Annotated in this window: 430 protein-coding genes, 4 pseudogenes and 1 riboswitch (2 of these 435 cut by a window edge); of the genes and pseudogenes, 182 read left to right on the forward strand and 252 right to left on the reverse strand. The window is 60.5% G+C overall.

Annotated features, from left to right (window positions below):
• The 5 genes from ACZ3GY_RS07600 to ACZ3GY_RS07620 form a co-directional block, all read left to right on the forward strand.
• A protein-coding gene (locus tag ACZ3GY_RS07600; RefSeq protein ID WP_463564781.1) for a peptidylprolyl isomerase crosses the window boundary here: on the forward strand, positions 1–172 show its 3' portion. It extends 107 nt beyond the left edge of the window; 172 of the gene's 279 nt are visible here — the last part of the coding sequence; the start codon falls outside the window, past its left edge; its stop codon occupies positions 170–172.
• Positions 173–292: 120 nt separating this feature from the next.
• Positions 293–1,144, forward strand: a complete 852-nt coding sequence (gene sseA / locus ACZ3GY_RS07605) for a 3-mercaptopyruvate sulfurtransferase (RefSeq protein ID WP_465909542.1) — start codon at positions 293–295, stop codon at positions 1,142–1,144.
• A gap of 797 nt (positions 1,145–1,941) precedes the next feature.
• Complete coding sequence (locus ACZ3GY_RS07610; protein WP_463564779.1) at positions 1,942–2,382, forward strand: hypothetical protein; 441 nt, start codon at positions 1,942–1,944, stop codon at positions 2,380–2,382.
• 250 nt (positions 2,383–2,632) lie between these two features.
• Positions 2,633–3,106, forward strand: a complete 474-nt coding sequence (locus ACZ3GY_RS07615) for a hypothetical protein (protein WP_465909543.1) — start codon at positions 2,633–2,635, stop codon at positions 3,104–3,106.
• A 512-nt stretch (positions 3,107–3,618) separates the two neighbouring features.
• The gene (locus tag ACZ3GY_RS07620) at positions 3,619–5,205 is read left to right on the forward strand and encodes an ABC-F family ATPase (RefSeq protein WP_225832592.1); all 1,587 of its coding nucleotides are present in this window, start codon (positions 3,619–3,621) and stop codon (positions 5,203–5,205) included.
• Between the two features lie 293 nt (positions 5,206–5,498).
• Here ACZ3GY_RS07620 and htpG read toward each other — a convergent pair whose 3' ends face one another.
• Both htpG and ACZ3GY_RS07630 read right to left on the reverse strand, forming a co-directional pair.
• Entirely contained in the window at positions 5,499–7,403 is a 1,905-nt protein-coding gene (htpG, locus tag ACZ3GY_RS07625; RefSeq protein ID WP_465909545.1) for a molecular chaperone HtpG, read from the reverse strand.
• 92 nt (positions 7,404–7,495) lie between these two features.
• Complete coding sequence (locus ACZ3GY_RS07630) at positions 7,496–8,737, reverse strand: MFS transporter (RefSeq protein WP_463564776.1); 1,242 nt, start codon at positions 8,735–8,737, stop codon at positions 7,496–7,498.
• Positions 8,738–9,007: 270 nt separating this feature from the next.
• Between ACZ3GY_RS07630 and ACZ3GY_RS07635 the strand changes: the two genes are divergently transcribed.
• The gene (locus tag ACZ3GY_RS07635) at positions 9,008–9,310 is read left to right on the forward strand and encodes a hypothetical protein (RefSeq protein WP_225832597.1); all 303 of its coding nucleotides are present in this window, start codon (positions 9,008–9,010) and stop codon (positions 9,308–9,310) included.
• Between the two features lie 58 nt (positions 9,311–9,368).
• Here the strand turns inward: ACZ3GY_RS07635 and ACZ3GY_RS07640 are convergent, their stop codons facing one another.
• From ACZ3GY_RS07640 to sdhC, 12 genes are all read right to left on the reverse strand, one after another.
• The gene (locus tag ACZ3GY_RS07640; RefSeq protein ID WP_463564775.1) at positions 9,369–9,761 is read right to left on the reverse strand and encodes an MAPEG family protein; all 393 of its coding nucleotides are present in this window, start codon (positions 9,759–9,761) and stop codon (positions 9,369–9,371) included.
• Positions 9,758–10,492, reverse strand: a complete 735-nt coding sequence (locus ACZ3GY_RS07645; protein ID WP_463564774.1) for a DUF599 domain-containing protein — start codon at positions 10,490–10,492, stop codon at positions 9,758–9,760. The genes ACZ3GY_RS07640 and ACZ3GY_RS07645 overlap by 4 nt, the downstream gene beginning before the upstream one ends.
• Positions 10,493–10,583: 91 nt before the next feature.
• Positions 10,584–11,897: a branched-chain amino acid transport system II carrier protein gene (brnQ, locus tag ACZ3GY_RS07650; protein WP_465909546.1), complete on the reverse strand. Its 1,314-nt coding sequence runs from the start codon at positions 11,895–11,897 to the stop codon at positions 10,584–10,586.
• A 265-nt stretch (positions 11,898–12,162) separates the two neighbouring features.
• Entirely contained in the window at positions 12,163–13,050 is an 888-nt protein-coding gene (gene sucD / locus ACZ3GY_RS07655) for a succinate--CoA ligase subunit alpha (RefSeq protein ID WP_463564772.1), read from the reverse strand.
• A complete protein-coding gene (gene sucC / locus ACZ3GY_RS07660) occupies positions 13,050–14,216 on the reverse strand; it encodes an ADP-forming succinate--CoA ligase subunit beta (RefSeq protein WP_042553713.1) in 1,167 nt (388 codons plus the stop codon). Before sucC ends, sucD begins: the two co-directional genes overlap by 1 nt.
• Before the next feature lie 200 nt (positions 14,217–14,416).
• A complete protein-coding gene (lpdA, locus tag ACZ3GY_RS07665) occupies positions 14,417–15,853 on the reverse strand; it encodes a dihydrolipoyl dehydrogenase (RefSeq protein ID WP_465909548.1) in 1,437 nt (478 codons plus the stop codon).
• 86 nt (positions 15,854–15,939) lie between these two features.
• Positions 15,940–17,166, reverse strand: coding sequence for a 2-oxoglutarate dehydrogenase complex dihydrolipoyllysine-residue succinyltransferase (odhB, locus tag ACZ3GY_RS07670; RefSeq protein ID WP_465909549.1), 1,227 nt, complete (start codon positions 17,164–17,166; stop codon positions 15,940–15,942).
• Between the two features lie 71 nt (positions 17,167–17,237).
• On the reverse strand, positions 17,238–20,069 hold the full coding sequence (locus ACZ3GY_RS07675) for a 2-oxoglutarate dehydrogenase E1 component (RefSeq protein ID WP_225832607.1): 2,832 nt from the start codon (positions 20,067–20,069) through the stop codon (positions 17,238–17,240).
• A gap of 249 nt (positions 20,070–20,318) precedes the next feature.
• Positions 20,319–21,038, reverse strand: coding sequence for a succinate dehydrogenase iron-sulfur subunit (locus ACZ3GY_RS07680; protein WP_465909550.1), 720 nt, complete (start codon positions 21,036–21,038; stop codon positions 20,319–20,321).
• 11 nt (positions 21,039–21,049) lie between these two features.
• Entirely contained in the window at positions 21,050–22,822 is a 1,773-nt protein-coding gene (sdhA, locus tag ACZ3GY_RS07685; protein WP_463566238.1) for a succinate dehydrogenase flavoprotein subunit, read from the reverse strand.
• A 3-nt stretch (positions 22,823–22,825) separates the two neighbouring features.
• On the reverse strand, positions 22,826–23,194 hold the full coding sequence (sdhD, locus tag ACZ3GY_RS07690; RefSeq protein WP_225832612.1) for a succinate dehydrogenase, hydrophobic membrane anchor protein: 369 nt from the start codon (positions 23,192–23,194) through the stop codon (positions 22,826–22,828).
• A complete protein-coding gene (gene sdhC, locus ACZ3GY_RS07695; RefSeq protein WP_225832614.1) occupies positions 23,188–23,562 on the reverse strand; it encodes a succinate dehydrogenase, cytochrome b556 subunit in 375 nt (124 codons plus the stop codon). The genes sdhD and sdhC overlap by 7 nt, the downstream gene beginning before the upstream one ends.
• A gap of 364 nt (positions 23,563–23,926) precedes the next feature.
• Here sdhC and gltA point away from each other — a divergent pair, with 364 nt between their 5' ends.
• The 7 genes from gltA to ACZ3GY_RS07730 all read left to right on the forward strand — a co-directional run bounded on the left by gltA (position 23,927) and on the right by ACZ3GY_RS07730 (position 28,763).
• Positions 23,927–25,195, forward strand: coding sequence for a citrate synthase (gene gltA / locus ACZ3GY_RS07700; protein ID WP_225832616.1), 1,269 nt, complete (start codon positions 23,927–23,929; stop codon positions 25,193–25,195).
• 120 nt (positions 25,196–25,315) lie between these two features.
• Positions 25,316–25,708 carry a sulfurtransferase complex subunit TusD gene (gene tusD / locus ACZ3GY_RS07705; RefSeq protein ID WP_465909552.1) on the forward strand — a complete coding sequence of 131 codons (393 nt, stop codon included), beginning with the start codon at positions 25,316–25,318 and terminating at the stop codon, positions 25,706–25,708.
• A 1-nt stretch (position 25,709) separates the two neighbouring features.
• Positions 25,710–26,063 (forward strand): sulfurtransferase complex subunit TusC, encoded by a 354-nt coding sequence (gene tusC / locus ACZ3GY_RS07710; RefSeq protein ID WP_465909553.1) that lies wholly within the window; start codon positions 25,710–25,712, stop codon positions 26,061–26,063.
• Positions 26,063–26,362, forward strand: a complete 300-nt coding sequence (gene tusB, locus ACZ3GY_RS07715) for a sulfurtransferase complex subunit TusB (protein WP_465909554.1) — start codon at positions 26,063–26,065, stop codon at positions 26,360–26,362. Before tusC ends, tusB begins: the two co-directional genes overlap by 1 nt.
• A complete protein-coding gene (locus ACZ3GY_RS07720) occupies positions 26,359–26,694 on the forward strand; it encodes a TusE/DsrC/DsvC family sulfur relay protein (RefSeq protein WP_465909555.1) in 336 nt (111 codons plus the stop codon). The genes tusB and ACZ3GY_RS07720 overlap by 4 nt, the downstream gene beginning before the upstream one ends.
• Entirely contained in the window at positions 26,691–27,686 is a 996-nt protein-coding gene (locus ACZ3GY_RS07725) for a glycosyl transferase family protein (RefSeq protein WP_465909556.1), read from the forward strand. The genes ACZ3GY_RS07720 and ACZ3GY_RS07725 overlap by 4 nt, the downstream gene beginning before the upstream one ends.
• Positions 27,687–27,761: 75 nt before the next feature.
• The gene (locus tag ACZ3GY_RS07730) at positions 27,762–28,763 is read left to right on the forward strand and encodes a glutathione S-transferase family protein (protein WP_465909557.1); all 1,002 of its coding nucleotides are present in this window, start codon (positions 27,762–27,764) and stop codon (positions 28,761–28,763) included.
• A 100-nt stretch (positions 28,764–28,863) separates the two neighbouring features.
• On the opposite strand, the gene ACZ3GY_RS07735 is transcribed toward ACZ3GY_RS07730, so the two are convergent.
• From ACZ3GY_RS07735 to chvE, 11 genes are all read right to left on the reverse strand, one after another.
• The gene (locus ACZ3GY_RS07735; protein WP_465909558.1) at positions 28,864–30,327 is read right to left on the reverse strand and encodes an efflux transporter outer membrane subunit; all 1,464 of its coding nucleotides are present in this window, start codon (positions 30,325–30,327) and stop codon (positions 28,864–28,866) included.
• Positions 30,324–33,425, reverse strand: coding sequence for an efflux RND transporter permease subunit (locus tag ACZ3GY_RS07740; RefSeq protein ID WP_465909560.1), 3,102 nt, complete (start codon positions 33,423–33,425; stop codon positions 30,324–30,326). Before ACZ3GY_RS07740 ends, ACZ3GY_RS07735 begins: the two co-directional genes overlap by 4 nt.
• A complete protein-coding gene (locus tag ACZ3GY_RS07745; RefSeq protein ID WP_465909561.1) occupies positions 33,422–36,517 on the reverse strand; it encodes an MdtB/MuxB family multidrug efflux RND transporter permease subunit in 3,096 nt (1,031 codons plus the stop codon). Before ACZ3GY_RS07745 ends, ACZ3GY_RS07740 begins: the two co-directional genes overlap by 4 nt.
• On the reverse strand, positions 36,514–37,728 hold the full coding sequence (locus ACZ3GY_RS07750) for an MdtA/MuxA family multidrug efflux RND transporter periplasmic adaptor subunit (RefSeq protein WP_225832638.1): 1,215 nt from the start codon (positions 37,726–37,728) through the stop codon (positions 36,514–36,516). The genes ACZ3GY_RS07745 and ACZ3GY_RS07750 overlap by 4 nt, the downstream gene beginning before the upstream one ends.
• 197 nt (positions 37,729–37,925) lie before the next feature.
• The gene (locus ACZ3GY_RS07755; protein WP_465909562.1) at positions 37,926–38,813 is read right to left on the reverse strand and encodes an SMP-30/gluconolactonase/LRE family protein; all 888 of its coding nucleotides are present in this window, start codon (positions 38,811–38,813) and stop codon (positions 37,926–37,928) included.
• A gap of 2 nt (positions 38,814–38,815) precedes the next feature.
• On the reverse strand, positions 38,816–39,745 hold the full coding sequence (locus ACZ3GY_RS07760; protein ID WP_465909563.1) for a 2-dehydro-3-deoxygalactonokinase: 930 nt from the start codon (positions 39,743–39,745) through the stop codon (positions 38,816–38,818).
• Between the two features lie 20 nt (positions 39,746–39,765).
• Positions 39,766–41,511, reverse strand: coding sequence for an L-arabinonate dehydratase (araD, locus tag ACZ3GY_RS07765; protein WP_042553734.1), 1,746 nt, complete (start codon positions 41,509–41,511; stop codon positions 39,766–39,768).
• Complete coding sequence (locus tag ACZ3GY_RS07770; RefSeq protein WP_465909565.1) at positions 41,508–42,290, reverse strand: SDR family NAD(P)-dependent oxidoreductase; 783 nt, start codon at positions 42,288–42,290, stop codon at positions 41,508–41,510. Before ACZ3GY_RS07770 ends, araD begins: the two co-directional genes overlap by 4 nt.
• Before the next feature lie 73 nt (positions 42,291–42,363).
• A complete protein-coding gene (gene mmsB / locus ACZ3GY_RS07775; protein ID WP_465909566.1) occupies positions 42,364–43,551 on the reverse strand; it encodes a multiple monosaccharide ABC transporter permease in 1,188 nt (395 codons plus the stop codon).
• Positions 43,552–43,565: 14 nt separating this feature from the next.
• Complete coding sequence (mmsA, locus tag ACZ3GY_RS07780) at positions 43,566–45,092, reverse strand: multiple monosaccharide ABC transporter ATP-binding protein (protein WP_225832649.1); 1,527 nt, start codon at positions 45,090–45,092, stop codon at positions 43,566–43,568.
• Between the two features lie 103 nt (positions 45,093–45,195).
• Positions 45,196–46,260: a multiple monosaccharide ABC transporter substrate-binding protein gene (chvE, locus tag ACZ3GY_RS07785; protein ID WP_463564755.1), complete on the reverse strand. Its 1,065-nt coding sequence runs from the start codon at positions 46,258–46,260 to the stop codon at positions 45,196–45,198.
• A 239-nt stretch (positions 46,261–46,499) separates the two neighbouring features.
• Here chvE and ACZ3GY_RS07790 point away from each other — a divergent pair, with 239 nt between their 5' ends.
• Positions 46,500–47,432: a LysR family transcriptional regulator gene (locus tag ACZ3GY_RS07790; protein WP_463564754.1), complete on the forward strand. Its 933-nt coding sequence runs from the start codon at positions 46,500–46,502 to the stop codon at positions 47,430–47,432.
• A 54-nt stretch (positions 47,433–47,486) separates the two neighbouring features.
• Here the strand turns inward: ACZ3GY_RS07790 and tpx are convergent, their stop codons facing one another.
• The 3 genes from tpx to ACZ3GY_RS07805 form a co-directional block, all read right to left on the reverse strand.
• Positions 47,487–47,987, reverse strand: coding sequence for a thiol peroxidase (gene tpx, locus ACZ3GY_RS07795; RefSeq protein ID WP_463564753.1), 501 nt, complete (start codon positions 47,985–47,987; stop codon positions 47,487–47,489).
• A 67-nt stretch (positions 47,988–48,054) separates the two neighbouring features.
• On the reverse strand, positions 48,055–51,726 hold the full coding sequence (locus tag ACZ3GY_RS07800) for a translocation/assembly module TamB domain-containing protein (RefSeq protein ID WP_465909568.1): 3,672 nt from the start codon (positions 51,724–51,726) through the stop codon (positions 48,055–48,057).
• Positions 51,723–53,456, reverse strand: coding sequence for an autotransporter assembly complex protein TamA (locus ACZ3GY_RS07805; RefSeq protein ID WP_463564752.1), 1,734 nt, complete (start codon positions 53,454–53,456; stop codon positions 51,723–51,725). Before ACZ3GY_RS07805 ends, ACZ3GY_RS07800 begins: the two co-directional genes overlap by 4 nt.
• Before the next feature lie 147 nt (positions 53,457–53,603).
• On the opposite strand from ACZ3GY_RS07805, the gene xthA reads away from it, so the two are divergent.
• The 4 genes from xthA (at position 53,604) to ACZ3GY_RS07825 (ending at position 57,209) form a co-directional block, all read left to right on the forward strand.
• The gene (gene xthA, locus ACZ3GY_RS07810; protein ID WP_465909569.1) at positions 53,604–54,416 is read left to right on the forward strand and encodes an exodeoxyribonuclease III; all 813 of its coding nucleotides are present in this window, start codon (positions 53,604–53,606) and stop codon (positions 54,414–54,416) included.
• A gap of 78 nt (positions 54,417–54,494) precedes the next feature.
• Positions 54,495–55,871, forward strand: coding sequence for a substrate-binding domain-containing protein (locus tag ACZ3GY_RS07815; protein ID WP_465909570.1), 1,377 nt, complete (start codon positions 54,495–54,497; stop codon positions 55,869–55,871).
• A 154-nt stretch (positions 55,872–56,025) separates the two neighbouring features.
• On the forward strand, positions 56,026–57,018 hold the full coding sequence (locus ACZ3GY_RS07820) for a TerC family protein (RefSeq protein WP_463564749.1): 993 nt from the start codon (positions 56,026–56,028) through the stop codon (positions 57,016–57,018).
• Positions 57,015–57,209, forward strand: a complete 195-nt coding sequence (locus ACZ3GY_RS07825; protein WP_465909571.1) for a hypothetical protein — start codon at positions 57,015–57,017, stop codon at positions 57,207–57,209. Before ACZ3GY_RS07820 ends, ACZ3GY_RS07825 begins: the two co-directional genes overlap by 4 nt.
• A 7-nt stretch (positions 57,210–57,216) precedes the next feature.
• On the opposite strand, the gene ACZ3GY_RS07830 is transcribed toward ACZ3GY_RS07825, so the two are convergent.
• Entirely contained in the window at positions 57,217–58,422 is a 1,206-nt protein-coding gene (locus tag ACZ3GY_RS07830; RefSeq protein ID WP_465909572.1) for an acyl-CoA dehydrogenase, read from the reverse strand.
• Positions 58,423–58,563: 141 nt separating this feature from the next.
• Between ACZ3GY_RS07830 and ACZ3GY_RS07835 the strand changes: the two genes are divergently transcribed.
• Complete coding sequence (locus ACZ3GY_RS07835) at positions 58,564–59,508, forward strand: LysR family transcriptional regulator (RefSeq protein ID WP_465909573.1); 945 nt, start codon at positions 58,564–58,566, stop codon at positions 59,506–59,508.
• 11 nt (positions 59,509–59,519) lie between these two features.
• Here ACZ3GY_RS07835 and ACZ3GY_RS07840 read toward each other — a convergent pair whose 3' ends face one another.
• Complete coding sequence (locus tag ACZ3GY_RS07840; RefSeq protein ID WP_463564745.1) at positions 59,520–59,912, reverse strand: hypothetical protein; 393 nt, start codon at positions 59,910–59,912, stop codon at positions 59,520–59,522.
• 193 nt (positions 59,913–60,105) lie between these two features.
• Between ACZ3GY_RS07840 and ACZ3GY_RS07845 the strand changes: the two genes are divergently transcribed.
• A complete protein-coding gene (locus tag ACZ3GY_RS07845; RefSeq protein ID WP_463564744.1) occupies positions 60,106–60,420 on the forward strand; it encodes a transcriptional regulator in 315 nt (104 codons plus the stop codon).
• 291 nt (positions 60,421–60,711) lie between these two features.
• Here ACZ3GY_RS07845 and ACZ3GY_RS07850 read toward each other — a convergent pair whose 3' ends face one another.
• The 8 genes from ACZ3GY_RS07850 to ppsA all read right to left on the reverse strand — a co-directional run bounded on the left by ACZ3GY_RS07850 (position 60,712) and on the right by ppsA (position 68,800).
• The gene (locus ACZ3GY_RS07850) at positions 60,712–61,692 is read right to left on the reverse strand and encodes an OmpA family protein (RefSeq protein WP_463564743.1); all 981 of its coding nucleotides are present in this window, start codon (positions 61,690–61,692) and stop codon (positions 60,712–60,714) included.
• 109 nt (positions 61,693–61,801) lie between these two features.
• Positions 61,802–62,392, reverse strand: a complete 591-nt coding sequence (sigX, locus tag ACZ3GY_RS07855) for an RNA polymerase sigma factor SigX (protein ID WP_463564742.1) — start codon at positions 62,390–62,392, stop codon at positions 61,802–61,804.
• A gap of 90 nt (positions 62,393–62,482) precedes the next feature.
• A complete protein-coding gene (locus tag ACZ3GY_RS07860) occupies positions 62,483–63,307 on the reverse strand; it encodes a mechanosensitive ion channel family protein (protein WP_463564741.1) in 825 nt (274 codons plus the stop codon).
• Between the two features lies 1 nt (position 63,308).
• A complete protein-coding gene (locus ACZ3GY_RS07865) occupies positions 63,309–63,557 on the reverse strand; it encodes a CrfX protein (RefSeq protein WP_463564740.1) in 249 nt (82 codons plus the stop codon).
• Between the two features lie 54 nt (positions 63,558–63,611).
• Positions 63,612–64,607, reverse strand: a complete 996-nt coding sequence (gene cmaX, locus ACZ3GY_RS07870; RefSeq protein ID WP_463564739.1) for a divalent cation transporter CmaX — start codon at positions 64,605–64,607, stop codon at positions 63,612–63,614.
• Positions 64,608–64,658: 51 nt separating this feature from the next.
• Positions 64,659–65,144, reverse strand: coding sequence for a ribonuclease E activity regulator RraA (gene rraA, locus ACZ3GY_RS07875; RefSeq protein ID WP_042553754.1), 486 nt, complete (start codon positions 65,142–65,144; stop codon positions 64,659–64,661).
• A 110-nt stretch (positions 65,145–65,254) separates the two neighbouring features.
• The gene (locus tag ACZ3GY_RS07880) at positions 65,255–66,259 is read right to left on the reverse strand and encodes an alpha/beta fold hydrolase (protein ID WP_465909575.1); all 1,005 of its coding nucleotides are present in this window, start codon (positions 66,257–66,259) and stop codon (positions 65,255–65,257) included.
• 168 nt (positions 66,260–66,427) lie between these two features.
• The gene (gene ppsA, locus ACZ3GY_RS07885) at positions 66,428–68,800 is read right to left on the reverse strand and encodes a phosphoenolpyruvate synthase (protein ID WP_465909576.1); all 2,373 of its coding nucleotides are present in this window, start codon (positions 68,798–68,800) and stop codon (positions 66,428–66,430) included.
• 175 nt (positions 68,801–68,975) lie between these two features.
• Here ppsA and ppsR point away from each other — a divergent pair, with 175 nt between their 5' ends.
• Positions 68,976–69,794, forward strand: coding sequence for a posphoenolpyruvate synthetase regulatory kinase/phosphorylase PpsR (gene ppsR / locus ACZ3GY_RS07890; RefSeq protein WP_225832681.1), 819 nt, complete (start codon positions 68,976–68,978; stop codon positions 69,792–69,794).
• Positions 69,795–69,819: 25 nt separating this feature from the next.
• The gene (locus ACZ3GY_RS07895; RefSeq protein WP_465909577.1) at positions 69,820–70,458 is read left to right on the forward strand and encodes a LysE family translocator; all 639 of its coding nucleotides are present in this window, start codon (positions 69,820–69,822) and stop codon (positions 70,456–70,458) included.
• A 17-nt stretch (positions 70,459–70,475) separates the two neighbouring features.
• Here ACZ3GY_RS07895 and prpF read toward each other — a convergent pair whose 3' ends face one another.
• From prpF to ACZ3GY_RS07920, 5 genes are all read right to left on the reverse strand, one after another.
• Entirely contained in the window at positions 70,476–71,663 is a 1,188-nt protein-coding gene (gene prpF / locus ACZ3GY_RS07900) for a 2-methylaconitate cis-trans isomerase PrpF (protein WP_465909578.1), read from the reverse strand.
• Between the two features lie 79 nt (positions 71,664–71,742).
• Entirely contained in the window at positions 71,743–74,343 is a 2,601-nt protein-coding gene (gene acnD / locus ACZ3GY_RS07905) for a Fe/S-dependent 2-methylisocitrate dehydratase AcnD (protein ID WP_465910017.1), read from the reverse strand.
• 114 nt (positions 74,344–74,457) lie between these two features.
• Positions 74,458–75,585 (reverse strand): bifunctional 2-methylcitrate synthase/citrate synthase, encoded by a 1,128-nt coding sequence (gene prpC / locus ACZ3GY_RS07910; RefSeq protein WP_465909579.1) that lies wholly within the window; start codon positions 75,583–75,585, stop codon positions 74,458–74,460.
• A 72-nt stretch (positions 75,586–75,657) separates the two neighbouring features.
• Positions 75,658–76,545, reverse strand: a complete 888-nt coding sequence (gene prpB / locus ACZ3GY_RS07915) for a methylisocitrate lyase (protein ID WP_463564732.1) — start codon at positions 76,543–76,545, stop codon at positions 75,658–75,660.
• Positions 76,542–77,264: a GntR family transcriptional regulator gene (locus tag ACZ3GY_RS07920; protein WP_465909580.1), complete on the reverse strand. Its 723-nt coding sequence runs from the start codon at positions 77,262–77,264 to the stop codon at positions 76,542–76,544. The genes prpB and ACZ3GY_RS07920 overlap by 4 nt, the downstream gene beginning before the upstream one ends.
• A 280-nt stretch (positions 77,265–77,544) precedes the next feature.
• On the opposite strand from ACZ3GY_RS07920, the gene rloA reads away from it, so the two are divergent.
• From rloA to ACZ3GY_RS07935, 3 genes are read left to right on the forward strand one after another with little or no spacing between them, the layout of a single operon-like run.
• Positions 77,545–78,075, forward strand: a complete 531-nt coding sequence (gene rloA, locus ACZ3GY_RS07925) for a retropepsin-like aspartic peptidase RloA (RefSeq protein WP_465909582.1) — start codon at positions 77,545–77,547, stop codon at positions 78,073–78,075.
• Between the two features lie 4 nt (positions 78,076–78,079).
• Entirely contained in the window at positions 78,080–79,606 is a 1,527-nt protein-coding gene (gene rloB / locus ACZ3GY_RS07930; protein WP_463564729.1) for an osmotic stress tolerance membrane protein RloB, read from the forward strand.
• A 4-nt stretch (positions 79,607–79,610) separates the two neighbouring features.
• Positions 79,611–80,597 carry an alpha-L-glutamate ligase-like protein gene (locus tag ACZ3GY_RS07935; RefSeq protein ID WP_225832692.1) on the forward strand — a complete coding sequence of 329 codons (987 nt, stop codon included), beginning with the start codon at positions 79,611–79,613 and terminating at the stop codon, positions 80,595–80,597.
• Positions 80,598–80,640: 43 nt separating this feature from the next.
• Here the strand turns inward: ACZ3GY_RS07935 and thrH are convergent, their stop codons facing one another.
• On the reverse strand, positions 80,641–81,258 hold the full coding sequence (gene thrH, locus ACZ3GY_RS07940) for a bifunctional phosphoserine phosphatase/homoserine phosphotransferase ThrH (protein ID WP_465909583.1): 618 nt from the start codon (positions 81,256–81,258) through the stop codon (positions 80,641–80,643).
• A 136-nt stretch (positions 81,259–81,394) separates the two neighbouring features.
• On the opposite strand from thrH, the gene ACZ3GY_RS07945 reads away from it, so the two are divergent.
• Positions 81,395–82,015 carry a phosphoadenosine phosphosulfate reductase domain-containing protein gene (locus tag ACZ3GY_RS07945; RefSeq protein WP_465909584.1) on the forward strand — a complete coding sequence of 207 codons (621 nt, stop codon included), beginning with the start codon at positions 81,395–81,397 and terminating at the stop codon, positions 82,013–82,015.
• 57 nt (positions 82,016–82,072) lie between these two features.
• Here ACZ3GY_RS07945 and cysB read toward each other — a convergent pair whose 3' ends face one another.
• The 3 genes from cysB to ACZ3GY_RS07960 form a co-directional block, all read right to left on the reverse strand.
• Positions 82,073–83,047, reverse strand: a complete 975-nt coding sequence (gene cysB, locus ACZ3GY_RS07950) for an HTH-type transcriptional regulator CysB (protein ID WP_463564726.1) — start codon at positions 83,045–83,047, stop codon at positions 82,073–82,075.
• Positions 83,048–83,154: 107 nt separating this feature from the next.
• Complete coding sequence (locus ACZ3GY_RS07955) at positions 83,155–83,649, reverse strand: universal stress protein (RefSeq protein WP_463564725.1); 495 nt, start codon at positions 83,647–83,649, stop codon at positions 83,155–83,157.
• A 123-nt stretch (positions 83,650–83,772) separates the two neighbouring features.
• Positions 83,773–84,159 (reverse strand): thioredoxin family protein, encoded by a 387-nt coding sequence (locus tag ACZ3GY_RS07960; RefSeq protein WP_463564724.1) that lies wholly within the window; start codon positions 84,157–84,159, stop codon positions 83,773–83,775.
• Positions 84,160–84,656: 497 nt separating this feature from the next.
• Between ACZ3GY_RS07960 and ACZ3GY_RS07965 the strand changes: the two genes are divergently transcribed.
• A complete protein-coding gene (locus tag ACZ3GY_RS07965; RefSeq protein WP_463564723.1) occupies positions 84,657–85,733 on the forward strand; it encodes a 3-deoxy-7-phosphoheptulonate synthase in 1,077 nt (358 codons plus the stop codon).
• A 58-nt stretch (positions 85,734–85,791) separates the two neighbouring features.
• Here ACZ3GY_RS07965 and ACZ3GY_RS07970 read toward each other — a convergent pair whose 3' ends face one another.
• Positions 85,792–86,073, reverse strand: a complete 282-nt coding sequence (locus ACZ3GY_RS07970) for a GNAT family N-acetyltransferase (RefSeq protein WP_465909585.1) — start codon at positions 86,071–86,073, stop codon at positions 85,792–85,794.
• Between the two features lie 369 nt (positions 86,074–86,442).
• Between ACZ3GY_RS07970 and oprI the strand changes: the two genes are divergently transcribed.
• Positions 86,443–86,694 (forward strand): outer membrane lipoprotei OprI, encoded by a 252-nt coding sequence (gene oprI / locus ACZ3GY_RS07975; protein ID WP_042553774.1) that lies wholly within the window; start codon positions 86,443–86,445, stop codon positions 86,692–86,694.
• 128 nt (positions 86,695–86,822) lie between these two features.
• Here oprI and ACZ3GY_RS07980 read toward each other — a convergent pair whose 3' ends face one another.
• Genes ACZ3GY_RS07980 through ACZ3GY_RS07990 form a run of 3 tightly spaced genes read right to left on the reverse strand, consistent with a single transcriptional unit; the run spans position 86,823 to position 88,796 of the window.
• The gene (locus tag ACZ3GY_RS07980; protein WP_465909587.1) at positions 86,823–87,779 is read right to left on the reverse strand and encodes a L,D-transpeptidase family protein; all 957 of its coding nucleotides are present in this window, start codon (positions 87,777–87,779) and stop codon (positions 86,823–86,825) included.
• A 59-nt stretch (positions 87,780–87,838) separates the two neighbouring features.
• Positions 87,839–88,120, reverse strand: coding sequence for a hypothetical protein (locus ACZ3GY_RS07985; RefSeq protein ID WP_463564721.1), 282 nt, complete (start codon positions 88,118–88,120; stop codon positions 87,839–87,841).
• 58 nt (positions 88,121–88,178) lie between these two features.
• On the reverse strand, positions 88,179–88,796 hold the full coding sequence (locus ACZ3GY_RS07990; protein ID WP_465910018.1) for an arylesterase: 618 nt from the start codon (positions 88,794–88,796) through the stop codon (positions 88,179–88,181).
• A 10-nt stretch (positions 88,797–88,806) separates the two neighbouring features.
• Here ACZ3GY_RS07990 and ACZ3GY_RS07995 point away from each other — a divergent pair, with 10 nt between their 5' ends.
• From ACZ3GY_RS07995 to greB, 3 genes are read left to right on the forward strand one after another with little or no spacing between them, the layout of a single operon-like run.
• Positions 88,807–89,490: an ABC transporter ATP-binding protein gene (locus tag ACZ3GY_RS07995; RefSeq protein WP_463564719.1), complete on the forward strand. Its 684-nt coding sequence runs from the start codon at positions 88,807–88,809 to the stop codon at positions 89,488–89,490.
• The gene (locus ACZ3GY_RS08000) at positions 89,490–91,994 is read left to right on the forward strand and encodes an ABC transporter permease (protein WP_465909588.1); all 2,505 of its coding nucleotides are present in this window, start codon (positions 89,490–89,492) and stop codon (positions 91,992–91,994) included. The genes ACZ3GY_RS07995 and ACZ3GY_RS08000 overlap by 1 nt, the downstream gene beginning before the upstream one ends.
• Positions 91,995–92,027: 33 nt before the next feature.
• Positions 92,028–92,525: a transcription elongation factor GreB gene (gene greB, locus ACZ3GY_RS08005; RefSeq protein WP_463564718.1), complete on the forward strand. Its 498-nt coding sequence runs from the start codon at positions 92,028–92,030 to the stop codon at positions 92,523–92,525.
• Here the strand turns inward: greB and ACZ3GY_RS08010 are convergent, their stop codons facing one another.
• From ACZ3GY_RS08010 to ACZ3GY_RS08020, 3 genes are all read right to left on the reverse strand, one after another.
• Positions 92,526–92,825, reverse strand: a complete 300-nt coding sequence (locus tag ACZ3GY_RS08010; RefSeq protein ID WP_463564716.1) for a class I SAM-dependent methyltransferase — start codon at positions 92,823–92,825, stop codon at positions 92,526–92,528.
• A 218-nt stretch (positions 92,826–93,043) separates the two neighbouring features.
• On the reverse strand, positions 93,044–93,478 hold the full coding sequence (locus ACZ3GY_RS08015) for a DoxX family protein (RefSeq protein WP_463564715.1): 435 nt from the start codon (positions 93,476–93,478) through the stop codon (positions 93,044–93,046).
• Between the two features lie 100 nt (positions 93,479–93,578).
• A complete protein-coding gene (locus ACZ3GY_RS08020) occupies positions 93,579–94,970 on the reverse strand; it encodes an MltF family protein (RefSeq protein ID WP_463566050.1) in 1,392 nt (463 codons plus the stop codon).
• Between the two features lie 233 nt (positions 94,971–95,203).
• Here ACZ3GY_RS08020 and ACZ3GY_RS08025 point away from each other — a divergent pair, with 233 nt between their 5' ends.
• The 3 genes from ACZ3GY_RS08025 (at position 95,204) to ACZ3GY_RS08035 (ending at position 98,007) form a co-directional block, all read left to right on the forward strand.
• Positions 95,204–96,040 (forward strand): TatD family hydrolase, encoded by an 837-nt coding sequence (locus ACZ3GY_RS08025; protein WP_465909589.1) that lies wholly within the window; start codon positions 95,204–95,206, stop codon positions 96,038–96,040.
• A gap of 137 nt (positions 96,041–96,177) precedes the next feature.
• Positions 96,178–97,662, forward strand: a complete 1,485-nt coding sequence (locus ACZ3GY_RS08030; protein WP_465909590.1) for a methyl-accepting chemotaxis protein — start codon at positions 96,178–96,180, stop codon at positions 97,660–97,662.
• A gap of 114 nt (positions 97,663–97,776) precedes the next feature.
• Positions 97,777–98,007, forward strand: a complete 231-nt coding sequence (locus ACZ3GY_RS08035) for a hypothetical protein (protein ID WP_225832721.1) — start codon at positions 97,777–97,779, stop codon at positions 98,005–98,007.
• On the opposite strand, the gene ACZ3GY_RS08040 is transcribed toward ACZ3GY_RS08035, so the two are convergent.
• From ACZ3GY_RS08040 to ACZ3GY_RS08060, 5 genes are all read right to left on the reverse strand, one after another.
• Positions 97,983–98,780, reverse strand: coding sequence for an acyl-CoA thioesterase (locus tag ACZ3GY_RS08040; RefSeq protein ID WP_465909591.1), 798 nt, complete (start codon positions 98,778–98,780; stop codon positions 97,983–97,985). The two genes, ACZ3GY_RS08035 and ACZ3GY_RS08040, sit on opposite strands and share 25 nt — an antisense overlap.
• A gap of 104 nt (positions 98,781–98,884) precedes the next feature.
• Positions 98,885–99,646: a CHAD domain-containing protein gene (locus ACZ3GY_RS08045; protein WP_465909593.1), complete on the reverse strand. Its 762-nt coding sequence runs from the start codon at positions 99,644–99,646 to the stop codon at positions 98,885–98,887.
• Positions 99,647–99,668: 22 nt separating this feature from the next.
• Positions 99,669–101,663: a transglutaminase TgpA family protein gene (locus tag ACZ3GY_RS08050; protein ID WP_465909594.1), complete on the reverse strand. Its 1,995-nt coding sequence runs from the start codon at positions 101,661–101,663 to the stop codon at positions 99,669–99,671.
• Positions 101,660–102,616: a DUF58 domain-containing protein gene (locus tag ACZ3GY_RS08055; RefSeq protein ID WP_463564710.1), complete on the reverse strand. Its 957-nt coding sequence runs from the start codon at positions 102,614–102,616 to the stop codon at positions 101,660–101,662. The genes ACZ3GY_RS08050 and ACZ3GY_RS08055 overlap by 4 nt, the downstream gene beginning before the upstream one ends.
• Positions 102,613–103,530 (reverse strand): AAA family ATPase, encoded by a 918-nt coding sequence (locus ACZ3GY_RS08060; protein WP_463564709.1) that lies wholly within the window; start codon positions 103,528–103,530, stop codon positions 102,613–102,615. The genes ACZ3GY_RS08055 and ACZ3GY_RS08060 overlap by 4 nt, the downstream gene beginning before the upstream one ends.
• A gap of 272 nt (positions 103,531–103,802) precedes the next feature.
• On the opposite strand from ACZ3GY_RS08060, the gene ACZ3GY_RS08065 reads away from it, so the two are divergent.
• Positions 103,803–104,111, forward strand: coding sequence for a hypothetical protein (locus ACZ3GY_RS08065; protein ID WP_463564708.1), 309 nt, complete (start codon positions 103,803–103,805; stop codon positions 104,109–104,111).
• 4 nt (positions 104,112–104,115) lie between these two features.
• Here the strand turns inward: ACZ3GY_RS08065 and ACZ3GY_RS08070 are convergent, their stop codons facing one another.
• A complete protein-coding gene (locus tag ACZ3GY_RS08070) occupies positions 104,116–104,724 on the reverse strand; it encodes a flavin reductase family protein (RefSeq protein ID WP_465909596.1) in 609 nt (202 codons plus the stop codon).
• 129 nt (positions 104,725–104,853) lie between these two features.
• Positions 104,854–105,126, reverse strand: a complete 273-nt coding sequence (locus tag ACZ3GY_RS08075) for a hypothetical protein (protein ID WP_225832731.1) — start codon at positions 105,124–105,126, stop codon at positions 104,854–104,856.
• 140 nt (positions 105,127–105,266) lie between these two features.
• Between ACZ3GY_RS08075 and ACZ3GY_RS08080 the strand changes: the two genes are divergently transcribed.
• Positions 105,267–106,316 (forward strand): patatin-like phospholipase family protein, encoded by a 1,050-nt coding sequence (locus ACZ3GY_RS08080; protein ID WP_463564706.1) that lies wholly within the window; start codon positions 105,267–105,269, stop codon positions 106,314–106,316.
• Between the two features lie 12 nt (positions 106,317–106,328).
• Here the strand turns inward: ACZ3GY_RS08080 and ACZ3GY_RS08085 are convergent, their stop codons facing one another.
• The 7 genes from ACZ3GY_RS08085 to ACZ3GY_RS08115 all read right to left on the reverse strand — a co-directional run bounded on the left by ACZ3GY_RS08085 (position 106,329) and on the right by ACZ3GY_RS08115 (position 112,080).
• A complete protein-coding gene (locus ACZ3GY_RS08085) occupies positions 106,329–107,402 on the reverse strand; it encodes an AI-2E family transporter (RefSeq protein WP_465909597.1) in 1,074 nt (357 codons plus the stop codon).
• Between the two features lie 46 nt (positions 107,403–107,448).
• Positions 107,449–108,249, reverse strand: coding sequence for a DUF4892 domain-containing protein (locus ACZ3GY_RS08090; RefSeq protein ID WP_465909598.1), 801 nt, complete (start codon positions 108,247–108,249; stop codon positions 107,449–107,451).
• 159 nt (positions 108,250–108,408) lie between these two features.
• Positions 108,409–109,272 (reverse strand): alpha/beta hydrolase, encoded by an 864-nt coding sequence (locus ACZ3GY_RS08095; protein ID WP_465909600.1) that lies wholly within the window; start codon positions 109,270–109,272, stop codon positions 108,409–108,411.
• Positions 109,269–110,072, reverse strand: a complete 804-nt coding sequence (locus tag ACZ3GY_RS08100; RefSeq protein ID WP_465909601.1) for an alpha/beta fold hydrolase — start codon at positions 110,070–110,072, stop codon at positions 109,269–109,271. The genes ACZ3GY_RS08095 and ACZ3GY_RS08100 overlap by 4 nt, the downstream gene beginning before the upstream one ends.
• A 160-nt stretch (positions 110,073–110,232) precedes the next feature.
• On the reverse strand, positions 110,233–110,697 hold the full coding sequence (gene sixA / locus ACZ3GY_RS08105) for a phosphohistidine phosphatase SixA (RefSeq protein ID WP_465909602.1): 465 nt from the start codon (positions 110,695–110,697) through the stop codon (positions 110,233–110,235).
• 10 nt (positions 110,698–110,707) lie between these two features.
• Positions 110,708–111,046 (reverse strand): DUF4389 domain-containing protein, encoded by a 339-nt coding sequence (locus ACZ3GY_RS08110; protein ID WP_465909603.1) that lies wholly within the window; start codon positions 111,044–111,046, stop codon positions 110,708–110,710.
• Between the two features lie 11 nt (positions 111,047–111,057).
• On the reverse strand, positions 111,058–112,080 hold the full coding sequence (locus tag ACZ3GY_RS08115; RefSeq protein WP_465909605.1) for an NAD(P)H-dependent glycerol-3-phosphate dehydrogenase: 1,023 nt from the start codon (positions 112,078–112,080) through the stop codon (positions 111,058–111,060).
• A gap of 252 nt (positions 112,081–112,332) precedes the next feature.
• Here ACZ3GY_RS08115 and ACZ3GY_RS08120 point away from each other — a divergent pair, with 252 nt between their 5' ends.
• From ACZ3GY_RS08120 to fabB, 5 genes are all read left to right on the forward strand, one after another.
• On the forward strand, positions 112,333–114,378 hold the full coding sequence (locus ACZ3GY_RS08120) for a TonB-dependent receptor plug domain-containing protein (protein WP_465910019.1): 2,046 nt from the start codon (positions 112,333–112,335) through the stop codon (positions 114,376–114,378).
• On the forward strand, positions 114,379–115,302 hold the full coding sequence (locus ACZ3GY_RS08125; protein WP_465909606.1) for an ABC transporter substrate-binding protein: 924 nt from the start codon (positions 114,379–114,381) through the stop codon (positions 115,300–115,302).
• On the forward strand, positions 115,299–117,209 hold the full coding sequence (locus ACZ3GY_RS08130; RefSeq protein WP_465909607.1) for an ATP-binding protein: 1,911 nt from the start codon (positions 115,299–115,301) through the stop codon (positions 117,207–117,209). The genes ACZ3GY_RS08125 and ACZ3GY_RS08130 overlap by 4 nt, the downstream gene beginning before the upstream one ends.
• A gap of 230 nt (positions 117,210–117,439) precedes the next feature.
• Entirely contained in the window at positions 117,440–117,955 is a 516-nt protein-coding gene (gene fabA / locus ACZ3GY_RS08135; protein ID WP_225832749.1) for a 3-hydroxyacyl-[acyl-carrier-protein] dehydratase FabA, read from the forward strand.
• 12 nt (positions 117,956–117,967) lie between these two features.
• Positions 117,968–119,188: a beta-ketoacyl-ACP synthase I gene (gene fabB, locus ACZ3GY_RS08140; protein ID WP_465909608.1), complete on the forward strand. Its 1,221-nt coding sequence runs from the start codon at positions 117,968–117,970 to the stop codon at positions 119,186–119,188.
• Between the two features lie 96 nt (positions 119,189–119,284).
• On the opposite strand, the gene ACZ3GY_RS08145 is transcribed toward fabB, so the two are convergent.
• The gene (locus ACZ3GY_RS08145; protein ID WP_465909609.1) at positions 119,285–119,749 is read right to left on the reverse strand and encodes a DUF3859 domain-containing protein; all 465 of its coding nucleotides are present in this window, start codon (positions 119,747–119,749) and stop codon (positions 119,285–119,287) included.
• 70 nt (positions 119,750–119,819) lie between these two features.
• Positions 119,820–120,848: an amidohydrolase family protein gene (locus ACZ3GY_RS08150; RefSeq protein ID WP_465909610.1), complete on the reverse strand. Its 1,029-nt coding sequence runs from the start codon at positions 120,846–120,848 to the stop codon at positions 119,820–119,822.
• 712 nt (positions 120,849–121,560) lie between these two features.
• On the opposite strand from ACZ3GY_RS08150, the pseudogene ACZ3GY_RS08155 reads away from it, so the two are divergent.
• The 4 genes and pseudogenes from ACZ3GY_RS08155 to ACZ3GY_RS08170 form a co-directional block, all read left to right on the forward strand.
• Positions 121,561–122,466 (forward strand): annotated as a pseudogene (locus ACZ3GY_RS08155) (methyl-accepting chemotaxis protein); the annotation flags it as partial.
• A 137-nt stretch (positions 122,467–122,603) separates the two neighbouring features.
• Complete coding sequence (locus ACZ3GY_RS08160) at positions 122,604–123,152, forward strand: sigma-70 family RNA polymerase sigma factor (protein ID WP_225832756.1); 549 nt, start codon at positions 122,604–122,606, stop codon at positions 123,150–123,152.
• On the forward strand, positions 123,149–123,853 hold the full coding sequence (locus ACZ3GY_RS08165) for an anti-sigma factor (protein ID WP_465909612.1): 705 nt from the start codon (positions 123,149–123,151) through the stop codon (positions 123,851–123,853). Before ACZ3GY_RS08160 ends, ACZ3GY_RS08165 begins: the two co-directional genes overlap by 4 nt.
• Before the next feature lie 152 nt (positions 123,854–124,005).
• Positions 124,006–124,791: a DUF4394 domain-containing protein gene (locus ACZ3GY_RS08170; protein ID WP_465909613.1), complete on the forward strand. Its 786-nt coding sequence runs from the start codon at positions 124,006–124,008 to the stop codon at positions 124,789–124,791.
• A gap of 48 nt (positions 124,792–124,839) precedes the next feature.
• Here ACZ3GY_RS08170 and ACZ3GY_RS08175 read toward each other — a convergent pair whose 3' ends face one another.
• Both ACZ3GY_RS08175 and ACZ3GY_RS08180 read right to left on the reverse strand, forming a co-directional pair.
• Entirely contained in the window at positions 124,840–125,619 is a 780-nt protein-coding gene (locus ACZ3GY_RS08175) for a dienelactone hydrolase family protein (protein WP_465909614.1), read from the reverse strand.
• 115 nt (positions 125,620–125,734) lie between these two features.
• On the reverse strand, positions 125,735–126,343 hold the full coding sequence (locus ACZ3GY_RS08180) for an FMN-dependent NADH-azoreductase (protein WP_465909615.1): 609 nt from the start codon (positions 126,341–126,343) through the stop codon (positions 125,735–125,737).
• 148 nt (positions 126,344–126,491) lie between these two features.
• On the opposite strand from ACZ3GY_RS08180, the gene ACZ3GY_RS08185 reads away from it, so the two are divergent.
• From ACZ3GY_RS08185 to ACZ3GY_RS08195, 3 genes are read left to right on the forward strand one after another with little or no spacing between them, the layout of a single operon-like run.
• A complete protein-coding gene (locus ACZ3GY_RS08185) occupies positions 126,492–127,433 on the forward strand; it encodes a LysR substrate-binding domain-containing protein (RefSeq protein ID WP_465909616.1) in 942 nt (313 codons plus the stop codon).
• A 37-nt stretch (positions 127,434–127,470) separates the two neighbouring features.
• Positions 127,471–128,670 (forward strand): MFS transporter, encoded by a 1,200-nt coding sequence (locus tag ACZ3GY_RS08190; protein WP_465909618.1) that lies wholly within the window; start codon positions 127,471–127,473, stop codon positions 128,668–128,670.
• Positions 128,667–129,020, forward strand: a complete 354-nt coding sequence (locus tag ACZ3GY_RS08195; RefSeq protein WP_465909619.1) for an MmcQ/YjbR family DNA-binding protein — start codon at positions 128,667–128,669, stop codon at positions 129,018–129,020. Before ACZ3GY_RS08190 ends, ACZ3GY_RS08195 begins: the two co-directional genes overlap by 4 nt.
• Here ACZ3GY_RS08195 and ACZ3GY_RS08200 read toward each other — a convergent pair.
• Together ACZ3GY_RS08200 and ACZ3GY_RS08205 are read right to left on the reverse strand one after the other, a co-directional pair.
• Positions 129,015–129,749, reverse strand: coding sequence for a DUF1294 domain-containing protein (locus ACZ3GY_RS08200; protein ID WP_465909620.1), 735 nt, complete (start codon positions 129,747–129,749; stop codon positions 129,015–129,017). The two genes, ACZ3GY_RS08195 and ACZ3GY_RS08200, sit on opposite strands and share 6 nt — an antisense overlap.
• Before the next feature lie 25 nt (positions 129,750–129,774).
• Positions 129,775–130,605, reverse strand: a complete 831-nt coding sequence (locus ACZ3GY_RS08205; protein WP_465909621.1) for an undecaprenyl-diphosphate phosphatase — start codon at positions 130,603–130,605, stop codon at positions 129,775–129,777.
• Positions 130,606–130,849: 244 nt separating this feature from the next.
• Here ACZ3GY_RS08205 and pnuC point away from each other — a divergent pair, with 244 nt between their 5' ends.
• The 7 genes from pnuC to ACZ3GY_RS08240 all read left to right on the forward strand — a co-directional run bounded on the left by pnuC (position 130,850) and on the right by ACZ3GY_RS08240 (position 137,775).
• Entirely contained in the window at positions 130,850–131,416 is a 567-nt protein-coding gene (gene pnuC, locus ACZ3GY_RS08210; protein ID WP_465909622.1) for a nicotinamide riboside transporter PnuC, read from the forward strand.
• Entirely contained in the window at positions 131,413–131,943 is a 531-nt protein-coding gene (locus ACZ3GY_RS08215) for an AAA family ATPase (protein ID WP_465909623.1), read from the forward strand. The genes pnuC and ACZ3GY_RS08215 overlap by 4 nt, the downstream gene beginning before the upstream one ends.
• A gap of 177 nt (positions 131,944–132,120) precedes the next feature.
• Complete coding sequence (locus ACZ3GY_RS08220; RefSeq protein ID WP_465909624.1) at positions 132,121–134,031, forward strand: di-heme-cytochrome C peroxidase; 1,911 nt, start codon at positions 132,121–132,123, stop codon at positions 134,029–134,031.
• Positions 134,024–135,166 (forward strand): catalase family protein, encoded by a 1,143-nt coding sequence (locus ACZ3GY_RS08225; protein WP_465909625.1) that lies wholly within the window; start codon positions 134,024–134,026, stop codon positions 135,164–135,166. The genes ACZ3GY_RS08220 and ACZ3GY_RS08225 overlap by 8 nt, the downstream gene beginning before the upstream one ends.
• 68 nt (positions 135,167–135,234) lie before the next feature.
• Positions 135,235–135,591, forward strand: a complete 357-nt coding sequence (gene queD, locus ACZ3GY_RS08230) for a 6-carboxytetrahydropterin synthase QueD (protein ID WP_225832780.1) — start codon at positions 135,235–135,237, stop codon at positions 135,589–135,591.
• Positions 135,592–135,646: 55 nt separating this feature from the next.
• Positions 135,647–136,558 carry a DMT family transporter gene (locus tag ACZ3GY_RS08235; RefSeq protein ID WP_465909627.1) on the forward strand — a complete coding sequence of 304 codons (912 nt, stop codon included), beginning with the start codon at positions 135,647–135,649 and terminating at the stop codon, positions 136,556–136,558.
• A 293-nt stretch (positions 136,559–136,851) separates the two neighbouring features.
• Positions 136,852–137,775 (forward strand): GGDEF domain-containing protein, encoded by a 924-nt coding sequence (locus ACZ3GY_RS08240; RefSeq protein WP_465909628.1) that lies wholly within the window; start codon positions 136,852–136,854, stop codon positions 137,773–137,775.
• 101 nt (positions 137,776–137,876) lie between these two features.
• Here ACZ3GY_RS08240 and rluB read toward each other — a convergent pair whose 3' ends face one another.
• The 7 genes from rluB to ACZ3GY_RS08275 form a co-directional block, all read right to left on the reverse strand.
• Complete coding sequence (gene rluB / locus ACZ3GY_RS08245; protein WP_465909629.1) at positions 137,877–139,058, reverse strand: 23S rRNA pseudouridine(2605) synthase RluB; 1,182 nt, start codon at positions 139,056–139,058, stop codon at positions 137,877–137,879.
• Between the two features lie 154 nt (positions 139,059–139,212).
• A complete protein-coding gene (locus tag ACZ3GY_RS08250; protein ID WP_225832786.1) occupies positions 139,213–139,392 on the reverse strand; it encodes a DUF1289 domain-containing protein in 180 nt (59 codons plus the stop codon).
• Positions 139,389–140,192, reverse strand: coding sequence for an SMC-Scp complex subunit ScpB (gene scpB, locus ACZ3GY_RS08255; RefSeq protein WP_465909631.1), 804 nt, complete (start codon positions 140,190–140,192; stop codon positions 139,389–139,391). Before scpB ends, ACZ3GY_RS08250 begins: the two co-directional genes overlap by 4 nt.
• A 66-nt stretch (positions 140,193–140,258) precedes the next feature.
• A complete protein-coding gene (locus ACZ3GY_RS08260; RefSeq protein ID WP_465909632.1) occupies positions 140,259–141,152 on the reverse strand; it encodes a DUF4261 domain-containing protein in 894 nt (297 codons plus the stop codon).
• Between the two features lie 60 nt (positions 141,153–141,212).
• Complete coding sequence (locus ACZ3GY_RS08265) at positions 141,213–142,064, reverse strand: segregation and condensation protein A (RefSeq protein WP_498056002.1); 852 nt, start codon at positions 142,062–142,064, stop codon at positions 141,213–141,215.
• 4 nt (positions 142,065–142,068) lie between these two features.
• The gene (locus ACZ3GY_RS08270; protein ID WP_465909633.1) at positions 142,069–142,698 is read right to left on the reverse strand and encodes an L-threonylcarbamoyladenylate synthase; all 630 of its coding nucleotides are present in this window, start codon (positions 142,696–142,698) and stop codon (positions 142,069–142,071) included.
• Positions 142,699–142,710: 12 nt separating this feature from the next.
• Positions 142,711–143,574: a PHP domain-containing protein gene (locus ACZ3GY_RS08275; protein WP_465909634.1), complete on the reverse strand. Its 864-nt coding sequence runs from the start codon at positions 143,572–143,574 to the stop codon at positions 142,711–142,713.
• Between the two features lie 108 nt (positions 143,575–143,682).
• Between ACZ3GY_RS08275 and ACZ3GY_RS08280 the strand changes: the two genes are divergently transcribed.
• The 4 genes from ACZ3GY_RS08280 to ACZ3GY_RS08295 all read left to right on the forward strand — a co-directional run bounded on the left by ACZ3GY_RS08280 (position 143,683) and on the right by ACZ3GY_RS08295 (position 146,702).
• On the forward strand, positions 143,683–143,982 hold the full coding sequence (locus ACZ3GY_RS08280) for a YciI family protein (RefSeq protein ID WP_225832793.1): 300 nt from the start codon (positions 143,683–143,685) through the stop codon (positions 143,980–143,982).
• A gap of 22 nt (positions 143,983–144,004) precedes the next feature.
• Positions 144,005–144,688 carry a response regulator transcription factor gene (locus tag ACZ3GY_RS08285; RefSeq protein ID WP_465909635.1) on the forward strand — a complete coding sequence of 228 codons (684 nt, stop codon included), beginning with the start codon at positions 144,005–144,007 and terminating at the stop codon, positions 144,686–144,688.
• A gap of 179 nt (positions 144,689–144,867) precedes the next feature.
• Positions 144,868–145,275 (forward strand): Spy/CpxP family protein refolding chaperone, encoded by a 408-nt coding sequence (locus ACZ3GY_RS08290; protein WP_465909636.1) that lies wholly within the window; start codon positions 144,868–144,870, stop codon positions 145,273–145,275.
• Between the two features lie 95 nt (positions 145,276–145,370).
• Positions 145,371–146,702, forward strand: a complete 1,332-nt coding sequence (locus tag ACZ3GY_RS08295; protein WP_465909637.1) for a sensor histidine kinase — start codon at positions 145,371–145,373, stop codon at positions 146,700–146,702.
• 168 nt (positions 146,703–146,870) lie between these two features.
• Here the strand turns inward: ACZ3GY_RS08295 and ACZ3GY_RS08300 are convergent, their stop codons facing one another.
• Positions 146,871–147,437: an NAD(P)H nitroreductase gene (locus tag ACZ3GY_RS08300; RefSeq protein ID WP_465909638.1), complete on the reverse strand. Its 567-nt coding sequence runs from the start codon at positions 147,435–147,437 to the stop codon at positions 146,871–146,873.
• Between the two features lie 573 nt (positions 147,438–148,010).
• Positions 148,011–148,376 carry a YkgJ family cysteine cluster protein gene (locus tag ACZ3GY_RS08305; RefSeq protein ID WP_463564666.1) on the reverse strand — a complete coding sequence of 122 codons (366 nt, stop codon included), beginning with the start codon at positions 148,374–148,376 and terminating at the stop codon, positions 148,011–148,013.
• A gap of 182 nt (positions 148,377–148,558) precedes the next feature.
• On the opposite strand from ACZ3GY_RS08305, the gene ACZ3GY_RS08310 reads away from it, so the two are divergent.
• The 9 genes from ACZ3GY_RS08310 to ACZ3GY_RS08350 all read left to right on the forward strand — a co-directional run bounded on the left by ACZ3GY_RS08310 (position 148,559) and on the right by ACZ3GY_RS08350 (position 160,181).
• Positions 148,559–150,013: a TrkH family potassium uptake protein gene (locus ACZ3GY_RS08310; RefSeq protein WP_465909639.1), complete on the forward strand. Its 1,455-nt coding sequence runs from the start codon at positions 148,559–148,561 to the stop codon at positions 150,011–150,013.
• Between the two features lie 87 nt (positions 150,014–150,100).
• Positions 150,101–150,418, forward strand: coding sequence for an Mpo1-like protein (locus tag ACZ3GY_RS08315; protein ID WP_465909641.1), 318 nt, complete (start codon positions 150,101–150,103; stop codon positions 150,416–150,418).
• Between the two features lie 203 nt (positions 150,419–150,621).
• Positions 150,622–150,711: a K(+)-transporting ATPase subunit F gene (kdpF, locus tag ACZ3GY_RS08320; protein ID WP_465909642.1), complete on the forward strand. Its 90-nt coding sequence runs from the start codon at positions 150,622–150,624 to the stop codon at positions 150,709–150,711.
• Between the two features lie 8 nt (positions 150,712–150,719).
• Positions 150,720–152,417, forward strand: coding sequence for a potassium-transporting ATPase subunit KdpA (gene kdpA, locus ACZ3GY_RS08325; protein WP_465909643.1), 1,698 nt, complete (start codon positions 150,720–150,722; stop codon positions 152,415–152,417).
• Between the two features lie 10 nt (positions 152,418–152,427).
• On the forward strand, positions 152,428–154,479 hold the full coding sequence (kdpB, locus tag ACZ3GY_RS08330; RefSeq protein WP_465909644.1) for a potassium-transporting ATPase subunit KdpB: 2,052 nt from the start codon (positions 152,428–152,430) through the stop codon (positions 154,477–154,479).
• 98 nt (positions 154,480–154,577) lie between these two features.
• Entirely contained in the window at positions 154,578–155,144 is a 567-nt protein-coding gene (gene kdpC / locus ACZ3GY_RS08335) for a potassium-transporting ATPase subunit KdpC (RefSeq protein WP_465909645.1), read from the forward strand.
• A gap of 5 nt (positions 155,145–155,149) precedes the next feature.
• Entirely contained in the window at positions 155,150–157,813 is a 2,664-nt protein-coding gene (locus ACZ3GY_RS08340; protein WP_465909646.1) for a DUF4118 domain-containing protein, read from the forward strand.
• Positions 157,814–157,852: 39 nt separating this feature from the next.
• Positions 157,853–158,563 (forward strand): response regulator, encoded by a 711-nt coding sequence (locus ACZ3GY_RS08345; protein ID WP_465909647.1) that lies wholly within the window; start codon positions 157,853–157,855, stop codon positions 158,561–158,563.
• Between the two features lie 229 nt (positions 158,564–158,792).
• Positions 158,793–160,181 carry an adenylate/guanylate cyclase domain-containing protein gene (locus ACZ3GY_RS08350; RefSeq protein WP_465909649.1) on the forward strand — a complete coding sequence of 463 codons (1,389 nt, stop codon included), beginning with the start codon at positions 158,793–158,795 and terminating at the stop codon, positions 160,179–160,181.
• Here the strand turns inward: ACZ3GY_RS08350 and ACZ3GY_RS08355 are convergent.
• Both ACZ3GY_RS08355 and ACZ3GY_RS08360 read right to left on the reverse strand, forming a co-directional pair.
• A complete protein-coding gene (locus ACZ3GY_RS08355; protein WP_465909650.1) occupies positions 160,174–161,223 on the reverse strand; it encodes a glycosyltransferase family 4 protein in 1,050 nt (349 codons plus the stop codon). The genes ACZ3GY_RS08350 and ACZ3GY_RS08355 overlap by 8 nt on opposite strands.
• Positions 161,220–162,044: a UDP-2,3-diacylglucosamine diphosphatase gene (locus tag ACZ3GY_RS08360; RefSeq protein ID WP_465909651.1), complete on the reverse strand. Its 825-nt coding sequence runs from the start codon at positions 162,042–162,044 to the stop codon at positions 161,220–161,222. The genes ACZ3GY_RS08355 and ACZ3GY_RS08360 overlap by 4 nt, the downstream gene beginning before the upstream one ends.
• Positions 162,045–162,230: 186 nt before the next feature.
• Here ACZ3GY_RS08360 and ACZ3GY_RS08365 point away from each other — a divergent pair, with 186 nt between their 5' ends.
• From ACZ3GY_RS08365 to ACZ3GY_RS08375, 3 genes are all read left to right on the forward strand, one after another.
• Positions 162,231–162,989, forward strand: coding sequence for a helix-turn-helix transcriptional regulator (locus ACZ3GY_RS08365; protein ID WP_463564660.1), 759 nt, complete (start codon positions 162,231–162,233; stop codon positions 162,987–162,989).
• A 67-nt stretch (positions 162,990–163,056) separates the two neighbouring features.
• Complete coding sequence (locus ACZ3GY_RS08370; RefSeq protein ID WP_465909652.1) at positions 163,057–163,392, forward strand: tRNA-binding protein; 336 nt, start codon at positions 163,057–163,059, stop codon at positions 163,390–163,392.
• A complete protein-coding gene (locus ACZ3GY_RS08375; RefSeq protein WP_465909653.1) occupies positions 163,389–164,255 on the forward strand; it encodes a DMT family transporter in 867 nt (288 codons plus the stop codon). Before ACZ3GY_RS08370 ends, ACZ3GY_RS08375 begins: the two co-directional genes overlap by 4 nt.
• Before the next feature lie 9 nt (positions 164,256–164,264).
• Here ACZ3GY_RS08375 and ACZ3GY_RS08380 read toward each other — a convergent pair whose 3' ends face one another.
• The 5 genes from ACZ3GY_RS08380 to recQ all read right to left on the reverse strand — a co-directional run bounded on the left by ACZ3GY_RS08380 (position 164,265) and on the right by recQ (position 171,091).
• Positions 164,265–164,558, reverse strand: a complete 294-nt coding sequence (locus ACZ3GY_RS08380) for an Rdx family protein (protein WP_465909654.1) — start codon at positions 164,556–164,558, stop codon at positions 164,265–164,267.
• Positions 164,559–164,659: 101 nt separating this feature from the next.
• The gene (locus ACZ3GY_RS08385) at positions 164,660–166,777 is read right to left on the reverse strand and encodes a motility hub landmark protein FimV (RefSeq protein WP_465909655.1); all 2,118 of its coding nucleotides are present in this window, start codon (positions 166,775–166,777) and stop codon (positions 164,660–164,662) included.
• A gap of 238 nt (positions 166,778–167,015) precedes the next feature.
• Positions 167,016–168,416 (reverse strand): DHA2 family efflux MFS transporter permease subunit, encoded by a 1,401-nt coding sequence (locus tag ACZ3GY_RS08390; RefSeq protein ID WP_465909656.1) that lies wholly within the window; start codon positions 168,414–168,416, stop codon positions 167,016–167,018.
• Complete coding sequence (locus tag ACZ3GY_RS08395; protein WP_463564655.1) at positions 168,416–168,850, reverse strand: MarR family transcriptional regulator; 435 nt, start codon at positions 168,848–168,850, stop codon at positions 168,416–168,418. Before ACZ3GY_RS08395 ends, ACZ3GY_RS08390 begins: the two co-directional genes overlap by 1 nt.
• A 117-nt stretch (positions 168,851–168,967) precedes the next feature.
• On the reverse strand, positions 168,968–171,091 hold the full coding sequence (gene recQ / locus ACZ3GY_RS08400; protein ID WP_465909657.1) for a DNA helicase RecQ: 2,124 nt from the start codon (positions 171,089–171,091) through the stop codon (positions 168,968–168,970).
• A gap of 308 nt (positions 171,092–171,399) precedes the next feature.
• On the opposite strand from recQ, the gene ACZ3GY_RS08405 reads away from it, so the two are divergent.
• From ACZ3GY_RS08405 to ACZ3GY_RS08415, 3 genes are all read left to right on the forward strand, one after another.
• A complete protein-coding gene (locus tag ACZ3GY_RS08405) occupies positions 171,400–171,987 on the forward strand; it encodes a UPF0149 family protein (RefSeq protein ID WP_463564653.1) in 588 nt (195 codons plus the stop codon).
• Between the two features lie 16 nt (positions 171,988–172,003).
• Complete coding sequence (locus ACZ3GY_RS08410) at positions 172,004–172,405, forward strand: YbaN family protein (RefSeq protein ID WP_465909659.1); 402 nt, start codon at positions 172,004–172,006, stop codon at positions 172,403–172,405.
• A gap of 239 nt (positions 172,406–172,644) precedes the next feature.
• Positions 172,645–172,872 carry a DUF6316 family protein gene (locus ACZ3GY_RS08415; RefSeq protein WP_463564651.1) on the forward strand — a complete coding sequence of 76 codons (228 nt, stop codon included), beginning with the start codon at positions 172,645–172,647 and terminating at the stop codon, positions 172,870–172,872.
• Positions 172,873–172,941: 69 nt separating this feature from the next.
• Here ACZ3GY_RS08415 and pap read toward each other — a convergent pair whose 3' ends face one another.
• A complete protein-coding gene (gene pap, locus ACZ3GY_RS08420; RefSeq protein ID WP_465909660.1) occupies positions 172,942–174,435 on the reverse strand; it encodes a polyphosphate:AMP phosphotransferase in 1,494 nt (497 codons plus the stop codon).
• A 386-nt stretch (positions 174,436–174,821) separates the two neighbouring features.
• Between pap and mnmC the strand changes: the two genes are divergently transcribed.
• The 7 genes and pseudogenes from mnmC to ACZ3GY_RS08455 form a co-directional block, all read left to right on the forward strand.
• Complete coding sequence (mnmC, locus tag ACZ3GY_RS08425) at positions 174,822–176,780, forward strand: bifunctional tRNA (5-methylaminomethyl-2-thiouridine)(34)-methyltransferase MnmC2/FAD-dependent 5-carboxymethylaminomethyl-2-thiouridine(34) oxidoreductase MnmC1 (RefSeq protein ID WP_465909661.1); 1,959 nt, start codon at positions 174,822–174,824, stop codon at positions 176,778–176,780.
• A gap of 355 nt (positions 176,781–177,135) precedes the next feature.
• Positions 177,136–177,579 (forward strand): REP-associated tyrosine transposase, encoded by a 444-nt coding sequence (locus ACZ3GY_RS08430; protein ID WP_465909662.1) that lies wholly within the window; start codon positions 177,136–177,138, stop codon positions 177,577–177,579.
• Positions 177,580–178,088: 509 nt separating this feature from the next.
• Positions 178,089–179,858, forward strand: a complete 1,770-nt coding sequence (locus tag ACZ3GY_RS08435) for an N-acetylglutaminylglutamine amidotransferase (protein WP_465909663.1) — start codon at positions 178,089–178,091, stop codon at positions 179,856–179,858.
• A 133-nt stretch (positions 179,859–179,991) separates the two neighbouring features.
• Complete coding sequence (gene ngg, locus ACZ3GY_RS08440; protein WP_465909665.1) at positions 179,992–181,734, forward strand: N-acetylglutaminylglutamine synthetase; 1,743 nt, start codon at positions 179,992–179,994, stop codon at positions 181,732–181,734.
• A 342-nt stretch (positions 181,735–182,076) separates the two neighbouring features.
• The gene (locus ACZ3GY_RS08445) at positions 182,077–183,267 is read left to right on the forward strand and encodes an osmoprotectant NAGGN system M42 family peptidase (protein ID WP_070882972.1); all 1,191 of its coding nucleotides are present in this window, start codon (positions 182,077–182,079) and stop codon (positions 183,265–183,267) included.
• 471 nt (positions 183,268–183,738) lie between these two features.
• Positions 183,739–184,515, forward strand: a pseudogene (locus ACZ3GY_RS08450) (PAS domain-containing protein); the annotation flags it as partial.
• Between the two features lie 99 nt (positions 184,516–184,614).
• Positions 184,615–185,052: pseudogene (locus ACZ3GY_RS08455) on the forward strand (methyl-accepting chemotaxis protein); the annotation flags it as partial.
• Between the two features lie 120 nt (positions 185,053–185,172).
• On the opposite strand, the gene ACZ3GY_RS08460 reads toward ACZ3GY_RS08455, so the two are convergent.
• The 19 genes from ACZ3GY_RS08460 to ACZ3GY_RS08550 all read right to left on the reverse strand — a co-directional run bounded on the left by ACZ3GY_RS08460 (position 185,173) and on the right by ACZ3GY_RS08550 (position 206,765).
• The gene (locus tag ACZ3GY_RS08460) at positions 185,173–187,188 is read right to left on the reverse strand and encodes a polysaccharide biosynthesis protein (protein ID WP_465909666.1); all 2,016 of its coding nucleotides are present in this window, start codon (positions 187,186–187,188) and stop codon (positions 185,173–185,175) included.
• Between the two features lie 232 nt (positions 187,189–187,420).
• Positions 187,421–187,870: a hypothetical protein gene (locus tag ACZ3GY_RS08465; RefSeq protein WP_465909667.1), complete on the reverse strand. Its 450-nt coding sequence runs from the start codon at positions 187,868–187,870 to the stop codon at positions 187,421–187,423.
• 60 nt (positions 187,871–187,930) lie between these two features.
• Positions 187,931–189,106 (reverse strand): DegT/DnrJ/EryC1/StrS family aminotransferase, encoded by a 1,176-nt coding sequence (locus ACZ3GY_RS08470; protein ID WP_465909668.1) that lies wholly within the window; start codon positions 189,104–189,106, stop codon positions 187,931–187,933.
• 11 nt (positions 189,107–189,117) lie between these two features.
• Positions 189,118–189,735 (reverse strand): acetyltransferase, encoded by a 618-nt coding sequence (locus ACZ3GY_RS08475; RefSeq protein WP_465909669.1) that lies wholly within the window; start codon positions 189,733–189,735, stop codon positions 189,118–189,120.
• Positions 189,732–190,376, reverse strand: coding sequence for a sugar transferase (locus ACZ3GY_RS08480; RefSeq protein WP_465909670.1), 645 nt, complete (start codon positions 190,374–190,376; stop codon positions 189,732–189,734). Before ACZ3GY_RS08480 ends, ACZ3GY_RS08475 begins: the two co-directional genes overlap by 4 nt.
• On the reverse strand, positions 190,354–193,344 hold the full coding sequence (locus tag ACZ3GY_RS08485) for a CDP-glycerol glycerophosphotransferase family protein (protein ID WP_465909671.1): 2,991 nt from the start codon (positions 193,342–193,344) through the stop codon (positions 190,354–190,356). The genes ACZ3GY_RS08480 and ACZ3GY_RS08485 overlap by 23 nt, the downstream gene beginning before the upstream one ends.
• Before the next feature lie 374 nt (positions 193,345–193,718).
• Positions 193,719–195,095: a hypothetical protein gene (locus ACZ3GY_RS08490; RefSeq protein ID WP_465909672.1), complete on the reverse strand. Its 1,377-nt coding sequence runs from the start codon at positions 195,093–195,095 to the stop codon at positions 193,719–193,721.
• Entirely contained in the window at positions 195,073–196,203 is a 1,131-nt protein-coding gene (locus ACZ3GY_RS08495) for a hypothetical protein (RefSeq protein WP_465909673.1), read from the reverse strand. Before ACZ3GY_RS08495 ends, ACZ3GY_RS08490 begins: the two co-directional genes overlap by 23 nt.
• 125 nt (positions 196,204–196,328) lie before the next feature.
• Positions 196,329–196,856 (reverse strand): hypothetical protein, encoded by a 528-nt coding sequence (locus tag ACZ3GY_RS08500; protein WP_465909674.1) that lies wholly within the window; start codon positions 196,854–196,856, stop codon positions 196,329–196,331.
• Positions 196,853–197,710 (reverse strand): hypothetical protein, encoded by an 858-nt coding sequence (locus ACZ3GY_RS08505; RefSeq protein WP_465909676.1) that lies wholly within the window; start codon positions 197,708–197,710, stop codon positions 196,853–196,855. Before ACZ3GY_RS08505 ends, ACZ3GY_RS08500 begins: the two co-directional genes overlap by 4 nt.
• The gene (locus ACZ3GY_RS08510) at positions 197,703–198,662 is read right to left on the reverse strand and encodes a Gfo/Idh/MocA family oxidoreductase (protein ID WP_465909677.1); all 960 of its coding nucleotides are present in this window, start codon (positions 198,660–198,662) and stop codon (positions 197,703–197,705) included. Before ACZ3GY_RS08510 ends, ACZ3GY_RS08505 begins: the two co-directional genes overlap by 8 nt.
• Positions 198,659–199,630: a Gfo/Idh/MocA family oxidoreductase gene (locus ACZ3GY_RS08515; RefSeq protein WP_465909678.1), complete on the reverse strand. Its 972-nt coding sequence runs from the start codon at positions 199,628–199,630 to the stop codon at positions 198,659–198,661. Before ACZ3GY_RS08515 ends, ACZ3GY_RS08510 begins: the two co-directional genes overlap by 4 nt.
• Before the next feature lies 1 nt (position 199,631).
• Positions 199,632–200,336, reverse strand: a complete 705-nt coding sequence (locus tag ACZ3GY_RS08520; RefSeq protein ID WP_465910021.1) for an acylneuraminate cytidylyltransferase family protein — start codon at positions 200,334–200,336, stop codon at positions 199,632–199,634.
• 5 nt (positions 200,337–200,341) lie between these two features.
• Positions 200,342–201,412: an N-acetylneuraminate synthase gene (neuB, locus tag ACZ3GY_RS08525; RefSeq protein ID WP_465909679.1), complete on the reverse strand. Its 1,071-nt coding sequence runs from the start codon at positions 201,410–201,412 to the stop codon at positions 200,342–200,344.
• Positions 201,412–202,566: a UDP-N-acetylglucosamine 2-epimerase gene (gene neuC / locus ACZ3GY_RS08530; protein WP_465909680.1), complete on the reverse strand. Its 1,155-nt coding sequence runs from the start codon at positions 202,564–202,566 to the stop codon at positions 201,412–201,414. The genes neuB and neuC overlap by 1 nt, the downstream gene beginning before the upstream one ends.
• Positions 202,567–202,611: 45 nt before the next feature.
• On the reverse strand, positions 202,612–203,817 hold the full coding sequence (locus ACZ3GY_RS08535) for a glycosyltransferase family 4 protein (RefSeq protein ID WP_465909681.1): 1,206 nt from the start codon (positions 203,815–203,817) through the stop codon (positions 202,612–202,614).
• Positions 203,814–204,935 carry a glycosyltransferase family 4 protein gene (locus ACZ3GY_RS08540; RefSeq protein WP_465909682.1) on the reverse strand — a complete coding sequence of 374 codons (1,122 nt, stop codon included), beginning with the start codon at positions 204,933–204,935 and terminating at the stop codon, positions 203,814–203,816. Before ACZ3GY_RS08540 ends, ACZ3GY_RS08535 begins: the two co-directional genes overlap by 4 nt.
• 45 nt (positions 204,936–204,980) lie before the next feature.
• Positions 204,981–206,252: a Vi polysaccharide biosynthesis UDP-N-acetylglucosamine C-6 dehydrogenase TviB gene (gene tviB, locus ACZ3GY_RS08545; RefSeq protein WP_465909683.1), complete on the reverse strand. Its 1,272-nt coding sequence runs from the start codon at positions 206,250–206,252 to the stop codon at positions 204,981–204,983.
• 63 nt (positions 206,253–206,315) lie between these two features.
• A complete protein-coding gene (locus ACZ3GY_RS08550; RefSeq protein ID WP_465909684.1) occupies positions 206,316–206,765 on the reverse strand; it encodes a hypothetical protein in 450 nt (149 codons plus the stop codon).
• A gap of 206 nt (positions 206,766–206,971) precedes the next feature.
• Between ACZ3GY_RS08550 and ACZ3GY_RS08555 the strand changes: the two are divergent.
• Positions 206,972–207,202: pseudogene (locus ACZ3GY_RS08555) on the forward strand (transposase); the annotation flags it as partial.
• A 340-nt stretch (positions 207,203–207,542) separates the two neighbouring features.
• On the opposite strand, the gene ACZ3GY_RS08560 reads toward ACZ3GY_RS08555, so the two are convergent.
• Together ACZ3GY_RS08560 and ihfB are read right to left on the reverse strand one after the other, a co-directional pair.
• A complete protein-coding gene (locus tag ACZ3GY_RS08560) occupies positions 207,543–209,072 on the reverse strand; it encodes an MBL fold metallo-hydrolase (RefSeq protein ID WP_465909685.1) in 1,530 nt (509 codons plus the stop codon).
• A 144-nt stretch (positions 209,073–209,216) separates the two neighbouring features.
• Positions 209,217–209,507, reverse strand: a complete 291-nt coding sequence (gene ihfB, locus ACZ3GY_RS08565) for an integration host factor subunit beta (RefSeq protein WP_463564625.1) — start codon at positions 209,505–209,507, stop codon at positions 209,217–209,219.
• 318 nt (positions 209,508–209,825) lie between these two features.
• Between ihfB and ACZ3GY_RS08570 the strand changes: the two genes are divergently transcribed.
• Positions 209,826–210,065, forward strand: a complete 240-nt coding sequence (locus tag ACZ3GY_RS08570) for a YheU family protein (protein WP_465909687.1) — start codon at positions 209,826–209,828, stop codon at positions 210,063–210,065.
• Between the two features lie 226 nt (positions 210,066–210,291).
• Here ACZ3GY_RS08570 and ACZ3GY_RS08575 read toward each other — a convergent pair whose 3' ends face one another.
• The 5 genes from ACZ3GY_RS08575 to ACZ3GY_RS08595 all read right to left on the reverse strand — a co-directional run bounded on the left by ACZ3GY_RS08575 (position 210,292) and on the right by ACZ3GY_RS08595 (position 214,749).
• Positions 210,292–210,624 (reverse strand): YnfA family protein, encoded by a 333-nt coding sequence (locus tag ACZ3GY_RS08575; RefSeq protein ID WP_463564623.1) that lies wholly within the window; start codon positions 210,622–210,624, stop codon positions 210,292–210,294.
• Positions 210,625–210,697: 73 nt separating this feature from the next.
• Positions 210,698–211,126 carry a hypothetical protein gene (locus ACZ3GY_RS08580; protein ID WP_463564622.1) on the reverse strand — a complete coding sequence of 143 codons (429 nt, stop codon included), beginning with the start codon at positions 211,124–211,126 and terminating at the stop codon, positions 210,698–210,700.
• A gap of 263 nt (positions 211,127–211,389) precedes the next feature.
• Positions 211,390–212,562 (reverse strand): MFS transporter, encoded by a 1,173-nt coding sequence (locus tag ACZ3GY_RS08585; protein WP_463564621.1) that lies wholly within the window; start codon positions 212,560–212,562, stop codon positions 211,390–211,392.
• A 305-nt stretch (positions 212,563–212,867) separates the two neighbouring features.
• The gene (locus ACZ3GY_RS08590; protein WP_465909688.1) at positions 212,868–213,686 is read right to left on the reverse strand and encodes an SDR family oxidoreductase; all 819 of its coding nucleotides are present in this window, start codon (positions 213,684–213,686) and stop codon (positions 212,868–212,870) included.
• A 223-nt stretch (positions 213,687–213,909) separates the two neighbouring features.
• Positions 213,910–214,749, reverse strand: coding sequence for an IclR family transcriptional regulator domain-containing protein (locus ACZ3GY_RS08595; RefSeq protein ID WP_463566231.1), 840 nt, complete (start codon positions 214,747–214,749; stop codon positions 213,910–213,912).
• Positions 214,750–214,919: 170 nt separating this feature from the next.
• On the opposite strand from ACZ3GY_RS08595, the gene ACZ3GY_RS08600 reads away from it, so the two are divergent.
• A complete protein-coding gene (locus ACZ3GY_RS08600) occupies positions 214,920–215,669 on the forward strand; it encodes a siderophore-interacting protein (RefSeq protein WP_465910022.1) in 750 nt (249 codons plus the stop codon).
• A 219-nt stretch (positions 215,670–215,888) separates the two neighbouring features.
• Here the strand turns inward: ACZ3GY_RS08600 and ACZ3GY_RS08605 are convergent, their stop codons facing one another.
• From ACZ3GY_RS08605 to ccmA, 10 genes are all read right to left on the reverse strand, one after another.
• Entirely contained in the window at positions 215,889–216,233 is a 345-nt protein-coding gene (locus ACZ3GY_RS08605; protein ID WP_465909689.1) for a hypothetical protein, read from the reverse strand.
• Positions 216,230–217,438: a c-type cytochrome biogenesis protein CcmI gene (ccmI, locus tag ACZ3GY_RS08610; RefSeq protein ID WP_465909690.1), complete on the reverse strand. Its 1,209-nt coding sequence runs from the start codon at positions 217,436–217,438 to the stop codon at positions 216,230–216,232. The genes ACZ3GY_RS08605 and ccmI overlap by 4 nt, the downstream gene beginning before the upstream one ends.
• The gene (locus tag ACZ3GY_RS08615) at positions 217,435–217,920 is read right to left on the reverse strand and encodes a cytochrome c-type biogenesis protein (RefSeq protein WP_465909691.1); all 486 of its coding nucleotides are present in this window, start codon (positions 217,918–217,920) and stop codon (positions 217,435–217,437) included. The genes ccmI and ACZ3GY_RS08615 overlap by 4 nt, the downstream gene beginning before the upstream one ends.
• On the reverse strand, positions 217,917–218,453 hold the full coding sequence (locus tag ACZ3GY_RS08620) for a DsbE family thiol:disulfide interchange protein (RefSeq protein ID WP_465909692.1): 537 nt from the start codon (positions 218,451–218,453) through the stop codon (positions 217,917–217,919). The genes ACZ3GY_RS08615 and ACZ3GY_RS08620 overlap by 4 nt, the downstream gene beginning before the upstream one ends.
• Entirely contained in the window at positions 218,450–220,423 is a 1,974-nt protein-coding gene (locus ACZ3GY_RS08625; protein ID WP_465909693.1) for a heme lyase CcmF/NrfE family subunit, read from the reverse strand. Before ACZ3GY_RS08625 ends, ACZ3GY_RS08620 begins: the two co-directional genes overlap by 4 nt.
• Entirely contained in the window at positions 220,420–220,884 is a 465-nt protein-coding gene (gene ccmE / locus ACZ3GY_RS08630) for a cytochrome c maturation protein CcmE (RefSeq protein ID WP_465909694.1), read from the reverse strand. The genes ACZ3GY_RS08625 and ccmE overlap by 4 nt, the downstream gene beginning before the upstream one ends.
• Positions 220,881–221,057 (reverse strand): heme exporter protein CcmD, encoded by a 177-nt coding sequence (gene ccmD / locus ACZ3GY_RS08635; protein ID WP_465909695.1) that lies wholly within the window; start codon positions 221,055–221,057, stop codon positions 220,881–220,883. The genes ccmE and ccmD overlap by 4 nt, the downstream gene beginning before the upstream one ends.
• Positions 221,054–221,812, reverse strand: coding sequence for a heme ABC transporter permease (locus tag ACZ3GY_RS08640; RefSeq protein ID WP_465910023.1), 759 nt, complete (start codon positions 221,810–221,812; stop codon positions 221,054–221,056). The genes ccmD and ACZ3GY_RS08640 overlap by 4 nt, the downstream gene beginning before the upstream one ends.
• Before the next feature lie 69 nt (positions 221,813–221,881).
• Positions 221,882–222,553 carry a heme exporter protein CcmB gene (gene ccmB, locus ACZ3GY_RS08645; protein ID WP_465909696.1) on the reverse strand — a complete coding sequence of 224 codons (672 nt, stop codon included), beginning with the start codon at positions 222,551–222,553 and terminating at the stop codon, positions 221,882–221,884.
• Entirely contained in the window at positions 222,550–223,185 is a 636-nt protein-coding gene (gene ccmA, locus ACZ3GY_RS08650; protein WP_465909697.1) for a cytochrome c biogenesis heme-transporting ATPase CcmA, read from the reverse strand. Before ccmA ends, ccmB begins: the two co-directional genes overlap by 4 nt.
• Positions 223,186–223,315: 130 nt before the next feature.
• Here ccmA and fliK point away from each other — a divergent pair, with 130 nt between their 5' ends.
• Together fliK and ACZ3GY_RS08660 are read left to right on the forward strand one after the other, a co-directional pair.
• Positions 223,316–224,851 carry a flagellar hook-length control protein FliK gene (fliK, locus tag ACZ3GY_RS08655; RefSeq protein ID WP_465909699.1) on the forward strand — a complete coding sequence of 512 codons (1,536 nt, stop codon included), beginning with the start codon at positions 223,316–223,318 and terminating at the stop codon, positions 224,849–224,851.
• Positions 224,848–225,189, forward strand: coding sequence for an EscU/YscU/HrcU family type III secretion system export apparatus switch protein (locus tag ACZ3GY_RS08660; protein WP_465909700.1), 342 nt, complete (start codon positions 224,848–224,850; stop codon positions 225,187–225,189). The genes fliK and ACZ3GY_RS08660 overlap by 4 nt, the downstream gene beginning before the upstream one ends.
• Positions 225,190–225,404: 215 nt before the next feature.
• Here ACZ3GY_RS08660 and ACZ3GY_RS08665 read toward each other — a convergent pair whose 3' ends face one another.
• The 14 genes from ACZ3GY_RS08665 to flhA form a co-directional block, all read right to left on the reverse strand.
• Positions 225,405–225,803: a DUF2802 domain-containing protein gene (locus tag ACZ3GY_RS08665; protein WP_465909701.1), complete on the reverse strand. Its 399-nt coding sequence runs from the start codon at positions 225,801–225,803 to the stop codon at positions 225,405–225,407.
• 1 nt (position 225,804) lies between these two features.
• Positions 225,805–226,284, reverse strand: coding sequence for a chemotaxis protein CheW (locus ACZ3GY_RS08670; protein ID WP_225831817.1), 480 nt, complete (start codon positions 226,282–226,284; stop codon positions 225,805–225,807).
• 90 nt (positions 226,285–226,374) lie between these two features.
• The gene (locus ACZ3GY_RS08675; RefSeq protein ID WP_465909703.1) at positions 226,375–227,202 is read right to left on the reverse strand and encodes a CheW domain-containing protein; all 828 of its coding nucleotides are present in this window, start codon (positions 227,200–227,202) and stop codon (positions 226,375–226,377) included.
• Positions 227,203–227,294: 92 nt separating this feature from the next.
• Positions 227,295–228,083, reverse strand: coding sequence for a ParA family protein (locus tag ACZ3GY_RS08680; protein ID WP_225831812.1), 789 nt, complete (start codon positions 228,081–228,083; stop codon positions 227,295–227,297).
• A 52-nt stretch (positions 228,084–228,135) separates the two neighbouring features.
• The gene (motD, locus tag ACZ3GY_RS08685) at positions 228,136–229,008 is read right to left on the reverse strand and encodes a flagellar motor protein MotD (RefSeq protein WP_465909704.1); all 873 of its coding nucleotides are present in this window, start codon (positions 229,006–229,008) and stop codon (positions 228,136–228,138) included.
• Positions 229,009–229,010: 2 nt separating this feature from the next.
• The gene (locus ACZ3GY_RS08690) at positions 229,011–229,751 is read right to left on the reverse strand and encodes a flagellar motor protein (protein ID WP_463564603.1); all 741 of its coding nucleotides are present in this window, start codon (positions 229,749–229,751) and stop codon (positions 229,011–229,013) included.
• Positions 229,751–230,878: a protein-glutamate methylesterase/protein-glutamine glutaminase gene (locus tag ACZ3GY_RS08695; RefSeq protein ID WP_463564602.1), complete on the reverse strand. Its 1,128-nt coding sequence runs from the start codon at positions 230,876–230,878 to the stop codon at positions 229,751–229,753. Before ACZ3GY_RS08695 ends, ACZ3GY_RS08690 begins: the two co-directional genes overlap by 1 nt.
• Positions 230,879–230,920: 42 nt before the next feature.
• Positions 230,921–233,134, reverse strand: coding sequence for a chemotaxis protein CheA (locus ACZ3GY_RS08700; protein WP_465909706.1), 2,214 nt, complete (start codon positions 233,132–233,134; stop codon positions 230,921–230,923).
• 11 nt (positions 233,135–233,145) lie between these two features.
• Positions 233,146–233,934 (reverse strand): protein phosphatase CheZ, encoded by a 789-nt coding sequence (locus ACZ3GY_RS08705; RefSeq protein ID WP_463564601.1) that lies wholly within the window; start codon positions 233,932–233,934, stop codon positions 233,146–233,148.
• A gap of 19 nt (positions 233,935–233,953) precedes the next feature.
• A complete protein-coding gene (locus tag ACZ3GY_RS08710; RefSeq protein WP_225831800.1) occupies positions 233,954–234,328 on the reverse strand; it encodes a chemotaxis response regulator CheY in 375 nt (124 codons plus the stop codon).
• A gap of 153 nt (positions 234,329–234,481) precedes the next feature.
• The gene (gene fliA / locus ACZ3GY_RS08715; RefSeq protein WP_463564600.1) at positions 234,482–235,225 is read right to left on the reverse strand and encodes an RNA polymerase sigma factor FliA; all 744 of its coding nucleotides are present in this window, start codon (positions 235,223–235,225) and stop codon (positions 234,482–234,484) included.
• A complete protein-coding gene (fleN, locus tag ACZ3GY_RS08720) occupies positions 235,222–236,061 on the reverse strand; it encodes a flagellar synthesis regulator FleN (protein ID WP_225839697.1) in 840 nt (279 codons plus the stop codon). The genes fliA and fleN overlap by 4 nt, the downstream gene beginning before the upstream one ends.
• An 87-nt stretch (positions 236,062–236,148) precedes the next feature.
• Positions 236,149–237,456 carry a flagellar biosynthesis GTPase FlhF gene (gene flhF / locus ACZ3GY_RS08725; protein WP_465909707.1) on the reverse strand — a complete coding sequence of 436 codons (1,308 nt, stop codon included), beginning with the start codon at positions 237,454–237,456 and terminating at the stop codon, positions 236,149–236,151.
• A 15-nt stretch (positions 237,457–237,471) separates the two neighbouring features.
• Complete coding sequence (gene flhA / locus ACZ3GY_RS08730; RefSeq protein WP_463564598.1) at positions 237,472–239,580, reverse strand: flagellar biosynthesis protein FlhA; 2,109 nt, start codon at positions 239,578–239,580, stop codon at positions 237,472–237,474.
• A gap of 254 nt (positions 239,581–239,834) precedes the next feature.
• On the opposite strand from flhA, the gene sodC reads away from it, so the two are divergent.
• Entirely contained in the window at positions 239,835–240,356 is a 522-nt protein-coding gene (sodC, locus tag ACZ3GY_RS08735) for a superoxide dismutase [Cu-Zn] SodC (RefSeq protein WP_463564597.1), read from the forward strand.
• 44 nt (positions 240,357–240,400) lie between these two features.
• Here sodC and flhB read toward each other — a convergent pair whose 3' ends face one another.
• The 19 genes from flhB to ACZ3GY_RS08830 all read right to left on the reverse strand — a co-directional run bounded on the left by flhB (position 240,401) and on the right by ACZ3GY_RS08830 (position 256,501).
• Positions 240,401–241,537, reverse strand: a complete 1,137-nt coding sequence (flhB, locus tag ACZ3GY_RS08740; protein WP_463564596.1) for a flagellar biosynthesis protein FlhB — start codon at positions 241,535–241,537, stop codon at positions 240,401–240,403.
• Entirely contained in the window at positions 241,537–242,313 is a 777-nt protein-coding gene (gene fliR, locus ACZ3GY_RS08745; protein WP_463564595.1) for a flagellar biosynthetic protein FliR, read from the reverse strand. The genes flhB and fliR overlap by 1 nt, the downstream gene beginning before the upstream one ends.
• Positions 242,313–242,582, reverse strand: coding sequence for a flagellar biosynthesis protein FliQ (fliQ, locus tag ACZ3GY_RS08750; protein WP_013791040.1), 270 nt, complete (start codon positions 242,580–242,582; stop codon positions 242,313–242,315). The genes fliR and fliQ overlap by 1 nt, the downstream gene beginning before the upstream one ends.
• 10 nt (positions 242,583–242,592) lie before the next feature.
• Positions 242,593–243,378 carry a flagellar type III secretion system pore protein FliP gene (gene fliP / locus ACZ3GY_RS08755; protein WP_463564594.1) on the reverse strand — a complete coding sequence of 262 codons (786 nt, stop codon included), beginning with the start codon at positions 243,376–243,378 and terminating at the stop codon, positions 242,593–242,595.
• A complete protein-coding gene (gene fliO / locus ACZ3GY_RS08760; RefSeq protein WP_465909709.1) occupies positions 243,378–243,803 on the reverse strand; it encodes a flagellar biosynthetic protein FliO in 426 nt (141 codons plus the stop codon). Before fliO ends, fliP begins: the two co-directional genes overlap by 1 nt.
• A gap of 4 nt (positions 243,804–243,807) precedes the next feature.
• Positions 243,808–244,278, reverse strand: coding sequence for a flagellar motor switch protein FliN (gene fliN / locus ACZ3GY_RS08765; RefSeq protein ID WP_463564592.1), 471 nt, complete (start codon positions 244,276–244,278; stop codon positions 243,808–243,810).
• Between the two features lie 63 nt (positions 244,279–244,341).
• Positions 244,342–245,313, reverse strand: a complete 972-nt coding sequence (gene fliM / locus ACZ3GY_RS08770) for a flagellar motor switch protein FliM (RefSeq protein WP_225831781.1) — start codon at positions 245,311–245,313, stop codon at positions 244,342–244,344.
• 15 nt (positions 245,314–245,328) lie between these two features.
• Positions 245,329–245,853, reverse strand: coding sequence for a flagellar basal body-associated protein FliL (gene fliL, locus ACZ3GY_RS08775; protein ID WP_465909710.1), 525 nt, complete (start codon positions 245,851–245,853; stop codon positions 245,329–245,331).
• 255 nt (positions 245,854–246,108) lie between these two features.
• The gene (locus ACZ3GY_RS08780) at positions 246,109–247,383 is read right to left on the reverse strand and encodes a flagellar hook-length control protein FliK (protein WP_465909711.1); all 1,275 of its coding nucleotides are present in this window, start codon (positions 247,381–247,383) and stop codon (positions 246,109–246,111) included.
• A gap of 73 nt (positions 247,384–247,456) precedes the next feature.
• A complete protein-coding gene (locus ACZ3GY_RS08785) occupies positions 247,457–247,813 on the reverse strand; it encodes an Hpt domain-containing protein (protein WP_463564589.1) in 357 nt (118 codons plus the stop codon).
• A gap of 89 nt (positions 247,814–247,902) precedes the next feature.
• Complete coding sequence (locus tag ACZ3GY_RS08790; protein ID WP_465909712.1) at positions 247,903–249,597, reverse strand: SpoIIE family protein phosphatase; 1,695 nt, start codon at positions 249,595–249,597, stop codon at positions 247,903–247,905.
• Positions 249,598–249,603: 6 nt separating this feature from the next.
• On the reverse strand, positions 249,604–249,909 hold the full coding sequence (locus tag ACZ3GY_RS08795) for an STAS domain-containing protein (RefSeq protein WP_070882915.1): 306 nt from the start codon (positions 249,907–249,909) through the stop codon (positions 249,604–249,606).
• A gap of 208 nt (positions 249,910–250,117) precedes the next feature.
• Positions 250,118–250,570 carry a flagellar export protein FliJ gene (fliJ, locus tag ACZ3GY_RS08800; protein ID WP_463564587.1) on the reverse strand — a complete coding sequence of 151 codons (453 nt, stop codon included), beginning with the start codon at positions 250,568–250,570 and terminating at the stop codon, positions 250,118–250,120.
• A 3-nt stretch (positions 250,571–250,573) separates the two neighbouring features.
• The gene (gene fliI / locus ACZ3GY_RS08805) at positions 250,574–251,932 is read right to left on the reverse strand and encodes a flagellar protein export ATPase FliI (RefSeq protein WP_463564586.1); all 1,359 of its coding nucleotides are present in this window, start codon (positions 251,930–251,932) and stop codon (positions 250,574–250,576) included.
• Positions 251,922–252,710 (reverse strand): flagellar assembly protein FliH, encoded by a 789-nt coding sequence (fliH, locus tag ACZ3GY_RS08810; protein WP_463564585.1) that lies wholly within the window; start codon positions 252,708–252,710, stop codon positions 251,922–251,924. Before fliH ends, fliI begins: the two co-directional genes overlap by 11 nt.
• A gap of 3 nt (positions 252,711–252,713) precedes the next feature.
• Positions 252,714–253,730: a flagellar motor switch protein FliG gene (gene fliG, locus ACZ3GY_RS08815; RefSeq protein ID WP_463564584.1), complete on the reverse strand. Its 1,017-nt coding sequence runs from the start codon at positions 253,728–253,730 to the stop codon at positions 252,714–252,716.
• Positions 253,723–255,528: a flagellar basal-body MS-ring/collar protein FliF gene (gene fliF / locus ACZ3GY_RS08820; RefSeq protein ID WP_465909713.1), complete on the reverse strand. Its 1,806-nt coding sequence runs from the start codon at positions 255,526–255,528 to the stop codon at positions 253,723–253,725. Before fliF ends, fliG begins: the two co-directional genes overlap by 8 nt.
• A 16-nt stretch (positions 255,529–255,544) precedes the next feature.
• A complete protein-coding gene (gene fliE, locus ACZ3GY_RS08825; protein WP_463564583.1) occupies positions 255,545–255,874 on the reverse strand; it encodes a flagellar hook-basal body complex protein FliE in 330 nt (109 codons plus the stop codon).
• A gap of 300 nt (positions 255,875–256,174) precedes the next feature.
• A complete protein-coding gene (locus ACZ3GY_RS08830; protein ID WP_463564582.1) occupies positions 256,175–256,501 on the reverse strand; it encodes a ComEA family DNA-binding protein in 327 nt (108 codons plus the stop codon).
• Between the two features lie 184 nt (positions 256,502–256,685).
• Here ACZ3GY_RS08830 and ACZ3GY_RS08835 point away from each other — a divergent pair, with 184 nt between their 5' ends.
• Complete coding sequence (locus tag ACZ3GY_RS08835) at positions 256,686–258,242, forward strand: glycoside hydrolase family 17 protein (protein ID WP_463564581.1); 1,557 nt, start codon at positions 256,686–256,688, stop codon at positions 258,240–258,242.
• A gap of 40 nt (positions 258,243–258,282) precedes the next feature.
• On the opposite strand, the gene ACZ3GY_RS08840 is transcribed toward ACZ3GY_RS08835, so the two are convergent.
• On the reverse strand, positions 258,283–258,657 hold the full coding sequence (locus tag ACZ3GY_RS08840) for a hypothetical protein (protein ID WP_463564580.1): 375 nt from the start codon (positions 258,655–258,657) through the stop codon (positions 258,283–258,285).
• Positions 258,658–258,933: 276 nt separating this feature from the next.
• On the opposite strand from ACZ3GY_RS08840, the gene ACZ3GY_RS08845 reads away from it, so the two are divergent.
• From ACZ3GY_RS08845 to ACZ3GY_RS08855, 3 genes are all read left to right on the forward strand, one after another.
• Positions 258,934–260,232 (forward strand): serine/threonine protein kinase, encoded by a 1,299-nt coding sequence (locus tag ACZ3GY_RS08845; protein ID WP_463564579.1) that lies wholly within the window; start codon positions 258,934–258,936, stop codon positions 260,230–260,232.
• Positions 260,225–261,001 (forward strand): MlaA family lipoprotein, encoded by a 777-nt coding sequence (locus ACZ3GY_RS08850; RefSeq protein WP_465909715.1) that lies wholly within the window; start codon positions 260,225–260,227, stop codon positions 260,999–261,001. The genes ACZ3GY_RS08845 and ACZ3GY_RS08850 overlap by 8 nt, the downstream gene beginning before the upstream one ends.
• A gap of 129 nt (positions 261,002–261,130) precedes the next feature.
• On the forward strand, positions 261,131–261,979 hold the full coding sequence (locus ACZ3GY_RS08855; protein WP_465909716.1) for a pirin family protein: 849 nt from the start codon (positions 261,131–261,133) through the stop codon (positions 261,977–261,979).
• Between the two features lie 53 nt (positions 261,980–262,032).
• Here the strand turns inward: ACZ3GY_RS08855 and ACZ3GY_RS08860 are convergent, their stop codons facing one another.
• On the reverse strand, positions 262,033–262,632 hold the full coding sequence (locus ACZ3GY_RS08860; RefSeq protein WP_465909717.1) for a tRNA-uridine aminocarboxypropyltransferase: 600 nt from the start codon (positions 262,630–262,632) through the stop codon (positions 262,033–262,035).
• Between the two features lie 144 nt (positions 262,633–262,776).
• Here ACZ3GY_RS08860 and ACZ3GY_RS08865 point away from each other — a divergent pair, with 144 nt between their 5' ends.
• On the forward strand, positions 262,777–263,316 hold the full coding sequence (locus tag ACZ3GY_RS08865) for a DUF1003 domain-containing protein (RefSeq protein WP_463564576.1): 540 nt from the start codon (positions 262,777–262,779) through the stop codon (positions 263,314–263,316).
• A gap of 159 nt (positions 263,317–263,475) precedes the next feature.
• Here the strand turns inward: ACZ3GY_RS08865 and ACZ3GY_RS08870 are convergent, their stop codons facing one another.
• Complete coding sequence (locus tag ACZ3GY_RS08870; RefSeq protein ID WP_465909718.1) at positions 263,476–265,041, reverse strand: methyl-accepting chemotaxis protein; 1,566 nt, start codon at positions 265,039–265,041, stop codon at positions 263,476–263,478.
• A gap of 374 nt (positions 265,042–265,415) precedes the next feature.
• Here ACZ3GY_RS08870 and ACZ3GY_RS08875 point away from each other — a divergent pair, with 374 nt between their 5' ends.
• From ACZ3GY_RS08875 to ACZ3GY_RS08885, 3 genes are read left to right on the forward strand one after another with little or no spacing between them, the layout of a single operon-like run.
• Positions 265,416–266,606: an efflux RND transporter periplasmic adaptor subunit gene (locus ACZ3GY_RS08875; RefSeq protein WP_465909719.1), complete on the forward strand. Its 1,191-nt coding sequence runs from the start codon at positions 265,416–265,418 to the stop codon at positions 266,604–266,606.
• A 1-nt stretch (position 266,607) separates the two neighbouring features.
• On the forward strand, positions 266,608–268,554 hold the full coding sequence (locus ACZ3GY_RS08880; RefSeq protein WP_465909720.1) for a MacB family efflux pump subunit: 1,947 nt from the start codon (positions 266,608–266,610) through the stop codon (positions 268,552–268,554).
• A gap of 6 nt (positions 268,555–268,560) precedes the next feature.
• Positions 268,561–269,970, forward strand: a complete 1,410-nt coding sequence (locus tag ACZ3GY_RS08885) for an efflux transporter outer membrane subunit (protein ID WP_465909721.1) — start codon at positions 268,561–268,563, stop codon at positions 269,968–269,970.
• Between the two features lie 11 nt (positions 269,971–269,981).
• Here the strand turns inward: ACZ3GY_RS08885 and ACZ3GY_RS08890 are convergent, their stop codons facing one another.
• Together ACZ3GY_RS08890 and ACZ3GY_RS08895 are read right to left on the reverse strand one after the other, a co-directional pair.
• Positions 269,982–270,107 carry a PA1414 family protein gene (locus ACZ3GY_RS08890; RefSeq protein WP_465909722.1) on the reverse strand — a complete coding sequence of 42 codons (126 nt, stop codon included), beginning with the start codon at positions 270,105–270,107 and terminating at the stop codon, positions 269,982–269,984.
• A gap of 170 nt (positions 270,108–270,277) precedes the next feature.
• Positions 270,278–272,428 carry a TonB-dependent receptor family protein gene (locus tag ACZ3GY_RS08895; RefSeq protein WP_465909723.1) on the reverse strand — a complete coding sequence of 717 codons (2,151 nt, stop codon included), beginning with the start codon at positions 272,426–272,428 and terminating at the stop codon, positions 270,278–270,280.
• A 300-nt stretch (positions 272,429–272,728) separates the two neighbouring features.
• Between ACZ3GY_RS08895 and ACZ3GY_RS08900 the strand changes: the two genes are divergently transcribed.
• The gene (locus ACZ3GY_RS08900; protein WP_465909725.1) at positions 272,729–273,616 is read left to right on the forward strand and encodes a DMT family transporter; all 888 of its coding nucleotides are present in this window, start codon (positions 272,729–272,731) and stop codon (positions 273,614–273,616) included.
• 218 nt (positions 273,617–273,834) lie between these two features.
• Here ACZ3GY_RS08900 and cysK read toward each other — a convergent pair whose 3' ends face one another.
• Complete coding sequence (gene cysK / locus ACZ3GY_RS08905; RefSeq protein WP_225831733.1) at positions 273,835–274,809, reverse strand: cysteine synthase A; 975 nt, start codon at positions 274,807–274,809, stop codon at positions 273,835–273,837.
• Between the two features lie 124 nt (positions 274,810–274,933).
• Here cysK and ACZ3GY_RS08910 point away from each other — a divergent pair, with 124 nt between their 5' ends.
• From ACZ3GY_RS08910 to ACZ3GY_RS08925, 4 genes are all read left to right on the forward strand, one after another.
• Entirely contained in the window at positions 274,934–276,016 is a 1,083-nt protein-coding gene (locus ACZ3GY_RS08910) for a DUF748 domain-containing protein (protein ID WP_465909726.1), read from the forward strand.
• Positions 276,017–276,136: 120 nt separating this feature from the next.
• Positions 276,137–276,982, forward strand: a complete 846-nt coding sequence (locus tag ACZ3GY_RS08915; protein WP_225831727.1) for an AAA family ATPase — start codon at positions 276,137–276,139, stop codon at positions 276,980–276,982.
• A 154-nt stretch (positions 276,983–277,136) separates the two neighbouring features.
• The gene (locus tag ACZ3GY_RS08920) at positions 277,137–277,532 is read left to right on the forward strand and encodes a GFA family protein (protein ID WP_465909727.1); all 396 of its coding nucleotides are present in this window, start codon (positions 277,137–277,139) and stop codon (positions 277,530–277,532) included.
• Positions 277,533–277,542: 10 nt separating this feature from the next.
• Positions 277,543–278,721 (forward strand): vWA domain-containing protein, encoded by a 1,179-nt coding sequence (locus ACZ3GY_RS08925; RefSeq protein ID WP_463564567.1) that lies wholly within the window; start codon positions 277,543–277,545, stop codon positions 278,719–278,721.
• A 94-nt stretch (positions 278,722–278,815) separates the two neighbouring features.
• Here the strand turns inward: ACZ3GY_RS08925 and ACZ3GY_RS08930 are convergent, their stop codons facing one another.
• Genes ACZ3GY_RS08930 through ACZ3GY_RS08940 form a run of 3 tightly spaced genes read right to left on the reverse strand, consistent with a single transcriptional unit; the run spans position 278,816 to position 280,665 of the window.
• A complete protein-coding gene (locus ACZ3GY_RS08930; protein ID WP_463564566.1) occupies positions 278,816–279,349 on the reverse strand; it encodes a DUF2937 family protein in 534 nt (177 codons plus the stop codon).
• Positions 279,350–279,383: 34 nt separating this feature from the next.
• Positions 279,384–280,160: a class II glutamine amidotransferase gene (locus tag ACZ3GY_RS08935; protein WP_463564565.1), complete on the reverse strand. Its 777-nt coding sequence runs from the start codon at positions 280,158–280,160 to the stop codon at positions 279,384–279,386.
• 25 nt (positions 280,161–280,185) lie between these two features.
• The gene (locus ACZ3GY_RS08940) at positions 280,186–280,665 is read right to left on the reverse strand and encodes an MFS transporter (RefSeq protein ID WP_463564564.1); all 480 of its coding nucleotides are present in this window, start codon (positions 280,663–280,665) and stop codon (positions 280,186–280,188) included.
• Between the two features lie 186 nt (positions 280,666–280,851).
• Between ACZ3GY_RS08940 and ACZ3GY_RS08945 the strand changes: the two genes are divergently transcribed.
• Positions 280,852–282,891 carry a S9 family peptidase gene (locus ACZ3GY_RS08945; RefSeq protein WP_465909729.1) on the forward strand — a complete coding sequence of 680 codons (2,040 nt, stop codon included), beginning with the start codon at positions 280,852–280,854 and terminating at the stop codon, positions 282,889–282,891.
• A 41-nt stretch (positions 282,892–282,932) separates the two neighbouring features.
• Here ACZ3GY_RS08945 and ACZ3GY_RS08950 read toward each other — a convergent pair whose 3' ends face one another.
• A complete protein-coding gene (locus ACZ3GY_RS08950) occupies positions 282,933–283,184 on the reverse strand; it encodes a hypothetical protein (protein WP_463564562.1) in 252 nt (83 codons plus the stop codon).
• A 129-nt stretch (positions 283,185–283,313) separates the two neighbouring features.
• On the opposite strand from ACZ3GY_RS08950, the gene ACZ3GY_RS08955 reads away from it, so the two are divergent.
• Positions 283,314–283,682: a YajD family HNH nuclease gene (locus ACZ3GY_RS08955; protein ID WP_463564561.1), complete on the forward strand. Its 369-nt coding sequence runs from the start codon at positions 283,314–283,316 to the stop codon at positions 283,680–283,682.
• Between the two features lie 47 nt (positions 283,683–283,729).
• Positions 283,730–284,197 carry an RNA methyltransferase gene (locus ACZ3GY_RS08960; protein ID WP_463564560.1) on the forward strand — a complete coding sequence of 156 codons (468 nt, stop codon included), beginning with the start codon at positions 283,730–283,732 and terminating at the stop codon, positions 284,195–284,197.
• Between the two features lie 67 nt (positions 284,198–284,264).
• Here ACZ3GY_RS08960 and ACZ3GY_RS08965 read toward each other — a convergent pair whose 3' ends face one another.
• The 7 genes from ACZ3GY_RS08965 to dapA form a co-directional block, all read right to left on the reverse strand.
• The gene (locus ACZ3GY_RS08965) at positions 284,265–284,840 is read right to left on the reverse strand and encodes a heme utilization protein (protein WP_463564559.1); all 576 of its coding nucleotides are present in this window, start codon (positions 284,838–284,840) and stop codon (positions 284,265–284,267) included.
• A gap of 247 nt (positions 284,841–285,087) precedes the next feature.
• Positions 285,088–286,314 carry a hypothetical protein gene (locus ACZ3GY_RS08970; RefSeq protein WP_465909730.1) on the reverse strand — a complete coding sequence of 409 codons (1,227 nt, stop codon included), beginning with the start codon at positions 286,312–286,314 and terminating at the stop codon, positions 285,088–285,090.
• A gap of 122 nt (positions 286,315–286,436) precedes the next feature.
• Positions 286,437–286,886 carry a YcgN family cysteine cluster protein gene (locus ACZ3GY_RS08975; protein ID WP_465909731.1) on the reverse strand — a complete coding sequence of 150 codons (450 nt, stop codon included), beginning with the start codon at positions 286,884–286,886 and terminating at the stop codon, positions 286,437–286,439.
• 84 nt (positions 286,887–286,970) lie between these two features.
• Positions 286,971–287,897, reverse strand: coding sequence for a D-2-hydroxyacid dehydrogenase (locus ACZ3GY_RS08980; protein ID WP_465909732.1), 927 nt, complete (start codon positions 287,895–287,897; stop codon positions 286,971–286,973).
• 11 nt (positions 287,898–287,908) lie between these two features.
• Positions 287,909–288,202 (reverse strand): YcgL domain-containing protein, encoded by a 294-nt coding sequence (locus ACZ3GY_RS08985; RefSeq protein WP_463564555.1) that lies wholly within the window; start codon positions 288,200–288,202, stop codon positions 287,909–287,911.
• Positions 288,199–289,332 (reverse strand): ribonuclease D, encoded by a 1,134-nt coding sequence (gene rnd / locus ACZ3GY_RS08990; protein WP_463564554.1) that lies wholly within the window; start codon positions 289,330–289,332, stop codon positions 288,199–288,201. The genes ACZ3GY_RS08985 and rnd overlap by 4 nt, the downstream gene beginning before the upstream one ends.
• 56 nt (positions 289,333–289,388) lie before the next feature.
• Positions 289,389–290,243: a 4-hydroxy-tetrahydrodipicolinate synthase gene (gene dapA, locus ACZ3GY_RS08995; protein WP_463564553.1), complete on the reverse strand. Its 855-nt coding sequence runs from the start codon at positions 290,241–290,243 to the stop codon at positions 289,389–289,391.
• A gap of 524 nt (positions 290,244–290,767) precedes the next feature.
• On the opposite strand from dapA, the gene ACZ3GY_RS09000 reads away from it, so the two are divergent.
• Entirely contained in the window at positions 290,768–291,247 is a 480-nt protein-coding gene (locus ACZ3GY_RS09000; RefSeq protein ID WP_225831700.1) for a hypothetical protein, read from the forward strand.
• A 160-nt stretch (positions 291,248–291,407) separates the two neighbouring features.
• The gene (locus tag ACZ3GY_RS09005) at positions 291,408–292,700 is read left to right on the forward strand and encodes an OmpP1/FadL family transporter (protein WP_225831698.1); all 1,293 of its coding nucleotides are present in this window, start codon (positions 291,408–291,410) and stop codon (positions 292,698–292,700) included.
• 105 nt (positions 292,701–292,805) lie between these two features.
• Here the strand turns inward: ACZ3GY_RS09005 and ACZ3GY_RS09010 are convergent, their stop codons facing one another.
• The 20 genes from ACZ3GY_RS09010 to ttcA all read right to left on the reverse strand — a co-directional run bounded on the left by ACZ3GY_RS09010 (position 292,806) and on the right by ttcA (position 308,825).
• Positions 292,806–293,360: a glutathione peroxidase gene (locus tag ACZ3GY_RS09010; RefSeq protein WP_225831695.1), complete on the reverse strand. Its 555-nt coding sequence runs from the start codon at positions 293,358–293,360 to the stop codon at positions 292,806–292,808.
• 28 nt (positions 293,361–293,388) lie between these two features.
• Positions 293,389–293,514 (reverse strand): hypothetical protein, encoded by a 126-nt coding sequence (locus ACZ3GY_RS09015; RefSeq protein WP_463564552.1) that lies wholly within the window; start codon positions 293,512–293,514, stop codon positions 293,389–293,391.
• Complete coding sequence (locus ACZ3GY_RS09020; RefSeq protein WP_463564551.1) at positions 293,511–294,713, reverse strand: MFS transporter; 1,203 nt, start codon at positions 294,711–294,713, stop codon at positions 293,511–293,513. The genes ACZ3GY_RS09015 and ACZ3GY_RS09020 overlap by 4 nt, the downstream gene beginning before the upstream one ends.
• A gap of 63 nt (positions 294,714–294,776) precedes the next feature.
• On the reverse strand, positions 294,777–295,181 hold the full coding sequence (locus ACZ3GY_RS09025) for a MarR family winged helix-turn-helix transcriptional regulator (protein WP_463566044.1): 405 nt from the start codon (positions 295,179–295,181) through the stop codon (positions 294,777–294,779).
• Between the two features lie 150 nt (positions 295,182–295,331).
• Positions 295,332–296,063 carry an adenosylcobinamide-GDP ribazoletransferase gene (locus tag ACZ3GY_RS09030; RefSeq protein ID WP_463564550.1) on the reverse strand — a complete coding sequence of 244 codons (732 nt, stop codon included), beginning with the start codon at positions 296,061–296,063 and terminating at the stop codon, positions 295,332–295,334.
• Positions 296,060–296,626 (reverse strand): alpha-ribazole phosphatase family protein, encoded by a 567-nt coding sequence (gene cobC / locus ACZ3GY_RS09035; protein ID WP_463564549.1) that lies wholly within the window; start codon positions 296,624–296,626, stop codon positions 296,060–296,062. Before cobC ends, ACZ3GY_RS09030 begins: the two co-directional genes overlap by 4 nt.
• Positions 296,623–297,678, reverse strand: coding sequence for a nicotinate-nucleotide--dimethylbenzimidazole phosphoribosyltransferase (cobT, locus tag ACZ3GY_RS09040; RefSeq protein WP_463564548.1), 1,056 nt, complete (start codon positions 297,676–297,678; stop codon positions 296,623–296,625). Before cobT ends, cobC begins: the two co-directional genes overlap by 4 nt.
• A complete protein-coding gene (gene cobU / locus ACZ3GY_RS09045; protein WP_225831687.1) occupies positions 297,675–298,196 on the reverse strand; it encodes a bifunctional adenosylcobinamide kinase/adenosylcobinamide-phosphate guanylyltransferase in 522 nt (173 codons plus the stop codon). The genes cobT and cobU overlap by 4 nt, the downstream gene beginning before the upstream one ends.
• Positions 298,197–299,708, reverse strand: a complete 1,512-nt coding sequence (locus tag ACZ3GY_RS09050) for a cobyric acid synthase (protein WP_465909733.1) — start codon at positions 299,706–299,708, stop codon at positions 298,197–298,199.
• A complete protein-coding gene (gene cobD / locus ACZ3GY_RS09055; protein ID WP_465909735.1) occupies positions 299,705–300,697 on the reverse strand; it encodes a threonine-phosphate decarboxylase CobD in 993 nt (330 codons plus the stop codon). Before cobD ends, ACZ3GY_RS09050 begins: the two co-directional genes overlap by 4 nt.
• Positions 300,690–301,598, reverse strand: a complete 909-nt coding sequence (gene cbiB, locus ACZ3GY_RS09060; RefSeq protein WP_463564545.1) for an adenosylcobinamide-phosphate synthase CbiB — start codon at positions 301,596–301,598, stop codon at positions 300,690–300,692. The genes cobD and cbiB overlap by 8 nt, the downstream gene beginning before the upstream one ends.
• A gap of 12 nt (positions 301,599–301,610) precedes the next feature.
• Complete coding sequence (gene bluB / locus ACZ3GY_RS09065; protein WP_463564544.1) at positions 301,611–302,276, reverse strand: 5,6-dimethylbenzimidazole synthase; 666 nt, start codon at positions 302,274–302,276, stop codon at positions 301,611–301,613.
• Positions 302,273–303,598 carry a cobyrinic acid a,c-diamide synthase CobB gene (locus tag ACZ3GY_RS09070; protein WP_465910024.1) on the reverse strand — a complete coding sequence of 442 codons (1,326 nt, stop codon included), beginning with the start codon at positions 303,596–303,598 and terminating at the stop codon, positions 302,273–302,275. The genes bluB and ACZ3GY_RS09070 overlap by 4 nt, the downstream gene beginning before the upstream one ends.
• On the reverse strand, positions 303,598–304,233 hold the full coding sequence (gene cobO / locus ACZ3GY_RS09075) for a cob(I)yrinic acid a,c-diamide adenosyltransferase (protein ID WP_463564543.1): 636 nt from the start codon (positions 304,231–304,233) through the stop codon (positions 303,598–303,600). The genes ACZ3GY_RS09070 and cobO overlap by 1 nt, the downstream gene beginning before the upstream one ends.
• A gap of 147 nt (positions 304,234–304,380) precedes the next feature.
• Positions 304,381–304,612: riboswitch (cobalamin riboswitch) on the reverse strand.
• A gap of 34 nt (positions 304,613–304,646) precedes the next feature.
• Positions 304,647–305,174 carry a C40 family peptidase gene (locus tag ACZ3GY_RS09080; protein ID WP_225831677.1) on the reverse strand — a complete coding sequence of 176 codons (528 nt, stop codon included), beginning with the start codon at positions 305,172–305,174 and terminating at the stop codon, positions 304,647–304,649.
• 137 nt (positions 305,175–305,311) lie between these two features.
• A complete protein-coding gene (locus ACZ3GY_RS09085; RefSeq protein ID WP_463564542.1) occupies positions 305,312–305,944 on the reverse strand; it encodes a C40 family peptidase in 633 nt (210 codons plus the stop codon).
• A gap of 45 nt (positions 305,945–305,989) precedes the next feature.
• Positions 305,990–306,778, reverse strand: a complete 789-nt coding sequence (locus ACZ3GY_RS09090; RefSeq protein WP_465909736.1) for an NAD-dependent deacylase — start codon at positions 306,776–306,778, stop codon at positions 305,990–305,992.
• Positions 306,778–307,497: a DNA-3-methyladenine glycosylase I gene (locus ACZ3GY_RS09095; RefSeq protein ID WP_465909737.1), complete on the reverse strand. Its 720-nt coding sequence runs from the start codon at positions 307,495–307,497 to the stop codon at positions 306,778–306,780. The genes ACZ3GY_RS09090 and ACZ3GY_RS09095 overlap by 1 nt, the downstream gene beginning before the upstream one ends.
• A gap of 15 nt (positions 307,498–307,512) precedes the next feature.
• Complete coding sequence (locus ACZ3GY_RS09100; RefSeq protein ID WP_465909738.1) at positions 307,513–307,989, reverse strand: hypothetical protein; 477 nt, start codon at positions 307,987–307,989, stop codon at positions 307,513–307,515.
• Between the two features lie 11 nt (positions 307,990–308,000).
• A complete protein-coding gene (gene ttcA / locus ACZ3GY_RS09105) occupies positions 308,001–308,825 on the reverse strand; it encodes a tRNA 2-thiocytidine(32) synthetase TtcA (RefSeq protein ID WP_463566042.1) in 825 nt (274 codons plus the stop codon).
• 145 nt (positions 308,826–308,970) lie between these two features.
• Here ttcA and ACZ3GY_RS09110 point away from each other — a divergent pair, with 145 nt between their 5' ends.
• Together ACZ3GY_RS09110 and ACZ3GY_RS09115 are read left to right on the forward strand one after the other, a co-directional pair.
• Positions 308,971–309,549, forward strand: coding sequence for a DNA-J related domain-containing protein (locus tag ACZ3GY_RS09110; RefSeq protein WP_463564538.1), 579 nt, complete (start codon positions 308,971–308,973; stop codon positions 309,547–309,549).
• Between the two features lie 85 nt (positions 309,550–309,634).
• The gene (locus ACZ3GY_RS09115; protein ID WP_225831667.1) at positions 309,635–310,129 is read left to right on the forward strand and encodes a SprT family zinc-dependent metalloprotease; all 495 of its coding nucleotides are present in this window, start codon (positions 309,635–309,637) and stop codon (positions 310,127–310,129) included.
• A 12-nt stretch (positions 310,130–310,141) separates the two neighbouring features.
• On the opposite strand, the gene ACZ3GY_RS09120 is transcribed toward ACZ3GY_RS09115, so the two are convergent.
• From ACZ3GY_RS09120 to ACZ3GY_RS09135, 4 genes are all read right to left on the reverse strand, one after another.
• On the reverse strand, positions 310,142–311,029 hold the full coding sequence (locus tag ACZ3GY_RS09120; RefSeq protein WP_465909739.1) for a chemotaxis protein CheV: 888 nt from the start codon (positions 311,027–311,029) through the stop codon (positions 310,142–310,144).
• A gap of 82 nt (positions 311,030–311,111) precedes the next feature.
• Positions 311,112–311,348: a glutaredoxin family protein gene (locus tag ACZ3GY_RS09125; RefSeq protein WP_463564537.1), complete on the reverse strand. Its 237-nt coding sequence runs from the start codon at positions 311,346–311,348 to the stop codon at positions 311,112–311,114.
• Positions 311,349–311,401: 53 nt separating this feature from the next.
• Positions 311,402–312,514: a DUF5610 domain-containing protein gene (locus tag ACZ3GY_RS09130; protein ID WP_463564536.1), complete on the reverse strand. Its 1,113-nt coding sequence runs from the start codon at positions 312,512–312,514 to the stop codon at positions 311,402–311,404.
• 89 nt (positions 312,515–312,603) lie between these two features.
• Positions 312,604–313,812, reverse strand: a complete 1,209-nt coding sequence (locus tag ACZ3GY_RS09135) for an ammonium transporter (RefSeq protein ID WP_225831659.1) — start codon at positions 313,810–313,812, stop codon at positions 312,604–312,606.
• 370 nt (positions 313,813–314,182) lie between these two features.
• Between ACZ3GY_RS09135 and ACZ3GY_RS09140 the strand changes: the two genes are divergently transcribed.
• From ACZ3GY_RS09140 to ACZ3GY_RS09170, 7 genes are all read left to right on the forward strand, one after another.
• On the forward strand, positions 314,183–314,512 hold the full coding sequence (locus tag ACZ3GY_RS09140) for an ElaB/YgaM/YqjD family protein (protein ID WP_042555727.1): 330 nt from the start codon (positions 314,183–314,185) through the stop codon (positions 314,510–314,512).
• Positions 314,513–314,524: 12 nt separating this feature from the next.
• Positions 314,525–314,911 carry a phage holin family protein gene (locus ACZ3GY_RS09145; protein ID WP_463564535.1) on the forward strand — a complete coding sequence of 129 codons (387 nt, stop codon included), beginning with the start codon at positions 314,525–314,527 and terminating at the stop codon, positions 314,909–314,911.
• Positions 314,908–315,249 (forward strand): hypothetical protein, encoded by a 342-nt coding sequence (locus ACZ3GY_RS09150; RefSeq protein ID WP_463564534.1) that lies wholly within the window; start codon positions 314,908–314,910, stop codon positions 315,247–315,249. Before ACZ3GY_RS09145 ends, ACZ3GY_RS09150 begins: the two co-directional genes overlap by 4 nt.
• Before the next feature lie 83 nt (positions 315,250–315,332).
• Positions 315,333–316,493, forward strand: a complete 1,161-nt coding sequence (locus ACZ3GY_RS09155; protein WP_463564533.1) for an EAL domain-containing protein — start codon at positions 315,333–315,335, stop codon at positions 316,491–316,493.
• A 128-nt stretch (positions 316,494–316,621) separates the two neighbouring features.
• Entirely contained in the window at positions 316,622–317,953 is a 1,332-nt protein-coding gene (locus ACZ3GY_RS09160; RefSeq protein WP_463564532.1) for a deoxyguanosinetriphosphate triphosphohydrolase, read from the forward strand.
• 2 nt (positions 317,954–317,955) lie between these two features.
• Positions 317,956–319,053: an FUSC family protein gene (locus ACZ3GY_RS09165; protein WP_463564531.1), complete on the forward strand. Its 1,098-nt coding sequence runs from the start codon at positions 317,956–317,958 to the stop codon at positions 319,051–319,053.
• A 116-nt stretch (positions 319,054–319,169) separates the two neighbouring features.
• Positions 319,170–320,870: a hypothetical protein gene (locus ACZ3GY_RS09170; RefSeq protein WP_465909742.1), complete on the forward strand. Its 1,701-nt coding sequence runs from the start codon at positions 319,170–319,172 to the stop codon at positions 320,868–320,870.
• Between the two features lie 36 nt (positions 320,871–320,906).
• Here ACZ3GY_RS09170 and ACZ3GY_RS09175 read toward each other — a convergent pair whose 3' ends face one another.
• Complete coding sequence (locus tag ACZ3GY_RS09175; RefSeq protein ID WP_463564529.1) at positions 320,907–321,251, reverse strand: YggL family protein; 345 nt, start codon at positions 321,249–321,251, stop codon at positions 320,907–320,909.
• A gap of 156 nt (positions 321,252–321,407) precedes the next feature.
• Here ACZ3GY_RS09175 and dacB point away from each other — a divergent pair, with 156 nt between their 5' ends.
• Positions 321,408–322,886, forward strand: a complete 1,479-nt coding sequence (gene dacB, locus ACZ3GY_RS09180) for a D-alanyl-D-alanine carboxypeptidase/D-alanyl-D-alanine endopeptidase (RefSeq protein WP_465909743.1) — start codon at positions 321,408–321,410, stop codon at positions 322,884–322,886.
• Positions 322,887–322,976: 90 nt separating this feature from the next.
• On the opposite strand, the gene rlmKL is transcribed toward dacB, so the two are convergent.
• Positions 322,977–325,223, reverse strand: a complete 2,247-nt coding sequence (rlmKL, locus tag ACZ3GY_RS09185; RefSeq protein WP_465909745.1) for a bifunctional 23S rRNA (guanine(2069)-N(7))-methyltransferase RlmK/23S rRNA (guanine(2445)-N(2))-methyltransferase RlmL — start codon at positions 325,221–325,223, stop codon at positions 322,977–322,979.
• 424 nt (positions 325,224–325,647) lie between these two features.
• Between rlmKL and rmf the strand changes: the two genes are divergently transcribed.
• On the forward strand, positions 325,648–325,863 hold the full coding sequence (rmf, locus tag ACZ3GY_RS09190; RefSeq protein ID WP_073268316.1) for a ribosome modulation factor: 216 nt from the start codon (positions 325,648–325,650) through the stop codon (positions 325,861–325,863).
• 94 nt (positions 325,864–325,957) lie between these two features.
• On the opposite strand, the gene ACZ3GY_RS09195 is transcribed toward rmf, so the two are convergent.
• Both ACZ3GY_RS09195 and ACZ3GY_RS09200 read right to left on the reverse strand, forming a co-directional pair.
• Positions 325,958–326,980, reverse strand: a complete 1,023-nt coding sequence (locus tag ACZ3GY_RS09195; RefSeq protein ID WP_465909746.1) for a quinone-dependent dihydroorotate dehydrogenase — start codon at positions 326,978–326,980, stop codon at positions 325,958–325,960.
• Between the two features lie 74 nt (positions 326,981–327,054).
• The gene (locus tag ACZ3GY_RS09200) at positions 327,055–327,276 is read right to left on the reverse strand and encodes a DUF2835 domain-containing protein (protein ID WP_465909747.1); all 222 of its coding nucleotides are present in this window, start codon (positions 327,274–327,276) and stop codon (positions 327,055–327,057) included.
• 170 nt (positions 327,277–327,446) lie between these two features.
• Between ACZ3GY_RS09200 and ACZ3GY_RS09205 the strand changes: the two genes are divergently transcribed.
• On the forward strand, positions 327,447–328,310 hold the full coding sequence (locus ACZ3GY_RS09205; protein WP_465909749.1) for a DUF6685 family protein: 864 nt from the start codon (positions 327,447–327,449) through the stop codon (positions 328,308–328,310).
• Between the two features lie 82 nt (positions 328,311–328,392).
• Positions 328,393–329,406, forward strand: coding sequence for an alpha/beta fold hydrolase (locus ACZ3GY_RS09210; protein ID WP_465910025.1), 1,014 nt, complete (start codon positions 328,393–328,395; stop codon positions 329,404–329,406).
• A gap of 197 nt (positions 329,407–329,603) precedes the next feature.
• Here the strand turns inward: ACZ3GY_RS09210 and ACZ3GY_RS09215 are convergent, their stop codons facing one another.
• Entirely contained in the window at positions 329,604–334,472 is a 4,869-nt protein-coding gene (locus ACZ3GY_RS09215; protein ID WP_465909750.1) for an NAD-glutamate dehydrogenase, read from the reverse strand.
• A 300-nt stretch (positions 334,473–334,772) separates the two neighbouring features.
• Between ACZ3GY_RS09215 and ACZ3GY_RS09220 the strand changes: the two genes are divergently transcribed.
• The 8 genes from ACZ3GY_RS09220 to ACZ3GY_RS09255 all read left to right on the forward strand — a co-directional run bounded on the left by ACZ3GY_RS09220 (position 334,773) and on the right by ACZ3GY_RS09255 (position 344,503).
• The gene (locus ACZ3GY_RS09220) at positions 334,773–336,656 is read left to right on the forward strand and encodes a methyl-accepting chemotaxis protein (protein WP_463564524.1); all 1,884 of its coding nucleotides are present in this window, start codon (positions 334,773–334,775) and stop codon (positions 336,654–336,656) included.
• 193 nt (positions 336,657–336,849) lie between these two features.
• On the forward strand, positions 336,850–337,809 hold the full coding sequence (locus ACZ3GY_RS09225) for an AAA family ATPase (RefSeq protein ID WP_463564523.1): 960 nt from the start codon (positions 336,850–336,852) through the stop codon (positions 337,807–337,809).
• On the forward strand, positions 337,809–338,762 hold the full coding sequence (locus ACZ3GY_RS09230; RefSeq protein ID WP_465909751.1) for a DUF58 domain-containing protein: 954 nt from the start codon (positions 337,809–337,811) through the stop codon (positions 338,760–338,762). Before ACZ3GY_RS09225 ends, ACZ3GY_RS09230 begins: the two co-directional genes overlap by 1 nt.
• Positions 338,759–339,253 carry a DUF4381 domain-containing protein gene (locus ACZ3GY_RS09235; protein ID WP_465909752.1) on the forward strand — a complete coding sequence of 165 codons (495 nt, stop codon included), beginning with the start codon at positions 338,759–338,761 and terminating at the stop codon, positions 339,251–339,253. Before ACZ3GY_RS09230 ends, ACZ3GY_RS09235 begins: the two co-directional genes overlap by 4 nt.
• Positions 339,246–340,277, forward strand: a complete 1,032-nt coding sequence (locus tag ACZ3GY_RS09240) for a vWA domain-containing protein (RefSeq protein ID WP_225831609.1) — start codon at positions 339,246–339,248, stop codon at positions 340,275–340,277. Before ACZ3GY_RS09235 ends, ACZ3GY_RS09240 begins: the two co-directional genes overlap by 8 nt.
• A complete protein-coding gene (locus ACZ3GY_RS09245; protein ID WP_465909753.1) occupies positions 340,274–342,028 on the forward strand; it encodes a VWA domain-containing protein in 1,755 nt (584 codons plus the stop codon). Before ACZ3GY_RS09240 ends, ACZ3GY_RS09245 begins: the two co-directional genes overlap by 4 nt.
• The gene (locus ACZ3GY_RS09250; protein WP_465909754.1) at positions 342,025–343,665 is read left to right on the forward strand and encodes a BatD family protein; all 1,641 of its coding nucleotides are present in this window, start codon (positions 342,025–342,027) and stop codon (positions 343,663–343,665) included. The genes ACZ3GY_RS09245 and ACZ3GY_RS09250 overlap by 4 nt, the downstream gene beginning before the upstream one ends.
• Positions 343,666–343,678: 13 nt before the next feature.
• Positions 343,679–344,503, forward strand: coding sequence for a helix-turn-helix domain-containing protein (locus ACZ3GY_RS09255; RefSeq protein ID WP_465909755.1), 825 nt, complete (start codon positions 343,679–343,681; stop codon positions 344,501–344,503).
• Between the two features lie 131 nt (positions 344,504–344,634).
• Here ACZ3GY_RS09255 and ACZ3GY_RS09260 read toward each other — a convergent pair whose 3' ends face one another.
• The 11 genes from ACZ3GY_RS09260 to ACZ3GY_RS09310 all read right to left on the reverse strand — a co-directional run bounded on the left by ACZ3GY_RS09260 (position 344,635) and on the right by ACZ3GY_RS09310 (position 359,657).
• The gene (locus tag ACZ3GY_RS09260; RefSeq protein WP_465909757.1) at positions 344,635–345,222 is read right to left on the reverse strand and encodes a LysE family translocator; all 588 of its coding nucleotides are present in this window, start codon (positions 345,220–345,222) and stop codon (positions 344,635–344,637) included.
• Positions 345,223–345,380: 158 nt separating this feature from the next.
• Positions 345,381–347,759 (reverse strand): efflux RND transporter permease subunit, encoded by a 2,379-nt coding sequence (locus ACZ3GY_RS09265; RefSeq protein ID WP_465909758.1) that lies wholly within the window; start codon positions 347,757–347,759, stop codon positions 345,381–345,383.
• A gap of 19 nt (positions 347,760–347,778) precedes the next feature.
• Positions 347,779–348,825 carry a WD40/YVTN/BNR-like repeat-containing protein gene (locus ACZ3GY_RS09270; RefSeq protein WP_465909759.1) on the reverse strand — a complete coding sequence of 349 codons (1,047 nt, stop codon included), beginning with the start codon at positions 348,823–348,825 and terminating at the stop codon, positions 347,779–347,781.
• 153 nt (positions 348,826–348,978) lie between these two features.
• Entirely contained in the window at positions 348,979–350,340 is a 1,362-nt protein-coding gene (locus ACZ3GY_RS09275; protein ID WP_465909760.1) for a DUF1329 domain-containing protein, read from the reverse strand.
• Between the two features lie 15 nt (positions 350,341–350,355).
• Positions 350,356–352,272, reverse strand: coding sequence for a DUF1302 domain-containing protein (locus ACZ3GY_RS09280; protein WP_465909762.1), 1,917 nt, complete (start codon positions 352,270–352,272; stop codon positions 350,356–350,358).
• A gap of 754 nt (positions 352,273–353,026) precedes the next feature.
• A complete protein-coding gene (pepN, locus tag ACZ3GY_RS09285) occupies positions 353,027–355,690 on the reverse strand; it encodes an aminopeptidase N (protein WP_465909763.1) in 2,664 nt (887 codons plus the stop codon).
• A 68-nt stretch (positions 355,691–355,758) separates the two neighbouring features.
• Positions 355,759–356,592, reverse strand: coding sequence for a DUF2797 domain-containing protein (locus ACZ3GY_RS09290; RefSeq protein ID WP_465909765.1), 834 nt, complete (start codon positions 356,590–356,592; stop codon positions 355,759–355,761).
• On the reverse strand, positions 356,592–356,855 hold the full coding sequence (locus ACZ3GY_RS09295) for a YeaC family protein (protein ID WP_465909766.1): 264 nt from the start codon (positions 356,853–356,855) through the stop codon (positions 356,592–356,594). The genes ACZ3GY_RS09290 and ACZ3GY_RS09295 overlap by 1 nt, the downstream gene beginning before the upstream one ends.
• Before the next feature lie 71 nt (positions 356,856–356,926).
• Positions 356,927–357,796 (reverse strand): rhomboid family intramembrane serine protease, encoded by an 870-nt coding sequence (locus ACZ3GY_RS09300; protein ID WP_465909767.1) that lies wholly within the window; start codon positions 357,794–357,796, stop codon positions 356,927–356,929.
• Positions 357,793–358,767 (reverse strand): metallophosphoesterase, encoded by a 975-nt coding sequence (locus tag ACZ3GY_RS09305; RefSeq protein WP_463564508.1) that lies wholly within the window; start codon positions 358,765–358,767, stop codon positions 357,793–357,795. Before ACZ3GY_RS09305 ends, ACZ3GY_RS09300 begins: the two co-directional genes overlap by 4 nt.
• Positions 358,767–359,657, reverse strand: a complete 891-nt coding sequence (locus ACZ3GY_RS09310; RefSeq protein ID WP_225831572.1) for an NAD(+) kinase — start codon at positions 359,655–359,657, stop codon at positions 358,767–358,769. Before ACZ3GY_RS09310 ends, ACZ3GY_RS09305 begins: the two co-directional genes overlap by 1 nt.
• A gap of 104 nt (positions 359,658–359,761) precedes the next feature.
• On the opposite strand from ACZ3GY_RS09310, the gene ACZ3GY_RS09315 reads away from it, so the two are divergent.
• Complete coding sequence (locus tag ACZ3GY_RS09315; protein ID WP_465909769.1) at positions 359,762–360,694, forward strand: DUF1853 family protein; 933 nt, start codon at positions 359,762–359,764, stop codon at positions 360,692–360,694.
• On the opposite strand, the gene ACZ3GY_RS09320 is transcribed toward ACZ3GY_RS09315, so the two are convergent.
• The 3 genes from ACZ3GY_RS09320 to ACZ3GY_RS09330 form a co-directional block, all read right to left on the reverse strand.
• Entirely contained in the window at positions 360,691–361,635 is a 945-nt protein-coding gene (locus ACZ3GY_RS09320) for a 1-aminocyclopropane-1-carboxylate deaminase/D-cysteine desulfhydrase (protein ID WP_465909770.1), read from the reverse strand. The genes ACZ3GY_RS09315 and ACZ3GY_RS09320 overlap by 4 nt on opposite strands.
• A gap of 43 nt (positions 361,636–361,678) precedes the next feature.
• Entirely contained in the window at positions 361,679–362,968 is a 1,290-nt protein-coding gene (locus ACZ3GY_RS09325; protein WP_465909772.1) for a chromosome partitioning protein ParA, read from the reverse strand.
• Between the two features lie 187 nt (positions 362,969–363,155).
• A complete protein-coding gene (locus ACZ3GY_RS09330) occupies positions 363,156–365,192 on the reverse strand; it encodes an oxidoreductase (protein WP_465909773.1) in 2,037 nt (678 codons plus the stop codon).
• 195 nt (positions 365,193–365,387) lie between these two features.
• Here ACZ3GY_RS09330 and ACZ3GY_RS09335 point away from each other — a divergent pair, with 195 nt between their 5' ends.
• The 9 genes from ACZ3GY_RS09335 (at position 365,388) to ACZ3GY_RS09375 (ending at position 372,771) form a co-directional block, all read left to right on the forward strand.
• Positions 365,388–366,449 (forward strand): AraC family transcriptional regulator, encoded by a 1,062-nt coding sequence (locus ACZ3GY_RS09335; RefSeq protein ID WP_465909775.1) that lies wholly within the window; start codon positions 365,388–365,390, stop codon positions 366,447–366,449.
• 202 nt (positions 366,450–366,651) lie between these two features.
• A complete protein-coding gene (locus tag ACZ3GY_RS09340; protein WP_463564503.1) occupies positions 366,652–367,839 on the forward strand; it encodes a PepSY-associated TM helix domain-containing protein in 1,188 nt (395 codons plus the stop codon).
• On the forward strand, positions 367,836–368,378 hold the full coding sequence (locus ACZ3GY_RS09345; protein WP_465909776.1) for a PA2404 family protein: 543 nt from the start codon (positions 367,836–367,838) through the stop codon (positions 368,376–368,378). The genes ACZ3GY_RS09340 and ACZ3GY_RS09345 overlap by 4 nt, the downstream gene beginning before the upstream one ends.
• Positions 368,378–368,704: a hypothetical protein gene (locus tag ACZ3GY_RS09350; protein WP_465909777.1), complete on the forward strand. Its 327-nt coding sequence runs from the start codon at positions 368,378–368,380 to the stop codon at positions 368,702–368,704. The genes ACZ3GY_RS09345 and ACZ3GY_RS09350 overlap by 1 nt, the downstream gene beginning before the upstream one ends.
• Positions 368,701–369,267, forward strand: a complete 567-nt coding sequence (locus ACZ3GY_RS09355; RefSeq protein WP_465909778.1) for a DUF6162 family protein — start codon at positions 368,701–368,703, stop codon at positions 369,265–369,267. Before ACZ3GY_RS09350 ends, ACZ3GY_RS09355 begins: the two co-directional genes overlap by 4 nt.
• 36 nt (positions 369,268–369,303) lie before the next feature.
• On the forward strand, positions 369,304–370,236 hold the full coding sequence (locus tag ACZ3GY_RS09360) for a metal ABC transporter substrate-binding protein (RefSeq protein WP_463564499.1): 933 nt from the start codon (positions 369,304–369,306) through the stop codon (positions 370,234–370,236).
• On the forward strand, positions 370,233–370,988 hold the full coding sequence (locus ACZ3GY_RS09365; RefSeq protein WP_465909779.1) for a metal ABC transporter ATP-binding protein: 756 nt from the start codon (positions 370,233–370,235) through the stop codon (positions 370,986–370,988). The genes ACZ3GY_RS09360 and ACZ3GY_RS09365 overlap by 4 nt, the downstream gene beginning before the upstream one ends.
• Complete coding sequence (locus ACZ3GY_RS09370) at positions 370,985–371,887, forward strand: metal ABC transporter permease (RefSeq protein WP_225831547.1); 903 nt, start codon at positions 370,985–370,987, stop codon at positions 371,885–371,887. Before ACZ3GY_RS09365 ends, ACZ3GY_RS09370 begins: the two co-directional genes overlap by 4 nt.
• Entirely contained in the window at positions 371,884–372,771 is an 888-nt protein-coding gene (locus tag ACZ3GY_RS09375; RefSeq protein WP_465909780.1) for a metal ABC transporter solute-binding protein, Zn/Mn family, read from the forward strand. Before ACZ3GY_RS09370 ends, ACZ3GY_RS09375 begins: the two co-directional genes overlap by 4 nt.
• A 317-nt stretch (positions 372,772–373,088) precedes the next feature.
• Here ACZ3GY_RS09375 and epsC read toward each other — a convergent pair whose 3' ends face one another.
• The 4 genes from epsC to ACZ3GY_RS09395 all read right to left on the reverse strand — a co-directional run bounded on the left by epsC (position 373,089) and on the right by ACZ3GY_RS09395 (position 377,789).
• Positions 373,089–374,051 (reverse strand): serine O-acetyltransferase EpsC, encoded by a 963-nt coding sequence (gene epsC / locus ACZ3GY_RS09380; protein ID WP_465909781.1) that lies wholly within the window; start codon positions 374,049–374,051, stop codon positions 373,089–373,091.
• A gap of 123 nt (positions 374,052–374,174) precedes the next feature.
• On the reverse strand, positions 374,175–376,250 hold the full coding sequence (gene treS, locus ACZ3GY_RS09385) for a maltose alpha-D-glucosyltransferase (protein WP_465909783.1): 2,076 nt from the start codon (positions 376,248–376,250) through the stop codon (positions 374,175–374,177).
• Positions 376,251–376,389: 139 nt separating this feature from the next.
• Positions 376,390–376,746 (reverse strand): c-type cytochrome, encoded by a 357-nt coding sequence (locus ACZ3GY_RS09390; RefSeq protein WP_465909784.1) that lies wholly within the window; start codon positions 376,744–376,746, stop codon positions 376,390–376,392.
• Positions 376,747–376,901: 155 nt separating this feature from the next.
• Positions 376,902–377,789, reverse strand: coding sequence for an NAD(P)/FAD-dependent oxidoreductase (locus ACZ3GY_RS09395; RefSeq protein ID WP_465909785.1), 888 nt, complete (start codon positions 377,787–377,789; stop codon positions 376,902–376,904).
• A gap of 145 nt (positions 377,790–377,934) precedes the next feature.
• Between ACZ3GY_RS09395 and ACZ3GY_RS09400 the strand changes: the two genes are divergently transcribed.
• Positions 377,935–378,384, forward strand: a complete 450-nt coding sequence (locus tag ACZ3GY_RS09400; RefSeq protein ID WP_465909786.1) for an Rrf2 family transcriptional regulator — start codon at positions 377,935–377,937, stop codon at positions 378,382–378,384.
• Positions 378,385–378,400: 16 nt separating this feature from the next.
• Here ACZ3GY_RS09400 and ACZ3GY_RS09405 read toward each other — a convergent pair whose 3' ends face one another.
• Complete coding sequence (locus tag ACZ3GY_RS09405) at positions 378,401–378,802, reverse strand: hypothetical protein (protein ID WP_465909787.1); 402 nt, start codon at positions 378,800–378,802, stop codon at positions 378,401–378,403.
• 69 nt (positions 378,803–378,871) lie between these two features.
• Entirely contained in the window at positions 378,872–380,509 is a 1,638-nt protein-coding gene (locus ACZ3GY_RS09410) for a methyl-accepting chemotaxis protein (RefSeq protein ID WP_465909788.1), read from the reverse strand.
• Positions 380,510–380,850: 341 nt separating this feature from the next.
• On the opposite strand from ACZ3GY_RS09410, the gene pgm reads away from it, so the two are divergent.
• Positions 380,851–382,515 (forward strand): phosphoglucomutase (alpha-D-glucose-1,6-bisphosphate-dependent), encoded by a 1,665-nt coding sequence (pgm, locus tag ACZ3GY_RS09415; protein WP_465909789.1) that lies wholly within the window; start codon positions 380,851–380,853, stop codon positions 382,513–382,515.
• Between the two features lie 141 nt (positions 382,516–382,656).
• On the opposite strand, the gene ACZ3GY_RS09420 is transcribed toward pgm, so the two are convergent.
• Positions 382,657–383,007 carry a hypothetical protein gene (locus tag ACZ3GY_RS09420; protein WP_463564488.1) on the reverse strand — a complete coding sequence of 117 codons (351 nt, stop codon included), beginning with the start codon at positions 383,005–383,007 and terminating at the stop codon, positions 382,657–382,659.
• Positions 383,008–383,253: 246 nt separating this feature from the next.
• On the opposite strand from ACZ3GY_RS09420, the gene ACZ3GY_RS09425 reads away from it, so the two are divergent.
• From ACZ3GY_RS09425 to ACZ3GY_RS09435, 3 genes are all read left to right on the forward strand, one after another.
• A complete protein-coding gene (locus ACZ3GY_RS09425; RefSeq protein ID WP_465909790.1) occupies positions 383,254–383,814 on the forward strand; it encodes a cysteine hydrolase family protein in 561 nt (186 codons plus the stop codon).
• A 79-nt stretch (positions 383,815–383,893) separates the two neighbouring features.
• Entirely contained in the window at positions 383,894–384,235 is a 342-nt protein-coding gene (locus ACZ3GY_RS09430; protein ID WP_463564486.1) for a hypothetical protein, read from the forward strand.
• Entirely contained in the window at positions 384,232–384,657 is a 426-nt protein-coding gene (locus ACZ3GY_RS09435) for a hypothetical protein (protein WP_465909792.1), read from the forward strand. Before ACZ3GY_RS09430 ends, ACZ3GY_RS09435 begins: the two co-directional genes overlap by 4 nt.
• A 42-nt stretch (positions 384,658–384,699) precedes the next feature.
• Here ACZ3GY_RS09435 and ACZ3GY_RS09440 read toward each other — a convergent pair whose 3' ends face one another.
• Entirely contained in the window at positions 384,700–385,974 is a 1,275-nt protein-coding gene (locus ACZ3GY_RS09440) for a glucarate dehydratase family protein (RefSeq protein WP_465909793.1), read from the reverse strand.
• A gap of 62 nt (positions 385,975–386,036) precedes the next feature.
• Positions 386,037–387,392: an MFS transporter gene (locus tag ACZ3GY_RS09445; RefSeq protein WP_465909794.1), complete on the reverse strand. Its 1,356-nt coding sequence runs from the start codon at positions 387,390–387,392 to the stop codon at positions 386,037–386,039.
• Positions 387,393–387,499: 107 nt separating this feature from the next.
• Between ACZ3GY_RS09445 and ACZ3GY_RS09450 the strand changes: the two genes are divergently transcribed.
• Positions 387,500–388,399 (forward strand): LysR family transcriptional regulator, encoded by a 900-nt coding sequence (locus tag ACZ3GY_RS09450; protein WP_465909796.1) that lies wholly within the window; start codon positions 387,500–387,502, stop codon positions 388,397–388,399.
• 65 nt (positions 388,400–388,464) lie between these two features.
• Here ACZ3GY_RS09450 and ACZ3GY_RS09455 read toward each other — a convergent pair whose 3' ends face one another.
• On the reverse strand, positions 388,465–389,133 hold the full coding sequence (locus ACZ3GY_RS09455; protein WP_465909797.1) for a TIGR04211 family SH3 domain-containing protein: 669 nt from the start codon (positions 389,131–389,133) through the stop codon (positions 388,465–388,467).
• Positions 389,134–389,433: 300 nt separating this feature from the next.
• On the opposite strand from ACZ3GY_RS09455, the gene ACZ3GY_RS09460 reads away from it, so the two are divergent.
• From ACZ3GY_RS09460 to ACZ3GY_RS09470, 3 genes are all read left to right on the forward strand, one after another.
• Positions 389,434–390,462 (forward strand): LacI family DNA-binding transcriptional regulator, encoded by a 1,029-nt coding sequence (locus ACZ3GY_RS09460; protein WP_465909798.1) that lies wholly within the window; start codon positions 389,434–389,436, stop codon positions 390,460–390,462.
• Between the two features lie 201 nt (positions 390,463–390,663).
• Entirely contained in the window at positions 390,664–391,647 is a 984-nt protein-coding gene (locus ACZ3GY_RS09465) for a 2-hydroxyacid dehydrogenase (protein ID WP_465909800.1), read from the forward strand.
• Between the two features lie 9 nt (positions 391,648–391,656).
• The gene (locus ACZ3GY_RS09470) at positions 391,657–392,820 is read left to right on the forward strand and encodes a mandelate racemase/muconate lactonizing enzyme family protein (RefSeq protein ID WP_465909801.1); all 1,164 of its coding nucleotides are present in this window, start codon (positions 391,657–391,659) and stop codon (positions 392,818–392,820) included.
• Between the two features lie 46 nt (positions 392,821–392,866).
• Here ACZ3GY_RS09470 and ACZ3GY_RS09475 read toward each other — a convergent pair whose 3' ends face one another.
• The 3 genes from ACZ3GY_RS09475 to ACZ3GY_RS09485 form a co-directional block, all read right to left on the reverse strand.
• Positions 392,867–394,084: an MFS transporter gene (locus ACZ3GY_RS09475; RefSeq protein WP_465909802.1), complete on the reverse strand. Its 1,218-nt coding sequence runs from the start codon at positions 394,082–394,084 to the stop codon at positions 392,867–392,869.
• Positions 394,085–394,276: 192 nt separating this feature from the next.
• Complete coding sequence (locus tag ACZ3GY_RS09480; protein ID WP_465909803.1) at positions 394,277–395,176, reverse strand: LysR family transcriptional regulator; 900 nt, start codon at positions 395,174–395,176, stop codon at positions 394,277–394,279.
• 33 nt (positions 395,177–395,209) lie between these two features.
• Entirely contained in the window at positions 395,210–395,725 is a 516-nt protein-coding gene (locus tag ACZ3GY_RS09485; protein WP_465909804.1) for a GNAT family N-acetyltransferase, read from the reverse strand.
• A gap of 247 nt (positions 395,726–395,972) precedes the next feature.
• Here ACZ3GY_RS09485 and minC point away from each other — a divergent pair, with 247 nt between their 5' ends.
• The 11 genes from minC (at position 395,973) to ACZ3GY_RS09540 (ending at position 409,492) form a co-directional block, all read left to right on the forward strand.
• Positions 395,973–396,704: a septum site-determining protein MinC gene (gene minC, locus ACZ3GY_RS09490; protein WP_465909805.1), complete on the forward strand. Its 732-nt coding sequence runs from the start codon at positions 395,973–395,975 to the stop codon at positions 396,702–396,704.
• A gap of 226 nt (positions 396,705–396,930) precedes the next feature.
• Entirely contained in the window at positions 396,931–397,746 is an 816-nt protein-coding gene (gene minD / locus ACZ3GY_RS09495) for a septum site-determining protein MinD (protein ID WP_463564473.1), read from the forward strand.
• Complete coding sequence (minE, locus tag ACZ3GY_RS09500) at positions 397,743–397,997, forward strand: cell division topological specificity factor MinE (RefSeq protein WP_070883881.1); 255 nt, start codon at positions 397,743–397,745, stop codon at positions 397,995–397,997. The genes minD and minE overlap by 4 nt, the downstream gene beginning before the upstream one ends.
• A gap of 184 nt (positions 397,998–398,181) precedes the next feature.
• A complete protein-coding gene (locus ACZ3GY_RS09505) occupies positions 398,182–398,817 on the forward strand; it encodes an RluA family pseudouridine synthase (RefSeq protein WP_465909807.1) in 636 nt (211 codons plus the stop codon).
• Positions 398,818–399,063: 246 nt separating this feature from the next.
• The gene (locus ACZ3GY_RS09510; RefSeq protein ID WP_465909808.1) at positions 399,064–401,214 is read left to right on the forward strand and encodes a TonB-dependent siderophore receptor; all 2,151 of its coding nucleotides are present in this window, start codon (positions 399,064–399,066) and stop codon (positions 401,212–401,214) included.
• Between the two features lie 219 nt (positions 401,215–401,433).
• On the forward strand, positions 401,434–402,267 hold the full coding sequence (locus ACZ3GY_RS09515) for an HAD family acid phosphatase (protein WP_465909809.1): 834 nt from the start codon (positions 401,434–401,436) through the stop codon (positions 402,265–402,267).
• Between the two features lie 742 nt (positions 402,268–403,009).
• On the forward strand, positions 403,010–405,925 hold the full coding sequence (locus tag ACZ3GY_RS09520) for a ribonucleoside-diphosphate reductase subunit alpha (protein WP_465909810.1): 2,916 nt from the start codon (positions 403,010–403,012) through the stop codon (positions 405,923–405,925).
• A gap of 173 nt (positions 405,926–406,098) precedes the next feature.
• A complete protein-coding gene (locus ACZ3GY_RS09525) occupies positions 406,099–407,355 on the forward strand; it encodes a ribonucleotide-diphosphate reductase subunit beta (protein WP_463564468.1) in 1,257 nt (418 codons plus the stop codon).
• A 109-nt stretch (positions 407,356–407,464) separates the two neighbouring features.
• Entirely contained in the window at positions 407,465–407,797 is a 333-nt protein-coding gene (locus tag ACZ3GY_RS09530; RefSeq protein ID WP_465909811.1) for a DUF3800 domain-containing protein, read from the forward strand.
• Between the two features lie 56 nt (positions 407,798–407,853).
• Positions 407,854–408,663 (forward strand): DUF3800 domain-containing protein, encoded by an 810-nt coding sequence (locus ACZ3GY_RS09535; RefSeq protein ID WP_465909812.1) that lies wholly within the window; start codon positions 407,854–407,856, stop codon positions 408,661–408,663.
• A 292-nt stretch (positions 408,664–408,955) separates the two neighbouring features.
• Positions 408,956–409,492, forward strand: a complete 537-nt coding sequence (locus ACZ3GY_RS09540; RefSeq protein ID WP_465910026.1) for an REP-associated tyrosine transposase — start codon at positions 408,956–408,958, stop codon at positions 409,490–409,492.
• 61 nt (positions 409,493–409,553) lie between these two features.
• Here the strand turns inward: ACZ3GY_RS09540 and ACZ3GY_RS09545 are convergent, their stop codons facing one another.
• Both ACZ3GY_RS09545 and ACZ3GY_RS09550 read right to left on the reverse strand, forming a co-directional pair.
• On the reverse strand, positions 409,554–409,739 hold the full coding sequence (locus ACZ3GY_RS09545; protein ID WP_465909813.1) for a DUF1289 domain-containing protein: 186 nt from the start codon (positions 409,737–409,739) through the stop codon (positions 409,554–409,556).
• Positions 409,732–410,094: a hypothetical protein gene (locus ACZ3GY_RS09550; protein WP_465909814.1), complete on the reverse strand. Its 363-nt coding sequence runs from the start codon at positions 410,092–410,094 to the stop codon at positions 409,732–409,734. Before ACZ3GY_RS09550 ends, ACZ3GY_RS09545 begins: the two co-directional genes overlap by 8 nt.
• Positions 410,095–410,236: 142 nt before the next feature.
• Between ACZ3GY_RS09550 and ACZ3GY_RS09555 the strand changes: the two genes are divergently transcribed.
• The 3 genes from ACZ3GY_RS09555 to ACZ3GY_RS09565 all read left to right on the forward strand — a co-directional run bounded on the left by ACZ3GY_RS09555 (position 410,237) and on the right by ACZ3GY_RS09565 (position 412,980).
• The gene (locus tag ACZ3GY_RS09555) at positions 410,237–410,932 is read left to right on the forward strand and encodes a GNAT family N-acetyltransferase (RefSeq protein ID WP_465909815.1); all 696 of its coding nucleotides are present in this window, start codon (positions 410,237–410,239) and stop codon (positions 410,930–410,932) included.
• A 253-nt stretch (positions 410,933–411,185) separates the two neighbouring features.
• The gene (locus tag ACZ3GY_RS09560) at positions 411,186–412,214 is read left to right on the forward strand and encodes a hypothetical protein (RefSeq protein WP_465909816.1); all 1,029 of its coding nucleotides are present in this window, start codon (positions 411,186–411,188) and stop codon (positions 412,212–412,214) included.
• Positions 412,215–412,491: 277 nt separating this feature from the next.
• Complete coding sequence (locus ACZ3GY_RS09565) at positions 412,492–412,980, forward strand: hypothetical protein (RefSeq protein WP_465909817.1); 489 nt, start codon at positions 412,492–412,494, stop codon at positions 412,978–412,980.
• A gap of 68 nt (positions 412,981–413,048) precedes the next feature.
• On the opposite strand, the gene ACZ3GY_RS09570 is transcribed toward ACZ3GY_RS09565, so the two are convergent.
• On the reverse strand, positions 413,049–413,765 hold the full coding sequence (locus ACZ3GY_RS09570) for a UTRA domain-containing protein (RefSeq protein WP_463564461.1): 717 nt from the start codon (positions 413,763–413,765) through the stop codon (positions 413,049–413,051).
• A 314-nt stretch (positions 413,766–414,079) separates the two neighbouring features.
• On the opposite strand from ACZ3GY_RS09570, the gene ACZ3GY_RS09575 reads away from it, so the two are divergent.
• From ACZ3GY_RS09575 to ACZ3GY_RS09600, 6 genes are all read left to right on the forward strand, one after another.
• Positions 414,080–415,138 carry an ABC transporter substrate-binding protein gene (locus ACZ3GY_RS09575; RefSeq protein ID WP_465909818.1) on the forward strand — a complete coding sequence of 353 codons (1,059 nt, stop codon included), beginning with the start codon at positions 414,080–414,082 and terminating at the stop codon, positions 415,136–415,138.
• A 114-nt stretch (positions 415,139–415,252) separates the two neighbouring features.
• Complete coding sequence (locus ACZ3GY_RS09580) at positions 415,253–416,059, forward strand: alkaline phosphatase family protein (protein WP_465909820.1); 807 nt, start codon at positions 415,253–415,255, stop codon at positions 416,057–416,059.
• Complete coding sequence (locus ACZ3GY_RS09585; protein WP_225831470.1) at positions 416,056–416,904, forward strand: ABC transporter permease; 849 nt, start codon at positions 416,056–416,058, stop codon at positions 416,902–416,904. The genes ACZ3GY_RS09580 and ACZ3GY_RS09585 overlap by 4 nt, the downstream gene beginning before the upstream one ends.
• Complete coding sequence (locus tag ACZ3GY_RS09590) at positions 416,891–417,688, forward strand: ABC transporter permease (protein WP_465909821.1); 798 nt, start codon at positions 416,891–416,893, stop codon at positions 417,686–417,688. Before ACZ3GY_RS09585 ends, ACZ3GY_RS09590 begins: the two co-directional genes overlap by 14 nt.
• Positions 417,685–418,671: an ABC transporter ATP-binding protein gene (locus tag ACZ3GY_RS09595; protein WP_465909823.1), complete on the forward strand. Its 987-nt coding sequence runs from the start codon at positions 417,685–417,687 to the stop codon at positions 418,669–418,671. The genes ACZ3GY_RS09590 and ACZ3GY_RS09595 overlap by 4 nt, the downstream gene beginning before the upstream one ends.
• Positions 418,671–419,324, forward strand: a complete 654-nt coding sequence (locus tag ACZ3GY_RS09600; RefSeq protein WP_465909824.1) for an HAD family hydrolase — start codon at positions 418,671–418,673, stop codon at positions 419,322–419,324. The genes ACZ3GY_RS09595 and ACZ3GY_RS09600 overlap by 1 nt, the downstream gene beginning before the upstream one ends.
• A 283-nt stretch (positions 419,325–419,607) precedes the next feature.
• On the opposite strand, the gene rbsD is transcribed toward ACZ3GY_RS09600, so the two are convergent.
• Genes rbsD through ACZ3GY_RS09630 form a run of 6 tightly spaced genes read right to left on the reverse strand, consistent with a single transcriptional unit; the run spans position 419,608 to position 425,464 of the window.
• Positions 419,608–420,012, reverse strand: coding sequence for a D-ribose pyranase (gene rbsD / locus ACZ3GY_RS09605; protein WP_465909825.1), 405 nt, complete (start codon positions 420,010–420,012; stop codon positions 419,608–419,610).
• On the reverse strand, positions 420,009–420,917 hold the full coding sequence (gene rbsK, locus ACZ3GY_RS09610; protein WP_465909826.1) for a ribokinase: 909 nt from the start codon (positions 420,915–420,917) through the stop codon (positions 420,009–420,011). Before rbsK ends, rbsD begins: the two co-directional genes overlap by 4 nt.
• A gap of 43 nt (positions 420,918–420,960) precedes the next feature.
• Positions 420,961–421,959: a LacI family DNA-binding transcriptional regulator gene (locus ACZ3GY_RS09615; protein ID WP_465909827.1), complete on the reverse strand. Its 999-nt coding sequence runs from the start codon at positions 421,957–421,959 to the stop codon at positions 420,961–420,963.
• A 6-nt stretch (positions 421,960–421,965) separates the two neighbouring features.
• Positions 421,966–422,946 carry an ABC transporter permease gene (locus ACZ3GY_RS09620; protein ID WP_225831456.1) on the reverse strand — a complete coding sequence of 327 codons (981 nt, stop codon included), beginning with the start codon at positions 422,944–422,946 and terminating at the stop codon, positions 421,966–421,968.
• On the reverse strand, positions 422,943–424,496 hold the full coding sequence (locus ACZ3GY_RS09625; protein WP_465910027.1) for a sugar ABC transporter ATP-binding protein: 1,554 nt from the start codon (positions 424,494–424,496) through the stop codon (positions 422,943–422,945). The genes ACZ3GY_RS09620 and ACZ3GY_RS09625 overlap by 4 nt, the downstream gene beginning before the upstream one ends.
• An 11-nt stretch (positions 424,497–424,507) precedes the next feature.
• Positions 424,508–425,464: a sugar ABC transporter substrate-binding protein gene (locus ACZ3GY_RS09630; protein WP_465909828.1), complete on the reverse strand. Its 957-nt coding sequence runs from the start codon at positions 425,462–425,464 to the stop codon at positions 424,508–424,510.
• A 263-nt stretch (positions 425,465–425,727) separates the two neighbouring features.
• Between ACZ3GY_RS09630 and ACZ3GY_RS09635 the strand changes: the two genes are divergently transcribed.
• The gene (locus tag ACZ3GY_RS09635; RefSeq protein ID WP_465909830.1) at positions 425,728–426,177 is read left to right on the forward strand and encodes a DUF2846 domain-containing protein; all 450 of its coding nucleotides are present in this window, start codon (positions 425,728–425,730) and stop codon (positions 426,175–426,177) included.
• A 121-nt stretch (positions 426,178–426,298) separates the two neighbouring features.
• On the opposite strand, the gene ACZ3GY_RS09640 is transcribed toward ACZ3GY_RS09635, so the two are convergent.
• The 3 genes from ACZ3GY_RS09640 to ACZ3GY_RS09650 all read right to left on the reverse strand — a co-directional run bounded on the left by ACZ3GY_RS09640 (position 426,299) and on the right by ACZ3GY_RS09650 (position 428,103).
• On the reverse strand, positions 426,299–426,700 hold the full coding sequence (locus ACZ3GY_RS09640; RefSeq protein WP_465909831.1) for a hypothetical protein: 402 nt from the start codon (positions 426,698–426,700) through the stop codon (positions 426,299–426,301).
• Positions 426,697–427,575: a pyridoxal kinase PdxY gene (gene pdxY, locus ACZ3GY_RS09645; RefSeq protein WP_465909832.1), complete on the reverse strand. Its 879-nt coding sequence runs from the start codon at positions 427,573–427,575 to the stop codon at positions 426,697–426,699. The genes ACZ3GY_RS09640 and pdxY overlap by 4 nt, the downstream gene beginning before the upstream one ends.
• 129 nt (positions 427,576–427,704) lie before the next feature.
• The gene (locus tag ACZ3GY_RS09650) at positions 427,705–428,103 is read right to left on the reverse strand and encodes a nuclear transport factor 2 family protein (RefSeq protein ID WP_465909833.1); all 399 of its coding nucleotides are present in this window, start codon (positions 428,101–428,103) and stop codon (positions 427,705–427,707) included.
• 187 nt (positions 428,104–428,290) lie between these two features.
• Here ACZ3GY_RS09650 and ACZ3GY_RS09655 point away from each other — a divergent pair, with 187 nt between their 5' ends.
• The 7 genes from ACZ3GY_RS09655 to ACZ3GY_RS09685 all read left to right on the forward strand — a co-directional run bounded on the left by ACZ3GY_RS09655 (position 428,291) and on the right by ACZ3GY_RS09685 (position 436,896).
• Complete coding sequence (locus ACZ3GY_RS09655) at positions 428,291–429,475, forward strand: ABC transporter substrate-binding protein (protein ID WP_465909834.1); 1,185 nt, start codon at positions 428,291–428,293, stop codon at positions 429,473–429,475.
• 47 nt (positions 429,476–429,522) lie between these two features.
• Positions 429,523–430,392 carry a branched-chain amino acid ABC transporter permease gene (locus ACZ3GY_RS09660; RefSeq protein WP_463564446.1) on the forward strand — a complete coding sequence of 290 codons (870 nt, stop codon included), beginning with the start codon at positions 429,523–429,525 and terminating at the stop codon, positions 430,390–430,392.
• Entirely contained in the window at positions 430,389–432,884 is a 2,496-nt protein-coding gene (locus ACZ3GY_RS09665; RefSeq protein WP_465909835.1) for a branched-chain amino acid ABC transporter ATP-binding protein/permease, read from the forward strand. The genes ACZ3GY_RS09660 and ACZ3GY_RS09665 overlap by 4 nt, the downstream gene beginning before the upstream one ends.
• A complete protein-coding gene (locus ACZ3GY_RS09670; protein ID WP_465909836.1) occupies positions 432,881–434,098 on the forward strand; it encodes an amidohydrolase family protein in 1,218 nt (405 codons plus the stop codon). The genes ACZ3GY_RS09665 and ACZ3GY_RS09670 overlap by 4 nt, the downstream gene beginning before the upstream one ends.
• Positions 434,099–434,279: 181 nt before the next feature.
• Positions 434,280–435,302 carry an ABC transporter substrate-binding protein gene (locus ACZ3GY_RS09675; RefSeq protein WP_465909837.1) on the forward strand — a complete coding sequence of 341 codons (1,023 nt, stop codon included), beginning with the start codon at positions 434,280–434,282 and terminating at the stop codon, positions 435,300–435,302.
• A gap of 11 nt (positions 435,303–435,313) precedes the next feature.
• Positions 435,314–436,078 carry an ABC transporter permease gene (locus ACZ3GY_RS09680; protein WP_463564442.1) on the forward strand — a complete coding sequence of 255 codons (765 nt, stop codon included), beginning with the start codon at positions 435,314–435,316 and terminating at the stop codon, positions 436,076–436,078.
• Positions 436,075–436,896 carry an ABC transporter ATP-binding protein gene (locus ACZ3GY_RS09685; protein ID WP_465909838.1) on the forward strand — a complete coding sequence of 274 codons (822 nt, stop codon included), beginning with the start codon at positions 436,075–436,077 and terminating at the stop codon, positions 436,894–436,896. The genes ACZ3GY_RS09680 and ACZ3GY_RS09685 overlap by 4 nt, the downstream gene beginning before the upstream one ends.
• 70 nt (positions 436,897–436,966) lie before the next feature.
• On the opposite strand, the gene ACZ3GY_RS09690 is transcribed toward ACZ3GY_RS09685, so the two are convergent.
• Positions 436,967–437,662, reverse strand: a complete 696-nt coding sequence (locus tag ACZ3GY_RS09690; RefSeq protein ID WP_465909839.1) for a GntR family transcriptional regulator — start codon at positions 437,660–437,662, stop codon at positions 436,967–436,969.
• Between the two features lie 415 nt (positions 437,663–438,077).
• Between ACZ3GY_RS09690 and ACZ3GY_RS09695 the strand changes: the two genes are divergently transcribed.
• Together ACZ3GY_RS09695 and ACZ3GY_RS09700 are read left to right on the forward strand one after the other, a co-directional pair.
• The gene (locus ACZ3GY_RS09695; RefSeq protein ID WP_465909840.1) at positions 438,078–438,560 is read left to right on the forward strand and encodes a L,D-transpeptidase family protein; all 483 of its coding nucleotides are present in this window, start codon (positions 438,078–438,080) and stop codon (positions 438,558–438,560) included.
• A 36-nt stretch (positions 438,561–438,596) separates the two neighbouring features.
• Entirely contained in the window at positions 438,597–439,913 is a 1,317-nt protein-coding gene (locus ACZ3GY_RS09700; RefSeq protein ID WP_465909841.1) for a WD40 repeat domain-containing protein, read from the forward strand.
• A gap of 27 nt (positions 439,914–439,940) precedes the next feature.
• Here the strand turns inward: ACZ3GY_RS09700 and ACZ3GY_RS09705 are convergent, their stop codons facing one another.
• On the reverse strand, positions 439,941–441,143 hold the full coding sequence (locus tag ACZ3GY_RS09705; protein WP_465909842.1) for an MFS transporter: 1,203 nt from the start codon (positions 441,141–441,143) through the stop codon (positions 439,941–439,943).
• Positions 441,144–441,311: 168 nt separating this feature from the next.
• On the opposite strand from ACZ3GY_RS09705, the gene ACZ3GY_RS09710 reads away from it, so the two are divergent.
• Positions 441,312–442,202: a LysR family transcriptional regulator gene (locus ACZ3GY_RS09710; RefSeq protein WP_465909844.1), complete on the forward strand. Its 891-nt coding sequence runs from the start codon at positions 441,312–441,314 to the stop codon at positions 442,200–442,202.
• A gap of 118 nt (positions 442,203–442,320) precedes the next feature.
• On the opposite strand, the gene ACZ3GY_RS09715 is transcribed toward ACZ3GY_RS09710, so the two are convergent.
• Complete coding sequence (locus ACZ3GY_RS09715) at positions 442,321–442,833, reverse strand: GNAT family N-acetyltransferase (RefSeq protein WP_465909845.1); 513 nt, start codon at positions 442,831–442,833, stop codon at positions 442,321–442,323.
• A 134-nt stretch (positions 442,834–442,967) separates the two neighbouring features.
• On the opposite strand from ACZ3GY_RS09715, the gene ACZ3GY_RS09720 reads away from it, so the two are divergent.
• The 3 genes from ACZ3GY_RS09720 to zapE are packed head-to-tail and all read left to right on the forward strand — an operon-like array spanning position 442,968 to position 444,660.
• Positions 442,968–443,342, forward strand: coding sequence for a hypothetical protein (locus ACZ3GY_RS09720; protein ID WP_465909846.1), 375 nt, complete (start codon positions 442,968–442,970; stop codon positions 443,340–443,342).
• Complete coding sequence (locus tag ACZ3GY_RS09725) at positions 443,339–443,536, forward strand: helix-turn-helix transcriptional regulator (RefSeq protein ID WP_225831417.1); 198 nt, start codon at positions 443,339–443,341, stop codon at positions 443,534–443,536. The genes ACZ3GY_RS09720 and ACZ3GY_RS09725 overlap by 4 nt, the downstream gene beginning before the upstream one ends.
• Positions 443,537–443,538: 2 nt before the next feature.
• Positions 443,539–444,660 carry a cell division protein ZapE gene (gene zapE / locus ACZ3GY_RS09730; RefSeq protein ID WP_465909847.1) on the forward strand — a complete coding sequence of 374 codons (1,122 nt, stop codon included), beginning with the start codon at positions 443,539–443,541 and terminating at the stop codon, positions 444,658–444,660.
• Between the two features lie 96 nt (positions 444,661–444,756).
• Here zapE and ACZ3GY_RS09735 read toward each other — a convergent pair whose 3' ends face one another.
• From ACZ3GY_RS09735 to ACZ3GY_RS09745, 3 genes are all read right to left on the reverse strand, one after another.
• A complete protein-coding gene (locus ACZ3GY_RS09735) occupies positions 444,757–445,956 on the reverse strand; it encodes a patatin-like phospholipase family protein (RefSeq protein ID WP_465909848.1) in 1,200 nt (399 codons plus the stop codon).
• Positions 445,957–445,980: 24 nt separating this feature from the next.
• Positions 445,981–446,901 (reverse strand): lipid A biosynthesis lauroyl acyltransferase, encoded by a 921-nt coding sequence (locus ACZ3GY_RS09740; RefSeq protein WP_463564430.1) that lies wholly within the window; start codon positions 446,899–446,901, stop codon positions 445,981–445,983.
• A gap of 70 nt (positions 446,902–446,971) precedes the next feature.
• Positions 446,972–447,253 (reverse strand): DUF2218 domain-containing protein, encoded by a 282-nt coding sequence (locus ACZ3GY_RS09745; protein WP_465909849.1) that lies wholly within the window; start codon positions 447,251–447,253, stop codon positions 446,972–446,974.
• A gap of 182 nt (positions 447,254–447,435) precedes the next feature.
• On the opposite strand from ACZ3GY_RS09745, the gene ACZ3GY_RS09750 reads away from it, so the two are divergent.
• Together ACZ3GY_RS09750 and ACZ3GY_RS09755 are read left to right on the forward strand one after the other, a co-directional pair.
• On the forward strand, positions 447,436–448,617 hold the full coding sequence (locus ACZ3GY_RS09750) for an acetyl-CoA C-acetyltransferase (protein ID WP_465909850.1): 1,182 nt from the start codon (positions 447,436–447,438) through the stop codon (positions 448,615–448,617).
• A gap of 83 nt (positions 448,618–448,700) precedes the next feature.
• Positions 448,701–448,994 (forward strand): hypothetical protein, encoded by a 294-nt coding sequence (locus ACZ3GY_RS09755; protein ID WP_042552702.1) that lies wholly within the window; start codon positions 448,701–448,703, stop codon positions 448,992–448,994.
• Positions 448,995–449,027: 33 nt separating this feature from the next.
• Here ACZ3GY_RS09755 and ACZ3GY_RS09760 read toward each other — a convergent pair whose 3' ends face one another.
• Positions 449,028–449,633: a TetR/AcrR family transcriptional regulator gene (locus ACZ3GY_RS09760; protein WP_465909851.1), complete on the reverse strand. Its 606-nt coding sequence runs from the start codon at positions 449,631–449,633 to the stop codon at positions 449,028–449,030.
• A 111-nt stretch (positions 449,634–449,744) separates the two neighbouring features.
• Between ACZ3GY_RS09760 and ACZ3GY_RS09765 the strand changes: the two genes are divergently transcribed.
• Positions 449,745–450,739 carry the 5' portion of an MFS transporter gene (locus ACZ3GY_RS09765; RefSeq protein ID WP_465909852.1) on the forward strand. It continues 208 nt past the right edge of the window, so the window shows 995 of its 1,203 coding nt (coding positions 1–995); the start codon lies at positions 449,745–449,747; its stop codon lies off the right edge, out of view.

A 450,739-nucleotide genomic window follows, 5' to 3' on the forward strand; every position in this document is an offset into this window, starting at 1 on the left:
ACATTCAACCTGCCCATCAGGCAAACGCGGTGGTGACCTGGGCGAAGTGAAACCTGGGCAGATGGTGCGCGCCATCGACCAGGTGATTTTCAAAAAGCCACTGCGCGAGGTCCACGGCCCGATCAAGAGCCAGTTCGGCTATCACTTGGTACAGGTGTTCTTCCGCGACTGAGCTGCGCATCCTATGCATAGGTGAAAACGGTCTAGTGGAAACCATCGCCATGGGATGCCACCTGCCAGCCAAGCTGGCAGGATAAAAGGCAAACCGCCCCAGACGAAAGGAGATGGAAGGATGAGTTTTGCTCCCCTGGTCACCAGTGAATGGCTCGCCCGCGAGGGTAATGCTACGGACGTGGTGCTGTTCGATGCCAGCACCTACCTGCCCAATGAAGCGAAGAACGGCCACGAGGAATACCTCAAGGGGCATCTCCCCGGCGCACGCTTCTTCGATATCGATGCCTTTTCCGACCCTGACACACCACTGCCCCATACCGTGCCATCCCAGGGCCGTTTCGCCCGCCTGATCGGCGCACAGGGCGTCGACAACAGCAGCCGCGTGGTGGTTTACGATCAGAAGGGGCTGTTCTCCGCCGCCCGTGCCTGGTGGCTGTTTCGCTACTTCGGTCACGAGCGCGTCGCCGTGCTCGATGGCGGGCTGCCCAAATGGCTGGCCGAAGGCCGTCCCAGCGAAATAGGCGAACCTGCCGCCGTCCCCCAGCGAACCTTCGAAACCAACGTGCATACACGCAGGCTCAAGGGCTTGGGCGACGTACTCGAAGCCATCGATCAGCACGACACCCTGATCCTCGATGCCCGCGCCGCCAACCGCTTCGATGGCAGTACCGCAGAAGCACGCCCGGGCGTTGCCTCGGGGCATATTCCAGGCAGCCACAACCTGCCCTACAGCCGACTACTGGGCAGTGACCACACCCTGCAGCCTGCCGACTCGCTGCGTGCACTGTTCGCCGAGGCCGGCGTCGACGGCAAAAAATCAGTGATCACCAGCTGTGGTAGCGGCGTAACGGCTGCCGTACTGCTGCTAGGCCTGGAAGTGGCCGGCCTGCCCGAGGCGGCACTGTATGACGGCTCCTGGACAGAATGGGGCAGCCGCCAGGACACGCCCAAAGCGACTGGAGTGGTCTGATAGGTCTGGCGTGCATTCTTGATGGCGGTGCACGCTAGTGACCATCCATTGATAGCTGGTTTCCCAAGGAGGATGTCTGCCATCGATCAGCGTCTAAAAGCCAATAAATTGTTTATAAATCATCCATATCATTATGATATTAAAAGGATTTTATTATTTAAGTCTGGCACCTACCAACGTGAAAACATCACGCCCAAGCGCAGGCAGGTACCGCAGGAGCTGCTATATAGGACAACATGTCGCACTATCGCAGGACGGACAGATCGTCATAAAAATCGTCGAAAAGGTAGCCAAGCTGAGGAAAAATCCGTGAAAAGCCTTCTGGCAAAAAAGATAACAAGGCGTATCACCGAGGGCTAGCAATGAACGAGCCATTTACCCAGTTAAGCGAAGCGAAATAGACCTCGAAAAAGAATCATATTAATTATTCAAATAATTGATTTATAAGAGTTTTATTAATAGCTCTTAGAAACGGCTCCACTCGTTAGAAATCAAGAAAAGCTATAATCATATTTTTTAAAATTCTTTTTAAGAATAAGCAATTGCTCTATAACCCTGATCAGCAGGACGCGAAACGAGCACGCCATGTCCCGCATCATCAACGCCCTCTCTGCATCCGCGCTGCACACCCAACAACTGTTTGCTCAGCAACAGCTGCACAACACTATGTTCGGCGGAGCAGCACCTCCATCAGGCGCCTAGAGACCGCGTAATCCGTGGTCAATAGGGGTAGTCCAATTTGGCAGTTGTCAAAATGCTGGACTAAAGTCAGACGACATCACCGAGGAACCAACGGAATGGCAAGCAAGAGTGATTTGGTCATCGCCCTGAAGATTTACCGAGAAAGAACCGATGACGCCATCGCCGAGCGGAACAGGCAGATCGACGTGGCCAGGGAACAGCTTGCCGAGCTGCTCAGGATGATCAATGTCGATATTTCCGGCGTTGGCGGCCTCGACCTGATCCGAACCGAAGAGGCGCATGCATTCGACGGCGCGATAGTCGAGCTCGAGTCACTCAAGATCGTCCTCGCAGGGAACACCGTTGATATCAAACCCGACATCGTCGACTCGTCTCTGCGGGTCATCGTCAGCAACCTGTCTCCCGAGCATCCATCGCTGATCATCCGCAAAGAGCACGGGCAGTGGATCGTCTTTTCGTCAGCCGAGACCTTCCTGTCACAGTTCAGCAATGACTTTCTCTTGAACCACCTCGTCGATCTGGTGAATCGCTCGTAGGTCAGCGACTCGCCTTGGAATTTACCGGCGTGCGATTTCCTGGCGTGTCGTAGAGCCCAGTCTCAGCCACACACATCGCATTTATCTCATCAGGCATGGTCATTACTTGAGCGGCCTCGGCTGGCTGTTACTGGCCTGATCAGCCTGATGCTGCTCGCCTTGACGAACGAATGGCTTGTTTTTACTGTGATTTTTCAGGGTATGCCCAATGCTGACTCAGCATGGATACCAATGCACAAGGAGTGATCGCGTGAGTCCAATCAGAACAATTTGCCTGGCAATGGCGGTAATTGCAGCGAGCGCTTGCTCGACGCCAAGCAGCAAGAGCAGCAACGACGTGCAGGAGGCAGCCAAGCTGCTGATAGGCCAACCTGCCAGCAACGCCTTCGCCGTATTCGGCAAACCCGACCAGGGCATGGGGCCATCGTCATACGGTTCGGGCGGCGGCCTCTACACCTGGAATCGCTTGCAGACACACCTGAGCCCCGAGAAAGAATTCATCAAAACGGGCGAAGAGTATGTTGGTGAGCAACAAACCTGGGTCACCATTGGTGGCAGAGGCATGACAGGCATCATGCCGGCTTACAGCCAACCGATTTACCGTGATGTTGGCTACTACGACAACGTCACCATCATCGACTACTTCTGCAGCATCACCCTCTTCACTGACAACAAGGACATCATCACCGATGCCTCGGTAGTCAATTGCGAAGATAAAAAGTAGCGTTTGTGAACGCTCAGTAACGCAAAAGGCCCGATACCGAAGGGAATCCCGCGGCAACGGGCCTGACTTTTTATCGACACACCTCATTCACGATCTGCAGCTCGCTGGCTGCAAGGCACTGTAAAAGAAGCCTTGGCGTTCGCCGAGCGCCGCACAGCCGGCACCAGAAAAAATCCCGCATACCCTTTTGCTTTCCTCCCGACAACAAAGCCTTGTACGCCCAACAGACGAATGACCGGCATCATCAGTGACGACCATCCCTGAAAGCGCTGGGTATTCGTTACCGTCCTCCGTACAATGCGCGCCACACCTACGCAACTATGTGTCTGATGGCAGGCATGGCCCCGGCCTTTATTGCACAGCAATTGGGCCATTCGATACAGATTCTGCTGACCCGCGATGCCGATGGATTGATGGCGAAAGCAACTGGGCAGAGATGAAGAAGCTACGAATTGCCCCAAAACTGCCCCAAGACTGAATCCACACCCCTGAAACATGCGAGTTAGAGCACTTTGATTTCCACAGCTAATATCACGATGCAGTTCGGTGCCAAGCCGCTGTTCGAGAACGTGTCCGTTAAGTTCAACAACGGCAACCGCTACGGCCTGATCGGCGCCAATGGCTGCGGCAAGTCGACGTTCATGAAAATTCTCGGTGACGACCTCGAGCCCTCCGGTGGCCAGGTCATGCTCGAGCCGAACGTGCGTCTCGGTAAGCTGCGCCAGGATCAGTTCGCCTACGAGCAATTCAACGTGATCGACACCGTGATCATGGGCCACGAGGAGCTGTGGAAGGTCAAGGCCGAGCGTGACCGCATCTACTCGCTGCCGGAAATGAGTGAAGAAGACGGCATGAAGGTCGGCGAGCTCGAAGGTGAGTTCGCTGAAATGGATGGCTATACCGCCGAATCCCGTGCCGGCGAGTTGCTGCTCGGTCTGGGCATTCCGTTGGAGCAGCATTTCGGCCCGATGAGCGAAGTCGCTCCCGGCTGGAAACTGCGTGTGCTGCTGGCTCAGGCGCTGTTCTCCGACCCGGACGTGCTACTGCTGGATGAGCCGACCAACCACCTGGATATCAATACCATCCGCTGGCTGGAAACGATCCTGACGACGCGTAACAGCACCATGATCATCATTTCCCACGACCGTCACTTCCTGAACTCGGTCTGCACCCACATGGCGGATCTGGATTACGGCGAGCTGCGTCTGTTCCCGGGTAACTACGACGAGTACATGACCGCTGCGACCCAGTCGCGCGAGCAGTTGCTGTCGGACAACGCCAAGAAAAAAGCGCAGATCAACGAACTGCAGAGCTTCGTCAGCCGCTTCTCGGCCAACGCCTCGAAGTCCAAACAGGCCTCCTCCCGCGCAAAGCAGATCGACAAGATCCAGCTGGCCGAGGTCAAGCCGTCGAGCCGGGTCAGCCCGTTCATCCGTTTCGAGCAGACCAAGAAACTGCACCGCCAGGCCGTGACCATCGAGCAGATGTCCAAAGGCTTCGACGGCAAGACGCTGTTCAAGAATTTCAGCTTCACCGTCGAAGCTGGCGAGCGTGTCGCGATCATCGGCCCCAACGGTATCGGCAAGACCACCCTGCTGCGCACGCTGGTCGGTGAACTGAGCCCGGACGCCGGTGCAGTGAAGTGGACGGAAAGCGCCGAGATCGGCTATTACGCTCAGGATCACGCTCACGATTTCGAAGACGACGTGACCTTGTTCGACTGGATGGGTCAGTGGACAACCGGTGAGCAAGTGATTCGTGGCACCTTGGGCCGCATGCTGTTCTCCAACGATGAGATCCTCAAGTCGGTCAAGGTAATCTCCGGTGGTGAGCAAGGCCGCATGCTGTTCGGGAAGCTGATCCTGCAAAAGCCCAACGTGCTGGTGATGGACGAACCGACCAACCACCTGGACATGGAATCCATCGAAGCGCTCAACCTGGCGCTGGAGAACTACCCAGGCACGCTGGTCTTCGTCAGCCATGACCGCGAGTTCGTCGGCTCCCTGGCCACACGCATCATCGAGCTGTCGGACAACGGCGTCACCGACTTCAGCGGCACCTACGACGACTACCTGCGCAGCCAGGGCATCATCGTTTGATCGGCTGAATCGGTACGACCAGAAGCCCCGTCATCTACTGGATGACGGGGCTTTTTCGTGTAGATGGTTTTTTGATGGGTATCGCCGCTTCGCTCCTCGACCTACGCGGCCAGCCCCATCCTACGAGCTGAGCTGACGCCCCGTAGCCTGGGTTGAGCAGCGCGATACCCAGGAAATCTCCCCGGGTGTCGCTGCGCTCGACCCAGGCTACGGAGTAGCAGGCAACATGACACCAAACAACAGATGCAAAAACGCCGCTCGGATGAGCGGCGCTTTGCATTGCGGCTAGCGGATCAAGCAGAGAGCTCGACCAACAGCTTGTTCAGGCGCTGCACGTAGGCGGCCGGGTCTTTCAGGCTGTCGCCTGCAGCCAGCGCTGCCTGGTCGAAGAGGATGTGCGCCAGATCGCCAAAACGATCTTCGTCCGGCTCGGCATCCAGCTTCTCGATCAGCGGGTGGTTCGGGTTGAATTCGAAGATCGGCTTCGAATCCGGCACCTTCTGGCCGCTGGCCTCGAGAATCTGGCGCATCTGCAGGCCCAGATCCTGCTCGCCGATAGCCAGAATGGCTGGCGAATCGGTCAGGCGGTGGGACACGCGCACTTCGGCAACATGCTCACCCAGTGCAGCCTTGAGACGCTCGACCAGGCTCTCCTTGCTCTTGGCAACTTCTTCCTGGGCCTTCTTGTCCTCTTCCGAGTCCAGCGAGCCCAGATCCAGGTCACCACGGGCAACATCGACGAACGATTTACCGTCGAACTCGGTGAGGTAGCTCATCAGCCACTCGTCGATGCGGTCGGTGAGCAGCAGCACTTCGATGCCTTTCTTGCGGAAGACTTCCAGGTGCGGGCTGTTCTTGACCTGCGCGTAGGATTCGCCGGTGAGGAAGTAGACCTTGTCCTGGCCTTCCTTGAGACGACCGATGTAGTCGCCCAGGGAAACCACCTGCTCGCCCTCGCCTTCGGCAGTGGAGGCGAAGCGCAGCAGGCCGGCGATCTTCTCCTTGTTGGCGAAGTCTTCCGCCGGGCCTTCTTTGAGCACCTGGCCGAAGTTCTTCCAGAACGACTTGTACTGCTCGGGATCGTTCTTCGCCAGCTTCTCCAGCATGTCCAGCACGCGCTTGGTCAGTGCCGACTTCATGGAGTCGATCACTGGATCCTTCTGGAGGATTTCCCGGGAGACGTTCAGCGACAGGTCGTTGGAGTCGACCACGCCCTTGATGAAGCGCAGGTACAGGGGCAGGAACTCGTCCGCCTGATCCATGATGAACACGCGCTGCACATAGAGCTTCAGGCCGCGCGGCGCTTCACGCTGGTACAGGTCGAACGGCGCACGGCCGGGCACGTACAGCAGCGAGGTGTACTCCAGCTTGCCTTCGACCTTGTTGTGGCTCCAGCTCAGCGGGTTGTCGTAGTCGTGGGAAACGTGTTTGTAGAACTCCTGGTACTGCTCGTCGGTAACCTCGGTGCGCGGCCGCGTCCACAGTGCACTGGCGCGGTTGACCACTTCCCACTCCGGCTCTGCAGGCTTGTCCTGCTCTTCGCCATGGCTTTCTTTCGGCAGCTCAATCGGTAGGCCGATATGGTCGGAGTACTTCTTGATGACGTTACGCAGGCGCCAGCCATCGGCAAATTCCACTTCCTCACTTTTGAGGTGCAGCACGATGCGAGTACCGCGCTCGGCTTTCTCGACGGTAGCGATTTCAAAGTCGCCCTCGCCTTTCGAAGCCCAGTGCACGCCTTCGCCTGCCGGCAAACCGGCGCGACGGGTGAACACTTCAACCTTGTCAGCCACGATGAACGCCGAGTAGAAACCCACACCGAACTGACCGATCAGGCTCGAGTCTTTCTTCTGGTCACCGGAGAGATTCTTGAGGAAGTCGGCAGTGCCGGACTTGGCAATGGTACCCAGATGCGCGATGGTTTCTTCGCGACTCATGCCGATGCCGTTGTCTTCGAGGGTGACGGTCTTGGCGTCTTTGTCGAAGGTCACGCGGATCTTCAGATCAGCGCCACCCTCAAGCAATTCGGGCTTGGCCAATGCCTCGAAACGCAACTTGTCGACGGCGTCGGAGGCATTGGAGATCAACTCGCGAAGGAAAATTTCCTTGTTGGAATACAGCGAGTGAATCATGAGGTGCAGCAGTTGCTTCACTTCTGTCTGGAAGCCCAGGGTTTCTTTTTGAGTTTCCACACTCATGGTCATCTAACTCCACATTGATGGCTAAGCCGCAGTACGGCGGATGTCCATCAAGTGGGGGCGGCGTGGAAAAACTTCAAGTCACCTTCACATCACTCATCCAGCAGCTCAACATGGACGATGTCCGCTTCCGGCATGGCAAAGCGTGCTTCGCCCGAGCCGTTGAGGCGCTGCCTGAGAATGACCTGCCCCTGTTCGATCCCGGCAAACTGCCCCTGAATGGAGCTGCCCTTTTCGCTGAACACCCGCATCGGCTGGTTGACGTAGCGTTGCGGCTCGCCGAGCAGGCGCACCAGGGAGAAGTCCCGACGTGGGTCCTGCATAGCCTCGGGCTGGCGCGGCACCGCGGGCTGAACAGGTGCAACGGCAGGTGCCGTAGTGACCGCAGCTGGCAATTCGGCGAAGCGGTCATCGTCCACACGCCAACCCAACTGAGGATGCTTGCTCAGGCTGACCGGCAAACGCTGTTCGCGGCCATTGATCCGAACACTGACATCGAGCATCAGGTTGCTGCCAGTCACGCCAGAAGCGGGCAGCGGCGAAAGCTGCACATCTCGGGTGGTGAAGCGGCGCTGCAGGTAGTCGGTGAGAAGGTAGGCCAGCGTGTCGCGAGAGTCGACGGTAAGATCCACTTTGCCGTCGTGATAGCGCAGACCATTGCGAAACATCTCGACCTTGCCGCTCAACGTGGTTTCGAACTGCGGCGGCAGTACCAGATGGAAATCCCCTACCAGGCGATTGGGCTCTACTGGCTGAAGATCGATGTGCAAGGTGTATCCCGCCTTCAACTGCCGCGCCTCGGGCAAGTCCTGATCAGGCAACAACCAGTTGAGCTCGATTTCCGGCAACTGGCCTTGATCATCCGGCAGCACATCAAGGCGTAGACCGTCCACAGCGAGCGGCAAGCCACGAATGATCAGCTCACGACGCGCAAAGAAATCCTGCCCTTCGCGCAAGCTGAGTACGCCATCGATCAGTTCGGCCTCCTGGGGAGCAAAAGGCTCGCCGTTGAGTTGGCCATTGAGCTGGATGTGCAGTCCGCCTGGTGCCTGCTTCTCTGGCTGCAGCCACTGCAGGCCGATGATCGCCTCCAGGCGCTGCGGATCGTGACCGGCCATCACCGCCAGACCGACGACCAGCGGGATCATACCCAATGCGCAACAGGCCAGCGCATGCCTAGCCCGGCGCCAGTGGCGCACGATGAACAGCAGCGTCAGAGGTGGCAGCAGACAAGCCCAACCCCACAGCAGGCTGGTGGCGAAACCGCGCATCACCAGTAATACCAGACCGACGAGTATCAGCAGCAGGCCGCCCAGTATCAGCAACGCGTCCATTCAGTTTCCTTAGATAAATAGCCAGATTCGGCGTCAGCTGCGCTCACTTTCCAGTGAGCATCGCGGGAGTGAGCGTCACGATAATCATCGAAGCGCGTTCATTCCATCGAGAAGTCGAGAATTTTCCGATTTTGTGACAGGCCCTGAATTGGTGCTTTCCGGGGTGCAGGCCATCCGTTATCGGGCATCGAGTGGAAAGGGAATGAACTTATACCCACTTTGATGCCTCGAAAAACCGTAATGGTATTTACCCAAAGGAGACACACCCCCATGCAAAAATCAGTCGCTTACGCCTTCATGCTGGCTGCCACGCTGGGCCTTGCGGCCTGTGACAAGCCGTCCGAAAACAAAGCGGAAGACGCTCAAGAAGCTCGTACCGAAGCTCAGGAGTCGATGAACGACGCCGCTGAGGAGAGCAACGAAGCTGCTCAGAAAGAAGCTGAAGCCGCTCAGGAACGCGCTGAAGAGCAACAGGAAGACGCTCAGACTCCGCCAACCACTCCCGCACCTGCCGAGCCGGCAGCGCCTGCGGATCCAGCTGCACCGGCTGCGCCGAATCAGCAACAGCAATAAGCTGTCATCTTCACGTTACCCGCAGCCTGCTGCGGGTAACGCGCTTTACCCCCCCGCTTTACCGTAACGCTGGCGTAAGCATCAGCAACAGCGTGCAACCCATCCCGACCGCCCACACCACACTGCGTTGCCAATGCAGGTCTGCCCAATAAAAGAGCAGATACAGCACGCGCGCGACCACGAAGATCACCGCCAACCAGTCCACCAGCCAGCCGCTGCTCTGGGTGACGTGCGCCATCAATACCCCTACTGCAAACAGCGGGAACGCCTCGAAACTGTTCTGATGAGCAGCCAGCGCGCGTGCGCCAAAGCCGGTGAGGCGTGCCTGTTGCGCACGCGGATGATGATTGTCGTAGCGTCCACCCTCCTCCTTCATCGCCTTGGCCAGCGGCGCCTTCGCCACGAAGATCAGCAAGGCACTGATGAATATGCACCAGAACGGAATACTCATTCGGTTTTCTCCTTGGCCGGCTCGAATGTTGGTGTTTGTGTGTAAACCATCACTTCCAGCACATCGGAATGAAATTCGCGACGGTATAGCACGACCACAACCCCCGCAGAAACCAACATAAAGAACCAGGGGTTGATGAACCACGATAAGGTCGCCATACCAAAGTAGTATGCGCGCAGACCATAGTTGAACTGGTTGGCGGCCATCGATATGACCCGTGCAGTTCGCTCGCCAAACGCCTTGCGCTCCTGCTCGGTAACATGTCGCTCACCGATCATAGGCGCCGAACCCACCAGTACGGCAGCGAAATTGTACTGGCGCATGCACCAGCTGAAGGTGAAGAAGGCATAGACGAAGACCACGCCCAGGCAGAGCAGCTTGGCTTCTGACATGCCACGGCTGGCGACTTGCACGAACGGCAGATCAGCCAACAGCGACACCGCGCGATCCGAAGCACCGAGAACGGTGAGGATGCCGGCGAGAATGATCAGCGTACTGGAGGCGAAGAATGAGGCATTGCGCTCGAGGTTGCCGATCACATTGGCGTCGGCGATGCGGTTGTCGCGCAGCAGCATGCGGCGCATCCAATCCTCTCGGTAAAGGTGCAGAACGCTGGCCAGGCAGGGCGTGGTGCGACCTTTCGCCTGGGCGTAACGGGTATAGCCACCCCAGCAGATGACGAACCACAGAACGGCCAGTATGTGCGGCAAATATTCTTCGCTGATAGGCATGCAAGCTCCTTGTAAGGCTGGAGCGATTATAGCCACGGACGTCATGAAAAAGCCGCTCAACGGAGCGGCTCTTGGGGGACGACGAAAGGACTCAGGCGATTATCGAGCGTTTGCGCCCCATTAACCGATCGACCACGCACGCAATGATCACAGTAGCCAATACCGGCACAAGCCAACCGAGGCTCTGTGCGGCCAACGGCAGACGGGCAAACAGCGCAGGTACGTAGGCCGCCCAGCCAGCAGCGCTCATGCCGTCGGCGATGCCGAACACCAGGGTCACCGCCATTACGGGTATGAATACAAGGCTCTGCGACAACCAGAAGCGGCTTGCCAAACTCAGTGCCACCAGCACGATGGCCAGGGGATAAAGGCCGACCAGCACCGGAACGGAGACGCTGATCAGTTGCGTCAGCCCCTGATTGGAAACCGCCAGACTGAACACCGCCAAGGCAATCACTACAACGCGATACGGCACCTTGAGCAAATCGCTGAAGAACTCACCGCACGCGGTCAGCAACCCAACACCAGTGGTCATGCAAGCCAGGATGATCACCACAGCCAAAAGCAGCGAGCCCGAGGCTCCAAATGTCTGATTCACATAGGCGGTGAGAATCTGTCCGCCGTTTTCCGCACCAGCAGCCAGCTCATGGCTGGTCGCGCCCAGGTAAAACAGCGACAGGTAAACCAGCGAAAGCGCTACCGCCGCTATGATGCCGGCAATCACGCAATAACGGGTGACCAGGCCAGGATCATTGATACCCCGCGCACGAACCGCGTTGGCTATCACGATGCCGAACACCAGGGCACCCAAGGCATCCATGGTCAAGTAGCCTTGCAGGAAGCCCTGTACAAGGGGTTCGCTGCGGTAAGCTCCCGTGGCCTCGCCTACTTCGCCTGCGGGGGCGAACAGGGCTGCGCCACCCAGCACGATCAATGCAACGATCAGAACCGGGGTGATGAACTTGCCGACCCGGTCGACCAGGCGGCCCGGGTTGATCGACAGGAACAACACTGCCGCGAAATACACCACGGTATACACGAACAGCGCCGTTGCGCTGTTGCCGACAAAGGGCTGCATGCCGATCTCGAATGACGCGACCGCGGTTCTCGGGGTGGCAAATAGCGGGCCGATTGCCAGGTACACAGCCACGGCCAGTGCAATACCAGCCCAGCGCCCCAGTGGCGTGGTCAAGGTTGGCAAGCCACCCCCCACGCGAGCCAATGCCACGACCGTGAGCAACGGCAAACCGACACCGGTCAGCAGAAAGCCGATTGCCGCGGCGGCAATGTTCTCACCAGCGGACAGGCCGGCACTAGGCGGGAAGATGATGTTGCCCGCACCCAGAAAAAGCGCGAACGTCATGAAACCGAGAGCCAGGATGTCCAGGCTTTTCAAGCGAGTCATAGAGGGGAATACCACAGGCAGAAAATCAAAAAATGTTCCGGAGGGTTTCCATCGGGATCAGGGGAAACGTTGCCCGGGCTCGTGGGCCGGACCAGTGGAGGCAATGCTCGTCTGCTTGTGGCAGAGCGAATGCCGGGGCGGCATGGTAACGAAAATTGGCTGACATCTCGAAACTGCCGGACAGACTGTCGAAGACCTGTAAGTCTGCGTCGCCTCAACGAAAAAGGCCACCCGAGGGTGGCCTTCTTTGATCAGATCAGATGGCTTACGCCTTCTTCACTTCCCAACCGGTCAGCTCGGCCAGGGCCTTACCGATGTCAGCCAGGGAACGCACGGTTTTCACACCAGCGTCCTGCAGTGCAGCGAACTTCTCGTCTGCAGTGCCTTTGCCGCCGGAAATGATGGCGCCAGCATGGCCCATACGCTTGCCGGGAGGAGCGGTCACACCAGCGATGTAGGAAACTACAGGCTTGGTGACGTTAGCCTTGATGTAGGCAGCCGCTTCTTCTTCAGCCGAACCGCCGATCTCACCGATCATGACGATCGCTTCGGTCTTCGGGTCTTCCTGGAACAGCTTCAGGATGTCGATGAAGTTGGAGCCTGGGATCGGGTCACCACCAATGCCCACGCAAGTGGACTGGCCGAAGCCGGCGTCGGTGGTCTGCTTGACGGCTTCATAGGTCAGGGTGCCGGAACGCGACACGATGCCTACTTTGCCTGGCAGGTGGATGTGACCTGGCATGATGCCGATCTTGCACTCGCCCGGAGTGATCACGCCTGGGCAGTTAGGACCGATCAGGGTAACGCCCAGCTCGTCGCAGATAACTTTGGCATCGAGCATGTCCAGGGTAGGAATGCCTTCGGTGATGCAGACGATTAGCTTGATGCCGCCGAAAGCAGCTTCCAGGATCGAATCTTTGCAGAAAGGAGCCGGAACGTAGATGACCGAAGCGTCAGCGCCGGTAGCTTCTACAGCTTCTTTCACAGTGTTGAACACTGGCAGGTTCAGGTGGGTAGTGCCGCCTTTACCTGGGGTCACGCCGCCAACCATCTTGGTGCCGTAGGCGATGGCTTGCTCGGAGTGGAAGGTACCTTGCGAACCAGTGAAACCCTGGCAGATAACCTTGGTGTCTTTATTGATCAGGACGCTCATTACTTGCCCTCCGCAGCTTTGACGACTTGCTGAGCAGCGTCGGTCAGGCTGGTTGCCGCGATGATGTTCAGGCCGCTTTCGGCCAGGACTTTGGCACCCAGTTCAGCGTTGTTGCCTTCCAGACGGACGACAACCGGAACCTTGACGCCGACTTCCTTCACTGCACCGATGATGCCTTCGGCAATCATGTCGCAACGAACGATACCGCCGAAGATGTTCACCAGAACGGCAGCAACGTTGCTGTCGGACAGGATGATCTTGAAGGCTTCGGTAACGCGCTCTTTGGTTGCACCGCCGCCTACGTCGAGGAAGTTGGCTGGCTTACCGCCGTGCAGGTTGACGATGTCCATGGTACCCATGGCCAGGCCAGCACCGTTGACCATGCAGCCGATGTTGCCTTCGAGAGCAACGTAGTTCAGTTCGAACTTGGCAGCATGAGCTTCACGGGCGTCGTCTTGCGACGGATCGTGGAAGGTCTTCAGCTTCGGCTGACGGTACATGGCGTTAGCGTCGATGTTGATCTTCGCGTCCAGGCAGTGCAGGTCGCCGTCGGCCTTGATGACCAGTGGGTTCACTTCCAGCAGAGCCAGGTCGTGATCCTTGAACAGCTTGGCCAGACCTACGAAGATCTTGGCGAACTGAGCGACTTGCTTGCCTTCCAGGCCCAGCTGGAATGCCAGCTCGCGACCCTGAAACGGCTGAGCGCCGACCAGCGGATCGATAGTGGCCTTGAGGATCTTCTCAGGAGTTTCGTGAGCGATCTTCTCGATGTCCACGCCACCTTCGGTGGAAGCCATGAACACGATACGACGGCTGGAGCGATCAACTACCGCGCCTAGGTACAGTTCCTTGGCGATATCGGTGCAGGACTCGACCAGGATCTTGGTGACAGGCTGACCATTGGCGTCAGTCTGATAGGTCACCAGACGCTTGCCCAGCCAGTTGGCGGCGAAAGCCTTGGCGTCTTCCTTGCTCTTGACCAGTTTCACACCGCCCGCTTTACCGCGGCCACCAGCGTGTACCTGAGCCTTGACGACCCACTCGGTACCACCGATTTTTTCGCAGGCTTCTGCTGCTGCTTCCGGGGTGTCTACGGCGAAGCCCTTGGATACGGGCAGGCCGTATTCAGCGAACAGCTGCTTACCCTGATACTCGTGAAGATTCATGCTTGTCTACCGTTTTCGTTTAGGTATTGCGCATCGGTGCTGCACTTACGTGCCGCACCACCTGTGACTGCCTCAAGGCAGTCCGGCGCACATTCCGCGCATAGGCCTGAGCCCTGCGCGGGCAATGCACCGTGGTTCTGCTTCGCGAAAAATCGTCTGCACGACGCCGACCCGTAGGCCGGCACCAGACGAACGACTTCTTAGCGTTTTTTGCGGTTGGCGATGTGAATCGCGCCACCGTTTACTGCGAGCGCTGCTTCGTGCAGAGCTTCGGACAGGGTCGGGTGCGAGAAGACCATCATGCCCAGGTCTTCAGCGCTGGTACCGAATTCCATACCGATAGCGCCTTGCTGCACCAGCTCTGCGGCGCTCGGGCCGATCACGTGTACACCCAGTACGCGGTCGGTATTGGCATCGGCGATCACCTTGACGAAACCGCCGGTGTCGTTGGCTGCCATGGCACGGCCGCTGGCTGCGAACGGGAAGGTACCGACGTTGACTGCAACGCCTTCACTCTTCAGTTGCTGCTCGGTTTTACCAACCCATGCAATTTCCGGGTGGGTATAGATGACCGATGGGATCAGGTCGTAGTTCATTTGCGCCTTGTGACCGGCGATACGCTCGGCAACCATCACGCCCTCTTCCGAGGCCTTGTGAGCGAGCATCGCGCCGCGCACGACGTCACCGATGGCGTATACGCCAGGAACGCTGGTGGTGCACTGGTCATCGACGAAGATGTAGCCGCGCTCGTCCAGATCAACGCCGCTATCGGAAGCCAGCAGATCGGTGGTAACAGGACGACGGCCAACGGCAACGATCAGCTTGTCGAAAACGATCTTCTGCTCGCCTTCGGAATCGGTGTAGTTGACGGTGACTTGCTTCTTCTTGACTTCGGAACCGGTCACGCGAGCGCCCAGTTTGATCTGCAGGCCCTGCTTGGTCAGGATCTTCAGGGCTTCCTTGGCAACCGCTTCGTCAGCGGCAGGCAGGAACTTGTCCAGCGCTTCGAGTACGGTCACTTCAGCGCCCAGACGGGCCCACACCGAACCCAGCTCCAGACCGATGACGCCGGCGCCGATGACGCCCAGCTTCTTCGGTACCGATTGGAATTCCAGCGCGCCGGTGGAGTCGACGATGACGTCTTGGTCGACCGGGGCCGGCGGGATGTCGATCGGGCGCGAGCCGGATGCCAGGATCACGTTCTCGGCTTCGACAACGGAGGTCTTGCCGTCCTTGTCGGTGACTTCGACTTTCTTGCCAGCCAGCAGCTTGCCGTGGCCTTCGAGCAGGGTTACACCGTTAGCCTTGAACAGGCCAGCAACGCCGCCAGTCAGGTTCTTGATGATGGTGTTCTTGCGACCGACCATGGCCGGTACGTCGATGCTCAGGCCCTTGGTGCTGATGCCGTGAGCGGCGAAGCCGTCATGGGCTTCGTGGTATTTCCAGGAACTGTCCAGCAGCGCCTTGGAAGGAATGCAACCGACGTTCAGGCAGGTACCACCGAGGGCAATCTTACCGTCCTTGTCCTGGTACTTCTCGATGCACGCGGTTTTCAGGCCGAGTTGTGCAGCCTTGATGGCGGCAACATAGCCGCCAGGGCCGGCACCGATGACTACCACGTCGAATTTCTGGCTCATAAAAGATTCCTTTTCAGCTTCAAGCTTCGAGCTCAGGCGCAGACGCGTGCCCTGTAGGGCTCGCCATCTGCAACCTGCAGCTACGTTTAGATGTCCAGCAGCAGACGAGCTGGGTCTTCCAGCAGGTTCTTGATGGTCACCAGGAAAGTCACGGCTTCTTTGCCGTCGATCAGGCGGTGATCGTAGGACAGTGCCAGGTACATCATCGGGCGAATCACCACTTGGCCGTTAACGGCAACCGGACGCTGGATGATGTTGTGCATGCCAAGGATCGCAGCCTGCGGTGGGTTGACGATCGGCGTCGACATCATCGAACCGAAGGTGCCGCCGTTGGTGATGGTGAAGGTACCGCCAGTCATCTCATCGATGGACAGTTTGCCGTCACGGGCTTTCTTGCCGTAGGCAGCAATACCGGCTTCGATATCGGCCAGGCCCATCAGTTCAGCGTTACGCAGTACTGGCACAACCAGACCACGGTCGCTGGAAACGGCTACGCCGATATCCTGGTAGCCATGGTAAACGATATCGTTGCCATCGATCGAAGCATTGACTGCCGGCAGACGCTTCAGCGCCTCGGTAGCAGCCTTGACGAAGAAGGACATGAAGCCCAGACGAGTGCCGTTGTGGGCTTTCTCGAACTGATCCTTGTAACGCGAACGCAGCGCCATGATCTCGGACATGTCGACTTCGTTGAACGTAGTCAGCATGGCCATGTTCGACTGAGCTTCGACCAGACGGCGAGCAACGGTGGCACGCACGCGGGTCATCGGTACGCGCTTCTCGGTACGGTCGCCAGCAGCGGCGACAACCGGAGCAGCGGCAGCTGCAGCTGGCTTGGCAGCAGGAGCGGCAGCCGGCGCGTTCTTCTTGGCTTCGACAGCGGCAACCACGTCTTCCTTGGTGACGCGACCGCCTTTGCCGGAACCGCTGATGCTGTTCGGGTCGATGCCGTTTTCTTCAGCCAGCTTGCGAGCGGCAGGCGACAGGATCTGGTCATCGCCAGCGGCGGCAGGTGCAGCGGCCTGAGCCGGAGCAGCAGCGGCTTGTGCAGGTACGGCAGCCGGAGCAGCAGCACCGCCTTCAGTCAGTTTGCCCAGTACTTCGTTGCTCAGTACGGTGTCGCCTTCGTTCTTGACGATTTCAGCAATAACACCATCGGCCTCGGCCAGTACTTCGATCACAACCTTGTCGGTTTCGATGTCGACGATCAGCTCATCGCGCTTGACCGCTTCACCCGGCTTCTTGTGCCAGGTTGCCACGGTGCCGTCGGCGACCGATTCGGGAAATGTAGGGGCTTTGATCTCGATAGCCATTGTGTTCTGTTCCTTAAATTCGGTTTGTTCGAGGAGGTAGCCCCAATTGAGCTACCTCCTTCGCGATGGCATTAAACGGTGAAGGCATCCTGCAGCAGTTTTTCCTGCTGTTCGGCGTGCATCGAAGCGTAACCACAAGCCGGAGCAGCCGAGGCATCACGACCAGCATACTCGAGCACCAAGGCTTTCTTGTGTGCCGTGGCAGCACGACGCATGTGGTGCTGGCTGCAATACCAGGCGCCCTGGTTCATCGGCTCTTCCTGACACCAGACGATGTGCTTGAGATTCTTGTACGGAGCAAGAACTTCGGCCAGGTCGTCTTCCGGGAACGGATAGAGCTGCTCGAGACGCACGATGGCGATATCTTCGCGGCCTTCGGCCCGGCGCTTCTCCAGCAGGTCGTAGTAGACCTTGCCGCTGCACAGCACCAAGCGCTCGACCTTTTTCGGATCGACTGCATCGATTTCCGGGATCACGGTCTGGAACGAGCCTTCAGCCAGATCTTCCAGCGTCGACACGGCCAGCTTGTGGCGCAGCAGCGACTTCGGCGTAAGCACGACCAGCGGCTTGCGCAGCGGGCGGATAACCTGACGACGCAGCAGGTGGTAGATCTGCGCCGGCGTGGTCGGAACGGCAACCTGAATGTTGTGCTCGGCGCACAGCTGCAGGTAACGCTCCAGACGTGCCGAGGAGTGCTCCGGCCCCTGCCCTTCATAACCGTGTGGCAGCAACATGGTCAGACCGCACAGACGGCCCCACTTGGTTTCGCCACTGGAAATGAACTGGTCGAACACCACCTGAGCACCGTTGGCGAAATCGCCGAACTGAGCTTCCCAGATCACCAGCGCGTTCGGCGTGGTGGTGGCGTAGCCATATTCGAATGCCAGTACCGCCTCTTCCGACAGGAACGAGTCGTAAAGATCGAAACGCGGCTGACCTTCGTACAGGTTCTGCAGCGGAAGGTAGGCACTGCCGTCCTTCTGGTTGTGCAGTTGCGCGTGGCGGTGCGAGAAGGTGCCACGGCCCACGTCCTGACCGGTGATGCGGATCGGATGGCCTTCGACCAGCAGGGTCGCGTAGGCCATGGTTTCCGCATAGCCCCAGTTCAGCGGCAAGCCGCCTGCGCCCATCTTGGCGCGATCTTCGTAGATCTTGCCAACCTGACGCTGAACGACGAAGCCGTCGGGGGTTTCCAGCAGTTTGCTGGACAGATCCTGCAGGGTCTTCAGATCGAAGCGAGTGTCGTGACGCGCAGTCCAGGCATGACCCAGGTATGGGCGCCAATCGACGAACAATTCCTTGTTCGGCTCCTTGACCAGGCTCTTGACCACGTGCTGACCGTTGTCCAGTGCAGTGCGGTACTCGTCGACCGGCGCTTGCACGGCCTCTGCCGACAGGCGACCGGCATTGGTCAGCGCTTCGGCATACAGCTCACGCGTAGTGCGCTGCTTGGCGATCTGCTGATACATCAGCGGCTGAGTACCACTTGGCTCGTCGGCCTCGTTGTGACCACGGCGGCGGTAGCAGACCAGGTCGATGACCACGTCACGCTTGTACTGCATGCGGTAGTCGACAGCCAGTTGGGTGACGAACAATACGGCTTCCGGATCATCGCCATTCACATGGAAGATCGGCGCCTGAATCATCTTGGCAACGTCGGTGGAGTACTCGGTAGAGCGCGCATCGTCAGCACGGTTGGTGGTGAAGCCAACCTGGTTGTTGATGACGATGTGGATGGTGCCGCCCGTCTTGTAAGCACGGGTCTGCGACATCTGGAAGGTTTCCATGACCACGCCCTGACCGGCGAATGCCGCGTCACCGTGGAGGGAAATCGGCAGAACCTTGTCACCCACCACGTCGCTGCGGCGATCCTGACGAGCACGCACCGAACCTTCGACCACCGGAGAAACGATCTCCAGGTGAGACGGGTTGAACGCCAACGCCAAGTGCACTTCGCCACCCGAAGTCATAACGTTCGAGGAGAAACCCTGGTGATACTTGACGTCACCGGAGCTCAGGCCTTCGACCTTCTTGCCTTCGAACTCGTCGAACAGGTCGCGCGGGTTCTTGCCGAAGGTGTTGACCAAGACGTTCAGACGGCCACGGTGGGCCATGCCGATAACGATTTCCTTGGTGCCGTAGGAACCGCTGCGCTGGATGATTTCATCGAGCAGCGGGATCAGGCTCTCGCCACCTTCCAGACCAAAGCGCTTGGTACCTGGGTATTTGGTGCCCAGATATTTTTCCAGACCTTCAGCGGCAGTCAGGCGCTCGAGCAGATGACTTTGTGCCTCGGCGGAGATCTGAGGACGACCACGTACGCTTTCCAGACGCTGCTGGAACCAGCTGCGCTGCTCGGAATCGGTGATGTGGGTGAACTCGGAGCCGATGGTGCGACAATATGTCTGCTGCAAAGCATCGCGGATTTCCCGCAAAGTAGCTTCTTCTTTGCCGATTGCCAGACCACCCGTGCGGAAGGTGGTGTCCAGATCCGCGTCGGTAAGGCTGTAATGGCTGATCGACAGATCAGCAGGAACAGAACGCTGCCACAGCCCAAGCGGATCGAGCTGAGCCGCCTGGTGGCCACGCATGCGGAATGCCTGAATCAACCGCAACACTTCGACCTGCTTCTTCTCGTGTTCGCTGCTCACAGTTCCAGCTGAGGCTGGCTGAGCACGACGCTGGTTTTTGGCCAGCAACACGAAATGATCACGAATCGTAGAATGCGATACGTCATTGGCGGTACTGCCTTCAGACGGCAACTTATCGAAATAAGTGCGCCACTCATCCGGCACGGCGTTGGGATCGTGCAGGTAGAGCTCATAGAGCTCTTCCACGTAGGCAGCGTTACCACCGGATAGGTGGGCACTGTCCCACATGCGCTGCATCACGCTTTCTTGCATGCTTGGTCACCCTCGGTAAGGGGACACCACCGGCGAGGACACCGACTGGCTTTCGAAGTCATGAAACAGCGACTCGAAAAAGCCACCAAGAATCCCGCAGATAGTCCGGGCACCAGCCCGAATGCCCCTGCTGGTCGTCATATTTGTCATTTAGGTACGTCGGCGGCTAGACCGACGCCCTGGCGATACTGCAACACCGACATGAAGTCGGTGCGGCAGGCGTTGCGGGTCAAGCTAAAGAACGGTGAATCAGGTACCACTCTGCAGCAGCATGTTACGAACGTGACCGATTGCCTTGGTTGGGTTCAACCCTTTGGGGCATACGTTCACGCAGTTCATGATGCCGCGGCAGCGGAACACACTGAATGGATCATCCAAAGACGCCAATCGTTCCGCGGTCTTGGTATCACGGCTGTCAGCCAGAAAGCGATAAGCTTGCAACAACGCGGCTGGGCCCAGGAATTTATCCGGGTTCCACCAGAACGACGGGCAGCTGGTCGAACAGCAAGCGCACAGGATGCACTCGTACAGACCATCCAGCTTCTCGCGTTCTTGCGGCGTCTGCAGGCGCTCGATAGCCGGCGCCGGCGTGTCGTTCTGCAGGAACGGCTGCACCTTCTCGTACTGCTTGTAGAAGATGCTCATATCGACCACTAGGTCACGAATGACCGGCAGGCCAGGCAGCGGGCGGATCACCAGCTTGTTGCCCTTGACCACGCTGGAGATCGGCGTGACACAGGCCAGGCCGTTCTTGCCGCTGATGTTCATGCCGTCGGAGCCACAGACGCCTTCACGGCAGGAGCGACGGTAAGAGAAGCCTTCGTCCTGCTCCTTGATCAGGGCCAGCACGTCGAGCACCATCAGATCCTTGCCGTCGATTTCGACGTCAAAGTCCTGCATGAAGGGCGCTTTGTCCGCTTCCGGGTTGTAGCGATAAACGCTGACTTTCAAGCTTTTGCCAAGAGACATGGTAGCCACCCTTAATAAGTACGAACTTTGGGTTCAAACGCCGGAACCGTCTTCGGCGAGAAGTTCACGTCACGCTTGGTCACGCGCTTCTCACCTGGGAAGTACAGGCTGTGGCACAACCAATTGGTGTCGTCACGATCCTCGTAGTCTTCACGGGCGTGTGCGCCGCGGGACTCGGTGCGGGTATCGGCGGCGATAGCAGTGGCTTCGGCGACTTCCAGCAGGTTCTGCAGCTCCAGCGCTTCGATACGCGCGGTGTTGAAGGCCTGGCTCTTGTCGGAGATCTTGACGTTGGCGATGCGCTCGCGCAGATCGGCCAACTGAGTGATGCCCTTCTTCATGTATTCGCCGGTACGGAATACGCCGAAGTAGTTCTGCATGCACTGTTGCAGTTCTTTGCGCAGCGGCGCGACTTCTTCACCTGTGCTGCGCTCGTTGACACCGGCCAGACGGCCCAGCGACTGTTCGATATCGCTCTCGCTGGCGCCACGGACGTCCACGCCTTCTTTCAGCGCTTTTTCCAGGTGCAGGCCAGCAGCACGGCCGAATACCACCAGGTCGAGCAGCGAGTTGCCGCCCAGACGGTTGGCACCGTGTACCGATACGCAAGCCACTTCGCCCACGGCGAACAGACCGTCGATGATGCGGTCGACGCCATTAGCGTCCTGGGTGATCGCCTGACCATGAATGTTGGTGGCAACGCCGCCCATCATGTAGTGGCAGGTCGGAATGACCGGAACAGGCGCAACGACGGGGTCAACGTGTGCGAAAGTCTTGGACAGTTCGCAGATGCCTGGCAGACGGCTGTGCAGTACTTCCTCACCGAGGTGATCGAGCTTCAGCAGTACGTGATCCTTGTCAGGGCCACAGCCGTTACCGGCGATGACTTCCTTGACCATGGAACGGGCCACTACGTCACGACCGGCAAGATCCTTGGCGTTGGGCGCATAACGTTCCATGAAACGCTCGCCATGGGCGTTGATCAGGTAACCACCTTCACCACGGCAGCCTTCGGTAACCAGTACACCAGCGCCGGCGATACCGGTCGGGTGGAACTGCCACATTTCGATGTCCTGCACCGGCACGCCAGCACGCAGCGCCATGCCTACACCATCACCGGTGTTGATCAGAGCGTTGGTGGTGGAAGCGTAGATACGGCCAGCACCGCCAGTGGCGAGAACCACGGCCTTGGAGCGGATGTAAACGGTTTCGCCGGTTTCGATGCAGATGGCGATGACGCCAACCACGGCGCCGTCCTGGTTCTTCACCAGATCGACCGCGTACCACTCGTTGAGGAACGAAGTGCCGGCTTTCAGGTTGGCTTGGTACAGGGTGTGCAGCAGTGCGTGACCGGTACGGTCGGCAGCAGCGCAGGTACGGGCAGCCTGAGTCGGGTTATCCGGGCCTTTGGACTGGCCACCGAACGGACGCTGATAGATGCGGCCCTGTTCGGTACGGGAGAACGGCAGCCCCATGTGCTCGAGTTCGAATACAGCTTCAGGGCCGACGGAACACATGTACTCGATCGCGTCCTGGTCACCGATATAGTCGGAGCCTTTGACGGTGTCGTACATGTGCCAGCGCCAGTCGTCATTCGGATCGTTGGACGCGATGGCACAGGTGATGCCGCCCTGGGCGGATACAGTGTGGGAACGGGTCGGGAAGACCTTGGTGACCACAGCAGTCTTGTGGCCGCCCTGCGCCAGCTGCAATGCAGCGCGCATACCGGCACCACCACCACCAACGATGATGGCGTCATAGGAAAGAGTACGGATGCTAGTCATGAATCAGAAACCCCAAAGAATCTGCACGCCCCAGACGAAAAACACGAACATGGCGATGCCACACGTGGCCTGGAACAGAAAACGCACAACGGTTGCCCACTTACCCAGCGCGGTTTGCGTCAGGTAGTCAGTGGAGATCGTCCACATGCCAACCCAGGCGTGAATACCCAGCGCGACAAGCGTCAGCATGCTGAAAATGCGCATTGCACTATTGGAGAAAAGACCATGCCATTCGGCGTAGCCCATACCTGGATTCAGGAGGATGTAGCCCAACAGAAACAGGACATAAGCCGCGAGAACGACCGCAGAAACACGTTGCGCCATCCAGTCATAGAGGCCCGAACGTGAGAAATTCGTGACATTAGTTACCATATCCACACCCCCAGCAGCACGATCACGATCGTCGATACGACGAGTACGATTTTGGAGCCCAGCTTGCCGCCTTCCAGCGTCTCACCAACTCCAGCATCCATGATCAAGTGGCGCACACCGGCCACTAGGTGGTACAGCAAAGCGGACAGCAGTCCCCAGATCACGAACTTGGCCAGCGGGCTGGTCAAGCATTCTTTCACCTGGGCGAAGCCCTCTTCTGAAGACAGCGATTTGTCGAGCCCGAACAGCAGCACGGCAATGCCGAAGAAAAGGATCACGCCGGATATACGGTGAAGAATGGACGTGTAAGCGGTGACTGGGAGCTTTATCGTCCGAAGGTCTAAGTTTACAGGTCGTTGGCTATTCACGGCTTTATTATCACACTGAGAGCCCCAGCTATCAGGGCTGAGTTGTCGGGAAGCGCACTGGTCAGGTACCCATCACCCAAGAAGTGACAACTACCAGAATCCGGGCTGTAAGGCCCTTGGCAGTCGGGCGCAGAGTATAGACAGTTAGGTCACTAATGACAACGCGGACACCTCGACCTTCTACCGATTGCGTCAACCTCGAAATTGGCGTAAAAGGCCGCGCCCTTTTGTCGCAGGTAGTGCACTCAAACCCTTCTATTGCCTGGGTTTTCGCAAATTGACTTTCAGATTCATAACACTATAGTGGTGCGGGCCCTGCGTGGGGGGCCGACTGATGATTCCAAGCATAACTAGGAGGCCAAACATGGCTGACAAAAAAGCGCAGTTGATCATCGAGGGCGCAGCCCCCGTCGACCTGCCCGTTTTATCCGGCACCGTTGGCCCAGATGTGATCGACGTGCGGGGCCTGACCGCCACGGGCAACTTCACCTTCGACCCCGGCTTTATGTCGACCGCCTCGTGCGAGTCGAAGATCACCTATATTGATGGTGACAAAGGCATCCTGCTGCACCGCGGCTACCCAATCGAGCAACTTGCCGAGAAAGCCGACTACCTGGATACCTGCTACCTGCTGCTCAATGGCGAACTGCCCAACGAAGAGCAGAAAGCTGCTTTCGTCAGCACAATCAAGAACCACACCATGGTTCACGAACAACTGAAGACCTTCTTCAACGGTTTTCGCCGTGACGCCCACCCGATGGCCGTCATGTGTGGTGTAGTGGGCGCCCTCTCCGCCTTCTACCATGACTCCCTGGACATCAAGAACCCGCAGCACCGCGATATTTCCGCGATGCGCCTGGTTGCCAAGATGCCAACCATCGCAGCCATGGTGTACAAGTACTCCAAAGGCGAGCCGATGATGTACCCGCGTAACGACCTGAGCTACGCGGAAAACTTCCTGCACATGATGTTCAACACGCCGTGCGAGACCAAGCCGATCAGCCCGGTGCTGGCCAAGGCGATGGACAAGATTTTCATCCTGCACGCCGATCACGAACAGAACGCCTCCACCTCCACCGTGCGCCTGGCAGGCTCCTCGGGTGCCAACCCGTTCGCCTGTATCGCTGCCGGTATCGCTGCGCTCTGGGGCCCGGCCCACGGCGGCGCCAACGAAGCCGTTCTGGCCATGCTGGACGAGATCGGTGACGTATCGAACATCGACAAGTTCATCGCCAAGGCCAAGGACAAGGATGATCCGTTCAAGCTCATGGGCTTCGGGCACCGCGTCTACAAGAACTTCGACCCACGCGCCCAGGTCATGAAGCAGACCTGTGACGAAGTACTGGCCGAGCTGGGCATCAATGACCCGCAGCTGGAACTGGCGATGAAGCTCGACGAAATCGCGCGTAACGATCCTTACTTCAAGGAACGTAACCTGTACCCGAACGTCGACTTCTACTCGGGCATCATCCTCAAGGCCATCGGCATTCCGACCAGCATGTTCACCGTGATCTTCGCCCTGGCGCGTACCGTCGGCTGGATCTCGCACTGGAAAGAAATGCTCTCCAGCCCGTACAAGATTGGCCGCCCGCGCCAGCTGTACACTGGCCCGACCAAGCGCGATATCAAGTAATCCGCTTGCGTTGAGCAGCCTGTGACATGAAAGCCCATATCCACGGATATGGGCTTTTTCGTTTCTACCCCGGCCGCTCAGGCCTTATCATGGCGCCCTGTTTCCACAACCGGGCCGCTCATGAAATTCGCCATTGCCCTGTTTTCGGCACCCTCGGCACCCTCCTCCCGTCGCGCTCTGCGTTTTGCCGAAGCGGCGCTGCAAGGCGGCCATGAGATCGTGCGCCTGTTCTTCTACGCCGATGGCGTGCACAGCGCCTCGGGTAACGTCGTCAGCCCTCAGGATGAAACCGATATCGCTCGCCAGTGGCGCGAATTTATCGACGCTCAGCAACTCGATGGCGTGGTGTGCATCGCCGCTGCTCTGCGTCGTGGCGTGCTCGATGAGCAGGAAGCGCGCCGCTACGAACGCCAGGCGGCCAATCTGCCAGCGCCCTGGGTGCTTTCTGGCCTGGGCCAGTTGCACGAGGCGGCGCAACTGGCCGACCGCCTGATCTGTTTCGGAGGCGACTGACATGAGCCGCTCATTGCTGATCATCAGCCGCCAGGCTCCCTGGCAGGGTTCGAGTGCTCGCGAAGCGCTGGATATCGCCCTGGCTGGCGGCGCCTTCGATCTGCCCATCGGCCTGCTGTTTCTCGATGATGGCGTGCTGCAGCTGGCTCAGCGGCAGCAGCCCCAGGTTCTGCAGCAGAAGGATCTGACCGCCAACCTGCAGGCGCTGCCGATGTTCGGTGTCGAATCGCTGTACGCGTGCAGTTACAGCCTGCAACAACGTGGTCTGAGTGAAACCTCCCTGCAGGTCGAACGCCTGGACCGCGCCGGACTGCGAGACCTCATCGACCGTTACGACCAAGTGATCACCCTCTGATGACGACCCTGCACGTTGTATCCAGCTCCCCGTTCAGCGATGACCGCCTGAGCAGCTGCCTGCGCCTGCTGGGCAGCGGCGACGGCCTGCTGCTTTGTGGCGATGCCACCTATGCGAGCCAGCCCGGCACGTTGCACGCCGAATCACTGAGTGCCCTGGGCGATGGGATTGCTCTGTTCGCCCTGCAGGAAGACATCCAGGCTCGCGGCCTGCAGCCTGCCAGCGACCTGCAGCAGATCGACTATCCAGGCTTCGTCGCCCTTGCCATACGCTTCGACAAGGTCAACACCTGGTTATGAGCACGCTGATCGTCAATGAACGAGCCATCGAACTCGACAAGGATGGCTACCTGCTCGACCTTCAAGACTGGTCTCGTGACGTGGCTGCCGCCCTGGCCGAGCGTGAAGCCCTGCCACTGAGCGAGGAGCACTGGGAAATTCTCCTCCTGCTGCGCGCCTTCCACGATGAATTCCAGCTGTCGCCGGCCAATCGCCCGCTGATCAAGTACGTCGCCCTCAAGATGGGCCCGGAAAAAGGCAATAGCCTGCACCTCAATCGCCTGTTCAATGGCACTCCTGCCAAACTCGCCGCCAAGCTGGCGGGCCTGCCCAAGCCCACGAATTGCCTATGAACCTGATTACCCCAGCCGAACACCCTTTCGCCCCTTTCGTGCGCATTCTCGGCAAGGGCAAGCGCGGCGCGCGCAACCTGACCCGCGAGGAAGCCCGCGAGGCCATGGGCATGATTCTCGACGACAAGGTCGAAGACACCCAGCTTGGCGCCTTTCTCATGCTCCTGCGCCACAAGGAGGAAAGCGCTGAGGAGATGGCCGGTTTCACCGAAGCGGTGCGTGCGCGCCTCTCTGCGCCGGCCATCACCGTCGAATTCGACTGGCCTACCTACGCTGGCAAGAAACGCCACCTGCCCTGGTTCCTGCTGGCCGCCAAGGCCCTGGCCAACAGCGGCCTGCGCATCTTCATGCATGGCGGCGGCGCGCACACGGCCGGGCGCCTGTATAGCGAGCAGTTACTTGGCGAACTGGATATCCCGCTTTGCCACGACTGGAATGAGGTGGCACGCAGCCTGGATGAGCAGAACCTGTCCTTTATGCCCTTGGGCGACTGGGCGCCGGCCCTGCAGCGCATGATCGACCTGCGCAACGTGCTCGGCCTGCGCTCGCCGATCCACTCCCTGGCTCGCATTCTCAACCCACTGGCAGCACGCTGCGCCCTGCAGAGTATCTTCCACCCTGGCTACCAGGCCGTGCACCGTGAGGCCAGCCAACTGCTGGGCGATCGCGCCATCGTGGTCAAGGGCGATGGCGGCGAAATCGAGCTCAATCCGGACGCTATCTGCCACCTGTACGGCACCGAAAACAGCGTGAACTGGGACGAAGAGTGGCCGATGCTCTCCGAGCGCCGGCACGTCAAGCCCGAACGCCTGGATCCGGTTCACCTACAAGCAGTCTGGCGCGGCGACGCTGAAGACTCCTACGGCCAACTGGCAATCATCTCCACCATGGCTTTGGCCTTGCGCGGGCTGGGCATGCCACGTGAAGCAGCGTTCGCGGAAGCGGAAAAACGCTGGCAAGGCCGCCACGTATCGAGTCAGCCGATTCGTTGAACCCGGTTTTTACGTCTTCTGTCGATAGCTGACTGGGTAGACTCCCAGACATCAACTGACAGGGGAGTAACGGACATGGGCTTGCTGATCGAAGGCCAATGGCACGACCAATGGTATGACACCGGCGCGGGCGGCCGTTTCAAGCGGGAGAACGCCCAACGGCGCAACTGGATCACCGCCGATGGCGCGCCAGGCCCCACGGGCGACGGTGGCTTCGCCGCCGAAGCTGGCCGCTATCACCTGTATGTGTCCCTGGCCTGCCCATGGGCCCATCGCACCCTGATTCTGCGTACCCTCAAGGGCCTCGACGCGCTGATCGACGTGTCGGTGGTGAGTTGGCTGATGCGCGAGAACGGCTGGACCTTCGACGCCGAGCACGGCTCCAGCGGCGACGCCCTGGATGATTTCGCCTTCCTGCATCAGCGCTACACCCGCGATGACCCGGACTACACCGGCCGGGTCACCGTGCCACTGCTGTGGGACAAACAGCAGCAACGCATCGTCAGCAACGAATCGGCGGAAATCATCCGCATGTTCAACTCGGCGTTCAACGGGCTAACCGACAACCATCTGGATTTCTACCCCGAGGCCTTGCGCGGGGAGATCGACGCGCTCAATGAGCGCATCTACCCGGCGGTCAACAACGGTGTCTACCGTGCAGGCTTCGCCACCACCCAGGCGGCGTACGAAGAAGCCTTCGATGAAGTGTTCGATGAGCTGACGGTACTGGAAACCCGCCTGGGGCAGTCACGTTACCTGGCTGGCGAATACCTGACCGAGGCCGACTGGCGGCTATTCACCACCCTGGTGCGCTTCGATGCTGTGTACCACGGCCACTTCAAGTGCAACCTGCGGCGTATCGTCGACTATCCGAACCTCAGCAACTGGCTGCGCGAGCTGTGCCAGTGGCCGGGCGTGGCGGCAACCGTGGACATGTGGCACATCCAGCACCATTACTACGCGAGCCACCAGACCATCAACCCGACCGGTATCGTGCCCAAGGGGCCGGCGCTGGACTTCGACGCGCCGCACGACCGAGAGCGCCTGCGGGGCAAGGGCGTATACCGCCACGGATAATCGCCCAGTAGCACGGGCCGAGCGCAGCGACACCCGGATCTTAATGACTCACCAAGTATCCCGGGTTACGCCTGCGGCTAACCCGGGCTACGGATCACGCTTACTCGTCTCCTTCCTCTAGGCGCTGCTCGTCCCAGCCACCGCCCAGCGCAGCGATCAGCTGCACGCTGGCAGTCAGGCGGCTGCCCAGCAAGGTCAAGCTGGTGCGTTCGTTGTTCAGCGCCGTAGCCTGCACGTTGACCACGCTGTTGTAGTCCACGGTGCCGGCGCGATACTGGTTTTCGATCAGGCGCAGGGATTCACGCGCGGCGTCCAGCGCTTGCGACTGCACCTCGGCCTCACGGCCCAGTACGCTCTGCTGCACCAGGTAATCCTCGACCTCGCGGAAGCTGTCGAGCACGGCCTGACGATATTGCGCGACGGTCTGGTCGTAGGCTGCCTCGACCCGCTCACTTTCGGCGCTGCGGCGCCCGCCATCGAACAGCGTCAGGGCCAGCTGCGGCCCCACCGACCAGAAGCGATTGGGCAGGTTGACCCAGTCGGCGAAGCTGCTGCCACGATAACCGCCGCTGGCGGACAGAGTCAGATCCGGGAACCAAGCGGCCTTGGCCACGCCGATCTCGGCATTCGCGGCGATCACCCGGCGCTCGGCCGCAGCGACGTCAGGCCGACGTTCCAGCATCTGCGACGGCACGCTCGCCGGCACCTGCGGCAACATCGGCAGGCTTTCCCGGCGGGCGATGCTCACGTCACTCGGTGGTACGCCGATCAGCACGGCAATCGCATGTTCGAGCTGCGCGCGCTGCCATTGCAGGTCGATGGCCTGAGCCTCGGTGCTGCGCAGCTGAGTCAGCGCCTGGGCGACGTCGGAGCGCGGCACGATGCCGGCGCGGTACTGGTTTTCGGTGAGACGCAGCGAACGCTGGTAGGCCGCCACCGTGGCGTCCAGCAGGCGTTGCTGCTCATCAAGCACCCGCAGTTGCAGGTAGCTCTGTACCAGCTCTGACTGCAGGCTCAGGCGCACGGCGGCGAGGTCTGCCGCGCTGGCTTCGAAGGCCGCACGATTGGACTCCAGACCACGACGCAGCTTGCCCCACACATCCAGCTCCCAGCTGGCGTTGAGGCTCAGGTCGTAGTTCTTCGAGATGCTCGCCGAGTTGGAGCCGCCAATGGCAATGCCGTCGGAGGTACGCAGCGTGCTGTCACCACCGCCCTGCCCCGCACGGGTCATACCGGCGCTGGTCGACAAGGTCGGAAAGAAGGCCGCGCGGCCGCTACGTAGCAACGCGCGGGCCTGGCGATACTGGGCTTCGGAGGCGGCCAGATTCTGGTTGGAGACGTTCAGACGGCCGACCAGCGCGTTGAGTTCGCCATCGCCATACAGCTCCCACCAGGTGCCGCGCTCCAGCGCATCGGCGGGCACTGCGGCCTTCCAGCCTTCGGCCTGTTTGAACTGCGCCGGCGTGTTGATTTCCGGGCGCTGGTAGTCCGGGCCGATAGCGCAGCCGGCCAGGGCGACGCTAAGCGCCAACAGGCCTAGGGTACGGCGGGTTGCATGGGTCATAGAGGCGTTTCCAAAGCGGCATCGGTACGCACGCCACGCCAGCGGTTGACCCGGTGGCGCAGGCGATCGAGATAGAGATAGACCACCGGAGTGGTGTAAAGCGTGAGGATCTGGCTGAGGATCAGGCCGCCAACGATGGTGATGCCCAGCGGCTGGCGCATTTCCGAGCCCTCGGCGCTGCCGAGCATCAGCGGCAAGGCGCCGAGCAAGGCAGCCAGGGTGGTCATCATGATCGGCCGGAAACGCAGCAGGCAGGCGCGGCGGATCGAATCTGCCGGGCTCATGTGCTCATTTCGCTCGAGTTGCAGCGCCAGATCGACCATCAAGATGGCGTTCTTCTTCACCACGCCGATCAGCAGGAACAGCCCCAGCAGCGAGATCAGACTGAACTCGGTATTGAGCAGTTGCAGAGCGAGCAAGGCGCCTACGCCGGCCGACGGCAGCGTCGAGAGGATGGTCAGCGGGTGCACGTAACTCTCGTAGAGAATGCCGAGCACGATGTACACCACCACCAATGACATCAGGATCATCCAGGGCTGGTTCTTCTGCGTCTGCTGGAAGGCTCCGCCGGTGCCGCCCAGTACGCCCTGCACCTCGGTGGGCAGGCTGATAAGCGCCACGGCGCGGTCGATGGCAACGGTCGCCTGGTCGAGGCTGACGCCCTCCGCCAGGGAGAAACCGATGTTCTCCACCGCGAACTGGCCCTGGTGGCTGATGCGGTCGTCTTCGAGGCTGCGCTCCCAGTGCGCGATGGCCGACAGTGGAACCTTGGCGCCGTCTGCGGTGATCAGCTGGATCTGCGCCAGGGCTTCGGGGCTCTGGGCATAGCGCGGGTTGATCTCCATGACCACGCTGTACTGGTTGAGGCTGTCGTAGATGGTGGAAATCTGCCGCTGGCTGAAGGCGTTGTTGAGCACGCCGGTCACCAGGCTCATGTCGATGCCCAGGCGTTTGGCTTCGTCACGGTCGACCACCAGGCGAATCTGCGGCGCGCCACCGTCTTCGCTGGCATCGATATCGGTCAGTTCGGGCAAGGCTCGTAGCGCCTCGCGCACCTTCGGCAACCACTCGCGCAGGGCATCGAGGTCGCCGGACATCAGCATGTATTCGTTTTCCGAGCTGCGCCCCTGGCGGCCGCCGACCTGCAGATCCTGATCGGGCATGAGGAACATTCGCCCGCCTGGAATCTTCGGTGCATTCTTGCGTAGGCGATCAATCACCTGCTGCGCCGACAGGTCGCGTTCGTTCAGCGGTTTGAGACGCACGATCATGATCGCATTGTTGATGCCACTGCTGCCGCCAATAAAGCCCGCCACGCTCTCCACGGCCGGGTCGGCCAGAATCGAACGACGATAGGCTTCCATCTTCGGCTGCATCACCTGGAACGACAGCCCGTTATCACCGCGAACGAAGCCCATCAGTTGCCCAGTATCCTGCTGGGGCATGAAGGTTTTCGGGATACTGACGAACAGGAACACGTTCAGCGCGATGGTCGCGAACAGGCTGATCAGCATCAGCAGGGAATGGCGCAGCGCCCAGTCCAGGCTGCGCTCGTAGCCACGCATCACCCGCGCCCCCAACGCCTGCAGGCGCCCTGCCTGGTGTTCTTCGCGCTTGGGTTCGGGCTTCAGCCAGCGCGCGCAAAGCATCGGCGTGAGCGTCAGCGATACCAGCAGGGAAATCACGATGGCCACCGCCAGGGTGATGGAGAACTCGCGGAACAGCCGCTCGACCAGCCCGCCCATGAACAGGATGGAGAGGAACACCGCCACCAGCGAGACGTTCATCGACAACAGCGTGAAGCCCACCTCGCGAGAACCCTTGAAGGCCGCCGCCATGGGCGTTTCGCCCGCCTCGATATGCCGGGAAATGTTCTCCAGCACGACGATGGCATCGTCCACCACCAGGCCGGTGGCGATGATCAGCGCCATCAGCGACAGGTTGTTCAGCGAGAACCCCAGCAGGTACATCGCCGCGAACGAGCCGACCAACGATACCGGCACCGCCAGCGCGGGAATCAACGCCGAACGCCAGCGTCCGAGAAAGGCGAAGACCACCAGGATCACCAGCGCCACGGCGATCAGCAGGGTGTGTTCGGCTTCCTTGAGGGTGGCGCGGATCACCGGCGAGCGATCCATCGCCACTTCCAGGTCGGCGCTGGCCGGGATCACCCCGCGCAACTCGGGCAACAGCGCACGAATGCCAGCGACGGTTTCGATGATGTTCGCCCCGCTCTGCCGGTTCACCACCACCAGAACGGCCTGTTTGTCGTTGTAGAAACCGCTGTTGTAGCGATCCTGCACGCCATCGGTTACCTGGGCGACATCACCCAGGCGGATCGCCGCACCGTCCTGGTAGCGGATGATCATCGGCTCGTAATCGGCGGCGCGCTCCAACTGGTCATTGGCCTGCACCTGCCAGTGACGCTGCTCGTCTTCGACGGCACCCTTGGGCCGCTTGGCGTTGCCCGCGGCGATGGTCGCACGTACGTCGTCCAGCGCCACGCCGTACTGATCCAGCAGGCGCGGCTCCAGCGCCACCCGAACGGCAGGCAGCGAGCTGCCGCCGATCTGTACTTCACCGACGCCACTGATCTGCGACAGTTTCTGGCCGACGATGGTCGAGGCGACGTCGTACAGCTGGCCTTTGTCGAGCACCGCCGAGGTCAGCGACAGCACCATGATCGGCGCCTGGGACGGATTGATCTTGCGGTAGGTGGGCATGCTGCGCATGCCGCTGGGCAGCAGCTCGCGGGAGGCGTTGATCGCCGCCTGCACTTCCCGCGCCGCGGCGTTGATATCGCGATCCAGATCGAACTCGATCATGATCCGCGTACTGCCCTGGCTGCTGTTGCTGTTCATCTGGCTGACGCCCGCGATGGCGCCCAGCGAGCGCTCCAGCGGCGTGGCCACCGTAGCCGCCATTACCTGCGGGCTGGCACCGGGCAGGCTGGCCTGTACGGTGATCACCGGGAAGTCCATGTTCGGCAGCGGTGCCACCGGCAGCAGACCGAAGCTGACGCCACCGAGCAGCATGATCGCCAGGCTCAGCAGCAGAGTCGCGACCGGACGGCGGATGAAGGGTGCCGAAAGGTTCATGCGGTCGGCACGCCTGCCGCACTGCGGCCACTGACTCGCCGCGCCAGGCGGTCGAAGTACAGGTAGATCACCGGCGTGGTGAACAGCGTGAGCACCTGGCTGAGCAGCAGGCCGCCGACCATCACCAGGCCCAGCGGCTGGCGCAGCTCGGCGCCCGAGCCCGACGCCAGCATCAACGGAATGGCCCCGAACAGCGCCGCCAGGGTGGTCATCAGAATCGGCCGGAAACGCAGCAGCGCCGCCTGGTAGATCGCATCGTGAGGGGTCATGCCTTGGTGCCGCTCCGCCTCGAGGGCGAAGTCGATCATCATGATGGCGTTCTTCTTGACGATACCGATCAGCAGGATGATGCCGATGATCGCGATCAGCCCCAGGTCGTTACCGGTCAACAGCAGCGCCAGCAAGGCCCCGACACCGGCCGACGGCAGCGTGGAGAGAATGGTGATCGGGTGGATATAGCTCTCGTAGAGCACGCCGAGCACGATATACATGGTGACGATGGCCGCCAGGATCAGCAGCAACGTGGACGACAGCGAGGCGCGGAAGGCCTCGGCAGCGCCCTGGAAGTTCACCTGCACGCTGACCGGCATCTGGATGTCCTGCTGCACGCGCTCGATCACCGCCACCGCATCGCCCAGGGCGACGCCAGGGCTGAGGTTGAACGACAGCGTGGCCGCCGGGAACTGGCCGATATGGTTGATCAGCAGGCTCGCGGCACGCTCCTCGACCTGAGCCAGGGACGACAGCGGCACCTGACCGCCTTCGGAGGTGGCAACGTGAATCTGGCGCAGGGCCGCCGGGCCGATGCTGCCGCCATCGGCGCTTTCCAGCACCACGCGATACTGACTGGCCTGGGTGTAGATGGTGGAGATCTGTCGCTGGCCAAAGGCATCGTAGAGCGCATCGTCGATTGCCGCGACGCTGACGCCGAGACGCCCGGCCAGGTCGCGGTCGATCTTCAGATACGCCTGCAGGCCACGGCTTTGCAGGTCGCTGTTGACGTCACTGAGTTCGGGTTGCTGACGCAGCGCCTCGACCAACTTGTTCGACCAGGTTTCCAGCATCTCGGGGTCGGGAGACTCGACGCTGAACTGGAACTGGGTACGGCTGACCCGATCCTCGATGCTCAGATCCTGCACCGGCTGCAGGAACAGCTCGATGCCGCTCAGTTTGGCCAGTTCCGGGCGCAGCCGCTCGATCACCTGAGCGGCGCTGAGGTCACGTTCGGCGTGGGGCTTGAGGTTGATCAGCATGCGCCCGCTGTTCAGGGTCGGATTGTCACCGTCCACACCAATGTAGGAAGACAGGCTGGTAACTGCTGGATCCTTGAGAATCACGTCGGCCAGGCGTTGCTGGCGTTCGCTCATGGCCGAGAAGGAAATCGACTGCGGCGCCTCGGAAATGCCCTGGATTACCCCGGTGTCCTGCACCGGGAAAAAGCCCTTGGGTACGGCCAGATACAGAACCACGGTGAGCGCCATGGTGCCGATGGCCACCAGCAGGGTCAGCGGCTGGTGGCGTAGCACCCAGCGCAGGCCAACCGAATAGCGTTCGATCATGCGATCGATGACCGCGCCGCTGGCCTTGTAGAAACGCCCCTGCTCCGCCTCTGGTTCGTGCCTGAGCAGGCGCGCGCACATCATCGGCGTCAGGGTCAGGGAAATCACCAGAGAAATGAGGATGGCCACTGCCAGGGTGATGGCGAATTCGCGGAACAGCCGCCCCACTACATCAGCCATGAATAGCAGCGGGATCAGCACGGCGATCAGCGACAGGGTCAGCGACACCAGGGTGAAACCGATCTGCCTGGCGCCTTTGAGGGCGGCGTTGAACGGTGTTTCACCTTCCTCGAGATGACGGGCGATGTTCTCCAGCATGACGATGGCATCGTCCACCACGAAACCGGTGGCGATGGTCAGCGCCATCAGCGTCAGGTTGTTGACCGTGAAGCCGGCCAGGTACATCACGCCAAAGGTACCGATCAGCGACAGCGGCACCACCACCGAGGGAATCAGCGTCGCCGACACCTTGCGCAGGAACAGGAAGGTGACCATCACCACCAGGGCGATGGCCAGCATCAGCTCGTGCTGCACATCGCGCACCGCGGCACGGATGGTCTGGGTTCGGTCGGTGAGCACCGTCACCTCGACGCTGGCCGGCAGGCCCTGGGTCAGGCTGGGTAGCAGGGTCTGGATGCGATCCACCACGTCGATGACGTTGGCACCAGGCTGGCGCTGCACGTTAACCAGCACCGCCGCATTGCGATTGGCCCAGGCGGCAAGGCGCTGGTTTTCCGCACCATCGACGATCGACGCGACATCACGCAGGCGCAGCGCGCCGCCATTGGCGTATGTGAGAATCAGGTCGCGGTATTCGTCGGCCGATTGAAGCTGGTCGTTGGCATCGAGCTGGGTAACCCGGGTCGGGCCATCGAAGTTGCCTTTGGGCTGATTGACGTTGCTGGCGTTGATCAACGTGCGCACGTCGGACAGATTGAGGCCATAGGCGGCCAGGGCCTCGGGATTGACGCGAATGCGCACCGCCGGGCGCTGGCCACCGGCCAGAGAGACCAGGCCGACGCCGGTGGTCTGCGCCAGTTTCTGCGCCAGCCGGGTGTCGACCAGATCGTTGACCTGGGGCAGCGGCAGCTCTTTGGAGGTCACCGCCAGGGTCAGTACCGGGGTGTCGGCCGGGTTGACCTTGTTGTACACCGGCGGCGCCGGCAAATCGTTGGGCAGCAGGTTGGTGGCGCCGTTGATCGCCGCCTGCACTTCCTGCTCGGCCACATCCAGCTGCACTTCCAGATTGAAGCGCAGGGTGATCACCGAAGCGCCACCGGAACTGGTCGACGACATCTGTTGCAGCCCAGCCATCTGGCCGAACTGGCGCTCCAGTGGCGCCGTCACCGCGCTGGTCATCACATCCGGACTGGCACCGGGGTAAAGGGTCATCACCCGGATAGTCGGGTAATCGACCTCGGGCAGCGCAGAGACTGGCAGCAGACGGTACGCAATCACCCCACTGAGGAAGATCGCCAGCATGATCAGGGTGGTGGCGACCGGACGCAGGATGAACAGGCGGGAGACGTTCATGAAGCGCTACGCACCCGCGGTGCATTTTCCTCGGTGGCAGACGGCTCGCGAGTGCCCTCGCCGATCACTTCGACCTTGTTGCCGTCACGCAGGCGATCGGTGCCTTCGACCACCACACGTTCATCCGCGGCCACGCCTTCTTCGATCACCGAGAACTCGCCGTCGCTGGGGCCGACCTTGACCTGGCGAACCTGCACCTTGTCTTCCCCGTCAATGGCGTAGACGAAGGTACCGTTGGCGCCGAATTGCAACGCTGCGACTGGCACCAATAGCGCGTTCTGGCGCACCGAAACCTGCAGCCGGGTGTTCACGAACTGGTTGGGGAACAGCATTTCCTCGGCGTTCTCGAAACGCGCCTTGAGCTTCACCGTACCGGTGGTGGTGTCGATCTGGTTGTCCAGGCTCTCCAGCACACCGTCGGCCAGCTTGTTGTTGTCACCGCGATCCCAGGCTTGTACCACCAGCTCGCGGTCATTGCGCACCTGGGCCAGTACGGCCGGCAGTTCGGCCTCGGGCAGCGTGAAGGTGACGGAAATCGGCAGCGTCTGGGTGATTACCACGATGGGATCGGTGTCGCCGGAATTCACCAGGTTGCCCTGATCGACCTGACGGATACCCAGGCGGCCATCAATGGGCGCGCGCACTTTGGTGAAGTCCAGATTGAGTTTGGCTTCGGCCACCGAACCCTGGTTGTTCTGCAGCGTGCCACGGTATTGGTTGACCAGCGCTTCCTGGGTGTCCAGGGTCTGCCGGGCGATGGAATCTTCGGCGAACAGGCCGCGATACAGCGCCAGATCCTTCTCGGCGTTGCGCAGTTGTGCCTGGTTTTCCGCCAGCGTGCCCTGGGCCTGCTGCAGGGCGATCTCGAACGGTCGCGGGTCGATTTGCGCCAGCACGTCGCCGGCCTTGACCGGCTGCCCGTCCTTGAACAGCACCTTCACCAACTGCCCATCCACTCGGCTGCGCACATTGGCGGTGTTGTAGGCAGTGACCGTGCCCAGTGCTTTGAGAACGATGGGAAAGTCCCGCGATTCGACGTGGGCGATACGCACCGGCACGTTATTGAAGCCCCAGCCCATGTCGCCTTCAGGTGCTGGCTTGGCCGGCCAGAACCACCAGATCAATACGATGACAGCCGCCAGCAGGAGCAAACCGATGAACCACTGACGTTTCGAGGATGGAGTACTGCGCGGTGTATTTACTTCGGACATGGGCCAATCGCTTCCTTGGGGAGCGTGAACGATAAGCACTGTAAGGCCCGAAGCAAAGCCTCTTTACGGGCTATTTACCTCCAGAGGTGGCCTGGGAAGAATAAATGCGCAGAAAACCGCACCCGCCAGCGGCTGGACGAGCGCATGGGTGTTGTTTCCGATGTATTGCCTGGTATTGCTCAGCACATTTGCCGGCGCTACAAGATGACCCGGTGCTCGGCCTGCCCCTGGGCCGCCACCTCGACGGCAAATAATTTGCCCGCCTGTGGCTCGGCAGCCAGCGCCTCGTCGTCGAGGCCATCGCGCGCGGAGGTCGCGAACAGCGTCGACAAGTCTGGCCCGCCAAACGCCGGACAGGATATCTGCGAAGCAGGAAAGGCGACCGCCTGCAGAAAACGTCCATCAGCGTCATAGCAGGCAACGCGTGAAGCGCCCCATTGCGCGTTCCACAAGCGCCCCTGGCTGTCGATTACCGCGCCATCCGGGTTGACGCCCGCCACCCGACCATCGATAAACGACTGCGCATCGCCCTGTGGCCAGCCGTGCTGTTCGTCTAGCGGCTGGCGCCAGATCTGCTGGCGAGCGGTATCGGCGAAATAGGCATGCCGGCGATCCGGAGAAAAACAGATGGCATTGCTGATACTGATGTCCGCAAACAGGCGGCGCAGCTCGCCACGGTAGTAACGGTAGATCGCACCGGCGTGCTTTTCGCCATTGAGGCCCATGGTGCCGATCCAGAAGCCGCCCCAAGGATCGGCGCGGCCATCGTTGGAACGGGTCAGCGGATTGTCCGCCTCAAGGGCGCAGACCGTCTGCCGCGCGCCGCTGAGCAGATCGAAGGTCAGCAGCGCCGTCTCGCTGGCGACCAGCAGAACATGGTCATCGACCCAACCTGCAGCCGATATCCGCTCATCGAACGCCCACTCCAGCGCCTGATCACCCTGCTGGCTGAGCAACCGCCGGCCGAGAATATCGAACCAGAACAGCTGCTCGCGCTGCGGGTGCCACAACGGCCCTTCCCCCAGCGTGCAGCGGCGTGCGTCGGCGATACGTGCGTCGGTGCTGCCATTCGGGGTTGCGGCCATGCCTAGGCTCCTCGTTGAATGTGCTCATGGGCGGCGGTCAGGCCAGCCAGGGTGACTCGCTCGGCGCTCACAGTCAGCGCCGTCACCCCCAGCGTGTCGAGGGCATGGCGATAACGCTCGGCCGATTCACCGTCACCGATTACACAGACCGGCTGGCCTCGCCAGCGTTCATCCAGCGCAGCCAGCTCCCCACCGATCAGCAGCCCGGACAGCCGCGAACGTGCGGCAACCGCCCCCAGCCCATCCAGCAACCCCTCGGCACGCAGGCCGAACAAGGCGCCGACCAGGCGCTGCGCCTGCCCTGCCCCCGCCTGCAAGCCGGCATCGAATGCCTGCTGGTTCAGTTGCCCCGCATCCCCCTGCATGCCATGGCGCAGCACCGATTGCTGACTCAGCAAGGCGAACAACTCGCCGGTCATGAACGTCTGGAAGGCGGTTACCTGGCCGTCGCGCACCTCAACCCACTTGCTGTGGGTGCCTGGCAGACAGACGACGCCGCTGTAATCGGCATGCTCGGCGAGCAGGCCGGCGACCTGGGTTTCTTCGCCACGCAGTACATCAGCAGGCGCACGCTGGCACAGCCCTGGGATGATCGAGACGCGCAAACGCGCATCCTTCACCTCGGGCCTGATCATCCGCTCTACCGCCTGGGGTGCACAGGGCACCTCGGTATACGGCGCTTCGCACCAGCCCTGGCGGGCACCGACCATGCCGCAGGCGACCACGTCGATGACCCGCCCATGATCCAGCCAGGGCTCGATCAGCTCCAGCAGCGCGCCTTCGAACTGATCGGGCGTCAGCGTGCTCATGCCGCGCGCCGAAGACGCGCGCTGGAGAATCTCCCCGCTGTCCGACAGCGCCCATGCGCGCACCTGGGTCGTGCCCCAGTCGACGGCTATCCAGCCCACCGCAGCTCGGCTGTTGTCTGTCATCGCTGATTTCCTCGCAGGTCTCAGTGGCTGTCCTTGGGAATGCCGGCACCGCGGCAGCCCTTGAGGAAATCGAAGTCCGCTCCGCTATCGGCGCCCTCGACGTGGTCGTGGAACAGCTTGATGTAGCCGCTGGTCGGCGGCTCGACGGTCGGCTGCCATTCGGCCAGGCGCTGACGCAACTCGGCCTCGGGAATGTCCAGGTGAATGCGCCTGGCTTCCACATCGAGCTCGATCATGTCGCCATCGCGCACCACCGCCAAAGGCCCACCGGCCGCGGCCTCCGGTGTGGTGTGCAGAACCACGGTGCCGTAGGCGGTGCCGGACATCCGCGCGTCGGAGATACGCACCATGTCGGTGATGCCCTTGCGCAGCACCTTCGGCGGCAGGCCCATGTTGCCCACCTCGGCCATGCCCGGATAACCGCGCGGGCCACAGTTCTTCAGCACCATCACGCAGTGTTCGTCGATATCCAGGCTCTCGTCGTTGATCTTCGCCTTGTAGTCGTCGATGTCCTCGAAGACCACGGCGCGGCCACGGTGTTGCATCAAATGCGGCGACGCGGCCGAGGGTTTGAGCACTGCGCCGCGAGGTGCCAGGTTGCCCCGCAGCACGGCGATCCCGCCCTTGGCAGTGAGCGCCTTGTCCACCGGGCGGATGACGTCCTCGTTCCAGTTGCGAACGCCCTTGACCTCTTCCCAGATGGTTTCGCCGGACACGGTCAGTGCGCTCTTGTGCAGCTTGCCGCCCTCGCCGAGCATGCGGATCACCACCGGCAGGCCACCGGCGTAGAAGAACTCTTCCATCAGGTATTTGCCCGAGGGCATCAGGTTGACGATGGTGGGAATGTCCTGACCGAGACGGTCCCAGTCATCCAGCGTCAGGTCGACGCCGACGCGACCGGCGATGGCCAGCAGGTGGATCACCGCATTGGTCGAACCGCCGATGCTGCCGTTGACCCGGATGGCGTTCTCGAAGGCGTGGCGGGTCATGATGTCGGACGGTTTCAGGTCGTCCTTGACCATCTGCACGATGCGCCGCCCGGTCAGGTGCGCGACCACCCGGCGACGGCTGTCCACAGCCGGAATCGCCGCATTGCCGGATAACGCCATGCCCAGCGCTTCCGCCATGCTGGCCATGGTGCTGGCGGTGCCCATGGTGTTGCAGGATCCCGGCGAACGGGACATCGACTGCTCGGCTTCGAGAAAATCCTCGCGGCTCATCTTGCCGGCCTTGATGTCTTCCGACATCTGCCACAGCGCGGTGCCCGAGCCGACTCGCTCGCCACGGAACCAGCCGTTGAGCATCGGCCCGCCGGACACCACGATGGCCGGAATGTCGACGCTCGCCGCGCCCATCAGCAGCGCCGGGGTGGTCTTGTCGCAACCGGCCAGCAGCACCACCCCGTCCAGCGGGTTAGCACGCAGCGCTTCCTCCACGTCCATCGCCGCCATGTTGCGGTACATCATCGCGGTCGGACGCAGCGAGCTTTCCCCGGCGGAGAACACCGGGAACTCCAGCGGCAGACCACCGGCTTCGTAGATGCCGTGCTTGACCCGTTCGGCAAGATCGCGCAGGTGCGCGTTGCAGGGTGTCAGTTGCGACCAGGTGTTGCAGATGCCGATCACCGGTCGACCATCGAACAGATCCGCCGGCAGCCCCTGATTCTTCATCCAGCTACGGTGGTAGATGTGATCCCGCGAGTTGCCGCCGAACCATTCGGTGGAACGCAGTTTGCGTGGCCATACCGCCGGTTTGAAGGTGCTCATACCCAGCCTCCGTCGACAATGAAATTCTGCGCCGTGCACATTTCCGCGGCGTCCGAAGCCAGGAACAACGCCATGTCGGCGATATGTTCGGGCAGCAGTTGGCCGGGCATGCACTGGTTCTGGCGAATCTGCTCCTTGGCCGATTCGTCGACCCACATGGCCAGTTGCTTCTCGGTCATCACCCAGCCGGGCACCAGGGTGTTGACGCGGATACGATCCTTGCCCAGATCCCGCGCCAGGCCCCGTGTCAGGCCGTGGGTGGCGGCCTTGCTGGCCGCATACACTGGGTAGCCGGCCGACGCCATCATCCAGCCCACCGAGCCGAAGTTGATGATCGAGCCGCCACCGGCCTGGCGCATCATCGGCACCACCGCCTGGGTGGCGAAGGTGGCGTGGCGCAGGTTGACCGCGATCAGATCGTCGAAGCGCTCAACACTAATCGAATCCAGCGCGTGGCGAACGTCGTTGGCGGCGTTGTTGAGCAAGGCGGTGATCGGCCCGAACTGTTCGGCAATCTTGTGGATGGCCGCCTGGTAGGCCTTGATGTCGGTGATGTCACAGCGCAGGAAGCGCACCTGATGCCCCGCCTCGCTCAACTGGCTGGCCAGGGCCTGGCCGTGTTTGTCGTCGATATCGACGAACGCGGTGCGCGCGCCCTGACGGGCGAAGGCTTCCACCAATGCCCGGCCAATGCCGGTGGCACCACCGGAAATCAGCACGGTACGCTCGGCCAAGTCGGCGTACACCGCCTTGCCTGGGGTCAGATTCTGGCTATTCATGGCCTGTTACCTCGTGTTCGTCCCGTCTCGCGCAGACAAAGCCCGGCGCGAGACGGGAGCAGATGGCTCCGCCTCAGCGGGATTTGTTCTTGTTGACCACGTCGAAGATCACCGCAGCCAGCAGCACCAGGCCCTTGATCACCTGCTGCCACTCGATGCCGATCCCAAGGATCGACATACCGTTGTTCATCACCCCCATGATCAGGGCGCCGATCACCGCACCGATGATCTTGCCCACACCACCGGACATCGATGCACCACCGATGAACACCGCGGCGATCACGTCGAGTTCGAAGGACACCCCGGCCTTGGGCGTGGCGGTGTTCAGGCGTGCAGCGAAGATCAGCCCCGCCAGGGCGGCGAGCATGCCCATATTGACGAAGGCGAAGAAGGTCAGCCGCTCGGTGTTGATGCCCGACAGCTTGGCGGCCTTGACGTTGCCGCCGATGGCGTAGATGCGCCGGCCCAGAGTGGTACGGTTGGTCAGGAAGGTGTAAGCACTGATCAGCATCGCCATGATGATCAGTACGTTCGGCAGCCCGCGGTAGGTGGCCAGCAGGTAGGCGATGTAGACGATGGCTCCGGCGATCAGGCCGTTCTTGATGACGAAGAACAGCGCCGGTTCGTCGACGATGCCGTAGCGCTTGGCGCGCCGCCGGGCACGCACGGCCAGGTAGATGATCAGCACGGCAGCCAGCACGCCCAGCACGATGGCGGTGATGTTCGGCCGCGTATCACTGAAGATGTCCGGAATGAAGCCGTTGCTCATCAACTGGAAGCTGCTCGAGAACGGGCCGATCGACTGGCCATCCAGTACGGCCAGGGTCAGGCCACGGAACACCAGCATGCCGGCCAGGGTGACGATGAACGAAGGGATCTGCCAATAGGCGATCCAGTAACCTTGGGCAGCGCCGATCAGACAGCCCATCAACAGGCACACCGGCACCACCACCGAGGTCGGCCAGCCCCACTGCACCATCATCACCGCCGCTGCGGCGCCGACGAAGCCGACTACAGAGCCCACTGACAGGTCGATGTGCCCGGAGACGATCACCAGCAGCATGCCCAGGGCCATGATGATGATGTAGCTGTTCTGCAGGAACAGATTGGTCAGGTTCACCGGACGCATCAGCGTGCCGTCGGTGAGCACCTCGAAGAGCGCCATGATGACCACCAGGGTCATCAGCATGCCGTAGTCACGCACATGGTTCTTTAGGTGGGCCAGCAACGAGGGCCGGGCCGGTTGGGTTTTCGTATCCATTGCGTTCACCTCGCTCACGCCTTGACGATCATCGACATGATCTTTTCCTGGCTCGCATCTGCGCGCGCCAGTTCGCCCAGGAAGGCGCCTTCGTTCATTACGTAGATGCGGTCGCACATGCCCAGCAGCTCGGGCATTTCCGAAGAAATGATGATCACCCCCTTGCCGTCGGCGGCGAGCTGGTTGATCAGGCTGTAAATCTCGAACTTGGCGCCGACGTCGATGCCCCGGGTCGGCTCATCGAGAATCAGCACCTCGGGTTTGGCGAACAGCCATTTGCTCAGCACCACCTTCTGCTGGTTGCCACCGGACAGGTTGAGCACCTTCTGGAACACCCCGGGCGTGCGGATGTGCAACGCCTCGCGGTACTGCTCGGCGACGCGGCGCTCCTCGTGCTCGTCGATCACGCCGTGGCTCGATACGCCCGGCAGATTGGCCAGGGTGGTGTTGCAGAGGATGCTCTCGTCGAGCACCAGCCCCAGGGACTTGCGGTCCTCGGTGACATAGGCGATGCCATTGTCCACGGCGCGGCGCACCGTGGACACGTCGATCTCCTTGCCGCGCAGGTGCACGGAGCCGGAGATGTTGCGCCCGTAGCTCCTGCCGAACACGCTCATGGCCAGCTCGGTGCGCCCTGCCCCCATCAGCCCGGCGATGCCCACCACTTCACCGGCAGCCACGCTGAGGTTGACGTTGCGGATCATCTGCCGGGATGCCGACTCCGGGTGCCAGACGTTCCAGTCGCGGATCTCCAGCAGGGTTTCGCCGATTTCGGGAATGCGCTCCGGGTAGCGGTTCTCCATGTCGCGGCCAACCATGCCGCGAATGATGGTCTCTTCGCTGACCGCCTCGGTATGGCAATCCATGCTGCTGACCGACGCGCCGTCGCGCAGCACCGTGATGCTGTCGGCGACGCGGCTGACTTCGTTGAGCTTGTGGGAAATCAGAATCGAGGAAATCCCCTGGGCGCGAAACTCCAGCAACAGATCGAGCAGCTTCTGGCTGTCGTTCTCCTGCAGGGCCGCAGTGGGCTCATCGAGGATCAGCAGTTTGACGTCCTTGGCCAGCGCCTTGGCGATCTCCACCAGTTGCTGCTTGCCGACACCGAGTTTCTCGACCGGGGTGGTGGCGATTTCGTCGAGGCCGACCTTCTTCAGCAGCACCTCGGTGCGCTGGTACACCTCTGGCCAGTCGATCACGCCGTTGCTGGCGATCTCGTTACCGAGAAACAGGTTCTCGGCAATGGACAGCAGCGGCACCAGCGCAAGCTCCTGGTGAATGATGATGATCCCTTCCCGCTCGCTGTCGCGGATACCGCCAAACGCCAGTGGCTTGCCTTCGTAGACGATCTCGCCCTCGTAGCTGCCGTGGGGATAGACGCCACTGAGCACCTTCATCAGGGTCGATTTGCCGGCGCCGTTCTCGCCGCACAGGGCATGGATCTCGCCGCGGCGCACCTTGAGATTGACGTCGTTCAGGGCTTTCACGCCCGGGAACGTCTTGGTGATGCCGCGCATTTCCAGAATGATGTCTTGCTGCATGGCTTTATCCGTCCGCAAGGCACGCGCCAGCCGCAGCGCATGCCATGCTCACTTCAGGAAAGGATTGAATGGCCGACAGCGCCTGGCTGCCGGCGGAGTCACGCTACTGGACTTGGTTCTTGGTGTAGTAACCGCTGTCGATCAACACCTTTTCCCAGTTGCTCTTGTCGACCGTGACCGGCTGCAGCAGGTAGGCCGGCACGACTTTCTTGCCGTTGTTGTAGGTCTTGGTGTCGTTGATCTGCGGCTCGCCGCCTTCAAGCAGCGCCTTGACCATGCCCACGGTCACTTCGGCGAGCTGGCGGGTGTCCTTGAAGATCGACGAATACTGCTCGTCGGCGAGGATGGACTTAACCGACGGCACTTCCGAGTCCTGGCCCGTAACGATTGGCATGGGCATGCCGCCCGAGCCATAACCAACGCCTTTGAGCGACGAGAGAACACCGATGGAGATGCCGTCATACGGCGACAGCACGCCGTCGAGGTGTTCCTTGGTGTAGTTGGCGGACAGCAGGTTGTCCATGCGTGATTGGGCGGTGGCGCCATCCCAGCGCAAGGTGCCGACCTTGCCCATGCCGGTCTGCCCGGAGAGGATTTTGATCTCACCCTTGTCGATCAGCGGTTGCAGCACCGACATGGCGCCGTCGTAGAAGAAGTAGGCGTTGTTGTCGTCTGGCGAACCGCCGAACAGTTCGACGTGGTAAGGGCCCGGGCCGCGCGCCTGCATGCCCTTGACCAGCGACTCGGCCTGCAGCACGCCGACCTTGGTGTTGTCGAAGGTGGCGTAGTAGTCCACGTACTCGCTGTCGCGGATCAGGCGGTCATAGGCGATGACCTTGATGTCCGCGGCATTGGCATTTTCCAGGGTATTGGTGAGCGTGGTGCCATCGATCGCCGCGATGACCAGGACATTGACGCCCTTGACCATCATGTTTTCGATTTGTGAGACCTGGGTGGGGATGTCGTCTTCGGCGTACTGCAGGTCGGCCTTGTAGCCGGCCTTCTCCAGTTGTTTGACCATGTTGTTGCCATCGTCGATCCAGCGGGCGGACGACTTGGTGGGCATCGCGATACCCACGTAACCCTTTTCGGCGGCCCCTGCGGAGGCGGCACTCAACAGGCTGGCGCCCATGGCCACGGCGGCCACGAGTTTACGGACAGTGTTCATCAGCTTCTCCTGGGCGACGCCTGCTGTGGGCCTGAGCACACGGGGCATCGCAGTTATTGTTGTTCGGTCAGCGAAGAGCTTTCAAAGCAGGCATGAAGATAGAAGTAGCCCGCATATCAATCAAATTCATATTCCGTTCAACGCCATACCAATACTGGTATGTAGCAGTCGACAAGCACCCCACCCCGTCGCAGAATCCGTTCAGTGCCTCCGATAACGACAATAAAGTGAGAGCTGCCATGGATATCGGGATCGCCCGACACCTGAAGATTCCCCAGTTACGGCTGATCGCCGCGATCGCCGAGCACGGCCAGCTCGGCCTGGCGGCAGACGAGTTGACCATTACCCAGCCGGCCGCCTCGCGCATGCTCGCGGACATAGAACACACCCTCGGCGCACGGCTGTTCGAGCGCAATGCCAAAGGCATGCTGCCGACGCTGATCGGCCGAGCGCTGGCGCAACGCTCGCATAACATGCTGGTAGAGCTGCGAGACCTGGCGCAGGACGTCGAGGAGCTCAAGCGCGGCGAAGGCGGCATCACCACGGTGGGCGCGGTGACCGGAGCGGCGGTGGGTTTCGTGATTCCAGCGATTCGCCAGCTCAAGGCGATCTCGCCACGGGCCGAAGTGCACGTCAACGTGGCTGCCAGTGACGTTCTGGTGCATGACCTGGCTGCCGGCAAGAACGACTTCGTGCTCGCCCGCCTGCCGCGCGGCGTCAACCCGGCGGACTTCGAGATATTCCCGGCGCGTACCGAGACCCTGAAACTGATGGTTCGCCAGGATCATCCGCTGGCCAACGTCGATCAGGTGACGTTGCGCGACCTGTCACCTTACGAATGGGTGATGCAGAGCCACCGGGCACCGATCCGTGAAGCGATGGAGACGGCCTTTCTAAGCGCTGGCGCGCCGCTGCCCACCAACATCACCAACACCACGTCATTGCTGGCGATGATTGCCATTCTGGTCTCGTCCTCGGCCATCGCCCCGCTGGCCAGCGAGGTTCCTGACTTGCTGCTGGGCGATCAGGTCGGCGCCAAGCTGAAGGTTCTGCCACTCAACGTGACCATCGAGATGTCGCCGTACTACCTGCTGCTGGTCAAGGGCAGGCAGCTATCGCCGGTCGCCAACCGCCTGCGCAGGCTGGTCGCTGCAGGCTTGAACAAGCAATGAGCCACTGAAACGAAAACGGCCTGCAAAGCAGGCCGTTTTCGCGTGACGAGAAACTTACTTCAAGACGGCCAGAGCGGCATCGTAGTCAGGCTCGCTGCCGATCTCGGCAACCAGCTCGCTGTGCAGCACCTTGTCGTTTTCATCCAGCACCACCACGGCGCGGGCAGCCACACCGGCCAGCGGGCCAGAGCTCAGGGCCACACCGTAGTCCTTGAGGAACTCGGCGCCGCGCATGGTCGACAGGTTGATCACGTTTTCCAGGCCTTCGGCGCCGCAGAAACGCGCCTGGGCGAACGGCAGGTCGGCGGAAACGCACAGCACGGCGGTGTTGGCCAACTGGCTGGCTTCGCTGTTGAACTTGCGTACCGAAGTGGCGCAGGTCGGGGTGTCGACGCTTGGGAAAATGTTCAGCACTTTGCGCTTGCCCGCCAGGCTGCTCAGGCTGACATCAGCCAGGCCGGCGCCGACCAGATTGAAGGCAGGTGCCTGCTGACCGACTTGCGGCAGCTGGCCGTCGACCTGAACCGGGTTACCGCGCAGGGTTACTTGTGCCATGAAAATGATCCTTTTCTATGTGGGTAAAACACGCATGGGCGGCCATCCTACGTCAGGAAGGCCTTTGCTAGAAGTCACGTTTGTAGAACAGGTCCAGAGAGCTCGCAAGACCGCTCGCTGCCTCCAGATACAGGCGTCGGCTGAGCGCGTAACGTAGTGCCACGGTGTTCACCGGCTCGAACACGCCGACGCCGTAACGCAGGCTCAGCCGCTCCGATAGGTTGCCGCTGGCGACCACGCTGGTGCTGTTGCCGCTGCCTGCGGTATCCAGCTGGAAGTCCTGAATGCCCAGGCTTTGCGCGACCGAGCCGGTCACCCCGGAGCTGCCTGCCACACCAAGCGCTAGAGCCGCCTGGGCCAGCATGTTGCTGTCTTCATTGCCCGTCGATAGCGGACGCCCCAGCACCAGGTACGACAGCGCCTGCTCCTGGCTCATCGCCGGTTCGGAAAACACCTCGGTACGCGGCTGATCGGCGCTGCCAGTCAGGCGCAGGCCAGCGACCACCTCATCGACCTTGCGGATCGCCTCGATATCGAGGAACGGCTGGTCGATTGGCCCGGCGAACAACAGGCGTGCACGACGGATGGTCAGGCGCTGACCGTAGCCGCGGAAGTTGCCCTTGTTGAGGTTCAGCTCGCCGCGGGTGTCCATGTCGTCACCGATATGGACCCGCCCGACCAGCTCGGCGTTGAGGCCGAAGCCGCTGAAGGTCAGCTTGTCGCTGCCAACATCAACATCGATGTCCATGCTGATGGCCACTGCCTGTTGCTCGCGCGCCTCGGCACCGACGATGACCGCGTCGTCGGAGACCTTGACCGTCGACGGCGGCAACTCGCGCACCACGATCTTGCCACGTGGAATGGATACCTTGCCGCTGACCGAGAGTTGATCATCGGCCAGGCGCACCTGCATATCCGGCTCCACTTCCAGATTCGCATAGGGTTCGACGACCACCGGCAGGCGGCTACCCTGCACGCTCAGGTTGCCGCTCAACTGGTCGCCCCAGGCCAGCGCACCCTCAAGCGTGCCCTGCCCCTGCTCGCCACTGCGCCAGTTGCCGTTGAGCTGCAGGCTCTCGCCAGCGATCAGCGCACGGATCTGCAGATCCTCGAAACTGGTTGGCAATTCACCCCCGGAAATCTCTCCGTCGCTGAGCGCCAGTTGGCCGTTGATCAGCGGCTTAATGAGATCGCCGGACAGATTGCCGCTGCCATCCAGTCGGCCGGACAAGCGCTCCACCATCGGTACGAACGGCCGGACGATGGCCAGATCAAGGCCGCTGAGGCGGAACTGGCCGGACAGCGGCTTGTTCTGTGGCCGTGGATCGAGCTGCGCCTGCACCATGAGCTCGCCGATCTTCGGCCCACGCAGGCTCAGTTCGGTGTCGATGCGCTGAGGTTTCAGCTCGCTGCTCAGGCGCAGGCTGTCGTAGGTAAAGTCCACCCATTGCCCGTTATCACGTGCACGCCAGGTGCCGCTGCCGGCATCCACCACCACACGCCCGCTGGGGCCAGCCGCCGGTAGATCAAGGTGCACATCGGCATTGAGCTTGCCCTCCCAGGCGAAGTCATGCGGAAAGAAGGGAGCCAGGCTGTCGAGGGGGAAATCGGCAAGGCGATAGCGAATTCTCGGCTCCGGCTGCAGGCGCTGATTCTCGCCGCACAGACTGGCCTCGCCGGAGCGCAGGCAATGTGCGCCGAGGTCGATCTGACCGTTAGCCAGGCGCACCAGTGAAGCAGGCTGCTGCAGGCGCCAATCCTGCCCACCGACCTGCACCTCGGCACGACTGAGGCGGCCGCGCCAGTTGCCCTGATCGAGGGTACCGTCGAGTGCCAGGCTGGTCTGCAGCTGGGGCCCCTGCAAGCTCAGATCCATTTGCTGCTGACGTTGATTGCCACTGCCGTTGATCGTCAGATTGCCAAACTGGGTATCGCCGCTGGCAATCCCCTGGCCACGCAACTGCACCTTGGCCTGCCCATTGCCATCCAGAGTTGCGTCCAGCCCCAATTGACGCAGACGCGTGTCTTCGAATCCCAGCCCTTGGCCGTTCAGGTCGAACGTGCCTTGCGGTGCTTGCAGGCTGCCCGCCAGATCGAGGCGCCCGGAAGCCTGCCCCTGCAAACCCGGCCATAGCTGACCGAGGCGGTTGAGGGCGATACTCAGCTCACCTTGCAGACGCTGATCGAGCTGGCCGCTGCCCTCGATCCGGTTGTCGCCCAAGCGGGCGCTGAGCGCGCTCAGTTGCCAACGCTCGCCGGCGCCGGCTAGCTGGGTCTGAAGCTGTGCGGGCTGACCACGCAGGCGCCCCTGCAGGTCGAGATCGCCCGTCAGTTCCAGACGCCCGTCGCTCAACTGGCCCTTACTGCGCACCGGCCCAGCGATACGCCCGGGGAGCTCGGCAACCCAGTAGGCAGGGTCGAAATCACTGACCTGCAGTTGCGCATCCCAGCTCACCGCATCGGCGAAACCGACGGTCACCTGGCCATCGATCTTGCCCTGCCCGGCGCGTATCTGCAGTTGCGGCAGATGCACCTGCTGCAGGTCACCGCTGAGCGGCGTCTGCACGCTGAACGCGCCTGCCGGGCCATCCAGCGCTGCGGACAGGTTGCCGAGGTAGTTGCCGTCCTCGTAGGCGAGGTCGCCGGTGAGTTTCTTCAGGGTAACCGGGGGCGCTTCCTCCAACGGATACAGACGCAGCCAGGGAAAATCCTGCCAGTCGACATGGGTGTCGGCGCTGAAGCCTTGCTGCCAGTCCAGGCGCCCGTTGATAGCCAGGTACTGGTTCTCCGCTGCAGCTAGGCTCAGGGTGGCGATATCCGCACCGTTGGCGTCGACGCGGCCGCGCAGCGACAAAGCGACAGGGCCATCCTCGGCAGGCAAAGTGGCGATGCCATCGATGCCGTAACCGTCCCGCAGATTACCCGCTGCCCGCAACGTCAAGCCGTTCAATCGCAGGGTATCGGGCAGCGATGCATCGGCCTTGAAGCCGTCGGCGGTGAACGTCAGGGTTGCCGGGATGTGCTCGACCAGCGGCTGCACTTCACCGCTAAGGCGCCCGGCCAGGTAGCCGCTGCTGTCGACCGTCAGTGCCAGGTTCTGCCGCAGGTTGCCTTCGACACGCAGTGCCAGATCCCAGTCTTTGCCATCAGGCGACGGCAGTGCTGCAGTGCCCTGCAGGCTCAGCGGCCATTCGCCATTTGGCAGCAGTCGCCCCTGAAGATCGACGACCAGATCATCGCGCTGCAAGTGCAGCCGGTTGATGTTTAGACCATCGCTCGCCCAGTCGGCGGCAAGCTCCAGGCCCTGCAATTGATCGTCACCGTTGAGCTGCAGGCTGCCAATCCATACCTCGCCGACCTCAAAGGCCAGCGGCAGATCGAGTTGCGGCAGGCTAAACGGCTCCTCACTCGGCGGCGCATCGCTGGGTGCGAAGTTCAGCTCGATACGTTCGCTGCGCAGCGTATCGATACACAGCGTCATGCGCAGCAGGCAGGCTGGCGACCAGTCGAACAAGGGTTGGCGAACCAGTACCTGATCTTCACCCTGGCGCCAGAGCACCTGTTCCGCGGACCAGTGACCTCCCAGGCTTCCCTCAAATTCATCCACCTGCAGCCCGGGCACCAGGCCCAGTGTCCATCGGCTACCGGCAGAGGTCGCCAGCATCCACACCAGCAGCACGATCAACAGCGCCAGCAGGCTCGCCAGGCTCAACCCGACATACTTGAGCGCACGCCTCACAGTTCAGGCCCCATGGAAAAATGCAGCCGCACGCCGCCCTCGTCGTCCAAGGGGTGAGCCAGATCGAGGCGCAGCGGCCCTACCGGCGACACCCAGCGCATACCGATACCGACTGCGCTCTTGAGCGTCGGCATACTCAGCGAGTTGAAGGCGTTACCGGTGTCATAGAAAGTTGCCACCCGCCATTTGTCGGCCACGCTGTACTGGTACTCGGCGCTGGCGGCGAACATGTAACGCGCACCAATCTTGTCGCCCTGATTGTTCTCCGGCGACAGGCTCTGATAGTCATAACCGCGCACACTCTGGTCACCACCGGCAAAGAAGCGCAGCGAGGGTGGCACGGACGAATTGAACCCCTTGGACTCGGTACCACCAAACTGTGCCCGACCGAGGAAGCGGTGGTTCTGCCACAGCGTGGTCAGGCCCTTGGCAAGCACGTTGCCGTGGATGACATCGGAGTCGGACAGCAGGCCCTCCTTGGCCACCGAGGCATCGAACTGCAGGCGATAGCCATAATTGGGGTCGATGCGGTTATCGCTACGCAGGTAGGAATAGCTGATACCGGGCATCAGCAGGGTACTCAGCCCCGAGTCATCACCGAGACGATATTCCTCACGCTGCCACTTCAGGGAAATCACCCGCTGCCAGCCGCTATCCAGCCTGCTATGCCATTCCGGGCCAACGGTCAGCAAGCGGCTGAGGCTGTCGGTGTTGGCAATCTCTTCGTACTGATAACCGCCGGCGATTCGTAGTTTATCGGTCAACGGGGGATCGCCCGGGATGTCGTACCAAAGGCCGACGTTCTGCCGCGGCGCCGAAATTTCCAACTCCGCGCCATAACTGTGCCCTTGCGGATTGGCCCAATGGCGCTCCCAATTGGCACGGCCACGGGGGCCGACGTCAGTGGAAAAACCAAGCCCGAGGCCCATGGTGCGCGGTAGACGGGTCTGCAGGTGCACCTTGACCGGAATCACTTGCTGTTCGGCCACGTTGGGGCTGGCATCGACCCGCACCGATTCGAAATAACCGCTGGAGCGTAGCGCCTGATAGAGCTCGGCGATGCGCTCGGAATCGTAGGGTGTGTCGGCGGGGAACGGCACCATGCGCTGCAGCAGATCATCGTCGAACGGCATGTCGCCTTCGAAGGCTACACTGCCGAGAATGTAACGCGGGCCACTGTCATAGATCAGTTCGATGTCGGCCAGTCCGGCCTGGGGATCGATGCTCAGGCGCTGCTGGGTGAAACGCCCGCGGAAGAAGCCGTAGCGCGAAGCCTGGTTCTGAATGTGCCGCTTGGCGGCCTCGTAACGGCCGTGATTAAGCCGAGCGCCCTGGGTAAGCTGCGCATCCTTGGGTATCTGAAAGGCGCGCATCTGCGCAGCCGGCCCGTCGACCCGAACGATTACGCTGCCGATGCGCACCGGCTCGCCGGGAACGATACGCACGTTCAGGCGCGGTGGCGTCTGCTCGACCACGTCGGTAGTGATCTGCGCCTGGTAATAGCCCAGCGCCTGCGCGGCTTTCTCCGCCTGGCCCTCGACCACTCGACGCAAGCGCTGCAGCGCCTCGGCATCACGCTCACCGAGGCTGCCGATGTAACCCTCGACGTTGCTCTTCAAGGCATTGTTGGCAGGCTGCACACTGACCACCAGACGAGCGTCTTCGGCGAGCAGCGTCGAACTGAATAACAACAGCGCGCATCCGACGCCTAGTGTAGAAATAACTCTCATGGCCGCGATGCTATCACGCCAACCGCCACATTCCAGTGCTCGCACGAATCCAAAGCATTTCCAGGTCTTGCCCGGCCGCTGGCCGTGCGCAGCCCTGATCGGCTAGCATCGACGCTTTAACGCACTAGAATCACCAGGATCGCCGATATGAAACTCGTTTCCTTCAACATCAATGGCTTGCGGGCACGTCCGCACCAACTCGCAGCGCTGATCGAGAAGCACCAGCCGGATGTAATCGGCCTGCAGGAAACCAAGGTCAGCGACGATCAGTTTCCCGAAGCGGACATTCGCGCTCTCGGTTACCACGTCCACTACCACGGCCAGAAGGGCCACTACGGAGTGGCACTGCTGTCTCGTCAGGCACCACTGGAACTGGTCAAGGGTTTTCCGAACGACAGTGAAGAGGCCCAGCGGCGTTTCATCTACGGCACCTACGCCGATGCTCAGGGCAATCCGGTCACGGTGATGAACGGCTACTTTCCTCAGGGCGAGAGCCGCGACCATCCGACCAAGTTTCCTGCCAAGCAGCGCTTCTATGCCGACCTTCAGGAACTGCTTACCGGTCGCTTCGCGCACAACCAGCCACTGATCGTCATGGGCGATATCAATATCTCGCCGGAGGATTGCGATATCGGTATCGGCGAGGTCAACCGCAAGCGTTGGCTGAAGACCGGAAAATGCAGCTTCCTGCCAGAGGAACGCGAGTGGCTGGCGACGCTGAAAGGCTGGGGCCTGGTCGATAGTTTCCGTTCGCTGCACCCACAGGTCGACGACCGCTTCAGCTGGTTCGATTACCGCAGCCGCGGCTTCGAGGACGACCCCAAACGCGGCCTGCGCATCGATGTGATCCTCGCCTCTCAGGTGTTACAGGAACGCCTTAAGGACGCTGGTATCGACTATGACCTGAGGGGCATGGAGAAGCCTTCGGATCATGCGCCGATCTGGCTGGAACTGAGCTAACGCGCACAGTCATCTTCCGGTCATTTTTCTGTCTTATCGTCGCAGCACTTCAGCCACCCCCTGCAAGGTGTTTGCCGCATGCTGTGCCCCCCCGTCTGTGACCGAGAAACCTGGAGCCGAACCGCAACGTTTCTGTTGCTCGGCTTCGTCTGCTACCTGAGCCCCTGGACGGCATTCGCCGCCCTGCCGCTGCCCGCCGGAGACAGTCCGGCGCTGCGCATTCAGGGCTCCAACACCATTGGCGCCAGCCTGGGCCCGGCGCTGGTCAAGGGCCTGATGCAGCAACAGGGCCTGAGCAATATTCGTACGGTCACGAGCCGGGAAAACGAACAGGTGGTTTCCGCCCTCAATGCGGCCGGCCGTACGGTGAGCGTGGAAATTGCCGCTCACGGCTCAGGCACCGGCTTCAGTGCCATAGGCCAGGGCAACGCTGAACTGGCGGCCTCCTCACGACCGATCAAGGACAGCGAAGTGGCGACCCTGTCATCGCTGGGCAACATGAAAAGCCGGGACGCCGAGCAGGTCATCGCCATCGATGGGCTGGCCATCGTGCTGCATCCTGATAATCCCATCAGCACCCTCAGTACTGAGCAGCTGGCGCAGATATTCTCCGGTGAAGTGAGCGACTGGGCACAGCTGGGCGGTCGCCCAGGCAGCATCGCTCTGTACGCCCGGGACGACAACTCCGGCACCTTCGATACGTTCAAGGAGCTGGTACTGAGCGCCAACGGCAAGCAATTGTCAGCCAAGGCCAAACGCTTCGAGTCCAGCGAGCAGTTGTCCGATTCGGTCGCCGCCGATGCAAACGGCATCGGCTTCATCGGCCTGCCCTACGTGCGCAAGGCGAAAGCGGTGGCCATCGCCACCGGCGAGTCGCAGCCGATGCTACCCAGCGTGACGCTGATCGCCACCGAGGACTACCCGCTGTCGCGGCGCCTGTTCCTTTACGGGCCACCGAAGAACACCAATCCATGGGCCGAAGCCTTGCTGCAGTTCGCGCAGAGCCCGCAGGGTCAGGAGATCGTAGCTCAGAACGGCTTCATCGCGCAGACCGTGCAAGCGGTCAGCATCGAGGCCACCGCCGACATGCCTGCCGCCTATCAGACCCTGGCCCGCGAGGCCAAACGGCTGTCGGTGAACTTCCGCTTTCAGGAAGGTAGCGCCAACCTCGACAACAAGGCCCAGCAGGATCTGCGCCGGGTGCTCGACTACCTTAAGCAGCACGACAAGCTGCAGCACAAGGTGGTGCTGGTCGGTTTCGGCGATCCCAAAGCAGTCTCGGCACGCGCCGAGCTGCTGTCCAAGCTGCGAGCCATGGCGGTACGCCGCGAACTGGTGCGCGAGGGCGTGGTATTGCGTGAAGTCGCCGGATTCGGCGATGAACTGCCAGTCGCTGATAACGACGGCGATAGCGGTCGGATCAAGAATCGCCGCGTGGAAGTCTGGGTGTATTGATTTTTTCGAGGCGTGGCAAGCACTTGCTCAACCGCGTGATTCATCCTAGCCTTATGCACATGTGACGCCGGGCCCCTCTGGCGATGAGTGCTCTCATCGTGATGTCGGAGTCACTAAGTTGAATCTCAACTTAGGCATTAAACAGGGAGGGCCCATGACAGCTCTACATGCCTTTATGTCCACGCCGTTTCTCGGCACCCCGTACTATTTCTGGATGGCGTTCATCGTCATCGTCTTTGCGCTGCTGATCTTCGATCTCGGCGTCCTGCATCGTGACCAGCATGAAATCGAAATGCGCGAAAGCCTGCTGCTTTACGCTGGCTACTTCAGCGTAGGCGTCGCGTTTGGTGGTTGGGTCTGGTGGGAGCTTGGCGCGACCAAGGCGTTGGAGTTCTACACCGGCTTCCTGGTCGAACAGTCGCTATCGATGGACAACGTGTTTGTCATGGCGATGATTCTTGGTTTCTTTGGTATTCCCCGCAAATACCAGCATCGCGTGCTGTTCTGGGGAATCATCGGTGTGGTCGTATTGCGGGCGATCATGATCGGTCTAGGAACGGCCCTGGTTCAGGAGTTCGACTGGATCCTCTACGTGTTCGGTGCGTTCCTGTTGTTCACTGGCATCAAGATGCTGTTCAGCAAGGATCATGACGAGCATCCGGATCTGTCGCAGAACAAGTTCCTGATTTTCCTGCGCAAGCACATCCGAGTGACCGATGACCTACACGACGGCAAGTTTCTGGTGCGTCAGCACGACCCAGCCAGCGGCAAGATGCTGCTGTTCGCCACTCCACTACTCCTGGCGCTGGTGCTGATCGAACTGGCGGATCTGGTATTTGCCGTCGACAGCGTGCCGGCGGTGTTCGCCATCACCCAGGATCCGTTCATCGTCTACACCTCGAACATCTTCGCGATTCTCGGCCTGCGAGCGCTGTACTTCGCGCTGGCGGCACTGATGCACCGCTTCGTGTACCTCAAGTACGCACTGGCGATCGTGTTGATGTTCATCGGCTGCAAGATTTTCTTGCATGGCTTCATCAAGGTTCCCGCTTTGCTCTCGCTCGGCGTTACCATGGGCGTACTGGCCGGCGGCGTCATCCTGTCGCTGCTGAAAACCCGTGACAAGAAGCCTGCAGAGACGACGTGACCGAGCAAGACGTGCAGATCGAATGCGTAGACAAAGGTGAAGGCGTACGCTGGTGCGTACGCCTGGGCAAACGCACGCTCATGTTCGAGAATGAACTCGCTGCACGTACCTTCGCCGCGCAACTGCACATGCGTGTCCACAGTGCGAAGCTGACTCTGGTGCCGGGGCTCAACGAGCCATCTGGCACCTGAGCCAGCCTCACTTCATGTACTTGCCCAGTTCGTATTTGCCGATTGCCGCGCGATGCACCTCATCCGGGCCATCGGCGAGGCGCAGAGTACGCTGCATTGCATACCAGTAAGCCAGCGGAAAATCAGCGCTGACCCCTGCTCCACCGTGCATCTGGATGGCACGGTCGATCACCTTCAATGCCACGTTGGGCGCCACGACCTTGATCTGCGCGATCTCGCTGGCGGCCACTTTGTTGCCGACCGTATCCATCATGTAGGCCGCGTTCAGGGTCAGCAGGCGGGCCATGTTGATCTCCATCCGCGACTCGGCAATCAGGTCGATGTTGCCGCCGAGGCGCGCCAGCGGCTTGCCGAACGCACTTCGCTCGATGGCTCGCTCGCACATTAACTTGAGTGCCCGCTCGGCCATGCCGATGGAGCGCATGCAATGGTGAATACGCCCAGGACCGAGGCGCCCCTGGGCGATCTCGAAGCCGCGCCCCTCACCAAGCAGCACGTTGCCGTAGGGAACGCGGACGTTCTCGAACAGCACTTCCGCATGGCCGTGAGGAGCATCGTCATAGCCGAACACCGGCAGTGGCCGAACCACCTTCACGCCGGGCGTATCCATGGGCACAAGAATCATCGAGTGCTGCTGATGACGATGCCCCTCAGGATCGGTGAGTCCCATGAAGATCATGATCTTGCAGCGCGGATCGCAAGCACCGGAAGTCCACCATTTGCGCCCGTTGATCACCCAGTGTTCACCCTCACGCACGGCGCTGGCCTGCATGTTGGTCGCGTCAGACGAGGCAACCTCCGGTTCGGTCATGGCGAATGCGGAACGAATCTCGCCACTGAGCAGCGGATCGAGCCACTGTCGCTTCTGCTCCTCGCTGGCGTAGCGCACCAACACCTCCATGTTGCCGGTATCCGGTGCCGCACAGTTGAACGGTTCGGGCCCGATCAGCGAGCGGCCCATGATCTCAGCCAATGGCGCGTATTCAGTGTTGTTCAGCCCCGCCCCGTGCTCGGAGTCGGGCAGGAACAGGTTCCACAGGCCCTCGCCTTTGGCCTTGTCCTTGAGCTGCTCCATGATCGCCGTCGGCTGCCAGCGATCACCTTCGGCCACCTGACGCTCGAATACCGCCTCGGCCGGATAGACATGAGTCTCCATGAACGCGCTGACGCGCTCACGCAGTTGCTGAACCTTGGGGGAATAGGCGAAATCCATGGCGCACCTTCGGCTGTTTTTCGTGTGCAAACGATGCTAGTGGACGGCGCATAATTTATCGAAGCTATTTTCGGCGTGTATAAACATTCATCACCGATATAAGATCGCCCCACAAGAACAACATTGCGGAGTCGCTCAGGCATGAACCTGAACAAGGTAGATCTCAATCTCTTCGTGGTCTTCGATGCCATCTACACCGAAGCCAATCTGACCCGTGCCGGACAGATCGTCGGCATCACCCAGCCGGCGGTATCCAACGCCCTGGCGCGCCTGCGGGAAACCTTCAATGACCCGTTGTTCGTGCGCACCGCGCAGGGCATGGTGCCGACGCCGATGGCGCAAAACATCATCACCCCCGTGCGCACCGCACTGCAGCAGTTGCGTATTTCGGTACAGGAAAGCCGTACCTTCAATCCGGCCCAGGCGAACAAGACCTTCCGCATCAGCATGACCGACCTGACAGAAGCCGTGGTGTTGCCACCCGTGTTCCAGCGCCTGCGTCGCCAGGCGCCGAACGTAACCATCGAAAGCATGCTGGTACGCCGACGGGAAACCACCAAGGAGCTGGCTGCCGGGCGCCTGGACTTCGCCGTCGATGCGCCGCTGAACATCGATCCGCAGGTTCGCCATGTCAAACTGATGGAGGATCGCTACGTCTGTGCGATGCGCCACGGCCATCCGCTGGCCAAGGAAAAACTGAGCCTGGAAAAGTACCTGTCACTGACCCACATCCACATTTCCAGCCGCCGTAGCGGCCTGGGCTATGTCGACCTGGCATTGGGCAAAATGGGCATCCAGCGACGCATCGCCCTGCGCTCACAGCATTATCTGATGGCCTGCCGCGTGATGCGCGATACCGACATGGCGATCACCGTGCCGGAACGCTTCGCCCGGGATAACGATCTGTATTTCAGCGAACTGCCGGTTGCCAGCATTCCGCTATTGGAAACCCATCTCTACTGGCATGAAAGCACCGATCAGGATCCTGCCAATCGCTGGATGCGTGAGCAGATTATCGAGATATGCCAGCGCATCACTGTCGAGGAGCGCAAAGCCTCCGCAGCAGCAGCAGCGGCCGCCAGCTAGCTTGGTGGGTGTCAGCTGGAGTAATCGAGAACCGTCCAGACTCGCGTCAGCCCTTCGCCGATCACGCAGCCCGAACCACCCAGCTGATTGTTGTCATGCAGGGTCATGCGGGTGGTGACACCATCCGCAGCGTCCTGACGCTCGACCAGCCACTGCACCTTGCCGCAGTTCGGCGTATCGATCACGTAGCTGGCGGCAATCGGCGCATCGCTGCTGGCCAGCTTGATCGCATCGACTACTACACCGTGTTCTTCCACGCGCTTGCCGTCTGAAACCAGTACGGCCCAGGCCTGGTTGTCTTCGATGATCAGGTAATTGGCGTTGACCCTGGGTTGCTCAACGTGCGGCTGCACACAGCCTGTCAGCATCACCAACAGCACAATTGTCATGAGTATCTGTTGCATTGTTCGTAGCCCTCGGCATCGGCCACGGCGCTCTGCAGCGCTCGTGGATATGGGAGTCATGAAGCGTCGGAGCTCACTATTACCGAATACTGTTTATTTGTACAGTATTTTTGATTTACCCTAGCAGCCGTCACCACACTGATCGAAAACCGGGATTGCCCCGGCCGGGTCAGGCGTAAAGCGGGAGCCTACTATGCTGGACGTAATGCAACTCAAATACACGATCAACCGAATGTCGCTGGACAAGGTTCGCCCCATCGTCGAGGAGCTGCACCTGGAGGGGATCGTTACCGAAGGTAAAACTCCCTTCAACCGCCTGCACTTCAATACCTGCTTCGCCGAGATCGAAGCCCTGCTGCAACGCGCGGGCTATCACAGGCAGCTGGACGTGGTCGGGTACCAAGGCCTGGCGTATGCGATGTTCGATCCCAATCGCTGGGAGGCCGTGGATGTCTTGCGCTGGCTCAGGGATTATGTGGAAGAAGCTCAGGTTCGCCCTGCCTCATAGCGATACATGCAGGGGCCACTGCGCACAACGATAGATCACGGATAGATAGGGAATTGAGCCAAGCACCCATCCGTTACGCCTTGTAGATATGGCACGATGCTTGCTATTGCATTGAGACACTAAATCGGCGGCCTCATATTGGGAAGCTGAGTAACGGATACGGCGTCTGCCAGGTCACCTTCCCCCATCGGGTAGCCTGGTAGATGCCGTTTTTACTTGCAGCACTACGCGCTTTTCTCCAGGCAAAGAAAAACCCGGCCGAAGCCGGGTTTTTCTTACAACCTAAGCCTATTACTGGGCTTGGGCTTCTACTTCAGCTTCAACGCGACGGTTGATCGCACGACCTTCTTCGGTAGCGTTGTCAGCTACCGGACGCGACTCACCATAGCCAGCGGAGTTGACGCGATTAGCGCCTACGCCGTACTGGTTGACCAGAACGTCACGAACAGCGTTTGCACGACGCTCGGACAGTTTCTGGTTGTAGGCGTCAGTACCGACGGAGTCGGTGTGACCTTCAACGTTGGTGCTGGTTTGCGGGTACTGGTTCATGAAGTCAGCCAGGTTCTTGATGTCGCCATAGCTTTCTTCTTTAACAGCAGCCTTGTCGAAGTCGAACTTGACGTCCAACTCAACGCGAACCACTTGCGGTGCTTCTTCAACGACCGGAGCCGGAGCTGGAACTGGCTCTGGAGCCGGCTCAGTGACCTGGGCAACCTGACGGGTGCTGCCACCGAAGTTCAGACCGACACCAACGCCGGTTTGCCACTCGGTGTCACCTTTGTCGATGTTGTACAGGGCTTCAACGCCAGCACGTGCGTACAGCATCTCGGTGAAGTAGTACTTGGCACCAGCACCAGCGATAGCCAGAGTGGAAGTATCACGACCGCCTTTGTTGGCGTCGCCAATGCTCTGGTGGCCAACGCCGCCAGAAACGTACGGACGCAGGCCTACACCTGGCTGACCGAAGTGGTAGAGAGCTTTAAGATCAGTCAGGTTGCCCTTGATGTTCTTGCTGCCAGCAGCGCCTTCGCCACGCAGGTCGTGGTATTCGCCGTAGGACAGAGCCAGTTCAACGTCGTCGGTCAGGTAGTAACCAACGCTTGCGCCGAACAGGTTGCCTTCGTCATGAGCGAAGTCACGCTGTGTGTCGGTGAAATAGCGATTGGCAAAGCCTTCCACCTCGACAGCGCCTTGGCCTTGAGCCAGCACGCCCATGGAGGTTGCGGCTACCAAGGAGCCAATGACAACGCCTAAGGTGTTTTTCAGTTTCATCCGTTAAATCCCCATCTCATCTATAGAGTGATTGCTTCACATGCAGATAGACATGTGAGTCTTCGGTAAGTTTAACAAAACTCACCTTTGCCAGAAAAACCTGCCCGAACTAACTTTCGGTAACGCCTGCAAACTTCTCTCGCAATCGGTCGAGCGCACGCTTGTAACGCATTTTCGTGGCGCTCAGCCCCATATGCATGATGTCAGCAATTTCCTGGAACTCCAGCTCTGCAACAAAGCGCAACACCAGAATTTCACGGTCAATCGGGTTTACATGCACAAGCCATCGATCCAAACCACCCGGTTCCTCTACCTTTGGCGCCTTTTCTTCAGACGCCTCTTCGAGAGGATCCAAACTCAGCGCATCCATCAAACGACGTTTGCGACGCTCCTTGCGGTACTGGGTGATGCACTCGTTGTAAGTAATGCTGTAGAGCCAGGTTTTGAACTTCGATTTACCTTCGAAATTCTTCAGTCCGTATAGAACTTTCAGCATCACTTCCTGACAGACATCGTCCGCATCGCGATCGTTCCCTAAATATCGCGCACATACATTGAACAAGGTGCGCTGATAACGCCGCATCAGCTCTTCGTAAGCTCGAGTGATGTGGAACAGCTCGTCATGGGCACGCGCCACCAGCTCCTCGTCGGATAGCTCGCGTGGGTCATAGCGCAGTGACGGTAATTGGGGTGCGTTCAAAGCAGATCGGGCCAACGGTCAGAATGAAAGCAGCCAGCACCTGTTCGTACAGGCCGCTGGCTGGGCGCATAGGGTAGCAGAAATGCCCCCTCAGCGGCTGCTTACCCGCTGCTCGAGCAGCACGCGATTGGAGAGCGATATCAGCTCGCCAGCGTCCGTCAATACGGTGGTCTTCACCGTACCGATTTCTTCGATCTGCCCTTCAACGCCGCCCACTTCGATCTCCTGCCCTACTTGATAAAGCTCACGCACATAGATACCGGCAAGGATCTGGCTGGCCAGCTCCTTGCTACCGAGGCCGAGCGCCAGCGCAACCGCAAGGCCCACGGAAATCAGCACGATGGCGATGACGTTGTTAAGCAGGTCGGTCTTCACTTCCAGTTGGCCGATGGCCACGGAGATGCTGATGATGATCACCAACCCCTGGGCCAGCCGTGCCAAGCCATGGGCGTAGTCCAGACCAACACCCTCCGCAGCCCCGCGTACCAGACCGCTGAGCAGATGCGCCAGCAGCACGCCAGCCAGCAGGATTAGCGCGGCGCCGAAAACCTTCGGCAGATACAGGGCGAGCACGTCCAGCGTTGCGGAAACGCGCTCCAGGCCCAGCGACTCAGCAGCGGAAACCAGGAATATCAGCAGTACGAACCAATAGACAATTTTGCCGATGAGCGTCGAAACCGGAACCTGAAAGCCCGCGCGGCCTAGCATCTTGGTCAGGCCGGTGCCGGCCATCAGGCGGTCGAGGCCAAGTTTGCCAAGCAGCTTGGAAAGCAGCGTATCGAGCAGCTTGGCGACCACGAAACCGAGCAACACCAGCACCAGGGCCACGAACAGGTTGGGAATAAAGCTGGCGACTTTCGTCCACAACGCCGTCATCGCGGCGACCAGGCTATGAGTCCAAGGATCGAGTTCCATTTCATTCAGCCTTATCAGAAGAGCGAGCAGAAGCACGGCGACGCGACACCGGTGCTACATGGGAAGAGCCATTGTTGAGGGCAATCATCAGGGCGCCGGCCCAGTGCCCCATCAAGCCGAACAGGTCGCCCGCACCGACCTGGCGGTTGGCGGTCTTCAGGACGCGGTTCAGACAAGCGTCGTCGTCGCGCGATGGCGAAGACGAGGCTTTCAACAGATCACGCAGGGATTCTTCGAATGGATCGTGCATGGCAGACCTCATAGAACGTCTTCGCTAGACGAAGCGCCTGAGACGCAAGTCACATCAGACCCAACGCAGGCGCCGGAACAACAACCACTGCCCGAAGCCGATCGACAGCATCAGCAGACAGGCGACGAGGAAGCCGTACGGGTTGTCAGCACCCGGAATACCACCGACGTTGATCCCCAGCAGACCAGTGACGAAGCTCATTGGCAGAAAGACGCAGGTGATGATGCCGAAACGGAACATGATGTGGTTCATACGCACGTCCATGCGCCTATTCTCCGTTTCCAGCAGCAGGCCGATGCGCTCGCGAGTCAGCTCCAGCTCCTCGAGGTAGCGCAGCAGGCGGTTGTTCAACTCGTTCCAGTAGATGCCGTCTTCGTGGGTGAGCCAGGGCAACTGGCTACGCGTCAGCTGTACGTAGATGTCGCGCTGTGGCGACAGAAAGCGCCGCAGATTCGCTGCGCGCCGGCGGATTTGCAGCAGCAGGCCGTGATCGGGCAACGCTCGCTCATCGCCGTCGACCTTCTCTTCCTGGCCGTCAACCAGCTCGGAGAGCTCGGCCACCAGATCCTCGACCTTGTCCGTCAGGTAATCGCTGAGCTGCAGCACCAGTTCGGAGGCTGTCTTCGGCCCCTTGCCGGCCTGTAGTCGCTCGATCAGATCCTCGGTGGCCCGCAACGGACGCAGGCGCAGGGAAATGATGCGTCGCTCTTCAGCGAAAATTCGTACCGAAACCATGTCCTCGGGCTCGGCACCCGGATTGAGGTTGACCCCACGCAGAAAGACCAGCAGCTCATCGTTGGACAGCGGCAATGCCCGTGGCCGGGTATTTTCCTCGAGCAACAGATCGCAGGCAAACTCGCTCAAACCACTGTCGCGGCGCAACCAGCTCTGGGTCTGCGGGTGGCTGCGATCCCAGTGCAACCAAAGGCTCTGCCCCTCCTCCAGTTGCAATTCGTCGAGTTGCTCGCGCGCTACCGCACAGGCGCCGCCTTTACCATCCAGCACGAAGCCGTGCACCAGGCCCCACTGCGCGTTGTCTTCCTCGTACATCCATACCCCTGATGATTCATCACGGCAGCCATGTGGCTACGACAAGCTGATTTACTCGACCTGCAAGGCCTGCGGCGAAACGATGATGCCGTTGTTGTCGGCATACAGGTACTCGCCCGGGCGGAAAGTCACGCCGCCAAAAGTGACCACCACGTTGAGATCACCCAGGCCGCGCTTCTCGGTCTTCATCGGGTGGCTGCCCAGGGCCTGAACGCCAAGGTGGGTCTGCGCCAGCACATCGACGTCACGCACGCAGCCATAGATCACCATGCCTTCCCAGCCGTTCTTCGCGGCCTTCTCGGCGATCATGTCGCCAAGCAGCGCGCAACGTAGCGAGGCTCCGCCGTCGACCACCAACACCTTGCCAGCACCGGGCTCATCGGCCTGGGACTTGACCAGGGAATTGTCCTCGAAGCATTTGACGGTGACGATCTGCCCACCGAACGAATCGCGGCCTCCGAAATTGCTGAACATCGGCTCCACGACGCTGACCAGTTCCGGGTTGGCGTCACACAGATCGGGCGTGATGTATTGCATGGCGAAGCTCCTGAATGGGTGATCGTGGCCTGCAGCATAGCTCTCTCAGCCACGCGACGGGCACTGTGTGGCCAGGCGTCGCGGCGATTGACGAGGCAATCTTAGCCGGATCACGGCGTAGCAGGAATGCTCGCATCGCTTTGCTCCTGCGCGGTAGCGACTGGCGACTGCCGCTCTCCCTCGAGCCAGCGGCGAACCAGCGGCCAGACTTCGTCTTGCGCCTGCTTGCTGACCAGCATCTGCACGTGGTCGTAGTCCTGCTGAAAGCCTTGGACACGGCTCAGGTTGACGAACTGCCGATCGACCGAGGCGAATTGCTCGAACAGCGCCCGGCACGCCGCAGGCGGACACTCAAGGTCACCCTCGCCCGCCACTACCAGCAATGGCACCTGTACCTCATTCAAACCGGCCCACCAGTCCCGTTCAGCATCGCCGAAACGACCGAACAAGCGGTGCCAGCGCAGGGTTTCCAGAGCGATGCCGATCGGCTCGTCTTCGGGCCCGCGCTTGAGCCGCGAGCCGGACAGTGCCGCAAAACGCTTGAGCAGCAGGCGCGCCAGCCACTCGATTGGCGGCACCTTGAGCGCCCAGTAGCGGCGGCTGATTTCGCTACCGAACAGCCCGACGCTGGCGATAGCGCCCTGCTGCAGATAGCCGCCGCCCAGCGCTGCGGCCAGGGTCAGGCCGCCTAGCGAGTGGCCAAGCCAGTGCGCAGGACGCGGATTCTTTTCGGCAACGAAGGCCGCGATTGCCGGCAGGTCGTAACGCGCATAGTCGGCCACGCAGTTTTGACGATAGGCGAGGTTGCGCGGCGACAGGCCATGGCCACGCATTTCCGCGATCCACACATCGAACCCGGCGCGAACCAGGTACGGCGCCAAGCCTATGCACCTGGGCGAGTACCAGAAACGCCGATTGGAGAAACTGCCGTGCAGCAGGATCACCGGTTCGCCACGCACGCACTCCTGCCCCGCGACCGCCAAGCGGGTCAGCGCCAGTTCGACGCTGAAGTCCGGGCTGTTGCCAGGCTTGAGACGGTAGACATCTTCAGTCAGATCGCCACGCAACTCGGCACTGATCAGCGCTACGGGAAACAACTCACTACTGCTTTGCATCTTCTTCGCTCTGATACAGCACGCTGTCGACGACGGTTGATCACTAGTCGACAGGCCACAAAATGTCGGGAAACAGCTGGCTGTCATATAAAGTCAGCCAGCGGGAATGCGGGTCACAAAAAAGGGCAGGTAGAACCTGCCCTCGGGTCACGGTTCAGCGCATCTCAGTCAGCTAGGCTGGGCTTCGGCGAGGAAGAACCAGGTTTCCAGCACCGAATCCGGGTTCAGGGAGACGCTTTCGATGCCCTGCTCCATCAGCCAGCGCGCCAGATCCGGGTGATCCGACGGGCCCTGACCGCATATACCGATGTACTTGCCAGCCTTGTTACACGCCTGGATGGCGTTCGACAGCAGCTTCTTGACCGCCGGGTTACGCTCATCGAACAGGTGAGCGACGATACCGGAGTCGCGATCCAGCCCCAGGGTCAGCTGAGTCAGGTCGTTGGAGCCGATGGAGAAGCCGTCGAAGTACTCGAGGAATTCCTCGGCAAGAATGGCGTTGGACGGCAGCTCGCACATCATGATGACCTTGAGACCATCCTGACCGCGCGCCAGGCCGTTCTCGGCCAGCAGATCGACCACCTGCTTGGCTTCGCCCAGGGTACGCACGAAAGGCACCATGATCTCGACGTTGGTCAGGCCCATCTCGTTGCGGACCTTTTTCAGCGCCCGGCATTCCAGCTCGAAACAATCGCGGAACGACTCGCTGATGTAACGCGAGGCACCACGGAAGCCGAGCATTGGGTTCTCTTCTTCCGGCTCGTACAGCTTGCCGCCGATGAGGTTGGCGTATTCGTTGGACTTGAAGTCGGACAGGCGCACGATGACCTTCTTCGGCCAGAACGCCGCAGCCAGGGTGCTGATGCCCTCGACCAGCTTCTCGACGTAGAAATTCACCGGATCGTCATAGCCGGCGATGCGCTTCTCGACGCTTTCGCGGATTTCCGGCGGCAGGCCGTCCATGTTCAGCAGCGCTTTGGGGTGCACGCCAATCATGCGGTTGATGATGAATTCCAGACGCGCCAGGCCAATACCGGCGTTGGGCAGCTGGGCGAAGTCGAAGGCGCGATCCGGGTTGCCGACGTTCATCATGATCTTGAACGGCAGCTCGGGCATGGCATCGACGGAGTTCTTGCGAATGTCGAAGCCCAGCTCGCCTTCGAAGATGAAACCGGTGTCGCCCTCGGCACAGGAAACGGTCACGCCCTGGCCGTCACGCAGCACATGGGTGGCATTGCCGCAGCCGACCACGGCCGGAATACCCAGTTCACGGGCGATGATCGCCGCGTGGCAGGTACGCCCGCCACGGTTGGTGACGATGGCGCTAGCGCGCTTCATCACTGGCTCCCAGTCCGGATCGGTCATGTCGGAAACCAGTACGTCGCCGGGCTGAACCTTGTCCATTTCCGACACGTCGTTGATGACCCGCACCTTGCCGGCGCCGATCTTCTGGCCGATGGCACGACCTTCGACCAGCACGGTGCCGGTCTCCTTGAGCAGGTAGCGCTCCATCACGGTGACGTTGGCGCGGCTCTTCACGGTCTCGGGGCGCGCCTGGACGATGTACAGCTTGCCGTCGTCACCGTCCTTGGCCCACTCGATGTCCATCGGGCGGCCGTAGTGCTTCTCGATGATCACCGCCTGCTTGGCCAGTTCGGTGACTTCGGCATCGCTCAGGCAGAAGCGCGCGCGTTCGGCGCGGTCGACGTCGACGACCTTGACCGACTTGCCGGCCTTGGCTTCGTCGCCGTAGATCATCTTGATCGCCTTGCTGCCCAGGTTGCGACGTAGAATCGCCGGGCGGCCCGCTTCGAGGGTGTGCTTGTGCACGTAGAACTCGTCAGGGTTGACCGCGCCCTGCACGACCGTTTCACCGAGGCCGTAAGCACCGGTGATGAATACCACGTCGCGAAAGCCCGATTCGGTGTCGAGGGTGAACATCACCCCGGCAGTACCGGTTTCCGAGCGCACCATGCGCTGTACGCCGGCAGACAGGGCGACCAGTTTGTGGTCGAAGCCCTGATGCACGCGGTAAGCGATGGCACGGTCATTGAACAGCGAAGCGAAGACTTCCTTGGCGGCGCGGATGACGTTTTCTACGCCACGGATATTGAGGAAGGTTTCCTGCTGGCCGGCAAAGGACGCATCGGGCAGGTCTTCGGCGGTCGCCGAGGAGCGCACGGCAACGGCCATGTTGTCGTTGCCACCCGCCATGGCGGCGAATGCGGTGCGGATCTGCTGGTTGAGCGCTTCGGGGAAATCGGCGTCCATCACCCACTGACGAATCTGCGCACCGGTCTTGGTCAGGGCGTTGATATCGTCGACATCCAGAGCGTCCAGCGCTTCGTGGATCTGCGCGTTGAGCCCACTCTGCTCGAGAAAGTCGCGGTAGGCCTGTGCCGTAGTGGCGAAACCACCGGGAACCGAAACGCCGGCGCCCGCCAGATTGCTGATCATCTCGCCAAGGGAGGCGTTCTTGCCCCCTACATGCTCGACATCGTGATTGCCGAGCTTATCGAGGGAAACTACGTACTCTGCCAAGGTGATCTCTCCACTTCAGTGTTGGAAAAGCTCATGGGGCTGGAAAAGCCGCCGGCTCGCGCCGTGTGGACAATGGCCTGGCCCTGGAAAATAAGTAACAATGCAAGCCCATCGGGGGCCGCAAAACTGGCCCATCATAGCCAAGATTCGCTCTCAGCTTAAGGCCATTGTCGCAATGAATCGAACCGCGTACTTCATCTCCGACGGCACCGGTATCACCGCAGAAGCGCTGGGTCAGAGCCTGCTGGCCCAGTTCGAGACCATCGGTTTCACCAAGCTCACGCGACCGTACGTCGATAGCGTGGAAAAAGCGCGGGCGATGGTACAACAAATCAATAACGCCGCCGACAAAGACGGCGCCAACCCGATCATCTTCGCCACCATCGTCAATCAGCAGATCCACGACATCCTGGCCGAGTCCCGTGGTTTCATGATCGATATCTTCTCGACCTTCCTGTCGCCTCTGGAGCAGGAGCTCAACTCGCACTCCTCCTACTCGGTGGGCAAGTCGCATTCGATCATCCACAACGCCAACTACATGGAGCGTATCGAGGCGGTCAACTTCGCCCTCGACAACGATGATGGCGCACGTACGCATTATTACGACAAGGCAGATCTGATTCTGGTCGGCGTATCGCGCTGTGGAAAGACGCCAACCTGCCTGTACATGGCCATGCAGTACGGCATCCGTGCCGCCAACTACCCGCTCACCGAAGACGACATGGAACGCCTGCAACTGCCAGCTTCGCTGAAGAAGTACCGCGAAAAGCTGTTCGGCCTGACCATCGATGCGGATCGCCTGGCTGCCATCCGCAACGAACGCAAACCCAACAGCCGCTACTCCAGCTATGCTCAGTGTGAGTTCGAGGTGCGCGAGGTGGAAGGCCTGTTCCGCCGCGAATCGATCAACTTCATCGACTCCACGCACTTCTCGGTAGAAGAAATCTCCGCCAAGATTCTGGTGGAAAAAGGCGTCGAACGGCGCTTCAAATAACTCGCACTCTTTCTGGACGTGCCCCATGACCCTGCTCGATGCCGTGCTCTTCGCCCCTGTCGCCATGCTGATCGCACTGACGCCAGGGCCGAACAACTTCTGCGCGATGAACAACGGCATTCGCCACGGCATCGGCGCGGCCGTGCTGGCGACCACAGGCCGTGCAGTGGCATTCGCCATCTTCCTGAGCATTTCCGCCATCGGCCTGGGCGCCATGCTGCTGGCTTCGGAAACAGCCTTCACGGCGATCAAATGGGTAGGCGCGCTATATCTGCTTTATCTGGGCATCAGCGCCTGGCGCAGCCGGGAATTCAGCGGCCTGGAGCTGGACGGCGCGGTGCCTGCCGTACAGCCGCAACGGCGGATAAGCCGCCTGATGCTGCAGGAGTTTCTGATAGGTATCAGCAACCCGAAAGCAATCCTGCTGTTCGCTGCAGTGTTCCCGCAGTTCATCAAGCCGGGCCAGCCAGCCATCGAGCAGTTCGTCTACCTGGGCGCGACCTACCTGCTTGCCGAGTACGCCGCGTCGTTGGTCTACGCCCTGTTCGGTCGGCAGATTCGCCGCTTCATTCGCACCAGTCGCGGCGCACAGCGGCTGAATCGCACCACCGGCGCCTTCTTCATGGGCGCGGGCGGATTGCTGATCGGTACGACACAGCACTGATCCGGTGAGCCGGTCGTTTAGAAAGCATCGCCCGGTACGCGCACCCAACCTTCCATCAACACCCGCGCACTGCGGCTCATGATGGCCTTGGTTACCAGCCATTGCTTGCCGTCATGGGTTGCCTCGGCGCCCACCCGCAGCATGCCGGAGGGATGACCGAAGCGCACCGCGCTGCGCTCGCCGCCACCCGCGGCCAGATTCACCAGCGTGCCGGGAATGGCTGCCGCGGTGCCGATCGCCACCGCGCAAGTGCCCATCATCGCGTGGTGCAGTTTGCCCATGGACAGCGCGCGTACCAGCAGATCGACCTCCCCGGTCTCAACCGTTTTCCCACTCGATGACGTGTACGATTTCGGTGGGTTGACGAAGGCGATTTTCGGCGTGTGCTGCCGGGTCGCCGCCTGTTCAGCGCTCTTGATCAGGCCCATGCGCAGGGCGCCGGCCACGCGGATCTTCTCGAAGCGCGCGAGCTGCGCCGGGTCGCCATTGATCGCTTCGCGCAGCTCAGTGCCCTGGTAGCCAAGGTCCTCGGCGTTGACGAATACCGTGGGAATGCCGGCACTGATCATGGTGGCCCTGAAGGTACCGACACCGGGCACCTCCAGGTCATCGACCAGATTGCCGGTCGGAAACATCGAGCCGCCCTCCTCGCCGCCGTCTGAAGGGTCGAGAAACTCCAGCACGATCTCCGCCGCCGGAAAGGTCACCCCGTCGAGTTCGAAGTCACCCGTCTCCTGCACCTGGCCGTCGCTGACGGGAACGTGGGCAATGATGGTCTTGTGGATATTGGCCTGCCAGATGCGTACCACGAAGGTGCCGTTTTGCGGAATGCGAGCCGGGTCGATCAACCCAGCATGCAGGGCGAACGCACCCGCCGCCGTAGACAGGTTGCCGCAGTTGCCACTCCAGTCGACGAAGGCCTTGTCGATGGACACCTGGCCGTAGAGGTAATCCACGTCGTGGTCGGGCTGGCTGCTCTTCGACAGAATCACGCATTTGCTGGTACTGGAGGTAGCGCCACCCATGCCGTCGATATGCGCGGAATAAGGATCGGGGCTGCCGATCACCCGCATAAACAGCTTGTCGCGAGCCTCACCCGGCACCTGGCAACGCTCGGGCAAATCCTCCAGGCGAAAGAACACACCCTTGCTGGTGCCTCCACGCATATAGGTGGCGGGAATTTTCACTTGCGGTACATGGGCCATGAATGTCTGTCCTGTTTAAGTCGCGATGTTCTGTACCGGGCACCAGGCCGCAGCCTGGTGCGCCTTCCACCAAGCCCTGTCAGGCCTTGGCCGACTCCAGGAAATCCTGGGCGAAGCGCTGCAACACGCCCCCGGCCTCGTAGATCGATACTTCCTCGGCGGTGTCCAGGCGGCAGGTCATGGGTACCTCGAGGGTTTCCCCGTCACGCCGACGGATGACCAGCGTCAGATCGGCGCGCGGCCTGCGGGCGCCGATCACATCGAACGTCTCGCTGCCGTCGATGCCGAGGGTAAGGCGCGTAGTACCTGGCTTGAACTCCAGCGGCAGCACGCCCATGCCGATCAGATTAGTGCGGTGAATCCGCTCGAAACCCTCGGCGGCAATCGCCTCCACCCCGGCCAGGCGCACCCCCTTGGCTGCCCAGTCGCGGGACGAGCCCTGCCCGTAGTCGGCGCCAGCCACGATGATCAGCGGCTGCTTGCGCTGCATGTAGGTTTCGATGCCCTCCCACATCCGCACCACTTTTCCCTCGGGTTCCAGGCGGGTCAACGAGCCCTTCTTCACCTGGCCATCGACCACGGCCATTTCATTGACCAGTTGCGGGTTGGCGAAGGTAGCGCGCTGGGCGGTCAGGTGATCGCCGCGGTGGGTGGCGTAGGAGTTGAAGTCTTCTTCCGGCAAGCCCATTTTCGCCAGGTATTCACCGGCAGCGCTGTCGGCCAGGATGGCGTTGGACGGCGACAGGTGATCGGTGGTGATGTTGTCCGGCAACACCGCCAGCGGGCGCATGCCGGTGAGGGTACGCTCACCCGCCATGGCGCCTTCGCCCTCCTCATCCCAGTAAGGCGGACGGCGAATGTAGGTGCTCATCGGCCGCCAGTCATACAGCGGGCTGATGCGTTCGCCGTTGTCCGGCTGCACGGCGAACATGGGGATGTAGACCTTGTGGAACTGCTCGGGCTTGACGCTGGCCGCGACCACTGCGTCGATTTCTTCATCCGCTGGCCAGAGATCCTTGAGGCGGATTTCTCGCCCGTCCACCACGCCCAGCACATCCTTTTCGATATCGAAGCGAATGGTGCCGGCAATGGCGTAAGCGATCACCAGGGGCGGTGACGCCAGGAACGCCTGCTTGGCATAGGGGTGAATGCGCCCGTCGAAGTTGCGGTTACCCGACAGAACGGCGGTGGTGTAGAGGTCATGTTCGATGATTTCCTGCTGGATCACCGGATCCAGTGCGCCGCTCATGCCATTGCAGGTGGTGCAGGCAAAGCCGACGATACCGAAGCCGAGTTTTTCCAGTTCAGGTAGCAGGCCTGCGGCCTCCAGGTACAGTTGCACCGCCCGCGAGCCCGGCGCCAAGGACGACTTGACCCAGGGCTTGCGCAGCAGCCCCAGTTCATTGGCCTTTTTCGCCAACAGCCCAGCCGCGATCACGTTGCGCGGGTTGCTGGTGTTGGTGCAACTGGTGATGGCGGCGATGATCACCGCGCCATCGGGCATCTGCCCGGGCACGTCTTCCCAGGCACCGGCGATGCCGCGCTCGGCGAGTGCCGAGGTCGGCAGACGTTTGTGCGGGTTGGAGGGGCCGGCCATGTTGCGTACCACGCCCGACAGATCGAAGCTCAGCAGCCGCTCGTACTCGGCGCTGACTAGGTCGTCGGCCCACAGGCCGGTGGCCTTGGCATAGGTCTCGACTAGGCGAACCTGCTCATCCTCACGACCGGTCAGCCTGAGGTAGTCGATGGTTTGCCGGTCGATGGCGAACATCGCGGCGGTGGCACCGAACTCCGGGGTCATGTTGGAGATAGTCGCGCGGTCACCGAGGGTCAGCGCTGCGGCCCCCTCCCCGAAGAACTCCAGATAGGCGCCGACCACCTTGGCCTGGCGCAGGTATTCGGTGATCGCCAGCACCACATCGGTGGCGGTGATCCCAGGCTGCGGCCGACCGGTCAGCTCAACGCCGATGATATCCGGCAGACGCATCCACGAGGCCCGCCCGAGCATCACGCTCTCCGCTTCCAAGCCGCCTACACCGATGGCGATCACGCCCAGCGCGTCGACATGCGGCGTGTGGCTGTCGGTGCCCACGCAAGTATCGGGAAAGGCTACCCCGCCCTGCACCTGCACCACCGGCGACATCTTCTCCAGATTGATCTGGTGCATGATGCCGTTGCCCGGCGGGATCACGTCGACGTTCTTGAACGCCTTCTTGGTCCACTCGATGAAGTGGAAGCGATCCTCGTTGCGGCGATCCTCGATGGCGCGGTTCTTGGCGAACGCATCCGGGTCGAAACCACCGCACTCCACGGCCAGGGAGTGGTCGACGATCAACTGGGTCGGCACCACCGGGTTGACCTGGGCAGGATCGCCGCCCTTGTCGGCAATCGCATCACGCAGCCCGGCAAGATCCACCAGCGCGGTCTGACCGAGAATGTCATGGCACACCACCCGCGCCGGATACCAGGGGAAATCCAGGTCACGGCGGCGCTCGATCAGTTGCGTCAGCGACGCAGTGAGCGTGGCTGGATCACAGCGACGCACCAGGTTCTCCGCCAGCACTCGCGAGGTGTACGGCAGCGTGGCGTAGGCACCGGGCTGGATGGCATCGACCGCCGCGCGGGTATCGAAGAATTCCAGCGAGGTGCCTGGTAGCGGCTTGCGGTTGGCGCTGTTCATGGTCAGGGTCATGGCACGAAACTCGATCACGGTGAAATAGCTGGCGCGCCGTTCGAGCCGGCTGCGCTCTTTATAGGGGTCGCGGCGCCACCGAAGTGGGCCGCGAGCATTACTTCAGCGCTGATCCAGCGCCACGAACGGACGCTGCTCGACGCCGGTATATTCGGCACTGGGGCGAATGATGCGGTTGTTGGCACGCTGCTCGAACACGTGAGCCGTCCAGCCGGAAACCCGCGAGCAGACGAAGATCGGCGTGAACAACTTCGTGGGGATGCCCATGAAGTGATACGCCGAGGCGTGGTAGAAGTCTGCGTTGGGGAACAACTTCTTCTGCTCCCACATGACCTTGTCGATCGCCTCGGAAACCGGGAACAGCACCTTGTCGCCCACTTCATCGGCGAGTTTTCTGCTCCAGCCCTTGATCACCTCGTTGCGCGGGTCGGACTCCTTATAGATCGCATGGCCGAAGCCCATGATCTTGTCCTTGCGCTCGAGCATCGCCAGGGTGCCGGCAGTGGCGTCTTCTGCCGAGGCGAAGCGCTCGATCATCTCCATCGCCGCCTCGTTGGCACCGCCATGCAACGGCCCGCGCAGGGAACCGATGGCCGCGGTGACGCAGGAGAAGATGTCGCTGAGCGTCGAGGCGCACACCCGCGCAGTGAAGGTCGATGCATTGAACTCATGCTCGGCATACAGAATCAGCGACACGTTCATCACCTTAACGTGCAGCTCGCTGGGCTTTTGGCCATGCAGCAGCGCCAGGAAATGACCGCCGATGGTCGGTTCACTGCTGCTGCAATCGATACGTTGGCCTTCGTGGGTGAAGCGATACCAGTAGGTCATGATCGCCGGAAAGGCGCCGAGCAGTCGGTCGGCCTTGTCGCGCTGCTGCTCGAAACTGGTCTCGGGCTCGAGGTTGCCCAGCACCGAGGCGCCGGTACGCATCACGTCCATGGGATGGGCATCCTTGGGAATGCGCTCCAGCACTTCCTTGAGCGCTGCGGGCAGATCACGCAGGCCCTGGAGTTTCTTCAGGTAGCCATCCAGTTGCACCTGGTTGGGCAGCTCGCCATACAGCAGCAGGTAGGCGACTTCCTCGAAGATCGCCCCTGCGGCCAGCTCGCGCACGTCATAACCCCGATAGGTCAGGCCGGCACCGGTCTTGCCCACGGTGCACAGTTCGGTCTGCCCGGCTACCTGGCCACGCAGGCCAGCGCCACTCAACACTTTTGCTTCAGCCATTGCTCGCTCCCGTTTTCTTGAAATTGTCGGATGTGCAATTCGTACCGCGCCGCCTCATCAGCGGAACGGGTTTCAGCTCTTTTTCTGGGCAAACAACGCATCGAGGTGCTGCTCGAAAGCGTGATAGTCGATGCGCTCGTATAGCTCCATGCGAGTCTGCATGGTGTCGATGACATTCTGCTGCGTGCCATCACGACGAATTGCCGTGTAGACGTTTTCCGCCGCCTTGTTCATGGCGCGAAATGCCGAGAGCGGATAGAGCACCAGGCCCACATCGGCCGAGGCCAGCTCATCGGTGGTGAACAGCGGCGTGGAGCCGAACTCGGTGATGTTGGCGAGAATTGGCGCCCTCACCCGAGCGGCGAAGGTCTTGTACATCTGCAACTCGGTGATGGCTTCCGGGAAGACCATATCGGCGCCGGCCTCGACACAGGCTGCGGCACGATCCAGAGCGGCTTCCAGACCCTCGACGGCCAACGCATCGGTACGCGCCATGATCACGAAACTGTCGTCGGTACGCGCGTCCACTGCGGCCTTGATGCGGTCGACCATTTCCTGCTGGGAAACGATCTCCTTGTTCGGCCGGTGACCGCAGCGCTTGGCACCCACCTGATCCTCGATATGGATCGCGGCGGCGCCAAACTTGATCATCGACCTGACAGTACGCGCCACATTGAATGCCGAACTGCCGAAGCCGGTATCCACATCGACCAACAGCGGCAGGTCGCAGACATCGGTGATGCGCCGCACATCGGTGAGCACGTCATCTAGCCCGGTGATGCCGAGATCCGGAAGCCCCAGAGAACCAGCGGCAACGCCACCGCCCGACAGATAAATAGCCTTGAATCCGGCGCGCTTGGCCAACAGCGCATGGTTGGCATTGATGGCGCCGACGACTTGCAACGGCTGCTCGTTGGCGACCGCATCGCGAAAGCGCTGACCTGGCGTGCTTTGACTCATGACTTGCCTCGGGACTTGACGGTGATGGGATGGGCGCCCTGGTAATGGCGCTCGATATTGCGCCTGGAGGCGCCGATGTGCCGGCGCATCAGCAACTCGGCCAACTCGCCATCACGCTCGGCAATGGCGTCGAGAATGCGGTGGTGCTCGGCGAACGCCTGGGGCGGACGGTTGGGCGTAGCGGAGAACTGGATACGGTACATGCGCACCAGTTGATAAAGCTCACCGCAGAGCATCTTCACGAGGGTGCGATTGCCGCTGCCGTGGATGATGCGGTAATGAAAGTCGAAGTCGCCTTCCTGCTGGTAATAGCCCACTCCGGCCTGGAAGGCTTCATCGCGCTCATGGGTATCCAGCACCCTGCGCAGATCATCGATTTCGGCCTCGCTCATACGTTCGGCAGCCAATCGGCAGGCCATGCCTTCGAGGGACTCGCGGATCTCGTAGAGCTCGATCAGCTCGTCACGGTCGAGTGACACCACCCGTGCTCCGACATGGGGGATGCGTACCAGCAGTCGCTGCCCTTCCAGGCGATGAATCGCCTCGCGCAGCGGGCCACGACTGATGCCATAGGTACGCGCCAGCTCGGGCTCGGAGATTTTGCTGCCTGGCGCGATCTCGCCTTTCACGATAGCCGCCTGGATACGGCGAAATACCTGTTCGGCGCGGGTCTCCGCATCCTGCTCGGCGGCCAGGACAAGCACGCTGGCTTCTTGCATATTGTCGACACACCATAGAAAAACAATGAATAAAATATAGTTAAAAAGCCTTATTCGTACAAACCCTAAATACTATTGTCGACAATAAACAGTTTCTCTCCTTGAGAACGACAGCCCAGCAAGCAGACATACAAAGCCCATAACCGTCTGTCACCGCGGAAAAACCCCATGTTAGAATGCGCGCCATTCAATACCCTGGGGTGCCTGCTAGACTCCACGCCAGCGAACGCGGCCCTGCCCGAGATTCGCTCTACTGATCGCGATCCACCCGACAGGATTTATGAGACTCAAGCCCTTCACCCTGCTTTTCTGCCTATTGCTCCTGCCCGGCTTTGCCGTGGCAGCGGACAAGACCATCTATGGCCTGAACGAATACGTCAGCCTCGACATCGATGTGGAGGTGGCCGCCAAGCTCGACACCGGCGCCCAGACCGCATCACTCAGCGCCCGTGATATCGAACGTTTCAAACGTGACGGCGAGCGTTGGGTGCGTTTCTATCTGGCCATCGATGATGCCCACGCGCACCCGATCGAGCGGCCGCTGGCACGTATCAGCAAGATCAAGCGACGTGCTGGCGATGTCGACTCCGACGACGAAAAGACCTACACGGCACGCCCGGTCGTCGAGCTCGACGTGTGCATGGGCGGCGTCAGGCGCCAGATCGAAGTGAACCTTACCGATCGCAGTGCCTTCCAATACCCTCTTCTGATCGGCTCCGATGCACTCAAGCGCTTCGATGCCCTGATCGACCCAAGTTTGAAATACGCAGCAGGGAAACCTGCCTGTACCACCGCAAAATCCGGCGAGTAATTCCATGCGCTCTCTCACCCTGCACCTGAAAATCCTCATCACCATCCTGGTGAGCCTGGGGATCGCGATTACGGCCTATCAGATATTCGTGCTTGGCATCCCGGTCAGCAGCGACGAGACCGATGACCTGTGGAACATCGACACCCGCGTCGAATTCCAGGCCAACGGCCGCGACCCGATCAAGCTGCAGATGTTCGTGCCGCCGCTGAATCAGGACTACGTCAGCCTCAACGAGAGCTTCATTTCCAATAACTATGGGGTGAGCGTCAACCGTGCCGACGCCAACCGCAAGGTGACCTGGTCGGCGCGCCGCGCCAGCGGCAAGCAGACTCTTTATTACCGTTTGGTGCTGACCAAGCGCTACAGCGGTGAACAGGCCAAGGCCAAGGGCCCGATCTTCCGCGACAGCATTCCGGTCGAAGGCCCCGAGAAGATCGCCGCAGAAGCCCTGTTGGCGCCGATTCGTCAGCACTCGGCCGACGTCGAAACCTTCATCAGCGAGACCATCAAGCGCGTCAACAACACCAATGACGACAACGCCAAGCTGCTGCTCGGCGGCGATGCTTCCACGACCAAAAAGGCCCAGGCCGTCGAACTGCTGCTGTCCATCGCCCACGTACCCATGGAGCGCGTCCACACCATTCGCCTGGCTGCCGACATCCAACAGAGCCCGGAGCTGTGGCTGCGCAGCTTCAACGGCGATCGCTGGCTGTACTTCAACCCGGAAACAGGTGAACAAGGCCTACCGAACGATCGCCTGGTCTGGTGGACGGGTGACGAACCGCTGGTCACCCTCGATGGCGGCCGCCAGGCAACCACCACCTTCACGCTCAACAACAGCGAGATGAACGCCATACGCCTCGCTCAGCTGACCGATGAGAACACCGACGCCGACTTCCTGGAGTACTCGCTGTACGGCCTGCCGCTGCAGACCCAGCAAACCTTCATGATCATGGTGATGATCCCCATCGGCGTGCTGGTCATTCTGATCCTGCGCAACCTTGGCGGCCTGCAGACCCTGGGCACCTTTACCCCGGTGCTGATCGCCCTGGCCTTCCGCGAGACGCAGCTGGGCTTCGGTATCTTCCTGTTCACGGTGATCACCGCGCTCGGCTTGTCGCTGCGCTCCTACCTGGAACACCTGAAGCTGCAGATGCTGCCACGCCTGTCGGTGGTACTGACCTTCGTGGTCGTGCTGATCGCCACCATCAGCCTGTTCAGTCACAAGCTGGGCCTGGAACGCGGCCTGTCCGTAGCCCTGTTCCCGATGGTGATCCTGACCATGACCATCGAACGCCTGTCGATCACCTGGGAAGAACGTGGCGGTAGCCATGCCTTCAAGGTTGCCATCGGTACCTTGTTCGCCGCCACCATCGCGCATCTGCTGATGAGCGTGCCGGAACTGGTCTACTTCGTCTTCACATTCCCGGCGATTCTGCTGATTCTGGTGGGCTTCATGCTGGCGATGGGTCGCTACCGCGGCTACCGCCTGACCGAACTGTTCCGCTTCAAAGCCTTCCTGAAGGATTGAGCCAATGTTAGGTCTCTGGAAAACCTGGAAGGCCCTTGAAGCCAAAGGCATCATGGGTATCAACCGACGCAATGCGGACTACGTGCTGAAGTACAACAAACGGCACCTGTACCCCATCGTCGACGACAAGATCATCACCAAGGAGCGGGCGATTCAGGCCGGCATCCACGTACCGGAAATGTACGGGGTGATCTCCACCGAGAAGGAGATCGACAACCTCGACAAGATCATTGGCGAGCGTAGCGATTTCGTCGTCAAGCCGGCCCAGGGTGCTGGCGGTGACGGCATTCTGGTAATCGCCGACCGTTTCGAGGATCGCTTCAAGACGGTATCCGGCAAGATCGTCAGCCACTCTGAGATCGAACAGCAGATTTCCAGCATCCTCTCGGGGCTGTATTCCCTCGGCGGACACCGGGATCGTGCGCTGATCGAATACCGGGTGACTCCGGACAGCATCTTCAAGAGCATCAGCTACGAAGGTGTGCCGGACATCCGCATCATCGTGCTCATGGGCTACCCGGTAATGGCCATGCTGCGTCTGCCGACCCGTCAGTCGGGCGGCAAGGCCAACCTGCACCAGGGCGCCATCGGCGTTGGTGTGGATCTGGCAACCGGCGTGACCCTGCGCGGCACCTGGTTGAACAACAAGATCACCAAGCACCCGGACACCACCAATGCGGTAGACGGCGTGCAGTTGCCGAACTGGGATGGCTTCATGAAGCTCGCCGCTGGCTGTTACGAGCTATGCGGCCTGGGCTACATCGGCGTGGACATGGTGTTGGATCAGGACAAAGGCCCGCTGATTCTCGAGCTCAACGCCCGCCCCGGCCTAAACATCCAGATCGCCAACGATTGCGGCCTGACCCATCGCGCCCATGCGGTGGAGGCTCGCCTGGAAGAACTGGCGGCCAAAGGCATTCAGGAAAACGCCGAAGAACGCACGCGCTTCTCTCAGGAACTGTTCGGCCACATCCCGCCTGCAGAAATCTGAGCCCTGCCCTGCTGCCGACGCCCGTCGGCAGCAGGCAACCCTCTTACAGACTCAACTGACGATTGGACGCCTTGAGGAACTCTGCCTTGAGGTCGGCGAACGTGTGCACGGCTGGAAACTGCGGGAATTCACGGACCACGTTTTCCGGCGCATGGAACAGAATGCCGGCGTGGGCCTCGCTGAGCATGGTGGTGTCGTTATAGGAATCGCCAGCAGCGATGACACGGTAATAGAGGCTCTTGAAGGCCAGCACCGATTGGCGCTTGGGATCCCTCTGACGCAGCTGATAATCCACCACGCGGTCGGTATCGTCGGTGATCAGGCGATGGCACAGCAGCGTCGGAAAACCCAACTGGCGCATCAGCGGCTGGGAGAACTCATAGAAGGTGTCCGACAGGATCACCACCTGGAAGCGCTCGCGCAGCCAGTCGACGAACTCAACGGCGCCGTCCAGCGGCTTCAGCGTGGCGATCACTTCCTGGATATCCGACAGCTTCAGGCCGTGCTCGTCGAGGATGCGCAGGCGCTGCTTCATCAACACGTCGTAATCGGGAATGTCCCGGGTGGTCGCCTTGAGGGATTCGATTCCGGTCTTCTCGGCAAAGGCGATCCAGATCTCGGGAACCAGTACACCTTCCAGATCGAGGCAAGCGATTTCCACGGCACACTCCTACGTTGGGCTTGAAAGTTGGCGGCAACTCTACAGAAGCGGCAGCGCTTTGACGATAAGGCTGGCCCCGGCTGTCGCGCAGATTTGCTACCATCGCCCTTCTCATCCACATGCCCTGGAGCCCGCAATGGATCTCGACCTGGACAGACTCAACGCCGAATTCGCCAACCAGCCAGAAAAGCTGGTCGAGTGGGCACTTGGCCTGGGTAAACCAGCGATCTGCACCACCAACTTCCGCCCGTTCGAAGCCGTCATCCTGCATATGGTCAGCCAGGCCAAGGCCGACACCCCGATCGTGTGGATGGACAGCGGCTACAACACCGATGCCACCTACAAGTTCGCCGACGAGGTGACCAGCCAGCTCGGCCTGAATCTGATCACCTACCTGCCCAAGCGCAGCCGTGCCCATCGTGAAGCCATCGACGGCCCGACACCAGCGCTGGACGACCCGCGCCACGCCGCGTTCACCGAAGAGGTCAAGCTGGAGCCATTCGCCCGCGCTCTACGTGAAACCGCACCGAGCGTCTGGTTTACGGCGCTACGCGCAACCGACACGGCCGTGCGCGCGCAGATGCAGCCGGTAAGCATCAACCCGGACGGCCTGATCAAGGTCGCACCGCTGCTGCACTGGTCATCCAAGGATCTGTATCAGTACCTCACCGCCCATGGCCTGCCGAACAACTTCGACTACTTCGACCCGACCAAGGGCGAAGATAACCGTGAGTGCGGCCTGCACCTGAGCCATTGATTCTTGCACCAACGAAAATGGCGCCTCATGGGCGCCTTTTTCGTTTTAACGCAGCAATTAGTGCAGCGGCAGCTCCACGCCCTTGAACAGCTCTTCGAGCTCGACCTTGTTGTGACATTGCACGGTCTTGGCCAGCACATCACGAGTCAGGTGGGGGGCGAACTTCTCGATAAAGTCGCACATGAAGCCACGCAGGAAGGTGCCGCGACGGAAGCCGATCTTGGTCACGCTGGACTCGAACAGCTCGCTGGCATCGAGCACGACCAGATCCGGATCCAAGTTTGGATCGATGGCCATCTTGGCCACGATGCCCACACCGAGGCCAAGGCGCACGTACGTCTTTATCACATCGGCATCGGCTGCGGTAAACACTACCTTGGGGGTAAGACCGCGGTGGCTGAACGCTTCATCGAGCTTGGAGCGACCGGTAAAGCCGAAGGTATAAGTAACGATCTCATGCTCGGCCAGAGCTTCCAGGGTCAACTTGGGCAGCTTCGCCAACGGATGCCCCTGAGGCACGATCACGCAGCGATTCCAGCGGTAGCAAGGCATCATCACCAAGTCGTTGAACAGCTCGAGACCTTCGGTAGCGATGGCGAAATCGACGGTGCCGTCGGCGGCCATTTCGGCAATCTGCGTCGGCGTGCCCTGGTGCATGTGCAGCGCCACATCCGGATACTGCTTGATGAAGCTGCTAATTACCGGCGGCAAGGCGTAGCGTGCCTGAGTGTGGGTAGTAGCGATGGACAGCGTGCCTTTCTTCTCGTTGGAGAACTCCTGGGCGATCTGCTTAATGCTTTCGACCTTGCGCAGAATCTCACCGGCCGTGGTGATGATCCGCTCACCCGCTGGCGTCACGCGCGTCAGGTGTTTACCGCTGCGGGCGAACACTTCCACACCTAATTCGTCCTCGAGCAAGCGGATCTGTTTGCTGATTCCAGGCTGTGAGGTATAGAGGCTCTGCGCCGTGGCTGAGACATTGAGGTCATGGTGCGCGACTTCCCAGATGTAGCGCAGTTGCTGAAGCTTCATATAAATCCCTCAAAGCGGATAGGCAGCCTGATCGTCATTTCGATATATAACCATATTAATGGTTCAGATAGTGAATATAGATTTTTTACCTAGGTTCACACTGATCATTAATGACGAGAACGGTGCTGCAGCATGGGCACCAAGTAGACGGGCACCTCGGATAGCTGCAGCAACCTCGACGCCGTTCTCCCCATCGGAACCTCTAATGCTGCGCCATGGCTGTGGCTGCCTACGACCAGCAAATCCACACCAAGCTTCTGCGCCTCTTCGAGAATGGTCAGCGGCGGATCGCCCCTCAGCACCTGTACGGAGCCGATAAGATCAAGGTCGTCACGGTTTTCCCCCAACTCGTCGCGAAAACCTTCGAGTACCCGCAGCTCGATGCTGTTCATCACAGTGTCCAGCCCCGTGCTACGTAGCTCCTTGAGCCGCGCCTCATCTACATAGGTCTGCAATACCGATTCGGCGAACAGCCCCATCGGCTCCACGACATGCACCACATAAAGCCGTGCATTGAAGCTTCGCGCCAGCGCAAGCGCGTGCTGCAGGACATAAGGTGCATAAAGGCCGAGATCGGTTGCATAGAGAATCGAACGAATCATGCGGCCTCCTCGACTGCCGACACGGCCAAGCCTCGCTTGAGCTTAGCAGCAGCTACCATAAGTGAGCGGCCAAGCGTTCATTCAGGACGCATTGCTATATAAGGCTCGTGCCAGGCAGCAGGCTCAAGGCAGCTCTTGAGGCTCTCGGCCAAGTACCTCGCCAATAACCTTTCCAAGCTCGGCACCTTCAAGCCGGCTTTGCAATGCGCCATGGAAGTGCCCATCCCGTACCAGAAACAGCGTAGGCAGGTGAAAAACCTCATAGCGTTGAACAAGGCCACCATTGGCGCCGGCGTCAATCCATGCCAGCCGCTCGATGGGTAGCGATAGTCTGGGTAATAGCTCACGTGCATAGCGGCAAGTGGTGCAACCCTGGCTGGTGAAGATGATCAAGGAGATGCCTGGCAGGCTCAGCAGTTGCTGATCGGCATCAAAATCGGTCAGTTCCAGCTCGCTCGCTTTACTCGCCGAGGCACTATCAATGTGAGGGGAATTGGAGGGATTTGTCATGCGTCAGCTTCTTCGTCATAGCAATGATCTATCGGGGGAATTACAGCTAACCAGCCAAAATCGCAACCTCTGGCAAAATCTCGACAACATCGCACTCGTGGCGCGGCACGCGACTATACGCGCCCACTCATTCAAGGCAGCGCAGTCGAGCTGCATCTTCTTACCCGAGCCGAAGAGTATTCTATTCCAGCCTCGCCAACGGCTGTACGACAGCGGTTGCGCCTATCTATGCTCGAGCAGCTCTGCCACAGATTACAAACTTGCAACCATCGCGAACGCCAAACCAGTGCGTGACCTCCTGGTGGCATCGCCATCCAGAGTGACAGGAGCAGCGCATGACAGGTTTAGCGCCTTCACACCCTAAATATCATTGTCTAGCCGGGCGCTAACGCGCTAAGGTTCGGCTTCCCCGCTGTGCCCATACCGCTGTGCCCGCTGCACGGGGATCGCTGGCGGCCGGCTTCCGTGACCTGATGACGCAATTGATGAAAAGCACGATGGCTGATTTACCGATTAACGACCTTAACGTCGCCTCCAACGAGACCCTGATCACCCCAGAGCAGATCAAGCTGGAGATTCCGCTGACCGAAAGCGCCCAGCGCACGGTTTCTGCCGGCCGCCAAGTGGTGCGTGACATCCTCGACGGTAAGGATCACCGCTTGTTCGTGGTTGTTGGCCCCTGCTCTATCCACGATATCAAAGCGGCTCACGAATACGCAGAGCGCCTGAAAGTGCTGGCAGAAGAAGTATCTGACACGCTCTATCTGGTGATGCGTGTGTACTTCGAAAAACCGCGCACCACCGTCGGCTGGAAAGGCCTGATCAACGACCCGTATCTCGATGACTCGTTCAAGATCCAGGACGGTCTGCATATCGGCCGCAAGCTGCTGCTTGATCTCGCGGAAATGGGTCTGCCCACCGCCACCGAAGCGCTGGATCCCATCTCGCCGCAGTACCTGCAGGATCTGATCAGTTGGTCCGCCATTGGCGCGCGCACCACCGAATCCCAGACACACCGCGAAATGGCTTCTGGGCTTTCGTCGGCTGTTGGCTTCAAGAACGGTACAGACGGTGGCCTGACTGTCGCCATCAACGCCTTGCAATCTGTTTCCAGCCCGCACCGTTTTCTGGGCATCAACCAGCAAGGCGGCGTATCCATCGTCACCACCACGGGCAATGCCTACGGTCACGTAGTGCTACGTGGCGGCAACGGCAAGCCGAACTACGATTCTGTGAGCGTGGCTATCTGCGAACAGGAACTGAAGAAGGCCAACATCAAACCGAACGTCATGGTCGATTGCAGCCACGCCAACTCCAACAAGGATCCAGGCTTGCAGCCATTGGTGATGGAAAACGTCGCCAATCAGATCCTCGAAGGTAACCAGTCGATCGTCGGCCTGATGGTCGAAAGCCACCTTGGCTGGGGCAGCCAGTCGATACCGAAAGACCTGCAGCAGCTCAAGTACGGCGTGTCGATCACCGATGCCTGTATCGACTGGGAGAGCACCGAGAAGACCCTGCGTAGCATGCACGTCAAACTCAAAGACGTATTGCCCAAGCGCCAGCGCGGCTGAGTCGACAGCAATGAAAACGCCGGGCAGATGCCCGGCGTTTTTGTTTGCTGTCGTCGCCTCAGTTCTGCTCGGCAGAGCCTTCGCGTCGCGCCATGTAACGCTCTACATAGGAGCAGGAAGGAATTACCGTGTAACCCATACGTTCGGCGTAATCGAGCGCGGTCTCGGTGAGGGCCGCTGCGATACCACGACCACGCAGCGAATTGGGTACGAAAGTCCTATAGATATCCAGCGTTTGCTTACCCAGATCCATGTAGGACAGATATGCGCGATCACCATCCACTGTGGTCTCGAACTGGTGACCGGCAAGGTCATGGTGAATGGACAGTGACTCGCTCATTACTACTCCTCTCAATTAGGCCGGACGTCGATACCCTGCCATTGTGGCCCGCGTACATCCGGTAACAATAGGATATAAAGCCATTCTAGATGGTAAAGGGCAAGGCAAAATCCGCGGCGCCCGGAATCGGCAGAGTCCTTGTCCAGTTACCCTGATCTTTCGACTGCTTTTCGCCTCAGCGCACTGCTCAATAAACAACCAAAATCACCCTCGGTTTATTATCAGCAGAACGCTGAATATGAAAAAAAACAGCACCCTTGCTTTCCATGCGTTTACTTACTAAAAGTTACAGGTAGTATGTACGCCGGTCATTTTCCGGGTTCGGAATGTGCCTTCAACAAGCAAAAAACTTACCCCAAGGGGAACACGATGAACAACGTTCTGAAATTCTCTGCTCTGGCTCTGGCCGCAGTTCTGGCTACCGGTTGCAGCAGCGTTACCAAAGAAACCGAAGCTCGCCTGACTGCAACTGAAGACGCAGCAGCTCGCTCCCAAGCCCGCGCTGACGAAGCCTACCGCAAGGCTGACGAAGCACTGGCTGCCGCTCAGAAGGCTCAGCAAACTGCTGACGAAGCCAACGAGCGTGCTCTGCGTATGCTGGAAAAAGCCAGCCGCAAGTAATAGCCCTTGGGCTAATAAAAAGCCGACCCCTGGGGTCGGCTTTTTATTAGCCGGCGTATTTAAAGCGTATGTGCAAACAATAAAAACCACTGTTCGATGACAGTGGTCTTGAATGGCTGCAGTCACACTCAGAACGCAGACGATTGCGCCTGAATCACCGCATCCCGAGGCGTCGCGATCTCGATCGGCAGACCGTCTTGCGACGCTACGACCTCGCGTACTACATCCCAGTCCAGATTCTGCGCATTCAGGTCGCTACGCTTGATCAGTGCATTGACCACTGCGGCATGCTGATCACCAACCGGTGAGCCTTCTTCCTCGCCGAGCGGCGCATGGGCCTCAAGGTAGACCTTGCCATTGCTCACACCAAACTTGTAGGGCTCGTTGATGATGCGCACAGGCGTACCGACGGGCACCATATCGGCCAGTTCGAGCACATTGTTATTGAGCATGCGAAAACAACCATGGCTCACGCGCATGCCGATACCGAATTTTTTATTCGAGCCGTGGATCAGGTAACCCGGCACCGAAAGTGCCATTTTGTAAGGCCCCAACGGATTGTCCGGGCCTGGCGGCACGTAACTTGGCAGCGGGTCACCATCAGCAGCGTGCTCGTCGCGGATCGATTGCGGTGGGTACCAGCCCGGATTCGGCGTTTTTGCAGTGATACGCGCATCGGCAACCGGCGAACTCCAACCTTCACGACCGATACCCAGCGGGTAGGTGTGGACGACGTTCTGACCTTTCGGAAAGTAGTAAAGACGGTATTCGGCCAAATTGATGACGATGCCCTCTCGAGGGCCTGCCGGCAGAATGAAACGTGTTGGCAGAACAATATCAGTACCCTCGCCTGGCAGCCAGGCATCCACGCCCGGATTGGCGGCAACCATCTCTAGGTAGCCCAGATCATTGGCAGTACCCAGATCAGCGAAGGTGTCTTCATAACGCGCTTTTATCACCTGAATTTCACCCACCACATCTTCACCGGGCGGCGGCAGCGGCAACTCCATCGCGACAGCAGAACCTGCCAGACAGAAAGCACTCAACGACAGACAGCGGGCGAGAGCTGAAACGCGCGGCGACATGCAGGAAACCCTTGAGGTGGAGGTGATAGTGAGAGGTGAAGTGTATACCGCCGCCAGGCTCAGCGTCCCGGCCAGGCTGGGCGATCTCCGCGCCGCTGAGCCTCGAGCGTAGCCAGGCAGGCTGAACACAGACGCCGATCATGCAACATGGGGCGCTCCAGATCACGCCACAGCGGCTGCGCCGGCAGCAAGCCACCACACAGCGTGCGGTCGGCATAGCCACCGAGTTCCAACTGACGAGCGACCAGGTGCACCCGCGCCTCACGGCAGGCGAACAGGTCGAGCTGTTCGTCGGGCTCGATCAGTTGATAGGCGTACAGAGACCAGACGGGTCGCAGCATTGAGGGCTCCAGGGCGGGGGCGCCACATTAGCCGAAACTCCGTCAGTGGAAAAGCCCGTCAGAGCAACGGTTTCAGGGTTGGCCAGACATTCTCCAGCAGCAGCGGCTGTGCCTCCACGGCGGGATGCACGCCATCGTCCTGCATCAGCGTGTCGACACCGCCCACCCCCTCAAGAAGGAACGGCACCAGCGGGACATTCTTATCTCCTGCCAAGTCGTCATAGACCTTGGCGAAGGCGGTGGTATAGCGCTCGCCATAGTTGGGAGGAATGCGCATTCCCAGCAACAACACCTTGGCACCTGCCTCACGAGAGGCATCAACCATCGACGCAAGATTCTGTTGCAATTGGCTAGGTGGTAGGCCGCGCAGGCCATCATTGCCACCCAGCTCCACGATCACCAGGTTCGGTCTGTGCTCTGCAAGCAGCGCCGGCAGCCGCGCGGCACCGCCTGCACTGGTGTCGCCGCTGATCGAGGCATTCACCAGCCGATGCTCTAAACCCTCGCTTTTCAGGCGCTCATCGAGCAGATGAACCCAGCCCTGCCGGGTATCCATGCCAAAAGCCGCACTGATACTATCGCCGACGACCAGTACGGTTCCCGCCTGCGCCATCTGTACCGCAATCTGTCCCAACAGCAGCAGGCCGAGAACGGCCCCTTTCCATATCGCACGCATCGGATACCTCATGAGCTCAAGCATTCTGTCTGCGCGGAACCTTAACAAAGTGGTTTCCAGCGCGGAAGGCGAGTTGACCATCCTGCACGACCTTTCACTGGAATTGGAAAAAGGTGGCAGTCTGGCCATCGTCGGTAGCTCGGGATCTGGCAAATCCACCCTTCTCGGCCTGCTGGCCGGGCTCGACCTGCCAAGCAGCGGGCGCATTCTGCTGGCCGACAACGATCTGGGTAGCTTGGGCGAAGACGAACGCGCCCGTGTGCGTGCTGAGCACGTCGGCTTCGTGTTCCAGTCCTTCCAGTTGCTCGACAGCCTCAACGCCTTGGAAAACGTCATGCTGCCGCTGGAGCTCGAAGGCCGAAGCGATGCCCGGCAGCGCGCCACTGAGCTGCTCGAGCGTGTTGGTCTAGGTGCACGGCTGACCCACACCCCGCGCCAGCTCTCCGGTGGCGAGCAGCAGCGAGTCGCTATCGCCCGTGCCTTTGCCGCCGAGCCGGATGTACTGTTCGCCGATGAGCCCACCGGTAACCTCGACAGCCACACCGGCGAGCGGATCAGCGACCTGCTGTTCGAGCTGAATCAAGAGCGCGGCGCCACCTTGGTTCTGGTGACCCACGATGAACGCCTGGCGGCCCGCTGCCAACGCCTGATCCGCCTGGAGGGTGGCCACCTCGTGGCACCGGTGAACGCCTGATGAAATCCCTGTCCTTCTTCAGCCTACTATCCCTTGCAGGCCGCCAACTGCTGCGCGATGCCCGTGCCGGCGAGTTGCGCGTGCTGTTCTTCGCCTTGCTGATCGCAGTCGCCTCCAGTACCGCCATCGGCTACTTCGGCGCCCGCCTGAATGAAGGCATGACCTTGCGTGCGACCGAGTTCCTCGGTGCCGACCTGATTCTGCGCGGCAGCGCGCCGGCATCTGCCGAACAGATCGAGGCAGGCACTTCGCGGGGGCTGGAACACGCCCAGGTCGTCGAGTTTTCCAGCGTGATCGCCAGCGACGAAGGCATCCAGCTGGCCAGCGTCAAAGCGGCCGGCAACGGCTACCCCCTGCGCGGCGAACTGAAGAGCGCTGCCGAGCCCTATGCCGAGGAAGCGGTCAGCCAAGGCCCTCAACCTGGCGAAGTCTGGGCCGAGGCGCGATTGCTGGCTGCCCTGAACCTGAAAGCCGGGGACGACATCGAGGTCGGCGCCAAGACCCTGCGCCTGACGCGCGTACTCACCTACCTGCCGGACGAAGCTGGCGACTTCTACAGCCTGACGCCCCATGTGCTGATGCACCTGGATGATCTGCCCGCCACTCGCGTGGTGCAGCCAGGCAGCCGGGTACGCTACATCGAACAATGGAATGGCCCGAGCGACGCCCTGGCCAGTTATCGCCAGGCCCTTGAACCAGACCTGGCCGCCCACCAGCGCTTCGATGATGCCCGGGATGGCAGCCGCAGCGTCGGCGGTGCCCTCGATCGTGCCGAGCGCTACCTGAATCTTGCCAGTCTGGCAGCCGTGTTGCTCGCTGGGGTCGCGGTGGCGCTGTCCGCCGCACGCTTCGCTAGCCGCCGCTTCGACGCCAGCGCACTGCTGCGCTGCCTGGGCCTGTCACGCCGCCAGGCTCTTGGCCTGTTCAGTCTGCAGCTGGCAATTCTCGGCCTGGTTGCCAGCCTCAGCGGCGCCCTACTCGGCTGGCTCGCCCAGCACTTGCTGTTCCAGTTGCTGCAGGGTTTGCTGCCGGCGCAGATTCCGCCGGGCGGCTTATGGCCAGCGCTGGCGGGTATCGCCACGGGCCTGGTGGCACTGGCGGGCTTCGCCCTGCCGCCATTGGCCGCTCTTGGTCGCGTGCCGCCCCTGCGCGTGCTACGCCGCGACATGCTACCGGTGCCGGCCAGCTCCTGGCTGGTGTACGGCACCGCCCTGCTCGCCTTGGGGCTGATCATGTGGCGTCTGAGCCTGGATTTGCCATTGACCCTGGCACTGCTCGGTGGCGGCCTGGTCACTGCGCTACTGCTCGGCGGTCTGTTGCTACTCGGCTTGCAGAGCCTGCGCCGCCTGCTGGCTCGTGCCTCTCTGCCATGGCGCCTGGGCCTCGGCCAACTGCTGCGCCGGCCCCTGGCTGCCGCCGGGCAATCCCTGGCCTTCGGCCTGATCCTGCTGGCCATGGCACTGATCGCTCTGTTGCGCGGCGAACTGCTGGACACTTGGCAGGATCAGTTGCCCGCTGACGCACCTAACCATTTCGCACTCAATGTACTGCCTGCCGAGCGGGACGCGTTCGCCGCACGCCTGGAGCAGCTGTCCCCTCACCCAGCACCACTCTACCCGGTCGTGCCGGGGCGGCTGGTGATGGTCAACGGCGATCCGGTTCGTCAGTACGTCAGCAAGGACTCCCGCGGCGAGCGCGCCGTACGCCGCGACCTCAGCCTGACCTGGGGTGCAGACCTGCCGGAGGGCAATACCCTCACCGCAGGTCAGTGGTGGACAGGCGAAAAGAGCCAGGAACTACCCGGTGTATCGGTGGAAGACGAGCTGGCGGAAAGCCTGCAGATCAAGCTGGGCGACCGGCTGACGTTCACCGTGGGTGGCGTCAACCGCGATGCGGTGGTGACTAGCCTGCGCGAAGTCGACTGGAACAACTTCCAGCCCAACTTCTTCATGATCTTCGAGCCTGGCACCCTGCAGGATCTGCCAGTCACCTACCTGACCAGCTTCTACCTGCCGCCACAGCAGGAGCGGCAGTTGGTCGAACTGTCGCGGGCGTTCCCGTCGGTCACCCTGCTACAGGTCGAGGCGCTGCTCAATCAACTGCGCAGCATCCTCGCCCAGGTCACCATCGCCATCGAGTTCGTCCTGCTGTTCGTCCTCGCCGCCGGCCTGGCCGTACTGTTCGCCGGGCTGCAATCGACGCTGGACGAACGTATTCATCAGGGCGCCCTGTTGCGCGCGCTGGGTGCCGAACGCAAGCTGCTGATTAAGGCACGGCGTGCCGAATTCGGTCTGCTCGGTGCGGCGAGTGGTTTGCTGGCGGCCCTTGGCTGCGAATTGGTCAGCTTCCTGCTTTACCGCTACGCCTTCCAGATGAGCTGGCAGCCGCATCCGTGGCTGCTGTTGCTGCCTCTGATCGGCGCCTTACTGGTCGCAACTGCTGGCGTACTGGGCACGCGGCGCTCGCTGGATGCCAGCCCTCTCACTGTTCTGCGCGAGGGTTGATAGACTGCGCCCCCGCCACAGACTGAGCCGAGCATGAGTCGATACCGTCCGCCCCGCACTGCCGGAACGCCCCTCATCACCCCCGAAGGTGAGGCGCGTCTGCGTGCTGAACTGCACGAGCTCTGGCACGTACGCCGTCCGGAGGTCACGCGCTCGGTCAGCGAGGCAGCGGCCCAGGGTGACCGCTCTGAGAACGCGGAATACACCTATGGCAAGAAAATGCTACGGGAAATCGACAGCCGCGTACGGTTCCTTACCAAGCGCCTGGAAAGCCTCAAGGTGGTCGATACGCATCCGAGTGATCCCGACAAGGTCTACTTCGGCGCCTGGGTGACCCTGGAAGATGAGGATGGCAACGCCTCGCGCTACCGCATCGTCGGCCCGGACGAACTCGACCTGAAGCTCAATCTGATCAGTATCGACTCACCACTGGCCCGGGCGTTGATAGGCAAAGGGCTGGACGCAGAAGTGCGTGTAGAAACGCCGACCGGCGACAAGTACTGGTACGTCATCGCCATCGACTATCCGTAATCAACGCAGGGTGATCAGTCCCTGGCGGGCGATACGCGTCAGTTGGCCGAGCGCTTCGCTACTGGGGCGCTGCAGCACCGCAAAGTCGAAGCTGTCATCGGCAAAGCGTTGCAGCGACTCGCCGTGTTCGGCGAACTGCACGAGAAAGGCGCGACGCCCCTGACGGCGACTGGGCCAGCCATCGAGGTAACGCAGCAGGGTCGGCTGGTGGGTGCCACCGAGCAGAATGCGCGGGTTGCGCCGGATCAAACCGGAAGTGATGGGAACGATACGAATCTGTGTGGCCTGGGAGCAGGTCATGGGTGTTTGTCTCCGCCTCGAAAATCCCGCTGGGCAGCGGTGAGAGGCAACACCGAACCAGCGCTTTAGCGGAATTTCGAGACTCGTTGAAGAATCCCTGAGGCGCCCCGCAAGTAGCTGTTTAAATCGGCGCAGGCGGCAATCCTAGAGAGTTGCAGATCGCCCTGTCAATAACCAAGAAAGCCCGCATCAGCGGGCCTTGCAGAGACGCTTGTCGCTTAACCGGCGATGCGCTTGTCAACAGACAGACGACCCGCGCCTTCGATCAGCAGTGCCAGGGTGGCGGCCATCAGCGCCAGGGCGAATTCATAGCCATTGTCGCTCATGAAGAAACCGTTACCGATGTGCACGGAGAAAATGGCCACCAACAGGGTGAAGGTCAGCACCGCCGCAGCCGGACGAACCAACAAACCAACAATCAGCGCCAGGCCACCGAAGAACTCGGCACTACCGGCCATCAACGCCATCAGGTAGCCGGGTGCCAGACCGATGCTTTCCATCCACTGCGCCACACCCGCCAGGCCATAACCACCGAACCAGCCGAACAGTTTCTGCGCGCCATGGGCCACGAAAATGATACCGACCAGTACCCGCAGGATGGTCAGGCCATAGCCTGCGCGGGTGGCTGCCAGGGATTTGATGAGTGCGTTCATGGGGCGATTCCTTTGCTGTGTGAGTGAGATGGCGCCATATTAATTTAATTATCAAATATGAACACCGAATAAAACCGCTAAAACAAATCGAATAGATCGATTATTTACGCATGCTCACTGCCTGCTTTGCAGCAGGCTCCAGGGAATAGCGCTCCCGCGCATAGGCCAGGTAGTACTTGTTCACCGCATTGACGTAACTGACCACACCCATGCCCAGCTCTTCCATGGCGACGCGCTCCACTTGGAAAAACCACTGATCCGGATTCAAGCCACGTCGCCGCGCCTCTGCGCGCAGCCTCTGCACTCGCTGTGGGCCGAGATTGTAGCCGGCCAACACAAACGCCATACGCTCCCGCTCGTTGAGCCTAGGGCTATTAAAGAAGCTACGGCGGATCTTGGCCAGGTACTTGGCGCTGGCCTGCACGTTGTTCTCCACCCGTGTGATATCGCTGACACCGACGCTGCGCGCCGCCGCTGGCGTGATCTGCATCAGACCGGTAGCGCCACTGCTGCCCCGCGCACCGGGATTCAGGGTTGACTCCTTGAATGCCAGCGCAGCCAGCGCCAGCCAGTCGAAATCATGCTGCTCGGCGTAGCGCTGCAAGACCGGACGCACGCGCTCCAGCCGCTGCCGCTCGGTGCGCCCCATGGGCGAATGCACTTTGTAGAGACGCCGATAGACACGCTGAAAGGCAGCATCCTGATCATCGGGTACCCGGTAACCTTCAAGGAAGCGATCGACACTGGCACTGAGCATCGGCGCGTCGCGGCGCATGTACCAGCGCATATCGCCCTGATCATCGAGCACCAGATGGCGATCGACGCGCAACTTGGGCATAACCTTTGCCCAGCGCTCGGCAATGTGCAGCTCCACGGCAGTGAAGTCGAAGATACCGGCCTGAACCATCTCCAGCACGTCCTCGACGGCGAGAGTCGGATCCACCCACTCGACCACGATAGGCGGCAGCTTGCGCTCCTGGAGTTTCAGGTTGATACCGTGCAGGGCGTCTTTGGCAATGCTGCCCACTGGCAGCGACAGGCTGCGTCCAGCCAATTGCTCGAGACGCTGATAGCGCCGATTGCCCTGCCGCGCGACGATCACCACCGGCACATCACGGCGAATCGCTTCGCTGGCGATGATGCTCGTACCGCCCTTGCTGCTAAGCAACTCACCGGGTGCCACCAGGTCGCCCTCGCCGCGCTGCAGCGCGGCTAGCAATTGATCCTTGGCTTTGGGAATCATCTTCAGATGCAGGCTGCGCCCATCCCGCGCGTTGCGGTTGAGGTACTGCTCCAGGGCACGCAGGCGCTGATATTCGACGCCGATGCTCTGCCCTTTGACCTCACCCGAACTGTTGCGGCTCTGGTTGACCAGTACGCGCAGCTCGCCACTCTTGCGAATGCTGGGCAAATCACGAACTGCCGCTGGCTGGGTCACTTCCACCGGGCCAGCAATACGCGCCACTGCCGAAAGCGGCAGCGAGAGCAACATGCATAGCACGAGAAAGACACGCAATATCGACGCTCCGGAGGCGGAAAACCGGCCGACTGCCAGTGGCGGTCAGCCGAAAGCTGGGCGCGGAGAGTCGCACAGCCGGGGTTCTGACGCCAATAATTGTTGATTTTACATTACAAAGAACTCACAACCCTTTGTAATCAATAGCTTTTTATATGCAATGAAAAGCTCTGTTATGCTGCGGCGCTCAAGTTCCACAGGGTCACACCATGCAACTCATCGACATCGGCGTCAATCTGACCCACGCAAGCTTCAAGGATCAGCGCCAGGCACTGCTCGAAAGAGCCTTCAACGCGGGCGTCTGCCAGTTGGTGCTGACCGGCACCAGTCTGGAGGAAAGCGAGCATGCGCTGAATCTTTGCCGACAGCTGGATGAAAGTGGTGACCGCCTGTTCAGCACTGCTGGCCTACACCCTCACAACGCCAAGGACTGGAGCAGCGACCATGCGCGAAGCCTGGGCGCCCTGCTGGCCGAGCCTCAGGTACGCGCCGTGGGGGAATGCGGTCTGGACTTCAACCGGGACTTCTCGCCACGCCCGCAGCAAGAGAAGGCGCTGGAAGAACAGCTCAGCCTGGCGGTGGAGCTGCAGATGCCGGTGTTCCTGCACGAGCGCGATGCTCATCCACGCTTCGTGCAGATCCTGCGTGATTACCGTGATCGCTTGCCGGCGGCGGTCGTGCACTGCTTCACCGGCGAGCAGCGCGCGCTGTTCGATTACCTGGACCTGGATCTGCACATCGGCATCACGGGCTGGATCTGCGACGAGCGTCGTGGTGCCCACCTGCATCCGCTGGTCAGAGAGATTCCCGTTGGCCGCCTGATGCTGGAAAGCGACGCCCCTTACCTGCTCCCTCGCAGCCTCAGACCCAAACCGAAAAACGGACGTAACGAGCCCGCCTACCTGAGTGAGGTACTGCGCGAGGTGGCCCTGCATCGCCAGGAATCCGAGGCCGAGGTTGCACGACACACCACCGCCTGTGCCCGTGCCTTTTTTGCGCTGCCGTCGATCGTCGAGCGGACTGACGACGAAGAAATGGATGACTAGGGGCGACCACCTCCGTTGATCCGGGTGCAATCATGCAACTTCCGAGTCATTGACTCATATCAAGGGATGGACATTTTGCTCGTGGAAGAATGATGGCGCCTTGCTAGCACCCTCATTCATGTCGAAAGCAGAAAAACATGCCCGTCTGGATTCGCGATGTATCCCTGAAACACAAGTTCTGGGCGGTCAACGCCGTCGCCTTCTTCACCACCCTGCTGCTCGTTCTGTTCGCCATGTATCAGGAACAGGACACCTTTGCCCAGGCTGCCCGCGAAGGAGCGCAAAAGCAGGCGCGCCTTATTTCCGCATGGCCCGCCGATGGCGAGCTACCGCGCAGTGCTGATCTGATCCCGTTCACAACAGATGAGGCGCCACGCCTGCCCGGTAACGCGGACACTAGCGCACTGCGCAATGCCCACGGCTGGGTCGATCTCGCCCATGACAGCGTGTTCGGCAGCGATCCGCTGATCGGCGCCCAGATCATCGAGCGCGACAGCGACAAGCGCGTAGCGCTACCGGCATACGGCCGCAGCCTGGCGCAAATATTTGCCGAGCGTCTCGGCAGTTACGCATTGACGGTAGCCCTGCTGATGCTCGCCCTGCTTGGCGCCTCGCAGGTTCTCATCCGTTTTCTGCTCACCCACCTCAATACCCTCAAGGACGTCATGCTGCACGTGGAGAGGAACGGCGACCTGTCGGCACGCGTTGCCCTGCAAAGCCGCGATGAAGTCGGGCAGATGGCCGGTGCCTTCAATGCCATGCAGGACGGCTACCAGCGTGTCGTCAGCACGGTCATCCAGGCAGCCTCCAGACTGGATGACGGCACGACACGGCTTGCCCGGAGCATGGAAGACGTACGCCAGGGCATGCTCGGCCAGCAGAGCGAAACCGACCAAGCCGCTACCGCCATCAACGAGATGTCGACGACCGTGCACCACATTGCCGAGCATGCGGCGACCACTCGTGACCAGTCACAGACCGCCGACCAACTCGCCGGCGCCGGGCAGGCCGTGGTCAGTCGCGTTGTGCACTCGATCACCGGGCTTTCCAGTGGCGTGCAGCAGACGGCGATGCTGATCCAGCAGGTCGCAGGCGACAGCCAGAAGATCAGCAGCGTGGTGAACGTCATCCATGGCATCGCCGAACAGACCAACCTGCTGGCGCTCAACGCCGCCATCGAGGCGGCGCGCGCTGGCGAGATGGGCCGTGGCTTTGCCGTGGTAGCCGACGAGGTGCGCAACCTGGCCAAGCGCGTGCAGGACTCCACCGACGAGATCACCAGCATGATCGGCACCTTGCAGGCCGGCACTCGCGACGCCGTGGAATTCATGCAGGAAAGCTCGCTCAAGGCCGACGACTGCGTACAGGCCGCCCACGAAGCCGGTGAGGCGCTGGCTGCGATTACCAGTGCAGTGGCGCAGATGCGCGAGAGCAATACGCAGATCGCCGTGGCCGCCGAGCAGCAGAGTCAGGTGGCCGAGGAGATGACTCGCTCGGTGATCGGCATTCGCGATGTCACCGAACAAACTGTCGAGCAGACCCAGGAGTCAGCCACTACCAGCAGTGAACTGGCAGAACTGGCTGGCGAGCTATCGCGAGCCATCCGCCAGCTCAAACCCTAAGGCTATCGGAGCGCAGGCAGATAGTACAAAAGCTATCTGCCACATAGGAGGGATCAATTCGCTGCCGGGCCTGCAGCGCCATAGACTGGCTCGATCTGATGCAGGAGACCTCTCATGACCACGCAAAGCGCCCCCCTCGCCCACTCGGCCAGCACCGAATCGATCGACATGCCATCGCTGGCCATCGCCATGCCGCTGCTGCTGGTGTCGCTCGCCCTTGCCGGCAGTGGCTCAGGCCCGCTGGCACTGGCTCTGTCCGGGCTTGGAGCCATCGCAGCCTATGCCCTGGCGCGTCAGGCGCTGCTACCTGCCGCTGAGACTCAGGCGAACACCGTTACCGTCTGACGGCTGATCGCCAGCAGCTCACCGCTGGGCGTCCAGAGCGCCGCAGCGACGTGCCCGTAGCCATCGCGGGCGTGCTCGATTTCCGCGCGGTACAGGCACCACTGATCGGAAGTCACCGAAACCAGCGGCTGGATGAACTCGATGGTCCAGGTCAGCGAACTGCCCGGGGCAGGCCCTTTGAGCAGCGACAGCACAGCCGGTGGCCAGGCATCGACCAGTCCCAGCAGATGAGCTTCATCAAGGGCTTCGACGCGCTCCTGATCGCGAAAACGTACCCACCCGCCCATCTCCCGCGACTGGCTGCCACTGAATGGCAACCCACCCAGTCCCCAGCGCATGGCCAGATGGCGGGTGAATTCCGGGGTGACCTTGGGGATATAAGGCAGCTCCTGGCTGCTCTCCACGGCCTTGAGCAGCGGTGCCGGCTGCGCCTCGACCCTTACCGAAGAAGAGCGCGGCGCGCCAAAGCTGCCCTGCACCAGCGCCACCACTTCACCGTTCTGTAACGCGCGCCCCAGCACCTGACTGACCGCCTTGCCCTCACGCAGCACCTCGGCCTCGAAACGGATTTCGGTGTCAGGCGCGACCGGCGCCACGAAAGAGATTGCCAGCGAGCGTGGGGGACGATCGGCGGGTACCTTGCTGCGCATCACGGCGTAGACCAGTGCCGCCACTAAGCCGCCGAAACTGGCGCGGCCCTGGCCCCAGTCAGAAGGGATCGACAGCGACTCAGGGGTGCGCTGTACCTGCTCCAGCAATGCAGAGAAATTCATGTTCAACTCCCGTAAACGTCCGCCTGATAGTAAAAGACTCGCCTCTGGGCGGCGAGCCTGGGGCGAACGCCAGTTCGGTCATTTGTAAGGAGATAGCGGGGTGCTCACTCCAGCGCGGCCAGCAGACGCGCCTGAATCACTTCCGACGACTGTTCGGCCTCTTCCATCGAACGGCGCCAGGCCTGTACGAATACCTGCAAATCCTTCTCCGTTTCGGCCCTTGCCAACCACTGCAGGTGATCGTGCCAGTCGCCGAGCACCGCCTGCCCCTTCTTGAGCAGGCGAACCTGAGCGGCGGATAGCGGCGACAGTTGCGGGTACGCTTCCGCCGTATAGCGCACGCGCTTGATCAACAGACGGACGCGGTGGCGGTCATGCTCGGCATCACGCAACGCCTCGAGCAGACGAGCTCGCTGCTTGCGCAGGTAGCGGCGAACCTTTTTGTGCAGGTCATCGAGTTCACCATTGGCCTGCTGCACAGCCAGCTCCTGGGGCCATTCATCCAGTGCCCGAAACAGTGCTGGCAGCGAGCGGCTGGCGAGCAACATCGCATCGCCTCTGGCCCGCTCGGCCACACGTCGGTCGGCAGCGGCATGCTCGCCATGCTGCCTCAGGGTGTCGATCAACACTTCAAGATCCCGCAGCGGGCCACTCAGACGGCCGATCTCTGCCGCACGCTGCTGCAACGGGTCACTGCCAGCAGCACCCTTGAGGGGCTTCAACAAGCTGCGCAGCCTGCGCAGGCACACCCGCAGATCATGCAGCGCCTCACCATCGGTCTGGGCCTGCAGGCGCTCGCGGCAGGCATACAGCGCTACCTGCAAACGCAGCACCTCACTGCGCAAATTGCTGACGAAACCACTCATTGCGGGTACTCCTGAAAACCGGTCAATGGGATCGACTCCAACGCCACGGTAGCTGACGGCGAAGCGCAGTCAGCTGTTGGAGTAGTACGCGGGTGGATATGTTCTGTCCTGCATAACGCTGCGCCTCATAGGCCTGCACGAACCCATTGATGGCCTCGGCCTGCCCGGGTAGCGCTTGAGCCGCACGGGCAGCGAAAGCTCGCGGGCCCTCGCTGGTATCTCGGCGTACACCATGCTGTGCCAGCAGACGTTCGAAGCGCAGGAACACACGCTGCAGCGGATCACGCTCAGCACGCCACGGCTTGAACAACCACAGTGACAGCAAACCCAGAAGCAACCCACCGCCGCCGAACAGCGCCAGTATCAGCCGGCTGGCATCCACCTGACCGAACCAGCGCTGCAGCAATTCGAACTGCTGAGCCCCCTGATAGCCCAGAACCCAACGCTGCCAGCCATAGTTGAGGTCATCCCAAGCCAGTCGCAGCTCGTTCAGCCAGGTCAGGTTGCGGTAACGCAATGGCGAAAATGGTGAATCGGCAAGGAAACTCTGCTCGCCCGCCAGTGCCTGCTCCAGGCCTTGTTCGATACGTTCCGGGGCGACCTGGAACGTCGGATCTACGCTCGTCCAACCCTTCTCCGGCTGCCAGTACTCGACCCAGGCGTGGGCATCAAACTGACGCACCTGAACATAGTTGCCGTTACCGCTCAACTCTCCGCCCTGATAACCGGCGACCACCCGACTGGGAATGCCTGCCGCTCGCAGCACGAACGTCATGGCGCCCGCGTAGTGGGCACAGAAGCCGCTGCGCGTGTCGAACAGGAACTCATCGATGGAGTTGGCACCCAGGGGCGTCGGCTTAAGGGTGTACACGTACGGTTGACGATTGAAGTGGGCGAGCAGCGCAGCGACCAGTTGCTCGTCCTGCGGATGCTGTTGGCGCAGCTCCTGGGCCCACGCGCGGCTGCGCGCATCGCCCTCCTCGGGCAGGCGCAACCAGGTTCGCATACCGTTCTGACGCTCTTGCGGCTCGCGTACTGCCTCGGGCCAGGAACTGACGTTGTAAAGCAGCGCACGCTCCACTGGCCGGTTGCGCTGCAGGCGGAAGTCGCCCATCTGGCGCGTGCCCTGCAGATCGGTTTGTGCCACATCAAGGGCGAACAGCCAGGGCCGCGTGGTGGGCTGCATGACGATGCTGTAGCGCAATTCTTCACCACGCGGCTGCCACTGCGGCGCCGGCTGCCACTGCGCCACTGGCGATTGCGACCAGCGTCGTCCATCGAACTGATCGAGGGTCAGCGCTCGCCAGTAGAGCTCGCTGCGCGGCGGCACCTCGCCCTCAAAGCTGGCGCGAAAGGCCAATTCACCAGAGCGAGTCAGTTCGGCGATATCTCCGGGGGCCATGCTGTCGGCCAGCCCCGTGACGGCGCCCCGCTCATTGGGCACCGGCAGCGACCAAAGCGGCCCCATACGCGGAAAGAACAGAAACAGCAGCAGCATCAGCGGCAGCGCTTGCAGCAGCAGGCTGGCCGACAAGCGAAGCGTGCGCCATGGGCGGGTCGCCGTACCGCTCTGCTGCAGGCCAATCATTGCCGCCAGCAGGGCGCAGATCGGCAGCAGGCTGAATAGCGCGATGAGGATACTGTCGTCGAACAGATACGCGGTCACCACCACGAAGAAGCCGAGGAAGATCAGCACCAGCGCGTCGCGGCGGGTGCGCATCTCCAGCAACTTAAGGATAAAGGCGGCAATCAGCAGCACCACGCCGCCATCGAGCCCCACCAGCGTTCCGCGCGAAAGGAATACCCCGAGTCCCGCCAGTACGATCAGGCCGATGCGCAGCAGCCGTGTGGGATAACCGGCACGCATGCGAAAAATCTGCACCCGCCAGAAGGCGCAGCCCAGCCACAGGCCGATCACCCATAACGGCAGATGCCCCAGGTGCGGGACGATCACCAGCGCCTGCGCCACCAGCAGCCAGGTCAAACTGATGCGCGGAATACCCTGAATGGCGCTCATTTTCGAGCTCCGTGCAGCGCCAGCGCACGCAGGCACTGCTCACGGTGACGCTCGCCGATATCCGCGGAGAACAGACTGCCAGGAAGATGCAGGGCAAACGGCTGCTGGCGTTCAGAGAGTACCAGCACCCAGTGGCAGAGCAGCGAGAGTCGGCTTTCTAGATCACCGCTCAGTACGTCGAAATCCAGCACCAGATCACGGCCGCTGTGGGCGGCAAAATCCTTGACCAGAAGCCCCTGGCCGCGCGAGTAAGCCTTCCAGTGCAGACGCTTACGCGAGTCGCCCGGCTGATAGGTACGCAGGCCTTGGAAATCGTCGCTGCCCTGCCCCATGCTCAGATGCCCCTGCTCCTGATCGTCTTCACTGCCGCCGGCGGCAAGCGGCAGCTCACCTTCCAGTGGACGGGGATACACCAGCACCGATTGGTCCAGATCGAGCAGGCTCCAGGCCACCAGCAGGCCTAAAGGAAAACGGCTTTCCACCCGCAGCCTGCCGGGGTGCAGCCAGCCGCGGTGCTCGGTCGGCAGGCTCAGTTCGCATTCGGCAACGCCACCGGCGGCAACGTCCTGTTGCAGCGTGTCGGCAGGCGGCCAACCCAGCGCGACAGCCTCATGCCCCCTCCCGCGGCTTTCCAGACGCACTCGCAGACGCGCCTGTTCGCCGGCGAATACGGCACCGGCGCCACCAGCATGCAGCACCAGGCCAGCCAGGTTGCGGTAGGTGTGCAGGATGGCCACCACGAAGACCGAGCCCAGCAGGAACGTCAGCCCGTAGGCCAGGCTGCTCTGGTAATTGATTGCCGCCAGCAACATCACCAGCAGCGCAAACAGAAACGCCACCCCGACCCGCGTCGGCAGGATAAAGATCCGCCGCTGACTGAGCTGGATACTGGCCGCCGCCGGAATGCGCTTGTCCAACCAACGACCCCAGCGCTGCTTCAGAGCACTCGTCAAAGTGCAGGAACCTCGCGCAGTAGCCACTGCACCAGTGCACCGCCGCCATGCCCGGCGGGGTCGGCCTGATCGCGCAGGCGATGGCCGGCAACCGATGGCAGCACCGCCTGCACATCTTCGGGAATCACATAATCACGCTGCGCCAGCAACGCCCAGGCCCGTGACGCCGCCAGCAGCGCCAGGCTGCCACGTGGTGACAGGCCCCAAGCGAACTGCGGCTGGGTACGTGTGGCCTCGACCAGGCGCAGCACGTAGTCGACCAATGCATCACTGACCCGAACCTTGGGCACCTCGGCTTGCAATTTCGCGAGCTCGGTGTGGTTGAGTACCGCCTCCAGAGTTGGCAGCACCGAGCGACGGGATTCGCCCAGCAGCAACGCCTTCTCCGCCGCTCGGGCTGGATAACCTAGCGACAGGCGCATCAGGAAACGATCCAGTTGCGATTCCGGCAAGGCGAAGGTGCCGCTCTGGCTGATCGGGTTCTGCGTGGCGATGACGAAGAACGGATCCGGCAGTGGCCGAGTCGCACCCTCGATGGTCACCTGCCCCTCTTCCATGGCCTCCAGCAGGGCACTCTGGCTCTTGGGCGTAGCCCGGTTGATTTCGTCGGCCAGCACCAGTTCGGCGAAGATGGGCCCCGGATGGAAGAGAAACTGCCCGGTATCCTTATCGAATACCGAGGTACCGAGGATATCGCCCGGCAGCAGATCGGAGGTGAACTGCACGCGCTGGAAGCTCAACCCCAGCACCTTGGCGAGGGCGTGGCTCAGGGTGGTCTTGCCCATGCCGGGCAGATCCTCGATCAACAGGTGGCCGCGTGCCAGAAGGCAGGTCAGTGCCAGGCGTACCTGCGCGTCCTTGCCGAGCAGCACCTGGTTGACGGTATCAAGGCAGGCATCCAGTTTCGTGTGCATCGTCCACTCCTCATGCAAGTGGCTCGATGCTACTGGCCCTGCCGCACCGGGCAAAGCATTACGTAACCTTTGCTGACGAAACTGTGTACCAGGCCCGAACTTGAGCGGCGCTACAGCGTTACCAAAGCGAAGTACGGCTGCAGAATGTCAGGGCGAAAGACAGCCTGATCCCGAGCGACGGACGGCTGCAATAGCACCTCGCCACCACAGAGAATCCACTGCTAGAATCGGCTCGCCTACTCAGCCGACAGACCGTCGGCAGGACACCGACCATGCCCAACACCTCACGCAAGATCCTCTACCCTTCGATCCTGCTGCTAGGCGCTCTGCTGGCGAGCAGCCAGGCTTTCGCCGAGATGGCCGGCGGTGAAGTGGGTATCCGCCTGGCCGTGCACAGTGCCTGCCAAGTCGACAGCCTCGCCGATAGTCAGGCGCTGCTGCTGACCAACCACGATTGCCGTGACGGCTACCGCATCCGCTACCAGAATGCCGACACGCGCATCGATCGTGAAGCCCTGGCGCAGACCGTCACGAGGCTGGACGAGCGCTCCCCACGCTCGCGTATCGAACTCTACTGGTAAGGGCTCAGCCCGGCCGCTGCAAATCGAAGGTCTCACGGGTTCTGCTATAGGCCGTACCACCCAGGCGCCCAACCAAATCGAGGCGATGCGGGTCGATACGGCCCTTTTCATTGAGCACGCCATCGTCCACGTGTGCGAGCAGCACCTCAGCGAAGATCAGATGCTGATTGGGTTGCTGCTGCGGATAACCGATGATTTCCGCCACTCGACATTCGAACGCCACGGCTGCGCCTGCAACGCGAGGCGGTGCTACACGACTGCTGGGAATAGACGCGATGCCGCAATGTTCGAACTCACTGCTGCTACGCGGCAGAATCGCGGCGCTGGCATTCATCGCGTCCACCTGGGCGAAGGACACCAGATGAATGACCAGCTCGCCGGTTTCTTGGGCGTTGCGCAGGGTGTCCTTTAGAACGCCGTCATCACGGGTACTGACGTTGACCATCAGCGTGGCCGGATCGTCGCTGATCACCTGAAAGAAACTGAAGGGCGCCAGATTGGCGACGCCCTCTTTAGAAAGGCTCGACACCCAGGCGATGGGCCTGGGTGTGACGGTAGAGGCAAGCCAGCGATAACGTTCCAGCGGGGTCAGATTGGCGAACTCGAGCAGCATCCCATTCTCCAAAAGTCAGGTTGCTGCCAGTTTACGCCAATCAGCCACCAGAACCTGCTCATGATCTCGCGCGCCAGAGCCTGTTTTTAACGCCACAAGACCGACGCGCAGCAGAGCGTGATCCGGTTTTCAGCGGCCTGCCCGAGATTCACGAATATAGAAACGGGCTTTTTCTGACTTGTTGGTGCAGCCGCGGAACGCTTCGAACTGTTGCTGGGTTTTCGCCGCCGTCATCAGCGATGCAGCCTTGGAGTAACTAACGGTACCGGCAAAGCCTTCGGCCTTGGCCAGGTCGAGTTCCTGCCACGCGGCATCCAGTTGAGAGGCGCAGCTATCACGGTAGGAAGTGGTCGCTGAGCAGCCCGCCAACAGCGCAATCGGTAAGAGGATCCAGGCTTTCATGTCGCATACTCCAAAGGTTGACCGGCAATCATGTTGCCGGTGCTGATTATGACGGCACGCCGAGGAAAAAGTGCCACTATCAGCAGCGCCTTACGATACGTAATGTGCGGTTGCTTACAGAGCGTTTCAGGGAGATTGGGATGAGCAAGAAAGTGGCCCTGGTACTGGGCTCGGGTGGCGCACGCGGTTATGCCCACATTGGCGTCATAGAGGAGCTGGAGTCGCGCGGTTACGAGATCGGCTGCATCGCTGGCTGCTCCATGGGCGCAGTGGTCGGTGGCATCTATGCGGCTGGCAAGCTGAAGGAGTACAGCGACTGGACGCAGAGCCTCGATTACCTGGACGTACTGCGCCTGCTCGACGTGAGCTTCCGCCTGGGCGCCATACGTGGGGAAAAGGTCTTCGGGCGAATTCGCGATATCGTCGGCGAGATCAATATCGAGGAGCTGAACATCCCGTTCACCGCGGTAGCCACCGACCTCACCAACCAGCAGGAAATCTGGTTTCAGGAAGGCTGTCTGCACCAGGCGATGCGTGCCTCGGCGGCGATTCCCAGCCTGTTCACGCCGGTCATACAAGGCAAGCGCATGCTGGTCGACGGCGGCCTACTCAATCCCCTGCCGATCGTTCCGGTGGTGTCCAGTCATTGCGACCTGATCATCGCCGTCAACCTCAACTCGGCACACCAGCAGCACTATCAGTTGCCGATCATCGAACGTACGCCCGCGTTGAAAGGCCGCTTCGATCAGTTGATGGCTTCACTGGGTTCACGGCTGCCGTCGTTGCGCCGCAAGGGTGGTGAGGATGATCAGCTTCTGCTGCTGGGCAACGACGCCCAAGCTGCGATCCCACAGCAGCCTGACTTGTGGCTGCAAGACCCAGTGGATCCCCATGCCCAACAACCTGCCGCAGCGCCGCAAAGCGGCAGCGCGCCGAAATCAGCGAGTGGTTCGCGGGTCGCCAACATGGTCGGCCCGGCTTCGCTGCTGGAACTGATCAACCAGAGTTTCGAGGTCATGCAGACCTCGCTATCGCAGTACAAGATCGCCGGCTATCCGCCGGACATCCTGATCAACGTACCCAAGCGGGTGTGTCGTTTCTTCGAATTCTACAAGGCGCCGGAGCTGATCATGCTGGGTCGGCAGATTGCCAAGGATACCCTCGACAAATACGAACGCGGCGACCACTGAGGTCGCCGTCACTCAGCCTGGCGGTGTGCGCTCTTCACGCGGTGGCAGCCCGGCTGGCGCCTTGTGTGCGACCCAGTCGCTGAGCAGGCTGTAAGCCACTGCCAGCAGGGTCGGGCCGAGGAACAGCCCCATGAAGCCAAAGGCCAGAATACCGCCGAACACCCCAAGCAGCACCACCACCAACGGCAGGTTGCCGCCGCGGCTGATGAGGTACGGTTTGAGAATGTTGTCCACGCCACTGATGATGAAGAAGCCCCAGATGCCGAGGAAGATCGCCATGCCGATCTCGCCTTGCCAGATCAGCCAGCCCACCGCTGGGCCCCAGATCAGTGGCGGCACCATGATCAGGCTGCAGGCGAAGGTCAGCAGACCCAGTAACAGCGCGCCCGGAATACCGGCGATCATGAAGCCGATGTAGGCGAGGATCGCCTGCGCAACGGCAGTACCCAGCACGCCGTTCACCACCCGCTGTACCGTGCCGGCCACCAGTTCGAGGTAATGCTCGGCACGGTCGCCGATCAAGCGCTCGAGCAGGCTTTCGACGAAGGCCGCCAAACGTGGGCCGTCACGGTAGAAGAAGAACACCAAGATCAGGCTCAGCGCCAGCTCGAGAATGCCCCCACCAATCTTGGCACTGCGCACCAGCAGGAAGTTGCCGACTTGGCCGAGATAGGGTTGAACCGTGGCGAACAGCGCTGAACCCTGCTGATCCAGGGTTTCCCAGATACTGACAAGACGAGCGCCCACCAGAGGCACGGACTCCAGCCAGGTCGGCGGTGGCGGCAGGCCTTCGACCTGAAAGCCCTTGATCACCGCGGTGCCATCACGAATGTGGTCGGCCAAGTTGACGCCGAGCATCACCAGGGGCACTGCGACCAGAACGATCCAGACGCCAGTGAGCAATCCTGCAGCGACGGACTGGCGGCCCTTGAGCAGCCGCGTCAGCCAGCGCATTACCGGCCAGCTGGCGAACGATAGAACCGCGGCCCAGAATAGCGCCGACCAAAACGGCGCCAGCACCCAAAGGCTGGCGCCCAGCAATCCCAGTAGCAGGATCTGCACCAGCAAACGGTCGTTATTCGGCATTTTTCAGTGTTTCCAGAAAAGCAGACTCAGGCCCTGAAGGGCGCGCTCAACGTAGCACGTCGACACGTAACCCGTCGCCACTGCCTTCACCGATTTCCAGGCGAGCCGCCCTCACCCGCTGCTCAATCAACGCCTCGCGCCAGGCTTCTGCGTGAGCGCCGGAAAGACTCACACGCAAGGTGCTGTCCTGATTGAGGCTACGCGCCAGCAGCTCCGTCCACTCTTGCTCGGGCTCACCCTGCCCGGGCAGGCGCAGCTCTCCGGTACTTTTCAGCTGCCGTGACAGCGTGGCAGGCGTTGGCAACACTTTCGCCAGAGGCTCAGTGGCAGCCAGCAACTCGGCATGCAGATAGGCGCGGCGATTGCCACGAGTGATGCTGTACAGCGCTACAAGGCTGTCCTGATTCGGCTCGGCCAGACGCAGCAATGCATAAGCTTGCTGATCATCGGAGCCGTAAAGAGTGGAGTTGCCGAATACCGAGTTGGCCCACAGGCTGCTGGAGCCGCACTCGCGCCCCTCGCACCAGTAAAGGATGTGGGCGTCCTTGTCCTGCAGCGACTCGCGCGCGGCAGAGAACACCTCATTGGCACTATGGGTACGAGGCAGTTCGTAGGTGATTGCGGTGAGTTGCCCGGTGGCAAGCACTTCGCGCTCGTAACGCAAGCGCCCGCTGATACGGCGGATGGTGCCTTGCGGATAAAGACGCTCCTGGTCGGCCTGCTCCTTGAACGTGATGATCTCACTGCCCGGAAAGCGTGGCAGCACATCGAGGTCGCTGCTGCCGGCTACATCAGCAGTGGCAGCGGCGCTGACCAACATCAGGGGAAACAGGTAACTCAGACGCATGAAACCCCTCGCTGCTCGGCGGTAGCGAAGGTCTGCGAAGCAGCTGGCAGGGTGTGAACATCATCGGACGCGAGCAGCGCTTCCAGCGCGACGGTATACAAGTCGGTCATGCGGGTCTCCATTGCAATGCCGACACCTTTCCCCAGTTGCAGCAGGCCGTCAAGGCGCGTTCAGGAAAGGATTGAAACAGTCTGCTACGAGTTGCGCCCCGCGCTCATCGTCCAGATGCAAGTGATGCCCGCCGGGCAGCCGCTCGACGCTGATGGCCGTCTGCGCCAGCAAATCGTTCAGCCCGTCACGCTGTGCAAGCAGGCCGTGCTCGGCCAGCACCAGCTTGGTGGGACAACCGAGCGCGGCGATGAAAGCGTGCACGTGGTCGCGGGTCAGCCGCAAGGGTGTCGGCAATGTCAGGCGATTATCGGTACGCCAGGTGTAGCCACCAGGCACCGGCATCAACCCACGTTGCGCCAACAACTCGGCAGCCTCGAAACTCACCAGCCCTACCCCGCGCTGGCGTACCTGGGCGGCACGCTCCAGGCTCGGGTAGACCGGCTTGCGCTTGGCAGACAGGGCCAGTTGCGCACGCAGGGACTCGCCCAACGTGCTCACCGCAGCATCCGCCTCAGTGGTCGGCGGAACGAGACCGTCGATCAACGCCAAACGCTGCACGCGCTCTGGAAAGGTCGCGGCAAGCAGAAGTGAGACGATCGCGCCCATGGAATGGCCGAGCAGACTGAAGCGCTGCCAGCCGAACTGCTCGGCAACCAACAGCACGTCGTGCATGTAATCCCACAGCGCATACCCGGCACCTGCAGGGCGATGATCCGAATGGCCATGGCCGGCAAAATCCAGGGCGACAATACGCAACCCTGACAGCCTGGGCGCTAGCCGGGCGAAGCTGGCCGCATTGTCGAGCCAGCCGTGCAGGGCGATTACCGGGATGCCATCGTCCGAGCCATGAATCTGAGCAGCCAGTTCGATGTGCGGCAGCCGCAGCCGTACCTCTTCGAAACCCAGGCTCATCGAACTCCCTCGACTGGTTGCTGCCAGCGCGCGAATAGCCCGCGAATCAGTTGCGCCGTATCCTCCGGGTGCTCGAGAGGGAACATATGCCCACCAGGCAGCGTCAGGAACTCTCCCCGCGGCGCCCGGCGTGCCATCCGCCCATGATGGGCGAGTACCACGCGGCTCTGGGCACCTTTCACCAGCGCCAGCGGCACCTGCAACTGTTGCGGCAGGCCAGGGCTGGTATGAGGAACGCTGCGGTAGATACTGATCTCGGTCGCTGCCTCGAAACGCAGCCGCACACCATCCTCGTGTGGGTGCAAGCCGTGCTCGACGTAGGCATCCAGACACTCGGGATCGAAGCCGCTGAACAGCTTCCTCTCGGCAAAATAACGGCGCGCCTCCAGCGGGTCGGCGAACGCTTCGCGGCGACCAAGGGTGCGCCCGGCGGGTGTAAGGCGGTCGATGAAGCCGAAGCGCTTGGCAGCATGAATCACCATCCGGTCGGTGCGACTCAGTACGGGCGAGTCGAGCATGACCAGGCCGCGGTAGAGATCCGGCCGGCGCAACGCGGCATGGAAATGCAGCACACCGCCCAACGAATGGCCCACTCCCCATACCGGGCCACCGCACTGCTCCAGGTGATGCAGCAGCTCATCGACCAGGTTGCTCCAGTTGTCATTCACCGGAAAGCGCGGGTCGTGCGCGTGCTGTGCCAGGTGCTGCACCCGGTACTCCGGTGCGAGCGCGGCGAATAGCTTGCCGTAGGTTCCCGAGGGGAAGCCATTGGCGTGGGCAAAGAAGATGAGCTGGGACATGGTCGTCGCGCTGGTGGCAGGCAATGCAGGGATTGTCAGCCAGCCCCCGGCCCACGGCAATGACCGTAACGGTCAGGAAGGACGACGCTCCGGCCAAATACCCCATAACCGGCTCAACGTCTTGCGAGCGAGAGTCATGCGGGACAACCCCGTAGCCAGCTCAACGCAGGTCGGGATGGGCCAGCAACTCCAGGGACATCAACCCGGCAATCAGCTCTTCACCTTCGAGCATCGCCAGGCTGGCGGTGTGCATGGAAAGCGGCTGCTGCCGGTGACCATGCACCAACAGCCCACCGAGTGCGCCGATGAAGGGCTGATGGGAAACCAGCAGGATCTCCTGGATCGAGAGGCGCTGCAGCTTGCTCAGGCTGTCACGGAGATCGCTTTCCGGGGTCAGCCAGGGAACCGTGTGCAGTTCGACGCTCGACGCCAAGGCATCGCGCACCAGCGCTGCCGTCTGCTGGGCCCGCACATAAGGGCTGACGAAGATCGCATCCAGCGAACGGCCACGCAGGTGTTCGAGGGATTGGCGTACTTCGTCACGCCCGTAGTCCGTCAGCTCCCGCTGAGCGTCGGTGCGTGCCTCTGGGTGGGCCTGGCCATGGCGCAACAACCAGATTCTCATGGCTGATGACTCACAGCTTCGGCTCCTCGTCCCTTGCCGGCGACACGTCCGGCGGCACGCTTTGCGCAAAGTCGCCCTGCGCTGGGCGCGGCGTTGGCCAGTCGGCGAACGGCCAGGGCTTGGATTCGCTGTTGAACGTGCCGAAACGGCCGATCTGGGCCAGATACTGGCTGAGGCTGTCGCCAAACCTCAGCAAACCGGCATTGGGCGCGCCGTATATCAGGCGATAGATCAGTTGCAGCAGAACCACACCAGCCAGCAACAGCTCGGCCACTTGCCAGACCAGCAGGAACAGCAGCATCCAGACGATGCGCAGCCCGATGGGCTCGCCTTTTTGGTGTTCACTCATGTTCGGATCCCTCAGAAGCCAGTGGCTGGAATGAAATCGACGTCGGTCTTCGGCTCTGCGCGCATCAGCGCCTCGATCACCTGGTCCAGGGTACGCCCCTCGAACAGGATCGCGTGCAGCCCGGCCACCAGCGGCATATATATCTGTAACTCGTCGGACTTGGCCTTGAGCACCTTGATGGTATTGACCCCCTCGGCAACCTCACCGAGGCGCTCGACGGCATCTTCCAGGCTCAGGCCTTCACCAAGCGCGAAGCCGACCTGGTAATTGCGGCTTTTCGGTGACGAGCAGGTAACGATCAGATCACCAACCCCGGCGAGACCGAGGAAGGTCATGGGGTTGGCACCCAGATGCACGGCGAAGCGAGTCATTTCCGCCAGTGCCCGGGTGATCAACATGCTCTTGGTGTTTTCGCCCATGCCCAGCGCCGCCGCCATGCCGGCAATGATGGCGTAGACGTTTTTGAGCGCACCACCCAGCTCGACACCAAAACGGTCGGCACTGGCGTAAACGCGGAAGGTACGACCGTGCAGCACCTCCTGAACCTCCCGACACAGGGCTTCGTCTTCACTGGCGACCACCGTGGCGGTCAGCGTATGCGCAGCGATTTCCTTCGCCAGGTTCGGCCCGGAAAGCACGCCGATACGTGCCTCGGGAGCGACCTCCTCGAGGATCTGGCTCATCAGTTTGAACGTCTGCGCTTCAATGCCCTTAGTGGTACTGACCAGCATCTTGCCAACCAGCAGCGTCGACACCGGTTGCAGCACCTGACGCAACGCACTGGACGGCAAAGCCACGAACGCCAATGCGCAGCTGTTCAGCGCACCTGGCAGATCAGTAGTCGGCTCGACACCGTCGAGCACCTTGACGCCCTTCAGGTAACGGGGGTTTTCGCGATTGACCCGAATGGCCTCGGCCTGCACGGGGTCGCGCATCCAGTGCAGAACACGATGACCATTCTGCGCCAGCAGGTTAGCGATAGCGGTACCGAAACTGCCGCCGCCAAGCACCGCGATAGGTTGCTGTTGAGTCATGACCGATCCGTAGTGAGGTGTGTGGCAATGCAGCATTATACGGCTCACTCGCCCCACGGCCACCCTTGCGGACTGACCAACGCGGCAGACTGGCTCGCTGAACTAAAAACGGGTCTTTTACCGATGTATGACTGGCAACGGTTCGCCGCTCGGTTAACATGCATCACACTGCGCGAACAGGGTCGTTGCGTGACCAAAGCCCCCCCTCCCCTCAAACTTCTGCTGCTGGCGCTCCTGGCCACTGGCGACGCCATGGCCGATGACCTGTTCAGCGGCGGCCAGGTCGTACCCGAAGTATTGACCGCCACGCGCCTGAAACAGTCGCCCGCTGCGGTGCCTGGCAGCGTGACGGTGCTCGACAGCGCCCTGATCAGGGCCAGCGGAGCACGCGATATCGCAGAACTGCTGCGCCTGGTGCCGGGCATGATGGTCGGCTACCGCAACGGCAATCAACCGACACTCAACTACCACGGCTCCAGCGCCTCGGAAGCACGACGCCTGCAGGTGATGGTCGATGGCCGTTCGGTGTATCACCCGGGCCTGGCGACCGTCGACTGGTCGGACATTCCAGTGGCCCTGGAAGACATCGAGCGCATCGAGGTATTTCGTGGCCCCAACACCGTGAGCTATGGCGCCAATGCACTGATGGGCGTCGTCAGCATCTTTACCCGCAATCCGGCAGACAGCCATGGCACCCGACTCAAGGTCACCCGTGGCCAGCGTGGTATCGCCGATTACTACGCCAGCCAAGGCAGCAGTTGGGACAGCGGCGCCTTACGCCTCTCGATCAGCGGCCAGGAGGATGACGGTTTCGACCACGATGAATTTGCCGCCCCCTACCGTGACAGCCGTCGCCTGGAACGTATCAATCTGTCCGTCAGCCATCAGCTCGATGAACGCCAGAGCCTGGACTGGCAACTCGCCGCGAAGGAAGGCAGCAATCAGCGCCCCTACCTCTATGAGCCGCTGTTTCCGGGTATCGGCCTTGGCGATACGGACTCGGACGTCAAAGCACGTGATTACGCTGGCTCGTTGCGCTGGAATTTCGACCAGACGGCCAACCACAGCCTGTCACTGCAGAGTTCCGTGCAGCATTGGGAACGCCTGGAAAGCTGGCGGGCCTGCGAAGCGGAAATCGCCTTCAGCCCTCAGCTCGCCGAGCTGTGGTCACTCAATCCCGGGTACGTGACGCGCTTCACCCGCAATCCGTTCGGCAGCGTGCCTGCAGGCACCACTCAGGAGCAGGCGCTGGCGACGCAGATCCAGCAGCAACTGGCTACGGGAGCGACCCGCGAAGTCTGCGGCACTGCCAACCAGAATATCCGCGAAACCCGCTACGACATCGAGCTGCAGGACACCCTCAGCCTCTCCGACAACCTGCGCCTGCTCAGCGGCCTGGGTTATCGCTACGACCAGGCCGACTCGGAGACGTTTTTCAGTGGCCGCCTCAGCAATCAGATCTGGCGCCTGTTCGGTCACCTCGAATGGCAGGTGGACGATCACTGGCTGCTGCAAGGTGGCACCATGCTCGAGGACGACCGCCTCACCGGTTCGTCGCTGACACCACGCCTCGCCGTCAACTACCTGATTACCCCAAGACATGGCCTGCGCGCCGTCTACTCGGAAGCAGTGCGCTCGCCCGACATGTACGAAAACAACGTTGACTGGGGCTACCGAATTCGCGGCCTGCAGCCACAGCCGTTCGGTCAGCGCGACGCCGACTACTTCATCAACGCCAAGGGCCCCCGCGACCTCGAACAGGAAGTCATCCGTTCCCACGAACTGGGTTACAACGGCCTGTTCGCCGAAGCAGGTCTCAGCATCGACGTGAAGCTGTTCTACGACGAGATCCACAACATGATCAGCGAGCCGCTGCGCGTCGATCGCTTCGCTCCCAACAATGCCCATCGCATGCGTTTCAGCGGCGCGGAGACCCAACTGGACTGGCATGTAAGCACTGATGACCGCCTACGCCTGACCTATGCCTACGTCGACCACAGCGCCACCAGCAAGACCGACCAGCGTCTCACCGCACGCAACAGTGGCTCCGCCGGCTGGCTGCGTGACTGGGGCATGGGCTGGTCGAGTGGTTTGTTCTATTACGGTGCGGATCGCCTCAACGAACGCCGCTTCGAGCGCATGGATCTGCGCCTGGCCAAGCGCACGCCAATAGGTCGCAGCCAACTGGAAGTGGCGGGGGTGCTGCAGTGGCGCCTGGATGATGAAGCGCTGACCTGGCGCGAGAATAACTACGACGAAGCCCGCCTGTTCTATCTCAGCGCCGAGCTTGAATTCTAGATGGTCGCCAATCACTCGAGAACAGGGCTTGGCTATCGCTCATGGGCGCGCCGCACGCTGCTTTTGCTCTGCCTGCTGCAATCACCGTCGCAGGCCGCCGAGCTGCTACTGAGTAGCGCCGGAGACACTAGCATCCTGCAGGGTTTCAGCACCGCTCTGGCCTCGTCGCGGCCACAGGATCACGTGCGTATCGTGCCGTTGAACGACCTGCCGCCCCTGAACGAACTGCCGGCAGATACCCGCCTTATTCTCTTCGGCCAACCGGCATTGGCTTGGCGCCTCAGCTCGCATGAAGGCCCGCCGACGCTGGTGTTGCAGGTAAACAAAACCCAGGCGCGCGCAACCCTTGGCGACAGTACGCCGACCAATCTCAGCGTGCTCTGGTCGGATCCATCACCGTTACGCCAGCTTCGTCTGGCCAAACTGCTGCTGCCGCATATCGCTCGGGTCGGTGTGCTACACGATGAGCACAGCGCGTTTCTGCTCGATGAGATCCGGCATGCCGCCACAAGTCTGGATATCGAGATCGTTTCCGAAGACTGGCCCAGCACTCGCGGCAACCGAACCTTATTGCGCGTGCTACGCGACAGCGACGTGCTGCTCGGCGTCGCCGACGACGACCTGTACAACCCACAAACCGCCAAGAACCTGCTGCTGACCAGTTACGGCCAACAACGCGCCCTCATTGGACCCAGTGCTGGCTTCGTCCGCGCAGGCAGCCTGGCGAGCACCTACAGCGACCAGAACGACTGGTTGAACACACTCGGTAGCCTGCTCGACCAGCCGACGCACAACTGGCCAGTCGGCACCTACTCGAACACATTCAAAGTGCTCGGCAATTCTCAGGTGGCGCGCGCCCTGGCGGTAGCGTTGCCCAGCGACGAGGAACTTGCCTGGCATCTGTCAGAAGGAGAAACGCCATGAAACTGTGGCGCGGCTGGAACATCCACATCCGTACCCAGCTGATCAGTGTCGGACCAGCCCTGCTGCTGACGCTCCTGCTAACTGGGTTTCTGACCTTCAACCGCTTGCAGGATCTGCGCGCCGAGATCAATCACACCGGCCAACTGATTGCCAGCCAACTGGCTCCGGCCACCGAATACGGAGTAATTTCGGGCAACCGCAAGGTGCTGGAGTCACTGCTGCAGGCCACCCTGAAAACGCCTCACGTCCGCTTCATCGAGGTGCGTGATCGCGACGACAACATCCTGGCCTACCTCGAACAACCCGAACACGTGCAGACGGGCCACACTCATATCGACATTTTCCAATCGCCGATCCGGCAGCAGCAGGTCGATCTGGGTTCGGATTTCATTCAGGAAGATTCCAGCACACAGGGGCCCCTGAACGGCGACTATTTGGGACGAGTCGTCGTCGGCATGTCCGGTGAAGCCTTCAACACACGTCAGCAGGAAATTCTCTTCAAGGTCACAATGCTGGTGTTGTTTGCCCTGCTGCTGACCTTCCTGCTGGCCCGGCGCCTCGCCAGCCGCCTGTCACGACCACTGAGTGCAATGAGCGACGCCGTCACCGCGATCCAGAGTGGTAATTATCAAACGGCACTTCCAGAAGTCGGCGGCGGCGAACTGGCTACCCTGGCACGGCACATCAACAACCTCGCCAGCGGCCTGAACAACGCCGCCCTGGAGCAGCAGCAGGCCATGACCCTACTGATCAAGGCCCGCGAGGAATCGGAACTGGCAAACCGTGCAAAATCGGATTTCCTGGCGATGATGAGCCACGAACTACGTACCCCCATGAACGGTGTTCTGGGCATGCTGCAGTTGCTGGAAACCACCGACATGAACCAAGAGCAGCACGAATATGCCGCCCTGGCGACCGAGTCGACCGAACATCTGCTCAAGGTGATCAACGACATTCTGGATTTCTCGCGGATCGAACGCGGGGCGCTGGAACTCGAGCTGATCAGTTTCAATCTGTCGGTACTGCTGAAAACCGCACTGCATTCTTTTCAGCACAGCGCGCAGCAGCGTGGCCTGAAGCTGCGCCTGGAACTTGGCGAAGCCCTGCCATCACTTCAGGTACAGGGCGACCCTACCCGTCTGCGTCAGATTCTGGTCAACCTGATCGGCAACGCCCTGAAATTCACCGAGCGCGGCGAAGTCCGCGTCGAAGCTCAGTGGCAGGCACTGGACAATCAGGTGCTGTGGTTCACCTGCAGCGTGCATGACACCGGCATCGGTATCAGCAGCGAACGCCTGGAAACCATGTTCGATGCCTTCCAACAGGCGGACAACTCGATTTCCCGGCGTTATGGCGGCACCGGCCTGGGCCTGCCAATCGCCCGCACGCTGGCTGAACGTATGGGCGGCACCCTGAAAGCGCAAAGCGAACAAGGCCGCGGCTCCTGCTTCACCCTGGAAATTCCTTTGCCGTTTTCGGCGCAACAACCGCTGTTGCTCCCGGAAGCGGCACCATCAGAACCGTCGATACGGGAAACCCACTCAGTGCTCTTGGTGGAAGACAACCCCGTCAACCAGACGGTGATCGAGGCCATGCTGCGCAGTCTCGGCTATCAGGTCACCCTGGTGGTCGACGGGGCACAGGCGGTTTCGGCGGTACGTCAGGGGCGATTCGCAGCTGTGCTGATGGACTGCCGCCTGCCGGTCATGGACGGCTACGAAGCCACTCGCCACATCCGCGAATTGGGGCCTCAAGGACAGCTGCCGATCATCGCGTTGACCGCCAATGCCCTGCAGGGGGATCGCGAAGCCTGCTTGCAGGCTGGAATGAACGATTACCTCGCCAAGCCGTTCAAACGCCTGGAACTACAGGAATTGCTCGACCGCTGGCTGTTGTCTAGCCATTAGATGACTAGTCAGATCGACGGAAATGTTGCACGCTTGCGGGCTGAAGTGGGCGTCAAAGGGTCATCTGTGACACCATTGGCCGCAGCAGAGTACAACTGTACTCACCGCACTGTGACTTTCACCACAACGCAACAGTCTATGACTAGGCTGCTGGCAGGCGCATTACTGATGCGCAGCCAGCCAGGACGATTTACCCAGCCGAGGCGCGTGGGGATTATTGAGGAGCTCGCATGACCAAACAAAACGCCTTCACCCAGGAAGATCTGTTGCGCTGCAGCCGCGGCGAACTGTTCGGCCCGGGTAATGCGCAACTGCCCGCCCCCAACATGTTGATGATCGATCGAATCGTCCACATCAGCGAAACGGGCGGCAAGTACGGCAAGGGCGAAATTGTCGCAGAGCTCGATATCAATCCTGATCTGTGGTTCTTCGGCTGCCATTTCGAAGGCGACCCGGTCATGCCTGGCTGCCTGGGCCTCGATGCCATGTGGCAGCTGGTTGGCTTCTTCCTCGGCTGGCAGGGCAACCCCGGCCGTGGCCGTGCATTGGGTTCGGGCGACGTGAAATTCTTCGGCCAGGTTCTGCCTACCGCCAAGAAAGTCACCTACAACATCCATATCAAACGCACCATCACCCGTTCGCTGATCCTGGCAATCGCCGATGGCAGCGTGAGTGTCGATGGTCGCGAGATCTACAGTGCCGAAAGCCTGCGCGTCGGCCTGTTCACTTCCACCGACAGTTTCTAAAGGATCCTTTCCATGCGTCGCGTCGTTATTACCGGTCTAGGCATCGTTTCCTGCCTGGGCAATGACAAAGAAACCGTCTCCGCCAACCTTCGCGCTGGCCGCCCCGGTATCCGCTTCAATCCGGAATACGCCGAAAAGGGTCTGCGCAGCCATGTATCCGGCTCCGTCGACCTGAACCTGGAAGAATTGATCGACCGCAAGCTGTTCCGCTTCATGGGTGATGCCGCGGCCTACGCCTACCTGGCGATGGATCAGGCGATCAAGGATTCCGGCCTGAGCGAAGACCAGGTCTCGAACCCGCGTACCGGTCTGATCGCCGGTTCTGGCGGGGCTTCCACTCTTAACCAGATGGAAGCTATCGACACCCTGCGCGAGAAAGGCGTCAAACGTGTTGGCCCGTACCGTGTTACCCGCACTATGGGCAGCACCGTCTCGGCCTGCCTGGCGACCCCGTTCAAGATCAAGGGCGTCAACTTCTCCATTTCCTCGGCTTGCGCCACCAGCGCGCATTGCATCGGCCAGGCCATGGAGCAGATCCAGCTCGGCAAACAGGACATCGTCTTCGCCGGTGGTGGTGAGGAAGAGCATTGGAGCCAAAGCTGCCTGTTCGATGCGATGGGCGCCCTTTCCACTCAATACAACGACACCCCGGAAAAGGCCTCTCGCGCCTACGACGCTAAACGTGACGGTTTCGTCATCGCTGGCGGCGGCGGCATGGTCGTCGTTGAAGAGCTGGAGCACGCGCTGGCTCGTGGCGCCAAGATCTACGCTGAAATCGTCGGCTACGGCGCAACCTCGGACGGCTACGACATGGTTGCCCCGAGCGGCGAAGGCGCAGTGCGCTGCATGCAGCAGGCGCTGTCCACCGTCGACACACCGATCGACTACCTGAACACCCACGGCACTTCGACTCCAGTCGGCGACGTGGCGGAAATGAAGGGTGTGCGCGAAGTGTTCGGCGAAAAGGCTCCGGCCATCAGCTCCACCAAGAGCCTGTCGGGTCACAGCCTGGGCGCCGCCGGTGTACACGAGGCGATCTACTGCCTGCTGATGATGGAAGGCAACTTCATCACTGCCTCGGCCAACATCGAGGAACTGGATCCGGCTGTCGCTGACCTGCCGATCCTGCGTGAAACCCGTGAGAACGCCAAGCTGGACACCATCATGTCCAACAGCTTCGGCTTCGGTGGCACCAATGCCACGCTGGTACTGAAGCGCTGGGCCGGCAACTGATAACTGCCTGATACGAAAAACGGCGCCTTAGGGCGCCGTTTTTTTATGCTCCGGGTTGATTCACTGCAAGCCCGGGTAGCGTTGTATATCGCCGCCTCAGCGCACCTCGAAGCGCTGCTCAGCCAACTTGCGATCACCCTGAAACAGTAGGAAATGCCATTCGCCGGGTACCACTTCGTTATTCTCGGAAAACTCGAATGCCATGACGTCCTGCGGCGCATCGGGCACCAGATTCTGCGTTACCACGAACTTGTCGCGGCGCTGGCCGTCACTACCAGTCACGCCTGGGGTGAGGTACAGCAGAGTCAGCGGCTCGCCATCGGCAGTCTTGCCCGTCAGCGTATAGCGCATACCGAACTTGGTGCCCAACTTGGCCGGCACCACGCTGGTCTGCTGGATTTCCTGACTGGACTGGGTCAGCACCCGCTCGCCCGGTTGAAAATCCTTGTACTGGCTGACGAAAACGCCGTACTCGACCGGCCCCTGCACACGTACCTCAGCCTGAGCCAGGCCTGCTGCCAGCAGCAGCGCCGTCATCGTTGCGAATCGAAAGTGTTGCATCTCACGCTCCTTCTTTGGAATGGCGCGAGGTTATGACGCGGCGATGACAACCTAATGACAATCGTGGCCGTCAGCGTGGCGCAGGCAGCGCCTCCTTCACCTGCCGTGGCAGGATGGAAAGAAAGTTGTCTCTGGCCACTTTGTGAGCAACGTCTTCGGGCAGCTCATCGAGGAAGCGATCGAAGCCCTGCATGTACTCGCCCATGCTGTCGAAGCGCCCTACTACGTCGGAGCCGATCATGAAACGCTCGGGGTAGCGGCCAACCAGCTCTACCCACTTCGGATCCGGCTTGCCGTTCTCGTCGGTGAGGTACGGCCTGAGCATTGTCCAGGACAGATCCACGTACAGATTTGGGTAGCTTTCCAGCATGCGTGAGAGCACGTCGAAGAGAAAGTCCAGTTTCTCCTGATGACGATGGATCTCCATACTGGTACCGGCGTGAGCCCAGATGAAGCGCACGTGGGGGTGATTACGCAGTGGCTCTTCGATCTCCTGCAGATAGAGCGGATTACGCTCGCGCTTGGAGGTGATGTTGGAGTGCACCATCACCGGGAGATCGTATTCTGCCGCCAGGTGATAGATCCGTGTCATGGCCTCGTTGTTGGCCCGCGGGGTACTGCCCTCGATCAGCGAGGTCAGGTCGTCGTGGCGCGTGAATACCTCGCCGATGCCCTGCCAAAGCCCGGGGTCGAGCTCCAGCATGCGGCGGATATGGGCATCCGAATTCTTGTCGTTGGGGTTGAAACCAGACAGGAACGGGTGAAAACGATGGCGCTGCGCCTCGGGTACCTGCTTGTAGGCGTGGGCAATAAGCACGTCGGTAGCGCTGTACCAGTAGGCTGCAGCGTCATCGCCGGCGTAATAGCGCGGGCGCTTGGGCTCATCCTCGTGCCACTTCTTGGCGACCGGTATGCCCGAGAACATCACGTGATCGACCTTCGCCTCGTCCATGCGCTGCAGCAGTATGTCCATGCCTGCGCTTTCCTGGAAGAAATCGACGTAGTGCAAATGGGCATCGCTGTAACGATATTCGCGGGCTCCGGCGACAGTCGACGACAGGCCGATAAACAGCAAAAAACTCAAACGGATCAACTGCATGCTGATGTCCTCCTGACAGTGAGCAGCATAGACTGCGGCGCTTGAAAGCAAGTTCAGCAATTGATCCTGGACTGGAACGCGCTACGCACTATCGCGGTGCACATGTAAGCCCAAAGCACCCTGGCGGCACATTTTCGACCGGGATTGCGACCAAATCTGCGCCTGCATACTGGCACTTCGATTGCACTGCAGATGCAGACTCCATACAGAAGGCCGTGCCATGCTGCAGTTGCTGCGCAAGACCAATCGCAAATCCAGGGATCAGGAAGCGCTAGACGCCCTCTTCCTCCATCACGATCTGACCGCCCGGGTGGCGGAAGATCATCACACGATGTCCAACCTCAATCGCTTCAGCACAGTCCTGGAAAAACGTATCAGGGCCAGTCTAGGCGCTGCCGTCAGCATCGCTGCCCACGCCCCGCAGCTGGCACGCATAGCCGCCGACAACGAAGTCAGCGGACAGGTACTAGCGCAATCCTCGGAACTGATCGCCAGCGCCAGCGAACAGGTGACCACCACCTTGGACGTGGAACTGGTTCCCGGTACTGCGCAGGTGGCTGCCCTGTCGCGTGACGTGGCGGCCACTCTGCAGCAGTGTCAGCAAAACGGCAAAACCGTGTTGCAACAGGTAGATGTCATTGGCCAGAGCGAAATGCAACTGGGCCGTGTGATCGGCAATCTGACCGAGCAACTGGAGGAAGTCAGCAAAGTCATCGGAGTGATCGCCAGCATCTCCCAACAGACCAACCTGCTGGCGCTGAATGCCGCTATCGAGGCAGCCAGGGCGGGAGAGCACGGCCGCGGCTTTGCGGTGGTCGCTGAAGAAGTGCGGCGCTTGGCGGGCCATACCACGCAGGCGACCGGTCAGGTCAGCGATATCATCGAGCGCTTTCGCGAAGGTATGCGTGAGCTTGGTGAAGCCGGTGGGCATATGCACAACGCAGTGGCCGACGGTCGCAGCGGCATGCAACAGGTCGACAGCGGCCTGGACAGTACCCGCCAGGCGATGGACAGCCTTGACGAGCGAGTCGGACAGATGGCGGCAGGCACCGAGCAAATCGGCCAGGCCGTACGCTCCATCAATGGAGACGTGCAGCGTATCGCTCAGGTATCGGCCGAGCTGCTCGGCAAGGCCGGTCAGGTTCTGCATCACAGCCAAGCGGTGAGAGAAGATGGCGATCGCCTGCTCGCCGGGCTCGGCGAATTCCGTTTGGACATTCACCAGGCAGTACGCCGCAGCGTCCAGCAACTGGCCGATCAACCAGCGCTGGCCGCGAGCGATATCGACAGTGTCGAACAGGCTCTGACAGCCATGCTCAAGCGTGACCCGCGCTTCGAGCTGTTCTACCTGGTCGATGCACGCGGCGTACAGCTCTCGCAGAACGTCTTCGCGGCGGACGTGCCCCATCAGACGGTGGCCAGCAGCCGCGGCCGCGACTGGAGCCAGCGCCCCTGGTTCCGCGCCGTTGCCGACGACCTCAGCAGCCACACCACCGAGGTCTATCGCTCATCGGCCACCGACGACTTCTGCTTTACCGTATCGGTGCCAATCCTCGACGCCCAGGGTCGTCTGGTAAGGGTGCTAGGCGCCGATGTAAGACTCTCCGCACTGCTCTGAGCGGCCCGGGCAACTCGCCAGCAGCTCCTCGCTGAGCTGCGCGAGAATATTTGTTTCACTCCCCCTACATCCGGCACGCCTTCTCTCGGGTATAACCCTTGTCACATTCAGGAAGCAGCCCATGACAGGACGACGGCATGTCTGACCCGATGTTCGACTACGAAAAAACCCTGGAAGCCTGCGCCCGCAGTGACGAGCGCGCCTTTCAGGCACTGTACCGCCAGGAAGCCTCGCAAATGCTCGGTCTGGCAATCAGCCTACTGGGCCAGCGCGACTCGGCCGAGGACTGCCTGCACGATGCCTTCGTGCAGATCTGGCGTAACGCCGGACGCTTCCAGCGTTCACTGGGAAGCGGCCGGGCATGGATCTACAGCATCCTGCGCTACCGCGCGCTGAACCAGCTGCGCCAGCGCGGCCGCACCGTGGCCTTGGCGGACGACATCGCCGATCACCTGATCGATGAAAGTCCCTCGGCCGCTCAGCAACACGAACAACAGTCGGACAAGCGTCATCTGCGCGCCTGCCTGCAGAAACTCGAGCGCCCACGGCGTCATCCGGTTCTGCTGGCGTTCTACCGCGGCCTGACCCATGAGCAGATAGCAGAGCGCCTGACCACCCCACTGGGCACCATCAAAGGGCGCATTCGTAGCGGTCTGCGCGCACTGCAGGAGTGTTTGCAACGATGATAAGCACCGACCCCGCAGAACGCCGTGCGCTCATCGGCGAGTATGTTCTGGGCCTGCTCGAGCAGGATCAGGCCCGTGAAGTCGCCGAGTTGATAGAGCACGATCCCCATGCTGCCGCCATGGCGCTGGAATGGGAGCAGCACTTTCTCGAACTAAGCGACAAGCTTGAGCCCAGCACACCCTCGCCCGGCCTATGGCCGCGCCTGCAGCAAACGCTGAACCTGGGTCAGCGGGCCAGCAGTTGGCAGGCCTGGTGGTCGAGTCTGAATACCTGGCGCCTGACCAGCGCGGCCCTGGCGATGGCGCTGATCATCGCCCTGCTGCCAATGCCGTGGCGCAGCGACGTGCTCCCGGCCTCCTACACCGCCGTGTTGCAGCCACCGGGCGAGGCGGCAGCGCCGGGCTGGGTGGTGCATATCGATGCGGCCGGCACCCTGCTGCTGGAGCCACTGCGTCAGGATCAGGTCGCCGCAGACCGCTCGGTGCAGTTCTGGACGCTCGTCGATCCGAAGGACGGGCCGCGCTCACTCGGTCTCGTCGAGCCGGGCGAACGCCTGACCCTGTCCGCCGAGCAGATCGGCGCCGTACGTGCCGGTCAACTGTTCGAGCTGACCCTGGAGCCATCCGGAGGCTCGCCACTGAACAGGCCAACGGGCGAAGTGCTGTACATCGGCCGCGCTGTGGTGGCGGCACTGGACTGATCGGATGCACGCAGAAAATCGGCAGATGTAAATAAGTATGTCTGTCGACATCTGCCACTTCATCTCATGGGTATAGATATCAGGTGCTCTATCACGGTGCCTGGATGCGAGCGCGAAGAGATCTTCGCGCCTTACCCATAGAGAGGACGCTCATGAACATTTCCAAGAAAATGCTCGGTATCGCTATCACCACCGCTGCCCTGGGCTGTGCCACTGCCAACGCCGACAACCTGCTGGCCTTGAGTGCGGACGGCAAACTGCTGCACATCGACACCAAGACCCTCACCGTCGCTTCCGACGTGAAGCTCAGCGGCGTATCAAGCCTGCGCGGCCTCGATGTACGCCCATCCAACGGTTCGATCTACGGCCTGGATGACGCTGGCCAGCTCTACACCGTCGACGCCAAAACCGGCGCGGCCAGCAAAGCGGCCAAACTGAGCCAGGCGTTGCCAGGCAAAGGCCAGGCGGTGGTGGACTTCAACCCGGTAGCCGATCGTCTGCGCCTGCTGGCTGCCGACGGCACCAGCCTGCGCGTCAACGTCGAGAGCGGTGAAGTCGTGGTAGACGGCAAGGTCGCCTACGCCAAAGATGGCCCGTACGCAGGCAAGACTGCCAAGGTGGTAGCCGGTGCCTACACCAACGCCTACGCCGGTACCGAGAAAACCGCGCTGTACACGGTGGATCTGGCCAGCGGCAACCTGATGCTGCAAAACCCGCCAAACGACGGCATCCAGCAGGTAGTCGGCAAAATCGCCGATGGCCTGAAAAATGCGGCACTGGATATCAAGAGTGATGGCAAAGGCGGTAACACGGCTTACCTGCTGACCGGCACCACGCTGCACCAGGTAAATCTGGAAACCGGCAAGGCCAGCGCGCTGGGCGAGATCAAGAATCTGCCTGCCGACATCATCGACATCACTGTCCTGCCAGCCAAGTAAAACGCCAGCAGGGGAAGGCCGAGCGGCCTTCCCCTGTGTCGGTTCGCGTTACTCGAACACCTCATCAAGCAAATTGTTCATCGCCTTGAAAGCACGCGCCGCAACCAGTGGGTGGTACTCATTGCTGCCTGGTGTGTTGGCCTTCGGATTGGTGAATGAATGCACCGCACCACCGTAGCTCACCAACTGCCAGTCCACCTTGGTGGCCTTCATCTCCGCAACGAAACCGTCGACCTGCGCCTGCGGCACCGCCGGATCATCGGCGCCGTGGAGCACCAACACCGGTGCCTTTATGTTGTTGGCGTCAGCCGGATTGGGGGTATCCAGATTGCCGTGGAAGGACACGAAAGCCTTCAGCGGAGCACCCGAACGGGCCAGTTCCAGAACGGTTCCGCCACCAAAGCAGAAACCGATCGCGCCCAATTTGGACGTATCCAGAGCGACCTGAGCGGTTTGCGCCTTGAGGACTTCGACCGCCGCCTGGGCGCGCTTTCGCATCAATGCCCGATCACCGCGCACGGCGGTGGCCGCTTCCTTGGCTTCATCGGCATTGCTGGGGCGGATGGCCTTGCCGTACATATCGGCCATGAACACCACGTACTTGTCTCCGGCCGCACGCGCCGCTTTCTGGGCAGACGCATCGTTGACGCCCATCCAGTTGGGCACCATCAGCAAACCGGGACGCGGGTCAGTGACGGCGTCGTCATAGATCAGCAGGCCTTCGAACGGCTCGCCATCGATTTCATAGGGAACGTTCTTGACCACCACACCCGCTTCGGCCAATCCCGCCAGCCCCAGCAACGCTACCGACAACAGTGATTTCTTCATTGTTTGACTCCCATCGTGGATGTGCCAACTCGATACAGCCGAGGCTGCGCCAGAACCACAAGGAAGCACATTTGCGGCGCCAGGGAAACCCATGGCGCCACTGCAGGGAGTCGAATCAGGCGGCGGCGAACAATGCGTCGATCTGTTGCTGGGCACCGCGCAGCGCGTTGGCTTTCGGCTCCTCGCCATAAGCCAGCCCTTCGGCACGTACCACCTGGATGTCGGTGATACCGAGGAAGCGCAGCACGAAGATCAGGTAATCCTCGTGAGCCTGCCCGCTGGCTTGGCCGGCATGCAGACCACCAGCGGTCGAGGCGATGATCACCTTCTTGCCACCTGCCAGACCTTTGGGACCGTTTTCGTCGTAGGCGAAGGTCTTGCCGGCCACGGAGATACGGTCGATCCAGGCCTTGAGCTGGCTCGGAATGGAGAAGTTGTACATCGGTGCGCCAATCACGATTGCGTCAGCGGCGAGAAACTCTTCCAGTGTGGCTTCGGCCAGTGCCACTTCATGAGCCTGGGCGGCATCGCGCAGCTCGGCGGGGGTACCACCGGCAACCAGGCTGGCAGCCGAGAAGTGGCTCAGCGCATCGCTGGCCAGATCGCGGTAAGTAACCTGGATGTCGGCCTGACCATTGTTCCAGGCATCGACAACAGCGGCGCTGAGCTGACGGGAAGCGGAAGCGTTGCCGAGAATGCTGGAATCAAGATGGAGAAGTTTCATGGTGGCTCCTTGAACAATTAGGTTCATCAGTAGATGTTCGATGGATTAATCCTACCGGTGAAGCCAATCCCTGATTAGTCGGCAAAAATGCGATGATGCGTTCCACTGATAGGACAAACCTCATTTCTCTGCTGAGCTGGAGCCTGTGATGCAGGATCTCAATGACCTGATGTACTTCGCCAAAGTAGTCGAGCATGGCGGGTTCAGCGCTGCTGGGCAGCAACTGGGCATTCCTAAATCCCGCCTATCGCGGCGAGTGGCCGAGCTCGAGACACGACTGGGCGTGCGTCTGCTGCAACGCACCACACGCAAGTTGGCGCTGACCGAAACCGGCGAGCGCTATCTGCGCCATTGTCAGGCCATGCTGCTCGAGGCCGAACAAGCTCAGGAGGCGGTGGCCTCGCTGAGCAGCGAGCCCCGTGGGCGGATTCGAATGTCCTGCCCCAGCGAACTGGCACGCGCTGGACTGCATCAGGTAATCAATACTTTTCTGCTGAAATATCCGCTGGTTCAACTGGACGTGATGCTGACCAATCGGCGTGTGGATCTGCTCCAGGAAGGCATAGACGTCGCCTTGCGGGTGCGCGATCAGGATGACGAGGATCCCTCGCTGATCGCCCGCCAACTGGCGCCAGCCTCCGCCTTTCTGGTGGCCTCTCCGGCCTTGCTGCAAGGGTTGAGCATTCACACCCCGGACGATCTGCAGCAATTGCCCGCGCTCGGCGCCGTGGGAAGCGACCGGCGTATTCATCATATTTTCAAGAGCCTGTCGGGAATACGTCGTGAGGTGACTTTCGAGGCGCGTCTGAGCATCGAAGACTTCGATATACGCAGGGAAGCGGCGCTGCAGGGTCTGGGCTTCACCATGCTGCCGCACACCAAGTGCCTGACCGATATCAAGGCTGGCCGCCTGATTCGCCTGCTACCGGACTGGGAACTGCCCGGTGGCCATCTGCAAGCCGTCTATCCTCATCGTCAAGGCATGCTGCCGGCGGTGAGGGCGTGGCTCGAGCATATGATTCAAGCCAGCGCCAATGGATGGCTGATGCCTGGAACAGACTTGGCCCTCGCCCTGTCAGAAACGCCTTAGAACGATCAATAACCCCTTTCTACCAACAGGATGCCCGATGACCGCTCGCAAGCCCCACGTTCCCGGCCAGACCGCCCGAATTCTTGCAGTGGTTTTCTTCACTTTCATCGGTTTCCTGTGTGTCGGCCTGCCTCTCGCCGTGCTGCCTGGCTTCGTGCTCAACGATCTGGGCTACGGCTCGGTGATGGCTGGCCTGGTGATCAGCCTACAGTACCTCGTTACCCTGGTTTCACGGCCCATCACCGGCGTGCTGATCGATCGTATCGGTCCCAAGCGTGCAGTGGTTTATGGCTTGGCCGGTGCTGCGGGCAGCGGCGTACTAACTCTCGCAGCGACCAGCGCGCATGGCCTCTCTAACGAAATTGGCCTGGGCTTGCTGCTGGCGGGGCGGGTAGCACTGGGTATCTCCCAGGCGCTGATCGGTACCGGCTCAATCACCTGGGGCATCGGTCGGGTCGGCGCAGAGAACACCGCACGGGTGATTTCCTGGAATGGCATCGCGTCCTATGGGGCCATAGCCGTAGGTGCTCCGCTCGGCGTGGTGATGGCCTCCTCCCTGGGCCTCTGGAGTATCGGCTTGGCGATCACGCTGCTCAGCCTTGGCGCCCTTTGGGTGGCGCGCGACAAACCCGCTATCCCGATCATTCAGGGCAAACGCCTGCCGTTCCATAACGTATTCCTGACCATTGCGCCCAATGGTGTAGCGCTCGCGCTGGGCTCCATCGGTTTCGGCACCCTGGCGACCTTCGTCACCCTGTATTACGCCAGCCTCGGCTGGGAGCACGCGGCTTACTGCCTGAGCGCCTTTGGCGTGGCCTTCATCGTCGCCCGCCTGTTGTTCGCCGGCACGATCGAGCGGCGTGGCGGCTACCGAGTCGCGACCATCTGCCTGGCGATCGAAACCCTGGGGCTGTTGCTGCTCTGGCTTGCGCCAATACCGGCGCTGGCACTTTGTGGCGCCGCGCTGACGGGCTTCGGCCTGTCGCTGGTCTACCCGGCGCTGGGTGTGGAGGCAATCGGCAATATACCTGCGGCCAGCCGCAGTTCGGCCCTGGGCGCCTACGCGCTGTTCTTCGACCTGGCACTGGGCATCGCCGGCCCGCTGATGGGCCTGATCGCCAGCGCCTATGACTATGGCGCCGTGTTCCTCGCTTCCGGCCTGCTCTCGCTGCTCGGCCTTGGGCTGAGCCTGCTGCTGCTGCGCCGTGCGGAACGACCGAAGGAAGTGCAGTCATGACCCGCGAAGAACTCGTTGCCTTCTGCCTGCAACTGCCAGGGGCTCGCGTCGATTACAAATGGGGCAGCAATCAAGTGTTTTCCGTGGCGCACAACAAGATGTTCGCCATCGTCGATTTTCTCGGTGACAACCTGGCCTTCAAGATCGATGACGCGCTGTTTCTCGGTTTCACCGACCGCCCAGGCGTTCGCCCCGCACCTTACCTGGCCCGTGCTCACTGGATCAGCATGAACGGTAGCCAGCCGCCCATCGGCGACGAAGAGCTGCGTGAGCTGCTGACCCGCTCTCACCAACTGGTCGTGCGGCGGCTGCCCAAGAAGAAGCAGGTCGGCTTGCTGCTCGATCTATAGCAGGCCGCCCAGCCTGCCACTGGTATAAGCCCCGGCCAACAACACCTGGTCAGCCCAGAACATCTGGTGCAGCACCACGATGATCCAGAACAGCAGCTGGTAAGAAAGTTTGCGCGTCTTGTGCCTGAACGCTTGCTGCGCCAGCAGAGCACCGGGCCAGCCGCCTGCCAGCTCGACCAGATGCAGAGTGTTCTCCGCAATACGCTGACGGCCACGCTGGGCGCTGCTCTTGTCGCTCCAGTAGAGAATGAAGCACAGCACGCTGGCCAGCGGATAAAGCAGCAGCGGCCAGATACTCTGCCCCTCTGCCAGCCAGCGCAGAGCGCCAAACGCGGGCAGGCTGCATAGGGCAGCGAAGATCACTAGCTTGGCGGCAGGATTGCGCAGCGCACCTGATGTCTGGCGGGTATTGCGTGCATGTGGTTTGGCTGCGCGCCCGGCCGCGGCCGGGGGCTTACGGGACGGTGCGGCCGTCCGCGGCTTGACGCGAATCTGCGGCTGATCGATGGCCAGCTCACCCGCCAGGCGCAGGTGCTCGGCACGCAAGCGCCCCTTCTCGTCACGGCCGGCGACGAACAACACCTGATCACCGGCGCTGGGTCGGCGATCACCACGCATCGCCGAGATATGCGCGAAGACTTCGACACCACCCGCAATGGGCTGAATGAAGCCGAAGCCCTTGTCGTCGTTCCAGCTCTTGATTCGGCCGGCCTGTTCCTTGGTTTGCATAAGTCTTCCCTGCCTGGCGAGGCAATCAGCCTTCTGCCGTGCTCCAGTCGATCCAGCCGAATTGCCAAGTCGCCAGGATCACCAGACCAAAAGCGATCCGGTACCAGGCGAACACCGCGTAGCTGTGGTTGGCAATGAATACCAGCAGCGCACGCACGGTAATCATGGCAACCACAAAAGTCGTCACGAAACCAATGGCGAACATCGGCAGATCACTCCACTGCAGGATGTCGCGGTATTTGTAGAGTGAGTATACGGTGGCCGCCACCATGGTCGGCATGGCCAGAAAGAACGAGAACTCGGTGGCTGCTTTGCGCGACAGACCGAACAACAGGCCACCGATGATGGTCGAGCCGGAGCGCGATGTACCCGGGATGAGTGCCAGGCACTGGGCGAAGCCGACCTTGAGGGCCAGCTTCCAGTCCATGTCATCGACCGACTCGGCGACGATGCGGTGCTGGCGCTTCTCCGCCCAGAGCATGATCACGCCGCCGATAACCAAGGCCGTACTGACGGTGATCGGATTGAACAGCCAGTGTTCGATGATATCCGCGAACAGCAGGCCGAGGATCACCGCCGGAATGAAGGCGACCAGCACGTTGACAGTAAAGCGCCGCGCCATGGGATCACTGCCCAGGCCGGTGACCACCGATGTGATGCGCTGACGAAACTCCCACATCACCGCCAGGATCGCGCCGAGCTGGATGATGATCTTGAATGCCGTGGCGCGCTCACCATTGAACGACAGCAGATCACCGACCACGATCAAGTGACCGGTGCTGGAAATAGGCAGAAACTCGGTAAGGCCTTCAACGATACCCAGGATCAGCGCCTGGAAAGCGAGCCAACTGTCCATCAGAACTCCTACGGATGTGCCAGATAGGCTGGCTAGAAAGGGGATGATTCTCGGACTGGAGTGGCTGGTGTAGGTTCCAGCATGGCCGAAAAAAGCGGCAGTTATAAAGCAGTTGTTTTCAATTTCAAACCGCTATCACTGCCGACTAGGAAATTGCAGCCGTAACGCGCGCTCTAGTGACGAGACGACCGCAGTGACAAGGGATAGAATGCGCCCCCTAGAAAACCATTCACTCAGGGGTTCCATGTCACCGCTCGAAGCCTGCGCCTCGCTGCTCGGCCTGATCGCCGTCTGGCTGACCGTGCGCCAGAATCCCTGGTGCTGGCCCGTTGGCCTGGTCATGGTGGTGCTCTATGCCTGGGTGTTCTTTGAGGCTCGGCTGTATTCCAACGTGCTGCTGCAATTCGTCTACGCCGCTCTACAGCTCTACGGATGGTGGCACTGGACACGGGGTGACCGCCCTGACGAGCGACTCCAGGTCTCGAGTCTGGATCTTCGCCAAATCGCCGCCGGCCTTGCGCTGGGCCTGCTGGGCTCGGTCGTGCTGGGTGTGTTGATGAGCACCTACACCGACGCCAGCGCTCCCTGGCAGGACGCCACGCTGTGTGCCTTCAGCCTGGTCGCGCAATTGTGGATGGCCAAGAAGCGCCTGCAATGCTGGCCGCTATGGATCGTCCTCGATTTGCTATTCGTCGCGCTTTTCATCGACCAGGCGCTCTACTCCACCGCAGCCCTGTACGGCCTCTTCACTCTGCTGGCCTGCCACGGCTGGCTGACGTGGCGGCGAGAACTGATCGCGCGTGCAGCATGAAAGTGTTGGTAATGACGGGCCCCGAGTCCAGCGGCAAAAGCTGGCTGGCCAATGAACTGCAGAAGCGCTTCGGCGGCATCGTCGTCGGTGAGTACGTACGCCATTTCATCGACAGCCAGCAGCGCGATACCTGTTATGCCGATATATCCACCATCGCCAAGGGCCAGCTCGCCTGGGAAGACGCCGCGCGGGAGAAGCGCCCTCACCTGCTGATTCTCGATACCCACCTGCTCAGTAATATTCTCTGGAGCCGTGAGCTGTTCGGCGACTGCCCGGACTGGATGGAACCGGCGCTACTAGCGCGTGACTACCACTTGCATCTATTGCTCGACCCGCGCGGGGTCGAATGGGTCAGTGACGGCCAGCGCTGCCAGCCGGAGCTCGCACAGCGGGTCGTTTTTCATCAGGCCTGCGCTGCATGGCTTGCGGCACATGAGCAAGCCGTCGTAGAAATTGCAGGGGCATGGAGTGAGCGCCAGAACGAAGTAATTGGCCTGGTCGAAGCCTGGCTGGCAGTTGGCGAATAAACAGGTTCCGGGAGAACTTTTTAACGTCGCTTGCGACGGCCGGCAGTGTGGCCGCCTGGGATGCCAGGCCATCGAAAGCCACACAAATATCACGGGATGCATGCCTGGCATCTTGCCATTAGCCGTTGGCATGGGCATAAAGGAACACGACTAGAAAACGCCACAAGGACGTCACCGATGCGCATGATTCGCCGCACCTTGCAGATCATCCTTCTGCTGTTGCTCATCGCGTTAATGATCGCCACTTACTTCATCGCCAAGCCTAATCTTCCCGACTACAAGCCAGCGGACAAGGTGCATTACCTCGGGCAATGGAGCGAGCAGGAACGTCAGTTCTACTACTACACGCCGCAGGGAACCCGGGTTAAGGGCCTGCAGTACGCATGGTTCCCGGCGCTGGAGCTGCCCTTCGGCAAGGCCAAATTCGCTGACCCCGACTACTTGGCGCGCTTCGGCTTTCTCACTCAGCCAGGGCAACAAGCCACGCCGCTCAACCCAGGCAACCTGCCGGTGGGCTTCGCACGCCATCAAGACGACGAAAGCGGCGTTCAGTACCTGGACATCACCTGTTCTGCCTGTCACACCGGCGAGCTGCGCTACAAAGGCCAGGCGGTGCGTATCGACGGCGGTGCAGCTTTGCACTCCCTGGCCTCCACTGTGCCGACTCTCAAGGGGGGCAGTTTTGGCCAATCCCTCGGTATGAGTATGGCATTCACCTATTACAACCCACTGAAGTTCCGGCGCTTCGCCCGGGAAGTACTGGGTGAGCACTACGAGCGTGATTACGACACCCTGCGGGTCGAATTCAAACAAGTCCTCGATCAGTTGCTGAGTACCGCCTACAACGACTGGCACAGAGGCCTGTACCCGACCGAAGAAGGCTTCGGCCGTACCGATGCCTTCGGGCGCATCGCCAATTCCGTATTTGGTGACAGCATCGACGCCGCTAACTACCGGATTGCCGATGCACCCGTCAGCTATCCGCACCTCTGGGATATCTGGAAATTCGACTGGGTACAGTGGAACGGCTCGGCCATGCAGCCCATGGCACGCAACGTCGGCGAATCGCTCGGCGTTGGCGCCACGCTGCATCTGCTCGACGAAAACGGGCAGCCCGTCCCGGAGGCTCAGCGTTATGCCTCCAGCGTCCGTATCAACGACCTCTATGCACTGGAGGAAACGCTCAAGCGCCTGCAACCACCAGCGTGGCCGGAAAAGATCTTCGGCAAGGTGGATCTCGACCTGGCAAGCCGAGGGCGCGCTCTGTTCCAGGAAAACTGCGCCCACTGCCACGCACCACAGGCAGTTCCGCCGGACAAGCGCATGGCTCCGGAGCGCGACCCAGAGTGGCACATGCGAGTCATCCCGACGTCCATCGTCGGCACTGACTCCACCACCGCCGACAATATCGCCGACCATCGGTTCGATATCAGCAAGCTAGGCTGGAACAAAGCCGAGCTGGCGAAGCTCGACGTCAAACTGTTCAGCAACAATCTCGACAAGGTCGACTTGCGTGCCATCTCCACTGCTGAAGCCTTGGCTTACGTCACCGCTTATGTCGAAGAGAGGGCATATCGCGACAACGGCATAGACCCGGAGCAGCGCAAGCGCATGGACGGCTACGGCTTGGCCATCGGCGTCCAGGAAATTCGCGGCTACAAGGCACGTCCTCTGGACAGTATTTGGGCCACCCCGCCCTTCCTGCATAACGGCTCGGTACCTACGCTCTTTCATCTGCTGTCACCTGTATCGGAACGCCCTAGCCAATTCTGGGTCGGTAACTTCGAATTCGATCCCAAGCATGTCGGTTTCGTCAGCGACAAGTTCCCCGGCGGCTTCCTTCTCGATACCCGCATCAAAGGCAACGGCAACAACGGCCACGAGTTCCGCGACGGCTGCCGTAACAACGGCGTCATTGGCCGAGGTCTACAGCCGGAGGAGCGTTGGGCACTGGTCGAGTACCTGAAGGTGCTGGGTAATGCGCAGCTGGAAAATCAATTGAGCGAAGTGCCGAGCAAACCCTGGAGCCCTGGACAGTTCTGCCAGGGCAGCGTGACGGCAAACAACAAGGAGTCCAACGATGCTTAAACGATTCTGGCTTTGGCTCGGCAGGCTTCTGGGCAAGATGCTCGTCGTGCTACTGATCGTCGGTCTTGGTGGCTGGGCAATAGGCGCCGCCTACTACAGCTGGAAGTTTTCCGGACCGGTTTCCAGCGAGGAACAGATACCCGCCAATGAGGCGGCCTATACCGAGGGCATCATCGAAGACGCTATCCGCGTGGTCGAACAGCACCGCGACAATACTCGCGTAATGCGCGACGCCCATGCCAAGGCGCACGGTTGTGTGAAGGCCGAAGTCACGGTGAGAGCAGAGCTCGATGAAACCCTGCGCCATGGCGTGCTCAGCGAACCGGGCAAGACCTGGCAGGCCTGGATGCGCCTCTCCAACGGCAACGCCTATCCGCAGTTCGACCGCGCTCGTGATGCCAGGGGTATGGCCATCAAGCTGCTCGACGTTCCAGGCAACAAGCTGATGGTCAATCCGCGCCATGCCGACGAGCAGGATTTCGTGATGTTCAACCATCCGGCATTCTTCGTACGTGACGTTGCCGAGTACCGGAGCAACTTCGCCGCTCAGGCGGACGGCAAGAAAGCGCTGGCCTTCTTCCCCAGCTTCGATCCCCGCACCTGGGAGATCCGCCACCTGATCATCGCCCTGAAAACGCTTTCGCCGGCGCCGAGCAGCCCGGTCGAGACGACCTACAACTCGATCGCCCCCTTCAAGCTGGGACCACACAACATCAAGTACCGGGTCATCCCCAGCCCTGAAAGCTGCCCGACCTACGCGATTCCCAAGCCCAACACCGACCTGCCCAACTTCCTGCGCAGCGCCCTTTATCAGCAGCTGTCACTGGATCGCATGCCGGCCTGCTTCGCGCTGCAGGTACAGCGGCAGAACCCAAGCTATTACATGCCGATCGAAGACCCTAGCGTGGAATGGGACGAACGGATTTCACCGTTCGAAACCGTCGCTGACATCCGCCTCCCGGCCCAGGACTTCGACAGTTCAGAGCAGAACCTGTTTTGCGACAACCTGTCCTTCAATCCCTGGCACGCCTTACCGGAGCATCGCCCAATCGGCGGAATCAATCGCTTGCGCAAGGCGGTCTACGAAGCGGTAAGCGTCTATCGCCACGATCGCAACGCCGCCCTGGCTCAGTGAACGTCCTACAGTACGCAGCAGGCTGCTAGAATCGCAGCCTGTTCGCACCATAGACAAAGAGACTGGCCTTGGAACTGTTCAAAGAATTCATCTTCGAAGCCGCCCACCGGCTCCCCCATGTGCCGGAAGGCCATAAATGCGCGCGCCTGCACGGCCACTCCTTCCGCATCGCGGTCTATATCGAGGGAGAGGTCGATCCGCATACCGGATGGATTCGCGACTTTTCGGAGATAAAGGCCATCTTCAAGCCGATCTACGAGCAGCTCGACCACAACTACCTCAACGACATACCTGGTCTGGAAAACCCGACCAGCGAAGTCCTCGCTAAATGGGTATGGCAGCAGCTCAAACCTCTGCTGCCAGAGCTGTCGCGCATCCGTATTCACGAAACCTGCAGCAGCGGCTGTGAATATCGCGGCGACTGAAGATGTGCCCTGTCCTCCGCGCTAGCTCGCCGAGCGAAGAGGCAAGCGAATCACCATGAGCAATCAACACGTCAGAAATGACAGCGTATATCAGGGAATAGCGCTGATTGTGTCTGCCGTTTTCCTGCTCTCGCTCGCTGATGCATCAGTGAAATATTTCAGTGCTCGAGTGGCGCTATGGCAGCTATTCCTACTCGTGTCTGGCATGTCGGTTCCACTCCTTGGAATATGGCTGGCCACAAGAATCAGCTCCGGGCAGTTGCGCGTAGCATCGGTGCGCTGGATTACAGTAAGGAGCATCTTGCTGTTACTGATGTGGGTAGCCTATTACTCGGCATTGCCACTCATTCCCCTCTCCGTGGCTGCCGTTGCCATATACACCACACCGCTCTTCATCGCGATTTTTTCGACGTGCTATGGCGCAGAACGACTCTCGGTTCGTGGCTGGATAGCCGTAGCGCTAGGCTTTGCAGGGGTCGCTATCGTCCTACGCCCTGGATCTGAAGCATTTGATCTTGCGGTGTTTTTACCTGTAATCGGTGCAGTATTCTATGCCGCTGCGATGGTGGTGACGCGCCGGCACTGTCGAGGTGAGCACCCACTCGTAATGGCTCTGGGCCTGAACATAGCGTTTCTAGTCGCCGCCAGTTTTGTCGGTCTTCTGTCCTATTTAGGTGGCCCGGCCCTGATAGCCTCTGCGCCGGGGCTGTTTTTGGCCTGGCAACCCATAGGCTGGCAGGAAGCAATTTTTATCGTCAGCTATGCAATTGCTTTGGTTACCATCAATACCGCTACAGCAAAGGCCTACCAAATCGCACCTTCGACGCTGATCGGAACGTTTGACTACATTTACCTTGTTTTCGCGTGTCTCTGGGGGTATTTGATCTTTAACGAAGTGCCAGGCGTGCATACATGGAGTGGAATGCTGTTGATCCTGGTGGCCGGCTTGCTAGTGATGCGCCGCTAACATCCGATCTCACTGCTTTTGCCTCAATAAATCGAGTGCTCACATTGAAATCATTCCCAGCTCCGGCACCCAAGCAACAGCAAAACCCAACTCGACATTAAATTGTCGCGACCATACCAAGACCGGCAGATCATTGCCGGTCTTCTGACAGCCAATTGCCACCAATGGCACTCTGCTTCTCACTTTCCCACCCAACCTATTGAACCTAAAGGCTTTTATAAGGCCAAAAAAGACTGGCACGAAATTCGCTCTACTGCTCATAAGCCGTAATGAAGCGCCAGAGGTTCGCCAAAATGGTTCCACCTAGCCAGAAGAACACGATCGATTTCGATGCTGCCAAGCTGCAGCGTCTCGATTCCTCGAATCGTAAGGATCAGGCCCGCCCGATTAGCCTCGCGCAATTGCGCCAGCGGCTTGGCCTGCAATTACAAACCAGCCTGGATGCAGAACGCATTCTCGGCATGTTCTTTCGTGAGCTTCAGCACTTGGTGCCGGTCGATGCACTCGGCTACCAGCACTTGAGCAGCGACCTGCGCCTGGACATGGGTCAACAGGCCAATCATTCGGCCACCTACCGCCTCAGCCATGAGAGCGAATATTTGGGTGAACTGACCTTTCGCCGCCGCCAACGCTTTTCCGATCAGGAGCTGGCGCAGTTGGAGTCGCTACTCGCCTGCCTGCTGTTCCCACTGCGTAACGCCCTGCTCTACCGCGTGGCCATCCAGAGCGCGCTGCGCGATCCCCTGACCAACACCGGCAACCGCATCGCCATGGATCAGGTGCTAGGACGAGAAATTGAGTTGGCTCGCCGCAACGGGCAGCCGATGTCACTGCTGATGCTGGATATCGACCACTTCAAACGCATCAACGATGAACATGGTCATAGCGCTGGCGACGAAGTATTGAAGGCCGTAGCCGCAACCTTGAAGGATCAGCTACGCAATATCGACATGGTGTTCCGCTACGGTGGCGAAGAGTTTCTGGTACTGCTTTCCGGCACACCACGCGAAGGTGCCGCACTGGTCGGGGAGCGCCTGCGCGAGTCGGTGCTGGAGCTGCAATGCGTGGCACAAGGCAAGCCTATAGAGCTCTCCGTCAGCCTCGGTTGCGCCACCCTGGAAGCAGGCGAGCCGCTTGAAAGCCTACTCAACCGCTCAGACAAGGCACTGTATAGCGCCAAACGCAATGGACGTAACTGCATGGCCATGGCTAGCTGATCTAAACGCCAGATAGCACACGCAAAAAAGGGCCCCACTCTTGACCGAGGGGGCCCTTTTTCATGATCGCTGGCAGCTGCCACGAGCTGCCTTGCAATCAGTTACTGCGGCTTGCGGCTGCCACGACCGAAACCCGGACGCTGACCTTCGCCTGCCGGGCGGCTGCGAGCCTTGTCGGCGCCAGCCGGTTTGCGCGGTGCGCGCTCGCCCGTCTCAGGGCGGTCGCCGCGGGGCTTACCAGGCTTCTTGCCCACATCACGCGGGCGCTCGGCAACTGGCGTGCCGCGCGATGCTTCGCTACGACCCTCACCACGTGGAGTGCGAGGCGCACGTGTCGGACGCTCGCCCTGCTCCTCACGGGAACCACGACCGCTGCTGGATGGCTGAGCGGGGCCGCCAGTTGCCGGGCGCGCGGTACGCGCCGGACGCTCACCACGGCCAATCGGCTTCGCAGCCTTGCGCTGCAAACGATCGAGCTTCTCGCGGGCCTTTTCCTTCATTTCCGGCAGCGCTACCGACTTGAGGCCGACCTCTTCACTGAGGATATCGACTTCGCGCTGGCTCATTTCACGCCAGCGACCCATAGGCAGATCGGAGGTCATGAATACCGGACCGAAGCGCACACGCTTCAAACGGCTGACCACCAGACCTTGCGACTCCCACAGGCGCCGCACTTCACGGTTACGACCTTCCATGACCACGCAGTGGTACCAATGGTTGAAGCCTTCGCCGCCGGGCGCTTCCTTGATGTCGGTAAACTTGGCCGGACCGTCTTCAAGCATCACGCCAGCCTTGAGACGTTCGATCATTTCCTCGTCGACTTCACCACGCACGCGCACGGCATACTCGCGATCCATCTGGTAGGACGGGTGCATCAGGCGGTTGGCCAGCTCACCGTCGGTGGTGAACATCAACAAGCCGGTAGTGTTGATGTCCAGACGACCGATATTGATCCAGCGGCCTTCCTTCGGTCGCGGCAAGCGGTCGAACACGGTTGGGCGCTTTTCAGGATCGTCACGGGTGCAGATCTCGCCGTCGGGCTTGTTATAGATCAGAACACGACGCAGTGCTTCCGTGGCTTCTTCGCGGCGTAACAGGCGACCGTCGATAGCGATGGCGTCATGCAAATCGACGCGCTGACCCAAGGTGGCATCTTTGCCGTTGACCTTGACGCGACCTGCACTGATCCAGGACTCGATCTCACGGCGCGAGGCCAGACCGATACGAGCCAGGACTTTCTGCAGTTTCTCGCCAGCGGGGCTGTATTCTTCGGTTTCACTCATCTGGGCACCTCCCGGTGTTTTCTGGTGATAGGACGATCATCTCGTCGAAGGGGCGCGAATCATACGCGGATAAGGCGCTCAACGCACCTGGCGCAAGAGCATAGCTGACCAAATGAGGGCGTCCAGCGAGCGACCGTCAACATAGGTGCTCAGCTCAGCGCTTGCGGCGCGCCTTGGAGCCTAGTGCCAACAAGCGCATATCGGCCTCGGCCAGAACCAGGCGCTGCTCAGCCTTGTCGAGTTTTTTCCAGGCCTTTATCTCGGCCTTGCTGCGCCCGCAGCCCAGGCAGATGCTATCGCTGAACTTGCAGACACTGATGCAGGGATCTTTCATGGGCTCTCTTCACGGCTGTCGTCCTCAGCTGTAGAGACAGCGCCCTGTTCTTCGAGGTTCGGCTCTTCGTCAGCACGCGCCAAGTCATCGAAATCGGTTTTCAGGCCCTGCTCCATGGCGTCGAGCTCGGCCAGCAAGGAGCCAAAACTGGTCTCGGAACTGACTTCAGCCTCGCCGGACTCGTCACCTACTGCGAGATCGGCGCGAGCCTGCAGACTCTGCGGCACGTCCGGGTCGTCATCCTGGGCCAGGATCGGCTCGGGCTCCAGCTCACGTAGCGCGGCCAGAGGCGGCAGTTCGTCGAGATTCTTCAGGTTGAAGTGATCGAGAAAGCCCTTGGTGGTCGCGAACATCGCCGGCCTGCCGGGAACCTCCCGATAGCCCACCACGCGAATCCACTCGCGCTCCAGCAGGGTTTTAACGATCTGGCTGTTCACGGCAACACTGCGAATTTCCTCGATCTCGCCGCGAGTGATGGGCTGACGGTAGGCGATCAGTGCCAAGGTTTCGAGCATGGCGCGGGAGTAACGTTGCGGGCGCTCTTCCCACAAACGCCCAACCCAAGTGGAGAGATTCTCACGGATCTGCAGCCGGTAGCCGGATGCCACTTCCTTGAGTTCAAACGCCCGTCCCTTGCAGCTGCCGCCCAGAATCGCCAGCGCCTTGCGAAAGACGTCGGGCTCCGGCCGTTCGGCCTCCTCAAACAATTCCATGATCCGCTCGAACGACAGCGGCTTGCCAGACGCGAGCAAAAGGCCCTCGAGCAAGGTTGCGAGTTGTTTGGGATCGGATAGATTCATCGTCTGGGCAAGGTCTGCTTGGCTCTGGGGCGGCGCCAGCTTAGCAAATCAGCGAGCGCCACGCCGTCAATGGCTGACGATCTCGCTCGCCGCGATGATCTCGGCAACCAGCACTCGCTCGGGGCCATGCAGGTAGTACTCAGCCTCGGCTGGCTCGCGCAACCGCATGAACTCGGTTTCACCGATCTGCATAGTGTGCCCCGCCTCCATTTGCGCGCCGCTCTGGATCAGATAGCCGAGCACGTTATTGAAGATGTCCATGTAACGCTGGCCTTCATGGTGGCCGGCAGCCAGCGCGGCGAAATCCGGCAGACCGAACGCACCACAGCCATAGGTACGCATCCACACACCCTGCACACCCTCGACCTGATACTTCACAAAGCCGCAGTACAGCATGGTCAGCAGCAGGTCACGGAGGATCTCCAGGCTGTGTTCGCCCATGTCTTCATCGGCGAACACGGCAGCCGGCAAGGAGGTATGCGCCGTTTCGTTGAGCACCGCCAGCGCCCCGAAACTAGCCAACGCCCCGGCAACGGCAGCCAAAGCCACGTATTGCTCCAGCGGATCGGTTTCATGGCCTGCGTAGTACAGCAGGATGTGGCTGGTCTGTTGCCGCACATCGTCCTTGACCTGCTGTGGGTAGTGCGCCGGGGCGACGCAGTTTTCCAGAGCGTCAGCAGGAAAGGGATGGTCGAAACCGACCATTTTCACCACATGGGAACCCCAACCGGCCAGGGCGAAGAACTGTTCAACCTCGTCGGATATGTCACAGCGGGCATCGCCCATGCTCGGATGGTAACGACGCAGAGCCGCCGTCAGGGGCGCCTCGGCGATACGCAGAGGCTGGACGAACACCACCTGCAGGCTGAGCGGGTTCTCGATGCCTGGCTTGGCGACTAGCTCGGTGTTATCGGGGCTGCTGCCGTCCTGACGGCCGAAGAAGCGGGAAAACAGACTCATTGAATCGTCCTGATTAATGGGTGGGAATAGCCATGGAAAGTGAAACGCGACTACTGCGGCTCAGAGCTCGTCCGCCATGTCCTCGACGCTCTGTTCATTGCGCAGGCGCACATGCACGGCGGCAAAGGCCTCGTTCTGCACCAGTTGCACCAGCGATTCCTTGACCAGCTCGAGAATCGCCATGAAGGTCACCACCACGCCGAGGCGCCCTTCTTCCGCAGTGAACAGCTCGACGAAGGGCACGAACTCGCCGTCCTTGAGGCGCTCCAGCACCTCGCTCATGCGCTCACGGGTCGAGAGCGCCTCACGGCTGACCTGGTGGCTCTCGAACATATCGGCGCGGCGCAGCACCTCAGCCATGGACACCAGCAGTTCCTGCAAGCTGACCTCGGGCAACAGCTTGCGCGCTCGCGCTTCGGGCGCTTCGACTCGCGGCACGGTGAGGTCTCGGCCAACCCTGGGCAGGGTGTCGATACATTCGGCCGCCGCCTTGAAGCGCTCGTATTCCAGTAGCCGGCGGATCAGCTCGGCACGAGGATCGTCTTCCTCCTCTTGCGCCTCGGAGGAACGTGGCAGGAGCATGCGCGACTTGATCTCGGCGAGCATGGCGGCCATCACCAGATACTCGGCAGCCAGTTCCAGGCGCACGCTGTGCATCAACTCGACGTAGCCCATGTACTGGCGGGTGATCTCCGCCACGGGGATGTCCAGCACGTCGATGTTCTGCTTGCGAATCAGGTAGAGCAGCAGATCCAGCGGGCCTTCGAAGGCTTCGAGAAAGACCTCGAGAGCGTCCGGCGGAATGTACAGATCCACCGGCATCTCGGTGAGCGCCTGCCCGTAGACCAGGGCGAACGGCAGCTCCTGCTGAGCGCCAGCCTGGCTGTCGACGTGTTCGGCAGGGTTGGACATTGGCTCAACGCTGCTCGGCAAAAGGTGACGGATCGCCACAGCCAGCGCGGATCACCGCAGGCTCGTCGTCCACCAGGCTGATCACCGTGGAGGCTTCCAGCCCACCGAAACCGCCGTCGATGATCAGATCCACCTGATGTTCGAGTATCTGGCGCATTTCATAGGGATCACTCATCGGCAGATCTTCGCCGGGCAGAATCAAGCTGACGCTCATCATCGTCTCGCCCAACTCTTCCAGCAGCGCTGACGCAATCGGATGATTGGGCACACGCAAGCCGATGGTGCGGCGCTTGGGATGCAGCAGCATGCGCGGCACTTCCCGGGTGGCGTTGAGGATGAAGGTGTAGGGGCCAGGTGTGTGATTCTTCAGCAGGCGAAAGGCGGCGGTGTCGACCTTGGCGAAGGTGCTGAGCTGCGACAGATCGCGGCACACCAGGGTGAAGTTGTGCTTGTCATCGAGTTGGCGCAGGCGACGAATGCGCTCCAGCGCACTCTTGGCGCCCATCACGCAACCGACCGCATAGGACGAGTCGGTGGGATAGACCACCACGCCGCCATTGCGGATGATTTCGACCGCCTGCTTGATCAGGCGGGCCTGAGGACTCTCCGGGTGTATCTGGAAAAACTGGCTCATGGTTAGAGGCTCTCAAACGGCATCGTAAGACGGGGCGCAGGCGAACCGCGTCCAGATGGGTGACAGATCATCAGGCAACGGTCGGTACAGTCCCAGCTCCGACCAGTCGCCAGGCGCGTGAAAGTCGCTGCCGACACTGGCCAGCAGACCGAACTCGCGCGCCAGGATCGCCAGGCCTCCGACCTGCTCCGCAGGCTGCATGCCGTTGACCACTTCCAACGCGTGGCCACCAGCCGCCGCAAAGGCTGTCACCAGCTTGCGCCGCTTGCTGCGGGTGAAATCGTACTGCCACGGATGGGCCAGGCTGATCCATGCGTTGGACTGGCGTAAGGTCTCGAGCGTTTCATCTAACGTAGGCCAGTGCTGCTTGACGTCGCCCAACTTGCCGGAGCCCAGCCATTTGCGGAATGCATCGGCGCGATCCTTGACGTAACCACCGCGCACCAGGAACTCGGCGAAATGCGGTCGCGCCGGCGCGTTGCCGCTTTCCCCCTGGGCCAGTTGAATGGCGCGCGCGCCCTCAAGTGCGCCCGCCATGCCCTTGAGCGCCAGACGCTGGGAAATTTCCTCGGCGCGTAACCAGCGACCCTGATGTAACGCAGCAATGGCCTGGCGCAATGCCGGCGCGTTGCTGTCGAAGGCATAGCCGAGCACATGGATGGTCGCACCGCCCCAGGTACAGGACAGCTCGATGCCATTGACCAGCTGCACACCTAGCGCCTTAGCCGCAGCGCTGGCTTCATCGAGCCCTTCGAGGGTGTCGTGATCGGTCAGCGCGAGCATCCGAATGCCACGCCCGTGCGCACGGGCGACCACTTCGGCAGGCGGCAAGGCGCCATCCGAGGCGGTGCTGTGACAGTGAAGATCAACCTGCATATGGGGCGCTTTCCCGACGAATCATGTTTGTTATTATGCCCCGGCTGGCGGATTCTTGCTGGCACTGCACAGCGTTCCCACCCGATGTTTCCGAACACAAGGATCGACATGCTCTACGCAATCATCGCCACCGACGTGGAAAACTCCCTGGAACGTCGTCTTTCCGTACGCCCTGCCCACCTGGCACGCCTGGAAAAACTGAAAACCGAAGGACGGCTGATTCTCGCCGGCCCCAACCCGGCCATCGACAGCAACGATCCGGGCCCGGCTGGTTTCAGCGGCAGCCTGATCGTCGCCGAATTCGAATCATTGGACGCCGCCAAGGCCTGGGCCAATGCCGACCCGTTCCGCGACGCCGGCGTTTACGCCGAGGTGGTGGTCAAGCCGTTCAAACACGTGCTGCCTTGACCAGGAATCGTCGCCTCTTATCATGAGCAATCTGCTGCTGATCGACGACGACGTCGAACTTTGCGACCTGCTGGCCAGCTGGCTGACCCAGGAAGGTTTTCAGGTCACCGCCTGCCATGACGGGCAGAGTGCCCGTCAGGCGCTCACGCAAAACGCCCCTGACGCCGTGGTGCTGGACGTGATGCTGCCAGACGGCAGTGGCCTCGAGGTACTCAAGCAGCTACGCAGCGAACACCCGGAGCTGCCCGTGCTGATGCTCTCGGCGAGGGGCGAGCCGCTGGATCGGATTCTCGGCCTGGAGCTGGGCGCCGACGATTACCTGGCCAAACCCTGCGACCCCCGCGAGCTGACCGCGCGCCTGCGCGCCGTGCTGCGCCGCAGCCTGCCACCAGCCACCTCCAGCCAGCTGGAATTGGGCGATCTGCGCTTCAGCCCGGCGCGAGGGGTGGCGGCACTTGGCGCAGATGGCCAGGAGATCGTCCTGACCCTGTCCGAAAGCCGGGTTCTCGAAGCCCTGCTCAAGCAGCCCGGCGAACCGGTGGATAAGCAGGTGCTCGCGCAACTGGCCCTGGGCCGCAAGCTGACCCTCTACGACCGCAGCCTGGACATGCACGTCAGCAACCTGCGCAAGAAAATCGGCCCGCACCCGGATGGTCGCCAACGCATCATCGCCCTGCGCAGCCGTGGCTATTACTACACGACCTGAGAGCCTGCTCTGCGACGCTGCGGGGCCGATTCGCCGCGAATAATGAGCAGTTTTCGAGCGATTTACACAGCATGGCGTCTCTTTACCCTGCCTTTACCTTGGCTGACCGCGCCTTACCTTGAAACCCCTAATCTGGGCACATCCGGCAACTGGCCGGTTTCGAGACAAGGAGATACACCATGCGCAAGACCATGACCGCCCTGTTCCTCGCCATGACCCTGCCGACCCTGGCAATGGCAGCCCCTGGTGGTGACCATCGCCCAGGCGGTGATCACGGCCCGCGGTTCTTCCATGAGCTGGATCTGAGCAAGGATCAACAACGCCAGGTACACAAACTGATGGGCGAACAGAGAAAGAACGATCACGAGCTCACCCAGCGTTATCTGGACAAGCTGCCGGCAGCCGACAAGCAGGCGCTGGAAACCGAGCGCAAGGCGTCCCGCGACAAGCAGCAGACCGCCATTCGCGCCCTGCTGACCCCGGAACAGCAGAAGACCTTCGACGAACAGGCGGCCAAGATGAAAGAACGCAAGGCCGACCGCGAAGCCTTCGAAGCCTGGAAAGCCGAACACAAGAAAGCCGGCTGACCTCCACAGCCCGTCGCCTGAACGCCAGGTGACGGCCCCAATACTGGCCTGTGCCACCTCGGGTGGCGCAGGCTTCTGCGTCTGAAGGAGTTCACGTGCGTTCATTGTTCTGGCGGATTCTCGGCAGCTTCTGGCTGGCGATTGCCCTGGTGGCAGGCCTGTCCATGCTGCTTGGTCGCGCCCTGAATCAGGACGCCTGGATTCTCAACCAGCATCCCGGCCTGGAAAATCTGCCCGCACAATGGGTGCAGGCGTACGAGACCGACGGCGCACGCGCCGCGCAAGACGTACTGGAACAACGCAAACGGCGTTTTCGTATCGACACCCAGGTGCTGACGGAAGCCGGCCAGCCCGTGGTTCGTGGCACCTTCCCGCCACGCGCCGCGGCCTTCGAAGAGCGAAACGAGGGCGAACGCCGCTTGCCCTGGCGGCGCCTGACCACCGATTACACCAGCCCGTCGAGCGGCGAAACCTACCTGTTCATCTACCGCATCCCACACCCGGAACTGGATGCCTGGCACCGTGGCAGCCTGCTCTGGCCGTTGAGTGCACTGGGTATCGCGTTGGTCGTGCTGACCTTGTTCAGCCTGCTGCTGACCCTGTCCATCACTCGCCCGCTGGATCGTCTGCGTGGTGCGGTGCATGACCTTGGGCAGACCGCCTACCAGCAGAACAGCCTGGCGCGCCTGGCCAGCCGTCGTGACGAGTTTGGCGTGCTGGCCAACGACTTCAACCGTATGGGCGCGCGCCTGCAGGATCTGATCGGCAGCCAGCGCCAGTTGTTGCGCGACGTCTCCCATGAGCTGCGTTCCCCGCTCGCCCGTCTGCGCATCGCCCTCGCGTTGGCGGAGCGCGCCGAACCTGCAGAGCGGGAAAAGCTCTGGCCACGGCTGATTCGTGAATGCGACCGCCTGGAAGACCTGATCAGCGAAATCCTCGCCCTCGCCCGCCTCGATGCCGAACCGGGTTCGGCGCAGAACATCGACTTGTCGCAATTGGCCGGAAAGTTGCGCGAGGACGTGAAACTCAGCCATCCCGAACAGCAACTGGACGTCAGCCTGCAGCCGGGCATGCACCTGCAGGGCTGGCCGGACATGCTCGAGCGCGCACTGGACAACCTGCTGCGCAACGCCCTGCGCTTCAGCCCCGAGGGGCAGCCTATCGAGTTGAATTTCGTACGTCGCACCGACGAGGTGTATCTGGAAGTCCGCGACCACGGCCCCGGCGTTGCCGAACAGCACCTACCGCAACTCGGCGAACCCTTCTTCCGCGCGCCCGGCCAGAGCGCCGCTGGTCACGGCCTCGGCCTGGCCATCGCGCGCCGCGCCGCAGAACGCCACGGCGGCCGCCTGCAGCTGGAAAATCACCCGGACGGCGGCTTCAGCGCCAAGCTCATCCTCCCTCTGGATGCAACGCAGACCGAGTGACAAACCTTGCGTTGGCGTCAGCGCAGCGCGCTATCTACTGGACAAGGTCTATCGGCGAAGTGGCGGCGTAACGCATTCTGCAGAAACTGGGCGTGCTCGAAGAGGCATCGAGCGATGCCCCGCAACCGCTGGTGTGTGAGTTGATCGAGCAGGAAAGCAGCTAGATAGCTAGGGTCTGTTGACCCAAGCGCTGACGAAATCGTCAATATTCGCTTGCGGCGCGACACGCAATTCACGCTGCGGCGTGCCAAGGTACAGATAGCCAATCACTTGCTCGTTTTCCGCGAGGCCGAGGCCGGCATCCACCAGCGGATCATGGGACAACTCGCCGGTGCGCCACACCGCACCGATACCCTGGGCGTAGGCGGCAAGCAGAATGCCGTGAGCCGCGCAGCCCGCAGCCAGTACCTGCTCCTGAGCCGGCACCTTGGGATGCTCTTGGGTACGGGCAACTACAACGATCAGCAGTGGCGCGCGCAGCGGCATGTTGCGCGCCTTGGTCAGCGCCTCTTCGTCAGCATCGGGATATTTGCCCGCTATCGCCTCGGCAAACAGCTCGCCCAGCACATGACGCGCATCACCCTCGACCGTCAGGAAACGCCAAGGACGCAGCTGCCCGTGATCCGGCGCCCGCAACGCGGCGCGAAACAGCTGTTCACGCTGCACGGCGGTGGGCGCGGGCTCGATCAAACGAGGAGCGGAAACACGGTTGATCAGCGCATCGAGAGCATCCATCGGCTCACCTCCAGAAAAAGAACCGGGATTCTACCAGCCAAGCCAGCCGAGCATGAACGGCGCGCGCACAGCCGAATCACCAGCAATCCTGTAGGAGCCCGCTTGCGGGCGAAAACGATTGCGGGCATCACGCAAATTCGCGGTGCAGCGACTATTCGCCGGCAAGCCAGCTCCTACAGGGATCGCGTGGATCCCTAACCTCCGTAGCCTGGCGTTGAGCGCAGCGATACCCAGGCTGCAAAAGCGAAGGGCCAAACCTTGCGCACCATGTAAAACGCGCTACAGCAGCCATTCGCCGGCAAGCCGGCTCCTACAGGGGTCGCGTGGATCCGTCACCTCCGTAGCCTGACGTTGAGCGCAGCGATACCCAGGGCGATTTCCCGGGTGTCGTCGCTGCGCTCGACACAAGCTACAAAAGCGGAGGCCGAAACCTTGCTCACCCTATAAAAACACGGTGCAGCAGCCATTCGCCGGCAAGCCGACTCCTACACCAGCGCGCAAATCCGGCGCAAATCCGTAGTAGCCGACTTGCCGGCGAATCGATGGGAGACGCAACAACGCATGGCCTGGCCGCTAGGCAACCCGATCTGGCGACATCTCTGGCTCCAATGGCGGCACCAGCGGCGGCAGCCCGTAAGCCCTGCGCGCGTCATCGCACTGCGGGTTGTGCTCGCCGTTGGCCCAGGAGGCCTCGAACTCGCGGCAGGTGCTGGAGCGCTGTTCATACAGCGTGCAGCGCGTGCCCTGCCCCACGTCGCCCAACAAGGCGTTGCAGCGTGATGGTTTGGCCTCGGTGCCGCGCATTGCGACGCGGTGCGGGGTGATCAGGATGACCTGTTCGTCGGGCACGCTTCCGCCTGCCGACTGACATTCACCCCAGAAGAAGGACACACGAAAATGCGCGCAGCAGGCGCCGCACGTGAGACAAGGATTGGACATGATTTCGAATGGGCTCAGAAACCGGCAAGGGCCGGCACCTGAGGGCGTATTCTATGCATCGCCATGGACTTGTAAAGCGCCCTGAGTGGCCGCCATACCGGGTGATCGAAGCACCTGAGCTGGCCGGTTTACAGCACCAGTGGCACAGGTAGAATGGCGCCACTTTTTCGCGGATAAAACCGATGGCCTGGCCAACCCTAAGACTCATCGCGTTCATCAATGGCATCTTTCTGATCACCCTGGCCATCGGCATGATTGGCCCGATGTTCACCTTGTTCGTTTTTGATCGTGCCGCGGAAGTGAGCCCCTTCGCCTGGTCGAGTCTGATCACCTTTATCGCCGGCCTGTCGATGATCGCCCGTGGTCGCCCCCAGGATGTTCAACTGCGCCCCCGTGACATGTACCTGCTGACGGTCTCGAGCTGGCTGATGGTGTGCATTTTCGCCGCCCTGCCGTTCATGCTCACCCAGCACATGAGCTACACCGACTCGTTTTTCGAGAGCATGTCGGGCATCACCGCCACCGGCGCCACCGTACTGACCGGGCTGGACGACATGTCGCCGGGCATCCTGATCTGGCGCTCCATGCTGCACTGGCTGGGTGGTATCGGCTTTATCGCCATGGCGGTGGCCATTCTGCCGATGCTGCGCATCGGTGGCATGCGCCTGTTCCAGACCGAATCCTCGGATCGCTCCGACAAGGTCATGCCGCGCTCGCACATGGTGGCCAAGTACATGGTGGTGGCCTATCTGGGCATCAGCCTGCTCGGTTGCTTGGGCCTGTGGCTCGCTGGCATGAGCTTCTTCGACGCCATCAACCACAGCATGTCGGCGATCTCCACGGGCGGCTTCTCCACTTCGGACATGTCCCTGGCGAAATGGACACAACCCGGGGTGCACTGGGTGACCGTGGTGCTGATGATCCTTGGCAGCCTGCCCTTCGTGCTCTATGTCTCGACCTTGCGTGGCAACTTCGGCGCGGTGCTGCGCGACCAGCAGGTACGCGGTTTTCTCGCCATTCTTTTCAGCACTTGGTTGGTTATGGGCACTTGGTACTACCTGACCACCGACCTGCATTGGCTCGACGCTCTGCGCCACGTGGCGGTGAATAGCACCTCGGTGATGACCACCACAGGCTTCGCACTCGGCGACTATTCGTTGTGGGGTGGCTTCGCCGGCATGTTGTTTTTCTACCTTGGTTTTATTGGCGGCTGCTCCGGCTCCACCGCCGGCGGGTTGAAGATTTTCCGTTTCCAGGTCGCCTACATCCTGCTCAAGGCCAACCTGATGCAACTGGTGCACCCACGCGCGGTGATCAAACAGCAGTACAACCATCACCGCTTGGATGAGGACATCGTTCGCTCGATTCTCACCTTCTCGTTCTTCTTTACCATCACCATCGCCCTGCTGGCGCTGGCACTAACCCTCTGCGGCCTGGACTGGATCACCGCGCTGAGCGGCGCCGCCAGCACAGTTGCCGGTGTCGGTCCCGGCATGGGCCCGATCATCGGCCCGGCCGGCACCTACGCCAGCCTGCCGGACATGGCCAAATGGCTGCTGACCCTGGGCATGCTACTGGGTCGCCTGGAGATCCTCACGGTGCTGGTTCTGCTGATGCCCGCTTTCTGGCGGCACTGATAGCGGCCTCAGCGCAGACGACCGGACACTACGATTGCCCGGAATCGGCCTAAACTCTCCTGACATAACAACAACAGGAAGCCGTCGATGAGCAGCCAACCCCGGGAACCCTTCAACTCCTTCGCCGAGTTCTATCCCTACTACCTGCAGGAACACCGCAACCCGACCTGTCGGCGCCTACATTACACGGGCAGTCTGTTGGTACTGGTGGTACTCGGTTATGCGCTGCTCACTCAGCAATGGCTTTGGCTGCTGACCTTGCCGGTTATCGGCTACGGCTTCGCCTGGGCAGGGCACTTTTTCTTTGAGCACAACAAGCCGGCAACCTTTCGCTATCCACGATGGTCGCTGATGGGCGACTTTGTCATGCTCAAAGATATGCTTATAGGACGTCTGTCTTTTTAACCCGCTGCCCCACCCGACTCATCGCCGGTGCAGCGTACCCAGCACGCTGCAGTGACGAACGCACAACCAAGCTGGCTGTTTGCATCGGCAGAAAATTTACAGGCTTTTTACGCTCCAGCACTGCTCTCGCAATCGAACCTTTACTCTCCTTGCTCTGAGAATGGCTCCATGCGCTATCCAGCGTCATTCGGAGCAAATCACAGATGAGCATTCTCGACGGTTTTTCCTTGGGCTTGGCCGCAGGGCTTTTTATCTATTTGTTGGTCGCGCTGATGCGCGCCGACCGTAGTTAGGAGGCGTCATGCACGCTCAAGAATATTGCTTACTGCTGGCCTTTTTCGTGCTGGTTCTGGCGCCAGCGCCCTGGTTGGGGCGTTACCTGTACCGCGTCATGGAAGGGCAGAAAACATTACTCACTCCGCTGCTGCAGCCTGTCGAGCAGCTTTGTTACCGTCTCAGCGGAGTAGATGAACGCGCTGAGCAAGACTGGAAAACCTACGCGAAAGCATTACTGACATTCTCCGTAGTCAGCTTGGTTACGCTGTTCTCCATCCTCATGCTGCAGGGCGTTTTGCCGCTCAACCCTGAGCATTTACCTGGCTTGGAAGGCACGCTGGCGTTTAATACCGCGGTAAGCTTTGTCAGCAACACCAACTGGCAGGCTTATAGCGGCGAAGCATCGCTCAGTTACTTCAGCCAGATGGTCGGCTTGGGCGTACAAAACTTCGTCAGCCCGGCGGTTGGTTTGGCCGTTTTGGTGGTGTTCTGCCGAGGTATCACTCGCAAATCAACCCACAACTTGGGCAACTTCTGGCTCGACCTGACCCGTGCCACGCTTTACGGGTTACTGCCGTTCTGCCTGATCCTCGCCGTGTTTCTGGTTTGGCAGGGCGTGCCGCAGACCTTAATGGACTACGTGCATGGCCTGACGCTGCAGGGCGCCGAACAGACCATCCCCCTCGGCCCAGCCGCCAGCCAAATCGCCATCAAGCAACTGGGCACCAACGGCGGTGGTTTCTTCGGGGTCAACTCAGCACATCCGTTCGAGAATCCAACGGCGTGGAGCAACCTGTTCGAGATGGCTTCAATCATCCTGATTCCGGCGGCGCTGTTATTTACCTTTGGCCACTACGTCAAAGACTTGCGTCAGAGTCGAGCGCTGCTGGCCAGCATGCTGATTCTGTTTACGCTGGGTCTAGGCATGACTATTTACGCTGAGCTACAGCCGAACCCTGCGCTGAGCGCGCTGCCCATCGAGCAAGTCGGTTCATTGGAGGGTAAGGAAAGCCGTTTTGGCACCGTTGCATCGAGCATTTGGGCGGTGACCACTACCGCTGCATCGAATGGTTCGGTGAACGCCATGCACGATAGTTTCAGCCCACTTGGCGGCCTGGTGCCGATGCTCAACATGATGCTCGGCGAAGTGATCTTCGGCGGTGTCGGTGCAGGGTTATACGGCATGTTGTTGTTCGTGCTGATAGCCGTGTTTCTGGCCGGCCTAATGATTGGCCGCACGCCAGAATACCTGGGCAAAAAACTCGAAGCCCGCGAAGTACGGCTGTTGGTGATCACCTTGCTGGTAATGCCAGTTGGTGTACTGGTACTGGGTGCGCTGGCAGCCAGTTTGCCGGTGGCCGCGGCATCAGTGAGCAATCCCGGCGCACATGGCTTTAGCCAGATTCTCTACGCCTACACCTCGGGCGCAGCCAACAATGGCTCAGCCTTTGCCGGCTTTGGCGCCAATACGCCGTACCACAACGTGATGATTGGCCTAGCCATGCTGATGGGGCGCCTCGGCTACATCCTGCCGATTTTAGCGATTGCCGGCAGCCTGGCCGCGAAGAAATCCGCGCCCATCGGTAGCAATAGCTTCCCCACACACGGCCCGCTATTTATCACCTTGTTAACGCTGACCATTTTGCTGATAGGCGGTTTGACCTTCCTGCCGGCGCTGGCTCTGGGGCCAATTGCCGAACAACTTGGCTCGTTGGCCCACTAAGGAAACCGACATGAGTTCGCAAAGCAAAATGCTGAACAGCATTCAGCAACATGCCAAAACCGGCCTGGCTACACTCTGGCGGCCGGCACTGAAACAAGCGTTTGTAAAACTTGATCCGCGCCAGTTGGTGCGCTCGCCCGTCATGCTGGTGGTCGAGTTGACGGCTGTAGTCACCACGTTACTGTGCATGGTTCCCACACCTCAGGTATCGACGGGATTCGCGCTACAAATTGCCCTGTGGCTGTGGTTTACCGTGCTGTTTGCCAACTTCGCCGAGGCACTCGCTGAAGGACGAGGCAAAGCGCGGGCCGACAGCCTCAAAGCCGGCACCCAGGGATTAAGTGCACGCAAGCAAACGGCTCCAGGCGAGTACCAGATGGTCAGCGCCAGCAGCCTGCGCCGTGGCGACATTGTGCGGGTTGAGACTGGCGAGCAAATTCCAGGTGACGGGGAAGTCATCGAAGGGATTGCGGCGGTTAACGAAGCGGCGATAACCGGTGAATCAGCACCAGTCATTCGCGAATCAGGTGGCGACCGATCGGCTGTTACCGGCAACACGGGCGTGGTCTCCGACTGGTTGCTGGTACAGATCACCGCCAACCCGGGTGAGTCGACACTGGATCGCATGATCGCTTTGGTCGAAGGCGCCAAACGGCAGAAAACACCGAACGAAGTCGCGCTGGATATTCTGCTTATCGGCCTGACCCTGATCTTCCTGCTGGTGGTCGCGACCCTACAGCCCTTCGCCCGCTATGCTGGTGGCGATCTGCCCTTGGTCTATCTGGCGGCGCTGCTGGTGACCTTGATTCCGACCACCATCGGCGGCCTGTTATCGGCTATCGGCATTGCCGGCATGGATCGTCTGGTGCGCCTGAATGTGATCGCCAAATCCGGGCGCGCCGTAGAGGCCGCCGGTGACGTGCATGTGTTGCTGCTCGACAAGACCGGTACCATCACCTTCGGCAACCGCCGTTGCAGCGCCATGGCCAACGCGCCGGACATCTCCAGCCAGGCGCTGTCGCAAGCGGCGCTGCTGGCCTCGCTGGGTGATGACACCGCGGAAGGCAAATCGATTGTCGAGTACCTGCGTACCCAACAGCCGATTGAGGAGCCGGCGCGTGACACGATCACGGTGATTCCCTTCACAGCTGAAACACGCTTGTCTGGCGCAGACTGGGACGGGCACATCTACCGCAAGGGCGCTGTCGATTCGGTGCTCGACTATCTCAACCTGAGTCGCGCGCAACTGCCGCCAGTGCTGGCCCGTGAAATCGAGAAAATCGCCCAGAGCGGTGGTACGCCGTTGCTGGTCGCCGGTGACGGCAAACTGCTCGGTGCGATTCACCTCAAAGACGTGGTCAAGCCAGGGATTCGTGAGCGCTTTGCCGAGCTGCGCGCCATGGGTATTCGCACCGTCATGGTCACCGGCGACAACCCGCTGACGGCGGCCGCGATTGCCGCCGAAGCCGGAGTCGATGACTTTATTGCCGAAGCCACCCCGGAGCGCAAACTGCAGCGCATCCGTAGCGAACAAGCCGAAGGCAAGATGGTAGCGATGTGCGGTGACGGCGCAAACGACGCGCCAGCATTGGCTCAGGCCGACGTTGGCATGGCAATGAACGATGGCACCCAGGCCGCTCGTGAGGCCGCCAACTTGGTGGATCTCGACAGCGACCCGACCAAATTGCTCGACGTGGTACAGGTCGGCAAAGAGCTGCTGGTGACGCGTGGCGCGCTGACGACCTTTTCGGTCGCCAACGATATCGCCAAGTACTTCGCCATCCTGCCGGCGCTGTTTGCCGGAATTTATCCGCAGCTTGGCGCACTCAACCTGATGCACCTGCACAGCCCGCAGAGCGCGATTCTGTCGGCCATCGTGTTTAACGCGCTGATCATCGTCGTCCTGATTCCACTGGCCTTGCGCGGCGTTCGGGTACAGGCACTGGACGCCGCCAGTTTGCTGCGCCGCAACCTGCTGATCTATGGGCTGGGCGGAATTATCGCGCCCTTTATCGGCATCAAGCTGATCGACCTGCTGCTGGTGGCCCTGGGATTGGTTTGAGGGGAACCCCGCAACGCGTTATCCACTGGGTCTAGCGATCTTGCGCCACGGCGGACAGGTAACTGCCCGCCTTACCAAGCGAAATTTGGAGAATCACCATGCTCAAACAACTCCGCCCCGCCATCTGCGTGCTGGCGTTTATGACCCTACTAACGGGTGTGGCCTATCCGTTAACCGTGACCGGCATCGCTCAGTTGCTATTCCCCGCTCAGGCCAACGGCAGCCTGATCAGAGACGCCAACGGCGAGGTGCGCGGCAGTGCACTGTTGGCTCAGTCGTTCGAGAGCAACGAATGGTTCCAGTCGCGGCCGTCAGCTGGAGACTTTGCGACCGTATCCAGTGCCGCAAGTAACCTGGCGCCCACCAATCCAGCACTGGCTAAGCGGATCGCCACCGATGCCGCTCAGCTTAGCGTTGCCGGCCAGGGCCCTGTGCCCATGGCACTAGTGACCACCTCGGGCAGCGGTTTGGATCCGCACCTGCCACCGGCTGCCGCGCGCTATCAGATCGCGCGTATAGCGGCGGCCCGCGGACTTCCTGCTGAAACACTGGAACGTCTGGTGACGCAATACACCGAACAACCCTGGGTCGGCCCGGCAGTGGTTAATGTGCTGGCGCTAAACCTGGCCCTGACTGACAGTCGCCCCTCAACTGAAGGTGAGTAAACGCCATGAGTGATGCCGTACGCGCCGATGCCTTGCTCGCCGAAATGCCTCGTGAGGGACGTGGTCGCCTGAAAGTGTTTCTCGGCGCGGCACCCGGCGTTGGCAAGACGTTTGCCATGTTGCAGGCTGCCCAGGCGCAACTTCGCCAAGGCGTGGATCTGCGTGCCGGAGTGGTAGAAACCCATGCTCGGGCAGAGACTGAAGCATTATTGGTCGGCATACCGCAGCAGCCACAGCGCAACCTCCAGTACCGCGGCGTGGCGATGACCGAAATGGATCTGGACGCCATTTTGTCCAACCCGCCTACACTCCTGCTGGTCGATGAACTGGCCCACAGTAATGTGCCCGGCAGCCGCCACACCAAGCGCTGGCAAGACGTGCACGAGCTGCTGGAAGCGGGCATCGACATCTACACCACAGTCAATGTGCAGCACCTGGAAAGCCTCAATGACAAAGTGCGCGACATTACCGGCATTCACGTCCGTGAGACCGTGCCGGATTGGGTGCTGCAGGAGGCCGACGAGATTCTGCTGATCGACTTGCCGCCCCGTGAACTGCTAGAGCGCTTACGCGATGGCAAGGTCTATGTGCCGGAGCAGGCACGCGCGGCCATCGATGCTTTTTTCAGCCAGACCAACCTCACCGCATTGCGTGAGCTGGCGATGCAGACGGCCGCCGCGCGAGTGGACGCGGACCTCAGCCGCCGCTATCGCCTGAACGGTCAGCAGGCGCCCACTGTACGCGGGCGATTACTGGTCGGGATCGACGCCAATCAACACGCCGAGCGACTTGTCCGGCACGCCAGCCGGGTCGCTGAGCGCCGCCATTTACCCTGGTCGGTCGTGCATGTGGATACCGGTGGCGAACGCGATGAGCGTCGCCTGGCCTGCCTGCAAGCCGCCCAGCAACTGACTGAACGCCTGGGTGGCGAGGTGGTCAGCCTACGCGCCAGCGAAGTGGCGAAAACCCTCATCGAACATGCTCAGGAGCGTCGCGCCAGCTTGATTTTGGTTGGCCGCAGCCATCGCTCGTGGAGCCTGCGAGGCTTACGTCGTAACGTGGCCGAGCGCTTACTGGCTCGCGGTCATGGCTTGGAAATTAGCGTGCTCGACTGTGAAGCAGAGGCAGCGCAAACGAGCAAACGCAGCGCGCCACTACGGGTGTGGCGCGACTATTGGCTGGCGCTAATCGCAGCACTGCTGGCCACGGGCCTGGCGCTGCTGGTATCACGCATTCTGGAGCTACCCAATATCTCCATGGTGTTCCTGATGGCCGTGTTGTTGGTGGCCGTGCGTAGCAGCCTGGGTCCGGCCCTGGCCTGCGCCGGCTTGTCGTTCCTGGCGTATAACTTTTTCTTCATTCCGCCCACATGGTCGCTGACCATTGCCCGCCAGGAGGACGTACTCACCCTGCTGTTTTTCCTGCTAATGGCGGCCCTGACGGGCAACCTGGCAAGCCGTCAGCGTCGACAAATGGAAACCCTCCGGCAAACTCAGAGCGAGACTACGGCGTTGCTCGAACTGTCGCGCAAGCTGACGGTTGCCACTGATCGCCAAGCCGTATTCGCCGCCGCGTTGCAGCAACTAAGCCTATGGAGTGAGATCGAAATCAGCCTGCTGTCTCGCAGCCCTGAGGGGTTCTGGAAGGTGGATGCAGGCGTACAACACGAGCTCGGCGAGCAGGAGCGCGCTGCGGCCGACTGGGCCTGGCAGCACGAACAGCCGGCCGGGTTGGGTACGGGAACACTGCCGAGTGGCCGTTGGTGGTGGTGGCCGTTATCGGCTGAAGACGGGCCTCTGGCCTTGCTCGGCGTCAGCCCGAAAGATGGTCGCGCGCTGCCCCCTGAACAGCGCCGCTTACTTGCCGCCTTGGCTCAACCCCTGGCCCAGGCACTAGAACGCGCACAGTTGGCAGAAGACCTCGAGGCCGCGCGCCTGCATGGCGAAACCGAAGAGCTGCGCAGTGCATTGCTCGCCTCGGTATCTCACGACCTACGCACGCCATTGACCGCCATGCGTGGCTCGATCGACAGCCTGCTTGCCGTCGGCGAGAGCATCTCACTGAGCGACCGCCGCGAACTTCTCGAAGGTACCCGCGACGAGGCCGAACGCCTGGATCGCTATATCCAGAATCTGCTGGATATGACCCGCCTGGGTCATGGCGGCTTGGCCCTGGCACGGGACTGGGTAGCGCCAGGCGATATAATCGCCAGCGCCTTACAACGTCTGCGCCAAGTGCTGGCCCCGTTGCAAGTTGAGGTGGCGTTAGCTGAAGAACTGCCACTGCTGTATGTACATGCCGCGCTTATCGAGCAAGCCCTCATCAATGTGCTGGAGAATGCTGCGCGCTTCTCACCCCATCAGGGCCGTTTGCGTATCAGTGTCGCCAGTGCCGCTAACGAGTTGAGTTTTGCCGTAAGTGATCAAGGCCCGGGGATTGCGCCGCATGAACGGGAGAAAATTTTCGATATGTTTTACACCGCGGCACGTGGTGATCGCGGAGCCCAGGGTACCGGTCTGGGGCTGGCGATTTGCCAGGGTATGGTGGGCGCCCACGGCGGCCGGGTGACCGTGGGCGAAGGGCTGGACGGTCGTGGAGCAACCTTGACGCTGCATTTGCCGTTGCATCCGCAACCGGCACTAGAGCAAGCGTTTGACGAACCTAATTAGACATTCCTTGATCAAGTCGTAACTTGAAGGGCGCGTGATATGAGCAGCAATCAACCGACCATTCTGGTGATCGACGACGAAGCGCAGATCCGCAAGTTACTGCGCATCAGTCTGACCGCCCAAGGCTACAAAGTTCTGGAAGCTACCAATGGCAGCGAAGGCCTGGCCCATGCGGCGTTGAACAAGCCCGCTCTGGTGATTCTCGATCTCGGTCTGCCGGATATGGACGGCCAAACCGTACTGCGTGAATTACGTGAATGGTCACAGGTGCCCGTGCTGGTGCTATCGGTGCGCGCCAGCGAACGAGAAAAAGTCATGGCCCTGGATGCCGGAGCCAACGACTACGTGACCAAACCGTTTGGCATTCAGGAGCTTCTCGCCCGCGTACGCGCGCTGATGCGCCAGGCAGGCAGTGCTGGCGAGCAGCTTTCCACGGTGAGCAGTGGCCCGCTCACCGTGGATTTTGCCTATCGGCGTGTATTACTGGCGGGACTGGAAATCAGCCTGACCCGCAAGGAGTACGACGTGCTTGCGCTACTCGCTCGGTATTTGGGCCGGGTAATGACCCAGCAGCATTTGCTCAACGAAGTCTGGGGGCCGAGCCACGCAGAAGACAGCCATTACTTACGGGTAGTGGTTGGCCGACTACGCCAGAAGCTCGGCGACGACCCGACCGCCCCTGGTTTTATCGTCACGGAGGCTGGAGTTGGTTACCGGTTACTCGACGTTTCAGTCACAAGCACATCTTAAAATCTGCACTGGCTGTCGAGAAAACTGCGACCTTTTATCCTGCAGGTTTATCACGCACAGACCGGCAAGCGGTTAAACCTGACCGTTCGGGGTCTTATGGCATTCCAGCTTTGCCGGCCCTTGCCCCAGCGTATATGATCCCGACTTTGCGCTGACCCGCTCCGCACGCTGCCTCCAGCCTGGCGTTCGGTTATGCAGTCGGATTTTCGGCAAGGATCGTTATCAACGAATGAACGCAACTCTTTCCTCTGTACCAGGCGGGCTGCCAGCGCTGCCCACACGCGAGTATTACTCCCGCGTGCTGGCCTACATCGCCGTAGCCGCCAGTGTCGCCGCCGGTACCTACGCGCAGGTGTTCAGCCACGAGTTGCTGTGGCTGGTGCCGTACGCCCTGCTCTACCCGCACCTGGCTTACTGGATCAGCAAACGCTTCAGGGACGATCACCCGCATCGCACGATCATGACCCTGCTGTTCGTCGATGCCTTGCACTGTGGTGCCGCTGCAGCGCTGTTGGGTTTCTCGGTGGTGCCGAGCCTGATGTGCCTGCTCACGCTGACGTTCAGCGCCCTGATCGTCGGCGGGCTGCGCGATATGGGCCTGGCGCTGTTGGTGGCCTGCAGCGGCGCTCTGCTCACCGCCTCGCTCACCGACCTGCACGTCGCACCGGAAACACCGGCGGTGGTGGCGCTGGTCAGTATCGTCTTCACCACGCTGTATATCTGCATAACCGCCTACTTCGTACACCAGCAGAGCATCCGCCTCAGCCAGGTACGCATCGAGATCAAGCGTGAGCAGGAAAAGGCTGCGCGTCTGGCCCGCAACCTGGCCAAGTACCTGTCCCCCCAGGTGTGGGAGTCGATTTTCAGCGGCAAGAAACACGTGCGCCTGGAAACCCAGCGCAAGAAGCTCACGGTGTTCTTCTCCGACATTCGCGGCTTCACCGAGCTGTCCGAAGAGTTGGAAGCCGAGGCTCTGACCGATCTGCTCAACACCTATCTCAACGAGATGTCGAAGATCTGCATGAAGTTCGGCGGCACCATCGACAAGTTCATCGGCGACAGCGTCATGGTGTTCTTCGGTGACCCGAGCAGCCAGGGTGCCAAGAAGGACGCCATGGCCGCGGTCTCGATGGCCATCGCCATGCGCAAGCACATGAAAGTATTGCGCCAGCACTGGCGCGCCCAGGGCATCACCAAGCCGCTGGAGATCCGCATGGGGCTCAACACCGGTTACTGCACCGTCGGTAACTTCGGTGCCGATACGCGGATGGACTACACCATCATCGGTCGCGACGTGAACCTGGCCAGCCGCCTGGAAAGCGCCGCCGAAGCCGGTGAGATCCTGATCTCCCACGAGACTTACTCGCTGATCAAAGACGTGATCATGTGCCGCGACAAGGGCCAGATCAACGTCAAGGGCTTCACCCGGCCGGTGCAGATCTATCAGGTGGTGGACTTCCGCCGCGACCTGGGTGCCACCTCCAGTTACGTCGAACACGAGTTGCCCGGGTTCTCCATGTACCTGGATACCAACGGCATTCAGAACTTCGACAAGGAACGGGTCATCCAGGCCCTGCAGCAGGCTGCCGAGAAGCTGCGCGACAAGATCATCATGTAATGCCCAGCCCCGCGGCTCGCGGCGGCAATTCGACATCCAGCGACTCGCCACTCAGCAGTGGCTGTCGGGCCAGAAACTCGACAGCCGACGCGCGCCAGGATTGTCGCCCGGCCTCCTGCGCACATAGCCTGCGATCCAGCTCCAGCGCTGCCAGGCACGCCTGACGCAAATCGTCGGCGAGCACGCCCGTCACGCCGGGCACCACTACATCCAACGGCCCCGGCACGGCGAAGGCTGCCACCGGCGTGCCGCAGGCCTGGGCTTCGAGCATCACCAGGCCGTAGGTATCGGTCAGCGAGGGAAACACCAGCACACTGGCGCGACGATAGAACTCGGCCAATTCCTCGCCGTGCCGGTAACCAAAGAACCTGACCTGACTATAAGCCTGTTGCAGCCCCTCTCTCTGAGGTCCATCACCGACCACCCATTTCTCGCCGGGTAGATCGAGCTCGAGAAATGCCTGCAGATTCTTCTCTGCCGCGATGCGCCCCACGTACAGAAATACCGCGGCCACCGGCGTCTGGGCACAGACCTTCGGGGCGAACAGGCGGGTATTCACGCCCTTGCGCCATAATGCCAGGCGCTGCAGCCCTCGACTGGCAAGCCCCTCGCGTAATCGTTCGGTACTGACCAGCACCGCCTGGCTGGGACGATGAAACAGACGCAGATAGGCATACCCCAACCCCAGCGGTAGCCACGGACATCGCGTCGTCAGGTATTCGGGAAAACGAGTGTGCACCGCACTGGAAAATGCCATGCCTCGGCGCAGCAGCCAACGCCGCGCCGCCCAACCCAAGGGCCCCTCGGTCGCCAAGTGTACGCAATCCGGAGCGAAGGCCTCGATGGCCGCAGCGACGCGCCACAGGTTCCAGGCCAGGGGAATCTCCGGGTAGCTCGGACAGGGCACGCAGCGAAATGCACTCGGCGAAAGCACGTCGACAAGATGCCCCATATCCCGTAACTCGCTGACCAGAGCCTGCAGACTGGTGACCACGCCATTGACCTGCGGCGCCCAGGCATCGGTGACGATCAGCAGCCTCATGCGGCTGGCTCGATGACCGCGACCTTGTCTGCCTGCAGTTGCGCCAGCCGCTCCTGCTCATCGGCCAAGCGATACAGCTCGATGCGCCCGTCCGGGTACTCGATCAGCGCCGTGCAGGATTCGACCCAGTCGCCACAGTTGAGGTACTCGACATCACCCAGCTTGCGGATCTCAGCGTGGTGAATATGCCCGCACACCACACCGTCGAAGCCGCGACGAGCGCATTCGTGGGTGATGGCTTCCTCGAAATCGCTGATGAAGTTCACCGCCGTCTTGACCTTGTGCTTGAGGTAGGCGGACAGCGACCAGTAGCCGTAACCGTAGCGACGCCGCCAGTGGTTGAGCCAGCGATTGAGCACCAGCGTGAAGGTGTAGGCCGAGTCGCCGAGAAAGGCCAGCCAACGGTGGTAACGGGTGATCACGTCGAACTGGTCGCCGTGGATGACCAGCAGGCGCCGGCCATCGGCGGTGACGTGCTCGACTTCGTCGACCAGCTGGATGTTGCCCAGCAGCAATTTCGAATAACGGCGCAGGAATTCGTCGTGATTGCCGGTGACGTAGATCACCTGAGTACCGCGCTTGCTCATGGTCAGCAGGCGTCTGATCACATTGGTATGCGCCTGCGGCCAGTAGATGCCACCGCGCAGCTTCCAGCCGTCGATGATGTCGCCCACCAGATAAATACGCTCGGCCTGATAACGCTTGAGAAAGGCCGCCAGGTGCTCGGCCTGGCTATCTCGTGTGCCCAGGTGCACATCGGAAATCCACAGCGTGCGGACGCGTTGCTTGCGGCTCGGCCTTACCAGTTGTGCGATGCTCATCGGGCGATCTCCGGCAGATTTTCGGCCGAGCTTGAGCGAAAGCGGTGAAATGATTGTGAACGTGGCATGGCGATTCGATGACAGCAGCATCACGACAGCGGCGTTTTCGCAGATGCACGCTCGCTGTCCGCATCCAAAACGTCGATTCACGGAGTAAACTGGCACGACCGTTCGAGGAACTCCGCCATGTCAGCGCTCTTGTCAGTCCGCCACTACCATCAGGACATCGTCTGCCACGAGCATGACCATGCCCAGCTAGTTTTCGGCCTGAGCGGACACCTGCAGTTCGAGGTTGAAGGCCTGGGCAGTCGCATCAGCCGGCAAACGCTGGTGGTGGTGCCTGCCGGTGCGCGCCACGCCTGCGACAGCCGCCATGGCAGCGAATGCCTGGTGCTCGACGTACCCGCAGGCAATTGGCTTGAGCATCACCTCGGCGATCATGCCGATGCCAGCCAACGCTTGCTGGAGGCGCCGCAGAAAGTAGAGCTGTCGGTGACGCAAAGCGGCCTGGTCAACTGGCTTGCCGCCAGCCCGATCAACGATCCGCTGATCGCTCGTCAGGGCTCTATTCTGCTGCTGGCCAGCCTAAGCGCAGAAGCCAATCAACGTCCCAGTTTGGGTCTGCCGCTTAGCGTGCTGAACGCCTATATCGAGCGGCACGCTGCCCATCCCATTCAGGTGGCGGATCTGGCCAGCCTTGCCGGGCTTTCCGCTGCGCGCTTTCACAACCGTTTTCTCGACGAGACAGGGCTCACACCCATGGCCTACGTGCGCGACAAACGCCTGCGCCTGGGCCGCCAACTGCTGCACAACAGCCGCCTGAGCGTCGGCGAAATTGCCGCACGGGTCGGCTATACCTCGCAGAGCGCCTTCACCGCCGCCCTCTCCCGGCAATTCGGCGAAACGCCCAAGGCGCTGCGCGAGCGCCAGCCTCGCGACAAATAACGCCAGTCGCGCGACAGCTGATCCTGTTCCGGCCCTTTAAAGTGACGGCCAGAACAGGAGACGTATCATGCAGATCATCGAGTGGCAGGACTTCGAACGCGTCGAGTTGCGCGTCGGCACCCTCATCAGCGCGGCGCCCAACGAAAAAGCCTTGAAACCCGCCTACGTGTTGCAGGTGGATCTCGGCGAGCTGGGCATCCGTACCTCCAGCGCCCAACTCACCGCCCACTACAGCGCCGACGAACTGGTTGGGCGCCAGGTGCTGTGCGTTTGCAACTTCGCCCCCAAACGCATTGCCGGGGTGCGTTCTGAAGTAGTGGTGACGGGGGTCTATGACAGCGACGACAAAGTTGTCCTCGCCGGCTTCGACAAGCCCCTGCCCAATGGCGCGCGCCTGGCATGAACACCCGCAACGCGTTGCTCGGCCTGCACTTGGGCGCTCTGGCATTCGGCCTGTCCGGCATATTCGGCGAACTGGCGAGCACCACACCCATGACTATCGTCAGCGGCCGCTCGCTGTTCGCCGTGCTTGCGCTGGGCCTGTTTCTCCTCGCGCTGGGCAAACCGTTGCGCATCGCGGCCCGTCATCTGGCCTGGCTGGCACTTGGTGGCCTGCTGCTGGGGGCTCACTGGCTGACCTTCTTCGAATCGGTGCGGGTGTCCGGCGTGGCCATCGCGACCCTGGGTTTCGCCAGTTTTCCGGCCTTCACGGTCTTGCTCGAAGTGCTGCTGGGCGAACGCCCACGGCCTGGCGAGTACCTGATGGTTGCATTGGTCAGCGTCGGCCTGCTGATGGTCGCGCCGGCGCTGGATGCGAGCAACAGCAACACTCAGGGGCTGCTTTGGGGAGTCATGTCGGGGCTGCTGTTCGCGTTGCTATCGCTGCTTGGCCGAGCGATTGCCTCGCATGTCGATCCGATCCAGGCGGCACTCGGCCAAAATCTGGTAGCCCTGGCCTGCTCACTGCCATTCGCTGGTGCGACGCTGCAGGGCCTGGCAGCTCCACAGTGGTTCTGGCTGGCTCTGCTGGGCGTGCTCTGCACAGGCCTGGCACATAGCCTACTTGTAGCCAGTCTGCGCGTGGTCAAAGCCCGCAGCGCGGCACTGATTTTCGCTCTTGAGCCGGTCTACGGCATCAGCTTCGCCTGGCTGCTGTTCAGTCAGGCTCCAACGCCTGGAATGCTTGCCGGTGGCAGCCTGATCATCGTGGCGGTATGCATGAGCGCCGCTCACGCAGGTTCAGGGCCAGTGCCGAAAACGGCCTAGCGCAATGACTCAATTCATTGCCGGGCGATCGCTATGGCCGAGGTCACGGGCCGGGTCGATCACGTCGCGCACCCGCTGCTTGAGCACCTTGGCTTCGGGAAAGCCGCCATCAGCCTTGCGCTCCCAAATTTCCACACCGTTGCACTGGATGCGAAAGGTGCCGCCGGTTGCCGGTTCCAGGCTGACCCTGGCAAGGTCATCAGCGAAGGTCGACAGTAGCTCTTGGGCCAGCCAGGCAGCGCGCAGCAGCCACTGGCACTGTGTGCAATAGGTGATGGTGACTTCGGCTTTGTTAGGGGTCATGAGTCGGCTCCATTGCTAAGGCCGCCATCTTAGCGCCAGCCCATTCGAGCGCCCATGAAAAAGCGCGGCATGGCCGCGCTTGGTTTCAATCAGGAATTAGATCAGGCAATACGCGCAAGCAGCTCACGGGCTTCCTGCTTCTCTTCCTCGTCACCCTCGCTGAGCACTTCGTTGAGGATATCGCAGGCAGCTTCGAGATCGTCTTGTTCGATGTAGGCCATCGCCAGATTGAGCTTGGTCAGGTTCGCCTCATTGGTGACGAAACGATCGAGACCATCGGCTTCATCAGCAGGCAAATCATCCAGATCGAGCCAATCGTCCTCATGCCCCTCTTCCTCCACTAGCATGGTGCCAGCGAATGGGCTGTTGGCATCATGACCGAAAATATCGGTGGACTGCTCAGCGCTTGTGGCCGCGGAAGATCCGGGCTCTACACCAGCACGTTTCTTGCGAGCTCCGCTCTCGAACGGGTTGACCAGATCCCAATCGGCATCCAGCGACAGGTCGTCCAGGTTCAACTGAAAATCGTCGTCCTGCCCCTTGCTTTGTTCCAGCGCTGACGATGGCACATCATCCAGTTCCAGAGTCAGTTCCTCCAGCCCCCCCAACGGCTCCTGCGAGTCGGAAGGTTCTAGGGTTTCCATCGGCAACACAAACAGAGCCGGATAGCGACCCTTGAGCTGGTCAATGCGTGCACTATCAAAACCGTCATGACGCAACTTCGCTTCTTCTTCGGCGAAGGCGGCGGTGTTGCCCTGCTGGGCCAGTACTTCGAGCAAACGGAAGCGGATATCCAGACGCTGTGGGTTAGCCAGGGAGGCCTGACGCAACGCAGTTACTGCTTCACCCAAGCGGCCATAGGCAATATAGATATTGGCGCCGTCCAGCGGATCTGTGGAATTCGGCTCAGTGCGCGCTACAGCCGGGGAGCGCACCGGCAGAGGTACGTCGACTACCGTGGCACGTGATACCGCAACAGGTTCGACAACCTCAGGTGCAGCAGCCCGAACCACTGGTGGTACGACGATTACAGGCTCGGCAATCGCTTCGGGATCAGGCTTGCGCTTACGTTTGAACAGCAAAAAAGCAACAGCCAGTAGCGCCAGCAGGGATGCAAGCAGCACGTTCCACAGATTCCAGAACCCTTCTGCAGCCGGCTGCGTTGCAGGTGCAACGGCAGGCTCTTGCACAGCGGCAGTCGGCGCAGCGCTCTCAGCAGCGGCTACAGCGGGCTCGACAGGCACCGGGCGCTGAGCAAGTTGCTCCAACAGCTGGGCAATCTGCTCGTCACGCGCTTCCATGCGCGTCATCATGTCTTTCAACTGGTTCTGCACCACCAGCAGATCCTGCTGCAACTGCAGGTTCTCGGCACTGCGGTTGGCGACCTCTTCCTCGACACGGCGAATCTGCGCAATCACTTCCACCTGAGGTTCGGCAGGCTGTTGCGGCGCAGTATCGGGAATGATCTCGGCAGGCGCTTCAGAACGTGGTGCAGCGCCTGCTTGCGTAGGCTGGCTCGCTGCGGCATCCGGCATGCGTGCATGATCGGGCAGTAATAGCGAAGCCCCGGCACGCAGCCGGTGAATGTCACCGTTGCTGAACGCCTGTGGGTTGAGGGCGTGGATATCTAGCATCAAGTCCTGCAGGGAGGTCTGGTTGCCTTCCACTCGCAGCTTGGATGCAATTGTCCAAAGGCTGTCACCGCTGGTGACCTGATAGCGCTCACCACGGCTGGCGATAGGCGTACGACGCGGCGGCGCGTAGGACGTGAACTGCTCATTGTTGCCGACCGGTGCCGCCTGACTGCTATACGAGGAAGACGTTGGCGGATCGAGCAGCACCGTGTATTCGCGCAACAACTGTCCGCCAGGACGCTTCAACTCAACGATGAAATTCAGGTACGGCTCGCGCACAGGCTGGTTGGAAACTACCCGCACGACGCTGTTGCCGCCACGCATGACTGGACTGAAACGCAGGTCATTGAGGAAGTAAACGCGATCGACACCGGCAAGATTGAAGGCATCCGCGGGCGCAAGTGAGACCTTGATATCGGAAGCGCTCATGTCATCGCCAACCGCCAACAGCTCGATCTCGGCATTCAACGGCTGATTAAGCGCCGAATGCAGAGTGATCTCACCCAACCCCAGCGCTGGCGCCAGTCCCGAATAGAATGCCGAACCCGATGCCAGGCCGATCAGTAAGTGACGAACACGAGTCATAAAAGCTCCCGATAACTCCGCTCGAAGAGTAGCTGCAGCAACCGAAACCGGATCGGCCTTCCTGCAAGATGCGGCGTAGCACAGCGCTGCGTCGGCAAACGCTCCTTGTCCCACCGAGTAGTGAGTATGGTCTCGATTCAACGGCTTGCGAGTTTTCAACCCGCATAATCCACTCGAAGTCGAGCATCTGGCCATCATACGCAAAAAGCCAGAAATACGGCTAGTTATGTGAACGCCGTCAACGTTGTGACGGCCGAATGTTCCAGGCGGCAAAAACGGTCAAGACAAACAGCGCCCCCATCAGCAAATAACTCTGCTGAAACGCCACCACCTCGGCAGCGAAATCGCCGCCCTCCTGGCGATGGCGCCACTCCAGAAAGAAGGTCAGCAGGTTAACGCCGAATGCACCGCCCAACTGACGCACGAAGGTGATAGCCCCCGCTCCGTGTGCCAGCTGCTCACGGTCAAGAATGTCCAGCGCTCCAGTGCTCAGTGCTGGCAGCAGGATACCCAGACCAATACGCCCCACACAGGCCCAGCAGCACAGCACCAGAAACGATGCTCCTGGCTCCAGCCAACCCAGCCCGAACGATGAAAGCGCCAGCAGCAGCAATCCGCTAACCAGCAGCACAGCGGTGGACAACCGATCACTCAACCAGCCACCAAGAAAAGACGCCACCCCCATCAGAATGCCCGTGGGCAGCAACAGCAAACCGGCCAGACCAGCGCTATAGCCCTCGATAGCCTGCACGTGCAGGGGGATCAGGTAGGTAGTGCCGTACAGTCCCATGCCCAGGGCGAGCGCTACCCAACTGGCCTTGCGAAAACCAACATGTCGCCAGAGCCCGAGCGGCAGCAACGGGCGAGCACTACAGCGACTTCGCCATAGAAAGCCGGCCATCGCCAGAGTGCCGACCAGGCCGGTCAGCCAGACCTGCGGTTGCCCCCAGGGAAAGCGCTGCGCCTCGGCCAGCGCACCGAGCCAGGCGAACAAGCCGATGCACAGCAGGCTGAAAGCCCGGAGGTCGAGAAATGGCGTATCACGCTGCCGCTCGCTGGGCATTAGAAACTGCCCAGCGAGCATGGCCAGAACGCACATCGGCAAAGGCAACCAGAACACCGCGTACCAGTCGAATGCATCGACTAGATAGCCACCAATGCTCGGCCCCAGCGTCGGCGCGATCATCACGCCCAGGCCATACGTGCCAAGCGCAGTGCCGCGGCCGCCGCCGGCGAACACCTGGAAAATCAGCACCATCGCCAGCGGCTGGACGATACCGGCACACAGCCCCTGGATGATGCGCAAGCCGATCAGTTGCCAGGCGGCATCGGCCACCAGTGCAAGCAATGAGGTGACGATAAACAGACTCAAACCTGCCTGCGCCGTAGCACGAGCGCCAAGCCGGGCCTGGGCCCAGGCTGACAGTAAGAGGCCAGCAGTCATCGCGGCGAGAAACCCGGTGGACAACCACTGGGCCAGCGGACGGCCAATCTTGAAGTCGGCCATGATTGCTGGCAAGGCAACATTGATGCTGGTCGACGCCAGAATCATCGCCATGCTGCCGAGCATCAGCACCACTAGAAGATACTGTGGATAGTGCGGCCCGAAGCGTCTCTGCAGGAGAGACAGCCCCTGCATCAGCGGCGTTCCAGATTACCCAGAATGCGTGCGTGCACCTGTTGGCAACGGCGCAGTTCTTCCTCGTCGATGCCAGCAAAAAGCTCTTCGCGCAACTGCGTGGAGATCGCTTCTATTTGCTCGATCAGCGGCTTGGACGGCGGGCACAAAGCGATTTTCTTGGCCCGACGATCCTCGGGTACCGCATGGCGGCTGACCAGTCCCTGTGCCTCCAGGCTGTCGAGCAAGCGCGCCAGCGTTGGCCCTTCCACACCGACGCTCTGGGCCAACTCACGCTGGGTCGGTAACTCGTCGAAACGGCCGATGTGTAGCAGCACCAACCAGCGCGCCTGGGACAGCCCCAGGCCAGCGAGCCGCCGATCCAGCTCGGCGCGCCAGGAACGGGAAAGCTGAGCCAACTGCATGGCGAAACGGTGTTGTTCGGATTGGGACATTGAGGCTGCTCTTGGAATTATCAAAAACTAATTATTAGCGAGCTAACCATAGCTTTTGGCAGAGAGCAAGATTGCAGTCGTTGCGAGATAAGAGTCTGTCGCGTCAATAATCGTCGATCAGGCTTCGAATTCGGCTTGCAACGCTGCGCGAACGCAATGCAGCACGCCCTCCTCCACACGACCGGCAAACAGCGGGCTGATTTGCGCTACGGGTGGCAATTCACCTTCGCCATCGAGAAAGGCGTCTTGTATCTCACCAAGCAACTCCTCCGGCAGATCGAGGGCCTGCTCAAGGGAAATCTGCTGATCAGCGATGGCCTCGGCAAGTAGCGAGTAAGCACTCTTCTGACTACAACCGAGCTGATTGGCTATCTGCGCAGGCGTCATGCCGGCACGGGCCAGGCTGACCAGCTCGTGACGCAGATCCACCACCGGCTGCGGCGTTCCGTTGCCAGCCAGCACTTCGAGGAAGGCATCGCCGTAGCGCTCCAACTTGCGAGCACCCACACCACTGACACGGGCCATCTCCGCCAGTGTGCTGGGTTTGCTACGCAGCATTTCCAGCAGGGTGGCATCCGGGAAGATGACATAAGGCGGCACGCCGTGCTCCTCGGCCAGACGCTTGCGCAGGGCACGCAGCGCGTCCCACTGCTCGCGTTCCTCACCACGCACCAACTGCCGTGCCGGGCTGCCTGAGGCCTTGGCGCTCTGTTGCGGCTTGAGGTCACGGCGCAGTTGCAGCGTCACCTCACCTCGTAGCAAGGGCCGACAACTATCGGACAGGCGCAACCCGCCATAGCCTTCCAGATCCACATCCGCAAGGCCACGCGCGACCAACTGACGGAACAGCGAGCGCCACTCGCCTTCGCTGAGCGCACTGCCAACACCGAAAACAGAGAGATGCTGGTGGCCGAGGCTACGCATCTTCTCGTTGTCGCGGCCAAGCAAAATGTCCACCAGGTGGCCGACGCCATAACGCTGACCACTGCGATAGATGGCCGACAACGCCTGGCGAGCCGGTTCGGTGGCATCCCAGGTCTGCACGCCGTCGGTGCAGTTGTCGCAATGGCCGCAGGGCTGCGGCAGTTCTTCGTCAAAATAGGCCAGCAACACCTGGCGACGGCAACGAGTTTCCTCGCACAAAGCCAGCATCGCATCGAGCTTGTGCTGCTCCACGCGCTTGTGGCGCTCGTCGCCTTCGGAATTGGCAAGCATCTGCTTGAGGAAGATCATGTCCTGCAGGCCGTAGGCCATCCAGGCCTCAGCGGGCAGACCGTCGCGGCCCCCACGACCGGTTTCCTGGTAATAGGCTTCCAGCGACTTGGGCAGATCGAGGTGCGCGACGAAGCGCACATTGGGTTTGTCGATGCCCATGCCGAAGGCGATGGTCGCCACCATGATCAGACCTTCCTCATTAAGGAAGCGTTTCTGGTTATAGGCGCGCAGCTCACTGGGCAGGCCAGCGTGGTATGGCAGTGCCGGGAAGCCCTGCTCGGATAGAAACGACGCGACTTCTTCGACCTTCTTGCGCGACAGGCAATAGACGATGCCGGCATCGCCCTTGCGCGCGGCCAGGAACGCCAGCAACTGCTTGCGCGGCTGCTCCTTGGGCACGATGCGGTAAAAGATGTTGGGGCGGTCGAAACTGGACAGGAAGCGTTCGGCGTTCTGCAGATGCAGACGATTGACGATCTCCTCGCGGGTACGCATGTCGGCGGTCGCGGTCAGGGCAATGCGCGGCACGTCGGGGAACAGCTCGGCCAACTGCCCCAACTGCAGGTACTCGGGACGGAAATCATGCCCCCACTGAGACACACAGTGAGCTTCGTCGATGGCGAACAGGGCAACCTTCAGCTGCTGCAGGAAGGCCAGCATGCGCGGCTGCACCAGCCGCTCCGGGGCGAGGTAGAGCATCTTGATCTCGCCGCGACGAATGCGATCGGCGATATCGCGCTGCTGATCGGCGTCCAGCGTCGAGTTCAGTGCCACCGCGGCGACACCCAGCTCTTCCAGAGTCGCTACCTGATCGTCCATCAGCGCGATCAGCGGCGAAACCACCACGGCCAGTCCGTCACGCAACAACCCGGGTACCTGGAAGCACAGCGACTTGCCGCCGCCGGTCGGCATCAACACCAACGCATCGCCGCCACTGGCCACGCGCTCGATGATCGCACCCTGGCGGCCACGGAAGCTGTCATAGCCGAATACGTCTTTGAGGATGCGTTGCGCCTGCTCGAGCATGTAGGGTCTCCGAATCAAGCGGGGCATTATACGCAAGAGTCTCGCGGCGACGGGCAACCGATGTGTTTTTTAGCGTTTAGCACACCGTTTTGCCTGCAACTCTGGCCGGGTAGGTTGGTCTGCTCTAGCAGGCCGTTGAAAAACGTAGGCGAGGCAGCCGGTGCGAGGTGAAAGCAGGTGAGAAAGCGGAGTTTACGAGCTGTAAATGAGCATTTCGAATCTGCTTTCAACGAAGCAACGGCAACGCAGATAGTTTTTCAACAGCCTGCTAGAATTCAGCCTCGTTTACTTCTTCAAGGTAGCCACCGATGTCCTTCGCCGAGCAACTGTCCCGTCTGCAAGCCTTCCTCGATGCTGATGAACTGCACGAAGAAGCGCTGGACTATGTCGCCGCACACGGTTACCTGACCGCCCTCTCCATCTGCCCGGACAAGGTCGAAACCCGTGAGTGGATCGACGCCCTGTTCTCCGAGCCGCCGCACTACCGCAGTGATGAAGAGCGCGATGACATCGAAGCCACTCTGATTCAGCTGCAGTCGCATATCGCCCGCCAGCTGGCCAGCGATGACGAGCCGGAAGTACCGTGTGAGCTGGATCTCGGTGACGAGCCGGACGACTCCGACCTGCGCGGCTGGTGCATTGGCTTCATGGAAGGCGTATTCCTGCGTGAAGCCGTGTGGTTCGACGACGCCGAAGACGAAGTCAGCGAGCTGCTGCTACCGATCATGGTCGGTTCGGGCCTGTTCGATGAGCAGCCGGAGTTCGCTGAGATTGCCCGTGATCGCGACTTGGTCGATAGCATGGTCGAACAGATCCCGGAGCTGCTCACCGCACTGTTCCTGCTGTGCAATGCACCTGAAGAAAAACCGGCGCTGCTCAAACCTCGCCACCACTGATAGCGACGCCATCAACATGGCGCGCGAACCCTACGAAACACGCAACCCTCTGCTGCGCTACAGCCTGCTGACCCTCGGCTGGCTGAGCGTAGCGCTGGGCGTGCTCGGCATCTTCCTGCCGGTGCTGCCCACCACTCCCTTCCTGCTGCTGGCCGCCGCCTGCTTTATGCGCAGCTCGCGACGCTTCTATCTGTGGCTGGTCGAACATCCTCACCTCGGCCCGTGGATTCGCGACTATCTGAAGGGTGAAGGCATTCCTCGCAAAGCCAAGATTTATGCCATCGGCCTGATGTGGCTGAGCATAGGCGTTTCCTGCTGGCTGGTTCCACTGGTATGGGCGCGCGCGTTCATGCTAACCAGCGCTGTGCTGGTGAGCCTGTATATCCTCAAGCAGAAGACCTTGCCGAATCGGCGCTGAACACAGAGTGCCCTTGTTCGCGCCGGGACGACGCACCTACACGATCACCTCCGTAGGAGCCGCGCCCCCCTCGGCGAATCGCCAGGGCAATGCCGAAATTGCAGCAAGGCCGCAATCCTTCGCGCCGAGGGCGACGCTCCTACGTTTGTTGGGCTGCAGCTAGCCATAATGGCGTCGCCAGCAGATTTCCCATCCGCTGATACACTGCACTGCAGGTACGTTCACGGGCGGCGACTAATATGACTACCCAGCGCGCAGAGGATACGGTTCAGACCACTCACTTTCGCAGTGACCGGGTCAGCACCATCAATGGCCGCTTCTTCTTCACGACGCGCGAGGGCACCCTCGAAGGCCCCTACTTCTCCCGCGATGAAGCCGAGCGAAATATCCCCCGCTACATCGACCGCATGCTGCAGGCCTTGGCGATCATCGAGAGTCGCAACAGCACGGGCAGTTTCAGGCCATAACCCATTGGCTATTAACCCTGGGTATCGCTTCGCTCAACACCAGGCTACGGGCCACGGATATCGGCAGTATTAACGCTCGCTCTTTTCGAACGCCGCCTCCAGCGCATCGTTGATGGTACGCAGCACTTTTACCCGGGCGAACTGCTTGTCATTGGCCTCGACGAGTGTCCACGACGCCAGGCGGGTACTGGTGCGATCAACCATGTCGCCCACCGCTTCGCGGTACTGCGGCCACTTTTCGCGGTTGCGCCAATCCTCTTCGGTGATCTTGAAGCGCTTGACCGGATTGGCCTCGCGCTCGCGAAAGCGCTCCAGCTGGGTGTTCTCATCGATGGCCAGCCAGAACTTCACCAGCACCACACCTGCATTGCTGAGCTGCTCCTCGAAATCGTTGATCTCGCCGTAAGCCCGCAGCCAGTCCGCCGGCTCGCAGAAACCCTCAACCCGCTCCACCAGCACGCGGCCGTACCAGGAGCGGTCGAACACGGTGAACTTGCCGCGCGCCGGAATATGCCGCCAGAAGCGCCATAGATAAGGCTGGGCGCGCTCCTCCTCGGTCGGCGCTGCCACCGGCACGATGCGGTACTGCCGGGGATCCAGCGCCGCAGCGACCCGACGTATCGCACCACCCTTGCCGGCGGCATCGTTACCCTCGAACACCGCCACCAGCGCGTGCCGGCGCATGCGTTTATCGCGCATCAATAGCGACAGACGCGCCTGCTCGCGAGTCAGTTGCTCACGGTAGTCAGCCTTGGCGAGGCTCACACTCATGTCCAGGCTGTCGAGCAGGCTGCGCTGGTCAGTGCGGGTCATCAGTGGCGTGGCATGGGGCAGCGGAGCGCGCTCGCTGGTATCACGCAGTGCGGCCTGCAAACCCTCGAGAAGAACGCGCCCAACAGTCAGGCTGCGGTAATTGGCGTCCGCTCCGGCGACGATGTACCAAGGCGAGTAATCGCGGCTGGTGCGTCGCAACAGATCTTCGCCGACACGCACGAACTTGTCGTAGGTCTTCGACTGCTGCCAATCCAGCGGGCTCAAGCGCCAGCTGTGCAGTGGATCGTTCTGCAGGCTCTTGAGACGCCCCAGCATCTGTTTCTTGGAGAGATGAAACCAGAACTTGAAGATCAGCGTGTCTTCGTTGCACAGCATCTGCTCCAGACCCAGCGCGCCGTCAATGGCGCCATTGAGGTCGTCCTTCTTCAAATCGCCGTGCACGCGACCTTGTAGCATCTGGCTGTACCAGTTGCCGAAGAAGATCCCGATACGCCCTTTGGGTGGCAGCTGCCGCCAATAACGCCAGGCGGCTGGCCGGGCTAGCTCTTCGTCGGTTTGCTGATCGAAGGTGCTGACCTGGATAAGGCGCGGATCCATCCATTCGTTGAGCAGCTTCACCGTCTCGCCCTTGCCTGCCCCCTCGATGCCGTTGATCAGGATGACCACCGCCGAGCGCCCCTGCTCGCGCAACGCGTATTGCGCCTCGAGCAGTGCCTCGCGCAGCACTTGCTCTTCGGCGTCGAAGGTAGCCTTGTCGATGATGTGGTCGATCTCGGCGGATTCGAACATAAGCACCTCTTCCTGAAATGTATGCCCCAGACTAGGGGCCGTTGGCATTTCAGCGCAAGCCACGATGCACAGGTGGGTTGCCTTCAGCATCGCGAGGCTCGATCCAGGCGGAGGGTGTAGGAGATTCTATGTCCAGGCTTGGGATTGTAGTCGGCCTCGCTTGCGCACGAATCGGGGGCACGACACGGGTCTTCGCAATGGCCACTATCGCATTGTAGGAGCCGCGACCCCGCGGCGAATCGTATGAGCAACGCCAAAATCGCGTTATGGCCACCATCATTCGCGCCGAGGTCGGCGCTCCTACGCGATACGCCAGCCTTATACGCGCTCGCTCTGCACATCGCCCCTGCTAGAATCGCCGCCCTGCCTGCTCCAGGAACGCCACGATGGCCGATCAACACGCACAACTCGACTGGGACGAACAGGGCCAACCCTCGTCGCGCCAATACGCCGATGTCTATTTCTCTCGGGAGAACGGCCTGGAAGAGACGCGTTATGTGTTCCTGACCAATAATGACCTGCCACAACGCTTCGCGGCACTGCAACTCGGCGAGCAGTTAGTGATCGGCGAAACCGGGTTCGGCACCGGCATGAACTTTCTATGCGCCTGGGAGCTGTTCGATCAACAGGCCGTTGCCGGTGCACGGTTGCATTTCGTCAGCGTGGAAAAACACCCGCTCACTCATACCGACCTGAAGCGCGCGCTGGCCTTGTGGCCGTCATTACAGAGCTATAGCGAGCAATTGCTGGCTGGCTATGTCGGTGTCAACGCAGGCTTCCAGCGCCTGGTTTTCGACGCTGGCCGCGTGGTGCTGACACTGATGATCGGTGACGCCCTGGCCATGCTGCCGCAGCTTGGTGCGCGGATCGACGCCTGGTTTCTCGATGGCTTCGCTCCTGCCAAGAACCCCGAGATGTGGACGCCCGAGCTATTTGCCCAACTGGCCCGGCTAAGCACGCCGGAAACCACGCTTGGCACCTTCACCTCTACCGGTTACGTTCGCCGAGCGCTTAAAGAAGCTGGCTTTCAGATCAAGCGCGTACCGGGCCTTGGCAAGAAATGGGAAGTCATGCGCGGCACCTTCGGCGGTGCAGCCAGCACCTTGAGCAAGCCCTGGTTCGCGCGCCCTGCGTATCGCCCTGTCGAACGCCGTGCTCTGGTGATCGGCGCGGGGCTCGCTGGTTGCGCCAGCGCAGCCAGCCTTGCCGCACGCGGCTGGCAGGTAGATGTGCTGGAACGCCACGCAGCCATCGCCCAGGAAGCCTCGGGGAACCCGCAGGGCGTGCTGTACCTCAAGCTTTCCGCTCACGGCACAGCGTTGTCGCGATTGATCGTCGATGGCTTCGGTTACACACGCCGCCTGCTTGAGGCCCTGCACAAAGGGCAGGACTGGGACAACTGCGGCGTACTGCAACTGGCGTTCGACGAGCGTGAAGCGCAGCGTCAGGCCAAGCTCGCTGCTGCCTTTCCCGAAACATTACTGACCCAGGTGGATCGTGACGAGGCCGAACGCCAGGCTGGCATTGGGCTGGCAAGCGGCGGGCTGTTCTATCCCGACGCCGGTTGGGTTCACCCGCCAGCCCTCTGCCAGCACCTGATCGATCATCCAAACGTGAGCCTGCATGTCTTTAAACACGCCTTGCAGCTCAAACGCGTGGACGGAGAATGGCAAGCCTGGAGCGGTCAACAAATGATCGCCAGTGCAGCGGTGGTCGTGCTCTGTGGCGCAGCGGATATCACCCACTTCGAGCAAACCGCACAACTGCCGCTCAAGCGCATCCGCGGGCAAATCAGCCGGCTGCCTGCATCGCCCGCAAGCACCACGCTGCGCACGGTCGTGTGCGCGGAAGGTTATGTGGCGCCGGTTCGCCATGGCGAGCACACCCTGGGGGCCAGCTTCAACTTCGATAGCGATGACCTGACGCCGAGTAGCGCCGAACACGCTAGCAATCTGGATCTGCTTAGAGAGATATCCAGCGACCTGGCCAAACGCCTGCGGGTCGACACGCTGGAGCCGAATACGCTGCAAGGTCGCGCGGCCTTTCGCTGCACAAGCCCGGATTATCTGCCTATCGTCGGACCGCTAGCCGCCCCCGATGCCTTCGCCGAGGCCTACGCCGTGCTGGCCCGCGACGCCCGCCAGGTGCCGCAAGTACCTTGCCCCTGGCAGGAAGGGTTGTACATCAACAGTGGTCACGGCTCCCGTGGGCTGATCACCGCACCGCTGTCCGGCGAACTGATCGCCGCCTGGCTGAATGACGAACCACTGCCAGTGCCCCAGGACGTCGCCGAAGCCTGCCACCCCAACCGATTCATGCTTCGGCAGCTGATCCGCAAGGGCTGATATCTACCGATTGGCGCGGCGCGCCAATAAGTTGCGGCCTTACCGCAAGTCAGGCGCTGCCCTCGCGATTCGCCGCGGGGCCGCGGCTCCTACAATGGTGATCGCAATGCCGCATCCGTAGGAGCGTCGCCCCCGGCGCGAATGATCGAGGCCGCGCCGCGATTTCGGTGTTGCCCTTGCGATTCGCCGCGGGGTCGCGGCTCCTACAGTGGTGATCGCAATGCCGCATCCGTAGGAACGTCGCCCTCGGCACGAATAATCGCGGCCGCACTGCAGATCCCTGTTGTTTGCCAAAAACGAATGCGCCGGTCGCGAACGACACTAGCGAAACACGTAGATCCAAGGAGGGATTAATGTGAACGCCAATCACCGATTTGCCCATCGACTTCGCTTGGGAAGGTACTCAGCCCATGGCCAGGTTTACCTGATAACCACGGTGACTCAGGATAGAAAACCTGTCTTCGCTGACTTTCACCAGGCAAGAATGCTGATCAACGTAATCAAGCAAGACGCTGTGGCGGGTACACACACGACGCTATGTTATGTGGTGATGCCTGATCACCTGCATTGGCTCTTTCAGTTACAGCAAGGAACCTTGTCGCAGCTGGTCGGGAGAGTGAAGTCGCTGTCGGCGAGACGTATCGGTGAGCCAATCTGGCAAAAGGGTTTTCACGATCACGCCGTGCGTAAAGAGGACGATGTACTTCACATCGCGCGTTACATCGTAGCCAACCCATTGCGCGCTGGATTGATAGAGCGAATAGGCGACTATCCCCATTGGGATGCAGTCTGGCTATAGCGGGCATGCCGCAATTGTGGCGCCGCCCATGCGATTCGCCGCGGGGTCGCGGCTCCTACAATGGTGATCGCAATGCCGCATCCGTAGGAGCGTCGCCCCCGGCGCGAATGATCGCGGCCGTGCCGCGATTTCGGTGTTGCCCATACGATTCGCCGCGGGGGCGCGGCTCCTACAATCGTGATCGCAGCACCGTATCCGTAGGAGCGTCGCCCCCGGCGCGAATGATTGTGGCCATGCCGCGATTTCGGCGTTGCCGCCAGCACTGGCTGCAAGGGAGGCTTCGCAAGCCGTGCACCACCTGCCCCGTCATTTTATTGAACATTCCTGCGCCGAGGTGACTCGAAAAAGCTCGGGACTGCTGTGCTGCCGATGGCGCGCATCGGTTCCATTGATGCTCGATCATCTCCGGTGCGCTCTGGAGCGTGCTGGAACTCAGAACCGGTACACAACTGGTACGGACTGACGTTAAGGAGGAACAGAGCCCAGGAAATACGCGGGCTTTATAGACTATGTGCGGAATAGCAGGCGAACTACGCTTCGATAACCAACCGGCCGACCTGGCCGCCGTTGAACGTATCACTCACCACCTCGCCCCCCGTGGCCCGGATGCACACGGCTTCCACAGCCGCGGCCCGGTTGCCTTCGGCCACCGCAGGCTGAAGATCATGGATCTCGCCGAGGCCTCGGGCCAGCCGATGATCGACAACGATCTCGGCCTGTCGATGGTCTTCAATGGTGCCATCTACAACTACCCGGAATTGCGCGGCGAGCTGGAACAGCTCGGTTATCGCTTCTTCTCGGGTGGCGATACCGAAGTGCTGCTCAAGGGCTACCACGCCTGGGGCGCCGACCTGCTGCCCAAACTTAACGGCATGTTCGCCTTCGCCATCTGGGAACGCGACAGCCAACAGCTGTTCATCGCCCGGGATCGCTTGGGCGTGAAACCGCTGTACCTCTCCAAGACCAAAGATCGCCTGCGCTTCGCTTCAAGCCTGCCAGCACTGCTGAAAGGCGGCGATATCGGTAAGACCCTCGACCCCATCGCGCTCAACCACTACCTGAATTTCCATGCTGTGGTACCGGCTCCACGCACCATTCTTGCGGGTGTCGAGAAGCTGCCGCCAGCGACCTGGATGCGCGTCGACATTAACGGAAAGGTCGAGCAAAAAATCTGGTGGACACTGAACTTTGGCCCGAACGCGGACGAAGCCAACTTCACCTTTGAAGACTGGCGCGATGCCACCCTCGACGGCATGCGTGAAGCCGTATCGATTCGCCAGCGTGCAGCGGTCGATGTCGGCGTACTACTTTCCGGCGGCGTCGATTCCAGCATGCTGGTCGGCTTGCTGCGCGAGGCTGGTGTCGACAACCTGCTGACCTTTTCCATCGGTTTCCAGGATGCCGGTGGCGAGCGTGGCGACGAGTTCCAGTACTCGGATCTGATCGCCAAACGCTTCAGCACCCAGCATCACCAGTTGCGCATCGGTGAGAACGAAATTCTCGACCAGTTGCCAGCCGCCTTCCGCGCCATGAGCGAGCCGATGGTCAGCCACGACTGCATCGCCTTCTACCTGCTCTCGCGCGAAGTAGCCAAACATTGCAAGGTGGTGCAAAGCGGCCAGGGTGCGGATGAGCTGTTCGCCGGCTACCACTGGTATCCATTGGTCGACGGCGCCGAAGACGCTTTCAGCGCCTATCGCAAAGCCTTCTTCGACCGCGAGCACGATGAATATGCAGCCTGCGTGCAACCCGCCTGGCTGACCGATGACGTGGCCGGTGAGTTCGTCCGCCAGCACTTCGCTCAGCCGGGTGCCGACGCAGCCGTGGACAAGGCCCTGCGCCTGGACAGCACAGTGATGCTGGTCGACGACCCGGTCAAACGCGTCGACAACATGACCATGGCCTGGGGCCTCGAAGCCCGTACGCCATTCCTGGATTACCGCCTGGCCGAATTGTCCGCTCGCATCCCGGGTCAGTTCAAACTACCCGAAGGTGGCAAGTACGTACTCAAGGAAGCTGCGCGCAAGGTCATCCCTTCCGAGGTCATCGACCGCAAGAAGGGGTACTTCCCGGTGCCGGGCCTCAAGCACCTGGAGGGCGCGACGCTCGGTTGGGTTCGCGATCTGCTGGTCGACCCGGCGCATGACCGCGGCATCTTCAACCCGCAGATGCTCGACCGCCTGCTGACCGACCCGCAAGGCCAACTGACGCCACTGCGCGGCTCGAAGCTATGGCAGATGGCAGCACTCAACCTGTGGCTGAGCGAACAGGGACTGTGATCGACGACGGGGGAGCCAGTGGCTCCCCCGCAACCCAACAGGAATGACCGAATCCGCCTCGATGCGGATCCGCAGACAGGTCAACCGATAGCCGGCGCATGCCGGACATGCGAAAGCAAAGGAACACTCTCCAATGCGAGCCACTGCCCACAATCAACGCCTCCTTCGAGGTCAATCCCCCTCCTACGAGCGCCTGCAGGCCCGCTTCGCCGAAGAACATGGCGATGGCATCAGCCAGCCGCAGATCGTGCATTGCGGGTGGGGTCGACTGCTGATCGGGCACACCTTCCCCGATGCATCGGTGCTGGCCGAAGAGTTGCTCAGCGAGCAGCCCGGTGAGCGTGACATTGCCCTCTACGTAGCAGCGCCACAACAGGTGCTGTCCTACGCGCCACAGCAACTGTTTCTCGACCCGTCGGACACCCTACGCCTTTGGTTCAGCGACTACCGTCAAGCCCGACGCGGCTTTCGTGGCTTCCGCGTACGTCGCGCGCAGACGCCAGCCGACTGGCAGGCGATCAACTGCCTGTACCAGACCCGCGGCATGCTGCCCATCGATACAGAAAAACTGACTCCGCGTCACCAGGGTGGCCCGGTCTACTGGCTGGCAGAAGATGAAGACAGCGGCGCAGTGATTGGCAGCGTGATGGGCCTCAATCACCAGAAGGCCTACCACGACCCGGAACTCGGCAGCAGCCTGTGGTGCCTGGCGGTCGACCCCACCTGCAGCCGCCCCGGCGTTGGTGAGGTGCTGGTGCGCCACCTGATCGAACACTACATGAGCCGCGGCCTGAGCCACCTCGACCTGTCCGTGCTGCACGACAACGGCCAGGCCAAAAAACTGTATGCCAAGCTGGGCTTCCGCGAGCTGCAGACCTTCAGCGTCAAACGCAAGAACGGCATCAACCAGACGCTGTTCCTCGGCCCCGGCCCTGACGACAACCTCAATCCTTACGCGCGCATCATCGTCGACGAGGCGCGCCGGCGCGGTATCGACGCACAGATCGATGACGCCGAAGCCGGTCTGTTCACCCTCAGCCAGGGTGGCCGGCGCATCCGCTGCCGCGAATCGCTGACTGATCTGACCAGCGCCGTGACCATGACCCTGTGCCAGGACAAGCGCCTCACCCACCGCACCCTCAGCCGCGCCGGCCTCAGCCTGCCGGCACAGCGCCTGGCAGGTAGCGCTGAAGACAATGCGGCATTTCTCGCCGAACACGGCAGCCTGGTGGTCAAGCCGGTAGACGGCGAACAAGGCCAGGGCGTGGCCGTCGACCTGCGCACGCCAGCCGATGTGCAAGCCGCCATCGAGCGCGCCCGCCCCTTCGACGAACGCGTGTTGCTGGAGAGCTATCACGAGGGTTTCGACCTGCGCATCGTGGTGATTGGTTTCGAAGTGGTCGCCGCCGCGATCCGCCGCCCGGCAGAAGTAATGGGCGACGGCCGCCATACCATCGGCGAATTGATCGACGCGCAAAGCCGTCGCCGCCAGGCTGCCACAGGTGGCGAAAGCCGCATTCCCAAGGATGCTGAAACCCTGCGAACCCTGCACGCGGCCGGCTTCGACTACGACAGCGTGCTGCCCCAGGGCAAGCGCATGGCCGTACGCAAGACAGCCAACCTGCACACCGGCGGGATTCTCGAGGACGTCACCGGCATCCTCCATGCCACGCTCGCCGAAGCCGCTATCAAGGCCGCTCGTGCGCTGGATATCCCGGTAGTGGGCCTCGACCTGCTGGTGCCGGCAGCGGATCAGCCCGAGCACGTGTTCATTGAAGCCAACGAACGCGCCGGCCTCGCCAATCACGAACCGCAGCCCACCGCAGAGCGCTTTATTGACCTGCTATTCCCGCTCAGCCATGGCGTAGGCGATTGAGCATAACGCGAGCTATCGGAGGTATCCGCCAGTTGCGGCGCATCGCGTAGGAGCGTCGCCCCGGCGCGAACGACAGCGGCCATACCGCAATGTCGGCATAGCCCAAACGATTCGCCGCGGGGGGCGCGGCTCCTACAACGGGGTGCAATTCACACCATGTAGGAGCGTCGCCCTCGGCGCGAACAAAGGCGCCGATAACTCCAAAGCTCTTTGAAACCCTCACAGCCATCGCAGGTCAGCATGTAACACAGACCTGATTTTACCGTCCGTCGACAGGCGTCAAAGCATTCACCCAAGACTGACGCCGCTCGGCGGCCCATCCCCGTCATAGATGGAGATCCCATGTCGCAAATTCCTGAACCAGACCTCGAGTACATGCAGAAAGTACTGCTGGAAATGCTCGCCATTCCCAGCCCAACCGGCTTCACCGACACCATCGTGCGCTATGTCGCCGAGCGCCTGACGGAAATCGGTATTCCTTTCGAAATGACCCGGCGCGGCACCATCCGCGGCACACTCAAAGGCCGCCGTTACAGCCCCGATCGGGCGGTGTCTGTGCACCTCGACACCATCGGCGCGATGGTGCGCGAAATCAAGGACAACGGTCGCCTGTGCCTGACCGCCATTGGCTGCTGGTCGAGCCGCTTCGCCGAAGGTAGCCGCGTCAGCGTATTCAGCGACCACGGCGTACTGCGCGGCAGCGTGCTGCCCCTGCTGGCGTCTGGGCACGCCTTCAACACCGAAGTGGATCAGATGCCAATCTCCTGGGATCACGTCGAACTGCGCCTGGACGCCCTGGTCGCCAGCCGTGCCGACTGCGAAAGCCTAGGCGTATCCGTCGGCGACTTCGTGGCCTTCGACCCACTGCCCGAGTTCACTGAGAGCGGCCACATCAGCGCTCGTCACCTGGACGACAAAGCCGGCGTCGCCGCGCTGCTCGCCGCCCTCAAAGCGGTAGTAGAAAGCGGCCAAGAACCACACATCGACTGTCACCCGCTATTCACCATCACCGAAGAAGTTGGCTCCGGTGCTGCTGCAGCCCTGCCATGGGACGTCAGCGAATTCGTCGGCATCGACATCGCCCCGGTCGCCGCAGGCCAACGCTCTACCGAGCACACCGTCAGCGTGGCCATGCACGACTCCGGCGGCCCTTACGACTATCACCTGTCTAGGCAACTGCTGCGGCTGGCGAGCGAGAACGAGATTCCGGTACGCCGCGACCTGTTCCGCTACTACCACAGTGATGCTCAATCGGCGGTCACTGCGGGCCACGACATCCGCACCGCGCTGATCGCCTTCGGCTGCGACGCTACCCACGGCTACGAACGTACCCATATCGACAGCCTCGCCGCCCTCTCCCGCCTGCTGGGTGCCTACCTGCTCAGCCCGCCGGTATTCGCCAGCGACGCCCAACCAGAAAACGGCTCATTGGAACGATTCAGCCACCAGTTGGAGCATGACGCGCAAATGGAGCCGGACACCCGAGTACCGACCGTCGATAGCCTGGTGGGTAACAGAGAAAGAGACAGCTAGACGCTTGCACCTTTACGACCGCCGCCTAGATAGGCGGCTCGAACAAAAGATAACGTCCAATTGCTGTCGCATCAGTGGCTGCCTTCCTGACTCACACAAGTAGAGTCAGGAAGGCCTACCAAACAGTCGGGCGTACCAAGTGGCGCTTGAAGCCCAACCTATCTGCGTTAACGGTACTCACATCACGCATCACCGATATACCGCCTGGAGACTTGCGCAGAATGAGTCATGCCGCTATCCAACTGAAACGCCTCATTGTTTAAGCCTCAAAGCCACCACAGGTAACGCTGCAGGTGCGAATACGTACAAAGCTTATGGATGGCTGCAAGTGCTAGCGCGCCGAATGGCTCTTTTTAATTTTTAAGACGCGACACAAACATGAATCATGTTTTGAGGCTCTTAAGATATTTTTCAGGTATCAGCTAATATTGCCGATAGCACGTTATTACCCTCTCATGGATTGGTACGGTCATGTTCAATACTCGCTTGAAAAAGGAATTACAGGCGCTGCAAGCTGAAGTTTCAGTGTGTCGCCAACTGATTAAGGGCATAGAGACATGTCTAGTACGGTCAGTGCTTGATAGCCAGTATCGCGTTGTAGAGGTTAACGACGCATTTCTGAACATGCTCGGTTGCCAAGCCGATCAGGTACTGGGTAAGCCCATAGATACGTTCATCCCACCGTATGTCAGGCAAATGGACTGCTACCGTAAATTGCTGGACAGCGTGAACAATCACGATTCCGTCATTGATACGTACCGTTTTCAGCGCGCAGACGGCAGCTTGGCCTGGTTCAGGGGCCTTTGGCAGCCCATTGTTGATGAGAACGGTCAACTGCAAAGCATCCATGCTTTTGGTTCGAACATCACCGAGACTGTCGACGTCTCAGCGGAGAATGCTGCGTTCATAAAAGCACTCCTGCGCTCCTCAGCAGTCATTGAATTTGACCTTAGCGGCCAGGTTTTGACCGCAAACGATCAGTTCCTAAACGCCATGGGCTACAGCCTTGCGCAGATAAAGGGCAAGCATCACAGCATCTTCTGCGATTCCGCCGAGAAAACTTCAGAGCAGTACAAAGAATTCTGGGCCACCCTTAATCGGGGTGACTTCGTCGCGGATCGCTTCAAACGATTGGACAGCAATGGTCGAGTCGTGTGGCTCGAAGCAACCTACAACCCCGTGCACAACGCACAAGGCCAGCTATATAAAGTCGTGAAGTTCGCCACGGTGATCACTGAGCAGCTGGCCCGCGAAGAGGAGGTCAGTCACGCGGCAACCATCGCCTTTGATATTTCACAGCAGACCGATGTCAGCGCACGACGTGGTGCTGAGGTTGTACAGAACACAGTACAAACGATGCGAAGTATCTCCGATGAACTGCAGTCCGCCTCAGCTGGAATTGAGGCGCTGGGCAAACAATCGCTGTTGATCAGCTCGATAGTCCAAACCATCGGCGGCATCGCCCAGCAGACCAACTTGCTGGCGCTAAACGCTGCCATCGAAGCAGCCCGAGCAGGTGAGCAAGGTCGCGGTTTCGCGGTGGTGGCCGACGAGGTTCGCCAGTTGGCAGGTCGCACCAGCACGGCGACCGAGGAAATCGTAACCGTGGTTCAGCAAAACCAGAGCTTAACCGACGCAGCCATTCACGGCATGGCTAACAGCCGAGGAAAAGCGGAACAGGGATTGATGCTGGCCAATGAAGCAGGCTCAGTGATCATCGAGATCCAGGAAGGTGCACGACAGGTCGTCGGCGCCGTAGGTCGATTCACAAATCAGCTGAAATAGCGGTCTCTCGTTGCAACCAATAAAACTGAGGGTGCTCGCCATAACATAAGATCCATGGCCTTAGGAGGCGCCCCCCGCGCAGAATCGTGAGGGCAATGCCGAAACTAAGGCCGAAGCGCCCTACTCCAACGGCTTTTTCGCCGCGCGGCGCAGATGCATCCAATCCACTATTTCACCCTCTGGGGTGTAGCCGCTAACAGTATCGCGCAGCAATTGCCGAACGCGGTCGTAATCGTCCTGCTCAACCGCCTTGATAAGATCGGCCATGACCCCCTTGAAGGTCTCCCACGGCAGGTGCTCTTCATTGGCACGCATGATCATCGGGTGATCGGTGGGGCTCACGTTGTCGCCGATCAGCAACTCTTCATAGAGTTTCTCACCAGGACGCAAGCCGGTGAACTCGATGGCGATATCGCCACTGGGGTTATCGTCCGACGCTACGCTAAGGCCAGTGAGATGAATCATCTTTTCGGCCAACTCGGCAATCTTCACGGGCTGCCCCATATCCAACACGAACACATCTCCGCCCTTGCCCATGGAGCCCGCCTGGATTACCAGCTGCGCAGCCTCGGGAATGGTCATGAAGTAACGAGTGATGTTCGGGTGAGTAACCGTGACCGGCCCACCTTTACGGATCTGCTGATAAAAGCGTGGAATCACAGAGCCGGAAGAGCCCAACACGTTGCCGAACCGCACCATTGTGAATCGGGTCTTGTTGACCTGATGAAGCCCCTCTTTGTCTCCGAACAACACGGGCGCAGTTTCCAGACTCAGCGCCTGCAGCACCATCTCAGCCAAGCGCTTGGTACTACCCATTACATTAGTGGGACGTACAGCCTTATCGGTGGAAATAAGAACGAAGTGCTCAACCCCAGCACACAGAGCAGCCTGAGCCGTAAACAGTGAACCTAAAACGTTATTCAGCACGCCCTCTGCGACATTGTGTTCGACCATCGGCACATGCTTGTAAGCTGCTGCGTGATAAACGGTGTTTACCCCCCAAGCGCGCATCAACTCCACCTGGCGATTCTGATTGCGTACCGACCCCAGAATTGGCACCAAGCGCACCGCCAGAGAGTCACGGCGAATTCGCTGTTCCAGCTCGCTGTGAATTTCGTAGAGGTTGTACTCGCTATGCTCGAACAGCAGCAGCGTCTTCGGGCCGGTCGTAATGATCTGCCGACATAGTTCGGAACCAATGGAGCCGCCGGCACCAGTCACCATAACCACTTGACCACGAATGCAGCGTTCGAAGAGCGCCTTCTGTGGTGGTACTGCATCACGCCCCAAGAGGTCAGCGACCTCAACCTCCTGAACGTCCTCTACCTTCACGCGGCCGCTTGCCAAGTCCATGAACCCGGGCACAGTACGAACGTGCAAAGAAAACTGCCGAAGCGTCTCCAGCACCTCACGCCGCCGAGTACGGGACGCGGACGGCATCGCCAGCAGGATTTCCACAACGCCAGTTTCATCGATCATTTGCTTAATATGCTTGGCCGAATAAACCCGAAGCCCAGCAATTGTTCGATTAGTGATGCTGGTATCGTCATCAATAAAGGCAACAGGCCGCATGGCACGCCCCATGCGCAGCGCCGCAGCCAACTGATTACCCGCGGAGCCGGCTCCATAAATAGCAACCTTAGGCAGATGCGCATCGCGGCTGCTGAAACTGAAAGGCTGTTCAGGCGAGAACCAATCTCCCATAAAGTAGTAGCGCATGCAGAGGCGCAATCCGCCAATTAGCATTAAGCTCAGCCACCAATAATTGAAAACCATTGAACGCGGTATAATCGCAGGCGCATCACGGTGCCAATACACGGCCAAGGCGAGAAGTAACGCGGACAGAGAAACGGCCTTGAAGATCGCCATCAGCGCGTCGTTACCGAAATATCGCATCACCGCCCTATACATGCCAAAACGCACGAATAACGGGATGGACACGACTGGCGCAAGCGCGAACAACCACATATGTCCCTTGAATGGGTGAATATTGTTGAAATCCCCCAAGCGCACCACGAAAGCCAACCACAATGCGATCCACAGCAGTAATATGTCCACAGCCACCTGCAAAACCCGCTTGTGGCGGCGCGGCAGTGCCACTAGGCGAGCACGGACGTTTTCAGCAACCCTTAACACAAAATATCCTCATATTCCTTGAGCGGCCGAAACCACCCCATACATGGGGCTAACCGGGAAATTTCACGGAAGAAGCTTTGTCGCCATCCTCTTCACTGGATCAGCCTCCAACCAATTAGAAGCCAGTTAGGTATCATCGATAGCATCTACTCCACCCGAATGACCCTTAGCAAACCAGCATACAGGCATGGTGCTCAGCACAACACTCGGGTTCAAGCAGAACAGTCCCCAATCAGCCTGCAGCTTTCCAAGTGAATATAACCTGGGATTTTACCGCTGAACCCTCAGCTTTCACGGTGTGCACTGTATAAGTAGCAGTGACAGGGGCGATTCCTTTCTTTATATAGTTAACAACAAAGCGCCCTGGGATTTCGGCCCGAACCCGCCGCGCATAGCCAGCCTTGGCAAGTTGCGCAAAAACCGAGCCCTCGACGGACATCAAGCTATCGTTAGAATGAATGGTGTAGCGATCAAACTCACCGCGCTCATTTTGCAGAAATTGATATTGAAACAAACGACCAACGGAAGATATTTCACTGCCGTCTGGCAATTGAATCCGATTCAACTCCAAAGTGGCATCTTTCGAGGCGTACTGAACATCGGATACCGCTGAGACCGTTGCTGGTTCACAACCAGCCAGCAAAAAAACAGATGCGGCAAAAACAGAAAAAATTCCTTTCACGTCAATCTTCCTTATCGTAAATCTCGAATGTGAAAACCCATAATAGAGCGATGCATGAAGCTAGCCTGCGGCCTGGTTCATCACATCTGTCAATACCTGGCAGGTTTTCTGAATTTCCGACTCGGATAATGTTGGGTGAACCAGAAACATCAGACTATTCTCGCCCAACGCCTTGGCGACAACCAATGGCTTAACAGGCCTCCAATTCGTATTATCGAATGCCTTCTCAAGGTATACCTCGGAACAGGAACCCGAAAAACAGGGCACGCCTTGTGACACCATTTCTCCGAGGATACGATCACGCGACCACCCGGCCTTAAGCTGATCGGGTTCGACAAATACATAGCATTTATAGGCGGCATGCGTGACAGCTTCGGGAATCAGGGGTACACGCAATCCCGGCAAGCGTCGGGCAACGGACCAGATTTTCTCGGCATTATCTGAACGCGCAGCTTGCCAGTCAGACATACGACGCAATTGAATCCGACCAATTGCCCCTTGGGTCTCCATCATGCGCCAGTTAGTGCCGAAGCTATCGTGTAACCAGCGAAATCCAGGAGCATGCTCTCGCTCATACACGGCCTCCCAACTTTTGCCATGATCCTTGTAAGACCACATCCGCTTCCAAAGTGCGCGGTCGTTGGTAGTAACCATCCCACCCTCGCCTCCAGTAGTCATGATCTTGTCTTGGCAAAATGACCATGCACCCACATGGCCGATAGACCCCACGGAGCGCCCTTTATAAGTAGCTCCATGTGCCTGCGCGCAGTCCTCGATGACCTTCAGATCATACTCGCTGGCAAGCGCCATAATCGAATCCATGTCGCAAGGCCAACCCGCAAGATGTACACAAATGACGGCACGAGTTCGGGGTGTCAATACGGCACGAATCGTTTCAGCAGTGATGTTCTGTGAGTCGGCATCTACATCTGCAAAAATAGGTGTGGCACCAGCAGTTACAATCGAAGACGCCGACGCAAGGAAGGTTCTCGACGTGACCACCACTTCATCACCAGTGCCGATACTTAATGCTTTCAAGGCCAAGTCGAGCGCGACGGTACCGTTGCTCAACGCAATGGCGAACTCGCTATCAGCCCATTGTGCAAATTCCTTCTCGAAATTGCGGCACTCTTGGCCAGTCCAGTAATTAACCCGGTTGGAGAGAATGACGGCGCGAACCGCGTCAGCCTCCTCTTCGGTAAAGCTTGGCCAAGGGGAAAAAGAAGTACCTAACATAAGCCTCGTGCTTACCTCATCCTAATTGCGGGCACGCCAGCAACCGTGGCGTTATCCTCTACATCCTTAATTACAACAGCCCCAGCAGCGACCATGGCAGAGGCGCCGATATGTATTTGCTGCCGTACTGAGGCACCGACTCCAACCCAGCTACGCTTGCCAACAAACACTTCGCCTGCCAAGCGCACGCCTGGAGAAATATGCACGCCGTCCTCCAGCACGCAATCGTGATCGACGCTAGCTGACGAGTTTACGATGCAGGCAAAACCGATACAGGCCCCTGCATTCACCACACTACCGGGCATGATAACAGAAGCGTCTCCGACCCGGGCGTACCGACTGACGATCGCTAATGGGTGTATCAGGGAGGGCACAACCACTCCTTCGGCCAGCAGGGCTTGGCCTTTATCAAGGCGTATACGATTATTTCCAATGGCGACGAAAGCGCCATCAAAATCTTCCTTGCAGCGCAACAGATCGATGAACGTCCCGCCATAAGGGAGCCCTAAAGTAGCCCCCTGTTTAGGCGTAGCATCATCAAAAAATATCACCTCCCAGCCACAACACTCTGCAACGTCAGCCACGACTCTGCCGTGGCCGCTCGCGCCAAAAACCGCAAGTTTTTTCACTGGTCGTTACCCTCGAAACGAACAGACGTAACGTGTTCCTGCGAAGAAATCCCCTCTCGCTTGAAGACCTTACTTACCGTCAAGAACAAAATCTTCAAGTCCAACCAAAAGGAATGATTCTCGACATACCAAATATCCAGTTCGAATTTTTCTTGCCAGCTCAAGTTGTTCCGTCCATTTACCTGAGCCCATCCGGTAATGCCCGGTTTGACATCATGTCGACGCATTTGCCGTTCATTGTAAAGCGGCAGATAGTCCATTAGCAGAGGGCGAGGCCCGACCAAACTCATATCCCCCTTAAGCACGTTGAACAATTGTGGTAACTCATCGAGACTGGTACTGCGCAAAAATCGACCGATACGAGTCATGCGCTCCGCATCCCCGATACCCAGCAAGCCATCAGCCTCCAGTTTGTGCATGGTTCTGAACTTGTAAACTGTAATAGGCTTTCCTTTATAACCAGGACGTTGCTGGTTAAAAAAAATAGGGTGTCTAAGATCAAAATAAACAATAGCAATAAGTATCAAAAACAATGGAGCACCCAAAATTAGAGATACCGCGGCAAGAAAAATATCGAAAACTCGTTTCATACAATCTAAACTCATCAAATTTATAAACTTAAGGCGCTCCGACACCGTCATGATAAAATCCTACACAACGTGAAATATCAAGAACCCTACTCCCTGCACATCCATCACCAAGCTCAGGATTTTCAAGAAGGTAGGGAGCCACCTCAGCAACCTTAGATCTCGTCAAGCCACTTATATAAACACACATTTCATCAAGACTATATACAACATCGGCAATACCAAGAGCACCAAAATCAAGCACAGGTTGGTCACCGGAAATCAATACGCTTAGCACCTTCTTACGCAGCACTGCCGCTTCTAGACCAACATTACTAAACTGAGTAACAACCACATCAGAAGCAACGATCAATTTATACAGATGTCCAGACTGCGTAACTAATACCTGAGAGGTCTTATTGTAAATTCGAACAAGCTCCATGAGATTATTGACTGAACTAACAGGGCTACGCGGATGAATTTTTATAATCAAGTACATCAAAGAAGATAGGGACGATATCAATCTTTCCGCAATGTCCAAGCTATAACCACCATCCCCATGCTGCTCCGCAAAAAAAATAACGAACTTATCTAACCCAATTTTGTACTCAGCGCGCGGACCATCAGGAGCGCGATCAACAACAGCTGAAAGCTGATTATCCATCATTAACGACCCAATGCGATATAGACGCTGGTCTCGTTCACGCTGGTGAAAATCAACATATAAATCAAGCTGATCCCGCGTAATTGCGCAATAGCTATCAGCCAAACTTCCTTTGTACCTCGGCATTGGAGATATAAAGAAAGCTTGCACATCTACAGTTTTCAGGCCTGAGCGAGAAGCTATTAAAGTGAGCGCACGCGAAACCGGCGCACGTCCAGGTATCGTCACGACGGAAGACAGCGCTCTCCCATCAAAATAGGACAATGCAATATCAATTTGAGCCTTGAGCCTTAACAACCTACTAGATAAGTAATTATTAAACACATGATGAAAAAGCTGTGAGTAAGCATAAAACTCTCCCCCCGGCCTCAACCTACTTAACACCATACCTTCTAAGTCTGGAAATACGAAACCAAAAGGACGCCTGCCTCCGGACAACTCATCATCAACAAGCACATTCCGGTCAGAAAAAAAAGAGCGACCTATAAGCCTATCACCCAGATTCAGAATATAATTAATTTTATAATCTGAAGCATTTAGAATCTCAACCGCAGACTTATAGTAAGCAGCATCCCCCAGCGAAGCGAGAAGCAACATGGCATCTTCATCACCAGAATCAGCAGAATCAGCAGAATTCAACCTATAACTTGAATAGCTTTTTATTGCAGCGGACAGATTATACGAAGGTAAATCAGCTCTCGCAGCAAACGAAAAATAACGACCCCGATCAAAAACTCCATAATCACGCTCCAATATACACTCGACACCCAACACTACTCTAAGCGCATGTGCGATAGAGCAGGCAAAAGAAAACTCATGCAACCTGTATGGAACAACAACACGGCTAAATCCCGAGACCTTTACATATTCGATCAAGGTTACTAGTCTTTTAACATGCCCGTAAAACAGATCTTCAAGCGCAAGAGCAAACACTTCCGTTATGAATTTTTTCTGCCATCCATCAAATCCTGACAACCTAGAAAACTCATCGAAATAATCAAGACTTACTTGATTACAGACGCCATACGCCTTCATATCTAATGGCGACCCTGGACTTGGCATAAGCATAGATATTGAAACTACCTTTGAAGGCTCAAAGTCAATATCGACCTGCCGAATAGCGCCGTACTCCAAGACTGCTTCAAACTGATACTTATGGTTCAATCTTGAGAAATAGGCGCTTGACAATTTAGAGCTGGCAACTAAAAGCGCCCCTTGGGTTGGATAGCTCTCAACTGAAGATTCTGCAAAATATAAGCCCTCTTGAAGGACAGCCTCTTTCTGCAAAAAACCGATTGCCGACAAAAAGTCACGAGACAAAAACTTATCGCACTCGACTTCACCTAAAGACTCATGGAGACGTTCTATAAAAACCTCCCAGCCCTCATCACCACAACGACCCTGAAAGCTTTTGATCAAATCAAATACCGGGATTAATGATGAATTAGGAAACAACAACCTGCTTTCCACATGATCTAAGAGGTCGTGTTGCTTACCAAGGAATAAGAATTTCTCCCTATAATAAAGCTCGATAAACTGAGCAAACTCAAAATGAGTTAAAACTTTCCGATCAGGTTTGGAAGTTTCAGTATCACTAATAACCTCACGATAGATAACCTGGAAAATTTTAGCGTATAAGCTTTCCTGACCATTACTAAAGCTAGGTAGACTTGCAAGCCCAATCCCTTCAGAATTAAATGCTTCAAAAATCTCTAATTGATCTGAAAATGCTTGAGATAAAAACAATTGATCATTCAAGTAGTCCATGGCAGTTCCCTGACCAAGGCGCGCGATGGATATCAGATACTTCTTATTTACCTGCAGGTTATTTGGATTGCACTCAATACATACCCCAGCCAAAACCCTCAACACATGCCAATGTCTTTCCAAATACAAAGTATTTATTAACTTATAGAGACAAGAAAATGACCAGCTAGAATCTTTGTTTCCAACAACAAACTCCTTAAACCGATCAAGCTCTCTAATCTCAAAACCACTAACAAGCTTAACAAGCAGGCTACTATTAAGATCATCGTAGACTTTAAGCCTTGGGGAAACAAAGCGTGCTCGATACAAAACTCTAGAAAGCTTGCAGTGCAATTGGTACGACGATCTCAGCTCTATATTTCTAACTAAGATGTAGAACCCTCTTGCAGTTAAACGATTAGACTGGAAATCAGAAATAAGCTGTCCTTCTATATATCCCCGAACATCTTCATCAGATAATTTCCCAGAAAAGAACCTATTATCCATTGTTATAAGCCGATACACGTATCGATCATTCCTGAACCCCAAAAGAATATTCGAACGATACGTCCAGCCCATAATTTTACGATAGGATTTTTTCAAAAATCGCTTTAATGCAAGAACCAGAGACATGAAGCATTATTCCCTAATATAAATTCCAGATTGTGCATAACTTAACAACCGCAATATCAACAAAAAGCGAATCAGAAACGACACCTGTACGCTCTTGTAATTCCACTCGTAAATTTAGTGGCCAATCGTATCAACTGGATGCCCCTAGCACCACCATCAAACTAGCTCAGAACACCTCTCACTCTGCCAAAGCATGGCGGCAGTATAAAATCAGCAATAAATAGAATTTAAACGCAGTAGCATTTTATAGATTACTATTTTCCTGGCGCCACGTTAAATATTAATTCTTGTCAGATAACCACTCAAAACGAAATACTCATAAGCCATAGTTGAAGATAACCACTGCAGAATTAGCCATATCGCGCATCATTAAATTAATTCGATAGGTGCTGCAGCACTTCACTCGCCTCAGGTGCAAATATAACATCCCCCTTATCAATATACTCTTTAAAATAGTCCAGTGCATTACTAGAAACAACAATGGACTTCACACCCTGAAAATAAGCATCAATAACTGCACCAGACCATTCAGTAAGATGAACATCTACATACTTCATAATTAATTGTATTGGCATATCTGAAACCTGATCAAAATATACATTAGGATAACAAGCGGTGAGCTCGGCATAGCTCTCATCTTTTTCAAGGACAAACCCGGGATGCGTTCTTATTAAAAAACAACATGCCGGCCCAGCACCTTTCATCACATCAACAAACAGACGAGCAAGCACACTGGATTGCATTGTAATTAGCACTACTTTTCTGTAAGTTTTAATTTTGGTAAAAAAGTCAGACCACTGCCTTTCAGCCGCAGCTAAAAGTGAATGTTCTAGAATATACTCACGCCATAAACTACCAGTCACAACAGCGCTGTGTCGAGTTGTCCGTTGCGCCCATTGAGTTATAGCCTCGGCATCAAATGGAGTCCAACAAAAAAAAGTGTCCGGAAGAGTCGTGTAGCCTTGCACTGGGAGATTGTGCCAGCCGGCGTACGCCCTCATACTCCCGCCCGCAACACCATGTTGAATATCCGCTATAGGAATTCCTAATTTTCGGCAGGATGCACAGAGCGCCATTCCTAAAGCAGAATAATAGCAAACTACATAAGCCCTTTCAGGCTTGACCCGCCTCAAAATCAGATAAAAAATCTTACTTGCCACCAAACAAAAAAGAATATTTCTAGAAATCTGTCTCTTTAAAGCTTTACGACTAACTGAACTATCCGTGACCATTGGAGCAGAGGCAATTTCATTGAATATGAGCTCAACATATCTAGACAAGCCTGGGAAGAACTTCAATATAAATATAAACCTTGCTAAGCTAGCTGCCAGTAATAAAACCGCAAATACCGACTGACAATGCTCCCGCCCTACAACAGCCTTATCAACAGACAAATTTTGCAGCGCAACCACAGCAGACTCACCCTTGAGCCTCGCTGTTTCGCTTAGTACATGCGCATCTTTCAGATACACTAAACCAGATATACTCTCTGAAAATTTAGTATCCGAAAGAATAAACACATTGGACTTCTTAAACGAAAACAATGTCAAAACTGATCTTGCGATATCCATTAACGAAGCGCTAGAAATATTATACCCCGTGCCTGCCTGTTGACTAGATTTAGGCAAAACCATGGACAATAAAGTATTCCTAACCACGGGCCAGCAATCGACTCCGTAGATATTATAATTGAGATTATCGTAGCTGGATTCAAATCTCTTGATCCATTCAAGCGACTGCTTTGGATTCACAACACGCCACCATTCTTTTAAAAATCAACTCTGATGGTAATTCAGATTCTATCGCTGCGCGCAGCATTATTTGTTTTGCAAGTTGAGTGGACTGGCTTTTGAGGCGCTCAATAATTTGGCTGACTCTATCAATATCCTCAGTTACATACCCGTCTTGACTCACTATCCAGTCCTGCTTAGTTTTATCCAGGATTGATGCACTTCCTAGATAAAAGGTGACTCGTCCACTTTTCAGGGCAAGGTCGCATAGGTTCGAGAAAAAACCCATAACGACGTGCGACCTAGAGAGACTAGCACTCCAGTCATCGACAATGGAAAAGCTGCTTAATTGAACCGGGCTAAATGCAGAACCACGAGGATGAAGCTTCACCCTAAGAACTACATCCGATTCATTATTTAATTTTTCAAGCATAGTGTAGCAAGCTTGTAGATACTGCTCGGTGTACTCGCCACGCTGTTGAACGGGCTGATCTACGAAAAGTACGTTTAGCCTATCTTCCTCAAATAGTTTCTCATTACATAGCCGGCTAGTGTGGTACTCGAACTCTGGCGAGCCAGTAACCTCTATACTAGTTACCTGCATATTTAGCTTTTTGTATATGAACTTGCTCAAGTCATCGTAGACGAAAAAGTTATCCACGCTATAGCCGGAAAAGTGCTGCTGCTCCAGAGAAGCTTGACCGAATTGTAATGCGCTGACCGAGCATCCTGTAGCAGACTGATCGCGTCTAAACCTAAAAGTTGGGAGTTCCACACCACCAGTCAATCCCAACCAATGGCAGCAAGGCAATCCATCATAGATATCTCTAAATGTCCTAATTCGGACTCGGCTAAGGGCGGATAGACATGCAAAATTTATTCGCTGAACTACACTGCCTCGTAATCTGGTAAAATAAATTGCGGCATAAAAAACCGCCCAGACTCTAGTAAAACTCCAGACGCTAGGCTTGACTAGTACTAGATTAAAATTCTCGTCCTTTAGATATTTATCTAAATAGTTTGAGTAAGTACGATAGACGCTAGCACCGCTTGCCCCCCCAAGTGCTACAACTAAACTCACTCGCTGACGATTGTTTAAACAATGATCAATCAATGCGTAAAAACTCATCAGTTTCTGCTGCACACTCGCAGGCCTGACATCTGTCATAATAACATTTAAAAAAACAGGCTCTAAGGAGATTCTCTTATTTGACTGGATGGATATACGCTTAAAATATTGGCAAGCCCGCATTTTTATCGCCCCCTTGACCAGCCAAACTTACGCGAGGAAATCAGTCGATAAAGGAAAAACAATCGACCCAAACCAGGAATCAGCCCCAAAAAGCGTGTGTGAGGCACATAAAACCAGTTTATGTGCACACTGGAAGAAGAAATATCTGCCGCCATCAAGTAGTGGGAAACAACAGTCAAGGATTCAAGGTTTCCTGCATTGAGCCTATGTTGCTTCTGAATATGATCAATTATATTCAGATAGCATCGCGCTTCCACTCTCAGCTCTGACAGGCGTAGAGCACGACGCATGAGAGCGTTGTCACAAGCTGAGTCACTTATATGCTCAATGTTACGTTCGATACAGCGCTCAACAATTACAGACTCTTGTAGAACATTTAGCTGAGGATTATCCAAACGCGAGCAGGCTATTGGCAGTTTAGGCAATAACGACTCTTGGGCAGAAAAGTAATAGATATGGTCAACTTCTAGCTCAACCAACTGCCATGCGGTTATAGCATTTAGCGGCCCGAGCACAACTGCCCACTTCATTTCGTATCCGGTTTAGAAAGCAAAACGCTGTACACAGCAGCCAGGCTCTTGTTGTAGGCGCCCGCCCTCAAAACAATGCTTGCAAATGACTTTATTTGCAAAAAAGCAACTCCGGTCAAAATGGCCATATAGCCAACCTGACTACCGTGTGAAGAAAAATAAAGTTTGGTAGCAATAAGGCTGAGAACGATGGAAATAGATATTATTGAAATAATCGCTAACGCTATGTAGTTAGGCAACAATAGCACCTTGTAAAAACCCAGATGTTCTTCACTTCCCACATAGCTATCCAACTTATTTCGTGTCGAGACTGGTTTATAACGCTTTGCAGAAAAAATAACTCCTTTTCTAAGAAGCCATATTCCGGAGCATACAATGAACAAAAAAACTATCAAGGAATAGGGTGTTATGAATGCCCATAACATGGAAACCGCAATAATCAACCCCAATGGCACAACAACGTCGAGAACTGATATCATCAATTTAACGATATTTTTCAAATCCCCCTTTGTCATGGGTTTCTTGTCAGCGGTACTTTTCTCAACGACTACACACTCAAACTTGAATGTAGCTTTCAATGCACACATCTTTGAAAATAATGAAAAAACCGTGGAACACATAAAACCTACCGCACCAATACAGGGATAGACATAGGATTCCACTGGCATTCCGACAAAACTTAAAACATGCGAATTAACATGGCCGCCCACCCAGCCGAAAATAAACCAGATGGAAGCGACCTGCATTGCAATAAACAGAAAACGAAACCCCATACTTGCTGTTACAAGCATGGGGGCCGCTTTCACAAAATTCACCAGCACAGGTGCCAGTTTACTTTTGTAAAGGCTAAGCATGCGCTGGGTAACCCGCTATTTCGCAGAACCAAGGAAATGCTTCTTGGAGCTCGTCAAGCGAACATAAATGACTTGTATCTACCGAAAGGAAACACTCGATCTGACGATATAAGCCGGGTTTGAACGCTTTCTCAATCTCGTCATCAAGCGGGATTTCCTGCTCTGTCACCGTACCTTTGCGAGTCTCCAGCAACTTTTCTACTGGGCACAAACGCAGCTTGCGCAAGGGGGTAAACAACTCGAGCCACCAGCGACCCGCCGATCCCCAGTCTGAGCCGTAAGAAAAGAGAATGTCATGCTTGCTGATGCCTGCACCGGCGAAAACCTTGGCACTCGGGTGCCATGCCAATCCACCAGTGCGATAGGCCGTGAGCGTTTTAGGCACTCCTGCAAAGTGAAAGGCCAGGTCGATCACGTGGGTGGAGTTGGCCAGCAGCCAGCGAGCCTTCTCATGCGCATCCTTTTCCAGCCCCTCGATAACATGAGCCCACTCGGTAAAGTCGAACTTAACCATCTCGAGACCGCCATCCGCCTCGATGATCTCATGGGCTTTAATAATTGAGCTGAAGAAGCGGCGATTATAAGCGATGAAAACTTGAGCAGCCTTTTCTTTGGCTAACTGACAGGCAGTCTCCAATTGCTGACTGTCGAGCACAAAAGGTTTTTCGACTAGAATCCTTTTGGCTCCCGCGTGCAACAAGCTACATACGTTATCGTACAGTTGAGTCACATTGGTGGTGACGACGCAATGACTGAAAAGGGTGAGATCAAGAGCGGCGAGATTGGCATCCAGGCCACCTGCCAGTGCAGCCACTCCTGTGTCACGCTCGAACGCCTGCACACCGCTCGCACTGCGCCCTACAACCGTTACAGGTGTATCCAACGCCTGCAAAACCTTGATGTACTCCTTGGCCATTGCTCCGCTGCCAACGATCAGAACATTGTTTGTCATGTGATGGGCACCATTTTCATAAGATTTTCTTCATGCTTGACTGCGTACAATGCGTAGGCGGCATCAATAAAGGGCCGATGCAATGCCATTGATTCGGAAAATGCAGTCAACCCACACTGTTGATCCTGAATGATTGCATCGACTAGCGGACCTGTCAGCTCGCTCTGGTAAGGCTGGCGGAAATCCATAATTCGGCTACTACCGTCGCGGCTACTTACCTCTACACGACCTGCAACCTCATCAATCAAATACTCTTCGAGCGGCGTAACGACTCTGATCTTGAAATTGACGCCAGCAGCGGATTCATTACAGTCAATCTTGAACTCTGGCCCTGATGCGAAATTACCGCTAGCAACCCCGAAGAACTCGATATAGTCGCTGCGCTTGCTAGGCACAATATGCTGCACGCCATCCAGATTTATGTCATAGACATGTAGCCCGGCCAAAAAGCTGAACAAGTCAATAAAGTGAATGGCGTTACAGGCCATACCAAAGTTTTCACCTGTAACCTCAACGCTGCAAATGGTCGTATTCGCCAGTAACGAGCGCAACTGGATATAAAATGGGTTGAGACGACGTGGGCAATTCACCCAGGCGCGTGCCGCCTGCAGCTCAATCAATGCAGTGGCCTGGTCAATATCGGATACTGAATTGAACGCCACTTTCTCTAGCACCAAATCTTTAGCCCCCAGAGCCAACACTCGTTTGAGGACATCAAGACGCCCAGTCGCAGGCGTAGCGTCGATAACGATATCGATCACCGGAGGAACTTCATCAAGCGAGCTATGGAAGCTGATGATTTTCTCGGGGAGATCTGTCGTCGCTTGCTGAAAAGCTGTTTTGGCCAGTTCTCGCGCCCCGTCAAACGGCTCCACTACAAAAATACGAGTGGTACTGCGACTGCTTTTCAAGCTTTGTAAATGACGGCGCCCAAGGTTGCCCGCCCCAACCAATAATACATTTTTCATTTTAATGCCTAGATAAAGATTGCCAAAAAGTAGCGAGCATATAGTCGTGATAAGTATCCACATCGGTCGATGACGGAATATCCATTTCATAGGCGTAGGTTTTATCGTTATAGAAAAAACCTTCGCCCGCACCAAGGATATTTATATTGTATATGTATATAGCACCATTCAAACGATAGCGCTGAGTGAGATCCTGGGAGCGTCTTTGTGTGTTAAGTGTCTCACCAAATCGCTCCATACTGCCTTGCGGGCCCAATTCGGCACACCATTCTATCGGGTGCTCGAGTTGGCAGACCGACACCACCGCTTCGGCATCACGCGCCTCGAAGAGTGCCACGGCCTCCTTCAGATGCTGTTCCGTGCGCAGTGGTGAGGTTGGCTGCAGAACGATAACGGCATCGTAGGTATGGTCGCGTTCAGCAAACCACTGAATGGCGTGCAGGATGACATCGACAGTTTTGGCACTGTCGGTCGCGAGAGACTCGGGACGCATGAAATGTATATAGGGTCCGTACTTGAGCACCTCATCCGCAATCGCCTGATCGTCGGTAGTGATGCAAATATCACCACTGAACCCAGCATTCTTGGCACAGAGGATCGCTCGGCCAATAAGTGAATGCTCTGCAATTTTCATCAGGTTCTTACCCGGCAAACGCTTACTGCCCCCCCGTGCCGGAATGACCACCAGGTAGCGTTTGCCTGTCACGGAACTCAAATGCTCTCTCCCGCTGAATAAGCTTTCGATGCGGGCTTGCCAAGCAAGTCCCAGTACTGGTTTGGCAGCAAACCGGTAGCTGACCGCTTGATTTCGATATTGTCCCGGGTCAAAGGTTCACCAGCAGCGATGTCTTGTGCTGCAACAATGTACTTACGTGCCACTTCCAGATTTGCCAGTTCACGTTGCGTTGGCGCCTTGATCTTCGGCTTGAGGGCCTGCTCCAGGTTGCGTATTGCCTGAACAAAATCCCTAAACTCCTCTGGCGAAGCTGATGCCGCATGGTCTGGCCCGGCCATACCTTTGTCCAAGGTAATGTGTTTTTCCAGACAACTGGCACCCATTGCTACTGCTGCACAACAAGCCTCGATGCCTAAGGAGTGATCTGAGTAGCCTACCGAGAATTTGTAAGCATCGCGCAGCTGCCGAATGGCATCCAAGTTCAAATCGCCCGGGCGTGCAGGATAATCAGTAACGCAGTGCAGAATAGTGACTTTGCTACGGATCTGCTCCATGGCTTCAGCTGTAAAATAGTGATGCTTTAGCCAGCGATAGCTAATGGGTTCCCCAGCGACTTCAAGGTAGCCATACGCGAGAGCAGCCAGCGCATCTTCTACTTCGGATAGTGTGGCCATTCCTGTCGAAATAATAATTTCGATTCCGGTTCGAGCATGCTCAATTATCAATGGTAAATTGGTGAGATCGCCCGAGCCGATCTTAAGGCGAGCCGGTGCAGTATCAGCAACAATGACTCTCAGCGACTCACTGTCAAAACAAGTAGTCATGAAGTCTATACCACACGCCTTGCACTCTTCGGCTAATTCATTAAATTCCGCGTAGCTCAACTCAAGCTTTTTCAGCATTTCAGCTTGAGTCGTGCTGCTGGCATCATTCTCATTTTGGTAATCGGCTTTCTTTGCGCTACGAGTAACGAGCTTTTCAGTGACGAACGTTTGAAATTTTACTGCATCCGCCCCGCACCTGCTGGCAGCGCGCACTAAGTCTTTAGCCAACGCCAGTGAGCCATTGTGGTTAACACCAGCCTCTGCAATTATGTAAACACTCATTACTTAAACTCCACATCAAAGAAGGACTTAGCCACATTGACTGGCTCACGATAGCGACGCAGTTCCTCAACAATCGTCCGGGACGGATAGGTGCCCTGATAGGGATTCTCCACAGCAGTCAGCTGTGCCGCATATGCTGCGGACAATGCAGTGTGCATCGCACGAGAAATTTCTTGGTACTGCAGCGAAACATCCAGCGTAGCAGAAGAACGAATACGCCCCTTCTGTCGATCGCCGACATTTATAATCGGCCGTTTGAAGCTAGGCATTTCGATAATTCCAGATGATGAATTTCCTATATACAGTTCGCAGTACTTCATCAACGATAAATAAACTTCTCTACGCAGAGATTTGACCAAAATTACTTGAGTTGGATTTTCTGCTGAAAAACGCTCTATAGCGCTGATGATATCCCTGCTCATGGCATCGGAGTTAGGATATACAATCACCTTAACGATATCCGGATGATCCGCCAATGCGTGTAGCAAGCCATCAATATTTTCAGAGTCTTTATTAGTCTCCGGATGATAGACAACCAGCATGTACTTTTGCCCGCTAGTAAGGCCGGTCGCTGCCTCCAAGGTTTCGCGGGAAAGAATGGGCTGCCTGTTCATCGCCTCCAGCCCTAGGGCTCCGCACCGGATGACTGTCTGAGGAGACTCACCCATTTGGATTACGCGACGGCGATACTCTTCCGTTGAGGTGAAGTGCAGATTGGCAAGCTTGCTAATAGCATGCCTAACCTTATCATCAATCGCTCCCTCGGTGATTTCCCCACCATGTAAGTGAACAATAGGAATTTTTGCAATCATTGCAGCTTCACATGCGGCGAGAAGCTCTACTCGGTCACCCAGTACTATAAAAAAATCTGGTTTTTCACGAGCAAAATAATCTGCAAGCGACATCGCGAGTAATGCAGAAGATCGAGTAATAGACTGCGGTGAATCATCAGATATCAAAGTTGCTAGGCAGGCTGCAGGCTCAAACCCGTCATCCAAGATATCGGTGAGGGTATACCCGTATTCGTGAGAAAGGTGCGTACCACTTACCACCAGACGCATATCAAAATCTTCACTTTGGTCTAACTCTTTGATCAGCCAATAAAGAAGTCCGTATTCTGCACGCGTGCTAGTAAAAACAGCTATTTTTTGCATATATTCCTTTGCCAGCTCTAGCTGACGCCTCCCTTGTCATCTAAATTAAATTGATTCCATGATTGCTTCATTATAAAATTTTTCAAACAATACATCTCGAGAGTAATAACGCGCAGCATAATCACGTATGTGCTGCGCATTAGCTTCATTATTTTTCAAGTATAGTTCAAGACGCTCTGTACTCGCGCTCACATCTCTGGTTAATACCAAACCCAGATTATTACTCTCAATAACGTGCGCCTGCCAACCCACGTGATTAATGATTATTGGTTTACCTGCTGCAAGGGCATCAAAGAATTTATTGGCCGAATTATCGTATAGCGCAGGAATTTCTTGAACTGTAGAAATACAGGCATCGGCGTGTTGCAGGTAAGCAATGACGTTCTTCTTGCTCATTCGATCCAGCATATAAACGTGGTCACCGAGCCGCTCCTCGGTAATGCGACATTGCAAACGCTTCTTTTCGGCTCCCGCGCCAATCAGCAAATATTTTACATCACACGTGCCGACGCGAGCTGCAGCCATATCCAAGATGTAATCCAGGCCATTAACATAGCCAAAGGTTCCTGCATATACGCAAACCCTAACATTGCTATCCGACTTTAAATTTCTTATCAATTCAGGCTGATCATGGCACTGAGAGAACTCTAATAAATCACAGGCATTTGGAACCACTACAACTTTTTCAGGATTGATTCCCTTTGCAACTATGCCGGCAGCTATCCCAGGCGACAGCGCTATAATCTTTTTTGAATATTGATATATGGATCGTTCGAACCAATTCAATAGCTTTATCGCCATTTTGTTTTTTATGAAGTTCATGGCAATTGGCACATCAGGCCAAAGATCACGCACCTCAAAAACCAACGGCACTTTTTTAAAAATACAATAAATCAATGCAGGAACTGCGATCGTGAGAGGCGTACTCGAAGCCAGCAGCACATCACGTCGTTTCATAGTCAAAACATAAAAAGATGAAATCATTAAAAATAACAAAAAAGAAAATAATCTCCTTGGCAGCGACATCTCGTTACTGTAACTCACATGAACTACATGCAAGCAAATGCCATCAATACTTTCTCTGCTTACGAGGCGCCACCATGCTGTTTTTTTTGCAGGGTAGAACGCCGTCGACGTCACCAAATCCACGTTATTGCCTTTCTGCACAAGGCGCTTAGCGAACTCATAAGATCTAACACCACCAAAGTGGAGTGGAGTTGTAAAGTATTGATGGAGATAAAGTATATTCATGAATAGGCACTTTTTAGCAAAAACTTTGCTCGATTATCCCAGCAAAATTCTGCCGCAGGATTCTCTTTGTCAGAAAAAATCAAGCCTTCGGGGAATGCCTGTAATGTTTTAGATATAGCGCAGGCAACACTGCTGGTACTCATTGGATCGCAACTGAAGCCGACGCACCCTTCTGGATAAAGCCCATCGATACCCTGCCCCTTACTATATATAACAGGTACACATTGACTAATGGCCTCCATGTAAACCAGACCAAACGTCTCAAAGTGTGACGGCATTACTAACACGGCAGCCGTTGCAAAGTATTCGCAAAGCACACCTTTCTCCAGGACTCGCGGTACAAATATCACTTTACTTTTCAACGCAGCAGGCAAATCACCGAACACCGATTGATAATCGATATAGTTACCGCCGATCACTGTAAATGTTCTATCGCCACTGTAATCCAGTGAAAAAAACCCTATGATTGCCCGTTTAATATTTTTATTTCTATTGATATCCCCCACGTAAATGGCGTTGAGTTTACGTGGCTTTAAAGTTTGGCGCTGCAACTTCAAATTCTCAACCCAATAAGGGTCGACTGCGCTCCCTAAAAGCAGTGATCGTTTCTTTGCCAAACCATAACTTTTTCCTATCTTTTTTTGATGTGCAGGCGAGAGAAACAATACACACTTAGCATTCGCCAACACCATTCGTGTTAGCCACTTCCAATGAGGCAGAATACGTTCGAATATATTAACATCGGTAGATCGCACGCTCACCACGTATGGAATCGAATATAGTTTGAATAGAATAAAAGCCAGAAAACCATCACTGTAAAGCGTATGTGCATGGATCACATCGGCCTTTTCCAAGCCAATATTCTTAGCCGCGTTTCTGACTGAAAAAAATAAAACAAGCAACTTCCATGAAAAAAAGCACCGCGTTAATATGCCAAGACATTTCGAGTAAACCACCCTAACGTTTGGCTCATCAATATCGTTAACCCCCCTATGATTTTCCACTCGGATCGGAACCCAAACGTGTTGACTGCATGTTTCAAGATTAGCCAAAGCCATCACAAGATTTCGATGCACTTGGGAACCAATATAGTAAGAGCATAGGTGTAAAACTCTCATATCACTCCATTACGCAGCACTTCAATCATCCGAATTCCTAACACGCTAAAGCCTTAAATTAGACTCACCCGGTTTCAAGACATATTTCAAGTCATAGATCACTCTTGTTTTCTTTGCAAAACCTTGGATCACTGACGCCCCTAAAACTTTAAACTGATCATGCGCAACGGCAATTAATACAGCATCATAACTATTAACTTCAGGATACGACAAAAGCTTTATCGAGTAGTGCGCCTCTGCTGTATCTGCGCAGGCTACCGGGTCGTAAACATCGACAGTTAAATTATAATCCAATAGTTCTTTTACTATATCCACCACTCTCGAGTTGCGTAAATCTGGGCAGTTCTCTTTAAAGGTCAACCCCATAACCAGCACTTTGCTGCACGGAACATCTATCTGGTGCTTCAGCATTGTTTTAATTAATTGGCTCACAACATATGAGCCCATTCCATCATTCAAACGTCTTCCAGCAAGAATCACTTCAGGATCATAACCCATTAGACAAGACTTATAGGTGAGGTAATACGGATCAACTCCTATACAATGCCCCCCCACCAATCCTGGACGGAATGGCAAAAAATTCCACTTTGTTCCCGCGGCCTCAAGAACCGCCTGAGTATCTATGCCAAGCACGTTACAGATGATTGCCAATTCATTAATTAACGCAATATTAAGATCGCGCTGCGTATTCTCAATTACTTTCGCAGCCTCCGCGACCTTTATGCTTTCCGCTAAATGTGTGCCGGCCACTACCACCTGCTTGTATAAATCATCTATAAAGCGAGCAGCTTCCTTGGTTGAGCCTGAAGTAACCTTGATAATATTACTTATGCGATGTTTTTTGTCGCCTGGATTAACGCGCTCTGGACTGTAGCCCACATAGAAGTCAGAATTAAACTTTAAACCTGATACCTTCTCCAACTCCGGGACACACTCGCCCTCTGTAACCCCGGGATACACGGTAGACTCATAAATAACGTAGTCGTTTACACTCAATACGGACGCAACCATTCTGGTTGCATCCATTAATAATTGTAAGTCTGGTCTTTTATATCTATCAATGGGCGTGGGTACAGTTACTATGTATACATTACACTCCGCAATCTCTTCTAATGTATCTGTATAGGTAAGATTCTTAGCATTCCTTAGCTCATCCGGTGCAACCTCGCCTGTTCGTTCAACACCCTCAGACAATTGCCTCACCCGCGCAGAGTCAATATCAAACCCTATTACTTTATATTTTTTCGAAAATTCAACAGCCAAGGGGAGACCGACGTAACCAAGTCCTAATACCGCTATCTTAACATCGATACTCATTACCCTTCCTTATACTGACTGCAGTAGTACTACTAACGACTTATTGGGAGCTAATTTCATTAATCAATTACGCCATGTAAGAGTAAGAAGTGTCTTTCTCTTCAGGCCGTCGACTACCACCTGGCGGTACCTTAATGCCACTACTACCCCATCATTATTCTTATAAAGCACGCTTAAACTATTTTTGGTTGAAGATCTTACAAAACGCTCACACCCTAATTGACTCATCAATAATGTAATGCGCTGATCAACATCCAACATAGCATGCCCTGCAAGTTCATAAATAACCGAACTATTAGAATATCCACTGACGCTGGTTTTTTTTTCAGAAATCGGTTCCATCCCAAAATCCAAGCCAATTCCATGCTTAAAGTAAACAGAGGTCTCGGTAAGACTTGCAGTCTCTACCACATTATCCTGCGACTGACAGCAGCCGGTAATGAAAAATATAACAAAAAAAAATGATGCAATTTCCCTTGCCCTTTTAAGCCTCATATTACGCTTACCCACCATTCAATCATCGTGCGAATTTTACCTGTAATCACTAAATAAGCGAACCTTGTCGGGAGAAACGCGACAGCCGCAGGCTCCTGCTGCTTGCACCAACTCGTTCTGTGATCGCGTCGAATCCCATGTGTAGTGGTCTACTAACCCAGGACACCTTTTTAGGCGGAAATGCCCGCCATATAGAGGTGTTCGATGAGCAGACAACGACGTAGTTCAAGCGCGAGGCAGCCTACTTGGTGCTTGATCAGGGCTACAGCCATATCGAGGCAGCCCGCTCACTTGGGCTGGTTGAATCAGCCCTGCGTCGATGGCTGAACCAGCTTCAGAAAGAGCGAAGCAGCATTACTCCGACCAGTAAAGCGCTGACGCCCGAGCAGCAGAAGATCCAGGAACTGGAGGCCCGGTTCAATCGCCTGGAACGGGGAAAGTCGATTCTAAAAAAGCCACAGCGCTCTTGATGGCCGAGGATCATAAGCGTTTGCGCTGATTGATCAATTGCACACTGGAGAGCCTGTTGAATCAATCTTTATGCGCGTCGCTCGGTAGGCTGGGCTTTCTCGCCAAAGCCAGATGCCGATCTGGTCATCAATGCATTCGACATGGCCTATGAACTACGAGGACGACCGGGCAGCGGTACAACTGGGAACGACCGCATCAGCTCAACGCTGGGTTACCGCCTGCGTTGAGCTGAGGAAAACTCAACACAGTGTCGGGATTAGCTGACCACTACATATCGATTGCAGCATGGGACAGGCTCACCGCATCCAGCCTTCAATAACCACCTTAAGAGTTGTCCACGTTTAAATTAAGGGTTAATCCGGTTCGGACGTATCTGCTGAGCAATGCTTTCGCCAATACCGATTTGGCACCTGCCTCCCCATGCACCAACCGAATCTCCCCCGGCCACTCATCCATCCCCGTCACAAAGCTCACCAATCCAGCCTGATCCGCATGCGCCGAATACCCGCCAATGCTGTGCACACCAGCACGAATGTCATAGCGCTGGCCGTCGAACTCCACGTAACCATTGCGCGGGCCGAAGCGCTGGATGGCGTGGCCTGGCGTTCCTTTGGCTTGGTAGCCAACGAACAGCACGTCGTGCCGGGGGTCACCCAGCATGGCTTTTAGGTAGTTGACGATGCGACCGCTGGAGCACATGCCGTTGCCGGCGATGACGATGGATGGCCTGGCGCTGCTTACCAAGTGGTTGAGGATCTTCTGATGGTCGGCGTGGCTGTCGATGGTGATCAGTTGATCGAACGCCAGTGGCCTTCTGCCGGACTGGACGCGGGCTTGGGCTTCTTCGTTCCAGAAGTCTTTTAGTTCACGGTAGGCCTGGGTGAAGCGGCTGGCCAGGGGTGAGTCGAGGATGATGGGCAGGCTTGGCCAGTCGATATCAAGTTCGTTCTCGCTGTTTTTCTGAGTCGGTGCGGTACCTTCCGGGCTGCGGCGTGATGGAGATTGTTCGCGGTCGGGGCCCGCTCCTACAGGAGAGTCGTGCTGGGATTTGGTGTTCAGTTTCTTGCTATGGATGATGTCTTCCAGCTCGTAGAGCAGCTCTTGCGTGCGCCCGACGCTGAAGGCGGGAATCAGCACGGTGCCGTTATTGGCCAGGGCATGCTCGATGACCTGCTCCAGGCGCTGGCGGCGTGTACTGCGGTCTTCGTGCAGGCGGTCGCCGTAGGTGCTCTCCAATACCAAGATGTCGGCACGGCGTGGCGGTATACAGGGCTTGAGGATAGGGGCGCCTGGGGCACCGAGGTCGCCCGAGAAGACGATGCGCTTGCTGGGCAGGCCCGGGTCGTACTGCAGATCCACCTCGACGTAGGCGGAACCGAGCATATGGGCGGCGCGCTGCAGGCGCACTTTGCTAGCCAGCCCATCGCTATCGTGCAGAGTGAACCAGTGGTTGTAGGGCAGTGCGATGATTCGCTGCTGCACTTCCTTTATATAACGCTCGACCTGCTTCTGATCGCGGCTGAAAGTCAGCTTGAAGGCATCCTCCAGCACGATGGGCAGCAACTTGGCAGAGGGCTCACTACACAGGATCGGGCCTTTGAAGCCTGCGGTGAGCAGGTAAGGAATGCGCCCTACGTGGTCGGCGTGCACATGGGTAACGATCAGTGCGCGAATGCCATCCAGAGGAAATTCGATTATCTGGTGATCGGCTCGAGCGCCATGGGTGGACGCGTCGGCGCCCTGGAAAAGGCCACAGTCGATGAGAACGCTACTGTTTGCTGCCATATGCAGTTGATGACAGGAACCGGTGACGCCATCTTGAGCGCCATGGTGGGTGATGCGCGGATAGTCCATCAGTTAATCCTTTAACTTTTGGTGGCATTGCGGGATTGGATTCGATTCCCGGATTACGCCTTCGGCTGATCCAGGCTACGAGTCGCTGGGCGGGAAGTGGCGGTGATGACGAGCCGATCAAGCTTGAGCGGTAGGTGTTGAAGCCTATTCCTCTTCGTCCTCATTGACCCGATCGCGCAATTCCTTGCCGGGTTTGAAGTGCGGGACGAACTTGCCATCCAGGCGCACAGACTGGCCGGTTTTCGGGTTACGGCCAACGCGCGGAGCGCGATAGTGAAGGGAAAAACTGCCGAAACCACGGATCTCGATGCGATCGCCAGTCGCCAGCGCCTGGGACATCTGTTCCAGCATGGTTTTGATGGCCAGCTCGACATCTTTGTTTGAAAGCTGCCCTTGGTGGGTGACGATTCTTTCGATCAGCTCCGACTTGGTCATACTTTTCCCTTCGTTTTCAAGCGGCTATGTCACTCGATGGAACGGTTTTAGCACGCTGATCAGCTTTTGAACAGCCTAAAAAATCACCAATCCGGAAAATGTGCTTGAGTTCTTGAAATAGCCATGAGGGATTCGGGTAGATGAACGTAAGTCGTTGTCTGGACTGGAATGTTGCTTTGTCGGGCGGTTTGCTGAGGATATGCGTACCCTGCCCGGCTTGCTAACGCGCGAAAGAGGTGATCAAAACCTCAGAGCTGCCGTCCAAGATATCTCATGCATTTGCTGGTCAGAGGCCCGAGAGAGTCTCAGGAGAAAACTGTGCTGATTCCCGCCCATCTGCTCGAGGCAGATACCCTCACTCGCCTGATCGAGGACTTCGTCACCCGTGACGGCACTGACAATGGCGACGAAACACCGCTGGAAACACGCATTGCCCGCGTTCGGCGCGCGCTGGATAAAGGCGAAGCTGTAATCGTATTCGACCCAGAGAGCCAACAATGCCAGTTGGCGCTCAAACGCGATGTGCCGCAGGAGTGGCTGGTGGAGGATGAGGCGTAAGCGCCAACGCTACTGTGCTAAACCGGGGGATGGCGAGATCTTGTGGCGAGGCTGCAATTGCTTTCGCGCCGGGGGCGGCGCTCCTACAGAGCGCTCGGGATTTGCAAATCCTGTAGGAGCCGCGCCCCCGCGGCGAATAGTGGCCTTGATTCAAATTTGAATGATGGCCGCAATCGTTTCGCGCCAGGGCGACGCTCCTACGGGCCGGTATCCCAACGAGGGCGCCTCAGGTCTGCGAGAAGCGTGGCCCCAGCAGGATGATCGAAGCGCCAATCACGCATAGTGCTGCGCCAAGCCAATCGCTGCTCAAGGGACGGGCTTTCTCGATGACGCCAAGCCACAGCAGTGATGTGACGATGTAGATGCCGCCATACGCTGCATAGGCACGGCCGGCGTAAGCGGCTTCGACTCTCGTCAATAACAGGGCGAAAAAAAGCAGGCTGAATATCCCCGGTGCAATCCACCAGGCGCTCTTGCCCATGCGAAGCCACATCCAGAAGGCGTAACAACCGGCGATTTCGAATACCGCGGCGAGAAAGAACCAGAAATAGTTGAGCATTGTCGTCCTGTGGAAAATAGATCAGTTCATGCAGACTCTCGCAAGGGCTGGCGGCGACAGATACGCCAGAACCCTAGCCGCGTAAACCGCCCTCTCGTTCCCACGCGCAACGTACGCGCAAGGCGCCGTCGTGGGGGCTGTGCAGACCGGTGTCCGACTCCCAGCGAAAGGTATGGGTGCCGCTCAACTCGGTTTCCAGGTGCACCACGGCACTGGCCCAATAAAGGCGCTTGAGCAGAGCCTCGAACTCAGCGACCCAGAGCTTCCATTCGTACTCGATGGTCTGGTAGCTCGCACCGAAGTGGATGACCTGTGTTTGGTACAGACCGCTGCCAGGCTGTTGGCAGCAGGAAAACATCTCGCGGCCAAGAAACGGCCATGCATCGCCAACTGGCAAGCTTTCCAGCACCTGCAAATTGAGCAGGCGCCGCAAGCGACTTTCCGATGGGCTGTCGGACGGCCAGTCACGAATGCAGCCATAGACGATGGATTCCGATCCCACGGGGACACTCCGCAAAAAACTGGCTGCCTTCTATCATAACCCGGCAGTCCAGGGGAACTTCGAGGCCCCAAGTGTTAACAATGATGGGTTTTAGCGATAAGCGCTGAGGATAGCCAACCGTCTATAGGTGGTGCGCCCTCGCGCCGAATTTGTATGGGCAACGCCGGAGCCGCGGTGTGGCGACTATCAATTCGCGCCGGGGGCGACGCTCCTACGCCTCTGATTCCGACCGGGCTCTCGCCGGGCAAGAGTCAACACGCTTTCTACGCGTTGCTACGACGTGGGCCTTTGCGCATCAACCAGGCCAGCAGCACCATAACGACTGCCATGCTGGTTAGTACCATGAAAGGCATCTTGTAAGTACCGGCCATGTCGCGCGCCAGGCCAGTGAGCAATGGGGTCAGGCACGCCACGCTATAGCCCATGCCCTGCATCATGGCCGTCCAGCGGCTCACGGCCATGGGCGAGCCGGCTTCGTAGATTGGCAGCAGCAGCGACAGGGCGAAGGAACCACTCATGCCGAAACCCAATGTCAACGCCCAGAGCTCAGGTACGAAGGTGGGCTGGAACGTGATCATGCTCAGGCTGATAAGCGTCATAGAGCCACAAGCAACCATCAGCAGATAGTGATTGCTCACGCGCTGTACCAGCCACGGCAACAGAAAGGAACTCGGCAGGCCCATCAACATCGCCAGACTGAACAGCGTGTTGCTATGAGCGGCTGACAAGCCTGCCTCCTGGTAGCGCGCGACTGTCCAGGTTGCAATCGCATAAAACAAACCTGCCTGCAGGGCGAAATAGACACTAATCAACCACGCACGCGGTTCGCGCCAAGGCAAACCGGCAACTGCATCTTCGCTGTTCAGCGGTTCGGCCTGCTGCTTGGGCAGGTAGCACCAGATCGCCACAGCCAGCGCGGCAGGTAACGCCCAGATAGCCAAGCCGTAGCTCCAATCATCGGCGAACAACTGCGTAGCCGGCATAGTCAGCACGACACCGACCGCACCACCGATCGCCATGCTCAGGGAATACCAGGCCAGCACCTGACCCATGCGCCCAACGAAATGGCGTTTGATGAACCCCGACAGCAGGGGCCCGGCAATCGCGATAGCGGCGCCCAATAGCATAGCGCTGCCGATCAGCATCACGCTGGAATGGCCGATCAGGCGTAGCATCAACGCCAGGGTGATAGCGCCAAGACACAGTGTGAGGGTGCGTTCCAACCCTAGTTTGACCGCCAGACGTGGAGCCAACGGCGCCAGCAAGCCCATACAAAGTACCGGCAGCGCGGTGGTGAGGCTGATAAAGCCTCGGCTCAGGGACAGCTCCTGGGCAATACGTTCGATAAGGGGCGCCAGCGAGGTAATGCCAGGGCGCAAATTCACCGCTGCAGCCACTAGAGCCAACAGCAACAAAGCGCGAGAGACAGGTTTCACGAGATTTCCTGATCAGGTGGCCAGGTTAGCCAAGGCGGCAACCCTACCGGCAGACCTGGCCAAGGGCAAGCCTGACAGCAAGGCTATCGTCCTTGGAAAAATGCCATGGCCAGTATCAGAAGATACTTTCTCCCGGCGGATGGCTGCAATCGCCTTCGCGCCGGGGGCGACGCTCCTACAGACGTGGCTACCGCTAGTATTGTAGGAGCCGCGACCCCGCGGCGAATGTTGGCAGCGCCAGGCATTTACGGGATGGCTGCAATCGCCTTCGCGCCGAGGGCGGCGCTCCTACGTTTGGTGATGGTTCAGCCTTCGCGGTGACTGGTTGGCTTGGCGCGCATTTTCTCGCACATCACGGTCATTTCGTCATAGAGCAGTTGTGGGTTCTTCTGCTTTAGCGCCCAGGCTTGGCGACCCTGCTCATGAGGCAGGATCATGAATTGCCCATCGGCCACTGCCTGGAAGATGTAATCGGCGATGAACGCAGCACTAATAGGTGAACTCTCCAATAACTTTCCGACCTGGGCTTTCATCGCTGGCGTGGGTCCGCGGAAAGAATCGAGCAGATTGGTCTGGAAGAACGACGGACACACCACATGTACACCGACCTGCAGTGGTTTGCACTCGACCAGCAAGCTCTCCGACAGCGCCACCACACCGGCCTTCGCCACGTTGTAATTGCTCATGCCTGGGCCCTGCATCAGCGCCGCCATCGAGGCGATGTTGACGATGCGCCCCTTGCTGCGCTCGAGCAGTGGTAGAAACGCCTTGCAGCCCTTGACCACTCCCATAAGGTTGATCGACAGCTGCCAGTCCCAGTCTTCCAGCGATAGCTCGGCAAAGAAACCACCAGAGGCCACGCCGGCGTTATTGACGATGACGTCGATGCCGCCCAATTTTTCCTCGCAGGCCTGCGCAAAAGCCGTCAGTTGGCTGTAATCGCGCACGTCACAGCGCTGGGTGAACCCTTCTCCGCCAGCATCGCGCACCAAGCGTAGCGTTTCGGCAAGGCCCGCATCGTTGACGTCCGACAACGCCAGGCGCCAGCCCTCACGCGCCCAGCGCAGCGCGATTTCGCGCCCCAAGCCGGAGCCGGCACCCGTGATCATCATGCGATTGTGCATACGCAACCTGCCCTGCTAGCCAATGAAAGACAGGCCGAGTGTAGACAGATAGAAGCCTTGGCCCAGCCATCATCAGGTTGTTGAATGAGTAGACCGCGGGCCGGGTAGGCAGAGAGATGGGATGGCGAGCATTTCCTGGGTATCGCTTCGCTCGACCCAGGCTACGGATCTCACGATCACTCCCAAGTAGCCCGGGTCGAGCGCAGCGACACCCGGGGGAGCGCTATTGGAACAGCCGCGTACTCAGTTCGTGACTGGCTTCCAGCAGGATCGGCAAGAAGCGATTTTCCAGATCCTGTCTCGAAACGCGCCCTACATGGGTGCCAACGTTGAGCGCCGCCAGCACCTGGCCTGCGGAGTCCTTGAGCGGGACGGCGATGGACCGCAGGCTGACTTCCAGTTCCTGGTCAATAATCACCCAGCCCTGACGACGGATTTCTTCGATAGAGGCCCGCAAGTCTTCAGGCGTGTGCAGCGTGCGACTGGTTTTTACCTGCAGCTCGGCGTGGCTCAGGTAATCGTCCACCGCCGCATCATCCAGCGCAGCCAGCAGGATGCGGCCCATAGAAGTGCAGTAGGCCGGCAACCGGCTGCCCACACTCAAGTCAACGGAAATCAGCCGCTGCGGCGTTGCCGAGCGGGCGATGTAGAGAATCTCGTCGCCCTCCAGCGTAGCCATGGAGCAGGCCTCGTGGAGTTGCTCGCTGAGGCGATCAAGGATCGGCTGAGCGGTTACCGCCATCGGCGTCGATGACAAGTAGGCATGGCCCAACGTCAGCACCTTGGGCAGCAGTGAATAGACGCGGCCGTCGGTGGTCACATAACCCAGCTTCATCAACGTGTGCAGGCACCGCCGCACGGCTGCGCGGGGGATTTCAGTGCGGTGACTGATCTGCGCGATGGTCAGGTGGCGCTTGCGCTCCTGGAAAGCATGGATGACCGCCAAGCCACGTGCCAGGGAGGTCATGAAGTTCGGGTCACCGGTGAGGGCCTCGATACGTTTCGCCGGCGAGGCAATGATAGGCGGCGCCATTGGGCTTGGCAGAGAACGGGACTCGGTCATGGGCTATCAACTCATCCTGACGACATGCGCGATTATCGAACTGCGGTGCGATAATCGCAAGGTAATCGACAACGATCCAGTTAGAACCTTGTGCCAGCGGCGCAAAGCTGACATTCAGTCATCGGAGCAAGGCGCCTCTCTTGGAGAAAGGAGTGAAACAAGTGACCTTAATGCCCAAGACCATCGAGCGTGTGATGCACCCCATCGTCCGACGCCGCCTGACGGTGGCACGGGTGGCGGATGTCACTCCACGCATGCGCCGGGTGACCTTCACGGGTGATTCGCTCGAAGGTTTCGTTTCTGCCGCCGCGGATGACCATATCAAGCTGCTATTCGCCCGCGACGAGGATGAACAACGCCGCCTCGATGACTTTCTGGCAGGCCGCGATGGCGAGCGACCGGTGACGCGAGACTACACGCCACGCCGCTATGACCCGCGGACAGGTGAACTGGATGTGGACTTCGTTCTACATGGCGACGGCCCAGCGTCAACCTGGGCAAGTCAGGTGCAGCCAGGCCAGCAGTTGTACATCGCAGGGCCGCGTAGCTCTCTGGTAGTAGCGGATATTTTCGACGCCTACCTGCTGATCGGCGATGAAACCGCCCTGCCCGCCATTGGTCGCTGGCTGGAGGCACTCACGCCAGGCCGCAAGGCGACGTTACTGGTGGAGATCGAGAACGAGGCTGAGAAGCAGCCATTACCCAGCGTGGCCGATGTAGAAATGCACTGGCTGATTCGCGGCGAAGGCAGCCTGGTCGACGCCGCGCGTGCGTTACGTATGCCTGACGGTGAGGTATATGCGTGGGTGGCCTGTGAGGCCAACACGTCTCGCAAGGTGCGTCGCGTGTTGATCGACGAACATGGCATCGAAGAGGAACGCATCAAGGCCGCAGGTTACTGGCGGCGAGATGACGACTGATACGAAACGCCATTATTGGTGGGCTGAAGCCCGCCCTACGCCCCTGGGTACCTACCATTGCATCGCCCGCAAGCTGGCTCCTACGGACTGTAGGGTGGGTCACGCTTCACCTGCGCGGCCCGACCGACCCACCAGGCCAGTCAACGCAGTGGTGGCTGATGTTCACGGCGGTGGGCTGAAGCCCACTCTACGTCTTTACACCACACACCGAAGGCACGCTTATTGGGCATGGTGGCGGTACAGGGCTGGTGGCACGCCGCTGCTGTCCACGGGTTGCCATGGGCCTTGCAGGGTGCCGGCCCAGCTCCAGCCATCGCTCCAGCGGTAGAAGGTGCGTTCGCGGTAGTAGGTGTCCCGCTCGGAGTCGACGACATAGACCCCCAACCCGCCATCCCAGTGGCTGGAGACGCCCGGTGGCGGTGCGAAGCGCGGGTGGGATTTGCTGGCTGGCGGTGAACCAGCAGGTGCCGAGGTGCCATCGGTACCGGGTACGGGGCTGTGCAAGGTACAGCCGGCGAGACTCAACAGGGTGGCCGCAAGGGCAGCCGACATCAGTTTATTCATGGTTGTTTGCCATCAGCACTATCGATGATCAGGCGTTGCACGGTCTGGATGGTGCTGGACAACGGTTGCCCCTGACCTATCCACTCGCCGCTTTTTGCATCGCCGGCGCGCGAAATGCGCGCCACCAGTTGAACCTGGTCGAACGCGGAAAGTTTCAGTTCCGGCATCATCGCATCGCTATCCGAGAGGCTGACCAACGCAGGCAGATCAGCAACGCTCAGGCGCTTGACCGCCAACGGCATGGGCGGCCCTGAGGCGGCGCGGGCGAAGACGAACACCGTGTCGCCCGGCTGCACCTTGTCACGCAGCGCATCCGCCAGTTCGACACGCACCTGCAGGCTGCCGATTTCCGGCGCCTGCGTGGCGGCGGCAGCGCCGGCCTGCGGGTCGATTTCCTGACGAGCCCGGGCGATGCCGCCTGCGATTGCCTGACGTGATGGATCGCCCTCGGGTAATACCGCCACGAGGCGTTCCCAGTAGCCAATGGCATCCTGAAAACGCTGTTCCTCATAGGCGGCGATACCCAGCAGGCCCAAACTGGTGACCTCTTCCGGATCAGCCTGCAGGGCTTCGCCCGTTAAGGTCTCCAGCTGCGCTGTCCACTGTTTGCCACCGGCAAAGTACAGCGCCTGAGCCCATTGCCCAAGCAGCTCCGGTTCGCGACCAGCTACCTTCACCGCCTGCTCGAAGGCGCTCGCTGCATCCGCCGGACGCTCCTGCACCATGTAACTGCGGCCCAGGAAGTACCAACCCTCGGGTGATTCGGGATTACCTTGCACAGCCTGTTCCAGCCGCGCGGTCATCTCTTCGATGCTACGCGGCTCAGCGGAGAAGGTGCGGGCACGCTGAACATCCTCAATAGCGCCCCATTGCGAATAAAGCAGAACACTGACCAGCGGGATCGATAACACCATGATCAACGGCATCATGCGACCCAGGCGGCCCGCCTTGGCATCACCGCTGCTCTCGGTATCGGCGAGCAACTCGCGTGCGGCTTCGTCGTATGCCGCCCGCAACTGGCTGCTGTCCAGCGTGCCCGCCTGGTTTTGGCGCTCAAGCTCGCTCACGCGTTCTTGATAGAGGGTAACGTTCAGCGCCGTACGATCTTCCTCGGTCTGAACCTTGCGCCCGCGTAGCAGCGGAATCAGCAGAAAACTTACGGCGACCAGACACAGCAGGCCGGCGGATAACCAGAATTCGATCATGGCTCGTTCTTATCCAGAGGCGCCTGCTTCAGCAGTTGCGCCAGACGTTGCTGTTCATCGTTCGACAAACCTGTGGAAACCTCGGCAGCGCCCTTGCGACGACGCACGACGATCACCCCGAGCAGTACGAAGCCACCCACAAGGAGCGCCACCGGACCATACCAAAGCAACAGGGTGCGGCGGGTAACCGGCGGCTTGTAGAGCACGAAGTCGCCGTAACGGGCGACCAGGTAATCGATGATCTGCGCGTTACTGTCGCCCGCCTCAAGCATGCGATAGATCTCGGCGCGCAGATCCATGGCGATCGGCGCGTCGGAGTCGGCGATGTTCTGGTTCTGGCATTTCGGGCAGCGCAGCTCTTCGGTGAGCTGGCGGTAGCGGGCACGCTCGGCCTCGCTGGCGAACTCGTAGGTGTCGATGGCTGCATGGGCCACACCGGCCAGCACCAGCGACAGGCTCAACCCGATCAAAAAACGCTTCATTGCCCAGCCTCGTCGACCATCTGCTGGTACAGCGGCGCGAGCTTCTCACGCCAGACAGTCTCGTCGATCACTCCAACGAACTTGTGGCGGATAATGCCCTTGGCATCGACGAAGAAGGTCTCCGGTGCGCCGTACACACCCAGATCCAGCCCCAGGGTGCCCTTGGGATCGCTGATGTTGAGCTGATAAGGATCGTGGAAATCGCTCAGCCATGTCTGCGCGGCAGTGTTGTCGTCCTTGTAGTTCACACCGTGAATGGTCACCCCCATGGCGGTCAGCTTGTTCAGCACTGGATGTTCGACCTTGCAGGCAACGCACCAGGTAGCCCAGACGTTGACCAACGACGGCTTGCCCAGCAGATTTTCCTGGGTGATCAGTTGATCGCCCTCCACTGCTGGCAGGGAGAACGCCGGGAAGGGCTTGTCGATCAGCGCCGACGGCAGTTCGGCAGGGTCGAGAAACAGGCCACGGTAGAGAAACACCGCCACGCCGAGAAATATCACCAGCGGTAGCAACAAAATCAGCCGTCTCATGTTCGTGCCTCCTGCTGGCCCAGGGCGTCACGCACACGGGTCTTGACCTTCATCCGGTAGCGCTTGTCGGATGCGGCGAGGAAGCCGCCGAAGCCCATCAGCAAAGCACCCAGCCAAATCCAGCGTACGAAGGGCTTGATGTGCACGCGCACGGCCCAGGCGCCCTGCTCCAGCGGCTCGCCAAGGGCAACGAACAGATCGCGGGTCAGACCGGCGTCGATCCCCGCTTCGGTCATCACCGATTGCTGCACGGTGTACAGGCGTTTTTCCGGGTGCAGCAGAGCGATCTGCCTTTCCCCTTCGAAGACGCGCACAGTGCCGCGGTCGGAAATGAAGTTCGGCCCTTCGTGATGCGCCGCACCCTCGAACACGAACCGGTAACCTCCCAGCTCTACGGCATCGCCCGGCGCCATGCGCATGTCACGCTCGAAACTGCCGAGGCTGGTGAGGATCACTCCCAGTGCACAGACCGCCAGGCCCAGGTGCGCCAACTGCATGCCCCAGTAGCTGCGGCCCAGGCTGGCCATGCCCTTGAACAAGCCCTTGTGGCGAGTCTTGTCCTGAATGTCGCGCAGCCCGGCCAGAACCACCCACGCGGCCAGCAGGCAAACACCGAGCACCGCCCAGTGGAAATCGCCCCAGAGCCAACTGGCCAGCAAGGCCAACCCCACACTGGCGACCAGCACCGGCGCGAGCATGCCGAGCAGCCAGCGCAGCGGGGTGTCCTTCCAGCGCACCATTACGCCAACGGCGAGCACCGCCATCAACAAGCCCATCAGTGGCACGAACAGCGCATTGAAGTACGGTGGACCGACCGACAGCTTGGCGCCGCTCAGGGCATCCAGCACCAGCGGATAGAGGGTGCCAAGGAGGATCATCGAAGCGGCCACCACCAGGATCAAATTATTGGTCAGCAGCAGGGTTTCCCGCGACCACAAGCTGAAACCGACGTGGCTACGCACTACCGGCGCGCGTAAGGCGAACAGGGTCAACGAGCCGCCGACCACCAACAGCAGGAAAGCAAGGATGAACACGCCGCGCTCGGGGTCGCTAGCGAATGCGTGCACCGACGTCAGCACCCCGGAACGAACCAGGAAGGTACCCAGCAGACTCAGGGAGAACGCGGCAATGGCCAGCAGCACCGTCCAGCTTTTGAACACGCCGCGCTTCTCGGTCACGGCCAGTGAGTGGATCAGCGCGGTGCCGACCAGCCAGGGCATGAACGAGGCGTTTTCTACCGGATCCCAGAACCACCAACCGCCCCAGCCCAGTTCGTAGTAGGCCCACCAGGAGCCAAGAGCGATACCGATGCCGAGAAAAGCCCAGGCGACGATGGTCCAGGGCCGCGACCAGCGGGCCCAGGCGGCGTCCAGCTTGCCGCCGAGCAGCGCAGCAATGGCAAAAGCGAAAGCTACGGAGAAGCCCACGTAGCCCATGTAGAGCATCGGCGGGTGAATGATCAGGCCGAAATCCTGCAGCAGCGGATTGAGGTCGCGACCATCGGCCGGTACGTTCGGCAGCAGGCGAGTGAACGGGTTGGAAGTGATGATCAGAAACAGCAGGAAGCCGACGCTGATGATGCCCATCACACCCAGCACGCGGGCGAGCATCTCTTCGGGCAACTGCCGGGAGAAGATCGCCACGGCAAACGTCCAGCCGCCGAGAATCAGTGCCCAGAGCAGCAGCGAGCCCTCGTGGGCGCCCCATACGGCGCTGAATTTGTAATACCAGGGCAGCGCCGTGTTGGAGTTCTGTGCCACGTAGGCCACGGAAAAATCGTCGGTCATAAAGGCATAGGTAAGGCAGGCGAAAGCGAACACTAGGAAGGCGAACTGCCCCCAGGCCGCGGGCTGCGCCAGGCTCATCCACTGCCGATCGCCGCGCCAGGCGCCAATCAGCGGCAGTGTCGACTGCACCAGGGCCAGACAAAGGGCCAGAATCATCGCCAGATGGCCGAGTTCGGGAATCATTGCGCAGTCTCCCCGGCCTTCTCGTATTGCTTGCTCGTGCCACTCTGCTCCAAAGCCTGCTTGACCTCTGGCGGCATGTAGTTTTCGTCGTGCTTGGCCAAGACTTCGTCGGCAAGCAACATGCCGCTGTCGTCGATCTTGCCCATGGCGACGATGCCCTGCCCTTCGCGGAACAGATCCGGCAGGATGCCATGGAAGCGGATAGTCACCCGCGCTACGTAGTCGGTGACCACGAAGTCGGTCTGCAGGGAATCACCGGAGCGCTTCACCGAACCTTTTTCCACCATGCCGCCGGCGCGGATACGGGTATCGCGTGGCGCTTCGCCGTTGGCGATCTGGCTGGGGCTGTAAAACAGATTGATGTTCTGCTGCAGGGCACTCAAGGCCAACGCTACGGCGATACCAACGCCAGCGACGATAGCCAGAACGATGAACAGACGCTTCTTGCGAACAGCGTTCAACGTGTCTCCTCCCAGCGCATGCGACGCGCCTCGTCCTGCAAATGGCGGCGTCGCGCGCGCAGCGGCAGCGCCACGTTCAACACCAGTATGGCCAGGCAAATACCATAGGCCGACCAGACATAGGGGCCGTGAGTGCCCATGGCGAGAAAGTCGGCGAATGACGCGAAACTCATGGTTTACCCTCCACCTGCGCGCGGATCTCGGCCTTCACCCAACTGCTGCGTGCTTCACGGCGCAACACTTCGAGGCGCATGCGCATCAGCAGCACGGCAGCGAAGAAGCAGTAGAAGCCCAGCACCATGATCAACAGCGGCAGCCACATCTGCATGGGCATCGTCGGCTTGTCGATAACGCTGAAGGTGGCCGGCTGGTGCAGGGTATTCCACCACTCCACCGAATACTTGATGATCGGGATATTGATCACCCCAACCACCGCCAGCACTGCAGTGGCCTTGGCGGCGCTGTCGCGGTTGCTGATCGCCTGGCCAAGGGCGATCACGCCGAAATACAGGAACAGCAGGATCAGCATAGAGGTCAGGCGCGCATCCCAGATCCAGTAGGTTCCCCAGGTCGGCTTGCCCCACACCGCCCCGGTGATCAGCGCGATGGCGGTCATCCAGGCGCCGACGGGCGCAGCCTGCTGCAGGGCGACATCGGCCAGCTTCATCTTCCATACCAGACCGACCACGCCGGCCACGGCCAGCATCACGTAGATCGACTGCGCCAGAAAAGCGGCCGGCACGTGGATATAGATGATCCGGAAACTGTTGCCCTGCTGGTAGTCCGGCGGCGCGAAGGCCAGGCCCCAGACCGTACCCACGACCAGCAGCACGGCAGCGGCAATCGCCAGCCCGGGCAGCCAGCGGCCACTGATCTCATAGAACCATTTGGGCGAGCCCAACTTGTGAAACCATGTCCAATTCATCAGGTCACTCATCATTCTCCGAGGTAGGGGCCAGAACCGAAATCGGCGGCCATCCTCGGTAGCACGGTTGAATCATTCGCCGACACTGATGCTCAGGCCGGCGGCAATGGCGAAAGGCGTCAGGGTAACGGTCAGTACGGTAAGGCTTGCCAACCACAATAGGTGGCCAGCCACCGGCAGCCCCTGCAGGCTCGCCTGCAAGGCTCCGCTGCCAAGAATCAGCACCGGGATGTACAACGGTAAAATCAGTAGTGCCAGCAGCAGCCCGCCGCGCTTGAGCCCCACGGTGAGGGCCGCGCCGACAGCGCCGAGCAGACTGAGGATTGGTGTGCCGAGCAACAAGGACGCAAGCAGCACCGGCAGGCAACGCACAGGCAGCCCGAGCATCAAGGCCAGCAAAGGTGACAGCAATACCAGGGCCAGGCCGGAAAACAGCCAGTGAGCGCAGACTTTGGCCAGCACCAGCAGCGGCAAGGGATGGGAGGAAAGCACCCATTGTTCGAGAGAGCCGTCTTCGAAGTCGCTGCGGAACAGGCCGTCGAGGGACAGCAGCACAGCCAGCAAGGCCGCTACCCACACCAGGCCGGGCGAGAGGCTTTGCAGCAGCTGCGTTTGCGGGCCGACAGCGAGCGGAAACAGTGCGATGACGATAGCGAAAAACACCAGTGGGTTGGCCAGCTCTGCAGGGCGCCGACACAGCAGTCGCGCCTCGCGCACGGCCAGCAGCATAAATACGCTGTTCATGCGAAATGCTGTCCCAGATTAAGGTCGCGATAACTCGCCGGCATGCGGCTCAAGGTATGGTGGGTAGTCAGAATCACCAGGCCGCCCTGCTGGCAATGCGCAGCAAGATGGTCTTCCAGCTGGCTCACGGCATGTTTGTCCAGAGCCGTGAACGGCTCGTCGAGAATCCACAGCGGCGGGCCATCGAGATAAAGCCGCGCCAGTGCCACGCGGCGTTGCTGGCCGGCCGAAAGAGTGTGACAGGGCACATCTTCGAAGCCTCGCAGCCCAACCGCCTGCAGCGCCTGCCAGATCTGCTCACGGTTCGCGGGGCGATGCAGGGCGCACAGCCAAGCGAGATTTTCCTCGGCACTGAGCAAGCCCTTGATGCCAGCGGCATGGCCGATCCACAGCAGGTCACTGGCCAGATCACCGCTGCGGCTGGTCAGTGGCTGGCCCTTGAGGCGAATTTGCCCTGAGGTGGGTTGTCTCAATCCGGCGAGCACGCGCAGCAGGCTGGTCTTGCCGCTGCCGTTGGGGCCGGATACCTGTAGCATCTGCCCGGCGTCCAGCTGAATATCGAGGTTCTCGAACAGCAGGCGCCAATCCCGTTCGCAGGAAAGTGCCATGGCTTCGAGAAAAGGACTGCTCACAGCGCGGGCACCTGGTTCAAGTCGAGACGATTGTGGCCGCTATAATGATGCGGACATTGAAGTGGCCGGAATTATACATGCCCAATAGGCCCACTCGCAGTGCGCTTTTGGCTACAGAGTATGAGACTTAATGACCGAGATCAGTGGATCGCGTCCTATCACCGCAGCACCTCCTGCCAGCAGGCCGCAAGTCAATGCCGCCGACCTGGCGGTAAAGCTTTTGCAGCCCCTCGCCGGCCTGATGAGCAGCGGCGAGAGTGCCAAGGCAGAAGTGGTGGGCCTCAAGGAGGTGGCGCAGAATTTTCAGCTTATGCTGCGCGTGACCTTGGAAAACGGCCGTCAGGCTACGCTGCAGGCCAGCAGCCCACAGCACTTGGCCCAGGGCACGGCACTGGCGATCACGGCACTGTCCGACACGCGCCTAGCCCTGGCGGTACTCGCCGGCGGCAAACCACTGACCAGTATCGACCTCGAGCAATTGCCCGTCGGCACGCTGCTACAGGGTAAGGTCATCTCTCGCGAAGCAGTGCCGGCGCAGGCCGCACAAACCGTCTACAAGGTGCTGGTGAACCTGCTCAACACGCCGCTGGCAGGCAGCAAGCTGAGCCTGGAAACCCACCTCGACCTGCCCCTTGGCAGCCTGCTCAGCGCACGCGTGCAAGGCGATCAATCCCTGGCCTTCCTGCCGCTCAGCGGACGACTCGATCAGTTGGCGCTACTCCAGCAACTCGGCACACAGCAGAGTCGCCAGGGCTCGCTTGAAGGGTTGCTGTCGGCACTGCAGGGCATGGGCAACCAGAGCGGCATGCCCGACGGCCTGCGCGGCAGCATCGACAAACTGCTCGGCGGCCTGCCCAGTGGCGAGCAGATGAGTAGCGGCAAGGGGTTGATGCAGGCCCTGGAAAACAGTGGCCTGTTTCTCGAAGGCAAACTGCTGGCTGGCCAACCCGGCGCACTGAGTACCGACATGAAGGCCAACCTGCTGCGCCTGGTCAGCCAGTTGCTACCGTTGCTGCCCGGTTCTGCGCCGCTGGCAGCAGCCGCCGCCAACGCCATGACTCAGGCGCTACCGGCCTTTGCCCGCAACATTCTCGGCAATATCGGCCAGAGTAGCGGGCGTCAACAAGCCATGAGTTTCCCCCTGCCCAGCCGCCTGCTGCAGGCCATGGATGGGGAATCCGATCTCGAGGCACTGCTCAAGCTCGCCGCCGCAGCCATCTCTCGCTTACAGACCCACCAGCTTTCCAGCCTGGCTCAGAGCCAGACCGGGCCCGACGGCGCACTGGTAACGACCTGGCAGATAGAAGTGCCCATGCGCAATCAGCATGAGCTGGTACCCCTGCAGGTAAAAATCCAGCATGAGGAACCGGCCCCCTCCGATAAACAGGAAACCAAGGAAACGCTCTGGCGCATCGACCTGGCTTTCGATCTCGATCCCCTCGGGCCGCTCCAGGTGCAGGCGCAATTGGCCCATGGCAGCCTGTCCAGCCAACTCTGGGCAGAGCGTGCCAGTACTGCTGGGATGATTGATCGAGAGCTGGGCAACCTGCGCGAACGCTTGGTCGCGGCAGGCCTTACGGTCGGTGATCTGGCCTGTAGTCAGGGCACACCACCGCAAGGCCCGAAAACCTCACTGGAACAGCGCTGGGTCGACGAAACCGCATGAGCCAAAAAGCTCCACGCCAAGCCATCGCCCTCACTTACGACGGCCAAAACGCCCCCAATCTAAGTGCAAAGGGTGACGACGAGTTGGCAGAGGCGATACTCGCCATCGCCCGGGCTCACAATGTTCCGATCTACGAGAACGCCGAACTGGTGCGCCTACTCGCGCGCCTGGAACTGGGCGAAGCGATACCCGAGCAGCTGTACCGCTGCATCGCTGAAATCATCGCGTTCGCCTGGTACCTGAAGGGCAAGTTCCCGTCCGACTTCGATCCGCGAGGCAAGCCGAAGGACGGCCCGCTGCTGCTCGGCGGGCCCGAGCGCAAAGGTAGCAAACGCTAGGTCAGCTTCGCTCGACGACGGGCTACGCCAGTGACGCCTGCGTAAATTCTGTAGAAGCCGCGCCATCGGGCGAATCCTCTGGGCGACCAAATCCTTCGCGCCGGGGCGACGCTCCTGCAATCGGGAAGATGTAAGTCGCAATCCTGCGCCAACACGGCGTAGCCCGGGTTGAGCGCAGCGATACCTGGGATTGGGGGGATTTACGGAAGTGATGCCTAAGAGCGGCGCGACTGGTGCAGCTTGGCGACCAGTTCTGCCTCGGCCTTGCTCAGGCCGCAGGAATGGGTCAGGTCGTCGGCACTGGCACCCATGCCCACCAAACGCGCGGCTTGGGTAAACGACAGGCTGGAGGGGTCACGCTGTTCGATCTGGGTCAGCTTATCCGGTAGTGGCGCGACAGTGCGACGCAGCTCGTGGAGCTCTTCGCCCATGCGAATACTGCCGGTCAGGTAGGTGTCCAGACGCTTGCCGAGCTCGCGGATGCGCTGGTCACGCTGGGTATCGCGCTCAGCCTGCAGCTGACTGGCCAGGCGCAACCGCCCTGCCAGCCAGACGCAGGTGCCCACCAGGCCAACGCAGACCAGAGCAAGAACGATGAGCGCGACTTCAAGCACCTCAGATGCTCTCCAGCTCCGACCACTCTTCCTCGGTCATCATCTTGTCCAGCTCGACCAGAATCAGCAGCTCGCCGTTCTTGTTGCACACGCCCTGGATGAACTTGGCCGACTCGTCATTGCCGACGTTCGGTGCGGTTTCCACTTCGGACTGACGCAGGTAAACCACTTCGGCCACGCTGTCGACCATGATGCCAACAACCTGCTTGTCCGCCTCGATGATGACGATACGGGTGTTGTCGGTGACATCGGAGGAATCCAGGCCGAAACGCTGGCGCGTGTCGATCACGGTGACCACGTTGCCGCGCAGGTTGATGATCCCCAGCACGTAGCTAGGTGCACCCGGTACCGGGGCGATTTCCGTGTAGCGCAGGACTTCCTGCACCTGCATCACGTTGATGCCGTAGGTTTCGTTGTCCAGACGGAACGTGACCCACTGCAGGATCGGATCTTCAGCGCCTTGTGCAGAGCTTTTCTTCATGGCCTAGCCTCGTCATTGACCGCGCATGGCGGTGTGCGGGAGTCCCGCTATTCAATCGGCCGCACGTGCAAGAGCCCGTGCGCCCAGTAATCAGTGTATCTGTCCGTTGGTCATGCGCTTGGCTGCGCCGCTGGCAATCAATTCAGCCAGCGCGGCAACATCCAGCAGCGCGCACATGTGTTCAATCACCGTGCCGGCCAGCCAGGGCCGTTGTGTACGCTGGCTACGCCACTTGATCTCGTCCGGGCTCAGGCGAATCGAGCGGCTGACCTGATGAACCGCCAGCCCCCACTCGTAGCCCTGAACGGAAATCACGTACTGCAGCCCCTGACGAAAATCTTCCCGGTAGCGATCCGGCATGACCCAGCGCGCCGTATCGAGCACTTTCAGGTTACCCGACTGTGATGGCAGTATGCCCAAAAACCAATCCGGCTGGCCAAACAAAGGTGTCAGATCCTGCCCGGCCAGCGGGTAAATCGACCCGAGACACACCAGCGGCACAGCCAGCGTTAGACCGGCGACATCGAACAGCAGGCATTCGAACGGCTCTTCAGCCCACTCGGGACGACCGTCGGCGAGTACCGAGGCGATCTGTGGCGCCGGGCGATGCACCTCGGCCACAGGCTCCACCACCGCCGGCATGGCAATCGGCTCGACGAACACCGGAGCCAAAGCCTCGACGACCGGCTCGACAATCACCTCGGCAACCGGCTGCACCAACGTCAGGGGCGCTGCTTCGACGCGCGGCACCGTCTGGGCATCACGAATCTGCTCCTCAAGCACAGCAGCCTCGAACTCATCGAGGTTGCTCTCGGCAAGCTCCAGTTCAAGCTCGACCGCCGCGTCTTGCAGCAAACCATCGAGGTAGGACTGCAGTGCCAGTTGGGGCCGTGTGGCAGTGGCAGTTGAACGACTCATGAATGCAACCCGCAATGGATACCTGTATGAGCTATCGGCCGCAGTGGCGGCAGACTTGAGCCAGTTTTCGCAGAATAACCAGCCATCATGGATCAGGCCACCTGAGACGCAGGTTGTTGTGCCAACAAATGCTTGAGCAGCGCACGGTAGGCAATAGTGCCGCGGCTGTTGCCATCGAACTGCGAAGGCGTCAGCCCTGCCCGGCTGGCATCACGCAGACGAGTATCAATCGGAATGTAGCCTTGCCAGAGCGTCTCCGGATAGCTGCTCTTGAGCAACCGCAAGGTGGACATCGACGCCTGGGTACGACGGTCGAACAGGGTCGGTACGATGGTGTAAGGTAAAGCATGCTTACGCGAACGATTGATCATTGCCAACGTGCTAACCATACGCTCCAGGCCTTTCACCGCGAGAAACTCGGTCTGCACCGGGATCACCAGTTGCTGGCAAGCAGCCAGGGCATTGACCATCAATATGCCGAGCAGCGGTGGGCTGTCGATCACTGCGTGGTCGAAGTCTTGCCACAGCTGCGCCAGGCTCTTGGCAACCACCAGGCCAAGACCGCTCTGCCCAGGAGACTGGCGCTCCAACGTAGCCAGAACGGTGCTCGATGGCAGCAGGGAAATTCGTTCGTGACTGGTTGGTAGCAATAACTGCTTCGGTAGCTCCTGAGGCACGTTGCCCTGATGCTGGAACAGGTCGAAGACGCTGTGCTCCAGGCTATCGGGATCGTGACCGAAATAGCTGGTCATCGAGCCATGCGGGTCGAGATCGACCACCACCACACGTTTGCCAGCATCAGCCAGTAAACCTGCCAGGGCGATGGACGAGGTGGTTTTACCCACACCGCCTTTCTGATTGGCTACAGCCCAAACTCTCATACTCTTCATCCTCCCGGAACAGGCTGCGCCTGGCCGAGACTGAGTGCCCACTTCATTGGGCAGGCGACGGGGAATTGACGGCCCCATTTGCTGGAGCCTGTACTGCAGGCGCTGAAGCAGGTTGCGTGCCAGCCCGCTGCAGAGCCGTATCAGGCTGGGCATTGGCACTGCCCACGCCACTTACACTACGCCGCACATCGAGATTGCGCGAGACCACCAGTACCACCCGACGGTTGCGCGCCCTGCCCTCTGCCGTGGCGTTGTCGGCCACCGGCTGAAACTCGCCATAGCCCACCGCCGCCATGCGTGATGGATCGACACCATCCATGGCCAGCATCCGCACAATACTGGCAGCGCGCGCGGTAGACAGCTCCCAGTTGGTCGGGAACTGCGCAGTTCTGATCGGCTGGTTATCGGTAAAACCTTCCACATGCACCGGGTTGCCGTAGGGCGCCAGGATTTTGGCAATCTTCTCGATGATCTCGAAAGCCATATCGTTCGGCAGCGCATCGCCACTGGGAAACAGCAGACCGGAGCTCAACTCGATCTCGATCCACAGCTCATTGCCGCGCACCTTCAATTGATCGCTCTGCAGCAGCCCGCCGAACGCATCACGAATGCTGTCGGCGATACTCTCCAGTGTAGAAGCGGCGATCTGCTGGGCTGACTCTTCGTCGACCATCGAGCGATCCGGCTCGGTGGTGCGCGGCCTCTCATCGCCCACGGGAATGGGTTTGATCGAACGATCCGGTTGGTTGAATACACCGGTCAGGGTTTCCGAAAGGATCTTGTACTTGCCCTCGTTGATCGAGGAAATCGAGTACATCACCACGAAGAAGGCGAACAACAGCGTGATGAAGTCCGCGTAGGACACCAGCCAGCGCTCGTGATTCTCATGCTCTTCGTGACGGCGTCGGCGAGCCATGGTCAGCTCATGAAGCCTTGCAGCTTCAACTCGATGGAGCGCGGATTTTCACCCTCTCCGATAGACAGGATTCCTTCGAGCAACATCTCCCGATAAGCCGACTGGCGCATGGCCACGGACTTGAGCTTGGCGCCAATCGGCAACAGCAACAGATTGGCGATGGCCACACCGTAGATGGTGGCGACGAAAGCGACGGCTATCCCGCCACCGAGCAGGCTCGGATCGGCCAGGTTGCCCATCACGTGGATCAGCCCCATGACCGCGCCGATGATGCCGATGGTCGGCGCGTAGCCGCCCATGCACTCGAAGAACTTGGCAGCCTGTATGTCGCGGCTTTCCTGGGTGTACAGATCGACTTCGAGAATACTGCGAATGGCCTCCGGCTCAGCGCCGTCGACCAACAGTTGCAAACCCTTGCGCGCATAGGGATCGGCTTCGCCGTCAGCCACAGCCTCGAGGCCGAGCAAACCTTCCTTACGCGCGGTCATGCTCCAGTTCACCACCCGATCGATGCCACCGGACAGATCGATCTGCGGCGGAAAGAAGATCCAGCGCAGGATGCTCATGGCGCGCTTGAATACGGTGACCGGCGTTTGCAGCAACGCCGCACCCAGCGTGCCACCGATCACGATCAGCGCCGCCGGGCCGTTGAGCAGTGCCGAGACATGACCGCCTTCCAGGTAATTGCCGCCAAGAATAGCGACGAATGCCAGGATGACGCCGATCAGGCTCAGCACATCCATCAGAGGCAGGCCTCGACCAGATGCCGGCCGATGTCATCTAGCGGGTACACCGCATCCGCCAGGTTGGCCTTCACGATCGCCATGGGCATGCCATAGATCACGCAACTGGCTTCGTCCTGCGCCCACACCTGGCTGCCACCCTGTTTGAGCAGGCGAGCGCCTTCGCGACCATCGGCGCCCATGCCTGTCAGCACCACGGCCAGCACCTTGTCGTTGTAGGACTTGGACGCCGAGCCAAAGGTGATATCCACACAAGGCTTGTAATTCAGGCGCTCGTCACCGGGCAGGATGCGGATGGTGCCGCGCCCGTCGATCATCATCTGCTTGCCGCCTGGTGCCAGAATGGCCAGCCCGGGACGCAGGATATCGCCGTCTTCGGCTTCCTTGACGTTGATCTTGCAGAGTTTGTCCAAACGCTCGGCAAAGGCCTTGGTGAAGGCTGCGGGCATGTGCTGGATCAATACGATTGGCGTCGGGAAATTCGCTGGCAACTGGGTCAGAACCCGCTGCAGGGCAACCGGGCCACCCGTCGAGGTACCGATCGCTACCAGCTTGTAAGCCTTGCGCTTGGGCGCGGAGCTAGCGGCGGACGAATGACGCTCGGCCGGCGGATGGCTGACGCTTGGCTGTGGCCGCGCCGCAGGTGCAGGTGTGCTCGACGTACTGGCAGGTCGGCTCAGGCTACCGCCGGCAGGCGGCGTCAGGGACGCCGCGCCGATCCCCCGGCGGTTGCTGCGCGAAATGCTATGCACCTTCTCGCACAGCAGTTGTTTGACCTTCTCCGGGTTGCGCGAGATGTCCTCGAAATTCTTCGGCAGGAAATCCACCGCCCCGGCATCCAGCGCATCCAGGGTGACCCGAGCGCCTTCGTGGGTGAGCGAGGAGAACATCAACACCGGTGTCGGGCAGCGCTGCATGATGCTGCGCACGGCCGTAATGCCATCCATCAACGGCATCTCGTAGTCCATGGTGATCACGTCCGGCTTGAGTGCCAGCGCCTGATCGATGGCCTCACGTCCGTTGGTGGCCGTGCCGACCACGGTGATGTTGGGATCGGACGAGAGGATCTCCGAAACCCTGCGGCGGAAGAAGCCGGAGTCGTCGACCACCAGTACCTTGACAACCATAAACACTCCTAAGCGGCACGGCAGAGGCCGCGCCGCGGACGATCAGATACGCCGTGCGTAGCGTTTGAGCATGCTTGGCACGTCGAGAATCAGGGCGATGCGCCCGTCGCCGGTGATGGTCGCACCCGACATGCCAGGCGTGCCTTGCAGCATCTTGCCCAACGGCTTGATCACCACCTCTTCCTGGCCGACCAGCTGATCGACGACGAAGCCGATACGCTGATTGCCGACGGTGAGAATCACCACATGGCCTTCGCCTTGCTCTTCGTGGGCAGCCTTGCTGACCAGCCAGCGCTTGAGATAGAACAGCGGTAATGCCTTGTCACGCACGATCACCACTTCCTGGCCGTCGACCACGTTGGTGCGCGACAGGTCGAGGTGGAAGATCTCGTTGACGTTGACCAGCGGGAAGGCAAACGCCTGGTTGCCCAGCATCACCATCAGCGTCGGCATGATCGCCAGGGTCAATGGCACCTTGATGACGATCTTTGAGCCCTGGCCTTTCTGCGAGAACACGTTGACCGTGCCGTTGAGCTGGGAAATCTTGGTCTTCACCACGTCCATGCCGACGCCACGGCCGGACACGTCGGAAATCTCGGTCTTGGTCGAGAAGCCGGGAGCGAAGATCAGGTTGTAGCATTCCAGATCGGTCAGGCGGTCGGCCGCGTCCTTGTCCAGCAGGCCCTTTTCCACGGCCTTGCTGCGCAACACGTCGGCGTCCATGCCCTTGCCATCATCGGTGATCATCAGCAGGATGTGATCGCCTTCCTGCTCGGCAGACAGCACCACGCGACCGGTACGCGACTTTCCGGCAGCCTCGCGCTCTTCCGGGCTTTCCACGCCGTGGTCAACCGCGTTGCGCACCAAGTGAACCAATGGATCGGCGAGGGCTTCGACGAGGTTCTTGTCGAGATCCGTCTCTTCACCAACCAGTTCCAGGTTGATCTCTTTTTTCAGTTGCCGAGCCAGGTCACGAACCAAGCGCGGGAAACGCCCGAAGACCTTCTTGATCGGCTGCATGCGGGTCTTCATGACCGAGGTCTGCAGATCGGCGGTCACAACATCGAGGTTAGACACAGCCTTGGACATGGCCTCGTCGCCGCTGTTGAGCCCCAGGCGCACCAGGCGGTTACGCACCAGCACCAGCTCGCCGACCATGTTCATGATTTCGTCCAGACGCGCGGTATCGACCCGCACGGTGGTTTCCGCTTCATTCGCTGGAGCAGGAGCAGGAGCAGCGGCCGGCGCTACGGCAGCGGCTTTAGCAGGCTCGACCTTGGTCGCCGGTGCTGGTACAGCCTTGGCTGCTACCGGCACAGCGGGTTTGGCTACAGGTTTCGGCGCCGCAGCTGGGGCAACAGCAGCGATCGCCGCTGGTTCGACGAACTTACCTTTGCCGTGCAGCTGATCGAGCAGCGACTCGAACTCATCATCGGTGATTTCATCGCTCTGCGCCGCAGAGCTGGCGGACGCAGCAGGAGCCGTCGGTGCCGGCGCCTCTACCGCAGCAGCGACGAATTGGCCTTTGCCATGTAACTGATCGAGCAGAGCCTCGAATTCGTCATCGGTGATGTCGTCGCCATTGGCGCTGCTCGAGACACTGGCCGGTACAGGCGCAGCCGTTTCGACAGCGGCTGTCGCCGAAGCCGCGAACTGACCTTTGCCATGCAACTGATCGAGCAGCGACTCGAATTCATCGTCGCTGATTTCGTCGTCCGAAGCGCTCGCTTGCGGTTGTGGTTCGTCGTCCAGAGCATCGAGGAGCTGTGCGAACTCACTGTCGGTGATGTCCGCCTCTGCTTGGGCGGCCTGGGCTACTGATTCAACGGGCATAGCTGCAGCAACCGCAACAGACCCTGCGGCAGGAGCAGGCTCAGCGAGTCGTGCCAGCGCTGCCAGCAGCTCGGGAGAAGCCGGCGTCGGCGTAACACGCTCGCGTACTTCGGTGAACATGCCATTGACGGCATCCAGCGCTTCGAGCACTACGTCCATCAACTCGGAGTCGACGCGACGCTCACCCTTACGCAGGATGTCGAACACGTTCTCGGCAATATGGCAGCATTCCACCAACTCATTGAGCTGCAGGAAGCCTGCCCCGCCTTTTACCGTGTGAAATCCCCGAAAAATCGCGTTGAGCAGATTCATATCGTCCGGGCGGCTTTCCAGCTCCACCAACTGCTCGGACAACAGCTCGAGAATCTCGCCGGCCTCTACCAGGAAATCCTGGAGGATTTCTTCATCGGCGCCGAAGCTCATATGACGTGCTCCTAAAATCCCAGGCTGGACAGCAAATCGTCGACGTCGTCCTGGTTCGATGCGACGTCATCACGCTTATCGGCATGAATCTGTGGACCTTCACCATGGGACGTATTTTTTTGTTTGTTCTGCTCTACACGTAATTCATTGTGATCGTGATCGATGCCGGCGAAACGGTCGACCTGGCTGGCCATCAGCATCAGTTTCAGCAGATTGCTCTCTACCTCGGTCACCAACTGGGTGACGCGTTTGATCACCTGCCCGGTCAGATCCTGATAGTCCTGCGCCAGCAAAATGTCGTTGAGGTGCCCGGACAGTTTGCTGTTGTCACGCTGGCTGCGCGCCAAAAACAGCTCGATGCGTTTGGCCAACTCACGGAAAGCCTCAGCGCCCATTTCACGGCGCATGAAACGCCCCCAATCTTCGCTCAGAGCATCGGCTTCGCTGCTCAAATCATTGACCAGTGGTGCACTCTGCTCGACCAGATCCATGGTGCGATTGGCCGCACGCTCGGTCATGGTCACGACGTAGTTGAGCCGCTCCGTCGCGTCAGATATCTGTGAGACTTCATTGGCGTGGGGCACCCGAGGGTCAAGCTGAAAATTGACGATGGCGTTGTGCAGCTCACGCGTGAGCTTGCCGACTTCGTGGTAAAGACCACGGTCGCGCGCCTTGTTCAGTTCATTGATCAGCTGTACCGCTTCGCCAAAGTTGCCTTGTTCGAGGCTGCTTACCAGTTGGCGGGCATTGCTTTTCAGAGTCGACTCGAGGTCGGCCTCTTGAGAATCTTCGTGTTCCATAACAACCTCGCGGCAGACATCAGCCGTTGACCCGCTCGAAGATTTTTTCGATCTTTTCCTTGAGCACCTGGGCGGTGAATGGCTTGACCACGTAGCCGTTCACACCAGCCTGAGCGGCCTCGATGATCTGATCACGCTTGGCTTCTGCCGTCACCATCAACACTGGCATTTGCTTCAAGCGTTCATCCGCACGCACCGCGCGCAGCAGATCGATTCCGCTCATGCCCGGCATGTTCCAGTCGGTCACGAGGAAGTCAAAGCTGCCGCTTTGCAGCATCGGCAAGGCCGTGACGCCATCGTCGGCTTCCGCCGTATTGGTAAAGCCCAAATCACGCAAAAGATTCTTGATGATCCGGCGCATCGTCGAGAAATCATCGACGATGAGGATTTTCATGTTCTTGTCCAAGTCGACCTCCGTACAGTCCTAAAACGCCATCAGCATTCTGAAGCGCTTATAAATCGTGAAACCGGCCTGGCGGAACGCCGCAAAACTATTGCGCCCGGCTTTGCTGCGTTCACTGTGTTTTTCCAGCGCCCTGCTAATTCCTTATGCGCGCCATTCCACTAACCGTGCGCGTAAACGCGCGGCACACTGACTGTGTAATTGGCTGACCCGCGACTCACTAACTCCCAGTACCTCGCCGATTTCCTTGAGATTCAACTCCTCGTCGTAATACAGCGATAACACCAACCGCTCACGCTCCGGCAGATTGCTGATAGCGTCGGCCAGCGCTGCCTGGAAACGATTGTCTTCCAGCTCATGCGAAGGCCCTTGGAGCAAGGAGCTTGTGTCTTCCTGCAGCCCACCGCTTTCGCCTTCTTGCAACAGATCGTCGAAACTGAACAGGCGGCTACCCAAAGTGTCGCCAAGAATGCCGTAGTAATCTTCGAGACTCAATTGGAGTTCGGCAGCAACCTCCTGATCTTTAGCGTCTCTTCCCGTTCTCGCTTCAATTTTTCGGATTGCGTCGCTGACCATCCGGCTGTTGCGGTGCACCGAACGCGGCGCCCAATCACCCTTGCGCACCTCATCGAGCATCGAACCCCGGATACGGATACCCGCGAACGTCTCGAAACTGGCGCCCTTACCGGCGTCGTATTTACGCGATGCCTCAAGCAGGCCAATCATGCCGGCCTGAATAAGGTCGTCCACCTGCACATTGGCAGGCAGACGCGCCAACAGGTGGTAGGCGATGCGTTTGACCAATGGCGCGTAACGTTCAATCAACTGATGCTGTGAATCTCGTGCTGTTGCCTTGCTGTACATACGGAGTCCAGAGGCTGTCGTCATACAGCCGTGTCTGCAGTCGGTTGTTGCACCAGGCGTTCAACGAAAAATTCCAGGTGGCCTCGCGGGTTGGCCGGCAATGGCCACGCATCAACCTTCTGGGCAATCGCCTTGAACGCCAGCGCGCACTTCGAACGAGGGAACGCCTCATATACCGCACGCTGTTTCTGTACGGCCTTGCGTACCGATTCGTCATAAGGCACTGCGCCCACGTACTGCAGCGCAACATCCAGAAAACGGTCGGTCACCTTGGTCAGCTTAGCAAACAGATTACGACCCTCTTGCGGGCTATGCGCCATATTGGCAAGCACCCGGAAACGGTTCATGCCGTGGTCTCGATTGAGCAGCTTGATCAGCGCGTAAGCGTCGGTGATCGAGGTCGGCTCGTCACATACCACCACCAGCACTTCCTGCGCAGCACGTACGAAGCTCACCACCGAGTCGCCGATGCCCGCGGCGGTGTCCACGATCAGTACATCGAGGTTGTCGCTGATATCACTGAAAGCCTGGATCAGACCAGCATGCTGCATGGGCGTAAGCTGCACCATGCTCTGAGTACCGGAGGCCGCCGGCACGACACGAATGCCACCCGGACCCTGCAGGACAACATCGCGAAGCTCGCACTGGCCGTCGATGACGTCAGCCAGGGTGCGCTTGGCCGTCAGGCCGAGCAATACATCGACGTTGGCCAGCCCCAGGTCAGCATCCATGAGCATGACGCGCCGACCGAGATCCGCCAGCGCCAACGACAAATTCACCGACACATTGGTCTTGCCAACGCCGCCCTTGCCGCCGGTCACCGCGATCACCTGTACGGGATGCATACCCATGTTATCTATACACCTTGTCTAACTTCGCTTTAGAGCCACATGGCCATTGTGCGCTGCTGGAACGACCACAGCCAGCGCTTCGCCACACCTGCATGATCATCCTGCGCGTCGTGCCGGGTCTTGGTACAACCCGGCAAACATATCGGCCATCGTATCCTCACTCGGTTCATCCGGAGCCTGCAGGCCTACAGCACGGCTGACCAACTGATGGCTGCGCGGCACATGTACATCGTCCGGAATTCGCGGGCCGTCTGCCAGATAGGCTACCGGTAGACGGTGGCTAATAGCCAGACCCAATACCTCTCCCATGCTGGTTGCCTCATCCAGTTTACTCAGAATGCAGCCGGCCAGCCCACAGCGCTTGTAACTGTGATACGCCGCCTTGAGCACTTGCGCCTGGCTGGTTGCAGCCAGCACCAGATAATTGCGGGCGTTGATGCCTCGGCTTGCCAGGGTCTCCAATTGCATACGCAGCGCTGGGTCATTGGCTGGCAGGCCGGCAGTATCGATGAGAACCACTCGCTTGCGCACCAACGGCGCCAGCGCCTGAGTCAATGACTGACCTGGATCAACGTGGGTCACGGAAACGCCAAGGATACGGCCCAGCGTTTTGAGCTGCTCCTGAGCACCGATACGGTAGCTGTCCATACTCACCAGCGCGATATTCGCAGCGCCGTACTTGAGTACGTAGCGTGCCGCGAGCTTGGCCAGGGTGGTGGTCTTGCCCATGCCAGCCGGGCCGACCAGGGCGATCATACCGCCCTCCTCCATCGGCTCTTGCTTGGGCGTCTGAATCGAGTGTGCCAGGTGCGCCAGCACCATACGCCAAGCCTGGCGTTGATCGCTCAGCGAGGCAACGCGCTCAAGCAGTGTGCGTGCCAGCTCAGCCGGCAAACCCATGCGCTGCAGGCGGCGCCACAGGGCGGCCTGCTGTGGGCGGCGGCTCTGCATCTGCCCCCAGGCCATGGAACCCATCTGCATTTCGATCAGCTCACGCAAGCCATGCAATTCGGAGCGCATGGATTCCAGGGCAGACTGGTCGACCGAAGCCGAGGCCGGCTTCTTCTGCTGACGCTCAAGTACGGCGTCCAGGCTGTCGGCTGGTGCCACGCTCGGCGCTTCGGCGAACAGCTGACGATCCTTACCGGCATCGAGCTGCGCACGGGTGCTCAGCTCGGCCTGAGCGGAGGCGATGCGCGACTGCGTCTTGCGCAGCTCGGCCTCCAGGGCCGGATTCGGTTGCCGCGCCGGAGCGGGTTGAACCTGATAATCGAGTGCGGCCGTCAACTCCACGCCACCTGCCACGCGGCGGTTACCGATGATGGTCGCATCAGCGCCCAGCTCATCACGAACCAGCTTCATGGCTTGGCGCATATCGGCGGCAAAAAAGCGTTTGACCTGCATGGCCCGTACCCTCGATTAGTTCTGCCCCACCGTCGCAACGATGGTGACCTGCTTGTTGTCCGGAATTTCCTGGTACGCCAGAACATGCATGCTCGGGACGGCCAACCGGGCGAAACGCGAGAGCATTCCCCGAACCGGCCCGGCCGCCAGCAGAATCACCGGCTTGCCAAGCATCTCCTGACGCTGCGCTGCTTCCACCAGGGAACGTTGCAGCTTCTCGGCCATGCCAGGCTCCAGGAGGATGCCATCCTCGGAGCCTTGACCGGCCTTCTGAAGACTATTTAGCAATATCTGTTCCAACCTTGGTTCAAGGGTGATCACAGGCAGCTCCGGCTCTAGTCCCACGATGTTTTGCACGATTGCGCGAGCCAGCGAGACGCGTACTGCGGCAACCATGGCGGCGGGATCTTGACTCCTCGGGGCGACGTTAGCGATGGCTTCGGCGATGGTACGGATGTCGCGTACCGGCACCTGCTCCTGCAACAGTGCTTGCAGAACCTTGAGCAGGGTCGACAGCGAGATCAGGCCGGGAACCAGCTCTTCTGCCAGTTTTGGCGAGCTTTTCGCCAACAATTGCATCAATTGCTGGACTTCTTCGTGGCCTAGCAGCTCGTGGGCATGCTTGTGCAGAATCTGATTGAGGTGGGTGGCGACTACGGTACTGGCGTCCACCACGGTGTAACCAAGGGACTGCGCCTGATCGCGCTGGCCTGGATCGATCCACACAGCTTCCAGACCGAACGCCGGATCTTTGGCGGCCACGCCGTTGAGGGTGCCAAACACCTGGCCCGGGTTGATCGCCAGCTCGCGATCCGGATACACCTCGGCCTCGGCGACGCTGACCCCCATCAAGGTCAGGCGATAAGCGTTAGGCTGCAGATCCAGGTTGTCGCGAATGTGCACGGACGGCATCAGGAAGCCCATCTCCTGAGAGAGCTTCTTGCGTACGCCCTTGATCCGCGCCAGCAGCTGCCCGCCCTGGTTGCGGTCGACCAGCGGAATCAGCCGGTAACCGACTTCCAGGCCGACCATGTCGACCGGCATCACGTCATCCCAGCCCAGTTCCTTGACTTCCTGAGCGCGCTGAGCGGGAAGTAGCTCCTGCTGACGCTGTACTTCTTGGACTTCGACTTCCTTGGTCTTGCGCTGCTTGTTGGCGATCCAGTAGGCAGCGCCAGCGGCGACCAGACCCAAGCTGATGAAGGACATGTGCGGCATGCCGGGCACCAGGCCCATGGCGATCATGATCGCCGCCGACACAGCCAGCGCGCGTGGCGAAGCGAACATCTGACGATTGACCTGGGCGCCCATGTCTTCGGAGCTGGAAACCCGGGTCACCATGATCGCTGCGGCAGTCGACAGCAGCAGCGACGGGATCTGCGCCACCAGGCCGTCACCGATGGTCAGCAGGGTGTAGATGCGGCCAGCATCGCCGAAGCTCAGGCCGTGCTGCAGCATGCCTATGGCAATGCCACCGATCAGGTTGATGAATAGAATCAGCAAGCCGGCGACGGCGTCACCGCGTACGAACTTGCTGGCACCGTCCATGGAGCCGTAGAAATCGGCCTCCTGAGCGACCTCGGTACGGCGCTTCTTGGCTTCGACTTGGTCGATGAGGCCGGCATTGAGGTCGGCGTCGATAGCCATTTGCTTACCGGGCATGGCGTCCAGGGTGAAACGTGCGCTCACTTCGGAGATACGCCCGGCACCCTTGGTGACCACCACGAAGTTGATGATCATGAGGATCGCGAACACTACGATACCGACCACGTAGTTGCCGCCGATCACCACTTCGCCGAAGGCCTGAATCACCTTACCAGCGGCGTCGTGACCATCCTGCCCGTTCAGTAGCACCACCCGTGTGGAGGCAACGTTGAGCGCCAGGCGAAGCAGGGTCGCGGCCAAAAGGATGGTCGGGAACACCGCGAAATCCAACGGCCGCAGGGCGTAGATCGCCACCAGCAGCACGACGATCGACAGCGCGATGCTGAAGGTGAACAACACGTCGAGCAGGAATGGCGGGATCGGCAACATGACCATGGCAAGCATGATCAGCAGCATCAACGGAATACCAAGATTGCCGTCGCGCAACCCGGACAGGTTGCTGCGAACGTTGCCAATCATTTGTGCGCGATCTACTGCCACGTGGTTACCCCGGATTATTCAATCTTTTGACGCCTAAACGCCCTTGCTGCCGGTGTTTGCAAGAACCTTTCCAACTCTTCGAAAAGTGCGAAATACCTAGACTGCAGAGCCAATCAGGACTGCCATAACCACCCCGGAGCGAGACGAAAACACGAACCCCGTCGGCAAACCCGAGTCCACACCCTGTGGGCGACGGTTTTGCCCGCGGATTTTCCATCCTCGAGGAGTCATGTATGAAACGCTGGATGATGGCCGCATTGGCCAGTTGCTGCGCTGCAAGCCTGCAAGCCGCCGACCTGACGGTCGACCTCAACGCCGTAGACGCCAAAGGTGTCGGCACTTCGGTTGGCAAGGTGGTGATCAGCCAAAGTCCTTATGGCGTGGTTTTCACGCCGGAGCTGCACGACCTGGAACCCGGCGTGCACGGCTTTCACGTACACGGTAAACCCAGCTGCGATCCGGCCCCTAAAGACGGTCAACCCTCAGCAGCCGAGGCGGCTGGTGGCCACTGGGATCCACAGAACACCGGTAAACACGACCTCCCGTGGGGTGACGGCCATCTGGGCGATCTCCCTGCCCTGCTGGTCACCGCAGACGGCAAGGCTAATCAGCCGGTGCTGGCACCTCGAATCAAGAGCGTGGACGAGCTGAAGAATCTGGCCCTGATGGTTCATGCCGGTGGCGACAACCATGCCGACCACCCGAAACCGCTAGGCGGTGGTGGCGCTCGCGTGGCCTGTGGCGTGATCAAGTAATACCGCAGACGCACATCGCAGAACGCGGTTCTCGATGTGCGCGCTTACTCGTCGCGACGTAGATCTGGTGGGATGGGCAGATCCTTGAGCGGTACCGGGCGCTTGCCCTTGCCAGCCTGGTACTGACGGATCTGATAGACGTACGCCAGCACCTGGGCGACGGCCAGATAGAGCCCTGCGGGGATTTCCTGGTCGAGCTCGGTGGTGTGATAAATCGAGCGCGCCAGCGCAGGTGATTCCAGCAGCATGACCTTGTGCTCCTGGGCGATCTCGCGGATCTTCAATGCGGTGAAATCACTGCCCTTGGCGAGCAGCATGGGCGCCTGCCCCTTCTCGGGGTCGTATTTCAGGGCCACCGCGAAGTGGGTTGGGTTGGTGATCACCACATCGGCTTGCGGCACGGCCTGCATCATGCGGCGTTGTGTCATTTCGTGCTGCAGCTGACGAATCCGTTGCTTGACCTCGGGCTTGCCCTCGCTGTCCTTGTACTCGTCCCGAACCTCCTGCTTGGTCATCATCAGCTTCTGCTTGTTGTCCCACAGCTGAAACGGAACATCGACGGCCGCGATCAGGATCAATCCAAAGGACATCCACAGCGCACTCCACCCCACCACTTCCGCCGAATGCATGATGGCCGACTCAATCGGCTCATTGGCGATCGCCAGCAGATCGTCCCGATCCATCGACAGCACCACCAGCGCGACCAGCAGGATCAGGATGAACTTGGCCAGCGCCTTGAGCAGCTCGATCAGCGCCTTCATCGAGAACATGCGCTTGAGCCCGGCCAGCGGGTTCATGCGGCTGAACTTGGGTGCCATGGCCTTGGCGGAGAATAACCAGCCGCCCAGACAGATAGGGCCAATGATAGAGGCGATCAGCAGAACGATGAACAGCGGCATGAGCGCCTCAAGGGCCACCTTCCCGGAAGCGGCCAGCAATAACGCCATATTTCGCTCGTCGAAAAGCGCCTCACGTGTCAGCTCGAAATTGCCGCGCATGATTTCCAAGAGTGCATTGCCAATGGCGCCTCCTGTGGCCAACAAACCACCGGTACCTGCCAACATGATGGCAAAGGTGTTCAGCTCGCGTGAGCGCGCTATCTGACCTTTCTCACGAGATTCCCGACGGCGTTTATCCGTGGGTTCCTCGCTTTTATCGGCACCACTCTCCGACTCGGCCATCAGCTCGCCCTCGCCAGTTCGCGCAACATGATCAGCGCCTCGGATGCCAACGCCTGATAGTGCGAGAGGATATCGGCCAAGGAAATCCACACGATCACCATGCCCAGCACCAGCGTCAGTGGAAAACCGATGGAAAAGATGTTCAGCTGCGGCGCCGCACGGGTCATTACGCCAAAGGCGATATTGACCACCAGCAGCGCGGTAACAGCCGGCAGCACCAGAATCAGCGCCGCGCCCATCACCCAGCCGAGCTTGGTTGCCACCTCCCAATAATGCTCGACCTGCAGCCCGGAGCCCGGCGGCAACGTTACGAAACTCTCGGCGAGCACCTCGAAGACCACCAGATGGCCATTCATGGCCAGGAACAGCAGGGTCACCAGCATGGTGAAGTACTGACCGATCACCGGCACCGAAATACCGTTGGCGGGGTCGACCATGGACGCGAAGCCCAGGCCCATCTGCATCGCCAGGATCTGCCCAGCGACCACGAAGATGTGAAAGAACAGTTGCAGCACGAAGCCGAGCATCACGCCGATGAGGATTTCCTGGGCGATGAGCATGAAGGCTTGCAGGCTTATGGATTCCACCTGCGGCATGGGCGGCAAGGTAGGCACCAGAACCACGCTGATGGCCAGCGACAGGTACAGCCGCACACGTGTCGGCACCAGTTGCGTACCGAAGATTGGCATCACCATCAGCAACGCCGCGATGCGAAAGAGCGGCAGCACGAAACTACTGACCCAGCTACCTATCTGTGCATCGCTCAGCTCGAACATCAGCCGATCAGCTGCGGAATGTTCATGATCAGGTTCTGGGTGTACTCCATCAGTTGCTGCACCATCCAGGGACCGGCAACGATCAGAGTCAACAGCATCACCAACAGACGCGGCAGGAAGCTCAGCGTTTGTTCGTTGATCTGCGTGGCAGCCTGGAACATCGCCACCAGCAGACCCACCAGCAGGCTGGGCATGACCAGCAAACCGACCATCAGGGAGATCAGCCAGAGCCCTTCACGGAACAGGTCGACAGCAACTTCAGGGGTCATGTGAGCCTCGCTATAAAGTGCCGAAACTGCTGGCCAGTGTGCCCATGATCAACGCCCAACCATCGATCAACACGAACAGCATGATCTTGAACGGCAGCGAAATGATCAGCGGCGACAACATCATCATACCCATGGCCATGAGGATGCTCGCCACCACCATATCGATGATCAGGAACGGGATGAAGATCATGAAACCGATCTGGAAGGCAGTCTTCAGCTCGGAAGTCACGAACGCCGGAATCAGGATGGTCAGCGGTGCCTGCTCCGGACTGGCGATGTCGGTGCGCTTGGACAGACGCACGAACAACTCCAGATCGCTCTCGCGAGTCTGTGCCAGCATGAAGTTCTTGATCGGCACTTCAGCCCGCTCGATCGCCTGTTGCGCTGGCAGTTGCTGACTCAGATAGGGCTGCAGCGCCTCACGGTTTATCTGGTCGAACACCGGCGCCATGATGAACATCGTCAGAAACAACGCCAAACCGATGAGAATCTGGTTGGACGGCGTCTGCTGCAGACCCATGGCCTGACGCAGGATAGAAAATACGATGATGATCCGCGTAAAGCTGGTCATCAGCATGACAAACGCCGGAATGAAGCTCAGCGCGGTCATGATCAGCAGGATCTGCAGACTGACCGAATATTCCTGCTGCCCCTCGGCATCGGTGCTCAGGGTGATCGCAGGAATCGACAGCGGGTTGTTGCCCTGCTGGATCAGCGAGATGCCACCAGGCGGCTCCTGAGCGAAAGCCAGGGAGGCGCCTAGGGTGAACACCAGCATAAGCAGAAGGCGCAGCATCAGGACTTGTCCTTCTGATCCTTGCCCAGCAGCTCCATCAGGCGCTGAGCGAACTCCGTCGAAGCAGGCTCGGCGTCAGGCAGATGCACCGGCTCGTTCATCACGTGCAATTGATTGATTCGCCCCGGGGTCAAGCCAAGCAATATCTGCTCGTTACCCACTTGCACCAGCACCAGCCGGTCACGCGGGCTCAAAGCCTGGGTAGCCACGATCTTGATCACCTTGCCGCCATTGGGCCCCAGGCGCTGTACGCGGCGCATCATCCAAGCGAGCAGAAAGATCAGGCCAATGACCAGCAACAGGCCGATGACCAATTGCACCAGTTGGCTACCGATACCGCCGGTGGCTGCAGGCGCCTGGGCCGCAGGCTCAGCAGCCAACGCAGAGAGCGGCAGCGCCAGTAGAGCGAAGAGGATTTTTTTCATGATTTCAGCGCAGCTTCTTGATGCGTTCACTGGGGCTGATCACGTCGGTCAGGCGAATGCCAAACTTCTCGTTGACCACCACCACTTCGCCATGGGCGATCAAGGTACCGTTGACCAACACGTCGAGCGGCTCGCCAGCCAGGCGGTCGAGTTCGATCACCGAGCCCTGGTTCAGCTGCAGCAGGTTGCGGATGGTGATATCGGCGTTGCCCACTTCCATGGAGATGGACACGGGAATGTCGAGGATCACATCGAGATTCGGGCCGTCCAGGCTAACGGGGTTGTTGGCCTTGGGCATGCTGCCGAACTCTTCCATGGGCGCCCGCGGCGCAGCCGGCTGGCTTGCTGCACTGGCGGCCAGCATGGCGTCGATGTCGTCCTGCCCGTCAGCATCGCCGGACTCAGACAGGGCAGCAGCCCACTCATCGGCCAGTGCCTGTTCCTCGGGCGTGGTGTTTTCGTTCTCGTCTGCCATCGTTCAACCTCGGCTGGCGTTTATCGGTCGGGCCACGCGCGCGGGCGCATGGCGAAATTGTGGCTAGCGATGACGCTCGATCGGGTCGAGCACCTGTAGAGACAGGTTGCCCTTGTGCGAGCCAAGCTTGACCTTGAAGGACGGCACGCCATTGGCACGCAGAATCATGTGCTCCGGCAACTCCACGGGAATCACATCGCCCGGCTGCATGTGCAGAATGTCGCGCACCTTGAGTTGGCGCCGCGCGACAGTGGCGCTGAGCGGTACGCTGACCTCAAGAATGTCTTCACGCAGAGCCTTGACCCAGCGTTCGTCCTGGTCGTCGACATCGGACTGGAAGCCGGCATCGAGCATCTCTCGAATCGGCTCGATCATCGAATAAGGCATGGTGATGTGCAGGTCGCCACCGCCGCCATCGAGCTCGATGTGGAAGGTCGACACCACGATGACTTCGCTGGGGCTGACGATGTTGGCCAGCGCCGGGTTGACCTCCGAACCGACGTACTCGAAGTTGATGTCCATCACCGCAGCCCAGGCTTCACGCAAATCAATGAACGCCTGATCCAGCACCATGCGCACCACGCGCAATTCAGTGGGGGTGAACTCGCGGCCTTCGATCTTCGCGTGACGGCCATCACCACCAAAGAAGTTGTCGACCAGCTTGAATACCAACTTGGCGTCGAGAATGAACAAGCCAGTGCCACGCAACGGCTTCATTTTCACCAGATTGAGGCTGGTCGGCACGTACAGCGAGTGAACGTACTCGCCGAACTTCATCACCTGTACACCCCCAACGGCCACGTCAGCGGAGCGCCGTAGCAAGTTGAACATGCTGATGCGGGTGTAGCGCGCAAAACGCTCGTTGATCATTTCCAGGGTCGGCATGCGCCCGCGCACGATCCGATCCTGACTGGTCAGATCGTACCCCTTGACGCTACCCGGCTCGACGAACTCCTCGGTTTCCACCAAGCCGTCATCGACACCGTGCAACAGTGCGTCGATCTCGTCCTGGGACAGCAGGTCTTGCACAGCCATTATCGGACTCCCGCCTTATTGCAACACGAGGTTGGTGAACAGTACCTGCTCGACGGTCACCTTACCCGTCTCCTTCTCAGCCAGTTGCTGAACACTGGCCGTGGCCTGCTGACGCAGCATCTCCTTGCCCACGGGGGTGACCAGCGTGGCGAAGTCTTGGCTAGAGAACAGCATCACCAGGTTGTTGCGCAGTACTGGCATGTGCACTTTCAGCGCATCCAGTGCGGCTTGGTCGCGAGTCATCAGGGCAACACTGACTTGCATGTAGCGAGCCCGACCATTCTGGGTGAAATTGACCACAAACGCTGGCGTCAACTCCTCATAAATGGCCGGTTGTTTGACCGGAGCGGCATTCTCGGCCGACTCATGGGCAGTGTCTTCCTTGGCCGAATCCTTACTGAGAAAGAACCAGGTGCCACCCACCGATAGCCCCACGGCAAGCAGCAGCGCCAGAACGATCACGATGATCAGCTTCAGCTTGCCAGGCGGCTTGCTTCCTGCCTCGGCAGTTGCGGCGGGTGGATCTTTCTTCTTAGCCATGCCAAAAATCCGTCACGAAGCAGAGAACCTTCCGCTTTCAAAGGGTTGAGAGCAAGTGTTATGCCAGCTCATGAGCTAGGGTGCAATTGCTGCGCGCGCCATGTTACGCGAAAGCACAGTATCTGACCTGGGCATTGGCCCAGAAACGAAATCACCCTGACCGATTGATTCGGGCAGGGTGAAGTCTAGAGCAGAGACTGGCGCTCAGGCCAAGCGACTACCTGTTAATCATCGACAGGCCCACCGACAGCAACATCAGGCGTAGTAGTCGACCATGCCGCGGCCACTGCCTTGGGCGGGATCGCGCAGTTCGACACTGCCGATCACGCGCTCCTCTTCCGCACCGATGGAGCCGTCATCCGCGAGCCGACCGCCGCGGTCGCGACTGTCGCTCTCCTGCCCCTGCCCTTGCCATGCGCGGCCCTGGGATTGATCGGAAACGTTCACATCGGCGAGGTTCATGCCTTGCTGGGTGAACATTTCACGCAGGCGGTGCACCTGACTTTCCAACGCCTCACGCACGCCCAGGTGGGCGCTGGCAAAGCTGATCTGGGTCTGATCCTGGTTCACACTGATGCGCACCTCCAGACGACCAAGCTCCGCAGGGTCAAGCTGGATCTCGGCGGACTTGAGGTTCTGGCTGGACATCCACATCACCTTGTCCACCACGCCCTCGCTCCAACCACCCTGATGCATGGCTACTGCCTGCCCGGGCACCACGGGAGCCCGGGCCACTTGCGAGGCCTGCTGGCCGATAGCCTGGCTCAGTGCGCTGAGCTTGCTGACGAACTGCTCAGGCGCGGTGTCCGCCGAACTCTCCTTCAACGCTTCCAGGCCTTCGGTGCTGAGTTCGAACAGCGGAAGCGTTGCAGTCTCACCGCCCTCACCCTCAACAGTTGTGGATTTCATTCCCATGGCCGCCATGGCGCTGGCGAATGCCTGACCACTGCTGGCCGACGCAGACGTCGACGCGTTGCCATTGCTCGCTGCCGCCTGTTCAGCCACCTTTTCCTGGGCTCCGAGGTCGAGCGCCAGGCGCACCGCAGGCAGTTGATTGAGCGCATCGATCTCAGGGTCGAAGCTGGCTTCGGTCATGGTGGCGGGTGCGGAGCCGATCAGGCTGGCCGAGGCAGCAGCGACCTGCGCCTGCAGCTCAGGGTCAACGACCTCCACCACGACAGGCTGAGGCTCGAAAAGGCCGAGCATCAACAGCGGATCGAGCGCTGCATCCTCGCTTGCCGGGTCGGCAGGCAAGTCCTTGCCGCTTTCGGCAACGGCTGGCGCCTGCTCGGAGGTCGGCGCCGGACTACTGGCGCTTTTCTGCGGCTCATTTTTACTGTCACGTGCGTTTTGGGCGGCATTGTCCTGGCGCTCGGCAGCCTTGGCCTGACGCTCTTTGGCATACACCTGCGAGAAGCTGGAAGCCTCTTGCTTGCGCGGTTCGGCCGTATTCTGCGCAGTGTTCGCGGCAGGGGCCTTGGGCTTGGCCACCGCTGTGGGCGTCAGCAGCAGATCAGGGGCAACGGGCATAAATGCTCTCCGCTTGAATGATGTCGTGAACACAGACAAAGCAAAGGGCGGGCCAACCTGTCAGGAAAACCGGTTAATCAATGGAAAAACGCTGACGCTCAGACTTGAGCAAGATACGAACGATGGCGAATTCGCGCTCAACGCGGCCGATCAGCTCGGCAGCATCCGCCAAGTCGCCACGGCGGGCAAGCTCCTCAAGCTCACAGCAGGTATCAGCTAGCACCTTGGCGCCCATGTTGCTGCAGCTGCCCTTGAAGCTATGTGCGGCGTGGCGCATGGTTTGAACATCCTGTTCCTGCTCGGCCAACCGTAATAGCCGCAGACGCTCTTCGGAGTCGGTCACAAAAGTATCCAGCAACACGGGATACTCGCTCTCCATGATGTCCTGCAAGGTCACCAGCACGGCGCGGTCTAGATGATTATCGGACACCCTTTACTCCAGACATGCAGTGAGTGGCAGCTCGTCATTGCTGATGACACGCCTTATACCCGACAGGCAGGGCCAAACCAATTGGCGAATTATGCCTCTGCCGGCCAGGAAAACTCCACACAGACCCGACGCCCGTCAGGCGACCAGCTGCTGCGCTCGCTGAGATCACGAACCAGGGTCATACCGCGCCCACTCAGCCCTCCGGCCGGATGTTGACGTGCCAGTATGGCCAAAGGATCGAAGCCCTTGCCGTTATCTTCCACCGTCAGCGTCAAACGACCGCCACCCTCCTCACGACAAACGTCAACGATGATACTGACGCAGCCATCATCTAGCGCATCGAGTCGCTCACCACGTTGCCGGTAATACTCGGAGAACCCCGCTGCATCGCACTTGAGGGCCGAATCCAGCCCCAATACACCGTGTTCGAGCGCATTGGTGTACAGCTCGCACAGCACGCTATAGAGATTACCGCCATGGCCACGTAAACCTGGCACTTCGAGCAACAGCTGCAGCAGGTAAGGCAAGGGATAGAAATCACGTAAGGTGGGGCCGCGAAAGTCGAAGCGTGCCGACCACTGCTCAGGCCCTGCGCGCCACTCAGTGGACGCCAGCGGCGGTCGATTCACCGCGCTATCCTCGACCATGGTCACCTCGACCAGGCTGACGTCGTCACGCGCCTCACCATGAAAACGCTGCAGCGCACGCTGAATGTCGTCGAACAACGCAGACGGCGGATGACCGTTATCGAGTACGTCGAGCAGCCGTTGCTCGCCAAACAACTCTTCATGTTCGTTGTGAGCTTCGAGCACCCCATCGGAAAGTAGGAATACGCGATCGCCCGGTTCCAGCGGATAGGCCTCGTAATCATCGCGAAAACTGTCCGGCTCCAGCACCCCGAGCGGCAGATGGCGTGACACCAGCGCAATTCGTTCACCGCCGTTACGCAGCACGTAGCCATCCGGCAAACCACCGCCCCAGAACTCGACCACCTGACGGCGAAAGCTGATATTCAGCACCGTCGCGCAGCAGAACACCCCGCGCGGCAGGATGCGCCGCAGCTTGGCATTGCTCTCATGGAGAATTTCAGCCAGCGAATGGCCTTTGCCCGTCATGCGGTAGAAGACGTCGGCCAATGGCATCGCGCCGATCGCCGCAGGCAAACCATGGCCGGTGAAGTCGCCAAGTAGCACATGCATGTCACCGCTAGGGTGAAATGCGGCCAACAACAGGTCGCCATTGAACAGTGCGTAGGGCGATTGCATATAACGGATATTGCCCGCGCCCAGGCAACCGGAATGGGCCACCTTGTCGAACACCGCCTTGGCTACCTGTTGTTCGTTGAGCAAGTGCTCATTGTGCCGGGCAATCAGATCACGCTGCTGCAGCACCTCCTGGTGCAAGCGACGCACACGATCCATGGCGTTGATCTTGGCTTCGAGAATCACCCGACTGTAAGGCTTGGCAAGAAAGTCGTCGCCACCAGCCTCGAGACAGCGAACCAGCGCTTCGTCTTCGCTGAGGGAGGTCAGGAAAATTATCGGCACCATGGCATCGCCAGCCAGGGCCTTGATCCGCCGCGCCGCTTCGAAACCATCCATCACCGGCATTAGCGCATCCATCAATACCAGTTGCGGACGCTGCGACTCGAACAGCGCTACCGCCTCCAGGCCATCGCTGGCGGCCAGCACTCGATGCCCCTGGCGACCGACGATGGTCGACAGCAGCATGCGGTCAGTGGCGCTGTCCTCGGCAATAAGGATGGTAAGACGCGAGGCGTTCATAGCGCGTCAGACGATCTGGAACAGCTGTTCGAAGTTCGAAATGGACAAGATCTTGCGCACGTCGGCATTGCAGTTAAGCAGGCGAATCTGTGCGCGGTCGCCGCCTGCATGGTCACGCAGCAGCAGCAACATGCCGAGCGCCGAGCTATCGAGGTAGGTCGTCCCCTTGAGGTCTACCGAATAGCGCTTAGGACGGATATCGACGCGCTCGTAAGCACGACGAAACTCCTGATGGGCGCCAAAATCGAAGCGACCCTGAATCGTGATGGTCAACTCTTGCCCATCTTCCGAAGGCAGCGAGGTGATGGGCATGCAACACTCCTTGAGATCCGAGAAACCCGTCAGACCGCCGTATGCGAACCAACTTGCCCGAGCCTGCCCTGATCAGCAGGCAATACCTTGCAGACCAAAGCCGCGGCGCGGTGTCTCACCTATTTTCCTGTCCCTGCCCAAGTCGCTCTCCGGCGACCTGAATTCCGACCTATGAAGATTTAGCATTAGCCTGCGTCAGCGGCAACCATCATTCTTGAAAATCACGCCGAGGTAGGCGCTGAGAAAGCTCGTCAAGTAATTTCTGCTCACGCTTGTCTTCTGCCAGGCGCGCTTCGTCCAGGTAACGCTGCACCAGCTTTCGTAACCCCTCGAGCCGTGCGTAGCGCTGTTGCCAGATATCACGCATCTTGTCCAAATTACTGCGGTGCCAGCTCACAGCCTGGTGCTGTTGAGCGATCGCCACATCGAGCTGGGAAAGAAAACGCTGATAATTCATCAGCCACTGACCGGATACACCGCGCTGCCCTTCGCTGATCCACTGCTGCTGATAGCCTTGCAGATAATTTTCGAGGTCGCCCAGCTTTCCCTGGGCCTGCCCCAGCAAGCCTTGAGCGCGCCCTAGCTGCAAAGCGGCTTCACGCTCGGCCTTTTCGGCCATTTCCACCACGGGCGCCAAGCGCGCAGCGCGACTCGTTGCCATGGATTAGGGCGCCGTACTGGGGTTCAGCACCGCGGCCAGCAGGTCACGGCTGCTGTCCAGGCTTTCGCTTTCGCCCAAGCTTTGACGTAAGTAGCGCACCATCACCGGCTGGCGGGCGATGGCCAAATCAGTATCGGCATCACCACCAGGTACATAGGCGCCCACGCTGATCAGATCGCGGCTCTGCTGGTAACGCGACCACAGCTGTTTAAAACGCTGGGCGTTGCGCATGTGCTCAGCACTGACCACCTGAGGCATGACCCGGCTAATGGACGCTTCGATATCGATTGCGGGGTAATGCCCTTCCTCGGCCAGACGCCGGGACAGTACAAAGTGACCGTCGAGCACGCCACGGGCAGCATCAGCGATGGGGTCTTGCTGGTCATCACCTTCCGACAGCACGGTATAGAACGCAGTGATCGACCCACCACCCTCCTCGGCGTTACCGGCACGCTCGACCAGACGCGGCAATTTGGCGAATACCGACGGTGGATAGCCCTTGGTCGCTGGTGGCTCACCAATGGCCAGGGCAATTTCACGCTGGGCCTGGGCGAAACGGGTCAGAGAATCCATCAACAGCAGGACATTCTTGCCCTTGTCACGAAAGTACTCGGCGATCCGTGTGCAATACATGGCCGCTCGCAGGCGCATCAATGGCGCATCGTCGGCTGGCGACGCCACCACCACAGAACGCTTGATGCCCTCGCTGCCGAGAATCTCGTCGATGAACTCCTTTACCTCACGGCCCCGCTCGCCGATCAACCCGACCACGATGATATCGGCCTCGGTAAAGCGGGTCATCATGCCCAGCAGCACCGACTTACCCACGCCAGTACCGGCAAACAGTCCGAGGCGCTGGCCGCGGCCGACGGTGAGCAAGCCATTGATGCTGCGAATACCGACATCCAGCGGCTCGCTGATCGGGTGACGTTTGAGCGGGTTGATGGTCGGGCCGTCCATGGGCACCCAGTCTTCGGCTTTCATCCCGCCCTTGCCGTCCAGGGCACGGCCAGCGCCGTCGAGCACGCGGCCGAGCATGGACATGCCCATGGGCAGACGCCCGGTATCTGGCAGCGGAACCACGCGCGCACCAGGAGCGATACCGGCCAGGCTGCCGACCGGCATGAGGTAAATCTTGCCGGCGGAAAAGCCCATCACCTCGGCTTCCACCTGCACCGGGTGATAACTGTCATCGTTGATCACCAGGCAGCGGCTGCCCAGCGCAGCGCGCAAGCCTTCGGCTTCGAGGGTCAGGCCAACCATGCGCAGCAGGCGGCCTTCGACGACGGGCTGAGATGGCAACTTCACCGCGTCTCCATAGCCCTCCATGCGGCGGGCAAAGCTAATGCGCTCAAGGCGCATTGGCGTCATCCAGTTCGATATGCATGTCGGCGGAACGTGGCGTCGTCGCATGCTCGCGCTGCTGCTCGAACAATTGCTTGAGCGCTTGGCTAAGACGCGTTTCGACACTGGCGTCAATGCGACTGTGCTCGCTTTCTACTCGGCAGCCGCCGGGCAGCAGAGAATCATCTTCGAGAATCCGCCAGTTTTCTTCATGGCGATCACGCAGCGCCTTGACCTGCTCGAAGTCCTGCGGATTGAGGTGAATGCGGATATTTTCTGCGCCCATGGGCAGCAGTTTTAGCGCCTCGCGCAATACCTGGCGGATCTGACTGGAGTCGCGACTCAGCTCACGCTGAATGACCTCACGGGTGATCTGCCCAACCAAGGCCACCAGGGCTACTTCGAGCTGCTGGTCTTGCTCGGCGATTGGCTCGAACAGATGGCTCATCACTTGTTCGAGCGCATTGACGCGGCTCGCCAGCGCGGCATCGGCTTCCTGCTTGGCCTTGAGTTGACCGGCGCGAAAGCCGTCTTTTTCGCCCGTTGCGAAACCTTCGTTGTAAGCATCCTGGCGAATGGCCTCAAGCTCATCGAGCGTCAAGGGTTTGACATCTTCCAGGGCAACCTCTTCGCTCTCCTGCGGCTCAGGCGGTTGCGCCTCTGCAGCCGCTACGCCAGAAGCAGGTACCTCTTCCGGCACCTCAACATGCTCGTCGAAACTGGGTAGCGACCAGCGATTGACGCTGCCCAGATCCTTGGCGCGAATCAGCTCGCTGGCGGGTTCCTTGCCGGCCATGGGTTAAACCATCTCCTCGCCACCTTTACCACCCAGGACGATTTCGCCGGCATCGGCCATACGTCGAGCGATGGTGAGAATTTCTTTCTGCGCCGTCTCGACGTCGCTGACGCGCACAGGCCCTTTGGCCTCGAGATCATCACGCAACAGCTCGGCCGCACGTTTGGACATGTTCTTGAACACCTTCTCCTTGATCGCCTCGTCCGCCCCCTTGAGCGCCAACACCAGCACATCGGAGGAAACCTCGCGCAACAGCGCCTGGATTCCGCGGTCGTCAACATCGGCCAGGTTATCGAAGACGAACATCAGGTCTTCGATCTGCGACGACAGGTCTTCGTCGACCTCGCGAATCGAGTCCATCAACTGCCCTTCTACCGAACTGTCGAGGTAGTTCATGATGTCGGCGGCGCGCTTGACCCCGCCCATGGTGGCGCGGGTAGTGTTGGAGCTGCCGGAGAACTGCTTCTCGAGGATCAGATTGAGTTCCTTGAGCGCCGCGGGCTGCACGGTGTTCAGCGACGACACACGCAGGACGATATCCAGACGCACCTTGTGATCGAAATGTCCCAGAACCTCGCCCGCCTGATCCGGATCCAGATAGGCCACCACAATGGCCTGAATCTGCGGGTGCTCGTAGCGAATCACATCGGCCACGGCGCGCGGTTCCATCCACTTCAAACTGTCCAGGCCGCTGGTGCTGCCACCCAGCAGGATACGGTCGATCAGGTTGCCGGCCTTGTCCTCACCGAGCGCCTGGGTGAGCATTTTGCGTATATAACCGTCAGCGCCCACGCCCAGGCTGGTTTGGTCGCCGACGGTTTCGACGAACTCACCCATCACCTGTTCGACCTGCTCACGATGAATGTTGCGCATGCCGGCCATGGCCACACCCACTCGCTGCACTTCCTTGGGCCCCAGATGACGAAGCACTTGGGCCGCATCGGTTTCACCGAGCGAAAGCAGAAGAATCGCAGCCTTCTCGACCTTGCTCATCTTGGCGGTGGTACGGTTGTCATTCATCAGCATTGATCCAGTCTTTGACCACCTGGGCTACACGACCCGGGTCTTCGGCGACCAGGCTTTTGATCGCGTTCAGTTGCGCATCATACCCCTCGCTCGGGCTGGGTAGGAGAATGCTTTGCGGGCCACCGAGGCTCACCCGGTCGGACGACAACTGGCCATCCAGACCACCCATTTCACCCAGGTCTACGTCGCCATCGCGACCACCGCCAGCCATGGCCAGTTCTTTGCCCTTGCCGCCACCGGTGATGTTGTTGAGCACTGGGCGCAACACGAACCACACCAACAGAAAGATCAACAAGGCCGGGAACAGCGACTTTAGACCGCCCATCGCCATGAGGAAAAGCTCACTCTGGTACCACGGCATTTCGATCACTTCGCTGACTTCACTGCTGAAGGCAGTGTTGATCACGCTGACGCTGTCACCGCGGCTGGCATCGAAGCCTACCGAGTCCTGCACCAAGCGAGTGAAACGCGCCAGGTCATCACTGGTCCACGGCACACGGGTGGCTTCACCGGTGGCCGGGTCGACACGCATCTGATCATCCACCACCACGGCGACGGAAAGCCGGCGCAGGCGACCTTGTTGCTGCTTGGTGTAACTGACCGAACGATCTAGCTCGAAATTACGGGTCGACTGATCGCGCTTGTCGGCCGGGTATGGCGCCAACATCGGCTGCCCGGTCGCCGGATCCATGATCTGCTGGCCATTGGCATCGACCAGAGGTTGGCCGGGGGCAATCGGGCCACCAGGCGCGGCGGCACCGCCAGCCTGTTGCGGCGCGGCAGCAGGGCCAGGAGGCTGATTGCTCAGGGCGCCAGGCACGCCTTGCGGACCACTGCCGCTGCTGCGTTGTTCATTGACTTGCTGCTCGCTGCGTAGCGCTGGCTGATCCGGGTTGAAGGTCTCCGAGGTCGACTCGACTGCGCTGAAATCCACATCGGCCGATACTTCAGCCTTGTAGCGGCCCATGCCGAGCACCGGCTGCAGGATGTTGTGCACGCGCTGGGTAAAGAGGCTTTCCATACGGCGGCTGTAATCGAACTGCTTGCCGGCCATGCTCAGTTCGGACATTTCCTGTTGGTCGGACAGCAGGTTGCCCTTTTGATCGACCACGGTGACCTGGCCCTTGTCCATTTCCGGCACGCTGCTGGCGACCAGATTGACGATCGCCATCACCTGGCTTGGCTCCAGATTGCGGCCCGAATAAAGCTCGACCAATACCGAAGCACTGGGCTTGCGCTCGTCACGGACGAATACCGAGCTCTTCGGAATGGCCAAGTGCACGCGCGCGGCCTTGACGTTGTTCAGGCTCGACACGGTACGTGCCAACTCGCCTTCCAGGCCACGGCGATAGCGGGTCGCCTCCATGAACTGGCTGGTACCGAGTCCCTGCTCCTTGTCGAGAATTTCGAAACCGATGCTGGTGTCGGTCGGCGCTACGCCAGCCGAGGCCAAGAGAATGCGCGCACGCGACAGATCGTCGGATTTAACCAGCAGCGCACCCGAGTTCGGTTCAATAGTGTAGGTGATGTTCGCAGTCGTCAGCGTTTCCAACACCTGGGTCGCATCCATGCCATTGAGGCTGCCGTACAGCGGCTTGTAATCCGGTTGCTGTGACCAGAGCACCACGGCAAAACCAATCGCCACACTGGCGGCCAGACCGACCAGCAGCCCGAGCTGGCGCAGCAACGGCATATCGGAGAGATTTTCCAGGAACGTCAACCCGAACAGCGGCTTTTTCGGCGCGCTGCCAGCGGAAGTGGCGGGTACGTTTGCAGCAAGTGCGTCGGCCATGATCGGGATCTACCTCTTAAACCGGCATTTGCATGATGTCTTGGTACGCCTGAACCAGCTTATTGCGTACCTGTGTCATGGCCTGGAAAGAAACGCTGGCCTTCTGCGAAGCAATCATCACATCGGTCAGGTCAACCCCGCTTTGGCCCATTTCGAAGGCCGTGGACAGTTGGCTGGAAGCCTGCTGGGTTTCGCTGACCTTATTCACCGCCTGCCCGAGCATGTCCGAAAAGCTCGGCGCGCCGGCTTCTTGGGTTTCGGAGACTGCCGGCTTGCGTGCCATGGCCTCAGCCTGCATGGAGCGCATTTCCAGCATTAGACGATTGAACGCGACACCCTGACTCATAACCCTTCCTCCACTGACCGCGGTTTTTTGACGCCGCGTGTGCTTTGCAGAGGTAATTGCAACAAGGGTGCCAACTGCGCATCCCATGCCTAGAGCGTTAATTTATCGGCGCAGCAGGCTTCTGTTGATCGGAGAGCATGAAATGAGCCAACCTCCCAAAACGCAGATACGCTGGGTATTCGACGCCAAGACTCATCGGACGCGACGCCAGAAAACCTACCAAAAGAAGGCGTGCAGCCCATAAAAACGCCGCTCGCCCCAGAAGGGCCGAGCGGCTCGGGTACAACGCGTGAGTTAGCGTTACTGGCTGACGGTTAGCTTGGTGCGATTACGCTCCAGCAAGGCCTCACCAACACCCTTGACCTCTAGCAACTCGTCGACCGAGGCGAACTCGCCGTGAGTATCCCGGTAGCTGACGATAGCTTGAGCTTTGACGGCACCAACCCCACTGAGCTCGCGCTGCAAGGTTTCAGCATCGGCAGTATTGAGGTTGATCGGGTTGAGTTCGGCAACTTGCTGAGCGACTGGCTCAGTAGTTGGGGTTTTGGCACTTTCGTTGGCGCTGACCAGCAGAGAGGCACTGGCGAGCACAACAAACAGCACGGTTTGCAACATAGATTTTTGCATGATTCAACATCCTTTTAGAGTTCACTCGGATTGAGCGACGCGGACATCCCTAACGCCGCATAGTCAAAACTAGCCAGCTTGCATCGGTTGTCAAATCTCGGGATTGTTAACGTATTTTTCGCCGCTATCTAAAGCCCCATCTCGCCGCTAAGATGCGCGTCTCCCCTACCACGCGTGTTTGATCATGCCCGCCAACGCTCGCTTTCCGTTACTCCCCTATATCTGTGCCTGCATCATCGGTTTTCTCGCGCTTGGCAGCCTCTGGCAAACCATTGGCAAACCCGTCGTGTTGGCCGATGCCGCGACGCCCACGCATAAGCTGCAGTGTGCGTCCTACACACCGTTTGGCAAGGATCAGTCCCCCTTCGATCTACCTCTGCAGATTCATCCCGAGCAGATGGATACCGACCTTGCATTGCTTGCTGAACGCTTCCAATGCATCCGCACTTATTCGGTCACCGGCCTGGAGTCGCTACCGGATCTGGCGCGCAAGCACGGCCTGAAGCTGATCACCGGCGCCTGGGTGAGCCGTAACCCCCATGACACGGCCATCGAAATTCAGGGCCTGATCAAACTGGCCAAGGAAAACCCGGATGTCGTCGAAGCAGTGATCGTCGGCAATGAAGCGTTGCTGCGCAAGGAAGTCACGGGTGGGCAACTGGTCGAACTGATCAACCAAGTCAAAGCCGAAATCACCCAGCCGGTGACCTACGCTGATGTCTGGGAGTTCTGGCTCAAGCACCCCGAAGTGGCCCCGGCAGTGGACTTCATCACCATTCACCTGCTGCCTTACTGGGAAGATGACCCTGCTGGCATCGACGCGGCCCTGCATGAAGTGACCGAAGTGCGCGAATTGTTCGGCAAGCAGTTCGCGCCCAAGGACATCATGATCGGTGAAACCGGCTGGCCCAGCGAAGGCCGCCAGCGCGAAACCGCAGTGCCCAGCCGCGTCAACCAGGCCACCTTCATTCGTGGCTTCGTCGCACTGGCTGAACAGCACGGCTGGCGCTACAACCTGATTGAAGCCTTCGATCAGCCGTGGAAACGCGTCAGTGAAGGCGCTGTGGGTGGTTTCTGGGGTTTGTATGACGCCGACCGCCAGGACAAATCGATCCTCGCCGGGCCTGTTTCCAACCTGCCGCACTGGCCGCTCTGGCTGGCCATCAGCGGCGGCGTTCTGGCCTTCGGTTTACTGGTAGGCGGTCGCCCGAGCTCGACCCGCAACGCCGTGCTACTACCACTGTTGGCCGCGCTGGGTGCTGCATGCGTTGGCCTGTGGGCAGAGTTGTCCTGGGTCACCAGCCGCTATGTCGGCGAATGGCTGTGGGCTGGCGCCTTGCTCGCACTCAACCTGCTGGTAATAGCCCATGCAGCACTGTCGCTCTCCACAGCCTCGGGCTGGCGTGCCCAGGCATTCAGCTGGTTGGAGCGCCGTGCAGGCTGGTGGCTGGCGGCGGCCGGCTTCGCCGGTGCGGTGATGATGCTGGCGATGGTCACCGACGCCCGCTATCGCAGCTTCCCCAGTGCAGCGCTGTTGCTGCCGGCGCTGGTTTACCTGCTACGCCCGGTTGCGGCGCCACGTCGGGAGATTGCCCTGTTGGGGCTGCTGATTGCCGCAGGCATCGTGCCGCAGCTGTATGAAGAGACGCTGGATAACCTGCAGGCCATTGGCTGGGCGATTACCAGCGCGCTGCTGGCAGCCGCGCTGTGGCGCAGCCTGAAACGCTCGAAGGGACGCTAGGAGCAACTGGCGCAGCGTTCGAGCGCTGCGCCAGGCACTATCAGCCCGCTGCCGAAGTGGGCGCGCGTACCAAGCGCAACAGCGCCAGTACCACCGCGAACACCGCCAGGCTGGCGGTGTAGAGCGCGAGAGCCGGTAAACCAAGCAGCAGCCCTGGCACCGCCAGGCGCCATCCCCAGGCACCTGGCAACACGAAGGCCAGCACGGCGCAACCGAGGGCAGCCCAGGCGATTATTCTCAAATGAATCATCCAGCCCAGGGTAGCGCGAACCTGGCAGGCCAGATTCTCTGGGTCGTCGACACAACGACCTACCCACTGATCACCCTCCATAAGCAGATAACGCAAGCCATAACTGGCGATCACACACAGAACGGCGGCGATCACCAGCACAACGACAGACAGACGGCGGGGCATGCGGCACTCCAGAGGGCATCGAAATGGCGCTCAGCATAATCTCCCGCCGGGTGGATGCAAGTCACAAATGGTGGCAAGTGCAAAGGCGCTGAAAACCGCGCAACCTCGACCTTTGCTCGTAAATCCGGTATCTACTTCATTGGCGTGCAGCAGGACGATAATTTCCCATGGCACTTTGACACATAGGCAGTTGTCCTAGTCATCGCGGCTGATGCCGAAAGCACGGGCAGCCCCGCCCACCTCTGAAAAGAATGTTCTCTTCCAAAGGGATCTTGTATGTCTTTCATTCCCCGCCTTGCTGCCCTGCTTAGCGGCCTACTGCTCAGCACCCCACTCTGGGCCGCCGATGTCGACCCTCAGACTTATGGCTACCCGCTAACCAATCCGTTCGAGGCGACCATCGCCACCACGCCGCCGGAGCTGCGGCCTGAGTTACCGGACGATGCCGATATCAACCAGAAGGACTATCAGGTTCGCCTGCGCCCGGAACGCGAATTCCAGCTGCCGGACAACTTCTGGGCGGTGACCAAGATGCGTTACCGGCTGGCCGAGCAGAAAGGCCCGGCGCCGCTGATCTTCATCATCGCCGGCACCGGTGCGCATTACTCGAGCAGCACGCCTGAATACCTGAAGAAACTGTTCTATGGTGCGGGCTACCACGTCGTGCAGTTGTCGTCGCCGACCAGCTACGACTTCATGACCTCAGCCTCGCGCTTCGCCACGCCGGGTATCAGCCGTGACGATGCCGAAGACCTGTATCGCGCCATGCAGGCGGTGCGTGCTCAGCATCCGCGCCTGGAAGTCACCGACTTCTACCTCACCGGTTACAGCCTCGGCGCCCTGCACGCCGCATTCGTCAGCCAGTTGGACGAGACACGCCGCAGCTTCAACTTCAAGCGCGTGCTGATGCTCAACCCACCGGTCAACCTGTACACCTCGATCACCAACCTGGATCGCCTGGTACAGACCGAGGTCAAGGGCATCAGCAACCGCACTACCTTCTATGAACTGGTGCTGGGCAAACTGACCCGTTACTTCCAGGACAAGGGTTACGTCGATATCAACGACGCGCTGCTGTATGACTTTCAGCAGTCCAAGGAGCACTTGACCGACGAACAGATGGCCATGCTGATCGGCACCTCTTTCCGCTTCTCGGCTGCCGATATCGCCTTCACATCGGATCTGATCAACCGTCGCGGCCTGATCACTCCAGTGGATTATCCGATTGGCGAGGGCACCAGCCTGACGCCGTTCTTCCGCCGCGCTCTGCAGTGCGATTTCGACTGCTACATGGCCGAACAGCTGATCCCCATGTGGCGTGCCCGCTATGACGGCGGCAGCATGACCCAACTGATCAATGAGGTGAGCCTGTACGGTATCGAGGATTACCTGAAGAACAGCCCAAAAATCGCCGTGATGCATAACGCTGACGATGTGATTCTTGGCCCAGGCGACCTCGGTTTTCTGCGCCGTACCATGGGCGATCGCTTGACCGTGTACCCGCTGGGCGGCCACTGCGGCAACCTCAATTACCGCGTCAACAGCAAAGACATGTTGGAGTTCTTCCGTGGCTAAGTCCTTTCCTACTCTCACGCTGTTCGCCGCCCTGCTGACCTGCGGCACTGTCGTTGCCCAGACCACCATCGAGGACGACGGCTTCAAGCAACCGCTTAGCAAGCTCAAGTTCAACCCCGGTCTGGATCAGCGCGAGTTCGAACGCTCGACGCTATCCGCGCTGGAAGTGTTCGATCCGCTGGAGTCGTGGAACCGTCGTGTCTACCACTTCAACTATCGTTTCGATGAGTGGGTGTTTCTGCCCGTGGTCGACGGATACCGCTACATCACACCGGGCTTCGTGCAGAAGGGTGTGACCAACTTCTTTAGCAACCTGGGTGACGTACCCAACCTGTTCAACAGCGTGGCGCAGCTCAAGGGGCAGCGCGCACTGAACACCACGGCACGCCTGCTGTTCAATACCACGCTCGGGGTTGCCGGACTGTGGGATCCAGCCACCCTCATGGGCTTGCCCAAGCAGCGTGAGGACTTCGGCCAGACCCTGGGTTTCTACGGAGCCCCCGCCGGCCCATATCTGATGCTGCCGATTCTCGGGCCGTCGAACCTGCGCGACACCGGTGGCCTGGTGACGGACTTCGGCGTCGCACAAGCGGTCAATTACCTCAACATGGCCGAGGTCGCCAGCGATCATCCGGAAGTAACCCTGCTCAGGGGCGTCGATCAGCGATCGACCACCAGCTTCCGCTATGGCCAGATCAACTCGCCGTTCGAATACGAGAAACTGCGCTTCTTCTATACAGAATCGCGCAAGCTGCAGATCGCCGAGTGAGACGAGGGGCGGCGTCCAGTGGCGCCGTCCTTCAACATCGACTTTGTTGATCGATAACACAGAGTTTTCCTACCCATATCCCGGTTCGCCTCGCCTAACATGGGCCATCGCGTTCCAGGAGCCTTCAGCATGACCCAACTACGCAATGTACTCGCCATTCAGCCGGGCCAGCCCGCTTCCGACGGTGCCGGCGTGCGCCTCAATCGAGTGATCGGCGGTGGTGGCATCGAGCGCTTCGACCCCTTCCTGATGCTTGACGAGTTCAGCACCGAGAACGCCGACGACTACATCGCCGGCTTTCCGCCGCACCCACACCGTGGTTTCGAGACCATTACCTACATGCTCGAAGGGCGCATGCGCCACGAGGATCATCTGGGCAATGTCGGGCTGCTGCAGGGCGGTGACGTGCAGTGGATGACCGCTGCACGCGGCATCATCCACAGCGAAATGCCGGAGCAGGAGCAAGGTGCCATGCGCGGCTTCCAGTTGTGGCTCAACCTGCCCGCCGATAGCAAGATGGCAGACCCGGACTACCGCGACATTCCGGCCGCGCAGATTCCCCGCGTGCGTACCGCCTGTGGCGCCGAAGTGGCGGTAATTGCCGGCACCTTCGCCGAAGGCGATATCGTTCAGGCCGGCGCGGTGCAGCGCCCCAGCACCGATCCCTATCTCCTCGATCTGCATATTCCGGCAGGCAGCACCTTGAGCCCCGCCCTGCCCGACGGCCACCGCGCTCTGCTTTACGTGTACCAGGGCAACGCTCATGTGCAACGCAGCCACGAAGTGAAAGCTGGCAGGCTGGTTCGCCTGGATGATCAGGGTGAATTGCATCTGAGCAGCAGCACGGGGGCTCGAGTGCTACTGCTCGCTGGCAAGCCGCTGAACGAGCCCATCGTGCAATACGGGCCTTTCGTGATGAACAGCCGGGAAGAAATCGAACAGGCGATGCGCGACTTCCGAGATGGCACCTTTGCCTGAAGCGGGTATAGCTATTGGTGGGCTGTAGTCCACCAATGCCTAACTAAGCCCAATCAACGCAGATGATTGCGCCTGAACGTCTCTTCGCCCATCGCCGCGATCTGTCCTTCGATCAGAGCATCGAAGGGTTTTAGCAGGGCTTGATAATCAGCCGGTGCCTCCAGCACGTTCAACGCCGCGACAATTGCCTCGAGGGTCGACAGCGATCCTTCCATCGGCGCCTTGCGCAGGCGATAGCGCGAAGGTTGCACATCCGTCAGAGTCACCCGCGGCAGCGCTGCCAACGCAGGATTGAGATGCAGCAGCTTGCGCGCTTTGCGCCAGGTGCCGTCAGGCACTACCAGCCGCCACGGTCTCTCATCGGCATCATCCACGATGCTACCCAGCGGCTGCGCATCGTCCCCCGGAAACAGCAAGCAGGTGCGATAGCCCGGCTGCGTTAACCACAGCGGCAAGTCCTCGAATACCTCACCAACGCGCAATGTCGCATTGCGCAGACCAAGCACGGCCAGATAGGCAGTATTCAGAGCATGATCGGCTTCATCGGGATGCTGCAGCACAAGGATTTCTGTACGGCTAGGCAGATCGGGGATCAGCGCGCACAGGCAATGGCTTTCGGGACGCTTGCAGCGGGAACAACGGGGGCGTGGCATTGGCGGGTCTCCTCAGCCAGGGAGTGTGCCACAAGCCAACTGCCGCGTAAGCTGCAGGGGCAACCAGACAACCGTCGTGGTGCTCCGACCAAGCGCCCTGCCGGCCGACTCACCGCTGCGCGCCCTGCCCCCATGGAGCCGCCAATGAACACGCCTGCCGAGAAACCCTCCGCTTCCCCACTCGACCCGTTGCGCTTCCATCGCCCCCACGCCCACCTGGCCAACCCTTTTGGTAACGACACTTTCGCGCTCAAGGCAGAAGCCTTCGCCCGATTCTTCGGCACCCCGATGTTTCTTGGCGTGCAAACCCTGATCGTAGCGGCCTGGATCGCAGCAAACGCTAGTGGCCTGGGCAGCTTCGATCCCTATCCATTCATTTTGCTCAACCTCGCGTTCAGCCTGCAGGCCGCCTATGCGGCGCCCCTGATCCTGCTGGCTCAGACCCGCCAGGCGGCCCGCGATAAAGCGCATTCGGAGGCCGATGCAAAACACCGTGAAGAACTGGCCGTTGCCAACGAGAAACGCCTGGAGAACGCGGCGCAACAGAGTGCTCAGTTGCTGGATCTGATTCGTCAGAATACCGAACTGACGTCCATCACCAAGCAACTGAGCGAGCGGATCGAAGGCTTGACGGTAGAACTGCATGAGCGACTGATCAACAAAGACAGCCGCCCACTGGCCTAGGGTCTGTTGCCGTTTCAACGCGAGCCGCGTTGCCGCGAGAAATCTCGCCAGGTTAGGCGGAGGACGCAGGGAATGGCGTTCCCTTTTCAAGTCCTCCAACGACACATGGCGAGATTTCCCGCGCAACCCGCAGGGCCGGGCGTGAAACAGCAACAGACCCTAGCGGTTGAAGCGCTCGGCCAGGCTGTGCAGGTAGTCGGCCATGGTCTCCAGCTCCTTACCGATGGCGGCCCCCCGGTGAGCCTGCTCGGCACCCTGCTCGGAAAGGTGGGCGATGCGGGTGATCTGCCGGCTGATGTCCTCGGCCACCTGGCCCTGCTCTTCGGAAGCGGCGGCAATCTGCTGGCTCATCCCAGTGATGCGGCTGACCGATTCACTGATGCCATCGAGCGCGATACGCACCGCCTCGACGCTCTGCACGCTCTCCCGGGAGATCTCCTCCCCTCGCCCGGCCGTGACCACCGCACGTTCGGCGCCGGCGCGCAGGGACGCGATGATCTGATGAATCTGCTGGGTCGACTCGCGCGTACGTGAAGCTAGCGAACGCACCTCATCGGCAACCACGGCAAAACCACGCCCCTGCTCGCCCGCGCGCGCCGCCTCGATAGCAGCGTTGAGCGCCAGCAGGTTGGTCTGTTCGGCAATCGAGGTGATCACGTCGGCGACGCTGCCGATGGACTGGGTGGAGTTTGCCAGGTCGTTCACCGCCTGGCCGATGTCGGCGACCGCCTTAGCCATGTGCTGCATGGACTCCAGGCTGCCACCGGCCAGTTGCCGCCCTTCCTTGGCCAGGCGATCGGCCTCTTCGGCGGCATGGCTGGTGCTCTGCACGTTCTGGGTGACTTCCTGAATGGTTGCCGCCATCTGGTTGATGGCCGTGGCCGACTGATCGGTCTCGCTGCGCTGCTGATCGAGCATCTCGGCACCCGCTCGAGAGAAGCCGGCTGACTGAGCGGCCTGTTTCTTGACGTTGACGCCAGCATCTTCGAGGCGTGTCAGCGCCGTCTGCAGGCGCGCTTCTTCGCTGATCATGGCCATGTCCAGCAACGCCTGAGCGCCGCGGCTCTCGCTGTAGGTCAGCGCCACCAGGCTGCTGGTGAAGGCTTTGGGATGGTCGGCCAGTGTGCGGCGAATCAGAGAGCGCTTGGCGTACAGCTGATAGGAGCCCAGAGCAGCCATCACCACCACGATAAGCGCCGCCAGCCACGGCCCGGCGAGCAGCGTTTGGGCCGCTAGGATCACCAGCGTGGCGAGAATCAGCGGCCAGGAACGAATCAGGTCGTAGGTCAGGTACTCGATCTTCGGTACCGGGGATTTTCCGGCCCGCAATCTGGCGTACAGCGCCTCGGCGCGGCGTTTCTGGTCTTCACTGGGCAGCGAGCGCACCGATTCGTAACCCGACACCTGGCCGTTCTGGTAGATCGGCGTGACGTAGGCACTGACCCAGTAGTAATCGCCGTTCTTCGAGCGATTCTTGACGATCCCCATCCAGGGTTTGCCCTGTTTGATGGTGTCCCACATATGGCCGAATACCGCGGGCGGCATGTCCGGGTGGCGTACCAGGTTGTGGGGCTGACCGATCAGTTCCTCACGAGTGAAGCCGCTGATGGCAACGAATGCGTCGTTGCAGTAGGTGATCTTGCTGTTCAGATCAGTGGTGGAGATCAACCGCTCATGACCAGGAAAAGTCCTTTCCCGCTGAGTCACCGGCAGATTCTGACGCATGGTTGCAATCCTTTAGTTCGTGAAGGGTACATCCCTGCCACTCCACTATGTCTAGCACAGCAATGCTGCCGCGCCAGCACAGGTAGGCGTTTGGTTTTAAACAACTAAGCACGAGCGAAATGGCACATTGGAGTCGTCGCACTCGGCTCCCTGCCACGCCTGTTTCCTGCTTACCCGATCGGGCTTTCCATAATGTCGGCAAGCGCGTCGGTGACTTGAGAGCCTTGCCGCATTTGCTGGGTCACAAATAACCGTTGCCGGTCGTCCGGCCACGAACTTTACCTATTCCTGACAGAACCTTACCTCGCTCTTACCCAACGCAGATGAGCGCCTCCCTATAGTGGCTGCATCCAAATTCGTTGTGTGCCATCACCATGCCAAGAACCAAGCTGCTGCTCCTGATTCCCGCCATCGCTGCCCTGGCATTGGGCGGCTATGCGCTCAACCGTTGGCTGCAGCCAGCGCCAGGCAACGGCCTGCTGACTGCCGAGGTTCGCCAGGCCAGCATCGAGCAAACGGTCATTGCCACCGGCACACTGGAAGCCTTCAAGCAGGTCAGTGTCGGCGCCCAGGTGTCCGGCCAAGTCACCAAGCTACACGTCGACTTCGGTGACCTGGTCAAACAGGGCGACCCCATCGCCGAGATCGACTCCCTGACCCAGCAGAACGACCTGGCCAATGCCAAGGCCGCGCTGGCCAACGTCAAGGCCCAGCGCGCGGTGCAGGCCGCGAACTTGAAAAAGGCGCAGCTCGCCTTCAATCGGCAGAAATCCATGCTCGCCCAGAACGCCAGCTCGCGGGAAAGCTACGAAACGGCCGAGGCCGACCTGAACACCGCCAAGGCCCAGGTCGCCGCGCTGGACGCGCAGATTCAGCAGGCACAGATCCAGGTATCCACCGCCGAAGTCGATCTCGGCTACACCAAGATCGTCGCGCCCATCGACGGCACGGTGGTCGGCGTGGTGGTCAAGGAAGGCCAGACGGTCAACTCGGCGCAGTCGGCGCCGACCATCGTCAAGGTCGCCCAGCTCGACAAGATGACCGTGCGCGCCGAGATTTCCGAGGCCGATGTGGTCAACCTGCAGCCCGGCCTGCCGGTGTACTTCACCATTCTCGGCGAGCCCGGCAAACGCTATGAAGCCACGCTGCGCATGATCGAACCCGCGCCGGACTCTATCAACACCAGCGACAGCACCTCGAGCACCTCATCGTCGACCACCTCCACCGATACGGCGGTGTACTACATCGCCGTGTTCGACGTGCCAAACCCGGACGGCAAGCTGCGCATTTCCATGACCACCGAAGTGAACATCGTCCTCGACAGCGTCAAAGGCGCGACGAGCGTTCCGGTGTCGGCGTTGGGCAGCGCCAACCGTGACGGCAGCTACACCGTGCAGGTGCTCAAGGACGGCAAGGTCGAGGCACGACAGATCCGCACCGGCCTGGAAGACTCGATCAACGCTCAGGTGCTAGAAGGCCTGGAGACCGGCGACAAGGTGGTACTCGGCGACGCCGCGGCCGGCTCCAGCACCACCCTGCGCATGCGCGGGCCGATGAGGCTCTGATATGGCACTCTTAGAACTCAGCGGCCTGCGCCGCGAATTCCCCGCTGGGGAGCAGACCATTGCCGTGCTCAAGGATGTCGACCTGAGCATCGAACAGGGCGAGATGGTAGCGATCATCGGCACCTCCGGTTCGGGCAAGTCGACACTGATGAACATCCTCGGTTGCCTGGACAGAGCCAGCGCCGGCACCTACCGCATCGCTGGCCGGGAGACCGGCAAGCTCTCTCCCGATGAGCTGGCCGAACTGCGCCGCGAGTATTTCGGCTTCATCTTCCAGCGCTACCACCTGCTTGGCGATCTGGACGCCGTGGGCAACGTCGAAGTGCCGGCCATCTACGCCGGCAAGGACGCCGCCAGCCGCCGCGAGCGCGCCGAAGCACTGCTGCAGCGGCTCGGTCTGGGCGAACGCCTGAGCCACAGGCCAAACCAGCTTTCCGGTGGCCAGCAACAACGCGTATCCATCGCCCGGGCGCTGATGAATGGCGGCCAGGTGATTCTCGCCGACGAACCCACTGGCGCCCTGGACAGCCACAGCGGCGAGGAAATGCTCAAGCTGCTGCGCGAGCTGCATGCCGCCGGGCACACGGTGATCATCGTCACCCACGACATGAAGGTCGCGGAAATCGCCGACCGAGTCATCGAGATCAGCGACGGCTGCATCATCGCCGATCGCCGCCTGCGCCCTGCCGAGGACGACGTGCCCGCCATGCCTGAACCGGCGCCGGCGCGGGTCGCTAATGCCTTGAAGGCCAGTTTCGGCCAGTTTCGCGAGGCCCTGCGCATGGCCCTGCTGGCGATGCTGTCGCACAAGCTGCGGACTTTTCTGACCATGCTCGGCATCATCATCGGCATCGCCTCGGTGGTCTCGGTGGTAGCGCTCGGTCAGGGCTCGCAGCAGAAGATCATGGAAAACATCAGCGCGATCGGCACCAACACCATCGACATCTATCCGGGTAGCGGCTTTGGTGACCGCCGCTCCGGACGGATCCAGACGCTGGTGCCGGCCGATGCCGACGCCCTGGCCGGCCAGGCTTTCGTCGACAGCGTCACGCCGTCGGTTTCCAGCTCCGGCACCCTGCGCTATCGCGAGCAGGCGCTGAGCGTATCCACCAGCGGCGTGGGCGAGCAGTTCTTCCGCGCCAAGGGCTACACCTTTGCCCAGGGCCGTGCGTTTGACGCCAAGGCAGTACGCGAGTCGGCGCAGAGCGCGGTCATCGATGACAACACCTACAAGAAGCTGTTCGCCGGCAAGCAGGCGCTCGGCCAGGTGATCTTGTTGGGCAACGTACCGGTGCGCGTGGTCGGCGTGCTCGACCCCATCCAGAGCAACTTCGGCGGCAGCGATTCGCTACGCGTCTATCTACCCTACACCGCGGTGATGAACCGCATGCTCGGCCAGTCGTACCTGGAAAGCATCACCGTGCGTGTCGACGACAGCGTCTCCAGCGATGCCGCCGAGCAGGGCATCATCCGCCTGCTCACCCGCCGTCACGGGGTTCAGGACTTCTTCGTGATGAACACCGACACCATCCGCCAGACCATCGAGAAGACCAGCCAGACCATGACCCTGCTGATATCGGCCATCGCCCTGATCTCCCTGCTGGTCGGCGGCATCGGGGTGATGAACATCATGCTGGTGTCGGTCACCGAGCGTACCCGTGAAATCGGCGTGCGCATGGCGGTGGGTGCCCGGCAGAACGACATCCTTCGCCAGTTCCTGATCGAGGCGGTGCTGGTGTGCCTGATCGGTGGCGCACTGGGGGTGATATCGGCGCTGGCCTTCGGTGCGCTGTTCAGCCGTTTCACCAGTGAATTCAGCCTGGTGTTTTCTAGCGGCTCGATCATCGCTGCGTTTCTCTGTTCCACGGTCATCGGCCTGGTGTTCGGTTTTCTGCCAGCCCGCAATGCCGCCCGCCTCGACCCCGTCGACGCCTTGTCTCGCGAGTAGCCGATCATGCACAGCCATTACCTGAAACCTCTGTCTCTGCTCGTCGCCCTTGCTCTGGGCGGCTGCAGCTCGCTGCTTTCCACACCTTACGAGCGCCCGGCGCTGAACGTGCCCGCCAGTTGGCAGCAGCCTGGCGAACAGCAGGTCAGCAGTGGCCAAGCCTGGTGGAAGGCCTTCAATGATCCGGAGCTGGATCGACTGATCGAAGCGGCGCTGACCCGCAACAACGATATCGGCACCGCATTGCTGAACGTACGCCGCGCGCAATTGCAGGCTGGGCTGACCCGCGACGTGCAGTTTCCCCAGGTCAGCAGTGGGCTGAGTGCCGACCGTACTCGCGCCCTGCGCGGTGAAGGCAGCGCCGCTCACAGCTATTCGCTGACCGGCTCGGTGAGCTGGGAGGCCGACCTGTGGAACCGCCTGGGCAGCGCCACCGATGCAGCCGAGCTCGAAGCGCTGGCGACCGAGCAGGATTACGCCGCTACCCGCCTGTCATTGGCGGGTACGGTGGCGACCTTGTATTGGCAGATCGGCTATCTCAACGAACGCCTGGCGGCCAGCGCCGCGAGCATCGAGTACGCACGTCAAACCCTGCAGTTGGTTCAGGTGCAATACGATGCTGGCCAGGCTTCGGCGCTGGAGCTCGCCGAGGCGCGGCAGAGCCTGGAAACCCAGCTTGCCAGTGAAGTGGATCTGCGCCAGCAACGGGTCGAGCAGCGCAACGCCCTGGCCGTGCTGTTCGACGGTACCAGCCCGGCGAGCCTGACTGAACTGCAGAGTCTGCAAGACAGCGTATTACCCGCCGTGCGTGCAGATCTACCGGCCAGCCTGCTGGCTCGGCGCCCGGATCTGCGCGCCGCCGAACTGCGCCTGCGCAGTAGCCTGAAATCCGTGGATGCCACCCGCGCCAGCTATTACCCGGATCTGAGCCTGACCGGCACCCTGGGCTACTCCAGTTCGGCACTGGGCAACCTGCTGCAGAATCCGGTCGGCGCCGTGGGTGCCAGCCTGGCCATGCCATTCCTGCAGTGGAACCAGATGAAGCTCAACGTCGCGGTCTCGAAAACCGACTATGAGCTGGCGGTGACGGACTTCCGCCAGAATCTGTATCAGGCATTGGCGGACGTGGAGAACGGACTGGCGGGGCGGCGTCATTACGCCGAGCAGGAAGGCATGCGCAGCCGCGCACTGGACGCAGCCAGCGAGGCAGAACGTATCTATCGTATTCGTTACGAATCAGGGGCTGTGGATCTGCAGTCCTGGCTGAGCGCGCAGGATACCCGCCGCACGGCTCAGATCACTCTGGCGGAGAATCGTCTGAACCAGCTGATAAATGCAGTCACGCTGTATCAGTCCCTGGGAGGGGATACAGGCGTGAACATCGAAGCGCCGCTGGCGGCGCTTCCAGATCAATGACGCAGCGACACTCAGCGGCGGCGCTGGCGCTCTGCAGCCAGACGGCGCTGCTCGTCACTGCGGATTGGGATCGGCTGCATGCGCTGAACAAACAGGGCATTGAGCTGTGCGGCAAGTTTTTCGAACCAGGCTTTCATAAGAGATCTCCTCGACTGCACGCGGCTATGGTGACCGCTTGACTTGAGAGTAGCCGAAACCATCGCACTAGGGGAGATGTAACAAGCCTCCAACCGTTGCAAGGCGCTACCGACCGTCGCTTTGCTTCTGCTGAAAATCGAGGGCCGACGCTGCGGCCCCGTCGGTTTGATCAGAATTGATATTCCACGCCCGCCCCTGCATACCAGGAACGCCCGGGTGCCGCTTCGTAATAACGGTCGTTGCCATCGCCAACGATCACCGAGCCGACGTACTGCTTATCCAACAGATTATCCAGGCGCAAGGTCTGGTGGGTCTTCCATGCACCGAGGTTCTGCTCGAAGCGGGTACGCCAATTGAAGACCGCATAACTCGGTGCGGCTTTATCGGTGTTGGTGTCCTCGACGTAGACCTTGCTGCGATACAAGCCTTCCACGGCAGTGCTGATGCCATCGACTGGCTTCCAGGCCACTTCGCCGAACAGTGTGGTACGCGGCACGCCGGGCAGGTTGTTGCCCTTGTCGATGGTGTTATTGCCTGCGACGAAGCTCGAATCATAGGTCGCCGCCAGGTAGGTATAGGCCAGCGCTGCTGACCACTGCTCGTTGAACTGGCTCTCAACACCCAGCTCGAAACCGCGGCGCAGGGTCTTGCCAGCGTTCTGGTAGCTGGTACGGCCAAACTGGTTTTGTAATACCACGATCTCATCATCGGTATTGATCTGAAAGATAGCCGCATTGATGCGGGTCGTCTCGGCGATGCGTGCCTTCATACCCACTTCGTACTGGGTACTTTCAGAAGCCTCAAGCCCTAGATTGAACCCCGTATTGTTCAATGAGTATGCCAGCTCGCCCTGGCTCGGCGTTTCAAAACCCTTACCAACGCTGATATAGCCATTCAGATCAGGCGTGAAGGCATAGCCAACACTTACAGATGGCGTGGCCTTCTCATAACGCTTAGTGCCGCTGTCATCAACGTTTTCGCCAACTATGTACTTGTCATCAACATCCACCTTGACGGTGCTGTAGCGCAAACCACCCTGCAGCGTCCAGTTACCCAACACCCAAGTCGCCTGCGCATAGGGATCAAGACTGGTTACGGTATCAACCTCATTACGCCGCAGGTTTCCTTTTATGCCTCGTGTACCAGTGGCGATTGTTCCAACGTAGTTCTCATAGCCACGACGATCATCGCGGCTATGGTCATAATCGAGCCCAAACACCAGTTGCAGGTCTCCCGTCACCCCTTCTACCGGTTGTAGCCAACGTACACTGCCACCGTGAAACTCGCGTTCAAAGTCAATGACGCCGCCGCTATGCCGCTCATCTGCCTGCGGGTTGGCCCACGTTTCATAGGGAATCGCCTGATACTGAACCACATGCCGTTTACCCGCATACGCCGTTAGTTGCAGTGTCGAGTCACCAAAGTAACGCTCGTAATTCGCGCCCAGTTGCTGGTGATCGATACTCTTGCGAGTGTTGTACCGGGTGGCATTTGTAGCCACCGAACGCGGATCGGCCTTGTAGGCCTCCCACGCCTGCCCAAGGGGATCCTTGGTGCCGTTCTGCTCCAGGCTGCTGTAGATCAGCGCCAGCTTGCTGTCTTCATCCGGTTTGAAATTGAGTTTGGCGAAGGTCTGATCACGGCGCGCCGAGCTGTGGTCTCGGTAACCGTCGGTGTCCATCCGCGAGGCGTCGAGCACGAAGCCCACGCCATCCGCCTCGCCTTCGGCGGTGAGGTGGTTGCGGGTCAGGCCGTCGCTGCCGATCAGGGTCTCGGCACCGATACGCGGCCGGCCAACACCGTCACGGGAAAACATCTGGATCACCCCGCCGGCGTTGCTGCCATACAGCGTCGAGGCCGGGCCACGTAGCACTTCGATACGGTCGGCGGTATCCAGGTTGAAGGTCGCCGCCTGCCCTTGGCCGTCAGGCGTGCTGGCAGGGATACCATCAGTGATCAGCTTCAAACCGCGCACGCCGAAAGCCGAACGGGCGCCGAAACCACGGGAGGATATCTGCAAGTCCTGGGCATAGTTCTGGCGGTTCTGCACCACCAGCCCGGGCACCCGCGTCAACACCTCGGAGGCATTGATGCCCAGTTGACCATCACTGATCTGCTCGCGGTCGATACCGTCTACCGAGAATGGCAGGTCGAAACTTTGCATCGCACTGCGCGAGCCGGTCACCACGCTGGGTTCGAGCACCAGGCTGCTGACTGGCTCCGCCGCCTGTGCCGCCCCCGTAGCCGCGCAGCTGCATAACAGGATGGCCTTGGCCAAGCGGGACAGTTCAGGCAGTTGCGCAGGCGGGTTACAGCTCATGGGCGTATTCCTTGATTCTTCGGTAGCGCGTAGTTGGCGCGACCATCCGCAGCGGATGGTTGATGGAGAGCGGCGCAATTATGGGTGTTTCAGGCATGACGTGCGACCCGCGCGCCAGAGCGCTTGTTCAAACAATAGTGGCCGTTGACGCGAAGCCGTTGTGCGCTGGGCGAATCACAAAGGTTGCAGCGTGTTTCTCGCGAAAGGTGCACCTGCCGACATTGAAAGCCAATTCCGCGCTTGCCTTGCTGGCGACGTCCGGCAAAACTGCCGGCCTTCCGCCCGAGACTGGAGCCTGCCTTGCGCCCTGCCGACATGTTGCGCCTTCTGCTACTCGCGTCGATCTGGGGAGCCAGCTTCCTGTTCCTGCGCGTGGTGGCCCCCGTGATCGGCAGCATGCCGACAGCCTTTTTCCGCGCCGCGATCGCCATGTTGGGTCTGCTGGCGATCCTGCTGCTGATGCGGGTGAAGTGGGATTTTCGCGGCAAGCTGGGCCTGTGCCTGGTGCTGGGCGTGATCAACGCCGGGATACCCTCGGCCATGTACAGCCTGGCAGCACTGGTATTGCCCGCTGGCTATTCGGCGATCATCAACGCGACCACGCCGATGATGGGGGTGTTGATCGGCGCCCTGTTCTTCGCAGAAGCGATGACCCTGACCCGCGCCGCTGGTGTAGCCCTTGGCCTGTTCGGCGTCGCCGTGCTGACCCGCAGCGGCCCGGTGGAGCTGGATACTGCCCTGCTCCTTGGCGCCCTCGCCTGCCTGCTGGCGACGTTGTGTTACGGCCTGGCCGGATTTCTCACCCGGCGCTGGATAGCCGGCGACCTGGACAACCGCCTTACCGCGTTTGGCAGCCTGTGCGGCGCCAGCCTGTTCCTGCTACCGCTGTTCGGTGGTTCGCTGGCGATACAACCACCGGCCAGCTGGGGCGGCTGGCTGGAATGGTCATCGCTGCTGGCCCTGGGGCTGGGCTGCACAGCCTTCGCCTACGTGCTGTATTTCCGCCTGCTCAACGACATTGGCCCGATCAGGGCGTCGACCACCACCTTTCTGATCCCGATCTTCGGCGTGTTCTGGGGCGCCCTGCTGCTCGACGAGCCGTTGTCCTGGGCACACCTGTACGGCGGCGTATTGATCGCCATCGCGTTGTGGCTAGTGGTTCGCCCGGCGACGAAAGCACCGGCATAGACAGCCGTCCAATCCCATAGGGTGGATCGGGGCGTGCAAGTGAAGCGTCGTCTACCCGTTACGGCTCGAAAGCAGTGCCGGACGATCGATTAGGTGGGCTGGAGCCCACCCTACAGGGGCGCTGGCGTAGGGTGGGCTTCAGCCCACCAATTCGCCTCGTTTGATGGCTCCCACGCTCAAGCGTGGGGAGCGATCTGATTGGCTACGCGGCCAATACTTTACTGCTGCAATTCCTGCTCGGTGAACAGGTCGCTGAACAGCATGCTCGACAGGTAGCGCTCGCCGGAGTCCGGCAGGATCACCACGATGGTCTTGCCCTGCATCTCCGGCTTCTCGGCCAGGCGAACGGCGACTGCCATCGCCGCGCCGCAGGAAATCCCGCAGAGAATGCCTTCCTCGCGCATCAGGCGCAGGGCCATGGCCTTGGAGTCTTCGTCGGTCACCTGCTCGACCCTGTCGACCACCGACAAATCGAGGTTCTTCGGCACGAAGCCAGCACCGATGCCCTGAATCTTGTGCGGACTGGGTTTGACCTCCTCACCGGCCAGGGTCTGGGTGATCACCGGCGAGGAGACCGGCTCGACGGCAATGGACTGGATCGCCTTGCCCTGGGTGTGCTTGATGTAACGCGAAACCCCGGTGATGGTGCCGCCGGTGCCGACACCAGATACCAGCACGTCCACGGCACCTTCGGTGTCGTTCCAGATTTCCGGGCCGGTGGTTTTCTCGTGGATCGCCGGGTTGGCCGGGTTTTCGAACTGCTGTGGCATGTAGTACTTGGCGGTATCGGAGGCAGCGATCTCGGCGGCTTTCTCGATCGCACCTTTCATGCCCTTGGCCGGCTCGGTGAGAACCAGTTCGGCGCCCAGCGCCTTGAGCACCTTGCGACGCTCCAGGCTCATGGACGCCGGCATGGTCAGCACCAGCTTGTAACCGCGGGCAGCGGCGACGAAAGCCAGACCGATACCGGTGTTGCCCGACGTCGGCTCGACCAGGGTCATGCCCGGCTTAAGCACGCCACGGGACTCGGCATCCCAGACCATGTTGGCGCCGATCCGGCACTTCACCGAATAGGCAGGGTTGCGCCCCTCGATCTTGGCCAGGATGGTCACGCCCTTGGGCCCGAGGCGGTTGATCATCACCAGAGGTGTGTTGCCGATAGCCTGTGCGTTGTCTGCATATATGCGGCTCATGGTGTACCGGTTCCTTGTCTTGACTGAGCTCATCAGCCTATGCCCGATGCGTCAGGGCGTCCAGCGTCGGGAAGGTCGAACTCTGCGGGCGCGATTGCAGTCAACCCAGACTACGCCTACACGGATGCATCCGATGAAACGCCGCTACAGCCTGCCGCTATGGATCTGCCTGGGCCTGCTCGCACTGGTGCTGGTTGCCCATGTCGCCCTGCCCTATGTGGTGCGCGACTACCTGAACGAGAAGCTCGCCGACATGGGCGACTACCGCGGCCACGTCGAGGATGTCGACCTGGCCTTGTGGCGCGGCGGCTACCGCATCAATGGCCTGCGCATCGTCAAGGCAGATCGCGACGTGCCGGTGCCGTTCGTGGCCGTGCCGCAGATCGAGATCTCGGTGAGCTGGAATGAACTCTGGAGCGCACGCGCAGTGGTCGCCCGGGTGGTATTCGAGAAGCCCGAAGTGAATTTCGTCGATAGCGAAAACCGCGACGATGCCCAGACCGGTGAAGGCGTCGACTGGCGCGAGCAGTTGAACAAGCTGCTGCCGATTACCCTCAACGAATTGCGTGTGAATGACGGCACCCTGGGTTTCTACAATTTCAATGCGTCGCCGCCAGTGAAGATCCAGGCCAATGCCATCCAGGCCAGCCTCTATAACCTGACCAACGTGGCCGACGAACAGGGTGATCGGGTCGCTCGCTTCGAGGGCAAAGCACAGTTGCTAGACCATGCGCCTCTGGAAGCCAGCGCGGTGTTCGACCCCTTCCACAACTTCCAGGATTTCGAGTTCCGCGTACGCGCCACCGGCATCGAACTCCCGCGCCTCAACGATCTGGCCAATGCCTACGGCAAATTCGATTTCAAAAGCGGCAACGGTGATCTGGTGATCGAGGCGTTCGCCGAAGACTCGCAACTGAGCGGCTACATCAAGCCGATACTGCGCAACGTAGAAGTGTTCGACTGGCAACAAGACGTGGAAAACAAAAACAAAGGCTTTTTCCGTTCTATATGGGAAGCCGTAGTCGGCGGCGGCGAGAAAGTGCTGAAAAATCAGCGCCAGGATCAGATTGCCACCCGTGTGGAGCTACGTGGCAGCACACGCCAGCAAGATATCAGCGCCTTCCAGGCGTTTATCGGCATCTTGCGCAATGGTTTCGTCGAAGCCTTCAACAGCCGTTTCGAGCGAGGTGCGGCAAAAGAAGAGTGAAACGTCTATTCAGTGACTGAATAGCCGTCCCGCGTTCACAGTCACAACCTCATCACGTTATAGTCTCGGCTTTGATAATCGCCCTGCCGCTGGCTGGCGTCGACGCACGAGGATCATCCAATGAAGTTCGAAGGCACACCGTCCTATGTCGCCACCGACGACCTCAAGCTGGCGGTCAATGCAGCAATCACCCTACAGCGGCCGCTGCTGGTCAAGGGCGAACCTGGCACGGGCAAAACTCTGCTGGCCGAGCAACTGGCCGAATCCTTCGGCACGCGCCTGATCACCTGGCACATCAAGTCCACCACCAAGGCTCACCAGGGGCTGTACGAGTACGACGCGGTGAGCCGCCTGCGTGATTCGCAACTGAGCTCCGAGAAGGTTCACGACGTCCGCAACTACATCAAGAAAGGCAAGTTGTGGGAGGCCTTCGAGGCCGACGAGCGCGTGGTGCTGCTGATCGACGAAATCGACAAAGCCGACATCGAGTTCCCCAACGACCTGTTGCAGGAACTCGACAAGATGGAGTTCTACGTTTACGAGACCGACGAGACCATCAAGGCCAAGCAGCGCCCGATCATCATCATCACCTCGAATAACGAAAAGGAATTACCGGACGCCTTCCTGCGCCGCTGCTTCTTCCACTACATCGCCTTCCCGGATCGCCAAACCCTGCAGAAGATCGTCGACGTGCACTACCCCGGCATCAGCAACAGCCTGGTGGCCGAAGCCCTCGACGTGTTCTTCGACGTGCGCAAGGTGCCGGGGCTGAAGAAAAAGCCCTCGACCAGCGAACTGGTCGACTGGCTCAAACTGCTGATGGCCGACAACATCGGCGAGGCAGTGCTGCGCGAGCGCGACCCGACCAAGGCCATTCCGCCGCTGGCTGGTGCCCTGGTAAAGAACGAGCAGGACGTGCACTTGCTGGAGCGCCTGGCATTCATGGCGCGCCGCGGTAATCGCTGAGAACGTGTTAATGACCTGCTGCGCGTCGGCCATGCCGCGTTAAAAACAGGCTCGGAATGCTCATTTACAAACTCGTAAACTCCGCTTCCTCGCCTGTTTTTGCCTTGCATGACTCTAGCTCGCTAGATCCTAAACACGTTCTAAGGAACATCTAATGCACTGTGGAAGTTGCCTCTGCGGCACGGTGAAGTACCAGATCGACGGCCCCATCGAATCTGCCAACCATTGCCATTGCAGCCAGTGCCGCAAGGGCCATGGTGCAGCGTTCGCCACGTACGGCAACGTGCGGCGCGAGCACTTTCGCTTTACCCAGGGCGAAGAGGCGGTGGCGCTGTTTAGCTCTTCGTCGGGCGTAGGCCGTACTTTCTGCCAGCACTGCGGCTCGAATCTGCAGTGGTTCGCCGAGCAAGCCCGTCCGAACTGGTTGTCGGTAACCCTGGGGACGCTTGATACGCCGTTACCCAGCGTTGCGCAGCAACACATTCATGCCGAATCCTGCGCCGACTGGTACCGGATCGCCGACGGCCTGCCCGTAGAACGTCGCGACTGAGGAAGCCACCATGCTGCTCAACCTGTTCACTGAAATGCGCGCCGCCAAGGTGCCGGTTTCCCTGCGTGAACTGCTCGACCTGATCAATGCGCTCCAGCATAAGGTCGTGTTCGCCGACATGGACGAGTTCTACTACCTGTCGCGCGCCATCCTGGTGAAGGACGAGCGCCATTTCGACAAGTTCGACCGCGCCTTCTCCGCCTATTTCGATGGCTTGCAGAACCTCGATCAGCACCTGGAAGCCCTGATCCCTGAAGAGTGGTTGCGCAAGGAATTCGAGCGCTCCCTGAGCGCTGAAGAGCGCGCGCAGATCCAGTCCTTGGGCGGCCTCGACAAGCTGATCGAGGAATTCAAGAAGCGCCTGGAGGAACAGAAGGAGCGCCATGCCGGCGGCAACAAGTGGGTCGGCACCGGCGGCACCAGCCCGTTCGGCTCGGGCGGCTACAACCCCGAAGGCATCCGCGTCGGTGATGCGGGTGAGCGTCAGGGCAAGGCCGTCAAGGTGTGGGATCAGCGCGAGTACAAGAACCTCGATGACTCGGTCGAGCTGGGCACCCGCAATATCAAGGTGGCCCTGCGCCGCCTGCGCAAGTTCGCCCGCCAGGGTGCGCAGGACGAACTGGATCTCGACGGCACCATCGACCACACCGCCCGGGACGGTGGTCTGCTGAACATCCAGATGCGCCCGGAGCGTCGCAACACGGTCAAGCTGCTCCTGCTGTTCGACATCGGCGGCTCCATGGATGCCCACGTCAAGGTCTGCGAAGAGCTGTTCTCGGCCTGCCGCACCGAGTTCAAGCACATGGAGTATTTCTACTTCCATAACTGCGTGTACGAGACGGTGTGGAAGAACAACCTGCGGCGCAACGCCGAGCGCTTTTCCACCCATGACCTGCTGCACAAGTACGGCGCCGACTACAAGGTGGTGTTCATCGGCGACGCCGCCATGGCGCCCTATGAAATAACCCAGCCCGGCGGCAGCGTCGAGCACTGGAACGAAGAAGCGGGCTACCTGTGGATACGCCGCTTCATGGAAACCTACAAGAAGCTCATCTGGATCAACCCCTACCCGCGCCAGACTTGGGATTACACCACCTCGACCGGCATCATCCGCGAGCTGATCAACGACCAGATGTTCCCGCTGACCCTACAGGGGTTGGAGGATGGGATGCGCTTTCTGGCCAAGTAGCTGGGCGCCTGTAGCGCGGGTCGAGCGCAGCGACACCCGGGAAGATAGCGGCCCAGGGTATCGCTTCGCTCGACCCGGGCTACGTCACTTGCTCTTAGCGCATGCGCGGTTGTTGACGCTCGGTTACTACGCGGCGATCACGGCGCCGGAACGGCAGGGCCAGTAACAACAGGATGCTTTCCACTACCCAGGCGAGGAAAAGCGCGCAGGCGATACCCCAGGCGATTGCCTCGGGAGCCAGGAGCACCTGATAGCGGTAGGCAGCGTGGGTTTCCTCCAGCAGTTGTTCATCAGCGGCGGTTGCCAGGTGCCAGACCTGGCGATACCAGGCCCCCTGCATGGCCAGAGATTCGCGCTGCAGCAGTTCGGAGCGGTCGACCAGCAGACTGACGCTGCGCGCGTCGCTCTGCATCACCGGGTCAGCGCTGGCGCGATAATGGCCAACCAGGCGCTGTAGGTCGCCATCGAAGAAGCGCCGGGCGGTATCACGGAAACCGCTCAGGCTCTGTTCGGACTCCAGGCGATGGGCCTCGACGCGCTTGGCGTAATCATCGATGAAACCCGGCACCTGAACGCCCAGCAACAGGCCCAGGGCGAACAACGCCAGACGCAGATAACTTCTAAACATTCATCCCCCGCAGCCCCGTCACGGGGGACGCTCGTCAGTTACTCAGGCCCTGGGCGATGCATTCGCCCGCGCGCCACAGGCGCCATTCGCCCGGCTGGTATAGCGACCACTGCTCATTGTCGGTCAACGGCTCGGTGGCCAGCACCGAGACCACGTCATTGGGCGTGGTCTCGGCATGAAAATCCACGCTCATGTCGGCATCACGCAAATGCGCGGGCCCAAAAGGCGCGCGCCGGGTGATGTGCGCGAGCTTGCTGGAGCAGAAGCTGAACAGCCAGTCACCGTCGCTGAGCAGGCAATTGAACACGCCATGCTGACGATAGGCCGCGCAGGCGGCGACAAGTTCAGGCAACAGCACTTCGATAGGAACCGCCTCTGGAAACGCCGTGCGAATGCGGTTGAGCAGATCGCAGAAGGCCGATTCGCTGTCCGTATCGCCGATGGCGCGGTAGAAACTCAGGGCCGGACGGAAATCAGCCAGTTGGCCGTTGTGAGCAAAGCACCAATTGCGCCCCCACAGCTCACGCACGAAGGGATGGGTGTTGGCCAGGCAGACGCGCCCGACATTGGCCTGGCGGATATGACCGATCACCACTTCGCTCTTGATCGGATAGCGCTGCACCAGTTGCGCCACTTCCGACTCGCTGCTCGCCCGTGGATCTTGAAACAGGCGCAGGCCGCGGCCTTCGTAGAAACCGATGCCCCAGCCATCACGGTGCGGCCCGGTAAGCCCGCCACGCTGCATCAGCCCGGTAAAGCTGAAGACGATATCGGTGGGGACGTTGGCGCTCATACCGAGCAGTTCACACATGATCTGGTTCCCGATTTGATCTGGCTTACAACCGCGGCTCGACGCGAGCGCTGCGCGAACTGCGTGGCGCGGCGTACTCTGGCTCCTGCTCCTGCTCCTGCTTGAGGCGTTCGCGCAGGGTCAGATCGCTGTCCTCACCCTGCTCTTCTTCGCGTGCTGCCTTACGCGCCTTGGCGCTGCGCAGGAACGGCCAGCGAATGGCCACAAATACCAGGTAGATCGCGAATACGATGAGCCCGTACATGGCCAGATCCGCCACGGCGCGCCAAGCACTGCTACCCACTTTGAAGATCAGGTCGAGGGCAACGATGGCTACGGCAGGCGCAAACAGCTCCTTGGCCGGATCGACAATGGTCGGGCAGAACAGCAGGATCGCCACCAGCACGCGCAGGGGTTCGCGCAGGTAGCGCCACATCCAGCTGGTGATACGGAACCACACCAGCAGGCAGCCCAGCGCCGCAATGGCATAGGCGCCCCAGGCGAGGAGGTAGTCGTTTTCGATCATGAGGGGGACGGTTCCCTTGCTTGACTGGGCTCGAACGGGCGAATCCGCATCTTTCGGCGGTTGCCTGGCGACAAAGACGCTTATGATAACGGCTTTTCCCTGGTTCGGCGCCTTTAGGGTGCCTCTAAAAACGTAGGTAGTTTTTAGAAGTGCCCTTTGTCGTCGCCCTGCGTTCTGGAGACTTTTATGACCACCGCCCCCATCGCCCGCAAGGACACCGGCACCGATCCCTATCACTGGCTCGAAGCCCGGGACAGCGATGAGGTGCTTGGCCACCTGCGTGCCGAGAACGCCTACCTGGAAAGCCAGCTGAGCGATCAGGGTGCATTGCGCGAACGGTTGTTTCAGGAAATAAAGGCGCGTATCCGCGAGACCGACCTTTCGTTGCCGACGCCCTGGGGCGACTACCTCTATTACCAGCGCACCACCGCTGGTGACGAATACCCGCGCCACTATCGCTGCCCTCGCCCTGCAGATGGCAGCCTGCAGCTAGACGAAGCTGCCGAACAGCTGCTTCTCGACCCAAACGAAATCGCCGCAGGCGGATTTCTGTCCCTGGGCGCCTTCAGCATCAGCCCCGACCAACAGCGCTTGGCCTATAGCCTGGACACCAGCGGCGACGAGATCTATCGCCTGTTCGTCAAGGAACTGGCCAGCGGCACCATCGACGAGCTGCCGTTCGACGACTGCGACGGCAGCATGACCTGGGCCAATGACAGCCAGACGCTGTTCTACGGCGAACTGGACGATGCCCACCGCCCCAGCACGCTGCATCGCTATCGACTTGGCGAAACGCAGAGCACCCAGGTGTTCCACGAGCCCGATGGCCGTTTCTTCCTCACCTGCTACCGCAGTAGCTCGGAACGCCAACTGGTACTGCTGCTCGGCAGCAAGACCACCAGCGAATGCTGGGTACTCGACGCGGACACGCCGCAGCAGGACTTCCAATGCCTGGCGCCGCGCGAGGAAGGTCACGAGTACTACCCTGACCACGGCAAGCTCGACGGCCAGTGGGCCTGGCTGATTCGCAGCAACCAGACAGGCATCAACTTCGCGCTGTACAGCGCAACACCTGAGCGACCAACGCGCGCGTACTGGCAGGAACTGGTAGCGCACAATGAACAGGTGATGCTCGAAGGCGTCAGCCTGGCCGAGTCGGCGCTGGTGCTCAGCCTGCGTGAAGGCGGCCTGCCGATCATCGACGTGCGCCCGCAAGGGCTGGCCGGTTATCGGGTCAGCCTGCCGGATGCCGCCTACAGCCTGTACGTGCAGGACAGCCTGGAATTCGCCAGCCCGGTGATTCGCCTGCGTTACGAGGCGCTCAATCGCCCCGCACAGATTCGCCAGTTGAGCTTGGCCGATGGCACTCAGCAGATTCTCAAGGAAACCCCGGTACTCGGCGAGTTCGATGCCGATGTCTATCTCAGCCAGCGGCTGTGGGCGACCGCGCAAGATGGCACTCAGGTGCCGATCAGCCTGGTCGCCCGCCGAGATGCGCTAGGCCAGGGCGCTCCGCTCTATCTGTATGGTTACGGCGCCTACGGCGAAAGTCTCGATCCGTGGTTTTCCCACGCGCGCCTGAGCCTGCTCGATCGCGGCGTGGTGTTCGCCATCGCTCACGTACGCGGTGGCGGCGAGCTGGGAGAAGCCTGGTACCGCGCCGGCAAGCTGGAGCACAAACAAAACAGCTTCGGCGACTTCATCGCCTGCGCCGAGCACCTGATCTCCCAGGGTTTCACCAGCCCGTCGCAGCTGGCCATCAGCGGCGGTAGCGCCGGCGGCCTGCTGATCGGCGCGACGCTCAACCAGCGGCCTGAGTTGTTCGCAGCGGCTATCGCCGAAGTACCTTTCGTCGATGTGCTCAACACCATGCTCAACCCGGAGCTGCCGTTGACCGTCACCGAGTACGACGAATGGGGCGACCCCAACCAGCCGGAGGTGCACGAACGCATCAAGGCTTACGCACCCTACGAGAACGTACAGGCGCAACGCTATCCAGCGATTCTCGCGGTGGCCGGCTACAACGACAGCCGCGTGCAGTACTGGGAAGCGGCCAAGTGGGTGGCACGCCTGCGCGAACTGAAGACCGATAACAACCTGCTGTTGCTAAAGACTGACCTGGAGGCCGGCCACGGTGGCATGAGCGGCCGTTACCAGGCACTACGGGACGTCGCGCTGGAGTATGCGTTTCTGTTCAAGGTACTCGGTCTGCGTTCCGAGGCTTGATACCTGGCTGGCTACCGTGGCCGGCAGCCAGCGTTGAGCACTCAGTGTTTCTTGTGCTGGTCTTGCTGCTCATGTTGACGCTCGGCGGCGTCATCAGCCGCCTCGGTCGACTCGTCGTTATCACGGCCGTCGCGGATCACTGGCGGGGTGTCGGGATCAACGGCAGAGGGATCGGGCACGTCGGGGCTCTGCACGGTATCCGCGGGCTGCACGGCAGACGGCTGTTCCTGCTGGGCATGGGCGATGCCGGCGAATGACAGCAGACCGATCAGCATCACGATGGATTTGCGCATCTTGGGTACTCCAATGTTCGGTGGGACGAACTGCATTAGGCATTGCCAGATGCTGGAAAGTGCAAACAGATTCCTCTGGGCAGTCACTGACGCTGCCTTATACTGGGAGCCAGCCACCAAGGAGCGAACATGAGCAGCCCGTCCACGCCAACGTCCAAACTCGACCGCATCCTCGCCGATGCCCAACGCAGCCGCGAAGAGGGTTATCGGGATAAAGCCCTGCGCATGTACCCGCACGTCTGTGGACGCTGCACCCGTGAGTTCTCCGGTAAACGCCTCAGCGAGTTGACCGTGCACCACCGTGACCACAATCACGACAACAACCCCCAGGACGGCTCCAACTGGGAGCTGCTATGCCTGTTCTGTCATGACAACGAACACTCCCGCTATACCGATCAGCAATATTTCAGCGAAAGCTCCACAGCCAGCCAAACGGGGCCGAAAACGACTCACAAAGCCTTTGCCAACCTCGCGGATCTGCTGCAGAAAAAATCCTGATCATCGAACAGGCCGTATAATGCCGCCCTTTTGCGCGAGACCTGTCCGTGGGTAACAAACGATACAGCTGCATCGGTCTGTACAACCCCAAGTCACCGGAGAATGTCGGTGCCGTGATGCGCGCCGCCGGCTGCTATGGCGTAGCCTCGGTTTTCTATACCGGCAAGCGCTACGAGCGCGCCCGGGACTTCGTCACCGATACCAAGCGTGTGCACCTGGACATTCCCCTGATCGGCATCGATGACCTGCAGAAAGTCATTCCCCTGGGTTGCACCCCGGTTGCCGTGGAACTGGTGGACGGTGCCCTACCGCTGCCGACCTACACCCACCCGGATCGCGCCTTCTATATCTTCGGCCCGGAAGATGGGTCGCTGGACAAAACCGTGCGCGACTGGTGTGAAGAGGTCATATACATCCCGACGCAGGGCTGCATGAACCTGGCGGCGACGGTCAATGTGGTGCTCTATGATCGCCTGGCCAAAGGCAACAACACCAAGACCGGCGCCCAGTACTGAGCCAAATTGCAGACAAAATAAAGCCCGGTGCGAACCGGGCTTTGTGTTGAAGCCTACTTATCAGGTATCAGGAAGGCTGAGCCTTACCACCAGTGCGGCTGTAGCCATCTTCGGCAACCAGCTTGCCACCAATATGCTCGAAGGCCTGGGCAGCTTTGCCACCGGTACGCTCGTAACCATCTTCAGCGACCAGTTTGCCACCGACACGCTCGAAGCCGCTTTCAGCAATTTTGCCACCGGTACGCTCGTGGCCGTCTTCAGCAACCAACTTGCCGCCTACACGCTCGAAACCGCTTTCAGCGATCTTGCCACCGGTACGCTCGTGGCCGTCTTCAGCAACCAACTTGCCACCGACACGTTCGAAGCCGCTTTCAGCGATCTTGCCGCCGGTACGCTCGTGGCCATCTTCAGCAACCAGCTTGCCACCGACACGCTCGAAGCCGCTTTCAGCGATCTTGCCACCGGTACGCTCGTAGCCATCTTCAGCAACCAGCTTGCCGCCGGTACGTTTGTAACCATCTTCAGCGACTTTTTGTGCACCAACCGAGTGCGAAGTAGTGGCATCGACAGGGGCTTGCGGCAGTGCGAAAGCAGCGCTGGCAAGGGTGGCGATGAACAGGCTGGCGATAAATTCAGTTTTCATGTTGAGCTCCTTGGGAGGAAGTAAGTGGGTATGGAGCTCATGTTACTCAAGAAAATTTGATCAAAAACTCGATCCTAGGAATAGTAAAGATCGACTTCATTGATAGCTTGCTGAACGCCAGCAATGGCGGGGCCTGGATGCGAAAACGCCCAACCTGGCGCCTGCACCGGATTGGGCGTTAGTGACTCGAAAGAGGGCTTTATTGGATTTGAGCTGATCCACCTACCCGTGGCCAACAGCCAATTACTCAGCGCAGCAAGCGGGTATCCAGCACCTTGGAGGTGCGGCCCATGACGTTCTCGGTGATCTCGATGAAGTCCTTGGTGCTGGCCTTGTCGAGACGCATCAGGCCGCGAGCCACGTCGTCCAGCGAGCGCTGCTGACCATCCTTGGTGGCCTGGCGAATTTCCCGGTCGAGCTCCTGCAGGAGTAGAACCGCACGCGCGGTGATCGGGCCGGTGGAGTTTTCCGTGCGCAAGGACTTGACCGGCTTGCTCCACTTGATCAGATGCTCGCGCACCTTCTGGTAGCGATCCTCGCTGAGTCCGCCAGCGCGGCGCATCACTTCGATGGCGTAATACTCGGCCACCCCTTCGCTGATCCAGTCACTATTGTCGGTATCACCGATGCGGCTGAACACGTGTACCAGCTCGTGCACCAGCGAGCTGGTGCCGTTCTCGCTGACCAGCGGGCGATCCGCGTGCATGAAATAGGAATTGGGGGCCGACAAACCGCCACGCCACATCGGATCACCGGCGCCGACCACCAGCAGTTTGGCTGGGTCACGCGGGAACACCGCCTGCATCTCGGGCCATACGAAGGTCAGTAAGGTGAGGGCATCCATGCGCCGCATGCCCTCACCCACCGGCGCGGCGATGGTCACCTGGGTTTCACCGAGTTTGGCACGCCGCGTGCCGATCTTGCCGGCGACGATCCAGCCGGTGGGGCGATCGAACTTGCGCTGAGGGTTGTCGATACGGAATTTGTTCTTACCCACTCGCGGCCAGCCGGTCTCGACGCTACGCCAGCCTTTGGGCAGGTCGAATTCGAGGCGCGCGACCAGATCCGTGCCGTCGACCTGGTTGAGTACCGCGCTGGGAATCAGGTCATCACCGCGTAGCAGGGCCCAATCTTCGGTCATCCGCGCGTCGAAGCGATCTTCGCCACGGGGATGACTGATACGCACCTTGTACGTCAGGCTCGCTTTGCCCTTGCTCGGCACCCACAGGCCACGCTGCGCGTCGTCCTGCTTCCACTCGCCGTCGGCCTTGAAATCGCTGTAGTACCCATCGTCACCCAGATTGAAATTGAGGCTGCGAACACGCTCGCCCTTCTCCAGGCTGATGCTGACTTCGGCCTGGTCGCTTTGCGGAAGGAATTTCACCTTGTAATCCAGATCGACCTTTTCGGCCGCCCACAAGGGTGTGCCGGTACTCAACAGAACAGCGGACAGCAGCAGGCAGCGAATCGACATACAGGCAACTCCAGAACAGACGAATCGGACGTTCCATGGGATCAGGCACAACAATAGCCGGTGCAATAGCGTCATGAGACACCAAGCCGCTTAAGCGAGCCTTAACAGCACATCACAGACACTCAGCCGGCGCGAAAGATCAGATGCTCTTCCCAATCATCCTCGGCCACGCTGTTTTCACTGAGCATGCGCCCCGCCTGGGAGATCCGCTCGCGGTGCACTGCATCCGGGTCACCGCTGACCAGGTGATGCCAGAGCGGTAGATCCTTGCCCTCGCTGACCAGCCGATAACCACAAGTGGGCGGTAACCACTGGAACTGATCTGCCTGGGCTGGCGTGAGCTGAATGCAATCCGGCACGAAGGTCTTGCGGTTCGGGTAATCGCTACAGCGGCAGGTATCCAGATCGAGCAGCTTGCAGGCGATGCGCGTGTAATAGACCGCACCGTCGTCCTCGTCTTCGAGCTTTTGCAGACAGCATAGGCCACAGCCGTCGCACAGCGACTCCCACTCCTGAGCGTCGAGTTGCTCGAGGGTCTTGTGTTTCCAGAATGGGGGTACGAGCGCGGCCATGATCAGAACTGGAGGTAGCGGGCGAAAAGGCCGGCAGTCTAGGTCTGCCGACCGCACAGTACAAGCCGCGCGCGACGACGCGGCTCAATAGCCTCGGGAGAAATCCACCTGGCCTTGCAGCGCGCCGCCGTCTTGGTAACGCTGCAGATTGCTGACGAACAGCTCGACCACCAGATGCGGCAAGCTGGGCGCAGCACTGTGGCCGGTGAGCAGCAGGTTGTCGGCAGTCCAGAACGGATGCCCGGCAGGCAGCGGTTCTTCGCGGCAGACATCGATCACCGCGGCGGCCAATTGGCCCTTGGCCAGCGCCGCGACCACATCCTCGTCGACCACCGATGTGCCGCGTCCCGCGTTGATCAATACGGCTGACGGCTTGAAGCGTGCCAACAGCGCAGCATCATAGATGTCGTGGGTGGCCGGCGTGTTGGGCAGCAGGTTGATCACGTAATCGGCCTGGGCGACCAGGCGCGGCAGGTCTTCGAGGGCAGCCACTTCGTTGAATGGCGCCAGCGTTCGCGCACTGCTGGCAACACCGGTCAGCTCGACGTTGAATGGCTGCAGGAAGCGCGCTACTGCCACGCCAATTTCGCCGGTACCGACGATCAACACCTTGCGTCCGGCCAGGCTGCTGGGCAGCCGGCCATCCCAGCGCTGCTCGCGCTGCGCCTGCAGACGGGTGAAGAGTTCGCGCTCGTGGGCGAGCATGTGGCACAGCACGTACTCGGCCATGATCTGCCCGAAAACGCCCACTGCACGCGTCAATCGATAATCCCGTGGCAAATCGTCCGCCAGCAAAGGGGCGATGCCCGCCCAGGTCGACTGCACCCAACCCGGCTTGTGACCGGCGCGCATAAGTTCGGCGAACAAATGGGGCTCGCCCAGCCAGACTTCACAGCCGCCCGCCTGCTGCGCCAGATCGTGCTCACCGGCAACCAGCTCGATTTGTGGCAAGGCTGTTTGCAGCAAATCGCGATATACGGCGTGATCATTTTCGGCAATCAGTACACGCATGGCGGCCTACCTCAGACAGGGTCGTTGCGACGTAACAACTCTTCCGGCAGATGCTCGATGTAATCCTCTTCCGGTGGCGGCATCTGCAGGTGGTAACCCTGGCTATCAAGGTTCTCCAGCACCTTTTGGATGTCTTCGCGTGCCAGAGTGCGCTCCGGCGTCAACACCATGTCGAAAGAATGAATCGGCGAACCGAAGGCGCTCAGCAGGTTTTCAGGCACCTGTTTCAGGGCGTCGGCACGTAGCACATAGAGGTACATACCATCCTTACGCGGGCTCTTGTAGATGGAGCAGATACGTTTCAAGCAGATTCTCCTTGTGCAGCGAGGCAGTCGAGCAGCGCCTCGCCCATCAACTCACGACGCCAGCCACGCAGGTTGTCGGGCAGGCGGTAAGGACCATTCGGATATCCGCTCTTGAGCAGCGCTTCCAGAATTTTCTTGCGTAACATCAGCTCAGGGGCGATATCCAGGCGCTCGCCTTCACGTTGACCAATGGCGCGTAGCTTCTTGAGCAGCGCCGTGGACTCCAGCGGCAAAGGCTCGGGCATGGCTGGCGGCCACTCGCTCTGTGGCAGCGCGGCGGCATCACGGATCATCTGCAGGATGGTTTCGCCGTCCTGGCGGACGGTTTTCGGATGCATGTCTTCGATGCGCGCCAGGCTGACCAGATCACCCGGCTGCTGGCGAGCCAGCGGCCACAGCGAGTGTTCACGCAGGATGCGGTTGCGCGGCTGGTTGCGTGCCCGTGCCTGCTGCTCGCGCCAGATGCACAGTACGCGCAGCACGGCCAGTTGAGCGCGTGACAGCTTCCAGGCCAGCTTGGCCTCGCGATAGGCATCTTCGGCAGGCGTCTCGCGACCGAGGGCGGCGACCAGTTCGGCACCATCCTCGAGTATCCAGGCATTCTTCTCGGCCGAGAGCCTTTCCTGCAGACGCCGATAGAGCTCGGCCAGATGCACCACGTCTTCGGCGGCATAGCTGACCTGGGTGTCGGAAAGCGGGCGTTGCAGCCAGTCCGAGCGGGTCTCGCCCTTGGGCAGCTCTATATCCAGCACAGCCTGCACAAGACGCGAATAACCCATGGAGAAACCAAGATTGAGATAACCGGCGGCCAACTGCGAATCGAACAGTGGCACTGGCAGGCTACCGGTCAGGCGCAGTAGCACTTCCAGATCTTCGCTACAGGCGTGCACCACCTTGATCACCTGGGAATCTTCGAGCAACGCGGCGAACGGCGACCAGTCGTCGATCAGTAGCGGGTCGATCAGATAGGCCTGCTTACCCTCGCTTACCTGTAGGAGGCCGGCGATGGGGTAAAAGGTGTCGACGCGCATGAACTCGGTGTCCAGCGCCAGAAATGGCTGTTTGCGCCAGGCAGAACAGTGCTCCGCCAGGCTGGCGTTGTCTCGAATCCAGAGAATTTCGATGGTCACGCGGCTCTCCCGTAAAGATTGCCGCGCAGTATATCCCGTGAGCCTCTGCCGTGGGCTCACAGTAGTTCGACCCGCATGCGTTCACGTAACTCGTCGGAACAACGCAGCATGGGCTCGCGCAACTCATCGACGATCAACCCCTGCATGGCCAACAGACTTTTCACCGGCGCTGGGTTGGGTTCGACGAAGGCCAGGCGGATCAGTGGTAACAAGTCGCGGAACAACGCGCGCCCGGCTTGCAGATCGCCCCGCTGCAGATGTGCCACCACCTGCACGAAATCGGCGGTACGGATATGCGCTGCCGCAGAGATGGCACCGCTGCCACCGAGACACAGTGTGGCAAATATCTGCTCGTCTTCGCCGGTAAGTACGTCGAGCGCGCCATCCTGAATCAGCATCTGGGTCTTGCGTGAGTCGCCGCCGCAATCCTTGATGGCGACTATCCGTGGGTGCCTGGCGAGCTGACGAATCGTCTCCAGTTCCAGGCTGACGGCGCTGCGATAGGGAATATCGTAAACAATGACCGGCAACTGCGAAGCATCAGCGATGGCCCCGAAGAATGTCAGCAACCCCTGCTGCGACGGCCTGATGTAATAGGGCGCAGGTACCAGGATACCGGCCAGCGAGCGGTTCTGAATGCGCTGCAGGCGAGCCAGCACCGCCGCCTGATTATTGCCACTGAGCCCCATCACGACACGGCTGGCGGGGATCACTTCGAGCACCGTGTCGAGCACCGCCAACTGCTCCTGCTCATCCAGCGCTGCCGCTTCGCCACTGGTGCCGCAAACCACCAGCCCTGCCGCACCTGCGTCCAGCAAATGCGCAGCCAGCGAGCGCAAGGCCGGCAAATCCACCTGCCCGTCGCGAAATGGCGTAACCAGAGCGACCCAGATTCCAGAAAATGTAGACATGCGTGCAACTCCTCGATGTAGACCGTCTGGTCACCGTCGATGGAGTGCGGGAAGGGAGTGTGACGAAGGGATGCTTCGACCTCGCGCCTCTGTCCTGTCAGCCCATCTGACGGGACAGCGCGCCCCGGTCAAATGAGCGACTGTTTCTTCGACTTACCAGCTTCCAGGCAAACACCCTGCAACGCAGCGGCGAGGCTACGGGCAGAAGGTATGGGCTGGGAGATGATGAACATGGAATGCTCAGGCAAGACAACGATGCATCGATACTGCCGAAAGCAGCGCAATGGTGTCAATACGGCTCGCTACAGTTCCAATTAGGCATATGCAGCCTGGTGTAAATCCTCTATTGATTTAAAAACAGATCTTTACAGGATGAATATCCCACTAAGCTTTAACTTGAGCGGCTAAACCACCGCTCCCGATGGGATTTACAGATTGATGGGCCGCTTCGCAAACGCCACCGCCTGCTCACGACGATGTTGCCAGCGCCCTCCTCCACCGGTCACCTCTGCGTAGAGGCTCGTATGGGAATCGCCGCCTGTGATCTGAACCAGCAGGTTATCCGCCCCACCCTGCTGTATCTGGACAAACAATCGACCGCCGCCGAAGCGCTGTTGCTAGGCATCGCCGCCTGCCAGTCGTCTCTGGGCGAATCACTGGACAACCATAGCGGTTACGGCCTGTATCGAATCTCGGAATCCCGTCATCGGCATCTCTGGGATGACCACCTGGCCGGCGACCCCGAGCTGGCCAGTCGAGTAAGAGGCCTAGCCAGCCAGCATGCCTTTCTCGGCGCGCCCCACCTCGAACTGACGGTCAATCTGCGCTATGCCACCGCGATAGCCTGGCTGCTCATCGACAACCACTACAAGGTGCTGCCTGTAGCCGACGATCTCGCCGCACAGGCGTTGATCTGGCAGCAGGTCTTCGCGCCCTATCGCAAGCCGGACGAATTCATTTCGGCCTGGCAACGATGTGTTCTCGGACGAGCGGTTGCTGCCTGAAAAACTGACTATCGAGTCAGGGGTGCCAATCGGCGCGAGGCTCTATATCCTGCCCGAACGGACAGTTTCACCTCGACGGATCGTGTTTAACCCTGAACTTTCCGAGTTGACGTTGAGTCAGCAAAGCGAGAGTTCCCCCGACCCTGCCAAGGAGCACCCCGTGAGTACAAGAATCCTAAGAACCGGTCTGGCAATCGCCATCGCATCCACTTCCAGCTATAGCTTGGCCAGCGGCTTTGCGCTCAACGAGCAGAGCGTCGCAGGCATGGGCATGTCTTTCGCTGGCCGCTCGTCGTCAGCGGAGGATGCCAGCACGGTGTTCGGCAACCCGGCTGGCATGGCGCGAATCAAGCGCGAACAGGTCAATTTCGGTGTGGCTGCCATCCATGCCAAGAGCAGAATCAGCAGCAATGGCAGTACCACAGCTCTGAGCGGTGCTCCCAACGGCGGTAGCAACGATGGTGACATGGTGCCGACCACGGGCGTGCCGATGGGTTACTACGTCAAACCACTGGACGACAAAGTCGCCTTCGGTATCGGCGTCTACGCGCCCTTCGGCCTGGCGACCGAGTACGAGAGTGGCTTCCAGGGCCGCTACTTCGCGGACAAGAGTTATGTGCGAGTCATCACGGTACAGCCTACGCTGAGCTACCGCTTCAATGACCAACTGTCGGTCGGCTTCGGCCCCACCTTCAACCACATCGAAGGCGAACTTACTTCGTCGCTGACCAACCCGGCCGGCCCACCCGGCAGCAATGACGGCAAGGTCAAGATCAAGGGCGATGATGTGGCCGTGGGCTTCAACGTCGGTGTCCTGTACGAGTTCACTCCGCAAACACGTGTAGGCCTGGCCTACCATTCGCGGGTCAAGTACGAGTTGGAAGGCGACACCCGCGTATCGGGCCCTGGCACGGTGATAGGCACTGCAGCTGGCAAGTATGACGCCTCGCTCGACGTGACCACTCCAGAATCCGTAGACCTCTCCATCACGCACGAACTCAACGATGCCTGGACACTTTATGCAGGTAGCACCTGGACACGCTGGAGCCGTTTCAAGGAAATCCGCGTCGAAAATGAAGGTGTGACCGGCCCACTGGCCCCTGGTTTGAGCACCATCGTAGAAGAACAAGACTGGCACGACACCTGGGCTCATGCGGTCGGCGTGTCTTACAAGCTGAATCCGCAATGGGTACTGCGTACAGGTGTGGCCATCGACCAGACACCCACCAACAACGAACATCGCTCGCCACGCATCCCGTCGGGTGACAGGACGATTTTCAGCGTTGGTGCAGGCTGGAGCCCAAGCGACGACATGACCATCGACCTCGCCTACACCTATCTCAAGGAAGAAGAAGTCGATATCAATCGCAGCAGCGCCTCTCGAGGTACCTACAACGCCACCTACAAGAACAGTGCCCATGGCCTGGGGGCATCCCTGACCTACCGTTTCTAAGCCGATCTCGAGCACGCACGTCCATCAGGGTGGCGTGCTCAACAGACGGCAATCGGAAACAAAAAAATCGCGGCTCATGCCGCGATTTTTCATTGCCTCCTCGACTCAAGGCTGTGAAGCGATTGCCTTCTCCACGGCGGCGATCAGCTCGGGATCATCGGGCTTGGTCATGCTGGAAAACCGCGCGATCACCTGGCCCTTGCGGTCGACCACGTACTTGAAGAAATTCCAGCGCGGCGCTGCCGTCTGCCGGGTCAACTCCTTGAACAGCGGGATGGCCTTGTCGCCGGTGACGGGCTGGGTTTCGCTCATGGTGAAGGTCACGCCGTAATTCACGTAACAGACCTTGGCGGTCTCTTCGGCGTCGTCCGACTCCTGCTTGAACGAATCGGACGGTACCCCAAGGATTTCCAGGCCCTGACCGCGATAGCGCTGGTTGAGCGCTTCCAGCCCTTCGAACTGCGAGGTGAAGCCGCAGAAGCTGGCGGTATTGACCACCACCAGCGGCTTGCCGGCGAACTGCTCACACAGGTCGATCTTGTCCTTGGAGCGCAATTTGGGCAGCTCCCCCTGCAAAAGCGCCGGGCACTCAGCGGCCTGCACGGCGGAGACAGTGAACGCCAGCAAAACCAGCGGCAGAGCAAACAGTCGCACGCGCATCAGGTCGTTTCCTTATGGTTTGATCCGTTCAGCAGAGGCTCATCCCCAACTGCATTATCGCCAGCCCGCCCTGTTGCCAGCCCCAGAAGATCACCGCCAGGAGCGACAGACCTGCGGCGCCGATAGCCAAAGCGATCAAGGGTCTGAGGGTCATGCATGGGCTCCTTGCAGACGGGCTACGGGCTGTTCGCGAACCGGCCAGTTGAGCGCTGCGGCCAGAACGCTGAGCAGGATGGAAATCTGCCATACCAGATCATAGCTGCCCGTGTGGTCATAGAGGTAGCCGCCCAGCCAGCCACCAAGGAAAGAACCCAGTTGGTGGAACAGGAAGACGATGCCGCCGAGCATGGACAGGTTGCGTACCCCAAACATGGTCGCCACCGTGCCATTGGTCAGCGGCACGGTGGACAGCCACAGCAGGCCCATGACGATACCGAATGCGTAGGCCGTCCATACGCTCAACGGCACCGTGATGAACAGCGTGATCACCACGCCACGAGCCAGATACAGCGCACTGAGCAGCCGTGGCTTTGAGCGCCGCCCGCCCAGCCAGCCGGCGATGTAAGTGCCGAACACGTTGAACAGCCCGACCAGCGCCAGCACCGTGGTGCCGACGATGGCCGGTAGGTGCTGATCGACCAGATAGGCCGGCAGGTGGACTCCGATGAACACCACCTGAAACCCGCATACGAAAAAGCCCAGCGCCAGCAGCCAGAACCCGGAATGGCTGCAGGCTTCGCGCAGCGCCTCTCCAAGCGTTTGCTGAGGGCCCTGTGACACCTGCGGGCGATCCTTGACCATGGCCGCCAGCGGTGCAATCAGCGCCACCATGATACCCAGCACGATCAGCGCGGCCGACCAGCCCAGCCAGCCGAGCAGCCCGAGCGTGCCCGGCAGCATGGCGAACTGGCCGAAAGAGCCCGCCGCTGCTGCGATGCCCATGGCCATGCTGCGTTTCTCGACCGGCACCGCACGGCCGACTACGCCGAGAATCACCGAGAACGAAGTGCCAGACAGGCCGATGCCGATCAGCAGACCGGCGCTCAGTGACAGCGATAGCGGCGAGTCCGACAGCCCCATGAAAATCAGCCCGGTCGCGTACAACAGGCCGCCGACGATAATCGCCCGCTGCGCGCCGAAGCGATCCGCCAGGGCACCGGTAAATGGCTGTGCGATGCCCCAGATCAGGTTCTGCAAGGCAATGGCGAAGGCGAAGACACCGCGCCCCCAGCCAAAATCGTCGCTCATCGGCGACAGGAACAAGCCGAACCCGTGGCGAGTGCCAAGGGACAGGGCGAGGATCAGAGAAGCTCCCAGCATCAGCCAGAAACTCGTGCGCCATACCGAACTCATTGCATGTCCTTCTGTTATCAGGTCGAAACGCACAGTGGGAAAGGCGATTGACGCCCACTCCCGTCAATCCAGGCTGGCGAGCAATTCGTCCAGCGCTTCCATGTGCTGCGGTTGCAGTTGCTGCTGCAGTTGCGCTTGCACCTTCTGCCAGGCGCCCAGTGCGGCGGCGAGAAGCTGCTCTCCAGAAGCACTCAGCACGACCAACCGATTGCGCTGGTCGGCACCGCCTTGCAGCGTCACCACGCCCCGCCCTTCGAGCACACGAAGATTGCGGCCCAGGGTGCTGCGCTCAAGCCCCATGGCATCGGCAAGATCGGTAATACTCGGCTGGCCAAGCCGCTGCAGGTGCCTGAGCAGAGAATATTGGGCGACATTGATCCCCACCTCGTTCAAGGCGTCGTCGTAGAGTTTGCTGACGCCACGGCTGGCACGGCGCAAACGAGTACAGAGACATTCGGTCGGCAACATGGGATGCATGTATATACCCGCTTTTCACCCCGGACAACCCCGACGTGAAATTTGCAGTACTTTTTCGGGACAGGAGAACGGCCGTATACAGCGCATGCCTGGAGAAACCCCAGGTACTGTTTCGCTCGACCCAGGCTACGGGATAGCTGGTTAGCTGGTGACTTGCAGGGCCATGGCCAGCAGAGCGCCGCACTCGAGCACTTCCAGCAAGGCCCCGGCGGTGTCGCCTGTGGTGCCGCCCAGGCGCTGCTGCATCATGCGCCGCATGCAGAAGAAAATTGCCACCGCCGCCAGCATCACCCAGATACCACCGAACAGCAGACAGGCAAGCGACGTCACTGCCAGCACGGCGATGGCGGTCGACCTCGGTAGATGATTAGCAAGCGCCTCGCCGAGTCCGCCCGCGCGGACATAGGGCGTCCACAGAAACAGGGCCAGCAAGGCACCACGCCCGAGCACCGGAACCAGCAGCAACGCGAAATGATCACCCCGTTCGAGGAGGGTCAGCAAGGCAACGAACTTGAGCAGCAGCAGCAACATCAGCACCACCACGGCGATCGGCCCACTACGTGGATCCTTCATGATCGTCAGGGTGCGCTCGCGATCCCCGAAACCGCCCATCCAGGCATCGGCGCTGTCGGCCAGGCCATCCAGATGCAATGCACCGGTCAGCGCGACCCAGAGGCTCAGCAGCAGCGCCGCCTGCAGTGGCACGGGCGCAGCGTCGAGCAGATGCGCGGCGCCGAGCAGCAGCAGGCCGATCACCACACCAACCAGCGGATAGCAAAGCAGCGAGCGCCCCGTCTGCTCAGGCGTGGGTACGCCGGCCAGGCGTACCGGCAGGCGAGTGAGAAACTGCAGCGCGATCCAGAAAGGTGTCATGGTATTTCCCGCAAGCCGTGACCATCGATCTGCAGGTGTACTCGCTGACCGTGGGCCACGCTGACCTGCAGCAATTGTTCACGGGGCAACCCACGCGCCCGCGCCAGCAACAGACGCATCACCCCGCCATGGGTGACCACCAGCAACTGCTGCCCCTGATAAGCGTCTTGCAGACGCCGCAACGCATCCAGCACCCGCGCCTCGAAGGCGAACAGCGGCTCGCCGCCGGGTGGCGTGAAGGCGTAGGGATCGGCCCAGAAGCACCCCAGATCCTCGGCATCGGTTTCCATCAACTGGGCGGCGCTACGTCCTTCCCAATCGCCGAAATGCAGCTCCTGCAAACCGGCCTCGAACTGCAACGGCAGATCGCGGGCGGCGGCCAGTTCCTCGGCAAAGCGTGCGCAGCGCTGCAGCGGCGAGCTGATCAGCGCATCCCAGTGTTCATCGGCCCGTACCGCAGCCCGCAGTTGCGCCCAGCCAGCGTCGGTCAGTGCGTCGTCCAGGCTGCCGCGCAAGCCGCCGCCCTGTTCGGTTTCGCCATGGCGCAAGAGATGCAGGATCACGGCGCGCGATCCGCCACCGCCGCCTCGGCGAAAGTGGCCATCTCATTGTGTAGCGCACAGGCCAAGCGCAGCATTGGCACCACCAGAGCAGCCCCGCTGCCCTCACCCAAGCGCAGGCCCAGGCTGACTATCGGCGTGGCCTGCAATGCGGCGAGCAGGCGCTGATGGCCCGGCTCGGCGCTCTGATGGGAAAACAGCAGCCAGTCGCGGCACGCCGGGTTCAGGCGCACCGCCAGCAATGCGGCGACGCTGCAAATGAAGCCGTCGACCAGCGCCACCACGCCCTGCTGGGCGCACGCCAGATAGGCGCCGGTAAGCGCAGCGATCTCGAAGCCGCCCAGGCGACGCAGGGCTTCCATCGGCTCGCTGGCGGCTGCACGGTGCAGCGCCAGGGCCGTCTCGATCACCTGCGCCTTGTGGGCCACGCCGGCAGCGGCGAGCCCGGTACCCGGCCCCACCAGCTCGGCTACAGGGCAATCTAGCAACAGGCAGGCTAGCGCCGTGGCCGCGGAGGTGTTGCCAATGCCCATCTCACCGCCGATAAACAGCTCACGACCATCCCCTGCAGCGCGGACGACGCTGTCGCGTCCGGCCTGCAGGGCGATCAGCGTCTGGGCCGGAGTCATCGCCGCTTCACGCATGAGATTGGCGGTGCCGGCGCCGACCTGCAGATGACGCACGCCTGGCAGCGGTTCGAGGGGCAGCGCGGTGCCCAGATCAGTCACTTCCAGCGATGCACCCAATTGCCGGGCCAGCACGCTGATCGCTGCGCCACCACCGACGAAGTTGCGCAGCATCTGGCCCGTGACCGCCTGTGGGTATGCCGAGACACCTTCAGCCACGACGCCGTGATCGCCGGCGAAAATGGCGATCCACACCTTGTCGATACCCGGGCACTCACGGCCCTGCAGCCCGGCCAGGCGAATCGCCAGGCGCTCCAGCTCGCCGAGCGAACCGGCCGGCTTGGTCAACTGCCCCTGCCGCGCCTCAGCTTTGTCGCGCGCAACCTGATCGATAGGCTGAGTGGGGTTGAGCCACCAGTCGAGGTTCATAACGGATCTCCCTTGAGAATCATCGGCAGGCCAGCGACCGTGAACACCACCCGCTGGCAGCGTTCGGCGATGGCCTGGTGCAGCAGGCCGGCTTCATCGACATAACGACGGGTCAACTCGCCCATCGGCACCACGCCGAGCCCGGTTTCATTGCTGACCAGAATCAACCGCCCCGGCAGGTTCGCCAGGCAGGCCAACAGCGCGTCGCGCTCGCGCACCAGGCGTGCGTCATCTTCCAGCAGCAACAGGTTGGTCAGCCACAGGGTCAGGCAATCGACCAGCAGGCAGCGCTGTGCCGATGCCTGCTCGCCAAGTATCCGGGCCAGCTCCAGCGGCTCTTCGACCAGCCCCCAGTGCGCCGGGCGGCGATCGCGATGTGACCGGATACGGCTGCTCATCTCGCCATCGAGCGCCTGGCTGGTGGCGATGTAAATCACCTCGAGGCCCGACTCGTGGGCCAGGCGCTCGGCCAGTCGGCTCTTGCCGGAACGGGCGCCGCCGAGAATCAATTCCTGCATCTATTCGGTCTCCACAGGGGCCGCCAGGCCACACAGAGAAAGCAGCGCCGAGCGATCCAGATGCGCATCGACCAGATCGGCCAGGCGCTCGATATCGCGTTCACGCAGGGCGTGATAATCCACCACCTGCACATCGCCCAGGCCGGCCCAGCGCAGCAGTGCCGAGCAAGCTGCCGAGGACTCGAACAGGCCATGCAGATAGGTGCCCATGACTTGGCCATCGGCACTCAGAGCACCGTCTGCGCGACCGTCATCAAGCTGAACGGCGGCACGCTGCAGATCGGCGCCCGAGGTCACGCCGGCATGAATCTCGTAACCGCTGATAGGGGCATCCTCCAGGCATAGACGCCCAAGCACATTACGCAGTTGCTTGTGAGGCTCCAGCACCGTGTCGATCTGCAAAAGTCCCAGGCCCTCGCTAACGCCGGCGAGCCCTTCGAGGCCGTCGGGATCCTCGACACGGCGCCCGAGCATCTGCAGCCCGCCGCAGATGCCAAGCAGCTTCCCGCCATAACGCAGATGCCGGTCGATGGCCTCGGCCCAGCCCTGGCTACGCAGGAAAGCCAGGTCGGCGCGTACGCTCTTGGAGCCGGGCAGAATGATCAGGTCGGCGGGCGGGATCGCTTCGCCAGGGCCGACGAAGGTCAGTTCGACCTGAGGGTGCAGGCGCAGCGGGTCGAAATCGGTGTGATTGCTGATGCGTGGCAGCACCGGAACCACCACTTTGAGCACCTGTTCGGCCTTGCTCACCTGGCGACGGTCAATGGCGTCTTCGGCCTCCAGATGGAAATCCATCAGATAGGGCAGCACGCCAAGCACCGGCTTGCCGGTGCGTTTCTCGAGCCAGTCCAGGCCGGGCTGCAGCAAGGCGATATCGCCGCGAAAGCGATTGATCACGAAGCCCTGGAGACGCGCCTGCTCACTGGGTGATAACAATTCCAAGGTACCAATCAGATGGGCGAAAACGCCGCCCTTGTCGATATCGGCGATCAGAATCACCGGACAGTCGACCGCCTCGGCAAAGCCCATGTTGGCGATGTCGTTGGCCCGTAGATTGATCTCCGCAGGCGAACCGGCCCCCTCCACCATCACCACCTGATGCGTCGCCTGCAGGCGCTGATGGGAGGCCAGCACCGCCTGGCGGGCGACTTGTTTGTAATCGTGGTAGGCCACGGCATTCATGTTGCCGACGGCCTGGCCGTGGATGATCACCTGAGCGCCGGTGTCGCTGTTGGGTTTGAGCAGCACCGGGTTCATGTCGGTATGCGGCGCCAGCCCACAGGCCTGAGCCTGCACCGCTTGAGCGCGGCCAATCTCGCCGCCGTCGGCGGTTACCGCACTGTTGAGTGCCATGTTCTGCGGCTTGAACGGCACCACGCTGACGCCCTGGCGGCGCAGCCAGCGGCACAGCGCGGTGACCAGGGTGCTCTTGCCGGCATCCGACGTGGTGCCTTGCACCATTAAAGTAGCGCCCTGCTGAATAAGAGCGGTGCCTGGTTCAGAACGGCTCATCGCGACTCCTCGGCGAATACGCTCAGTGCTCGGGCCAGACGCTGCCAGCCCTCTTCATCCGGCGGCAGGCCAAAACGAATGCTTGCCGGCCGTTCGAATAGCCGGGTGAGAATGCCATTACAGGCCAGAAACTCATGCAGCACGCCGGCCCGCTCGCAGGCGATCCACTGGAACAGCGAGCAACCGCCAGTGGCTGGCAGGCCATGCTCGCGCAGCAGGTCGGCCAGGCGCTGACCGTCACTGGCCAAGCGCTGCCGCTGCGCCTGCTGGCCAGCGTGATCTTCGAGCAGATGGGTTCCCAACCAGCGCGTCGGCCCACTTATCGTCCAGGGGCCAAGCATCTCTTCTAGCTCACCGAGCAGCTTGGTGTCGGCCAGCACGAAACCCAGCCGGGCACCTGCCATGCCGAAAAACTTGCCGAACGAGCGCAATACGATCAAGCCTGGCAGGTGGCTGTGAGCCGCCAGGCTCTGCTCCGGGGTACAGTCGATGAAGGCTTCGTCAACGATCAGCCAACCGCCTCGCTCGGCTAGGCGCTCATGCCAGGCGAACAGTTGCTGCGGTGAAAATCGCCGACCGGTAGGGTTGTTGGGGTTGACCAGCAAGAGCACGTCGAGCCGCTCCAGCGCCCGGTTGACGCTCGCTTCGCTGAGTTCCAGCACCCGGTGTCCTTCGCGCTGCCAGGCCGCCGCATGCTCTGCATAGGCCGGCGAGACGATGCCCACGCGCGCTTCACGCCGCAGTCGCGGCAGGCACTGGATGGCCGCCTGAGAGCCAGCCACCGGCAGCAGCCGATCGACGCCGTAGTAGGCGCAGGCAGCAGCTTCCAACCCATCATCCAGTTCGGGCAAACGCACCCAGGCCTGCTGCGGAATCGCTGGCAGTGCGAATCCGTAAGGCGCCACGCCAGTCGAGACGTCCAGCCAGTCGCTCAGGGGAATGTCGTACTGAAGAGCCGCTCGCCGCAAACGTCCGCCATGCTCAAGCAACGCACACCCCCACGATCAGCATCAGCAGCAGCCATAAAAGCACGCCACCCCAAACCAGATTCATCGCCCGTTCGATATCCCGCGCCTGGGGCTGCGGCCCTTCGCCAAGCTCGGGTCGCTGGTGCAGCTCGCCATGATAGACAGCCGCACCGCCGAGACTGACGCCCAGCGCACCGGCACCAGCGGCCATCACCGGCCCGGCGTTGGGGCTGTCCCACTGCGGCGCCTGACTCTGCCAGCAACGCATCGCCGTGCTGGTGCGGCCGAGTAACGCGTAAGTCAACGCGACCAGACGCGCCGGCACGTAGTTGAGTAGGTCATCGATCTTCGCAGCGGCCCAGCCGAAGCGCTCGAAGCGTTCGTTGCGGTAGCCCCACATGGCATCCAGGGTATTGCTCAGGCGATACAGAACCACACCGGGGGCGCCAGCGACAAGAAACCAGAACAGCGCGGCGAACACCGCGTCACTGCCGTTTTCCAGCACCGACTCGGTGCCGGCACGGGCTACGCCGGTGGCGTCCAGGTCATCGGTGCGGCGGCTGACCATATAGCCGACCCGCTGGCGGGCCAAGGGCAGATCGCCAAGGCGCAGCGCCTGGGCCACGGGCTGAGCGTGCTGGTCGAGGCTGCGCAGACCAAGCGCCGCATACAGGGCGATGATCTGCACCAGCCAGCCGACCCAGGGCAACTGCACCAGCAGCACAGTCAGCAGAGTGAGCGGTAATACCGCCAGGCACCAGGCGCTCACGCCATGGCTGCGCCAGCCACCACCGGACGGGTTGAAGCGTTGCTCCAGACGATTGGCCAGCTTGCCGAAGCCCACCAGCGGATGCCAGCGCTTCGGCTCACCGAGCGCGGCATCCAGCGCCACACCAGCGGCCGCACTGAGGATCAGGCTCATAAAGGTGCTGCGCTATTCATGTGTCTCCCCGCCATATGATGCCCAGCGATCCTCAAACAGCAATTCACTCAATGGCCGCACCTCGGCCCAGCCCTCCTGGGCCAGCATCGGTACCGGGTAGAACGCCTGCACCGGCCCCAGGCACAGCACCGCCACCGGTTTGCTGCCGGCTGGCATGCCCAGCAGTTCGGCCAATGCCAGAGGATCGAACAGCGACACCCAGCCCATACCCAGCCCCTCGGCTCTGGCGGCGAGCCACAGATTCTGAATGGCGCAGGACAACGACGCCATATCCATTTCCGGCAAGGTACGGCGGCCGAATACATGGGATTCACGGCCGTCCATCAGCGCCGCGACCAGCACCTCGGCGCACTCACGAACGCCCTCGACTTTGAGCCGCATGAATTCGTCGGAGCGCTCGCCCAGGGCCTCGGCGGTCAGCCGACGCTCGGCCTCGACCAACTGATAGATGTCTTCACGTAGCGCCGGCCGGGTGATGCGGATGAAGCGCCAAGGTTGCATCAACCCCACACTGGGTGCCTGATGCGCCGCCTCGAGTAGCTTCGCGAGCACTTCGGGCGCTACCTCACCACCACTGAAATGGCGCATATCGCGGCGTTCGGCGATAGCCCGATAGACCGCGGCGCGCTCCTCAGGACTGAAGGCGTGGTCGCTCATGGTCGAAACAATGCCGCTGCGGCCGCAGGATTGGATGGCATATAGAAGTGGATATAGGACGCGGTAAGCCGGCCGAGACGGAACACCGCCTCACTGACCGGTTTGTCATTGGGGCACTCGCCGCGAGCCAATGGCTCCAGTTCGGACTCGAGCCGCGAATGATGGTAGCTGTGACCACGCAACAGCCCTTCGGGCAGCGTTACCGCCTGCAGCGCCAGGGCAACCAGGCGCTTCTGCATCTGAGCATGGCCGGGCAGCAGCCCGGCCAACTCAGCTCGTTCGCCAGCCACGTCGCTCAGCGAGTCGAGCAGATAAAGCATGCCACCACACTCGGCGAGGATCGGCTTGCCGGCTTGATGATGGACCGTGATGGCCTCGATCATCGAACGGTTCGCGGCCAAAGCCTGCAGGTGCAGCTCGGGATAGCCGCCGGGCAGATAGAGGCTGTCCACCTCGGGTAGGCTTTCATCGGCCAGCGGGCTGAAGAACATCAGAGTCGCGCCCATCTGCTTGAGCAGATTGAGATTGGCCTGGTAGGTGAATGCAAAGGAGGCATCGAGGGCCACGCCGATACACACACCATCCAGCAGTGACGTTATGGACGCAATCGGCGGAGGGGCGAACACTACGGGTGGCGGCAGGGTTACCGTCGCGGTCTGCGCTAGGGCATCAGCAGCGGTGTCTAGGCGCACATCGAGATCCGCGAGTTCGGCGGCCTGCACCAGGCCCAAGTGTCGGCTCGGCAATTCAATGGCAGCACTGCGTGGCAGCGAGCCGTACCAGCGAATCGAGGCCGGCAGGCTGTCACGGATCAGGTCGTTATGACGACCGGGATTGACGCGATTGCCGAGCACGCCGGAAAACGGCAGATCCGGCTGATAGCTGGCCAGGCCGACGGCCAGCGCGCCGAAGGTCTGGGCCATGGCGGAGCCATCGATCACGCCCAACACCGGTACGCCGAAGCGGCGGGCCAGATCGGCGGCGGATGGCGAGCCATCGAACAAGCCCATCACGCCTTCGATGAGAATCAGATCCGCCTCGCCAGCAGCCTCCCACAACAGGCGACGGCTCTCGTCCTCGCCGACCATCCACAAGTCCAGCTGATAGACCGGATTGCCACTGGCACGGGAGAGGATCATCGGGTCGAGAAAATCAGGCCCGCACTTGAACACCCGCACCCGCTTCCCCTGCCGGGTGTGCAGGCGTGCCAGGGCCGCAGTGACGGTGGTTTTACCCTGCCCCGAGGCTGGAGCCGCGATCAACAGTGCAGGACAGTGACGCGGCGTGCGCTCACCCGCATCGGATGCAGACGCTGTAACGATCAAAACTCCACGCCTTTTTGTGCTTTTACGCCAGACTTGAAGGCATGCTTGACGAGCGTCATCTCGGTGACGGTATCGGCTGCTTCAAGCAGCGCTGGCGGCGCGCCACGGCCGGTCGCGACAACGTGCTGAAGCTCGGGGCGCGATTCGATATCACGCAGCACCACGTCCACATCCAGATAACCGTGCTTGAGGGCGATGTTCAATTCATCCAGCACCACCAAGGCGATCTGCGGGTCGTTCAGCAGTTGCCGGGCGACCTCCCAGGCCTGCACGGCTTTCTCGATATCGCGCTGCCGATTCTGGGTATCCCAGGTGTAGCCCTCGCCCATCACGTGATAGCTGACCTCATCGGGAAAGCGGCGGAAGAAATGCTCTTCGCCGGTGGCCATGCCGCCCTTGATGAACTGCACCACGCCGACCTTGAGACCATGTCCCAGCGCCCGGGCAACCATGCCGAACGCGGAGCTACTCTTGCCCTTGCCATTGCCGCTGTGCACCAGCAACAGGCCATACTCGTCCTGAGCCTGGGCGATCTTCTCGTCCATCAGGGCTTTCTTGCGCGCCATACGGGCGTTGTGCCGCGCGTCGCGCTCTGCTGATTCTCGGCTTGGGGATGGGGTCGATTCGCTCATGGGATCTCCTCAGCGCAGGGCCAATCGGCGCACGCAGGTGAAGCGCTCGGGCAGGAAACCGGGTTCATGCCGGACGATAAAGGAATCACACAGGAGTAGGCAGGAGCTGACCGGATCGATCACGCACCGGCCGCGCCCACCGCGCAACTCTGGAAAAAGCGACAGGCCGGTCTCCGGGCTTGCGAGCGCCGCGTTCATCAGAATGCGGCCACCGACGCAGCCTTCCCGTATCGGCGATACAGTGGCTGAAAGCGTGGCTTGGCTCGTTTACCGTTGCGGGGGCAGCGTCGGCATTGCCTGCTTGCTGGAGCAGCGGCGCACCGACTTCCCAGTTTCACCCTCGGCCAAAACCGAGGACACCTGAAGCAAGCGGCGAAGGGTAAGGATTGGCCGCCTCAGCGTCAATCGAAGACTCAGGGATGACTAGCCAACTCGACCGGAAAAACCCGCTTCGCTTCGATATAGGTACGCTGCCAGTAGCTGTTGGCGAGGCTGTCCAAGCGCACGGTGCCGCCCGAGGACGGTGCATGCACGAAGCGTCCTTCGCCGACGTAGATGCCAGCATGGCTAACCTGGCGGCCGCCACTGGTGGCAAAGAACACCAGATCACCACTGCGCAGGGCATCACGCCCTACGGTCGGCGCGCGCATGCTGATCAGTTCGCGCGTCGACCGCGGCAACTGGATGCCCGCCGCATCACGGTAGACGTAACCGATCAAGCCGCTGCAATCGAAACCGCTGGCTGGGGTATTGCCGCCGTAGCGGTAAGGCGTGCCGACAAGGCCCAATGCACGAAACAGTACATCGTCAGCGCCCCCCTGATAATTACCAGGTACAGGTGCTACGACAACGGGTTGCGGAGCAGGTACGGGTGCACGACTGGAGCACGCACTGAGCAGTGCTGTGAGCAGCAAGAGGGCGATGCGAATGGTGGCAGTCATGGACGGACGATCCCGGAGCCTGAATGCGCCCTACTCTGCTCCGTTCACAACCGCAGTGCAAGCTTTAGCTTTATGCTGCAGCCGCTTGAAAACTATCAAGATGTTGCCCGATCTGTGCAGATCGGACATTTACCACCTCAATGCTGAGACGCCAGGTGCTCGGTCGGCGCCATCGCCAGGACACGCTTGGCTTCGATGAAGGTACGTTTCCAGTAGCGGTCATCCAGGCTATCGATTCGCACGCCACCGCTGCGGCTGCTGGAGGAATGAATGAACTGATCATCGCCCAGATAGATACCGGCATGGCTGACGCGGCCACGACCTGCCGTGCTGAAGAACACCAGATCACCGGGCTCCAGCGCCTTGCGCTCGACCAGCGGCGCGTCGATGTTGATCATGTCGCGCGTCGAGCGCGGCAGCTCCATGCCAAGCTCTTCACGGAACAGGTAACCAATAAAACCGCTGCAATCGAAACCGGTTTTCACCGAGCTGCCCCCGAACCGGTAGCGGGTACCGATCAGCGAGAGGCCTTTTTCGAGAACACTGTCTGCAAGCTGTGGCAGCTCGTACGGTGCGTGGCCGGCAAAATCAGCGGCTGCATCGTCTTCAACGACATCGATCCGATCCAGAACAGGCGCTGCGACTACCGGCCGGGCAGGCAAAGAAGCCTGGGCTGGGGCATCGTTATGGGATTGCGGAGCATGGTTAGCGCAGGCGGCGAGAACCATCGTCAGTGCGAGAGGCACGAGGGGTGCGAAGCTTTTGCGCATGGGCACGACCGTGGCATGAAAAATGAACAGCCGCGACTATGCCCTCTAACGGGGCCATATGCAAATTCTATGACGATTAATGTGACTCAGTAGTTCCGGAAAAACATCTAAGGCCCTTTCTTCCAGCCTGAAGTCAACCAGATCGCTAACCTCGCTTTGCGACAAATTGACCTCCACCGTCACCCCACCAGACTGGCGAGTGCGCAGCAGCGGCTCGACTATATAAGGGAAGCTTGCGCTGGTGCCGACGCTGATCACCAGATCGAACCCCTTCTCCAACTGCGTATACAGACGACCGACGGCCTCCTCCGGCAGCATCTCGCCGAACAGCGTCACCGGCGGGCGCAGCACACCACCGCAACTCCCGCACAGAGGCGGCAACGGTTGTTGCAGATGCTTGACGAGTCCCTCGTCCACGCCGCCACAACTCTGGCAATGCAGCGGCGCCAGCTCACCGTGAATTTCGATCAGTCGATCTGTCGGACTGCCAGCCAGGCGGTGGTAACCGTCGATGTTCTGAGTGAGCACCCAACATTCAGGCTTCAAGGCCTGCAACTCGGCAATCGCCTTGTGACCGGCGTTTGGCTGGGCGGCCAGGCAGGCGGTGCCGAGCTGTGCCAGGTACTTCCAGCACAGCGCCGGGTCGCGGCGCAGCATGTCGCCAGATAGCGCCACTTCGATCGGTACGCCCTCTGCGGTGTGGCCGTTGTACAGACCACCGAGGCCGCGGTAGGTAGGCAACCCGGAGTCGGCAGACAGGCCTGCTCCGGTGATGATCAAAATCCTCTGCGCGGCAGCGACGGCTGAAGCGAGGCGCGGCAGATGGGGATGCATCAGTGGTTGACCGTATGAGCCAACATCACTGACAGCTGGCACATGGGCCGACCACTTTCCGCATGCCACTGATTGAAGGCAGCTTGAACCGCAGCGCGGTCGCGCTGACTGCTTGGTACCTTGTCGACAATCTTCTGAGCCTTGAGCGCTGCGACCATGTCATCGGAAGGAATAAAGGTGTCTTTGCCAACCATACGCAGAAAGCGCGGTGCAGAAAGGCCGCCGAGCTGAGTACCCTGCTTGGCCAACCAGTGCCAGAGCCCGACGATATCGGTCACCGGCCAATCGGCGATCAGTGCGCCAAAGGCAAAGCCGGGGCGCGGGGTGGTGGTTTTCGCAGCGGCAGCCGGCCCGCTCAACGCGCCACGCTCCACGTCGAGAATGAACTGCGCGTTACGGGGTACGCTCTTGAGCTTGCCCAAGTGGCGGATCAGGCGAGCGTCCTGCATCAGACGCTCGAGGCGTTCGCCGCCCATCAGCACGACCTTTTCCGGATCGAAACCGAAGAACACTTCTTCGAAGGCCGGCCACTTGGCGTCCACCAGGCTGTGTTTGAGACCCGCCCGGAAGATGCGCAGGCTCATGATCGACAGGTAGCGATCATCGCTTAGAGCACGGAGATTCTTGTCAGAAGCCGGTTGCGGCAGGCGCGCCTCGAGGGCTTCCAGCGAGCCGAAGCGGTTCACGCAGTATTCATGCATCCATCGGTAATCGTGCATCGTTTGCCTTCGGATCTACTGGAGTTTGAACGGTGCAGCGAAGCGACCCTCGCTCACCTCGATGAAACCTTCGCCGCCGAGGCGCTTGAGGCGACCGTCGAAGCTGCCGCGCACGCCCCAGTCGTCGATGCTGTCTATCCTGAGGTTGAACGCGGCACCATCATCATCACTGAGCGCCGACCAGATTTCTGTGCCGTCCTCATGCTGTATGGCATAACGACTGACCAGCCTGGAGCCTGACAGGCTGTAAGTACCTGGCTTGATCTCACCGCCCAGCGCCCACAATTCGAAATCGTAACTGTCGCTCATGGCCCCATCGTCCAGACGACCGCCAATGACCAGATGCTCGCGGCTCTCGGCCAACTGGGCCACCAGCCGCGAATCGAAACGCATGGCCTTGCCACCCAACTCGAGCGTCAGGCGGCCCTGCTCGCTACCGCCACCACAGCCACTCAGCAACAGACAGAACATCACCAGCATGGCCTTGTACATGGCTTGGACTCTTACAGGTTCATCACGTTAAGAAAGCGCGGCGTGGCCTGCTCATCGATTTTCAGGCTGGTGAAGTCGAACAGATTGCGGTCGGCAAGTTGCGACGGCACCACATTTTGCAGGGCACGGAACATGATTTCCGTGCGACCCGGCGATTTGCGCTCCCAGTCCTGAAGCATCTCCTTGACCACCTGACGCTGCAGGTTTTCCTGGGAGCCGCAAAGGTTGCACGGAATGATCGGGAATTCCTTGAGATTGCTATAGGCCTCGATATCGGCCTCGTTGCAATAGGCCAGCGGGCGAATCACCACATTGCGCCCGTCATCGGCACGCAGTTTGGGCGGCATGGCCTTGAGCGTGCCGCCATAGAACATGTTGAGGAAGAAGGTCTCGAGGATGTCGTCACGGTGGTGACCGAGGGCCATCTTGGTCGCGCCGATCTCGTCGGCGAAGGTGTACAGGGTGCCGCGGCGCAGGCGCGAACACAGCGAGCAGGTGGTCTTGCCTTCCGGGATCTTCTCCTTGACCACCGAGTAAGTGTCCTTCTCGACGATGTGGTACGGCACACCGATGGACTCCAGATAGGCCGGCAGCACGTGCTCGGGGAAGCCTGGCTGCTTCTGGTCCATATTCACCGCGACGATCTCGAAGTGAATGGGCGCGACCTTCTGCAGATAAAGCAGGATATCGAGCATGGTGTAGCTGTCCTTGCCACCGGACAGGCAGACCATCACCTTGTCGCCCTCCTCGATCATGTTGAAATCGGCAATGGCTTCGCCGGCCTGACGACGCAGGCGTTTTTGCAGCTTGTTCTGATTGACCGAGAGGGTGCCCATGGCGCGCGGAAATCCGGTAGAAGTACTGAAGCCGCGCATTTTACCCAGAAAACCAGGCATACCCCAGCCACAAAACGGCCAACCGTCGCCGATTGGCGTGGCGCCCGATTGTGCAAGGCGATATTCCTTCGGCTAAGGTGAGCCAATGAACGAAGAAAACGCCCCCAACACACGACTGCTCGAATTGCTCCAGACCGCGCCCGAAGGGCTTTCGGAATACGAGCTGCTGCTGCGCCTGAATCGCTGGCAAGGCGCCGAAGAGCGCCTGCCCACGGATACCCTGGAGTTGTTTCGCAGCCACTTTCTGCTGTTCCATACGCTTTATCGGCTGCGCGACCAGTTGGCTGCCGAACAATGTGCCTTGCTGCAGATCAGCCCGCTGTGCATTCGGCTGCTGCCGTATCAGGCGGGCGAAAGCGCATTGAGCGAAAAGGATCCGTTGCGCGAGTACTACCTCGACCTGACTCATCTGCGCGATACCGATGCCGACGATGTGCAGAAACTGCTTGGCGCGTTTTGGGTACGCCTGCAGGGCGGCGAGGAAAAACAATCCGCCCTCGCCGTTCTCGAGCTGGATGCGCACAGCGGTGATCTCGACCTGTCTTTCATCAGGCAGCGCTACCGACAGCTGGTCAGCATCCATCACCCGGATCGCGGCGGCAGCACGCAGCAGTTGCAGAGCATCAACCACGCCATGGAGACACTGCAGCGTTATTACCGCTGAGGGCACTTGCCGTTCAGCCCGCAAACGCTGCATGGCAGGATGAACTGCGGCATAATCCGCCGTAATCACCTTTCCCGATGCCCCCATGTCAGAACAGATCCACGCCCGCGTCGAGGCTTGCTATCAGCAGGCGGAAACCTTCTTCAAGCAGCCATTCAAACGCCCCGAAGTGAGTTTCAAACTGCGCGGCCAGAAGGCCGGAGTGGCTCATCTCACAGAAAACAAACTGCGCTTCAACCCGCAGCTGTACCGTGAAAACCAGGAAGATTTTCTGCGCCAGACGGTGCCCCACGAAGTGGCGCATCTGGTCGCACACCAGCTTTTCGGCCTGAGCATTCAGCCCCACGGCGAGGAATGGCAGCTGATCATGCGTGGGGTCTACGAACTGCCCCCACACCGCTGCCACAGCTATGACGTGAAACGCCGCCAGGTCAGCCGCTTCATCTATCGCTGCCAGTGCCCGCAAGGCGAATTTCCGTTCTCCGCGCAGCGCCACGCCCTGGTCGCCAAGGGCCGTCGCTACTTCTGCCGGCGCTGCAAGATCACCCTACAGTTCACCGGCGAACAGAGAATCGAATAGGCGTGCCGCAATTCAGTCGTTGAGACGCTGGAACGCGCGCAGTAGCGCTTTGCTGAGATCGACGCTGGAGAACTTGGTGAGCACGTCGTTGGCCCCCACTGCGCGGGCCTTCTCGGTATTCATGGTGCTGTCCAGCGAGGTATGCAGCAGCACGTAGGTCTCGCTAAGCACGCTGTCCTTGCGAATCTGCTGAACCAGGGTGTAGCCGTCCATTTCCGGCATTTCGATATCCGAGACCAACACCTCGATCGGCTGCCCCTCCTGCTGCGCGGCCCGCAGCACTTCAAGCGCGCTGGCGGCGCTACGTACGGCCTGGCAGTCCAAGTCGAGCTTTCGCAGCGTGATCAGCGTTTGCTGCAGGGCTACCTGTGAGTCATCGACGACCAGTACTCGACGGCCTTGCAAGAGCTGCCGCTCGGCATGGCTGAGCAACTCATCGGCGACATCCTCGAGAGGAGCTGGTGCGATCTCATGCAAGACTTTTTCAATGTCGAGAATTTGCACGATAGCGCCGTCGATCTGCGTCACTCCGGTAATGAAAGCCCGCGTGCCAGCGCCAGCGGGCGGCGGGCGCACATCGCGAGTCGAGCATTGCACGATGCGCTCCACGCTCTGTACGTGTAGCCCTTGCCGCGACCGGCTGAGCTCGGTAACGATCAGACAGCCGTCCTGGCTATCACTACCACCGCGCTCACCAATTGCTCGCGCCAGATCAATGACCGTCAGCGCCGAACCACGCAACGTCGCCACGCCGCGCACATGAGGGTGCCGACTGGGCATTTTGGTCAACTGCGGGCAGGGAATGATCTCGTTGACCTTGAGCAGATTGATGCCCAGCAAACGGCCACTGTGCAAACGAAACAGCAGCAGCGATAACGCATCGCCCAGCACTACACCCATGGATACAACTCCCCTGTCATTCTAAAAAGCAAAACCTGGCCAGACTTCGAATGCGTCAGGCTCGTTGTGTGCAGACGGTGGATCAGCCAAGAAAGGCGACGACCTGCGGCGTATCGAACGGCCAAGTCAACTCGGCGCCGGTATCGGTGCGTTTCAGCACAGGTATCAACAGCGCATAGCGCTCCAGCAAGTCGTCACGCTCGGCGATATCGACTAACTCGACAAGCAAGCCGCGCTCGACGAAAGGCATCACTACCGCCTCGGCGTACTCACAAAGATGACAACCGATGGTTCCCAGCAATTGGCACTCAGGGAGCATGGGTCAGCCTCCGCAGCGAGAAAGGTGGCAGTCTACCACCCCGCTCCTCTGTATCAGGCGCTCGCAGCACCTTCATCCGCTTTCGGCGCCAACGTGGAGCCCAGCAGGCCTTGCAGACCGTCCAGCAGGCGGCCATTGAGCTGCTCGGCCTTGTCCAGCCGCGCATTATCGAAACGCTCGTCCAGAGAGAAGCCCCCCTTGAGCAGATCCTGCAGCAGGCCCTTGCCGTCGCTGCCCCACTCATTGGCAGTACGCAGTGCGTCGAGCAAGCCTTGAGCATAGTCGTTGAGCGCGCCATTCACCGCACTGGCCGGTTGCCCACCCTGGCTGGCCACCGAGCCGTAGGTATCGGTAGCCTGGCGCACGCTGGTCTGAGTCAATTTCAGGGACATGGAGGCCAGTTGCGAGCCGTCCATTTCCAGTGACATGGCCCGATCGAAGGCGCCGGCTACATCACCGGAATAGAAGGAATTGGAAAGATCCTGCACCTGGCTGAACAGCTTCTCCAGGGCGGCTTTTTCCTGATCATCCAGATCACCCTCGACCTGCACCTGCCAACCACCGATCTGCAGACTGCCGGACTGGCTGCTCGAACCTTCGGTGCGCGACCAGGCGGCGGACGCCTGAGCGATCGATACACGCAGGCGGTCACCATCTCGGGTGGTGATATCCAACTCGAAGCTTTCCGCCACGGCCGCAAAACGGTCGCTCGACGTCGGCACGACACCAGCGGCTGGCGCTGCGCCGAACTGTTTGTCGAGGCCGGCAAAGCCCTGCTGAATGCGCTGGTAGGTATCGTCGATATCAGTGGCGACCTTGCCCTTGAGAACGCCCATGCCGTCGAGAATCTTGCGGGCTTCGTCGAAGCCCTTCTCTACGCCAGAACGGGCCTGATCCATGAATTTCTGCAGCTTTTCCGGGCTCGCCCCTGCAGCCGCTTCGCTCTTCAGCCGCTGCTCGATGAACCCGAGCACGCGATCCGCCACCTTCTCCGGAGAGAAGTCATCCTGCTTGGCGGTGAGCGAGCCGGCAGGCAGACCCAGGCGCTCGGCAAGCCGATTGGACAGCGCGACCTGGGCATCGGCCGCGTTGCGGATGGTGGTCTGGCCGCCAATCTGAGGCGAGCGGCCTGTCGTTGAGGTCGACAGCGGAAGAGAAACAGTCATGGCAAGTCACCGAAACGGAGCATGTGCAAGGTTGACGGCAGCTTGCGGCAAAAGTTTAGGGCTAGCTACCGAGCAACTCGACAAGCGGCTCAGTCCTGACTGACCGCACCGATCTTGTGTATCGACAGATCGGCGCCGTAATACTCCTGCTCCTGGCTCAAACGAATGCCGACGACCAGCTTCAGCGCGCCGTATACCAGGAAGCCGCCAATCAGCGCCACCAGCACACCCAGTACGCTGCCGAGCAACTGACTGACCAGGCTGACACCACCCAGACCACCCCACATCTGCTGCCCGAAGATGCCGCAGGCGATACCGCCCCAGACGCCACACAAACCGTGCAGCGGCCAGACGCCGAGCACATCGTCGATCTTCCATTTCACTTGAGTGGCGGTAAACGCCCAGACGAACAGCGCGCCGGCAATAGCGCCAGTGACCAGCGCACCGACCGGATGCATCAGGTCGGAACCTGCGCAAATCGCCACCAGGCCGGCCAGCGGGCCGTTATGCAGGAAGCCCGGGTCGTTGCGACCGACGATCAGCGCCGCCAGGGTGCCGCCGACCATTGCCATCAGCGTGTTCACGGCCACCAGTCCGCTGATGCTGCCCAGGGTCTGGGCGCTCATCACGTTGAAGCCGAACCAGCCGATGATCAGTATCCACGAGCCAAGAGCGAGGAACGGAATGCTCGACGGCGCCATAGCGACCAGGCGGCCATCGCGGTAACGGCCATCCCGACGCCCGAGCAGCAGCACCGCGGTGAATGCCAGCCAGCCGCCAACGCCATGCACCACCACCGAACCGGCAAAGTCGTGGAATGGCGCGCCAAATTGCGCCTCCAGCCAGCTCTGCAGGCCGAAGTTGCCGTTCCAGATCATGCCCTCGAAGAATGGATAGACGAAGGCGACTATCAGTGCCGTGGCGCACAGCTGCGGGCCGAAGCGCGCGCGCTCGGCGATGCCGCCGGAAATGATCGCCGGTATCGCCGCCGCGAAGGTCAGCAGAAAAAAGAACTTCACCAATGCGTAACCATTGCCCTCCACCAGTACGCTGGCGGGGTGCAGAAAGGTCACCCCATAGGCAATCCAGTAGCCGACGAAGAAGTAGGCCATGGCGGAGATCGCGAAGTCCGAGAGAATCTTCGACAGAGCGTTGACCTGATTCTTCTGCCTTACCGTGCCCACTTCCAGAAAAGCGAAGCCGGCGTGCATGGCGAGCACCATGATCGCGCCGATCAGGATGAACAATGTATTGGAGCCGTGAATCAGCGTTTGCACGGCACTGTTGAGGTTTTCCATCGAGGCAGAGGCTCCGCAGAGAAAAGCACCAGAAAAGAACATCGCGCAATCAGAGAGCACCACAAAGAGGCACTAGCAGCCGTTTTGCTGCGTTCTCAACTGAAGGCGAGCGCCATCCTGGTGCTCAACGACGCTGTCATTTCAGTACTTATTTATTAATTATCAATTGGTTGCGTACGCACCAGACCATTGCCTTCCTAGCGGAGCAAGCACCATAAACATGCATTTCAGGCACGAACGCACCACGCCAATGCAATGCTTATGCCTTCCGCGCCTGCTTCATTCCCGGCGATTCACAGATAGACTGAACCTGGTCAATGGCAGCTACTCGAACCCCTTACACCGCATCACACCTACAGGAGAACGATCCATGGCCCGCCCACTTCCTTCACGTCCTGCTGCACCTGCCAATAAAGAAGAGCTGCTCGAAGAGTTTCAGGCTTTGGTGCGCGACACCGAAGTCCTGCTGCAGCACTCGGCCAGCCTGGTCGGCGATCAAGCCGAAGAGCTGCGCGCGCAGATCCGTGACAGCCTCGGCCGTGCGCGTTCGACGCTGAAGAACACCGAAGAGAACGTTGTACTGCGCGGTAAGGCTGCAGTCGGCGCGACCGAAGACTATGTGCAGACCCACCCATGGCAGACCATCGGCATAGCCGCCGGCATTGGTATACTGATCGGCATGCTCATTAGCCGACGTTGATCAGGACAGCACATGGATGACAGCCAGACAGCAGCACCTCCCAGCCGCGGCCCTTCGCCGCGGCGCCTGGCCGGTGCCCTGCTCGGGCTGATTCAGGGCCATGTGGCACTGTTCAGCGAAGAGTTTCGGGAGCAGCAGGCGCGCACCGTCACCCTGCTGATCCTGACTGGCTTGTGCGTGTTGTTCGGGCTATTGCTGATCACCGGCTTATCTGCCGCACTGCTGATCGTATTCTGGGAAAACCACCGCATTCTGGTGATTTCACTGCTTTGCCTCTTCTATACGCTGGGCCTGCTTGCCTGTGCGTCGAGCCTGGTTCAGCGCATGCGTAACGCCCCCGCCCCATTCAGCGCCAGCCTCGAAGAACTGGCCCGCGATCGGGAGCAACTGCTGCCATGACCCGCCCCAGCAGCAAGACCTCCACCCAGGAACTGCGCAAGACCATGCTGCGCCTGCGCCTGGAAATGCATCGTCAGGAAATTCGCCACGAAACAATGGTCATCCTGCAGCCGTTGCAGAAAGCCAAGGACTTCGGCAATCACTGGCGCCAGGAACTCAAAGGCAGCAACGCACCAATCTGGATCACTGGCGGAGCCTTCGCATTGACCCTGCTCGGTATGCGCGGCGGCCAATGGCGTCGCTGGCTACGCATGGCGCTGGAGGCTTTTCCCAACCTGAGGAAACGCCCGGCCAACCCTGAAGGCAAAAAGCCAGCAAAAGAGCCTGAGCAAGCCTGATACTGGCCACATTCTTGCTAGCGACATGGGCTTGAGCCGGATATTCCCCGGCATTACCGTTCTCTTTGCTAAGGATGTGCTCGGTGCTCGACGGTCAACCGCTCGCCGTCTTCCAACCCTTTATCGATACGGCTACCGGCCAGATTGCTGGCGTCGAAGCGCTGGCCAGGCTGCGTGACGCACAGGGTCGCCTGCACTCGGCAGGGCCGCTGTTCGCCGATCCCAAGACACCGCCAACCGCCCTGCGCCGCCTCGACCGGCAAGTGCGTGAACAAGCGCTGATGCGTTTTCACGACGCGCCATCGCAATGGTTCTTGAGCCTGAACATATCGCCACGCTGGATCAGTCGCTTGCGACCTGAACAGGCATTGCCCAGCCTCAAGCAGCTTGAGCGCAGCGGTATCGATCCCAAGCGCGTGGTTTTCGAGATCACCGAACTCGGTGGCGCAAGCCAGCGCCTGCCTGGCGTAGTGGCTCGCTACCGGGAAGCCGGCGCGCGCATCGCCATCGATGACTTCGGCGCTGGCTACTCCCAGCTCGACCGGGTGCTGGCCTTGCAACCCGACATTCTCAAGCTGGACATGCGCCTGTTCCAGGAAGCAGCCCGTGGCGGCCCCAGTGGCGAAGTGGTCAAGGCACTGGCGATGATGGCCGAAAAAACCGGCTGCTGGATCATCGCCGAGGGTGTGGAAACCAACGCCGAACTCGACTTTGCGTTGGAATGCGGAGCCCGCTACGTGCAAGGCTATCTGTTTGCCAGGCCCGAACTGGCGTTCTTCGAGAACGATGCGTTCGTTGATCGTTTCGCACTGCTGCGCGATCAGTACGTGCAGCAGAAATTGGCCGAGAGGGCTCGTCTGATGGGCCTACGCAAACAACTCGCCGAGCTGTTCGCAGTGCTCAAGAAAGATCTGGAAAGCGGTCTGCCGGCAGCGCTTGCCGCGCCAGTGGCCTACCCCTGGCTGCTGCGCCTGTACCAATGTGACCGCCATGGCACACAGACCACGCCCAACCTGGAGTGGCGCGACGGTGCCTGGCAGGCAGATGATCGCTACATCGGCCATAACTGGTCGTGGCGCCCGTATTTCTATCAGCTGCTCGCCGAGGGTTGGGAAGAGCGCCGCCTGATTCTATCCAGCACTTACCGCGATGCGACCAGCAACCAGTACTGCCTCACGGCCGGGCAGTTCATCGACAACGGCAACCGGCTGTTACTGGTCGATATCGATGCCAATGGACTTTAGTGGATGCAGCCTTGCAGTTACTTCGTCGAACAGGGAAGCTAACGATCAATTCGCATGTGGGTCGTTGGCAAACCACATGCATCTGACCGACGAAGGCCGCGCCATCGTCTCCGGTAAAGGAAGCACGCTTGGACTGGCAAACCCTGCTCACCCGTGAACGTCTTGGCAAACCGTCGCCCAGCGCCGATGAACTGGGCCGCAGCCCCTTTCACAAGGATCATGACCGGATCATCTTCTCCGGTGCCTTCCGCCGCCTGGGCCGCAAGACCCAGGTGCACCCGGTGTCCAGCAACGACCACATCCACACGCGTCTGACCCACTCGCTGGAAGTCAGCTGCGTGGGCCGTTCCCTGGGCATGCGCGTCGGAGAGATACTGCGTAGCGAACTGCCCTCCTGGTGCGAGCCGAGCGACCTGGGCATGGTGGTGCAGTCGTCCTGCCTGGCTCATGACATCGGCAACCCGCCTTTTGGCCATTCCGGTGAAGACGCCATTCGCCACTGGTTCCAGCAGGCGGCCGGTCGCGGCTGGCTGGACGCCATGAGCGATGCCGAACGCGGCGACTTCCTCAGCTTCGAAGGCAACGCCCAGGGCTTTCGGGTACTCACCCAACTGGAGTACCACCAGTTCGATGGTGGCACACGCCTCACCTATGCAACCCTCGGCACCTACCTAAAGTACCCCTGGACGTCCCGCCACGCGGAAGCTCTGGGCTACAAGAAGCACAAGTTCGGTTGCTACCAGAGCGAGCTGCCGCTGCTCGAGCAGATCGCCAGTAAGCTCGGCCTGCCGCAACTCGAAGAACAGCGCTGGGCACGTCACCCCCTGGTCTATCTGATGGAGGCCGCAGACGATATCTGCTACGGCCTGATCGACCTCGAAGACGGCCTGGAAATGGAGCTGCTCGACTACGCCGAAGTGGAGTCGCTGCTGCTCGATCTGGTCGGCGATGACCTGCCGGAAACTTACCGCCAGCTGGGCCCCAACGATTCGCGTCGACGCAAGCTGGCGATCCTGCGCGGCAAGGCCATCGAGCACCTGACCAACTCGGCAGCCCACGCCTTCGTCGAGCAGCAGTCGGCGTTGCTGGCAGGTACCCTGGAAGGCGACCTGGTCGAGCACATGCACGGCCCAGCCAAGAATTGCGTGCAAGCCGCCAAGGCAATGGCTCGGGAAAAGATCTTTCAGGACAAACGCAAAACCCTCCACGAGATCGGTGCCTACACCACCCTGGAAATTCTCCTCAATGCTTTCTGCGGCGCGGCGCTGGAACAACATGGCGGGCGTACGCCGTCGTTCAAGAACCGCCGCATCCTCGACCTGCTCGGCCATAACGCGCCCGATCCGCACTGGCCGCTGTACCGCTCCTTCCTGCGGATGATCGACTTCATTGCCGGCATGACCGATAGCTATGCTACCGAAATGGCCCGCGAAATGACCGGTCGCTCGAGCCCCGTCTGAGCATGCGCCAGGTATTGCGACAGTTGTTCAGCTGGCACGCCGGGCCACCTGCCTGGGGCCCTGCCGTGGTGGCCGGGCTGGGCTGTGCGCTGCCGTTGCTGCTGGGGCTGTTCAGCGCTCACCCTGGCTTCCTGTGGGCCTCGGTCGGTGCCTTTCAGGCTGCACAGGCCAATCCGCTGCACCGCTTCGGCATGCTGCGCATGCTGCTGCTAACCGGGCTCGGCGCCTGCAGTGCAGGGTTGGGTTTCTGGTCGGCGACACACCCACTGATCAGCCTGTCGCTGTTCGCCGCCTTCGGCCTACTGCTCGCCTGGCTGCAGCGTTACGGTACCGAGGCGGGCAAGCTGGGTATCGGCCTCACTGTGTGCCTGTGCCTGGGGCAAGGCCAATACGGCAGCAGCAGCCTGAACAACCCCTACGCCATCGCCATGCTGTTCATTCTCGGCGGGCTGTGGGTGATGCTCCTGGCGTTCGGCCTGCGTGGCGTTCACGGCCTGCGCATGTGGCCGTACATGCCGCGCCTGATGAGCCTGATAAAGGTGCTGCGCCGCCATGCCCGCCGCCAGTCACGCCAGCAGTGGTGGTTGTACGCGATGGGCTGCACGCTGGCAGTATCGCTGGCCGGCCTGATCGTCAACCTCGCGCACCTGCAGCGCGGCTACTGGTTGACTCTGGCGGTGGTCACCACCCTGCAGCTGGAGTTCAGGGGCAGCCTGGTGCGCGCCCTGCAGGCAAGCATGGCCAGTCTAAGCGCTGCCGGACTGCTGATTTTGTTCGGCAACAGCCTGCAGAGCCCACCGATGATGGTGGCCATCATGCTGCCGCTGATCACCCTGAGCCGTGCTCTGCAAGCGCACAACTACGGCCTGTTCGTGCTGCAGACCACGGTGTGCTTCGTGCTGCTCGCGGAAAGCCTGGCCAGGGACTGGCACCTGCCACAAGTACGCCTGTTCAACGTCACCCTGGGCATTCTGCTGACATTGTTCATAGCCTTGCTAATGCATGCTCTGCGGCAATGGCTGGACAATCGCGCGGCGATAAAACAGCAACCACTCGGCAATAATGACAAAGTGCCTTCACAAGACTCGACAGTGCCATAAACGCCTGACTATGCTGGCCTATTAATAGCGCAACCATGGAGCGACGCGCGATGCCCAGCAGCTTCCGGCCTGGAGAACGCAGGTTACCCCTGCACGTTCACATTAGCGTGCTGTTCATGCTGATGCTGCTGCTCACCGGCGGTGCGCTGGGTGTGTTCAACTACCGCCAGACCACGGCAATCATCTTCTCCAGCAGCGCTATCCTGTTCGAACATATTCAGCAGGATGTACAGCGCGATATCAGCGCCACCTACCAACCCATCCATCACCTGCTCGGCGTGCTGGCGTTCGCCGAAGGTGCCCGCAGCGATGACCTGCAGACACGCATGCCCCTGCTCGCCCCCTTCGCACAGGCACTGCGTGACAATCCCAAGCTGGCCTCGCTGTACCTCGGTTACCGCAATGGCGACTTCTTCATGGTTCGCGCTCTGCGTAACCGAACCATCCAGCGGCAGTTCCAGGCCCCCGAAGGCGCCTCGCTGCAAATCTGGTCAGTCGAGCAGCACGCAAACGGCCGTGCGGGTGAGTACCTGTATTTCGATGACGCGTTGAACCTGCTGGAGCGCCGTCCATTAGGCAGCCAGGATTACGACCCGCGAATGCGCGAATGGTACAGCCGGGCCCACAGCCAGAACGGCACCATAACCACCACGCCCTATGTATTCTTCTCCTCTGGAGCGATCGGCACCACCCTGGCCAACGCCGTGGGTGATCAAGCAGTGATTGCTGCCGACCTTACCCTGCAAGACCTTTCCGCCACACTCATCAAGCACAAGGTCACGCCCAGCAGCGAAGTGGTGCTATTCGATGCCAGGGGATTGGCCATTGCCTATCCTGATAGCCAGCGTTTACTCAACAATGCACCCGAGCCCAGACTCAAGCCCGTAACCGAACTGCTCACGGAGCTGGCCGACGCCTTTGTCGAACTGACACCCGGGCACAATCAGCAAAGCATCGAAACGTTAAACAAACGCCGTTGGGTAGTTTCACGTAGCCACGTGAGCGAAGGTGGGCCCGATGGCCTTTATCTGGCGCTGCTGGTGCCAGAAGACGAACTGCTCGCCGACGCCTATCGCATTCGCTGGCAAGGTGCATTGATCACCCTGACCACCCTGCTGCTATGCCTGCCCATTGCCTGGCTGGTGTCGCGTTGTATCACCCGGCCGCTGGCTGCCCTACAGAATCAGGCCGAGGCGATGGGGCGTTTCGACTTTGCCGCCGCAAGCGGCCTGCGCTCCTCGGTACTGGAAGTGGATTGCCTGGCCCAGGCCATGGCACAGATGAATAGAGCCCTGACTCACTACCAGGAGATCATCGCCGAACTGGGTCACCAGCCAAGCACTCAGGCACTCTTGAAGTGGATAACGCAGCAAACCCTACAGGCCATTAAGGCCCAAGCCGGCATCGTCTACTTGATCGAAAACGGGCGCCTACAACCCCACACTATGGAGTTTTCAGATACGACTCACACGCTTCGCCGTAGCGACCTGCACGCTCAACCGCTGGATGGCGACAATTTGCCGACATGGCTGCGCATGGCACTGGATGACGGCCGCGCATCACTTTCACTGGGATTCGACAAAGCTGGCGACTATCGGCCGCTGCTCAACATGCTAGGCACACCACTGGTAAATCTGCTGGCAATTGCTTTACGTGACCGACAAGGCAAACTGCTGGGCATGCTTGTGTTGCTACAAGGCGAGGAGACACAAGACGATTCTCTAGGCATCCGTAGCGAACAATGTGTGGCATTCAGTGAGGCCGTGGCGACAATCACCGCTCGGCATCTGGAGAGTCGTCAGGCTGCATCAACCTGAGAAATAACGGGCCTCGAACGAGGCCCGTACATTGCATCAGGAAGCCGAGCTGATCTCGTTTTCCGGATACCAGACGTCAAGCAGCGGGCTGACACTGACATCGACCAGCTCCGAACGGCCCTTGAGCCAGGCTTCGACGGCGGCGCGTTGCTCTTCGCTGACCGACCCACGCTTGGACAGACATACCAGACCGTAGTCGTCACCACCGACGTAGCCCAGACCATTGGCGGTCATGGCGTCGCTCAGGAATGCATCGAGGAAGGCGTCGACGGCTTCGTCGCTCAGGTCTTCCTTGAAGTTCAGGTTCAGCTCAAAACCCAGCTCCTGGAATTCATCCACACAGAGTTTCTTGCGCAGACGACGGGAACGATTGGTAGCCATGGGTAAAAATCCTTCAGAGTGATAACGCGCGGCACTCTACCAGCTTAGCGAGCTCGATGCCCGTCACCTGACGAAAAACCCCGCAATCGCAGCCCTGATAGCCTAGTCATGGGGCATAATGCGGCGCATTGTCCCAAACCGCTGTGGGAGCTCGTAATGCGATTTTCCGTTGTACCCGCCGTTCGGAGGTTGCGCATCCTCCGTCCTCTGGCCCTCGCCTGCCTCGTACTGCCTACTGCCCTGCCCGCCTATGCAGCGACCAGCGCTAATCTCCCTGAAAACGTGGTCAAAAGCCTAAAGGCCAACAAGATCGGCCAGCAATCATTGTCGGTGGTCACCCTGCCGCTCACTGGCCCAGGCAACGGCACTATCTTTAATGCCGACGTTTCGGTGAATCCGGCTTCGACCATGAAGCTGCTGACCACCTTCGCCGCACTGGAACTGCTCGGCCCGACCTATCAGTGGAAGACCGAGTTCTATACCGACGGCCAACTCAAGGACGGCGTACTCAACGGCAACCTGTACCTCAAGGGTGGCGGCGATCCCAAGCTGAACATGGAAAAGCTCTGGCTGCTGCTGCGTGACCTGCGAGCCAATGGCGTGCGTCAGGTGACCGGCGATCTGGTGCTCGATCGCAGCTATTTCGCACAGCCTGATCTGCCCGCCTTCAACGACGACGGCGGCGATGCCAACAAGCCCTATCTGGTCACCCCCGACTCGCTGCTGGTCAACCTAAAGGCGCTGCGCTTCATCGCCCGCGCCGAGAATGGCAAGGTCACCGTCGCTGCCGAGCCACCGCTGGCGGGGTTGACGCTGGATAATCAGGTTAAGGTGCTCAAGGCTGGCAAATGCCCGGCCTGGCCGGACGTGCGCTACAACCCGGTCAAGGAGTTCGACGGTACACGGGTGATCGTCACCGGCCAGTTGACCGATGGCTGCAGCGCCCAGACCTACCTGTCGCTGCTCGACCATCCCGGCTATGCAGCGGGTGCCGTGCGCGCCATCTTCCAGGAGCTGGGCGGCAGCATCATGGGCAAGAACCGCCAGGCCGATGTGCCGAAGAGCGCGAGCCTGCTGGCGCGAGCCTTTTCCCCCGATCTGGTGGAAATCATCCGCGACATCAACAAGTACAGCAACAACACCATGGCTCGGCAGCTGTTTCTCAGCATCGGCGCGCAGAATCGCACCAATGCCGATGTCGACGACGCCCATGCTGCGCAGCGGGTGATTCGCGCCTGGTTGGCCCGCAAGGGCATTACCGCGCCGCAGTTGGTAATGGAGAACGGCTCCGGGCTGTCCCGGGCGGAGCGCCTGAGCGCTCGTGAGATGGGCCGTATTCTGGAGGCTGCCTGGAAGAGCCCTTACGCCGCCGAGTTCATCAGCTCGATGCCGATCGTCGCGCTGGACGGCACCATGCGCAAACGACTGCGTAACACGCCGATGGCCGGGCAGGCGCACATCAAGACCGGCACCCTGAACAACGTACGCGCCATCGCCGGCTTCAGCCGCGACAGCAACGGCAACAGCTGGGCTGTGGTGGCGATCCTCAACGACCCGAAACCCTGGGGCGCTTCGGTGATCCTCGATCAGGTGCTGCTCGACCTCTACAAGCAGCCGAAGAGCAACGCCAGATAACAGCATGAGATAGCCCGGGTCGAGCGCACAGCGACACCCGGGAAATCGCCCTGGGTATCGCTGCGCTCAACCCAGGCTACGGTTCGTTGGTTACTTGGCCATCAGCTTCCAGGCGCGGTGGATCTTGGCGTTACGGGCGAAGTCTGGATCGAGGGTGGCGGCAGTGATCTCTTCAACCTGATAACGCGACGGCAACTGCTCGTCGAGCAGGAACTTGCGGAAGTTGTTGGAGAAGTACAGCACGCCACCCGGCGCCAGGCGTGCCATGGCCATGTCCAGTAACTGAACATGATCGCGCTGTACATCGAACACGCCTTCCATGCGCTTGGAGTTGGAGAAGGTCGGAGGGTCGATGAAGATCAGGTCGTACTCACCACGATCATCGGCCAACCAGCTCATCACATCGCCCTGCTCCAGGCGGTTCTTGTCGGAAAAGCCGTTGAGCGACAGGTTACGCCGCGCCCAATCCAGGTAGGTTTTCGACAAATCGACGCTGGTAGTGCTACGCGCACCACCTTTTGCCGCATGCACACTGGCCGTGGCGGTATAGCAATAGAGATTGAGGAAGCGCTTGCCCGCGGCTTCTTTCTGGATGCGCAGGCGCAGTGGACGGTGATCAAGAAACAGCCCGGTATCCAGGTAGTCGGTCAGATTGACCAGCAGCTTGATGCCGCCCTCGGCCACTTCCATGAACTTGCCTTGCGCGGCCTGCCGCTCGTATTGCTTGGTGCCACTCTGGCGCTCGCGGCGCTTGATCACCACCTTGCTTTTGTCGATGCCCAGCGCCTGGGGAATAGCGGCCAGCGCGTCGAACAGACGGGCCTGGGCCTTCTCCGGGTCGATGGAGCGCGGTGCGGCGTACTCCTGCACATGCACCCAGTCGTGATAGAGGTCGATAGCCAGGGCGTATTCCGGCATATCGGCATCGTACAGACGGTAGCAGTCAACGCCCTCACGGCGTGCCCACTTGCCGAGCTGCTTGAGATTCTTCTGCAGGCGGTTGGCGAACATCTGCCCGCCTTCGCTCAGCCGCGCCTGCTCTACGGGAGCCGGTGCCGGCTTGATCGGGTTGCCGTTGCGGTTGAGTTTCGGTTCTTCGACCTGCAGTTCGCTCTGCTCACGTTCGCGCTCACGCTGCTCGGGAGTGCGACGTTCACCGGTGACGAACTGCTCGGGCTGCACCTTGATCAGCAGCAGCTTGCACGGCAGCGCGCCGTTCCAGAAGGCGTACTGCTTGTGGCTGCGAATACCCATGCGCTTGCCCAGGTCGGGGGCGCCGGTGAATACCGCTGCCTCCCAGCCCATGCAGGCCTGGCGCAGGCGCTCGCCGAGGTTCTGGTAGAGGTACAGCAGGCTCGCCTCGTCACCCAGCCGCTCGCCGTAGGGCGGGTTGCTGATCACCAGGCCTTTCTGGTTCTGATCCGGCCGCGGTTCGAAAGTCGCCACTTCTCCCTGATAGACCTTGATCCAGTCACTCAGCCCGGCGCGGTCAATGTTGTTGCGAGCAGGCTGAATCAGTCGCGGATCGGCTTCGTAGCCGCGGATCCATAGCGGTGGCTTGGCCAGGCCGACAGCAGCACGCTCTTCGGCTTCAACACGCAAACGATTCCAGGTGGCCGGCACGTGGCCGAGCCAGTTACTGAAGCCCCACTGCTCGCGCGTCATGTTCGGCGCAATATCGGCGGCGATCATCGCGGCCTCGACCAAGAAGGTACCTACCCCGCACATTGGGTCGGCCAGGGCGCCGCCTTCAGCGGCGATACGTGGCCAACCGGCACGGATCAGCACCGCGGCAGCCAGGTTTTCCTTCAGCGGTGCGGCGCCCTGCTGCAGGCGATAACCACGCTGGTGCAGGCTGTGGCCGGACAGATCCAGCGACAGTATCGCCTCGCCACGATCCAGGCGCAGGTGCACGCGCATGTCGGGGTTGATCTTGTCCACCGACGGGCGGGTGCCATCGGCCTGGCGCAGCTTGTCAACGATGGCGTCCTTGACCTTCAGGGCACCGAAATGGGTGTTGTCGATGCCGGAGCCATTACCGCTGAATTCGACAGCCAGGCTGCCACTCGGCAGTAGGTGTTCGAACCAGTCGACGTTGAGCACACCCTCGTAGAGGGTCTCGGCATCACGTACCTGAAAACGCGCCAGCACCAGCAGCACGCGATTGGCCAGGCGCGACCACAGGCACAGGCGATAAGCCGTCTCCATGCTGGCCACGCCACGAATGGCCGAGGTGTGCTCGCGGGCCTGATCCAGGCCCAACGCTTTGGCTTCCTCGAGCAGCAGGCCTTCGAGCCCTTTGGGGCACGTGAGGAAGAGTTCGTTATCGTCCGACATCAGAAATCCAGTGCCAAAAGGCAGTAATGGGTTGGGCACGGCAAACGGCACAACCAAAATAAGTGACAAAAAGTCGCAAAGCGACCCTTCGTCGGAATAAACAGCGGGTGTAATCGATAGCCATTCACGATGGCAAAACACCAGCAAGTAACCCGCAAAGCCCCGGTTACCAAGGCTTTCGCTCAAGACCGAGAAAATATTACGCCGACCTTATGGCCTCACCCGCAAAACCGTTACGTCCTTATGACAAATCGATCATTCACACAGGTTCATGCATTCGATAGAAATCTACCCAGGCCATCGTCGCAACGACGATGGCACAGGAGGCTCGCGACGCCGGCAGCGGACTCCATGGCAGAACCTTCTGCCTGACCTCCCAGAGGTCTACGGGACATAAACAGTCAACAAGTGAGGGCAACACCCTATGAGAAGACTTAAGCGTGATCCTTTAGAAAAAGCTTTTTTGCGCGGCTATCAGTACGGTATTAGTGGTAAATCCCGCGAGCTGTGTCCTTTCACTCTTCCGTCCGTGCGTCAGGCCTGGCTCAATGGCTGGCGTGAAGGCCGCGGTGACAACTGGGACGGTTTGACCGGCACCGCCGGTATTCATCGACTCAACGAACTTCGAGCTGTCGGCTAAACCAGGGACCTACCGACTTCACCAAGCACGCTCCATCCGAGCGGCGGGCGCAAGCCCAGGGGCTCCCTAAGGGAGCCCTTTTTATTTCCCCTCTTCAGCGGCGCGCCGCGGCAATCGCATCCACCGCCTCGCGAATCAGCGCAGGCCCCTTGTAGATGAACCCGGAATATATTTGCACCAGGCTCGCACCCGCGGCGATCTTGTCCGCGGCATGGCGCCCCTCGGTGATACCGCCAGCAGCAATGATCGGCAGACGCCCGCCCAACTCTCCCGCCAGCACGCTGACCGTATGAGTACTCTTGTCGCGTACCGGCGCGCCCGACAGGCCACCAGCCTCGTTGGCGAACGCCAGATTCTCGACACCCTCACGGCTCAACGTGGTGTTGGTGGCGATAACCGCATCCATGCCGCTCTCCAACAATGCCGCCGCAACCTGAACGGTCTCGTCATCGGTCATGTCCGGAGCGATCTTGATCGCCAGGGGCACGCGACGACCATGGCTCAGCGTCAATTCATTTTGGCGCTTGTGCAGGGCATCGAGCAGTTGCTTGAGCGAATCGCCGAACTGCAGGCTGCGCAGCCCAGGCGTGTTCGGCGAACTGACGTTGACCGTGATGTAGCTGGCGTGGGCATAGACCTTGTCCAGGCAGATCAGGTAATCGTCTACCGCTCGCTCGACCGGAGTATCGAAGTTCTTGCCGATGTTGATACCCAGCACACCGCGAAACTTGGCAGCCTGCACGCGGGCAAGCAGGTGATCGACGCCGTGGTTGTTGAAGCCCATACGGTTGATGATCGCCTCGGCCTCGGGCAGACGAAAGAGACGCGGTTTGGGATTACCTGGCTGCGGACGCGGCGTGACCGTACCGATTTCGACGAAACCGAAGCCCAACTGCGCGAAACCGTCGATGGCATCGCCGTTCTTGTCCAGGCCTGCAGCCAGGCCAACCGGGTTGGGGAACTGCAGCCCCATCACCGTTACCGGCAGGCTGTTCGGTGCCTTGCTCAGGCGCCCGGCAAGACCAAGACGCCCGGCCGCGCCAATCAGGTCGATGGACAGCTCGTGGGAGGTTTCCGGGGACAGTTTGAACAGCAGCTCGCGGGCCAGGTTGTACATGGGCAGGCTTAGCTCGTCAGTGGCGAAATCGAAAGGCGCCGATTATAGCCGCCCAACCACCCGCCTAGCGAGGCCTAGGGCAGGCGACGCAGGCTGAGCAACTCACCTTCGCCGTTGAATTGCAGCTCGAAGGAACCATAAATACCTTCGTGGGTCAGAAATGGCCGGAAATGATGGGCCGGAATGCTCACCCGCCGGCCATCTCGGCTGAGGGCCTGAATGCGATTGGCCCGCCCCTGGTAGAGCACCCGCAGACGTTCTGCCGATAACGAAATATCCAGTACCAGGCTAGGCATGGAAGCTCCCTTGCAAATGAATGAACAGATTCTGCCACAGTGCTCTCAGCCAAGCCCGTCGACGCGGCCTGGTATCACCGTACAATGCGCTAACTTCCTTGATGCACCCCGTGCAAGACGCTGCCAGCTCTGCCACACTGCAGCAGGCACACCGACGTCCGCGAGTTGCCATGAGCCTGCCTGAACAGCCCAGCCCTCTTACCTCACGCCTTACCGCTCTGGCCCAGCGTGTGGGTCTGCTTGGCCGTGGCTGCAAGCCAATCTTCGAACGTGCCAGCCAGTTACGCCTGCCGTTCGCCGCGATTCCGACCTTCGCCGACACTATCTGCTGGCAAGCCGGGCCGCCGCTTCAACGCCTCAAGGATCTGCCGCGTAGCGCGCTTTCTGGCCCCGTACAGGAAGACAAGGCCGACGCTCGCCTGGCATTGATCAGGCTGGTGGACGTTAATCACCGCCAGGTGGAAAAACTCGACCTGCGCAAGGTCGACGGCCTGGTTCATTGCGACGACCGTCATGCCAGCTTCGAGGATTACGCAACCAGCGAAGCCTGCCGAAAAATCCGCATCATCAGCTACAGAGACTTCGTCAGAACGCTGACCCAGGCGCTGCCGGACTTTCCCGAAGGACACCTCGATCTCTATCAGACACAGTGGCGTGGCGAGCGCCTGTTCTGGGCTGGAGAGCAGTATCCTGAAGCATTCGCCAGCGCAGTGGCTTACGCGCGCTTGCGAGGTCTGGAAATCAGTCTCACAGCAGACATTACCGAATACCGTGTAAGCGAAAGTGGCCTACAGGCTCTGGAGCAGAACTACCACGTTCTGGCTATGCCGAGTGAAGCCTGGAGCGATGCCACCTTCATGCAGTTGCTGATGGAGCACGACATACCCTATGCCCGCCTGAGCCTGCTACGTACCCAGGGCTCTCCCGAATTCCTGCTGCTGCCCAAGCACTCCCCACAAGCCTCTGCGCTGGGCGAAGGCCTGTGCCAGGCCGGTGCCCCGGATATGCTGCGTTACGTTCGCGAACTGGGCTGAAACGCGCCACCCAGACAGGTTTTGTAAACACTTGCCAGCAATGCTACACGCGTATTGCTGTCAGTCTTTGCTCCCCCAACGTCTGGAGCATCCCCCTGTGCGCATTGCCCTCGCCACACTGCTGATCGCTGGTAGCCTGCCAGCCCTGGCTGCCGAAACCCCCAGTTACGGCCCCGAACTGCAAGGCTTCGATTACCCACACGAGATCAAGCGATTCACCTTCGACTCCCAAGGCAGCTCACTACAGATGGCCTACATGGACGTACAGCCGAAAAAAGCTAACGGCCGAACCGTACTATTGATGCACGGCAAGAATTTCTGCGGTGCGACCTGGGAAGGCAGCATCGCCGCCCTGAGCGAGGCTGGTTATCGTGTCGTAGTGCCGGATCAGGTTGGCTTCTGCAAGTCCAGCAAGCCCGCTCATTACCAGTACAGCTTTCAGCAACTGGCCAGCAACACTCATGCGCTGCTGGAACAGCTGAAGATCGAGCGCGTGACGGTCATGGGCCATTCCATGGGCGGCATGCTCGCCACCCGCTACGCCTTGCTCTACCCCGAACAGGTTGAGCAGCTCGCGATGGTCAACCCGATCGGCCTGGAAGATTGGAAGACCCTCGGCGTGGCTTACCTGAGCGTGGATCAGTGGTACCAGCGCGAGCTGAAAACCACTGCCGAAGCCAGCCGCAATTACCAGAAGAACACCTACTATGCAGGCCAGTGGCGCCCCGAGTTCGACCGCTGGGTGGATATGCAGGCAGGCATGTTCAAAGGTGATGGCAAGGAAATCGTTGCCTGGAACTCGGCGCTGACCTACGACATGGTCTACACCCAACCGGTGGTCTATGAATTCGCCAACCTGAAGATGCCCGTTTTGTTACTGATCGGCGAGAAAGACAATACCGCAGTCGGCAAGGATACAGCGCCCGAAGCGATGCGCAGCAAACTGGGTGACTACAAGGCGCTCGGCCCGGCAACGGCGAAACGCATCCCCGACGCGACCCTGGTGACCTTCCCGGATCTCGGCCACTCGCCGCAGATTCAAGAACCTGAGCGCTTCCACAAGGCATTGCTCGAAGGCCTACAGCAAAAGCCCTGAGACGGCGGTCTTTTCGTAAGATTGCGGCATGGCGACAACTCGCCGGCAAGGGCTAGGCGCCGACTCCTACTGGATCGTGGGCAGTTTACGTATCGAGTAGGAGCCCGCTTGCCGGCGATATGATTTTCAGGAAGCAAAGATAAAAAAACGCCCCGAACCAGTCGGGGCGTTTTCGTTTCTCGCTAGAGCTCAGGTGATCAAGCTGGTAATACCGGCAGCTGGCTTTGCGCCAGATCGCTCAGCTCGCGATTGGCCACCGCGTACATCGCATAATCACTACCAGCCGCCGCACGCAGTTCGGCGAGCATGGCCTTCCAACGGTCGACCAAACGACGGTTCTGCTCCAGCCATGCCTCGACCCGCTCCTCGATTGATTCTGAACCACCTGGCAGCTGCAGCACGGAGACCGTGATCGCCCGCTGCTGTGCATCCAGGTCATCGCGGAACGCCTCGCGGGCCAAAGCCTGCCAGTTGCTTTCCACACTCAGGCTGCTGATCTGCTGCAGGTACCACGACAGATCCAGAGCGTCGGCAACGGCGAAGTATGCCGATGCCACTTCGGTGGGCTCGCGACCGGTAAGGTCTGCGGATTCGATGATCGGCAGCAGCGTGTACAGGTGGCCCGTGCCTGCAACCACGCGGGACAGCAGCTCCGGCACACCGGCTTCGACGTAGATCTGGTAGCGCGCCATCCACTGATCGCGGGCAGGCCCTTCGAGCAGTTCGTCCAGACGCATGGCCAGCGCCTTGACCCGTGGGCCGAGGTGAGCGACGTCACGAGCGGCATCCAGGTCGTTGCGGCGGCTGCGCAGGTACCAGCGGGTAGCACGACGGCCGAGGCGCATCAGCTCATCCATCATGGTCAACTGCAGATCGGCCGGCACCTGGTTGTCCAGGGCCTCGATCTGCCGCCACCAGAACGGCAGGTGGAACACGTCACGTACCACGACGTAGGCAGCGGCTACCTGCGCCGAACCCACCCCGGTGGACTCCTTCAGGCGCTGCACGAAGGTGATGCCCATGTGGTTGACCAGATCGTTGGCAATCTGCGTGCTGACGATTTCGCGCTTGAGGCGGTGACGGCGCATGGCCTCACCGTACTGCTGAGCCAGTCGCGCCGGGAAGGCAGTTTCCATCTCGCGGGCCAGGTAATCGTCATCGGCGATGTCGGACTTGATCAGCGATTCCTGCAGTTCGATCTTGCTGTAGGAAATCAACACCGAGAGTTCCGGGCGGGTCAGGCCCTGGCCCTTGGTGGCACGCTCGTTGAGCTCCTCTTCGGTCGGCAGGAACTCCAAGGCGCGGTCGAGTTTGCCGGTCGCTTCCATGGCCGCCATGAGGCGCTTGTATTCACCCTGGCGCTCACGGGCACGACGCTCGGCAAGCGACAGGGCCTGAGTCTGCTTGTAGTTGTTGCCCAACACCAGACTGCCGACGTCTTCGGTCATCTCGGCGAGCAGCGTGTTGCGCTGCTTGCCGGTCATGTCGCCGGCGGTGACGATCTCGTTGAGCAGGATCTTGATGTTCACTTCATGGTCGGAGCAGTCCACACCACCGGCGTTGTCGATAAAGTCGGTGTTGCTGGCGCCGCCGTTAAGGCCGAACTCGACACGGCCGAGCTGGGTCATGCCCAAATTGCCGCCCTCGCCCACCACCTTGGCGCGCAGTTCACGACCGTCGACACGCAGCAGGTCGTTGGCCTTGTCACCGACATCCGCATGGCTTTCGCGGCTGGATTTGACGTAGGTGCCGATACCGCCATTCCAGATCAGATCCACCGGCGCCTTGAGCAGCGCATTGAGCAACTCGTTGGGAGCCAGTTTGTCAGCCTGAATATCGAAACGGGCTTTCATCTCCGGACTGATCGGGATGCTTTTGGCACTGCGCAGGAAAATGGCGCCGCCCTGGGAGATCAGCGAGGTGTCGTAGTCAGCCCAGCTGGAACGCGGCAGGTCGAACAAACGCTGGCGCTCGGCGAAGCTGCGTGCAGCATCCGGATTAGGGTCGATGAAGATATGCAGGTGGTTGAAGGCAGCGACCATCTGCAGCGATTCGGACAGCAGCAGGCCGTTGCCGAACACGTCACCGGCCATGTCACCAATACCGATCACGGTGGTCAGATCCTTCTGCACGTCGATACCGCGTTCGCGGAAATGACGCTGCACGGAAACCCAGCCGCCCTTGGCGGTAATGCCCATGCCTTTGTGGTCATAACCGGCCGAGCCGCCCGAGGCGAAGGCGTCGCCCAGCCAGAAGCCATATTCACCGGCAATGCCGTTGGCGATGTCGGAGAAAGTCGCAGTGCCCTTGTCGGCCGCGACGACCAGATACGGGTCATCGACGTCGTGGCGCACCACGTTGGCGGGCGGCGCCACTTCGCCGTCTTTCAAGTTGTCGGTGATGTCGAGCAGCCCGCTGATGAAGATGCGGTAGCAGGCGATGGCCTCGGCCTGGATCTCGTCACGGCCGCCACCCACAGGCAAGCGGCGTGGCACGAAACCACCCTTGGCGCCGACCGGCACGATCACCGCGTTCTTGACCTGCTGCGCCTTGACCAGGCCGAGCACTTCGGTACGGAAGTCCTCTTCACGGTCGGACCAGCGCAGGCCGCCCCGCGCGACGTTGCCGAAGCGCAGGTGCACGCCTTCGACGCGCGGCGAGTAGACGAAGATCTCGAACTTCGGCACGGGTCGTGGCAGTTCGGGGATCGCGCTAGGGTTGAATTTGAAGCTGAAGTAGTGCTTCGCCTCGCCCTGAGCATCGGGCTGATAGAAGTTGGTTCGCAGGGTTGCCTTGATCAGATCCAGGTAGCGTCGCAGGATGCGGTCTTCGTTGAGCACCGCGACGTTGTCCAGTGCACCGAGAATGGCCTGCTCCAGTTTGTTCTGCTTGTCCTGCAGATCATCGGCACTGAGCTTGCGGGCGAGGTAGAAGCGGGTCTTGAACAGACGCACCAGTTCGCGGGCGATATCGGCGTGGTTGAGCAGCGTGTTGGCGATGTAGCCCAGGTCGAAGCCCAGGCGGATCTGTTTCAGGTAACGGGCATAGGCACGCAGCAGTGCGACATCGCGCCATGGCAGGCCTGCCGTCAAAACCAGACGGTTGAAGGCATCGTTCTCGGCATTGCCACGCACGATGTGGATAAAGGCGTCCTGCAGCGTGTCGTTGAGCTGCTGGATGTCGAGTTTGAGGCCTTCGCTATACGTAAAGGCGAAATCGTGAATCCAGAACTCACGGCCACTCTGGTGTTGCAGCCGGTATGGAAACTCGCCGAGCACGCGCAAACCGAGATTTTCCAGAATCGGCAGCACGTCGGACAGCGCCAGCGGTGTGTCCGCGTGGTACAGCTTGCAGTGCAACTGACGCTCACCCGGCACCAGCGGCTGGTAGAAGCTCATCACCAGCGGGCGCTCTTCGGAAATGCTGCGCAGGTGCTGCATGTCGACCACGGCCGAATGCGCCGGGAAACGTTCGCGGTAGCCTGCAGGGAAGTGTTTGGGGAAGTCGGTCAGCACGCGAGTGCCTTTGGCCTCGCCAAAATTTTCCACTACTAGAGACGCATAATCATCCGTCCAGGAGCGGCAGGCCTGAATGACCTCGCGCTCGAGCTGCTGCGGATCAATGGCCAGCTTGGTCTTCGGATCCACACGCAGGATGAACTGCACGCGAGCCAGCACCGACTCGGAGAAGTAGGTCCAGAACTCGCAATCGCTGGCCTGTAGGCGATCGACCAGTACCTGCTGAATACGCAGGCGGGTCTCGGTGGAATAGATATCACGCGGCACGTAAGCCAGTGCATAGACGAAACGGCCATAGGGGTCGAAACGCAGGAACAGGCGAACCTTGTTGCGCTCCTGAATCTGCACGATCGACAGCGCGGTACTGGCCAGCTCGTCCACCGGCGTCTGGAACAGGTCGTCGCGCGGCAGCACTTCGAGAACCTTGACCAGTTCCTTGCTCAAGTGGCCCTGGGAGATAAAACCGGAGCGTTTCTCAACATCGGCGACCTTGCGGCGAATGTAGGGAATATCGCGCACACTTTCGCTGTAAGCCGTAGAGGTGTAGATGCCGAGAAAACGGTACTCCTTGACCACCTTGCCTTCGCCGTCGATTTCACGAATGGAGACGAAATCCGGATAGGCCGGGCGATGCACCCGACTTGGCTGAGCAGCCTTGGCGAACGACAGCAGGCTCGGCTCGCGCAGGTACGCCAGGGCATAGGGCTCGATACGCAGATCGTCCTGGCTCAGGCCGCTGCGCAGGCGCTTGGACAACCCCAGCAGCGAACTTGCGTCGTACTGCAAATAGCCGCCGGTGGCATCGTCATGAACGGTGAATTCCTCGTAACCGAGGAAGGTGAAGTGGTCATCCTGCAGCCAGTCGAGAAATACCTTGATCTCGTCCAGCTCGGCGGCTTCGGTCTGGCCGCGGCCAAGGGTGCCGTCACCCAGCTTGCTCAGCAGTTCCTGAGCCTTGGCCTTCATCGGCTGGAAATCGGCAACGGAGAGGCGCACCTCTTCCAGCACGTCGAGCAGGGTCTTTTGCAGCGACTTGATCTCGGCGTTGCTGGCGCAACGGTTGATTTCCAGGAACATCAGCGATTCGCGCGTGACATCCTGTCCGGCACTGCCCTTGGGCAGCAGGTCGATCAGCGCGCCCTGGGCATCGCGGCGCACGCTGAGCACGCTGTTCTGCAGAGTATGGATGCTGTAACCGCGGCGCTTGAGTTCGATGCGCACGGAGTCGACGAGGAATGGGATGTCCGGGTGCAGGACTTCGATACCGGTATGCGTGCTTTGCCAGCCATGCTTTTCATAGTCGGGGTTGAATACGCGCACCTGGGGCTGGGCAGGATCAAAAGTAGCCAGCAGGCGCCAGGCAGAAAGAGTGCAACCAACCAGGTCGGAAAGACGCCTCTGTGTCAGTTCCTCGAGGGCGATGATGCCGAAGAACTGTTCAGCGAACAGGGCCACTCTTGGCAGATCCTGTTCACTGACATGCTGCGCCAGGGCCGCTTGCAGTTGATGCTGAAAGTCGGCTTTGCTGGCCGCGGTGAAGAACGCCATGTTTATGCTCCGTCTATGGGCTTGTTATGTGCGATTCGTGTTCCATGTCCTAGTTCAACCTTAGCGCAGCGGTTTGAAATTACCCGGGCAGCCGCTTTAACTGAATGCTTGAACGATGACTCCTCGGTCACAGAGGCTGCCTGAGCTTAACGACAGTGCAGACGCCAGCGCTTGCCATGCGGCGACATTTTCGTTCACGGCTATAGAGACTCAGCAGACGTCATACAACCCTTGCACTGCATTGGCACAACGCCTAAAGTCTGGCGTCAATAAAAATAATGCCAAATGGACATCACTCCCATGCCGCTCTTCCTCTCCTGGAAGCAGAAGTTTCGTCTGCTGATTCTCGTCACCCTGTCCAGCCTGGCTCTGCTTACCGCGGCCTCGTTCTGGGCCAGCCAGCGCCTCAATTCCTCGCTGCAAGCCAGGGAAGATGCAGCCGCCTATGTCAACGCCAGTACCATGCTGATGAATCAGTGGTGGCGCAGTAACGCTCAACGTCAACAACTGACTCCCGACAACCAGGCCGCCTTCAGTGCAGGCCTGGATGAGCTGCAGGCACTCGTCGACGCGCTACCAGCGCAGGCTCAGGCACTCAATGACGCCAGCACACTGGAACATGCCCAGCAAATCCAAACCGTGCTGCAACAGGAAGTCGCGCAGCAGCGTCGCTTGCTGAGTCTCAACCAGACCCTTGGCCTCACGCCTTTTGAAGGGCAACGCAAAACCCTGAGCGAAAAGAGCAAGGCGCTGGAGGCGATCAGCTTCGACATGATCAAGGCCACCGTCACCAGCTCCCTGAGCAGTCAGCGCGACTACCTGGCGACTTCCGATCCCGTGTTCGCCGAGATGACCCATGCATCCATCAAGAAGCTGCAAGCGCAGATCGATGATCTTGAGTGGCAAGACACCCCGGTCGGCAAAACTGTGTATGCGTTCAACAAGGCCTTCGTCGAAACCCAGAACAGCCTCGAGCAGATCAGTGCAACGAATAGCCAGTTGAGCCAACTTGGCGAGCAACTGCAGGCGCGCATTGATGCGCAAACGCAGGATCTGCAGCAGGGGCTGCTGCTGCAACGCGCCCAAGGTGCCAAACAAGCTCGGGTTTCCTCACTCTGGCTGATGGGCCTGAGCTTCGCCGTAGTCGCCGCCCTGCTCTCACTCACCCTGTTGCAGGCATCGCGCACGCTAGTCAAGCGCCTGGAGAACGTCACCCGACTGCTCAGCCAGGTTGCCTCCGGCGACCTCACCTGCACCCTGCCGGTCGGCACCAACACCAAGGACGAGTTCAATCAGTTGGCCGGTGCCGCGAACAGCATGATCCGCGACATTGGCCGCATCGTTGCCCAGGTGATCGAAGCCAACCGTGAGCTCAACCGCCTGCACGGCCACCTCGATGACTCCATGCGCCAGTTGGGCAACAACAGCACACAGGTAGAGATGCAGACCGAGCAGGCGGCTGCGGCCTCCCAGCAGATCAGCGCCACGCTCAACGACATGGCGCAGCGCACCGCTGAAGTCGGTAACGCCACCCACAGCGCCTACGATGCGGCGCGCAATGGTGGCAACGTGATCAACGCAAGTGCCGAGAGCATGAACCAGTTGGCGCAGTTGATTCAGAACACACACGCCCAGGTCAGCGCCCTCACCCAGTCTAGCGGCAAGGTCACCAGTATCATTGGCGTGATCAACGGCCTGGCTGACCAGACCAACCTGCTGGCCCTCAACGCCGCTATCGAGGCAGCGCGGGCCGGCGAAGCCGGGCGTGGTTTCTCGGTGGTGGCTGACGAAGTTCGTTCCCTGGCACAGAAAACCATGGCTGCCACCACCGATATCGCAGCCATCGTCAATGAACTCAGGCAACAGACGCAGCAGATGGATCAGTTGATGACCAGCGGCCTGAGCCTGGCGGAAGCGGGTCAGCGCAGTTCCGGCGAAGTGGCCAGCGCCATTGAGGGCATCACCGACTCAATGGAGCAGCTCAATGCACAGATGAGCCAGGTTGTGGTCGCCATCGAACAGGTGTCCGGCAGTACCGAAGAAATCGCCACCAAGGTCGAGGACATCAACCTGCACACTGGCAAGACCAAGACGCTGCGCCTTAGCCTCGACGAACACACCCAGGGGTTGTCGCGTCAGGTCGAAGCCCTCAACCAGAGCGCCAACCAGTTCCGCATCGCTTGAACCCATCACCGGCCGGGCGCGCCACTGCGCGGCGGCCGGCCGGATACGTGACCGGGCACACGATCGAAGCAGCGTATGGTAGCGATATGCGCAGCAGAGCATGCCCCGCATGGCTTAACCCCCCTGCCTTCGATTATCATGGTTGGCCCTGACGAGCGGGGTCGTCGCTCGCGATTTCCATCCTGGAAAACCTATGGAACACAGAGACGCGCTGCTCTCCCTTCGCCACTTCCTGGCCAGCCAGATCCTCGGTCAGGAAAAACTCATCGATCGCCTGCTGATCGCCCTGCTCGCCGACGGCCACATGCTGGTCGAGGGCGCTCCGGGCCTGGCCAAGACCAAAGCGATCAAGGAGCTGGCCGAAGGTATCGAAGCCGAGTTCCACCGCATTCAGTTCACCCCGGATTTGCTACCCGCCGACATCACCGGCACCGAGATCTATCGCCCGGAAACCGGCAGTTTCGTGTTCCAGCAGGGGCCGATCTTCCATAACCTGGTGCTCGCCGACGAGATCAACCGCGCGCCCGCCAAGGTGCAATCGGCACTGCTCGAGGCCATGGCCGAGCGGCAGGTATCGGTAGGCCGTAGCACCTACGACCTGTCGCCACTATTTCTGGTCATGGCCACCCAGAACCCGATCGAGCAGGAAGGCACCTATCCGCTGCCAGAGGCGCAACTTGATCGTTTCCTGATGCACGTGAAGATCGGTTTCCCCGATGCCAGCGTGGAACGCAAGATTCTCGCTCAGGCTCGCGGCGAAGCGCTGCACGGTGAAACCAAACCGGATCACCGCCTGAGCCAGCAGGCGATCTTCGCTGCGCGTAAGGAAATTCTCGGCCTGTACATGGCCGATGCGGTGGAGGAATACCTGGTGCAACTGGTGATGGCCTCACGCACCCCGGGCAAGTTCGACGCCGAGCTGGCCGAGTGGATAGCCCACGGCTCCAGCCCACGTGGCTCCATCGCCCTGGATCGCTGTGCACGCGCTCATGCCTGGTTGGCAGGTCGCGACTTCGTCAGCCCTGAAGACATCCAGGCGGTGCTGTTCGATGTGCTGCGCCACCGCATCATCCTGTCGTTCGAAGCGGAAGCCTCGGGTATCGATCAGGATCGCGTGATCCAGCGCATCCTCGACGTGGTTGCAGTAGCCTGATGCAATCGCACGCGGATAACCCTGAGCTGCAGGCGGGCATCCGTACCGATCTCAACCAACTCATCGACATGCGCCATCGCGTGCGTGAAGTGCAACTGTTCTCCTCGCCTGGCAGGCGCAGCCCGCTGATCGGCCTGCACCATTCGAAACTGCGCGGGCGCGGCGTGGACTTCGATCAGGTGCGGGTCTACCAGCCCGGCGACGACGTGCGCACCATCGACTGGCGCGTGACCGCGCGTACCCAGGAGCCGCATACCAAGCTGTTCCACGAAGAGCGCGAACGGCCGATCTACATTCTTGTGGAACAGAGCCGCCAGCTGTTCTTCGGCTCCGGCCTGATGTTCAAATCGGTGCTCGCCGCCCGTGCCGCCGGCCTGATCGGCTGGGCCGCACTGGGCCATAACGACCGCATCGGCGGGTTGGTATTCGGCGGCCAGGAGCATCACGAAATCAAACCGCGACGCAGCAAGCAGAGCCTGCTGCAACTGCTCAGCCGCCTGGCCCGTGCCAACCAGGCGCTGGATGGTGACGCGCCAGTCTACCGGGACAGCTTCGGTCAGGCCCTGCGCCGGGCCCGCGAAGTGCTGCGCCCCGGCAGCCTGGTAGTGATCCTCTGCGACGAACGCACGCTGAGCGACAGCAGCGAGCAACAGCTGATCCTGCTCGCCAGGCACACCGACCTGCTGCTGCTACCAGTCTCCGACCCTCTCGATCATGCCCTGCCGGCATCCGGCCTGCTGCGCTTCGCCGATGGGGAAGCCCAGTTGGAAGTGGATACCGAGGACGCCAACCTGCAGCACAGCTACGCGGGCCAGGCACAGGCCCGCCAGGCACGCTGGTTGCGCCTGGCGCAGAAGCTCGGTGTGCCCTTGCTATCACTGTCCACCGGTCATGAACTGGTCGATCAGTTGCGTGAACACCTGAACAACCTGCGCCCCGGTAAATCGGCATGAACCCGCTGGATCAACTGCAGCCACTGATCGCCCCGGCCGCCGTTGGCTGGTGGCCGCCCGCCCCTGGTTGGTGGCTGCTCGCGTTGCTATTGCCGCTGCTGGCATGGGCCACCTGGCGGCTGATCAAGCGGCTGCCCAAACCGAAGCGCAAACAGGCTGCCGAACAGCCCCTCGACCCACTGCGCGAGGCCGCCCTGCAGGAACTGCAACGCCTCAGCAAACCCTACGACGGCGCCCCTGCCGGGCCCTGGCTGCAACAGATCAACGGCTTGCTCAAGCGCCTGTGCCGCGAACGTTACCCGGACAGCCACAGCCATACCCTGAGCAGCCGCGCCTGGCTGGCGTTTCTCGACAACCGCTGTCCGGCCGCCGGCCTGACCCGCTGGATGATCCTGGTCGAAGGCGCCTACAAGCCACAGTGCACCCTCGACGACAAGGCCATCGAGGGTCTCAGTCAGGCCGTTGGCATCTGGATCCGCAAACATGTTTGAGTTCGCCTGGCCGTGGATCTTTCTGCTCGCGCCGCTGCCCTGGCTGCTGCGTATGTGGCTGCCGCCGGCCGACAGCGGCGAAGCGGCGTTGCAGGTGAGTTTCCTCGGTGAGCTGGAGAACCTCTCCGGTCGACGTGCTCGCCTGCAGTTGCCGCCCTGGAAGAAACAGGTGCATTTTGCTCTGCTCTGGCTGCTGCTGCTTTGCGCCGCGGCCCGCCCCGAATGGGTCGGCGAGCCGCTGCCGCTGCCAGCCAGCGGGCGTGACCTGCTGATCGCCGTGGACGTATCCGGCTCGATGGATTACGCCGACATGCGCTGGGAGGACGAGGAAGTCAGCCGCCTGGTATTGGTCAAACACCTGATGGGCGATTTCATCGAAGGTCGCACCGGCGATCGACTCGGGCTGATCCTGTTCGGCAGCCAGGCCTACCTGCAGGCGCCGCTGACCTTCGACCGGCAGACCGTGCGCACCTGGCTCGACGAAGCGGTGATCGGCATCGCCGGCAAGAACACCGCCATCGGCGACGCCATCGGCCTGGCGGTCAAACGTCTGCGTCAGCGGCCGGCGCACAGCCGCGTGCTGGTGCTGATCACCGATGGCGCCAACAACGGCGGCGAAATCGAGCCGATGACCGCCGCCCGCCTCGCTGCCGAAGAAGGCGTGACCATCTATCCCATCGGCATCGGCGCCGACCCGCAGCAAGGTGGCAACTTCGCGGCGTTCGGTTTCAACCCGAGCCTGGATCTGGACGAGCCGACCCTGCGCGCGATTGCCGAGCTCACCGGCGGCGAATACTTCCGCGCCCGCGATCAGAGCGAGTTGCAGGCCATCGAAGCCACCCTCGACCGTCTCGAGCCGGTGGCCCAGCAACCGACCCTGGCGCGCCCTGCCCTGGCACTCTATTCATGGCCCCTGGCAACGGCCGTGCTGCTCAGCCTGGCCCTGGTGGCCCGTAGCCTGTGGCCACAATTACGTCAGCAGCGCCTCACCCTCATGCAGCGACTGAGGCGCAAGGCACCATGATCGAATTCACCGGGCTGTGGCCCCATATCTTGCGCCCTTGGTGGCTATTGCTGCTGCCTTTGATGGCCTGGCTGCTGTGGCTGCTCACGCACCGGGAAAAACGCAGCGGCCGCTGGCAGACGCTGTTACCGCCCGCCTTCCATGCCGTGCTGCTACGCGGCGGCCGCGGTCGCAGCAGTCGCCTGCCGTGGATCGCCCTCGGTCTGGCCTGGCTGCTGGCCATCTTGGCGCTGCTCGGCCCCAGTTGGCAGCGGGTGGAACAGAACGACATGAAGCCGGCCGATCCGCTGGTGGTGATGCTCGAGCTGACCCCGCAGATGCTGGCCAGCGACGCCTCACCCAACCGCCTGGCCCAGGCACGCCGCAAACTGCTCGATCTGCTGCAGGCCCGCGGTGACGCACAGACCGCCATCGTCGTGTACGCCGGCAGCGCCCACACCGTGGTGCCGCTGTCGGACGACCTGGGCACCAGCCGCAACCTCCTCGAAGCGCTTAAGCCATCGATCATGCCGGAACCGGGCAAACGCGCCGACCTCGCCGTAGCCAGGGCTCTGCAACTGCTCAAGGACGGCGCTCAAGGCCAGGGCCGCCTGCTGCTGATCACCAGCAGCCTCGATGACAGCGAGCGCAGCGCCATCGGCAAGCTGCTCGGCAACCGGGGTGAGCGTCTGCGCATTCTCGGTGTCGGCAGCAGCGAGGGCGCACCGATCGTCCAGGAAGACGGCACCTTCATGAAGGACGATCAGGGCGCCATCCTCATGCCGCGCCTGGACACGGCCGGTTTGAGCCGGTTCGCTCGCGACCTCGGCGGCCAATACCGCGCTATCAGCCTCGACGAGCGCGACCTGCGTACTCTAGGCCTGCTCGATGGCCCGCAGCAGTTGCGCGACAACGGCCACAAGACGCAACTGCGTAGCTGGGCCGATCAGGGCTACTGGCTGTTGCTGCCGCTGTTGTTGCTGGCGGCCTGCGCCGGGCGCCGCGGCTGGCTGCTGTGCCTTCCGCTGCTGTTGCTGGGCACCCCGCAGACGGGCATGGCGTTCAGCTTCGACGATCTCTGGCTGCGTGCCGATCAGCAGGGCCAGCGCCTGCTCGAAGCGCAGCGCCCCAAGGAGGCCGCAGAGCGTTTCGATGATCCGCAGTGGCGCGGCCTGGCGCTTTATGAAGCCGGCGACTACGCCGCCGCTGCCGAGCAGTTCGCCCGGAGCGACAGCGCGGTGTCGCTGTACAACCGCGGCAACGCCCTGGCCCGCAGCAACGAGCTGGAAGCCGCCGTAGACGCCTACGAACGCGCGCTGGAAATCGACCCGCAGTTGCTGCAGGCGCAAAAGAACAAGGCACTAGTGGAAGAACTGCTGCGCCAGCGTGAACAGCAGCAAACCGAGCAGAAAGATCAGCCAGACGAACAAGAGCGCGACGAAAGCAACGAACAACAGCAGCCCGGCCAATCTGCGGCGCCCACACCGGACGAGCGCGAGGCCAGTCAGGGCCAGCCCGGCACCCCGCAGGAGCAACAGCCACCGAGCGAGCCGAAAACCTCGCCGGATCAGCCATCCGAGACAGGTGAGAACGCGGAAAAGCCGTCATCGCCACAACCCGACACGGGCAGCTCGGAAGACGATACCCCTCTCGATGGCGAGCGCCGCCAGGCTCTGGAACAATGGCTGCGGCAGATTCCCGATGACCCGGGCGAATTGCTGCGCCGCAAATTCTGGTACGAACAGCAACAGCGTCAGGAACAGCCACGATGACCCGCCTGCTCTGCACCCTGCTCTTCTGCCTGCTGGCGTTTCAGGCCAGCGCGCAGGACTTTATCGCCAGCATCGACCGCAGCCGGCTGAACCTGGGCGAAAGCGTCGACCTGACCCTGGAGTACACGGACTCCACCCAGTTCGGCAAGCCGGATCTGGCGCCGCTCAACGAGCTGTTCGAAGTGCTCGGCACCCGCCAGGTCAATCGTCTCACCACCCTGAACGGCGAAGCCCGCGCCACCACGCGCTGGATCGTCACCCTGCGGCCGCGCCATAGCGGCTACGTGGTGGTGCCTCCGCTGCGTCTGGGCAACTCGCAAAGTCAGCCGATCAGCCTGCACGTGCTGGAATCGGCCACCAAGAGCGCAGATGAGCAGATGGCACCGGTGTTCATCGATGCCAGCCTGGATCACGAGAGCGTCTACGTGCAGGCGCAGAGCGTGCTGACCCTGCGCATCTACCACTCCGTATCGCTGTATGACGACAGCAGCCTGACGCCGCTGGAAATCGCCGATGCCCGCGTCGAATCCCTCGGCGAGCCACGCACCTATGAACAGGACATCGGCGGGGTTCGCCATGGTGTGATCGAGCTGCGCTATGCGATCTTCCCGCAGAAGAGCGGCCAACTGACGATTCCCGGGCAGGTGTTCAGCGCCACTTTGGTCGACCGCTCCAACAAGAACGACTACCTGCCATTCGGGCCGCGCCCCGGCAAGGTCACGCGGGTCAAATCCCCAGAAATCCCGCTGACGGTCAAGGCGAAGCCTGCCGATTACCCCGCTGACGTGCCATGGCTGCCGGCCCGCGCCCTGAGCCTGGCCGAGGCCTGGAGCCCGGAACCCGGCCAGATCAAGGTCGGCGACTCGCTGACCCGCAGCCTGATGCTCAAGGCCGATGGGCTATCCAGCGCTCAGTTGCCGCCGCTGCCAGCGACCACCGTGGATGGCCTGCGCCGCTATCCGGATCAGCCGCAGCTGAACAATGAAAGCAACGAACGCGGCCTGATCGGCAGCCGTGAGGAGCGTGAGGCCCTGGTGGCCAGCAAGGCGGGTACGCTGGAGCTGCCGGCAGTCGAGGTGGTGTGGTGGAACACCCATGAGGATCGCCTGGAGCGCACGACCCTACCCGGGCGTAGCCTGGAAGTGGCAGCCGATCCGGCCATGAGCGTGGAGCAGCCGGTGGAACCACGCCCGCGCAGCACGCCGGTAGAAGACGTTCTGCTATGGCCGTGGCAACTGAGTACCCTGCTGTTCGCGCTCACTACCGTGCTCGGCTTCGGCCTGTGGTGGCACGCACGGCGCCAGCCAGCCATCCAGCGCGCCGCACAAACCGGCCCGAGCCCCCGTACCTTGCTCGACGACCTCAAGCGTGCCTGCCTGGCCAACGACAGCCATGCCACCCGCCAGGCCTTGGATGCTTGGGCACGCCAACAGCCGGAAACCCTGGCCGATATGGCAGCCCGTTTCACGCCGTTGTCCGAGGCTCTCGACGGCCTCAACGGCGCGCTGTACAGCGAAAGTGGTCAGCACTGGCAAGGCGCCCAGTTGTGGCAGGCCATCGGCGAGCTGCCGGCAGCCGAAAAAAACCAGGAAAACGGCCAGGAAACCACCCAGTTGCCGCCTCTTTATCCACGCTGAACAGGAGAGACCGATGGGCGATCGTCCCGCGTCTGCACATCCCAGCTTCTGGCGTGATACCGCTCTGCCCTTCGTCGAGCTGCGCTCGATCGAGGATGGCCGTCAGGTCTGCTATGGCCGGCACAGCCACGAGATCTTCTCCATCGGAGCGATCACCCACGGGCAGAGCACCTACAGCAATCGCGAGGTGGATCACCGCGTCAGCCAAGGCACCGTGGTGTTGATGAATCCGGGCGACGTGCATGCCTGCAACCCCATCGACGGGCAACCCTGGTCGTACCTGATGCTGTATGTCGACCCACAGTGGCTGGGTCGCCTGCAGCAGGCGCAGGGGCTGACCGATACGCCGGTCTTCCAGCGCTTCGCCTGCATCGCCAGTGAGGATGCCGAGCTGTATCAGAGCTTGCTGCAATTACGTGAAAGCCTGCTCAATCCGGCGCTTGGCCCGAACGGCAAGGCCGCTCAGGCAACGGCCTTCTTCAGCCTCGCCCTACAACGCCTGGCGCTGGAAGGCGACAGCGACGAGAGCATCAACCCACGCCTGGAACACGCCGCCCGCCTGATCCACCAGCACTGCGGCGAAACGCTCAGCCTCGACACACTGTGCGAGGCCGCACAGCTATCACCGTCGCAACTGATTCGCGGCTTCAAGCAACGCTACGGCATGACGCCTCACGCCTACCTGCTCAACCGCCGTATCCAGTTCGCCCACTCGCGCCTGAAGAGCGGTGCGCCACTGGCCGACGTCGCCCTGGAAGCCGGCTTCGCCGACCAGGCGCATTTTCAGCGCACCTTCAAACAATTCCTCGCCGCCACCCCCGGCCAATACCGCGGCTAGCGATAACGCCCCTGGCCCGACGCCGTAGCCTGGCGTTGAGCGCAGCGATACCCAGGTATCACTCGCAGGGCTGCCCCGGGTATCGCTTCGCTCAACCACGGGCTACGGTTCTCCGACGCTTTGACTTCGGCTCATGCCAGCAACAGATACCCCGCACTAGCGACCAGCAGCACAGCCAGAACCCGATTGAACACTCGAACTCTGCGCGGTTCCTGCAGATAGGGCTGCAGGCAGGTTCCGGCATACGCCCAGCAGGCCAGCGATAGGTAACACACCACGCAGTAGATCGCGGCGAACTGCCAGACCAGCAACACCTCACCATCGGCAACGAAGGCACCCATGCCGGCGATCGCCGCCAGCCAGGCCTTGGGGTTGAGCCACTGCATGAGCGCGCCGTGCATGAACGAAGCGACCGGCGCGCCCTCGCCCGCCTGCAGCGAACCATCGTCGGCCGCCAATCGCCACGCCAGGTACAGCAGAAATGCCACGCCCGCCCACTTAATCGCGGCGGTCAGCCAGGGTAATAGTGACAACAGTTCGTGCAGCCCCATGCCGATCAGTACCAGCAGCAAGGTGAAGCCCAGCGTTGCGCCGGCGACATGTCGCAGCGCAACCCGCAAGCCATACCGCGCACCGGTACTCAGCGAAACCAGATTGACCGGCCCGGGAGAAATCGAGGCGGCCAGCGCAAAGGCCGCCATGGACAAAAACAGACTCATCACGCACGCCCCCACCACTGATCTTGAGTGAGGCAAATTACCCGGTAGCCACCCAGGTGTATTGAAGAAAACACGCATGCCCCAAAGGGTGATAGCCAGGAGTCACAGGGCAAAAAAAACCGCGGCCAGACCGCGGTTTCTTCAAGTCGCAATCGGCTTCAATGAGCCAGCAGCGAACCACCTTTCTTGCCGGCCAGCTTCTCCGGCTTGATCAGGAAGTGCGCCAGAGCCGGCAGCAGCCACAGGGCGCCGAACATGTTGACGATGAACATGAAGGTCAACATCAGGCCCATATCGGCCTGGAACTTGATCGCCGAGAACATCCAGGTCGCCACGCCGATGGCCAGGCACAGACCGGTGAACAGCACCGCCTTACCGGTGGAGCGCAGGGTCTGGTAATAGGCTTCCTGCAACGGCAAGCCCGCGCGCAGGAACGTTTCCAGGCGGCTGTAGATGTAGATGCCATAGTCCACGCCAATGCCCACACCCAGAGCGATTACCGGCAGAGTCGCGACTTTCACACCGATGCCGAGGAACGCCATCAGGGCGTTGCCGAGGATCGAGGTGAGGATCAGTGGCAGCACGATACACACGGTCGCGGCGAAGGAGCGGAAGGTGATCATGCACATGATGCCCACGCACAGGTACACCAGCACCAGGATCAGCAGTTCCGAAGTCCCAATCACCTCGTTGGTTGCGGCTTCGATACCCGCGTTACCGGCGGCCAGCAGGAAATGCACATTCTCTGACTCATGCTCGGCGACGAAACCTTCGACCGCCGCCACAGTGCGCTTCAGTGTCTCGGCCTTGTGATCCTCGAGGAACACCAGCACCGGTGCCACCGAGCAGTCGGCGTTGTACAGGCCGTCGGCACGGGCGATGGAGTTGTTGAGCACGTCTTGGTTACGCGACAGGGTTTCCCATTTCAGGTTGCCCTCGTTCATGCCCTTGATCAGTTGCCGCGACACGCTGACCATGGAGATCGACGACTGCACGCCAGGCGTGTTGTCCATCGTCCACATCAGCTCGTCCATGGCCGCCAGGGCTTCGTAGGTCGAACAGCCTTCCGGCGCGGTCTTGACCATCACCACCAGCACATCGGAGCTGGTCGAGTAGTTGCGGATCACGAAATCGTTGTCGAGGTTGTAGCGCGAATCCGGACGCAGCTCGGGCGCGCCCTGATCGAGATCGCCGATCTGCAGGTTCTGCTGCTGGTACCAGAAGCCACCGATGCCGGCGAACAAGGCCAGCGCGACGGAAATCGGCGCGACCCTGGAACTGGCGAAGTTGGACAGCAGACGCCAGAACGGATGCTCACTCACCGCGTCACGCTTGCTGCGCTCCACGGCTTTCTTACTGATGCCGATATAGGAGATCGCCACCGGCAGCAGGATCAGGTTGGTGAAGACGATGACCGCGACACCGATGGACGCGCCGATGGCCAGTTCACGGATTACGCCGATATCGATGAGCAGCAGGGTAATGAAGCCAACGGCGTCAGCGAGGATGGCGATCATCCCGGGAAGGAACAGTTGCCGGAAGGTCAACCGCGCCGCCGTCAGCGCGTCTTCGCAACCACCGGATTGCAAGGCGATACCATTGATCTTCTGCACACCGTGGGATATGCCGATGGCAAAGATCAGGAACGGCACCAGCATGGAATACGGATCGAGCCCGAAGCCGACGGTATGCATCAGTCCCAGTTGCCAGCCGACCGCTACCAAGGTGGTGATCAGCACGGCAATGGTGCTGCGTATGCACCAGGTGAACCAGTACAGCAGCACGAAGGTGATCAGCAGTGCCACGCCAAAGAACAGCGCCACCATGACCAGGCCATCAATCAGATCACCGACCTTCTTGGCGAAACCAATGATGTGCACCTGCACGTCCGGATTCTGCGCCTGATACTTGCTGCGGATCTTCTCTTCCAGCTGGTGGGAGAAGGCCTGGTAATCGAGTTTGATCTGCCGGCCCTGATCCTCGGGATCCGGGTAGGACTCGAGCAGCGGCACATCGATGATGCTGGACTTGAAGTTGTTCGCAACCAGGCGACCGATCTGCCCGGACTTGAGTACGTTGCTGCGCAGTTCCTCGAGGCTCTGTGGGCTGCCGTCGTAGGTCTGCGGAATCACCTCGCCACCGGCGAAACCTTCTTCGGTGACCTCGGTCCAGCGCACGCTGGGGCTCCACAGCGACTTCAGCCCGGAGCGGTCGACGCCTGGGATGTAGAACACTTCGTCGTTGATCAGCCGCAGCGTCTCCATGTAATCCTTGCTGAAGATGTCGCCATCCTTGGCCTCCACGGAAATACGCACGGTATTGCCCAGGTTGGCCAGGTCGTTGCGGTGCTCCATCATGTTCTGAATGAACGGATGGCTCAGCGGAATCATCTTCTCGAAGCTGGTCGACGGCCTGACCTGAGTCGCCTGGAAGAACAGAAACACGCTGACCAGCAGGCAGATCAGGATCACTGCCGGCCGGTTGTTGAAGATCAGGCGCTCAAGCAGGCTGGCCTTGTCTTGGTGATGGTTACTCATCGAACACTACCCCAGCTTGTTATTGTTGGCCTGGATTGGCACCGGTCGACGAGGCCAGGCGTACGCCGCCCTGCCCCACCAGAATCAGTTTGCCATCGGCACCCGCGGTCACACCTGCCAGCGACACCCGATCCGGGCGATTGAATACGCTGAAGCTATTTCCATGATCGGTACTCTTGAGCACGCTGCCGCCATGCCCGACCACCACGATACTGCCGTCGTCGAGCAAGCTAGCGTTGGCCAGGCCGAACTCCAGGATGCCGCCGCTGGCAGTCGTGAGCGCAATCTGCTGCCAGCTGTCGCCGCCGTCGGCAGAGTGGAACAGATGCCCGCGCAGGCCATAGACCAGCAGGCCCTGTGGCTCGCCGGTGGCCAGCACGCCGAACAGCGAGCCCTGGTATGGCCCTTCCAGAGTCTCCCAGGTTTCTCCGCCATCGACGGAGCGAAACAGGCTGCCCATTTCGCCAACGATGAACAGGCCGGTGTCCTTCACCTCGGTGATAGCGTTGAGGTGATAGGCGTCTTCGTTGTCGAGACGGTCGCTGACATCTTCCCAGGTGGTGCCAGCATCGGTGGTTTGCAACAGCGCACCGTAGGCGCCGATGGCGAAGCCGTGCTGCAGATCCTTAAACCAGACGTCGAGCAATGGCGCCTCGCGCTGCAGATCCTCGAACTGCTTGCTCCAGGTGGCCCCGCCATCGGTGGTAGCCAGTACCAGGGCATCGTGACCGACCGCCCAGCCGTGCTTGTCGTCGACGAAGAACACCGCGGTGAGCATCTGCCGGGTGGGCACCTTGGCCTGCTCCCAGTTCGCACCGTCGTTATCGGAATAGAGGATGTGGCCGCGTTCGCCGACCGCGACCAGGCGTTTACCGGCATGGGCGATATCGAGCAGGAGGCTGGAAACGGCCTTCGCAGACGGCACCGAATAGGTCGCCGCCTCGCCAGCGGCTTGCGCCTGCACGAGCGGCGCGGCAACCACCAGCAGCGCGCACAGCGATAGTGCCTGCAGCACGGGCTGCACGCTTTTCCCGCCCCTGATGCGCCGCAAAATGGGCTCACTCATACAAAACTCCCCCTTCTTCTTGTTATTGCCAGCGCCTGTGAAACGACGCTCATGCTAGCGGCCTTTGCGGATCCAAAATCCACTGTTTTGTAAGAAAAAGCCCGCGTTATCGACCGCGCGAATGACAGCCGCGCAATCAATCACGCCATCGACTCAGCGAGTTCCTCGGCGGCGCAACTCAGCCGGCGTGAAGTAACCATCATTGGCAACCGGCTGGCTGAAGTCGATGGTGTTGGCTTCTTCGTTATCCAGATTCTGCACGTGGTAACGACGCGCCTGCAGATCGTGGAACACATCCAGCGCAGACCAGGTAGTCGGCAGCTCGTAGTAGTTCTTCAGGTACGCCAGAGACACGCGCCACAATTCACCGCGGCCATCGTACTGATCGACCACCGCGGCCTGCCAGCTGTCCTCGTCGAGATACAGTGTGCGCTTGGAGTAGATATGCCGGGCGCTGGGTTTGAGCGTGCCCTCCACAACCCACACCCGGTGCAACTCACTGCGAGTGAAAGCCGGATTGAGGTGACCGACCTGCAGCAGATCCTTGTATTTGACCTGCGGGCTGGTGACCTTGTAGTTGTTGTAAGGGATGTAGATTTCCCGCTTGCCGAGCAGCTTCCAGTCGTAACGATCCGGGGCGCCATTGAACATGTCCGTATCATCGGCGGTGCGCAGGCCATCGGCTGCGGAGATCGGTGTGTCATACGCGAGGTTCGGTGCCCGCCGAACGCGGCGCTGACCGGCGTTGTAACCCCAAGCCTGGCGCGCCTCCTTGACCTGATCGAGGGTCTCGTGAACCAGCACCGCACCACCGGCCAGACGCGCCGGACTGCGGGTGAAGGACAGGTAGTAGAACAGGATATTGTTCAGGTTGGCGTAACTGCCCTGCGGATCGTAGAACTTGAACATCGCCTCCTGCTGCGAAGTGACCAGCGAGAAGGAGCCATTACGCTGCACCGCCACTTCCGAGGCGCGTCGCACGATGTAGGTGCCGCGATAACGGGCGATGTGGTTCCAGAGCGCCTCGACACCACTCTGCGGGATCGGGAACGGAATGCCGCCGAAGGCATCGGCAAAGCCGTTGCCGCCGTCGAGCAGTTTGGCGCTGACGGCATTCTTCGCCGTGTTGTCGTAGACCCACTGCGGCGCCGAACCGGAGCGGCGGCTGGCGTACACCGGCATCTGGTAGGTATCCGGGTAGGCTTCGAACAGTGCGATCTGCCCGGGCGTGAGGTTGTCCCGGTACTGCTGCAGGTTGGCCTTGGTGATGGTGAACAGCGGTTTGTCGTCCGCGAACGGATCGACATGGTGCTTGCCCGAGCCCTGATAACCAGCCGGTGCCTGGGTGATTCCGCCCGTCCAGGCCGGAATGGTGCCCGCTGCGTTGCCGGCCTTCTCACCGCCAAGCGGCGTCAGGCTGGCGCCCAGCTTGGCCGCGTCCTGAGGCGATACCGCCGCCAGGCTGTTACCGGCCAGCAGAACCAGCGCGACTGCAACGCCTTTGATGTTCAGCATCCTGTATCTCCGTGATCAGAAGGAGTATTTGACGTTGACGCCGATATTGTCGCGGTCGCGCACGGCGTTATTGTTACCACCACCGGAAAACTCGGTGTACTGCAGCTCGGCTTCCAGGCTGTTCATGTAGCTGGCCTTCATACCTAGGGTGTAAGCCTTGCGGCCCTCAATGAAATTGCCGGTCTGGTAGGAGTTACCCTCGAAGTCATCCTTGTAGACGACGAAGGGCGACAGGTTGACCCCGGCCAGGACGTCGTTCCAGGTGCCGGACAGCACCAGGGTGTAACCATAGGCGTTCTTGTTGACCTGGTAACTGCGGCCATAGCCGAAGACATAGGAGGAGTCGCCGCGCCCGGCGTAGTAGCGGGTCGAACCATCGTAGGCCGTGTACTTCAGGTCGCTGCCGCGCAGGTGCTCGGAGGCCAGCTCGGCCACGCCGGTCAGGGCATCGAAACCCAGTGACGGGCCAAAATTGTAGATGGTACCCAGCGACGCGTTATAGGCCTCGACCCGCTCGTAGTTGTGGATCTGCTCGCCGAGCTGCAGAGCGCTGCCACCGATATTCACCTGCTGGCCCTGCACCACTTGTGGCGCCTGACGCAGCAGATCGCCGAGTAGGTCGTTGGTCGCAGCGACACCGATCGGCAGGTTCGGCCGATAGGACAGCTCACCGAACAGAGAGGCATTGCCCAGGGTGGTATTGAAGCTGAAGCCGTACATGCGGATATCTTCGACGTACTCGCGGCGGGCGTTAACTTGGTTGGCGACATCAATAGTGGCCAAGCCACCTGCGGCAAGAGCCGGGTTTGGACAGGCAGGCCCTAATGCGGCACATGTACCTGCGATAGTCGCCAAATCCAGACCTGCGTAGTCGCCCAGATCCGCCGCGACAACAGGTTCTTTCGAGTGATAGTTAACGAAGTAGAAGCCGAATTCGGTCGAGTTCAATTGCTCGGCGATATAGCGAAAAGCTACGCCGAACTGACCGTCGTTCTTGGCGTTGATGTCCTTGCCGATGGAGGCCACCTTGATATAGCCATTGGCGTCCACGTTACGGCCACCCTGTAGACCACCCGTAGCGCCAAGGCCGCTGTACAACCCAGCCAGCGGAATCAATGCAGGTTGACGAGTGTAAGCCGTGTTGCCGCCCTCGGCGAACAGGTCGGTCTCGGAGAAGTAGCTGCCTACCGGGTCGATGGCGGTTTCCTTCCAGTTGAACTGATAGAAAGTCTCCATCGACAGATTGTCGGTCAGGCCGATATTGAAACTGACCGCCTCGACAGGGATCAGCACTTCCTTGATTTCCGAACCGGGCAGTCGGAAACGTGCGCCGTCCACCGGGTTGCTGGTGTTCACGCCACCGCGATAGAACACTCCCTCACCCCAGTTGAACACCTGCCGGCCCAGACGCGCGCTGACCGGACGCTCGGCGACATCCCAGTTGCCATACACGTAGGCATCGAGGATCTGCGCATCGCGTCCGGCCTTGTGCCGAGTGTCCCGGGTGAAGCTGTCGTCATCCGGGAAGTTCTGGCTCGGCTGAGCGGGCCTGTTGCCGCTGTTGAAGTCGTTGCGCTTATCCATGATCTGGGTGTCATAGAACGCTGTGCCGCGCACGAAGACGCCGTAGTTCTGGTAATTCACTTCCAGATCGGAGGTGATCTTGAACACTTCGGAAACCAGTCCGGTACCGAAATTGCGATTGCCGTCGTTGACGTTGACGTCGTCGTTGCTTCTGCTCTGCCCCTGCACACGCCACAGCTGCCCGTAGGACAGCGTGGTGTCGAGCGAGCCACTGATTTCGTTGTCGGCGAAGCTGAACTCCACCGCTTGTACGGGTACCGCGACCAGCAGCGGTAACACGCTGGCCAGGGCATAACCCGCCTTCGCCGGAACCAGGCGCAAGGCCGGCTCAAAGGACTTGATACGCATTGAATCTCTACTCCGCAGACAGACAGTCGTTGTTCTATCCGGCCCGATTTTCGGTGGGCCTGGCGGACACCTTGTTGGGTGTCCTGTCATTGCGCTGAACTGGCTGGCATCACTGCCTTATGCAGTGCAACCTTGGTGCCAATTCAAACGATCGTATTAGCCGAAACCGCTTTTCCAGAGCAGCCCCGCACCGTCTTTTTATGACTGATCGTCCACTGACCAATAGTTCTCGATTACTGCCTTTTCAACCGCCTCCTCCCCAGAAAGCGGTGCGAAGCGCACACAGCCACACGTGCTAGTCAATCGCTAGCGTCGAATATTAAGTGTGTCGACTTATAAGAAGGTAACTTTTGATTCCGCCAGGTAACGAAAAACGTTACTGCGGGAACGAACGGTAACATTCGGCCCGATGATGCGCGTTAAATCAAGTCAAACCGCTCTAGAACGAACTTTTCAGACCTTCAGAGAGTTTCTAATGGTTGCAGAGGATCTGCATCCAGATTGGACAGCCGGCAATCGAATGAATGCCAGCGCCGCGGCGATTGCTGCAGTCGCAGTCAGGCCACTATTGCATCGCCCGCAAGCGGGCTCCTACACAACTGAGCCAGACACCCAATTCTGCTGCGGCAACCCGCCTTTGTAGGAGCCTGCTTGCGGGCGAATCGCACGGACAACGCAGATGTCGCGTGAAAGCCACTAACGCTTCGCCTATAGGGCGACATTCCTACCGGAAGAGGTCGCCCATCCCGACTGCTCAGGCCAGGCTCTTGCTCACCACCTCATAGACATCCGCCGACAGCTCACCGGAGGCGAGAATCCGCTCCAGCTCCGCCGTCATCAGCGCCTGGCGCTCGCTGCCGTACTTGCGCCAGCGGGTAAGCGGTGCCAGTAGGCGCGAGGCGATCTGCGGATTGAGGGCGTTGAGCACGATCACCTGGTCGGCTAGGAAGCGATAACCGCTGCCATCGGCAGCATGGAAGTTCACCAGGTTCTGGCCGGCAAACGCACCGATCAATGCACGTACCTTGTTCGGGTTCTTCAGGGTGAATGCCGGGTGCTCCATCAGAGCCTGAACACGTGCAAGGCCGCCGGGCAAGGTGCTGGCGGCCTGGACGCTGAACCACTGATCCATGACCAGGGCGTTGTCCTTGAAGTGCTCGGCGAAGGCTTCCAGGGTCTTCGCACGCTCGGCTTCGAACGGCGAGTTGACCAGCACCGCCAAAGCAGTCAGGCGCTCGGTCATGTTGTCGCACGCCTCGTACTGCTCCAGCGTCGCCGCCAGAACCTCGGGCTTGCCGGTCAGCATCAGGTACGACAGCGCGATGTTCTGCAGGGCGCGACGAGCGAAGTGCTCGGCTTCGGCCACGTAGGGCGTAGTACGCGACACCTCGCGGTTGGCCTGATAACGCTGCCACAGCGGCTCGAACAAGGCCTCGGCCAACTGCTGGCGGGCGAATTCGCGGGCGCCGTGGATGGCGTCGACATCGGCCACGTCGCTGATCTCGGTGAGGTAGGCCTCACCCGGCAGCGAAAGCATCTCGGCGACCATGGCCTGATCAAGCGAGTCATCCTGCAACAGGGTGCGCAATGCGCTGACCAGTCGCTGATCGAGCACCAACTTCTCGCCACGCTGGTGTTGGCCGATCAGCTCCTGCAACACCTGAACGCTGAGCTGCTGACCCGCCTCCCAGCGATTGAAACCATCGCTGTCGTGCTGCATCAGGAACATCAGTTGATCGCGGTCGTAGGGGAAACTCAGTTTGACCGGTGCACTGAAGCCACGCAGCAGCGAAGGCAACGGCTTCTCGGCGATATCGACGAAGGTGAACGACTGCTGCGCCTCGGTCACCGACAGCACGCGGCTGCTGCCACCGGCAGCGGACTCGCCCTGCAGGCGTAGAGGCAGGTCGTTGCCCTGGGAGTCGAGCAGACCAAGCAGCACCGGCATAACGAAGGGCAACTTGTCGCCCTCGCTCTGCCCTGGCGTAGCCGGGCAGCTCTGGGTGAATGTCAGCGTGTAGGTCTTGGCAGCAGCGTCGTAACGCTCGCCGACGGCCAGGCGCGGCGTGCCCGACTGGGTGTACCAGCGCTTGAACTGGGTCAGGTCGATGCCACTGGCGTCTTCCATGGCCTTGACGAAGTCGTCGCAGGTCACGGCCTGACCATCGTGGCGCTCGAAGTACAGATCCGATCCCTTGCGGAAGGCTTCTTCGCCCAGCAGGGTGTGGATCATGCGCAGCACTTCGGAACCCTTTTCGTAGATGGTCAGGGTGTAGAAGTTGGAGATTTCCATGTACGCATCCGGGCGCACCGGATGGGCCATGGGGCCTGCATCTTCGGCGAACTGATGGGTACGCAGGTAAGCAACATCCTGGATGCGCTTGACCGTCGCCGAGTTCATGTCGGCCGAGAACGCTGCATCACGGAACACCGTGAAGCCTTCCTTGAGCGACAGCTGGAACCAGTCACGGCAGGTTACCCGGTTACCCGACCAGTTATGGAAGTACTCGTGGGCGACGATCGCCTCGACGCGCTGGTGCGCGGCATCGGTGGCCGTCTCGGCGCGGGCCAGCACGGCGCTGGAGTTGAAGATGTTGAGGCCCTTGTTCTCCATGGCGCCCATGTTGAAGTCGTTGACCGCGACGATCATGAAGATGTCCAGGTCGTACTCGCGACCGTAGACCTCTTCGTCCCACTTCATGGACTTCTTCAGGCTGTCCATAGCGTGCTGCACCTTGTCGATGTTTTCCGGTTCGACATAGATGCGCAGCGTCACTTCGCGGCTGCTCATGGTGGTGAACTTGTCTTCCACGCACCAGAGATCACCGGCGACCAGAGCGAACAGGTAGGCCGGCTTCTTGAACGGGTCTTCCCAGGTCGCCCAGTGCCGACCGTCGTCTTCCTGGCCGCTGGCGACCGGGTTGCCGTTGGACAGCAGGATCGGGTACTTCTGCTTGTCGCCGCTCACCGTGGTGGTGAAGCTGCTCATCACGTCCGGGCGGTCGAGGTAGTAGGTAATCTTGCGGAAGCCTTCAGCCTCGCACTGGGTGCAGAACATGCCACTGGACTTGTACAGCCCTTCCAGTGCGGTGTTGCTTTCCGGGTGGATGCGCACGCTGCTGTCGACGACGAAGCTGGCCTGGGTCGGCTGCAGGGTCAGGTGGCTGTCGGTGAGCGTGTAGTCGGTGGCGCTCAGCTCACGGTCATCGAGCTTCAACTCGAGCAGTTCCAGTTGCTGACCGTCGAGGGTCAGCGCAGGTAGATCAGCCGACAGCGCCGGGTTGCGGCGCATCACCAACTGGGCGTGCACCAGGGTGTGATCCTCGAACAGCTCGAAGGTCAGGTGAGTTTCGTCAATCAGGTAATCCGGCGCCTGATAGTCCTTCAGGTAGATGGTCTTCGATTGCTCGGTGCGCATGGGAACCTCTTCGATGCCACGCCCATTGGCGTGGCAGACAGGTGAATGGCGTCAGCAGCGCCTGCCGGTCAGGCGGCGCAGCTGGCTGCGATCTGGTAAGCGGTGTACTTGCGGATATTGATCACGCCGGTATCGAACATCAGGTACTGACCCTTGATGCCCAGCAGCGTGCCCTCTGCGACGGGATTCTTGTCCAGGTTGAAGCTGGTGATCTTGCCGGGATAGCCCTCGATCGGGTAAGCAATTTCAACCACTGGCAGGTCATTGAGCGGCTGCAACGCCTGCAGGCCGAAACGCTGCTGCAGCGCGCTCATGCCCTCGGCACAAGCCTCGAAAATCCGCTCGCGTACGGCGAGCAGATCGACCGGCGTCGCATCGCCCTTGAGCAACGCGCGCCAGTTGGTCTTGTCGGCCACTTGGCTGCGCAGCAGGTCTTCGACGAAACCGGACTGCTGACGGGTAGCCACGCGCATGATCGGCAACGCCTGAGTCGCACCCTGGTCGATCCAACGCGTGGGGATCTGCGTGGCGCGGGTAATACCGACCTTGATGCCCGACGAGTTGGCCAGGTAGACCACATGATCGGTCATGCAGAACTGCTCGCCCCAACCGGGATCGCGGCAGGTGCCGGCGTCATAGTGGCAGCGTTCCGGGCTCATGATGCACAGGTCGCACTGGGCAAGCTTCTGCATGCAGGGGTAGCAATAACCCTGACTGAAACTGGTCTTGGTTCTACGGCCGCAATGGCTGCAATGAATCGCGCCCAGGAACTCCAGGCGCACGGTCTTGCCGATCATCGGGTTGACGGCGATCTGCTCGTCACCCAGGCGAAACGCATACTGCACTGGCGCGTCGAGCTGGGTTGTCATCTTGCTCATGGCGCCACGGGCTACTTCTAACATCAGTGCAGGGTTTCCGACGATTTGTAGAGCAGATTGGGGATCGGCGCGGACTTCGAGGCGCACTCGGAGGGCCCCATGTAGCCGGTACGCTGATCCTCGGGCAGGTTCTCGATCTCCCAGGCGATCATCGCCTGCAGGCTCAATTCCTTCTGCTCCTGAGTGAGCTTGCGGCCGTCCGGCCACTTGCCGATCTCGACGGCCAGCTTGAGGCTGTCATACACGTCCGGGGTGATGTTGCGGATCAATTCGACGAAGGAGGACATGACTGGCTCCGAGGCTGGAAAAGCGCTGATTCTACCCTATCTCGACCCTCAAGCCGAGGCAGCTACGGGGATCAACCGTGCTGTAAACGCCGTGCCAGCAGACCGCCAATCAGCCCGGTGACGCACCCTGCCACCAATCCACCGACATGGGCAGCGTTGGCGATGGCGCCGAACTGCAACAGCTCGAAAACGCCGGTCATGCAGATCAACAGCCAGACCAGCATGCTCACCAGCACGCCGCGCGGCAGCTTGTAGGCCTCATTCGGGGCCAGCCACTGGAACAGCCAGCAGTGCCCAAGCAGGCCGTAGAGCACGCCGGACAGGCCGCCGAACAAGGCTGGCCCGCCGTAGATATACTGCGCCACGTTGGCTGCCAGACCGAACCACAGCGTTAGCAGCAGTAGCATCACGGCGCCCTGACGTACCTCGATGCGGCGACCCAGTTCCCAATACCACAGGCTGTTCATGGTCAGGTGCAGCAGGCCGAAATGCAGCAGCATTGGCGTGAGCACGCGCCACCATTGGCCACTGTCCATCGCCTGAGTGAAGGTGCCGAAATAGATGTACTGACCATCGATATGGAAGTCGACGAAGCTCAACCAGCGGACCACATCGTAGTCTTCACCGCCCCAGGTCAGCAGTGCGACCAGCAGCGTCAGCGCCAGCACGATCAGCGTCAGCGGGCTGCCTTTTGCCTGAGAGAGCAAGCCGGGGCGCTCGCGCACGGCCTGGGTACGCACCGGCTGCAGATTGGGATCGCCCTCCGGCACCCGGGCATACAGCTCACGTACCTGACCCGCCGTGTGTTCGTCGGGCACCCAGAGCACTTGCTCATTGGCCTGTTCCGCCACTCGGTGGGCAACGCCCAGATTGCGCAGCAGCGCAATGAAAGGCGCCATATCCGCATCGAGCGGCACACGCAAGGCGATCACGGCGCTCATCGTGGGGCCTCTGGTTTCTCTACGTCGACCCAGACGAACTTGTGCGGATCCAGGCGGGTTTCCTGATCCAGGCGGTAAGCCACCAACTTGCCGTACATCACCGCGCTGTAGTCGATGCAGGCCAGGTTGGGGCGAATCGGCGCAGGAATGCCGCTGCGCCAGTAGTGGCCCACGAACAGCAACGGCTGTTCCGGGCCGTACTTCAAGAGCTCGGTCTTCTGCATTTCATTGAGCGGCATCTGCGCCACCAACTCAGGTAAGGCATCGGGCTGGAACTCTACGTCGCCGTAGGTCTGCGGGTTGTCCTCCCAGAACTTGGTGCGAAAGAACGAGCGGGTGAAGCCATCGCCACTGGTCATGCTCAGGCCATTAGGCAGGCGCATGTCGGTACCGCGCAGCAATCGATCAAGCACAGTGCAGGCGTAACTGCCGGGCACTGCCGAAGCTTGCAGGAAGTGTTCGTCGATGCAACCGTCCGGGAACTGCTGGCGCAGCGGTGCGATTATTCCGTCGTCCCAGCAGGCATGCACCACACGAAAATGCCCAGCATCAATGAATAGTGGCAGTTCGTAGAACCAGGCCAGGAAATCGCGCCACTCATCGGGGTACGGGTCGAACTGCTTGAGGGTTTCGCCAATCAGCCGCGCATGCCGTGGACTGTGCTCACGCACATACTGTCGGCCACTACCGGGCGGCGCCGGTGTCATCCAGCCGAGCGCGTTGAACTCGTGGTTGCCCATGATGCACAGCGCCTCGCCGGCACGCACCATATCGTGCACCAGGTGCACCGCCTCGCGAATGTGCGGGCCACGATCGATCAGATCACCCAGAAAAATCGCCATACGCCGCGGGTGGCGCCAGGTACCGTTCTGACGGCGATAGCCCAAGCGCTCAAGCAAATGCACCAAGGTATTGGCGCAGCCATGGATATCTCCGATCAGGTCATAACCGCGAGACGAGTCGAGCTGCATCAGTCGCCTCCGCCGCCGAGCCGGCTACCCCATCCCAGCTTGTTTCGGCAGATCTCATAGTAGTTGTGATCCAGCGGGTGGATCAGGCACAGCTTCTGGGATTTCTTGCGCACCGTGATGGTGTCGCCAGGGGCGCAAGTGAAGTGGTTCTGGCCGTCGCAAGACACCTGCGGATAGAGCTGCAGATCCTTGGAGACGACGATCTTCAGCTCACTATTACCATCTACCACGATGGGCCGGCTGGACAGCGTGTGCGGGTACATCGGCACGATGACGATGGCGTCCAGCTTGGGGTGCATGATCGGGCCGCCCGCCGACAACGCGTAGGCGGTGGAGCCGGTCGGCGTGGCGACGATCAGGCCATCGGCCTTCTGGCTGCAGACGAACTGGCCGTCGATGTACAGCTCGAACTCGATCATCCGGTTGGACTTGCCCGGGTGCAACACCACGTCATTGAGCGCATCACCCTGGCCAATCGCCTCGGAATGACGGCGCACTTCGGTCTCGAGCAGAAAGCGATTCTCGGTGAGGTAGTTGCCTTCCAACACCTCGGCGACCTTGGATTCCAGCTCATCCGGACGGATATCGGTGAGAAACCCCAGGTTGCCGCGGTTGATGCCGAGCACCGGTACCTTGTGCCGGGCCAGGGCGCGACCTGCGCCAAGCATGCTGCCGTCGCCGCCGACCACGATCACCAGATCGCAGAACTCGCCCAGGTGCTTGCGGGCAGATGTCTGCAGACCATGGCCGGGGAGAACCTCGGCGATGGTGTCCTCGAGAATCACGTGCAACTGGCGTTCGAGCAAAAATTTCTTCAGACGGCGAATAGTGTCTAGCACCTGGGTACTGCCCAGGCGGCCGATGATGCCGATATTACGAAACTGCTCCATGGGGCTCCCGCGACGCTCTGGCTCTAGTGTCCCGATTATGGGTGAAACGCTACTTCAGCAGCAAACCTTCGCGCCAATCGAACAAAAGCCCCTATGCTTGCGGCATGAACCCTTTCGCTTGCCTCGCCGACCTGCCTCAACGCCTGACTCAGCCAGCGGTGCGGGATCTGGCCTGGACGCTGTTATCACCGCCCTTGCTCGCTCGCACGACTTGGCAACAGCGCCATCCGTTAATCGAAACGCCCTGGGCTGCTGAGCCGGGTCTGCTGGCGGACTGGTTACTGCGCCAGGATCAGGATTGCGTGCCCCTGCAAACCTGGTTGTCGCGCAGCTCGGTACGCCGCTTGGGCCTCTACTATGAACGCCTCTGGCAGTTCGCCCTGCACGCAGCACCTGGCGTCGAGGTACTGGCTGCCAATCTGCCGATCCGCCAGGGCGGTCACACCCTTGGCGAGATGGATCTGCTGTTGCGCGATGGCAGCGGCGTGCATCATCTGGAGTTGGCCATCAAGCTCTACCTGGGTGCGCCCTCGCCAGAGCCGGCACACTGGATTGGTCCAGGCAGCCACGACCGCCTGGATATCAAACTCGACCATCTCACCACCCATCAATTGCCGTTGTCGGCACATCCCGATGCCCGCCCTGTTCTGGACGCCGTGACGGACAAACGTATTCAGGCTGCCATGTGGATCGGCGGCTATCTGTTCTATCCCCATGCACGCACCTGCTCACCACCAGCAGGCGCCCATCCAGCGCATCTGCGCGGTACCTGGCTGCATCGGCGCGAATGGCCAGCGTTTCACGCAAAGGATAGGGACGCACGCTGGCAACCGTTGCCGCGCCACGCATGGCTTGCGCCTGCCCGTATGGCACAGCAGGAGAGCTGGTCGAGCTCTCGCCTACACGCCTGGCTGGACGAGCTACCCGAGCATGCCGACGCTCAGTTGCTGGTCGACTTACGACCCGATGCCACCGGCTATTTGCATGAGCGCCAACGCCTGTTTCTGGTCGACGACGATTGGCCTGTTCAGGGTTAAACGACAGAAGAACCAGGCGCGAGGGCCGCTCGTCTACCTTGCAACCCACCGGTATGCACAAAGATCAGTCGCGAGCCAGCCTCGATCACCCCACTGCCAATGGCTTCGCGCAAGGCCATTAGCGCCTTGGCGGTGTACAGCGGCTCCAGTGGTAAACCGCTCTGGGTTTCGCAGCGGGCCATAAAGTCCAGCAGTTCGGCATCCTGCCGCGCGAAGCCACCGCGGCATGCATCGAACAACTGGTAGCCGGCATAGGCCAGACCCGCTTGCGCCAGCAATGCCTGCACCTGCTCCGGCACACCATGATCGAACGGCACCGCCAGTGCGGCATGAACAGGTCGTCGCCCACCTTCGCCCATCACCAACCCCGCCAGAGTGGTGCCGGTACCGGCAGCCAGCCACCAACCGTGATAATCGCTCCAGCCCAGCGACGGCAATTGCGCTGCCACCAATTCGACCAGATCGGCACAGCCCTGAGCGCCCGGCAAACCACCGCCACCTTCGGGCACCGTATAGAAATCGGGATAACGCGCCTGCCATTGCGTCCAGAAGCCCGCAAGGTGACGCTCACGATAGCCGCCATAACCCAGCCAATGAATCTGCATGCCGAAACGCTGCAAGTCACTGACGGTTGGCGTGCTCTGAGGGTGGCCGCGTAACAGACCGACGGTCGCGAACGAAAAACGCTGGCCGGCAGCAGCCAACGCATGCAGGTGGTTGGAATGGGCACCGCCCAGGCTGATGATGCCGCGAGCGCCCTGCTGCGCGGCGATGTGCAGGTGCGGAGCGAGCTTGAACCACTTGTTGCCACTGATCAGCGGATCGATCAGATCCAGCCGTAATACCGCCAACTCAACGCCAGCCAACCAATCGAATGAGAGATGCTGCAGCGGCGCATGGGCGCGCCAGCCACTGGCGAGAGCAAGGGAAAATGGACTCATGGAAACACGCGGTGGGACTAGCGAAAGGGCCTGCGAGTTTAACTCAGCCCACGGTACGCAGGCGCGCCGCAGCCTTGTGCAGCATGCAGCAGTTGGAGTCACCCAACACGAAGCGTCCCGGCGTTTCGATACGCTCCACCGCTACGTCGCAGCGCTGGCCGCTGGCCTGCAGGCCCTCGCAACGCGGGCGCTGGTAGTGCTCCAGCCATTGGCGGTATTGGCTTTCGGACACAAAGCATTTACTCGCTGCATAGCCTAAAGGGCTGGCCAAATAACGGTCGACATCCTGTAACGGTACGGTGAGGTGGCCGGCACCCGGATGGAACACCACGAACACCACACCCTGCCCAGCCAAACGTTCGAGCACCTGATGGGCACCGCGCTGCGTGGCTTCTGCTTCATGACGCCGGGCCTGCTCTTCTGCCGCAGCCTGGGTAGCGATAAGGCGCGCACGCAGCTCTTCATCGAACTGCTCACGAAGGATTTCACGTTCGGTGCGTGCATGACGCTCTGCTGCGCGCAAACGAACTGCCATCTCGTCGCGCTCACTCTGCTGAATGGCAAGTTGCTCGGTCAGTTGTCCCTTGAGGGTCTTGTTGAGCATTTCCTGCTGACGTACAGCCTGTTGCTGTGCCTGGATCTGCCCCTGCAAGCCGGCAATTTGCGTTTTGGCCTGTAACGCGGCGGCAGCGAGCTCGGCCTGATGCTCCTGGCCCAAACTGGCAAGACGCTCGCGCTGCTGCTTGACCAACTGCGCGGCCTTCTGCCGATAGTCGCGAGACAGCCGCTCGGCAAGCTTCTCGGCCAACTCCCGGGACGAGTCGGCGGCGTACCATTGATCCTCAGAGGCCACCTGCAGGCGTGCCGGAGAAACACTGCTGGCCTCCTCCTCGCGAAGCAGGATGCCGAGGCTGTTGAGTTTGACGGTGTCGCGCAGCAAGGCCAGGTCGTTGTTGCCTGCGGCCAGGCTTGGATCCCACAGGTGCATCTGATGCCAGGACACCGGGCACTGGCTGCGGCAAGCAAGACGAATCGGCCCGCCACCCAGATCAGGGCCACGGCCAGCGCGCTCGGCCAACTGCTGCAGCGGAATGTTCCATCCGCTATCTGGGGCGCCGCTTTCATCGAAGTCTAGATAAAAGAACACAACCGAGCGAATCTGCAAGCGTGCATTGATCGTCATGTAGACGACACGAACCTGCTGGTCAGCGAAATCCGGCATTTTCACCAAGCCATCGAGCAGCGTCTCGAATTCGGTGTAGAACATCTGCTTACCGATGCTGCCGTCATCAGCGAAAAACATCACGGCCTCAATCAGTTGCGGCTTGCTCATCGATGTTCTCCAGACAAATGACCGTTCTCGGTTGCACATTAGCTGCAGCGGTAAAATCTGCAGTTCAGCAAGTCTAGGCGAGAACGCGCCATCCACTGTGTGACACGGTTGGCAGTCACTCAGCCGCAAGACGAATGGCTAAGCCAAACTGTGATCTGCTCGGTAGAGCCCCCTGCAAAGCAGCGCCTCAGAGAGCGGCGGCCAGACGTGAGCCCTGATCGATGGCACGCTTGGCGTCCAGTTCAGCCGCCACATCCGCACCGCCGACCAGATGCACGGCCTGCCCAGCAGCCAGCAGTTCGTCCTGCAGTTCGCGCAGCGGATCCTGCCCGGCGCAGAGAATTACCGTATCCACCGGCAACAGCTGCGGTTCGCCATCGGCGATGCGGATGTGCAGGCCCTCGTCATCGATCTTCAGGTACTCGACAGCATTGAGCATTTGCACCCGTTTGTTCTTCAGGCCGGCGCGGTGAATCCAGCCGGTGGTCTTGCCGAGGCCGTCACCAACCTTGCTCTTCTTGCGCTGCAGCAGAAATACCTGGCGCGCGGCGGGTTCGACCTCGGCCTGAACACCGGCAACGCCACCCCGGGCCTGCAGAGCAGGGTCAATGCCCCACTCCTTCCAGAATGCATTACGATCCAGGCTGGTGGCCGCACCCGCGTGGGTGATGAACTCGCTGACATCGAAACCGATGCCGCCGGCACCGATCACCGCGACCGTCTGACCGACCGGCCGGCGTTGCAGGATGGCGTCCAGATAGCTGATCACCTTGGTATGCTCGATACCGGGAATCGCCGGAGTACGTGGCACGATACCGGTGGCGAGGATGATCTCGTCAAAACCAGCGGCGATCAGTTCCTCAGCGTTGACCCGCGTATTCAAACGCAGCTCGACGCCAGTGGTTTCCAGCTTGCGCTTGAAATAGCGCAGGGTTTCGAAGAATTCTTCTTTGCCAGGCACTCGCTTGGCGACGTTGAACTGGCCACCGATTTCGCCCGCAGCATCGAACAGAGTGACGCGATGACCGCGCTCGGCCGCCACCGTGGCGGCTGCCAACCCGGCGGGGCCGGCGCCGACCACGGCAATCGATTTCACCGCCGCGGTCGGCAGGTAATTCAGCTCGGTTTCATGACACGCACGCGGGTTGACCAGGCAACTGGTCAGCTTGCCGCCAAAGGTGTGGTCGAGGCACGCCTGGTTGCAGCCGATGCAGGTGTTGATTTCATCGCCACGACCAGCCGCCGCCTTGTTGACGAACTCCGGGTCGGCGAGAAACGGCCGGGCCATGGACACCATGTCGGCATCGCCCTCGGCCAGCACGCGCTCGGCCACTTCCGGGGTGTTGATACGGTTGGTGGTGATCAGCGGAATCGTCACCTCGCCACGCAGCTTGGCGGTGACCTTGGTGAAGGCTGCCCGCGGCACCTTGGTGGCGATGGTTGGAATACGCGCTTCGTGCCAGCCGATCCCGGTATTGATCAGGGTCGCCCCCGCTGCTTCAATGGCCTTGGCGAGCACGACGACTTCCTGCCAGTCACTGCCACCCTCGACCAGATCGAGCATAGACAGCCGGTAGATGATGATGAAGTCGCTGCCGGCCGCCTCGCGCACCCGGCGCACGATCTCCACCGCCAGGCGCATGCGATTCTCGAAACTGCCGCCCCAGCGGTCGGTACGCTGGTTGGTGTGGGAAGCGAGGAACTGATTGATGAAGTAACCCTCGGAACCCATGATCTCGACACCGTCATAACCGGCTTGGCGCGCCAGTACCGCGCAGTTGACGAAATCAGCGATCTGCTTCTCGATGCCTTCTTCGTCCAGCTCCCGTGGCTTGAACGGATTGATCGGCGCCTGAATGGCGCTCGGCGCAACCTGCTTGGGGCTGTAGGCATAACGGCCGGCGTGGAGGATCTGCATGCAGATCAGACCGTCGGCGGCATGCACCGCTGCGGTGACGATGCGATGCTTCTCGGCTTCCTCAGTTGTACTCAGCTTGGCCGCGCCAGCGTACACCCCGCCCTCCTCGTTCGGCGCAATACCGCCGGTGACCATCAGGCCGACACCACCGCGAGCGCGCTCAGCGAAATAGGCCGCCATGCGCTCGAAACCGCCGGGCTTCTCCTCCAGCCCAGTGTGCATGGAGCCCATCAAGGTGCGGTTTTTCAGGGTGACGAAACCCAGATCCAGCGGAGCGAGCAAATGCGGGTAAGCGGTCATGGTCATGCATCCATCGGCGTTGATCACGGGATGCCGCGGCCTCTGTGGGCAGCGGTCGATATGCGACAGACAATAGTGAAGCCACGCCCCTCACTCAATGACCATAAATGACAACTTACTGATCCTGAGTAACACCAAGCCTGGTGAGATGGCGCAGGTCGAGATACTCTGCTGATCCTTCCACGAGCGTCGTCCGAGCCCATGAACCCCGCACGCATTCGCCTGGGCGATCTCTCCGTCGGCTTTCTGTACAGCCTAGCAGACGCCCTGCGCCATCTGGGCCACGCGCCGCAAGCATTGCTGGAACAGTATGGTTTCGATGCCACACGCCTGGCCGAGCCCCGGGCACGGCTGTCGATTCCGCGTTATATGCACCTGGGTCACAGCGCCATCCGACTTACCGGTGAACCGGCGCTGGGTCTGCTGATGGGTCGGTTCGGCCGCCTGCATCAATTAGGCTTGGCGGGCGTTACCGCCGCCCAAGCCCCCACAGTGCGCGAAGCGGCACGTACGCTGATCCGCTTCGAACTGCTGTATGCCTCCAACTACCGCGGCCGCTCGACCCTTCAGGAAGACAGCAGCGGCGCCTGGCTACGCTTTCACTCGATCGGCCCGTACAACGCTTACAACCGCTTCGTGGTCGATTCGGTACTCGTGGGCTGGCTGCAGCAGCTGGGTACGCTCGTCGCCATGCCCCTGCAAGCCGAAGCACTACAGGTGGAGTTCTCACCCCCCACCTATGTTGAGCGCTATCAGCCCGAGTTCGGCTGCCCGCCCCTCTTCGATGCAGCCTTTAACGGCCTGCGGCTTGACCAACAAACGCTGAGCCTGCGCAATCCACAGCACTGCCCCGGTACCTGGCAGGAATTGCTGCAACTCTGTGAGCAGGAACTGCAGCGCCTGACCCGCACCCACAGCCTGCGTGAGCGGATCAGCCAACTGCTCGGGCCACGTCTGCATGGCTGCGAGCCAGACATGGAGGAGATCGCCCGACAGCTGCAGCTACCGACCTGGACGCTGCGCCGACGTTTGGCCGAGGAAGGCACGCGTTTCAGTACCATCGTCAATGAAACTCGCCGCGACTTGGCCATTGCCTATGTACGCGACACCGAACTGTCGTTCGGCGAGATCGCCTATCTGCTTGGCTTCTCCTCGGCAGAGCCCTTCCAGCGCGCCTTCAAACGGTGGCTGCAGCAAACACCGGGTGAGTTGCGTCGGACATGTCGAAAAGACAGCATCAGTACATCTGAATCTATGAAATAATTATTTTCATTTGCGGCTGCGGGTTTTACGCTTCTCATCCGTCTTAATAAGTAACCTACACACAAGAGTGCGATCGCAACACTCACCATCGGGTTTCCACCCTCGCAGGCCGTAAGGCAGGCGGGGTTTCGTCCGTTAATAAAAGTGCCTTTTTTCGCTGCTCCGCCCAGTGACTCATGGCCTTTCACAAGACTGATATTCCATGTCCAAGAAGTCGCGTTCAAAAATCTGGTTTCTCGTCCACAGCTGGCTCGCACTGCCCATCTGGTTCTTCGTGCTGATCGTCTGCGTCACCGGCACCCTGGCAGTGGTCAGCCAGGAAATTGTCTGGCTGGCCAACCCGGACGTACGCGCCACCAAACCGTCGGACGACGCAGAACTGATGACCTTTGGCGAAGTGCTGGCGGCGATCAACAAGGCCGAGCCGCAGACCATCGTGCAATCCATCAGCCGGCCGGACGAATCCCACTTTGCGCTTACCGCCAGGGTCGCCTACCCGGACGGCAGCACGCCGACGCTGTACGTCAATCCGTACACCGGCGACATCCAGGGCGTCAGTCCACAGTTCGACTTCCGCCAGTTCACCCGCGCCCTGCACGGCTGGTGGCTGGTGCCCTTCACCAATGGTTTCAGCTGGGGCTGGTACCTGGTGTCGATGATGGGCATCCCCATGCTGCTGTCGCTGATCACCGGCCTGGTGGTCTACAAGAAATTCTGGAAAGGCTTCTTCAAACCGCGTTTGCGCTTCAACCAGGGTGCGCGGATCTTCTGGGGCGACTTTCACCGCCTGAGCGGTATCTGGTCGATCTGGTTCATCGCCGTGGTGTCGATCACTGGCATCTGGTTCCTGATCCAGGCGATCCTGTTCGACAACCAGATTTCCATCTCGACCGAGGGCGTGCCTGCCGTGGTCGCACGTGAAGACGTGCCCAATGTCAGACCCGGCGAGCCGATCCCCATGATCGGTCTGGACGAAGCAGCGCAGATTGCCATCAGCAAGGTGCCGAGCCTGGACGTGAGCTTCACCCGTTTGCCGAGCAACGCCTACGACCACATATCCGTGAGCGGTCGCGGCTGGTACCCGCTGATGTTCCAGAGCGCCTCCATCAACCCTTACACAGGCGAAGTGGCGCAACAGCGCCTGCTGGAAGATCGCTCCAAACTGGAGTTCGTCACCGAATCCATGCGCCCGCTGCACACCGGCGACTTCGGCGGCATCTGGATCAAGATGATCTGGTTCTTCTTCGGCCTGATGCTCAGCATGATGGTACTTAGCGGCCTGCTGATCTGGACAAAACGCACCGCCCAGGCCACCGCCAAGGTGATCAAGCGGCCGGCCCGCAGCCGAGCAACCAATACCAGCAGCGACAACACGGAGGTGAAGGCATGAGCAAGGCCGTTGCCGCACAACCCGCCTCGCCCCTCAGCCGCCTCTGGTACAAGTGGCGCTTCCACATCAACATCCTGCTGGTGCTCATCCCGCTGGGGTTCATGCCCAAGTACTTCGCAGATGTCGCGCTGTTCACCGGCACCAGCGGCCTGGGCGAACGCATGATCGGTGAAGTGGCGGTGGGTCCCTGGTCGATCCGTCTGGCCGAATTTCGTGCTGGCCCACCAGAGCTCGATGGCCCAGCCGGTTACATGAAATCCTTCAATGCCGCGCTGTGCACCGAATGCGCCAGCCAGGTCAAGGCCACTTACCTGCGCATCGGTAAACCACGCAGCTTGCGCGCCGCGGGTGGCATATTCTTCGGTAGCGCCCACCGCATGGGAGCCACTGTGCCATTGCCAGCCCGTACCAAGCCCGACGCCGAACTGTGGATCACCATGGAGGGCTGGGATGGCTCCATGCACCAAGCTGCCGTGCCGCTCGAGCAGGCGTCCCCGTCCACCGTCGCCTGGCTGAAGAAACAACAAGGAGGCAAATAATGATCAACTCTAAATCCCTACGTCTGGCCGCAGGCGTCGCCCTGCTCTCGCTCAGCGGTGTAGCCCTGGCGCACAACCCGATGTGCCAGTGCGAAGACATCGATGCCGAGAACATCCGCTGCACCGGCGGTTTTTCCGATGGTAGCGGAGCTGCCGGCGTGACCCTGGACGTGATCGGCTACGACGAAAGCATCCTGGTACCTGGCAAGTTGGCCGAAGACTCGACCATCACCTTCAAGCGCCCCGAGGGCGAGTTCTACGTGCTGTTCGATGCGGGCCCCGGCCACATCGTGGAAATCGACCACACAGAAATCGAGGCCCCATGACGGTTCAGGTCGTACGCCCCGCTGGTGCCGGTCATGAAACCCTCTACGTACTGCTGCTGTGCCTGGTCATCCTGCTGGCCGCCGGCTCGGTAGTGGCCTGGCATGGCGAGACGGAAAGCGAAACCAGCATCGAGAGCCATCAGATTGATGCCCGCCGTGATCTCACCGCCGCCGAACAGGGCATCTACGCCGACCTACGCGTGGCCGCTGACGAGATCCGCATCCGCCGTGACGAAGAGCAGGCGCTGCTGAGCCCCGCCGAGCTGGCCGACGAAGGCTTTCCGCCGTTCGCCGCCGATGCCAGCGCGACTAGCCGTGGCAGCCACCAATGGCAATTGCTGCCCAGTGACGAGGCGTCCTATTTCGGTGCCAGCCAGGTTCTGGACGTAGCCGGTTCGATGCTCATGCTGGTCGACGCCGAGCACGAGCAGGCCGACGTCTGGCTCAACCGTACCAGCACCAGAGCGCCTTCCAGTCTGGACGCGCAAAGCCTGATCACTGCCGGCTGGCAGCAGATCGCCTCCCAGTACGACGCAGGTGTGACCCGGCAACATCGCCACTGATCACCTCCGATTCACCCGACAGAAGACCGCCCGCCAATGCCCATTTTTCGCCCCTCCCGCGCACGTCCCCTGCTGTCACGCCTGACCATCGGCCTGTCCGCCCTGCTGTTGCTCGGTGCTGCCAGCGCCGCTGATGCCAAGCTGCGTATCGGCATCACCCTGCACCCCTATTACAGCTACGTGAGCAACATCGTCGGCGACAAGGCCGAAGTGGTGCCGCTGATTCCGGCCGGTTTCAATCCCCATGCCTACGAGCCACGCTCGGAAGACATCAAGCGCATCGGCTCTCTGGACGTGGTGGTGCTCAACGGCGTCGGCCATGACGACTTTGCCGACCGTATGATCGCCGCCAGCGAGAAACCGGACATCGAGGTCATCGAGGCCAACGCCAACGTGCCGCTGCTGGCTGCCACCGGCATCGCCGCACGCGGCGCCGGCAAGGTGGTCAACCCGCACACCTTCCTGTCGATCAGCGCCTCCATCGCGCAGATCAACAATATTGCCCGTGAGCTGGGCAAACTCGATCCGGACAATGCCAAGACCTACACGCAGAACGCCCGCGCCTACGGCAAACGCCTGCGCCAGCTGCGCGCCGATGCCCTCGCCCAGTTGACCGAGGCGCCGAACGCCGACCTGCGCGTGGCCACCGTACACGCGGCCTACGACTACCTGCTGCGCGAATTCGGCCTGGAAGTCACCGCGGTGGTGGAGCCGGCACACGGCATCGAGCCGAGCCCGAGCCAGTTGAAGAAGACCATCGACCAGCTGCGTGAACTGGACGTGAAAGTGATCTTCTCCGAACTGGACTTCCCGTCCACCTACGTCGACACCATCCAGCGCGAGTCGGGCGTCAAGCTTTACCCGCTCTCACACATTTCCTACGGCGAATACAGCGCCGAGAAGTACGAGAAGGAAATGACCAACAACATGAACACCGTGGTGCGCGCTATTCAGGACGCCGGCAAATGACCGTGGCCGAAAACCTGAGCGTGACCGCTATCGGCCCGACTATCGACTTCGAGCAGGTCAGCCTGGTGCTGGGCCGCACGAAAATCCTCGAGAATGTCAGTTTTCAGGTCAAGCCAGGCAGTGTGCATGCGCTGGTCGGCCCCAACGGCGGCGGCAAGAGCTCACTGATCAAGACCCTGCTCGGCCAGATGCCCCACCAGGGCAAACTCAGCCTGGAGTGGCCAGGCGCCGTCGGCACCATCGGCTATGTGCCTCAAGCCTTGGAGTTCGACCGTGGCCTGCCAATGACTGTGGACGACTTCATGGCCGCCATGTGCCAGCGCCGCCCGGCCTTTCTCGGCCTGTCGAAACACTACGCCAAGGACATCAATGAGGCCCTGGAGCGGGTCGGCATGCTGGAAAAGCGCAAGCGACGCATGGGCGCGCTGTCCGGTGGCGAGCGCCAGCGCGTGCTGCTGGCCCAAGGGTTGATTCCAGCGCCGCAACTGCTGGTACTCGACGAGCCGATGTCGGCGCTGGACGAAGCCGGCATTCAGGTCTTCGAACGCCTGCTCGGTGATTGGCGCCGCGCCGGCATCAGCGTCCTGTGGATCGAGCACGACCTGGAAGCGGTCAAGCGCCTGGCCGATCGCGTAACGGGGCTTAGCCGCCGCGTGCTGTTCGACGCACCGTCCGCTGAAGCCTTGACCCCAGAGCGCCTGCTCAGCCTGTTCTCCACCCATGTACGCGCTGCGGAGACCTCGCCGTTATGATCGACTACGAACAGTTCCGCATGATGATTCAGGGCTGGGCGTCCGCCGGCTATCTACCTGAAGCACTGGTCTATGGTTTCGTCATCAATGCCCTGCTCGCCGGCTTGCTGATCGGCCCGGTACTGGGCGGCCTCGGCACCCTGGTGGTGGTCAAGCGTTTCGCCTTCTTCTCCGAAGCGGTCGGCCACGCGGCACTCACCGGTGTGGCCATCGGCATCCTGCTCGGCGAGCCCTACACCGGCCCTTACGGCGCCCTGTTCGGCTACGCCCTGCTGTTCGGTATCCTGCTCAACTACCTGCGCAACCGCACCGGTCTGGCCCCGGACACCCTGATCGGCGTGTTCCTTTCCGTGTCCCTGGCCATGGGCGCCAGCCTGCTGCTGATTCTCGCCGGGCGCATCAACGTGCACATTCTGGAGAACGTGCTGTTCGGCTCGGTACTGACGGTCAATGGCACCGACCTGCTGGTTCTGCTGGTGGTCGGCTCGCTGGTCATGGCCCTGGCGTTGCCGCTGTACAACCGCATCATGCTGGCCAGCTTCAACCCGCAACTGGCGGCCGTGCGCGGCGTGGCCGTGAAGACCCTGGATTACCTGTTCGTGATCCTGGTGACGCTTATTACCGTAGCTGCGGTCAAGGTGATCGGCGCCATTCTGGTCGGTGCCCTGCTGGTCATTCCGGCTGCAGCGGCGCGACTCCTCAGCCAGTCACTGAAAGGTTTTTTCTGGCTCTCGGTGCTGATCGCCACCGTCAGCACACTGCTCGGCATACTCATGCCCATCTTGCTGGATCTGCCGATCCCCTCCGGTGCCGCAATCATCATGATCGCCGGCATCGCCTTCGCCCTCGCCGCCATCGCGCGCGGCGTCGTACCAAGCTTGAAAGGGAACCTGGGATGACCCATCGACTCCATCAATTCGGCCTCGCCCTGCTCCTCAGCCTGCCCGGCCTCGCCCTGGCCAAGGACGTCAGCGTCCTGGTCTCGCAACCCATCACCTTCGGCCTTGCCAGCGATCTGCTGGAAGGCACCGCCGTGCGCATCGAACGCGCCGCCCCCGCTAACCTTCCGGCCAGCCGCCAGGTGTCGTATTTCGCTGGCCGTGGCGCTGCTGCGCTGCAGAAGGTCGCAGCGGATGCCGACGCAGCCATTGGCCTGCGCTCGCTGTGGTCGGAAGACCCGCTCTACCCTATGGCCCGGCGCAGCAATATCCGCATCGTCGAAATCGACGCGGCGCGTCCGGTGGACGGTGCCCTGCCCGGCATCGCTACCCAGGCCGAAAGCGCGGACGACAACGACCTGGCCGGCCACCCGTGGCTGGCGATCAATAATATGGGGCGTATGGCCGACGTGATGGCTGCCGACCTGGTACGCCTCGCACCAGACGCCAAAGGCAAGGTCGAGCAGAACCTAGCCACCATCAAGCAGCGGCTGCTCAAGCTCAATGCACACAGCGAGGCCGAACTGGCCAAGGCCGACAACCTGTCGGTCTACAGCCTGACCAATCGCCTGGATTATCTGGTCAGTGGCCTCAACCTGGATCTGGTCAGCAGCGACAGCCGTGATGACCGCGAATGGGATGCGGAGTCCCTGAAAGCGCTGACCAGCGCCTTGAAGGAAGACGACGTAGCGCTGGTCCTGCACCACCGTCAACCGCCTCAGCCGGTAGCGGATGCGGTCAAGGCCGCCGGCATTCCCCTGCTGGTGCTGGAAACCGAAAGCGACGATCCGCTGGCTGAGCTGGAAAGTAACGTCGATAGCCTGGTGAAAGCCCTGACGCAGTAACAACCTGTCGAAAGCGGCAGCGCTGAAAATAGCGCTGCAACGAAAAGGCCCGCTGCATATGCAGCGGGCCTTTTCTTTTGATTCGGGCAAATGGGCTGTACGGATTACCGTTCAAGCCCCGGTCTTGCCGCAAGCAAGCGGTTACAGCTCGGTTGCATCTTCAGCGAACTCGGGCACGTCCTGTTCCAGGGCGCGGGACTCGAGCAACTCTTCCTGATAATCATCCATCTCTCTTCTCCTTTCTTTTCTCTTTGGTCTCGCAGCGAGTCTATGAAATTTGCGTGACTATCCTGTGACACAGATCAAGCCATGTCAGTTCAGCATTCACGTTGCTGAGCGCTGGCCTGAGACACATTACTCCCAGGCTCGACACTGCGGGTGAGCCAGACGTTACCGCCGATTACCGAGCCCTTGCCGATGGTGATGCGGCCCAGAATGGTGGCGCCGGCATAGATCACCACATCGTCTTCGACGATCGGGTGGCGCGGCTGGCCCTTGTGCAACTGCCCGCTTTCGTCACTGGTGAAGCGCTTGGCGCCTAGGGTAACGGCCTGGTAGATACGCACATGATTGCCGATGATCGCGGTCTCGCCGATCACCACACCCGTGCCATGGTCGATGAAGAAGCTGTGGCCGATCTGCGCACCCGGATGGATGTCGATGCCAGTGGCGCCGTGGGCGGTTTCTGCGGCGATGCGCGCCAGCAGCGGCAAACCTGTGCGGTACAAATGATGAGCCAGACGGTGATAGATCACCGCCAGCACGCCGGGGTAACAGAGCAGCACCTCGTCTACGCTGCGCGCCGCCGGGTCGCCGTTGAAAGCAGCCACCACATCCTGATCGAGTAGCCGGCGCAGCGCCGGCAACGCCGCGGCAAAATCACGAACGATAGCAACCGATTGCTGATCAACCCGTTCTACGCCCTCGCCACGCTGACGCGCGGCATAACGCAGTTCCAGGCGAACCTGCGCGACCAAGCTATTGAGTGCGCGATCCAGCGTGTGACCAACGTAATAGTCCTCGCTTTCCTCACGTAGCTCAGGCGGCCCAAGGCGCATTGGAAACAATGCACCGCACAGCCCGCTAAGCACTGCGGCAACCGCCTGCCGTGACGGCAGCTCACGACCGCCCAGCTCAGGATCGCGCCCTGAACGATTACGCCATTCGGCACGCGCGGCACGCAGCCCCTCGACAGTTTGCTCAAGCTGCCAGTTGATCGAATGGGAAGAGCACTCTGCCTCGGTGCCACCGACACTGCTGGTGGCAAACTCGCTGTTCATTGAAACCTCAACTCGGCTGCGACCAGCCTCTTGGCCAGCCCTTGTGATACCGACGATAAGGCGCGAGCGGGCGCGCCCTCAAATATCCAATGATTATGTGCTTAGCCCTAGAAGGAATAAGCATCAGTGATCCAGCGGCGTAATCCCCGGTGCCATGCTGGCGATACGTAGCGCCAGGCCCTCATACGGTTCGAGCTGGATATGCAGTTGCCCGTCAGCAGACAGATCGCCGATCAGCCGCTCATGGATGATATCCACCACCGGCCCCGGCTCGACCTGCTCCAGGGTGATCACCTCGCTTAGCGCCTCGGCACCAAAATTCAGCGCCGTGACCTGAATGCCACGCCCGGCTGGCAGCTCGTGCACCATGATCAACAGCGCCGGATGGTTAGTCACCGGCACAGCGATTTGCCGGCTGGACGCCACGCCATGGGAACGCCGCGCTGCGAACATGCGCCGCGCCTGGGAGGCGAACGACTGCGGATCGAGCAGTTGCTCACTGAGGCTGCCATACAGCTGACGGGCACGCGGCAGGCCCTCGGCGGAAAGCTCCGACTCAGCGTCCAGATCGACCAGGTCATAGCCACCACGGTTGATCCAGCGCGTGTCGCCATCGGCAACCAGCTCGGCCACCTGTTCTGGATCGAGCGGCAATGCACCGACCAGATCCCAACCGGACAAGGCAACCACCCCCGGCTGCATGGCGTTGAACATCAGCAGAAGCAGATGCACGCGGCGAATCTGCTCGATGTCGGCATCGGTAATGGCATTCAGATCACGGATGCCCAGCGCCGCGGTGATGATACTCACCGTGGTGCAGGCAACACCGTTGGTAACGAACTTCAGGTTATAAGGCGCATGTTCGCCGGTCAGGCGCTCGTACATCTCGCCGCGAATGTGCTCGCGCAAGATGCTGCCAGGCAGGCTCTGCCCACGGAACACATAGGTATCGTTGGCGTGCAGCGTCCAGAAATGCACCAGTTCCAGGGTCAGTTCGTCGTGGTTCTGCAGCGCGTGGATCAGCGACGCAGGGTCGATGCCGAAATCGTGCATCTGCTGCATCATCAGACGCAGGAACTCCACCTCACCAGTCAGCAGCGCGTGCTGGTAAGCCGGTCGGGTGATGAAGTCGTAAGACAGATCCGCGCCGCCCTGGGACATCGCAGCGATATCATCCAGGGTCAGGTTCAATTCCTGGAAGCTGAACGCCCCGGCCTTGCGGATCATGCCGGCAAGCAGCTGGTTACCGGTCAGCGACAGTGGATGGCTTTCCGACCAGGCGTTGCCATGGCTGCGCCGCTCGACACCGAGGAAGCCGTTGGCGTCCAGGCGCAGTACCCGCGAACCAATCACGTCGATGGCATGCAGCGACTCGCCCGTAACCAGTTGCTGGGCAGCAAAAGTTGGATCCAGCCAGTTGAGCGAGGGCTGGCCCTCTTTGAAATAGTGCAGGTACACCCAGCGCCGCACCTTGCCGTCCACGCCGGTAATCTCGCCCGTAGCACTCCAGTCGGTTTCCTTGACGCCCGGCTCGAAGAAGATCACCCGCTGCAATTGGCCGACGATGTAATGCTTGTCACGCAGGGCATCGACCACCACCGGCGAGAGGTTCACCGAGTCACGGCCTTCGGGAAGCGGCGGCAGCAACGCCCAATCGGCTTCGGCAATCTCCACCATGTGATAGAGGCCGGGGTAATCGCCATAGGCCATTTCTGCCAGACGAAAATCCGCCCCCTTGCCGGTGTGCGACGGAATCGAGTCATCAATGGTGACCGCATTGTGCGCAGCCGCCACACGGCTCAGGTGAACCAGTTGTTCTTCGCTGCCGTACTGCGGGTCGATCTCCAGGCTGATGCGGTCGAAGTTGCCATCCACGGTTGGCGTGTATTCACGCCCCTGCAAGCCGCCTGCACGCCGCAGCGGCCCGGTATGGATGCCCTGCACGCCCAGCTCGGAGAGCGCGGCCCACAGGCGTTCATCGCCGAGCGCCTGAAGCACAGAGCCGTCTGGCGCGGTAATGATCGACGCCGGATAGACAGCCAGCCACACCGAAGCGACTGCAGTGACGCTACGTGGGCGGGCCAGCGCATAGGGTTGCTGCCACAGCCGCGCTTGCCCCGAATAGAGACGCGTACGCTGGCGGGCCGCATGCAGCATGGACTGCTCGACCAACCAGTTGATCTGTTCTTCGTCTGCCATAGCGATCCCGAGAGTTGAGAGGGCGGATCACGAACGGCCAGGCCGTCCGCCGGTTGAAAAGTCTGTGTATTTTCAGAACCGGCATGCGGGGCTTCGTTCAGACTGAATGGCTGACGCGCGGCATAAGAGCGCCTAGGCGCTAATGTTTTTGGTGAGACTCGAGGTAGAGCAACAGGTTGTCGATTTTCTGCTGATCGCCAATGCCCCAGAAGCGCATCTTGTTGCCGGGCACGACCTCGTCGGAATCCTTGATGAAGGCGCTGAGGGTTTCTCGACTCCAGACCACGCTGGAGTCCTTCATGGCCGGCGAATAGCGGTAGTCGCTCGTCGACCCGGCCTCACGGCCAACGATGCCGTTGAGCTGCGGGCCAAAGGCTGCACGGGCGCCTGGCCCAACATTGTGGCAATTGCCACAGTTGCGCTTGAACAACGCCTCACCTGCGGCGATATCCGCTTCGGCATGAGCCAGGCCTGCGGCGCACAGCAAGGCAGCCACTGCGAGCAAGCAGTGGCTGACAAGACGTTGGAGAGTTCGGTAGCGAGTGGCTTTATTGAGACGGAAACCAGGCATCTGCACGGGACAATTCGGTCATGGCAAAGGAACCGCCAGTATGCCTCAGCGCTGGAGCCGATTCATTGATCTGCGCCCCTCTAGCGGAAGATCAGCGACTGATGAGCGCCCGCCCCTGCCCTTGCGCCGGTTCCTACCGCCAATGCCACGGAGCCCGCTGCCAGGGCTGCGTCGCCGCATGCGAATACACCCGGCACGCTGGTTTCTTGCGTCTCGGACGTTTGCAGATACGGGCCCATCGGGCCATCGGCAAGCGTGCAACCCAACTGCTCGGCCAGCGGACTGTTCTGGTGGGTACGTGGCATCACGAACAGGCCGTCAAGGGCAACGCTGCGGCCATCGGCCAGGTTGATATCGACCCGCTCGCCGCTGATCGACCTCACCCGCTCCGGCTCAACCACCACGCCTCGGTTTGCCAGCTGTTCGAGTTGCTCGGTGTCGGGGGCAAAGACACCATTGGTGAAAAATGTCGTGCTACCCCAGTCAGGCAACATCATTGCGTGGTGTATCGACATTGGCGAGACGGCCAGTACGCCGATGCGGCCCTGATCGAGCTCATAACCATGGCAGTAGGGACAATGAAAAACACTGCGTCCCCAGCGCTCGACCAGACCGTCGATGGCCGGCAGTTCGTCACGCACGCCACTGGCTAGCACCAGACGCCGCCCGGACTGCGTTTGCCCGTTGGCCAGCGTCACCTCAAAGGCGTCGCTGCCACCACGCACCTCGGCCGCTTCACCGACCAGCCAGGTCACGTTCGGGTAGTCCATCAGCTCGGCGCGGCCATCGGCAGCAATGTCTGCAGGCGGTCGTCCATCCTGGCCAAGAAAACCATGGGAATGGCTGGCGAAGCGATTGCGCCGCACGCCGCCGTCGATCACCAGCACCCGACGGCGCGCGCGTGCCAGCTGTAGTCCCGCGGACAAGCCGGCATAGCTGCCGCCAATAATGATTGCGTCATAACTCATGGCATCACTCCTCCATGCCGAGCCCGGTTAAGCCCAGGCCATCACGAAACACCATAAGTTACGTAACGTGATCACGTCAACTCTCGTAACTTTACTCATTACGAACCATACTTCCGTATCAACGCCGCTCTACCTCGAGATGCTCATGAGAAACGACACCCGCTTGTCACGCATGCTGCACGTGCTGATCCATATGGATCGCCATGAGCAGCGCACCACGTCGGAAACCATCGCCAGGATGCTGGAAACCAATCCCGTGGTAGTGCGCCGAACCATGGGCCTGCTGCGCGACAAGGGATACGTGACCTCGGACAAGGGCCACAACGGCGGCTGGGCGCTGGCCAAGCCATTGGCGGATATCACTCTGCTGGATATTCACGAGGCACTGGGCACCCAGTCGATCTTCAGTATCGGCCTGGCCACTGAACACCCTCAGTGCCTGGTTGAACAAGCGGTCAACAGCGCCCTGGCTCAAGCCTTCGACGAGGCACAGGCACTACTGTTGCAACGGTTATCGATGATTACCGTGGCCGCTCTGGCCGCTGATTTCGACGCGCGCTATCAGGCGCTGGGGGCGGACTGCCGAAACCTTTAGGCGTCTGCCGTGGAATTCAAAGATCGCGAAACAGATCGTTGGCGTTGAGCAGCGCGTAGGCGATTTCCGGGCGCCGCTCCAGGCCCCGGCGAATGGCCGCTGGAATGGCTTGGCGAGTTTTGCGGCACAGGCCGGGAAAGGTCGTCACCTCAATGGCAATCCCGCGCATGCTGCGCACTTCATTGAAGCCGGGAGCGACTTCTACGCGAATGCCCAGTTGCTCGAACATACGCTGCTGCATACGCTCGAGGTCTTCCAGGCTGGCAAGATTTTCCAGACGCTCGAGCAGGCGTTTCTCCTCTGTCTTGGTCAGCATCAGGATGCGCTGATCGCCGCTGGCAGTTTCCAGCAGTTGTTCACGCTCGCAGTCGCAAGCGCCAGGCGGACAGGGATGGCGGATCGGCGTCGATAGGCTCATGGCCTGCATCATAGCCAGGCTAGCGGCTCATTGACCATGGTCACTGAGCCGCTAGCCCGCTCACTCATGTCACGCACTCAACTTGAATCGGCCTACCAGCGTATTGAGCCCCTGCGCCAGACGAGCCAACTCGCTGCACGCCGCTGCAGTCTGGTCGGCGCCGGAAGCGCTCTGGATCGACAGATCGCGAATGCTCACCAGGTTGCGGTCGACCTCACGGGCCACATGGGCCTGCTGTTCCGAAGCGGTGGCGATCTGCAGGTTGCGCTCGTTGATCATGCCGATGGAGTCGACAATCTGCCCCAAGGCGTTGCGCGCCTCATCGGCGACCTGCAGGGTATTAGTCGCCTCCTGACTGCTGGTACGCATGGTTTGCACAGCCTTCTCGGTGCCGGCCTGAATTGCGGCGATCATCTGTTCGATTTCCTGGGTAGAAGCAGAAGTACGGTGGGCCAGGCCACGCACTTCGTCCGCCACTACAGCAAAACCACGGCCATGGTCACCTGCCCGCGCGGCCTCGATGGCCGCGTTGAGTGCAAGCAGGTTGGTCTGCTCGGCGACGTTGCGAATCACGTCGAGCACCTTGCTGATATCACGCGCCTGATTGGCAAGCCCCTGAACCTGATCGGATGCCTCAACCACATTGCCCGACAACTGACGAATCGCCGCCACCGTGCGCGCCACATGCTGGTTACCGGCATTCGCCGATAGGGTCGAATCGCGCGCTGCATCAGAGGCGCCACTGGCATTGCGCGATACCTCTTCGACCGCCGCACTCATCTCGGTAACTGCGGTGGCGGCCTGGTCGATCTCGGCATTCTGGCTCTGCAAACCGCGAGTGCTCTCCTCCGTCACCGAGGCCATTTCCTCTGCAGCCGCGGCCAGTTGCGTGGACGAATCACTGATCTGGCGAATCGCCTCGTTGAGGTTCTTCTGCATGGTCGCCTGGGCGGCCAGCAGCCGCCCCGCTTCGTCCTTGCCGCTGACTTGAACGGTGCGGGTCAGGTCACCGGAGGCGATGGTCTCGGCGCTGACCAGTGCTTCGTTGATCGGCGCGGCGATAGAGCGCGTCAGCAAGGTTGCCAGCAACACCGTCAGCAAAACAGCGACGGAGATCGTCACCACCACGCCGGTACGCCCATGTTCATAGGTTTTACTGGCGGTAAGCCCTGCCTGTTTGGCGCCCTGCATGTTGTAGGCAGTCAGTTCGTCAAGCTGCTGCTGAAGAGCAGTGCCGTCATTGCGCACCTGGCCGTTAGCCAGATCAAGGGCTTGCTGGATCTGCGTCTGGTGCAGCAGGTCAACGATCTGCTGCTGACCGCTCAGATAGGTTTGCGTACTGGCGCGTACATGCTCGAAAAGGGTTCGCTCGGCAGGGCTAGAAACCAGGTGATCGCCATACTGCTGCAGCGCCTGCTGGAGGGCTGTACGGTAGTTTTGCGCAGCACTTTCATCGATCGATTTCTGCCCGGTGCTTTCACCAACAGCCAGTAGCCTCAGGGTTTCCAAGCGAATGTTAAGTAGATCCTTCTGCATCTCGCTGGTGGCCTGGATGCTGACCATCCAGTTGGCTTCTATATCCTGCTCGGCCTCATACAGGTCACCCAACTTGAACAGCGAGAACGTCCCCAATACCACGACCAGTAAGGTAATGAGGGCGAAACAAAAAGCGGCACGGGGGGCGATATTGAAATTGCGAAGGTTCATGGCGGCACCGGATGACTAGAGCGTTTTAACCAACCACTCCTTGTCGGCCCTGCAAGACACGCCCCCTATATTTTTGCAGAGGCTTAACAGCAAGATAGCAAAGTGACAGCATTGCGCTCATGAACAAAATCTATCGCCGACAGACGGAATATTCGGGTATCTGCAACCGCCCTGAATCGCGCCCCCAGCGAAGGCGCTGGCGATTTATTCTGCAGTCTTTATCATCCGCGACCATGAGTATGGGGAACTCCAGGCCACTGCTGTGGTGTCGAACCCCGAGTCCGATGCCTCGCGTGCTGCGATAGCCGCCTGGCCCCTTCATCCCATCAAAGGAACGATTGATGAGCATCCACAGCACTGCGGGACGCCTTCCCGACGAGCACAGCCTGGCCAATCTGCCGCGCCTGGTATCCCGCTATTACAGCGAACGTCCGGACCCGAGCGACCCCGCACAGCAGGTGGCGTTCGGCACCTCGGGCCACCGCGGCTCGTCCCTGAAGAACAGCTTCAACGAATGGCACATCCTTGCCGTGACCCAGGCGATCTGCGATTACCGCAATGGCCAAGGTATCGACGGCCCGCTGTTCATCGGCATGGACACCCACGCGCTTTCCGAGCCCGCGTTCGTCTCGGCGCTGGAAGTACTGGCTGCCAACCGTATCGAAACCCGTATCGATGCAGGCTGTAGTGAAACCGCTGGCGAGCCCGGCTACACGCCGACCCCGGCGATCTCCAAGGCGATCCTTGATTACAACAGGGGACGCAGAAGCGGCCTGGCCGATGGCATCGTTATCACCCCATCGCACAACCCGCCTGCCGACGGCGGCTTCAAGTACAACGCAACGAACGGCGGCCCGGCTGACACCGGCGTCACCAAGTGGATTCAGGAACGCGCCAACGAACTGCTGGTGGCAGGCCTCAAGGGTGTGCAGCGCATCGACTACGCCAGCGCCCTGAAGGCGCCGACCACCCAGCGTTACGACTTTATCGAGAATTACGTCGGCGACCTCGAGCAGGTGCTCGATCTGCAGGCAATTCGCGGCTCGGGCCTGAAGTTCGCGGTCGACCCGCTGGGCGGCGCCGGCGTGCATTACTGGACGCGCATCGCCGAGCGCTTCGGCCTGCCGCTGGAGGTGCTGTCGACCCGCGTCGACCCGACCTTCCGCTTCATGCGCGTGGACTGGGACGGCAAGATCCGCATGGACTGCAGCTCGCCCTATGCCATGGCCGGGCTGATCGAAAACAAGGATCGCTTCGACGTCTCCTTCGCCTGTGATACCGACCACGACCGCCACGGTATCGTCGCCCGCTCGGTGGGCCTGCTCAATCCCAACCATTATTTGGCAGTGGCCATCGAGTACCTGTTCACTCACCGTCCGCAGTGGTCGGCTCAGGCCTCTATCGGCAAGACATTGGTGTCTTCCTCGATGATCGACCGCGTTGCCCAGGGCATCGGCCGTAACGTGGTGGAAGTGCCAGTGGGCTTCAAATGGTTCGTCGACGGGTTGGTCGAGGGCAATTTCGGCTTTGGTGGCGAGGAATCCGCCGGGGCTTCGTTCCTGCGCAAGGACGGCAGCGCGTGGTCTACCGACAAGGACGGCATCATCCTCGGCCTGCTGGCTGCGGAAATCACCGCGGTGACCGGCAAAGATCCAGGCGAGCGCTATCAGGCGCTGACCGAACGCTTCGGTGCTCCCGTCTACCAACGTATCGACGCACCGGCCGACCGTGAGCAGAAAGCCCGCCTAGGCAAGCTGTCGGCCTCCCAAGTGACCGCCAGTGAGCTGGCTGGCCAGCCGATTACCGCGATTCTCACCGAAGCACCGGGCAACGGTGCAGCCATTGGCGGGCTGAAAGTGGTCACCGACAACGGCTGGTTCGCCGCTCGCCCCTCCGGCACCGAGGACGTTTACAAGATCTATGCCGAAAGCTTCGAGGGCGATGCTCACCTGAAACGCATTCAGGAAGAAGCCAAGGCGCTGGTCGACAGCGTGCTGGCCGGCTGAACCCATGCAGCCGGCGCCCTGGCAAGAGAGCGCCGGCCCCACATGCCTTGCCGTCCTTACCGTGCAGGACATGGAAAATCTTTACTGCAAACCGCAAAAAGCCCCGCATTAGCGAGGCTTTTGGGTGTTATGGCTGCCTTATTAGGCAGTAGCGCGGTAGCCACCGTCACGCGTACGACGTGCCCACATCATCTTGGCGGCAGTCGGGTTGATTGGCGCACCGGTAAAGGTTGGCAGCGTGCGGTCGATCCACTGAGCACCCTGGCCTTTCCAATTGATTTCGCCGCTGACCAGTTTGTTGTCACGCATGATTTCATGCAGCAAAGCCTTGACGCGGACTTCACAAAATACGGTCTGACGGTCGATTGCCTTTACGAATACCACTTCATCGTCCTTACGCAACGTCATCAGCAACATCCCGTCAGGGCGCTTCTTGAAATCGACTACGTGATCCGGGAGATTTTCGATTAGCTGCTGGATGGCGTATTGCATGGCTCGTACCCTCTATGTGGCGTTTCTTTATAAGAGGGATATTGCAGAGTGCATGCCAGCTTCTGATAAAAAATAAGTCACTGATTTTAAAGGATTATTTTTATTTAAAAATCAATTGAACTATGCATCCTGCACGGTAACCATGATTCGGTCGTGCAAGATGCAATATCTGATCGGATGCCCTACCAGCTATAGATAGAAAAGCTGGCCAGAAGTGCCCCGTTACCCTTAAAGGAGGCTTCACCCATGCCGTTACCGGCTCTGATCATCATCGATATGCAACGCGGCATGCTCGAGGCGGCTGCCGGGCAGCGCAACAATCCTGATGCGCCAGCCCGTGTTGCTGAACTCTTGCAGGCCTGGCGCGAGGCGCAAGCGCCGATCGTGCACGTTCGCCATATTTCAAGGGCGACTGGCTCACTGTTTGCGCCTGGGCAGTTTGGCGTTGAGTTCCAGCCAGCGCTGCAACCACAATCAAACGAGCACGTAGTCGAGAAGAACGTACCTGATGCCTTCATCAACTCCGGGCTGGAGCGCTGGTTGCGGGTAAGGGGGATCGAATCACTGGTGATAGTCGGCGTCAGTACCAACAACTCCGTGGAAGGCACGGCGCGCTCGGCCGGCAACCTGGGCTTCACCACCCACGTGGCTGCAGATGGCTGCTTCGCGTTCGCGAAGAGCGACTACAGTGGTGTGGCACGTAGCGCAGAGGAAGTGCATTGCATGGCACTGGCGAATTTGCAGGGTGAATATGCGACCGTCATCGACGGCAAAAAAGCACAGCAGTTGCTACAGGCAAATGAATAGGCAAAATAGCGCGATGGAGCGAGCCGTGCCAACGTTCGACTCGCCCGTCATGACAACAACCGGATAAGGAGTGTCGGAATTGACCAGGAAAACCTACGCAGCGCTGACCCTGACCGCATTGCTTTGCGCCCCCGCAACCCATGCAGAAGAGTTGCAGCGCCCCAGCAGCGAGGAAGCCACAGCGGCATTTCTGGAGATGATGCAAATGCCAGAGCTCGCCGGAACGACCACCGCCAAGCTGGGAACCTGTATCCCGGCCGTAGAGGCTGAGCATCCAGGGCAGATCGCCTGTGGCGTGTTGATGGTCATGGGCGCGGGCACCAGTGAGACTCAGGCGGACTTCTATCGCCAGGGACAGAAATGGGTGGCGCAACCAAGCGTCTCGCAGGACAAGTTGCCGTTCCCGGATCCTGCTTTTTGAAAACCGCAGCCATTTCATTCACAGCAGGGGTCGCCATGTCAGCGTCTGCATCAGGACAGCTTGAAGAAGGACAGGTCTGGCACTACCAGACGCGCGCGGGGGAAGAGTCTTCACAGCTCTATATCGTGCAGATCGACCCGCACGAAAAACTCGGGCCGATCTATCACATTGCCCTGGACGGCCTGAACCTCAGGAACCCGCACATCGAAGGTGGTCTGCAGACCGACCTGCCCCACCTTCCCATCGACGAGGCGGCATTGCAGAGCAGCGTGACGCGGATGATCGGCTCGGGAGCACCCATGCCCGATATTTCCGAGGGCTACGGCCACTGGAAAGCCGCGTTCGACGCGGACGAAGGTGGTATTTTCACCATCCCTGTCGCGCAAGCGGTGGAGTACATCGAAAAAGCCGTGAACCAGTAGCAAAACCGCATGGCTTCAATGCAGAAGCCATGCGCAGCTACTTTAGAAGCGCGGCTTGAGTGCTTTCCAGCTCGGGTCGTACTTCTGCATCTGGGTCACGTCATTGCGCGAGCGGATGCCGCAGGTCAGGTACTGGTCATTGAGTTTGGCCAGCTGATCGTAATCCAGCTCGACACCCAGCCCAGGGGTTCGGGTGAGCTTCACGCAGCCATCGACGATCAGCAGCTTGCCGCCCTTGATCACCTCTTCATCCGGCTCCTGCCACGGGTAATGGGTGTCGCAGGCGTAGGCCAGGTTCGGCACGGCGGCCGCCACGTGGGTCATGGCCATCAGGCTGATGCCCAGATGCGAGTTCGAGTGCATCGATACGCCCAGGCCGAAGGTGTAGCACATGCGGGCGAGGATCTGCGTATCACGCAGGCCGCCCCAGTAGTGGTGATCGGCGAGCACGATCTGCACACTGTTCAGCGCCACACTGCGGCGAAACTCGTCGAAATCGGTGACCACCATATTGGTCGCCAGGGGAATGCCGGTGCGCTTGTGCACCTCGGCCATGCCTTCCAGCCCGGGACACGGGTCTTCGTAATACTGCAGGTCATCGCCCATCAGCTCGGCCATGCGCAGTGAGGTTTCCACCGACCAGTTGCCATTGGGGTCGATGCGCAGCGGCGTGTCCGGGAAGGCCTGGCGCAGCGCCTTGATGCAGGCGACCTCGTGTTCCGGGCCGAGCAAGGTGCCGGCCTTGAGCTTGATGCTCTTGAAGCCGTTCTCCTCGATCATGGTGCGTGCCTGGGCCACGATCTGCTCGGGGCTGATGCCCTCCCCCCAGCGATCCGGCTTGTAGGGCGAGCCCACATGCTCGGCGTACTTGAGGAACAGATAGGCGCTGAACGGCACTTCGTCACGCACCGCGCCACCCAGTAGATCGACCAGAGGCATACCCAACGAACGCGCCTGGAGATCGAGAAACGCCACTTCGAAGGCCGAGTAGGCGTTCGCCACCTGCTTGCTCGGGTGCGAGCCAGGGGCCAGCTCGGCGCCAGCAGTGCCTGGCTTCAACGCGGCGACGGTTTTCACCACACGGGCACGCAGACCATTGAGGTCGAACGGATCGAGCCCGACCAGCGACGCCTGCATGGCCTGCAACACGCTGAGCACCGGGGCATCGCCGTAGCTTTCACCCAGGCCGATGTAGCCGTTGTCACTTTCCACTTCGATGATCGAACGCAGGGCGTAAGGTTCGTGAATGCCGCTGGCGTTGAGCAGCGGTGCGTCACGGAACGCAATCGGCGTTACGCGTACGTGTTTGATCCTCATGATTGGAACTCCTTAAATCTCGAAAGATTGCTGCGCCGGCCGTACCGGCGCATGTGCTTTTCTCAGGCTGGCGATGCAGCCGGTTTGGGGCTCACTCCATTGTCCTTGCCTTTGGCTCCCTTGCTGGTCTTGGTCATAAATACCAGGATGCCGGCGATCAACGAGACCACGGCCAGACCGATCAGGCCGCCTTCGATGGAGCCGGTGTGCTCTTCGAGGTAACCGAAGGTGGCCGGGGCCACGAAGCCGCCCAGGCTGCCCACCGAGTTGATCAGGGCAATCACTGCTGCAGCGATACGCGCATCCAGGTACGCCTGGGGAATCGGCCAGAACAGCGAGGACGCCGCCTTGAAGCCGATGGCCGCGAAGCAGATGGCGATAAAGGAGAAGATCGGCCCACCGGTGGTGGACATGAACAGCCCGAACGCAGCGATCACGAACGCTGCCGAGGCCCAGGCCTGCTGCCATTTGTAGCGCGCTGCCAGGCTGGCGAAGGCGTACATGGCGGCCACCGAGATGATCCACGGCACCGAGTTGAACAGGCCGACCTGCATATCATCCAGCCCGCCCATGGAGCGGATGATGCTCGGCAGCCAGAAGGTGCAGCCGTAGATGGTCAGCGAGATCGAGAAGTACAGGAAACAGAACAGCATGATCTGCGGGTCGCGCAGCAGCTTGAACACCGAGTGCTTGACCGCGCCGGTCTCCCCCGCTGCCAGTTGGCGCTGACGCTGTTCTTCATCGATGCAGTCGGTCAGGGCCTGGCTTTCCTCACGGGTCAGCCATTTGGCGTCCTTGGGCAGCGAATCCAGCCAGAACCAGACGAAGCCGCAGAGCACTACCGAGAACATGCCCTCGATGAAGAACATCCACTGCCAGCCTTTCATGCCCAGGCCTTCGATTTGCAGGAGCAGACCGGACAGCGGGCCCGAGAGGATCGACGCGATGGCCGAGCCACTGAGGAAGATGGCCATAGCCTTGCCACGCTCACCGGCGGGCAGCCATTTAGTGAAGTAGTACACCACGCCCGGGAAGAAACCGGCCTCGGCGACGCCGAGCAGGAAGCGCAGGATGTAGAACCAGGTTTCGTTGGGCACGAACGCCATCGCGGTGGCGACGATGCCCCAGGTGAACATGATGCGGGTCAGCCACACCTTGGCGCCGTAGCGCTGCAGGAGCATGTTCGACGGCACTTCGAACAGCGCGTAGCCGATGAAGAACAGGCCGGCACCCAAGCCGTAGGCCGCGGCACCGATACCCAGATCGGTTTCCAGGTGGCTGCGGACGAAGCCGATGTTCACCCGGTCGATGTAGTTGACGATGAACATGACCACGAACAGCGGCAGCACGTGGCGTTTCACTTTCGAGACCGCGCGGGCGACAACCTGCGGGTCGGCGGAACTCTGGACGTTATTCAATTGGGGCGACTCCCGATCATTGTTTTTGTGGGATGCGCCGATCATGTACGCGGGCATTGATCCCGTCTAATCTAGATTGGTATTCGATTGATACCTGGATTAGATCAATGTTCGAGCTTGCCCAGCTGCGCTGCTTCACCACAGTCGCCACCGAACTCAACTTTCGCCGTGCCGCCGAACGGCTGAACATGACCCAGCCGCCACTGAGCAGGCAGATCCAGCTACTGGAGCACAGCCTCGGCGTCGAGCTGTTCACCCGCAGCACTCGCAGCGTCGCACTCACCGCCGCTGGTCGGGCGTTTTTCATCGAAGCTCAGCACCTGTTGGAACGCGCCCATCAGGCAGCCGCCTCGGCACGACGCTTCGCGGCAGGCGATATCGGCTCGGTGAGCATCAGCTTCGTTGGCAGCGCGGTGTATGAGTTCCTACCCCGGGTGATCGCCGAGGCGCGGCTCAATCAGCCCCAGGTGAAAATATCCCTGAGCGAGATGAACACCCACCAGCAACACGAAGCGCTACGCACCCGGCGTATCGACCTGGGCATCGTGCGCCAGCCGCTGCTGCAGGCGGGTTACGAGAATGAGTGCCTGGTGCGTGAGCCTTTCGTGCTGGCCATCCCGAGCCATCATCCATTGGCCACGGCGGATCAGGTAAGGGTCAAGGATCTCGATGGCGCGCCCTTTCTGATGTACTCCCACGCGGCCTATCCGCCGTTCAACGAACTGCTGACCGGCATGTTCCGCTCGGCGGGCGTGGCTCCGGAGTACGTGCAGTGGCTGGGCTCGTCACTGACCATCCTGGCACTGGTCAACGCCGGTATGGGCCTGGCCCTGGTGCCGCGCTGCGCCACCAACGTGGTGTTCAAGGACGTGACGTTCCGCGAGATCGACCTGGGCGACGGCATTCAGAGCGAGCTGCACCTGACCTGGCGCACCAACAATGACAATCCGGCCTGCATGATGCTGCTGGAGGCGATTCGAGCGGCGGTGGCCGCAGACATGCACTGATGCGCGAACCTGTCCCGTCGCCTGGGTCGCGCAGAGCGATACCCAGGGCGGTTTGACCTATCGGTTCAGACCCACTGATCGTTACGCTTGCGACGCACCCGGAACATCGTCGGCAGGATCAACCCCATCAACAAACCAGCGCCCGCAATACTGCCGCCATAAACCATATAGCGCATCAGCACTTCCTTCTGCTCGCTGCCCAACTGAGCCTGGGCTTCACGCAACTCCGAACGCGCCTGATTCAACTCGATATCCAGCGCACTGCGGCTGGCCTCCAGCTCGTCAATCAGGGTCTTGCGCGAATCCAGGGTCTCCTGCATGCCTTGCACGCGGGTTTTCCAGGTGTCGTTGATACCTTCGAGTTCGGTGCTCAGTTCGGTCACCTTCTGCTCGAGCGCTGGCAGCCGCTCGGCCTGGCCAGGTACCTCCTGCAGGTCGCGGTTGGCGATCCATACGGCATCGCCATTCTCGCCGCGAACCTGGCTGTAATCGCCCTGGGTACGCAGCAACTGCACGCGTACACCTGAGCTAAGCGTGCCGACAATACGGTAGCCATCGGTCGGGCCGCTGCGCACGTAGGTATTCAAACTGTCGCTGACCCAGCGCACGTCGGCGCTGGCTTGTTGAGCATGAGCCGGCGCCGCAACAAGCAGCAAACCGGAGAGTAGTGAAGCCCCGAGCACGCGAAGCTGCGGCAGGGAAAAGGATGCGGAAAACGGGCGGGCTAGGGACATAAAAACGATCTTCACTCGGCGGTGGAACACAATGCGACGCAGCGCGCTAACGTCGGCCAGATGAATTGTTGTGGGGCTCGGCAGGGTCGCGTAACTGGCGCAACGCCATGCCTTTCGCCCGGTTTGGCCGACTGCTGAAAGACCGCGGTGAATCGGGCTGGTTCCTCAACACCCGGTAGATCGGCCAACGGGCGATGATCCACAAGCGCTGCCGGTCGCCGGACTGGCAAAAGGCAATCACGGCATGACCGCTACGCGCCGGCACTGTTAGGATGCCCACTCAATCAATGTGGAAGTGTTATGGCGGTCAAGGGAGCAGGCAACAGTGGCAGGTCGACTCACGGGGTAACCCTGATCGATGTGGCCAAGGCAGCGGGTGTGGCACCGATGACCGTGTCAAGGGCACTCAACAACCCCGATCACGTCAAGAAGGCGACGCTGCTCAAGGTGCGCAAGGCCATCGAAGACACCGGTTACGTGCGCAATCTGGTCGCCGGCGCCCTGGCCAGCAACCGCAGCCATCTGGTCGCGGTGATCGTGCCGATCCTCACCAACCCGATCTTTTCCGACACCTTCCAGGCCATCGCCGACCGCCTGAGTAAATCCGGTTACCAGGTACTGCTGGGCATGTCCGGCTACCAGCCTGATCAGGAGCAGGAACTGCTCGAAGTGATTCTCAGCCGCCGGCCAGACGGCATCATCCTCACCGGTACCCTGCACACCGAGGCCAGCCGCCGCCGACTGCGCGCCGTGGGGGTTCCCGTGGTGGAAACCTGGGATCTGACCAGCGACCCCATCGACATGCTGGTGGGCTTTTCGCACGAGGATATTGGGCGCGATGTGGCCCGCCATCTGCTGGGCAAAGGCTATCGCGACTTCGCCACCCTGGCGGTCAACGACCCACGCGGTCAGCGACGGATCAAAGCCTTCGTCGATGAGCTGCTGGCCAACGGCATACACGAGGTGCCGGGCGAGCACATCGAAGGCGTACCGACCCTGGAACACGGCCGCAGCGGCCTGCGCAAATTGCTCGCGGCGCCAACCAGACCGCAGGTGGTGGTCTGTACCTCTGACACTCTCGCCCACGGCGTGCTCACCGAGGCGATGGCGCAGGGCATTCGCGTGCCCGATGAAGTCGCCGTGATGGGCTTTGGTGACATGAATTTCGCGGCCCATACCCACCCTTCACTCTCTACCGTGAAGATCGACGGCAGGGCCATGGGCGATGCTGCAGCAAGTGCCCTGCTCGACCGGCTTCTGGGCAACAGCGATAACGTGTTGCGACAGGATATCGGCTACCAATTGATCGATCGCGACAGCACTCGCTAGGCGCAATACCTCTCAGAAACCACAGCGTTGAGTGCCCTCTCACGCGCTCATAAAACAAATCCACTTGTCAGGCCCGCCAGTCATGGACTACGGTGGAGTGCAAAATGGTTGCGCTACCATATATTTTTCAGCACTTTCGCACAGGAGCCGTCACCTGCAAGCCACTTGCACAGGCATGACAGCGATACAGGAGAGAGACTCATGAAAATCGTCATGGTCGGCGAAGCCGCCACCCACCGGGATGAAATCGCCGCCGAACTGGGCTTTGAGGCCGATTATGTGGCCCTGCCGCGGGAGGCTCACGAATCGCCGGAGTGGGATGAGCAGATCGACGGTGCCGATGTGCTGGTGGCCATGCGTTTCAAGCGTCCGAACAAGGCGGAAGTGCCGCGCTTTCGCCTGCTCCATGTACCGGGTGCCGGCCTCGATGGCATCGACTTTTCGGTGATGCCCAAAGGCAGTGTGGCCTGCAACGTGTTCGAGCACGAAATCCCCATGGCCGAATATGCCCTGGCGAGCATGCTCGAACATGAAGTCGGCCTGGCCCAGGCCCGTGCCAGCTTCGACAGCGAGCGTTTCTCGGCTTCCTACCTGGGACGCAGACCGCGCGGCGAGCTGTATGGCAAAACCGTTCTGATCGTCGGCTTCGGGCGCATCGGCCAGGCCGTGGCGGTACGTGCCCAGGCCTTCGGACTGAAGGTCATCGCCCTCTCCTCCCGCGCCCTCAATGGCCAGTTGAAGGGCCCTTGCAACGAGGCCTACACGCCAGCGCAGATCAACGAAATCCTGCCGCGCGCCGACTACGTGGTGCTGTCCTGTCCGCTCAACGATGCAACCCGTAACTCATTCGGTGCAGCGCAGTTCCAGGCCATGGGCGAGGACGCCGTGCTGATCAATATCGCCCGTGCCGCGGTGGTCGACGAAGACGCGCTCTATCAGGCCCTGGTCGACAAGCAGATCGCCAAGGCGTTTCTCGACGTCTGGTACGCCTACCCGGCCGGAAGCAGCGACAGCGTGGCGCCGGCTCGGCACCGCTTCGAGGAACTGCCCAACGCCTTCTGTACGCCGCACATCTCCGGCTGGACCCATGGTCTGTTCGAACGCCGCTACGCCTTTATCGCCGCCAATATCGAGCGCCTTAAAAACGGCGAGAAGCTCCATAACGTCGTCTACGGCGAGGGTTGAGGACAGCTCATGAAAATTACCAGAATCGAAACCACGCGCCTGAAGAGCCTGCCCAACCTGATCTGGGTCGAGGTGCATACCGACGACGGCCAGGTCGGTCTCGGCGAGACCTTTCGCGGGTCGGAGGCCGTGGAGGCCTACGTCCACTCGATCTCCGCCGGCATGCTGCTGGGCAAGGATCCGTTGCAGATCGAACGGCACAGCAAGACCCTGCTGCGCGGCTACCTCGGTTTCAACGGTTCCGGCGTGGAAACCCGCGCGGCCTCGGCGCTGGATATTGCCCTGTGGGACATCTTCGGCCAGGCGGTGAACCAGCCCATCTACCAGCTGCTCGGCGGCCTCGCCCACGACAGCATGCGCGCCTACAACACCTGCGCCGGTGGCAACTTCAACACCGGCGGCGAACAGCGCCGCACCATCGCCAAGGGCGAGGCCAGGGTCAGTGAACGCTACGACGACCAGGTCGCTTTCGTCGAATGCCCCGACGAGCTGGCCCAGAGTCTGATCGAAGACGGCTTCAGCGCCATGAAGATCTGGCCCTTCGATCCCTTCGCCATGGCCAGCGGCGGCCAGTACATCAGCTCGACGGATATAAAAAAGGGCCTCGAACCCTTCGAGAAAATCCGCAAGGCAGTCGGTGACCGCATCGAGCTGATGTGCGAATTCCATTCGTTGTGGAACACCACCACGGCGCTGGCCATCGCCCGTGAACTGAAGGACTACAACATCTTCTGGTCCGAAGACCCGATCAAGATGGACTCCGTGCAGGGCCTGGCTGATTACCGTCGCCTCAGCGGCCTGCCGGTGTGCGGCAGCGAAACCCTGGCGACACGCAGTGCGTTCCGCGACCTGCTGGCCGCCGATGCGCTGGACTACGTGATGCTGGATCTGTCCTGGTGCGGCGGCATCAGCGAGGCCAAGAAAGTCGCCGCCCTGGCCGAGGCCTACCAGAAACCCATCGCCCCTCACGACTGCACCGGGCCGGTGGTACTGATGGCCTCGCTGCACCTGGGGCTGTCGAGCCCCAACGCGATCTTCCAGGAAGTGGTGCGCGCCTACCTGGCCGGCTTCTATCAGGATCTGGTGACCAACCCTGCCCGATGTGCAGAACGGCTTCATCCTGCCGCCAACCGGTGCTGGCCTGGGCACCGCGCTGAACCCGCGCTTGCGTGAGCGTGCGGATTGCGTGGTGCGTACCTCGCAGCTCTGAATCACTCTGCTACTTGCCGGACAGCACCCGCTGCTCCGGCGCAGCCGCCTGGCGCCTATTCCACAACGCCAAGAGCAGCGCCAGGGCAGGAAACGCCCCACCGATCAGCGCGGCACCCTGCCAGCCAAAGCTTTCGTAGATCGGGCTGGCGATGGCCGACCCCGTGGCGCCTCCCACGAAGATGCTGGTCATGTACAGAGCATTGAGCCGCGCTCGACTGTTCTGCTCCAAGGCATAGACCTCGCGTTGGCCCAACACCATGTTCAGTTGCACGGCGAAGTCCAGCAGCACGGCACACAGCACCAGGCCGATCACCCCAGCCAGCGGACTGGCCAGGGTCAGCGCAAACGACAGCGGCGCGAGAATCAACGCCACCAGGGTGGCACGACGGGTATGACCGGCATCGGCCAGTCGGCCCGCGAGCGGTGCTGCGATCGCGCCGATGGCCCCGACCAAAGCGAACAGCGCTACCTGGCTCTGGCTGAAGCCGTAATGGCGCACCAGTTCGAGCGGAGCCAACGTCCAGAACAGGCTGAACGAAGCGAACATCAGCCCCTGGTACAGCGCCCGCTGACGCAGCGTTGGGTAGCGGCGCAACAGGCCGAACAGCGACAGCAACAATTGCCCGTAATGCCCTCGATTGTCCGGCGCATGACGGGGAATGGTGGTGGCGATCACTACCACGATGCCCAGCATCATCGCTGCCGCGCAAAAGTACACCGCACGCCAGCCAAAGTACTCGGCGATCAGGCTGGCGACCGGGCGCGCCAGCAGAATGCCCAGCAGCAGCCCGGCCATGATGTTGCCCACCACACGCCCCCGGGTGGCCTCCGGCGCCAGGTGGGCCGCCAGGGGAATCAGCATCTGCACCGATACCGAACTCAGACCGACCAACAGCGACAGGCCGAGAAACAGGCCCGGCGATGACGAGAAGCCCGCGGCCAATAGGCAAACCATCGCGGCCAGGGTGGTCAGCAGCATCAGCCGACGGTTTTCCAACAGGTCGGCAAGCGGCACCAGAAACAGCAAGCCCACCGCATAACCGACCTGGGTCAGGGAAACGATCAGGCTGGCCTCGTGCATCGACAGGCCCACTGCAGGGGCGATCAGCTCGATGATCGGCTGGGCGTAATAGAGATTGGCGACGATGGCGCCGCAGCAGAAGGCGAACAACAGCACCAGCGCGGGCGGCAGGCTATGGTGTTCGCGGGAAGTGGATGTGTTCATGGTTACCTCGCGATGAATCGGCGTACACAGGCGCGGATCGTCGGAACAGGGAACGGGTGGGATGCCCGGCAATGCCATGGCGTCACCAGCATCTGGCTGGTGGCATCTGGTGACGCAACGTTACGGCGCCTCGCCGCTGCGGAGAATCCGTCTCCAGTGCAAAGCAGCGTTGCGCAGATTCGAACACCCGGCTCAGGCTTCGAGCAGCTCACGCAAAAACGCAACGAACGCGGCAACCCGTCGCGAACTGCGCTGATTGGGCAGATACAACACGCTGATGGCGCCGCTCATCGAACCGGGCGCCACCTCATGCTGATCCAGCAGGCGAGTCAACCGGCCAGCGGCGACATCCTCGCGAACCAACCAGTCGGCCAGCAACGCGATGCCGTGCCCCGCCAGCGCCGCTTCACGCAGTACATCGCCATTGTTGCTTTGCAGGTGCCCACGCACCGCCACCTGCTCGACCTCACCTGCCGCGCTGAACTGCCAGCGCTGCCCGGCCGCACCGAAATCGAACCGCAGGCAATCATGAGCGAGCAGTGACTGGGGCTCGCTGACCGGCTGGCTACGCGCCAGATAATCCGGGCTGGCCACCAGCCAGCGGCGAAACTCGCCGACTCTCAGGCTGACCACATCGTCGCTCAACACCGCGCTGCCGAGGCGAACCGCAACGTCCACCCGCTCGCCGAGCAGATCGATCACCTCATCGCTCAGGCGTAGATTCAATTCCAACTCGGGATGGCGTTCGAACAACAGGCCAAGGCGCGGCGCGATGATTCGCCGACCGAACTCGACCGGCACGCTGACATTCAGCCGCCCGCGCGCCTGGCTACCGGCATCGCAGACGGCCGCATCGGCCTCCTCCAGTGCTTCGAGAATGGCCACCGCCCGCTCGAAATAAGCGCGCCCGGCCTCGGTGACGCTGACCTGGCGAGTACTGCGGTTGAGCAGAACACTTTGCAGCTCCGCCTCCAGGCCGCTGACCAGGCGCGTCACCGAAGACGTCGCCATGCCCAGTGACCGCCCAGCAGCAGAAAAACCACCGCTGCGCACGATTTCGACCAGGGCTTTCAAGGCCAGCAGCTTGTCCATCGAACAGATTCCCGAGACTGACTGGCGGTGACTCTAGCTCAAGTCGGGCAGTAGAAATTGCATATGCGTCGTCTGCCAGAGCGGATCAGCTTCAACATCCACCACAGCGAAGCCCTGTCGCTCCCAGAAGCGCATGGCACCGGGTAGGAACGGATGTGTGTGCAGGTAGAGCACCTGCACACCTGCAGCAGCGGCATGCTCGCGCAGCCGCTCGTACAACGCCTTGGCCAGACCGAAACGGCGAAATTGCGGAGCCACGAACAGTCGCACGATCTCCACGGTTCGGCGCCCGGCGTAGTCGAGCTGCGCGAAACGATGGTCATAGGGCAGAGAACCAATGGCAGCGACTATTTCGCCGTCACAGCGCGCCAGCCAGAAACGGCCGTCGCCACCGCCCAGGTAGACCCGCTCGAAATGCTGCAGATCCGCCGGCAGCACCGTTGCATCGAGCATGGGGAAGATTTGCGCGCGGGCAGCCATGACGAACTCGACCAGCTCGGCGACGTCGCCGGCCTGAACGCTGGCGATATGAATCGGTGACGTACTCATGCCTCTCCGAATTGCGCCGGCCCGCTTGCTGGGCAGACGGGCCGCTGGTGAAAGTGCCGGCAACATATCTCGCACCTGCCCCGCTCGCAACCACACCGCTTATATAGGCAGCCGAGGCACCAAAGTTTCCCGGCGTTGTCAGTGAATGCCTCGCTTATCGAAACGACGCGGCTGCTTTTGCCCTTGAGCCTCGCCGCCGTTCTCGTTATAAGTCCCGCTACTTTTCCAAGGCCGCATCAGGCAGACCATGAGCCAAGCTGATCTCCTCGACCAAGACCCCGTGTTCCAGCTCAAAGGCAGCATGCTGGCCATCACCGTGATGGAACTGGCGCACAACGACCTCGCCCGCCTTGACCTGCAACTGGCGGAGAAAGTCGCCCAGGCGCCGAACTTCTTCAGCAACACCCCGCTGGTGTTGGCCCTCGACAAATTGCCGAAGGATGAAGGCAACCTCGATCTCGGCGAACTGATGGCCCTGTGCCGCAAGCATGGCCTGCGTACCCTGGCCGTACGCGCCAGCCGCGAAGAAGACATCGCCGCCGCCAATGCGCTGGATCTGCCCGTGCTGCCGCCTTCTGGCGCCCGCGAGCGGGTCATCGATCCGGCACCGAAACCCGTCGAGCCGCCCAAGCCTGTCGAGCCCGAGGTCAAACCGACCCGCGTGATCACTACGCCAGTGCGCGGTGGCCAACAGATCTACGCCCAGGGCTGCGACCTGGTGGTGCTGGCCCCGGTCAGTGCCGGTGCGGAACTTCTCGCCGATGGCAACATCCATGTTTACGCCCCCATGCGCGGCCGGGCTCTGGCTGGCGTAAAGGGTAATCGTCAGGCGCGAATTTTCTGCCAGCAGATGGGCGCGGAACTGCTCTCCATCGCCGGCCAGTACAAGGTGGCTGAAGACCTGCGCCGCGACCCGAATTGGGGGCGCGCGGTACAGGTCAGCCTGATGGGTGACGTGTTGAACATCACCCGCCTTTAACGGATACTGCCGCCACTTTACATAAGGCACACAGGGCATCTGAGCGCCGTCAGGCGGACTGTCAAAATAATCACTGGCAAGCGATCTATAGGCATTGCCTGGCGTCTGCAGCGAACTGCGCCGTCAGCCCTCGAAACACGCCGAAAACCCGCTCCACCGATTTTTTCGACAGACCGCCAGTCGCTGGCAGGTTCCTGCTTTTTATTCATTTTTGGGGTGAATCACCTTGGCCAAGATCCTCGTAGTCACTTCCGGCAAAGGTGGCGTCGGTAAAACCACCACCAGCGCCGCCATCGGTACCGGCCTCGCCCTGCGCGGCCACAAGACCGTCATCGTCGACTTCGACGTCGGCCTGCGTAACCTCGACCTGATCATGGGCTGCGAACGCCGCGTGGTGTACGACTTCGTCAACGTCGTCAATGGCGAAGCCACCCTCACCCAGGCCCTGATCAAGGACAAACGTCTCGAGAACCTGTTCGTGCTGGCTGCCAGCCAGACCCGTGACAAGGACGCCCTGACTCAGGAAGGCGTCGAAAAGGTCATCAACGAACTGCGCGAAAACTTCGAATACGTGGTCTGCGACTCGCCAGCCGGTATCGAGAAAGGCGCTCACCTGGCCATGTACTTCGCTGACGAAGCCATCGTGGTGACCAACCCGGAAGTCTCCTCGGTACGTGACTCCGACCGTATGCTGGGCCTGCTGGCCAGCAAATCGCGTCGCGCCGAACAGGGTGGTGAGCCGATCAAGGAACACCTGCTGCTGACCCGTTACAACCCGGAGCGCGTGACCCGTGGCGAAATGCTCGGTGTGGAAGACGTCGAGGAAATCCTCGCCATCCGCCTGCTCGGCGTGATCCCGGAATCCCAGGCGGTGCTCAAGGCGTCCAACCAGGGCGTACCGGTAATCCTCGATGACCAGAGCGATGCCGGCCAGGCTTACAGCGATGCCGTGGATCGTCTGCTCGGTAAAGAAGTGGCACACCGCTTCCTTGATGTGAAAAAGCAGGGCTTCCTGCAACGCCTGTTTGGAGGTCGAGAATGAATATTTTTGACTTCTTGCGTTCGCGCAAGAAGGAAGCCACCGCCTCCATCGCCAAAGAGCGCCTGCAGATCATCGTTGCCCACGAACGTGGCCAACGCACTCAACCCGATTACCTGCCTGCCCTGCAGCAGGAACTGGTCGAAGTGATCCGCAAGTACGTCAACATCGACTCCGATCAGGTTCAGGTCGCACTGGAAAACCAGGGCAGCTGTTCGATTCTTGAGTTGAACATCACCCTCCCGGATCGTTGATCCGCGTACCGTAGGGTGGGTTAGCAGCGCCTGGTAGTGATCGTCACTTCACAACCAGAGTCCATGCGCTGTGTAACCCACCAGGCGATGCCGGAAACGACATCGACCCCTGCGGTAATAAGCTCCACGAACGGCGGCCTCGATGGCCGCTTTTCGTTTTTACCGCCCAACCAAAAGAACGCCCATGCCGCTCAGCCAAATCGAAATCGTCCATCAGGATGCCGCCCTGCTGGTGATCAACAAGCCCACCCTGCTGCTCTCGGTGCCCGGTCGTGCCGAAGACAACAAGGACTGCCTGGTCACCCGCCTGCAGGAAAACGGCCACCCCGAAGCGCGCATCGTGCACCGCCTGGACTGGGAAACCTCCGGCCTGATCGTCCTCGCCCGTGACGCCGACAGCCACCGCGAACTGTCCCGGCAGTTCCACGACCGCGAAACGGAAAAAGCCTACACCGCCCTGTGCTGGGGCTCGCCCGAAGGCGAAAGCGGCAGCATCGACCTGCCGCTGCGCTACGACCCACCGACCAAGCCGCGACACGTCGTCGACCATGAACAGGGCAAGCACGCCCTGACCTTCTGGCGCGTACTCGAGCGCCATGCCGAGCACAGTCGCGTTGAACTGACCCCGATCACCGGCCGCTCGCACCAGTTGCGCGTGCACATGCTGTCCATTGGTCACCCGCTGCTCGGTGACGGCCTCTATGCCCACGAACAGGCCCTAGCTGCTTACCCGCGCCTGTGTCTGCACGCCAGCATGCTCAGCCTGACCCACCCACAAACCGGCGAACGCCTGCGCTTCGAGTGCCCGGCACCGTTCTGACTGATACCCGCTACTCCCGCTCTGGTAGCCCGGCGTAGAGCGCAGCGAAACCCGGGGGCAACTCCTGGGTATCGCTGCGCTCAACGCCAGGCTACGGCCGCACTGCCAGCCTGCTTCCAACATGGCAACCGTTACCTTTATAGGCGACAATGCCGCCCCGCCAAGCGATGGCCGCCCTGTGCCGACAACAAATCGCCCGCGTACCGGATATAGCCAACTGCCGACCTCCGCACCCAAGGAACTTGCATGGCCCTCCCTCGCCCGCGTTTCGCCCCGACCCTGATCGCCATTGCGCTGAGCCCGACGTTTTCCTGGGCTGCCGACTCGGTGGTCGCCCTCGACGCCACCACCATCGAAGACCAGGCCGGCGACAGCTACCAGGCCCGTGGTGCCACAGTCGGTGGTTTTACGGAGACGGCGCTGCTCGATACCCCAGCGTCGGTTTCGGTGGTCACCCGACAGTTGCTCGACGACCAGCAGGCACGCCTGCTCAGTGACGTGCTGAAGAACGACGCGTCGGTGGGCGAAGCCTACGCCCCCATCGGTTACTACGAGAACTTCGTGGTGCGCGGCTTCTCGCTGAATGCCGCCAACAGCTACCGGGTCAATGGCCGCAGCGTGGTCGGCGAACAGAACGTGGCGCTGGAGAACAAGCAGCAGGTCGAGCTGCTCAAGGGGTTGTCCGGTCTGCAGAGCGGCGTGGTCGAGCCTGGCGGGCTGATCAACTACGTGACCAAGCGTACCGAGAACGTGCGCTCGCTGAGCGTGGCCAGCAATCAGGATGGCGAACGCTATATCGCCGCCGACCTCGGCCACTGGTTTGGCAGCGAACAGGAGCTGGGCCTGCGCCTTAACCTGGCCCACGAAGACATTCGCTCCTTCGTCGAGCACGCCGATGGCAAGCGCGATTTCATCTCCCTGGCGCTGGACTGGAACCTGTCGCCCAACGCCACACTGCAGTTGGACGCCGAATACCAGGCCCGCGAGCAGCGCTCGGTCGCCGGTTATCAATTGCTTGGCGGTACTCAGGTGCCAAGCGGCGTCGACCCGGATAAACGCCTGGGCCATCAGAGCTGGTCGAAACCGGTGGGTATCGACTCACTGAACCTGGGCGGGCGTTTCGAATACCGTTTCGACGACAACTGGAAAGCCACCATCGATGCGTCGCGCAGCCAGGTGGTTATCGATGACTACAGTAGCTTTCCGTATGGCTGCAGCCCGGACTCCGGGTGCAGCGATTGGCTTGCACACTTCAGCCCCGAAGGCGGCTACGACATCTACGACTACCGCAGCCCGGACGACACCCGGCGCCATGACGAACTGCAGGCGACCCTATCCGGCGCCTTCACTACCGGCACGCTGGGCCACGAGCTGACTGTCGGCACCAGCGCCTTGCGGCGTACCGTAGACAGACGCAGCTCGGTCAATGAGTTCATCGGCACCGGCAACATCAATGAAGACATTGCCGACTTCGCCCCGACCGACGTTGCGCTCAACTCCAAGAACCGCCGCCTCGACAGCCGCCAGTACGGCCTGTTCTTCAGCGACCGTATCAGCTTCGACGAGCACTGGCAGGTGCTGTTGGGCGGGCGTCAGGTGCGTCTGGACGAAGAAGCCTTCACCAGCAGTGGCATCAGCGACCGCCGTACCCGGCGCAGCGAATTCCTGCCCAACGCCGCGCTGCTCTACAAACCGCAGGCCGACACCACCTTGTATGTGAGCTATAGCAAGGGGCTGTCCCTGGGCGGCGAAGCGCCGTGGTTCACCACTAACGATGGCGAAATTCTCGCTCCAACCATTTCCCGCCAGTTGGAAGCCGGCTTCAAGCGCGACTGGCAGGGCCTGAGCCTGGGCGCGGCGCTGTTCCGTATCGATCAGGCGCTGCAATACAGTCGCCCGAACGACGATGGCAACCTGACCTACGTGCAACAGGGCAAGCAGCGCAATATTGGCCTGGAGCTCTCTGCCAGCGGGCAGGCAACTCGCGATCTGCAGCTATCGGCCAGCGCTGCAGTGATTCGCGCCCGGGCGATCGACAGCGGCACCGAAGCCTATGAAGGTCATCAGGCAGTCAACGTACCGCGCGTGCGCGCCAGCCTGTCAGCCGATTACCGGATACCCGGCATTCAGGGCCTGTCGCTGCTCGGCGGCCTGCAATACAGCGGCAGCAAGTACGCCAACCCGAGCGGCACGGTGAAAGTCGCCGACTACACGGTATTCAACCTCGGCAGCCGTTACACCACGCGTATAGAAGGCTTTGATACGGTGTTGCGCCTGACCGTCGACAACCTGTTCGACAAACGCTACTGGCGCGACACCGGCGCCTACCAAGGCGATGGCTACCTGTTCCCGGGCGACCCACGCACCGCGCGCCTGTCTGCAACCGTGAGTTTTTAACGGGTGACGGGTAAGTCGTATCGGTGATGGGCAGAAAAAAGGCGGAAGCTGACGGTCGCGATCTCGTGGGAGGGGCTTTAGCCGCGAGCTCTTTACGCCTAGCTAGGCAAAATCGAGGCTAAAGCCTCTCCCACAAAAGCTCTGCTCACCGGCCGCTAGCGCCTTTTTTGCGGCCGCTTCATCTGAACCATTGTCGGAAAAGTACAAGGAGCATCCCAAATGCGTGGCACCGCATCGTTATTGACCTTCTGCTTGCTGGGAAGCCTGCTGACTGGTTGCCAGCAAGCACCCAAGGAACATGATCAGCTCGATGCGGTGCTATGGACACAAACCTCCATCGAGCACGAGCTGCTCTATCGCCAGGTGTATGACGCCGCAACCCGCCAGTTGCAACCGGCGCTGGCCGATCCGCAATGGGATGCCCTGGCGCAACCGCCGCGCAACCTGACGGGCCTGCCACCAGCAGTGATCGTCGATATCGATGAAACGCTGCTCGACAACACGCCCGTGAATGCCAAGTCGGTTGTCGATGGCGGCGCTTATGATTACGCCGAGTGGTATCGCTGGGTGGCAAAGGCCGAAGCCCGCGCCCTGCCCGGCTCGGTCGCCTTCATGCAGACAGCGGCTCAGTCAGGTATCACGCCCTACTACTTGACCAACCGTGAACCCGGCCAGGAAGCCGACACGCTGCGCAACCTTCGCCAGGCGGGCTTCCCCATCAATGACGAGGGGCAGATCCTCACTGCGGGAACCGCCATCGGCGGCTGCCAGAGCGCCGGTTCGGACAAGACCTGCCGCCGCCAGTGGGTCGGTGAACATGCTCGGGTTCTGCTGCTGGTCGGCGACAGCTACGGCGACTTCATTGCCGCGCCCAATCGCTTGAGCGAACAACGCCAGGCTGCGCAGCCCTATGAGGCGTGGTTCGGCCAGCGCTGGTTCCTGCTGCCCAACCCGACCTACGGCGGCTGGTACACCGCGCCCTATGGTGATCGTGACGAGCTGCCCGATACGCAGAAACGCGCCCTGAAGCACAAGGCACTGGTTCTGCCATAACACGATAAAATTCTTGCGCCATCGGCTAATGGCGGCTGCCTGCAGAGAGCATCCGCGCATCTGCATATTGCAGGCCAAAGTTCCCGAATAAACCCTACATATTGTGTTTATGTGACGAAGTGAATTTCCCTCGCTAGCCCCGTAAAAAAAACTACCTGCGGCAATCAGGCCGCCGCCCCTGGCATCGCCAGTATCCATGGGCATTTGCGCCACTTACCCCGCATTAACCCACAGATTTATCCACAGGCCACAGGGCTTGCCTTAGCTCCCCCATCGCACTATCTTGTATCCCCAGCTCGCCAAACACCTACATGTTGGGTTTTTGGCAAAAATGGACACAAGCATAAATGCCCTGAAAAAGTCCATGCCCAGAGTCGTTTCGGTGCACAGAAAAACCACCGACCACCACGCTCCGGCAACTAGAACACAGCGGTATCGAACGACCCGGGTCGTTCGGCGCAAATAGAACACCGCTCGCCACGCTTGCACCGGCAACACTACATCTAGTGACCGCGTGCAGCAGGAAGCACCAGTTAAGCCAGGGATAGCGTTCCGGCCTCGAAGCAGTACCGACTGCAGCTGCGCAAAAACGCCAGCCAGTCCATCACCGCCTTTTTGCAACACCCTGCTGCCAGCCTTGTGCAGGCTTCAGGCTTTGTCGATTGGAATGAAAGCCAGGTACAGGTAACGATTCGCGGCAGAACGCTCATCCCGAAAAATTTCATTGATCATGGAGACATACATGCACACCGACACCACTCGCGAGAACCCTCAGGCCAAAACGCCTCAGGGTGAAGACGCCACTCAGGCTCTGGCTGCCACCGCGCCAGGCCAACTGCGTGTGATCAAGCGTAACGGCACCGTCGTGCCGTACACCGGTGACAAAATCACCGTCGCCATCACCAAGGCGTTTCTCGCTGTGGAAGGCGGCAATGCCGCTGCCTCGTCGCGTATCCATGACACCGTCGCTCGCCTGACCGAGCAGGTCACCGCGACCTTCAAGCGTCGCATGCCCTCCGGCGGCACCATTCATATCGAAGAGATTCAGGATCAGGTCGAACTGGCCCTGATGCGCTCCGGCGAACAGAAAGTCGCCCGCGACTATGTGATCTACCGCGAAGCCCGCAGCCAGGAACGCAAAACCGCTGGCGCCGCCGACGGCATCGCCCAGCCGCACCCAAGCATCCGCGTGACCCTGGCTGACGGCAGCATGGCGCCGCTGGACATGGGCCGCCTCAACACCATCGTCACCGAGGCCTGCGAAGGTCTGCTGGAAGTCGACGGCGCTCTGATCCAGAAAGAAACCCTGAAAAACTTGTACGACGGCGTCGCCCAGAAAGACGTCAACACCGCCCTGGTGATGACCTCCCGCACCCTGGTCGAGCGTGAGCCGAACTACAGCTACGTCACCGCCCGCCTGCTGATGGACAACATCCGCGCCGAAGGCCTGAGCTTCCTCAACGTCGCCGCCAGCGCCACTCACCACGAGATGGCCGAGCTATACGCCAAGGCTCTGCCCGCCTACGTCGAAGCCGGCGTCGAGTTCGAACTGCTCGACCCGAAACTGAAAACCTATGACCTGGAAAAACTGGGCAAGGCGATCAACCACGAACGCGACCAGCAGTTCACCTACCTGGGCCTGCAGACCCTGTACGACCGTTACTTCATCCACAAGGACGGCATCCGTTTCGAACTGCCGCAGGTGTTCTTCATGCGCGTGGCCATGGGCCTGGCCATCGAAGAGCCGAAGAACCGCGAAGACCGCGCCATCGAGTTCTACAACCTGCTCTCGAGCTTCGACTACATGTCGTCGACGCCCACCCTGTTCAACGCCGGCACCCTGCGTCCGCAGCTGTCCAGCTGCTACCTGACCACCGTGCCAGACGACCTGGGCGGCATCTACGACGCCATCCGTGACAACGCCCTGCTGAGCAAATTCGCTGGCGGTCTGGGCAACGACTGGACGCCGGTTCGTTCGCTGGGCGCCTACATCAAGGGCACCAACGGCAAATCCCAGGGCGTCGTGCCGTTCCTCAAAGTGGTCAACGACACCGCCGTCGCGGTCAACCAGGGTGGCAAGCGCAAAGGCGCCGTGTGTGCCTACCTGGAAACCTGGCACATGGACATCGAAGAGTTCATCGAGCTGCGTAAGAACACCGGTGATGACCGTCGCCGTACTCACGACATGAACACCGCCAACTGGATCCCGGATCTGTTCATGAAGCGCGTCTTCGACGACGGCAAGTGGACCCTGTTCTCGCCGAGCGAAGTACCGGATCTGCACGACCTGACCGGCAAGGCCTTCGAAGAGCGCTACGAGTACTACGAAGCGCTGAGCGAATACCCAGGCAAGATCAAACTGTTCAAGACCATCCAGGCCAAAGACCTGTGGCGCAAAATGCTCTCGATGCTGTTCGAGACCGGCCACCCATGGCTGACCTTCAAAGACCCGTGCAACCTGCGCAGCCCGCAGCAGCACGTGGGCGTGGTACACAGCTCTAACCTGTGCACCGAGATCACCCTGAACACTAACAAGGACGAGATCGCCGTCTGCAACCTGGGCTCGATCAACCTGCCGAACCACATCGTCGACGGCAAGCTGGACACCGCCAAGCTGCAGCGCACCGTAAACACCGCCGTACGCATGCTCGATAACGTCATCGACATCAACTACTACTCGGTGCCGCAAGCGCGCAACTCCAACTTCAAGCACCGTCCGGTTGGTCTGGGCATCATGGGCTTCCAGGACGCGCTGTACCTGCAGCACATCCCGTACGGCTCCGACGCCGCCGTCGACTTCGCCGACAAATCCATGGAAGCGGTCAGCTACTACGCCATCCAGGCTTCCTGTGACCTGGCCGACGAGCGTGGCGCCTACGAAACCTTCCAGGGTTCGCTGTGGAGCAAGGGCGTTCTGCCGCTGGATTCCCAGCAGATCCTCATCGAGGCCCGCGGCCAGAAGTACATCGACGTCGACCTGAACGAAACCCTGGACTGGGCGCCGGTGCGTGCTCGCGTACAGAAAGGCATTCGTAACTCGAACATCATGGCCATCGCGCCGACCGCGACCATCGCCAACATCACCGGCGTATCGCAGTCCATCGAGCCGACTTACCAGAACCTGTACGTGAAATCGAACCTGTCGGGCGAATTCACCGTGATCAACCCCTACCTGGTTCGCGACCTCAAGGCTCGCGGCCTGTGGGACTCGGTCATGATCAACGACCTCAAGTACTACGACGGCTCCGTGCAGCAGATCGAGCGCATCCCGCAAGAACTGAAAGACCTGTACGCCACCGCCTTCGAAGTCGACACCAAGTGGATCGTCGATGCCGCCAGCCGTCGCCAGAAGTGGATCGACCAGGCGCAATCGCTCAACCTGTACATCGCTGGTGCCTCGGGCAAGAAGCTCGACGTGACCTACCGCATGGCCTGGTACCGTGGCCTGAAAACCACCTACTACCTCCGTGCCCTGGCCGCGACCAGCACCGAGAAGTCCACCATCAGCACCAGCAAACTCAACGCGGTGTCCAGTGGTGGCGACCAAGGCCTCAGCGCAGCACCTGCTGCAGCGCCGGCCAATGAGGCCTCCCCTGGTCCGGCTCCAGTTCCGAAGGCATGCGCCATCGACGAGCCGGATTGCGAAGCCTGCCAATAAGAGGTATCCGCCGGGTTGCAGCCTTCACTGCAATCCGGCACCGATAACGCGAAGCCAGGCGCAGCCCTGGCAATAATCAGCCGTAGCGCTCTGCGTGCACCGCGAGCCACCGACGATTAGCCACTATCCATACAGGCCGGCCCACATGCCGACCCTCAAGCAGGAGCCAACCCATGCTGAGCTGGGATGAATTCGACAAGGAAGACGGCGCAGAAGCTGCCGCTCCCAACAAACAATCCGCGGCGCAAATCAGTGCCGACATGAGCCTGGAAAAGCTCAACCAGGTCGGTGGCAACGCCGCCCTCGAGGCCCGCGCCGTTGATGCCAACGACTCCGATGCCATCGCCCGTGCGAAAAAGGCCCTGAACGACCTCGACATCCAGGAAGGCCTGGATGACCTGGAAGGCGCCTCTGGCCGTGTGGAAGTTGGCGACAAGCAGATGATCAACGCCCGTGCCGACCTCAACCAGCTCGTACCCTTCAAGTACGACTGGGCCTGGCAGAAGTATCTGGATGGTTGCGCCAACCACTGGATGCCGCAGGAAGTGAACATGAACGCCGACATCGCGCTGTGGAAATCCACAGACGGTCTCAGCGAAGACGAGCGCCGCATCGTCATGCGCAACCTCGGCTTCTTCTCCACCGCCGACAGCCTGGTTGCCAACAACCTGGTACTGGCCGTGTACCGCCTGATCACCAACCCCGAGTGCCGCCAGTACATCCTGCGCCAGGCCTTCGAAGAGGCGATCCACACCCACGCCTACCAGTACTGCATCGAATCGCTGGGCATGGATGAAGGCGAGATCTTCAACATGTACCACGAGATCCCGAGCGTCGCGAAGAAAGCCTCCTGGGGCCTCAAGTACACCCGCTCGATCTCCGATCCCAAGTTCGAAACCGGCACCCCGGAAACCGATCGCCAGTTCCTCAAGAACCTGATCGCCTACTACTGCGTACTCGAAGGCATCTTCTTCTACTGCGGCTTCACCCAGATCCTCTCCATGGGCCGCCGCAACAAGATGACCGGCACGGCCGAGCAGTTCCAATACATCCTGCGCGACGAATCCATGCACCTGAACTTCGGTATCGACGTGATCAACCAGATCAAGATCGAAAACCCGAGCCTGTGGGACGCGCAGATGAAAGACGAAGCGACCCAGATGATTCTGCAGGGCGCCCAGCTGGAAATCGAATACGCCCGCGACACCATGCCCCGCGGCGTACTCGGCATGAACGCAGCGATGATGGAGGACTACCTCAAATTCATCGCCAACCGCCGCCTGACCCAGATCGGCCTGAAAGAAGAATACCCAGGTGCCAGCAACCCCTTCCCATGGATGAGCGAAATCATGGACTTGAAGAAAGAGAAAAACTTCTTCGAGACCCGTGTGATTGAGTATCAGACTGGTGGAGCGTTGAGCTGGGATTGATGTCAGTTTGAAATCACGCTAGATTTACCCAACACCTGCCATGGATGTTGGGAATGAAGCTGAATAAAAAGCCCCGCCTAGTGCGGGGCTTTTTATTGGCGAGGAATATATGCTTACTGAAAAACATTACGCATATGTCGACGAGTCGGGAAATACAAGCTTAAACATAGAGAAGGACGGAACATCAGAATACTATGTAGTGTGCGCGGTAATTATTTCAGAACACAATTTAAAGCAAAATGAAAAAGTTGCTGAAGCAATAAGAGAAAGGCACTTCAAAACAAGCGAAATAAAATCAAGCAACGTCGGACATAAAAGCCATAACCGCAGAACGCAAATACTAAAAGACCTAGCTAAGCTAGAGATAAGGCTTGAGGTTATCGCAATAAAAAATCCGAAATATACCCAGATAGCGGCCTTAAGCATAAAAGATCCTTCATAAAATATGGAACAAGCATACTATATAAAAACCTATACGAAACATACCCCACCATTGAGGTGCTAGCTGATGAGCATGGGTCGCCAGAATTCAAATCCTCGCTAGAAGCGTACGTCAATAGGAAATTTGATTTAATCGACTCTACCTCGGCCTTCGGAACAGCAAAGAGCCATGAATCTATATTAATTCAAGTAGCTGACTTCTATGCGGGCACGATAGCGCACATATACGAGGAAAAATGCCCACCACATATTGCCCTGAAGTACTTAAATCAAATCAGAGAAAAGCAGAATTCGTTTATTGAGTGGCCAATACGATACACATCACCTCCCCAATCTAAATCATCAAACCCCCAAGACCGAAAGGTATACGAAATCGCTATAAAAAGCGCATATGATTACCTTTCTAAAACACCAAAATCTGCTGATCAATCTAAAAGACTACAAACGGCGATACTGAAATTCTTGCTTTTCAAAAATACACTAGAGGGAATGTCCAACTACATAAGCACGGGAGAAATAGAGAATCACTTGAAAAATATTGGACTCACAGACATCACACAACAAATGCTACGCACTGGAGGAATTGCAAAACTTCGAGACGAAAGCGTCATAATTGCGAGCAGCCCAAATGGTTACAAAATACCGACATCTCTATCTGACATCCAAGACTATCTAAACAAAGTAACATCTCAAATAATCCCCATATTGGATCGCGTTAAAAAAATGCATAACCATTATCGCACCCAATCTGCAGGAACACTTGAAATGATCAATAAAGACAGCGCAGGAGACCTATGCAGCTTAATAAAAGCTAGCGATCCCGCATGGCAAAAACTCCAAGAGCAACTTATCAAAGATAAAAATTAAAAACTCCAAAAACCCTACCCCCCCTATGCTTCGAATTAAAATCCGGAGCGTTTTTATGTCACCCTCTCCTACCGTTTTCGCCCTTACGGTGGTGGATGAAAAAAGCGTCATTGATCGTTCCCACGCTCCGCGTGGTAATGCAGCCCTCGACGCTCTGCGTCGAAAACTACCAAACTCGACACCTCAACTAATCTCTATCGCGGATCAAAAAGCAGGACGCGGAGCGTCCGAGAAGGCGTACCGCGCGGAGCGTGGGTACGATCAGATAGCACTCGATTCAAGGAAGAATCCAATGGGCCGCAGCCGCTACGTCATCACCGAACCGGAAAAACCACACTTTCTCACCTGCACGGTGATGGAATGGCTACCGCTGTTCACTCGCCCCACGCTGGTCGAAATTCTGCTCGATTGCTGGCGCTATCAACAGGCAAACCAGGGCTTGCGCCTTTATGGCTACGTCGTTCTGGAAAATCACCTGCACTTCGTTGCCCAAGCGCCTGACCTGGGCAAATGTGTCAGCGGGTTCAAGTCGTTCACTGCACGGCAAATCATCGATCACCTGCAAGAGCGACGGACAGAGCATTTGCTGGAGCGACTGCGCTTCGCCAAGCGCGCGCACAAGGCTGATCGTGTGTATCAACTCTGGCAGGAGGGTTCACATGCGGAGCTGGTGTACAGCAACGAAGTGATGAGGGAAAAGCTCGACTACATCCATCACAACCCAGTCAAACGTGGCTATGTAGACCGAGCCGAGCATTGGCGTTATTCCAGTGCCAGGAATTATGCGGGGCTGGCGGGATTGATTGAGGTAGACCGGTGGGATTCGTGACGCGGAGCGTCACTGGCTGCATTCCCACGCAGAGCGTGGGAACGATCACTCTCTGCCCTGCTCATTTGCTTTTCTTCTTGGCAAGCGCCTTCATCCGCGTCGCTGCCTTCTGCACGGCGGCCATCTTCTCGGGGCGTTTCATGCCGCGCCATTTGCGGATTTCCTCTCGGGTGCGGCCGCAGCTCACGCACATTTCGCTGTTGAGCTGGCACAGCGACACGCAGGGGTTTTCGATGTCTTTAGCCACGCTTGCCGCTCACCGGCTGCGCACCACGATTACCGGACGCGGGTGTCAGGCGTTGCTCGGAGCGGAACTCGACGTGAGCGGCGATGTTCGACACAGTGATGCCAACCTCTTCAAAGGCGGCCAGCGTCAGGGCATACATTCTCGCCTTGTCCGGGCTGGCGATTGCACTCTCCTTGCTCGCTTCGGTATCAAACACCCAGGTCACTTTCAAGCTCTGCGGAAAGCGTTCGTAGTCAACGTCATGGGTAAGCCACTGGAAGCCGACGATCTCGCTTTTGGCCGTCTCGCAGGCAGTGGTCAGCGTACGAGCCAGCTCGCGCTCCATGCCCGAGTATTTGCGTTTCAACGATGCCATAAGCCTCTGCCAGATTTGAATCCGATGTTGCGCAATTTTACCTGAAGCCCCTGGCAGATAACGCCCCGATCATCTCGTCCCGCCGCCACAGCCACAGGCGTTACAATGGCGCCCGCCGATTCACACAAGAGCCCGCCTTTCGATGTTCACCCTCGTACACCTGAATGCCACACCGCCCGAGTCCCTGAAAAGCCAGGTACTGCAGATGGTGGTGGACTATTTCAGCGATATCAGCCCGGTGTCGCTGACGCCCAGTAACCCGCTTTATCAGTTGTACCAGTACGTGATCGGCTACGAGGTGCACCTGTATCTGCAGGCCATGAACGGTAACGCCGACAGCCCCACACAGCTGATCCTGGCGCTGGATGACGAAGACCCGTCCCAGGTGCTGGGTTTTACCCTGTACCTGCCCAGCCAGGATGACGCCGAGGCCTGCACCCTCGCCTACATGGCCGTACAGACCAGCCATCGCAGGCACGGTGTGGCGCGGGCCATGCTGCAGCGGATCATCGAGCGCCACCCGCATGTGGAGCTGGCCTGCGCGGCGAGCAAGGTGCCAACCTTCGAGGCCATGGGCTTTCGTGTGCTGGCGGCGCAGGGATCGCAGGTGTCGATGAATACCCGCAGCTATCGCTCGGACGGCATGGTGGCGGTGCAGGATCTCATGCCGATCTACCAGTCCACTGAAGTGCGGCAGATCCATGCGTATCTGTTAAAGCAACACGGCAAGAAAGCCATGAGCGAGGCGGAGAAGAAGCGCGACCGGCTGCTCGACCAGATGGCCCATCAGGCTGAGCTGCTGGTGCGCGAGCGGCTTGCCTATGGCTCCATTCATTGATCGCTTTCGTGAAACAGGGTGCCTTTCCGGCACTCTGAACGAGTGGCAGATGCACCCTTGGCTCTAACGCTCATGCCCTGACAACAGCCTGCTTTTGTTGCGGGTCGGCGGCAAATTCAAAAAGCCCGATGTCAGGCACAGGGCCTAGAAAATCTCCCCGAAAATCCAGTCCAAACTTTCCCGTTCGCGCCACAGTCATTTGTAGTAACGAGATATTTCGCTCGTTCTGCCATTGCCTTGAGGGGCTGCCATTATGATCCGCGACGACCGTACTGCTCCAGTCGGCTACACCCAACCCGTTTACCATGACTCCACTGCTGTGGCGCCACTGCTCAAGCGCATTTCCTGGAGTGCGATTGTGGCGGGGGTCGTACTCGCCATGGTGGTATCACTGCTACTCAACCTGCTGGGCACGGCCATCGGCAGCGCCAGCATCGATCCGTTGCAAGAAGCCGACCCGCTGTCGGGCATCGGCACGGGCGCTGCCATCTGGGTGGTGATCAGTGCGGTGATTTCGCTGTTCATCGGTGGCTGGGCAGCGGGTCGCCTGGCACAGCGTGAGGGTGCCTTTCATGGCCTGCTGGTTTGGGCCAGCGTTTCGCTGATCACCGTGTACCTGGTCTCCAGCGCCGTAACCGGCGTGGTGCGTGGCGGCCTGAATCTGGCTGGCAGTGGTATGTCGGCACTGGGCAGCGGCATCGCCCAGGTCGCACCGGCACTGGGCGGCAAGATTCAGGATCAGCTGCGCGAACAGGGTATCGAGTTCAATCTGGACGATATTCAGGGCGAGCTCGAACAAGCCATGCGTCAGACTGGCAAGCCTGAACTGAACCCGGAGAACCTCAACCAGCAAGCGCAAGCCACTCAGCAAGATGCGCAGAACACCGCCCAGCGCAGCGCTGAAAACCCTCAACAGGCCGGCGAGCAACTGGGCAGCCTGCTGGATCGCATCAAAGCCAAGGGCGACCAGGCCTGGGACGCTGCCGACCGTGAAGCGCTGGTCAATCTGATCAAGGCACGCGGCAACAAGACCGACGCCGAGGCCAACCAGATCGTCGATCAGGCACAAGCCAGTTATCGCCAGGCTTACGCCAAGTATCAGGAACTGAAAACCCAAGCCGAGCAGAAAGCCCGTGAAGCAGCTGAAGTAGCGGCCAAGCGCGTTTCCCAGGGTGCCTGGATTCTGCTGATTACCCTGGTGATCTCAGGGCTGGTGGCGGCTGGTGCCGGTGTACTGGGTCGCCGCACCCAGCCACCTGCAAAAGTAGTGGCTGCCGTCTGATCCACGCGCACCGCATCGGCTGAAGCAGGCCGTAAAACATGCCCGCAATGACAGCTCATCGGTCGTTGCGGGCATTTTTTTGCCAACTACATGAGAGCGCACCCCATGGCAGCGCTAGCCGACCTTCGTTTTGAGAGCCGGCAGCGTGCTCGGATTGGCACACCGGTGAAACAGGGAGCGCCGCACAGTTTTCCATGTGCACCATCACCGATAATGCCTGCGCGAGTGAGTGCTGCTAACGAACGCGTTGGCAGATTCCGACTTCAGGAACCCGTATATGGACATCCGCTTTCTGACCTTCCCCGATTTCCACAACGTCTATTTCTACCGGTTCATCACCCTGGCCATTCTCGTGGCAAGCAGTGGTTTGGTTCTGATCAAAGCGCCCAGCACGCCCCTCCCCGAGCTGCTGCTGATCGGCGTCTGCCTGCTGAGCATGTCGTGGCGCTTCGCCCTGGAATGGCGAATGCTCGCAAAAGCCGGCCCGGCCTCTATCCATAATGATGAGCTGATCGTCTCCAGCGACGCGACCGACCAGAAGATTGCGCTGACGAAAATTCGCTCGGTAACCTCCAGGCACAGCATTTTCATGGTGCGGCGCTACCGGTCATGGAGCGATCACTTGGCGTTTTTAGAGTTCACGTTGAACAACGGAGAGCGCATTTACACCCTGGTGGAAAGCGCTGTGTTGGAGTTTCCAGCGGGTAAGCAAACCCTGAGCACGGTCAATGCGGCCGTTCTTGCCGCCAAGATAAAGAGCCTGTGAGTTGACGGTGAAACGCGGCGACTGAACTCAGGAGCCGCGCACCGCTCTGCAATGCCTTTTACCGGCGCCTAATCCGGCACTTCCACGCTGATATGAATTGCGTCATGGCGCCAGTACTCGAGGTCGCAGTCGATCAGGCGGCCGCGCTGGTCGCGGTTGACCCGGATGATGCGCAGCGCCGGGCTGCCGGGCGCCACCTTCAGCGCTGCAGCGGCGTCGGCATGCAGGGCGGTGGGCACCATATCGAAACGCACGCGACCGTAATGCACGTCGTATTCGCTGGCATACAACTCGGTCAACGAACGGGTCAGGTCGTAATCGAGGATGCCGGGAAAATAGTCAGGGTTCAGGTAATGCTCGACATACAGCACCAGGCGCCCGTCGATGCGCCGTGCCCGGCGGATCTGGTAGACGCTGGATAGCCCGGACAAGCCCAGCAACTGGCACACCTGCGAGTGTGCCGGCATCAGTCGGGCACTCAGCACTTCGGTGGCAGGCACTCTGCCCTGCTCGGCGACCATGGCGTGAAAGTGGGTGCGCACCAGTGGGTTGTAGGCGACCCGCGCTGGCGAGACGAACCAGCCGCGGCGCTCCTCGCGGTACACCAGGCCCTGAGCTTCCAGCTGCCCGAGCGCCTCACGCAGGGTGATTCGTGTGGTGTCGAACAATTCGCTCAGACGCCGCTCGGCCGGCAACTTGGCACCGGCAGGCAGCAGGCCGTGCTCGATCTGTTCCTGCAACGCCCGGCAAATGGTGGTGACGGCCCGTGGCGTGTCGTCGCGCATCACGCTGATTCCTTTTGGACTAGACCAGCCCCATTACAGGGCACGTAACAGCCATTAGCTGGCTGCAATGCTTGCTCACAAGCCTAGGCAAGCCGGATGACCGGCAGATGACAGGCTGCTTTCAAGCACGCCCCATGCCAGTGACAAGCCCGCCAATTCAAAGGCTTAACCTGGTCTACGCTTGCTGAGCGGGGCCTCGCTGAAGGCTCCGAATGTGCGCGACGACCATACCGACACAAAACTGTCATTGGCGCCGCCTACATTGGCTTGGGTCTTGCTGATCTAGACCAACCCTCAACGCAAAGGAGTTTCCAATGAAACAACTGCTACTGGCATCGCTGATGGGCAGCGCCATCGCTCTGGCTTCCCAAGCCATGGCCGCCGAGACGGATATAACTGCACTGGAACAGGCCGCACGCAAAGAAGGCGCCGTGAACAGCGTCGGCATGCCGGACAGTTGGGCCAACTGGAAGGACACCTGGCAGGATCTGAGCGACAAGTACGGCCTCAAGCACATGGACACCGACATGAGCTCGGCCCAGGAAATCGCCAAGTTCGCCGCCGAAAAAGACAACGCCAGCGCCGACATCGGTGACGTGGGCGCCGCCTTCGGCCCGATCGCCGTGCAGCAGGGCGTGACCCAGCCTTACAAGCCGACCACCTGGAGCCAGATCCCGGAGTGGGCCAAGGATGCCGACGGCCACTGGATGCTCGCCTACACCGGCTCCATCGCCTTCATCGTCAACAAGCAGCTGGTCAAGGACACCCCGAAAAGCTGGGCTGACCTGAAAACCGGCAAATACCGCGTGGCAATCGGTGACGTCAGCGCTGCTGCTCAGGCCGTCAACGGCGTGCTGGCTGCGGCCATCGCCAACGGTGGCGACGAGAAGAACATCCAGCCGGGCCTGGACTACTTCGCCGAAATCGCCGAACAGGGGCGCCTGTCGCTGGCCAACCCGACCATCCAGACCCTGGAGAAAGGCGAAGTGGAAGTGGGTATCGTCTGGGACTTCAACGGCCTGAGCTACCGCGACCAGATCGATCCGAATCGCTTCGAAGTGCTGATCCCTTCCGACGGCTCGGTGATCTCCGGCTACACCACCATCATCAACAAATACGCCAAGAACCCCAACGCCGCCAAGCTGGCCCGCGAGTACATCCTCAGCGACGCCGGGCAGATCAACCTGGCCAAGGGCAACGCCCGCCCGATCCGCGCCGAGCACCTGACCCTGCCGGCTGAAGTGCAGGCCAAGCTGCTGCCCAACGAGCAGTACGCTAAGGTCAAGCCGATCAAGGATCCCGCCGCCTGGGAAACGACCTCGAAAACCCTGCCGCAGCTGTGGCAGGAAAACGTGATCATCAATATGGAGTAATCCAGGCACCGTGTAGCCCGGGTCGAGCGAAGCGAAACCCGGGAAACCTGCCCTGGGTATCGCTTCGCTCAACCCAGGCTACGTCTCTACGTCCCTCTCAACCCAGGATCACCCATGCCGTCCAAGGTCATCCTCGTCATTCTCGACGGTCTCAATTACGAGGTCGCTCGGCATGCGCTCGGCCATCTGCAGGCGTATCGCGCCGCTGGCCGTGCTGCGCTGTACAAACTCGAGTGCGAGCTGCCTTCGCTGTCCAGGCCGCTCTACGAGTGCATTCTCACCGGCGTGACACCGATCGACAGCGGCATCGTGCACAACAACGTGGTGCGCCTGAGCCATCAACGCAGCGTGTTCCACTATGCCCGCGCCGCCGGGCTGAGCACTGCGGCTGCCGCCTACCACTGGATGAGCGAGCTGTATAACCGTGCGCCCTTCGTGGCGGCCCGTGACCGCCATACCAGTGACGTCGAGCTGCCGATCCAGCACGGGCATTTCTACTACGCCGACCATTACCCGGACTCGCACCTGTTCGACGATGCCGAGAGCCTGCGCCTCGCGCATGCGCCAGACTTTCTACTGGTGCACCCGATGAACATCGACGACGCCGGCCACAAGCACAGCCTCGACAGCAGCCAGTACCGCAACGCGGCGCGGGTCGCCGACATCCTGCTGGCCGGCTACCTGCAGACCTGGCTGGACGCTGGCTATCAGGTGCTGGTGACCGCCGATCACGGCATGAACGACGACCGCTCGCACAACGGCCTACTGCCCGAAGAGCGCGAAGTGCCGCTGTTCGTACTCGGCGATGCCTTCAGCCTCGATGAAACAGCGACACCAAAGCAGCTGGAGCTGTGCGGCACCCTCTGCGACCTGCTCGGAGTGCTCCATGACAAACCTTCGTGCCGGGAGTTGTTGAAATGAGCACCACCAGCAAACCACGGGGCAAATGGCTGGCACTGCTGTGCCTGTTGCCCTTCGCGGTGTTTTTCATCGCCTTCCAGATCGCCCCGCTGGTATGGGTGGCGCTCAACAGCCTGAATACGCCGGATGGCTGGGGCCTGGGCAATTTCGAGAAGGCGTTTTCCTCGAAGTTCTACATGCAGGCGGTCAAGCACAGCCTGCAAATCGCTTTCTGGTCGAGCGTGTTCGGCATGCTCATCGCCATCATCGGCAGCTACTCGCTGCGCCAGGTGGATTCGAAACTGCGTGACTTCGTCATCGCCTTTTCCAACATGACCAGCAACTTCGCAGGCGTGCCGCTGGCCTTCGCCTTCATCATCCTGCTCGGGTTCAACGGCGCGTTGACCCTGCTGCTGATCCAGGCCGGGCTGATCGAGAGCTTCAACCTGTACTCGAAGAATGGCCTGATCGTGCTCTATACCTACTTCCAGATTCCCCTCGGCGTACTGCTGCTCTACCCCGCCTTCGATGCCCTGCGTCAGGACTGGCGCGAGTCGGCAGCCCTGCTTGGCGCCGGCACCTGGGACTTCTGGCGGCATATCGGCCTGCCGGTACTGACCCCGGCGCTGCTCGGCACCTTCGTCATCCTGCTGGCCAATGCCCTGGGCGCCTACGCCACGGTGTATTACCTGACCACCGGCAACTTCAACGTGCTGCCGATCCGCATCGCCGCGATGATTTCCGGGGACATTTCTCTAGATCCGAACATGGCCAGCGCCCTGGCTATGATCCTGGTCGGCCTGATGGCAGCGATCACCCTCGTACACCAGTTGCTGCTGCGAAGGAGCTACCATGTCCCGCGCTGATGTTCCTGCTGCCAGCCTCTACCACCGCGTGGTGGTCTGGGTGCTGTTCCTGATCCTGCTGCTGCCGCTGGCCGGTACTCTGCTCTATTCGCTTTCCACCAGCTGGTCAGCGACCATCCTGCCGGACGGCCTGACGTTCAAGTGGTACCTGGAGCTCTGGGGAGAGCCGCGCTTTCTCAAGGCGTTCGGCCAGTCGCTGCTGGTCTGCTTCGGCGCCCTGGCGCTGTCGGTGGTGCTGATCCTGCCGCTGCTGTTCGTCGTGCATTACCACTTCCCCAAGCTCGATGCGGTAATGAACGTGCTGATCCTGCTGCCGTTCGCCGTGCCGCCGGTGGTATCAGCCGTGGGCCTGCTGCAGTTGTATGGCTCCGGCCCGCTGGCCATGGTCGGCACGCCGTGGATTCTGATCGGCTGCTACTTCACCATCGCCCTGCCATTCATGTACCGGGCCATCACCAACAACCTGCAAGCGATCAACCTGCGTGACCTGATGGACGCCGCCCATCTGCTCGGCGCCAGCACCTGGAAAGCCGCCTTTCTGGTGGTGCTGCCCAACCTGCGCAAGGGCTTGATGGTGTCGCTGTTCCTGTCCTTCAGTTTTCTGTTCGGCGAATTCGTGTTCGCCAACCTGCTGGTCGGCACGCGCTACGAAACCCTGCAGGTGTACCTCAACAACATGAAGAACAGCAGCGGCCACTTCAACAGCGCCCTGGTGATCTCCTACTTCTTTTTCGTCCTGGTGTTCACCTGGGCGGCCAATCGACTGAACAGGGACAAGGCATGAGCTTCCTGAGCATCCAGAACCTGCACAAAAGCTACGGCGGCACCTCGATCTTCAGCGACATCAACGCCGAAATCGAACAGGGCGAATTCGTCACCCTGCTGGGCCCATCGGGCTGCGGCAAATCCACCCTGCTGCGCTGCATCGCCGGCCTCACCGAGGTCAATGGCGGCAAGATCCTGCTCGGCGGCGAAGACCTGGTGCCCCTGGCACCACAGAAGCGCGGCATCGGCATGGTGTTCCAGAGCTACGCGCTGTTCCCCAACATGACCGCCGCGCAGAACGTCGCCTTCGGCCTGCGAATGCAGAAGACCGGCAAGGGCGAATCAGCCCAGCGCGTGCAGGAAGCCCTGGCCATGGTCGAGCTCGGCGACTTCGCCAGCCGCTACCCGCATCAGCTCTCCGGCGGCCAGTGCCAGCGCGTCGCCCTGGCCCGCTCGCTAGTCACCCGCCCGCGCCTGTTGCTGCTCGACGAACCGCTGTCGGCGCTCGACGCACGCATCCGCAAACACCTGCGCGAGCAGATCCGCAGCATCCAGCAGGAACTCGGCCTGACGACGATTTTCGTCACTCACGATCAGGAAGAAGCCCTGGTGATGAGCGACCGCATCTTCCTGATGAACGCCGGGCGCATCGTCCAGAGCGGCGACGCGGAAACCCTCTACACCGCCCCTGCTGATGCCTTCGCGGCCGGCTTCATCGGCAACTACAACCTGCTCGACGCGGCCACCGCCAGCCGCCTGCTCGGCTATCCGGTTAGCAGCCAGGTGGCCATCCGCCCGGAAGCCATCGTGCTCGGCCAGGGCACGATCGCAGCGCGGATTCGCAGTCACAGCCTGCTCGGTAATATCATCCGCTACCGGGTGGAAGCCGACGGTGTGGAACTGCTGGTCGACGTGCTCAATCGCAGCGCGGACGACCTGCACGCCGACGGCCACTCAATCTCATTGGATATCGCGGCGAATGCCGTGCGAGAGGTAGCTTAATGGCTCTGGCAATTTTCGATCTCGACGAAACCCTGATCAATGGCGACTGCGCCAGCTTGTGGAGCGAGCACATGGCCACGCTCGGCTGGGTCGACGGGGAAAGTTTCATCGCCAAGGATCATCAGCTGATGGCGCTGTACGCCGAAGGCAAACTGGCCATGGAGGACTACATGACCTTCAGCCTGTCGCCGCTGGTGGGGCGAACGCCGGAAGAAGTCGCCTTCGTCGTCGAGCCCTTCGTGGAAGACGTGATCGAACCGATCTTCTTCAGCGACGCCACCCGCTGCCTGGCCAACCACCGCGCAGCCGGCGACCGCATCCTGATCATCTCCGCCTCGGCGCACTTTCTGGTCAGCGCCATCGCCGAACGGCTGAAGGTTCAGGAGGTACTGGCCATCGACCTGCACGAAGAATACGGCCACTACAGCGGCAAGACCGAGGGCGTGCTGACCTACCGTGAAGGCAAGGTCACCCGCCTGCATGCCTGGCTGGAAGAGCAAGGCGAAAGCCTGGAAGGCGCCTACTTCTACTCCGACTCACGCAACGACCTGCCGCTGTTGCAACGGGTCGACAAGCCCCACGCGGTGAACCCCGATCCGGCACTGCGCGAGTATGCCGAACGCGAAGGCTGGCCGATCCTGAGCTGGTCTTGAGCCCGCCTGGAAACTGTTGATGATCTTTCGAAGCAGCTTTCCAGCCATCCCAAACCAATAGCAGTGAAGTGGTGATTTTGGACGTTCGCGATCTCGTGGGAGGGGCTTTAGCCGCGAGCTCTTTACGCCTAGCTAGGAAAAATCGAGGCTAAAGCCTCTCCCACAAAAGCTCTGCTCACCGTCCGCACATGCCTTGAAGCAGCTTTGTACAGCTCACCAAATCGAACAACCGCTATCGCCTTGAAGCAGCCCTGATAGCGCGTCAGAAAAGATCATGAGCACCTTAGAACGTCACACCCGCGATCAGCACAATGTTGCTGTAGGGCCGGCACTCACCCGTACGGATTTGTACTCGAGCCTTGGCACAGGCGACCTTGAGCTCCTCGTGGCTGACCAATTGGCGCTCGCCCAGCTCGCCTTGGGCGGCCAGAGACTCGATGGCCTCTAGCGCCAGAGGCGCCACCTCCAGGGTTTCCCGGGCCAGCAGATGGCCCTGCACCTGCATCTCGCTCAGCACCACCCGCAAGGTGGTAACGAAGTCCGGCACGCCGGCGGTCAGCGCCAGGTCGATGCACGGCGTACCCGGCGGCACCGGCATGCCGGCATCGCCGATGACGATGATGTCGCCATGGCCGAGCCGGGCGATGGCGGCGGAGAGCGCAGCGTTGAGCAGGGGCGTCTTCTTCATGCGGGCAACTCGTGGCGATAAGGAATTGAAGGCTGTGCGCCGGGCCGGGTAACCGCCAGTGCAGCAGCTTGCTGGCCCAGGCCGATGGCTGATTCCAGCGTCTGCCCGGCAGCCAGCGCGGCGGCGAAACCGCCGACGAAGGTATCGCCAGCGGCCGTGGTATCCACGGCCACCACCGGGGCCACGGCGAAATGCGCGTGACGCTCGGCATCGGCGTAGAGCACGCCCTGAGCGCCCAGGGTGATCAGCACACGGCGAGCGCCGACCTGCAGCAACCGTTGCGCAGCGTGCAGGGCCGACTCGGGTGAGTCCACCGGCAGGCCGGTGAGCGCCGCGGCCTCACTCTCATTGGGGATCAGGTAATCGGCCAGCCCGTACCAGTGTGCTGGCAGCGGCCCACTGGCGGGCGCCGGATTGAGGATCACCGTGCAGCCGGCCTCGCGGCCACGTCTCATTGCCGCCTCGACGGTGGCTTGCGGCACTTCCAGTTGCACCACCAGCACCTGGGCGGCGGCCAGCAGCGCCGCCTGCGCATCGAGGTGAGCGGGCGTCAGGGCGCCATTGCCACCGGCGACGATGACAATCGCGTTCTGTCCGGCGTCATCCACCAGAATCGAGGCGATCCCCGTCGGCACACCCTCGATCTCGCTGACCGCCGTGCAATCGATACCTTCCACGAGCAGCGCAGTACGCAAGCGTGCGCCGTAGGCATCGGCACCGACGCAGCCGATCATCGCCACCTGCGCGCCGAGGCGTGCCGCCGCGACCGCCTGGTTGGCGCCCTTGCCGCCCGCAGCCGTGGCGAAGTCATGCCCGGCCAGGGTTTCGCCACCACGGGGCAGGCGCGGCGCACGCACGATCAAATCCATGTTCAAGCTACCCACTACCACCAGATTGCCTTGCATCTGTACCTGCTCCTCAGGACGCTGATGCGCCCACTGGGTAATTTCAGCCGCCCGCAGCGGCGGTGGACTCGCGCACCATCAGGGTCGGTTCGAGCAGCCATTGTTCGGGTTCGAGTTCCGGCGTGCGCACCCGCTGCAGCAAGCGCTCGGCAGCGCGCTCGCCAAGCTGGCCGATGTGCTGGCCAACGGTGGTCAGGGCCGGGTGCAAATAGCGACTCACTTCGATGTCGTCGAAACCCACCAGTGACAGCTCCTGAGGCACCCGCACACCACGCTCCGCAGCAGCGCGCAGCACGCCGAGGGCGATCATGTCGTTACCGGCGAAAATCGCCGTCGGCCGCGCCTCACCGCTCAGCAGGCCAAGCGCAGCCGCGTGCCCCGCCGGGCTGGTGAAGGCGCAGTGGGTCGGCTCGCCAGCTGGCAAGCCTGCCTCGACCAACGCACGTTGATAGCCCGCCACCCGCAACTGCGCCACCTGGGTATCGATCGGCCCGGCGATGCAGGCGATGCGTCGATGACCGAGCTCGAGCAGATGCCGGGTCGCCAGGTAGCCACCCTTTTCATGGTCGATCTGCAGGCGATCCGCACTGACCCCGTCGAGGGACCGGTCGACCAGCATCAGCGGCAGGCGTACCGCTGCCAGGGCCTGGGCGAAGGCCGCGTCGCGTGTCACGGTGGCTACGATCAGGCCATCGATACGGCGCTCCAGCAACACCCGCAGGTAACGCAACTGTTTGGCACCGTCGTCGTCGGAATTGCACAGGATCACGCTGTAGCCGTTGCGCTCGGCGTGATCCTCGATGCCCCGCGCCAACTCGGCGAAATAGGGGTTACTGGCGTTCGGCACCAGCAGGCCGATGGTGCCGGTGGCGCGGGCTCTCAACGACCGCGCCACGCCACTGGGCACGTAGCCCAGCTCGGCAATGGCCGCCTGCACCTTGTCGCGTACGCTGTCACTGACCGGGCGCGTGCCGTTCACCACGTGTGAGACCGTGGTGTAGGAAATACCGGCGCGCGCGGCGACGTCCTTGATGGTGGCCATGGATGATCAGGCCCGACGCTTGGCGCGATAGCTGCGATAGGTATCGAGGATTACCGCTACCACGATCACCGCGCCGGTGATGATCCGTTTGGTGGGCTCGCTGGCGCCGATCTGCGCCAGTCCGGCGGCCAGCACGGAAATGATCAGCACACCGAAAAAGGTGCTGATCACCGAGCCACGGCCGCCCATCAGGCTGGTGCCACCGATCACCACGGCGGCGATCACCTGCAGCTCCAGGCCGGAACCGGCATTCGGATCAGCCGCCTCCAGGCGCGAAATCTGGAACAGTGCCGCCAGCCCGGCGAGCAGGCCCATCAGCGCGAACACCGAGACCTTGTAGGGTTTCGGGTTGATGCCGGCCAGGCGCACCGCCTCTTCGTTGGTGCCGATGGCCACCAGATAGCGGCCGAACACGCTGCGCGTCAGCAGCAGGTGCGCGGCGACGATCACCAGCAGGGCAATGACGAACGACGGCGAGATACCGGCCGCGAACGGCGTCGACAGCCAGGCATAGGCGTCGCCGATGTAAGCGGTGCGCGAGTCGGTGAGCTGGTAGGCCAGGCCGCGGGCCATTTCCAGCACGCCGAGGGAGACGATGAACGACGGAATGCCCCAGGCCACAGTGATGATCCCGGTCACGCTGCCGGCCAGCGCCGCGCAGGCCATGCCCAGAAGCGCGGCGGGCACGATGCCCCAGCCGAAGCCGAGGGTCGCCACGCTGACCACGGCCGCCGCCAGAGCCAGTACCGAGCCCACCGACAGGTCGATGCCGCCGATGATCAGGATCAGCGTCATGCCCACCGCCAGCACCATCAGATCGGGGATCTGGTTGGCCAGGGTGGTGAAGGTGGCATAGGACAGAAAATGGCTGCTCAACGAAGAAAACAGCACGATCATCGCCAGCAGCGCACCAGCCAGACCCAGGTAGGTGCCCAGGCCTTGATGGGTACCACTGCGCTTGGCAGGCGTGGCGGATGGAGTGGTCATTGGCAAAGCTCCTGTAACGGGGGGGCGACCTCGCCGAGCATGGCTTCGCGGCTGCGGTAGCCGGCGAACGCGGCAGCCAGCAGGCGATCCTGACTCCAGTCATCGCGGTCGAATGTTTCGATAAGGCGGCCGGCAGAGAGCACGCCGATACGGTCGCAGATCAGCATCAGCTCGCGCAGGTCGCTGGACACCACCACGAGCGCCTTTCCCTGCCGCGCCAGTTCGCCGAGCAGGCCGTATATCTCGAACTTGGCACCGACATCGATGCCGCGGGTCGGCTCGTCGAACAGCAGCACGCGACAGTCGCGTTCCAGCCAGCGGCCGATGACCACCTTCTGCTGGTTGCCACCGGACAGCTCGACCACCGCCTGATGGGGCCCATTGCAACGAATGCGCATGGCATCGATCTGCCGCTGCGCCAGCGCCTGCTCGGCAGCCGGGCGCATCACGCCATGCCTGGAAACGGCCGGCATGTTGCCCAGTGCCAGGTTGGCGGCGATCGGCTGACCAAGCAGCAGGCCTTCGCTCTTGCGGTCTTCGGTGATCAGCGCGATACCGTGCCCCACCGCTTCGGCAGGCGAGCGCACGCGCACCGGAACCGGCGGATTGCCGATTGCCACCTGGCCGCTGTCCGCTCGGTCGGCGCCATAGATCAGCCGCAACAACTCGGTGCGGCCGGCACCGATCAAGCCGGAAATTCCGTAGATCTCCCCTGCCCGCACGCTGAAGGAAACGTCGTCGACCTTGCCGCGGCGGCTGAGATTGGTCACCTGCAACAGCGGCGCGCCGATGTTTCGCTCACCCAGGTCGATGGCTTCACCGACCTCGCGGCCGACCATCAGGGTGACCAGCTCGTCGCTGCTGTAACGATCAATCGGCTCCACGGCGACCAGCTGCCCATCACGCAGCACGGCCACGCGCTGCGCCACCTTCGCCAACTCTTCCAGGCGATGGGAGATGTACACGATGGCCACGCCCGCGTCGCGCAGCCGCTGGATCTGCTCGAACAGCAGATCCACTTCGCGGGCGGTGAGCATCGCCGTCGGCTCATCGAGAATCAGCACCCGGCAATCGCCGATCAGGTTGCGGGCGATTTCGACCATCTGCTGATGGCCGACACCCAGCGCGGCTACCGGGGTATCCGGGTCTACCGCTTCCAGGCCGACCTGGGCCATGGCCTGACGCGCCATCTCGCGCAGGCGACCACGGGAAATCCAGCCGCCACGGCTAGGCAGGTTGTCGAGAAACAGGTTCTCGGCAACGGTCAGGGTCGGCAGCAGATTGAGCTCCTGCAACACCATGCGCACGCCGAGGCGCTCGGCCTCGCGACGACTGGCTGGTGCGTAAGGCTGGCCAAGGAAAGTCAGCGAGCCGGTAGTCGGCTGCTCCAACCCACAGAAAATCTTCGACAGGGTGCTCTTGCCGGCGCCGTTCTCGCCGGTCAGCGCCAGCACTTCACCGGCGCGCAGCTCCAGCTCGACCCCGCCCAGCACGGGCTGGACGTAGGTCTTGCCGATATTGCTGGCGGCAAGAACGGTCTCGCCGGCCACTACAGCCGTGGTCACGGCTTGGTCACAAGTTCGACCGGGGTTTCGATCACACCGTCTTTGGCGTCGGTGGCTTCACCCTTGACCAGCTTGAGCGCCGCCTCGATGCCAAACACCGCCTGGCGAGCGGCGAACTGGTCGGCAGTGGCGAGCACGCGGCCATCCTTGAGCATCGGTTTGATGGCGTTGATGTTGTCGTAACCGACCACCTGCACCTGATCTTTCTTGCCGGCAGCGCGCACGGCGGATACCGCGCCAAGCGCCATGCTGTCGTTACCAGCCAGCAGCGCCTTGAGATCCGGGTACTCGTTGAGCATGGCCGAGGCCACCGCGTTACCACGGTCGATCTCCCAGTTGCCCGACTGCACGCCGACGATCTTCATGCCGGCTGCTTCCATCGCATCCTTGAAACCTGCGGTACGTTGCTGGGCATTGGTGGTGGTGGAAACGCCTTCGATGATGCCGACTTCATCGCCGGCCTTGAGCTTGTTCTGGGCCAGGTATTCACCGACCAGGCGCGCGCCCTTGCGGTTGTCCGGGCCCACGAACGGCACGTCCAGGCCCTTGCTCTTCACCACCTCGGGGTCGAGTCGGTTATCGATATTGACGATCTTGATGCCGGCATCGCTGGCCTTCTTGATCACCGGCACCAGCGCCTTGGAGTCGGCCGGCGCGATCACCAGCGCATCGACCTTGGCAACGATCATCTGCTCGACGATACGAATCTGCGCGGAGGTGTCGGTTTCGTCCTTGATGCCGTTGGCGATCAATTCGAACTGATTCGGGTGTTCTTTCTGATAGTCCTTGGCGCCATCTTCCATGGTGCGGAAGAACTCGTTGGCGAGGGACTTCATGACCAGAGCGACGCGAGGCGTTTCACCTTCGGCGGCATGGGCAGTGGAGAGGCTGACGAGAGCGGCGGCACCGAGAGCAATGGCGGCGCAGAGACGGGCAGGACGGAAACCGGACATGGGCGAACTCCGTGATTATTGTCATTTTTATGGGCACGCAAACGTTTGCGTAAGGGCAAAGCTATGAAAACGACTAGCTTTTGTCAAACCTATCGACTGTACCGCCCGTCAGGACGTGAGCATGTGCCAGGGATGTGGATTTTCTCTCAACACGTCTCGAAGTTTTTTTCTAATATGGCGCGCATTCAGACCCGCGGTAGCGGGATGAACGGGTTCGCGCAAAGTACGCAGCCCAACTCCTCTCTCGAACAAGGAACGTCATCATGTTGAAAAAACTGATTGCCAGCTCTGCCCTTCTTGCCACGCTGGTACTGACTGGCTGCTCATCCGTGCCCATGGCGCCTGCCGAGCAGGACAGTGCCATGAAGCAATTCACCGCCCCCACTGCGGATAAAGCGGGCCTGTATATCTACCGCAATAGTTTTGCCGGCAAGGCGCTGAAGAAAAGCGTTTCGCTGGACGGCCAGGTGCTCGGCGAAACAGCCAACAAGGTGTACTTCTATAAGGAAATCGCCCCCGGCAAACACGTCATTTCCACCGAGTCTGAGTTCAGCGACAACGCCCTCACCTTCCAGGCTGATGGCGGCAAGAACTACTTCGTTCGTCAGTACATCAAGATGGGTGTGTTCGTAGGCGGTGCTGGTGTCGAGATGGTCGATGATGCAACCGGCATGAAAGGCGTCCGTGACTCGAAACTGGCGATCTCCCAGTAAGCCACACGCCCTGGGAGCTACTGGCCAAACCAGTAGCTCCCAGCACCTCAAGGATGTCGAGAACGGCGCAGAGCTGAAAAGCGAAAGCCCCTACCAGCGTTGATGTGCCTGGCGCAGCCGGTCATTCGATACTGATGCGGTACTCGACTGCTCGTCGTTCCTGCTGATTGGGGAACGACGAGAACCTCACCGAATCCTCACCCGCCTTGTCGCCCGCCAGATAGACGAAACGATCTACGTTCGCCACCTCACCCTCGACCTGATACTCGCGCTTGAATCGCCCCAGCTTCGGCGTGCTGCTGCCCAGTTTTTCTACCGGCATCCAGACTTCGCTGCGCGTCTTGCGGCCCTCTTCCGTCAGGTGATCGAGGATCACGCATCGCTCGCCCGCCTTGACCCGTACCGGAATCACGTAGTTGCCATGGGCGTCATCGCGAACGGCTGCTGCCGTGTCGACCTCGCAAGCGACCGCAATGCCGCTCGCCAGCAGCAGCCCGACCATGCACAGGGAGCGACCGATCATTTGACCACCACCTCAGTCGCCTCATAACGCTGCTGCGGTTCGACGATCTGTTCCTGGGCAACCACCAGCGGCAGATCACGGGATCCCTCAGCGGTTTTCTGCACCAGGGCGTAGAGCGTGGCAGTGGACAGCTCCAGCGCCTGCGGCAGCGCATGCCCGGAGAGCAAACGGGCTAGCAGCGTTGCCGAGAACACATCGCCCATGCCATTGGGCAGCGGATGCAACGCCAGGCGCGGAGTGCTCACCAGCCAGGCGCCTTCACCGTTGACCGCCAGGGTACAGAGCTGATCGGCGGGGATGTCCGGCGTTGCCAGGCTGGTGATCACCACCACGTCAGGCCCGCGACCACGAAGCTGGCGCGCGGTGCGCACGGCCTCGTCGACGCTGTCGAGTTTGCTGCCGGTCAGCAGCTCGAACTCGAACTGGTTGGGGGTGATGATGTTGGCGCAGGGAATCGCCAGGTTGCGCAAGAAATCCGGGATCGCCGCGTTGACGAATACCCCTCGCCCCACATCGCCCATCACCGGATCGCAGAGGTAGCGCACGCCCGGATTGTCACGACGGATCTCGTCCACCGCCTCGAGGATCACCGCACCGATAGCCGCATCACCCAGATAGCCGGAAAGCACTGCCGAAACCCGTGACAGCACGCCGCGATCGCGCAGGCCAGCGAGCACTTCGCGGATGTGCTCGGCATCGAACACCTGGCCGCGGAACTGCCCGTAGCCGGTGTGGTTGGAGAACTGCACCGTGTGTACCGGCAACACTTCAAAACCCAGGCGCTGCAACGGGAACACAGCGGCATCGTTACCAACATGGCCGAGGGCGACATGGGACTGGATCGAGAGAACCAAAGGTGGGGTGGAGGCGCTCATGGCAAATCGATTCCTGTGTAGGGGCGGCGCTAGCCAATGGCGGCATTATTCGCCAATTCCCCCTGAGGATTCCACGGCCGACGCGAAAGCGGTCGTGACAGGCCGGCATGTCGACCTGTCACCGCACAGTCAGGCCTTGGCGATTTCCGGTGTCAGCAGCCACTCGGCGCTGTCGTTCCAGACGTCCATGCGGGTGATCTTGCCGTTGCGGACTTCGAAACGATCCAGATAGCGGTTACCGGAAAAGCTGCTGCCGTCCGGCCACTCGCCATACAACGTGCCGTTGGAATAGACGACGGTATGGTCGTCGCGCTCGGTCCAGTCGAACTGTCCGAGGGCCTTTTTCACCCAGGCGTAGCGCGAGCCGTTGAATGCGGTGATGTCCTGGGGCGTGGGCATGTGGCGCCCACCAGTAAAGGTGATGCGCACGTCGTCACTCATGTAGGTGGCTGCCTTGACCGGATCCGGGGCCATGGAGGCGGCCAGAAAATCGCTAACAATCCTTACTGCTTCATTCATTTCACTCATACCTGCTCTCCCAACTCATTGATCGTGCCCGGGCACCTTTCGTGCCTGCATGTGGTGCGGCACGCACGCTATTTGTGCACGTTTGCCGTGGATAATCCGGGAAAACCGCGGAATGACCAGTTTGCGCGTTATGGCACCAGGCTTGCTAGCAAATTATATACGAATGCTAGCAATCAGGAGAAAGCTCATGCGCAAACTGTTATCCCCACTCCGCCGCCTGTTGCCCTGCGCAGCGGCTGTTGCCAGCCTCGGCATGGCGCTGAGCGCTCCCGCGCACGCCGAGGAGCCGATCAAGGTCGGCCTGGTTGCTGCCTTGTCCGGGCAGTCGGCGAAATCCGGCGAGGCACTTACCCGCGGGCTCACCGTGGCCATCGACGAGATCAATGCCAAGGGCGGCATCCTCGGTCGCCCGGTGCAGCTGATTCGCCGTGACGATGAAAGCAATCCGGCCAAAGGCATGCTAGCCGCTCGTGAACTGGCGCAGCGGGAAAAAGTCACCGTGCTGTTCGGTGGCCTCGATACACCGGTTTCCCTGGCCATCGTGCCGCTGGCCAATCAGTTGAAAGTACCGTTCATGGGCATCTGGGCCGCTGGCACCAAGATCACCGAGAACGGCGCCAAGGACAATTACGTATTCCGCGTATCGGCGGTGGATGAGCTGGTCGACGAAGCGCTGGTCGAGCACGGCATCAAGAAAGGCATGAAGAAGCCGGGGATGATTCTGATCAACAATCCCTGGGGCGAATCCAATGAAATCGGCTTCAAGGATGCCCTGGCCAAACGTGGCATGGAATACGCCGGCATCGAGCGCATCGAAGACAGCGACCTCGACGTGGTGCCACAGCTCACCCGCCTGAAGAATGCCGGCACCGACACCCTGCTAATGGTCGGCAACGTTGGCCCCTCGGCGCAAGTGGTCAAGTCCCTCGATCGCATGGGTTGGGATGTGCCGGTGGTTTCCCACTGGGGCCCGGCAGGCGGCCGCTTCAGCGAGCTGGCCGGCCCTAATGCCAGCCGCGTGCACTTCATCCAGACCTATGTGTTCACCGAGAACAACAGCGCCAAGGGCGACAGCGTGCTGGCTGCCCTCAAGCAGCGCTTCCCGGAGATCAAGAGCCTGGCCGACGTGACTCCCGCAGTCGGAATCGCCAACGCCTACGACGCCATGCACCTGGCCGCCGCTGCCATCGAAAAGGCTGGCGACACCCAGGGCACCAAGGTTCGCGATGGCTTCTATGCGATCGACAGCTATCAGGGCCTGATCAAGGACTACACCCAGCCCTTCACCCCGACCAAGCATGACGCCCTGGGCCCGGACGACTACGTCTTCACCCATTTCGTCGACGGCCGCATCGTTCCGCTCGCCCCTTGAAGCCGTGAACGGGCGGGCCCTGGCGGCCCGCCCGGAGGATTATCGTCATGATCACCGCCGCCATCATCACCGGGCTCGGACTGGGCAGCATGTATGCACTGCTGGCCCTGGGTTTCCATATCACCTACGTGGTTTCGCGTACGGTCAATTTCGCCCAGGGCAGCGCCATGATGGTTGGCGCCGTACTCGGCTACAGCTTCTACATCACCTGGGGCTGGCCACTGTGGCTGGCGGTTCCGGCGACCCTGACGCTGTGCGCCGTCTACGGGCTGATCATCGAACGTTTTCTGGTGCGCCCCTTCCATTCGCGCGGCTCCGAAGCCTGGCTGATGGCGACGGTGGCAGCGGGCATCCTGGTCGACAACCTGGCGCTGTTCACCTTCGGCAAGGAGCCGCGGCAGTTCACTTCGGCCCTGGCCAACCAGCACCTGGAGCTGTTCGGCAACAACGTCGGCGTGCTGCAGTTGCTGATTCCGCTGGTAGGTGGCGGCATCGCCCTGGCGCTGTTTCTGGTGCGCCGCTACACCCGCCTGGGCAAGGTGCTGGAGGCCTGCGTACAGAATCCCAAGGCGGCGATGCTGATGGGTATTCGGGTCAATCGCGTGGTGGCCGTGGCCTTTGCCGTATCGACCGTGTTCGCCGCCATAGCCGGTCTGTTGATCGCGCCGCTGTTCAGCGTGAATGCCGAGATGGGCATGCTGTTCGGCCTCAAGGCCTTCGCCGTGGCGATTCTCGGCGGTATCGCCAGCGCTGGCGGGGTATTCGCCGCCGGTCTGCTGTTCGGTCTGGTGGAGGCGCTGGTGACCATCTATTTCGGTTCGGCCTTCACCCAGTTGTTCACCTTCGCCCTGGTCATTCTGGCCCTGGCGTTGCGCCCCAATGGCCTGTTCGGCAGCAAGACCCTGGTGAAAGTATGACCCTGAAGAATTCGCTGTTCGCCCCCGTTTCCCTCGCCCTGCTGACGCTGGCCTGCATCGCGGCCGCGCTGCTGCTCGACAGCTACTCGCTGCTGGTCTTCACCTTTTGCGCGCTGGCCGTGGTGGTCGGCGTGGGCCTGAACATCCTGATCGGCCTGAGCGGGCAGATCTCATTCGGTCATATCGCCTTCTACGCCATCGGCGCCTATGTCTCGGCACTGCTGACCATGGCCGGCCTGCCCCTGGGCCTGGCGATGATCGCCGCCGGCCTGGCCTGTGGCGCCATTGGCGCGCTGCTGGCGATCCCGGCCCTGCGCGTCAGCGGCCCGTACCTGGCGATGATCACCATTGCCTTCGCCCTGGTGGTGCACCACGGTCTGATCGAATGGCGCTCGCTGACCGGCGGGGCCAACGGCCTGATGGGCATCCCCATGCCGGAAATCGGCAACCTCGACCCAAGCGTGAGCATGGCGCTGATCGCCACCGGCCTGATGATCGCCGCCCTGGCCCTGTTCCAGCGCCTGCGCCACAGCGGCTGGGGCATGGCGATGCGCGCGGTGAAATCCACCGAAATCGCTGCCCGCTCGCTCGGTTTCAACCCGGTGCAGACCAAGACCCTGGCCTTCGCCCTGTCCGCCCTGCTCACCGGCCTGGCCGGTTCGCTAGTGGCGCCACTGATGATGTTCATCAACCCGGCTTCCTTCCCTTTCTCGCAGTCGATCCTGTTCGTGCTGGCAGTGATCGTCGGCGGCAGCGGCACCCTGTTCGGCCCGCTGCTCGGCGCTTTGTTGATCGTGCTACTGCCGGAAATGCTCTCGGATTTCGCCGAATACCGTCTGCTGATTTTCTCGGTGCTGCTGCTCAGCGTGCTCTGGGCTGCACCACGGGGGCTGCTCGGCACTCTGGCCAGCCTGTGGCTGCGGCCAGCTCACCAGGTCGCCCCGGCGGCCTTCGATCAGGCACAGCTGAGCGCGTTCTTCCAGCAGGACAGCGCCGCCCGCGACGGCCTGCAAGTCCGGGACATCGGCATTCGCTTCGGCGGCGTCCAGGCGGCGCAGAACGTCAGCCTGCAGGCACCACCGGGCAGCATCACCAGCATCATCGGCCCCAATGGCGCGGGCAAGACCACGGTGCTGAACATGATCAGCGGCTTCTACGCACCGGACAGCGGCAGCATCGACCTGGGTCGCCCACTAGCTGGCCTGCCCGCCTGGAAAATCGCCCGAGCCGGCATCGCCCGTACCTACCAGACCACCCAACTGTTCGGTGAGCTGTCGGTGCTGGAAAACCTGCTGGTGGCCATGCAAAAGGGGCGCCTGGGCCTGCCCTTCAGCTGCGCCAGCGACAGCCGGCGCCAGCTCGCCCTGCAGTTGCTGACGCTGGTCGGCTATCAGGGCTCGGTGAACACTCCGGCCGATGACCTGGCCCACGTCGACCGGCGCCTGGTGGAAATCGCCCGCGCCCTGGCGACCCGCCCCAGCGTACTGCTGCTCGACGAGCCGGCAGCTGGCCTCAGCCGCAGCGACACGGATCGCCTGGCTGGCCTGTTCAGGACGCTCGCCGGGTTTGGCATCGCGGTCATCCTGGTCGAGCACGACATGGGCCTGGTGATGGCCGTGTCCGAGCGCCTGCTGGTGCTCGACGCCGGAAAACCCATCGCCTGGGGCCTACCGGACGAAGTGCGCAAGGACGAGCGCGTCATCGCCGCCTATCTGGGCGGCACCAGCTACCAGGCCACACCGCGGGCCGAAGCCTGGGATGGTTCGCGCGATGCTCGTCTGTACATCAAGGATCTGGTCATCGACTACGGCGCTGCGCCGGTGGTCGACAAGGTCAATATCGTGGTCAACCCTGGCGAGCTGATCGCCATTCTGGGCGCCAACGGCGCCGGCAAGTCGAGCATCCTGCAGTGCCTGGCCGGGCTGCACAAAGCCAGTGGCGGCAGCATCCTGCTCGACAACGAAAGCATCGAGCACGCCGATGCCAGCACCATCGCCGCCCGGGGCCTGGCCCTGGTGCCGGAGGGCCGTCAGATGTTCGGCCAGCTCAGCGTGCGTGACAACCTGCTGCTCGGTGGCTACTCACGCAAGGAGGCCTTCGATGCCGACGCGGAAATAGAAGCCATCCTGCGCCGCTTCCCACGCCTGCGCGACCGTATCGACAGCCCTGCAGGCCTGCTCTCGGGCGGCGAACAGCAGATGGTGGCAGTGGGCCGCGGGCTGATGGCGAAGCCGAAGATCCTGCTGCTCGACGAGCCTTCCCTGGGCCTGTCGCCGGCCATGATCGGTGAGCTGTATGACGCCCTGGCCGCCCTTCGCGACGAAGGCGTGACCCTGCTGCTGGTCGACCAGATGGCCAACCTCGCCCTGCAGGTGGCCGACCGTGCCTACGTGCTGGAGACCGGGCGCATCGTCAAATCCGGCAGTGCCGAAGCGTTGCGTGGCGACCCGGAACTGGAAGCGGCTTACCTCGGCGAAGGAGCGGCAGCATGAGTGCGCTGACCATCATCAACGCCCGTCTCGGCGCTGACACCCAGGCGCTGCAGACCCTGTACGTCGAGGATGGCCACTTCGTCAGCGCGCCGAATGCCGCCGCCGAGACCCTCGACCTGAATGGCAAGCTGCTGCTGCCCGGCCTGGTGGAGACCCATATCCATCTGGACAAAGCCTGCATCATGCAGCGCTGCCAGCTCAGCGAAGGCACCCTGGCCGAGGCCATCGCCCAGACCCGCTCGGCCAAGGCCGACTTCACCGAAGCGGACGTCTACCAGCGCGGCGCCCAGGTGCTGGACAAGGCCATCGCCCAGGGCACCACGCACATGCGCACCCACGTCGAGATCGACCCGCAGATCGGCCTGATCGGCTTCAACGCGGTGCGTCGCCTGCAGGCGGATTACGCCTGGGCCATCAGCCTGGAAATCTGCGTGTTCCCCCAGGAAGGCCTGCTCAACAACCCGGGCACCGAAGGCCTGCTGTGCGAGGCGCTGGCCATGGGCGCCGAGGTGCTTGGCGGTTGCCCCTACACCGATAGCGATCCAGGCGCGCAGATTCGCCGGCTGTTCGAACTGGCGGTGGAGTTCGACCGTGATCTGGACTTCCACCTGGATTTCGACCTGAACCCCGAAGGCATGACCATTGGCGAGGTGATCCGCTGCACCCATCAGCACGGCTGGGCTGGCCGGGTAACCATCGGCCATGTGACCAAGCTGTCGGCACTACCCAGGGACACCCTGCTGGCGGTTGCCGAATCGCTGGCCGAGGCCGGCGTGCAGGTCACCTGCCTACCGAGTACCGACCTGTTCCTCACCGGCCGCGAGCACTTCCACAACCGGCCACGCGGCCTGGCGCCCTTGCAGCATCTGCATGCCTGTGGCGTGACCTGCTCGCTATCGACCAACAACATCGGCAACCCCTTCACGCCCTACGGAGATGCCTCGCTGGTGCGCCAGGCCAACCTGTTCGCCAACGTCAGCCAACTGGCTACCGAGGCCGAATTGCTGCGTTGCCTGAGCTGGGTGTCGAGTGAATCGGCACGCCTGTTGCGCCTGCCCGACTACGGCCTGACACCCGGCTGCCGCGCCGACTTCATCGTCTTCGATGCGCCCTCGCCGGCCGCAGTGGTGGCCGAGATCAGCCCGCCGCTGATGGGCTACAAGGCCGGCCGCAAGACCTTCGAACGCGCGCAGGCACGCCTGCTGAGACCGTGATAGCCCACGTCACCGCACGCGCCAACCTGGGGCCCGTTGATCGACGCTGCGCAGATATCGCCCCAGTCACGCATCAAAAAATAATGTAACCAATTGAATTTTATAAATTTATCAACCTGGAACGGCACGTGCTTGCAGCTATATACACGCCACATTGCCAATCTGAAAACAGGGAAAACCGATGAAAGACGTCAAACCTGAAAACCTTCCGCTCAATCTGGATCGTCGCCAATTGATGAAGTGGCTGGCCGTGACGGGGAGCGCCATGACCCTTGGCAGCCTGCTTCCCGCTGGCGCGTTTGCCGCCGATGACGAGGAAATCCGTATCGGCTATTGGCCCATCGTCGGCGGCCTGCCGTTGTATGTCGCCCTGGAGCAAGGTTTTTTCAAGGAAGCGGGGCTGAACGTCAAAGGCGTCAAGTTCTCCAGCCCGCAGCAAATCGTCGAGGGCATGATCACTGGCCGGATCCACGGCTGTGCGAACGGCACCGCGACCGGCGCCCTCGGTCTGGGGGCGATCACCATGCCGGGGCTGTTCAAGATCATCTGCTCCAACCCATCGAACCATCGACTGGTTCTGGATGAATTTCTGGTTCCGCTCAATAGCACTGCGCAGAGCATCAGCGATCTGCAAGGCAAGAAAATCGCCTGTGGCCCGGGCATCCAGAACGTCACGATGGCGAAGATTATTCTGGAAAAAAACGGCTTCAGCGATCCTTCCGTCATCGAACTGCCAGTCGGCCAGCACGCGCCAGCGCTGGCGGCCGGCCAGATCGACGGGGTCTATACCCTGGAGCCGACAGGCACCGTGGGGCGCATGAAGAACCTGTCGCGCACGCTGGAAACCGGCGTCATCTCCAAATATGTACTCGGCAATGCCGACGCGCCCTGGTTCGGTGGTGCCGCCGCACTGAACAGCACCTTCATCGAGAGCAAGCCGCAACAGACCAAAGCCTTCATCGCCGCTTACCAGAAGGCCGTGGCGTTCATCGCCTCGCAGCCAGAGCAGGCACGCAAGAACATCGTCGGCTACACCAGCATCGAATCGGATCTGGTGAACGAGGTGCCGCTGCCGGGCTTCGTCATGTATTCCGACCTGAAAGGCGACAACCTGCAGTGGTTCCAGAAGTTCTATGACGTGTTCACAGAGCGGAAAATCTTCAGCAAACCGATCGACGTGGCTGCGCTGATCTATCAGGGTTGAGGAGAATCGTCATGACTTCACACTGGTCTTCGCGCCTGCTGCCACTGATCGGCCCGCTGCTGCTGTTTCTGTTATGGCAACTGGCGGTCAGTGCGCAGTGGCTGAATCCGGTTCTGCTGCCCTCGCCGCTCGAAACGCTGGGTTTCATGTTCCAGTCGTTCACTGAACCGTCCATGCGCACCGACATCGCCTCGACGCTGTACCGAACGCTGGCCGCGTTCGCTTTCGCCGCCGCGGTTGGGGTGCCGCTGGGCGTCATTCTGGGCAGTAGCGAAAAGGTCTACCGCAGCCTGGAATTTTTGATCGACTTCTTCCGCTCGACGCCCTCCTCGGCGCTGATCCCGCTGTTCATGCTGATATTCGGCATCAGCGATGCGAACAAGATCGCCATCGCCGCATTCGCCGCCGTGCTGGTGATTCTCTTCAACAGCGCCTACGGCGTGATGAACGCCAAGAAAACCCGGCTGATGGCCGCCAAGGTAATGGGCATTTCCCGCTGGCACATTTTCAAGGACATCCTGCTGATGGAAAGCCTCGCGCAAACCTTCGTCGGCTTGCGTACCGGGGTGTCCATCGCCCTGGTGATAGTGATCGTCGCGGAAATGTTCATCGGCTCGGAAAACGGCCTGGGGCACCGGATCATCGATGCGCAACAGGTATTCAACATCAAAGACATGTACGCCTCGATCCTGATCACCGGCGCCCTGGGCTATCTGCTGAACCTGGCGTTCCTGCTGATCGAGAAAAAAACCGTTCACTGGAGTAGCCAGGCATGACGCACGCTCTTTCCCTCGCCCCAGCCCTCGACAAGCCACAGGTACCCGATGCTGCGCCGCGTGCCGACACCCATGTCACCATTCGCGGCTTGAGCAAAGCCTTTGCCGGCCAGCCGTTATATACCGACTTGGATCTCGATCTGCCGCGCGGCAAGATCGTCTCGACCTTCGGGCCCAATGGCTGCGGCAAGTCGACACTGATGAACATGATCGCCGGGCTGATGCCGATGGATAAAGGCGAGATTCTGTTCGATGGCAAAACGCTCGCCCAGACCAAGATCGGTTACGTGTTTCAGAACTACCGCGATGCGCTGTTTCCGTGGATGAGTGCCCGCGCCAACATCGCCTACCCCTTGGTTCGTCAGGGCATGAGCAAGGCCGACGTGAAAGCCCGCGTCGATGAGCTGACGCAGATGTTCGACATCCGCTTCGATCTGAATCGTTATCCCTATGAGCTTTCAGGCGGCCAGCAACAGACCGTGTGCATCATGCGGGCGCTGGCGCCGCGCCCGGAAGTGATGTTCCTCGACGAGCCGTTTTCCGCGCTGGACTTCGAGATGACCTTGTTCATCCGCGACAAATTGCAGGAGGTGCAGTTGGCGACCGGCGTGACCATGCTGATCGTGTCTCACGACCTGGAAGACGCGGTATTTCTGGCAGATGAGATCCTGCTGCTGACCCGGCGCCCCACCCAGATTGCCGAAATTGTCCCGTTCGACCTGCCCCGCCCACGCGGTGCGGAGATCATGAGCCACCCGGAGTTCGTGCGGGTCAAGGCTCATACGCTGGAGGTATTCAGGCGGGAGATGGCGCTCTGAGTCGCAACCCATCGCGCAACGGCAAGGAAGCTGATCGGCCGCATTCATGGCAGATCCATGAGGTGCCGCGTTACAGCCCTGCCAGGGCCTGACGCAGATTGACCTCGGGCTCGGCCTGATCGTCCAGATCCAGCTGGTCTTCGAGCTCGCCCAGGTGCTCGAGCATCACCGCGGCAGCCCGCTCATGGTCGCCCTTTTCCAGGGCGGTGATGATTTGCTGATGCTCGTCCGATGCGCAGGACGGTACGTCATTGCGCTGGTAAAGAGCGACGATCAGTGAGCTGCGCACCATCAGGTTGGCGAGAATTTCACTGAGCACCGAGTTGCCGCTGATCTCGCCGAGCATCAGGTGAAAGTCGCTCAGCTCGCGAACGATGGCGCGGCGGTCGGTAGCGCTGGTGGCCTTGCGCTCGTTGCTCATGTGCGTGGCCACCCGCTGACGCTGCTTGTGCATGATCGCCGGCGTGATGCTTTCGACGATGGCCCGCTCGATGGCGCGCCGTGCAGCGAAGACTTCGCGCGCCTCCTTGGCGCTGGGCTGAGCGACCATCGCGCCGCGGTTCGGCTCGATGGCGACGACACGCTGCAAGGCCAAGCGCTGCAACGCCGCCTGCACATGGTTGCGATTGGCCTGCAGGGTTTCGACGATCTGTGCTTCGATCAGACGCGTCCCTGGCGGCAAGCGATGCTGAGCGATGGCCTTGAACAGCACATCGACGATTCGCTGCACTTCGACTTGCTTGCTGGTGACGGTCTTCGCGGCCATCTTTTCCTCTGATCCCACGTTGACGAGCCCTGATGGCCCATCGCGAACGCTACGACTGACGCATTATCCGCCAGCCCCATGGATGGGGTAAATACGCCATCGCGACCTGATTCGCTAGCGCTGTGCAGATTGCCACCGGCTGTTGAGAAAGACGGGTAACGCCTGGCCCGAATGGGCCGCTGGAGTGCTCAAGGCGCAATGTTGCTAGCGATAGGCAAACCCCATGCTAACAACAAGGCCTGCAGTGTTATGGCATCCGCCTGGAACGAATGCCTGTCGCTACGCTCTACCTTGGCGCGAACGCGATGCAGTTGGCGCCTTGCAGATTCCTGGCCAGCTAAACTGCTGACTGGATTAGCGCGCAAAGCCCTCCGGCAACGCGAGAATGCCCCTCCCCAATTCACCACAGGCCCACATGAAACCTGCTCTGCTTCTCTGTCTGCTGCTGTGCTGCGGCACAGTTCTCGCCACGCCCAAGGCCGAGGCCGTGCGCGTCGACAAGAGCGCGCGCACCCTGCAACTGATTGCCGAGGGCAAACCTTTCGCGACGTTCGATGTGGTGTTCGGTGCCAATCCCGATGGCCACAAACAGCAGGAAGGCGATGAGCGCACCCCGGAAGGACGCTATACCCTGGATTACAAGAAAGCCGACTCGGGTTACTACAAGGCCATTCATGTGTCCTATCCGAACGCTGCGGACGTGGCGAGCGCCCGCTCCCGCGGAGTGGATCCCGGCGGCTTGATCATGATCCACGGACAACGCAACGGCTGGGGCTGGTGGTCATGGCTGACCCAGCGTTTCGACTGGACCAATGGCTGCATTGCCGTTGACGATGCCTCGATGGAAACCATCTGGCAGGCCGTCGAGCCCGGCACACCGATTGAAATTCTGCCCTGAGCGGCAACGTAATAGCACCAAGGAGCGCTTTCCAGCATGACGACGCTAACTCCCCAACAGCAATGGCAAGCCGCCGTGCTCGACTATGCCCGGCAGGTCAATTGCTATGTCGAACAGGGCCTCAGCCAAGGCTGGGACGGCCTGAAGGAACCGCAACTGGCATCGACCGAGCACCTGCTGCCAGCCCTGCTGGAGGCGCTGCAGGCCGCCAATGAGACGAATGCGGATGACGCCAGCCACGCCAACTTTCGTACCGACTGGCCACCAGCCCATCTGCCACTGGTGCCCCTGCTGGATGCGCAGGCTCAGGCGATCAGCGCCCTCGCGCTTCTCGACGACGGTAGCCTGCTGGCACGCGTCGGCAGCTCCCATGAGCGTGGACGCCTGGTGCATATTCACGGCGACCAGTGGCACGACGTCATCGGCATCGACTTTTTCGGGCGTTGCCCCGCACGCCGTTATTTCGCCTTTGCCAGGGCATCGGGCATCAGCGTGCACGATGGCTGGGCCGGCCCGCAGGTCGCCCAGTTCGCCTGGCCCACAGGCCTGGAAGGCTTGCCTGAGGAGGCCGGACTCGAGGCGCTGGAACATCCTCCAACGCCGACCGCGCTGATTCCCTTCCCGGATGGCCAGCGTGTGCTGCTGGTCAGCTCGGATGGCATCTTCGTGCTGGCCGGGGACGCAACCACGCGCCTGCTACCGCGCCCGGCGGATATCTGCAACGACCTGCACAAAGGCACCCCCGCCGACGACATCGCCCTGGGGCTGTCCATGGAGCACGGCGCCGTATCCGCGGATGGCCGCTGGATCGCGGTGGGCGAGCAATGTGGCAGTCATCTGGTGTTCGACAGCGCCCTGCAGCAGGTCGCCGAAGTAGGCCCGGCAGGCGAGTATCCGCATTTCGCCCTGTTCAACAGCCGCAGTGACCGCCTGATACTCAATGCCTGCCATTTCTACAACGGCGCGACCCTGAGCGTCGCCGTGGCCGACCTGCCCGGCATGCAGACCGACTTCTATAGCGACGATGAACGCACTCCGGTCGTGCAGGACGGTGCGCGGGTGTACGCCGGTGTCTCCCGTGGCGATACCTTCATCGTCGGAGATGCCTACGGCTATCTGCGGGCCTTCGACGAACAGGGCAACGAGCGCTGGCAGCATTTCATCGGCTCGACCATCTGTGCCATGGATTTGTCGGACGACGGCAATACCCTGGCAGTGTCCAGCTATGCCGGTTTCGTCTGCCTGATCGATCTGGACGTCGGCCGCCCGGCCTGGCAGATCGGTACCGGCGAGCACCACGAACGGCAGCGCTGGCTGTTCTGGAAAGGCCAGAGCAAACCGCTGCTCTGGTGAGCCCTGATGATCCTGCTGCTGTGATTCCTAGCCTGAGCGGGCAAAGCCGTGCTCATGGGCCATGAATATGATCAGCCATGCCAACAGCGCCAAACCAGCGCTGCCCCATGGCAGCGCTGCAGCTCCCAGACTCTGTAGGAATAGGCCACCGCACAACCCTCCCCCGGCGATACCCAGATTCCAGGCGGTCACGCACATCGATTGCGCAACATCGGCATCGTCGCCCGCTGCGCGAATCGAGGCGGTCTGGAACAGCGTGGGAACACCGCCGAACGCCAGGCCCCAGGCGGCCACACCGGCATACACCAGCAACGCAGAAGAGCCGCTGACTGCCAGCATCACGCAAGCCAGCGCCAGCACAGCCGCACTCAACAGGCTCAGCAACCGTAACCAGCGGTCGATCAGCATGCCGGTCAGCCAGATGCCCAGCAGCGCTGCCAGACCAAACGCCAGCAGCACCCGATCCACTTCCTCGAGCATGCCGAGCGGGGCCAGAAACGCAGCGATATAGGTGTAGAACAGGTTGTGGGCCAGCACATAGACGAGGATGGCGAACAGCACCGGGCGCACGCCGGGCAGGCGTAATACCCGCCCAATCGGCAGCGGGCTGGCGCTGCGCTGACCGGGAAAGTCCGGCAGGGTGATGCGCCCCCAGGCCAGCAGAATCAGAGTCAACACACTCATCAGCACGAAGGTGTAACGCCAGCCGAACGTATTGCCGAGAAAGGTGCCTGCCGGCACGCCGAGCGATAGCGCCAACGGCGTGCCGACCATGGCCACCGCAATGGCGCGCCCCTGCAGATGAGGCGCCACCATGCGCGCTGCATACCCGGCGACCAGCGCCCACAGCAGACCGGCAAACACCCCGGCGAAAAACCGCGCGAGCAGGGTCAGCGTGTAAGAGCTGGACAGCGCCGTGACCAGATTGACGACCGCGAACCCGCCGATGGCGATCAGCAATAGCGGTCGTCGTCGCCAGTGGCGGGTCAGCATCACCAGCGGTATGGCCGCCAGCAGGGAACCCAGCGCGTAGAGCGTGACCATCTGCCCGACCATGGCCTGGCTAACGCCCAGATCCGCGCTCAGTTGCGGTAACAGCCCCGCCGGCAGTGCCTCGGTGAGGATAGTGATGAAGCCAGCCCCCGCCAGCACCAGCAAGCCGTTCAGGGGCAAGCGCTCGCGCTCGGTAGCTACCTGGCTTGCAGGCAGCGAATGTTCGTCTGTGTACATGGAGAATCGCCCGTGAAGGTCTCGGCGCAGCGGAAAGCGGCCAATCGACCCGAGCAGCAGGTTAGGCAGCGGCGCGCTTGAGAAAAACAGGCTAAGGTTCGCAACTTAGCGGACATTTATGTCCTTAATCCAACGCCCTTGCAGTCTGGGCCCATGATGGAATCCAGGATGGACAACCTCAGCGGTATCGGCGTGTTCGTGCAGGTGGCCAACACCCGCAGCTTTACCGAAAGCGGCCGACTGCTCGGCATTTCCTCTTCGGCGGTCGGCAAGAGCATCGCCCGCCTGGAGCAACGACTGGGCATCCGCCTATTTCACCGCAGCACCCGCAGCATGACGCTGACGGCCGAGGGGCAGCGCTTTCTCGAACGCTGCCGGCGCGTGCTGTGCGAACTGGAAGCCGCGCAACTGGAGCTCAGTAGCGCGGCACAGGGGCCCAGTGGGCGCTTGCGCATCAGCATGCCGCGTGTCGGAGAACTGGTCATGCCGGTGCTGATCGACTTCATGCAGCGCTATCCGCAGATCGAACTGGATATCGACCTCTCCAACCGCATGGTGGACGTCTTCGAAGAAGGCTTCGATGCGGTGATCCGCACCGGCCCGATGCAGGACTCGCGGCTGACCGCCCGGCAACTCGGCAGCTTTGCGCAGCAACTGGTGGCCAGCCCGGATTATCTGCACAGCCACGGCACGCCCCAACAACCGGCGGACCTGCTCGAACATGCCTGCCTGATGTACCGCTTCCACGCCAGCGGCAAACTTGATCGCTGGCCGCTGCGCGGCGCCAATGCGGATCTGGAGAGCGCGCTCAGGCAGCGGATGATCTGCAATACCCTCGACAGCCTGCTGCGGGTCACCCGTTCCGGCCTGGGCATCGCCTGCCTGCCGGATTTTCTGATCGCCGAGGACATTGCCGCTGGCCGCCTGCGACCGGTGCTGACTGATCACATGGAGCATGGCGGCACGTTCTGGATGCTCTGGCCCAACAGCAAATATGCACTGCCCAAGCTCCGCGTGTTCATCGATCACATGACCACCACACTGTTCAGCAAGCCCTGAACGTGGCGGGTGGGTGACTGAAACGAGGCGCGTTATGGCTAGCGAATTATGACCGCTGGTGGGCTGAAGCGGATCGCCGCCCGGCCCACCCTACTCCCAAGGGGCATGAACCGTAGCTTTAGCCCACCAAAGGCTCCTTCAGTACAAGGCGCATACGCTGCGGCTGATCGCGGTGCCCGGCCGGCAGCTGGCAGGTCGGCAAGTCCTCGACCCAGAAGAAGCCGTATAGGCGATAGAGGGCCAGGGCTGCGGCATTGGACTTGAACACGTTCAATTCGATGCAGCGCATGCCCTGCTCCCGGCAATGCTCGATGACCTTTTCCAGCAAACGCCGGCCCAACCCCTGACGTCGCCAGTTGACGTGTACCTGCATGCCGAGGATGCCCACGGTCGCATCGCCCTCGGGCCGGCAGTAGCTGTCCGGGTAGGCTTCGGCGGTAGCGACGATGCGTCCTTCATGCTCGATCACATAGACCGCCCAACCGTTGTCGTCCGCCCGCTCCAGGGCGCGGGCGATAACGGCTTTGGGCGGTGCATTCGGGCGCGTCGAGTACAAGCCTTCTGCCGCCACCTGGCTGAACAGCTCATGAAAGGCGTCAACGTCACTCAGGCGAATCTTGCGTGGCTGCATGCTCGGTTCATCTTGCCAATCGTCCCCCATGCTAAGCGAAACCGCGCCAGCCTCACAGCAAAATGTAAAGCGTACTTGACTCACGAAAAGACCGTCGCTAATGTAAAGTTTACTTTCCACATCAGGAATGCGTCATGAGCCAGAACCGTTTTCTCGTCCACTTCGCCCTGGCGATGGTTGCCTATGTAATCGCGGTGATCAGCAGCAGCCTGTTGCTCGGTACGGTTGCGGATGGAGCGCTGCGTACCCTGTGCGCGCTGATTCCCATTGCCCCGCTTATTGCCGTCGCCATCACGGTGATTCGCCAGGTTCGTCAGCTCGATGAGCTGGCCCGCGCCATCCATCTGGAAGCGTTGGCCATGGCCTTCGTGGGTACCGCCCTGATCACCTTCAGCTACGGCTTTCTGGAGACTGCCGGCTTCCCGCGCCTGTCGATGTTCTTCGTGTGGCCGGTACTGGCCTCCCTGTGGGCACTGGGTTCGGTGATCGCCTGGAGACGCTACCGGTGATCAACCATGTACGCGAACGGCGCAACGAGCGAGGCTGGTCACAGGCTGATCTCGGCGCGAAGCTGGGCGTCTCGCGGCAGACCATCAACGCCATCGAGACCGGCCGTTACGACCCCAGCCTGCCCCTCGCCTTCAAGATCGCCCGGCTGTTCGAGTCGCGCATAGAAGACCTGTTCCAGGCCCCCGAGGAGTGAGCATGCCAGCAGCGGAACACTCGCCTCTGCAGCTTTACCTGAATGCCGTCGAGCATCAGGGCTTCGTTGCCGATGACGCCCAGTTGCAGGCCGCGCACCTGCTCCAGGCCTGCCATGAGGCGCTGCACGCAGCGCCAGCGCAAACGCCACCAGGTGTCTATCTGTGGGGCCCGGTGGGGCGTGGCAAGACCTGGCTGATGGACAGCTTCTACCACTCGCTGCAGGTTCCAGCGCGGCGTCAGCACTTCCACCATTTCATGCGCTGGGTGCACCGGCGCCTGTTCGAATTGAGCGGCACCGCCGAGCCGCTCGCGGTGCTGGCCCGCGAGCTGGGTGCGGATATTCGTGTGCTGTGCTTCGATGAACTGTTCGTCAGCGACATCGGCGACGCGATCCTCCTCGGCAGGCTGTTCGGCTCTCTGCTCGATGAAGGCGTGGTACTGGTCGCCACGTCCAACCAGCCGCCGGATCAGTTGTACGCCGGTGGGCACAATCGCGAGCGCTTTCTCCCAGCGATAGCCGCGCTGCAACGACACATGCAGGTGGTCGCCGTGGATGGCAGCCAGGATCATCGTCAGCACCCAGGCCGGCACTGCCAGCGCTACTGGGTTCGCGAGCCGGGCCAGCCCAGCGCCCTGCCCACGCTGTTCGATTCGCTGAGTGGCGGCGAAACCGCCAGCCACGAAGCATTGGCCATCAACCACCGATTGATTGGCGTGCAGCGTCACAGCGACAAGGTGCTGCATTGCAGCTTCGATCAACTTTGCGTGGAGCCTCTCTGCGCCCAGGACTTCATCCTGCTGTGCGACCGTTTCAAGGCCATTGTGCTCGGTGACGTGCCAGCCCTCAGTGCTCAGCAACGCCCCTCGAAGATCGCCCGTGGCACCGAAGATGCCGCCGAGCGAGTGGTGGCCGGTGACCGTCATCTGCCGGCCCTGTCGATCCACGACAACGCCGTGCGCCGTTTCATCGCCCTGGTAGACGAGTGCTACGACCGCCGCGTGCCGCTGTATCTGGAAGCCGAAGTGGCCCTTGAAGCGCTGTACACCGAAGGCTACCTGTCCTTCACCTTCCGCCGCACCCTGAGCCGCCTGCAGGAAATGCAGATGCAGCGCTTCGGGTGATGGAGGGCGCGGGGGGTGAAAATCAAACGTAGCCCGGGTCGAGCGAAGCGACACTTGGGATTTTGCGCCCCGGATTACGCCTTCGGCTAATCCAGGCTACGAGGTGGAAACCGCCTGCTCCCCTTCGGGTAGCAAGCCCAAAAAGGCTTGGAGCTCGGCCTTCTTGGCCATGGCGTCCTGGTAGCCCAGTTCGATCAGTTCGCTGCAGTAGCCGGGCTCGAACAGCAGGTAGCTCAACACTCCGCCACCGCCGTCGCGGGTCGCGCCGGGGCCGCGCAGGAACAGGCGCAACGCGGCAGGCATTTCGCGGCGATGGCGGGCGGCGATCACGTCCAGTGGCTGGCTGGGGGAAATCACCAGCACCTCGACCGGCGTCAGGCCATAGGCACGGCTGCGCTGCTCGGCGGGCACCAGCCGACCCAGCTGGTTGAGGCGGCCCAGCAGCTCGACATCGCTCTCGACGTTATCGATGAAAGTGCTGTTGAGCATGTGCCCGGCGATCTGCGCCAAGCTGGGCATGCTGCCGGCCGGCCGTGGAGCTGCGGCGCCGGCGCTGTTCTGATCGCCCACCGGATTACCGCTCACTCCCACCACCAGCACCCGGGTGGCGCCAAGGTGCAGTGCCGGGCTGATCGGTGCCATCTGCCGCACGGCGCCATCGCCGAAATATTCGCGGTTGATCTTCACGGGCTCGAAGATCAGCGGAATGGCGGTACTGGCCAGCAGATGGGGCAGCGCCAGACGGGTCGGTACGCCGACACGACGATGGCGAAACCAGGGATCGATGGCCGCCCGCCCCTGATAGAAGGTCACCGCCTGGGCCGACTCGTAACCAAAGGCCGTGACTGCCACCGCACGCAACTGGCGATGACGTATCGCGGCAGCGATGCCGGAGAAGTCCAGTTCGCGTTCGAGCAACCCGGCCAGCGGCGAACTGTCGAGCAGCGCCACCGGCACCTGCTTGCCGAGGCCAAGCATGCTGTGGCCGACGAAACGACTGGCTTGGCGAAGCACGCCGGGCCAGTCGCTGCGATACACCTGATCGGTGTGAAAGCTGCGCCATACGGTGCTTAGTCGGCGCACCGCTTCGCGGAAATGCAGAGCACCGCAGGCCAGGCTGACCGCATTGATGGCACCAGCCGAGGTGCCGACGATGACCGGAAACGGATTGCCTGACGAATCAGGCAGCAGATCGGCAATCGCCGACAGCACGCCCACCTGATAGGCCGCACGGGCGCCACCGCCGGAAAGGATGAGGCCAGTGGTGGACGGTTCGCTGCGGGCATCCTGCGTCATCGGGTCGATTCCAATTCGAGGTTGTCAGTAGAGCTTGGGCTCGCCTGGTGGACGGGTCTTGAACCGGCGGTGCGCCCACAAATACTGCGTAGGACAGGTGGCGATGGCCTCCTCGACCCAGGCGTTGACGCGCAGGCAATCGGCTTCCTCGGTCTCGCCGGGAAAGTCCGCGAGCGGCGGGTGAATGGTCAGGCGATAGCCCTGGCCGTCCGGCAGACGCTGCTGGGTGAACGGCAGCACGATGGCGCGGCCCAGGCGGGCGAACTTGGTGGTCGCCGTGACCGTCGCGGCCTGCACGCCGAACAGCGGCGCGAACAGGCTCTGCTTGGGGCCGTAATCCTGATCCGGCGCGTACCAGATCGCCCGGCCGCCACGCAGCACCTTGATCATGGCGCGCACGTCTTCACGCTCGATGGCGGTGGCATCCAGATTGTGACGCTCGCGCCCGCGCCGCTGCACGAAGTCGAACAGCGGATTGCGATGCTCGCGGTACATGCCGTCGATGGTGTGCACCTGGCCGAGCAACGCGGCGCCGATCTCCAGGGTGGTGAAATGTATCGCCATGAGGATCACGCCCTGCCCTTGGGCCTGGGCCTGCTGCAGGTGTTCGATGCCTTCGATGTGCGCCAGCCGCGCGAGCTTCTCCCGCGGCCACCACCAGCTCATGGCCATCTCGAAAAAGGCGATACCGGTGGAGGCGAAATTTTCCTTCAGCAGTCGCTCGCGCTCGGCGGCGGACATCTGTGGAAAGCACAGTTGCAGGTTACGCGTGGCGATACGCCGCCGGGAACCGGCCACCCGGTACATCAACCAGCCCAGGCCACGGCCCAGACGCAGCAAGGCGCCATAGGGCAGTTGCACGATCAGCCATAACAGCCCAAGCCCCAGCCACAACGGCCAGAAGCGTGGGTGAAGGAAGGAGCGACGAAATACGGGACGATCCATTGACGATCCTGGACAGCGTTCAAAGCCGCTTAGTCTAACAGCTCGCTCGGCGATGGTGCCCCACTGCCATTCAACGCCGCCAGCTGATCTGCAGCGTTTCTCCGGCGACCATGCGCTGCATGTGATCGGCCACCACGGGCTCCAGCTGCTCCAGCGTGGCCGCGTCCGGCGCCTCGATGAACACGTCCAAACCGCCCTCCACTACCGTCAGGGTGCAACGCGCCGGGTCGAAGAAGATCTCGCCACGGGTCTCGTCGAAGCTCACCTGAAACTTGTGGCTCCAGTGCCGGCACAAGCGGGTCACGCAACGCACGGCATGTTCGGTGGTAACCGTCGCACGGGATTCGGGCATGGCAAAACTCCATCGGTAGGCTGTTGACGAGGCCAGGAATCTATCACGCCGCCTTGCGGCCAGGCATACAGCATTGCTGATCTATCCGATCGAAAATCCTGGACTTGCATGCCGCTCGACCCGGCGTCAGGATCGTAGCCAGCCAATAACAATATCCGCCCCATCACGGTCAGGAGAACCCCATGCAAGATGTCGTCATCGTCGCCGCCACTCGCACCGCCATCGGCAGTTTCCAGGGGGCGCTGGCGGATGTTCCCGCTACCGAACTGGGCGCGGCGGTGATCCGTCGCCTGCTCGAGCAGACCGGCCTGGATGGCAATCAGGTCGATGAAGTGATCCTCGGCCACGTGCTTACCGCTGGTGCCGGGCAGAACACCGCTCGCCAGGCGGCCATCGCTGCCGGCCTGCCCCATGCCGTGCCGGCCCTGACGCTCAACAAGGTCTGCGGCTCCGGCCTCAAGGCGCTACATCTCGGTGCCCAGGCGATTCGCTGCGGCGACGCCGAGGTGATCATCGCCGGTGGCATGGAAAACATGAGCCTGGCGCCCTATGTACTGCCCAAGGCGCGCACCGGTCTGCGCATGGGCCATGGGCAACTGATCGACAGCATGATCAGCGACGGCCTGTGGGATGCCTTCAACGATTACCACATGGGCATCACCGCCGAGAACCTGGTGGACGCGTACGCCATCAGCCGTGAGGCCCAGGATGCCTTCGCGGCAGCCTCCCAGCAGAAAGCCGTGGCGGCCATCGAGTCCGGGCGTTTCGCCGACGAGATCACGCCGATCCTGATTCCCCAGCGCAAAGGCGATCCCGTCACTTTCGCCACCGACGAGCAGCCCCGCGCGGGCACCACGGCAGAAACCCTGGCCAAGCTGAAACCGGCCTTCAAGAAAGACGGCAGCGTCACTGCCGGCAACGCCTCGAGCCTCAATGACGGCGCAGCTGCGGTGCTGCTGATGAGCGCGAGCAAAGCGCAGAGTCTGGGCCTGCCGGTGCTGGCACAGATCAAGGCGTACGCCAACGCCGGCGTCGACCCGGCGATCATGGGCATCGGCCCGGTATCGGCCACCCGCCGTAGCCTGGACAAGGCCGGCTGGTCCTTCGATCAGCTCGACCTGATCGAGGCCAACGAAGCCTTTGCTGCCCAGGCGCTTTCGGTGGGGAAAGAACTCGGCTGGGATGCCAGCAAGGTCAACGTCAATGGCGGTGCCATCGCCCTCGGCCACCCGATTGGCGCCTCCGGTTGCCGCGTGCTGGTTACCCTGCTGCACGAGATGCTCAAGCGTGACGCCAAAAAAGGTCTGGCCACCCTGTGCATCGGCGGTGGCCAGGGCGTGGCACTGCTGCTCGAGCGGGATTGAACGGCGAGGCCCGTCTTCTGCCGGGCCTGCCATTTCGGGGCCAGTTCGCGATACGATCAGGCCCCATCCCGACGAATCTGCCCATGAACGATTTCCCGACCCTCCACTATCTGTTCGCCGAATGCCGCAAAACCTGCCCGCAGCGCCCGGAAGTCACGGCCATCGTGCTTTTCGCCCTGCTCTGCGAGGATGACGACGTGGTGTACCTGGAAATTCGCTATACCGACTACGCCAGCGGCCAGTCCGAAGGTGACCACCTCTGGCTGTCATTGGAGGAGGCAATGGACTCCGCTCTGGAGGATCACGGCATTGCCGAGGATGACTGGCGAGCACTGTCGACCCGGGAGATCGCCCGCATAGACCGCACCATCGAGTAACGGGTAGGGCTCACAGCCCAACGGTGGTCGACGCTAGCGTCGGCAGCCGTCCCACAGTTTCATGATCTGACCGACCGCGGCATCCAGCGCCGCATGTTCGATGCCGTCGCGGGCCAGGGTGGACAGCCCCAGCAGAAAGCTGTCGAACGCCGACGTCAATGCCTGTACATCGGTATCGCCAGCCAGCTCGCCATCGGCAATTGCCCGCTCGATACAGGCACGTATTCCCTTGCGCGTGCGATCGCGAACTTCGCTCAGCACCGTCGTCCCCTGCTCCGGCGTGCATACCCCGATCACCCCCAGGGCCACCATGCAGCCTCGCGGATGCCCCGTCTCGCATTGCATGCTGGCCGAGCGGCGCAGCGTCAGCTCGACGGCATCGCGTGCCGACAGATCGCTGTCGAAGAGACTCTCGGTAACCCGCCCGTGAGTGCCCATGTACCGCTCAACCACCTCATCGAACAGCGCCTCCTTGGAACCGAAGGCTGCATAGAAACTGGGTGCTGAGATACCACCACCGATCCCGGCCTTGAGCTGGCTCAGGGATGTAGCCTGATAGCCATGCTCCCAGAAAAGGTGCATCGCCTGAACGATTGCCGCATCGCGGTCGAATGTGCGTGGGCGCCCCATCTGTGCCATGTCCCGTCCTCCTGCCTGATGACATAAATACTAGTCGATACAAAAGTCGTTGACCATGGATCTCCATCGCCTTACATTTATACCGATCGATACATATATGAGAAGCAGCCCATGACCGATTCCCCAAAAAACGATTCGCTTCCCGTTTCAGCGCTACTGGCGCTGGCGATGACGGGCTTCATCTGCATCCTCACCGAAACCCTGCCGGCTGGCCTGCTCCCAGAAATCAGCGCCGGGCTCGGTGTTTCGCCCGCACTGGCAGGACAACTGGTCACCCTCTATGCACTGGGTTCGCTGCTGGCCGCGATCCCACTGACCATCGCCACCCAGGGCTGGCGGCGGCGCAATGTATTGCTGCTGTCGATCATCGGCTTTCTAGTGTTCAACTCGATCACCGCCTGGTCATCGGACTATGTACTGACACTGGTCGCGCGCTTCTTCGCCGGCATGGCCGCGGGGCTGGCCTGGAGCCTGATCACCGGCTACGCCCGGCGCATGGTCGCTCCGCACCAACAGGGCCGAGCCCTGGCGCTGGCCATGGTGGGGACGCCTATCGCCCTTTCCCTCGGCGTGCCGATCGGCACCTGGCTCGGCGGCCTGGTGGGCTGGCGCACCGCCTTCGGGCTGATGTCGCTGCTCAGCATCGGGCTGATCGTCTGGGTGCTCGTCAAGGTGCCGGACTACCCTGGGCAATCGCGAACCCAGCGCATTGCCCTGCGTTCGGTACTGCTGACGCCCGGTGTGCGACCCGTTCTCGCCGTGGTGCTGACCTGGATGCTCGCCCACAACATGCTCTACACCTACATCGCCCCCTTCGTCGCCCCTGCCGGGCTGGGCAGCCAGATCGACGTCGTCCTGCTGACCTTCGGCGTAGCCGCCCTGGCGGGTATCTGGATTACCGGCCGACTGGTCGACCGCCATCTGCGCCAGGCAGTACTCACCAGCCTTGCCACCTTCGCCCTGGTGGCCCTGTTGTTCGGCCTGTACGCCGAATCGGTCGCTGTGCTGTACGTCGGTGTGTTCGTCTGGGGGCTGACCTTCGGGGGGGCGGCCACCCTGCTGCAAACGGCACTGGCCGACGCCGCCGGCCCTGGGGCCGACGTGGC

The organism is Pseudomonas sp. PME37.24/006, assembly GCF_055556635.1.

What these genes read in the sequence shown, in the direction of transcription:
- sseA (WP_465909542.1), top strand. Translation starts at nt 293, where the DNA reads ATGAGTTTTGCTCCCCTGGTCACCAGTGAATGGCTCGCCCGCGAGGGT.
- ACZ3GY_RS07610 (WP_463564779.1), top strand. Translation starts at nt 1,942, where the DNA reads ATGGCAAGCAAGAGTGATTTGGTCATCGCCCTGAAGATTTACCGAGAA.
- htpG (WP_465909545.1), bottom strand. Translation starts at nt 7,403, where the DNA reads ATGAGTGTGGAAACTCAAAAAGAAACCCTGGGCTTCCAGACAGAAGTG.
- ACZ3GY_RS07630 (WP_463564776.1), bottom strand. Translation starts at nt 8,737, where the DNA reads ATGGACGCGTTGCTGATACTGGGCGGCCTGCTGCTGATACTCGTCGGT.
- ACZ3GY_RS07635 (WP_225832597.1), top strand. Translation starts at nt 9,008, where the DNA reads ATGCAAAAATCAGTCGCTTACGCCTTCATGCTGGCTGCCACGCTGGGC.
- ACZ3GY_RS07640 (WP_463564775.1), bottom strand. Translation starts at nt 9,761, where the DNA reads ATGAGTATTCCGTTCTGGTGCATATTCATCAGTGCCTTGCTGATCTTC.
- ACZ3GY_RS07645 (WP_463564774.1), bottom strand. Translation starts at nt 10,492, where the DNA reads ATGCCTATCAGCGAAGAATATTTGCCGCACATACTGGCCGTTCTGTGG.
- brnQ (WP_465909546.1), bottom strand. Translation starts at nt 11,897, where the DNA reads ATGACTCGCTTGAAAAGCCTGGACATCCTGGCTCTCGGTTTCATGACG.
- sucD (WP_463564772.1), bottom strand. Translation starts at nt 13,050, where the DNA reads ATGAGCGTCCTGATCAATAAAGACACCAAGGTTATCTGCCAGGGTTTC.
- sucC (WP_042553713.1), bottom strand. Translation starts at nt 14,216, where the DNA reads ATGAATCTTCACGAGTATCAGGGTAAGCAGCTGTTCGCTGAATACGGC.
- lpdA (WP_465909548.1), bottom strand. Translation starts at nt 15,853, where the DNA reads ATGAGCCAGAAATTCGACGTGGTAGTCATCGGTGCCGGCCCTGGCGGC.
- odhB (WP_465909549.1), bottom strand. Translation starts at nt 17,166, where the DNA reads ATGGCTATCGAGATCAAAGCCCCTACATTTCCCGAATCGGTCGCCGAC.
- ACZ3GY_RS07675 (WP_225832607.1), bottom strand. Translation starts at nt 20,069, where the DNA reads ATGCAAGAAAGCGTGATGCAGCGCATGTGGGACAGTGCCCACCTATCC.
- ACZ3GY_RS07680 (WP_465909550.1), bottom strand. Translation starts at nt 21,038, where the DNA reads ATGTCTCTTGGCAAAAGCTTGAAAGTCAGCGTTTATCGCTACAACCCG.
- sdhA (WP_463566238.1), bottom strand. Translation starts at nt 22,822, where the DNA reads ATGACTAGCATCCGTACTCTTTCCTATGACGCCATCATCGTTGGTGGT.
- sdhD (WP_225832612.1), bottom strand. Translation starts at nt 23,194, where the DNA reads ATGGTAACTAATGTCACGAATTTCTCACGTTCGGGCCTCTATGACTGG.
- gltA (WP_225832616.1), top strand. Translation starts at nt 23,927, where the DNA reads ATGGCTGACAAAAAAGCGCAGTTGATCATCGAGGGCGCAGCCCCCGTC.
- tusD (WP_465909552.1), top strand. Translation starts at nt 25,316, where the DNA reads ATGAAATTCGCCATTGCCCTGTTTTCGGCACCCTCGGCACCCTCCTCC.
- tusC (WP_465909553.1), top strand. Translation starts at nt 25,710, where the DNA reads ATGAGCCGCTCATTGCTGATCATCAGCCGCCAGGCTCCCTGGCAGGGT.
- tusB (WP_465909554.1), top strand. Translation starts at nt 26,063, where the DNA reads ATGACGACCCTGCACGTTGTATCCAGCTCCCCGTTCAGCGATGACCGC.
- ACZ3GY_RS07720 (WP_465909555.1), top strand. Translation starts at nt 26,359, where the DNA reads ATGAGCACGCTGATCGTCAATGAACGAGCCATCGAACTCGACAAGGAT.
- ACZ3GY_RS07725 (WP_465909556.1), top strand. Translation starts at nt 26,691, where the DNA reads ATGAACCTGATTACCCCAGCCGAACACCCTTTCGCCCCTTTCGTGCGC.
- ACZ3GY_RS07730 (WP_465909557.1), top strand. Translation starts at nt 27,762, where the DNA reads ATGGGCTTGCTGATCGAAGGCCAATGGCACGACCAATGGTATGACACC.
- ACZ3GY_RS07735 (WP_465909558.1), bottom strand. Translation starts at nt 30,327, where the DNA reads ATGACCCATGCAACCCGCCGTACCCTAGGCCTGTTGGCGCTTAGCGTC.
- ACZ3GY_RS07740 (WP_465909560.1), bottom strand. Translation starts at nt 33,425, where the DNA reads ATGAACCTTTCGGCACCCTTCATCCGCCGTCCGGTCGCGACTCTGCTG.
- ACZ3GY_RS07745 (WP_465909561.1), bottom strand. Translation starts at nt 36,517, where the DNA reads ATGAACGTCTCCCGCCTGTTCATCCTGCGTCCGGTCGCCACCACCCTG.
- ACZ3GY_RS07750 (WP_225832638.1), bottom strand. Translation starts at nt 37,728, where the DNA reads ATGTCCGAAGTAAATACACCGCGCAGTACTCCATCCTCGAAACGTCAG.
- ACZ3GY_RS07755 (WP_465909562.1), bottom strand. Translation starts at nt 38,813, where the DNA reads ATGGCCGCAACCCCGAATGGCAGCACCGACGCACGTATCGCCGACGCA.
- ACZ3GY_RS07760 (WP_465909563.1), bottom strand. Translation starts at nt 39,745, where the DNA reads ATGACAGACAACAGCCGAGCTGCGGTGGGCTGGATAGCCGTCGACTGG.
- araD (WP_042553734.1), bottom strand. Translation starts at nt 41,511, where the DNA reads ATGAGCACCTTCAAACCGGCGGTATGGCCACGCAAACTGCGTTCCACC.
- ACZ3GY_RS07770 (WP_465909565.1), bottom strand. Translation starts at nt 42,290, where the DNA reads ATGAATAGCCAGAATCTGACCCCAGGCAAGGCGGTGTACGCCGACTTG.
- mmsB (WP_465909566.1), bottom strand. Translation starts at nt 43,551, where the DNA reads ATGGATACGAAAACCCAACCGGCCCGGCCCTCGTTGCTGGCCCACCTA.
- mmsA (WP_225832649.1), bottom strand. Translation starts at nt 45,092, where the DNA reads ATGCAGCAAGACATCATTCTGGAAATGCGCGGCATCACCAAGACGTTC.
- chvE (WP_463564755.1), bottom strand. Translation starts at nt 46,260, where the DNA reads ATGAACACTGTCCGTAAACTCGTGGCCGCCGTGGCCATGGGCGCCAGC.
- ACZ3GY_RS07790 (WP_463564754.1), top strand. Translation starts at nt 46,500, where the DNA reads ATGGATATCGGGATCGCCCGACACCTGAAGATTCCCCAGTTACGGCTG.
- tpx (WP_463564753.1), bottom strand. Translation starts at nt 47,987, where the DNA reads ATGGCACAAGTAACCCTGCGCGGTAACCCGGTTCAGGTCGACGGCCAG.
- ACZ3GY_RS07805 (WP_463564752.1), bottom strand. Translation starts at nt 53,456, where the DNA reads ATGAGAGTTATTTCTACACTAGGCGTCGGATGCGCGCTGTTGTTATTC.
- xthA (WP_465909569.1), top strand. Translation starts at nt 53,604, where the DNA reads ATGAAACTCGTTTCCTTCAACATCAATGGCTTGCGGGCACGTCCGCAC.
- ACZ3GY_RS07815 (WP_465909570.1), top strand. Translation starts at nt 54,495, where the DNA reads ATGCTGTGCCCCCCCGTCTGTGACCGAGAAACCTGGAGCCGAACCGCA.
- ACZ3GY_RS07820 (WP_463564749.1), top strand. Translation starts at nt 56,026, where the DNA reads ATGACAGCTCTACATGCCTTTATGTCCACGCCGTTTCTCGGCACCCCG.
- ACZ3GY_RS07830 (WP_465909572.1), bottom strand. Translation starts at nt 58,422, where the DNA reads ATGGATTTCGCCTATTCCCCCAAGGTTCAGCAACTGCGTGAGCGCGTC.
- ACZ3GY_RS07835 (WP_465909573.1), top strand. Translation starts at nt 58,564, where the DNA reads ATGAACCTGAACAAGGTAGATCTCAATCTCTTCGTGGTCTTCGATGCC.
- ACZ3GY_RS07840 (WP_463564745.1), bottom strand. Translation starts at nt 59,912, where the DNA reads ATGCAACAGATACTCATGACAATTGTGCTGTTGGTGATGCTGACAGGC.
- ACZ3GY_RS07845 (WP_463564744.1), top strand. Translation starts at nt 60,106, where the DNA reads ATGCTGGACGTAATGCAACTCAAATACACGATCAACCGAATGTCGCTG.
- ACZ3GY_RS07850 (WP_463564743.1), bottom strand. Translation starts at nt 61,692, where the DNA reads ATGAAACTGAAAAACACCTTAGGCGTTGTCATTGGCTCCTTGGTAGCC.
- ACZ3GY_RS07860 (WP_463564741.1), bottom strand. Translation starts at nt 63,307, where the DNA reads ATGGAACTCGATCCTTGGACTCATAGCCTGGTCGCCGCGATGACGGCG.
- ACZ3GY_RS07865 (WP_463564740.1), bottom strand. Translation starts at nt 63,557, where the DNA reads ATGCACGATCCATTCGAAGAATCCCTGCGTGATCTGTTGAAAGCCTCG.
- cmaX (WP_463564739.1), bottom strand. Translation starts at nt 64,607, where the DNA reads ATGTACGAGGAAGACAACGCGCAGTGGGGCCTGGTGCACGGCTTCGTG.
- rraA (WP_042553754.1), bottom strand. Translation starts at nt 65,144, where the DNA reads ATGCAATACATCACGCCCGATCTGTGTGACGCCAACCCGGAACTGGTC.
- ACZ3GY_RS07880 (WP_465909575.1), bottom strand. Translation starts at nt 66,259, where the DNA reads ATGCAAAGCAGTAGTGAGTTGTTTCCCGTAGCGCTGATCAGTGCCGAG.
- ppsR (WP_225832681.1), top strand. Translation starts at nt 68,976, where the DNA reads ATGAATCGAACCGCGTACTTCATCTCCGACGGCACCGGTATCACCGCA.
- ACZ3GY_RS07895 (WP_465909577.1), top strand. Translation starts at nt 69,820, where the DNA reads ATGACCCTGCTCGATGCCGTGCTCTTCGCCCCTGTCGCCATGCTGATC.
- prpF (WP_465909578.1), bottom strand. Translation starts at nt 71,663, where the DNA reads ATGGCCCATGTACCGCAAGTGAAAATTCCCGCCACCTATATGCGTGGA.
- acnD (WP_465910017.1), bottom strand. Translation starts at nt 74,343, where the DNA reads ATGAACAGCGCCAACCGCAAGCCGCTACCAGGCACCTCGCTGGAATTC.
- prpC (WP_465909579.1), bottom strand. Translation starts at nt 75,585, where the DNA reads ATGGCTGAAGCAAAAGTGTTGAGTGGCGCTGGCCTGCGTGGCCAGGTA.
- prpB (WP_463564732.1), bottom strand. Translation starts at nt 76,545, where the DNA reads ATGAGTCAAAGCACGCCAGGTCAGCGCTTTCGCGATGCGGTCGCCAAC.
- ACZ3GY_RS07920 (WP_465909580.1), bottom strand. Translation starts at nt 77,264, where the DNA reads ATGCAAGAAGCCAGCGTGCTTGTCCTGGCCGCCGAGCAGGATGCGGAG.
- rloA (WP_465909582.1), top strand. Translation starts at nt 77,545, where the DNA reads ATGAGACTCAAGCCCTTCACCCTGCTTTTCTGCCTATTGCTCCTGCCC.
- rloB (WP_463564729.1), top strand. Translation starts at nt 78,080, where the DNA reads ATGCGCTCTCTCACCCTGCACCTGAAAATCCTCATCACCATCCTGGTG.
- ACZ3GY_RS07935 (WP_225832692.1), top strand. Translation starts at nt 79,611, where the DNA reads ATGTTAGGTCTCTGGAAAACCTGGAAGGCCCTTGAAGCCAAAGGCATC.
- ACZ3GY_RS07945 (WP_465909584.1), top strand. Translation starts at nt 81,395, where the DNA reads ATGGATCTCGACCTGGACAGACTCAACGCCGAATTCGCCAACCAGCCA.
- cysB (WP_463564726.1), bottom strand. Translation starts at nt 83,047, where the DNA reads ATGAAGCTTCAGCAACTGCGCTACATCTGGGAAGTCGCGCACCATGAC.
- ACZ3GY_RS07955 (WP_463564725.1), bottom strand. Translation starts at nt 83,649, where the DNA reads ATGATTCGTTCGATTCTCTATGCAACCGATCTCGGCCTTTATGCACCT.
- ACZ3GY_RS07960 (WP_463564724.1), bottom strand. Translation starts at nt 84,159, where the DNA reads ATGACAAATCCCTCCAATTCCCCTCACATTGATAGTGCCTCGGCGAGT.
- ACZ3GY_RS07965 (WP_463564723.1), top strand. Translation starts at nt 84,657, where the DNA reads ATGGCTGATTTACCGATTAACGACCTTAACGTCGCCTCCAACGAGACC.
- ACZ3GY_RS07970 (WP_465909585.1), bottom strand. Translation starts at nt 86,073, where the DNA reads ATGAGCGAGTCACTGTCCATTCACCATGACCTTGCCGGTCACCAGTTC.
- oprI (WP_042553774.1), top strand. Translation starts at nt 86,443, where the DNA reads ATGAACAACGTTCTGAAATTCTCTGCTCTGGCTCTGGCCGCAGTTCTG.
- ACZ3GY_RS07980 (WP_465909587.1), bottom strand. Translation starts at nt 87,779, where the DNA reads ATGTCGCCGCGCGTTTCAGCTCTCGCCCGCTGTCTGTCGTTGAGTGCT.
- ACZ3GY_RS07985 (WP_463564721.1), bottom strand. Translation starts at nt 88,120, where the DNA reads ATGCTGCGACCCGTCTGGTCTCTGTACGCCTATCAACTGATCGAGCCC.
- ACZ3GY_RS07990 (WP_465910018.1), bottom strand. Translation starts at nt 88,796, where the DNA reads ATGCGTGCGATATGGAAAGGGGCCGTTCTCGGCCTGCTGCTGTTGGGA.
- ACZ3GY_RS07995 (WP_463564719.1), top strand. Translation starts at nt 88,807, where the DNA reads ATGAGCTCAAGCATTCTGTCTGCGCGGAACCTTAACAAAGTGGTTTCC.
- ACZ3GY_RS08000 (WP_465909588.1), top strand. Translation starts at nt 89,490, where the DNA reads ATGAAATCCCTGTCCTTCTTCAGCCTACTATCCCTTGCAGGCCGCCAA.
- greB (WP_463564718.1), top strand. Translation starts at nt 92,028, where the DNA reads ATGAGTCGATACCGTCCGCCCCGCACTGCCGGAACGCCCCTCATCACC.
- ACZ3GY_RS08010 (WP_463564716.1), bottom strand. Translation starts at nt 92,825, where the DNA reads ATGACCTGCTCCCAGGCCACACAGATTCGTATCGTTCCCATCACTTCC.
- ACZ3GY_RS08015 (WP_463564715.1), bottom strand. Translation starts at nt 93,478, where the DNA reads ATGAACGCACTCATCAAATCCCTGGCAGCCACCCGCGCAGGCTATGGC.
- ACZ3GY_RS08020 (WP_463566050.1), bottom strand. Translation starts at nt 94,970, where the DNA reads ATGTTGCTCTCGCTGCCGCTTTCGGCAGTGGCGCGTATTGCTGGCCCG.
- ACZ3GY_RS08025 (WP_465909589.1), top strand. Translation starts at nt 95,204, where the DNA reads ATGCAACTCATCGACATCGGCGTCAATCTGACCCACGCAAGCTTCAAG.
- ACZ3GY_RS08030 (WP_465909590.1), top strand. Translation starts at nt 96,178, where the DNA reads ATGCCCGTCTGGATTCGCGATGTATCCCTGAAACACAAGTTCTGGGCG.
- ACZ3GY_RS08035 (WP_225832721.1), top strand. Translation starts at nt 97,777, where the DNA reads ATGACCACGCAAAGCGCCCCCCTCGCCCACTCGGCCAGCACCGAATCG.
- ACZ3GY_RS08040 (WP_465909591.1), bottom strand. Translation starts at nt 98,780, where the DNA reads ATGAATTTCTCTGCATTGCTGGAGCAGGTACAGCGCACCCCTGAGTCG.
- ACZ3GY_RS08045 (WP_465909593.1), bottom strand. Translation starts at nt 99,646, where the DNA reads ATGAGTGGTTTCGTCAGCAATTTGCGCAGTGAGGTGCTGCGTTTGCAG.
- ACZ3GY_RS08050 (WP_465909594.1), bottom strand. Translation starts at nt 101,663, where the DNA reads ATGAGCGCCATTCAGGGTATTCCGCGCATCAGTTTGACCTGGCTGCTG.
- ACZ3GY_RS08060 (WP_463564709.1), bottom strand. Translation starts at nt 103,530, where the DNA reads ATGCACACGAAACTGGATGCCTGCCTTGATACCGTCAACCAGGTGCTG.
- ACZ3GY_RS08065 (WP_463564708.1), top strand. Translation starts at nt 103,803, where the DNA reads ATGCCCAACACCTCACGCAAGATCCTCTACCCTTCGATCCTGCTGCTA.
- ACZ3GY_RS08070 (WP_465909596.1), bottom strand. Translation starts at nt 104,724, where the DNA reads ATGCTGCTCGAGTTCGCCAATCTGACCCCGCTGGAACGTTATCGCTGG.
- ACZ3GY_RS08075 (WP_225832731.1), bottom strand. Translation starts at nt 105,126, where the DNA reads ATGAAAGCCTGGATCCTCTTACCGATTGCGCTGTTGGCGGGCTGCTCA.
- ACZ3GY_RS08080 (WP_463564706.1), top strand. Translation starts at nt 105,267, where the DNA reads ATGAGCAAGAAAGTGGCCCTGGTACTGGGCTCGGGTGGCGCACGCGGT.
- ACZ3GY_RS08085 (WP_465909597.1), bottom strand. Translation starts at nt 107,402, where the DNA reads ATGCCGAATAACGACCGTTTGCTGGTGCAGATCCTGCTACTGGGATTG.
- ACZ3GY_RS08090 (WP_465909598.1), bottom strand. Translation starts at nt 108,249, where the DNA reads ATGCGTCTGAGTTACCTGTTTCCCCTGATGTTGGTCAGCGCCGCTGCC.
- ACZ3GY_RS08095 (WP_465909600.1), bottom strand. Translation starts at nt 109,272, where the DNA reads ATGAGCCTGGGTTTCGAAGAGGTACGGCTGCGGCTGCCGCACATCGAA.
- ACZ3GY_RS08100 (WP_465909601.1), bottom strand. Translation starts at nt 110,072, where the DNA reads ATGTCCCAGCTCATCTTCTTTGCCCACGCCAATGGCTTCCCCTCGGGA.
- sixA (WP_465909602.1), bottom strand. Translation starts at nt 110,697, where the DNA reads ATGAGAATCTGGTTGTTGCGCCATGGCCAGGCCCACCCAGAGGCACGC.
- ACZ3GY_RS08110 (WP_465909603.1), bottom strand. Translation starts at nt 111,046, where the DNA reads ATGAGTGAACACCAAAAAGGCGAGCCCATCGGGCTGCGCATCGTCTGG.
- ACZ3GY_RS08115 (WP_465909605.1), bottom strand. Translation starts at nt 112,080, where the DNA reads ATGACTCAACAGCAACCTATCGCGGTGCTTGGCGGCGGCAGTTTCGGT.
- ACZ3GY_RS08120 (WP_465910019.1), top strand. Translation starts at nt 112,333, where the DNA reads ATGGCCGATGACCTGTTCAGCGGCGGCCAGGTCGTACCCGAAGTATTG.
- ACZ3GY_RS08125 (WP_465909606.1), top strand. Translation starts at nt 114,379, where the DNA reads ATGGTCGCCAATCACTCGAGAACAGGGCTTGGCTATCGCTCATGGGCG.
- ACZ3GY_RS08130 (WP_465909607.1), top strand. Translation starts at nt 115,299, where the DNA reads ATGAAACTGTGGCGCGGCTGGAACATCCACATCCGTACCCAGCTGATC.
- fabA (WP_225832749.1), top strand. Translation starts at nt 117,440, where the DNA reads ATGACCAAACAAAACGCCTTCACCCAGGAAGATCTGTTGCGCTGCAGC.
- fabB (WP_465909608.1), top strand. Translation starts at nt 117,968, where the DNA reads ATGCGTCGCGTCGTTATTACCGGTCTAGGCATCGTTTCCTGCCTGGGC.
- ACZ3GY_RS08145 (WP_465909609.1), bottom strand. Translation starts at nt 119,749, where the DNA reads ATGCAACACTTTCGATTCGCAACGATGACGGCGCTGCTGCTGGCAGCA.
- ACZ3GY_RS08150 (WP_465909610.1), bottom strand. Translation starts at nt 120,848, where the DNA reads ATGCAGTTGATCCGTTTGAGTTTTTTGCTGTTTATCGGCCTGTCGTCG.
- ACZ3GY_RS08160 (WP_225832756.1), top strand. Translation starts at nt 122,604, where the DNA reads ATGTCTGACCCGATGTTCGACTACGAAAAAACCCTGGAAGCCTGCGCC.
- ACZ3GY_RS08165 (WP_465909612.1), top strand. Translation starts at nt 123,149, where the DNA reads ATGATAAGCACCGACCCCGCAGAACGCCGTGCGCTCATCGGCGAGTAT.
- ACZ3GY_RS08170 (WP_465909613.1), top strand. Translation starts at nt 124,006, where the DNA reads ATGAACATTTCCAAGAAAATGCTCGGTATCGCTATCACCACCGCTGCC.
- ACZ3GY_RS08175 (WP_465909614.1), bottom strand. Translation starts at nt 125,619, where the DNA reads ATGAAGAAATCACTGTTGTCGGTAGCGTTGCTGGGGCTGGCGGGATTG.
- ACZ3GY_RS08180 (WP_465909615.1), bottom strand. Translation starts at nt 126,343, where the DNA reads ATGAAACTTCTCCATCTTGATTCCAGCATTCTCGGCAACGCTTCCGCT.
- ACZ3GY_RS08185 (WP_465909616.1), top strand. Translation starts at nt 126,492, where the DNA reads ATGCAGGATCTCAATGACCTGATGTACTTCGCCAAAGTAGTCGAGCAT.
- ACZ3GY_RS08190 (WP_465909618.1), top strand. Translation starts at nt 127,471, where the DNA reads ATGACCGCTCGCAAGCCCCACGTTCCCGGCCAGACCGCCCGAATTCTT.
- ACZ3GY_RS08195 (WP_465909619.1), top strand. Translation starts at nt 128,667, where the DNA reads ATGACCCGCGAAGAACTCGTTGCCTTCTGCCTGCAACTGCCAGGGGCT.
- ACZ3GY_RS08200 (WP_465909620.1), bottom strand. Translation starts at nt 129,749, where the DNA reads ATGCAAACCAAGGAACAGGCCGGCCGAATCAAGAGCTGGAACGACGAC.
- ACZ3GY_RS08205 (WP_465909621.1), bottom strand. Translation starts at nt 130,605, where the DNA reads ATGGACAGTTGGCTCGCTTTCCAGGCGCTGATCCTGGGTATCGTTGAA.
- pnuC (WP_465909622.1), top strand. Translation starts at nt 130,850, where the DNA reads ATGTCACCGCTCGAAGCCTGCGCCTCGCTGCTCGGCCTGATCGCCGTC.
- ACZ3GY_RS08215 (WP_465909623.1), top strand. Translation starts at nt 131,413, where the DNA reads ATGAAAGTGTTGGTAATGACGGGCCCCGAGTCCAGCGGCAAAAGCTGG.
- ACZ3GY_RS08220 (WP_465909624.1), top strand. Translation starts at nt 132,121, where the DNA reads ATGCGCATGATTCGCCGCACCTTGCAGATCATCCTTCTGCTGTTGCTC.
- ACZ3GY_RS08225 (WP_465909625.1), top strand. Translation starts at nt 134,024, where the DNA reads ATGCTTAAACGATTCTGGCTTTGGCTCGGCAGGCTTCTGGGCAAGATG.
- ACZ3GY_RS08235 (WP_465909627.1), top strand. Translation starts at nt 135,647, where the DNA reads ATGAGCAATCAACACGTCAGAAATGACAGCGTATATCAGGGAATAGCG.
- ACZ3GY_RS08240 (WP_465909628.1), top strand. Translation starts at nt 136,852, where the DNA reads ATGGTTCCACCTAGCCAGAAGAACACGATCGATTTCGATGCTGCCAAG.
- rluB (WP_465909629.1), bottom strand. Translation starts at nt 139,058, where the DNA reads ATGAGTGAAACCGAAGAATACAGCCCCGCTGGCGAGAAACTGCAGAAA.
- ACZ3GY_RS08250 (WP_225832786.1), bottom strand. Translation starts at nt 139,392, where the DNA reads ATGAAAGATCCCTGCATCAGTGTCTGCAAGTTCAGCGATAGCATCTGC.
- scpB (WP_465909631.1), bottom strand. Translation starts at nt 140,192, where the DNA reads ATGAATCTATCCGATCCCAAACAACTCGCAACCTTGCTCGAGGGCCTT.
- ACZ3GY_RS08260 (WP_465909632.1), bottom strand. Translation starts at nt 141,152, where the DNA reads ATGAGTCTGTTTTCCCGCTTCTTCGGCCGTCAGGACGGCAGCAGCCCC.
- ACZ3GY_RS08265 (WP_498056002.1), bottom strand. Translation starts at nt 142,064, where the DNA reads ATGTCCAACCCTGCCGAACACGTCGACAGCCAGGCTGGCGCTCAGCAG.
- ACZ3GY_RS08270 (WP_465909633.1), bottom strand. Translation starts at nt 142,698, where the DNA reads ATGAGCCAGTTTTTCCAGATACACCCGGAGAGTCCTCAGGCCCGCCTG.
- ACZ3GY_RS08275 (WP_465909634.1), bottom strand. Translation starts at nt 143,574, where the DNA reads ATGCAGGTTGATCTTCACTGTCACAGCACCGCCTCGGATGGCGCCTTG.
- ACZ3GY_RS08280 (WP_225832793.1), top strand. Translation starts at nt 143,683, where the DNA reads ATGCTCTACGCAATCATCGCCACCGACGTGGAAAACTCCCTGGAACGT.
- ACZ3GY_RS08285 (WP_465909635.1), top strand. Translation starts at nt 144,005, where the DNA reads ATGAGCAATCTGCTGCTGATCGACGACGACGTCGAACTTTGCGACCTG.
- ACZ3GY_RS08290 (WP_465909636.1), top strand. Translation starts at nt 144,868, where the DNA reads ATGCGCAAGACCATGACCGCCCTGTTCCTCGCCATGACCCTGCCGACC.
- ACZ3GY_RS08300 (WP_465909638.1), bottom strand. Translation starts at nt 147,437, where the DNA reads ATGGATGCTCTCGATGCGCTGATCAACCGTGTTTCCGCTCCTCGTTTG.
- ACZ3GY_RS08305 (WP_463564666.1), bottom strand. Translation starts at nt 148,376, where the DNA reads ATGTCCAATCCTTGTCTCACGTGCGGCGCCTGCTGCGCGCATTTTCGT.
- ACZ3GY_RS08310 (WP_465909639.1), top strand. Translation starts at nt 148,559, where the DNA reads ATGGCCTGGCCAACCCTAAGACTCATCGCGTTCATCAATGGCATCTTT.
- ACZ3GY_RS08315 (WP_465909641.1), top strand. Translation starts at nt 150,101, where the DNA reads ATGAGCAGCCAACCCCGGGAACCCTTCAACTCCTTCGCCGAGTTCTAT.
- kdpF (WP_465909642.1), top strand. Translation starts at nt 150,622, where the DNA reads ATGAGCATTCTCGACGGTTTTTCCTTGGGCTTGGCCGCAGGGCTTTTT.
- kdpA (WP_465909643.1), top strand. Translation starts at nt 150,720, where the DNA reads ATGCACGCTCAAGAATATTGCTTACTGCTGGCCTTTTTCGTGCTGGTT.
- kdpB (WP_465909644.1), top strand. Translation starts at nt 152,428, where the DNA reads ATGAGTTCGCAAAGCAAAATGCTGAACAGCATTCAGCAACATGCCAAA.
- kdpC (WP_465909645.1), top strand. Translation starts at nt 154,578, where the DNA reads ATGCTCAAACAACTCCGCCCCGCCATCTGCGTGCTGGCGTTTATGACC.
- ACZ3GY_RS08340 (WP_465909646.1), top strand. Translation starts at nt 155,150, where the DNA reads ATGAGTGATGCCGTACGCGCCGATGCCTTGCTCGCCGAAATGCCTCGT.
- ACZ3GY_RS08345 (WP_465909647.1), top strand. Translation starts at nt 157,853, where the DNA reads ATGAGCAGCAATCAACCGACCATTCTGGTGATCGACGACGAAGCGCAG.
- ACZ3GY_RS08350 (WP_465909649.1), top strand. Translation starts at nt 158,793, where the DNA reads ATGAACGCAACTCTTTCCTCTGTACCAGGCGGGCTGCCAGCGCTGCCC.
- ACZ3GY_RS08355 (WP_465909650.1), bottom strand. Translation starts at nt 161,223, where the DNA reads ATGAGGCTGCTGATCGTCACCGATGCCTGGGCGCCGCAGGTCAATGGC.
- ACZ3GY_RS08360 (WP_465909651.1), bottom strand. Translation starts at nt 162,044, where the DNA reads ATGAGCATCGCACAACTGGTAAGGCCGAGCCGCAAGCAACGCGTCCGC.
- ACZ3GY_RS08365 (WP_463564660.1), top strand. Translation starts at nt 162,231, where the DNA reads ATGTCAGCGCTCTTGTCAGTCCGCCACTACCATCAGGACATCGTCTGC.
- ACZ3GY_RS08370 (WP_465909652.1), top strand. Translation starts at nt 163,057, where the DNA reads ATGCAGATCATCGAGTGGCAGGACTTCGAACGCGTCGAGTTGCGCGTC.
- ACZ3GY_RS08375 (WP_465909653.1), top strand. Translation starts at nt 163,389, where the DNA reads ATGAACACCCGCAACGCGTTGCTCGGCCTGCACTTGGGCGCTCTGGCA.
- ACZ3GY_RS08380 (WP_465909654.1), bottom strand. Translation starts at nt 164,558, where the DNA reads ATGACCCCTAACAAAGCCGAAGTCACCATCACCTATTGCACACAGTGC.
- ACZ3GY_RS08385 (WP_465909655.1), bottom strand. Translation starts at nt 166,777, where the DNA reads ATGACTCGTGTTCGTCACTTACTGATCGGCCTGGCATCGGGTTCGGCA.
- ACZ3GY_RS08390 (WP_465909656.1), bottom strand. Translation starts at nt 168,416, where the DNA reads ATGCAGGGGCTGTCTCTCCTGCAGAGACGCTTCGGGCCGCACTATCCA.
- ACZ3GY_RS08395 (WP_463564655.1), bottom strand. Translation starts at nt 168,850, where the DNA reads ATGTCCCAATCCGAACAACACCGTTTCGCCATGCAGTTGGCTCAGCTT.
- recQ (WP_465909657.1), bottom strand. Translation starts at nt 171,091, where the DNA reads ATGCTCGAGCAGGCGCAACGCATCCTCAAAGACGTATTCGGCTATGAC.
- ACZ3GY_RS08405 (WP_463564653.1), top strand. Translation starts at nt 171,400, where the DNA reads ATGTCCTTCGCCGAGCAACTGTCCCGTCTGCAAGCCTTCCTCGATGCT.
- ACZ3GY_RS08410 (WP_465909659.1), top strand. Translation starts at nt 172,004, where the DNA reads ATGGCGCGCGAACCCTACGAAACACGCAACCCTCTGCTGCGCTACAGC.
- ACZ3GY_RS08415 (WP_463564651.1), top strand. Translation starts at nt 172,645, where the DNA reads ATGACTACCCAGCGCGCAGAGGATACGGTTCAGACCACTCACTTTCGC.
- pap (WP_465909660.1), bottom strand. Translation starts at nt 174,435, where the DNA reads ATGTTCGAATCCGCCGAGATCGACCACATCATCGACAAGGCTACCTTC.
- mnmC (WP_465909661.1), top strand. Translation starts at nt 174,822, where the DNA reads ATGGCCGATCAACACGCACAACTCGACTGGGACGAACAGGGCCAACCC.
- ACZ3GY_RS08435 (WP_465909663.1), top strand. Translation starts at nt 178,089, where the DNA reads ATGTGCGGAATAGCAGGCGAACTACGCTTCGATAACCAACCGGCCGAC.
- ngg (WP_465909665.1), top strand. Translation starts at nt 179,992, where the DNA reads ATGCGAGCCACTGCCCACAATCAACGCCTCCTTCGAGGTCAATCCCCC.
- ACZ3GY_RS08445 (WP_070882972.1), top strand. Translation starts at nt 182,077, where the DNA reads ATGTCGCAAATTCCTGAACCAGACCTCGAGTACATGCAGAAAGTACTG.
- ACZ3GY_RS08470 (WP_465909668.1), bottom strand. Translation starts at nt 189,106, where the DNA reads ATGTTAGGTACTTCTTTTTCCCCTTGGCCAAGCTTTACCGAAGAGGAG.
- ACZ3GY_RS08480 (WP_465909670.1), bottom strand. Translation starts at nt 190,376, where the DNA reads ATGACGGTGTCGGAGCGCCTTAAGTTTATAAATTTGATGAGTTTAGAT.
- ACZ3GY_RS08485 (WP_465909671.1), bottom strand. Translation starts at nt 193,344, where the DNA reads ATGTCTCTGGTTCTTGCATTAAAGCGATTTTTGAAAAAATCCTATCGT.
- ACZ3GY_RS08495 (WP_465909673.1), bottom strand. Translation starts at nt 196,203, where the DNA reads ATGAGTTTTTACGCATTGATTGATCATTGTTTAAACAATCGTCAGCGA.
- ACZ3GY_RS08500 (WP_465909674.1), bottom strand. Translation starts at nt 196,856, where the DNA reads ATGAAGTGGGCAGTTGTGCTCGGGCCGCTAAATGCTATAACCGCATGG.
- ACZ3GY_RS08505 (WP_465909676.1), bottom strand. Translation starts at nt 197,710, where the DNA reads ATGCTTAGCCTTTACAAAAGTAAACTGGCACCTGTGCTGGTGAATTTT.
- ACZ3GY_RS08510 (WP_465909677.1), bottom strand. Translation starts at nt 198,662, where the DNA reads ATGACAAACAATGTTCTGATCGTTGGCAGCGGAGCAATGGCCAAGGAG.
- ACZ3GY_RS08515 (WP_465909678.1), bottom strand. Translation starts at nt 199,630, where the DNA reads ATGAAAAATGTATTATTGGTTGGGGCGGGCAACCTTGGGCGCCGTCAT.
- neuB (WP_465909679.1), bottom strand. Translation starts at nt 201,412, where the DNA reads ATGAGTGTTTACATAATTGCAGAGGCTGGTGTTAACCACAATGGCTCA.
- neuC (WP_465909680.1), bottom strand. Translation starts at nt 202,566, where the DNA reads ATGCAAAAAATAGCTGTTTTTACTAGCACGCGTGCAGAATACGGACTT.
- ACZ3GY_RS08535 (WP_465909681.1), bottom strand. Translation starts at nt 203,817, where the DNA reads ATGAATATACTTTATCTCCATCAATACTTTACAACTCCACTCCACTTT.
- ACZ3GY_RS08540 (WP_465909682.1), bottom strand. Translation starts at nt 204,935, where the DNA reads ATGAGAGTTTTACACCTATGCTCTTACTATATTGGTTCCCAAGTGCAT.
- tviB (WP_465909683.1), bottom strand. Translation starts at nt 206,252, where the DNA reads ATGAGTATCGATGTTAAGATAGCGGTATTAGGACTTGGTTACGTCGGT.
- ACZ3GY_RS08550 (WP_465909684.1), bottom strand. Translation starts at nt 206,765, where the DNA reads ATGGTGGGTAAGCGTAATATGAGGCTTAAAAGGGCAAGGGAAATTGCA.
- ACZ3GY_RS08560 (WP_465909685.1), bottom strand. Translation starts at nt 209,072, where the DNA reads ATGGACTATCCGCGCATCACCCACCATGGCGCTCAAGATGGCGTCACC.
- ihfB (WP_463564625.1), bottom strand. Translation starts at nt 209,507, where the DNA reads ATGACCAAGTCGGAGCTGATCGAAAGAATCGTCACCCACCAAGGGCAG.
- ACZ3GY_RS08575 (WP_463564623.1), bottom strand. Translation starts at nt 210,624, where the DNA reads ATGCTCAACTATTTCTGGTTCTTTCTCGCCGCGGTATTCGAAATCGCC.
- ACZ3GY_RS08590 (WP_465909688.1), bottom strand. Translation starts at nt 213,686, where the DNA reads ATGCACAATCGCATGATGATCACGGGTGCCGGCTCCGGCTTGGGGCGC.
- ACZ3GY_RS08595 (WP_463566231.1), bottom strand. Translation starts at nt 214,749, where the DNA reads ATGACCGAGTCCCGTTCTCTGCCAAGCCCAATGGCGCCGCCTATCATT.
- ACZ3GY_RS08600 (WP_465910022.1), top strand. Translation starts at nt 214,920, where the DNA reads ATGCCCAAGACCATCGAGCGTGTGATGCACCCCATCGTCCGACGCCGC.
- ACZ3GY_RS08605 (WP_465909689.1), bottom strand. Translation starts at nt 216,233, where the DNA reads ATGAATAAACTGATGTCGGCTGCCCTTGCGGCCACCCTGTTGAGTCTC.
- ccmI (WP_465909690.1), bottom strand. Translation starts at nt 217,438, where the DNA reads ATGATCGAATTCTGGTTATCCGCCGGCCTGCTGTGTCTGGTCGCCGTA.
- ACZ3GY_RS08615 (WP_465909691.1), bottom strand. Translation starts at nt 217,920, where the DNA reads ATGAAGCGTTTTTTGATCGGGTTGAGCCTGTCGCTGGTGCTGGCCGGT.
- ACZ3GY_RS08620 (WP_465909692.1), bottom strand. Translation starts at nt 218,453, where the DNA reads ATGAGACGGCTGATTTTGTTGCTACCGCTGGTGATATTTCTCGGCGTG.
- ACZ3GY_RS08625 (WP_465909693.1), bottom strand. Translation starts at nt 220,423, where the DNA reads ATGATTCCCGAACTCGGCCATCTGGCGATGATTCTGGCCCTTTGTCTG.
- ccmD (WP_465909695.1), bottom strand. Translation starts at nt 221,057, where the DNA reads ATGAGTTTCGCGTCATTCGCCGACTTTCTCGCCATGGGCACTCACGGC.
- ccmB (WP_465909696.1), bottom strand. Translation starts at nt 222,553, where the DNA reads ATGAACAGCGTATTTATGCTGCTGGCCGTGCGCGAGGCGCGACTGCTG.
- fliK (WP_465909699.1), top strand. Translation starts at nt 223,316, where the DNA reads ATGACCGAGATCAGTGGATCGCGTCCTATCACCGCAGCACCTCCTGCC.
- ACZ3GY_RS08660 (WP_465909700.1), top strand. Translation starts at nt 224,848, where the DNA reads ATGAGCCAAAAAGCTCCACGCCAAGCCATCGCCCTCACTTACGACGGC.
- ACZ3GY_RS08670 (WP_225831817.1), bottom strand. Translation starts at nt 226,284, where the DNA reads ATGAAGAAAAGCTCTGCACAAGGCGCTGAAGATCCGATCCTGCAGTGG.
- ACZ3GY_RS08675 (WP_465909703.1), bottom strand. Translation starts at nt 227,202, where the DNA reads ATGAGTCGTTCAACTGCCACTGCCACACGGCCCCAACTGGCACTGCAG.
- ACZ3GY_RS08680 (WP_225831812.1), bottom strand. Translation starts at nt 228,083, where the DNA reads ATGAGAGTTTGGGCTGTAGCCAATCAGAAAGGCGGTGTGGGTAAAACC.
- motD (WP_465909704.1), bottom strand. Translation starts at nt 229,008, where the DNA reads ATGGCTCGCCGACGCCGTCACGAAGAGCATGAGAATCACGAGCGCTGG.
- ACZ3GY_RS08690 (WP_463564603.1), bottom strand. Translation starts at nt 229,751, where the DNA reads ATGGATGTGCTGAGCCTGATCGGCGTCATCCTGGCATTCGTCGCTATT.
- ACZ3GY_RS08695 (WP_463564602.1), bottom strand. Translation starts at nt 230,878, where the DNA reads ATGGTTGTCAAGGTACTGGTGGTCGACGACTCCGGCTTCTTCCGCCGC.
- ACZ3GY_RS08700 (WP_465909706.1), bottom strand. Translation starts at nt 233,134, where the DNA reads ATGAGCTTCGGCGCCGATGAAGAAATCCTCCAGGATTTCCTGGTAGAG.
- ACZ3GY_RS08705 (WP_463564601.1), bottom strand. Translation starts at nt 233,934, where the DNA reads ATGGAACACGAAGATTCTCAAGAGGCCGACCTCGAGTCGACTCTGAAA.
- ACZ3GY_RS08710 (WP_225831800.1), bottom strand. Translation starts at nt 234,328, where the DNA reads ATGAAAATCCTCATCGTCGATGATTTCTCGACGATGCGCCGGATCATC.
- fliA (WP_463564600.1), bottom strand. Translation starts at nt 235,225, where the DNA reads ATGACGACAGCCTCTGGACTCCGTATGTACAGCAAGGCAACAGCACGA.
- flhF (WP_465909707.1), bottom strand. Translation starts at nt 237,456, where the DNA reads ATGCAGGTCAAACGCTTTTTTGCCGCCGATATGCGCCAAGCCATGAAG.
- flhA (WP_463564598.1), bottom strand. Translation starts at nt 239,580, where the DNA reads ATGATTGGCAACGTTCGCAGCAACCTGTCCGGGTTGCGCGACGGCAAT.
- sodC (WP_463564597.1), top strand. Translation starts at nt 239,835, where the DNA reads ATGAAACGCTGGATGATGGCCGCATTGGCCAGTTGCTGCGCTGCAAGC.
- flhB (WP_463564596.1), bottom strand. Translation starts at nt 241,537, where the DNA reads ATGGCCGAGTCGGAGAGTGGTGCCGATAAAAGCGAGGAACCCACGGAT.
- fliR (WP_463564595.1), bottom strand. Translation starts at nt 242,313, where the DNA reads ATGTTCGAGCTGAGCGATGCACAGATAGGTAGCTGGGTCAGTAGTTTC.
- fliQ (WP_013791040.1), bottom strand. Translation starts at nt 242,582, where the DNA reads ATGACCCCTGAAGTTGCTGTCGACCTGTTCCGTGAAGGGCTCTGGCTG.
- fliP (WP_463564594.1), bottom strand. Translation starts at nt 243,378, where the DNA reads ATGCTGCGCCTTCTGCTTATGCTGGTGTTCACCCTAGGCGCCTCCCTG.
- fliO (WP_465909709.1), bottom strand. Translation starts at nt 243,803, where the DNA reads ATGAAAAAAATCCTCTTCGCTCTACTGGCGCTGCCGCTCTCTGCGTTG.
- fliN (WP_463564592.1), bottom strand. Translation starts at nt 244,278, where the DNA reads ATGGCAGACGAGAACGAAAACACCACGCCCGAGGAACAGGCACTGGCC.
- fliM (WP_225831781.1), bottom strand. Translation starts at nt 245,313, where the DNA reads ATGGCTGTGCAAGACCTGCTGTCCCAGGACGAGATCGACGCACTGTTG.
- fliL (WP_465909710.1), bottom strand. Translation starts at nt 245,853, where the DNA reads ATGGCTAAGAAGAAAGATCCACCCGCCGCAACTGCCGAGGCAGGAAGC.
- ACZ3GY_RS08780 (WP_465909711.1), bottom strand. Translation starts at nt 247,383, where the DNA reads ATGCCCGTTGCCCCTGATCTGCTGCTGACGCCCACAGCGGTGGCCAAG.
- ACZ3GY_RS08790 (WP_465909712.1), bottom strand. Translation starts at nt 249,597, where the DNA reads ATGAACGCCTCGCGTCTTACCATCCTTATTGCCGAGGACAGCGCCACT.
- ACZ3GY_RS08795 (WP_070882915.1), bottom strand. Translation starts at nt 249,909, where the DNA reads ATGCCCATCACCTCGCTGCCTTCGGAAGATGGGCAAGAGTTGACCATC.
- fliJ (WP_463564587.1), bottom strand. Translation starts at nt 250,570, where the DNA reads ATGGCAACGAGTCGCGCTGCGCGCTTGGCGCCCGTGGTGGAAATGGCC.
- fliI (WP_463564586.1), bottom strand. Translation starts at nt 251,932, where the DNA reads ATGCGCCTTGAGCGCATTAGCTTTGCCCGCCGCATGGAGGGCTATGGA.
- fliH (WP_463564585.1), bottom strand. Translation starts at nt 252,710, where the DNA reads ATGGCCGGCAAGGAACCCGCCAGCGAGCTGATTCGCGCCAAGGATCTG.
- fliG (WP_463564584.1), bottom strand. Translation starts at nt 253,730, where the DNA reads ATGAATGACAACCGTACCACCGCCAAGATGAGCAAGGTCGAGAAGGCT.
- fliF (WP_465909713.1), bottom strand. Translation starts at nt 255,528, where the DNA reads ATGGCCGACGCACTTGCTGCAAACGTACCCGCCACTTCCGCTGGCAGC.
- fliE (WP_463564583.1), bottom strand. Translation starts at nt 255,874, where the DNA reads ATGAGTCAGGGTGTCGCGTTCAATCGTCTAATGCTGGAAATGCGCTCC.
- ACZ3GY_RS08830 (WP_463564582.1), bottom strand. Translation starts at nt 256,501, where the DNA reads ATGCAAAAATCTATGTTGCAAACCGTGCTGTTTGTTGTGCTCGCCAGT.
- ACZ3GY_RS08835 (WP_463564581.1), top strand. Translation starts at nt 256,686, where the DNA reads ATGCCCGCCAACGCTCGCTTTCCGTTACTCCCCTATATCTGTGCCTGC.
- ACZ3GY_RS08840 (WP_463564580.1), bottom strand. Translation starts at nt 258,657, where the DNA reads ATGCCCCGCCGTCTGTCTGTCGTTGTGCTGGTGATCGCCGCCGTTCTG.
- ACZ3GY_RS08845 (WP_463564579.1), top strand. Translation starts at nt 258,934, where the DNA reads ATGTCTTTCATTCCCCGCCTTGCTGCCCTGCTTAGCGGCCTACTGCTC.
- ACZ3GY_RS08855 (WP_465909716.1), top strand. Translation starts at nt 261,131, where the DNA reads ATGACCCAACTACGCAATGTACTCGCCATTCAGCCGGGCCAGCCCGCT.
- ACZ3GY_RS08860 (WP_465909717.1), bottom strand. Translation starts at nt 262,632, where the DNA reads ATGCCACGCCCCCGTTGTTCCCGCTGCAAGCGTCCCGAAAGCCATTGC.
- ACZ3GY_RS08865 (WP_463564576.1), top strand. Translation starts at nt 262,777, where the DNA reads ATGAACACGCCTGCCGAGAAACCCTCCGCTTCCCCACTCGACCCGTTG.
- ACZ3GY_RS08870 (WP_465909718.1), bottom strand. Translation starts at nt 265,041, where the DNA reads ATGCGTCAGAATCTGCCGGTGACTCAGCGGGAAAGGACTTTTCCTGGT.
- ACZ3GY_RS08875 (WP_465909719.1), top strand. Translation starts at nt 265,416, where the DNA reads ATGCCAAGAACCAAGCTGCTGCTCCTGATTCCCGCCATCGCTGCCCTG.
- ACZ3GY_RS08880 (WP_465909720.1), top strand. Translation starts at nt 266,608, where the DNA reads ATGGCACTCTTAGAACTCAGCGGCCTGCGCCGCGAATTCCCCGCTGGG.
- ACZ3GY_RS08885 (WP_465909721.1), top strand. Translation starts at nt 268,561, where the DNA reads ATGCACAGCCATTACCTGAAACCTCTGTCTCTGCTCGTCGCCCTTGCT.
- ACZ3GY_RS08890 (WP_465909722.1), bottom strand. Translation starts at nt 270,107, where the DNA reads ATGAAAGCCTGGTTCGAAAAACTTGCCGCACAGCTCAATGCCCTGTTT.
- ACZ3GY_RS08895 (WP_465909723.1), bottom strand. Translation starts at nt 272,428, where the DNA reads ATGAGCTGTAACCCGCCTGCGCAACTGCCTGAACTGTCCCGCTTGGCC.
- cysK (WP_225831733.1), bottom strand. Translation starts at nt 274,809, where the DNA reads ATGAGCCGCATATATGCAGACAACGCACAGGCTATCGGCAACACACCT.
- ACZ3GY_RS08910 (WP_465909726.1), top strand. Translation starts at nt 274,934, where the DNA reads ATGCATCCGATGAAACGCCGCTACAGCCTGCCGCTATGGATCTGCCTG.
- ACZ3GY_RS08915 (WP_225831727.1), top strand. Translation starts at nt 276,137, where the DNA reads ATGAAGTTCGAAGGCACACCGTCCTATGTCGCCACCGACGACCTCAAG.
- ACZ3GY_RS08920 (WP_465909727.1), top strand. Translation starts at nt 277,137, where the DNA reads ATGCACTGTGGAAGTTGCCTCTGCGGCACGGTGAAGTACCAGATCGAC.
- ACZ3GY_RS08925 (WP_463564567.1), top strand. Translation starts at nt 277,543, where the DNA reads ATGCTGCTCAACCTGTTCACTGAAATGCGCGCCGCCAAGGTGCCGGTT.
- ACZ3GY_RS08930 (WP_463564566.1), bottom strand. Translation starts at nt 279,349, where the DNA reads ATGTTTAGAAGTTATCTGCGTCTGGCGTTGTTCGCCCTGGGCCTGTTG.
- ACZ3GY_RS08935 (WP_463564565.1), bottom strand. Translation starts at nt 280,160, where the DNA reads ATGTGTGAACTGCTCGGTATGAGCGCCAACGTCCCCACCGATATCGTC.
- ACZ3GY_RS08940 (WP_463564564.1), bottom strand. Translation starts at nt 280,665, where the DNA reads ATGATCGAAAACGACTACCTCCTCGCCTGGGGCGCCTATGCCATTGCG.
- ACZ3GY_RS08945 (WP_465909729.1), top strand. Translation starts at nt 280,852, where the DNA reads ATGACCACCGCCCCCATCGCCCGCAAGGACACCGGCACCGATCCCTAT.
- ACZ3GY_RS08950 (WP_463564562.1), bottom strand. Translation starts at nt 283,184, where the DNA reads ATGCGCAAATCCATCGTGATGCTGATCGGTCTGCTGTCATTCGCCGGC.
- ACZ3GY_RS08955 (WP_463564561.1), top strand. Translation starts at nt 283,314, where the DNA reads ATGAGCAGCCCGTCCACGCCAACGTCCAAACTCGACCGCATCCTCGCC.
- ACZ3GY_RS08965 (WP_463564559.1), bottom strand. Translation starts at nt 284,840, where the DNA reads ATGAAAACTGAATTTATCGCCAGCCTGTTCATCGCCACCCTTGCCAGC.
- ACZ3GY_RS08970 (WP_465909730.1), bottom strand. Translation starts at nt 286,314, where the DNA reads ATGTCGATTCGCTGCCTGCTGCTGTCCGCTGTTCTGTTGAGTACCGGC.
- ACZ3GY_RS08975 (WP_465909731.1), bottom strand. Translation starts at nt 286,886, where the DNA reads ATGGCCGCGCTCGTACCCCCATTCTGGAAACACAAGACCCTCGAGCAA.
- ACZ3GY_RS08980 (WP_465909732.1), bottom strand. Translation starts at nt 287,897, where the DNA reads ATGCGTGTACTGATTGCCGAAAATGATCACGCCGTATATCGCGATTTG.
- dapA (WP_463564553.1), bottom strand. Translation starts at nt 290,243, where the DNA reads ATGTCTACATTTTCTGGAATCTGGGTCGCTCTGGTTACGCCATTTCGC.
- ACZ3GY_RS09000 (WP_225831700.1), top strand. Translation starts at nt 290,768, where the DNA reads ATGGGAATCGCCGCCTGTGATCTGAACCAGCAGGTTATCCGCCCCACC.
- ACZ3GY_RS09010 (WP_225831695.1), bottom strand. Translation starts at nt 293,360, where the DNA reads ATGCGCGTGCGACTGTTTGCTCTGCCGCTGGTTTTGCTGGCGTTCACT.
- ACZ3GY_RS09015 (WP_463564552.1), bottom strand. Translation starts at nt 293,514, where the DNA reads ATGACCCTCAGACCCTTGATCGCTTTGGCTATCGGCGCCGCAGGTCTG.
- ACZ3GY_RS09020 (WP_463564551.1), bottom strand. Translation starts at nt 294,713, where the DNA reads ATGAGTTCGGTATGGCGCACGAGTTTCTGGCTGATGCTGGGAGCTTCT.
- ACZ3GY_RS09025 (WP_463566044.1), bottom strand. Translation starts at nt 295,181, where the DNA reads ATGTTGCCGACCGAATGTCTCTGTACTCGTTTGCGCCGTGCCAGCCGT.
- ACZ3GY_RS09030 (WP_463564550.1), bottom strand. Translation starts at nt 296,063, where the DNA reads ATGACACCTTTCTGGATCGCGCTGCAGTTTCTCACTCGCCTGCCGGTA.
- cobT (WP_463564548.1), bottom strand. Translation starts at nt 297,678, where the DNA reads ATGAACCTCGACTGGTGGCTCAACCCCACTCAGCCTATCGATCAGGTT.
- cobU (WP_225831687.1), bottom strand. Translation starts at nt 298,196, where the DNA reads ATGCAGGAATTGATTCTCGGCGGCGCCCGTTCCGGCAAGAGCCGACTG.
- ACZ3GY_RS09050 (WP_465909733.1), bottom strand. Translation starts at nt 299,708, where the DNA reads ATGAGCCGTTCTGAACCAGGCACCGCTCTTATTCAGCAGGGCGCTACT.
- cbiB (WP_463564545.1), bottom strand. Translation starts at nt 301,598, where the DNA reads ATGAGCCTGATCCTCAGTGCGGCCGCTGGTGTGGCGCTGGATGCCGCG.
- bluB (WP_463564544.1), bottom strand. Translation starts at nt 302,276, where the DNA reads ATGAGCGACCACGCCTTCAGTCCTGAGGAGCGCGCCGCGGTCTATCGG.
- cobO (WP_463564543.1), bottom strand. Translation starts at nt 304,233, where the DNA reads ATGAGCGAATCGACCCCATCCCCAAGCCGAGAATCAGCAGAGCGCGAC.
- ACZ3GY_RS09080 (WP_225831677.1), bottom strand. Translation starts at nt 305,174, where the DNA reads ATGACTGCCACCATTCGCATCGCCCTCTTGCTGCTCACAGCACTGCTC.
- ACZ3GY_RS09085 (WP_463564542.1), bottom strand. Translation starts at nt 305,944, where the DNA reads ATGCGCAAAAGCTTCGCACCCCTCGTGCCTCTCGCACTGACGATGGTT.
- ACZ3GY_RS09090 (WP_465909736.1), bottom strand. Translation starts at nt 306,778, where the DNA reads ATGCATCCCCATCTGCCGCGCCTCGCTTCAGCCGTCGCTGCCGCGCAG.
- ACZ3GY_RS09095 (WP_465909737.1), bottom strand. Translation starts at nt 307,497, where the DNA reads ATGCACGATTACCGATGGATGCATGAATACTGCGTGAACCGCTTCGGC.
- ACZ3GY_RS09100 (WP_465909738.1), bottom strand. Translation starts at nt 307,989, where the DNA reads ATGTACAAGGCCATGCTGGTGATGTTCTGTCTGTTGCTGAGTGGCTGT.
- ttcA (WP_463566042.1), bottom strand. Translation starts at nt 308,825, where the DNA reads ATGGGCACCCTCTCGGTCAATCAGAACAAGCTGCAAAAACGCCTGCGT.
- ACZ3GY_RS09110 (WP_463564538.1), top strand. Translation starts at nt 308,971, where the DNA reads ATGAACGAAGAAAACGCCCCCAACACACGACTGCTCGAATTGCTCCAG.
- ACZ3GY_RS09115 (WP_225831667.1), top strand. Translation starts at nt 309,635, where the DNA reads ATGTCAGAACAGATCCACGCCCGCGTCGAGGCTTGCTATCAGCAGGCG.
- ACZ3GY_RS09120 (WP_465909739.1), bottom strand. Translation starts at nt 311,029, where the DNA reads ATGGGTGTAGTGCTGGGCGATGCGTTATCGCTGCTGCTGTTTCGTTTG.
- ACZ3GY_RS09125 (WP_463564537.1), bottom strand. Translation starts at nt 311,348, where the DNA reads ATGCTCCCTGAGTGCCAATTGCTGGGAACCATCGGTTGTCATCTTTGT.
- ACZ3GY_RS09130 (WP_463564536.1), bottom strand. Translation starts at nt 312,514, where the DNA reads ATGACTGTTTCTCTTCCGCTGTCGACCTCAACGACAGGCCGCTCGCCT.
- ACZ3GY_RS09135 (WP_225831659.1), bottom strand. Translation starts at nt 313,812, where the DNA reads ATGGAAAACCTCAACAGTGCCGTGCAAACGCTGATTCACGGCTCCAAT.
- ACZ3GY_RS09140 (WP_042555727.1), top strand. Translation starts at nt 314,183, where the DNA reads ATGGCCCGCCCACTTCCTTCACGTCCTGCTGCACCTGCCAATAAAGAA.
- ACZ3GY_RS09145 (WP_463564535.1), top strand. Translation starts at nt 314,525, where the DNA reads ATGGATGACAGCCAGACAGCAGCACCTCCCAGCCGCGGCCCTTCGCCG.
- ACZ3GY_RS09150 (WP_463564534.1), top strand. Translation starts at nt 314,908, where the DNA reads ATGACCCGCCCCAGCAGCAAGACCTCCACCCAGGAACTGCGCAAGACC.
- ACZ3GY_RS09165 (WP_463564531.1), top strand. Translation starts at nt 317,956, where the DNA reads ATGCGCCAGGTATTGCGACAGTTGTTCAGCTGGCACGCCGGGCCACCT.
- ACZ3GY_RS09170 (WP_465909742.1), top strand. Translation starts at nt 319,170, where the DNA reads ATGCTGATGCTGCTGCTCACCGGCGGTGCGCTGGGTGTGTTCAACTAC.
- ACZ3GY_RS09175 (WP_463564529.1), bottom strand. Translation starts at nt 321,251, where the DNA reads ATGGCTACCAATCGTTCCCGTCGTCTGCGCAAGAAACTCTGTGTGGAT.
- dacB (WP_465909743.1), top strand. Translation starts at nt 321,408, where the DNA reads ATGCGATTTTCCGTTGTACCCGCCGTTCGGAGGTTGCGCATCCTCCGT.
- rlmKL (WP_465909745.1), bottom strand. Translation starts at nt 325,223, where the DNA reads ATGTCGGACGATAACGAACTCTTCCTCACGTGCCCCAAAGGGCTCGAA.
- rmf (WP_073268316.1), top strand. Translation starts at nt 325,648, where the DNA reads ATGAGAAGACTTAAGCGTGATCCTTTAGAAAAAGCTTTTTTGCGCGGC.
- ACZ3GY_RS09195 (WP_465909746.1), bottom strand. Translation starts at nt 326,980, where the DNA reads ATGTACAACCTGGCCCGCGAGCTGCTGTTCAAACTGTCCCCGGAAACC.
- ACZ3GY_RS09200 (WP_465909747.1), bottom strand. Translation starts at nt 327,276, where the DNA reads ATGCCTAGCCTGGTACTGGATATTTCGTTATCGGCAGAACGTCTGCGG.
- ACZ3GY_RS09205 (WP_465909749.1), top strand. Translation starts at nt 327,447, where the DNA reads ATGAGCCTGCCTGAACAGCCCAGCCCTCTTACCTCACGCCTTACCGCT.
- ACZ3GY_RS09215 (WP_465909750.1), bottom strand. Translation starts at nt 334,472, where the DNA reads ATGGCGTTCTTCACCGCGGCCAGCAAAGCCGACTTTCAGCATCAACTG.
- ACZ3GY_RS09220 (WP_463564524.1), top strand. Translation starts at nt 334,773, where the DNA reads ATGCCGCTCTTCCTCTCCTGGAAGCAGAAGTTTCGTCTGCTGATTCTC.
- ACZ3GY_RS09225 (WP_463564523.1), top strand. Translation starts at nt 336,850, where the DNA reads ATGGAACACAGAGACGCGCTGCTCTCCCTTCGCCACTTCCTGGCCAGC.
- ACZ3GY_RS09230 (WP_465909751.1), top strand. Translation starts at nt 337,809, where the DNA reads ATGCAATCGCACGCGGATAACCCTGAGCTGCAGGCGGGCATCCGTACC.
- ACZ3GY_RS09235 (WP_465909752.1), top strand. Translation starts at nt 338,759, where the DNA reads ATGAACCCGCTGGATCAACTGCAGCCACTGATCGCCCCGGCCGCCGTT.
- ACZ3GY_RS09240 (WP_225831609.1), top strand. Translation starts at nt 339,246, where the DNA reads ATGTTTGAGTTCGCCTGGCCGTGGATCTTTCTGCTCGCGCCGCTGCCC.
- ACZ3GY_RS09245 (WP_465909753.1), top strand. Translation starts at nt 340,274, where the DNA reads ATGATCGAATTCACCGGGCTGTGGCCCCATATCTTGCGCCCTTGGTGG.
- ACZ3GY_RS09250 (WP_465909754.1), top strand. Translation starts at nt 342,025, where the DNA reads ATGACCCGCCTGCTCTGCACCCTGCTCTTCTGCCTGCTGGCGTTTCAG.
- ACZ3GY_RS09255 (WP_465909755.1), top strand. Translation starts at nt 343,679, where the DNA reads ATGGGCGATCGTCCCGCGTCTGCACATCCCAGCTTCTGGCGTGATACC.
- ACZ3GY_RS09260 (WP_465909757.1), bottom strand. Translation starts at nt 345,222, where the DNA reads ATGAGTCTGTTTTTGTCCATGGCGGCCTTTGCGCTGGCCGCCTCGATT.
- ACZ3GY_RS09265 (WP_465909758.1), bottom strand. Translation starts at nt 347,759, where the DNA reads ATGAGTAACCATCACCAAGACAAGGCCAGCCTGCTTGAGCGCCTGATC.
- ACZ3GY_RS09270 (WP_465909759.1), bottom strand. Translation starts at nt 348,825, where the DNA reads ATGAGTGAGCCCATTTTGCGGCGCATCAGGGGCGGGAAAAGCGTGCAG.
- ACZ3GY_RS09275 (WP_465909760.1), bottom strand. Translation starts at nt 350,340, where the DNA reads ATGCTGAACATCAAAGGCGTTGCAGTCGCGCTGGTTCTGCTGGCCGGT.
- ACZ3GY_RS09280 (WP_465909762.1), bottom strand. Translation starts at nt 352,272, where the DNA reads ATGCGTATCAAGTCCTTTGAGCCGGCCTTGCGCCTGGTTCCGGCGAAG.
- pepN (WP_465909763.1), bottom strand. Translation starts at nt 355,690, where the DNA reads ATGCGCACCGAGCAATCGAAGACCATCTACCTGAAGGACTATCAGGCG.
- ACZ3GY_RS09290 (WP_465909765.1), bottom strand. Translation starts at nt 356,592, where the DNA reads ATGTTAGAAGTAGCCCGTGGCGCCATGAGCAAGATGACAACCCAGCTC.
- ACZ3GY_RS09295 (WP_465909766.1), bottom strand. Translation starts at nt 356,855, where the DNA reads ATGTCCTCCTTCGTCGAATTGATCCGCAACATCACCCCGGACGTGTAT.
- ACZ3GY_RS09300 (WP_465909767.1), bottom strand. Translation starts at nt 357,796, where the DNA reads ATGAGCGCCGTGATCGCCTTGCGTGTGCCGCTCGATGCGGATATGGCG.
- ACZ3GY_RS09305 (WP_463564508.1), bottom strand. Translation starts at nt 358,767, where the DNA reads ATGCAGCTCGACTCGTCTCGCGGTTATGACCTGATCGGAGATATCCAT.
- ACZ3GY_RS09310 (WP_225831572.1), bottom strand. Translation starts at nt 359,657, where the DNA reads ATGGAGCAGTTTCGTAATATCGGCATCATCGGCCGCCTGGGCAGTACC.
- ACZ3GY_RS09315 (WP_465909769.1), top strand. Translation starts at nt 359,762, where the DNA reads ATGAACCCTTTCGCTTGCCTCGCCGACCTGCCTCAACGCCTGACTCAG.
- ACZ3GY_RS09320 (WP_465909770.1), bottom strand. Translation starts at nt 361,635, where the DNA reads ATGAGTCCATTTTCCCTTGCTCTCGCCAGTGGCTGGCGCGCCCATGCG.
- ACZ3GY_RS09325 (WP_465909772.1), bottom strand. Translation starts at nt 362,968, where the DNA reads ATGAGCAAGCCGCAACTGATTGAGGCCGTGATGTTTTTCGCTGATGAC.
- ACZ3GY_RS09330 (WP_465909773.1), bottom strand. Translation starts at nt 365,192, where the DNA reads ATGACCATGACCGCTTACCCGCATTTGCTCGCTCCGCTGGATCTGGGT.
- ACZ3GY_RS09335 (WP_465909775.1), top strand. Translation starts at nt 365,388, where the DNA reads ATGAACCCCGCACGCATTCGCCTGGGCGATCTCTCCGTCGGCTTTCTG.
- ACZ3GY_RS09340 (WP_463564503.1), top strand. Translation starts at nt 366,652, where the DNA reads ATGTCCAAGAAGTCGCGTTCAAAAATCTGGTTTCTCGTCCACAGCTGG.
- ACZ3GY_RS09345 (WP_465909776.1), top strand. Translation starts at nt 367,836, where the DNA reads ATGAGCAAGGCCGTTGCCGCACAACCCGCCTCGCCCCTCAGCCGCCTC.
- ACZ3GY_RS09350 (WP_465909777.1), top strand. Translation starts at nt 368,378, where the DNA reads ATGATCAACTCTAAATCCCTACGTCTGGCCGCAGGCGTCGCCCTGCTC.
- ACZ3GY_RS09355 (WP_465909778.1), top strand. Translation starts at nt 368,701, where the DNA reads ATGACGGTTCAGGTCGTACGCCCCGCTGGTGCCGGTCATGAAACCCTC.
- ACZ3GY_RS09360 (WP_463564499.1), top strand. Translation starts at nt 369,304, where the DNA reads ATGCCCATTTTTCGCCCCTCCCGCGCACGTCCCCTGCTGTCACGCCTG.
- ACZ3GY_RS09365 (WP_465909779.1), top strand. Translation starts at nt 370,233, where the DNA reads ATGACCGTGGCCGAAAACCTGAGCGTGACCGCTATCGGCCCGACTATC.
- ACZ3GY_RS09370 (WP_225831547.1), top strand. Translation starts at nt 370,985, where the DNA reads ATGATCGACTACGAACAGTTCCGCATGATGATTCAGGGCTGGGCGTCC.
- ACZ3GY_RS09375 (WP_465909780.1), top strand. Translation starts at nt 371,884, where the DNA reads ATGACCCATCGACTCCATCAATTCGGCCTCGCCCTGCTCCTCAGCCTG.
- epsC (WP_465909781.1), bottom strand. Translation starts at nt 374,051, where the DNA reads ATGAACAGCGAGTTTGCCACCAGCAGTGTCGGTGGCACCGAGGCAGAG.
- treS (WP_465909783.1), bottom strand. Translation starts at nt 376,250, where the DNA reads ATGGCAGACGAAGAACAGATCAACTGGTTGGTCGAGCAGTCCATGCTG.
- ACZ3GY_RS09395 (WP_465909785.1), bottom strand. Translation starts at nt 377,789, where the DNA reads ATGAGTTATGACGCAATCATTATTGGCGGCAGCTATGCCGGCTTGTCC.
- ACZ3GY_RS09400 (WP_465909786.1), top strand. Translation starts at nt 377,935, where the DNA reads ATGAGAAACGACACCCGCTTGTCACGCATGCTGCACGTGCTGATCCAT.
- ACZ3GY_RS09405 (WP_465909787.1), bottom strand. Translation starts at nt 378,802, where the DNA reads ATGAGCCTATCGACGCCGATCCGCCATCCCTGTCCGCCTGGCGCTTGC.
- ACZ3GY_RS09410 (WP_465909788.1), bottom strand. Translation starts at nt 380,509, where the DNA reads ATGAACCTTCGCAATTTCAATATCGCCCCCCGTGCCGCTTTTTGTTTC.
- pgm (WP_465909789.1), top strand. Translation starts at nt 380,851, where the DNA reads ATGAGCATCCACAGCACTGCGGGACGCCTTCCCGACGAGCACAGCCTG.
- ACZ3GY_RS09420 (WP_463564488.1), bottom strand. Translation starts at nt 383,007, where the DNA reads ATGCAATACGCCATCCAGCAGCTAATCGAAAATCTCCCGGATCACGTA.
- ACZ3GY_RS09425 (WP_465909790.1), top strand. Translation starts at nt 383,254, where the DNA reads ATGCCGTTACCGGCTCTGATCATCATCGATATGCAACGCGGCATGCTC.
- ACZ3GY_RS09440 (WP_465909793.1), bottom strand. Translation starts at nt 385,974, where the DNA reads ATGAGGATCAAACACGTACGCGTAACGCCGATTGCGTTCCGTGACGCA.
- ACZ3GY_RS09450 (WP_465909796.1), top strand. Translation starts at nt 387,500, where the DNA reads ATGTTCGAGCTTGCCCAGCTGCGCTGCTTCACCACAGTCGCCACCGAA.
- ACZ3GY_RS09455 (WP_465909797.1), bottom strand. Translation starts at nt 389,133, where the DNA reads ATGTCCCTAGCCCGCCCGTTTTCCGCATCCTTTTCCCTGCCGCAGCTT.
- ACZ3GY_RS09460 (WP_465909798.1), top strand. Translation starts at nt 389,434, where the DNA reads ATGGCGGTCAAGGGAGCAGGCAACAGTGGCAGGTCGACTCACGGGGTA.
- ACZ3GY_RS09465 (WP_465909800.1), top strand. Translation starts at nt 390,664, where the DNA reads ATGAAAATCGTCATGGTCGGCGAAGCCGCCACCCACCGGGATGAAATC.
- ACZ3GY_RS09470 (WP_465909801.1), top strand. Translation starts at nt 391,657, where the DNA reads ATGAAAATTACCAGAATCGAAACCACGCGCCTGAAGAGCCTGCCCAAC.
- ACZ3GY_RS09475 (WP_465909802.1), bottom strand. Translation starts at nt 394,084, where the DNA reads ATGAACACATCCACTTCCCGCGAACACCATAGCCTGCCGCCCGCGCTG.
- ACZ3GY_RS09480 (WP_465909803.1), bottom strand. Translation starts at nt 395,176, where the DNA reads ATGGACAAGCTGCTGGCCTTGAAAGCCCTGGTCGAAATCGTGCGCAGC.
- ACZ3GY_RS09485 (WP_465909804.1), bottom strand. Translation starts at nt 395,725, where the DNA reads ATGAGTACGTCACCGATTCATATCGCCAGCGTTCAGGCCGGCGACGTC.
- minC (WP_465909805.1), top strand. Translation starts at nt 395,973, where the DNA reads ATGAGCCAAGCTGATCTCCTCGACCAAGACCCCGTGTTCCAGCTCAAA.
- minE (WP_070883881.1), top strand. Translation starts at nt 397,743, where the DNA reads ATGAATATTTTTGACTTCTTGCGTTCGCGCAAGAAGGAAGCCACCGCC.
- ACZ3GY_RS09505 (WP_465909807.1), top strand. Translation starts at nt 398,182, where the DNA reads ATGCCGCTCAGCCAAATCGAAATCGTCCATCAGGATGCCGCCCTGCTG.
- ACZ3GY_RS09510 (WP_465909808.1), top strand. Translation starts at nt 399,064, where the DNA reads ATGGCCCTCCCTCGCCCGCGTTTCGCCCCGACCCTGATCGCCATTGCG.
- ACZ3GY_RS09515 (WP_465909809.1), top strand. Translation starts at nt 401,434, where the DNA reads ATGCGTGGCACCGCATCGTTATTGACCTTCTGCTTGCTGGGAAGCCTG.
- ACZ3GY_RS09520 (WP_465909810.1), top strand. Translation starts at nt 403,010, where the DNA reads ATGCACACCGACACCACTCGCGAGAACCCTCAGGCCAAAACGCCTCAG.
- ACZ3GY_RS09525 (WP_463564468.1), top strand. Translation starts at nt 406,099, where the DNA reads ATGCTGAGCTGGGATGAATTCGACAAGGAAGACGGCGCAGAAGCTGCC.
- ACZ3GY_RS09530 (WP_465909811.1), top strand. Translation starts at nt 407,465, where the DNA reads ATGCTTACTGAAAAACATTACGCATATGTCGACGAGTCGGGAAATACA.
- ACZ3GY_RS09540 (WP_465910026.1), top strand. Translation starts at nt 408,956, where the DNA reads ATGGGCCGCAGCCGCTACGTCATCACCGAACCGGAAAAACCACACTTT.
- ACZ3GY_RS09550 (WP_465909814.1), bottom strand. Translation starts at nt 410,094, where the DNA reads ATGGCATCGTTGAAACGCAAATACTCGGGCATGGAGCGCGAGCTGGCT.
- ACZ3GY_RS09555 (WP_465909815.1), top strand. Translation starts at nt 410,237, where the DNA reads ATGTTCACCCTCGTACACCTGAATGCCACACCGCCCGAGTCCCTGAAA.
- ACZ3GY_RS09560 (WP_465909816.1), top strand. Translation starts at nt 411,186, where the DNA reads ATGATCCGCGACGACCGTACTGCTCCAGTCGGCTACACCCAACCCGTT.
- ACZ3GY_RS09565 (WP_465909817.1), top strand. Translation starts at nt 412,492, where the DNA reads ATGGACATCCGCTTTCTGACCTTCCCCGATTTCCACAACGTCTATTTC.
- ACZ3GY_RS09570 (WP_463564461.1), bottom strand. Translation starts at nt 413,765, where the DNA reads ATGCGCGACGACACGCCACGGGCCGTCACCACCATTTGCCGGGCGTTG.
- ACZ3GY_RS09575 (WP_465909818.1), top strand. Translation starts at nt 414,080, where the DNA reads ATGAAACAACTGCTACTGGCATCGCTGATGGGCAGCGCCATCGCTCTG.
- ACZ3GY_RS09580 (WP_465909820.1), top strand. Translation starts at nt 415,253, where the DNA reads ATGCCGTCCAAGGTCATCCTCGTCATTCTCGACGGTCTCAATTACGAG.
- ACZ3GY_RS09585 (WP_225831470.1), top strand. Translation starts at nt 416,056, where the DNA reads ATGAGCACCACCAGCAAACCACGGGGCAAATGGCTGGCACTGCTGTGC.
- ACZ3GY_RS09590 (WP_465909821.1), top strand. Translation starts at nt 416,891, where the DNA reads ATGTCCCGCGCTGATGTTCCTGCTGCCAGCCTCTACCACCGCGTGGTG.
- ACZ3GY_RS09595 (WP_465909823.1), top strand. Translation starts at nt 417,685, where the DNA reads ATGAGCTTCCTGAGCATCCAGAACCTGCACAAAAGCTACGGCGGCACC.
- ACZ3GY_RS09600 (WP_465909824.1), top strand. Translation starts at nt 418,671, where the DNA reads ATGGCTCTGGCAATTTTCGATCTCGACGAAACCCTGATCAATGGCGAC.
- rbsD (WP_465909825.1), bottom strand. Translation starts at nt 420,012, where the DNA reads ATGAAGAAGACGCCCCTGCTCAACGCTGCGCTCTCCGCCGCCATCGCC.
- rbsK (WP_465909826.1), bottom strand. Translation starts at nt 420,917, where the DNA reads ATGCAAGGCAATCTGGTGGTAGTGGGTAGCTTGAACATGGATTTGATC.
- ACZ3GY_RS09615 (WP_465909827.1), bottom strand. Translation starts at nt 421,959, where the DNA reads ATGGCCACCATCAAGGACGTCGCCGCGCGCGCCGGTATTTCCTACACC.
- ACZ3GY_RS09620 (WP_225831456.1), bottom strand. Translation starts at nt 422,946, where the DNA reads ATGACCACTCCATCCGCCACGCCTGCCAAGCGCAGTGGTACCCATCAA.
- ACZ3GY_RS09630 (WP_465909828.1), bottom strand. Translation starts at nt 425,464, where the DNA reads ATGTCCGGTTTCCGTCCTGCCCGTCTCTGCGCCGCCATTGCTCTCGGT.
- ACZ3GY_RS09635 (WP_465909830.1), top strand. Translation starts at nt 425,728, where the DNA reads ATGTTGAAAAAACTGATTGCCAGCTCTGCCCTTCTTGCCACGCTGGTA.
- ACZ3GY_RS09640 (WP_465909831.1), bottom strand. Translation starts at nt 426,700, where the DNA reads ATGATCGGTCGCTCCCTGTGCATGGTCGGGCTGCTGCTGGCGAGCGGC.
- pdxY (WP_465909832.1), bottom strand. Translation starts at nt 427,575, where the DNA reads ATGAGCGCCTCCACCCCACCTTTGGTTCTCTCGATCCAGTCCCATGTC.
- ACZ3GY_RS09650 (WP_465909833.1), bottom strand. Translation starts at nt 428,103, where the DNA reads ATGAGTGAAATGAATGAAGCAGTAAGGATTGTTAGCGATTTTCTGGCC.
- ACZ3GY_RS09655 (WP_465909834.1), top strand. Translation starts at nt 428,291, where the DNA reads ATGCGCAAACTGTTATCCCCACTCCGCCGCCTGTTGCCCTGCGCAGCG.
- ACZ3GY_RS09660 (WP_463564446.1), top strand. Translation starts at nt 429,523, where the DNA reads ATGATCACCGCCGCCATCATCACCGGGCTCGGACTGGGCAGCATGTAT.
- ACZ3GY_RS09665 (WP_465909835.1), top strand. Translation starts at nt 430,389, where the DNA reads ATGACCCTGAAGAATTCGCTGTTCGCCCCCGTTTCCCTCGCCCTGCTG.
- ACZ3GY_RS09670 (WP_465909836.1), top strand. Translation starts at nt 432,881, where the DNA reads ATGAGTGCGCTGACCATCATCAACGCCCGTCTCGGCGCTGACACCCAG.
- ACZ3GY_RS09675 (WP_465909837.1), top strand. Translation starts at nt 434,280, where the DNA reads ATGAAAGACGTCAAACCTGAAAACCTTCCGCTCAATCTGGATCGTCGC.
- ACZ3GY_RS09680 (WP_463564442.1), top strand. Translation starts at nt 435,314, where the DNA reads ATGACTTCACACTGGTCTTCGCGCCTGCTGCCACTGATCGGCCCGCTG.
- ACZ3GY_RS09685 (WP_465909838.1), top strand. Translation starts at nt 436,075, where the DNA reads ATGACGCACGCTCTTTCCCTCGCCCCAGCCCTCGACAAGCCACAGGTA.
- ACZ3GY_RS09690 (WP_465909839.1), bottom strand. Translation starts at nt 437,662, where the DNA reads ATGGCCGCGAAGACCGTCACCAGCAAGCAAGTCGAAGTGCAGCGAATC.
- ACZ3GY_RS09695 (WP_465909840.1), top strand. Translation starts at nt 438,078, where the DNA reads ATGAAACCTGCTCTGCTTCTCTGTCTGCTGCTGTGCTGCGGCACAGTT.
- ACZ3GY_RS09700 (WP_465909841.1), top strand. Translation starts at nt 438,597, where the DNA reads ATGACGACGCTAACTCCCCAACAGCAATGGCAAGCCGCCGTGCTCGAC.
- ACZ3GY_RS09705 (WP_465909842.1), bottom strand. Translation starts at nt 441,143, where the DNA reads ATGTACACAGACGAACATTCGCTGCCTGCAAGCCAGGTAGCTACCGAG.
- ACZ3GY_RS09710 (WP_465909844.1), top strand. Translation starts at nt 441,312, where the DNA reads ATGGACAACCTCAGCGGTATCGGCGTGTTCGTGCAGGTGGCCAACACC.
- ACZ3GY_RS09715 (WP_465909845.1), bottom strand. Translation starts at nt 442,833, where the DNA reads ATGCAGCCACGCAAGATTCGCCTGAGTGACGTTGACGCCTTTCATGAG.
- ACZ3GY_RS09720 (WP_465909846.1), top strand. Translation starts at nt 442,968, where the DNA reads ATGAGCCAGAACCGTTTTCTCGTCCACTTCGCCCTGGCGATGGTTGCC.
- zapE (WP_465909847.1), top strand. Translation starts at nt 443,539, where the DNA reads ATGCCAGCAGCGGAACACTCGCCTCTGCAGCTTTACCTGAATGCCGTC.
- ACZ3GY_RS09735 (WP_465909848.1), bottom strand. Translation starts at nt 445,956, where the DNA reads ATGACGCAGGATGCCCGCAGCGAACCGTCCACCACTGGCCTCATCCTT.
- ACZ3GY_RS09740 (WP_463564430.1), bottom strand. Translation starts at nt 446,901, where the DNA reads ATGGATCGTCCCGTATTTCGTCGCTCCTTCCTTCACCCACGCTTCTGG.
- ACZ3GY_RS09745 (WP_465909849.1), bottom strand. Translation starts at nt 447,253, where the DNA reads ATGCCCGAATCCCGTGCGACGGTTACCACCGAACATGCCGTGCGTTGC.
- ACZ3GY_RS09750 (WP_465909850.1), top strand. Translation starts at nt 447,436, where the DNA reads ATGCAAGATGTCGTCATCGTCGCCGCCACTCGCACCGCCATCGGCAGT.
- ACZ3GY_RS09755 (WP_042552702.1), top strand. Translation starts at nt 448,701, where the DNA reads ATGAACGATTTCCCGACCCTCCACTATCTGTTCGCCGAATGCCGCAAA.
- ACZ3GY_RS09760 (WP_465909851.1), bottom strand. Translation starts at nt 449,633, where the DNA reads ATGGCACAGATGGGGCGCCCACGCACATTCGACCGCGATGCGGCAATC.